The sequence below is a fragment of the Pseudomonas sp. S3_B11 genome (assembly GCF_054667715.1).
Genome location: NZ_CP162749.1, coordinates 1,601,039 through 2,062,411, shown reverse-complemented (window position 1 = coordinate 2,062,411; position 461,373 = coordinate 1,601,039). Strand labels below are relative to the sequence as shown.

The following is a 461,373-nucleotide window of genomic DNA, read 5'->3' as shown; positions in this document are numbered from 1 at the left end:
GGTTCTTGCCCAGCTTGTAGGAACCCTGTAACAGGTAGCCCTTGCTGTCGACATTGCGCAGGGTGGCTTCACCGGCGTTGTTGGTGAAGAACGGGTTGATGCCTTTGGCCTGGAACCCCGAGCCGGTCAGCGACAACCCGCCCATCTTCGCCTGCACGCCATACCCCAGCCCCTTGGAAGTGACCGATTCGACAGTGGAGTCGGTGTTGTCCGAGGTCTGGTAGCTGCCGTTGAGCCAGCTGTAGATCTTCGCCCCAGCCAGGTCGAACTGATAGGTGATCTCGCTCTCGGTGCGCGGGTTTTCCTGATAGGCCTTGCCCGTGGCGCTGTTGTCGTTGGTATCCACCGGGTCCATGATCCCCACCGCCACGCGCAAGCCCTCCATCACCGGCGTGCGGTAGGTGATCTGCGAGGTCGGGAACGGGTACGGATAACCGCTGCCGATGTTGCCGAACGAGACGCCACCGCCGTCCACCAAGCCCAGGCTGTCACTGACCTGGCCGTAACCGGCGAGCAACTCGTCCAGCAGGATGTTGGAGCGGGCAAACAGGCCGAAGTCCTTGCCGATCAGCACTTCGCCCCACTCCGGGTTGGCCACGGTACCGTAGAACTGGCGCACGTCGATGGCGGTGTCGGTGCCGTTGGTTTCACTGTCGTTGATGGTCACCCAGAACGAGGCCCGGGCACCGAGCTTGAGATCATCGACCTGCTTGCCCATGTTGAAGCCCAGGTAGTTGGGCAAGAAACCCATCTTGACCCGCGCCTGCCGACGGTCGTACTGCTCACCCGCGCGGTCCACGTCGCTGTTGACGTAAAAGGCGTTGATGTAGCCGTCGGTGGAAAAGGTGGTCTGGTCCTTGTCGTACAGCATGATTTCGGCGCTGGCCCAAGGCATCAGGCCCAGGCTCGAAACACCTACGATGACCGCAGGCAAAAAACGTTGGCGGGTATTTTTATTGTTGTGCATGGCGCGCTCCGCAACAGGGGACGGGATGTCGGAGGCGATTATCGAAAGGCGCCCGGGCGCGTCATACGCTGCCTTGGAGGCAATTGGCGGATGCTTTGGCAGCGCCGGCCCGGCGCGGCAGTTTGGGTGTAAGACGGCTATTGCGACGGGGGGCGGTACTTTGGGTGTGGGCCGGTTGTCCTGCCAGTTGATCATTGGGTGGCCACCAACCCTGTGGGAGCGAGCTTGCTCGCGATGGCGGAGAATCATTCAACATTGATGCCGACTGATACACCGCTATCGCGAGCAAGCTCGCTCCCACAGGTTTCCACCGTGTTGCTTTTGTGACTTCAGAACCGCGGCTTGACGGTCTTCCAGTCCGGCCGGTAACGCTGCATCTGCCGCACATCGTCGCGCTGGCGGATGCCGCAACTGAGGAACTGCTCATGCAGCTTGCCCAGTTGATCCCGATCCAGTTCCAAGCCCAGGCCCGGCGCGCGGGTGATCTTCACGCAGCCGTCGACAATCGGCAGCTTGCCGCCCTTGATCACTTCTTCATCCGGCTCCTGCCACGGGTAATGGGTGTCACAGGCGTAGTCCAGGTTCGGCACCGCGGCCGCCACGTGGGCCATGGCCATGAGGCTGATGCCCAGGTGCGAGTTCGAATGCATCGACACACCCAGGCCGAAGGTGCTGCACATTTTCGCCAAGGCCTGGGTGTCGCGCAGGCCGCCCCAGTAATGGTGGTCGGCCAACACGATCTGCACGCTGTCCTGCGCCACGCTGCGGCGAAACTCATCGAAATCGGTGACCACCATATTGGTCGCCAACGGCAGCCCCGTGCGTTTGTGCAGCTCGGCCATGCCCTCAAGCCCCGGCGTCGGGTCTTCGTAATACTGCAGGTCATCCCCCAGCAGCTCGGCCATGCGAATCGAGGTTTCCAGGGACCAGTTGCCATTGGGATCGATGCGCAACGGGTAGCCGGGAAACGCCCGTTTCAGCGCCTTGATGCAGGCGACTTCATGCTCCGGATCGAGGGCGCCGGCCTTGAGCTTGATGCTCTTGAAGCCATAGTCCTGGATCATCCGCCGGGCCTGGGCAACGATCTGCTCTTCGTTGAGCGCCTCGCCCCAACTGTCGGGTGGGTACGGCGAGTCGATGTGCTCGGCGTACTTGAAAAACAGGTAGGCGCTGAACGGAATCTCGTCGCGAATCGCGCCGCCCAGCAAGTCCACCAGCGGCACGTTCAGGTAATGGGCCTGCAAATCCAGGCAAGCCACTTCGAACGCCGAATAGGCATTGCTCACCGCCTTGCTCGCGTGGGAACCCGGCGCCAGTTCGGCACCGGCAATGCTGACCGGTTTCTGCGCGGCGACGGTCGCCTGGACGATAGCCCGCAACTGGTTGAGGTTGAACGGATCCAGGCCGATCAACTGGCTCTGCAACTGCTGCTGGATCGCCAGGGCCGGCGCATCGCCGTAGCTCTCGCCGAGGCCGATGTAACCGTTGTCGCTCTCGATCTCGATGATCGAGCGCAACGCGAACGGCTCATGGATGCCGCTGGCGTTGAGCAAAGGTGGATCGCGAAAAGCGATGGGTGTGACGGTGACGCGTTTGATCTTCATACAGCGGCTCCCGATGGGCCAGGTTTCAAAGCTTGAGGGGGGTTGCGACTGATCGGCTTCGACAACGGTTTCAGGCCGGCCGGACAGTGAGTTCGGGGTATCGCGCTTCGGTGCGGTGCGGGCGAAAAAGATCACCACGGCGGCGACCAGCGAAGTGGCGGCCAACCCATACAGGCCGCCCTCGATGGAACCGGTGGTCTGCTCCAGGAAACCGAAGGCCGTCGGCGCGACAAAGCCGCCGAGGTTACCGATGGAGTTGATCAAGGCGATCACCGCCGCCGCGATGCGCGCATCCAGGTAGCCCTGGGGAATCGGCCAGAACAACGCCGACGCCGCCTTGAAACCGATCGCCGCAAAACAGATCGCCACGAAGGCAAAGATCGGCCCGCCGGTGGTGGACATGAACATGCCGAACGCGGCGACCACCAGCGTCACCGCGACCCAGGCCTGTTGGAATTTCCATTTGCCGGCCAGGGCAGCAAAGCCGTACATCGCGATGATGGAAATGATCCATGGAATGGAGTTGAGCAAACCAACCTGGAAATCCCCCAGGTTGCCCATTTTCTTGATCATGCTCGGTAGCCAGAACGTGGCACCGTAGATGGTCAGGGCGATGGAAAAGTAGATGAAACAGAACAGCGCGATCTGCCGGTCGGCCAGCAATTTGAACATCGACGGCTTGATCACCTGGGCCGCTTCCCGGGCCCGTTGCTCTTCGGCGATGGCCGCGATCAATACGGTTTTCTCTCCAGCGCTCAGCCATTTCGCCTGGCTCGGGTGCGACTGCAGCCAGAACCAGACAAACCCGCACAGCACGATGGAGGCGAAACCTTCGATCAGGAACATCCACTGCCAGCCATGCAGGCCCATCCCGCTGACATTCAACAAGGCGCCGGACACCGGGCCGGAAATCACCGAGGCGATGGCCGAGCCGCTGAGGAAGATCGCCATCGCCTTGCCGCGCTCGTTGGCGGGCAGCCATTGGGTGAAGTAGTAGATGATGCCGGGAAAGAACCCCGCCTCCGCCGCGCCGAGGATGAAGCGCAGCACATAGAAACTGGTCTCGCCGCGCACAAAGGCCATGGCCATCGCCGCCGCGCCCCAGGTGAACATGATGCGTGTCAGCCAGGCCCGCGCGCCGTAGCGTTGCAACAGCATGTTGGACGGCACTTCAAACAGTGCGTAGCCGACGAAGAACAGCCCGGCACCGAGCCCGTAGGCCGCTGCGCCGATGCCCAGGTCGGTTTCCAGGTGACTGCGCACGAAGCCGATGTTGACCCGGTCGATGTAGTTGACGATGAACATCACCACCACCAGCGGCAGGACATGACGTTTGACCTTGGCCGCCGCGAGCGCCAGGGTGCTGTCATGGGTGGAGTCCGTTACGTTATTCAAGGGTGCCTCCCGATCATTATTTTTGTGGGGAACGGGACGATGATGGACGCAGCGGATTGTTCCCGTCTAATCTAACTTGGCACTTGATTGATACCTGGATTGAATCAATGTTTGAACTGGCCCAGCTACGCTGCTTCACCACCGTGGCGACCGAACTCAACTTCCGTCGCGCCGCCGAACGCCTGAACATGACCCAGCCACCGCTGAGCCGGCAGATCCAATTGCTGGAGCACCACCTGGGTGTCGAGCTGTTCACCCGCAGCACCCGCAGCGTGGCGCTCACGGCCGCCGGCCGGGCGTTTTTCATCGAAGCGCAGAACCTGCTGGAACAGGCCCAACAAGCCGCCATCGCCGCCCGGCGCTATGCCCAGGGCGACATCGGTTCGGTGACCATCAGCTTCGTCGGCAGCGCGGTATACGAGTTCTTGCCCAAGGTGATTGCCGAGGCCCGGCTGAAACAGCCCCAGGTCAAAATCGTCCTGGCGGAGATGAACACCTACCAGCAGCACGAAGCCCTGCGCGCCCGGCGCATCGACCTGGGCATCGTCCGCTCGCCGCTGCTGGAGACCGGCTATGCCACCGAATGCCTGGTGCGCGAACCCTTCGTGCTGGCGGTGCCTGCCGGGCATCCGCTGGCCAGCGCCGAGACCGTGAGCGTCCAGGATCTGGACGCCCAACCGTTCCTCATGTACTCCCACGCCGCCTACCCGCCCTTCAACGAACTGCTCACCGGCATGCTGCGCTCGGCCCGGGTCGCGCCGCAATTCGTACAATGGCTGGGGTCGTCGCTGACGATCCTGGCGCTGGTCAACGCCGGCATGGGCCTGGCACTGGTGCCGCGTTGCGCCAGCAGCGTGGTGTTCAAGCAGGTGGTGTTTCGCGAGATCGACCTGGGCGAAGGGGTGCAAAGCGAATTGCACCTGGTGTGGCGCGAGGATAACGACAACCCGGCGTTCACCATGTTGCTGGAAGGGATTCGGGGGGCGGTTCGGGAAGGCTTGTGAAGGCGGAGCAACAAGGCCCATGCGGTTGGCAGTGCCTGACGGAACCCAACGTTCCACCGAGCTTCGCGGACTTAGGTTGTGAGGGCGCTTGCGGCGCCCCCACAACACTACCTGGCGACTACCCAGGCTTGTGGTTATCCAGTACTCGATTGACCGCTAGCTCACCCAACATGATGACCCGTTGCAGCACCAGCATCGTTTGGCGTCTTGGGCCGTCCGTCAAATCGGTGAGGTCGCTGACCATCACGCTGGCGGATGCCAAGGATTCGCACGCCTCAACGAGCAACGTTTCGTCATCCACCGCTGCGTCGATGGTGAAGATCGTGCAGGGCTTGCGGGGCTGCATCTGCGTTTTCGTTGCCCCGGGGTTCAGGTAGTGCTTGAGCGCGCGGTCTGCCGCCTCTTTCAACTTTTCAGGGTCGAGAGAGTCGCCGTAGAGTACCGAGTCGATATCCGGGGGGTTGGGAGTAACCTTGAACATATAACTAATTCCCTCAGTTGGGGCCGCAACCTTTCTCGACTAAAAGAAGGGTGGCGGCTGTGCGCAGGTTAGTCGACCGGTGGAATTAGCAAGCCCGGCGCGCCCAGGGGCGCCCTGCGCACAACCACCATCAAGTACAGGGATAGAATGACCTGACTGAATGGTACTTACGCACTTTACTAAAACCATCCGGGCGACTAAACCCGACCACTGATGGGCAGTGGCAGGTAAACGATAGAGGCCCGGGGCAAAGCGCACAAGCCGGCGGATTCTGACGCATGCGTAAGTAAGGACGCAAGGTCTCGTAGCCTTTAGGGCGTAATGTGGAATGTATTTAAACGTGTCGAGCTGGATATGTTTATGGCAATTAAACGGGGCGATTTTTCTTCGTTATTTCTTGGGGCTGTATTGGTGTAAATACAGTGCCTTACGGGACGCTTTGGCCTCATCGATATTAAACGAGGTCATGCCGTAGATAATACGTTGGCGGATGCTTTGGGGAATTTTCCTACAGTTGACCGGCTACAACTTGTTGCGTTATCAAATGGCACCTTGCCCGATATTTTCCTGCGGTTCCTCATAGACCGATTGGACTTTGATCGTTCCCACGCTCTGCGCGGGAATGCATCCCGTGACGCTCTGCGTCACCTTCCAGAAGCGGAACGCGGAGCGTCCCTGGCGACATTCCCACGCAGGCGCGTGGGAACGATCGATATGTATTTTCAGCCTTAAAAATCACATGGTTGCAATTTGTTCCATGAGAGCTTGCTCCCTCGCCACATTGTCAGCGCTCTTGAGCCATGCACCCGGCTGGTTTGCCAACATCTCACTCCTAGTTGTACGATGACCGACGAGCACCCATCGCTCGCGTTCCTGATACCTACAACAACAAGGAAATCCCCATGAAAAAAGCGACATTGGTCATCAGCTTCTTGTGCCTGTTCAGCGGCTACGCAGCGGCCGCCCCTACATCGCCCGAGCAGGAAGTGGCCCAGGCGGTCGATCATTTGACCCAAGCCATGCTGCACAAAGACATCCCACAACTCCAGGCACTGGCTGCCGAAAACCTGACCTACGGCCACTCCAGCGGCAACATCCAGGACAAGAAAGCCTTCATCGCCGACATTGAAACGGGCAAGAGTGCGTTCAAGACCCTGGAAATGCAGAACCAGAAAATCACCCTGTCCGGTGATGTGGCCCTGGTGCGCAATCACTTCTCGGCCCAGGCGCTCAAGGGCACTGAAGTGGTGCCAACGGAAATCGAGAACTTCCAGATCTGGCAGAAGCAGAAGAATGGCAAGTGGCTGCTGATCGGTCGTCAGGCGTTTCGGTTCTGATAGCGGGTTGACCGGGTCCACGAGATATCTGTTTTGATCGTTCCCACGCTCCGCGTGGGAACGATCGATATGTATTTTCAGCCTTAAAAATCACATGACGGTTTGCTCCCCTCACCGGTAGTTTTTTCCCCTCAATCCGCGGCCCACTGCTCCCGGTACTGCAGCAAAAAATCCACAAAAGCGCGCACCCGTTGCGGCACGTAGCGGCCATGGGGATAGAGCAAGGTGAACGGCCGTGAGCGACCCGCGAAAGGCGCAAGCACCTCCACCAGTTGCCCGTTGGCGAGTTCCTGTTCGACGATGAATTTGTAAGTCTGGAACAAGCCTGCGCCATGTTTGGCCAGCGTCACGCCACCAAGCACATCGTCCGAACAACAGTAACCCCCTTCGCCGAACACCTCCTTTTCCTTGCCCTCGACATTGAACAACCAGGAAATCCGTCGTCCGCTGCTGGGCAATTCGAACTGGATGCATTCGTGCTCGTCCAGGTCTTCAAGAACCTGCGGCATGCCGGCCTTGTGCAGATAGTCAGGAGACGCGACCACTACCAGTTTCGCGTCTTCCAGCAGCCGGGCGATCATCGACGAGTCGGGTTGGGCTCGCACCCGGATGGCAAGGTCATACCCCTCGGCAACAAAATCGATGTTTCGATTGCTCAGGTGCAGGTCCACGCTGACTTGCGGGTACAGCGCCCGGAAGGCCGGCAGCAAGGGCAGGATGCGGTGATGACCGTAGGTGGTGGGCAGGCTGATGCGCAGTTGTCCGGACGGCACCGATTGCGCGCCCATCATTTCCTGTTGTGCCTCGACCAGTTGCGTCAACGCCTGGCGGCATTGCTCGAAATAGGTCTTGCCGGCTTCCGTCAGGCGAATGCTGCGGGTGGTGCGCACGAAAAGCCGTGAGCCCAGGCGCTCTTCCAGGCGAAAGATCGAGCGACTCACCGCCGCCGGGGTAACCCCCGCCAACTGCGCCGCCGCTGTGAAGCTACCCGCCTCCGCCGCCAGGCAGAACAGTTCTATGCTGCCCAACTGCAGGTCTTCGAAATGACGCTTCATGATTCATTACACCGCGTATCAACTGAAGTTTCCAAAGGCCTGTTTATCAGTCTGCGGCATATAAATACAGTGGGCCCTCAACGGCGTGGGATTCTTCCTGCGCACTTTCTCAGCAGCAGGAGTGCAACATGCCTTTCGTCAATGTGCGAATTACCCGAGACGGCGTCACCCGGGAACAGAAAGCCCAGGTGATTTCCGAAATCACCGAAACCCTCCAGCGCGTGTTGGGCAAGGACCCGCACTTGACCCATATCGTGATCGAGGAAGTCGACACCGATAACTGGGGGTACGCGGGGATGACGACGACAGCGTATCGAAGTCTTCCGAAGGAATAACGCTCTGCCCTTTCGAGCCCGGTCCAATTGACCGGGCTTTTTTCTGCCTACCAACCGGACTGCCTGACAATCCTGTGGGAGCGAGCTTGCTCGCGATAGCAGTGTGTCAGTCAGCATCAATACCGACTGGCCTGACGCCATCGCGAGCAAGCTCGCTCCCACAGGGGTCCACCGGGGGTATGTGTGGCCCCGGCCATTGATTACATGACGTATCAACTCAAGTACCAGAAGCCTTATTTATCAAACCCTGGCGCACCAATACCCTGAGTTCAACCAACGCCACACCGGCGCATCGGTTCAACTCAATGTGATCAGGAGTCAATCATGAGCCTCAACAAAACCGTCATCATCACCGGCGCTTCCAGCGGGATCGGCCTGGGTTTGGTCAAGGCGTTCCTGGCCCGGGGGTATAACGTGGTGGGCAATGCCCGCTCCCCTTCCGGCCTGGACACTGCCGCCGCCGAGCTCGGCCACCCGGCGGGTTTCATCGGCGTGGCCGGCGACATCGCTGACCCGGCCACTTCAACCGCCCTCATCAGCCAAGCCGTCGCGGCGTTTGGCGCCGTTGACGGGCTGGTGAACAACGCAGGTTTCTTCCTGCCAAAACCCTTCGTCGAATACAGCCCCCAGGACCTGGACGCGCTGCTGGACACCAACCTCAAGGGGCTGGTCTACGCCAGCCAGGCTGCTGCCGCGCACATGATCGGGCGCCAGCAAGGCTTCATCATCAACATTTCAGCCGCCGTGGCCCTGCAACCGAACATCCAGGTGCCGGCAGCTCTGCCGGTGTTGATCAAGGGCGGCGTCAACCAGATGACCCGCGCCCTGGCCCTGGAACTGTCGCCTCACAACATCAAGGTCAATGCCATCGCCCCCGGCATCATCGACACGCCCATGCACGACCCGGCGCACCGCGAATTTCTCGACAACCTGGCCCCGGCCGGTCGCGTGGGCACCGTCGAGGAAATTGCCGAGGCCGTGTTGTACCTGGCGGGCGCCGATTTCACGACTGGTGCGATACTGCCGGTGGACGGCGGGATGAGCACAGGCAAGTGGTAAAGAGGCAAGTGGTAAAAAGAAAACCCCCGAAGGCAGGACCTTCGGGGTTTTCATGACGCATTGGATTCAGAGCGTGTAGGAGATGCCAGCCTGCACGGTCCGCGGTGCGCCTGGGTAGGCATAGACGTTACCGAAAGCGCCTTCTTCGTAGTCGGCGTCGAACAGGTTCTTCAGGTCCAGGTTGAGGCGGATCCGCTCGTTGACCTTGTAGTAGCCGAGCAGGTCCACAACGGTGTAGCTGTCCATGGAGAACGCATTCGCCGCAGTCTGGCCGGCCCGTTCATCAACGTACTTGGCACCCACTCCCAGGCCAAGGCCCTTAAGACCACCATCCTGGAACTCGTAGACGTTCAACAGGCTGAAGGTGTTCTTGGGCACGTTGAGCAAGCGAGTGCCGGACGGGATATTGATGTCCTTGGTCACTTCGGCATCCACATAGGCGTAACCACCGATCACGCGCCACTCCGGCGTCAAATTGCCCGCCACGTTCAGGTCGAAACCACGGCTGCGCACTTCGCCGGCGGCCACGCTGAAGGTGGAGTCCACCGGGTCAGTGGTGAGCACGTTACGTTTTTCGATCTGGTAAACCGCCGCATCGACGCTCAACTGGCGATCCAGCGCTTCCCACTTGACGCCCATTTCGTAGGACTTGCCCTGTTCCGGCTTGAACCCGCCACCTTCGCGACTGGCACCGCTGTTGGGTTTGAACGATCGGGCAGTGTTGGCGTAGACAGCCACGGTGTCGGTCAAGTCGTAGATCACACCCAGGCGCGGGGTGACGGCGCTGTCGGTGACGTTCCAGTTCCGGCTACCGGGCGGGTTCTGGGGGACAAAACTCTCGTACTCATGCTCGAACCGCTCAAAACGCGCCCCGGCCAACAACTTCAAGCGCTCAGTCAGCGCCACCTGATCCTGGACGAATACACCAAACGTCTTCAGATTTTCCTGGTCATTTGTGGGCGTGCGCGTCAACGCCGGGCGTGGCTGGCCATACACCGGGTCGAAGATATCGATCGGGTAGGCCCCGACAGCGCCGGAGGAGCGCTGGATAATGGACTGGTAGTCGTAGTCTTCATACTCGATACCCGTCAGCAACGTGTGCTCGAACCCGCCAGTGGAAAAATGCCCGGTGAGGTTGAGCTGAGTGTCGCGGTCGGTCCATTCCAATTTGCGGTAGTTGAAGTTGCGACCCAGGGTACGCCCATCGGCGGCGATGCCATTGCCTTCGATGGCATTGCCCTGCAAGGTGCCGTCGAGCCACTGGGTACCGCCGGCCAGGGTCCAGTCGTCGTTGAGCATGTGCTCGAAACGCACCTGCAGCATGTTGTTGTCGTTATGCAACTTGCCGGCGTCTTTTTCGCCGAAGAACGTATCGCGTGACGCGGTGCCGCGCTGGCCGGCGTAATGGGTCACGCCACGGTCCAGCGGCGCATTGTTGCGCATGAAATCGCCTTCGAAGGTCAGGCGCGTGGTGTCGTTGACCTGCCAGGTCACCACCGGTGCAACGCCGTAACGCTCGGTCTCGACGTGGTCGCGGAACGTGTCGCCGCCCTCGCCGATCACGTTCAGGCGATAAGCCAGGCGCCCTTCTTCATCCAACGGACCGGAGGCGTCCAGCGTACCGCGACGCATCCCCTGGTCGCTGACCTGGCTGCCCAGGGTCACCGTACGCTCGGCCAACGGCTGCTTGGACACCACGTTGAAGGTGCCGCCCGGGTCGCCACGGCCATAGAGCATGGTGGCCGGGCCGCGCAGGACTTCCAGCCGCTCGATGGTGTTGGCGTCCGGCATGTTCGGGTAGCCACGGTTGATCGGGAAGCCGTTGCGATAGAACTCTCCGGTGGTGAAACCGCGTACGGTGAAGGTGGTCAGACCCTGGCCGCCGAAGTTGTTGCCCCGGCCGACCCCGCCAGCGTAATCGAGGGCGTCCTGCAGGCGCGTGGCGCCGAGGTCTTCGACAACGTCGCGAGACACCACGGAAATGGATTGCGGGGTTTCATGGATCGCCGTGTCGGTACGGGTGGCGCTGGCCGAACGGGTGGCGTGATAGCCCTTCACCGGGCCCTGTGCTGATTCATAGTCGGCATTACCCACGATATCCGTGGCTTGCAGCTCAAGGGTCGCCGGGTTGGCAGGGATTGGCTCTTCTGCCCAGGTGGAAACGGAGTAAGCCTGGAGCACACACAGTGAAACGAGAATCCGACGCATCGATGCACAATCCTAATGGAAAAAAGCCACCACATCTGGAGGCTGACAAGAATGTGTCGCGAAAGATACAACAACTCATTCCTGTTTGATATTTATTCCCATTAACTTCAGCATTTGTTGCCTGTCAGTCCGCTATCGCGAGCAATCCCCCCATACCCTATTGGCCCGCCGCAATCGACTCCTGCTCCACCCGCTGGAAGAACACCTGCGCACGATGATCCTGGGTATAAGCCACGTTCAACCGCAACCAGTCGCACGCCTCGCCCTGGGGCAGGAACGTCGAGCCTTGGGACAGTTGGATCTGCAGCTCTTGGGCGATCTGCTGCACCCGTTGTGCCGCCAGGCACCGAGGCCTGGCCCAGACGAACAAGCCCCCCATCGGCTCGGCAAATACCTCCCAGTGGGCCGGGTCCAATTGGCGCAGCGTGCTCGCCATCTGCTTGTTCAGGCGCTGGCGCAAGCGCTGGATCAGCTTGCGATAGGCACCGTTGGCCAGCAACGTCGCCACCACGTTTTCAGCCAGCAGCGAACAACCGATGCCGGTAATCATCTTGACTTCGGCCAGGAGCTGGATGATCTCGGGATGGGCGACCACGTAGCCGACGCGCAGCGAACTGGACAGCGTCTTGGAAAAACTCGCCAGGTAGATCACCCGGTCCAGGGCATCCAGGGAAGCCAGGCGTGAAGTCGGACCGTTCTGGAAATCGGCGTAGATGTCGTCCTCGATGAGGCGAAAGTCATGGGCCGTTGCCAGTTGCAGCAGACGATAGGCCACGCTCGGCGCCAGGCTGGTGCCGGTGGGGTTCTGGTACATGCTGTTGATGAAGAAATACGAAGGCTTATGCTCGTCGAGAAGCTGTTCCAGGCGGGCGATGTCCGGGCCTTGCGCGGTTCTCGGCACCGCCACGGTCTTGACCCCATGCAGTTTCAGCAGATTGAACAGGTTGTAGTAGCCGGGGCTTTCCACCAGCACCAGGTCACCGGGCTTGAGCAGGGTTCGCACCAGCAGGTCGAGGCCCTGGCTGGCACCTTGGGTGGTAATGATTTGCGCCGGATCGACATGAATATCGATCAGGCCCAGGCGCTTTTGAATGTGCAGGCGCAGATGAGGCGAGCCCAACGGGGTGCTGTAGTTGAACAACGCGTGGTTGTCGCTGCGCACCACTTGGCGGATCGCCTGGCCCAGGTCGGTGTCGTCGCGCCAGACGTCGGGCAGCCAGCCGCAACCGAGCTTGAGCTGCGTCGATTCATTATCGAACAACCGCCACCGCGCGTTATCCGTTTCGGGCTCCGGCTCCACGGGTCGGACCAACTGCTGCGCGACAAAAAAACCCGCGCCATGTCGAGACTCCAGCACCCCGTTGGCGACCAGTTGGTCATAGGCCTTGATCACGCTCGACTGGCTCAGGCCGTTTTCCCGGGCCAGTTGCCGAATCGACGGCATGCGCGCGCCGGGGCGGATTCCATGGGCGTTGATCCAGCCCATGAGGTGCGTCACGAGCTGCCGGATCACGGGTTCGGCAACGTTGCGATCGATCTTCAGGTCCACGGCTGCACTCTTGGCTAAGTGTTCTCGAATTTTTAGCGAACAGTTAAGCACAAATGGCCTGGACCTGTTCCTTGTTTGCGCGGTGCCCGGCAGAGATAGTCCCCGGGACTTCATGCACACCCTAAGGAACACCCTTGAACCCATCGCATCGACATTCCTGGGGGCTGGCTTTCGGCCTTTGCCTGATCACCCTTGCGGTCAACCTGCAGGCACCGCTGTACACCACCTACGCGCAGTTGTCCGGCTACGGGGCCGGCGCCACGGCGGTGGCGTTTTCCGGTTATGTGCTGGGCGTACTACCGGTCCTGCTGGCGTTTGGCGGGCTGGCCGACCGGGTGGGACGCAAACCGTTGATCCTGGTCGCTCTCGGGCTGTCAATGCTGGCGACGCTGGTGACACTGCTCTGGCCGAGCCTGGAAGCGCTGGGCGTGGCGCGCCTGATGATGGGGGTCGGCACAGGGCTGGCCTCGGCCACATCAACCGCCTATATGGCCGAGCTAATGGCAACCCGCGATCCCCGCTCGCCGGCCAACCGGGTCACCGCCAGCACTTCCCTGGGCTTTGGCCTGGGCGCGGCGTTGACCAGTCTGTTCCTGTTCGTCCATCACAGCGCCACGCCCGGCAGCTTCTGGTTGCAGCTGATGTTGGCTGCCATGGCGATCGTCGTGGTCTGGCGGCTACCGGACCCGGCGTTGAAAATCAAAGACGCACCGCTGCTGCGCCTGCCTTTGTTTCCCGCCGGCAGCCTGCCCTACAGTTTTTCCATGCTGCTGGCCTGGGCGACCTCGGGCCTGGTCATCGCCATATTACCGTCGGTGCTGGCGACCCATGATTTGCAGCGTTGGTCTGGCCTGTCGACCTTCACGGTCATCAGTTGCGGCTTGCTCTTCCAGCCCTGGGTTCGGCGCATGCAACCGGCCAGGGCGACGGGCTTGGGTCTGCTGATCCTGCCCGCGAGCTATGCGTTGCTGGCCTGGGGCGCGAGCGCCGGCTCCCTGCTCGCCGTGTTGCTCGGAGCGCTGGGCGCCAGCAGCGCCTGCTACGGTTTCCTGTACCTGGGCGGGTTATCGGCCATTACAGCCATGGCCGGCACGGAAAAGGCCCGGGTCAGCGCCGGGTTCTTCCTGTTCGCCTATGTCGGGTTCAGCATCCCGGTGGTGGTGACAGGGGTGCTGGCCGATCATTTCGGCGCTGACGTGGCGTTGATCGTGTTCGGCCTGGCGCTGCTGGCGGGGGCGTCTATCACCGGATGGCGGATCCTCGCCACAGTTTCGTACCCTTGACTGCTTCATCGCCTGCTCCAAGGACCATCCCGGCAAAGTCGTATACCATATCCCCACCTAAGCCGAACGACCCGCCGCCGTGACTTTATCCAAGTTCAACCTGCCTGACCTGGGCAACACCCCTTCCACCTCGGAAATCATCACCCGCCACCTGCGCGATGCCATCGTGGCCGGGCACTTTGCCGAGGACGAGCCCATTCGCCAGGATGACATCGCCCGGCAGTTCAACGTCAGCAAGATCCCGGTGCGCGAAGCCCTCAAGCGCCTGGAGGCCGAGGGCCTGGTGATGTTCCAGCGCAATCGTGGGGCGATGGTGACGCGCATTTCCGAGGCGGAGCTGGCGCAGATGTTCGAAGTGCGGATGCTGCTGGAAGACAAAGTGCTGCGCCTGGCGATTCCCAACATGACCGAAGCCACCTTCGCCCGCGCCGAAAGCATCTGCCGGGAGTTCGTCGGTGAAGACGACGTCGGGCGCTGGGCCGAGCTGAACTGGCAACTGCATGCCTGCCTCTACGAACCGGCGCAACGACCCTTCATGGTTAGTTTGATCCGCTCGGTGCACGACAAGCTGGAGCGCTACTTGCGCATGCAGATGAGCCTTTCGGCGGGCAAGGAGCGCGCCGATCACGAGCACCGGGAAATCATCAAGGCCTGCCGCGCCGGTGACGTCGAGCGTGCGGTGATGCTGCTGGACGAACACATCGCCGGGGTCTGCGAGACGTTGTTCAAGTTCCTGCCTTCCAGCCATTGATGGATCGGCACTGTGCCGATTTCGTCATCGGCGACAGATAAAAACATCAAGCCGTCGCCCCCCGGCGCGGGCCACGCTTGCCGTCACTCATCTGAACGGACGTGGCCCTCCCATGAAACGCATCACCGTGATCGACTCCCACACCGGCGGCGAACCGACCCGACTGGTCACCGACGGTTTTCCTGACCTGGGCCAGGGCAGCATGGCCGAGCGCAAGCAACGCCTGGCCACGGAACACGACGCCTGGCGCACGGCCTGCGTGCTCGAACCGCGGGGCAGCGATGTGCTGGTGGGGGCGCTGCTCTGTGAGCCGGTGGACCCGAGCGCCTGTGCCGGCGTGATCTTTTTCAATAATAGCGGCTACCTGGGCATGTGCGGCCACGGCACCATCGGCCTGGTGGCGTCACTGGCCCACCTGGGCAGGATCGGCCCCGGCGTGCACAGCATCGAAACCCCAGTGGGCACGGTACAGGCAACCTTGCACGAAGACCGCTCGGTCAGCGTGCGCAACGTGCCGGCCTACCGTTACCGCAAGGCCCTGACCCTGGAAGTGCCCGGCATCGGCCAGGTGGTGGGCGACGTGGCCTGGGGCGGCAACTGGTTTTTCCTGATCGCCGAACATGGTCAGCGCGTGGCCGGCGATAACCTCGACGCGTTGACCGCCTACACCTACGCCGTGCAGCAAGCCTTGGAGCAGCAGGGTTTTCGCGGCGAGGACGGCGGCCTGATCGACCATATCGAACTGTTTGCCGACGACCCGCAAGCCGACAGCCGCAACTTCGTCCTCTGCCCGGGCAAGGCCTATGACCGCTCCCCTTGCGGCACCGGCACCAGCGCCAAACTGGCGTGCCTGGCCGCCGATGGAAAACTGCAACCCGGCCAGATCTGGCGCCAGGCCAGTGTCATTGGCAGCGAGTTCGAGGGTTCCTATGAGCACTCGGGCGAGCGCATCGTGCCGACCATTCGCGGTCGCGCCTACATCAGCGCCGAAACCACACTGATCATCGAAGCGGATGACCCGTTCGCCTGGGGCATTCGTCCGTGAGCGAGGGCCATGTCGCCGACGTGATCATCATCGGCGCGGGCATCATCGGTGCAGCCTGTGCCCAGGCATTGGCCCGACGCAACGTCAACGTGTTGGTGCTGGACGCCGGTTGGCACGGCGCCACGGCGGCCGGCATGGGGCACCTGCTGGTGCTCGATGACAACCCGGCGGAACTGGCCCTCAGTCAATATTCCCTGCAACGCTGGCGCGAACTGGCCCCAGCCCTGCCCGACGGCTGCGCCTGGCGCAACAACGGCACCTTGTGGCTGGCAGCCAATGCCGAAGAAATGGCGGTGGCCCATAGCAAATACCTGAACCTGCTGGCCCATGGCGAAGCCTGCGAACTGATCGGCCACGCCGCGCTGCATCAGCGTGAACCCGAGCTGCGTCCGGGGCTGGAAGGTGGGCTGCTGATCAAGGGCGACGGCATCCTCTACGCCCCGGCGGCCGCGCGCCGGATGCTCGACGCGCCGAACATTCGCCAGCAACGGGCGCAGGTCAGCGAAGTCGACGGTCATCGCGTGCGCCTCGACGACGGTCGCTGGTTGAGCGCCGAAGCGGTGATTCTCGCCAATGGCATCCAGGCCACTGAATTATGCCCGGAGCTGCCGATCGTGCCGAAGAAGGGTCATCTGCTGATCACCGACCGCTACCCCACTACCGTCACCCACACCCTGGTGGAACTGGGTTATGTCACCAGCGCCCATAACGCCAGCGGGCCGTCGGTGGCGTGCAATATCCAGCCGCGCCCGACCGGGCAATTGTTCATCGGCGCCTCGCGGCAGTTCGGCACGCTTGACCCGCAGGTGGAAGGCTGGATGCTGGCGAAGATGCTCAAGCGCGCCGTCGATTATCTGCCGGGGCTGGCGCATCTGAACGGCATCAGGGCCTGGACCGGTTTTCGCGCAGCGAGTCCCGACGGCTTGCCCCTGGTGGGCCAACATCCACAGCGCCAGGGACTGTGGCTGGCGGTGGGTCACGAAGGCCTGGGCGTCACAACGGCGCCGGCAACGGCCGACCTGCTCGTCGCACAGCTGTTCGACGAAACCCCACCACTGGCCGCGCAGCCTTACCTGCCGCAGCGTTTCTTGGGAGAACCGGCCCATGCCTGACTTGTTTTTGGACGGCCGCCCGCTGTCCGTCGCCAACGGCACCAACGTCGCGGCGGCATTGGCGTTGGGCGCGGATGGTTGCAGTCGCACCTCGGTCAGCGGCCAGCGCCGTGCGCCGTTGTGCGGCATGGGTATCTGCCAGGAGTGCCGGGTGCTGATCGACGGCCGTCGACGCCTGGCCTGCCAGACCCTGTGCCACGACGGCATGCAGGTGCAGACCCGACCATGAACGAAACCACCGACCTGCTGATCATTGGCGCCGGCCCCGCTGGCATGGCCGCCGCCCTCGCCGCAGCCAGCAGCGGCGCGCGCATCATGCTGCTGGACGACAACCCGCTGCCCGGTGGGCAGATCTGGCGCGACGGCCCCCAGGCCAACCTGCCCAGCGCCGCCCGACGCCTGCGCGAGCAACTGCAAAGCTGCGCCAACGTGCGCTGCCATGCCGGCACCCGCGTGATCGCCTGCGCGGCGGATAAAACCTTGCTGGTGGAAGATGCCGAGCGCGGCTGGCAGATCAGCTACGAGCGCTTGATTCTCTGCACCGGTGCCCGTGAGTTGTTGCTGCCGTTTCCCGGCTGGACACTCCCCGGCGTGACCGGTGCTGGCGGCTTGCAGGCGCTGATCAAAGGTGGCTTGCCGGTGCGTGGCGAACGGCTGGTCATCGCCGGCAGCGGCCCCTTGCTGTTGGCCGGCGCCGCCACCGCGAAGCATCAAGGTGCACGTGTGCTGCGCATCGCCGAGCAGGCCAGCCGCACCGCTGTCGTCGGTTTCGCCGCGCAACTGCCACGTTGGCCAGGCAAATTTTTCCAATCGTTCAGTCTGTTCGACCAGCACTACCGCACCGACACCCATGTGGTGGAAGCGCTCGGTCGGGAACGGCTGGAGGGTGTGCGACTGCATCAGCAAGGCAAGACGATTGAATTGGCCTGCGACCGGCTCGCCTGCGGCTTTGGGCTGATTCCCAATACTCAATTAGGCCAGGCCCTGGGCTGCGCGGTTGAAGACCAGGCGCTGGCGGTTGACGCCTGGCAAGCGACCACTCGCCATGAACATTACGCCGCCGGGGAATGCACCGGTTTTGGCGGCAGCGAACTGGCGCTGGTGGAAGGCGCCATCGCCGGCCACGCGGCGGTTGGCAATAGCGCAGCCGCCCAGCAGCTGTGGCCGCGCCGCGCACGCTGGCAGAGTTTCGCCGGGGCATTGAGCAAGGCCTTCGCCCTCGATCCACGGCTCAAGACCCTGGCCCGCAACGATACCCTGGTCTGCCGCTGCGAAGACGTACCGTACGGCGAACTGGTCGGCCATGAAAACTGGCGCGAAGCAAAACTGGCAAGCCGCTGCGGCATGGGTGCCTGCCAGGGCCGAGTGTGCGGCGCTGTCCTGGAACACCTGTTCGGCTGGACACCGCCCACACCCCGCCCACCCTTCAGCCCGGCGCGAATCGAAACCTTGCTGAACCTGGAAGAAACCCCACCCACCTGAACCCGAAAACAACTTCCCTGTGGGAGCGAGCCTGCTCGCGATGGCGGCGTGACAGGCACTACATTTTCGACTGACACTGCGCCATAGCTCCCACAAAAAAGACGACGCCGGCCATGTACCCCTCGCTCACCGCCTTCGCCCCCTGCGACCTCGACACCCTGCTGCGCAGCCTGCAGCCCATCGCTCCTCTGCTGGACACCCTCGCGGACGTGGTGTTTTTCATCAAGGACAAGCAGGCCCGCTACGCCTTCGTCAACCAGACCCTGGCCCGCCGCTGCGGTTTCAAACACAGCGGCGACCTGCTCGGCCTCACCGCCGAACAGGTATTCCCCGAGCGCTTCGGCCCGCTGTACACCGAACAGGACCGCCGGGTGCTGGCCAGCGGGCGGGAGTTGGCCGACCAGCTCGAACTGCATTTGTATTACGGCAACCAGCCCGTCTGGTGCCTGACCCACAAGCTCGCCCTGCACGATCCAGACGGCCAGGTCGTCGGCCTGGCCGGCATTTCCCGCGACCTGCAACTGCCGCAATCGAGCCATCCGGCGTTCCACAAACTGGCGGCGGTGGATGCCCATATCAAGCAGCACTTCGCCCGCCCCATCAGCCTTGTCGAGCTGACCGCCATTGCCGAATTGTCGGTGGCGCAACTGGAGCGGCACTGCAAACGCATCTTCCAGCTCACGCCGCGGCAGATGATTCACAAGGCACGGCTGGAAGAAGCCTCGCGGCTGTTACTCGACAAAGACCTGCCAATCACCGAGATCGCCCTGCGCTGCGGTTACACCGACCACAGCGCCTTCAGCCGCCAGTTTCGGGCCCTGACCAGCCTTTCGCCGAGCCAGTATCGCGAAAATCAGCGCTGATTCTTGTTCCCTGATGGGGCGTCGAGCCCCGTGATTGCTCCCATCTGTAACACCCCGCCCCAGCACCGCCTCCTCGCCCTGCTTGTTAACGCCCGGCATGAAAGCCTCTAGATCAGCCCTCCAGTGACATTACTGCGCCTCAACCAGAAACGGGCACGCCGATTGCTTATCTAATATCGTATACGAAATCCTCAATACGATATCTCACCGCATTTATTCGACAGCGAGGCATTTATGAAAAACCCTGCATTGGCCGTAGCCCTCAGCGTTGTCCTCACCCCGCTTTTCATCGCCCCCGCCCACGCCGACAAGCTCGATGACATCATCGGCTCCGGCAAGCTGCGTTGCGCCGTGACCCTGGACTTCCCACCCATGGGCTTTCGCGATGAAAGCAACAAGCCGGCGGGATTCGACGTGGACTATTGCAACGATCTGGCGAAGGTTCTCGGTGTAGATGCCGAAGTGGTGGAAACCCCATTCTCCGACCGAATCCCCGCGCTGCTGTCGGGCCGCGCCGATGTCATCGTCGCCTCCACCTCCGACACCTTGGAGCGGGCCAAGACCGTGGGCCTGACCGTGCCCTACTTCGCCTTCCAGATGGTCGTGCTGACCCGCGACAACACCGGCATCAACAGTTACGCCGACCTCAAGGGCAAAGCCCTGGGCAACACCAGCAGCACCTACGAAGCCATCGCCCTGGAGAAGGACCAGAAAAGTTGGGGCAGCGGCAGCTTCCGCGCCTACCAGTCGCAGAACGACACCTTGCTGGCCGTCGCCCAGGGGCACATCGACGCCACCGTGGTGACCAACACCGTGGCCGCCGCGACCATCAAGTCGGGCAAGTACAAGGGCCTGAAGATTGCCGGTGACGCGCCCTACGTCATCGACTACGTGTCCCTCGGCGCCAAGCGCAGCGAATACGGCCTGCTCAACTACCTCAACCTGTTCGTCAACCAGCAGGTGCGCACGGGTCGCTACAAGGAACTGTTCGTCAAATGGGTCGGCACCGACATCCCGCCGGCCAACCTGACCGTTCCCCAGGTCTATTACTGAGGATCGACGCATGCCAAGCACGCCTGTCCGTGTGAAAGGCCGCAGCCTGGTGGAGGGTGCCGCCCAGGGCGCCCTGCTGTTCGCCGACGTGGGGCTGAGTTTCTGGGGCGGGGTCGATCCAGCCAGCGGCGAGGTCATCGACCGCCACCATCCCTTGAGTGGCCAGCGCCTGGCCGGGCGCGTGCTGGCGATCCCCAGCGGACGCGGTTCCTGCACCGGCAGCAGCGTCTTGATGGAGCTGATCAGCAACGGCCACGCACCCGCGGCCCTGGTGCTCGCCGAAGCCGATGAAATCCTGACCCTGGGCGTGCTGGTGGCGCAGGTGATTTTCCAACGCTCGCTGCCGGTGGTGTGCGTGGGGCATGAGGCCTTCAATGGACTGCGCGGCCAGGGTTTCGTGCGCCTGGAAGGCGACATCCTGACACTGTCTGGCCGGCCGCCAAACGACGGCTGGCAAGGTTCTGACCCAGCGCCGCAGCCGCCCACATCCTCAACCCTGGAATTGAGCGAACAGGACCGGGCGTTGCTCGACGGCGCTCACGGCAAGGCTGCCCAAGTGGCGATGCAAATCGTGCTGCGCATGGCGCAGATCCAGGGCGCCACGCAACTGCTGGACGTGACCCAGGCCCATATCGACGGCTGCATCTACACCGGCCCGGCCAGCCTGCGCTTTGCCGAACAACTGGTGCAGTGGGGGGCGAAGGTTCGCGTCCCCACCACCCTCAATTCCATTTCCGTGGACCAGCGACGCTGGCGGGAACTGGGCGTCGATCCGGCCCTGGGCGAACCGGCCAGTGCCTTGGGCGATGCCTACATGGCGATGGGCGCGCAACTGAGTTTCACCTGCGCCCCCTACCTGCTGGACACCGCGCCAAAGGCCGGCGAACAAATCGTCTGGGCCGAATCCAACGCGGTGGTCTACGCCAACAGCGTGCTGGGGGCGCGCACGCAGAAGTACCCGGACTTCCTCGATATCTGCATCGCCCTGTGCGGGCGGGCACCGTTGACCGGCTGCCACCTCGACGACCGGCGCAAGGCCCAACTGATCGTCGACGTACCGGCGCTGGGCCACGTGGACGACAGTTTCTACCCGCTGCTGGGCTATCACATCGGCAGCCTGGCGGGCCGGCGCATCCCGCTGATACGTGGGCTGGAACACGCCGCCCCCACCCTGGACGACCTCAAGGCCTTCGGCGCCGCGTTCGCCACCACCAGCGCCGCGCCGTTGTTCCACATCGCCGGGGTAACGCCGGAAGCCCTCGACCCTGCCGATGTCCTGGAGAGCGACGTCACCTTGCCGCAGGAAAGCGTCGATGCCGCCGGCCTGCTTGCCAGTTGGCGCGAGCTCAACAGCGCCCGGGACAACTGGGTGGACGTGGTGTCCCTGGGTAACCCGCATTTCTCCCTCAGCGAATTCGCTGCCCTCGCGACCTTGTGCACGGGCCGGGTCAAGCATCCGTATGTGGTGCTGGCGATCACCTGCGGCCGGACGGTGCTGGAGCAGGCCCGCAAAGCCGGGTACCTGGCCGCCATCGAGACCTTCGGCGCGGTGCTGGTGACCGACACCTGCTGGTGCATGTTGGGCGAACCGGTGATTCCGCCCCACGCCACCACGCTGATGACCAACTCCGGTAAATACGCCCACTACGCACCCGGCCTAGTCGGGCGTGGGGTGCACTTTGCCGCCCTCGCCGAATGCGTCGAGGCCGCCTGCACCGCCTCGACCCGCGGCCAGCCGCCGGCATGGCTGCAACCCACCGCCCGCACGGAGAGCCCGACTCATGTTTGACTACAGCTTCCAATGGCGCCCGGCCTTGCGCGCCCTGCCCGACATGCTCGCCGGGGCCTGGGTGACGTTCGAGACCGCCGCGCTGTCGATGATTTTCGGTGTGCTGATCGCCCTGGTGCTGACGGTGATGCGCCAGGCCCCGAATCGCTTGCTGCGGGGCGTGGGCAATGGCTGGGTGTCCATCGCCCGCAACACGCCCTCGCTGTTCCAGATCTACATCCTCTACTTCGGCCTCGGCTCCCTCGGACTGCACGTCAGTTCCTGGCTGGCCTTGCTGGCCGGGATCACCTTCAACAATGCCGGCTACCTGGCGGAAAACTTTCGCGGCGGCCTCAAGGCCGTGCCCAGTACGCAAATGCGCGCCGCCCGCTCCTTGGGGATGAGCGCCTTCCAGGCGTACCGGATGATCATCGTCCCGCAACTGTTGCGCATTGTGTTCTACCCGTTGACCAACCAGATGGTCTGGGCGGTGCTGATGACGTCCCTGGGGGTGGTGGTCGGCCTGAACAACGACCTCACCGGTGTCACCCAGGAATACAACGTCAAGACATTCCGCACCTTCGAATACTTCGCCCTCGCGGCGGTGCTGTATTACCTGATCGCCAAGCTGATCGTCGGGCTGGCCCGGCTGTTGTCCTGGCGGTTGTTTCGTTATTGAGGAGCGTGGGTCATGTTTTCTACAAGCCTCAGCGTCAACGACCTGCTGTATTTGCTCGAGGGGGCCTGGGTCACGCTGCAACTGACCGTCTGGTCGATCCTTTTGGGCACCCTGGCCGGGTTGCTGTTCGGTCTGCTGCGGGCATTGTTGCCACGGGCCAGCCTGCCGTTGGCCTGGTTGCTGGACGTGTTCCGCAGCGTGCCGCTGCTGATCCAGTTCGTGCTGTTCAACTCGCTCAAGAGCATCGCCGGCCTGAACCTCAGCGCCTTCGCCGTCGGTTGCATCGTCCTCGGGGTCTATGCCGCGGCTTACTTCACCGAAATCGTCCGAGGTGGCGTGCTGGCGGTGCCGTTGAGCACCCGCCGGGCCAGTCGGTCACTGGGCCTGAGCTATGTGCAGGACCTGCGGTTCATCGTCCTGCCGATTGCCACCCGGGTGGCCTTTCCCGGCTGGCTGAACCTGGTGCTGGGCGTGATGAAAGACACCGCCCTGGTAATGTGGATCGGCATCGTCGAATTGCTGCGGGCATCGCAAACCATCGTCACGCGCATTCAGGAACCCCTGCTGGTGCTGTGCATCGCGGGCCTCATTTACTACGTCATGAGCCTGGTGGTCGCCCGCCTCGGCGCACGCCTGGAAAGAAGGTGGCAGGAAAATGATTGAGATCGAAAACGTACACAAATCCTTCGGTGACCTGGAAGTGGTCAAGGGTGTGAGCCTGACCGTGGACAAGGGCGAAGTGGTGTCGATCATCGGCGGTTCCGGCTCCGGCAAGTCGACCTTGCTGATGTGCATCAACGGCCTGGAACCGATCCAGAAAGGCAGCATCCGCGTGGACGGCATCGAGGTCCATGACCGGACCACCGACCTCAATCGCCTGCGGCAGAAGATCGGCATCGTGTTCCAGCAATGGAACGCCTTCCCCCACCTGACCGTGCTGGAAAACGTGATGCTCGCGCCGCGCAAGGTGTTGGGCAAAAGCAGGCAGGACGCCGAAGCACTGGCGGTGCAACAGCTTGAACATGTGGGCCTGGGGGACAAGCTCAAGGCCTTCCCCGGCAAGCTTTCCGGCGGCCAGCAGCAGCGCATGGCCATCGCCCGGGCGCTGGCGATGTCGCCGGACTACATGCTCTTCGACGAAGCCACCTCGGCCCTGGACCCGCAACTGGTGGGCGAAGTGCTGGACACCATGCGCATGCTCGCCGAAGACGGCATGACCATGGTGCTGGTGACCCACGAGATCCGCTTCGCCCGGGACGTGTCCGACCGCGTGGCGTTCTTTTGCAATGGCCGGGTCCATGAAATCGGGCCGCCGGACCAGGTGATTGGCAATCCGGTGCAGCCGGAGACGGCGGCTTTTCTCAAGTCGGTGAAATAGCCGATGGCCCCTTCGCGAGCAAGCTCGCTCCCACACTGTTTCGTGTGCACCACAAAACCCTTTGTGGGAGCAAGGCTTGCCCGCGATGAGGCCCGACCAGACACACAAGGATTTGACTCATGCGCTCATCAAAAATCATCCATGTCGTCAGCTGCCACGCCGAAGGCGAAGTCGGCGATGTGATCGTCGGCGGCGTCGCCCCTCCACCCGGTGCCACGGTGTGGGAACAGTCACGCTGGATCGCCCAGGACCAGACCCTTCGCAACTTTGTCCTCAACGAGCCCCGCGGCGGTGTGTTCCGCCACGTCAACCTGCTGGTGCCAGCCAAGGACCCACGGGCGCAAATGGCCTGGATCATCATGGAACCGGCCGACACCCCGCCGATGTCCGGCTCCAACTCGCTGTGCGTCGCCACCGTGCTGCTGGACAGCGGCATCCTGCCAATGACCGAGCCCCAGACCCGCCTGGTGCTCGAAGCGCCGGGTGGCCTGATCGAAGCGGTGGCCGACTGCCGCGACGGCAAGGTGCAACGGGTCGAGATCAAGAACGTGCCCTCCTTCGCCGACCGCCTCGATGCCTGGATCGAAGTCGAGGGCCTGGGCTCGTTGCAGGTGGACACGGCGTATGGCGGCGACAGCTTTGTCATCGTCGACGCCCAGCGCCTGGGCTTTGCCATCCGCCCTGACGAAGCCGCCGAACTGGTGGCCGTGGGTTTGAAGATCACCCGCGCCGCCAACGAACAACTGGGCTTCGTGCATCCGTTGAACCCCGACTGGTCGCACATCTCGTTCTGCCAGATCGCCGCGCCCATCGTCCAGGAAAACGGCATCGCCACCGGCGCCAATGCCGTGGTGATCCAGCCCGGCAAGATCGACCGCTCGCCCACCGGCACCGGCTGCTCGGCACGCATGGCGGTGCTGCACGCCAAGGGCTTGATGCAGGTCGGCGAGCGTTTTATCGGCCGCTCGATCATCGGCTCCGAATTCCTCTGCCGCATCGACTCACTGACCGACGTGGCCGGACGCCCGGCGATTTATCCGTGCATCGCCGGACGGGCGTGGATCACCGGGACGCATCAGCTGTTGCTCGACCCGGCCGATCCGTGGCCCGAGGGCTACCGGCTTTCGGATACCTGGCCGGGTGCATGACTTTTTTGAACTGGCTTCGCCCCCCTGTGGGAGCAAGGCTTGCCCGCGATGAAGTTGACGCGGTCTTCCGTGAAACCGAGGCGCCTGCATCGCGAGCAAGCTTTGCTCCCACAGGGGATTTGTTGTGAATTCACTTTTACCTGCGTATACGAAATACCATAACCGGAGACAACCCATGAGCAAACGCATCAACTGGAGCGGCGTCTTCCCTGCCGTCACCACCCAATTCAACGACGACTTTTCCATCAACCTGGAAAAAACCCACCAAGTGATTTCCAACGTCATTCGTGACGGTGTTTCCGGCCTGGTGGTCTGCGGGTCGGTGGGGGAAAACACGTCCTTGAGCGCCGAGGAAAAAATCGCCGTGACCGAAGTCGCGGTAGACGCCTCCCGTGGCCGCGTGCCGGTGATCTGCGGCGTGGCCGAATTCACCAGCGTGCAAGCCGCCAAGGTTGCCAACGCGGTGCGCAAGGTTGGCGTCGACGGGGTGATGCTGATGCCGGCGCTGGTCTATGGCTCCAAGCCGTTCGAGACCGCCGAGCATTTCCGCTACGTGGCCCGGCATGCCGACGTGCCGCTGATGGTCTACAACAACCCGCCGATCTACAAGAATGACGTGACACCGGACATCCTGATTTCCCTGGCCGATTGCGACAACGTGGTGTGTTTCAAGGATTCCTCCGGTGACACCCGGCGCTTTATCGACGTGCGCAACGAAGTCGGCGACCGTTTTGTGTTGTTCGCAGGCCTTGATGACGTGGTGCTGGAAAGCCTCGCTGTGGGGGCCGAAGGTTGGGTCTCGGGCATGTCCAACGTGTTCCCGCAGGAAGGCGAGACCATTTTCCGCCTGGCCCGCGCCGGGCGCTTCGCCGAAGCGATGCCGATCTACGAATGGCTGATGCCGATCCTGCACCTGGACGCCCGCGCCGACCTGGTGCAATGCATCAAGCTGTGCGAAGCCATCGCCGGCCGCGGCAGCGCCCTCACCCGCCCACCGCGCCTGGCCCTGCCGGAAGCGGACCGGGTGTATGTGGAGCAGATCATGGCCAAGGCCCTGGCGAATCGGCCGGTGTTGCCGGATGTGGGGCTTTGACCACAAGGCATGACGCTAACCGGCGGTGATTGTGCCGCCGCTATCGCGAGCAAGCTCGCTTCCACAGGGACCAAGGTGCAAGGAGGATTTGCAGCCCATACAAAATCCCTTGTGGGAGCGAGCTTGCTCGCGATAGCGGTCTGCCTGAGCCGGCTATGCTGGATGTGCCGACTAAATCGCGAGCAAGCTCGCTCCCACAAAGTCTTGACGAGGCTTCCCATGAATTATTTCCTGGCCCAGGCTCTGAACAATCAGTGGGCCAACCACCGGCTACTCACTGCCTGCGCGCAGTTGAGCGAGGCTGAATACGAAGCGCCGCGCACGGGGTTCTTCCCGTCCATACAAGCCACGCTTTGCCACATCCTGGAAGTGGACCGCTATTACCTCACTGCCCTGGAAGGCGACCGCGATGGGCAGATAAAGGACTTTTCCGAGACCCTGGCCTTTGCCCAACTGAAGCAAAGCCAAACCCAAACCGACCAGCGGCTGGTGGCGTTCTGCGAAACCCTGCGGGAGAAAGACCTCGCCCGCTGCGTGGAGCTGGTACGTGTCGACGGTGTGGTGCGCGAGCGCATCGACCGGCTGCTGTTGCACCTGTTCGAACATCAGATCCATCACCGCGGCCAGGTGCATTCGATGCTCAGTGGCACCGGCATCAAGCCACCGCAGCTCGATGAATTCTTCCTCGATTGCGACCGTACTTTTCGGCAAGACGAAGAGCAGCAACTGCAACTCAACGAAACGACCGTCTGGCAAGACTATCTGCCGGACTGAACGTCGCCCCTGGCCGAAAAAATGCGATGGCCGCTGCCGGCCATCGCCAAATCGCCCACGTCAGGCGCTCTCAGATCCGTGCGGGAGACACGATGATTTTCACGTTGTGCTCCTTGTTATTGACCAACTCCTCGAAGCCCTGGCCGACAATCTGCTCCAGCTGGATGCGTCCAGTGACCAGCGGCGAGATGTCCAGGCGTCCATCGGCGATGAAGGCAATCACATCGGCGAATTCGCCGTTGTAGGCCAGCGCGCCGAGCACCTGTTTTTCGGTGGAGACCAGTTCGAAGAAATTGAATTGGCTGGGTTCCTCGAAGATACCCACCAACACGCATTTGCCGGCCTTGCGGATCAGGTCGATGGCCAGTTTCGCGGTGTGCTTGTTGCCGATGCATTCGAAACTGACATCGGCCCCCAGGCCACCGGTCAGGCGGCGGACTTCGGCCAGGGCGTCGCATTCATTCGGATCGATCACATGGCTGGCCCCGACTTCCAGGGCCTTGGCCTTGCGCGCACCGGACATTTCCAGGGCGATCACCTGGGCCGCGCCGGCGGCCTTGGCGCACATGATGGTGCACAGGCCGATGGTGCCGGCGCCAACCACCACCACGTTCTGACCCAGCAGGCTCCCGGCCTTTTTCACCGCATGCATGCCCACCGCCAACGGCTCTATCAACGCACCGGCCTCGGCTGGGAAATCGGCAGGCAGTTTATAGAGCAGGTTGGCCGGTACGTTGACCAGTTCGGCGAACGCACCGTTGTTCATCAGCCCGGTGAAGGCCAGGTTCTCGCAAATGTTGTAGAGCCCGTGGGTGCAGTAATAGCAGGTACCGCAGTGCTGACAGGCGTCCGCCGCCACCGGTTCACCGACACTGAAGCCTTCGACGCCGGCACCCAGTTCGACGATCTCGCCGCAGAACTCATGGCCGAGGATGCACTGGCCCTTGATTCCGGTCAGCGGGTGTGGCGCGTCCACCGGGATGAACACCGGCCCGGCCACGTACTCATGCAGGTCGGAGCCGCAAATGCCGCACCATTGCACGCGGATCTGCACCCAACCGGCGGGCGGCGAAACCGGCAGTGGCACGTCTTCGACGCGGATGTCGTTGCGGCCATGCCAGACGGCGGCGCGCATGCTGCGGGTCGGCTTGATTGAAACGTTCATGACGTTGCCTCCAGAATTTTGTAGGGACGACGACGCATGTCGCCGCCGCTTGATCAGTGCTGCTCGATGAACCCGAGGATCAGCCGGTTGACCTGCTCGGCCGCTTCCATTTGCACCATGTGGCCCTGGCCGGACAGCACCTCCACCTGGGCTCTCAGCCCGTCGCTATGGGCCGCCGGGATAATTGCGTCATCGCTGCCCCAGATCACCAGGCTCGGTACGTCGCCGGCCTGCACCACTTCGCGCAAGTCCATCTGTTGGCGGCCGTCGGCGAACAGCGTCGCTGACAGTTGCTGCAGCGCCGCGTCCACGCCCTCCAGGCGCTTGTACTTGAGCATGTCGTCGAGCATCTGGCGGTTGACCAGTTCGGCATTGGAAAACAGTTGCACCAGTTGCGGCTTGAGGGCGTTGCGGTTGGCCGCTTCGACAAAACCTTGCAGGTAGCTGCCGTTGATCTCCGCGCCCAGCCCGGCGCTGCCGATCAAGGTCAGCGACCGGACTCGCTGGGGCATCAGGCGTGCGGCGTTAAGCGACACCGCCCCACCCATGGAATGCCCCACCAGATGCGCGGCGTTGATGTCCAGGTGATCGAGCAAGGCCAGCACCACGCCGCTCAATTCGTCCAGATCGCCGCGTTGCAGGGTTTTCGAAGATTCGCCGTGGCCCGGCAGGTCCAGCGCAATGACCCGACGCCCGGCCGCCAACGCCTCGTGGTTGAACAGCCAGTTGTTCAGGTCGCCGCCGAAACCATGCACCAGCAACAACGGCGTACCGCCCTCGCCCCGCTCGAAATAGCGGATCACCCGGCCGTCCAACTCGACTTTCTGCGGTTTCGGTCCACTGTCTTCGTCGGCCGCATCGCCGGGCACAAAGGTCGATTGGAACTGCTCGATGACCGCATCGATCTCGGCCTCGCTGGCATCGCCGTCGACCACGATGCCTAGCAAGGCGCCGACCGCCAGGGTTTCGTCCTGGCGGGCGATCTGGCGGCGCAGGATTCCGGAAAACGGTGCCTCGACGCTGCTGGAGATCTTGTCGGTCTCCACGTCCATCACTTCATCGCCCTTGGTGATGGCCTGGCCCTCCTCCTTGAGCCAGGCATCGACCCGGCCCTCGGTCATCGACAGGCCCCACTTGGGCATGGTCAGGGTATGAATCTGGCTCATCAGCGCTTGCTCCACTCGATCACGTTGAGCACGGCTTGTTCGATCTTCGCCGCGTCAGGGATGTACAGGTCTTCCAGCGAATCGGAGAACGGCACCGGGGTGTGCGGCGCGGTGACCATTTCAATCGGCGCCTTGAGCGCGCCAAAGGCTTTTTGCGCCACCAGCGCCGAAATATCGGTGGCCATGGAACAGCGTGGGTTGGCCTCGTCGATCACCACCAGGCGCCCGGTCTTCTCGACACTTTCCAGGATGCTGTCCTCGTCCAATGGGCTGGTGGTGCGCAGGTCGATGACTTCGCAGTCGATGCCACGCCCGGCCAGGCTGCGCGCCGCGTCCATCGCGGTGTTGACGGTGCGCCCGTAGGACACGAGGGTCACGTCCTTGCCGTCACGCAGGAAGTTGGCCTCGCCAAAGGGAATGGTGTAGAGCTCTTCCGGCACCTCGCCCTGCATGCTGTAGAGCAACTTGTGCTCGCAGAAGATCACCGGGTCGTTGTCGCGGATCGCCTGGATCAGCAGGCCCTTGGCGTCGTAAGGCGATGACGGGCACACTACTTTGAGTCCCGGAATGTGCGTCCACAACGACGTGAGCATCTGCGAATGCTGGGCGGCGGCGCGCAGGCCGGCGCCGACCATGGTGCGGATCACCAGGGGCGTGGAGGCCTTGCCGCCGAACATGTAGCGAAACTTCGCCGCCTGGTTGAGGATCTGGTCCAGGCAGCAGCCGGCAAAGTCGACGAACATCAGTTCGCACACCGGGCGCACGCCGCAGGTGGCGGCCCCGACCGCCGCGCCGACGTAACCGATTTCCGACAGCGGCGTGTCCAGCACGCGTCCGGGGAACTGGGCGTAAAGCCCCTTGGTAACGCCGAGCACACCGCCCCAGGCGTCGTTTTCACCGGGTGCGCCAGCACCACCGGCCACGTCCTCACCCATGATGAAGACGCTGGAGTCGCGGCGCATTTCCTGGGCCAGGGCCTCGTTGATTGCCTGCTGATAGCTGATTTTTCTCGCCATGATGGGATTCTCTATTGTTGTTATTCAGGGGGGCGTTCAGGGATAGCTGACGTAGACGTCGGTCAGCAGGTCCGCCGCGGTGGGCTTGGGATCGGATTTGGCCTTGTTCACGGCGTTTTCAATCAGCATGTCCACTTCCTTGTCGATCTGGTCCAACTGCTCGACGGTGAGCAATCCGGCCCGGGTGGTGCGTTCGCGGAACTGCATCAGGCAGTCCTGGTTCTCGCGAAAATGCTTGACCTCGTCGGGCGCCCGATAGGTCTGGGCGTCGCCCTCGAAGTGACCGTAGTAGCGCGTCAGCTTGACCTCGATCAGCGACGGCCCTTCCCCGGCACGGGCGCGTTCGACGGCGGCCCCGGCGGCCTCATGCACGGCAAAGAAGTCAAAGCCATCCACCGTCACCCCGGGCATGCCGAACCCGGCCGCACGGTCGGCGATGTGATCGCAGGCCACCGACCAATTGGAGGCGGTGGCTTCGGCGTAGCCATTGTTTTCGGCGATGAACAGGCACGGCAGGTTCCACACCGAGGCCATGTTCATGGCTTCGAACACCGCGCCCTCGTTGGAGCCGCCGTCGCCGAAAAACACCACGGCAACGCTGTCGGTGCCCTTGAGCCGGGCCGCCAGTGCGGCGCCCACCACCAGCGGCGCGCCGGCACCGACAATGCCATTGGCACCGAGCATGCCCTTCTCGAAATCGGCGATGTGCATCGAACCGCCCTTGCCTTGGCAGACGCCGGTTTTCTTGCCATAGATCTCGGCCATCATCCCGTAGACGTCCACGCCCTTGGCGATGCAATGGCCGTGACCACGGTGGTTGGACGCGATGCAATCGTCATCGCCCAGATGGGCCATGACGCCGGCGGCCGAGGCTTCTTCGCCGGCATACAGGTGGACGAAACCGGGAATTTCGCCGGTAGCGAATTCCACGTGCAGGCGCTCTTCGAAGGCGCGGATGGTGCGCATCACCTGATAGGCGTGCAGCAGTTGATCGTGGGTGAGCGGTGTCGACATTTTTATTCTCCTGGGGTGTCTTCTTGAAGATTCAGAGGGTGTTGCGGGTGTTCGCGGCCGATGGCCAGCAAACGGTGTTGCGCGGCGTAGGCCAGCACCGCGTTGACGTCGATGCTCAGCGGGCCGCCAGCATCAAGGGTGACCGTGGGCCGGTCCTGCGCGTTGAATTCGATTTCCCGTTCGCCATCCAGGGCCAGGGTGCCGCTGGAGAGCGACAGGCCGTGGGCGATGCCAGGTTCCAGGGGCCCGGCAGCGAGCACGCCACAGCCTTGCAGCAGCCCTGGCGCAAGCGGCACCAGCAGCGCTTCGGGGGATTGCGGGTCCAGGCGCATCCAGGCACCACCCGGTGCCTGGCGCGACACCGGAAACCACAAGCCGCACAGCGCCGACAGGCCAATGGATTGCGGTTCGGCGAAGGTCACGAAGACTTCGGCCAGGTCCTGTGCGCGACTGATCGCCCGGGCGCCGACAAACCGCAGCGGCGACACGGCGACGTCCACCAGGGCGACTTCGCGCAAGCCACGTCCGGCATCACAGACCAACAAGCGCTTGTTGCGGCGCAAGCCGATCGAGTCCGGGATTCGGCCACTGGCGTACAACCCTCCGGCCAAGCCCGCACTGGTGGCCTCGCGCAGTTCGGGAAAGGCGTTGTTGGTGCCGGTGGACAGGGTCAGCAACGGGATGTCCCCCACTTCGGCGGCCACCGCCTTGTGGGTGCCGTCGCCGCCAAGCACGGCGATCAGCGCCACCTCGCGCTCGGCCATCAGGCGTGCGGCCCGGCGGGTGTCTTCGACGGTCTGGCGCAGGGTCAGGTCGAGAAACTCCAGGGCCGGCCAGTGGCTGCTGCGGGCCTGGCGGCTGTGGCTGTTCTTCAGCACGGCGGCGGCCATGCCAATCATGTCGGTGGGCATCAACACCTGTTCGATGCCGGTGGCGCCGAAAGCGGCCAGCAGGCGCTGGATCACCGAGACCTTGTCAGTGCTGGAAAACAGCCCGGCATTGGCGGTCAGGCGCCGCACGTCACGGCCCGATGCAGGGTTGGCGATGATGCCCACGGTCAATGGCCGGCGACTCATGACACCACCGTGGAGGGGGCAGGCACACGGCCTGGGCAGGAAACCATAGACACCTCGTTGTTATTATTGGATGACCCGTCGAGCGGGCCCCAGAGGTAGAGCAAGGGCGGTGCCAGTTGTGAAAAAAACCTGCTCAAAGCCCGGGCCAGAGCGGCCCCCATGGGATTTTCGATGACGCGAACCGAGCCCCGGTGAGACGCCCCATGTCAGCCTGCACGAGGTTTCGGCGAGACTCTGAGACGTGGCGTCTCACACCGCCCGAAGAACCCGTCGAGCTTGTCTGCACCCGGCGAACGGCGCTTAATGTGCGCACAACGATAAGAAGCTGAATCGGAGGCCTCTATGCTTTCCGCTCACTCCCGGGCGCACGTGGATTGCGTCAGCCGCGTGGTGAAAAACGCGAACCAATTGCCACAACTGCCCGTCCCGGACCTGATCCTCGACTCCTGGCGCCGGTCCATGGAGCAACATCACCTGGACCCCGGTTCGCTGCAGGGCCCGCGCATCCTGTCCCAGGACGTGCTCAAGCAATGCCGTGAACGCTCCGAGCTGTTCCTCAATATCGCCAGCGAAGAAGTGGCTCGCCTCCATGGCCGGGTCCGCGATGCCGACTACTGCGTGCTACTGACCGATGCCCAGGGCCAGACCATCGACTACCGGGTGGAAACCACGATTCGCAATGACTGCCGCAAGGCCGGGCTGTACCTGGGCACCTGTTGGTCGGAGGGCGAGGAAGGCACCTGCGGCGTGGCGGCGGTGCTCACGGCCAAGGCCCCGGTGACGGTGCACAAGCGCGACCATTTCCGGGCGGCGTTCATTGGCCTGACCTGCTCCGCCGCGCCGGTCTTCGATCCCCAGGGCGAATTGCTCGGGGTGCTGGACGTCTCGGCGGTGCGCTCGCCGGATGATCGGCGCTCGCAGCACCTGATCCGGCAAATGGTGGTGCAGAGCGCCCGGGAGATCGAACAGGCGTTTTTCATGAGCAGCGCCCAGGGTTACTGGGTGCTGCGGGCCCATCGCAACGCCGGCTACGTCGACAGCCAGCCGGACTTCCTGTTCGCCTGGGACGACGACGGTTGCCTGCAAGCCTTGAACCCGGCCGCCCGCCAGTACCTGCTGCAACATTACGGGCAGTTGCCGCAACACATCGGCCAGGTATTCGACCAGCAGTTGCTGCACCGTGCCCGGGACGAAAGCCTCTGCTCGCTCGATCACGCCATGCACGGGCGCTTGAGCGCGCCACGCCAGCGGGTCAGTTCACGTTCGCGGGTGGCGATGACCCCGTTGGAAATCGATCCACGCCTGGCCGACAGCCTGCGCCTGGCGGTGCGGGTGAAAGATCGCAACCTGCCGGTGCTGATCCAGGGCGAAACCGGTTCCGGCAAGGAAGTGTTCGCCCGTCAGTTGCACCAGGCCAGCCAGCGCCGTGATCGCCCTTTCGTGGCGTTGAATTGCGCCGCTATTCCGGAAAGCCTGATCGAGAGCGAACTGTTCGGCTACGTCGCCGGCGCCTTCACCGGCGCCTCGGCCAAGGGCATGCAGGGCCTGTTGCAACAGGCCGATGGCGGCACCTTGTTCCTGGATGAAATCGGCGACATGCCGCTGGCCTTGCAGACCCGCCTGCTACGCGTATTGGCCGAGGGTGAAGTGGCGCCGCTGGGCGCGTCCCGTCGCAAGGCCGTGGACATCCAGGTGATCTGCGCCACCCACCGCGACCTGGAGACCCTGGTGACCGCCGGCGAGTTTCGCGAGGATTTGTATTTCCGCCTGGGTGGCGCGCGCTTCCAACTGCCCCCGTTGCGCGAACGCAGCGATCGGCTGGCGTTGATCAATCGAATTCTTGCCGAGGAGTCGACGCTGTGCGGGGCAACAGTGCAATTGAGCAGCGCGGCCCTGGAATGCCTGCTCGGCTATCACTGGCCGGGCAATGTGCGCCAGCTGCGCCATGTGCTGCGTTATGCGTGCGCGGTGTGCGAAGCCAGCGTGGTCCAGCTCAGCCACCTGCCCGAGTCAATGCACCGCGTGGACGTCACCGACCACGGACCGGAACCGAGCGCCAGCCCGGAACGCCAGGCACTGCTCGATGCCTTGGTGCGCCACCGCTGGAAACCCACCGCCGCCGCCCGGGCCCTGGGCATTTCCCGGGCGACCCTGTATCGACGGGTAAACCTGCATGGCATCGAAATGCCAGGCCGCAGCCCGGCCTGAGGGCCTATCGTCGCGCCAGTTCGTGACGTACACATTGTTCGTAGTAGGTCTGCTTGACTGCGACCGGCTTGAGACGCGAGGCGCTGTTGTAGGTCTGCTCGGTAATGCCCAGGGCGGTCATGCGCATCCAGGGCCGGGGAAACTTGCGCACTTGCAGCTTCTTGCGCGCGCCGTACAGGCTGACGCCGGAAAGCTTCGACGCCTGCGCCCCTGCCGCGATATCCGAACCCCAGCGGCACACCGACTGCTGGTTTTGCGTCAGCGCCCTGGCCTGGGCCTCAAGCGAAACGGCGGCCAGGAGAAACGTCGCCACGACCCACATAGAAATACGCATAGGTTTGTCGCCCAACTTTCTGAAAGGAAAGAAGTTTGACCTTATGTAACTGAGCAAGGGGCCAGCACGGCTGTGCAATTTTTGTGGCTAGGGGATTATCTGTGGGAGCAAGGCTTGCCCGCGAAGCAGACGACTCGGTTCCCGATAGACCGTGCGAACTTCATCGCGGGCAAGCCTTGCTCCCACAGATCCCTTGCCAATAGCAAGCTCCCTCGCCACGGTCATTGGCCCGCCTTCGCCTCCTGCAGCAGTTGCTGGATCACCTGCTCCTGCTCGCCATAGCGTCCTTCGCCAAAATGGCTGTAGCGCACCTGCCCCTTGGCATCGATGAAGTAATGAGCCGGCCAGTACTGATTGTTGAAGGCACGCCAGATCGCATACTGATTGTCGATCGCCACCGGATAATGGATGTCCAGCTTGCGCACCTGCTCGCGCACGTTGTCGATGATTTTCTCGTAGCCGTACTCCGGGGTGTGGACACCGATCACCACCAGCCCGTCCTTTTCATACTTCTTCGCCCAACCGTTCACATAGGGCAAGGTGTGCTGGCAGTTGATGCAGTCGTAGGTCCAGAAGTCCACCAGCACCACCTTGCCCTTGAGTGATTCGCTGCTCAGCGGGGGTGAGTTCAGCCATTGCACCGCGCCGTCCAGCGCAGGCATTGCGCCCTGGGATTCGAGGGCCGGCATGGAACTTGCGCCAGCCTTGCTCACCACATAGTCGATGGCCTTGGGCACGTTCTCCAGCAGGCTTTTTTCCAAGCTGGCCGATTGTTGGGAGGAAGTCGCCGCCAACAAGCGGTCATCCGCCCCGGTACCAATCGCCACGGCCGCCAGCAATACCGCCACCCCTATTCCCCGGCGCAGCCAGGTGGTGATCGGCAGCGAGAGTTTCAGGCGTCCGACCAGTCCGCGCCCGGCCAGAATCAGCGTACCCAGGGACAAGGCGCTGCCCAGGCCGTAGGCGAGCAACAGCAGGCTGGTTTGTGCGCTGGCGCCTTGCAGCATGGCCCCGGTCAGGATCACCCCGAGTATCGGTCCGGCGCACGGTGCCCAGAGCAACCCGGTGGCGACCCCGATCAGCCCTGAAGCCACAGGCCCGGCCATCCGCCCGGCGCCGGCGTCCAGGCGATTGCCCAGGCTGACCAGCGGCCGCGCCAGCCAGGTGCCGACCCGACTGAAGATCAGCGACAAGGCAAACACCACCATCACCGCCAAGGCGACTTGGCGGCCGACGCTGCTGGCACGCAGCACCCACTCGCTGCTGACCACCGCCAGGCTGGAGACCAGGGCAAACGTCAGCACCATGCCGCCAAGGGTCAGCAGCACCGAGCCACGGGAGCGATCGGCCCGGGCAAACAGAAACGGCACCACCGGAAGAATACAGGGGCTGAGGATCGTCAGGATCCCGCCGAGAAAAGCGATCAGAAGCATGGCAACACCTCAATGGTAGGTAGGTAGGTAGACAGAACACACCCAATCGGTCAGCACCTCTGTGGGAGCAAAGCTTGCTCGCGATGCAGACGCCTCGATTCCTGGCAATCACCGCGTCATCGTTTATCGCGAGCAAGCTTTGCTCCCACAGGTTTACTGTCACAAGTTGGCTTCCACGGCGACTCAGTTACCGTCATTGCAGTTGTCGGAAAACTTGCGGTAGTCCAGCGCCTGCTTGTGGCCTGCCGAATCCAGGTAGGTCATCTGGGCGTTGACCACGCCGCAGGTCGGCTCGGCGTCTTCGCTAAGGGACAGCACCTTCTGGATGTCCAGGTGGGTGCCGTAGGTGTAGGTCTGCGCCTGCACGTTGCTTTCGGCCCGGGCCGACAGGGTGCAAATGTTCAGTGCGGCGAAGAGGCAGGCGGCGTAGATGGCTTTGCTGTTCATGGCGATTCCTCGATTCAATGGTTTTATCTGCCGAGGCCTGTTGTGTTGCCTCGATGGACGCCATTGAATGCCGCGCAGGTATCGCGCCTGTATCGAACCAGGTGGCTTTTTGCATCGCTGTGTATCCGTCGCGCGCCAGATACACTGCAATACAAACCGCCGCGAGCCGGGCCGGCCGGCGCCTGTAGACTGCTCACAACGAAACGCCGAGGAGCTGGACACCATGGATCATGTCGATCACGTGTTGATAGTGGATGACGATCGCGAGATCAGAGAACTGGTTGGCAACTACCTGAAAAAGAACGGCCTGCGCACCACTGTCGTCGCCGATGGCCGGCAAATGCGCGCCTTCCTGGAAACCACCCCGGTGGACCTGATCGTGCTGGACATCATGATGCCCGGCGACGACGGCCTGGTGCTGTGCCGGGAGCTGCGTGCCGGCAAGCACAAGGCCACGCCGGTATTGATGCTCACCGCGCGCAACGACGAAACCGACCGCATCATCGGCCTGGAAATGGGCGCCGATGATTACCTGGTCAAGCCCTTCGCCGCCAGGGAGCTGCTGGCGCGCATCAACGCCGTGCTGCGCCGCACCCGCATGCTGCCGCCCAACCTGGTGGTCACCGAAAGCGGTCGCCTGCTGGCGTTCGGGCGCTGGCGCCTGGACACCACCGCCCGCCACCTGCTGGACACCGACGGCACCATGGTTGCCTTGAGCGGCGCCGAATATCGTTTGTTGCGGGTATTCCTCGACCATCCGCAACGGGTGCTCAACCGCGATCAGTTGCTTAACCTGACCCAGGGCCGGGACGCCGACCTGTTCGATCGCTCCATCGACCTGCTGGTCAGCCGCCTGCGCCAGCGCCTGCTGGATGATGCCCGGGAGCCGGCCTACATCAAGACCGTGCGCAGCGAAGGCTACGTGTTCTCGCTGCCGGTGGAGATCCTCGAGGCCTCGGTATGAGCCTGCCGCTGCGCTGGCCGCGTACGCTGGCCTCGAGGCTCTCGCTGATCTTCCTGATTGGCCTGATCCTGGCCCAGGGGCTGTCCTTCGGCGTCCAGTACTACGAGCGCTACCAGAGCGCCAAGTCGACCATGCTCGGCAACCTGGAAACCGACGTCTCGACCTCCGTCGCCATTCTTGACCGCCTGCCTGCTTCCGAACGCCAGGCCTGGCTGCCGAAACTCGCCCGGCGCAACTATGGCTACCTGCTCGACGAAGGCCAATCCGGGCAGCCGATGGATCTTGCCGACGCGCCGATCTCGGTCAGTTCGATCCAGGAAGCCATCGGCCAGGCGTATGGCCTGACCTTCAAACAGATTCCCGGGCCGAAAATGCACTATCAGGCGCACCTGCGCCTGGGGGACGGCAGCCCGCTGACCATCGACGTACGCCCGGCGATGACACCCCTCTCCCCCTGGCTGCCAATGGTGTTGCTGGGGCAGTTGGCGCTGTTGATCGGCTGCACCTGGCTGGCCGTGCGCCTCGCCGTCGGCCCACTGACCCGGCTGGCCCAGGCGGTGGAAACCCTCGACCCTAACGCCCACAGCGTTCGCCTGGACGAGAAAGGCCCGACCGAAGTGGTGCATGCCGCCAAAGCGTTCAATGCCATGCAAGACCGCATCGCTGCCTACCTCAAGGAGCGCATGCAGTTGCTGGCAGCGATTTCCCACGACTTGCAGACCCCCATCACGCGCATGAAGCTGCGCGCTGAATTCATGGACGAGGGGATCGAAAGGGACAAGCTGTGGAGCGACTTGGGTGAAATGGAGCACCTGGTGCGTGAAGGCGTGGCTTATGCCCGCAGCATCCACGGCGCCACGGAGGCCAGTTGCCGGATCAGCCTGGATGCGTTCCTCGACAGCCTGGCGTTCGACTACCAGGACACGGGCAAGGACGTGCAATTGACCGGGAAAAACGCCGCGATCATCGACACCCGTCCCCATGCCTTGCGGCGGGTGCTGGTCAATCTGGTGGACAATGCCCTGAAGTTCGGTGGCGCGGCGCAGATCCATGTGCAGATCGCCGACAACGGGCAATTGGCGATACAGATACTGGACCGTGGCCCCGGGATCAACGAGCAGGAACTGGCCGAGGTGCTCAAGCCGTTTTACCGGGTGGAAAGCTCGCGCAACCGGGAAACCGGCGGCACCGGCCTGGGCTTGGCCATCGCCCAGCAACTGGCGATCGCCATGGGCGGCTCACTGACCCTGAGCAACCGCGACGGCGGTGGTCTGTGCGCCGAGTTGCGGCTGGCATTCGCAAGCTGACATAGCCTCTGTGGGAGCGAGCTTGCTCGCGATAGCGGTGTATCTGCCAGCACCTGTTCAACTGACCTGACGCCATCGCGAGCAAGCTCGCTCCCACAGTGGCTGGGTATTGGATTTGGATGCGGGTTTGTATGCCAGTGTGTCTGCGGATGATCGGCATACACAAACTTGCACAATCCTGCGTTGCGGACACACCCCGCTTACACCTGTTTGAAAGACTCCCGATGTTCCCGGCTGCTGTCACGACCGGGTCTCACCATCCAAGGAGCCTTTACATGCCTACCGCAACTGCATTCCCCTTTCGTTATCAGGGCTGGTCGCTGTTCAGCCTGCTCGCCGCCCTGGTGTTGTTGATGACCGGGTTGATCCTGGTGCTCAACCCGGACCTGACCGAAGGCGTGCGCAGTGCCATTCGCGCCACGGCGCGTTCGTCTTTTATCTTGTTCCTGCTGGCCTTCACCGCCTCGGCATTCGCGGTGCTGGTGCCCTCGCCCCTGAGCCGGTCCCTGGTGCGCGAACGGCGCTTCATCGGGCTGGCCTTTGCGTTTTCCCATCTGGTCCATGCCGTGCTGATCTACAGCTACGGCCAGCTCAATCCCGAGTTCTGGCCCGGCCGCACCACCCTTGGCAACGTGCCTGGCACGGTGGGCTACGTGTTCATCCTGCTGCTGGCGCTGACCTCGTTCAAAAGCACCACGCGCCTGATCGGTTTCAAGGCCTGGAAGCGCCTGCATGTCACCGGCATGTGGGTGCTGGCGGCGATCTTTGCCTATTCCAACTTCAAACGCATCCCCATGAGCGCCTGGTATGTGCTGCCCTTCGGCCTGATCTGCGCCGCCACCGCCATCCGCCTGGTGGGCAAGCTGGCCCAGGCCACTCAGCGACGCCAACGACCGCAACACGTGACTGATCTGTAGGAGCTCGCACATAGCGCCTGCGCCGCAGCACCTTGGCGTTGAAAAAATCGAAACCTTGGACGGCAAGCACTGGTCAAGTCCTGTATGAACGTCAACCGCTGCACGTCGCGCCAAGCGACGGCGGCCTGAAGCGAGGGACAGGCATGAGCATGACCGTTGGTGATTTTCTGGTGGAACGTCTTTACGAATGGGGGGTTCGCCGTATCTATGGCTATCCGGGCGATGGCATCAACGGCGTCTTTGGCGCCTTGAACCGCGCCCAGGGAAAAATCCGCTTCATCCAGGCCCGCCACGAGGAAATGGCCGCATTCATGGCCTGCGCCCACGCCAAGTTTACCGGTGAGCTGGGCGTCTGCATCGCCACCTCCGGGCCCGGCGCATCCCACTTGGTGACCGGCCTCTACGACGCGCGGATGGACCACATGCCAGTGCTCGCCATCAGCGGCCAACAGGCGCGCGCAGCGCTGGGCGGGCACTACCAGCAGGAGCTGGACCTGGTCAGCCTGTTCAAGGACGTGGCCGGGGCATTCGTGCAGCAAGCCAGTGTGCCCGCCCAGGTGCGCCACCTGCTGGACCGCGCCGTACGCACGGCGGTGGGCGAGCGCCGGGTCACGGCGCTGATCCTGCCAAACGATCTCCAGGACATGGAATACACCGCACCACGCCACAAGCACGGTACGGTTCACTCCGGCGTCGGTTACCGCAAACCCAGCGTCGTCCCCTACGAAGAGGACCTGCGCAAGGCCGCCGAGGTCCTCAATGCCGGCAAGAAAGTCGCCATCCTGGTCGGTGCCGGAGCGCTGCACGCCACCGACGAAGTGATCGCCATCGCCGAGAAGCTCGGCGCCGGCGTGGCCAAGGCGCTGCTGGGCAAGGCCGCCGTGCCGGATGACCTGCCCTGGGTCACGGGCACCATCGGCCTGCTCGGCACTGAGCCCAGCGACAACCTGATGGCCGGCTGCGACACCCTGCTGATGATCGGCTCCGGCTTCCCCTACGCAGAATTCCTCCCACCTGAAGGCCAGGCCCGGGGCGTGCAGATCGACATTCAGGCGGACATGCTCAGCCTGCGTTACCCCATGGAAGTCAACCTGCACGGCGATAGCGTCGATACCTTGCGCGCCCTGCTACCGCTGATCGAAGAAAAAAACGACCGTGCCTGGCGCAAGAAGATCGAACATTGGTGCGAACGCTGGGAGCGGACTCTGGAAAAACGCGCCCGGGTCAGCGCCAAGCCGATCAATCCGCAGCGGGTCACCTTCGAACTGTCGCCGCGACTACCGGAGCACGCCATCATTACCTGCGATTCCGGCTCCTGCGCCAACTGGTACGCCCGGGACATCAAGATCCGCCGTGGCATGATGTGTTCGCTGTCCGGTGGCCTGGCGTCGATGGGCGCGGCCGTGCCCTATGCCATCGCGGCGAAGTTCTGCCATCCGCAGCGGCCGGTGATCGCCCTGGTGGGTGATGGCGCCATGCAGATGAACAACATGACCGAGCTGATCACCGTCGCCAAATACTGGCGCACCTGGGCCAATGGCACCTGGATCTGCGCGGTGTTCAACAATCGGGATTTGAACCAGGTCACCTGGGAACAGCGGGTCATGGAGGGCGATCCGAAATTCGCCGCCTCCCAGGACATCCCCGACGTGCCCTACCACCTGTTCGCCGAATCCATTGGCTTGAAGGGCATCCTGGTGCTGCACGAGGACGACGTGGCCACGGCCTGGGAAACCGCGCTGGCGGCGGATCGCCCGGTGCTGATCGAGTTTCGCACCGACCCCGACGTGCCACCGCTGCCGCCGCACATCAAGCTGGAACAGGCGAAAAAGTTTGCCTCGACCCTGCTCCAGGGCGACCCGAACGAGCGAGGCATCGTGGTCGAAACCGCCAAGCAGGTATTGAGCAGCCTGCTGCCGGGCCAGCGCACGGATAAAGAGTGAGACAAGACGCGATGCCAACCATTGAGCTGCATCGTCGCTATGAACGATCCCTGCTCCTGGCTTTCTGCGTGGTGTGGGGGTGGCTGGCCATTGCGCCGATAAAACGCAGCGACTGGTTGGCGGAGAACCTGCTGGTCATCGCGTTATTGGTGGTCCTGGTGACCGTTCATCGGAGATTCAGCTTCTCCCGGCTATCCGCGACGCTGTTGTTCGTGTTCCTTTGCATCCATGAAGTCGGCGCCCACTACACATATGCCAAGGTGCCTTACAACCAGTGGTGGCAGGCCCTGACGGGGGGCCAGTCGCTTGATCAGTTCATGGGTTTCCAGCGCAACCAGTTCGACCGGCTGGTGCACTTCAGCTACGGCCTGCTGCTGGCCTATCCGCTGCGCGAGGCCTTGCTTCGGGTTGCGCCAGCAACGGGGTTCAGGGGCTATTTCCTGGCCTGGAGCCTGATTCTTGCGTCGTCGGCGATTTATGAAATCATCGAATGGTTGGGCGGCGCCTACATCGGGGGCGATACCGCCAAGGCCTTTGTCGGTGCCCAACAGGACCCTTGGGATTCACAAAAGGACATGGCCCTGGCGGCGCTCGCCGCGTTCATGGCCCTGCTGGTCGCCGCCGGGGTCAGTTACCTGCGCCAGCGGGACTTCGCCCTCGAATGGACGTTGCGCTTCAAGGCCCGCACCTGATGCAGGCCCCCATGTCCGCCAGTTCCTGTGTGATCACGTCTAAGTAAATCAGCCCACCAGCCGATATAAGACAGGTGCGGATGAAATCGCTTTTTGGCTGATGACTTATTTTTATGATTGAAATTGCAGGCAATGACTCGACTGTCCTTTCCCCGGGTTCGCCAACCCGAAGTTTCACCCGTCGCACTTTTCCGGCCATCATGCTCCTGCTGTTTGTCATGTCTGCACTGGCGATCGCCGTGCTGCTCAACATCACCGGCGACCAGGACCGCCGCGCCCGTGAACAGAGCCTGTTTTTCGCCCAGCGGGCCATCGAGGGGATCCGCAAAGGTATCGGACGGGACCTGAGCGACTACTCCAAGTGGAGCGACGCCTACCGGCACCTGCATGCCAGCGTGGACAAGGAATGGGCCTATGACCAGGAAAACGTCGGCAGCAGCGTGTTTTCGCTCTATGGCTACCAGGCGGTGTTTGTCATTTCGCCAACCGGCCAGACTGTCTATTCGGTGATCGATGGCCAGATGAGTGAGGTCGATGCCGATACCTGGCTGGCCGGCGACTTGCGAGCGCTGTTGAAAAAAGCCAGCGCCGCGGAAAATCACGAGGAAGTGGTGGTCGAGATGCTCCATCACGAGGACGCCCCTGCGTTTGTCGCCGCGTCCGCCATCACCGTCGGCACGGACAGCAGCGTGCCCGAAATCCCCGGCCCGCCCAGCCTGATGCTCTTCGTCAAGGTCCTTGATCCCGGAGCCCTGGAAAACCTGGCGCGGGACTTCGCCCTGCCCGATGCCCATATCGCCAGGACACCGGGCCCAGCCGATACGGCCCAGTTGCAGCTCGACGAGCTGACCCAGGAGGCCTTGGCCTGGCGGCCGCAGACCCCGGGCCAGGACCTGCGCAAATTCCTCCTGCCGTTGCTGGCCGTGGCGTTACTGGTACTGGGGATTCTGGCCCTGGCCGTTCTGCGCCATGCCTTGGCCATGCTCCGCGCCCAGGAACGCCAGTACGCCAGCCTGCTGGCCCACCGCAAAGCGCTGGAACGCAGTGAGGAACGTTTCCGCGACATTGCCGAAGTCTCATCCGACTGGTTGTGGGAGGTCGATTCGACCGGGACCCTGACCTATCTGTCGGAACGCTTCGACCAGGTGACCGGCTTCAGTCCCACGGAGTGGCTGGGCAAACCGCTGCACCGGCTGCTTCACCCCCATGGCGGCTCGATCTCGATTGCCCAATGGCTGCTCGGCGGGGCCAACAGCGTTTCCTCGGCGCCGCTACTGTGCGAGTACACCGCGCGCAACCAGCGCATCCGCACCTGCAAACTGTCGGTACGGGCCATCGAGGCAGGTGCCCTGGGTTTTCGCGGCACCGCCACCGATATCACCGACGAACTGAGGGCTCTGGCCCAGATCAAGCACCTGTCCCTGCATGACCCACTGACCGGGCTGGCCAACCGCAACCGCTTGTTCGACTGCCTGCGCGAACACCTGGACCGACCTGACCGCCCGCCCCTGGCGCTGCTGAACCTGGACATGGACCGGTTCAAGCCGGTCAACGACTCCCTGGGCCATGCCGTGGGCGATAAAGTGCTCAAGGAAGTGGCGCATATCCTCCAGCAAAACGTCCGTGGCACCGATCTGGTGGCACGTCTGGGCGGTGATGAGTTTGTCATTGTCATGCCCGACCCGGGCGATGCCAGCGATCTCGATCAACTCTGTGCCCGGCTGATCGATTGCATGCAACGGCCCATGCACCTGGACGGCAACACGCTGTACCTGGGGGTGAGCATCGGTGTCGCCTGGTCGCAGCCCGGTGACGAACGTGCCGATGAACTGCTGCGCCACGCCGACATCGCCTTGTATGCGGCCAAGGCAGCCGGCCGCAACACCTGGCGCGTGTACGTGGAAGCCATGGGCAACCTGGCCCGCGACCGGCGGCGATACGAACAGCAACTGCGCGACGCCATGCAACGGGATCAACTGGAACTGCGCTACTTGCCTCGCTTCGATGTGAGCGCCGAGCAACTGCACGGTTTCGAAGCCCAGACCTTCTGGCACCATCCCGAGAAAGGCGAGCTGGGTGGGGCCGATTTCATACCGGTGGCCGAAACCTCGGGCCAGCTTGAAGAACTGGGCACCTGGATGCTGATCAACGTCTGTGAAGAGGCCGCCACCTGGCCGAGCGCCGTCAATGTTTCCATCGCGGTTTCACCCCGGTGGTTCAACAGCAGCTTCCTGCTCAACCAGGTGCAGGAAGCCCTCGAAACGAGCGGCCTGGCGCCCCACCGGCTGACCCTGGAAGTGGCCGAAGGTGTCCTGCTGGCCGACCACAAGACCGTGGCCAGCACCCTCCATGCGCTCAAGGACCTCGGCGTGCGGATCAACATCGACAAGTTCGGCACCAGCATCGCCTCCCTGCGCGAAGTACTGGACCAGCCGTTCGACGGCATCCGCTTCGATCGCAACATCCTCACGCAGCTGGGTCTGGAGGATGACAAGGAGGGCGTCCTGGCGATGATCCGATTGAGCCGCAGCGTAGGGCTGATGGTCACCGCAGAAGGCATCGAGAACGCGCGGCAATTCAGCCAGCTGCGCAACGTGTCCTGCGACCATGTCCAAGGCCCCTACTTCGGCGCGGCCCTGGCCCGCTCGGAAATGGCCTCGTTCTTCACCATGCCGAGGTGGCTGTAACCCACCTCCCCACCGCTATCGCGAGCAAGCTCGCTCCCACAGGGATCTGTGGGGTGTTCATGAGCTATGCGCACCGCTGGACCTATTGTGGGAGCGAGCTTGCTCGCGATGAGGCCAGCACAGCCAACCTCACTGCAAGCTCGGTCTCTTACAAACTCAACCGCCCCCGCTCCTCCTCAGTCAGCCGCTGACGGCTCTGTTCATCCAAAGGCCCTGCGCCCAGGACCTGCACCGGGCTGGCCGGGTCGTAGGCCCGAGGCGCTTCGCGGCTGGCGCCGTCGCGGGACGGGGCCAGTTGCTCGGAGCCAAAGCTCACCACCTGCACGGTAAACACCGACGCCTGGTTCTGCCGCGCCGCGTTCTGTTGCTGACGCGCCACGTCTTCAGCGGCCTGCGTAGCCGAAGACGCCGCCGAACTGGCCGAGGTAATGGCCCCGGTGTTCACCGAGGCCGCCAGCGGCACGCCGGTGGATTTGCCCTGGGTCTGGATGTTGGCTGCGTTCACCACGGTCAACGCTGCGATGTTGACGTTGCCCGACACCCGGATCCCCGCCTCGCCCGCATCGATGGTGCCCAACGGCGCGATCAGGTCGATATCCCCCGGCGCCACTTCGGCAATCGGGTTGAGGGTGGCGATACCGGCACCGGTACTCGGCACCGACGGCGACAGCGTCACGTTGCCCCAGGTGTCGTACAAGCGCTTGGGCGGCGTGTACACCACGGTGGTCTTCGAACCACGACCGGCGTTGATGTCGCCCTGGGCCGACCAGCCGAGGATCGAGCCACCAAAGGTGGTCATGATCCGGCTCTGGCCCAGCAGGATGCTGTTCTGCGCATACAACTGGATATCGCCCTCGCCCTGGGTGATGACCCCGGCGGTGGACGGCGGCGCATTGCCCTCGATGCCGAATGTTTGCCCGCCGCCCGGGGTGAGCATTTGGATACTGCCGCCGAAATCGGTGTGCACACCCGCCCCGCCGAACATCGTGATGTCACCCTTGTAGGTGATCGCGTTGCCCGCCACATCCTTGCTTGGGAACAACAAGTCGATAGCCTCCCGCCCGCGCAGGTAGCTGCCCTGGCGCACGCCGCCGGCTTCGTTGTACTCCCGACCACCGGCCTTGAGCTCGGCAAAGTACACGTCGCGGGCAAACACCCGCTGCTGCTCCGCCGGCAGTGCCGCGAAGAAGTTGCGGGCCTGCTCGGTGTCGCCGCTGAAGCCGAAGCGTTCCTTGAGCCAATCCACCAGTTCCGCCTCGTAGGTCTTGGCGACCTTGCCGTCCTGGTTCGCCAGGGGCACACCGGCCAAAGCCTGGTTGGCCGGGTCCAGGTAGGCCTTGACGAAGCGCTCGTAATCCGCGCCATTGAGGCCCGCGCCGGCTTGCAGCACCAGGCTCGCCCCAGGACGCGAATCCCCTGGCACCACCGCGCCGATACTGGTGATGCTGACCTTGTCGTCCATCAGGATATTGCGCCCGGCGGTGATTTCAAGCAGGCCGGGGCCGGCGACGTTGAAGGTGCTGTAAAGGATGTCGCGCCCGGCTGACACGATGGAGATGTCGGTGGGGTTGTTGTGGATGAAGAGGTTGCCGGTGCTGGTGTAATTACCCACGTCGGAGTTCTCGTTCAGAGACCCGCCCAGCGGTATGCCGCTGCTGACAATGTCTCGCCCAGCCATCATCCGTACAGGTCCGGCGCCTTCGTAGGCGATTCGCCCCGGCCATCTGCCCGTGGAGACTGATGTCATCGACCGTCCAGTGGCGACTGCCAGCAAGTCACCTTCAAGCGCATAGAAGCGAGCAGGATCGACATTGAGGGCCCATTCGCTGGAAGCGCTGCTGGTGTCGAAGGCAAACAGAGGCAATATGTTCGCATCAGGGCGAGCGAGGTTGCCATCGGCTGAGAGATTGCTGGCCTTTATGATGAAACCATCGACGATACCGACAAAGGCTGGTCGCAACGGCGTCGCCAAGGCAGTCGATGCGGCACCGGAGCGACTGACCGACATGTCGCCACCGTAGATGGAGTCGCCGGCCATGAATTGCAGCTCACTGTTGATGCCGGGAGCGAGCAGCAGGGCTGGGCGATTGTCGCCTTTATAGCCTGTGTCATACAGTTGCGAGGACTTCCCGTAATAAAGACTGCCACTGGCTGCCACAGCCCTCAGGATCGACGGATAGACGACCGCCAGATCCGTTGCGGTACTGAAGGTGAAAGGTGTCAGGTTACCTCCCGACGACCACAAGTCGACCGCAGTATTGGCCGTCCACAGCGTGAACCAACTCAGGCCCGATCCGTTGGTGTTACCGTCCTTGAAGCGTGAGGCACTCATCATCGGCGCCCGCCCCGGATCGGCGACGTCCATCACCACAAGGTCGCCTGAAGTCGTCAGATCGAAGGTAGCATCGCCCGGCATGAGGGTCAGGCCGCCGGTCGCAAACCCTCGTGTGGATTTGAAGGAGTTGTAGGCCCGCGTTTCTCCTGGGGACTGTGCTGCGACAGCATTGCCGTATTGAAGATCGATTCGACCGATGGCGCCGCTGTCAATCTGCGCGTGCCCCCGCAGGTTGATGACCGCGCCGTTGAGATGCCCGCTCACGAACAGGCCCTCGGGATTCAAAGCACCACCCACACGCAGATTGAGATCACCGCCGCCGGTCAGTTGCAGGCTGCCATCGGCGCCCACGCGGCCGGTGCTGCCCACCGCCAACAGCAACCCCTGGCTGCGAGGGTTAATGTTTGCGCTGAAATCGCTGCCGGTGAGTTGGTTCAATACACCCGCGTCTCCATCCACCTGTACATCCAGATCACCGCCGCCCAGGGTCCCGAAGCCGGTGAAACCGGCCATCTGATCAGCGCCCCCAAGCTCTGTCGACGCGGTATAGCTGCCGAAATTGATCCACCAGGCCGTCGGCTGGCCGTTCAACGAATTACCATTGCCCTGGCGCCAGAGCCAATTGCCAACATTGACCGAATCCTGGCCCTTGTCGGCGGGGTTCGGACGCCCGTTAGGGGTGGCAGGCGCGGTCAAGTTGCCGCTGAGATCACCGCCGACCTTAAGCAACAGGTTGCCGCCCGCATCCGGATACCAGGCGCGATAGAGACTTTCAGTGCCGCCATCGACCAGTTTCTCATTGCTGCCATCAGCGTCGTTGAGCACCGCATCGTTGCTGCCCAGGGCCTTGGGCTGGTTGTAGGGGTCGCCCGGGAACGTCGGTCCCGACGAGGTGCCAGCGGTATAGATGCCGAACAACGAATCCATGCGCAGGCTGCCACCGCTTAGCAGCTCCAGGTCACCGACTCCGGTGCGGATGACACTTGGACGGACACTGCCGGCAACCGGTTTATACTCTCCGTCAGCGGGGGTACAAATTTCCGGTACCGCGTCGCAGAGCGACTGGACCGAGTCGAACTTGAAAAACTGCGCAGCTGCTTGGCTGATCAACTCGCCTGCCTTGACCTCGAAGCCGGAATTTGCCAATTGCTCCTCTGCTGACTTGGTCCATTTGTAAGAAGACTGGAGCGTGCAATTGCCACCGAAATCGGCACAAAAAGCCTCGGCCGATTCGTAACCGAAAATATCGCGAAAGATGGTTTCGTCGACAGGCTGTCCCAGTTCGACCGTGATTCCGTTGTTCAACATGTCCTCTACGCCCGCTTCGGTCCATATCAGGCTGCCCTTTCCAGGCACGAGCACACCGAACATACCGTAATGGCTGTCGGCGAGACGCAAGTCGCCATGGACGGGTTCAGGCCGGACGATCCGGCTGTCTGCAGCCGTCGTGTCGGCCCCGGCGACCAGTCTCAGCGACCAGGACTGGGAGCCTTCAGCGAGCATCGGAGCGATGGCCCACATCCGGCCGTCGCTGCCCGCGACCTCTGGACGAAACTGCACTGATTCGACACCGTCCGGCAACTTCACATCAGTCCCTGACGGAATCAGTGAACCGCGATTCAAGACCAGGCTACCTTCTAGCTTGAGGATATTGGTCTGCGCATTGCCCGCGTTTGCCACGTTGGGCAGCGCAACGCCCTTGGGCCAGGTGAAGCCGCGCAATTCGGCGGCACCGCTCAACACGCTGCCAGCACCCAACTGCGAGCCGGCTTCGAGGGTCTGGGCCCGGCTCAGCAAAGTGCCCGCGGCAAACAGCAGGTTACCGGAGGCGTCGTGCACCGCTGCCGCCAATACCGTGCCAGCCGGCAGTTCCAGGGGTTGCTTCAGGATCGCCGCCACTGGCAACCGGGTGCCGGCAGCCAGGGTCACATCTTTGATCGGCAAGTCGTAGTTGAGCGTGGTTCCCGCCGGGAACGCCGTACCGTCGGCCAGCGTCACGCCGGCACCGGGGACGACGATGTCGCCACCGGTGAAATCGATGCCGGGCAGCAGCACCCAGCCTTTGTCATCCTGCGTGGGCGGCGGCGGCGCGAAACCGTCGTTGATGCTGCCGTAGATGCTCAAGTCGCCACCGGCGCGCAAGGTCAGCGCACCGGCCTCGCCGGAACCGTATATGTCGGTTTTCTGCGTATGCGGGTTCACACTGGCGTAGCGATAACGGGACAGGTCCAGGTCTCCCTGCACCACCAGGTCGCCGTCGGCGGTGGCGCTGACGATCTCCACACCAGGCCGCAGGTGGAATGCATCGGCATAACGGGCGTTGTTCAGGCCGGCGAGTTTACGTTGCATCAAATCGCTGTTGGTCAGTGCCGCGTTGATGAAGGCGATGCTGTCCAGATGCTTGCCATCCAGGTAGGCCTGGTCGATGACCTGATAAGGACGGCCACTTGCCGCCGGATCGCTGCCATAGTCGGCATCGCTGTACTGCCACATACCGTTGACGGCAATCGAGCGAGCGCCCTGGATATCCAGGTTCCCGCTGGCGTCGATGGCGATGTCACCATGGGTGGCATCTGGCCCGGCGCGCCGGGCATTGAGTTCCAGGGTGCCGCGAGCGCGACCATCATGCTGCCCCGCAGGCGCTGCGGTGCCATGGCGCAGATCGATGCGCGCACCGTCGGCCACTGTCAGCACGCCGCCCCGGGAGGTCAGGTCGACCATGGCGCGGTTCGGTGAGTCGATAATCTTGCCGTAGCTGTCTACACGCAGACGATTGCCATGGGCATCGAGCACCGCGTTGCTGCCCAGCGTCAGGGAGCGCCCGGCGGCGAGCCGGATGCTGCCGACCCGTTCGCCGCTGGCGTCTACCTTGCCATTGACCAACAGGTTTCCGTTGTCGACCGACACGCTGATGGTCGAGGCCTTGAGTTCGTTGCCGATCACCAGGTCGCCCTGTTTGAGCTGGAAGCCACGGGAGCCGAACACCTGTCCGTCGTTCAATCGTTGGTTCAAGGCCGCGAACTGCTCGCTGAGGTTGCCGCTGCCGCCCAGGCGCTGGGCCTGGATTTCCACGCCGCCGGCCAGGTACGGCATGGCGGTGCCGCCAGCGTCATATTCGCCCGTGCTGCTGCCGAGAATCCGCCCCTGCAAATCGACGATCCCGGCACCCTCGTCCAGGGCCACGGCACTGAGCCGGCCAGCCTGGTTGTTGCGGGCCGAGAGATCAATGCTTGAACCATCAGCCTGGCGGATGTTGCCGTTCAGGCTTTGCAGAATCACCTCACCACCGGCACTGTAGCGTGTCACATCGTTGAAGGTGACGGTGCGGCCCGCCACGTCGATCAGCGCCTCATCGACCAGGGTCAGGTCATCCGTCGCGCTCAGCGTCAGCTTGCCGCTGGGCAGCATCACCGCGCTGGCGAGGTTGAGGCTCGCGCCCTTGAGGGACAACTCGCCCCCGAGCCCGGAGACAGCGCCCGGCTTGGCGGTCGTGCCGGTTACATTGATCGCCCCACCCGCCGTGATGCGGTTCACCGAACCGGCCTCTCCAGTGAGCAATGGCGTGAGGATATTCAGGTTGCCGCCGCCGTAGGCATAGCCCGTTTTTGCGTCATAGGCCCCTTGGCTCTGATACACCGCCAGGCTGCCCTTGTGGTTGGCGGTCAGGCGCTCGCTGGCACTGAGGTTGACGTTGGCGAAGCCCAGCGCCAGACGATCCAGGGTAGTGATGGAGCTCGGCTGGGCGAACTCGCCATAGCCGAATTCGATGCGTTGGGCCTGGATATCCAGGCGACCGGCACCGGTGCCGGCCCCACCGGCAATCACCGAACCCGGCGCGCCGACAGCACCGTTCCAGATCAGGTTCGCGGTACGGATGGTCGCCACGTCACTGGCGCTGCCGGCGCCATAGATGGCCGGGGTACTGAGCATCAGGTTGTTCAGGCGTGACTTACCGGTTGTTGGGTCATAGGTGTCGAGGCTGACGGTGCCATAGAAGTTCAGTGCCTGGCTGGCTGACAGTTCCAGGGTCTCCAGGGCCGGTGCGCCGTATTCGGTGTCTCCACGCAACAGGCGATCGAGCACGGTCTGGCTCAAGGTCAGACCGGCAGGCAGGACCTGGCGCGTCGCCGCGTTGCTCAGGGCCTGGGCGGTGCCGACGTTGATGTTGCTCAGGGCCAGGGTCAGGTGACGGGTGCCGTACCGCACCTGGTCGTCCAACGCCAGGCTGCTGCCGGACGCAGCAACGATGCTGCCTTCGGAGTGAATCCGGGTCACGCCGCTGCACGGCGTCAGGCTGCATCCACCGATGTTGACTGTGCCGGTGGTGCCTGACAGAGGGGCCAATACACTGAGCAAGCCATTGGAGGCAGCCAGCAAGCTGTAGTTTTGGAACGTCACATTGAGGTTATAGATAAAACCATCACGGGCATCGTAAGCGGCCTTGCCCCGTCCGATGGTGTTGATGGCTGCGCCTTGTTCCACCAACAGCTCGCCGCCGTCGGCCAGGAGGAATACCTCAGGCGCCGACAGGGTCGCACCTTCACGCAGCGCGACACTGCGGGAGACCCTTTGCGGCGTGATGTAGTTGCCACCTTGGCCATAGAGCACCGAAAACTGGCCGCCGATCACTTGGCGTGAGGCATTCAACGCATTGAGGCTTTCGGCATTAAGGGTTACGCCCTCGAAGCCGGCCGTAGCCCCCCGCCCTTCGGCGACCACCTCCAGCGCGGTACCATTGCTGGCGACCACCGCGACGGTGCCGCCGTACCCCCCGCTCTGAGGCGCGAACTTGCCGATGCCTTTGAAGGAGAAAGCCTGATCTGCGGTACCCTTTGTAAGGTTCAACTTCAACGTCTTGGCATCGACCGGCAACAAAGCCCTGGGAACGCCCGAACGCGCGGCGTCGGCCACGGCGAACTGGGCGTAGCTGGTTTCGTTGTATTGGGAGTAGCGACGCAGCACATCTCCCGAGGTCAGGATGACTTGGCTGGACAAACTGTTGCGCTGCCCGGTATTGGCCACCGACAGCACCCCGGCGGTGGTCCAGGAACCGTTGCGCATCTGTTGCGCGCTTGAAGTGGAGCCTTGCCCCGCCAAACCGTTGACCTCGACCCGGAACGCTCCCGGCAGCAAGGCGTAGGTGGATGGCATCAGGGTATAGGTACCGGCGGCGAGCCCTGGCACACCGGCGCCAATGGTAATTTGCTGACCTACCCTGGGATCCACTGCTCCACCTTCGGGGGCGACCGGCGCGTATTGGCTCCGATTGCCCGGCACGATGGCGTAGACCGGATTGCTGGACAGCCCCGGCAAGGTGAAACCGCCATTGGCGCCGATTTGTACCAGCGGGTTGAAGCGCGCATCGGTGGAACCGCCTCGGCCAGAGATAAAACCGGCGCCAAGCAGTTCACCGCCACCAGAGAGATCGAGCACCGAGCCTTCCTGGGCCGCCACCGACTTACCGCCGAGAATCACGCCGATACTCAGGTCACCATTTCCGGTAGCCGCTCCTTGCCCTAGCAACACAACCTTCTTTCCAGCGTACTGATAGCTCTGTCCATCGACAGTGCCACCATAAGGCAGCACCAACCCCAGGCCGCTGACCGAGGTCAGGCTGCCCGGCAACAAGTCTACTCGGGCCGATACACCCGCCAAGCTGTCGTTTGTACCGACTTCAAGCAACCCCAAAGGTGCACGGACAACACCACCTTGTTCGATCTTGGCGCTACCCAGTTGCAAGCGACCGAACACCGAATAAGGCACTTGAGGTGCTACCTGTGTGGTGCGTCCGATGACCAGGCTACGCGCCGGATCATAGAGAATCATGCCGCTACCGGGTTCAGTGCCCCAGCCATATCCTGCCAATATCCGTGCGCCGACCCCGGTCGCGGGATACAACTGCGCCGCTTGCAAGATCATGTCCGAAGGGGTCAGCAATTGGGTAGTGAAGCCTTCGGGCATATAGGCGCCAGAGAATCCGGCCAGGAATCGTAAATCACCCTGACTGCTTAGCTGGACCCGGTCGAAACCGGCGCGCTCCAGCTCGACGGTACGGCCGTCTGCCTGCCTCAGCATGCCTTTGCCGCTAAATATCACACTGCCCTGCACATCCAGCAGGTCTGCGTTAACGGAAAACTTTGCCTTGTTTGCCAACAGCGATACACCGCCGCCCTCGACCGCTGGCCGGGTATACCCGTCCGGATTCGGCCGACCAGCCGCAGGCCCGGACAGCAGTACATGGGAGGCATTGAGCTGGACCCGGGTATTGGCTGGCGCGTTTGCACTCGTTACAAAGCTGCGGGCATACAGACTCAGGCTTTGGCCCAGAGACAGTGACACGTCGCCATCGACGCTCAACAGGCCATTGCTCAACAAGGCAAGGCTGTCGAAGCCGCCCGACTGCACCTGATCCGCGCCTAAGCGACCGTGACCGTAGACCAGTGAGTCCGCCGAGGTCTCGGCCGTGTCGCCCAGCAGGGTCGCCTGGGCGTTTTGCCCCAGCACCAGCTCACGCACTTGCAAGACCCGGTCACTGACCGCATCGTTGCGGTAATACGGCGTTTCCAGGGCCACCGACAAACTGCCGCCTGCAGCCCCTGTGCCACCCGAACGAGCGCTGAAGTCGCCGTCCAGGTACAGACCATTGGCCGATGCCAGGGAAATACTGCCGCCGCTGCTCGCCACCGAGGTACGTCCCTGGCCTGGAATATCCAGCACGGCCTGGCTGCCATCCGCTTGCAAACGCGCACCGTCGCGCACCACCACAAACAATTCGGACGCTGCAGCCGATCCTTTCGCGGCATCGATCTGGCCACCGATGACAATCTGCCCGCCATCGCGCACCAGACCGTAGGTCTGGCCGCGCATATCCTGGGCAGTCACGGCGCGACTGGAGACGTCGATCAGCGCCTGTTCGCCCAACCAAATGGAACGACCGTGACCCTGGGCATTGACCCCTTCGCCCGCACCAGTGACGCTCAACCCGTTGAGACTGACCCGCCCACCCCACGCATTGAGGGTACCGTTGGCGGTCAGTTGGCCGATGCTGCGAACATCGATCCCCTGGCCCGGATCGACGCTGATCACACTGCCCTTGCCCAGGTTCAACACCGTGCTGGCCATGTCGGCGGCGCTGGCGTTCTCGGTGCCGGCAGTGAGGCTCAAACTCGCGCCGCGACGCTGGGAGAGGACGCCTTTGATCGCATCTTCCTGGTACAGCTGCGGCGTCCAGCGCTGCAACGCATCAGCCGCTTCTGCGCCGCTGCCGGTGCTCAACGCCTGCTCGCCAAAGCGGTACACCGGCATCGTCACATCGACCCGGGTCCCATCGACCACGGTCAGACCTTCGTTACCGGTGATGTCATAGGCCGAGAAGCCCTTGTCGAAGAAGTCGCTGCCCAGTTGCAAGATGTCAGATTCGAGGGGCTCGACACTGTTGCCGATCAGCACTTTATTGGCCGCCAGCTTCAAGGTCCCGCCACCGCTCACCCCGGTGCCGCGCAGTTCACCGTCCAAGTTCAAGGCGCCGTTACCGGACGACGCGCTTAGACCGGCGGTCAGGGTCAAGTCACCGCCCTTGCCGCCGCGGGTCTTGCCATCGGCCATGACCGCGGCGCCGGAGCTGACGTCGATCAGGCTGCCCTGGCCCACGTCGATATCGCCGCCGCTGCGCACAGACACGGTGCCGCCATTGATGAATGGCAAGCCCTGACGGTCGTTGCCGTCAAGCAGCAGGTTGCTCCACCGGCCAGCGGCGTTCAACGTCACGCCCTCGCCCAACGTGACCACAGCACGCTGACCGGTGACGGGCGAAAGCACGACATCGCCCATCTGGAAATTATCGGTTCTGACCTGTTTAAGCACGTTACCCAGCACAATGCGACCGCTGCGGGCCGTCAGGTCGGCATTCACCTCGACCTGTGATGCATAAAGCGTGATGTCGCCGCCATCGGCCACCTTGAGCTCGCCATCGACCTTGATGCCCTCAAGCGCCGCCATCTTGACCGCACCGAGCTGGAAGCCGTTGAGCAGATCGTTATCCAGAACCAATTTGCCTTGCCGATCAGTGCCAACCACCGAGGTCAGGTCAAGGCCCGCAGCAATCTTGTCGGCCACCTTGCCGACGGTGATCTGATCGAGCGTGGGGTTCAAGGCGCTGTTGATCACACCGCTGGTCTTGTCATAGATCGGCGTGTAGCTGCCCACCCACAATTGCGCCCGTCGGGCCACGGCGTTTTGCGATTGCTGGTAGCCGTCGAGATTGAGATTGGGTGCCTGGGTCTGGCGTTCGCCCTGGTAGACCTCGCCGACAATCTGGCCTTCCAGCACCGCGTTGCGGGTCGACACCACCAGTTTGCCGGCATCGCGGCCGACGGTGTAGCCAGCTTCAAAGCGCTGTCGTGGGGCGATCAGCGGGTTGTAGTAGTAATCAGTCTGGCCCCAGCGCTGGCTGTGGTCTTCGTAGCCTTTGTAGACGCCGGTGTAGAGGATGTCTCCCGGCGCCTTGGACAAGTCATACAAACGCCCATTGGGGCCCTTGAGCCAGGACTGACGCAGGTAGCCGCTCTGCACATCCAGGGTACCGCCGGACAGGTTCAACTGCGCCGCTTGCTGGGTCACCACGTCGTTGCCGGTGAACGTCAGGGTGCCGCCTTGAGCAGCCCACTCACCGGCGCTGTGGCCTCGGGTCCCCAAATAGCCGCCGACTTCCAACAGCCCACCCGCCGTGTACCAACGGTCGGTGGCGTAGCCGTTGGTGCCCGCCGGCACGTAGATCAAGTCGCGCACGTCCACCCATACATCGTTGTTGGTCAGCTTGCCATCCTCGCGGTTGACCGGTGCGTCGCGCTGTTCGTTGCCCTGCACGTTGACCTTGATGGAGTTGGACTCCATTGCCACCTTGACGCCGATGGCGCCGGAGACATCGATCACCGCACCGTCGCGCACCAGGCTGCGACCGGCGGCGCTGACCGCGACCTGACCGCCGGTGGCCAGGGTGATGGAGCCGCTCTGGAAGTCGACGCTGCCACCACTGACGATCTCGACCCGCGACTGATCGGTGCGGTCGACCACGCTGCTGAGGTTGTTGAACCGACCGGTGATCAGGTTGTTCGGCGTGCCATCCAAGCCGGCCGGTCCGGCATTGCGCTGGCTGTCCAGGGCACTGCCGCCGGCAGCATCGAGCAACACCGCCGTGGCGCTGCCCTGCCCCAGGATCACGCTGCCGCTGCTGTCGCTCGAGGCGTTGAGCAGGTGCACGGTGCCGCGGATGTCCACTGAACTGCTCGTCACCGCCACGCCGTTCTGCTGCACATTGTGCCCGGTAAGGGTGATGTCGCCGGTGCTGGCCTGGATCAGGCCGCTGTTGATCACCGTACCGGCAGTGCTGCCGGTTTTGAGGGAGGTTGCAACCTCGTTACCACGGGTGGTGGACCGTGCGTTACCGCTGGTGCCCTGGCCGCGACGGATATAAAAACTGTCGCCAGCTGCCAGCGTCGTCTGGCCCTTGGCGGTGATGATGGAGCCGGCGTTCTCCACTTCGGTACCCAGCAGCAAGGCATAACCACCACCGGCCGTAGAGGTAGCGGCGCGGTGGGTTTCGATCAGTGCGCCCTGCTGCACTTCAACCTTGCCCGCCGCGTCAGTGAAGGTCGGCTGGCTGCCAGTGGCATCGACATACAAGCCGCGCTTGCTGAATTGCTCATCGCTGATGTTGGCCGCCACCGCCGCCAGGTTACGTACGTTGACCTGGCTGCTGCCGCTGAAAATGATGCCGTTGCGGTTGACCAGCATTACCGTGCCGTTGCCCTTGATCTGGCCCTGAATCTGGCTCGGTCGCGCCCGGGGGTCGTTGACCCGGTTGAGCACGGCCCAGTCCGACTGCTGCTGGAAATCCACCGTGGTATTGCGCCCGACGTTGAAGGTTTCCCAGTTGAGAATCGCCTTGTCGGCGGTCTGTTCGATCTTCACCGTGGTCTTGCCACCGGCCTGGGTCTGCTGCGGGCCCTTGGCGTTGAGCCAGCCCTGGGTCAGGCTGTTATCGACCTTGAGCCCGCCCTCGCCCAAGCCGTCGGGCACAACCTGTACCTGCCCGAGCGCGGCTTGCCGCCCCGCTGCCTGGGCCGCCTGCTGGGCGGCGATGGCGGCTACGGTGTTGTTGAGGTTGGTCAGCGAACGCTGCAACTGCGCATTGGCCCGTTGCTGCTGCGCCAGGGGCGGCGGCATGCCTGGTTGCGCGGTCGTAGGCCGCGCCGCGCCACCGGCCTGGGACGCGCCCTTGGCGGCAAACCAGGCCGAACTGAACGCCGTCGCTGCGTGGGCATTGCCGGCCACCATCAGCAGGGCAATGGCCTGGGCCAGCGGCTTGAGCCGCAACATCGACAACTCGCCATCGCGACGTGGAGCATTCAGGTTCGTCTGGGGTTTGCAGCGCAGCATCCTACTCATCCTTTCGGGTTCGCTCTAAGGGGCGCAACGCAGTGCTATCAAGCTGCCAGCGTTGGTTATAGGGGATAGGCGGTTACAGCCGCTCGGGACCGAACGGATGTCATGAAAATTTCATGTGGCTGTGTTGTACGGGTATTACGCAAAAAATCAGCAACGACTTACGTCGTTGCTGATTGCTACTTCGTGTCGCTCAGGCGTGGTGTTACAGCGGACGACCGATGCCGTTGCAGACGTTGGTGTTGCCGATGCTTTGAGCGCTGGTAGTGGTCAGGAAGCTGCCACGGATGGCGTTTTTCCAGGTCGTTGGCAGCGGCACGAAGCGGTTCGCGGTGATAGCGGCGTCGTTGTTGTTGGCAGCAACTGCCCCGTAGTGACGGGTGAAGAAATCACGCACTTGGGTGCTTTGGGCGGCGTTGGCGTAGCACTGGCTGAAGATCACGTTTGTGAAGCCCAGGATCGGATAGCCGCTGGTTGGGTAAGCCACGACACTTGGGTCGTTAGCGTTAGTGGTTGCGGCGAACACCGGCACCCAGGCGTTCGGGTCGGCGCGGTTGGCGGCGGCGGGTACTGGAACAAGAGCGATAGCGGCCGATACGTTGGCTGGCGCTGGGGAAACGCCGGCAACGCGAGCAACCTTGGTGGCGTCGTCCAGACCGGCCAGGGTGGTAGCGGCGTAATCCGGGCTCATGTAGGTGATACGACCTTGGGCAGCGTTCAACGCTGTCATTACAGCCTGGCTGCCAGTAGCGGATACGGCGCTGGCTGGCAGACCACCACTGTAGCTGGAAGCGAAGTTGGTGGTGATGGCAAAGGTGCCGGTTTCAGCGCACTTGGCGTTCAGGAAGCGGGTGAACAGCTCGGAGGTGCCGCTGCTCTCGGCACGGTAAACCACGGTGATCGCGCCGGTACGGCCCGAACCAGTGATCTGGCTCCAGTCGGTCAGACGGCCGGAGAACACGCCGCACAGTTGGTTGACGCTCAGATCGACGTTGGCGGTGCCGGTCTTGTTGAACGGAATGGCAACCGAAGTAGCAACCGAAGGCACCTGGATCAATGGACCCCAGGCGGCGCCATGGGCGCTGACGTAGGTGCTCAATTCAGTGGCGCTGAGCTTGGAGTCGCTACCAGCCCAGTGCACTTTCTTGCCGCTGGTGTCGCCAGGCACGAACTTGGTGTAGTCGTTGGTCAGGAAAGCCGACTTGCCAGCACCGCTGCCCACGCCGATGTAAGGGGCAAAACCGGCAGTCAGTACGCCGGAGGTCTGGTACAGCGGCTGAGGCAAGGTAGCACCACCGCCGTTGACATCAGCCATGGCGGCCTGAGCGGCGCAGAGGCCGGCGAGGGTCAGGGATACCGCGAGAACGTTGCGCTTAAACATGAAGAATCTCCTTTCATCGTGTTCGTACGTAGGTTGGGTGACGCGTGCTTGCCGTCATGGCGCTCGGTCCTGTGCCGATGGCGATGGGGTGAGGCCATGGGTTAGAAATTCGCAGTTTCCGGTGACAGATAAAGGAAAAAACCTCGGGAGCTGGGGGCTGTTTTTCGAGTTTTTTCCTCGGGTGTTCGAGGGCTCTGCGCCGTGGGTTCAGGCGGATTTTCCAGGGGGATGGCGAGGGCTGGCCGTGGAGGTGGCGGCGCACGGTTGCCGGGCGGCTGAAGATGACAGAACGAGGAACCCGAGTTTGGCGCTGGCGAGGGTCGGGAGGTGTTGCGGCACGGCAAAAATAACTGGCTGATCGCCACAGGGGCCGTGCCTGCCAAGAGGTGTGTGGATTTACTGAACCAACTGATTGATCTCGATAATCGGCAACAACACCGCCATGACGATCACCAGCACCACGCCGCCCATGACCACGATCATCAACGGCTCCAGCAGCGCAGTCATGCCCATCGCCCGGCGTTCGATGTCTCGGGACAGGGTTTGCGCGGCGCGTTCGAGCATCGGTGGCAGGCAGCCGGTTTTCTCGCCGCTGGCGATCAGATGGATCAGCACCGGCGGGAAGACTTTTTCCACCCGCAGCGCCGCCGCCAGGTTGACGCCTTCGCGGACCTTGGCCGTGGCCTCGCTGACACTCTGGCTCAGGCGATCGTTGGACAGCGTCTGGCGCGCGGCCTCCAGCGCCCGCAGCAACGGCACCCCGGCTCCGCCGAGAATCGCCAGGGTCGAGGCAAAACGCGCGGTGTTGAGGCCCAGTACAAAACGCCCGATCAGCGGCAGGCGCAGCACCCGCGCGTGCCAGTTCAACCGTGCCGCCGGTTTGCGCAAGTACATGCGCCAACTCCAGTAGCCACCGGCCAGCACGCCAAAACACAACCAACCCCAGGCACGAATGAAATCACTGGCGGTGAGCATCGCCACCGTCAGCGCGGGCAGGTCTTGCCGGGCCTGGGAGAACGCACTGACCACCTGCGGCACCACATAGCTGAGGAGGAAAATCACGATGGCGATCGACACCAGCCCCACCACCCCGGGGTAGATGAACGCCGTGAGAATCTTGCCCCGCAGGTTATTGCGTTCCTCGATGTAGTCCGCCAACCGCTCCATCACCTGGGCCAGGTCACCGGACTCTTCACCGGCGGCAATCAACGCCCGGTAGATTTCCGGAAAATCCCGTGGCCGCGCCGCCAGGGCCTCGGCCAGGCGCATGCCGCTGCGCACATCGGCGCGCACCGCGCTCAGGGTCTGGGCGATGTGCTTGCGCTCGGCCTGTTCCACCGTGGCGCTCAACGCCGCTTCCAACGGCAGGCTTGCGCCCAGCAGGCTCGCCAGTTGCCGGGTGGCCCAGGCCAGGTCGTTGTCCGAAAGCTTGGCGCTGAACAAGCCACCGCCGTTGGCTGGCGGCGTATTGCGCTCAACCTGCACCTGCAATGCCGTCAGCCCACGGCTGCGCAACAGGTTGAAGGCCGCCCCCTGGCTGTCGGCTTCCAAGTGTCCGGATTCGATCTTGCCCTGGGCGTCGGCGGCCTCGAAACGGTAGCGATTCATCAGGCGTCCCGTGTTACGCGCAAGATTTCTTCAGGGGCCGTGGTGCCACTGCGCACCCAGCGCTCGCCGTCCTCGCGCATGCTGAACATCCCCGCTCGGCGGGCAGCGGCGCGCAGTGCCTGCTCCCCTGCCCCCTGGTGGATCATCATGCGGATGTCATCGTCAATGCAGAACAATTCATGGATGCCGGTGCGGCCGCTGTAGCCGGTCTGGTTACAGGTCGGGCAACCCACCGGCCGCCAGGCGCCGGGCGTGGCCGGATCCGGCTGTTTGCACTGCGGGCACAACCTGCGCACCAGACGCTGGGCGAGTACGCCGAGCATCGATGAGGCCAGCAGGAACGGCTCGACGCCCATGTCGATCAAGCGGTTGACGGCCGACACCGCATCGTTGGTGTGCAGCGTCGCCAGCACCAGGTGCCCGGTGAGGGAGGCTTGCACGGCGATTTGCGCGGTTTCCAGGTCGCGGATTTCGCCGATCATGATGATGTCCGGGTCCTGGCGCAGGATCGCCCGCAGAGCCAGGGCGAAAGTCATGTCGATCTTGGCGTTGACCTGGATCTGGCTGATGCCCGGCAGGTCGTATTCCACCGGGTCTTCCACCGTGAGGATGTTGTGGACGCTGGCGTCCAGCCGAGCCAGGGCGGCGTAGAGACTGGTGGTCTTGCCGCTGCCGGTGGGGCCGGTGACCAGGACGATGCCGTGGGGCTGGCGAATCAGGTGATCGAGCTTGCCCAGCACGTCCGAGTCCATCCCCAACGTTTCCAGTTGCAGGCGTCCGGCCTGCTTGTCCAGCAGGCGCATCACCACCCGTTCGCCGTGGCCGGTGGGCACCGTCGAGACGCGGATATCGATCGGTCGCCCGGCGACGCGCAGGGCGATGCGCCCGTCCTGGGGCAGGCGTTTTTCGGCGATGTCGAGCTGGGCCATGATCTTGATCCGCGACACCAGCGCGCCGTGCAGAGCCTTGCGCGGCGAAACCACATCGCGCAGGGTGCCGTCGACGCGGTAGCGCACCACCGAATGGCTCTCGTAGGGTTCGATGTGGATGTCGCTGGCCTCGTCCCGCGCGGCCTGGGTCAGCAAGGCGTTGATCATGCGAATCACCGGCGCACCGTCCTGGGTGTCCAGCAGGTCGGTGATCTCGGGGATGTCCTGCATCAGCCGGTCGAGGTCGACTTCGTTTTCCGCCGCCCCCACGACTGCGGCGGCGCTGCCGGTGTCGGCATAGGCGCTGTTGAGCAGCCCATCGAGCTCCTCGTCGCGCACCCGCTCCAACCGCACCTCGCCAAACTGGCGGCGCACTTCACTGATGGACCAGCCCGGCGTGGACGGACACACCATCAGCACCGCCCCTTCTTCGGACTGGCGCAACACCAGGCGTTGGGCCTTGGCCCAGGCGTATGGGAGGGTGTTCATGTTGCCCCCCCAGGCCCAAGACACACACACGCCCCCTGTGGGAGCGAACCTGCTCGCGATAGCGGTGTGTCAGCCTGCATGGCTATCGATCGGGGCGCCGTCATCGCGAGCAGGCTCGCTCCCACAGGGTTGGTGTTCATCAGCGGGTGCCTCCTTCGACGGGCACCGCCTTGATCACCGCCCTGGGTGTCTGCAAGCTCACCGGCGCAGCCCCGGGGATGGCCCGGGCCGAGGCCGGTAGTTGCGGGGCTTGCATGTCCGGCAGTGCCCAGCTGCGCTCCGGTTGCAGCAGGCCCTGGGCGCGGCGCATGAAGTCGTAGCGGTTGAGGGTGATGCCGCGGCCCGCCGCCGTGTCGCGGATGATGTAGGGCCGCAGGAACACCATCAGGTTGGTCTTGGTGATCTGCCGACGCTCGTTGCGAAACAGCGCGCCAATCCCCGGGATCGTCGACAACCATGGCACCGCGTCATTGCTCTGGCTGTAGCCATCCTGCAGCAGCCCGCCAAGGACCATGATCTGCCCGTCGTCGAGCAGGATGCTGGTGTCGATGGCGCGCTTGTTGGTAACGATACCCGTGGTGCTCGAGGCGCGATTGTCGACGCTGCTGACTTCCTGATAGATATCGAGCTTGACCGTCCCGCCTTCGGAAATCTGCGGCCGGACATTGAGCTTCAAACCCACCTCCTCGCGGGTCACGGTCTGGAACGGGTTGTTGCTGGTGCCGCCTCCGCCGGTGACGTAGCTACCGCTGACAAAGGGAATGGTCTGGCCGACAAAAATGCTCGCTGCTTCGTTGTCCAGGGTCAGCAGGTTCGGTGTCGACAACACATTGGTGCCACCCTTGCTCTTCAAGGCCCGGGCCAGGACCTTGAGGTCAAGAATCTTGCCGATACCGGGAATGTCCACCGTGCCGTTGACCACTCCCAGGTTCAGGCCCTGGGGCAGCACGTCGATGCTGGTCTTGCCATTGAGATTGAGCCCCGTGCCGCCGAGATTGACCCCGCCGATCACGCCGCTGCCACCGAGGTTGCCGGTCTGCCATTGCACGCCGAATTCGCTGGCGTCGTCCTCGCCGACCTCGACGATCAGGCTCTCGATCACCACCTGGGCGCGACGCTGGTCCAGCAGGTCGATGACTTCCCGCAGGTTGCGGTACAGCGGGTCTGGCGCGGAGATCAGCAAGGTGTTGGTGGTGGCGTCGGCCTGGATGGTCACGCCGCCAGCGCTGAAGGCAGTGCCCTGTTCGTTTTTCGGCGAAGCGGAGGTCGTGCTGTTGCTGCCCTGGGCGTAGCCGTTGCCGCTGGTCGACGCACTGCCGCCGGTGGTGCTGCTGGAGCCATCGCCACTGCTGCTCTGCCCGCTCTGGCCATTGGTGTTGCCGCCCATGCCGCTGAGCACCGAACGCGAGTTGTCGCTGCCCTCGCCTTCGCTTTCCCCGGTGAGCAATCCGCGCAGGGCCTGGGCCAGTTTGCCGGCCTGGGCATTGCGCAGGTACACCACATGCAGGTTGCTCGGGTTGTTCTGGGCGTTGTCGAGTTTGTAGATCAGGTTGCGCGCCAGCTCCGTGCGTTCGGGGCTGCCGGCGCGGATGATGATGGAGTTGGAGCGCGGATCGCCAATCACATTGATCTTCTGGGTCTGGTCGCCGCCCTGGGTTTCCAGCAGGTCGGAGACCATTTGCGCGATGTCGACGGCGATGCCGTTGTGGATCGGCACCACGTCGGTGTCGATGGCGCTCGGGGTGTCGATGCCTTCGATGAGTTGCGCGACCCGCGACAGGTTTTCGGCGTAATCGGTGACGACAATGGTGTTGTTGCCCGGGTAGGCATTGATCGGGTTGTTCGGCGACACGATCGGGCGCAGCACCGGGATCAGGTTCACCGCGTTTTCATATTGCAGGCGGAAGGTGCGGGTCAGCATGCCGTTGCCGGCCGGTTTGTCGGCGCTGTAGATCGGTCCACCCAGCAGCTTGGCATCGGCCTCCGGCACCACCTGGGCCACGCCGCCGACGTCGACCACGCTGAAGCCTTGCATGCGCAGCGCGGCCAGCAGCATGTCGTAGGCCTGGTGGGCCGGCACCTGGCCTTCGGACACCAGCGTCAGGTTGCCCTTGACGCGCGGGTCTACCAGGAACTGTTGGCCGGTGGAACGGGACAAGGCCCGCACTACCGCCTGGATATCGGCCTCGACGAAATTCAGCGTCACCGGTTGATCGCCCAAGGGTGTGCGCGCCGGCGCATTGCTGCGCGGCTCACGGGCACGGGCGGTAAGGTCGACCTGGTGCCGCACCGCGGGCTTATGTTCACGCAGGTCCTGGGCCCGCTGGCGATCGAGTAATGCATCGCCACTGCGCTGGGTACTCCCCAATGGAATACCCAACTCGCTGTCCACCAGCAACGGCGGCTGCGACGCGGGTGGCGTGCTGTTGCACGCACTCAACGCGAGCAACAACAGCGGTGCAGCCTTGCGCCAATGACGTGGGTATCTGGCCCCTTTCATGAAGCTTCCTTAGCGCCTTGCGCCTGATCCATGCGAACGGTTCCGGACAGTGTGCCGGCGGTGTTGTCGGTGTCGTTGTCGTGGTTGTCGGGATTGGCAAGGGCGGTGCGCTGCAAACGGGCCTCGATCACTTCCAGGGAGAATTGCCGTGGGTTGCCCAATAGCCAGCTGATCACCGCCTCTGCCGGAGCCTGGTCGAACGTGAGCTGCCAGGCGTTGGGGCGCTCGGCGTCGGGCGCTCGCAGTTGGTAGTGCTCGCTCAAGCCGCTGGCGTCCAGGCTCTGGCGCAAGGCCGCTTCAAGAGGCTGGTCGGGCGCAAGCCCTGCGACGTCACGCAACAGCACTTCGAGGGCTTCGGTCTGTGAACGCAGCTTCGGGGTTTCGGCTTGCCAGTAGGCGATGGTCTTGAGCGGTGGCTGGATCAGTGCGAGCCAGACCAGGCAGCCGCCCAACAACAGCGCAGCCAGGGCCACGGCGGCTTGCTCGCGCACTGCCAGCCCCTGCCAGAACGTGCGCAAACGCGTGCGACAGGCTTGCCAGCGCCCCCACGCCAGGGCCAGAGATTGCTTATTCATCTTCGGCGTCCGGAGTTTCGTCGGAGCTGCCCTGGCCGGCCGGAGCCACACGCAGGGTCCAACCCTGATCGATGGCAGCGACGTCAATGCCGGCCTGGACCAGGGGAATTTTCCAATCCTCTTCGGCAGTGGTTTTCTGCGCCTCGGCCACGACATTCAGGCGCAACTCACCGTTCTCGAATACCAGCGCCTGGACATTGCCGCTCATGAACGGCATGGCACTGCCCGCCTGCTGCACCAGGCTGGCAAAGCGTTGGGCCGGGTCGGTCGCCGCACCGCTCTGGCGCGCCGCGATTTGCTGGCGCGCCTGTTGCAGCGGGTTGAGAATCACCGGCAACTCGGGAAACGCCTGCTTCACCCGGTGGCTCATCTGCGCCTTGAGCCGTTGGCCCTGGGCCGCTTCGCGGGCGGCGTAGAGGTTCAGCCCGATCACCCATACCGCCAGCGCTGTCGCGCAGATCGCCGCCGCCCGGCCCCAACCGCCGCGCTCGGCCGCGTTGCGTGCAAGGCCGGCATGCAGCCCCCAACCTGGCGCAGCACCCATCCAGCGTTGGGTTTCGGCCAAGGTGCTGATCGAAGATTGCGGCGGCGCCTCGCCCACCCAGTGCAACCCAGGCCCCGTTTCCAGCAGCCATTCGTCCAGCGCCTCCTCCTGCAACGGTTGCACCACGGCGTGCTGCAGGTCATGGCGCACCAGCAGGTGGCCGTCCTCGATACAGGCCACCGGCCCCGACAGCACCGGCAAGGTGTAGGCCGCCGGATAGAGGCCACGCAGCTTCATGCCAGCCTGGTGCACAAGCCGGCCCAGCGTGGCGAGGGATTCACGGTCCAGCCAGGCGATCTGCACCTGCCCGTCGACGCCGCGCGGACTGTGGGCCACCTGCATGTGTTCGCTGGCACCGAGCATCAGGGCCTGGGCTGCGCACGTCACTGCGGCGGTGATCTTGGCCGCTGGCAACGACGGTAACTCCAGGCGAGTCAACAGGCTGTCGCGGGGATGAAGGAAGCACTCCACAGAAATAGTCTTACCGCCTTGGCCCAACACCCGGAGGCTGCTGCGGCCCTGCTCACGAACCTGGCCCTGGCGATCCAGCCAGGCAAATGCCACCTCACTGTCGAGATCCAGACTGCCCAGCGGCGCCAGGGCGATGCGCAAGCGCGTCATACGCCCACCCTTGACCAGATCACCTGGGGCAAGCGGTCCTCGGTGCGTTGCAGCAACGCCTCCAGTTCGACCCGCCGCTGTCCGCTGCGTGCCTGGCCTCGCAGGAGAAACCAGTCGCTGGTGATGCCAACCTTGACGCTGGCGGTGTCCAGCTCCGGCATGCGCAGGCGATTGACGAAATCCCCACGATTGATAAACCAGTGGCCACCGTCGCGTTCCCTGACCAGTGCCTCGGCCCGTTGCAGCGACAGTCCCGGCACGTAGGCGGCCAGCACCGGGGCACTGGCAGTGTTGCCGTTGAGCCAGGTGTTGGTCGGCAGGATCGTCACGTAAGGCGCCAGTGTTTCCAGCAACCGCGCATTGACGCCCTTGACGCTGCGCAAGTCTTGCAAGGTGCGCAGCATCGGGCGCGTCGGTGCCTGCGGCGTGTTGTCGGCCTGTGGCGAGGTTTCGCGGCCGCTGTTAAAGGTGTTGGCCTTTGGCGCCTGGCCCACCCGCGGCGGATTCAACAGGCGCGGATAGGCCTCGACCACCCTTTCGACGATGCGTGTGCGAACCGTCGCGGCCACACCCAACTGCTGGCACAAGCGTTCGAAGGCGCGCACTTGTTCTTCATCCACACGCTCATTGGCGACGAGATTGCGCAGGTTGAACTTGCCTTGCTCATCTTCCAGCTGGCCTTCGAACGGCGTGTCGACCTGGCCCGAGCCCGGCATCACGATGGGTTTGGCCCAGGGTTGGCCAAAGCGCGTCAGCGGATCGCGCTGGCGGGCGTCCCAGAGCAACTGGCGACTCAGTTGCAGGCCACCCTGCAACCGCGCCGTGCCCTGGACGCGCAACTGCTCGGCCTCCAGGCTGCGGGTGAACAGGGTCTGGCGGGTCAGCATGCCGCCGGCGATGACCGCCACCACGGCAGCGATCAGCAAGGCACTGATGACCGCCATGCCGCGCTGCTTCGCCGCGAGGGGCGAATCCGTCTGCATCACGGCCCTTACAACTGCCAGGAGCCAATGTCGGCATTCACGCCGTCGCCGTCAGGCTGACCGTCGGCCCCCAGGGAAAAGATATCGACTTCGCCGTTGGCACCCGGGTTGAGGTAGTTATATGGACGGCCCCATGGGTCGTTGGGCAGGCGCTCCAGATAAGAGCGCCAGGTGCTGTTTTTCGCATCGGCCGGCTTTTCCACCAGCACTTTGAGGCCCTGGTTCATGCTCGGGTAACTGCCGTGGTCCAGGCGATACAGCTTCAGGGCTTGCATCAGGCCGCCAATGTCCTGTTTCGCCGCCGTTGCCCGCGCCTGGTCAGGGCGGTCGAGTACCTTGGGCACCACCATCGCCGCCAGGATGCCGAGGATCACCACCACGACCATGATTTCGATCAGGGTGAAACCCGACTGCCCGCGAGGGCCTGGGAAACGGGCTTTGTAACGGGCAATCTGCATCTCGACGGTCCTTCGCTGGATTCGATTCGAGGCGCAGTGTTGCAAGAAAATATGTCAGTGATATTGAAATTGCTCTGGAGCTTGCGTCGTCAATTGGTCATGAACGGCGGCTAGCCTTGAAGGCTGCCCTCGCCCCCGAGCCCGCGCCATGTCACGCCCTGCGCCGCAAGCCGGCTTCACCCTGATCGAAGTGCTGGTGGCCCTGGCGATCATCGCCGTGGCCATGTCGGCCGCGGTGCGCGTGGCTGCGGTGATGACCCAGAGCAACGGCCTGCTGCGCGACAAATCCATCGCCCTGCTGGCCGCCCGTAGCCAACTGGCGCAGTTGCGTCTGGAAGGCCGTTTTGCCCAGGGCTCGAAAGTGTTCGAATGCGATCAGGGGCGATTGCTGTTGCGTTGCGAACAGAACTTGCGCCCGGCGGAAAACGGTAGGCTGCTGCGGGTCGAACTGAGCGTGTCGGACCGCAGTCGCGAAGCACCGCCGTTGGCTCGGTTGGAGACGTTGGTCAGCCGGGAAAAGCCTTGAGTGGTGTGGGCTGACACATCTCCTGTGGCGAGGGGTTTATCTGTGGGAGCAAGGCTTGCCCGCGATGCAGGCGCCTCATTTCCTCGGAGACTGCGTCGTCTTCATCGCGGGCAAGCCTTGCTCCCACAGAGAAGGCAGACTCACCGAATCCGGCAACCGAGCCAGGACCAGCCGGGTCTGCTCATTGCCGCGCTCGATGACCACCGCCTGCGCCTCGATCGCCACCAACCGTACCCCTTGGGCCACCCGTTCACCCACCAGGAAACTGCGCGGCGGTCCGTCGTTGAGACTGAGGATCGCCACGGGCGTGCGAGTGCCGGCCATCACGCCGCTGACCTTGATGTCCACTGCTGCCGGCTGGTTGGAGAACCATTGCAGCGCCGGGTTATCGGAACGCTCGGCCATGCGTTGCGGGGCGACATCCGGCGTGCGCGACTCGGCCGATGTGAGCAGCAGCGAAGACCAGGTCGCCACCCCGGCCAACGCCGCCAACAGGCCCACGGCCTGGACGATTTGCGCCGGGGACACACGCTCTATGAACGTCATGGCCTGAATCTCCTTTTTTTGGTTCCAGCGTCCAGCGTACGCGTCAATTCTCTCCGTTTTATTTCACATCCTTATCATCTTCACCGTGCAGGATGGCTTTCACGCAAAGGAGCGCGCATGAACCTCGGCAAGCAACGCGGTTTCACCCTGATCGAATTGATGGTGGTGCTGGTGATCATCGGCATTGCCAGCGCCGCCGTGAGCCTGAGCATCAAGCCGGATCCGTTGAAGTTGCTGCGCCAGGATGGCGAGCGACTGGTGCAACTGTTGCAACTGGCCCAGACCGAAGCCCGCACTGACGGACGGCCGATTACCTGGCGCTGGGATGCCAAGGGGTTCGGCTTCAGTCGTCGCGCCGATCAAGGCGTGGGGCTGGATCGCTTCAAGGACGACCCGCAATTGCATTCCCGTCGTTGGCAGAGCCCGTCGATGGAGGTTCGCGTGGAACCCAGGCAGCGGGTCGTGCTCAATGCCGAATGGCTCGGCGAGCCCTTGCAGATCCGCTTATCGGACGGCCTGAACAGTCTCACGGTGCAACGCAGTGCCGCCGGGCGGGTGCAACTCCAATGAGCGCCCGGCAGACCGGCTTCACCTTGCTGGAAGTGATGGTGGCGATCCTGCTGATGGCGGTGGTCAGCCTGATCGCCTGGCGCGGGCTGGACAGCGTGACCCGTGCCGACAGCCATTTGCAGACCAGTACCGAACAGACCGAAGCCTTGTTGCGGGTATTGAACCAACTGGAGCGCGACGTGGCCCTGCGCGCCAGCATCGAGCTGAGTGAACCGGTAAAACCCGGCGTCGACGACCCGCCCTCGACCGCCCCGCCCGCCCTCACCGTGCGCAGCACCGATGGCAGGGGGTTTCGCCTGGATGTGATCCGCGTGGCGGCGACCCAGGAGGGCGAGTTGCAACGGGTGCGCTGGTGGCTCAAGGGCGACACGCTTTACCGCGCCCAAGGCCAGGCCCGCAATCGCTACCCACTGCCCGCGCCCGGCCCGGGCGTGGCGGTGCTCAGTGACGTCAGCGACGCCGGACTGCGGTACTGGGACAAGGAAAAAGGCTGGCGCAAGCTCAGCGGCAACCGCCAGGAAAACCCGATGGGCATCGAAATCAGCCTGACCCGGCAGACGCCTCAGGGCATAGAGAAATATCGACAGGTGCTGGGGCCATTGGAATAGCTCCCCCAGATTATCGGGTGACCTTCAAGGCTTGGCACACATTGTGGGAGCGAGCTTGCTCGCGATAGCGGTGGGTCTGTTGAGGGCGATGTCGAATGTGCCGACCTCATCGCGAGCAAGCTCGCTCCCACAGGGGTATTGGGTGAATTCTAGATTTGGGCCAAGCACCGGGCCTTTGTGGGAGCGAGCTTGCTCGCGATGAGGCCTGCCCAGACGCCACTGGCCTCAGCTCAGCACCACCACCCCACCCGGCAATTCAGTGCATTTGGCGCCGTAGGCATCGCGGATCAACAGCGCCACGCCCGCCAGTTGGTCCAGGCGAAACCGCGCCTGGACCTTGCGCTGGCCCAGTTCGCGGTTGAGCAGCAGCAACATGCCGGGACGGTAGCGGTTGATTTCATCGATGACGCTGGCCAGGGTCGCGTCGTTGAACACCAGGACCTGCTCACGCCAGGCGATGGCTGCCGACACATCGGCACGCTTGGGAGCGCCCACCCGACCAGGGTCGTAAGTCAGTTGCATGCCCGGCTCCAGGCGAAACCGCTGGCCTTGTACCTCGACCTGCACCACACCCTCCAGGCAAGTCGCGCAGACGCTCTGGTCGGTGTAGCGAATGTTGAAGCGTGCCCGGGCGGCGCTGATCCAGCCGGCGCCGGCCTGGACGCTGACTGCCTGGGCACTGCGCCCCTGCACTTCAATCTCACCGCTGAGCAATTCCAGTCCTTGTCCGCCATCGGCCAGCACGCGGCGGCTGAGGCGGGTCTGGGTATTGAGTTCCAGGCTGACGCCCTCGGCCAGTTCCACCCGGCGCTGTTCGCCGACGTCGGTAACGTAGTCGGCTCCCAGCCCGGAAACACCACCGGGCACCGTGGCGCGGATCAACAGGAAAGCCGCCGACGCCGCAATGGCGCCACCCAACAACGCCCGACGGCCGAAATGTCGGGGCGCCTGCACTGCGGCGGCGGCAGGTTGTAGCCCCTGCCACAGCGCCTTGGCCTGTTCGAAGGCCCGGGCATGTTCGGGGCTTTGCCCGCACCACAGGCGCAAGGCCCGGGCATCGGCCACGGTGGCGCGCCCCGAGGTCAGCAGGATCAGCCAGTCTCGGGCCTCGCTGGCCAATCGGGCCTGGGGCGTGGCGTCAGGGGAAGTGATGCTGAAGATGTTCAAGCGCACACACACTCACGAAAGGGTCGGGTCTCTACTCTCAAGACGGTTTTCCCGCGCCGGGACCGAACCGCTGAATGACTTTTCTTTCCAGGCGCTGGGCGCAGTGCCCCAACGCAGCCTTGATTTCCTTCTCCACCATGCGCGTGGAAATACCGAAGCGCTGGGAGATTTCCAGGTGCGGCGCTTCCTCCAGGCGTGCGGCGATGAAAATCCTGCGACGGCGCGCCGGCAGTTCGTACAAGGCCTTGAGCAGGGTCTGCAGCTCCTTCTGCCCACCCACCACACGGGCCGGATCCAGCGCTTCATCCGAGACCTGCAGCAATTCCTCGATTTCATCGCCGGTGAGCAGGCGCGCATCGGCCTGTCGACGGTCGGCGGCGATGTTCAGGGCCATGCGATATAAATAAGCGTTGGGCTGGGCAATCTCCTGCGTATCGATCATTCGATCGACCCGCAGGTAGGTTTCATGCAGCACGTCGTTGGCCAGTTCCTCGGACCCCAGGCGCCTGCGCAGGCGCACCTTGAAATCCTCATACGAGGTGAGGAACAACTTCACCAACGGGCTGCGACCGGAGTCTTTCATCGCCCGGACACCCCTTCCCCTGCTATGCATTCCATGCTTCTTCCTGATGAGTCGGGTAACAAAAGCAGGGTCACCGGCTGGCGCAACGAGCTGGGCGCCGGACGGTCGATCCTGAGGTTTTGCAAACTGTTGACCAAGGCCTTGTCCCGCATCAGGTCGCCCGTGGAACTGACCAGGCGGCTGTGCTGGACCACGCCGTCCCGGCCGATCCACACTTGCAGCACCGCCCGGAAACTGCCTGGGCGGGTCAACGGTGAACGACACAAATTGCGCTGGATGACCGTCTGGATCGCTGCCGCGTAGTTGCTGTCACTCAAGCCTGGGGTGACGCCGGGAGGCAGCGGTACCTCGCGGACCTGCACCGGCTGCAACGTGAACGCATCCTCCCGGGCATAGTGCGCCGCCAGCCCGGTGCCGCTGAGCAACACCCTCAACCCTTCGGAGGGTGTGAACTGCCCCTGGACACCCAGCGTATGACGCTGGCTCGACAACTGGTGGTCCACCAGCACCGCCATGCCCGTCGCCCGGCTGAACTGCTCCAGCGCCGTGGTCAGTTCCTGGGGCGCGATGTCCAGGTCCACCAGGCCGACCGCCTGGATCGGCCCGGCCAGCAGACACAGCAACACCATCAGCCACCGCAAGGGCGCCCTGGTCAATCCACGCCCGCGTCCGCCCCCGGCTCTGCCCTGCTGCACGACTGACGTATCCGTTGAAAACCGTCATCCTGAGGGGTGTTTATGAATGTCGTATGACATCTGATACAAATCCTCCGGGCCGCACTAGACTGATGCCCAGACAACGAACCGTCGGGTGTGACGGGCAGGAGGTCGATGATGAAACAGTGGACGAAAATGATGGCCGGTGTCGGGCTGCTCCTGGCCCTGCCGTGGGCCCAGGGCGAAGAAGCCCCGGCGTGTATCGAGGTGACCGTCGGTGGCTACAAGACCCCCGACTACAACTGCCTGAGCCGGCAGATGGGCAACGACCCGCAGGCTGCAACAGCTGCGCAACGGGCCCAGGATGCCATGAATGTGCCGGTCAACGAACGCGCACCGAACAGCATCGGCCTGGCAACCCCGGCGGCCACTGGCGTGCGCATGGGCAATACGTTTGGCACGTCGGTCAAGCCCCAGCGGCCGCCGGTTCCGACCAGCAATTCGCTGCTGCCCAACGGAAATAAATAGAGGCAAACGACAGACCTGCTCTGTGGGAGCAAAGCTTGCTCGCGATCCAGGCGCCACGGTCCGCCAGATTCACCTCATCATCGTTCATCGCGGGCAAGCCTTGCTCCCACAGTTGGCTCTCGCGGATCAGCCACCCGGACTCTGGCGAAAACTCACCGCCAGCCGGTTCCAGCTGTTGATGGTGCTGATCGCCAGGGTCAGGTCCACCAGTTCCTCCTCGCTGAAGCAGGCCCGGGCCTGGGCATAGACGTCGTCCGGCACCTGGCTTTCAGCCAATAGCGTCACCGCCTCGGTCCAGGCCAGGGCGGCGCGTTCGCGGGCAGTGAAAAAACCGCTGTCGCGCCACACTGCCACCGCGTAGAGCCGCCGCTCGGTCTCGCCCTGGCGTCGCGCCTCCACCGAATGCATGTCGGTGCAGAAGGCACAGCCATTGAGTTGTGAAGCGCGGATCTTGATCAGATGCAGCAGCGCCGGTTCGATACTCAGGCGACTGGTCAGGGCTTCCAGGCCGATCATGGCTTTCATCGCCCCAGGCGATGCAGTGTAGTAATCCAGACGCGGGCTCATGGCGGGCTCCGTGGTATTCGAGACCTTCACGCTAGGCCCTGGGACCGGCCAATGACAGGTCCAATTTGTCGAAAAACCCGGAGGCAAGTCCAATAGGCGGGATTTTCCCCACGCAACTTCTATGCAGTCGCACAATGCGGGTAATCTTGCGCCTTTGACGCCGGCGGCCAAACAATCGCCCAGGAGCTTGCGGGTATGGAACTTCATGTTGTCATCAACGGCCGCAAGGACCTGTCGGGCCAGTTGTATCAACAATTGCGCAGCGCCATCGAAAGCGGTCGCCTGGCGGCCGGCACGCAACTGCCGCCCAGCCGCCTGCTGGCCGAACAACTGGGAGTCTCGCGCAAGACCGTCTCCGACACCTACGCTCAACTGACCTACGAAAACCTGCTCACCGGCATCATCGGCAAAGGCACCTACGTCAACGCACGGCCGGCCAGGATCGTGCGCAAACAGAGCCACCGCGAACTGGCCGGCGCCGACGTCGTCGAAGCCTGGCGCACCATGCCCGACCTGATGCGCCATCCCACCCTCGAAGGCGCGTTGCGCTACGACTTCATCGGCGGCGCCACGGGCAAGGGCCAGTTTCCGCTGGACGACTGGCGGCGCTGCACGGCCCATGCGCTGCGCCAGATCGCCAGCGCCAAGGGCTTCTACAGCCAGCCCGAAGGCCTGCCGTCGCTGCGCAATGCCATTGCCCGGCACATCGCGTTTTCCCGCGGGGTCAATTGCCAGGATGAAGACGTGGTGGTGTGCAACGGCGCACAGCAAGCCCTGGACCTGATCTCGCGGGTGTTGACCCGGCCCGGCAGCCTGGTGGCCATGGAAGATCCGGGCTACCCGCCGGCGCGCTTGCTGTTCGGCTCCCAGGGCGCCACGGTGGTCGGAGTGCCGGTGGACGAGCAAGGCATGCGGGTCGACCTGATCCCCGACGGCACGCGGTTGATTTATGTGACGCCCTCCCACCAGTTTCCCCTGGGCATGCCCATGAGCCAGGCCCGCCGCGAGGCCCTGCTGGCGCGGGCCTATGAGCTGGGGGCGATCATCATCGAAGACGACTACGACAGCGAATTCCGCTACGAAGGCCGGCCCGCCGATTCGTTGCAGAGCCTGGACGAGCGCGGGATCGTGGCGTACGTCGGCACCTTCTCCAAGACCTTGTTGCCGGAGTTGCGCCTGGGCTATGCGATCCTGCCGCCGGCGATTCTTGAAGCGGTAATCCTGGCCAAGCGCCTCACCGACCAGCACACCTCCACCCTGCCCCAGTGGGCGCTGGCGAAGTTCATCGCCGAGGGTTGCCTGCTCAAGCATATCCGCCGCTGCCACACCCTGTATGCCGGTCGCCGCGAGCGAATCCTGGCTCGCATGGGCGGGGACTTATCGCCCTGGTTCGAGGCCGTGCCCACCACCGCGGGCTTTCATATGGCGGTGTTGTGCAAGGTTCCGATGGACCTGGCGCTGGTGATCGAACTGGCGAAAAAAGCCGAAGTCGGGCTCTACAGCCTTGATGGTTTTTTCAACGAGGCCCCTGTGCGGCCGGGCCTGTTCTTTGGTTTCGGCGCGATCGAAACCCTGGACATCGACATAGCCCTGGACCGCTTGCGCGACATTCTGCAGCAAGTGGCCTGAGGGATTGGACTGGGCATTTATCCGCCCATTGGCTGTTTGAGCCTTGCCCCGGCGGGCCTATCCTGCATGGGTGTCATTGATGTTGAACAACCCCCTGCGACTTGATTCAGGAGCCTGAACAATGTCTCGCCAAGTGATCAATACCGTACAGGTGCAAGCCGCCGCCGGTCGCTCGGAAGAACTGGGCCGGCAATTGCAGCAAATCGTCGAGACCCTGCGTACGCAGCCGGGCTGCGATGCCTACCTGGTCGACCGTTGCCCGGACGATGGCGACCGCTGGAGCGTCAGTGCCCGCTGGCAGTCGGAAGCGGCCATGCAAGCCCACTTCAACTGCCCGGAAGTGCAAGGCTTCATCAGCCTGATCGACAACCGCCTGGCGCGCAGCGTCGACTTCAATAGCTGACACTCCGCGTCTGTAGGAGCAGCCGAGTGCAACGAGGCTGCGATCTTGTCCAATCCAATTAAATCCCAAGCCAAAGATCAAGAGCCAAAGATCGCAGCCTTCGGCAGCTCCTACAGGGGGTAGCTTTCAAATTGGGTGGATCGCGGTATTGGTCTACCCACCTTCCGAAAGATTGGACGTTTGCTTGCCCCTCCGTGGGGCTTAGGGTGAATCCATCGCCGCGACAGCGCGAAATCACTCGAAACCACATGGGTCATACCTTCATGAAAACACTCTGTCTGATCGCCGCCCTCGGCCTGCTGCCCATTACCCAGACCTACGCCCACGAAGCCGCGCCTTCGGAGAAGGTCACGGTGCTGCAGGAGCAATTGCTGAAAAACGCTCCAGGTAAAAAAACCATGATGCTGACCGTCGACTATGCCCCCGGCCAAGCGTCCATTGCCCATAAGCATGAGGGCACGGCCATGGCCTACGTACTGGAAGGCGCCATCACTTCCCAGGTCAAGGGTGAGCCGGCGAAGACCTACAAGACTGGAGAGTTCTGGTATGAAGCAGCGGGGTCCGAGCACCTGGTCTCGAGAAACGCCAGCACGAGCCAGCCGGCGAAACTGCTGGTGTTCATGGTGATGGGTGAGGATGAAGCGGTGTTGATACCGCTGAAAAACTAACAGCCACAGCACAGCTGTCCCCCTGTGGGAGCGAGCTTGCTCGCGATAGCGGTGGGTCAGCGACATTGAACGTGACTGATACACCGCCATCGCGAGCAAGCTCGCTCCCACAGGGACTCACAGCGAATATAAAAAAAAGCCCCGCATCTCTCAATGCGGGGCTTTTTCATTCAACGCCGGATCAGTTGGCCGTCACGACCGCCTGACCACTCAACGCCAGGTCCAGCAGTTCGCGGTTGGCGACCGCGTACATGGCGTAGTCGGTGCCGCTGGCGGCACGGATGTCCACCAGCATGGCGCGCCAGCGCTCGACCATTTCGTGATGCTGCTCAAGCCACATCGCCAGGCGCGTTTCCACATCCTGGGTCGCGTCGCCGTCCTGCAGGACCGAGATGGTGATCGCCCGTTGCTGCCAGTCGATGTCATCGCGGAACGCTTCACGGGCCAGTGCCTGCCAGTTGTTTTCCACCGGCAGTGCGCTGATCTGTTGCAGGTACCAGGTGATGTCCAGGGCGCTGCCCACGGCGAAGTAGGCCTTGGCCACATCGGCAGCGTTCTGGCCGGTGACGTCGGACGCCTCGATGATCGGCAACAAGGTGTACAGGTGCGTGGTGCCGGCAACCATACGCGCCAGCAACTCCGGCACACCGGCGGCCACATAGGCCTGGTAGCGGGTCTGCCAGCCTTCGCGGGTCGGACCTTCCAGCAGTTCGTCGAGCTTGAGGCCCAACGCTGCCAGGTGCGGGCCGAAATGCGCGACGTCACGGGCAGCGTTCTGCTCGTTGCGGCGGCTGCGCAGGAACCAGCGCGTGGCGCGACGACCCAGGCGCATCAGTTCGTCCATCAGCTCCAGTTGCACGTCGGCCGAGACCTGGTGGTCCAGGGCCTCGATCTGACGGAACCAGTGCGGGAGGTGGAAGATATCCCGAACGATGACATAAGCACCCGCAACGTTCGCCGGGCTCATGCCCGTAGACTCCTTGAGCCGCTGAACGAAGGTGATGCCCATGTGGTTGACCAGGTCGTTGGCGATCTGGGTGCTGACGATCTCGCGCTTGAGGCGATGGCGACGCATGGCCTCGGAGAACTGGTTCACCAGCGTCGGCGGGAAAGCCGTCTCCATGTCACGGGTCAGGTAATCGTCGTCCGGTACCAGGGAGTTGAGCAGCGCTTCCTTGAGGTCGATCTTGCTGTAGGAAATCAACACCGACAGTTCGGCACGGGTCAGGCCATGGCCCGCCGCGACACGCTCGTTGATCGCCTCTTCAGACGGCAGGAACTCGATGGCGCGATCCAGCTTGCCGCGGCCTTCCAGATCGTTCATCAGACGCTTGTATTCGGCGATCCGCACGAAGGCACGGCGCGCCGCCAGGGACAGGGCCTGGGTCTGCTTGTAGTTGTTGCCCAACACCAGGCTACCGACTTCGTCGGTCATGCTCGCCAGCAACTGGTTGCGTTGCTTGTCGGTCATGTCGCCGGCCTGCACCACTTCGTTGAGCAGAATCTTGATGTTCACTTCGTGGTCGGAGCAGTCCACACCGCCCGCGTTGTCGATGAAGTCGGTGTTGGAACCGCCGCCATTGAGGCCGAACTCGACGCGACCCAGTTGGGTCATGCCCAGGTTGCCGCCCTCGCCCACGACCTTGCAGCGCAGTTCGTTGCCATTCACGCGCAGAGCATCGTTGGCCTTGTCGCCGACATCGGCGTGGCTTTCAGTGCTGGCCTTGACGTAGGTGCCGATACCGCCGTTCCACAACAGGTCCACCGGCGCCTTGAGCAAGGCGTTGAGCAGCTCGGTCGGGGTCAGCTTGTCAGCCTTGATGTCGAAGCGTTCTTTCATCTGTGGCGAGATGGCGATGCTCTTCGCGCTGCGCGAGAAGATACCGCCGCCTTCGGACATGATGCTGGTGTCGTAGTCGCTCCAGGCCGAACGCGGCAGGTCGAACAGGCGCTTGCGCTCGGCAAAGCTGCTGGCAGGCTCCGGGTTCGGGTCGATGAAGATGTGCAGGTGGTTGAAGGCCGCGACCAGTTGCAGCTTGTCGGACATCAACAAGCCGTTGCCGAACACGTCGCCGGCCATGTCGCCGACGCCCACCACAGTGATGCTGTCTTCCTGGACATTGATGCCGCGCTCGCGGAAGTGGCGCTGCACGCCGACCCACGCGCCCTTGGCGGTGATGCCCATTTTCTTGTGGTCGTAGCCAGCCGAACCGCCGGAGGCGAACGCATCGCCCAGCCAGAAGCCATAGTCGATGGCGATGCCGTTGGCGATGTCGGAGAAGGTCGCAGTGCCCTTGTCCGCCGCCACCACCAGGTACGGGTCATCGTCGTCATGACGCACGACGTTGGCCGGCGGTACCAGTGCGCCGTCCTTCAGGTTGTCGGTGATGTCCAACAGGCCCGAGATGAAGATGCGGTAGCAGGCGATGCCCTCGGCCGCGATCTCGTCCCGGCTGCCGCCCAACGGCAGGCGACGTGGCAGGAAACCACCCTTGGCGCCCACCGGCACGATCACCGAGTTCTTCACTTGCTGGGCTTTTACCAGGCCAAGCACTTCGGTGCGGTAGTCTTCTTCACGGTCGGACCAGCGCAGGCCGCCGCGGGCAACGTTGCCGAAGCGCAGGTGCACGCCTTCGACCCGTGGCGAGTAGACGAAGATCTCGAACTTGGGCACCGGTTTCGGCAGTTCCGGGATCAGGTGCGGGTTGAACTTGAAGCTGAAGTAGGACTTGTTCTGGCCGTTGGCGTCGGTCTGGTAGAAGTTGGTCCGCAGGGTGGCCTTGATCAGGTCCAGGTAGCGACGCAGGATGCGGTCTTCGTTGAGCACCTGGACGTCGTCCAGGGCCGAGAGAATCGCTTGTTCCAGGCGCAGTTGCTTGTCTTCCAGGTCATCGCCACTGAGTTTGCGCGCCAGGTAGAAGCGGGTCTTGAACAACCGGGTCAACTCGCGAGCGATGTCGGTGTGGTTGTTCAGGGTGCTGGCGATGTAACCCAGGTCGAAGCCCAGGCGGATCTGCTTCAGGTAACGGGCGTAGGCACGCAGCAGCGCCACGTCGCGCCATGGCAGGCCGGCGGTCAGCACCAGGCGGTTGAACGCATCGTTCTCGGCATCGCCACGCACGATGTGGACGAAGGCGTCCTGCAAGGTGTCGTTGAGTTGCTGGATATCCAGGTCCAGGCCTTCGGCGGCGGTGAACGCGAAATCATGAATCCAGAACTCGCGGCCATTGGTGTGGCGCAGACGGTACGGGAACTCGCCCAGCACGCGCAGGCCGAGGTTTTCCAGGATCGGCAGCACGTCGGACAGCGCCAGTGGCGTATCGGCGTGATACAGCTTGCAGTGCAGCTCACGCTGGCCGGAGACCTGGCCCAGCGGCTGGTAGAAGCTCATGACCAGCGGATTTTTTTCGCTCAGGCTCAACAGGTGCTGCATGTCGACCACGGCCGAGTGCGCGGCAAAACGCTCGCGGTAGCCGGCCGGGAAGCCTTTCGGGAAATCCGACAGCACGTTGGTGCCCTGGGCTTCGCCGAAGCTCTCGACGACCAGGCTGGCGTAGTCGTCCTTCCAGCTGCGGCAGGCCTGGACCACTTCTTTTTCCAGCAAGACCGGATCGATGTCGAGACGGTTCTTCGGATCCACCCGCAGGATCAGTTGTACACGGGCCAGTACGGACTCGGAGAAGAAGGTCCAGAACTCGCAGTCCGAGGCCTTCAGGCGATCCATCAGCACTTGCTGGATCTTCTGGCGCACTTCGGTGGAGTAGATGTCACGTGGCACGTAGGCCAGGCAGTAGCAGAAACGGCCATACGGGTCTTTGCGCAGGAACACGCGGATCTTGTTGCGTTCCTGGATCTGCACGATGGACATGACAGTGCTGAACAGCTCGTCCACCGGGGTCTGGAACAGGTCGTCACGGGGCAGCACTTCGACCACCTGGGCCAGTTCCTTGCCCAGGTGCGCCTTGGCCTGGAAGCCCGAGCGACGCTCGATTTCCGCGACCTTGCGGCGGATGTACGGGATGACCCGCACGCTCTCGCCATACACCGAAGAGGTGTACAGGCCCATGAAGCGGCATTCCTTGATGACCTTGCCGTTGGCGTCGATTTCACGGATCGACACGTAATCCGGGTAGGCCGGACGGTGTACGCGGCTCGGGTGCGCGGCCTTGGCGAACGACAGCAGCGTCGGTTCGCGCAGGTAATTGACGGCGTAGTCTTCGATGCGCAGGTCTTCGGCGGTCAGGCCGGCGCGCAGCAATTTGGTCAGGCCGAGGAACGAATCAGGGTTGTATTCGATGTGGCCGCCATCGGCCTCATCGCGAACCACGAACTCTTCGTAGCCCAGGAAGGTGAAGTGGTTGCCCACCAGCCATTCCAGGAAACTCTTGATCTCGCTCTTTTCCTCAGCGTCGATGGCGTAGGCGCTGCTGTCCAGGCTGTCGAGGATTTCCTGGACCTTGGCTTTCATCGGTTCGAAGTCGGCCACGGCCACGCGCACTTCGCCCAGCACTTGCTCAAGTTCCTTGCTCAGGACGTTGAGTTCGGCGGCGTTGGCGCAGCGGTCGATCTCCAGGTACATCAACGACTCTTGCAGGATGCCGTCGCCCTGGGTGCCTTTTGGCAGGATTTCCAGCAACTCGCCCTTGCTGCCGCGACGCACGCTCAGCACGGTGGTTTGCAGGGTATGGATGCTGTAGCCGCGACGGTTCAGCTCGGTGCGGACCGAGTCCACCAGGAATGGCAGATCGTGGTGCAACACTTCCACGGCCGTGTGGGTCGACTGCCAGCCGTGGCGTTCGTAATCGGGGTTGTAGACGCGCACCTGCGGTTGCGTGTGATCGAAGCGCTCAAGCAGGCGCCAGGCAGACAGGGTGCAGCCGGCAAGGTCGGACAACCGGCGCTGGGTAAGTTCATCGAGGGAAATGATGCCGAAGAATTGTTCAGCGAACAGCGCCACTTGTGGCAGTGCCTGTTCACTGATGTGCTGCGCCAGTGCCGCTTGCAGTTGATGCTGGAAGTCGGCTTTGCTGGCTGCGGTGAAGAACGCCATCTGTGGTACTCCGCTTGGGCTTGTTATTGATTGAAGCGTCGCGTGCAACCCCTGCGGGGCTGTCGGCCATCCCGTTCCTGATTCTCGGGCAGAGGAAACAGGATGACAGGTGGATGAAGCTGGACAGGACCCGCAGGTCACATCCTTTTCCATGTAATTTCATGTCATGGACACCTGCAAAAACCACTCCGGGATGGCCTTTGCAGGTGCACATCCGTTGCGCAGCTTAACGAGTGCGACAATGTGCCTGCTTGCAGCGCTGCGACATATTCGGTCATCGGCAAGCTAAACCGGCCCGAGTTCATCGAACAACCCTAGCAGCCCAGGGGCGAAACGGCACCTGGCAGTGTGAAATCGCAGCCCGATTGCGGTAATCCAGCGCAAAGTCCTCCAGGCTGGCAGAATCCACTTTTTTCGGCTCATCGAGCCAGGAGCCATCACCATGCAAATGACCACCACCCTGCTGATCGCCAATCCGTGCGACGACGAAGAAGACAACATGGCCATGCTCTGCTGCCACAGCGCCCAGGGCGAAATGTTCCTGATGACCCGCTACCCCGACGAAGACGAACTGGAGATTGCCCTGGATGGCGAGCCTTCGACGCTGGACGGCGTGAAAGTCACGCTGAGCCCTACCCGCTTGCTGATTGAGATTGCGGCGGCGGATGCCGATGCGTTGAACGGCGACGACGTGCTGGAAATCACCCACGACACCGATGCGGCGGACCTGGCGGAAGTCGAACTGACGTTGCAGAACATCCTCAAGGGGACGGGCACCTATATAAGCCAGCTCTGATTCCTGTCGGCGTTGATCGTTCCCACGCTCTGCGTGGGAATGCATCCCGTGACGCTCTGCGTCACCTTCCAGAAGCAGAACGCGGAGCGTCCCTGACGGCATTCCCACGCGGAGCGTGAGGAACGATCAAAGGCGACTGCTCTTGCGTGGCGAGGGATCCGTGCACCGGCTGTTATTCGTCTTTCTGCACCAGATTGCCGTCAGCGTCATAGGCCAGGTACGCGTCACTACCCTTCGGGTCCCTCACGTAATAACGGGCCTCATTGCCGTTATCCGGCACTTCCAGGCTGGCATAGGACCCCAGCTCCTTGATCAGTTTGTTGTCTTGACTGATCAGGACCAGCCAGGAACCACCACCGGCCCGAATGGCCGCTGCGTACCGAGTCTGGAACGCGTTGAGCTGGCTGTACTCCAGCGGGACTCGCAAGATGCCCGCCAGGTCGATGGCGCCATAGCTGCCGGCGCGTGCGACCACCGCCATACCGTTGGAAAACGGTTCCACCTCGTCATACGGTAACTTGATGGGCAGCCGCGTCCCCTGGCGATTGATAAAAGCAAACTTCCTGCTTTTAGCGTCCTGCACCAACAGCGGTTGCTGCCCGACAAACCGGCCTATCACGTTGTCACCCGGCAGGTTGAGCCGTTTACCGTCCAGGTCGAAAACGTTCTGACGACTCCGGTCGGCAGAACTGGCGTAGAGCAAACCCTCGCTGTGCTCGATGCCTGAGAACTGCGCCGGCAGGATTTCCTTGCCGTCCAGGGTATAGGCGCCGTAGAGGCCTTCCATGACATCGGTTCGTTTGCCGAGACGGGCGATGAACACGTTGCCAGTCACGGTGGGGTTGACGAATTTCATCGGCAATACGAAACGATGCCCCTTGGCATCGTAGAGCCCATAAGGTCCGTTGGTTTCCCGCTCCACCAACAGCAGGCCATTGCTCAACGTTTCGGTGATGTATTCGAACGGCAGGTCCACGAGCTTGTTGCTGCCGGCAGGAAAATAGGCGAGCTGGCTGCGCAACGCCTGCCAGTCCGAGTCCGGGTCGCTGGACTTTTCCGGGGAAAACAATGTGTAGGTATCGGCCATCTGGCTGTCTTGCACCTGCACCCAACGGGGCTTGATCAACCACTGGCCGGCCTGGTCGATGAAGCCGTAGCGCTCGGCGTTTCGGTCCAGAGCGATGTAACGCGCCTGCTCCGCCAGGACGTTGTCGACCTGGGTGAACTCAACGCTGTTGTCTTCCATCGGATCGAGCACATGAATGACGATACGTTGCGGGGTGGCCTCGAATTGATAGTCGACCTCGGTGTTTTTCAACGGCCCCACCTGAGCGGCCAGCGCCTGGGTCAGGCGTTCCAACTGCTGCTGTACCGCCTGGCCGGTCTTGAGCTGCTTGAGATCGTCCTTGGTCTGCAGCAGCGCTTTGTAATAGTCGTGCAACGCCGCGATATCGCCTTCGGAGGGGAACGCGCGGGAGTTGTTGCCGTTGCTGTAGAGCGCCTTGCCCGCGTCGTCCAGCCCCTGCACCACGAAGGTCGACATCTTCGGCGTACTCAGGCGCACAGAGGCGCTGGCGTCACCCAGGGCGGTGAGCTGGAAGGACTGGCCATCGTCCAGGGTCACCTTCGGGTGATCCTTGTCCAGGACCACTTTCCTGAACGCCGGATAACTGCGGTAAGCGACCGTCAGGCCGAGACTCGCCAGAGGCTTGTTCACCGCAAGTGCGAAGGCGTCATGGGACGCGATCATGTCGTCGGACTCGACCTTGGGCGGCGCCTTGAGATCGGCGAAGGTTTTTTCGCTGCCATCGCGAAACCGCAGGCGCTGCGGCAGGTACTGCTCGGCCACCGGTTCATCCGGCGTCGCGGCGCGCTTCCAGAGCGGATCAAGGCTGCTGGTGTCGAGCCTCACTTCGGAACCGTCGGCGAATAGCCTCTGGGCAAAACGCAGGCCCTGGATCGAGGCCAGTTCAGCTTTCAGTTGCGCACTGGTGAGTGGGACAAACAGCGGTTCGTACTGCAACGGCCGCTCGTCGGCAGGCTCGGTCGTCTCAATACTCAGGCTCAATTGCGCGTCACTGATCAGCTCCAGGGAACGGAGCGTTTCACCGGTGTCCTGAATCAAATAGTTGAGGCGTCTCTCCACCTCGGGCAGTGCCAGCGTGCCGATGTCTTCCATGCCCCCTTCGTTCAGTTGCTCGGCGGCGAAACCTTCATCCACCGGCGCGCCGCTGTGGCGAAACAGGGTGTAGGACGCACAACCCAGCACCAACAAGGTCACGCTCAGTATCGACAGCAATCTCACGCGAGGCTGGGAGAAGTTCATGGAGGCTTCGATCGTCAAAGGGCTTGGGGAAGGCAGGCAGCTAACCACACGACCTTACGCGCTGCAAATCGCCCTGGAGGGCCTGTTCTGTTACTTCGGCCTGCCGACCTGCCTGGATCGTCGCCCTTGTCCGGCTGAAGTGAACCACCGTCGGTCGTGCCTCTGACACGTCGCCCTTGACGGAGGGATGGATTCTGATGTTTCCTGAAACCGGTTTCAGAACCGCTAATAAATCCAATAAGCAGGTTTCAATCCGTGAATTCTTTCTCCGCCGCCCAGCGCAGCCGCGTGACCATGCTTGATGTCGCCGAACGCGCCGGGGTCTCCAAGGCCAGTGTCTCGCGTTTCATTGGCGAGGACCGCGCCCTGCTCTCCGAGGCCATTGCCCGGCGTATCGAGCAAGCCATCAGCGAACTGGGCTACCGGCCGAACCAGATGGCCCGCGGCCTCAAGCGCGGGCGCACACGCCTGATCGGCATGCTGGTGGCCGATATCCGCAACCCCTATTCGATTGCCGTGATGCATGGCGTGGAAACCGCCTGTCGTCGCCATGGCTACAGCCTGGTGGTGTGCAACACCGACCGTGATGACGAGCAGGAGCGCCAGCACCTGGCGCTGTTGCGCGCCTACAACATCGAAGGGTTGATCGTGAACACCCTGGGTCACCACCGTGACGAACTGTTTGAACTGCGCAGCGAAATGCCTCTGGTGTTGGTGGATCGCAAGGTCGATCAACTCGACAGCGACCTGGTCGGCCTCGACAACCCAAAGGCCGTCGAGACGGCCCTCGATCACCTCGAACAACGGGGCTACCGCGATCTGTTGCTGGTGACCGAACCGTTCGACGGCACCAGCTCACGAATCGAGCGAGTCGAGAGTTTCAAGACCGGCATCGCGCGACGCCCTGCCCTGACCGGCGCCGTGGTGGAAACCTGCGATCAACTGAGCGCGCGCATCAAGGCTTTCCTGGCCCAACCGGGGCAAGGCCCCAAGGCGCTGTTCTGTGCCAATGGCATTGCCGCGCTGGCCGCCACGACGGTGTTGCGCGAGCTCGGTTGCCACTTGTTCGACGACGTAGGCCTGATTGCCCTCGACGATCTGGATTGGTACCCCTTGGTGGGCAGCGGCATCACGGCCCTGGCCCAACCGACAGCGGAGATCGGCGCCAGTGCGTTCGACTGTCTGCTCAAGCGTTTGCGTGGGGATAAAGGGCCAGTGCGGACCTTGGATTTTGCGGCGCGGTTGATCGAGCGTGGGTCGACGCGTGGGGTTTCTCGATGATCGAGCCGGCCTTATCGCGAGCAAGCTCGCTCCCACAGGGATTTCCAGCGCGACGCAGATCCCGTGTGGGAGCGAGCTTGCTCGCGATGAGGCCCTGAAGCACACCACCTTTTTTTGCACAAAACTGAAACCGGTTTCAGAGGTATAAAAACAATGCACAATCCACCCGTCTCCATCAGTCTTTCCAGCTACGGCGCCGACCTGGTACGGCAACAAGGCCAAGGCAGTTTCATCGATCTGCTGGCAGCAGCCGGTGCCTCGCGCATCGAATGGCGCGAAGAATTGCTCACCACCGAACAGCCCGCCGAGCTGGCCGCTCGCGCTCGCGCCCAGGGGCTGCAAAGTATTTTCTCGTCGCCACTGGAGCTGTGGCTCGCCGGGCAGTCCAGGCCCAACCCCGCCCTGGCGCTGACCCTGCAACGGTCCGAGGCGTTCGGCTCGGCATGGCTGAAAGTCTCCCTCGGGCACTTCACCGACTCCCATGATCTGTCGGCATTGGCGGATGTGCTCGGCGCAAGCCCGGTGCAGTTGCTGGTGGAAAACGACCAGACCTTGCAAGGCGGACGGATCGAACCGTTGCAACGTTTCTTCAGCGCAGCAGAAGCGCACGCATTGCCCGTCGGCATGACCTTCGACATCGGCAACTGGCAATGGCAGGACCAATCGGCCGCCGTCGCCGCCCGACAGCTCGGACGGTATGTGGCTTACGTGCATTGCAAGGCAGTGGCCCAGCGCGCCGACGGCAAACTGGTCGCCGTGCCTCCGGCCATGACCGACCTGCACCTGTGGGAACAACTGCTCAAGCACATGCCCGTCGGTGTGATGCGCGCCGCCGAATATCCGCTGCAAGGCGAAGACTTGTTGCAATTGACCGCTGGACATGTCGCCACGCTGTCCCGTCTCGGACAATCGCGCCGGGAGCCTGCCCATGCCTGAGTTCGATGTGTTGTCGTTCGGCGAAACCATGGCGATGCTGGTGGCTGACCAGCGCGGTGAGCTGGCCAGCGTCGACCAGTTCCACAAGCGTATCGCCGGGGCCGACAGCAACGTGGCCATCGGCCTGTCGCGACTGGACTTCAAGGTTGCGTGGCTGAGCCGGGTCGGCGCTGATTCCCTGGGACGCTTCGTGGTGCAGACCCTGGAAAACGAAGGCCTGGATTGTCGCCACGTAGCGGTCGATCCAACGCACCCCACCGGCTTTCAGTTCAAGTCGCGTACCGACGATGGCAGCGACCCGCAGGTCGAGTATTTCCGTCGTGGCTCGGCGGCCAGTCATCTGTCGATCGATTCCATCGCGCCAGCGCTGCTTGAAGCCCGTCACTTGCACGCCACCGGCATCGTCCCGGCGTTGTCGGCCACGGCCCGCGAGATGTCCTTTGAATTGATGACCCGCATGCGCGAAGCCGGCCGCAGCCTGTCGTTCGACCCCAACCTGAGGCCGAGCCTCTGGACCAGCGAGTCGGCCATGATTGCGCAAATCAATCGCCTCGCCGCCCTCGCCCACTGGGTCCTGCCGGGGCTCGGCGAAGGTCGCTTGCTGACCGGTTTCGACGACCCGGCCGATATCGCCGCGTTCTATCTGGATCAAGGCGCCGAAATCGTCGTGATCAAGCTCGGCGCGGACGGTGCCTATTACCGCACGCATCTGGACCAGGGCGTTATCGCCGGCGTACCGGTAGCCCGGGTGGTGGACACCGTGGGCGCTGGCGATGGCTTCGCCGTCGGCCTGATCAGTGCGTTGCTCGAAGGCCGCGCCATCACCGAGGCCGTGCAGCGCGCCAACTGGATCGGCAGCCGCGCGGTGCAGAGCCGTGGGGATATGGAAGGGTTGCCGACGCGCACCGAGTTATTGGCTGTATTTGAAACCGCCTATCGCGAGCAAGCTCGCTCCCACATGGGATCGAGTTAACCCCTGTGGGAGCGAGCTTGCTCGCGATAGAGCTACCACAAAACGCACCTGCTGCAACAAAAACAACAAGCTCAGGAGTCAACGACATGCAAACGCTCAACCTCGCCACCCGTCGCTGGTGGTACATCATGCCCATCGTGTTCATCACCTACAGCCTGGCCTACCTGGACCGGGCCAACTATGGATTTGCCGCCGCCTCGGGCATGGCCAAGGACCTGATGATCACCCCGGGGCTGTCATCGCTGCTCGGCGCACTGTTTTTCCTCGGCTACTTTTTCTTCCAGGTACCAGGGGCGATCTACGCGCAAAAGCACAGCGTGAAGAAGCTGATCTTCGTCAGCCTGATTCTCTGGGGCTCACTGGCCACCCTGACGGGCGTGGTCTCCAACGCCTACTGGTTGATCGTGATCCGCTTCATGCTCGGGGTGGTCGAGGCCGCCGTGATGCCGGCGATGCTGGTGTACCTGTGCCACTGGTTCACCCGGGCCGAACGCTCGCGCGCCAATACCTTCCTGATCCTTGGCAACCCGGTGACCATGCTCTGGATGTCGGTGGTGTCGGGTTACCTGGTGCAGCAGTTCGACTGGCGCTGGATGTTCATCATCGAAGGCCTGCCGGCGGTGCTCTGGGCCTTTATCTGGTGGCGCCTGGCCGATGATCGCCCAGCCCAGGCCAAGTGGCTCAGCGATCAGGAGAAACGGGACCTGGAAAGCGCCTTGGCGGCCGAACAGGTCGGCATCAAGGCAGTGAAGAACTACGCCGAGGCCTTTCGCTCGCCCAAGGTGATCATCCTGGCGCTGCAGTTTTTCTGCTGGAGCATCGGGGTCTACGGGTTCGTGCTGTGGTTGCCGTCGATCCTCAAGGCCGGCCTGCAGATGAACATGGTCGAGGCCGGGTGGCTATCGTCCTTGCCTTACCTGGCGGCAGTGATCGGCATGCTGGTGGTGTCCTGGGCGTCGGACAAGGCGCAGAAGCGCAAGCGTTTTGTCTGGCCGCCCCTGCTGATCGCCTCCGTCGCGTTCTACGCCTCCTACCTGCTGGGGGCCGAGCATTTCTGGTGGTCCTATGGCTTGCTGGTGGTCGCCGGCGCTTGCATGTACGCGCCGTATGGTCCGTTCTTTGCCATCGTTCCGGAAATCCTCCCGGCCAACGTCGCCGGCGGCGCCATGGCGTTGATCAACAGCATGGGCGCGCTGGGTTCGTTCGGCGGCTCGTACCTGGTGGGCTACCTCAACGGCACCACCGGCTCCCCCGGCATGTCCTTCCTGCTGATGAGCGGCGCCTTGCTGCTGTCGGTGGTACTGACCCTCGCCCTCAAACCCGGCGCCAGCGACCGGGAAGTCTCCCATACCGCAACGCCACACCCGGCGCCCGCCCGTTCCTGAATCGAGACCCGTCCCATGAAAAAGCATGTGGTGTTGTACAAAGCGCTGTCCCCTCAATTGATGGCCCGCCTGCAAGCCCAGGCCCACGTCACGCTCATCGAGCGCCTCGATGCCCAGGGCCTGGCGCAACTGCGCGACGCCCTCCCCGCCGCCCACGGCCTGCTGGGCGCCAGCCTCAAGCTGGATGCGGCGCTGCTGGACCTGGCGCCGAACCTGCAAGCCATCGCCAGCGTCTCGGTGGGGGTCGACAACTACGACATCGATTACCTGACCGAACGCCGGATCCTGCTCAGCAATACCCCCGACGTGCTGACCGAAACCACCGCCGACACTGGGTTCGCCTTGATCCTGGCGACCGCTCGACGCGTGGTGGAACTGGCCAACCTGGTTCGCGCAGGAGAGTGGCAACAGAGCATCGGCCCGCGGCATTTCGGCACCGACGTCCACGGCAAGACCCTGGGCATCATCGGCATGGGCCGCATCGGCGAGGCCCTGGCCCAACGCGGGCATTTCGGCTTCGGCATGCCGGTGCTCTACCACAGCCATTCACCCAAGCCCGCGGTCGAGCAGCGTTTCGGCGCGCGCTATTGCAGCCTCGAGACACTGTTGCAGCAGGCGGACTTCATTTGCCTGACCCTGCCCTTGACCGCTGAGACTCAAGGGCTGATCGGTGCACAAGCGTTCGCGCAGATGCGCCCTGAAACCATTTTCATCAATATTTCCCGGGGCAAGGTGGTCGATGAAGCGGCGCTGATCGACGCCCTGCGCAACCAGCAGATCCGTGGTGCGGGGCTGGATGTGTTCGAGCGCGAACCCTTGAGTGCGGATTCACCGCTATTGCAGATGGACAACGTGGTCGCGACGCCGCACATGGGCTCGGCCACCCACGAGACACGGGAGGCGATGGCGCGTTGTGCGGTGGACAATTTGCTGATGGCATTGGCGGGGGAGCGCCCGGTGAATCTGGTGAATGCGGGGGCGTGGGTAGGCTGAGCAATCATCCGAGCACAGCAGCGCTTCTGTGGCGAGGGAGCTTGCTCCCGTTCGTCTGCGTAGCAGTCGCAGGCCCGGCGGGCGCGGTGTGTATGGGGAACCGCGCCGCCTCGGTTTGGGGCTGCTGCGCAGCCCAGCGGGAGCAAGCTCCCTCGCCACGGGGGTTATGTCGGCTGACGGGTTTCGATGTTGTCCAGTGCACGGTTCGCCAGCAGGCTGCCCAGTTCGATCAGTTGCTGAATGCCCAGGAGGAAATGCCGGCGTGAACCGTCCAGGTCGAAAGCCAGGTCATTGGCCATGGCATTGGCCGAAGCCAGGGTTTCGCTGAGGTAGGCAAGCAAGCTTTCGGTGTCGATGTCTTTGTTGACGGTGAAGAGTTGGCCGGGGGCAGGTTCTGCTTCGGGTTTGTCCGGTTTGGGGTTCAGGTAATGGTCGAGGACTCGGTCGGTGACTTCGTCGTGTTTTTGGGACTTGGTTTTTGGGCGCGGTGAGGACGAATCGGTGTTCGGTGGGTTGGGGGTTACTTTGAACATAGATGAAACTCCAGATTAGAAAATTGGAGCCATCTCTCTCGCTACCAAACGAAGGGAGGTGGCCATACGAAGGTTGGTAGACCGGTTACCTGGCAACCCGGCGCGTCCAAGGACGCCCTGCGCATGACCACCATAAAACAGAGGACGAAAAGCCCCCTATATCAGGCTGCACCTGCGCCAGAAAACCGGGCTACCAAACCCGATCGCTGATTCATCAGCGACCCGGAAACGATAGAACCTGCCTCCCAAGCGCACAAGCCGGCGGATTCTGGCGCAGTTGTAGGCAATGGCGCAAGACAACGTAGCCTGTTCCAGAGCACTCCTACGTCCGGATAAACACCCCTTCATTTTATGAGTGCTTCGCACTCAAGCGGGAGCAAGCTCCCTCGCCACGGGGTAAGTGCGCCTGTCCGGGTGGGATTCATGGCAAGCAAACCCAGCCCACAATGTTTCCAAGCCGATCACAATTCACACGGCTGATCAAAATCCCGTTAGTCGCCACCCCCCGCCATGCATTAAAGTAACGCCCCCAGCCCCGGCGTTATCCGAACGCCTGGGGCCACCCTTTCCAGGAACAGTCACCGATGGAACATCGTGAAGCGCTGCTTGCGCTGCGAACCTTTCTTTCAACGCAGATTCTCGGCCAGGAAAAACTCATCGAGCGCCTGCTCATCGCCCTGCTTGCCGACGGCCACATGCTGGTGGAAGGCGCGCCGGGGCTGGCCAAGACCAAGGCCATCAAGGAACTGGCCGAAGGCGTCGAAGCGCAGTTCCATCGCATTCAGTTCACCCCCGACCTGCTGCCCGCCGACATCACCGGTACGGAAATCTACCGCCCGGAAACCGGCAGTTTCGTGTTCCAGCAAGGGCCGATTTTCCATAACCTGGTGCTGGCGGACGAAATCAACCGCGCCCCAGCCAAGGTCCAGTCGGCCTTGCTCGAAGCCATGGCCGAGCGCCAGGTCAGCGTCGGGCGCAGCACCTATGAACTGTCGCCGCTGTTCCTGGTGATGGCCACGCAGAACCCGATCGAGCAGGAAGGCACCTACCCGCTGCCCGAAGCCCAGCTCGACCGGTTCCTGATGCACGTCAAGATCGGCTTTCCCGATGCTGCGGTGGAACGCCGTATCCTGCAGCAGGCCCGGGGTGAAGCGCTGAACGGCGAGACCAAGCCCGAACGCCGCGTGAGCCAGCAGGCGATTTTCTCCGCGCGCAAGGAAATCCTCGGGTTGTACATGGCCGACGCCGTGGAGGAATACTTGGTGCAACTGATCATGGCGACCCGTAACCCGGCCAAGTTCGACCCGGAAATGGCCGAGTGGATCGCCTACGGCGCCAGCCCGCGGGGTTCCATCGCCCTGGACCGCTGCGCCCGTGCCCACGCCTGGCTGGCCGGACGCGACTTTGTCAGCCCGGAAGATATCCAGGCCGTGCTGTTCGACGTGCTGCGCCATCGCATCATCCTGTCGTTCGAAGCCGAGGCCGCTGGCATCGACCAGGACCGGGTCGTGCAGCGGATTCTCGACGTCGTCGCTGTCGCTTGAGCATGAGTCATGAATAACCCGTTGGCGCCCGCACCGGGCATCCGCGTCAGCCTTTCGGAGCTGATCGAGATGCGCCATCGTGTGCGCGAGGTGCAGTTGTTCTCGACACCGGGACAGCGCAGTCCGCTGATCGGCCTGCATCACTCCAAGCTGCGCGGACGCGGGGTGGATTTCGACCAGGTGCGGGTCTACCAGGCCGGCGACGACGTACGCACCATTGACTGGCGCGTCACCGCCCGGACCCAGGAGCCCCACACCAAACTGTTCCACGAAGAACGCGAGCGGCCGATCTTCATCATGATCGAGCAAAGCCACCGGCTGTTCTTCGGTTCGGGGCTGATGTTCAAGTCGGTGCTCGCCGCCCAGGCCGCCAGCCTGATCGGCTGGGCCGCGCTGGGGCACAACGACCGGGTCGGCGGCCTGGTGTTCGGCAATAACACCCATTACGAGGTCAAGCCGCGGCGCAGCAAACAGAGCCTGTTGCAATTGCTCAACCGGCTGGTGCGGGTCAATCAGTCACTGCACACCGAAGGCGAGCCGGATCGCGACTCGTTCGGCATCGCCCTGCGCCGCGCCCGGGAAGTACTGCGGCCCGGCAGCCTGGTGATCGTGATTTGCGACGAGCGTGCGTTGTCCGACAGCGCCGAACAGCAGTTGAGCTTGCTGTCGCGCCATTGCGACCTGTTGCTGCTGCCGCTGTCGGACCCGCTGGATCACGCCCTGCCCGCCGCCGGCCTGCTGCGCTTCGCCCAACACTCTTCACAGTTGGAGCTCGACACCCTGAACTTCGAACTGCGCCAGGCCTATCGCGCCCAGGCCGAGGCACGCCAGGAGCGCTGGGAAATACTGGCGCAGAAGCTGCGGATCCTGATGATGCCCCTCAGCACCCAGGGCGACATGGTCGAGCAACTGCGCGAATACCTGAACCCCAAGCGGGCCGGGAAAAGTCGATGAGCAACCTGGATAAATTGCAGCCACTGATAGCGCCGCCCCCTATCGGTTTCTGGCCTCCCGCGCCGGGCTGGTGGTTGCTGCTGGTGTTGATCCCCTTGCTGGGCCTGGGCCTGTGGCAGTTGCGCCGGTTCATTCCCGCCAAGCGCACCGGCCCCCGTGCCGAACAACCCCTGGACCCGGTGCGACTGGCCGCGCTGGCCGAACTCGCCCTGCTGCCCAAACCCTACGATGGGGCGCCGGCTGGGGCCTGGCTGCAACAGCTCAACGGGTTGCTCAAACGCCTGTGTCGCAACCATTACCCCTACAGCCAGAGCCACACCCTCAACGGGCGCAAATGGCTGGCTTTCCTGGATAACCGCTGCCCGGCAGCTGGCCTGACCCGCTGGATGGTGCTGGTGGAAGGCGCTTACAAACCCGAATGCAAGCTCGATGACAAAGCCATCGCCGGCCTGACCCAGGCGGTCGAAATCTGGATTCGCAAACATGTTTGAGTTCGCCTGGCCGTGGGTATTCGCCCTGTTGCCGCTGCCTTGGCTGATGCGCCTGGTGCTGCCGGCGGCCGACAGCGGCGAGCCAGCGCTCAAAGTCAGTTTCCTCGGCGACCTGGAAGGCCTGGTGGGTCGGCGAGCCCGGGCCAATCTGCCGACCTGGCGGCAACAGGCGCCCTTCATCCTGCTCTGGCTGCTGTTGCTGATCGCCGCTGCCCGACCGCAGTGGTTGGGCGAGCCATTGCCCATTGCCGCCAGCGGTCGCGACCTGCTGGTGGCGGTGGATGTCTCGGGTTCCATGGACTTTCCCGACATGCAATGGAAAGACGAAGAGGTCAGTCGCCTTGCGCTGGTCCAGCACATGCTCGGGGATTTTCTCGAAGGCCGCGAAGGTGACCGGGTTGGCCTGATCCTGTTCGGCAGCCAGGCCTATCTGCAGGCACCGCTGACCTTCGACCGCCGCACCGTGCGCCATTGGCTCGATGAGGCGCGCATCGGTATCGCCGGCAAGAATACGGCCATCGGTGACGCCATCGGCCTGGCCCTCAAGCGCCTGCGCCAGCGGCCGGCCCATAGCCGCGTGTTGATCCTGGTCACCGACGGCGCCAACAACGGCGGCGAAATCGACCCACTGACCGCCGCGCGACTGGCCGCCGACGAAGGCGTGAAAATCTACCCGATCGGCATCGGCGCCGCCCCGGAACAAAGCGGCACCACAGGTTCGCTCGGCGTCAACCCGAGCCTGGACCTGGACGAACCGACACTCAAGGAAATCGCCGAAGTCACCGGCGGCCAGTATTTTCGCGCCCAGGATGGTGAGCAACTACTGGGGATCAAGACCACCCTCGACCAGCTCGAACCGGTGACCCAGCAACCGACCCAGGCCCGTCCTGCCCTGGCGCTGTATCACTGGCCCCTGGCCGTTGCGCTGCTATTGAGCATGTTGCTGGTGGCCCGGGCGCGCTGGCCGGACAATCCGTTGCAGCGCCTGTTCAACCAGCCGCTGTTCCAGCCAGCCCAACACACCGAGTGGCGCCAGCGGCTCAAGCGCCTGCGCTTGCGGAGGCGTCGATGATCGCCCTCTGGCCACATTGGCTACGCCCCTGGTTCGTGTTGCTGCTGCCTCTGCTGGGCTGGTTGCTCTGGCAACTGTGGCACCGGCAGAAACGCGTGGGCCGCTGGCAGATGATCCTGCCTCCCGCCTTTCATGCTGTGCTGCTCAGTGGCGGCAGTGGCCGTGAAAGCCGGTTGCCGTGGATTGCCCTGGGCCTGGGTTGGCTGTTGATCGTGCTGGCGTTGCTGGGGCCGAGTTGGGCGCGGGTCGAACAGACCAGCCAGAAACCCGCCGACCCGCTGGTGGTGGTGCTGGAGCTGACCCCGGAAATGCTCGCCACCGACGTCCCGCCCACGCGCCTGGAACAGGCTCGGCGCAAGGTACTGGACCTGTTGCAGAACCGCAGCGACGCCCAGACCGCGATCATCGTCTATGCCGGCAGTGCCCATACGCTGGTGCCGCTGTCCGACGACCTGTCCACCAGCGCCAACCTGCTCGAAGCCCTCGCGCCGTCGATCATGCCGCAGAGCGGCCATCGTGCCGACCTGGCGGTCCGCAAGGCGCTGACCCTGCTGGACCAGAGCGAGCTTGGACAGGGTCGGATCCTGCTGATCGGCTCATCGCTGAATGAGCAGGAGCGCCAAGGCATTCGCCAGGCCCTGGACGGTTCCGCCACGCAATGGCTGATGCTGGGCATCGGTACCCGGGAAGGTGCCCCCGTGGCCCAAGAGGATGGCAGCTACCTCAAGGATGCCCAAGGCGCGATTCTACTGCCGCGCCTCGACAACCCGGGCCTCAAGGCGTTCTCCAATGAGCTGGACGGCCGCTACCGGCCGGCGCGCCTGGATGACAGCGACCTGCGCGGCCTGGGTCTGTTGGACGGTCCTCGCCATCTGCGCAGCGATGGACAAACCCTGCGCCTGGACACCTGGGCCGACCAGGGTTATTGGCTGCTCCTGCCCCTGCTGCTGTTGGCCGCCTGTGCCGGGCGGCGAGGCTGGCTGTTCTGCCTGCCGCTGTTGTTCGTGTTGCCGCAAACCGGCCACGCCTTCGAATTCCAGGACCTGTGGCTGCGCGCCGACCAACAGGGCCAGCACTTGCTCAAGCAAAAACGTCCCGCCGAAGCCGCCGCCCACTTCGAGGACAGCCAGTGGCAAGGCGTCGCCCTGTACGAAGCCGGTCAATACAGCGAAGCCGCCCGACGCTTCGCCGAAGGCAATGACGCCCGCGCGCACTACAATCGCGGCAACGCCCTGGCCAGGAGCGGCGAACTGGAAGCCGCGCTGGATGCCTATGAGCAGGCCCTGGAGTTGCAACCCGACCTGCGCCCCGCCCAGACCAACAAGGCCCTGGTGGAAAGCTTGTTGAAAGAGCCGGCCGCTGTACCGGAAGAACCCAAGCCTGCCGAAAACGAGGAACCGGCCCCCGCCGAGCAATCGCCGGATGTCGACTCACCCACCCAGTCTTCCGAACCGGGACAACCCTCCCACGAGCCAAGCACGACATCGGACCAGTCCCAGCCCCCGCGGACGGCACAACCGCCTGCCGCCCAGGATGTACCGGGCAGCGAACTGCCCGATGAGCAGACCACCACCCCGCCACTGCGTCCTGCCGCAGGTCAGCGCAATGAAGAAGAACAGCGCCAGGCACTGGAACAATGGCTGCGCCAGATCCCGGATAATCCAGGGGAGCTGCTCAGGCGTAAATTCTGGTATGAACAGCAAAGCCATCAGGCCCAGGAAAAAACCCAATGACCCGCTTCACCGCCTACCTCCTCGTGTTGCTGCTCTGGGCCTCTGGAACCCAGGCTGCACAGCTGACTGCCAGTGTGGACCGCAGCCGCCTGAACTCCGGGGAAACGGTGGAACTGACCCTGGAATCCAACGACGCCACGTTGTTCGGCAAACCGGACCTGGGCCCGCTCCAGGCCTTGTTCGATGTGCGCGGTACCCGTCAGGTCAACCAGTTGACGACCCTCGACGGTGAGAACCGTGCCACCACCCGCTGGATCGTGACCCTGCTGCCGCGCCAAAGCGGCACCGTGATCATTCCGCCGTTGCAACTGGGCGAAGTGACCAGCCAGCCGATCACCCTGCAAGTGGTCGAAGGCGAAACCCGCAACGCCTCCCAGCCCCTGGCAGCAGTGTTCATCGAGGCCAGCCTCGACCAGACCGAAGTGTATGTTCAGGCCCAGGCGATCTTGACCCTGCGCATCTACCATTCGGTGTCGCTGTACGACGACAGCAGCCTCACGCCGCTGCACATTCCCGATGCCCGCACCGAGCAACTGGGCGAATCGCGCACTTATGAAAAAGTCATCAACGATGTCCGCCATGGCGTGATCGAACTGCGCTACGGCATCTATCCGCAACGCAGCGGCGAACTGACGATTCCGGCCCAGACATTCAGTGCCACCCTGGTCGAGCCGGTGGCCCAGGACACCGTACCTTCGGGCCCCAAACCCGGCCAGTTGATGCGGGTAAGCTCCACGCAACTGTTGCTGCGCGTCAAGCCCAAGCCTGACAGTTATCCGGCCGACGTGCCCTGGCTACCCGCACGCAGCCTGTCCTTGAGTGAAAGCTGGAGCCCGGAACCGACCCACAGCCAGGTGGGCGATTCCCTGACCCGCAGCCTGACCCTGGAAGCCGAAGGCCTGGCCAGCGCCCAGTTGCCACCGCTACAGGCCACGGAGATCAACGGCCTGCGACGCTATCCGGACCAACCGGTACTCAGCAGCCGCAACAGCGAGCGCGGGCTGGTGGGCAGCCGCGAAGACCGCGAGGCCCTGGTGCCCAACCGCAGCGGGACCATCGAGCTGCCACCGGTGGAAGTGGTCTGGTGGAACACCCTGGAAGACCACCTGGACCGCACGAGCCTCCCGGCACGGACCCTGCAAGTGGCGAATAATCCAAGCCTGATGGTGGACACGCCGGCCGGCACGACGCAGATCGTGACAACGGTCGACAGCGAGGCCCTGTGGTACTGGCAACTGAGCACCTTCCTCCTCGCCTGCACCACGCTGCTGGGCTTTGGCTTGTGGTGGCGCGCCCGCTGGCAGCCGGCAATCCTGCGCTCGACCCAGACCGGACCGAGTCCACGCACCCTGCTCGATGATCTCAAACGTACCTGCCTGGCCAACGACCCCCACGCCACCCGCCAGGCCCTGGACGCCTGGGCCCGCCAGCAGCCGGAAACCCTGGCCGACATGGCGGCGCGTTTCGTGCCGCTGTCCGACGCCCTGGACGGCCTCAACGGCGCGCTCTACAGCGAAACCGGCCAGCATTGGCAGGGTGAAGACTTGTGGCGGGCCATCCGCACCATCCCGCCCACCGAAGGGGGGCTGGGCTCGGCGGGTGATTCGGGGTTGCCGCCGCTTTACCCCAAATAAACCCGCTTTTTTCGTAGCCTTTGTGGCGAGGGGTTTTATGTGCGAGCAAAACGGGTGGGAGCATGGCGGGCAAGCCTTGCTCCCACATAAATATCCTTGCCACAGGATCAGTGTTCATAGATCCAGCAAAGTTGAACAAGTCCTAGCCCCGGTTTCCCAGTAAACTCTGCTTCTTTTAGCCGCCCTCTTCTTCACCGCGGCCATCATCAGTTTCCTGGAGTTCACCTTGCGTCTGTTTCACACCTCCGACTGGCACCTGGGGCAAAACCTGCACGGCCAGGAACGCGATTTCGAACACGCCTGCTTCCTCGACTGGCTGCTGCGTCAACTGACCCACGAAAAGCCCGACGTATTGCTGATCGCTGGCGACATCTTCGACACCGTCAACCCGCCGGTCAAAGCCCAGGAGCGGCTGTATGATTTCATCGTCAGCGCCCATGAACAGAACGCCAACCTGACCATCGTGATGATCGCCGGCAACCACGACTCCGGCTCGCGGATCGAATTGCCTGCGCCGCTGATGCGACGCCTGCGCACCCATGCCCTGGGCCGGGTGCTGTGGCTGGACGACGGTCAACTGGACGTCGAGCGCCTGTTGTTGCCGTTGCCCGATGCCAAAGGCAAGGTCAAGGCGTGGTGCCTGGCCCTGCCGTTCCTGCGCCCTGCCGAAGTCACCGGTGCGCAACTGGGCGACGACTACCTGCGAGGCATCGGCCAGGTGCATGAGTGGCTGATCGCCGCGGCCAACAGCAAGCGCAAGAAAGGCCAGGCGCTGATCGCCATCAGTCATGCGCACATGGCCGGTGGTTCGGTGTCCGAGGATTCCGAGCGCAGCCTGATCATCGGCAACGCCGAGGCCCTGCCCGCCAGCCTGTTCGGCCCGAGCATCAGCTACGTCGCCCTCGGCCACTTGCACAAGCCGCAGAAGGTCAACGGTGAAGAGCGTATCCGCTACAGCGGTTCGCCGATCCCGCTGTCATTTTCGGAGATCGGCTATCAGCATCAGATCCTCGACATCACCCTGGACGGCGAAGCCCTGGTCAAGGTCGAGCCGCGCCTGATCCCGCGGGCCGTCAACCTGCAACGCCTGGGCCCGGCGCCACTGGCCGATCTCCTGGTGCAACTCAAGGACCTGCCCGACATCGACCTGCTGGCCGATGTCCAGCGCCAACCCTGGCTGGAAGTGCGGGTGCGCCTCGATGAGCCGCAGCCGGACCTGCGTCACCAGGTGGAGACCGCACTGCAAGGCAAGGCCGTACGCCTGGTGCGGATCGCCGCCGAGTATGCCGGCAACGGTGGCGCTGGCAGTGCCGATGATGGCAGCGCGCTGGTGGAGCTGGATCAACTCAGCCCGCAGGAGTTGTTCAGCCGCGCCTGGCAGGACACCTACGGCAACGAAGTGGACGAACAGACCCTCAAGGACTTTGCCGTGCTGTTGCAAGACGTGCAGATGGAGAGCGAGCAGCCATGAAGATCCTCGCGATCCGCCTCAAGAACCTGGCGTCCCTGGCCGGGCCGTTTGAAATCGATTTCACCGCCGAACCCTTGGCCAGCGCCGGCCTGTTCGCCATTACCGGCCCCACGGGCGCCGGCAAGAGCACGCTGCTCGACGCCCTGTGCCTGGCGCTGTTCGGCGCCGTGCCGCGCCTCAATAACACCGGGCGTGACGCCAAGGTACCGGACGTCGATGGCGAGATTGCCACGGGCGATCCGCGCACGCTGTTGCGCCGAGGTACCGGCGATGGCTATGCCGAAGTGGATTTTCGCGGCATCGACGGACGCCGCTATCGGGCCCGCTGGGAAGCCAATCGCGCCCGGGAAAAAGCCGGCGGCAAGTTGCAAGCCAGCCGCCAGAGCCTGCGGGACCTGGACAACGATCAACTGCTGGCGAGCCAGAAAGGCGAATACAAGACCCAGCTCGAAGCGGCCCTGGGCCTGAACTTCGAACAGTTCACCCGGGCCGTGCTGCTGGCGCAGAGCGAGTTCAGCGCGTTCCTCAAGGCCGATGACAACGATCGCAGTGAACTGCTGGAAAAGCTCACCGACACCGCCCTGTATACCCGCCTCGGCCGCCGCGCCTTCGACAAGGCCAAGCAAGCCAAGGACAGCCACCGGCAGTTGCAGGACCAGGCCACCGGTGTCACGCCGCTGGCCCCCGAGGCCCGGGCCGAGCTGGACCAGCGTTTCAACGACGCCCAGCAACAACTCAAGGCCCAACAGGCGCAACTCAAGCAACTGGAGCAGCAGCACACCTGGCTGCGCGACCTGGGCCTGTTGCAGGATGAACACGCCAGCGCCGCCGAACAGCTGCAACAGGCCCAGGCCGATTGGAACGCCCTGGCCGACGAACGCCTGAAACTGGTTCGCCTGGAGCAACTGGCGCCCCAGCGCCATCAGTTCATTCGCCAGGCCGAACTGAGCCGACAGCTCGACCCCTTGGCCGTGCAGATCCAGCAGCTTACCCAGCAGCAGCTCAATCTCCATGACCAGCAGGCCGAACTGGAAAAAAGCCTGGGCGCCGCGCAACTGGCGCTGGCTGCGGCCCGCCAACACAGCAGCGACAGCGCGCCGTTGCTGCGCCAGGCCTTTGAAGAGCAAAGTACCCTGGCCCGCCTCGCCAGGGACGCCAGCCAGGGCGCCGAGCGCCAGGAACAGGCACAGCAGGCCTGCACCGAAGGCCAGCGCACCATCGACACCTTGCTCGAACAGCAAAGGCAGGTGGCCGAGCGCTTGCAGCGCATCGCCGGCACGTTGGAACAAAGCACGCACCTGACCCCGCTCAGCGATGCCTGGAACGCCTATCGCGATCGCCTCCAACAACTGATGCTGATCGGCAATCGCCTGAACCAGGGCCAGGCCGAACTCGCCACACTGGAACAAGGCGCCGCCCGCGCCGCCGAGGAACTGGCCACCCACCGGCAAGACCTCGAAGTGCTCTACAAGGAAGCCGGCGCCGAGCCGGAGGCAGTGGCCGAACAGATCCAGTTGCTTGGCAATCTGCTGCAAGACAACCGCAAGCAATTGCGTGCTTTTGAAGACCTGACCCGGCTGTGGGCCAGTCAGCAAGAGCTGGACAAACGCGGCGCCGAACTTGAACAACGCCAGCAACGGGCGTTGCAGGAACGTGACCGGCTGGTGCGTGAAGGCGGCGAAGCCAAGGCCGAACTGACCATTGCCGAACAGACCCTGACCGTCACCCGTGAACTGCTGGAGCGCCAGCGCCTGGCCCGCAGCGAAAGCGTCGAGCAACTGCGCGCACAGTTGCAGGATGAACAGCCCTGCCCCGTGTGTGGCAGCATCGAGCATCCTTATCATCAGCCCGAAGCCCTGCTGGAAAACCTCGGGCGCTTTGATGAAACCGAAGAGGCCAACGCCCGCAAGGCCGTCGACCTGCTCAATGAAAAAGTCATCGACCTGCGGGCGCAATACAGCGGGGTCATCGCCCAGCTCAAGGAACTCAAACAGCAGCAGGAACAGCTCGCCAGCCAGCAACAGAGCCTGGCACCCAGCCTTGAAGCCCACCCGTTGTCGGCGCAACTGCTGGCCCAGGAAGCGAACAAGCGCGACGCCTGGCTGACCCAGCAGAACAGCCAACTGAACCTGCGCATCAGCCAGGACGAACAACGGCAAACCGCCCTGCTGACCCTGCAGCAGGACGCCGCGCGCATGGCGCAGCGGCTGCGTGAAGCCGAGGCAGCCAGCCAACAGGCCTCACAGCACCTGGGCAACCAGCAGCAGGAGCTGGCCCGCGACCGCCAGCGCCTGGCCGAGGAACTGAGCCACTTCAGCGCCCTGCTACCCGCTGACACCCTGCAAGCCTTGCGCAGCGAACCCGCCGCAACCTTCTTGCAGCTCGACCAGCAGATCGCCCAGCGCCTGGAGCAACTGGAACAGCAGCGCGACGAACTGGGCGAACAGCTCCAGCGCCAGCAGACCCTGGAGAAAGAACAGGACCGCCAGCAGACCCGCCTCCAGCAACTGGAAGCGGCCCGCCTGCAATTCAGCGCCCTGAGCGAGCAACAACAGGCCTGCCAGGAGAAACTCACGCAATTGCTCGGCGAGCACACCAGCGCCGAACAGTGGCAGCAACAACTCGACCAGCGCCTGGAACAGACGCGGGATGCCGAGGCGACGGCCAATCAGCAGTTGCAGCAATTGCGCAACGATCTGGTGCAACTGGCCGCCGAACTCAAGGCCCGACAGGAACAGGCGCAATCCCTGGACCACGAACGCCAGGCGCTGGCCGCCGGTATCGCGCAATGGCGCACCACCCATCCGGAACTGGACGATGCCGCCCTCAAGGCCCTGCTCGGCCTGGACGAGCAACACGTCAGCCAGTTGCGCCAGCGCTTGCTCAACAGCGAAAAAGCCATCGAACAAGCCCGAGTCCTGCTCACCGAACGCGAGCAGCGCCTGCAAAACCACCAGGCCCAACACAATGGCAACCTGGCGCCTGAGCAACTCGCCCAGGCTCTCACCGAACTGCAAGGCCAATTCGCCGTAAGCGAACAGCACTGCGCCGAACTGCGCGCCGAACAGGCCGAAGACCAGCGCCGGCAGAACGCCAACCAGGCCCTGGCCCAGCAGATCGAACAGGCCTACAACGAGTACCAGCGCTGGGCGCGCCTCGATGCCCTGATCGGTTCGGCCACCGGCGACCGTTTCCGCAAGCTGGCTCAGGCCTACAACCTCGACTTGCTAGTGCACCACGCCAATGCCCAACTGCGGCAACTGGTGCGCCGCTACCGGCTCAAGCGCGGCGGCAGCATGCTCGGGCTGCTGGTGATGGACACGGAAATGGGCGATGAACTGCGCTCGGTGCATTCGTTGTCCGGCGGCGAAACCTTCCTGGTCTCCCTCGCCTTGGCATTGGGCCTGGCCTCGATGGCGTCCAGCACACTGAAGATCGAATCGTTGTTCATCGACGAAGGCTTCGGCAGCCTCGACCCCGAATCGCTGCAACTGGCGATGGACGCCCTCGACGGCCTCCAGGCCCAGGGCCGCAAGGTCGCGGTGATTTCCCACGTGCAGGAAATGCACGAGCGGATCCCGGTGCAGATCCAGGTGCGTCGCCAGGGCAACGGCTTGAGCACAGTGGAGGTGAAATGAGCCACACCACGCTCTATTCCTTCCGCCGCTGCCCCTATGCGATGCGGGCGCGCATGGCCTTGCGCTACAGCGCGGTCGCACTGGATATTGTCGAAGTCAGCCTGAAGGCCAAGCCAGCCGAGATGCTCGCGCTTTCCAGCAAAGGCACGGTGCCGGTGCTGCAGGTCGATGGCCGGGTGATCGATGAAAGCCTGGAGATCATGAACTGGGCCTTGGCCCAGCACGATCCGCAAGACTGGAGGCTACGGGACGACCCCGAAGGCCAGGCGCTGACAGCGGCGTTGATCGAGGAAAACGACCAGGTATTCAAGCTGCACTTGAATCACTACAAATACCCCGAGCGCCATCCCGAGTACCCGAAGGAACATTACCGTAGCGAGGGTGAAAGCTTTCTGCGCAGGCTGGAGGCCTTGCTTGAGACCCGGACGTTTCTGGCGGCGCATCACCCGAGCCTGGGCGACGTGGCAGTGATGCCCTTCATACGGCAGTTCGCCCACGTCGACCGCGACTGGTTTGCCCAGGCGCCCTACCCTCGGCTACAAGACTGGTTGCAGAGGTTCCTGGATTGCGAGCTGTTCGTGGCGATCATGGCCAAGTAGCAGCCTGCACACAACCCTGTGGCGAGGGAATATCTGTGGGAGCAAGGCTTGCCCGCGATGAAGACGATGCGGTCCTTCAGAAATCGAGTCGACTGTATCGCGGGCAAACCTTGCTCCCACACAATCTCTATGACCAGATCCAATCAGTCGCTAAGCAAGCTCAACAATCGCTCACGCGCCGCTTCCAACTCGCCGGAATCTGGCTGGGCCGCGGAAACAATCGGAGTGGAATAGAGAAACAGCAGCATCACCGCCAGACGCATCGCCATGGTGTCGGTCCTTAATCGGCAAAGGAGTCAATTTATCAGCGTCAAATTTAAACACATGGCCAAGTGATATTACAGCAGGATTTCTCCAGAAACGGCGAAGCCTGCGATCTTTTCTCTTGCACCTGAGGGTCGGTGAAGATGAAAAGATCGCAGGCTTCGGTCGTTGCGCGATATTTCAGTGTTGGGACTTGTGGTCCAACGCCGCATAGAAGTTAGCGCTTTGTTGCAGGTATTTCTCGGTGTAGCTCTGGGTGCGATTTTTCTTGTCGCTGATCTCGACGCTGGCACTGGCGGGCAGCGCCACGGTGGCAGAGATGGCAGAAGCGGCGATCACGGAGAAGAGATTCAGATTCATGGCGGTAGACCTCGGATTCAGTTGGCTGACTTGCCCGGTTGGGCCGTGAAGCAAACTTACGCGCCGAGGCGTCCCGCGTTGAAATGCTTTACATCACTTGCGAATATCAGTCTCGTTGATACAACGGCGCAGGCCCCGAAAAACGGGGCCTACGCTCTATTGACGGACGATGAACTTCAAATCGCTGGGCGCATCCATCGGCATTTTCTGCACGGTTTTACCCAGCAGGCCGGTCTTCGGATCGCGCTCGATCACCACGATCTGGTTGCTCTTCTGGTTGGCAATCAGCAGGAATTTCCCGCTCGGGTCGAGGCTGAACTCCCGTGGATGATCGCCTTCGACCGAGCGTCGCTGCAGCTCTTTGAGCGTGCCGGCGGCCGGGTCGATGGCGAACACCAGCACTTCGTTGGTGGTGCCACGGTTGCTGACGTAGAGGAACTTGCCATCCGCGGAAGCATGCAGCGCAGCCGCCGCCCTGCCCGGCTGCGGCTTGCCAGCCGCCAGGTCGACCAGTTGACGCTGGGTCAAGCGGCCATCCTGATAATCGAACACCGCCACTTGCGCGCTCATTTCCATGGTCAGCCAGGCGTGCTTGCCATGAGCACTGAACAACAGGTGACGCGGGCCGCTGCCGGGTGGCAACTGCACGAAGGCTGGATCGGCGGCGGTCAATGGCAGCTCTGGATTGGCCTTGGGGTCGTAGCGGTAGATGAACACCTTGTCCGCCCCCAGGTCGTTGGCGAACACGTACTTGCCATCGGGCGAGGACACTGCGGCGTGCACATGGGCCGACATCTGCCGCTCAGGGTTGACCTTGCTCGGCTGATGACTGCTCAACTGCACCACCGACGCCAGCTTGCCATCGGCGCCTACCGGCAATACCGCCAGGGTGCCGCCCGGGTCTTCCACCACCGAGTAGTTACTGACCAGCAGATGCCGGCCATCACCGCTGAGGCTGGAATGGGTCGGCTCGTTGCCCAGGGACTGCACCTGGTTGATCAGGCTCAGTGCATGGGTCTTCGGGTCAATGGCGTAGCTGCTGACCTTGCCCACCGGGTCTTTCTGGCCCGGCCCGTTTTCGTTGACCACGAACAGCCGGGTCATGTCCTTGGAAAGGGTCAGCCACGAAGGGTTTTCGGTCTTGATCACTTGCAACGGGTTGGCATCGAGCTGGCCGGTGCGGCTGTCGAATTGCATCCGGTAGATGCCCTGGCTCTGGCCGGCGGTGTAGGAGCCCACCAGCAGTTGATGGCGTTCATCGGTACCTGCCTGGACACCCATGGCGCCCATGCTACCGGCCATCAACAGCGGCCAGAGACTACGCATTTTCATCTTCTTCGTCCTCATCGTCGTGGCCGCTGGTGGCTTCCACGCACTCCAAGTGGTGGTCGCCCGAATCGCTGGTGATGATCCAGTGGTTCGTGGCTTTATCGAAGGTCGCCGCCTGCATCTGCGCTGGCGTGAAGCGCCAGTACTCGAGGGTGCGACCGTTCATGCACTCGACGTGCAATTGGTCCTGCTCGTCGAGGTAAAAATCGAATGCATGCAGCCCGTCTATGATCAGCATGTCGCATTTGTGAAGGGCATTGAGCAGGGTGTCAGTTACGGCAGTCATGGTGATCAGTCGGTCATTGGGAAAGTAGTCATGATAACCCAATGTGGGCTTGGGCCTTGGGCCATAAGGGTCGAAAACGGTGTCACCTGCAAAACCGCCATCGCGAGCAAGCTCGCTCCCACAGTTGGATTTTCAGCGAACACAAACTCTGTACTCACCAAAGCCCCCCTGTGGGAGCGAGCTTGCTCGCGATGAGGCCGGCACATTCAACTTGAATGTAACGGCCTCACCGCAACCGTCAGAGCGCCTCGCGCCCCGGCACGCCATCCACCAACCGCAGGATCCCCAGCGGGTTGGCATTCTTCAGCGGCTCGGGCAACAGGCTGTCAGGATAGTTCTGGAAGCACACCGGACGCAGGAAACGATCGATCGCAAGGGTGCCCACCGACGTACCACGGGCATCGGACGTCGCCGGGTAAGGCCCGCCGTGCACCATCGAATCACACACCTCCACCCCGGTCGGATAACCGTTGAGCAGGATGCGGCCAACCTTCTGCTCCAGCAACGGAGTCAGTTCGCTGAACCGTTCGAAGTCCGCTGGCTCGCCGATCATCGTTGCCGTCAGTTGCCCGTGCAGGCCGTGCAGCGCGGCGCTCAGTTGCGCCTGGTCCGCGACTTCGACAAACACCGTAGTCGGGCCGAACACTTCTTCCTGCAGCGCTTCGTCACCGTTGATCAGCAGGCTGGCGTCAGCCTTGAACAACTGCGGCTGGGCCTGGTTGCCCTGCTGCTCGCGCCCGGCCAAATGCTCGATGCCCGGGTGAGCCAGCAACTTCTGCAGGCCCTTGCCGTAGCTTTGCAACGTGCCGGCGTTGAGCATGGTCTGGGGCGCCTGGTCGCCGATCAACGCCGCCACCTGCTGGGTGAAGGCGGTGAACTGCGGCGAACGAATACCGATCACCAGGCCAGGGTTGGTGCAGAACTGACCGCAGCCCTGCACCACCGAGGCGGTCAGGTCGCGGGCGACGCTCTCGGCACGGGTTTCCAGCGCTTGTGGCAACACGATCACCGGGTTGATGCTCGACATTTCGGCAAACACCGGGATCGGCTGCGGCCGTGCGGCCGCCATGTCGCACAGGGCACGCCCGCCCTTGAGGGAACCGGTGAACCCCACGGCCTGGATCGCCGGATGCTTGACCAGCCATTCGCCAACGCCACCGCCGTAGATCATGTTGAACACACCCGCCGGCATCGCGGTCTTTTCAGCCGCGCGGATGATCGCATCGGCCACGTGCTCGGCGGTCGCCATGTGGCCACTGTGGGCCTTGAACACCACCGGGCAACCGGCCGCCAGGGCCGACGCAGTGTCGCCACCGGCGGTGGAGAATGCCAAGGGGAAGTTACTGGCGCCGAACACCGCCACTGGCCCGAGACCAATGCGATACTGGCGCAGGTCCGGACGGGGCAACGGCGTGCGCTCAGGCAACGCCCGGTCGATGCGTGCACCGTAGAAATCGCCACGACGCAGGACCTTGGCGAACAGACGCATCTGGCCGCTGGTACGACCGCGCTCGCCCTGGATCCGTGCCGCCGGCAGCGCGGTTTCACGGCAGACCACGGCCACGAACGCATCGCCCAAGGCGTCCAGCTCATCGGCAATGGCCTCGAGGAACTCGGCCCGGCGCACCGCACTCAGGCTGCGGTAGGCTGGATAAGCCGCCGCCGCGGCCTTGGCGGCGGCGTCGACTTCTTCTGCCGTGGCCTGGACGAAGTCATGGGGCAAGGCCTCGCCGGTGCTGGCGTCGACGCTCTGCAGGCGAGTCTGGCCGGCTGCGCTGCGCGCCCCGCCGATGTAGTTGTGGCCAAGGATCTGGTTCATCGCAAGTCTCCTTTAAAGTGTGCCGATAGTACCCGGGTTGAACACCGCGTCCACCGGGGCAATACCGTTGACCAGCGGCGCGCCGAATTCAGCCTGGCTGATTTCGAACACATCCCCCGGCTGCGTGCGGATGCCATCGGCGAACGACAGGGTCGCGGTGCCGAAGAAGTGAACGTGGACATCCCCCGGTCGCAGGAACTGACTGTACTTGAAATGGTGGAATTCCAGGTTTTCGAGGCTGTGGCACATGTTCGCCTCGCCGCTGAGGAATTCGTTCTGCCACAGCACTTCGCCGTTGCGCAGGATACGACTGGTCCCGGACAGATGTTGAGGCAGTTCACCCACGCGAAGTTCCGGGCCAAAACTGCAACTGCGCAATTTCGAATGGGCCAGGTACAGGTAATTCTTGCGCTCCATCACGTGGTCGGAAAACTCGTTGCCCACGGCAAAGCCCAGGCGATAGGGCTTGCCGTCGTGGCCGATGACATACAGGCCGCTGATTTCCGGCTCCTCGCCAGCGTCTTCGGCAAAGGGCGGCAACGGGAACGGATGACCCGGACGGACAACGATGCTGCCGTCGCCCTTGTAGAACCATTCCGGCTGCACGCCAGCCTGCCCGGCCTGGGGCTTGCCGCCCTCCACGCCCCACTTGAAGATGCGCATGGTGTCGGTCATGGCCGCTTCGTCGCCAGCCTGCTGGTGCATCTTGTCCCGGGCCGAGGCGCTGCCCAGGTGGGTCAGGCCGGTGCCGCTGACCAACAAGTGCGCCGGGTCCGGGTGGTCCAGTGGCGGCAGGATGCGCAGGTCACTGAGCAACCGGGCGTAGTCATGGCTCGCCCCCAGGCCCAGGCTATTGACCTGCTGCTCAAGCTTCACGCCCGCTTCGATAGCCGCCAGCGCCAGGTCACGCACGGTGCGAGCGCCCTGCACTTCGCGCACCTGATCGCCCTCGACCACACCGACGCGGCGTTCGCCGTTACTCAATTCGAACTGAACTAAACGCATATCTTTCTCCTTGTAAGCAAAACTTGAATTCGGTGCGTCCCTTGTGGGAGCGAGCTTGCTCGCGATAGCAGTCTTACATTTACCCCAGATGTCGACTGTCAGATCGTCATCGCGAGCAAGCTCGCTCCCACAGTGACCTCAGGTACGTGTCGCCCCACGGGCGCTGGCGGCGAACTGATCCGCCGGCAGCACATGCTTGCGCTCCAGCAGGCGATAGACCACGCCGGTCAACACCAGGCCGAACACCATCACACACGACAGGAAATACAGCCCCGAGGCCAGGTTGCCGGTGTACTCCTTCAGCGCACCGATCACGAACGGGCCGATGTAGCCGCCCAGGTTGCCCACCGAGTTGATCAGCGCAATACCCGCCGCCGCACTGGCGCCGGCAAAGAAACGCCCCGGCAAGGTCCAGAACACCGCCGTGCAGGAAAATAGCGCGAACGCCACCAGGCACAGCGCCGCCAATTGCAACACCGGCACCGACAACCAGGCGCTGAGGAACAGGCCGATGGCGCCCAGCACGTACAACACGGCCAGGTGACCGTAGCGGTCGTTCAAGCGGTCGGAGCTGCGGGGAATGATCAGCAAACCGATGATGCCGAAGGTGTATGGCACCGACGATACGAAGCCAGTCACCAGGTCACTGCCGCCGAACTGCTTGATCAGCGTCGGCAACCACAGGCCCAGGCCGTAGATGCTCAAGGTCACCGGCAGGTAGAACAGCGCCAGCAGCAGGACACGCTTGTCCTTCAGGGCATGTAGCGGATTGCCGTGGCGGGTCTGGCCGTATTCCTGCAGGTCTTTTTTCAGTTCACCGGTCAGCCAGTCCTTCTCGGCCTGGTCCATCCATTTCACTTGTTGCGGGCCGTCCGGCAAGTAACGCAGCACCGGCCAGGTCAACAGTACCGCTGGCAGGCCGATGACCATGAACAGCCACTGCCAGCCGTGCAGGCCAAGGATGCCATCCATGCCCAGCAGGCCACCGGACACGGGGCCGGTGATCATCATCGCGATGGGTTGGGAAAGAATGAACAGGCCGAGGATCTTGCCGCGATGGCGCACCGGGAACCACTGGGTGATGTAGTACAGCACGCCCGGGAAGAACCCGGCTTCGGCCGCGCCGAGCAAAAAGCGCATCACATAGAAGCTATGCGGGCCTTGTACGAACGCCATGCCGATGGTGATGGCGCCCCAGGTGATCATGATCCGCGCGAACCAGCGCCGGGCACCGAAGCGCTCCAGCATCAGGTTGCTGGGGATCTCCAGCAGGAAATAACCGATGAAAAACAGCCCAGCACCCAGGCCGTAGGCGGCGTCGCCGATACCGAGGTCGGCGCCCATGTGCAGCTTGGCAAAGCCCACCGCAGAGCGGTCCACGTAGGCGATCAGGTACAGCAGGATCAGGAAGGGAATCAGTTTCAGCGTGATGCGACGTATAAGCCGCAATTCCTGGCTCATGGGACCGGTCTCCGATTGTTGTTGTTATGGAACCTCGGGGGATTTCTCTCGCGAATGACCGCCAGGACAATCCCTCCATTGAATCGGACTATATAGTAATACTATTTACCCAACAACACTTCCAAACCGCACAAATTGCGCTTATGTTACGCTTCAGCTAGAACAATATAGTCATACAATAAGAGAATCGATCATGTCTGATAAGAAACCCTCCCTGCGCTCGGCCCAATGGTTTGGCACCGCCGACAAGAACGGCTTCATGTACCGCAGCTGGATGAAAAATCAGGGCATCGCCGACCATCAGTTCCACGGCAAGCCGATCATCGGCATCTGCAACACCTGGTCGGAGCTGACGCCGTGCAACGCGCACTTCCGGCAAATCGCCGAACACGTCAAGCGCGGAGTGATCGAGGCCGGGGGCTTCCCGGTGGAATTCCCGGTGTTCTCCAACGGCGAATCGAACCTGCGCCCCACCGCCATGCTGACCCGCAACCTGGCGAGCATGGACGTGGAAGAGGCGATTCGCGGCAACCCGATTGACGGCGTGGTGCTGCTCACCGGTTGCGACAAGACCACCCCCGCCCTGCTGATGGGTGCCGCCAGTTGTGACGTACCGGCCATCGTCGTTACCGGCGGGCCGATGCTCAACGGCAAGCACAAAGGCCAGGACATCGGCTCGGGCACCGTGGTCTGGCAATTGAGCGAACAGGTCAAGGCCGGCACCATCACCATTGACGATTTCCTCGCGGCCGAGGGTGGCATGTCCCGCTCGGCCGGCACCTGCAACACCATGGGCACCGCCTCGACCATGGCCTGCATGGCCGAAGCCCTCGGTACTTCCCTGCCGCACAACGCGGCGATTCCGGCCGTGGACGCACGGCGCTATGTGCTGGCCCATATGTCCGGCATGCGCGCCGTGGAAATGGTCCGTGAAGACCTGAAACTGTCGAAGATCCTGACCAAGGAAGCGTTCGAAAACGCCATCCGCGTCAATGCGGCCATCGGCGGTTCGACCAACGCGGTGATCCACCTCAAGGCCATTGCCGGTCGCATCGGCGTGCAGCTGGACCTGGACGACTGGACCCGCATCGGTCGCGGCATGCCGACCATCGTCGACCTGCAGCCGTCCGGGCGCTTCCTGATGGAAGAGTTCTACTACGCCGGTGGCCTGCCCGCCGTGCTGCGTCGCCTCGGCGAAGCCAACCTGATTCCCCATCCGAACGCCTTGACCGTCAACGGCAAGAGCCTCGGCGAGAACACCAAGGACGCACCGATCTACGGCCAGGACGAAGTCATTCGCACCCTGGACAACCCGATCCGCGCCGACGGCGGTATCTGCGTGCTGCGCGGCAATCTGGCGCCACTGGGTGCGGTGCTCAAGCCGTCCGCCGCCACCGCCGAACTGATGCAGCATCGCGGTCGCGCGGTGGTGTTCGAGAATTTCGACGAGTACAAGGCACGGATCAACGACCCGGAACTGGACGTGGACGCCAACTCGATCCTGGTGATGAAAAACTGCGGGCCGAAGGGTTATCCGGGCATGGCCGAAGTGGGCAACATGGGCTTGCCGGCCAAGCTACTGGCCCAGGGCGTGACGGACATGGTGCGGATTTCCGACGCCCGCATGAGCGGCACCGCCTACGGCACCGTGGTCCTGCACGTGGCACCGGAAGCCGCCGCCGGCGGACCTCTGGCGGCGGTGAAGGAAGGCGACTGGATCGAACTCGATTGCGCCAGCGGCCGCCTGCACCTGGACATCCCGGACGCCGAACTCGCGGCGCGCCTGGCAGACCTGCCGCCACCGCAGAACCTGTTGGTGGGCGGTTACCGGCAGTTGTACATCGACCACGTGCTGCAAGCGGACCAGGGCTGTGACTTCGACTTCCTGGTCGGCTGCCGCGGCGCCGAGGTGCCACGCCACTCCCACTGACCCCACCCATCCCCCTGTGGAAGCAAGCCTCTGTGGGAGCAAGCTTTTGTGGGAGCTGAGCTTGCTCGCGATGAGGCCCTTCCAGTCAACATCTCTGTTGTCTGTGACACCGCTATCGCGAGCAAGCTCAGCTCCCACAAAAAGCTCGCTCCCACAATGGATCTGTATCCAAATCAAAAATCGCATTAGCGACCCGCCATCGCCGCGCCTGCTATCATGCGCAGCACTCCCCTCGCACAGGATCGCGCCGCATCCCATGGATTACCGTAAACCCTCCGACCGCAAAAGCATGCACGCGCGCATCGTCCAGGAACTGGGCATGCAGATCGTTTCCGGGCGCTTCAAACCGGACGACAAACTGCCCGCTGAAGCCTTGCTGTGCGAAGAGTATGCGGTCAGCCGCCCGGTGCTGCGCGAAGCCACGCGAGTGCTGGTCGCCAAGGGCCTGGTGTATTCGCGCCCGCGCGTGGGCACGGTGGTCAAGGCTCGGCGGGAGTGGCACATGCTCGACCCGGATGTGCTGCATTGGCTGATGCAGAGCAGCCCGCAGAATGAATTCTTCAACCTGCTGACCAGCGTGCGCAGCATCATCGAACCGGCCGCCGCCGCCCTCGCCGCACAGTTCGCCAACGAGGACGACATCGCTTCCATCCGCGAGGCCTACCAGCGCATGGAAGCGGCCCCGACCCCCGAGGCCGTGCTGCAACCGGACCTGGACTTTCACAGCCGCATCGCCGACGCCACCCACAACGACCTGCTCGCCAACCTCTGCAACATGTTGTCAGTGGCCATCGCCGAAGCGCTCAAGCATTCCAACCAGCGGCCCAACCTGCATGAACTGGCGATGCCGCGACACAAGGCGATCCTCACCGCCATCGAGAACCGCGACGCCCTCGGTGCCCGCCATGCCACGCTGGTGCAACTGGACGATGCCCGCAGCGCGCTGAATGTGGTACTGGGCAACGATCCAGCCTGAGCCCCGCAGGAGCTGCCGAGTGCAACGAGGCTGCGATCTTTCCCCTGCCCATTGAATCCCAAGCGAACGGATCGCAGCCTACGGCAGCGACTACCAGGCCTGCCACAACGCGCGCTCAACCGGGCAGTAGCTATATACCGCACACCAGGAAAACAGGAGGTCGATACTTGACTCGTCGTCATCCCGACGGCCATGAGCTCAGGAAAAGGACTTCTTATGACCTCGCCCTCCCCGGCTGACAGCCCCTCTGCCCTTGCGCAAACCGTCAGCCAGTCATTCGCCGACCGCCCGACCTTCGAGCAAGTCGCGCAACAAATGCTCCAACAGGCCATCAAGGCCAGATACCCCTCGCTGACCATCGATCTCGCCAAGACCCAATTGGCCACACCAAATGCGATCACCCGTGGCTGGCACTTTCAACCGTTCATGCCGCGGGTGCTCGAATACCTGGCCCTCGGCACCTCCGTGGATTTCAGCCCCCGGGGAAATCTTGATTGCTACCTCTCCGACACGCCGCCGCAGCGCCTTTGGCCACGGGATGAAAAGCTCGACATGCAGGTCATCGAAAAACTGCTGCTTGAACTGCCCTCGACCGCTCCAATCGGGCTGGAAGACGCACTGACCCGTTATTGGAACGCTGACATCGGCCCCCGCCCGCAAACCGATGCCCCTGTCCGCACCAGCCGCTGGCAATGGCTCAGCGACACACTCAAGAACATGCTGCATATCCGGGGGCTGCAACAGCCAGGACTGACCGAACCGGCACGCGAGACCCTGGCCCAGATCGTCCGCTGGCCGGACCGTGAACAACGCTTTAGCCACAATGTCCCGCCCGTCTACGCCTACAGCCTGGAAAGCACTGTCACCCAAGGCACCTCCAACAGCGTGCTGCCCAGCAACGAGATCCTGCTGCTCCATTACACTCGCTACGGCCTCGTCATTGTGCTTTGCAGCCCCGGCAGCGCCGTGCAGTCCTTCGAGTCGATGGAAGCCTTCAACCGGTATTGGGGCGAACGGATCGCCAGTCGCTATGTCGTCGACAGCGTGACCTGTCAACGCTACGAAATCGACGGGCATGCCTTCGACACCCAGGCCGCCATGATCTTGGAGCAACAACTGGCCGATGTGCAGGCGGTACAGTTGCCCTCCCGAATCGGCCTGCCAGACCTCAAGACGCTCTACAGCGAGCTGAGCGATCCCGCTCGCTATCTGCACGACGCGCCGCGCCTCACGCCTGAAACATCGGCACGACTCGGGCCGTTGCTGCCCGAATGGCTGAAAAAAGCCTCCGTCGTCGATCGAGCAACGTTCCAGCGATGCAGCCTGGCACTGGCCAGCCTCAAGCAACGCACTCAAGGACGTCCCGCACTCAGCGACATCAAGGCTTTTACCGCAGACGAGTTGCTCACGCAGATGGGCAAGACTAACGACAGCAGCCCGGCCAAGGTGCAACCCAGTCACTACCAACCCGACGATGTGGTACTGACGTTCACCGTCTCGGCGGGATACCCCGGGACCGTTGGCATCCGCGCGAAAAGAACGATGAGCCTGACGCAACTGGCCATCGACAACCTCGTCGCACGCCCCAGTGGCAACCTGCAACTCAGTCATCGCCGGGGTCTGGCCTTGCCTGCCTGGTTGACGCCGGACTTCATTACCCGAAGGGGCGGGCTGATCGAACAGGTCGACATCGGCACGGTTTATCCGCGCTACCTGCAACAAGCCCTATTGAGCGACTCGCCTCAAGCGCAGGCATTTCAACGGACGTTCGCCGAACAACTCCCGGCGCAGTTGCCGCTCGAGGCGCTGCAGCAAATGCTCGACAACAAAAACGGCATGACTCGCCAAGGACTGCATCTGATCGAGGCCCTGCTGCAACCCGATGCTGAGGACCGACAGGTTGACGGTCGCCCCGTGGTCATTCGACACCTGGCCTTCCTGCGCAAGCCCCAGGCCCGGCCCGACCTCGTGAGCAACATGTTCATCGTCGAGGCGCAGGACGCCAGAACGGGCCCGCACCTGTTGTATCGCCCCCTGTACGCGCCCGTGCTGTTGGAGTTTGCGACGCGCCAGGCACTGTTGCAGTCCGTCGTGAGCGCCGCAGACTTGCAGAACAGCGTCCTGACCTGGATGTCCGACGACGCACGCCCGGTGTATGCCAATGGCGGCTTCCTCGAACCGCACATCGTGCGTTTCTTCGAGGGCGACGAGTTCAGCGTTCCCGAAAAGCCCGTTCCGGCAACGCTCGCCGTCGACGCCGGCAACGATGAACTGCTGCAATACCTGCGCAACGGCAAATTGATGCAGTACCTCTACGGCTGCAACGCCCGAGCCCTGGTCACCCAGGCCGACCGCAACTCTGTCTCCAACAGCGAAAGCCGCTGGGCGGTGTTACTCAAGGGCGGCAGCCTGCTGTTCAATACACTGCTGTTTCCGTTGCTGCGCGGCCCGGCCATGGCCACCGTCTGGCTATGGAGCCTGATGGCCAGCGCCAGTCAAGATATCCCGGCCCTGAGCAGTGACGATCCGGCAACGCGGGAGCTGGCCACCGTCGATTTGCTGGTCAACCTGGCCATGCTGGTGAGCCATTTTCCCGCCGTCCGTGCACCGGTTCGCGCAGTCACGCCCGCATCGATCAAGGACCAAGCGATGCGTGCCCCCGCGCCACGTGTCGTTGCACAGCAGTGGCCCGAACCGACCTCGCCGAGCGTTCTGGAAGGATCCGTCGCCTTGCCTGGCGAACAACCCAGCAGGTCGCTGGACTTCAGTTTCAGCAGCCCTCGCCGTCACCTGACACAGGAACAACGCACCCGCATACGACGCATGCAGGTGGCGCGTCCGACTGCCTTGCCTGAGCCGATTGGAAATGGCCCGTTCAAGGGCTTGTACGTGATCGCCAACAAATGGCACGCGTTGCTGCAAGACGGGCTGTACCCGGTCAACCCGGACCCGGACGGCAGCACCACGATTGTCGACCCGCTCGACCCGACACAGACCGGACCTGCGCTGCAATCGGACCTGGACGGCAACTGGTCCCTTGACCTGCGCTTGCGCCTGCGCGGCGGTGCGCCGCCCAAGCGCCTGGCTGACCAGCGTCGCCTCAATGCCCACAAAGCCATTGAGCTGAGCGCTGAAATGAACAATTACCTCGCCCAGGAGAACGAACGACAACGATCCCTGGACATTGCCCAACAAGTGATGACCCGGCTCGAGGAAGGAAACGCCTATACCGAGGAACAGCGCGCGCCAAAACGAAAAGTGTTTTATGACCTGCTCAACGAGCAGACCGACATCTATTTGAAACTGCTGGACAGTGCGCCCGAGCGCGCAAGACTGGGCATTGGCTTGCCCTCTGGAAGCCTCCGCGGGCTGATGGAGAATGTGGTCAACAATGCCCGCAAGGCCTTCCTGGTCGTCGAGATGGATCAACGGGCCCTGAATGCCGCTCACCCGCAGTTTTCCGGAACGTTTGTGGAAGAAGCCGTGGTTCGCGACATGCAGGGCTACGTGATCTTCCTTGAAGCCATGAGCGACATCAATGATCGCGCCATCCATTGGCTGCAACTCAAGGATGAGTACCTGGAGAAGCTATTGAACCTGGATTCCGTGGGAGCCCAGGCATTCGAACGCCTGACCCGCGGCCGTCCGCAGAATGAACGGAATGTCATAGGCACCAAGGCCCTGCAATTGGCCGCCCTGCCGATGCTGGCCATCAAACACCCCGAAACCAGCTTGCCCGATAGCCTGTATCGCATCGTCAGGCCATTGGCCGAGCAGGTGCGCTCCCACGCTGACCTGCAACTGTACGACCTGACCGCCTCTGAGCAGCTTGAGGTACTGACCAGCCTGACCGAGCATTATGGCGAGGCCCTCGACGCGTTGCAGGGCATGAAGGCGCTTTATGTCGACGATATCAACGAGTCCTATTTCGACAGGCTGGCCACGCTGCTTGACAGCCTGTACCAGGACGCTTCCGGAAGACTGGCGGCAGAAGTCAAACCCGAACCGACACCGCGCAAGCGTGCGCCCAAACGCCCGAAGACGCACTCCGGGCGCCTTCAGAAAAAGGTGATCACGACCCGCAGGAGTGGCGTTCTGATTGGTGACCTGAAACCTGCCGGCACCTCCTTGCCGATTGAAGTCGTCGAGTTGCGCTCCGAAGTCGACAATCAGGTGCTTGCCACCTATTCGCGTCACGACGACGTATGGGACGTTGTCGACGTACACCGACCGGTTCCAGCCCCCAGGACCCGATCGATCAACGCGATAAACGGCGATGCGCGAACACTGCTGGAGGAACTGGAGAAACGTCTCCGCCGCGCTGAAAGCTATAAAAAGCGTTGCCGTCATCCTCAGGAAATCGAGGAGATCATGAACAATGAGGCAAGTCGCTTCCGCACGCTTTCTGAAGAACTCGACAGGGCCTTCGTCGCCTCACAAACGCCACGCACAGCGGCTGATCAAGCGCTGGGTAGACAGTTGGCCGAGGCCATCTCCAGACTGACGTCCAGGGGCAGCGCCCTGCGTGTCCAACTGAGCCTGCACCTGCCGCCCACCGACGGCAACCTCCAGTACCTGTTCGAAAAAGACCTGGTTCAAGTTGCACGACTGGGTGAACGCAAGGCCTTGAAAGGAGCCCGCCAGGATTTCCTCCAGGAATATGCCATCAACGACCGGGACGGCTTCCCCCTTTGGTATGCGCATTTTCACTACGAAAAAATCGATACGCCGAAAGCCGACTACAGCGTCGCGCACCTGAAAACCAAGGCACAACGCAGGGAAGACTATCACTCGCTGCTCGCCAAGGCTGATAGCCCCTACGCGGTGGTGAATGTGCATCGAGGGAAAATCGGCAAGCTCATGGCACAGAGCAAGTTCTTGCCGTTGGCGCCTGATGACAGCGATGCATCAGGCTGACCTCGCCACCGAGGCTGTAAAAACCTGTGGGAGCGAGCTTGCTCGCGATTGCGCACTGACATTCAACACCTTCATTGACTGTCACAGCGCTATCGCGAGCAAGTTCGCTCCCACATTGGGCAGGTTCTACCGTCGATCAATGCGCAAACAACGAATTACCCTTCTGCCCCGCCAGTTTCTCAGGCTTGATCAGGAACCGCGCCAGCGCCGGCAGCAGCCACAGCGCGCCGAACATGTTCCACAGCAACATGAACGTCAGCATCAACCCCATGTCCGCCTGGAACTTGATGGCCGAGAAGATCCAGGTGCAAACACCGATGGCCAGGCACAAACCGGTGAACAGCACCGCCTTGCCGGTGGATTTCAGCGTCTGGTAGTAAGCCTCCTGCAACGGCAACCCGGCGCGCAGGAAACTCTCCAGGCGGCTGTAGATGTAGATGCCGTAGTCCACGCCAATCCCCACGCCCAGTGCCACCACCGGCAGGGTCGCGACCTTCACGCCAATGCCCATGAACGCCATCAGGGCGTTGCCCAGCACCGAGGTCAGCACCAGCGGCAACACGATGCACAGCGTCGCCGCCCAGGAACGGAAGGTGATCATGCACATGGTCGCCACGCAGATGTACACCAGGATCAGGATGGTCAGCTCCGATGCCTTGATCACCTCGTTGGTGGCCGCTTCGATGCCTGCGTTACCGGCGGCAAGGATGAACTCCAGGCCATCGCGGTTGTTTTCCTTGGCGAAGTCCTGCACCGCCTTCACCGCGCGGTCCAATGTCTCGGCCTTGTGGTCGTTGAGGAACACCAGCACCGGTGCCAGGGAGCAACTGTTGTTGTACAGGCCATCGGCCCGGGCGATGGAGTTGTTCAGCACGTCAGGGTTGCGCGACAGGGTTTCCCATTTCAAGTTGCCCTCGTTCATGCCCTTGATCATCTGCTTGGACACGGTCACCAGGGAAATCGCCGACTGCACGCCCTCGGTGTTCTGCATCGTCCACATCAGCTCGTCGATGGGGGCCATGGCTTCATAGCGCGAGCAGCCTTCGGCCTTGGTCTTGACCATCACCACCAGTACATCGGAGCTGGTGGAGTAATTGCTGATGATGAAGTTGTTGTCCTGGTTGTAGCGCGAGTCCGGACGCAGTTCCGGCGCGCCCTGGTCCAGGTCGCCGATCTTCAGGTTCTGGCTGTACCAGAGCCCACCGCCAAAGGCGATCACCGCCAGGGCAATGGACACCGGCGCGACCTTGGCGCTGGCGAAGTTCGACAGCAGGCGCCAGAACGGATGTTCGCGGGTCGCGTCTTTCTTGCTGCGCTCGACCGCACGCTTGCTGATGCCAGCGTAGGAGATCGCCACCGGCAGCAGGATCAGGTTGGTGAACACGATCACCGCCACGCCGATGGAGGCGCCAATGGCCAGTTCGCGGATCACGCCGATGTCGATGATCAGCAAGGTGATGAAACCCACGGCGTCCGCCAGGATCGCGATCATCCCCGGCAGGAACAACTGCCGGAAGGTGCGCCGCGCCGCTGTCAGGGCGTTGTCCGCATCGCTGGACTGCAAGGCGATGCCGTTGATTTTCTGCACCCCATGGGAAATGCCGATGGCGAAGATCAGGAACGGCACCAGCATCGAGTACGGATCCAGGCCGAAACCGGCCGCATGCATCAGCCCCAGTTGCCAGACCACCGCCACCAGGGTGGTGGTCAATACCGCGACGGTACTGCGCATGCAGTTGGTGAACCAGTACAGCAGGATCAGGGTGATAACGAAAGCCACGCCGAAGAACAGCACCACCATGACCAGGCCGTCGATCAGGTCGCCGACCTTCTTGGCGAAACCGACGATATGGATCTGCACGTTGGGGTTCTGGGCTTCGAACTTGTTGCGGATCTTGTCTTCAAGCTCGTGGGAAAACTTCCGGTAGTCGAGGGCGAGCAATTTGCCCTGGTCCTGCGGGTCGGGATAGGACTCCAGCAGCGGGATGTCGATGATGCTCGACTTGAAGTCGTTGGCCACCAGGCGCCCGACCTGGCCGGACTTGAGCACGTTATTACGCAGCAGATCGAGGCTGTCGGCCGAACCGTTGTAGCTCTGGGGGATCACCTCGCCGCCGGCGAAGCCCTCCTCCGTCACTTCGGTCCAGCGCACGCTCGGGCTCCACAACGACTTGAGCCCGGAACGGTCGACGCCGGAGATGTAGAAGACCTCATCGTGGATCTGACGCAGGGTCTCCATGTATTCCTTGGAGAAGATGTCGCCGTTGGTGGCCTCCACGGAAATACGCACCGTGTTGCCCAGGTTCGCCAGGTCGTTGCGGTGCTCGAGCATCTTCTGGATGAAGGGGTGCTCGAGGGGGATCATTTTTTCGAAACTGGTGGACGGCCGGATCAGCGTGGCCTGCCAGAACAGGAAAATGCTGACCAGCAGGCAAATGATGATCACTGCCGGGCGGTTGTTGAAAATCAGGCGCTCGAGGAACGTCGCCTTGTCTTGGTGATGACTGCTCATGGGGTCCGCCTTCTTGTTTTTGTGCCCGTCTTGCAGGCGTGACTCATTTGCTCAGTTCGGCGCCGGTGGACGTGGTGGCACGAACGCCACCTTGCCCCGCCAGAATCAGGTTGCCGTTGCCTGCCGCCGTGACGGCCGCCACGGAAATTCGGTCCGGGCGGTTGAACACGCTGAAGGTCTCGCCGTCGTCGGTACTGCGCACGACGCTGCCGCCGTTGCCGACAATCACGATGGAACCGTCCGCCAGTAGCGTGGCGCCTGACAGGCCGAACTCCAGGGCACCGCGCGCGGCCTTGAGCTCGACCTGATCCCAAGTGCCGCCGAAGTCAGTGGAACGATAAAGGTTGCCGCGCAAGCCATAGGCCAGCAACGTCGAAGGCTGGGCCGTACCGATGACCCCGAACAGCGAGCCTTCGTACGGGCCTTCGACCTTTTCCCAGGTCTGGCCCCAGTCGGCGGAGCGGAACATGCTGCCAGCCTCGCCGACAATGAACAGCCCGGCATCTTTCACGGCGGCTATCGCATTGAGGTGGAACTGGTCTTCGTTTTCGAGGCGATCGCTGGCGTCTTCCCAGTGCTTGCCGCCGTCGGTGGTTTCCAGCAGTGCGCCGTAGGCGCCCACGGCGAAACCGTTGCTGGCATCCTTGAACCAGACGTCCAGCAGGGGTGCTTCGCGGGTGAGGTCTTCGAATTGCTTGGTCCAGCTGCTGCCGCCGTCATCGCTGGCGAGGATCTGCGCGTCGTGCCCCACGGCCCAGCCGTGTTTGTCATCGACGAAAAATACCGCCGTGAGCAGTTGGCGAGTCGGCACCTTGGCCTGGGTCCAGGACTTGCCCTGGTCGTCCGAATAGACAATGTGCCCGCGATCACCGACCGCCACCAGGCGCTGGCCGGCGTGGACCACATCGAGCATCAGGGTTTTGCTGGCCTTGGCCGATTCGACGGAATAGATGACATCGGACGTCGACGCCGCAACAGCCATCACCGGTGCCGACAACACCGCAGAGCCCAGCAGCGAGAGCGCCGAAGCCAGCAACGCGACTCTGCGCAGCATCGGCGGCCGGCTGCGGCCCACAGCCATGACAGGCTCATTCATAGACCTTTCCCCCATTATTATTGTTATGGCTTGGTACGTTGCCAGTCCTGGAGCATAGTCCTGAAACCTGCAATCTAGAGCCACTTCGGAAGCAGACCTATCCTATCGGGCTTTCGAAAGGTCTGACAATCGACGCCACGTTATCTTTTGTTAACCGGGGGGATATCGGCCAAGGGTGAATCAGAAGACATTCGTGAGGGTGATGAATGTGGCGAGGGGATTTATCCCCTCGCCACAAAGGTAAGGCAGTGCCTGTTTATGCCAGGCTCTTGCTCACCACCTCGAACACATCGGCGGAAAGCGCGCCGGATGCCAGGATGCGCTCCAGTTCGGCCTTCATCAGCGCCTGGCGGGCGCTGTCGTATTTGCGCCAGCGAGTCAGCGGGGCCAGTTGCCGGGAGGCGATCTGCGGGTTGAAGCCATTGAGCTGGATGACCAGGTCCGCCAGGAAGCGATAACCCGAACCGTCGGCCGCGTGGAAGTTGATCAGGTTCTGCCCCGCAAACGCTCCCACCAGCGCCCGCACCTTGTTCGGGTTCTTGATATTGAACGCCGGGTGCTCCATCAGCGCCTTGACCCGCGCCAGGCCACCCGGCAACGGGCTGCCGGCCTGGACGCTGAACCATTGGTCCATGACCAGCGGGTTGCCCTTGAAGTTTTCCGCAAACACTTCCAGCGCCTTGGCCTTCTCGGCTTCGAACGGCGAGTTGACCAGCACCGCCAGCGCAGTCAGCCGCTCGGTCATGTTATCGGCGGAGTCGAACTGCTCCAGGGTCGCACTCAGCACCTCAGGCTTGCCGGTGAGCATCAGGTACGACAGCGCGATGTTCTGCAACGCGCGACGGGCGAAATGCTCGGCCTCGGCCACATAAGGGGTTTTCTTCGACAGGTCGCGGTTGGCTGCATAGCGCAGCCAAAGGGCTTCGAACAGGTTCTCGGCCAACTGCTGGCGGGCGAACTCACGGGCGGCATGGATCGCCTCGACGTCAGCCACTTCGCTGATTTCCGTCAGGTAGGCTTCGCTTGGCAGCGAGAGCATTTCGGCGACCATGGCCTGGTCCAGGGACTCGTCCGACAGCACGCTGCGCAATGCACTGACCAGGCGCGGGTCCAGCACCAGGCTGGCGCCCTGCTGATGCTGGGCGATCAGTTCCTGCAGCACCTGTACCGACAATTGCTGGCCGGCATCCCAGCGGTTGAAGCCGTCGCTGTCGTGCTGCATGAGGAACATCAACTGGTCGCGGTCGTACGGAAAGCTCAGCTTCACCGGCGCCGAGAAACCACGCAGCAACGAAGGCAGCGGCTGTTCGGCGATGTCGACAAAGGTGAAGGTCTGCTCGGCTTCGGTCACCGAGATCACTCGGGACGTGCCGTCTGCCGCCGCTTCACCGGCCAGGCGCAGAGGGATTTCAGCGCCCTGGCTGTCCAGCAGGCCCAGCTCCACGGGAATCACGAACGGCAGCTTTTCCTGCTTGTCCGGGGTCGGCGGGCAACTCTGGCTGAAGGTCAGGCTGTAGGTCTTGGCGGCGGCATCATAAGACTCGCTCACCGCCAGCCGTGGTGTACCGGCCTGGCTGTACCAGCGCTTGAACTGGGCCAGGTCGACGCCGTTGGCATCTTCCATGGCCTTGATGAAGTCGTCGCAGGTCACGGCCTGGCCGTCGTGGCGTTCGAAGTACAGGTCACTGCCCTTGCGGAAACCCTCAGGCCCCAGCAGGGTGTGGATCATGCCAACCACTTCCGAGCCCTTCTCGTACACAGTCAGGGTGTAGAAGTTGGAGATCTCGATAAAGCTGTCCGGACGCACCGGGTGCGCCATGGGGCCGGCGTCTTCGGCGAACTGGTGGGTACGGAGGTACGCCACGTCCTGGATGCGCTTGACGGTGGCGGAGTTCATATCGGCCGAGAACCCGGCGTCGCGGAACACCGTGAAACCTTCCTTGAGCGACAGTTGGAACCAGTCGCGACAGGTCACGCGGTTGCCCGACCAGTTATGGAAGTATTCGTGGGCAACGATCGCCTCGACCCGCTGGTGCGCGGCATCGGTGGCGGTTTCGGCGCGGGCCAGCACGGCGCCGGAGTTGAAGATATTGAGGCCCTTGTTCTCCATGGCGCCCATGTTGAAATCGTTGACCGCGACGATCATGAAGATGTCCAGGTCGTACTCGCGCCCGTACACCTCTTCGTCCCAGCGCATCGACTTCTTCAGGCTGGTCATGGCGTGCTGGCACTTGTCGATGTTTTCCGGCTCGACATAGATGCGCAGCGCTACGGTGCGCTCGCTCAGGGTGGTGAAGGTGTCTTCGACGCACCACAGGTCGCCTGCCACCAGGGCAAACAGGTAGGCCGGCTTCTTGAACGGGTCTTCCCAGGTCGCCCAGTGCCGGCCGTCTTCGCCGGGGCCGCTGGCAATCGGGTTGCCGTTGGACAACAGCACCGGATAGCTGTGCTGCTCGGCCACCACGGTGGTGGTGAACTTGCTCATCACATCCGGGCGGTCGAGGTAATAGGTGATCTTGCGGAAACCTTCGGCCTCGCACTGGGTGCAGAACATGCTGCCGGACTTGTACAAACCTTCCAGGGCGGTGTTGGTTTCCGGGTGGATCCGGACAGTGGTGTCGACCGTGAAGGCCTGGGCCTTGGGGTGAACGGTCAGGTGACTGTCGTCCAGTTGATAGTCGCCCTGCCCCAGGTCGGCATCGTCGAGCTTGAGCGAGAGCAGTTCCAGGTGCTGGCCATCGAGCACCAGCGGCGGCAGCCCGGCACCGCGCTCGGGGTTGCGGCGCATCACCAGTTGCGCATGGACCAGGCTGTGGTCCTCGAACAACTCGAAGGTCAGGTGCGTCTCATCGATCAGGTACTCGGGCGCCTGATAGTCCTTCAGGTAAATCATCTTCGGTTGTTCGGTGCGCATAGGTCGAATCCTTCTACTGATGCACGGCGAGCTGGTAGGCCGTGTATTTACGAATATTGATCACGCCGGTGTCAAAAATCAGGTACTGGCCCTTGATCCCCAGCAGCGTGCCTTCGGCGATCGGGTTCTTGTCCAGGTTGAAGCTGACGATCTTGGCCGGGTATTGCTCCACCGGATAACGGATCTCGATGGGTTCGACGTCCGCTATGGTCTGGATCGCTTGCAGGCCGAATCGTTCCTGCAACGCCTGCAATCCCTGGGCGCAGCTTTCGAACAGCGAGTCGCGGATCGCCGGTAGGTCCACCGCCACGGCGTCGCCCTTGAGCAAGGCGCGCCAGTTGGTCTTGTCCGCCACCTGGCTACGGAACAGGTCTTCGACAAAACCCGACTGCTGGCGGGTGGCGACCCGCAGGATCGGCAGCGCCTGGCTGGCGCCCTGGTCCAGCCAGCGGGTCGGCAATTGCGTGGCGCGGGTGATGCCGACCTTCACGCCCGAGGAATTGGCCAGGTAGACCACATGATCGGTCATGCAGAACTGCTCGCCCCAGGCCGGGTCGCGGCAGGTGCCCGCCTCGTAATGGCAACGCTCGGGGCTCATGATGCACAGGTCGCACTGGGCCAGTTTGGTCATGCAGGGGTAGCAATAACCCTGGCTGAAGCTGGTCTTGGTCCGGCGTCCACAGTGGGTGCAGTGGATAGCACCGAGGTACTCCAGGCGCACCGTGCTGCCGATCAACGGATTGACCGGCACCTCGACATCGCCCAGGCGAAAGGCGTATTGAACGGTCGGCCCGTCAAGGCGCGCCGACATCTTGCTGATTGCACCGCGGCCAATCTCGATCAATGGATGGCGTCCGACTTGAACAGGATATTCGGCACTTCAGTGGACTTCGAATGGCATTCCTGCGCGCCCATGTAACCAGTGCGCTCCTCTTCGGGCAGGTTCTGGATTTCCCAGGCGATCATCGCCTGCAACGACAGTTCGCGTTGCTCGGCGGTGAGTTTGTTGCCGTCGGCCCATTTACCGATTTCCACCGCCAGTTTCAGGCTCCGGTAGATATCGGGTGTGATGTTCTCGATCATTTCTGCAAAAGACGACATGTTAAGCAATCTCCAATAATGTCGTGGTTTTCCAAGGCAAAGCACGACTGACAGCCGTGTGGATACCCGCTAATTTAGAATTCCCTGGACAGCTTGACCTGGGCCAGCTCTTTTTCCAGGGAGCGCCTGAATATCTGTGGCGCGGTAAAGGTGTATGCGGCAAACCCCAGCCACAACCAGTCAATCACCTGGGCCACCTGCGGGTAGCCCTGGGCCGTCAGGGTGATGACCACCACCCGATAGACCACGAACATGAGCAACAGCACCACAATGGCGCGACTGGCGCTACGCTCGCTCATCCAACTGTTGAAGCGCCACCATGTTCCTAAAAACAGACTGCTGCGGGCCTTGACGGCGGTCAGCAAGTGCAGCGCGGCCCGGTCATTGGCGTTTTCCTGCAAGGCCCAGATGGCGTGCTCACGCGCGCCCTCGACGTCACCTTCGCGCAACAACAGATGCCCAAGCACCACCACGGCCCCGGTATGCCCCGGTTCGGCCTGCAAGGCCTGGCGGGCGAACTGGTGCGCCTTCCCCCAGTCACCGCTGGCACGATAAAACTGGGCCATGGCAACCAGATTTGACGCATCGTCGGGCCCCAGTTCCAGGGCTTTTTCCAACGGCTCGCGGCTTTGCTCCAGACGGCCGGTCAACTGGTAAAGATCGGCCAGGGTGCGGTAATTGACCGGATTGAGCGGTTCCATGTCCAGCAACTGGGTCAAGTGTTCCTGGGCCAGCTTGAACTTGCGCAGGGCAATGGCAACCTGGGCGGCGGCGTAATGGGCGAGCGGCAGTTGTGCATCGGCTGCCAGCGCCAACTGCACCTCGCGCCTGGCAGCATGCACGCGGCGCAGATTGATCAGGCATACCGCCAGCAACGCATGGGCTTCGGCCGAATCCGGATCGCTCGCCAGCAATTGGCGCAGCGCGTCGATAGCACCGTCGTAATGGTCGGCCTGCAAGCGTTGATACGCCAGTTGCAGCAGATAATCGGTATTCATCAGCTCACCACCAGATACCAGAGAGTGGCAGGCACCCACTTGATGACCATGCCCTTGAGCACGAAAGCGCCAACCAGCACGACGGGCAAGCCAAAGCGGTTCAGCACGCCACCGTAGTACTGGTAGATCTCGATGGTCGCATTTTGCTGCATGAACAGCAGATACCCGATGGCAAGTTTCCACACCACCAGGGTCAACAAGGCGTATTGGATCTGCGCCTGGTTCTGAATGTAACCGGCGTCCACCAATTGCAGCAGCACCACGCCGATGACCAGGCTGCCCACCAGGCAAAGGCCGGCCAGCAACCACTCACGTACGCGGGTCGGGCTGCCCACCGCGATGGCGTTGAAGACAAACCACGGCAAGCCGAGCCAGGCGCCCCCCAGCATCAGCCCCAACAACGGCCAAAAAGGCGAGACGGCCCACTTGGCCAGAGCGCCCGGACGCGGTTCGTCTTCAATGCGATAACCACCGTACTGCGCCATCAACGGCCCTTCCCATGTTTGTCGAGGAAGGCCAGCACTTCGTCGTACTGGTTACCTTCATTGGCGTAACGCGCGTAATTGCGCGCCGTGGTCAGCCATTCCAGGGTGGTTGCCCGTACTTCCTTGAGCGCCTGCTTGAAATGTCGGTCGCAGATCGGTTGCTCGCTCGCGCCGCTGATGGACTCTTCGATCGCTTCGTCAGCGGCGGTTTCCACCAACTCACCCAGGTCCGCACCGGAAAAGCCCGAGGTGTTTTTCGCCAGGAAGGCAAAGTCGATGTCCTCGGCCATCGGACGGCCTTGCATCATCAATTTGAGCATGGCTTCCCGGGCCGGCCGGTCCGGCGGCGGCACGAACAGTACCCGGTCAAAACGCCCCGGACGCCTGAAAGCCGAGTCCACCGACCAAGGCACGTTGGTCGCGGCGAGAATCAGTACGCCGTGATTGTCCTTGGTAAAACCGTCCATCTCGGACAAGAACTGACTGACAAGCTTCGAAGACGTCGAATCCCGGGTATTGGAGCGCTTGCCCCCCAAGGCCTCGACCTCGTCGAAAAACATTACCGCCGGCGCCTGGGCACGGGCCTGTTCGAACAGCGCGTGCAACTTGCGCTCGGACTCGCCGATGTACATGTCCAGGACATCGGAAATGGCCACGTTGAAGAACGTCGCCTTGCACTCCCCGGCCGTGGCCCGGGCCAGCATGGTCTTGCCACACCCTGGAGGCCCATAGAGCAACACGCCACCGCCGACCCGCTTGCGAAAGCGCTGGAACAGGCCGGGCTTCTGATATGGCAGGATGATTTTTTTGTGGATGGTTTTCTTCAGCTCGTCCAGGCCACCGATGTCATCGAAGGACAGGACTTCCTTTTCCGGCATCAACAGTCGACGGACCTCGGTCTGGTCCGTGTTGTCATTGGAGATCACGCGCAAGCGCGGACGCCCTTGCGCAGCTGAAAAGTCGGTCACGGATACGTTCAACCGACGCCATAGCGCCATGTCTTCAAGGGCCGGGTTGGCATCCACCGCGGCGCGGTATTCCACCTGGGCCTCCTTCATCTGCTCCAGGGCCGCAAAGGCGCGCGCCCTGAGCATCCGCGCAGCAGGCTCGTCGCCTTCAATCAGGCGAAGGGCCCGTTGCGCCTGGCCCGCGGCGATACATAACCCGGCCGCAGCCATTTTCAAGGCCTGGGCATCGCTCCATTGCTCAAGATCGGCAGGCAGCAACTCAAGCCCGCGCGCGTACTCGCTGCGCTCGACACTGGCGTTGAGCAGCAGTGTCAGCAGCGCGACGTTACCGGGCGCGGCAAGGAGCGCGGCCTCCAGTTGGTCGAACGTCGAATCATCCATGGCACTTCCTCAAAAAATGCGTTCGCGTGACAGACAGCCTCACTGCACCACCTCCGGCCGCTCGACATCGACCCAGACGAACTTGTGCGGATCCAGGCGGGTTTCCTGGTCGAGGCGATAGGCGACCAGCTTGCCGTAAAGCACCGCGCTGTAATCCAGGCAGGCCAGGTTCGGGCGAATGGGCGCGGGCTTGCCGCTGCGCCAATAGTGGCCGACGAACAGCAACGGTTCATGGACGCCATAGCGCAGCAGGTTGTTTTTTTCATCCGGCGACAGCGGTGTGCGGGCCACCGGTTCTGGCAAGGCGTCGGGCTGGAACACGATGTCGCCGTAGGTCTGCGGGTCGTCTTCCCAGAACTTGGTGCGGAAAAACGAACGAGTCAGGCCATCGCCACCGGTCAGCGTCAGGCCGTGGGGCAGGCGCATGTCGGTGCCACGCAGCAAACGATCGAACACCGTGCTGGCAAAACTGCCCGGTTGCGCCGAGGCCTGGAGGAAATGCTCGTCGACACAACCGTCCGGGAACAGGCCGCGCAGCGGTTCGATCAGGTCCGAATCCCAACAGGCATGCACCACCCGGAACCGGCCGGCGTCGACAAACAGCGGCAGTTCATAGAACCACTTGAGAAAGTCATGCCAGTCGCCGGGATGCTGCTCGAACTGGGTCAGGGTCTCGTTGAGCAGGCGAGCATGACGAGGCGTGTGTTCGCGCACGTAGCGCTGGCCGCTGCCGGGCAAAGCCGGTGTGCTCCAGCCCAGGGCGTTGAACTCGTGGTTGCCCATGATGCACAGCGCCTGGCCGGCCACGACCATGTCGTGGACGATGTGCAGCGCCTCGCGAATCCGCGGGCCACGGTCGATGATGTCCCCCAGGAACACAGCCATGCGCGACGGATGCCGCCAGACCCCACCCTGCTTGTGGTAACCGAGTCGGTCCAGCAGGTGTTCCAGGGTCAGGGCGCATCCATGCACGTCACCGATCAAATCGTAACTGCGCGCAGGATCGAGCATCAGTCGCCTCCACCCCCAACCGACTGCCCCAGCCGAGCTTGGTCCGGCAGACTTCGTAGTAATTGTGATCCAGCGGATGGATCAGGCGCAGCTTCTGCGCTTTTTTGCTGACGGTGATGGTGTCACCCGGCGCGCAGGTGAAATGGTTCTGGCCGTCACAGGACACTTGCGGGTAGATCTGCATATCCTTGGACACGACGATTTTCAGCTCACTGTTGCCATCGACCACAATCGGTCGCCCAGACAAGGTATGGGGGTACATGGGCACAATCACAATAGCGTCGAGCTTGGGGTGCATGATCGGCCCGCCGGCCGACAGCGCGTAGGCCGTGGAACCGGTCGGGGTCGCGACGATCAGGCCGTCGGCCTTCTGGCTGCAGACGAACTGGCCGTCGATGTACAGCTCGAATTCGATCATGCGCGTGGATTTGCCGGGGTGCAGCACCACGTCATTGAGGGCATCGCCCTGGCCGATGGCCTCGGCGTGACGACGGACCTCGGCTTGCAGCAGGAAGCGGTTTTCCACCAGGTAGTGGCCATCCAGCACCTCGGCGACCTTGGTTTCCAGCTCGTCAGGGCGGATATCGGTGAGGAACCCCAGGCTGCCCCGGTTGATCCCCAGCACCGGGATATTGTGTCGCGCCAGGGCCCGGGCGGCCCCCAGCAGACTGCCGTCGCCGCCGACCACGATCACCATGTCGCAGACCTCGCCCAGCATCTTGCGCGACGACGTCTGCAGGCCATGGCCCGGCAAGACTTCGGCGATGGTATCTTCGAGGATCACATGCAGGTGTCGCTCCAGGAGGAAACGTTTGAGACGGCGAACGGTGTCCAACACCTGCGAACTGCCCAGGCGACCGATGATGCCGATATTGCGAAATTGCTCCATGAGGCTCCTGCGAGGGTCTGCGACGGGCGAAAACCACGATTATGGGCGAAAGCGCTCCATAGACAAAATCCTTTAAGCCTTCGTCGCAGCAGCTATGCTCGCAAAATGATCCTGTTCCCTGAATTGCTGGACTTGCCCCGCCGCCTTCGCCATCCCGAAGTGCGCGACCTCGCGTGGGCGATCATCGCCCCGCCGATGCTCATCGACACGCCCTGGCCCCAGCGCCACCCCCTGGCCGGCAGCGACTGGGTGCAGGCGCCTGATCAGCTGGAGCACTGGCTGCGACAACTGGACCGCGACAGCTACCCGCTGCTGCACTGCCTGTCCCTGGGACGGACGCGACGCCTGGGCCTGTATTACGAAAGGCTGTGGCAGTTTGCCGTGCAGCACGCGCCTGGCATCGAACTGATTGCCGCGAACCTGCCGATCCGCCACGAAGGCCATACGCTGGGCGAACTGGACCTGCTGCTGCGCGATCGTGACGGCATCCATCATCTGGAGTTGGCGATCAAGTTGTACCTCGGCCCGCAGCAAGGGGATGGCCGGGACACCGCGCAGTGGCTCGGGCCGGGCTGCCATGACCGACTCGACCGTAAACTGGCGCATTTGCGCGAGCACCAACTCCCCATCTCAGCCCGCCCGGAAAGCCGCGAGGCCTTGGCAGCATTGGGCATTGAGCCGACCGGCCTCGAGGTGTTCCGCTCCGAGCTCTGGCTCGGCGGCTACCTACTCTACCCCTGGCCGGGCCACGCCGACCCGCCGACCGGTGCGCATCCCCGGCATTTGCGGGGCAGTTGGCTGCATCAGCGGGATTGGCCTGCATTCGTCGCCCAGCGCCCACCTGGGCGCTGGCAACCCCTGCCCCGCGCCGCCTGGTTGGCCCCGGCGCATTATCCGGCGGAGCAGACCTGGAGCACCGCGCAACTGGACGCCTGGCGACTGGACCTTGACCCGATGGCGCCAGCGCAACTGATGGTGCGCCTGACTGAAAATGCCGAGGGGGAGTGGGAAGAAGCAGAGCGGCTATTCCTGGTGGCCGATCTTTGGCCGGATGTGCCGGGCCAAAACAGCTGAGTTTTGGAGTGTCTGCCAGGGCCTCATCGCGAGCAAGCTCGCTCCCACAGGGGAGCACATTCATAGAGGAGAATGCATTCCAATGTGGGAGCGAGCTTGCTCGCGATGAAGCCAACTCGGTCTAGAGTGACAACCGCACCGCCAGCGCTGCCAATGTCACCAGCAACACCGGCACTGTCAGTACGATCCCGACCTTGAAGTAGTACCCCCAGCCGATCTGGATGTTCTTGCGCTCCAGCACATGCAGCCACAGCAAAGTCGCCAGGCTGCCGATCGGGGTGATTTTCGGGCCCAGGTCGCTGCCGATGACGTTGGCGTAGATCATCGCCTCCTTCACCACCCCGGTGGCCTGGCTGGCATCGACGGACAAGGCGCCGACCAGCACCGTCGGCAAATTGTTCATGGCCGACGAGAGCAACGCCGTCAGCACGCCGGTGCCCATGGCCGCACCCCACACGCCATATTCGGCGAAGCCGTCGAGCCAATGGGCCAGGTAGCCGGTCAACCCGGCGTTGCGCAGGCCATAGACCACCAGGTACATGCCGAGGGAGAAAATCACGATCTGCCAGGGCGCTTCCTTCATCACCTTGCGGGTGGAAATCTTGTGGCCGCGGGCCGCGACAGCCAGCAGCAACGCAGCACAGACCGCGGAAATCGCGCTGATGGGAATCCCCAGCGGCTCCAGCGCAAAGCAGCCCAGCAGCAGGATCACCAGCACCACCCAGCCGGCATAAAACGTTGCCTTGTCGTGGATCGCCGTCGCCGGATCATCCAGTTGAGCGGGGTCGTAGTCGCGCGGGATGTCGCGACTAAAGAACCACAGCAAGATCGCCAGGCTGGCCGCGACACTGACCAGGTTCACCGGCACCATGACCGCCGCGTAGCGGTTGAAGCCAATGCCGAAGAAGTCCGCCGAGACGATGTTCACCAGGTTCGACACCACCAGCGGCAGGCTCGCGCTGTCGGCAATGAAGCCGGCACCCATCACGAATGCCAGGGTCGCCGCCGGGGAAAACCGCAACGCCAGCAGCATCGAAATCACGATGGGCGTCAGGATCAACGCCGCTCCGTCATTGGCAAACAGGGCCGACACCAGCGCGCCCAGCAGCACCATGAACGCAAACAGCTTGCGCCCGCTGCCCTTTCCCCAACGGGCCACGTACAAGGCCGCCCAGGCGAAGAAGCCGGCCTCGTCCAGCAGCAGGCTGATGATGATCAGCGCGACAAACGTACCGGTGGCGTTCCAGATGATCTGCCAGACCAGCGCAATGTCGCCGACCTGCACCACCCCGCTCAACAACGCCAGCAGCGCGCCGAGCGTCGCGCTCCAGCCGACGCCAAGCCCCTTGGGCTGCCAGATCACCAACGTAATGGTCAGCAGGAAAATCAATGACGCGATCAGCATGCGCAACAGCCTTGGAAGAAGGATAGAAAAGAGGAAATCAGCAGCAACGCGCCACCGGACGATCAGCCATGGCACCCAAACGCTCGACATCCGCCATCAGCCACGCCGTGTTGGCCGCCAACGCCTGCGCCAGCAAAGTGCTGACCCAGGCCGGCAACTGCGGATGCAGACGGTAGTAAACCCATTGCCCCTGGCGCCGGTCGCTGAGCAGGCCGGCGTTACGCAACTGCGCCAGGTGCCGGGAAATCTTCGGCTGGCTCAGGCTCAGCGCGGCGGTGAGCTCACAGACACACAACTCGCCTTCACGGGCCACCAGCAGCGCAATGCGCGTACGGGTGTCATCGGCCAGCGCCTTGAAGACATGGACAGGGTTGTGGGAATCAGACATGGCGAAGGAAGGCCTGGATGAGCGAAGGGCGAATATATGGAAATTCGAATATCCAGTAAAGCGGGGATTGGATTGTCGATGCATCCGCGATGAGGGAATGTATCCCACTGTGGGCGCGAGGCCTGTGGGAGCAAGGCCTTGCTCCCACAGAAAGTCACTTCACCACAAAGGTGCCTTGCCTTAAGTCCAGAGGAGCATCAAGCCTTCTTGTGTTGCTCGACCCACTTGCCGTAGGCATTGATGAACGTCTGCAGGAAGGGCCGTACCGACTCCGACAGGTTGCCCGCCTCGTCAAACGCCGTCCCGGCACCGCTCAGGTAGGCTTCCGGCTGCTGCATGCAGGGAACATCAAGGAATACCAGCGACTGGCGCAAATGATGGTTGGCACCAAAACCACCGATGGCGCCCGGCGAAGCACTGATCACCGCGCCCGGCTTGCCACTCAGGCAACTCTGGCCGTAGGGACGCGAGCCGACGTCGATGGCGTTTTTCAGCGGCGCAGGTACCGAGCGGTTGTACTCAGGCGTGACGAACAACAAAGCGTCGGCCGCGCCCACCTGCTGACGGAAAGTGCTGTAGGCTGCCGGAGGGGAAACATCGATGTCTTCGTTGTAGAGCGGCAACTCGCCGATCTCGACGATGTTCAGCTTGAGGTTGGCTGGCGCCAGGTCAGCCAGTGCCAGCGCGACCTTACGGTTGATCGATGCCTTGCGCAGGCTGCCCACTAAAACGGCCACTGTGTAGACATTACTCATGAGAGGCTTCTCGACTATCGGCTCAAAGGAGCCTGTAGTTATAGATGATCGGGGTGACAATTGGACCAGCGGAGCGACGAAAACCTGTCGGCTGGACTATTTTTTTCATGTAGGAAAACTTACCGCGCTTGACCAAGGTCTACAGAACCGCAAATCGAGTGATTTATTTCCAGAGGTTCTAAGCAATGGCAGCAGTACTTGTCGGACAATTTCATGCGCGGGACGCCGAAGGTCGCGTCTACTCAGTGCATGAGTTTCAGGAATCGACCCCGTCGCCCGACGGAAACGGCAAGGAGCCTGTCACCACTTATAAGCTGGCCATCGGTGATCGAGTCAATAAACTCGAAGACGGCAAATTTATGCTGGTGCAATCTCAAATCGAATTGACGCGCGAACCGGAAACGCCACTGCAGGTGCAAACACCCACTGAAACGCAAATAGCTTCATAACCGGCAGTTATGAGCAGAAGTCGTGCCCGGACTTGGGTTAGGATTCAGCCACTCAATGGCTCACCCGCCGAACATGGACTTCTTGCATGCGTTTACGCCACATCGAAGTGATCCAGGCGCTGCTGCAGACCGGTCACCTCGGCACGGCGGCCGAGTGGCTGCAACTGCCGGTGGCGGAGGTCGAGGCGATCCTGCGCGATGCCGAGGCCCAGCTGGGCTTCATGCTGTTTGCCAGCGTGCGCGGGCGCCTGCAGGCCACCCGGGAAACCCTCGAACTGCGCGACGGCATCACGCGGGTGTACGACACCCTCGAACCGGTGCAGCGCCTGGCCAGCAGCCTGAAACACTATCAGGCGCCACCCTTGCGCATTATCTGCACCCCGCCGCTGGCCCAGCAGTTGTTGCCCCAGAGCATTGCCGCCATGCGTCGCCGCCATCCGGATGCGCCGTGCACCCTGCTCAGCCAACCGACCCGCGACATCGTCCACAGCCTGCTGTTGCGTGAAAGCGACCTGGGCCTGAGCTTGCACGACCCCGAACACCCCGACATTCATTGCCAGATGATCGCCCAGGGCAAACTGCAATTGCTGGCACCTCACGGCTGGCTGCAACCACGACAGAAATACATTTCGCTCCAGGACCTGGCGGGCCAGCCGTTGGTAGGCCTGGATGGCCATGACCCGCTGAGCCCTGCCTTCGAGCATAAACTGGCGGCGCTGCGTCCGGCGCCAATGATCCAGATCCGCGTCCAGACCCATCAGATGATGCGTGCCATGGTCGAGGCCGGCGAAGGCCTTGCCATCGTCGACCCGTTCACGGCCTCGGGCGCCAAGGGCAGTGGCCTGGACGTCTGCCCGGTATCGCCCGCCATTGCGATCGGTCTCTATGCCCTGAGCCTGAACGGCACGCAGCCCTCACCCGCCGTCCAATCGCTGCTGGAACGGGTTACGGAACAAGCCGAGGCGTTGCTGAGCCACTGATCGACATGCCCAGCGGATCATCGAACAGCCGGTACCAGAACAACGCCACTTCGTCGGTATGCCGGTCAATGCCGCGATAGCGCAGGTGATCGATACCGCCGAGCACGTAGCCGCAACGCTCATAGAGCCGGCAGGCACCCAGATTGTTGTTCTGGGTCTCGAGCATGATGCCCGGCAGTTTTTTCTTGCGACTCCAGAACTGGGCGACATCGAGCAACGCCTTGGCCACCCCGTGGCGACGGGCCGGCGCATGCACCGCCAACTCGTCGATGTGGGCATAGCCGTTCCAGTTGGTACTGACCACCAGATGCCCCACGGGCTGGTCGTCGAGATAAGCCATGAAGATCTCGCTGTCCGGGGCATTGCGGAAGCTGCTGAATTCCTCGGGATCGATGCCATAGCACTTGCGATAGGGAACAATGGGCGTCACCGCCCATTGGTTGACGGGCCGGCCGATCTGCGCCGTCGCGTAGTCGCTGACTTCGAAGCTGAAGTCGCTGCCCCAGATATAGGCGGCAAAGCCGTCATCGACGATGCGCACCGACAACCCGGGGTGTTTGGGATTCATGACCGGTTGCATACTGGGGAAGGTCCTCATTCCTTGAGACAACCAACGGCGTGGTGCCATCCATTGCCCTTGCCTTTCAAATCTTCACACATCAAGCGGGATCCGTAGCCTGCCCGTTACCTCAGGTTAGAAGGTCGTGGCGATTGTGGCGAGAAATGAAACGAAAGAGAGTGACAGTCTTTGTGGGAGCGGGCTTGCTCGCGAATACGGCGGCACCTTTGGCATCGATGCAAACTGACTCACCGCTTTCGCGAGCAAGCCCGCTCCCACAAGGGGTCAGTTCGCCGTAGCCTGCGACTCGGCCAACTGCGTCCACAATGCCGGAGCACCTGCGGACTTGGCGATGGCTTCCAGACGCGCGGCATGTTCGGCCAGGTCGCTTTCGCTGGCGCGGATAATCCGCGATGGCTGGCGGTCAGCGGGCAAACGCCGGATTTCCGTGGCCTGGTTGCCAGAGCCTTCACCGGTACCGTTGCCGTCCGAGGCGTTACCGGCCAGGGACAGGCTGGTCTGGCCGCCGGTCATGGTCAGGTAGACGTCGGCCAGGATCTCGGAGTCGAGCAAGGCGCCGTGCAGTTCACGACCGGAGTTGTCGACGCCGTAGCGCTTGCACAGGGCGTCGAGGCTGTTGCGCTGCCCAGGGTGACGTTCCCGGGCCATCATCAGGGTATCGAGGATGGTGCAATGCTGGGTAATGTCAGCCCGGTCGTGCTGGCCCATCAGGGCGAATTCGTTGTTGATGAACCCGACGTCGAACGCCGCGTTGTGGATGATCAACTGCGCGCCCTGGATGAATTCGAAGAACTCATCGGCCACTTCGGCGAAACGCGGCTTGCCCACCAGAAATTCGTTGGTGATGCCGTGCACGCCGATGGCGCCCTCGTCACTTTCGCGATCCGGTTGCAGGTAAACGTGGAAATGGCGACCGGTCAGGCGCCGGCCGATCAGCTCGACACAACCGATTTCAATAATCCGGTGACCATCGGTCACCGGCATGCCGGTGGTTTCGGTATCCAGTACTACAGATCTGTTGGCCATCAGTGTTCAGCTCTCAGCGGGCAGTCTTGCAAAAGCGCGGATCTTAACACGCTCTTGTGGCAAGGGGATTTACCTGGGAGCCAGGCTGGTGGAAGCAAGTGATGAGCGAAAGCAAACACTGTGGGAGCAAAGCTTGCTCGCGATGAAGATCACGCGGTCTTTCAGGAAAACCGGGGCGCCTGTGTCGCGAGCAAGCTTTGCTCCCACACAAGCGCCTCGTCACAGGAGGGTACATCCGGCTGAATCAGGCCTGCTTGTAGCCCCGAACCTCATCGACCCCACGATTGGCCAACTGGTCGGCCCGTTCGTTGCCGTGGTGGCCGATGTGGCCGCGCACCCATTTCCAGGTGACGTTGTGGCGGCTGACCTGTTCATCCAGCAGCTTCCAGAGGTCGGCGTTTTTCACCGGTTCCTTCGCCGCCGTCTTCCAGCCACGTTTCTTCCAGTTCGCCATCCACTCGTTGATGCCCTTCATGACGTACTGCGAGTCGGTCACCAGCAACACATCGCAAGGCCGCTTGAGCTCTTCCAGGCCACGGATGGCGCCCATCAGCTCCATGCGATTGTTGGTGGTATTGGTTTCGCCGCCCCAGAGTTCCTTCTCCACGCCCTTGCACACCAGCAACGCGCCCCAGCCGCCTGGACCGGGGTTGCCCTTGCAGGCGCCATCAGTGAAGAGTTCTACGCTATCGCTCATGCCAATCTATCCAAAAAAATGCAAAGGCCCGCCGATCGGGCCCGACAACACCCGCAGCCCAATGCCGGCAAGAACCATCGAAAAAGGTTACGGCTCGATATGGCGACGATTGACCTTGGCCATTGGCAAGGGAATCAGCTTGCCCATCGGCTCGCGTCGCGCCTGGCGCACCGGGCGCAGCCCGACCGCGATCTTGCGTGCCACCAACAGGTAGAAACCGCCGCCGGACAGCTGCCAGTCACCGGCCTTGCGTTCCCAGCCGGCCAGGCGCGCCTGCCACTTGGGCGACGCAAGCGGCGGACGATAGCACCCGAAGCGGCGTTTCTCCAGCGCAAAACCCAGCAGGTTCAGCCAGTCGCCGACCCTCGACGCCGAGATGCAGCGGGCCTGGCGCAAGGCGTCGTGGGCAAACACATGACGCAAGCCCCAAGCGCTCCAGGGATTGATGCCGATGATCAACAGGTGCCCGCCAGGGCGCACGCTGCTGGCGGCTTCACGCAACAGACCGTGGGGCGACAGGCAGAAATCCAGGCCGTGCTGCATGACCACCACGTCGGCGGCATGCTCGCTCAACGGCCAGGCCTGCTCTTCGCAGACGATTTCCACCCCGGGCAACGGCGCTCCCAGGCGCACGTTGCGCTGGACTTGCGGTGCCGACGGCGGCGTTTGCGCCGAAGGCCCGTAGTGCACCAGGTAGCCGCCGAAGAACCGGCCCAACTCGTCTTCGAGCATGTGCCTTTCTTCTTCCAGCAAAAATTGCCCGACAGGGCCGGACAGCCATTCACGGGCGGCGCTGATCAACGCCAGCCAGTCAGGATCAGCCTGAGCGAACGCTTCATCGGTCATTGCATTCTCCAACGCGTCAGGAAGTTCTAAGATGCGCCTTTGTTTTCCGCTTGGCGAATTCCACGATGATACAGATCAGTGCCCTGCCCGCATTCACCGATAACTACATCTGGTTGTTACAGGACCACGCCACCCAGCGCTGCGCCGTGGTCGACCCGGGTGACGCCGCGCCGGTGCAGGCCTGGCTCGAGACCCATCCGGGCTGGGTCCTGAGCGACATCCTGATCACCCATCATCACCATGATCATGTCGGCGGCGTCCAGGCGCTGAAGAATGCGACGAACGCCACCGTTTACGGTCCGGCCAGCGAAAACATCCCGGCGCGGGACAAGGCCCTGCATGACAACGACACGGTCAGCGTGCTCGGCTGGGACTTCGATGTCTATGCCGTGCCTGGCCATACCCTGGGGCACATCGCCTACTACCATCACGGCCTGCTGTTCTGTGGCGACACCCTGTTCGCCGCCGGTTGCGGCCGGCTCTTCGAAGGCACGCCTGCGCAAATGCACCATTCGCTCAGTCGCCTCGCCGCCCTGCCTGAAGATACGCTGGTCTACTGCACCCATGAATATACCCTCAGCAACCTGAAGTTCGCCGCCGCCGTGGAGCCCGGCAACCCGGACGTCGCCGCCCGCCTGGAAAAAGTCAGCCAGCAACGCAGCGAAGGCATCATGACGCTACCCTCGACCCTGGCCCTGGAAAAACTCACCAACCCGTTCCTGCGCACGACTGAAACATCTGTTAAACAAAAAGCAGACGAACGGAACGGCCAGCGAAACCAGACGCCGAGTGAGGTTTTTGCGGCCTTGAGGGCTTGGAAAGATACGTTCTAAGGCAGCTATCGATTGATACAAAAATTCTGAAAGGTTGACCTGTTGGGGTGCGCTTCCTAGAATCGGCCGACATTTTTGCCCGGAACTTACTTCCAGCCAATGTCGTCATCTATACGCAGGTCCGTCCAGTCAGACACATTGACCCGCTTGGCTCAAGCCATTGCGGTGGCCGTGTCCGCCACATTGGCGGGCTGCCAGAGCACGAGCCAGCTGCCGCAGACCGACGCGGCGCACACGCCGAATATCGCCGCTCGCGCCAAACAGAAGCCGGTATGGCTCAGTGAGAAACCCAGCCCTCAAGTACCCCAGGACGTCTGGGAGCGCATGCGCCAAGGTTTCCAGCTGCAGGAAACGGCCGGCGTCAATCCACGTATCGAGCAACAGCGCCTGTGGTTCGCCAGCAACCCTTCCTTCATGGAAAACGCCGGTGAGCGTGGCAGCCTGTACATCCATTACATCGTCGAACGCCTCGAAGAGCGCAACATGCCGCTGGAGCTAGCGTTGCTGCCGGTGATCGAGAGTGCCTACAACCCCATGGCCTATTCCCGGGCCAACGCAGTGGGCCTGTGGCAATTCATCCCGTCCACGGGGCGTTACTTCAACCTGCGCCAGACCCGCTTCTATGACGGGCGTCGCGATATCACCGCCTCCACCACGGCCGCCCTGGACTACCTGACGCGCCTGCACGACATGTTCAACGGCGACTGGTTGCTGGCGCTGGCCGCCTACAACGCCGGCGAGGGTACGGTCAGCCGCGCCATCGAGCGCAACGAGAAGCTTGGCCTGCCCACCGACTACTGGAACCTGCCGCTGCCCAGCGAAACCCAGGCCTATGTGCCGAAGTTGCTGGCGCTGTCCCAGGTGGTGCTCTCGCCCGATGCCTATGGCGTGAACCTCAACCCGATCGCCAACGAACCCTATTTCCAGGTCGTCGAGATCAACCAGCGCATGGACCTGTCCAAGGTCGCGGCGGTGGCCAACATCGACGAAGACGAGCTGTTCCAGCTCAACCCGGCCTTCAAGCAGCGCACCACCATCGACGGCCCCCAGCACCTGCTGGTGCCCACGTCCAAGGCCCAGTTGCTGACCGCCAGCCTGTCGACCATGCGCCCCGAAGAGCTGATCAGCCAGCGCTCGCTCAAGCCGGTGTTCGAGACAGCCGACGACAGCGACGTGGAAGGCGCCCGGCGAACCTACCGTGTCAAGCGCGGCGAAAACCTCGCCCAGATCGCCAAGGCCAACAACGTCCAGACCAAAGACTTGCAACGCTGGAACAAACTCAGCGGCAACAAGCTCAAGGTCGGCCAGACCCTGGTGATGCAGGACGCCAAGGCCAGCAAGACCACCGGCAAGCGCATCAGTACCGTGGTGGCCGCCAATAGCAAGGACCAGAAGAAGCAGACCCAATACAAGGTCAAGCAAGGTGATTCGCTGTACGTCGTCGCCAAGCGCTTCAACGTGGAAATGCAGCACCTCAAGCGCTGGAACCCGCGGATGGGCAAGGCACTCAAGCCTGGACAGATGCTGACGGTCTACTCCCCGCACTGAGGTGACCGGGGAGCTTTGTGTGGTGAGGGAACTCATCTGTGGGGGGCAAGGCCTGTGGGAGCAAGGCTTGCCCGCGATGGCCACACCGCGGTTTAACAGTTGAACCGCGATATCGTTCATCGCGGGCAAGCCTTGCTCCCACAGGTATCCGCTTAGCTGACTGGCATCCCCTCTAAACCCCGCCTTTTTCCTGTCGATACAAGCTGTTACTGTACAGGCCATAAAAGCCCAAGCCGCCTGGATCGGATCTCAGACTTGATACGTCCCCTCCTCTTGCTCCTGATCAGCCTGGCCTTGAGCTCTCCCGCCAGCGCAGCCATCAGCGAAAGCCATGGCTATGCGCAGTTCGGCACGCTCAAGTACCCGGCCAGATTCACCCACTTCGACTGGGTCAACCCGCAAGCGCCCAAGGGCGGTGTCTTGCGAGTCATGGCATTCGGCACCTTCGATACGCTCAACCCCTACACGTTCAAGGGCAGCAGCCCGGTTTCCACACCCAATTTCCTGCAATACGGCATCAATGAGCTGAACGAACCACTGATGGTCGGCACCGGCCAGTACGCGCCGTCCGGTGATGAACCGACGTCGAGCTACGGCCTGATCGCCCAGTCGGTGGAATACAGCGAAGACCGCAGTTGGGTGGTGTTCAACCTGCGCCCCGAAGCGCGGTTTCACGATGGCGTGCCCATCACCGCCTATGACGTGGCGTTCTCCTACAGGACGCTGCTCAAGGACGGTCACCCGCAATACCGCACCAACCTGCAGGAAGTGCTGCGTGTCGACATTCTCAATCCACTGAGAATCCGCTTTGTCTTCAAGCGCGCGGGCAATCCGCTGCTGATCCTGCGCCTGGGTGAACTGCCGGTGTTGCCCCAGCATTACTGGAAAGGCCGCGATTTCAAGGCAACGACCTTCGAACCGCCCCTGGGCAGCGGGCCGTATCGCATCACCAAAGTGCAACCAGGCCGCCAACTGGTGTTCGAACGGGTCAAGGATTACTGGGGCAAGGACCTGCCGGTCAATCGTGGCAAGTACAACTACGACCGCATGGACGTGGAGTTCTATCGTGACAGCGAAGTTGCCTTCGAAGCCTTCAAGGCCGGTGAGTTCGACATCTACATCGAACACCAGGCCAAGAACTGGGCCAACGGCTATGACTTTCCGGCGATCAAGCGCGGCGACGTGATCAAGGCGCAGATTCCCCACCAGATCCCGACCCAGACCCAGGGCCTGTTCATGAACACCCGACGCGGCACGTTTGCCGAGGTCAAGGTACGTGAAGCCCTGGGGCTGATGTTCGATTTCGAGTGGACCAACCGCACCCTGTTCAGCGGCGCCTACAAGCGCACCCTCAGTTATTACCCCAACAGCGAGTTTTCCGCCACCGGCCTGCCGGTGGGCCATGAATGGCTGCTGCTCAAGCCATACCGGGAACAATTGCCGCCCAAACTGCTCACCGACCCCTTCAGCTTGCCCAAGACCGACGGTCGCGGCATCCCCCGGGAAACCCTGCGCAAAGCCCTGGGGTTATTGAAGGAAGCCGGTTGGAGCCTCAACGGCCAACGCCTGCTGAACGCCGACAGCCAGCCCCTGAGCTTCGAAATCCTGCTGGTGAACCCGAACCTGGAGCGCATCCTGCAACCCTACGTCGAGAACCTCGCCAGCATCGGCATCCAGGCCCGGCTGCGCACGGTGGACCGCGCCCAGTACAAGCAGCGCCTGGACCAGTTCGACTTCGACATGATCCTGCTGACCTTGAACCAGACCCTCAGCCCGGGCCTCGAGCAATGGCAGTACTTCCACTCCAGCCAGGTCGGGGTCAAGGGCAGCAAGAACTACGCCGGGATCGCCAACCCTGTGGTCGATCATCTGCTGGAAAAGCTGCTCGCCGCCCAGACCCGCGACGAACAGGTCGCCGCCGGCAAGGCCCTGGATCGCGTGCTGCTGTGGCAGCATTACTGCATTCCCAACTGGTATCTCAATTATCATCGCCTGGCGTACCGCAACCGGTTCGCCTTCGTCACCACGCCGCCCTACACCCTGGGCCTGAGCGCATGGTGGCTGAAATCTTCGGAGAAAGATCAATGAAGCCTCTACGTGCCCTGCTCCTGCAGGCCAGCAGCCTGTTATTCGCCGGGCTGGCTTGTGCCGCGCCGCAGCATGCCGTGACCTTGTACAACGAGCCGCCGAAGTATCCGGCGAACTTTCAGCATTTCGACTACGTCAACCCGGACGCGCCCAAAGGCGGGATCTTCCGCCAGGGCGGTTTTGGCGGCTTCGACAGCCTCAACCCGTTCATCAGCAAAGGTGTACCGGCCGACGACATCGGCCTGATCTACGACACCCTGGCCAAGCAGGGCCTGGACGAACCGTTCACCGAATATGGCCTGATCGCCGAAAAAATCGAGAAAGCCCCGGACAATGGCTGGGTACGTTTCTACCTGCGTCCCGAAGCCCGTTTCAACGATGGTCATCCGGTGCGCGCCGAGGACGTGGTCTTCAGCTTCCAGACCCTGACCAAGGACGGCGCGCCGATGTTTCGTGGTTATTACAGCGACGTCGCCGACGTCATCGCCGAAGACCCGCTCAAGGTTTTGTTCAAGTTCAAGCATACTAACAATCGTGAGCTGCCGTTGATCCTCGGCCAACTGCCGGTATTGCCGAAACACTGGTGGGCCGAGCGCGACTTCAGCAAGGGCAACCTGGAGATCCCCCTCGGCAGCGGTCCCTACAAGGTCGCCGAAGTGAAGGCCGGACGCTCGATCCGTTATGAGCGGGTGAAGGATTACTGGGGCAAGGACCTGCCGGTCAATCGCGGCTTCTATAATTTCGACGTACTGACTACCGACTACTACCGCGACAACACCGTCGCGGTCGAGGCCCTGAAAGCCGGTCAGTTCGATTTCTGGCTGGAGATGACCGCCAAGAACTGGGCCAATGCCTACAACATCCCGGCCGTGACCGAAGGCCGGTTGATCAAGGAGCAGATCCCCAACGGCAACCCCACCGGCATGCAAGGCTTTGTCTACAACCTGCGCCGGCCGATCTTCCAGGACATACGGGTGCGCAAGGCCTTGAGCCTGCTGCTGGACTTCGAGTGGACCAACAAGCAACTGTTCAACGGCGCCTACGCCCGCACCCGCAGCTATTTCGAGAATTCGGAAATGGCCGCCACCGGCCTGCCCGGCGAAGACGAGTTGAAGATCCTCGAGCCCCTGCGCGGCAAGATTCCCGAACAGGTCTTCACTGACGCCTTCCAGCCATCGATGTGCGACGGCAGCGGCATGATCCGCGACCAGCAGCGCAAGGCCTACCAATTGCTGCAAGAGGCCGGCTGGCGCATCGTCGACGACAAGATGGTCGATGCCCAGGGCAAACCGGTGGTGCTGGAGTTCCTGCTGGCCCAGACCGAGTTCGAACGGGTGCTGCTGCCGTTCAAGCGCAACCTGAGCGACCTGGGCATCGACCTGGTGATCCGCCGCGTGGACGTGTCCCAGTACATCAACCGCGTGCGTTCCCGGGACTTCGACCTGGTGGTGGGCAGCTTCCCGCAATCCAGTTCGCCGGGTAACGAACAACGCGAGTTCTGGATGTCCGCCGCCGCCGACAAGCCCGGCAGCCGCAACACCATGGGCCTGAAAGATCCGGCCGTGGACCAGTTGGTGGAACAACTGATCAACGCCGATTCGCGCAAGAGCCTGGTGGCCCACGCCCGTGCGCTGGACCGGGTCTTGCAATGGGGCTACTACGTGATCCCGAACTGGCACATCAAGACCTGGCGCGTGGCCTACTGGAACCACATCGGCCATCCGAAAATCACGCCCACCTATGACATCGGCACCACCACCTGGTGGGTCAAGCCGGAGGTCAAGCCGGCCGATGAAGTAGAGAAGCAGGTCATCGAGCAGCAAATCGCCGCCCCTGCGAGCGTGGAGTAACGAAATGCTGGCTTATATTTTTCGGCGACTGCTGCTGATCATCCCGACCCTGTTCGGCATTCTGCTGATCAACTTCGTCATCATCCAGGCCGCACCCGGCGGGCCGGTGGAACAGATGATCGCCAAGCTCGAGGGCTTCGAGGGCGCCACCAGCCGCATTGCCGGCGGCGGTGCCGAAGTGTCGGTGGCAGGCTCCTCCTACCGCGGCGCCCAGGGCCTGGACCCGGGGCTGGTCAAGGAAATCGAGCGCATGTACGGCTTCGACAAGTCGGCACCCGAACGCCTGTGGATCATGATCAAGAACTACGCCCACCTGGACTTCGGCGACAGTTTCTTCCGCGACGCCAAGGTCATCGACCTGATCAAGGAAAAGATGCCGGTGTCCATCTCCCTGGGGTTGTGGAGCACGCTGATCATGTACCTGGTGTCGATCCCGCTAGGGATCGCCAAGGCGACGCGGCACGGCAGCCATTTCGATGTCTGGACCAGCTCGGCCATCATCGTCGGCTACGCGATCCCGTCATTCCTGTTCGCCATCCTGCTGATCGTGGTGTTTGCCGGCGGCAGCTATTTCGACTGGTTCCCGTTGCGCGGGCTGACCTCCAACAATTTCGACGAATTGAGCATGGGCGGCAAGATCCTCGATTACTTCTGGCACCTGGCCTTGCCCGTCACCGCCCTGGTGATCGGTAACTTCGCCACCATGACCCTGCTGACCAAGAACAGCTTCCTCGACGAAATCAACAAGCAATACGTGGTCACCGCCAAGGCCAAGGGCCTGACCCGCCATCGAGTGCTCTACGGCCACGTATTCCGCAATGCCATGCTGCTGGTGATCGCCGGCTTCCCTTCGGCATTCATCGGGATTTTCTTTACCGGCTCCCTGCTGGTGGAAGTGATCTTCTCCCTCGACGGCCTGGGCCTGATGAGTTTCGAAGCGGCCATCAACCGCGACTACCCGGTGGTGTTCGGCACCCTGTTCATCTTCACCTTGCTGGGGCTGGTGGTGAAGCTGATCGGCGATCTGACCTACACCTTTGTCGATCCACGCATCGACTTCGAAAGCCGGGAGCATTGAGATGAACCTGTCCCCTCTCAATCGCCGCCGCTTCGAACTGTTCAAGGCCAACAAGCGTGGCTGGTGGTCCCTGTGGCTGTTCCTGATCCTGTTCGGGCTGAGCCTGGGCGCCGAGCTGATCGCCAACGACAAGCCGCTGGTGGTGCATTACGACAACGGCTGGTACTTCCCGGCCCTCAAGCGCTACCCGGAAACCACGTTCGGCGGCGAGTTCCCGCTGGAAGCCAACTACAAGAGTCCCTATATCCGCGAACTGCTGGCGGCCAAGGACGCCTGGGTGCTGTGGGCACCGATTCCGTTCAGCTACCAGAGCATCAACTACGACCTGAAGGTCCCGGCCCCGGCGCCGCCCTCTTCCGTGAACTGGCTGGGCACTGACGACCAGGGTCGCGATGTCCTGGCCCGGGTCATCTATGGCTTCCGCATCTCGGTCCTGTTTGCCCTGACGCTGACCGTGCTCAGCTCGGTCATCGGCGTGATCGCCGGCGCCCTGCAGGGCTTCTATGGCGGTTGGGTGGACCTGGCCGGCCAACGTTTCCTGGAAATCTGGTCCGGGTTGCCGGTGCTGTACCTGCTGATCATCCTGGCCAGTTTCGTCCAGCCCAACTTCTGGTGGCTGCTGGGCATCATGCTGCTGTTTTCCTGGATGAGCCTGGTGGATGTGGTCCGTGCCGAGTTCCTGCGCGGGCGCAACCTGGAATACGTGCGTGCTGCCCGGGCGCTGGGCATGCAGAACGGCGCGATCATGTTCCGCCACATCCTGCCCAACGCCATGGTCTCGACCATGACGTTCATGCCGTTCATCCTCACCGGCGCCATCGGCACCCTCACCGCCCTGGATTTCCTCGGCTTCGGCCTGCCGCCCGGCGCGCCGTCCCTCGGCGAGCTGGTAGCCCAGGGTAAATCCAACCTCCAGGCGCCATGGCTGGGCATCAGCGCGTTCGCCGTGCTGGCCCTGATGTTGAGCCTGTTGGTGTTCATCGGCGAGTCCGCTCGCGATGCCTTCGATCCGAGGAAGTGAAATGAACCAGGATAATCTGATCGAAGTGCGCGACCTGGCGGTGGAGTTCATTGTCGGCGAACGCCGCCAGCGCGTGGTCGAGGGGGTCAGCTTCGATATCAAGCGCGGCGAAACCCTGGCCCTGGTGGGTGAAAGCGGCTCGGGCAAATCGGTTACCGCCCATTCGATCCTGCGGTTGCTGCCTTACCCGCTGGCCCATCACCCCACCGGGACCATCCAGTACGCTGGCCAGAATTTGCTGGGTTTGAAGGAAAAAACCATCCGTCATATCCGTGGCAACCGGATCGCGATGATCTTCCAGGAGCCGATGACGTCCCTCAACCCGCTGCATTCCATTGAAAAACAGATCAATGAAGTGCTCGGCATCCACAAGGGCCTGAGCGGCAAGGTCGCGACCCGCCGGACCCTTGAGTTGCTGGAGCTGGTCGGCATTCCCGAGCCCCACAAGCGCCTCAAGGCCCTGCCCCACGAGCTGTCCGGCGGCCAGCGCCAGCGGGTGATGATCGCCATGGCCCTGGCCAACGAGCCGGAACTGCTGATTGCCGACGAGCCGACCACCGCACTGGACGTCACCGTCCAGCTGAAAATCCTCCAATTGCTCAAGGAATTGCAGGCGCGATTGGGCATGTCGCTGCTGCTGATCAGCCACGATTTGAACCTGGTGCGAAGAATTGCGCATCGCGTATGTGTCATGCAGCGCGGTTGCATCGTCGAACAGGCATCGTGCGAAGAGTTGTTCCGGGCACCGCAGCATCCGTACACTCGGGAACTGCTGGGCGCTGAACCCAGCGGCACCCCGGCGAGCAACGTCGTCGGCCCGCCGCTGTTGCAGGTCGAGGACCTGAAAGTCTGGTTCCCGATCAAGAAAGGCCTGTTCAAGCGCACGGTAGACTACATCAAGGCCGTGGACGGTATCCGCTTCAGCCTGCCCCAGGGCCAGACCCTGGGCATCGTCGGCGAAAGCGGTTCCGGCAAATCCACCCTGGGGCTGGCAATCCTGCGGTTGATCGGCAGCCAGGGCGGGATCCGTTTCGAAGGCAAGCAGCTGGATAGCCTGACGCAGCAACAAGTCCGGCCGCTACGCCGGGAGATGCAAGTGGTGTTTCAGGACCCGTTCGGTAGCCTGAGCCCACGGATGTGTGTGAGCCAGATCGTTGGCGAAGGCCTGCGGATCCACAAGATCGGCACCGAAGCCGAACAGGAACAAGCGATAATCGCGGCATTGAAGGAGGTAGGCCTGGACCCGGAAACCCGGAACCGCTACCCCCATGAATTTTCCGGAGGGCAACGGCAGCGTATCGCCATTGCCCGGGCCCTGGTGCTCAAGCCGGCGTTGATTCTGCTGGATGAACCGACGTCGGCCCTGGACCGTACCGTGCAACGCCAAGTGGTGGAGCTGTTGCGGTCGTTGCAAACCAAGTACAACCTGACGTACCTGTTTATCAGCCATGACCTGGCTGTCGTCAAAGCGCTGAGCCACCAGTTGATGGTGGTCAAGCATGGCCAAGTGGTCGAACAAGGTGATGCCCGCAGCATATTCGCCGCGCCGCAGCACCCCTATACACAGCAGTTGCTGGAGGCCGCCTTCCTGGCCCCAACAACTGCCGAATAACCTGAAAGAGGAGCAACACATGGGTTTTCTCGCCGGTAAGCGCGTACTGATCGTCGGTGTCGCCAGCAAGCTGTCCATCGCATCCGGCATCGCCGCCGCCATGCATCGCGAGGGCGCTGAGCTTGCCTTCACTTATCAGAACGACAAACTCAAGGGTCGTGTCGAAGAGTTCGCACAAGGCTGGGGTTCGAGCCCTGAGCTGTGCTTCCCGTGCGACGTGGCCAGCGATGAAGAAATCGCCAAGGTCTTCGAAGAACTGAGCAAGAAGTGGGATGGCCTGGACTGCATCGTGCACTCCGTGGGCTTCGCCCCGGGCGACCAACTGGACGGCGACTTCACCGAAGCCACCACCCGCGAAGGTTTCCGCATTGCCCACGACATCAGCGCCTACAGCTTCGTGGCCCTGGCCAAGGCCGGTCGCGAAATGATGAAAGGCCGCAACGGCAGCCTGCTGACCCTGTCGTACCTGGGCGCCGAGCGCACCATGCCGAACTACAACGTCATGGGTATGGCCAAGGCTTCGCTGGAAGCCGGCGTCCGTTACCTGGCCGGCTCCCTGGGCCCGGACGGCACCCGCGTCAACTGCGTATCGGCAGGCCCGATCCGCACCCTCGCCGCTTCCGGCATCAAGAACTTCCGCAAGATGCTGGCCGCCAACGAAGCGCAAACCCCGCTGCGTCGCAACGTCACCATCGAAGAAGTCGGCAACGCCGGCGCCTTCCTGTGCTCGGACCTGGCGTCGGGCATCAGCGGTGAAATCATGTACGTGGACGGCGGCTTCAACACCACCGCCATGGGCAACATCGAAGAGTAATCTTCACGTTGCAGCAAAAACGCCGCTTGTCCTGGAAAGGCCATGCGGCGTTTTTTTATGCCCACTGCAACCCCCCTGTGGGAGCGAGCTTGCTCGCGATGGCGGTGGGTCTGCTGGCATTGATATTGACTGTGCCGACGCCTTCGCGAGCAAGCTCGCTCCCACAGGGATCAGCCTGTGCTAGCTGCGTAGCGCCTGTTTCTGTGTGTACATCGCCGCATCCGCGTCCGCCAGTAGCAGGTCGATCGACTGATGACGCTGGGGGTCGTACTCGATCTGGCCGACACTGAAACGAATGTCATAGCCACGCTGCAACATCGCATTGCGCTCATCGAGGATTTCCTGGAGCCGCGCCATGATTGCCGCTATCTCGACATGGGAAGAACCGGTGAGCAACGCCACGAATTCGTCACCGCCCAGGCGGCCGATCACATCACTTTCGCGAAAGGCGATACGCAGCACATCGGCGAACGTTTTCAGCGCGTTGTCGCCCTCGGCGTGCCCATAACGGTCGTTGATCGGCTTGAAGTCGTTGAGATCGAAGAACAGCAGCGTCGCCGGTCGCGACAAGCGATCACACACATTCAACGCATGCTGGGCCAACATCCTGAAGCCACGCCGATTGGACAGCAGCGTCAGCTCGTCCATGCTCGCCATCTGCACCGCGACCATTTCCTGCTCGGCCATGCGGGCCAAGTCGCGCAACAGTTCGCGCTCTTCGTCATTGAGCTTGCGCGGCTTGGTGTCGAGCAGGCACAACGTGCCGAGCTTGCTGCCGTCCTCCATCCCCAGCGGATGCCCCGCATAGAAGCGAATGCCAGGCTTGTCCGTGACCAGTGGGTTGTCGTGGAAGCGCTCATCCTGTTCCGCGTCGCAGATCTCCAGGATCTGATCCTGCAAAATCGCATGCCCACAGAAGGAAATCTCCCGCGAGGTTTCGCTGGCGTCCAGGCCGGCGCTGGACTTGAACCACTGCCGATTGGCGTCCACCAGCGACACCAGCGCGATGGGCACGTCAAACAGGCGTCGGGCAAGGCGGGTCAGGCGGTCAAACCGCTCTTCGGGTGCGGTATCAAGCAGCTTGAGCGAGTGCAGATTCTTGAGGCGAGCGGCTTCGTCGTCCGGTTGGCGTGGCGCAAGCATCGGAAACTCCATTGGCAGGACTTCATGAAGTCTAGTCCAGGACCCCAGCCCTTCAAACCGAACGGGCTAAATCCGACGGGCATTTACCGGTCAGGACTAATACACTGCCACTCAGGTTCAAGACGAGGACGCTGACCGATGAAGCACGCCCCCCATGACGACGCCCCACGCTTCTGGCGCGACGCGGCCCTGCCCTTCATCGAAGCCCGGGCCATCGGCGATGGACGCAAGGTCTGCTATTCGCGCCATTCCCATGACCACTTTTCCATCGGCGCGATCACCGCCGGGCGCAGCACCTACGTTCACGAACGCTCGAATTTCCAGGTGGAAAGCGGCACGGTGGTGCTGATGAACCCGGGCGACGTCCACGCGTGCAACCCGATCGACGATCAGCCGTGGTCCTACGTGATGTTGTACGTCGACACCCAGTGGCTCAGAGACTTGCAGCGCCGTATCGGCTTTGACGAAAGCCTGGATTTCCAGGGCTTCGCCACCACGCACAGCCGCGATGTGGAGCTGTTTGCCGCATTGGGAAGGTTGTATGAGCAATTGGTGGATGAGCAGCTCGACACGCACCACAAGCACGCCGCCGCCGAGGCATTTTTTATCGACCTGCAGCAACGGCTCAACCCTGCCGGTCGCCCGGACCGGGGCAGTCATCCAGGCCTCATGCGTGCGGCGCAGTTTATCCACGACCATTGCAGCGAAGCCTTGAAGCTGGAAGACATCTGCACCGCCGCGCAACTGTCGCCGTCCTACCTGAGCCGAGCCTTCAAGCGCCATTACGGGATGACGCCCCACGCCTTCCTGGTCAACCGCCGGATCCAGTTTGCCCGGCGCCAATTGCGCGAAGGCAAGCTGATCGCCGACGTGGCGCTGGACAGCGGGTTTGCCGACCAGGCGCATTTCCAGCGTGCCTTCAAGCAACACCTGGCGGCTACGCCCGGGCAATATCGCGGCTGATACCGCACCACCTGACCGCAAGGACGGGTTGGCTCAAGGCAACAACAGATACACCGCACTGGCCACCAACAACCCCGCCATCGTCCGATTGAACAGGCGCATGGTCGCCGGATTACCCAGCCAGGTGCGCAGGAAACTCCCGGCGTAGGCCCAGCAGCCCACCGAGACGTAGCAGATCACCAGGTAGATCGCCGCAAACTGCCACACCAGCCGCGCCTCGCCATCGGCCACGAACGCCCCCATTCCCGCCACGCAGGCCAGCCACGCCTTGGGGTTTAGCCATTGCATCAGCGCGCCATAGAACATCGAAGGCGCTCGCCCCTCGTCCTCGGCGCCCAGGTGCCCGTTATCCATCGCCAGTTTCCAGGCCATGAACAACAAAAACGCCACGCCGCCCAGTTGCACCACCCGTGTGAGGCCAGGCCAGCGTTGCAACACTTCATGCAACCCCAGCCCCATCAGCACCAGCAGCAAGACAAACCCCAGGGTTGCACCGCCCACATGGCGCAACGTCGCACGAAACCCGTACCGCGCCCCGGAGCTGAGGGCGACGATATTGACCGGGCCGGGTGTAATGGAGGCGACCAGGGCAAACGCCGCCATGGAAAGAATCAAACTCATCGCATACCTTCTTCATATCTGTGAGGTGGCGATCAAGGTAAATTGCCAATCGCGGGCGGTATTGAACAAAACTGCCCAAGGGGCTACCCATCAGCCCGCCACAAAAACAATACTGTGCGGCTCATTCATTCAGGCGTGTTCTATGTCCATTGCGGTTGTGCGGTTTATTGGCTTCATCCTCGGTATTTTCCTGATCACCCTGGCTGCCAGCATGGCAATCCCGCTTTTGACGCTGGTGATGTACGAGCGCAACGATGACCTCTCGGCGTTTTTGTGGTCGAGCCTGATCACCTTCGTCTGCGGCGTCGCGCTGGTGGCGCGCGGTCGGCCTGCACACACCCAGATGCGCCCGCGGGACATGTATCTGCTGACCACCGCCAGTTGGGTCATCGTCTGCAGCTTCGCCGCCCTGCCCATGGTGTTCATCCAGCACATCAGCTACACCGATGCCTTTTTCGAAACCATGTCCGGCATCACCACCACCGGCTCGACCATCCTTACCGGCCTGGACACGGCCTCCCCCGGCCTGTTGATCTGGCGCTCGATGCTGCACTGGCTCGGCGGGATCGGCTTTATCGGCATGGCCGTGGCGATCCTGCCACTGCTACGGGTCGGCGGTATGCGGCTGTTCCAGACCGAGTCGTCGGACTGGTCGGAGAAAGTCACGCCGCGCTCCCATGTCGCGGCGAACTACATCCTGTGGATCTATGTCGGCTTGACCGCCCTCGCCACCCTGGCCTTGTGGCTGGCCGGCATGACGCCCTTCGAAGCGATCAACCACGCGATGTCATTGATTTCCACAGGCGGCTTCTCCACCTCAGATGCTTCCCTGGGGCATTGGCCCCAACCGGCCATCCACTGGGTGTCGGTGGTCGTCATGATGGCAGGCGCGCTGCCGTTCACCTTGTACGTCGCCACCTTGCGCGGCCACAAACGCGCGTTGCTCAAGGACCAGCAAGTCAGGGGATTCGTCGGATTCCTGGTCATCACCTGGCTCATCGTGGGGACATGGCTGAGTCTGAACAGCGACTACAGCTGGTGGGACGCGGTCCGCATCGTGGCCGTCAACGTGACGTCGGTGGTCACCACCACGGGCGTGGCGCTGGGGGACTACACCCTATGGGGCAGCTTTGCCTTGCTGCTGTTCTTCTATTTGACGTTCGTTGGCGGTTGCTCGGGATCGACGGCCGGCGGACTGAAGATCTTCCGCTTCCAGGTAGCCGGCGAGTTACTGATGGGCAGCCTGAAACAACTGATCCATCCCCGGGCGGTGATCCAGAAAAAATACAACAATCACCCCATCGACGAAGAGATCGTCCGTTCGCTACTGACCTTTTCGTTTTTCTTCACCATCACCATTGGCGCTATCGCCCTGGGGTTGGCGCTGATCGGCCTGGACTGGACCACCGCCCTGACCGGCGCGGCCACCGCCGTGTGCAACGTGGGCCCGGGGCTGGGCACGATCATCGGGCCAGCCGGCAACTTCTCGACCTTGCCTGATGCGGCTAAATGGCTGCTGACCATTGGTATGCTGCTGGGTCGGCTGGAAATCCTGACGGTGCTGGTGTTGTTCACGCCGGTGTTCTGGAAGTATTGAACACGTCAGGTCAGGCAAAACAGACAAACAAAAAAGCCGCGGCGCCATGCACAGGCGTCGCGGCTTTTTTAAGCGATCAGCGGTCGTTCTTGATCGAAGAGCTGGTCGCGTTGGTCAGGCCCTTGGTGTTGTGGGTACCTGGTGTAGCGGTGGAAATCGCCGATGCCTTGGTCAGGCCACGGGTATCACGGTCGTTGGCGATGCTCGAGGTCAGCGAAGCCTTGCTGGTGCGGTCGGTGCGGGTGGTGCCGGTGTGCTTGCCGCTCAGGCCATGATCACGGGTGCGGGTACCGGTGTGGTCGCTAGCCAATCCTTTGCCAAGGCCGCTGGAATCACCAGACTTGTCATGGTCCTGGCCACCACCGGTGCCGCCACCGATGCCACCACCGTGGCCACCGCCATTGCCACCACCATTGCCGCCGCCGTTTCCTCCACCGTGGCCGCCACCACCCCCATTGCCGCCTGCGGCATAGCTCGAACCGATAGGCGACAACTCAGCAGGCAGCAAGGCCGAGGCACCGAACGCCAAGGCACAGACAGCAACGGCGATGAGGGATTTCTTATGTTTGGACATGATGTCTCCGAAAGACAAAAACAACGGTTGAACCTTTAAGACTCGCAGGTTCAATTTTTGTTCGTGACCGTCCGACCAAGTGAACGGAAATTCACTGTCGATTTTTCGGTGGAGTCGTTCCGGGCACGGTTCTATGCTCAGGCCCATGAACCTACACGACTCGCTGCTCCCGCCCCATGCCGAGATGGTCCGCGCCATGCTCGAACGAGACACCGCCTACGAGGGGGTGTTCTTCACTGCGGTCAAGACCACCGGTATTTTCTGTCGCCCCAGTTGCACCGCGCGCAAGCCGAAACCGGAGAACGTCGAGTTCTTCGCCCATGCCGACGAAGCCATGTCGGCCGGCTACCGGGCCTGCCTGCGCTGCAAGCCCCTGGACGCCGCCGCCATCGCGCCGGACTGGATCCAGGCCCTGCTCAAAACCGTCGACGCCGAACCCGACCTGCGCTGGACCGATGCCCTGCTACTGGAACAAGGTATCGAGCCGCTGAAACTGCGCCGCTGGTTCAAGCAACATTTCGGCATGACCTTTCACGCCTATCTGCGCACCCGCCGCCTGGGCATTGCCCTGGGCGGCATCAAGGACGGCAGCTCCATCGACAATGCCGCGTTCGATTCCGGCTATGAGTCATTGAGCGGTTTTCGTGACGCCTTCGTGAAATCCTTCCACATCACGCCGGGCCGCGCAGCCCTCAGCGAACCGTTGTTGTTCACCCGCCTGACCACACCGCTGGGCCCCATGTTGGCCATGGCCGAACGACGAGGCCTGGTGCTGCTGGAATTCCTCGACCGCCCGGCCCTGACCAAGGAGCTGGAAGAGCTGCAGCAACGCTACGGCTACACGGTTGCGCCGGGGCACAACGCTCATTTGCAACAGATCGAAACCGAACTGGCCGAGTATTTCGCCGGCAAGCTCACGGCATTCAACGTCCCGCTGCACATGCCCGGCAGCGCCTTCGCCGTACGGGTCTGGACTGAACTGCAAAAGATCCCCTACGGCGAAACCCGCAGCTACGGCGGCATCGCCACGGCGCTGGGCAGCCCTGGCGCCAGCCGCGCCGTGGGCCTGGCCAACGGCCAGAATCGCTTGGCCATCGTCATTCCCTGCCACCGGGTGATCGGTGCGGATGGCTCGTTGACCGGCTATGGTGGCGGACAGCCGCGCAAGGCGTTTCTGCTACGGCTGGAGAAAGCCGCGGTGCAGGTTTCACTGCCCCTGGCGTTTTGAGCGCCCCGGAGAACAAATATCCGATGTCTGTGCCCTACCATGAGGCCAGCGCCTGGCTGGCAAGCCTCGACGAAGACTGGCGACGTCACGTCGAGGCGATCGGCCCTTGCCTGCTGCAACCCAAGCCGGCCCGCGACCCCTATGAAGCCCTGGTGCGGGCGATTGCCTACCAGCAACTGCACGCCAAGGCCGGCGATGCCATCCTCGGTCGGCTGCTGGCGTTGTTCCCGGCGCAGGCATTCCCCAATCCCGGGCAGATCCTGGCGACAGACGTTGCGCAGTTGCGCGGCTGTGGGTTTTCCGCGAGCAAGATCGCGACGATCCAGGGCATCGCCCAGGCAACGCTGGACGGAATCGTGCCGGATTACGCCACTGCGCGGGCGATGGAGGATGAAGCGTTGATCGAGCGCCTGGTCAGCTTGCGCGGCGTCGGGCGCTGGACCGTGGAGATGCTGCTGATCTACAGCCTGGAACGGCCGGACATCCTGCCAGCCGATGACTTTGGCGTACGTGAAGGTTATCGACGGCTCAAGGGGTTGGAGCAACAGCCCAGCCGCAAGCAGATGGTTGAGATCGGCCTGGCCTGGAGCCCTTATCGGACGGTGGCGGCGTGGTATTTGTGGCGGGTGCCCGGTCGCTAGACCGTGTCATCGTTCATCGCGAGCAAGCTCGCTCCCACAGTTGATCTTCAGTGTCCACAAATTGTATCTACACAGAAAATCCCCTGTGGGAGCGAGCTTGCTCGCGAAGGCGGTCGCATGGTCACCTTCAATCCAACTGTCAAGACACAAACTGTCTAGGCTGTACTGAGTCATTTCCAATCCCACTGGAGGTTCCCCATGCAGCTAGAAGGATCCTGCCACTGCGGCGCGGTGTCGTTCACCCTCGACAGTGCTCACCCCTACCCCTATCAGCGCTGCTACTGCTCGATCTGCCGCAAGACCCAGGGCGGTGGCGGTTTTGCGATCAACCTGGGGGGCGATGCCCAAAGCATGAAGGTGCGTGGTCGCAAGCACATCTCGATCTACCACGCACGACTCAAGGACGAAGGCGATAAACGCGCCCACCGCAGCAGCGCCGAACGGCACTTCTGTTCCTTGTGCGGTTCGGGGCTATGGCTGTTCAGCCCCGAATGGCCGGAGCTGATTCACCCCTTTGCCTCGGCCATCGACACACCGCTACCGGTGCCGCCGGAGCACACCCACCTGATGCTGGGTTCCAAGGCGCCGTGGGTGGAAGTCGAGGCGCATCCGGGCGACCAGCAGTTCGAGGTCTATCCCGAGGAATCCATTGCTCAGTGGCATGAACGCCTGGGGCTGAGCGTTTGAGAGGCAGCGCGGCATAAGGCCCTATGCCGCAGGCACACCACTGTGGAAACGAAACTCCACATCCGGCGATTCGATCAGCTCCCGCTCGGCCTCACGGACCTTGTCGATCACCTGGGCAATGTCCTTGGCGTCGCCGTACTGGTAAGCCAGTTTCAGGTAACCCTGGAAATGTCGGGCTTCGCTTTTCAGCAAGCCGAAATAGAACTTGCCCAGTTCCTCGTCCAGGTACGGCACCAAGGCCTCGAAACGCTCGCAGCTGCGGGCTTCGATGAAGGCGCCGACCACCAGGGTGTCCACCAGCTTGACCGGTTCGTGGCTGCGTACCACCTTGCGCAACCCCGAGGCATAACGCCCGGCGGAGAGCTGGCGCAAGCCGATCTTGCGTTTTTTCATCAAGCGCATGACCTGCTCGTGATGCACCAGCTCTTCCCGGGCCAGGCGCGACATCAGATTGATCAGATCGACGTGGGAATGGTATTTGGCGATCAGGCTCAGGGCGGTGCTGGCCGCCTTGAATTCGCAGTTCTTGTGGTCGATCAGCATCGTTTCCTGGTCAGCCAGCGCGGCCTGGACCCAGGCATCGGGGGTGCGGCAACCAAGGAATTCGTGAATTTCGGGAAGATTCATGGGGCTCACGGGAAAAGGTAGTCGAGCGAAGGGCGCCGATTATACCGGCCTGCCCCCAGACCACCAGCCACCGCCGTTGATATGCATCAAGTCGAAGACTCATCCACAACAACTAGACTGCCCACAACAACTATAGTTGAGCAACGCCAGCCTTTTCATTGCAGGAGAACGCCGATCATGCAAGCCATTCGCAGCATCCTGGTGGTTATTGAGCCCGAACATTCGGAAAGCCTGGCGCTCAAGCGCGCCAAACTGATCGCCGGAGTGACCCAGGCCCACCTGCACCTGCTGGTGTGCGACAAAAAGCATGACCATGCCGGCCTGCTCAGCGTGCTCAAGGCCGCACTGCTGGCCGACGGCTACAGCGTCACCACCGAGCAGGCCTGGAACGAAAGCCTCCACGAAACCATCATCGATGTGCAGCAGGCGGAAGGTTGCGGGCTGGTGATCAAGCAGCACTTCCCTGACAGTCCGCTGAAAAAAGCCCTGCTGACCCCGGCGGACTGGAAGCTGCTACGCCATTGCCCAACCCCGGTGCTGCTGGTGAAAACCGCCGGTTCCTGGAAAGACAAGGTGATCCTCGCTGCCGTCGACGTTGGTAATGCCGATGGCGAGCATCGCCACTTGCACTCCACCATCATCGATCATGGCTATGACATCGCCCTCCTCGCCAAGGCGCACCTGCATGTGATCAGCGCCCACCCCTCGCCGATGCTCTCGTCCGCCGACCCGACATTCCAGCTCAAGGAAACCATCGAGGCCAAGTACCGTGAACAATGCCGGGCGTTCCAGGCCGAATTCGACATCGATGACCAGCACCTGCACATCGAAGAAGGTCCGGCGGACGTCTTGATTCCGTACATGGCGCGCAAGCTGCAGGCGGCAGTGACGGTGATCGGCACCGTGGCCCGCTCGGGGTTGTCCGGGGTCTTGATCGGCAACACCGCCGAGGCTGTGCTCGATACGCTGGAAAGCGATGTGCTGGTGCTCAAGCCGCAGGAGGTCGAGGACCATCTGGTGGAGTTGGCGGTCAAGGATTGACACGTCAACCTGTGGCGAGGGGATTTATCTGTGGGAGCAAGGCTTGCCCGCGATAAAAACGACGCGGTCTCTCTGGAACCGAGGCGCCTGCATCGCGAGCAAGCTTTGCTCCCACAGCGGGGCGGTGCGACGTTTCGCTAAATCCCCTCGCCACAAAAAGCTGTCAGCCGCCAATCGCATCCTTCAGGAACCCCGGCGCGATATAACGCTGGTAATGGGCTTCGGACAGAAGGAAAAACTCCCGATCAATGGCATCGCGCAGGTCCGGCAGATCCCAGTCGCGAAACTCCGGCATCAGCACCATGCCGTAGGCCTCCAGATTGTTGATCACCCGTGCGCCCCGGGCGATCAACTGGTAGGCCCAGCAATATTCCGACTGGTGCGGCACAAAGCGGATCTTGCGCGACTCCAGTTGCTGGCGCAGCAATACCGGGTCGAAAACCTCCAGCTTGGCCACCATCACCTGCACCAACAGCTGCTCGAGCCGCATCCACACCGCGCGCTTTTCGTCCTCGTTGTAGCCGTTCCAGTGAATCACTTCATGGTGGAACCGCTTGCAGCCACGGCACACCAGGTCACCGTAGACAGTGGAGCAAAGGCCGACGCAGGGGGTCTTGATGAGCTGGTTGGGCATAAGGAAACGCACACGCAAAAACAGGACAGGCCGGCATGTTAGCCCTTTGTCTAAGATTGATCACCCCTCAAACTTCCAGGCCCAACTTACCTTTAATTTTTTTTTCCCGTAGAATCAGCCAGCCTTTTAAGGCGCCAATGTCCGTTAGAAGCTGTTTTCAAAGCGTCACGAGCACAGTCGTTCCTTCAGAGCGGTGTTGGCGAAGGGTCTTTCCAGCGGGGAAAGCCCAACGCCAACCCTCATCAGCTCCCCGTTCTGCAGGCGTAAAACTTTGAAAGCAGCTTCTGTGAGGAACGTGCGGAAACTCTGGCGTGGTGGCTCAAAAAGCCGCCAACGCGCATGAGTACCGTGGGTTCCTGGATGAGCGTCCCGGACACCCATTTGGGACCACTGATGAGGGTAATAACTGTGCTTGAAGCCTACCGCAAACATATCGAAGAGCGCGCAGCCCTGGGTATCGTTCCCCAGCCGCTTAACGCCGAACAAACCGCAGGCCTGATCGAGCTGCTGAAAAATCCTCCGGCTGGCGAAGAAGCTTTCCTCGTTGACCTGATCACCAATCGCGTTCCGCCTGGAGTCGACGAGGCTGCCTACGTCAAGGCTGGCTTCCTGTCCGCCCTCGCCAAGGGCCAGGCCCAATCCCCTCTGCTGGACAAGAAGCGTGCCGTTGAACTGCTCGGCACCATGCAGGGCGGCTACAACATCGTGACCCTGGTGGAGCTGCTGGACGACGCCGAGCTGGCGCCGGTAGCCGCCGAAGAACTCAAGCACACCCTGCTGATGTTCGATGCCTTCCACGACGTGGCTGAAAAAGCCAAGAATGGCAACGTTCACGCCAAAGCCGTGCTGCAATCCTGGGCTGACGGCGAGTGGTTCAAGAAGCGCCCGGTGCTGGCCGACAAGATCAGCCTGCGCGTGTTCAAGGTAACCGGCGAAACCAACACCGACGACCTGTCCCCAGCTCCAGACGCCTGGTCGCGTCCTGACATCCCGCTGCACGCCCTGGCCATGCTGAAAATGGCCCGTGACGGCATCGTTCCGGACGAGCAAGGCAAGACCGGCCCGATGAAGCAGATCGAAGAAATGCGCGGCCAAGGCTTCCCGATCGCCTACGTCGGTGACGTGGTCGGTACCGGTTCCTCGCGTAAATCGGCGACCAACTCGGTGCTGTGGTTCTTCGGCGACGACATTCCTTATGTGCCGAACAAGCGTGCCGGCGGCTTCTGCTTCGGCAGCAAAATCGCTCCGATCTTCTACAACACCATGGAAGATGCCGGCGCACTGCCAATCGAGTTCGACGTTTCGAACATGAACATGGGCGACGTGATCGACCTGTACCCGCATGCCGGCAAAGTCTGCAAGCACGGTACCGACGAAGTCATCACCACCTTCGAAATGAAGACCCCTGTGCTGTTGGACGAAGTCCGTGCCGGCGGTCGTATTCCGCTGATCATTGGCCGTGGCCTGACCGAGAAGGCTCGCGCCGAGCTGGGTCTGCCGCCGTTCGACCTGTTCAAGAAGCCTGAAGCCCCAGCTGAAAGCACCAAGGGTTTCACCCTGGCGCAGAAGATGGTCGGCAAGGCTTGCGGTCTGGCAGAAGGCCAAGGTGTACGTCCTGGTACCTACTGCGAACCGAAAATGACCACCGTGGGCTCCCAGGACACCACCGGTCCAATGACCCGTGACGAACTGAAGGACCTGGCGTGCCTGGGCTTCTCGGCTGACCTGGTGATGCAGTCCTTCTGCCACACCGCGGCCTATCCAAAGCCGATCGACGTCACCACCCACCACACCCTGCCTGACTTCATCATGACCCGCGGCGGCGTTTCCCTGCGTCCGGGCGACGGCATCATCCACTCGTGGCTGAACCGCATGCTGCTGCCAGACACCGTGGGCACCGGTGGCGACTCGCACACCCGTTTCCCGATGGGCATCTCGTTCCCAGCCGGTTCCGGCCTGGTCGCGTTCGCCGCAGCCACCGGCGTCATGCCGCTGGACATGCCGGAATCGATCCTGGTGCGCTTCAAGGGCAAAATGAAGCCTGGCATCACCCTGCGTGACCTGGTTCATGCCATTCCGTACTTCGCCATCCAGAACGGTCTGCTGACCGTCGAGAAGAAAGGCAAGAAAAACGCCTTCTCCGGCCGCATCCTGGAAATCGAAGGCCTGGAAGGCTTGACCCTGGAACAGGCTTTCGAATTGTCCGACGCCTCGGCCGAACGTTCGGCTGCCGGTTGCACCATCAAGCTGTCGAAAGAGTCGATCACCGAGTACCTGCAATCGAACATCACCCTGCTGCGCTGGATGATCGGTGAAGGCTACGGTGATGCACGTACCCTGGAACGTCGCGCCCAAGCGATGGAAGCCTGGATCGCCAACCCGCAACTGATGGAAGCCGATGCCGACGCCGAATACGCCGAAGTCATCGAAATCGACCTGGCCGACATCAGCGAGCCTGTGCTCTGCGCGCCGAACGATCCGGACGACGCCCGTCTGCTGTCCAGCGTTGCTGGCGAGAAGATCGACGAAGTGTTCATCGGTTCGTGCATGACCAACATCGGTCACTTCCGCGCTGCCGGTAAGCTGCTGGAGCAGGTCAAGGGCCAGCTGCCAACCCGTCTGTGGCTGTCGCCGCCGACCAAGATGGACGCTCACCAGCTCACCGAAGAAGGCTACTACGGCATCTACGGCAAGGCCGGTGCACGGATGGAAATGCCAGGCTGCTCGCTGTGCATGGGTAACCAGGCACGCGTCGAGCCGAACTCCACCGTGGTATCGACTTCGACCCGTAACTTCCCGAACCGTCTGGGTGACGGCGCGAACGTCTACCTGGCTTCGGCCGAACTGGCGTCCGTTGCTTCGATCCTGGGTCGCCTGCCGACCGTCGAGGAGTACATGGAATACGCCGGCAAGATCGACAGCATGGCAGCGGACGTGTACCGCTACCTGAGCTTCGACCAGATCGCCGAGTTCCGTGAAGCGGCTGCAAACGCCAACATCCCGGTCGTTCAAGCCTAAAGCTTAAAACGCCCGACTGAAAACGCCGCCCTTCTTGCGAGGGGCGGCGTTTTTTTATGCCTGTCTATTTGAGGGGAAGTGCCTTTTTTTGGGGACATATCCGTTGCTGCGGTAACGGATATACACACCTACCTCGCCCTCCAATAAAGGCCTACGCCAAGAGGGAGTAAACCAACGCCGTAATCGCCACCAAACCCACCAACGTAACGAAGACATTCGAAGCCTGGCCGCGATAACGGGCCATGGCCGGAACTTTGCGAATGGCATACATCGGCATCAGAAACAGGATAGCCGCGATGACCGGCCCGCCCAAGGTTTCGATCATGCCCAGAATGCTCGGATTGAGGGTCGCGACGACCCAGCACACCATCAGCATGAACGCGGCGGTGAGGCGATCCAGGGTCTTGGGCGCCGGGCGCCGGCCGCTCTTGACGATCAGGCCCTTGAGGCCTTCGCTGGCGCCGATGTAGTGCCCCAGGAACGACTTGGAGATGGCGACAAACGCAATCAACGGCGCGGCAAAGGCGATGGTCGGGTTGCTGAAGTGGTTGGCCAGGTACGACAGGATCGACAAGTTCTGCGCCTTGGCTTCGGCCAGTTGCGCCGGGCTCAGGGTCAGCACGCAGCTGAACACGAAGAACAGCACCATCACCACCATCAGCACATGGGCACGCGACAGGATCTGCGAACTGCGCTCCTCGGCGTTGGCACCGTAGCGACGTTTCTGGTCCACCGCAAAAGCCGAGATGATCGGTGAATGGTTGAACGAGAACACCATCACCGGGATCGCCAGCCACAAGGTATGCAGCAGCGCCGAAGCCTCAGGCGGCGTGGACGCCGTGGTCAGGATACCGCCGCTCCAGTGGGGAATCAGGAACACCGCCAGGAACAGCAGCGCAACGATGAACGGGTAGACCATCAGGCTCATGGCCTTGACGATCGCCTGCTCGCCACAACGGACCACCGCCAGCAGGCCCAGGATCAGCACCAGGGACAGCACCACCCGAGGAGGCGGCTGGATATGCAACTGATGCTCCAGGAAACTGCCCACCGTGTTGGTCAACGCCACGCTGTAGATCAACAGGATCGGGAAAATGGCAAAGAAGTACAAAAGCGTGATCAGCGCACCGGCCTTGAGGCCGAAATGTTCTTCCACCACCTCGGTGATGTCCGCACCGTCGCGACCGGATAACACGAAACGGGTCAGGCCCCGGTGGGCATAGAACGTCATGGGGAACGCCAGCAACGCCAGGATCAGCAGCGGCCAAAAACCGCCCAGGCCCGCGTTGATGGGTAAGAACAGAGTGCCTGCACCGATGGCGGTGCCAAACAGACCCAGCATCCAGGTGGTGTCCTGGCGACTCCATTGGCTGAGGGTGGCTGGGACTGTCGTTTCAAAGCGCTCTTCGACGCTATTGGCCTGATCATTCATCCGGTCGGATCTCCGTTTTCCGGTCACTTGCACCCGACCAGGACGAGTCGGAAAACCCCGACAGGCAGCGCCCTGGCCGAAACAGGGGCGCGATTGTCCGGGATTAGCGAGCAGAAGCAAAGACTTAGCTGAGGAGCGGTTATGCGGATCAGATCGCTGTCATAGAAATGGTCACCGTATTTCCCTGCATTCTCCGCATTCCCGGTGGGAGCGAGCTTGCTCACGACGAGGCCGGCACATCCAACATCTTCATTGACTGAGCCACCGCTATCGCGAGCAAGCTCGCTCCCACAAGAGGGATCCAAAAATGAATCCAAAAAGCCCAAGCTCCCCCTGCCCTCGGCTCCTACAATCAGGTTGAATACCTGATGTTCGACAAAGCGCCCACAGGAGCCCAGCATGACCGCAACCGTTCTGGTACTGGTTGAAACCGTCAATGAATACCTGCCGATTCTCGAGCGGCAGGGTTACCACCTGGAATTGGCGCCCACGCCGGCCGAACGTAAGACAGCGATTTTCGAACACGGTGAGCGCTTCGGCGCAGTGCTGACCCGCGGCCCCTTGGGTTTGACCGCCAAGGAAATGGCCGCCCTGCCCAACCTGCAGATCATTTGCGTGATCGGCGCCGGTTACGAACAGGTGGACCTGCAGGCCGCACGCAATCGAGGCATCGTGGTGACCAACGGCGCCGGGGTCAACGCCTCGTCAGTCGCTGACCATGCCATGGCGCTGCTGCTGGCACTGGTGCGCGACATTCCCCGGGCTGACGCGAGTGTGCGCCGGGGCGAGTGGGCCAAGGTCATGCGCCCTTCCCTGGCTGGCAAGCGCTTGGGTGTGCTGGGCCTGGGCGCGGTGGGCATGGCGATTGCCAAGCGGGCCGCCCTCGGCTTCGACATGAGCGTCAGCTACCACAATCGGCGGATGCGCAACGACGTGCCCTACACCTTCTGCGCCACGCCCACGGAACTGGCCCGGGTCTCGGACTTCCTGATCGTCGCCACGCCCGGCGGCCTGGACACCCGGCAGTTGATCAACAAACAGGCCCTCGATGCCCTGGGCCCCCATGGCTTCCTGGTGAACATCGCCCGCGCCAGCGTGGTCGCCACCACCGATCTGATCAATGCCCTGGAGCAGCGGCGAATCGCCGGAGCGGCCCTGGACGTGTTCGATCACGAACCCGAAGTGCCGGAGGCGCTGAAACACCTGCCCAACGTCGTACTGACGCCCCATGTGGCCGGCCTGTCGCCGGAAGCGACACGGGGCACGGTGGAGTTGGTGGGCCAGAACCTGAACGCGTTCTTTGCCGGAAAACCGGTATTGACGCCAGTACCGCTACCCGATGCGTAGCCTTAAAGAACCCCCAGCAACGTCCACAACCGCCTGGACTCGGCATCGGCACTGATCAGTTCACCCAGCAACTCGCTCAACGGCTTGTTGCCCCACTCCACGCCGCGTCGGATCAGGTAGGGCACCGGGCTGTGGGGTTCGGTACGGGCCAGGTAACCGGCGATGACCAGTAGCTGTCGGTAGGCCTCTTCACGATTGGCCGGTTCCTGGAAGACCTGGGCTGGAGCCGCCTGCGGCTGGGACGTCGACGTCGTGGACGCCGGGGACGTTTGCACCGGCGCGACGGTGGGTTGCTGTGGGTGCATCGCGATGAACTCCTCTACCAGTGTCAGCAAGGCCTGCATCACGTCCTGCAGGGATTTGTAGCCCGGGGCCAGGTTGCCCAGGTAAGCGTCGCTCCAGGCTTCGAGCCGTTGCAGGTGTTGCAGGCTCAACATCAGGCTGCCTTGGCGGTGCAACCAGAACGACAAGGGTGTGTTGCGAATCAGTTCGCCGAGTTTCTTTTGATCGTTGCGCGCCGCTTCGGCCGAGGCCTTGGCGTTCTTGCTGTCGTTGACCAACACTTGCTGGCGCTGCAAGCGTTGCCAGTCGTCCAGGGAGAAAGCGGCGAAGGCCTGCTCCCGGCCGTCGAACAACGGCACCCGCGTCAGCAGCACTTCGCTGTAGCGCCGGGCCAGCCACTCCAGCGGGATCACCCGCCACGACTGGTCGCCGTCCTCGGCCTGGGGGTGCAACTGCTCCGGATAGCGCTCACACAGCCCCGCCACCAGCGCCAGGCTACCCGGCAACCCCTCCAGCCCGGCCATATGCAGCCAGGCCTCCCCCAGCCAGGCGCTGATCATCAGGTCCTTGCTGCGCTCAAGCAGCAACGTGGTCGCAAGCCGTTCCAGGTCTGGCCACAGGGCGCGCTTGATCGAAGACTGCCACACGCCGGTGGGCAGGCTGGTGTCGTCTTCCCGGCGCAATTCGCGCAACTGGTCGTATTCCGGTTCGTAGCGCAGGTCCGGGCCACAGGGCGATTCGGCGCTGATCGGCTCGAGCAACTGGCTGACCAGCTCAGGCAAAGGCGATATCGGCAAGCTCACAGGCCCTCCTCACGGGTGGCGATGGCGGGGCTCGATGCGGTCGCCATGAAAGGTGAACGGGGCGCCCGCGTCGGCAGCGGTGGGATCGACAAAGGCAGCTTGGAGCCCTGGCTCATCAACGACAGGCGCATGAACATCAACGTTTGCTGCGCCGTGCTGGCCTGGGTCTGGGCGGTCACCGGCAGTTGCAGGGCCAGGGGAAAATCGGTGTAGTCGACATTTGGCTGGCGCTGGACCGACACCAGCGAGCGCATCAGGCGCAGCAACGACCAGGGCCCCTGGTACTCCCAACCGGCCTCCAGGTCGCGCACCACCAGGTTCGGTTGCAGCGGGTCGTTGGCCGGACGCTGATAACCGTTACGGGCCCAGCGCAAGGTCAGGCGTACGGGCTGGCCGACCATCCAGCGCAGGTTCTGCTGGCCGCCGCCGGGGTAGCTGATCTGTTGGTTGCCGGCGTCCAGGCTCCAGGCGATCACCTGGTCGGCGCCGCGCTCCTCATCGCGATCGGTACGCCAGCGCACGTCCATTTCCACCCCAAGAATGCCACTCTTGTCCCGCACGAACAGCGGCCCGAGCCAAGTACCGGCCTGTTTCAAACGGTTGAGGAAATCCTCGGCCGCCAGCCGCTCCGGCGTCTGGCTCAGCGTCAGTCCGGCCTGGGCCAGGGGCAGGCGTGTGTCGATCAGTTCCAGCAAATGCTGGACCCGCGCCGGGTCGGCATCGCTGGCCCGCACATCCTGAGAAAACGGAAAGCGCCCGGCCAGGTATTGATTGAAATAGTTGGCCAGGTCATTCCAGGCCGTCGCCGCCTGGTTCTGTTGCAGGTACAGGCACCGTTGCAGGGCGCCCTGCTGCAACGCGACCGTGCGCAGGGCCAGGTCACCGCGCCCGCCGGGCAGGCTGGAGGTCTGCAAGATCTGCGCACAGGAGGTGGTGTCCATGGCGATAAAGTCCCGACTGACCAATTGTTCCAGCTGAGCCGCCGAGCTGGCCGGGTTCTGGTTCTTGTACTTGAGCAATTCATCGTTGAGGGCCATGAAGCGTGCCACTTGGTCGTGCTCCAGGGCCGACAGGTTGTCCTGCTGGACAATCAACCATTCCAGCGCGGGCATTCGCTGCTCGGCGACCTGCAGCATCGCGCCGAATTGCTGGGCCAGGTTCAGCTTCAGGTCTTGCGGATCGCTGGCACCGTAGAGTTGCAAGCCGAAGTTTTTCGAACCGTCCCAACGCTGGACATCGGCCCGCTGGCTGAACAGCGGCTGGGCATCGATTTCGTCCAGGCCACTCTTGAGCTGCGCCAATGCCCGGCGATTGAGCAGACGTTGGAAACGGATCGCCAGGTCGCCACGGTGCACGTCCATGAAGGCCTTTTGCAGCGCTACGGCCTGGGTCGTTTGCACATTGAAGCCCATGCCGGGCAACGCCTCGTCGCTTTCATCCAGGCTCAACCACATGGCCCGGGCCGCGGCACCTTCAGCGGCCTGCATCAGCGCGTCACGGTAATCCGGCGGAATGCGCGGCATTTCTTCATTGGCATAGCTCTTGTAGCTGGCGAAGTAGTTCAGCGCGACGCTGAAATCATCGCTGCCATCGCCCTGGCCCATCGAATCGGGGTTGTTGCCCGACGGATCCTTCTGCATGGCCAGCGCCACGAAATCACGCTTGAACAGCGCCTGCACCGCACCGTCCAGCGCCGTGACATGGTCTTGCAAGACCAGCAGGCCACTGCCCTGTTGCACCAGCAGATTGTCCCGGGAACCGGTCTGGACGATCCACTGGTCACGAAAGCTCTGCTGCAACTTCGCCGCCTGGCTCTCCAGGTCCTGCTCGATATCCGGCCCCAGCAAAGTGCTGTGGCTGACCTTGTCCAGCATCTGGCTGTAGCCGGGTACCAGGTCCTGGCCCTTGCCCCGCCCCCAGGCCGAGTTGGTCAGGCTGACCAGGGTCTGCAAATCGTCGATCAGCGCCATCAGGTCTTCGAGTTCGCTCAACGAATTGCCACTGCCGGCCTCCAGCCGTTGCAGGTGCAGCTTGAGGTAACCGGCCTGGCGCACGAAGTTGTCCGCCAGGAAGTAGTGGTCCAGCCAGCGCTGCATCAGGCCGCTGAAGTTATCGGAGATCACCGGGCGCGCGGTGTTCAGGTCCAGCCCTTTCAAATCGCTGTTCTGGGCATCGAACAGCACCCGGTTATAGAACCGGGGCCGGCTCAAGGTGCCGGTGTTGAGCCCCAGGGACAAGGCGGTGTTGCTCAGTTGCACCAGTTCGTCCAGCGGTGCCTTGGGATCGTTCACCACCTGGCTGAACATCTGGTTGTGCTGTTCAAGGCGTACCGCCAGGTCCACCAGCGCCTTGGCCTTCACGTAGCTCTGCCATTGCGCCGGATCTTCGTTTTCGACATTGCCCCGCCGCTCGGTGTTGCGGATGGATTTGAGCTGTTCCAGGTCTGAATTGAGCAGGTCCCGCAGAGGTAATATCCAATGGTGCCGAGCAGTCAGGCGCAACTCATTCTCCAGCTGCGTGTCCACGGAAGAGAACCACGAAGTGGGAAAGACCACCGAGACAAAGCGCCAGCGCGGGGCCTTTTCCAACATGTTCCAATAGTTCTGCACGTTGTGCCGGGTCGGTTCCAGCTGCGGTTCGTCAGGATCGACCACGAGGTGATTCTTATGGGTGCTGAGGATCAACCGCGACAGCCCTTCGGCTTCATCCACCGAATCGTGCCAGACCCAGACCATGCCACCCAACCAGACCAGGCCCACCACCAACGCCACCGCTCCGACCAGCCGATGCCCGCGCTGGCGCAGGCGCAACAGCCGCGGCACGGGCTGGGCCAGGCCACGCTCGGCCACCAGCCGTCGTGACCACAATTGACGGGCGAACACGGTTTGCCGCTGGGCACTGTCGGCGGCGGTCAAACCATCACCGCTGACAGCCGGCGCCTGGCTGGCAGTGAAATACACCCCGCGACAACGCGGCGCTTCGCCTTGGGCATTGCCCTGGAACACCGGCTCCAACAGGATCTGCAAGGCCCGTCGCAAGCCTTCGAAGCGCTCCGGCAACCCATACAGATCGCTGCCCAATTGCCCCGACAGCGCACCGATCTCGATGATCGATTGCGACAGCGCCGCGTTGACCTGGTCCAGGGCCTGGTCACTCCACTGCGACTGCCAGGCCGCATCCGGCAAATAGGGCGAGGACCAGCCCAGCATCGATTCACGCGCCTCGGCGGGCAGCGCGCTGACCAGTTCCTGGACCCCGGGCAGCTCTTCCATCCCGGTGATCACCACGTACACCGGCAGGCTGAGGCCGAATCGTTGCAACAGGTCGATAAAGCACCGCCGGACCTTGAGGCTCAGTTCGGTGGTGTGTTCGATGTCATCGAGGGTGCTGAACGGCACCGTCCAGATCACCGCATCCAATGGTCGCTTGCTGCGCAAGCGCAACATCAGCCCCAACAGGCGCCACCAATTACCCCGTTGCCGGTTCATGCCTTCATCGGGCAGGAACAACGCCTGGGGCACCACCAGCACCGAGCCCTCGGCATCGGAAAACCAGCGCCCGAACCAGGCGGCCTTGTCGGTCGGTTGCAAGCGCCACTGGGCGCACAGTTGGGCGCCGTCGCTTTCGTTACCGAGCATCATCAGCCAAGGCATCTGATAGCGGTCCCGGGTGCCCTGCTCCTGTTCCATGCGGCGCACCGCCCCATAGAAACTGCGGATCGCCACTCCGCCTTGGGTCCGCAGCCACCAGATCAGGGCCGCGATCAACAGCACCACGACGATGGCGAGCACCACCAGGGCAACGATACTCAGGGTGCTCATGAGTCCTGCTCCTGAACCACCGACTCGTTCAGTTGCAGCACCGGTTCGAGCTCCAAACGAATGTCACGCCAGAACACCTGCCCCAGCCCGGTCAACAACAACACCATCGCCAGGATCGCCAGCCCCAGGCGAAAGCCGTCCGGCAGTGATTGCTGCACCGGCATGCGCACTGGCGGCGTCGCCGAAGACAGCGCCAGGCGCTGGCTGACATCGACATAATCGGGTTCGTGCTGCCAGGCAAACGTGAACAACGCCAGGCGCCATTTCTCATGCTGAACCTGGCCAGGCTCGCCGCGCAACCGGCCCTGGAACCCGAGGATCAGGCATTGCAGGTAGACATTCGCCAGGTCCCGGGTGCCGGGCATCTGCTCGTCCAGCAGTTTCTTGATCGCCGCCGGCAAGCGCTCGCCGGCCTGGCGACTGGCATACATGCGTGATTCGAGGGGGTGCTGCTGCCAGGCCAGTTGTCCGGGCCAGGGGCTGAACAGCAAGGTTTCGTCCACCAGCGCCACGAAGGCATAGACCAGCGACTTGACCTGCTCGGTAGCGGCATCGCCGACGGTGGCGAAGGCCACCCGCCACAGACGCTGGGCGCCGCGCCCGGAAAACTCCACCACCCGATTGACCAATGCCGCAGGGTCGCTGTCCTTGGGCAAGTCTTGCCATTCCTGGGACCACTTCAGCCAGGCCTGGCGAAAAGCGCTGCTCAGCGGCGCCTCATGCAGACTCCGAACCGCCCCGCCACTTCCATCAGGCATACGACTCCCCTTTTGCGATCAGGCACTTTCACTGGCTTGCGCCACGAACAACACCACTTGCCACGGGCTACTGGCCTGGGCCGAGGCCGGCGCCACGATGTGCAGCGGCAATTGCGCGTCGAACCATTGCCCGCTGGCCGCCACCACAAACAAACGGGTGTCGTCGCCCACGCTGTAGGCCACCTGTTCGTTGCGGCTCATGGCCTGGTGAGGCAGACCGCTCATGCGCTGTCGGCTCAGCAGCGGGATATGCCGCGCCGACGCGATGATCGCCCCGCGCAACCACTCGCCCGCCGCCTGCTCGCTGGCGCCGTTGGGCATGCGCAGGCCGATCACCAGGCGTTGGTCCGGTTGGTCGTCAGGCAACTGGATCGAGAAGACCTGCTCATTGCGTTCGAAGGCCAGGCTGCGATAGCCGGCACGAACCAGTTCCAGGGTGGTTTCCAGCCAGTCGAGCAACGGCTCGTAGCCGCGCTGCAATTCGAGAAAATCCAGCGGTGCGAAGGCCGGGACGCCCGCCAGTGGATCGAGGGCCGACCAGCTCCCGGCCAACCCCAGCAGCAAACCGTAGAGCGCCTGGGGCGTCGCCACCTGGGTGTTCAGCGCGCCCTCGACTTCCGGCAAGCGCGCCCACAAGGCGGTCAATTGCCGGCGGATCTCCACGGCATCGTCCTGGTTGCCGGCCGCCTGGGCCTGGCGCAAGCGACCGGCGAGAAACATGCACTTCTCCCGGGCCCGGGCGCACACTCCGGCGACCCGTCGACCGAGGGCCGACTCCGGCAACAGGATCGGTGTCGGCGGGGTGTAGGGCACGCGCCAGAAGCCACCGCCCTCCTTGCGGATGCGCAACAGCGGCAGGCAGATCGAATCGGCCTTGCTCAGTTGCGTACACAACCTCGGGTTGGGTCGCCAGACGGTGATCGACTCGGGAAATGAACCGCTGGTGAGGTCCGGCAACGCCTCGCCGACCACCGATTGCAGGCGCCCCTTGAGCGGCACCAATTGCCCGGCGCGCCACAGTGGGCTGACGGCCAGGTACACAGTCACAGTGGCGTCGTCGGTCTTGTCGATCGCCTCGCCGATGTCCAGCTCCAGGGTCGGCCCGACACCGGCCTGCAGGTTGACCGGCAAGCCGTCCGGCAAGGTGCCTTGCAGTTGCAGCAGCCGCACCTGGCCGGCGCTGAGGGCCGAAGGATCGACTTCCAACTGGCTGACACCCCAGAACCAAGGATTGCAGGCCCCGGCAAAATACGCGGCCAGCGCCTCGGCGCGCAGTCCTTGCAATTGAAAATGCTGGGGCAGCAATTGCATCCCCTCATGCCAGCACACCGCGTCAGGTAACAGACTCATACGACTCCCTTCGACATCCCAATGTCGCCGCGCATGGCGGCCCGCGGTCACTCAAGGCTGGCTGTCATCGAGCCCCGTCATTCACGAGGGTCATCTCGCGACTGTCGAACTTCAGCCAGGCCTCGCGCTGATCGTCCAGCCGAAGCCGGTGGGCTCCGGGAGTGTTATAGCTGGCGAAGACCAAAAGTCCAGCGGCGCGCCGCCCCTCCAGCGGGAAGGGTTGGCGGTCGATGAATTGCCCCGGAACCAGCTCCAGCCCCCACACCGACATGAGTTGACGATAGTCGCGCTGAAACTGTTCGCGCTCGGCGAACCACTGGCTGGCGGTGATGCCCGACAGCTGCTTGAGCAGGTCCGGGTCGTTCACCGCGATGAAGTCCACGGCGATCGGCGTGTCGTCATTGGCACGCGGCGCGACGTCCAGGGTCAGGCTGCCCAGGTCGACGCTGGGGGCAAAAAGCGAGCAACCGGTGAGTGCCAGGCTCAAAAAAATCCGAAAAAAAACCCACGCAAAATGAATCTTCCTTTTCTCAGCGGTCAAAAATTGTTTTTGCTTGCTTTTTTATAGACCTGTTCTAGCGTCTTGGGTAGTTCGACCCACACGGTCGAATGCGCCAGGTTCGTCAAGGGAATGACAGGTTTTCTGCCGTCCATTTGCAACCTGTGGATCAGCAAGGGAATGCGATGAGCGGGACTCCCGATGCATTGCGCCCACACATGCATCGGAGTCGGCCGCCATGGCAGAAAGTACCCAGCACAAGCTCGACAGAGTCCGTCCTCCCCGCGTCCAGATCACCTATGACGTGGAGATCGGCAACGCCATCGAGAAAAAAGAATTGCCACTGGTGGTCGGCATTCTGGCCGACCTCTCAGGCAAGCCACTGGACCCGCTGCCCAAGCTCAATGAGCGGCGCTTTACTGAAATCGATCGGGATAATTTCAACGAGGTACTCGCCTCCATCTCCCCCCGCGCCACGCTCCAGGTGAACAACACCCTCAGCGGCGACGACAGCAAGCTCAACATCGAACTCAACTTCCGTCACATCGACGACTTCGACCCGGTCAAGGTCGTGGAGCAGGTCACGCCGTTGCGTCGGTTGTTCGAAGCGCGCCAACGCCTGCGGGACCTGTTGACCAAACTCGATGGCAACGACGACCTGGACAAGCTGCTGCGCGACGTGATCGCCAACACCGAGGGCCTGCAGGAAATCAAGTCGGCGCGACCCCAGGACGTACCGCCGGAGCTGCCCGCCGTGGCCGCCAACGATGACCCTGCCCCGGCCGAACCACAGGCCTGATCGCGCGCATCATTCAAGGGAGATAACGCCATGCCTGCTTCATCCAGCGCTCAAACCAGCGAGAGCACGACCCAGACCCTGTCCCTGCTGGACAAGATCATCGCCGAAGGCCGCATGGCCCACGACGACAGCCAGCAAGATTACGCCCGCGACATGCTGGCCGAATTCGCCACCCAGGTCCTCGACGAAGGCATGGCCATCGACAAGGATACCGTGGCGATGATCAACGACCGCATCAGCCAGATCGACCAGTTGATCAGCGCCCAGCTCAACGAAGTGCTGCACCACCCCGACCTGCAGAAACTCGAAGCCTCCTGGCGCGGCCTGCACCTGCTGGTGCAGAACACCGAGACCAGCACCCGGCTCAAATTGCGCCTGCTCAACGTCACCCAGAAAGAACTGCAGAACGATCTGGAAAAAGCCGTCGAATTCGACCAGAGCGCGCTGTTCAAGAAAATCTACGAGGAAGAATACGGCACCTTCGGCGGACACCCGTTCAGTCTGCTGGTGGGCGACTACACCTTTGGCCGGCATCCACAGGACATCGGCCTGCTGGAAAAACTCTCGAACGTCGCCGCCGCTGCGCACGCCCCGTTCATTGCCGCCGCCAGCCCGCGGTTGTTCGACATGACCAGCTTCACCGAACTGGCGATCCCCAGGGACCTGTCGAAGATTTTCGAAAGCCAGGAGCTGATCAAGTGGCGCTCCTTCCGTGAAAGCGAAGACTCGCGCTACGTATCCCTGGTGCTGCCGCACTTCCTGCTGCGCCTGCCATACGGCCCGGACACGCTGCCGGTGGAAGGCATCAACTACGTCGAGGACGTCAACGGTACCGACCACAGCAAATACCTGTGGGGCAACGCCGCCTGGACCCTGGCGCAACGCATCACCGAAGCCTTCGCCAAATATGGCTGGTGCGCAGCCATTCGCGGGGCCGAGGGCGGTGGCGCGGTCGAAGGCCTGCCGGCCCATACGTTCCGCACCAGTTCCGGGGATCTGTCGCTCAAATGCCCGACCGAAGTGGCAATCACCGACCGCCGTGAAAAGGAACTCAACGACCTGGGCTTCATCTCCCTGTGCCACAAGAAAAACAGCGACGTGGCGGTGTTCTTCGGCGGCCAGACCACCAACAAGGCCAAGGTCTACAACACCAACGAGGCCAACGCCAACGCGCGGATCTCGGCGATGTTGCCGTACGTGCTCGCGGCCTCGCGTTTCGCCCATTACCTGAAGGTGATCATGCGTGACAAGGTCGGCAGTTTCATGACCCGCGACAACGTGCAGACCTACCTCAACAACTGGATCGCCGACTACGTGCTGATCAACGACAACGCGCCGCAAGAGATCAAGGCGCAGTACCCGTTGCGCGAAGCACGGGTGGACGTGACGGAAGTGGCCGGCAAGCCAGGGGCCTACAAGGCCACGGTGTTCCTGCGGCCGCACTTCCAGTTGGAGGAGCTGACCGCCTCGATCCGCCTGGTGGCGACCCTGCCGCCACCGGTAGCTGCCTGACCGCCCTTGGCGAGGGAGCAAGCTCCCACTGCCCACTGCAGGAGCTGACTGTAGGAGCTGACGAGTGCAACGAGGCTGCGATCTTTCCACGGACGCTTGAGTCCCAAGCGAAAGATCAAAAGATCGCGGCCTTCGGCAGCTCCAACAGGTACCGGGCACTACCTCATTCGTCTTCTTCAGGAGTTCCACACAATGGATGCAATCATTCTCGACCTCGGCGGCGACATCAAGGGCGACAGCCTGCTGGAGGGTTTCACGGACAAGATCGAGGTCATGTCCTACAGCCACAACGTGGCGATGCAGGTCACCAACGACGTCAGCAACTCGGAACGCACCTCCGGCCGACCCCACATCGGCGAATTCACCCTGACCAAATTCGTCGACAGCTCCACCCCCACCCTCAATGAGTATTGCTGCGCCGGCAAGCCGATCCCGCAAGCCGTCATCACTATTGGCCGCAATGCCGCCGAGGGCAGCGGCAAACTCATGCCGTTCATCATCTACACCCTGACCAACGTCGTGCTGTCCAACGTCAGTGTCAGCGGCGGCACCGGCGGCAAACCGGTGGAAACCCTGTCGCTGAACTTCACCAAGATCAAATGGGAGCTCACCGCGCAGAAAGACGACGGCACCAAGGAAGGCACGGCGGGCACGACCTGGGACCTGGCCGCCAACAAAATGACCAAGTAGGGAAACCGCGCCCATGGCTGGCTTCGGGCTGCGTCCGCCCCTGTTCGAACGCCTGGCCAGCCCGGCGAACGATACCGGGCGGGCGTTCGACCGACAGGCGTTGCAAGACTCGGTGCATGCCGAACTGTCACGCCTGTTCAATACCCGACGCGGCCCACGGGCGCTGACCGAACCGCCGAGCATCCTGGACTATGGCATCGCCGACTGGACCGCGCTGCAACAGCAGCGCAGCGATGACCGCCATCAACTGACCCGGGAAATCCGCCAGGCCATCACCCACTTCGAACCTCGCCTGCGCCTGGGCGAGGTCGAGGTCTGCCCGGTGCCGGGCCATCCGCAGCAACTGTGCATACGGCTGTTGGGTGAGCTGCGCGGCGACCTGCACGCATGGCCCGTGGCCTTTGTCATCGAGCACGCCGGCGACGGCCTTGAGGTACGACATGAGCGACTCGATTGACCCGCAACTGTTGGACTATTACCAACGCGAACTGACCTGGTTGCGGCATGCCGGGAGTCTGTTCGCCGAGCGCTACCCCAAGGTCGCCCGGCGCCTGGAGTTGTCCCCCGGAGAGTGCCCCGACCCGCATGTCGAGCGCCTGCTCGAAGGTTTCGCGCTGTTGGCCGCCCGCTTGCAACGCCGGCTGGACGACGACTACGCCGAATTCAGCGATGCCCTGCTCGAACAGCTTTACCCGTTGGCCATGCGCCCCTTGCCGTCGTGCGCCATCGTGCAGTTCGAACCCGACCCCAGCAAAGGCAACTTGAACGAGGGCTACCCGCTGCCCCGCGACACACCGTTGTTCGTCACCACGGACACAGGCCAGAGCATTCATTTTCGGACCACCGCCGCCGTGCAGTTGTGGCCGGTGGAAATCAGCGAGGCATTGCTGCTGGGCAGCGACGAAGCCCAGGCGCTGACCGGAGTGGTCCGGGCCCGCTCGGCCTTGCGCCTGGAGCTGCGGTGCCTGGGCGAAAGCCAGTGGTCGACGCTGGGAATCGACTCGCTGCGGGTACACCTGGCGGCGTCACCGATCATCAACGCCGGGCTGTATGACCTGCTGGGCGCGCACGCCATCGAGGTCCTGGCCGGTGCGCCGGGCAGCGTGCCGGAGTCGCTGACAGGCTTGCCACAGATCGTCGGCTTCGCCAGTGACCAGGTCTTGCTGCCGGATGAAGACGGTGTGCATCCGGGCATGCGTCTGCTCGCCGAGTACTTTGCCTTCCCGGATAAATTCGGCTTCTTCGATCTGCCACTGGTCGGCGCCACCTGCGACGGCCCGTCCTTGTACCTGTACATCGTTTTCGACCGCCCTCCCACCAGCCGCCTGCCGCTGCAGGCAAGCGACATCGCCCTGGGCTGCACGCCGGTGATCAACCTGTTCCCCAGGACTTCCGAGCCGCTGCGCCCGGATGGCACTCGCAGCGAGTACCGGTTGGTGGCCGACAGTCATCGGGAAAACAGCGTCGAGATCCACAGCATCCGTGGCATGCGCGCCATGTCCAGCCAGGGCGTGCGCAAAGTGCCGGCCTATTACGGCAGCCAGCATGGCAGCGACCAAACCTGTTATTGGCATGCGCGTCGGGTCAGTGGCATGAGCCCGAACCGATTGGGCACCGACTTGATGGTCAGCCTGGTGGACACCCAGTTCGACCCGCTGGCCGATACCCGCGACTACAGCCTCACCGCCGAACTGCTGTGCACCAATCGCCATCTGGCCCAGAGCTTGCCGGCCGGCACCCCGTTGGGTTTCGAGCGCCCGGGGCCGGTGGCCTGGGCACGCCTGCGCAACCCACCCAGCCCGCAAAGCCTGCCGCGCCTGGACGGCGAATCGCGCTGGCGGATGGTGTCGCAATTGACCCTCAACCATTTGTCGCTGGTCGAAGGCCCCCAGGCATTGGACGCACTGCGCGAGATTCTCCAACTGCACAACCTGCGGGACGAGGCCAGCGCCCATCGCCAGATCGAAGGGGTATCGGGGCTGGGCTGCGACCGGGTCATCGCCCATGTCGGCGAAGACGCCTGGCGCGGCTGGCGCAATGGGCTGGAGGTGCGCCTGCAACTGGACCCGCAATACTTCGTCGGTAGCAGCGCCGTGCTGTTCTCCGGGGTGCTGGCGCAATTCTTTTCCCTTTACGCCACCGCCAATCGCTTCGTGCGCACCGTGCTGGTCCAGTCCGACAAGGAGGTGAAGACATGGCAACCCCAAGCCGGCAAACCCCTGGTGCTCTGAACCTGAGCCAGCGCCTGCGCCGCGACCCGCAACGCTTCGAATGGCTCCAGGCCTTGCTGCTGCTCGAACGTGAACATCCCCAGGCCGAGCCTTTGGGCAGCGGCACCGCGCCGCACGCCGAAGCCTTGCGTCTGCGCGGGCCCTTGACGCCGTTGTTCGCCGCCAGTGAGGTCGAGAGCCTGAGCCAGGAACCCGGCCTGCCGCCAACCCTGACCACGCCGATCTTCGGCCTCGGCGGCCCCGACGGCCCGTTGCCCTACGCCTACCAGGAATGGCTGCAACAACGGGCACGGGCGAAGGACCACGCCCCGGCGGAATTCCTCGACCTGTTCCAGCATCGCCTGCTCAGCCTGCTTTACAAGGTGATGCGCAAACATCGCATCGCCGTGGGTTTTACCGCCCCAGGCGCGTCCGCCGTACACGCGCAACTGCGGGCGTTGACCGGCTTGCTGCCCAAGGCCTTGCAGGAACGCCAGGCCGCCCCCGACTCGGCGGTACTGGCCTGCACCGCGCTGTACGCCGATGGCCGGCGCTCCCTGGATGGGTTCGCGGCGATTGTCCGTGAACAGTTCGGGCTGCCCGTGGAGCTGACCGCCTACGAAGGTGGCTGGCGTGAAATCCCGCCAGCCAGCCGCAGCCGCTTGCAACCGGGCGGGCGCAACCTGTGCCTGGGCCGCAACGCGGTGACCGGCACCCACGTCTGGGACGAACATGCCGGAGTGCGTCTGACCCTCGGCCCGCTGACCACGGGCCAGGCCAGCGGACTGCTGCCCAACGGCGAAGCCCATCCGCTGCTCGCCAGTCTCTACGCCCTGTACTTCGGCCCTGACCTGGATTGCACCCTGGTGCTGCTGATCCGTGGCGCCGGCCCGCTGCAACTGGACCGCCAGGCAGCGCCACGGCTGAACTGGAACGGTGGCCTGCAACGCCAGCCAACCCTCGCCGTGCAACGGATCGAAACCCGCCTTCGTCAGCCGGAGATTGCCTGAAATGGAACTGGCCAGCCTGATCGGACGCCTCAACCCGGATAACCGCCGCGCCCTGGAACGGGCCGCGCAACGTTGCATGCAGCGCAGCCATCATTACGTGGAAATCGAACACCTGCTGTTGGAGTTGCTCGACATCGAGGGCGGTGATTTTGCCTGCCTGCTGCCACGATTCGGTCTGGAGCGTGACGCGGTGGCGACGGAAACCAACAAGGCCCTGGACCTGTTCAAATCCGGCAGCACCCGCACACCCGCCCTGTCGGCACAAACCATCGGCCTGCTGGAAGACGCCGTGGTCCAGGCCAGCGTGCTGGGCCTGGACAGCATCCGTTCCGGGCTGTTGCTGCTGGCGCTGCTGGACCGCGATGAGCGCCGCAGCCTGCTGCTCAACAGCGCCTCGTCGTTGCTGCGCATTCCTCGCGACGCCCTGCGCGCCCACCTATTGGAATGGACCGAAAGCTCCCGCGAGCATGTCGGTGGCGTGCGCCCGGCCAAACCCGGCGAGCCTCCCCAGAAACAGGACCCGGTGCTGGACCAGTACACCCAGGACCTGACCGCCGACGCCCGCGCCGGGCGCATCGACCCCATCGTCGGCCGCGACGGCGAGATCCGCCAGTGCATCGACATCCTGCTCCGGCGCCGGCAGAACAACCCGATCCTGGTGGGCGCACCAGGCGTCGGCAAGACCGCAGTGGTGGAAGGCCTGGCCCTGCGTATCGCCGCCGGGGATGTGCCGCCGTCGTTGCAGGAAGTCACCCTGCGTGTCCTCGACCTGGGCCTGTTGCAGGCCGGTGCCGGTGTCAAAGGTGAATTCGAACAACGCCTCAAAGGCGTGATCGACGCGGTACGCAGCGCCGAAAAACCGATCATCCTGTTCATCGACGAAGCCCATACGCTGATCGGTGCCGGCGGCGCGGAAGGCGGCAGCGACGCGGCCAACCTGCTCAAGCCTGCCCTCGCCCGGGGCGAACTGCGCACCCTGGCCGCCACCACCTGGCTGGAGTACAAAAAATATTTCGAGAAAGACCCGGCCCTGGCCCGCCGCTTCCAACTGGTGCAGGTCGAAGAACCGGACGAACTTACCGCGGTGGAAATGCTCCGCGGCGTGGCGAGCAAACTGGAACAGCACCACGGCGTGCAGGTGTTGGACGCGGCCATCCACGAAGCGGTGAAGCTGTCCCACCGCTACATCTCCGGGCGACAGTTGCCGGACAAAGCCATCAGCGTGCTCGACACCGCCTGCGCCCGGGTCGCCCTCGGCCAGCACGACGTGCCGCCGCCGTTGGAAAGCCTGCGCCATCGGCAGAACAGCCTCAAGGACGAGGTCGAACGCCTGCGCCGGGAACAGGCCACCGGGCTCGATCACCGCGAGCGCATCACTCTGCTCGAAGACGAATCGACCAGCAATGTGCAGGCCATCCGCGAGCTGGAAACTCGCTGGGGCGAAGAGCGCGAAGCCGTGCGCGAGCTGCTCGACACCCGGCGCGAACTGCTTGCCCTGAGCGAACGCGCCGACAGTGAAAAAGCCGACACCGAGATCGATAACCGCATCGACCACCTGGCCGCCGAACTGCTGCGCCTGGAAGCTGGCCTGGATGCCATTCGCCAGGACGATCCGCTGGTGCCCGAACAGGTGGACAGCAAGACCGTCGCCGCCGTGATCGCCGGCTGGACCGGCATCCCGGTGGGCAAGATGCTCGCCGACGAAGCCCACGCCGTGCGCACCCTCGGCCAGCGCATGGGCCAGCGGGTCATGGGCCAGAGCACCGCGTTGAACACCATCGCCCAGCGCCTGCAAGCCTACCGCGCCGGCCTCACCGACCCACAGAAACCGGTCGGCGTATTCCTGCTGGTGGGCCCCACCGGCGTGGGCAAGACCGAAACCGCCTACGCCCTGGCCGACGCCTTGTACGGAGGTGAACGCAACCTGATCAGCATCAACCTCTCGGAGTACCAGGAAGCCCACACCGTCAGCCAACTCAAAGGCGCCCCACCCGGCTACGTCGGCTACGGCAGCGGCGGCGTGCTCACCGAAGCGGTGCGGCGCAAACCCTATTCGGTGGTGCTGCTGGATGAAATCGAAAAGGCCCACCCGGATGTGCTCGAAGCCTTCTACAACGTCTTCGACAAAGGCCTGATGGAAGATGGCACCGGCCTGGTGGTGGACTTCAAGAACACCGTGATGCTCGCCACCAGCAACGTCGGCGCCGAGCTATTGCTGGATACGCCCACCGCGCAACTGGGCAGCGATGCCTTCAACGAAGCCTTGCACAAAGTGCTGCTGCAAGCGTTCCGCCCGGCGTTTTTGGCGCGCATGACCGTGGTGGCATACCGGCCGCTGGATGAAGCGACGCTGGAGGGGATCGTGCTGGCGAAGCTGGAAAAGCTGCGCGGGCGCTACAAGGCTGCGACGGGCAAGCAGTTCGAATTCGATGCCGGGATCGTCAAGGCTGTGTTGGCCAAATGCAGCGCGGCGGGGGCACGGGACGTCGAGAATGTGCTGATGACGCAAGTGACAGGGAAGTTGGCGGAGTGGGTGTTGGAATGACTTTAAATGAGTACAAACCGCCCCTCCTGTCCCGGAATTCAAGTGCGATTGTCCGTAGGAGTCTGTCATGACAGAGGTGCATAAGGTCGGACGTTATTCTGGCGGTAATGTAGCGATGACTGGGGCGAATCCTTTGTACGCCTCGTGGCTGGCGGCCAATCAGGCTACCAATGGCGGCACCATTCCCGACTTGGCGAGCATTTGCCACGAGTCCTCTTCCAGTCGCCGGGCGCAGGCTGGTTCGGGCGCATCCCATGGAACCTGCTTCGCGCTGGTCGAACACTTCGATGCGGCTCGAGGCCTGCTGATGTACAAGTTCGGCGATAGCGCGTTAAAACTGGATTTGCTTGGAAACTACACCACGACCACCAAAAAAGTAGTCACGACTCTGCGCGGGCACGCAGAGATCAGCGCGTTGGTCCAAGCGATCAATAGCGTCACGCTTCCCGACGGTGACTACAGTAATTTCGTTACCCGTATTTATATCGAACTGAGTCCCTGCCAGCTCTGTGGCCCACAATTGGCGCCCTATATCGGAAACTCGGTGTTGATGTACACCTACACCTATGGAAACGATAACGAGATGGGTGGATGGGTCAGTGACAACCAGGCAGCGATCCATTCAAAAGGTGGAACATTCAAATGGTAAGCGTGACCTCAACTTTTATCTAAGGATGTTCGATGCCCCGCTCCACCGACAGCAACACCACCCTCTCCCTTACCGCCACCACGCTGGCGGCGCTGTACCCTGAATCGCTATCGGGCGAAGAAAGCCTCAACGCATTGGGCTCGCACATCCTCAACGGCATCAACGACGGCGCCTCGTTAACCCTCACAACCGCCGTTGCCAGCCATGTCACCACGACCCTGCACAAGGACGCTCTGCTGCGCCCGTTGGACTTGCTGGTGGCCGAGATTCGCCAGCTCCCCGCCGACGCCACCGCCGAGCGCTATCAACTCCTGCTCCGGCCCTGGCTCTGGTGGCTGAGCCTGGCCAGCAACAACCGCGTATTCCAGAACCTCGCCACCTCGGACATCGTCACCACGATTTTCAAGGCCCATGGTTTCACCGACTTTCAGCTCAAGCTCACCGGCAGCTACACCCCGCGCGAATACTGCGTGCAATATGGCGAGACCGACCTGGCCTTCGTCTCGCGCCTGCTGGAAGAAGATGGGATCTTCTGGTTCTTCACCCACGAGGAAGGCACCCACACACTGGTCCTGGCCGACAGCAATGACGCTTTCGCACCGATTCCCAACGGGCCGACGGTGAACTACCTCGGGCAGAGAATCGGCGAGCGGGAACTGCATGGCATCCGCTTCGGGCAAGTGTGCCTGCAAGCGGTGGCCGGGGTTTACCAGGCAACCGACTATGAATTCACCACGCCGACGACATCGCTCTACAGCCAGGCCGAAGCCGTGGCCGGGCCAAGCTCGATGTACGAACATCCCGGCGGCTACACCGCCAAGGCCCAGGGCGATGCGTTGACCAAGCAGCGGGTGGACGGCCTGCGCAGCCAGGAGAAACGTTTTGTCGGCGAAAGCGATTGCCGCTGGCTGGTGCCAGGGTATTGGTTCACCCTCGCCGGCCACGAAGACACAACGCTGAATATCGATTGGGTCGTGACCTCGATCAGCCACGAAGCCAGCCACGACAGCTATCGCAACCGCTTCGAAGCGATCCCCAAGGCCACGGTCTATCGACCGCCCCGCGTCACGGCAAAACCGCGCATGCACACCCAGACAGCGCTGGTGGTGGGCAAGGCCGGCGAAGAGATCTGGACCGATGAATATGGCCGGATCAAATTGCAGTTCCCCTGGGACCGCACCGGCAAGAACGACGAGACCTCATCCTGCTGGGTCCGCGTGGTCTTGCCCTGGAGCGGCAAGGGCTTTGGCATGCAGTTCGTACCGCGCATCGGCCAGGAAGTCATCGTGACCTTCATCGACGGCGACCCGGATCGTCCCCTGGTCACCGGCTGCGTCTACAACGGCGACAATGCCCTGCCCTACGCACTGCCGGCGAACCAGACCCAGTCCGGAATCAAGACCAATTCGTCCAAGGGCGGTGGCGGTTTCAACGAGTTGCGTTTCGAAGACAAGAAGGACGCCGAAGAGGTGTTTCTCCAGGCCCAGAAAGACTTCAACATCAACGTGCTCAACGACACCACCGCCACCGTCGGCCACGACGAAACCCTCACGGTGCAGAACGCCCGCACCCGCACGGTAAAGGACGGCGACGAAACCGTGACCCTGGAGAAAGGCAAGCGCAGCGTGACCATCCAGACCGGCAGCGACAGCCTTGATGTGAAGGACACCCGCACCGTCACCGTGGGCTCGGACCAGACCCACAGCACCGGTGGCAACTACGAGCACAAGGTCACCGGCAATTACAGCCTGACGGTGGACGGCAACCTGACCATCAAGGTCAGCGGCACCCTGACCCTGCAAAGCGGCGGTAGCTTCGCGATCAAGAGCGGCGCCGACCTGGCTGCCCAGGCCAGCACGTCCATCAGCCAGAAAGCCGGCACAGCCCTGAGCAACCAGGCCGGTACCTCGCTGGAAAACAAGGCCGGCACCACCCTGACCAACGACGCCGGCATCAGCTTGGTGAACAAGGCCGCGGCCGAACAGACCGTGGACGGCGGCGGCATGCTGACCATCAAGGGCGGCCTGGTGAAGGTCAACTGACAGGAACCTACCAATGGCCTCGAAAAACTCGACCTGGAACGTGGCGACAGCCAACTGAGCGGGCAACTGGTCGATGGCCAGCTCGACGGCCCGCTGCAAATCGAAGAAGCCCAACGCCCGCAAGCAAAACTCAACTACAGCCAAGGTGAACTGCAAGGCACCAGCACCCTGTACCACCCCAATGGCAAGGTCTCGGCGGTATTGCCGTTCGTGAAGGGCAAGTTGCAGGGTGTGGCGAGTTTCTATGCGGCCGAAGGTGGGTTGCAACGCCAGGCCACGTACCGCCGCGGGTTGCTGCACGGTGAGGCGAACAACTACTTCCCCAACGGGCAACTGGCCGAAGCCGAGGTCTATCGCGACGGCGTGCGCGACGGTCGCTATCGCCGCCTGCACCCCAACGGCAACCCGGCGGTCGAAGCCCGCTACCTCAACGGCCAACTGCTGGAGCCAGCCCAGGCCTACGCCGAAGACGGCCGGCCACTGGACGCCGAAGGCAAGCCAATCTCCCGGGTGCGCTGGTGGTTCAGGCGCTGGAATGATCCGGCGCAGGCCTGACTATTGTCTTCCCCCCTGTGCAATGCCTGCAAGATTGCCAATCAGGGGATGAGCATTTGCACCTGCCCCGGCACGACGATCTTGATCACCCCGGCCCAGGTGCACATCAAGGTGCTGTTGGCATCGATGGCCGGCATGTTGCCCAGCAACAGGGTCGGGGCGCCGCCGGGGATCCATGGGGCCGCAGTGGCCGGGATGCATGGCATGGGAGTCAGCACGCCGAGTGCCGCAGCGGTGGCGGCGGCCACGGTCGGGTTCGCCAGGCTCATGCACATGCCGAACGTGGTGATGTTCACCAGCGGGATGTGATCCATGATGTTCGCCGCCGGCATCCCGCCAGTCAGCAGGCGATTGACCGGCAGCACATTGAGCACCGCCGGGGCAGCGCCGAAGCTGCATTGCAAGGTCGCGGTGCCACAGACTTGCGGGCATCCCATCGCGATGACTCCCTGAAAGCGACAGACCTCACAACCATAGCTCGCCCATGGCCGTCGTGCATCAGGCCCGCTGATTATCCTGCAACACGCTAACCTATAAGACCCTGGCGTGCTTGTGACGCCTCCCGCGCGCCATTAGATTAGCCAATGATCGATGGCCTCCAAAATAAGCAGAAGGGATAAGCATGGCGTTTACTGATCAGTCCACCCGCGTGCGCGACGGTGAAGAACTCGATGCCAACCTGATCGACCCGTACCTCAAGGCCCACATTCCCGGCCTGACCGGCGTGCCGCAGATCAGCCAGTTTCCCGGTGGCGCGTCGAACCTGACCTACCTGCTGGAATACCCCGAGCAGGAATTCGTCCTGCGCCGTCCGCCGTTCGGCCACAAGGCCAAGTCCGCCCACGACATGGGCCGTGAGTTCCGCATCCTCAATCAATTGCGCGAAGGTTTCCCGTACTGCCCCAAAGCCTACGTGCACTGCACCGACGAGTCAGTGATGGGCGCCGAGTTCTATGTGATGGAACGGGTCAAGGGCATCATCCTGCGCTCCGACCTGCCGCCGGAACTGGGTTTCGACGCCGCCCGCACCGAAGCGCTGTGCAAGAGTTTCATCGACCGGCTCGTCGAGCTGCACCGTGTCGACTACAACGCTTGCGGCCTGGCCGACCTGGGCAAGCCCGAAGGCTACGTGGCCCGACAGATCCGCGGCTGGAGCGACCGCTACGAAAAAGCCCTGACGCCCGATGCGCCGAAGTGGGAAGCGGTCAAGGCCTGGCTCAACGACAAGATGCCGGCCGACCACCCCACTTCGAGCATCGTCCACAACGACTACCGCTTCGACAACGTGATCCTCGACCCGGAGAACCCGATGCAGATCATCGGCGTACTGGACTGGGAACTGACCACCATCGGCGATCCGTTGATGGATCTGGGCAACAGCCTCGCCTACTGGATCGAAGCCGCAGACCCGGCCCCCGTCCAACTGATGCGCCGTCAGCCAAGCCATGCCCCTGGCATGCTGACCCGCCGCGAGTTCGTCGATTACTACGCCGAGCGCGCCGGGATCCGCATCGACAACTTCGACTTCTATTACACCTACGGGCTGTTCCGCCTGGCCGGCATCGTCCAGCAGATCTACTACCGCTTCTTCCACGGCCAGACCCAGGACAAACGCTTCGCGCAGTTCGTTCAGATGAACAAACTGCTGGAGCAGATGAGCCTGCAGGTCATCAGCAAATCCACGCTCTGAGCGCACCTATAACAAGGAAACAGCATGTCCAAGACCCAGTTGTTCGACCTCGACGGTAAAATCGCTTTCGTTTCCGGCGCCAGCCGCGGCATCGGCGAGGCCATCGCCAAACTGCTGGCCCAGCAAGGCGCCCATGTGATCGTTTCCAGTCGCAAGCTCGACGGTTGCCAGCACGTGGCCGACGCCATCATCGCCGCTGGCGGCAAGGCCACCGCCATCGCCTGCCACATCGGTGAAATGGAGCAGATCAGCCAGGTATTCGCAGGTATCCGCGAACAGTTCGGGCGCTTGGACATCCTGGTCAACAACGCCGCCACCAACCCGCAATTCTGCAACGTCCTGGACACCGACCTGGGTGCGTTCCAGAAAACCGTGGACGTGAACATTCGCGGCTACTTCTTCATGTCGGTGGAAGCCGGCAAGCTGATGCGCGAGAACGGCGGCGGCAGCATCATCAACGTGGCGTCGATCAACGGCATCTCGCCGGGGATCTTCCAGGGCATCTACTCGGTGACCAAGGCTGCGGTTATCAACATGACCAAGGTCTTCGCCAAGGAATGCGCGCAGTTCGGCATCCGCTGCAACGCCCTGCTGCCGGGCCTGACCGACACCAAGTTCGCCTCGGCACTGGTCAAGAACGACGCCATCCTGAAGACCGCCCTGGCGCAGATTCCCCTCAAGCGCGTGGCCGACCCAAGCGAAATGGCCGGCGCGGTGTTGTACCTGGCCAGCGATGCGTCGAGCTACACCACGGGTGTGGCGTTGAATGTGGATGGTGGTTTCCTGTCCTGACAGTGAGCCCCATGACAGACTCTGTGGGAGCGAGCTTGCTCGCGATAACGGTGGTTCAGCCAGTACTTGTGCGACTGATGCGGCGCTATCGCGAGCAAGCTCGCTCCCACAGGGACTATGGTGATCACACAGAAAATGAATATTTATTCCAATATTTGCAATTAGAGAATATTTATTCCATAAATAGCCCTCCTGAAAATAACAATTCAAAGGGCTCTTCATCATGCGTGAACTCGGCATCGGTCTGATTGGCACCGGCTTCATGGGCCGTGCCCATGCCTTGGCGTTCCACAATGCCAAGGCGGTGTTCGACCTTCCCCTGAACCTGAAGCTGGCGGCCCTGGCCGACGCCGATCCGCAGCGTGCCCGGCAATGCGCCCACAGTTGGGGGTTCGAGACGGCCCACAGCGACTGGCAACAACTGATCGACGACCCGAAGGTCAACCTGATCGCCATCACCACGCCCAACCACCTGCACTTCCCCATGGCCATGGCAGCGTTGGCAGCGGGCAAGCCGGTCTATTGTGAAAAGCCCCTGGCGGTGTCCCTGGAGCAGGCCGAGCAGATGCGCCAGGCGGCCAAGGCGGCCGGGGTGGTGACGAGGGTCGGCTACAACTACCAGCACAACCCGATCATTCAACAGGCGCGGGACATGATCCAGCGCGGCGAACTGGGACAGATCATCAGTTTCCAGGGCGAATTCAGCGAAGACTTCATGGCCGACCCCGCCTCGCCGTGGTCATGGCGCTGCGAAGCGGCCCACGCCGGCGGCGCACTGGCAGACCTGGGCAGCCACTTGCTGGCCATGGCCCGGCACTTGTTGGGCGATGTCGAGGCGGTGTGCGCCGACAGCCAGACCGTGCACCGCCAACGCCCCGCCGGTGCGGGCAATGCCGAACAACGCGCCATCGCGGTGGATGACCAGGTCCTCGGGCTGCTGCGTTTCGCCAACGGCGCCCGGGGCACGGTGAGCAGCAGCTGGCTCAAGCACGGCTACAAGAACCACCTGAGCTTCGAGATCAGCGGCACCCTCGGCACCCTGGCGTTCGATCAGGAACGACTGAATGAACTGCGCCTGTGTCGCGTCGGCCAGGCAGGTTTTCAGCGCCTGCTGGCCGGTCCGGATTTGCCGGGTTACGCCGCGTTCAGCCCGGCCGCCGGGCACCAGTTGGGGTACAACGAATTGAAGACCCTGGAAGTGCATGAACTGGTGATGACCCTCGCAGGCGAAGGCGGCAGCGGGACGGACTTCGAAGAGGCCTGGGAAGTGGAGCGGCTGGCGGCGGCGATTCGTGTGGCGGCGCGGGAGGAGCGTTGGGTCAAGGTCAGCGAGCAATGACCTGCTGAGCAAACCGCTCATAACGATCGTTCCCACCTGTGGGAGCAAGGCTTGCCCGCGATGAAGATGACGCGGTCTCCCTGGGAACCGAGGCGCCTGCATCGCGAGCAAGCTTTGCTCCCACGCAGCGGGGATAAATCCCCTCGCCACAGGGAGTGTCCAACTTCAATCTTGGGATTGCAGTTCAACCAAACGCACGGCCAGCGCCTTGGCCTGGCTCGCCACATCGGTCACGGCGGTGCTTTCCCACCACATTCCGCGCAGTGGCGGGCCCATGGCGAACAGGCGCTCGGCAGGCTCGCCTTGGGCGTCCAGCACCGCGCCATCGGCACGCGCGGCGATGCCCAGGGCCAGCGGCCCGGGCTGGATCAGCCCCTGGGCCAGCAACTGTTGCGGCAACGGCCGTGCAACCCGGCGCCAGTCATATTCGATGCCGCTGGAGTTGATCAGCGCCGCGCCCTGCACCACCGTCAGCCCGGTCTCGCCCCGGCGGCGGATGGTAATACCCAGCGTGCCCTCGGCAGAGGACGCCAGCCCCTTGAACGACGCCGCATGGATCCGCAATCGCCCTTCTTCGTGCAGACGCGCCACCAGTTCGGCGCTCAGCGGTGGCGAACGATGATGATGGCTCTCCCACCACGGCCGTACATGCCGGACGAACTGCCGGCGTTGTACATCGCTGGCCTGGTTCCACAAACGCCCGATGTGAGCACGCACCGTGTCCAGCGGCGCCTGCCAATCGATGCCTTGGGCCTGGGCCTGACGGCATTGCTCGCGCAGGGCTCGCATCAATTGGCGTGGTGACCGCAGGCTGTGATCGTCGGCGAGGAAATCCACCCAGGCGGGTGGCTGGCGGCGCACATGGGGCAACAAACCATGGCGGGAAAACACTTCGATCGGGCCACGGTGCCCGGCCTGCTCCAGGGACACGACGGCATCGACCATGGTCAGCCCCGAGCCGATGATCAGCACCGTGGACTGCGGATCGAGCTGGCGCATCGCAGCCACATCCCAAGGGTCCAGGGCCGCGGCATTCAAGCCGCTGGATTCGGTTTGCGGGGTGCGTGCCGCCGGGAACATGCCGGTGGCCAGCACCGCGAAACGCCCGCGCAACAACTGGCCGTCATCCAGCGTGAGCATTACGGCATCGTCGACAACCCGCAAGTCCACGGCCTCGCCGCGCACGTGCTCGGCGGTCGAACCGTTTTGTGCGCCCAACTCGCGAGCCTCGGCCAGGCGCTGCTGCACATAGAGGCCAAACATCCCCCGAGGCGGGAACAACTCGCTGATCGGCACGTGCTGTTGATCCGCCTCGGGCCAGCCGCCGGCCTCGATGAACGCGGTGAGCCATCGGGTCAGGTCATCGGCGTTGTCCGGGTCGACGCTCATCCGCGCGGCGTTGCCGTTCAAGGTATGGCCAAGTTCCACCGCACTATAGGCCTCGCCCCGGCCCAGTTCGCTGCGCGGCTCGACGATCAGCACTTCGCGACGGCCCGGCAAGCGCAGCAATTGTGCCGCCAGCATGGCACCGCTCAGGCCGCCCCCGATGATCAGGATATCGGCCTCCCGGGTGATGCCCTGCTCATGTCGCTCCAGCGCTGTGTCCATACCGCTCTCCAGGAATCAAATCACCACGTTGCGTACGAATCTCGCCGCCACCGGGCCATCGTTGCGATAGGCATGGGGCTGGTTGCTGGCAAACATGAAAAACTCACCGGCACCAATCCGGCGTTCCTCGCTGCCCAACAGCAGGGTCAGGCAGCCCTCGAATACGTAGAGTTGCTCGCTCCAACCGTCGGCGTCGGGCTCTGAAGGGTAATACTCGCCGGGCTCCAGGCGCCACTCCCAGAGTTCCACCTCGCGGCTGGCGGTGGCCTTGGCGAGCAATACGGCTTTGCTGCCGGCAATGGTCCCGGCCCAGGCCAGTTCGTTGATGCGACTCGGGTCGCGGGCGTCGGGGGCCTGGATCAAGTCGCTGAAGGCCACGTCCAGGGCTTCGGCGACCCGGTCCAGGGTGGTCAGGCTGACGTTTTTTTCGCCGGCCTCGATGGCCACCAGCATTCGCCGGCTGACCCCCGACAGCTCGGCGAGCGCCGTCTGGCTGAGCTCGGCGGCATGCCGCAGACGACGGACGTTCTGGCTGACGTGTTGCAGGACGGACGCCCGCTGGCCGGATTCTTTGTGCACTATATTGCTCACATGGCTGGGTTGCGCATTATACTGCCCAACTTCGGGCGCATTGTGCGTCCGCCTCAAGTAGCGCGCAAGGTCATGGCATCGGTGAATTCCCCACAAGCTTCCCCCCGTTTCTCAAGGTTCAGCAAGGCCGAATGCGTGCTGGTGCTGATTACCATGATCTGGGGTGGGACTTTCCTGCTGGTGCAGCATGCCATGACGGTCAGTGGGCCGATGTTTTTCGTCGGTCTGCGCTTTGCCGCCGCGGCCGCGTTTGTCGCGCTGTTCTCCTGGAAGCATCTGCGCGAGCTGACGCTGTTCGAACTCAAGGCCGGGTGCTTCATCGGCGTGGCGATCATGCTCGGCTACGGCCTGCAGACCGTCGGCCTGCAAACCATCCCCAGCAGCCAGTCGGCGTTCATCACCGCGTTATACGTGCCATTCGTGCCCTTGCTGCAATGGCTGGTGCTGGGCCGTCGGCCTGGCTTGATGCCCAGCCTCGGCATAATGCTGGCGTTCACCGGGCTGATGCTGGTGTCGGGCCCGGCCGGGGCCTCGCTGAATTTCAGCCCCGGTGAAATCGCCACGTTGATCAGCGCCATCGCAATCGCCGCCGAGATCATCCTGATCAGCGCCTATGCCGGCCAGGTCGATGTGCGCCGGGTGACCGTGGTGCAACTGGCAAGCACCGCCGTGCTGGCCTTCCTGATGGTGGTGCCGACCCAGGAAAAGATCCCGGATTTTTCCATGTTGCTGCTGGTCAGCGCCGTGGGCCTGGGCGCCGCGAGCGCAGCGATCCAGGTGGCGATGAACTGGGCACAGAAAAGCGTCTCGCCGACCCGCGCCACGCTGATCTATGCCGGCGAGCCGGTGTGGGCCGGCATCGCCGGGCGCCTGGCGGGCGAACGGCTGCCAGCGATTGCCTTGTTCGGCGCGGCACTGATCGTGGCGGCGGTGATCGTCAGTGAGCTGAAGACACGGAGCAAAGGGGTTGTCGAGGTGGATGAGGGGCTTGAGCGCGAGCAGTGAGGCCGGTGATTGAACCTGTGTAGGAGCTGTCGAGTGCAACGAGGCTGCGATCTTTCCCCAGACACTTGAGTCTCAAGCGAAAAATCAAAGATCAACAGATCGCAGCCTTCGGCAGCTCCTACACAAGCCCAGCGGGAGCAAGCTCCCTCGCCACGGGTGATGTGTAGGGCGCAAAGTAAGAAAACTCCACCTCCCTTGTAGGATTCTGCGACACCCTCACGGTTGGTGATCGGGAATACGCCACGTATGATCCCTCACAACCTCCCGCCGAATAGAAGCCTATGTCACTGATAGTTCTATTGCTTTTGCCCTTCATCGGCAGCTGTGTCGCGGCGCTGCTGCCGCATAACGCCCGTAACGCCGAATCACTGCTGGCCGGCCTCGTCGCCCTGGCCGGCACGGTTCAGGTGGCCTTGCTGTACCCGCAGATTGCCGACGGTGGCGTGATCCGCGAGCACTACACCTGGTTGCCCAGCCTGGGCCTGGATTTCGTATTGCGCCTGGACGGGTTCGCCTGGCTGTTTTCGTTGCTGGTGCTGGGCATCGGCACGCTGGTGTCGCTGTATGCTCGCTACTACATGTCGCCGGACGATCCGGTGCCGCGCTTCTTCGCGTTTTTCCTGGCGTTCATGGGCGCCATGCTCGGGCTGGTGATCTCCGGCAACCTGATCCAGATGGTGTTTTTCTGGGAACTGACCAGCCTGTTCTCGTTCCTGCTGATCGGTTACTGGCACCACCGCGCCGACGCTCGACGCGGTGCCTACATGGCGTTGATGGTGACCGGGGCTGGCGGGCTTTGCCTGTTGGCCGGGGTGATGCTGCTCGGCCATGTGGTGGGCAGCTATGAGCTGGACAAGGTCCTCGCCGCTGGCGACCTGATCCGTGCCCATGCTCTCTACCCCATCCTGTTGCCGCTGATCCTGATCGGCGCCTTGAGCAAAAGCGCTCAGTTTCCGTTCCACTTCTGGCTGCCCCATGCCATGGCAGCCCCCACGCCGGTGTCGGCGTATCTGCACTCGGCGACCATGGTCAAGGCCGGGGTGTTCCTGTTGGCGCGGTTATGGCCGTCGCTGTCGGGCAGTGAAGAATGGTTCTACATCGTCGGCGGCGCGGGGGCCTGTACGTTGCTGCTTGGCGCCTACTGCGCGATGTTCCAGAACGACCTCAAGGGCCTGCTGGCCTACTCCACCATCAGCCACCTCGGGCTGATCACCCTGCTGCTGGGCCTGAACAGTCCACTGGCGGCCGTGGCGGCGGTGTTTCATATCCTCAACCACGCCACCTTCAAGGCGTCGCTGTTCATGGCCGCCGGGATCATCGACCACGAAAGCGGCACCCGCGACATTCGCAAGCTCAGCGGCCTGGTACGGCTGATTCCGTTCACCGCGACCCTGGCCATGGTCGCCAGCGCGGCGATGGCCGGGGTGCCGTTGCTCAACGGTTTCCTGTCCAAGGAAATGTTCTTCGCCGAGACCGTGTTCATTTCCGCCACGGCCTGGGTCGAACTGGCGCTGCCGATCATCGCCACCATCGCCGGGACCTTCAGCGTCGCCTACTCCTTGCGGTTCACCGTGGATGTGTTCTTCGGCCCCACCGCCACCGACCTGCCCCATACCCCTCACGAACCACCGCGCTGGATGCGAGCGCCAGTGGAGTTGCTGGTGTTCACCTGCCTGTTGGTGGGGATTTTTCCGGCCCAGGTGGTCGGCTCGCTGCTCGCGGCCGCCGCGTTGCCGGTGGTGGGCGGCACGCTGCCGCAGTACAGCCTGGCAATCTGGCACGGCCTGAATGCACCGATGATCATGAGCCTGGTGGCCATGTCCGGTGGCATCGTCCTGTACCTGCTGCTGCGCAATCAGTTCCGGCAAGGGTACATCACGCACCCGCCGTTCATTGGCCGACTCAGCGGCAAGCGCCTGTTCGAACGTTGCCTGGTGCTGATGATGCGCCAGGGCCGGCGCCTGGAACAACGGATCAGCACCCGCCGCCTGCAGGCCCAGTTGTTCTGGCTGGTCCTCGCTGCGGTGCTCGCCGGGCTGATCCCGATGCTGCACAGCACGCTGGTCTGGGGCGACCGGCCGAAGATCCCCGGCTCCATCGTCTTCGTCACCCTGTGGCTGCTGGCAATCGCCTGTGCCCTGGGCGCGGCCTGGCAGGCCAAGTACCACCGGCTCGCGGCCCTGACCATGGTCAGCGTCTGCGGCCTGATGACCTGCGTGACCTTCGTCTGGTTCTCCGCCCCCGACCTGGCCTTGACGCAGCTGGTGGTGGAAGTGGTCACCACCGTGCTGATCCTGCTGGGCCTGCGCTGGCTGCCACGGCGGATCGAGGACGTCTCGCCTCTGCCCAACAGCGAGCGGCGCGCGCGCATCCGGCGCCTGCGGGACTTGCTGCTGTCCAGCGCCGTCGGCGGCGGCATGGCGCTGTTGTCCTATGCGATGCTCACGCGCCAGACGCCCAACGACATTTCTTCGTTCTACTTGAGCCGGGCCCTGCCCGAAGGCGGCGGCAGCAATGTGGTGAACGTGATGCTGGTGGACTTCCGCGGCTTCGACACCCTCGGGGAAATCACCGTGCTGGTGGCGGTGGCCCTGGCGGTGTTCGCCCTGCTGCGGCGTTTCCGCCCGCCAAAGGAAAGCATGCAGCTGCCGGCACAACAGCGCCTGCTGGCGCCGGACGTGGTCACCGACCTGGTCAACCCGCGCCATGCCAGCGACACCGCATTGGGTTTCATGATGGTGCCGTCGGTGCTGGTGCGCCTGCTGCTGCCGATCGCCCTGGTGGTGTCGTTCTACCTGTTCATGCGTGGCCACAATCAACCCGGTGGCGGCTTCGTGGCCGGGTTGGTGATGTCGGTGGCGTTCATCCTGCAGTACATGGTTGCCGGCACCCAGTGGGTCGAGGCGCAAATGAGCCTGCGACCGCTGCGCTGGATGGGCACCGGGCTGTTGTTCGCCACCGCCACGGGCCTGGGGGCGATGGCCGTGGGTTATCCGTTCCTGACCACCCACACCTGGCATTTTGAATTACCGCTGCTGGGTGATCTCCATGTGGCCAGCGCGCTGTTTTTCGACATCGGCGTGTACGCCGTGGTGGTCGGCTCCACCCTGCTGATCCTCACCGCCCTGGCGCACCAATCGGTTCGGGCCCATAAGCCTGGCCTGCAAGCCAAACCCGTCGCCCCCGTCAAAGGAGCCACCGCCTGATGGAAGAAGTCATCGCAATCGCAATCGGCGTACTGGCCGCCTCCGGTGTCTGGCTGGTGTTGCGGCCACGGACCTTCCAGGTGGTCATGGGCCTGTGCCTGCTGTCCTACGGCGTCAACCTGTTCATCTTCAGCATGGGCAGCCTGTTCATCGGCAAGGAACCGATCATCAAGGACGGCGTACCCCAGGACCTTCTGCACTACACCGACCCGCTGCCCCAGGCGCTGGTGCTGACCGCCATCGTGATCAGCTTCGCCATGACCGCGCTGTTCCTGGTGGTGCTGCTGGCGTCCCGGGGCCTGACCGGCACCGACCATGTGGACGGTCGGGAGCCCAAGGAATGATATTGACGCCCCATCTGATCGCCGCGCCCATCCTGCTGCCGCTGCTGACCGCTGCGTTGATGCTGATGCTGGGCGAGAAACACCGCCCGCTCAAGGCACGGATCAATCTGCTTTCCAGCCTGCTGGGCCTGGGCATCGCCGTGCTGTTGCTGTACTGGACCCAGGACCAGGCCCTGCCCGCGTCCATTGGTGTGTACCTGCCCGGCAACTGGCAGGCGCCGTTCGGCATTGTCCTGGTGGTCGATCGCCTGTCGGCGCTGATGCTGGTGCTGACCGGCATCATCGGCGTCAGCGCCCTGCTCTTCGCCATGGCCCGCTGGGACCGCGCCGGGGCGAGTTTCCATGCGCTGTTCCAGATCCAGCTGATGGGCCTCTACGGCGCCTTCCTGACGGCGGACCTGTTCAACCTGTTCGTGTTTTTCGAGGTATTGCTGGCGGCCTCCTACGGCTTGATGCTGCACGGTTCGGGCAGGGCGCGGGTGTCGTCGGGCCTGCATTACATTTCCATCAATCTGCTGGCCTCGTCGTTGTTCCTGATCGGCGCAGCGCTGATCTATGGCGTCACCGGCACGTTGAACATGGCCGACCTGGCCCTGAAAATCCCGCTGGTGCCGGAGGCCGACCGCGGCTTGCTGCACGCCGGCGCAGGCATCCTTGCGGTGGCGTTCCTGGCCAAGGCCGGCATGTGGCCGCTGAACTTCTGGCTGGTGCCGGCCTACAGTGCCGCCAGCGCACCGGTGGCGGCGCTGTTTGCGATCATGACCAAGGTCGGCGTCTACACGATCCTGCGCCTGTGGACGTTGCTGTTCTCCGGCCAGGCCGGCGCCTCGGCGTATTTCGGCGCCGACTGGTTGGTCTACGGCGGCATGGCGACCATCGTCTGCGCCGCCATCGCCATTCTGGCGGCCCAACGCCTGGAGCGCATGGCGAGCCTGAGCATCCTGGTCTCGGCCGGGATCCTGTTGTCGGCCATCGGCTTCGCCCAACCCAACCTGGTGGGCGCGGCGCTGTTTTACCTGGTGAGTTCGACCCTGGCGCTCTGCGCGCTGTTCTTGCTGGCCGAGCTGATCGAACGCTCGCGCTCGGCCAATGAACTGGCCCTGGACGACGACTTCGACACGTTGCCGCGACCGCTGGAATCCTTGCAGCCACCCAAGGGCATCAACCTCGATGACGAGCAGAAAGCCGTGGTCGGGCAAGTGATTCCCTGGACCATGGCCTTCCTTGGCTTGAGCTTTATCTTCTGTGCGCTGTTGATTATCGGCATGCCGCCGTTGTCGGGGTTCATCGGCAAGCTGAGCCTGCTGAGCGCCTTGCTCAATCCCCAAGGCTTCGGAGCCAGCGGCGGGGAGTCGGTATCAAACCAGGCGTGGGGCCTGTTGGCCTTGCTGATCCTCTCGGGGCTGGCCTCGCTGATTGCCTTTTCACGCCTAGGCATCCAACGTTTCTGGACGCCCCAGGAACGCCCATCGCCGTTGCTGCGGCCGTTCGAATGCCTGCCGATCATCCTTTTGCTGGGCCTGGGCATCGCCCTGACTTTCAAGGCCGAGCCGTTGCTGCGCTACACCCAATCCGCTGCCGATGCGCTGAACAACCCGGAACATTATGTGATGTCGGTACTCGCCACCCGCGCCGTGCCCAACCCAGAGACCCGCGCCGCCTTGTCGGAGGTGCAGCCATGAAGTGCCTGTTTCCCGCCCCGTGGTTGTCCCTGGCGCTGTGGTTACTGTGGCTGGTGTTGAACGTGTCCGTCAGCGCCGGCCATCTGCTGCTCGGCGCTGCACTGGGCTTCCTGGCCCCGTTGCTGATGCGCCCGTTGCGCCCACGGCCCATCCGTATCCGCCGACCATGGGTGGTGTTGCGCTTGTTCCTGCTGGTGGGCCGTGATGTGCTGGTGTCCAACGTGGCGGTGGCCTGGGGGGTGCTCAACGCTGGCCGCCGCCCGCCTCGCTCGCGGTTCATCAAGGTGCCGCTGGACCTGCACGACGCCAACGGCCTGGCCGCGCTGTCGATGATCACCACGGTGATTCCGGGGACGGTCTGGTCGGAACTGGCCCTGGACCGCAGCATCCTGCTGATGCATGTATTCGATCTGCAAGACGAGGCGTCATTCATCGCGCATTTCAAGGCCACCTACGAGCGCCCGTTGATGGAGATTTTCCAATGAGCCCCTTGCTGTCCAATGCGATCCTGTTGAGCCTGTTCCTGTTCTCCCTGGCGATGGTGTTGACCCTGTGGCGGCTGTTCAAGGGACCCTCGGCCCAGGACCGGGTATTGGCCCTGGACTATCTGTACATCGTGGCGATGCTGATGATGCTGGTGCTGGGCATCCGTTATGCCAGTGACACCTATTTCGAGGCGGCGCTGCTGATCGCCCTGTTCGGCTTCGTCGGCTCGTTTGCCCTGGCCAAGTTCCTGCTGCGGGGCGAGGTGATCGAATGACCGGCGAACTGTCGATGTGGGTGGAAATCCCGGTGGCGATCCTGCTGGTGCTCAGCAGCCTCTTCGCCCTGGCCGGGGCAATCGGCCTGGTGCGGTTGAAGGATTACTTCCAGCGCATGCACCCTCCGGCCCTGGCATCCACACTGGGCGCCTGGTGCGTGGCACTGGCTTCGATCGTGTATTTTTCGGCGCTCAAATCCGGGCCGGTGTTGCACGCCTGGCTGATACCGATCCTGTTGTCCATCACCGTCCCGGTGACCACCCTGCTGCTGGCCCGAGCGGCGTTGTTCCGCAAGCGCATGGCTGGGGATGATGTGCCGGCGGAAGTGAGCAGTCGCCGAAACGACTGACAGATACGTTGATCGTTCCCACGCTCCGCGTGGGAATGCATCCCGTGACGCTCTGCGTCACCTTCCAGAAGCGGAACGCGGAGCGTCCCTGGCGACGTTCCCACGCAGGAGCGTGGGAACAATCGATATGAAACTCAGGTCCACGCCACCGCCAGCAACCCGGCCCCAAGCACCACGCACAATGGCGAATAGACCCAGGTGTCGAGCCTGGCAAATGTCGAGTCCTTGACCTCCTTGAAGAAGCCCACCAGCTCCGACTCGCCAATGGCCCGGGCGAACATCAGCAAGGCAATCGCGCTGATCAGCCACTGCAACGCCCGATGGGTGACCGGCTGCGCCAGCAGGCCGACCCGCAGGCACACCAGCAGCGCCACCATCAGCAGTGCCAGGGCCACCAGCAAGGTCAGCCAGCCCGAGGGATCGAACGCCGGTCGCAACGCCTCCCCCTGCTTCACCGGCACCTGAGGCACCACTGCCTTGGTCGCCCACCGCCCACCCAGGGCCCAATACATATGAATCAAGCTGATGGTCGCAAACACTGCGACCAGCGACCGAGCCAATAAAAGCGTCATTCGCCAGCCTCCTGAAAAAGGTTGAACAATCATCCTAGCTTGAATTTGGCATTTCGCTGGACGGGCGTAGGTTGCCAGTTTCCAGCGAATGACTCATTGCCCAGGATCAAGAGTTCAACCTGCCGGCACGCGCGCTGCCCTACAGACCGGCGGAGACCTTGTCCGCCACCTCCTTGGGCAGCCAGGCCTGCCAGACCTGCGGATGCGCCTTGAGGAACGCCTCGGCGGCTTCGCGGGGCGGGGTGCGCTTCTCGCTCATGTCGGCCAGGGCCTTGTTCAACGGTTCGATGGGCAAATCGACCTTGCTGAAGAACTCGGCAATATCCGGGTATTGCTTCTGGAACGGGGCAGAGACGCCAATCGACAGTTTCGAGGCCAGTGAACGGGTGGGCTTCGGGTTGGGGTTATCGGCGTCGGTCAGGGTTTTCCAGGCCTCGGCATCGAACGGCGGCTCTTGCAACTGCACCAGCTTGAAGCGCCCGAGCAGTGGCGTGGGCGACCAGTAATAAAACAGGATCGGCTTGCCCCGGCGGATCGTCGAGCTGATTTCCGCATCCAGCGCCGCCCCCGAACCGCTGCGAAAATTCACGTAGCTGTCAGACAGGCCATACGCCTTGAGCTTCTGTTTGTTGACCACCTCGGAAGTCCAGCCAATGGGGCTATTGAGGAAGCGACCCTTGTCGGGGCTCTCCGGGTCCTTGAACACATGCTTGTAGCGCGTCAGGTCTTCGACGCTGCGCAGGTCCGGCGCCAGGGGCTTGATGCCCTTGGCCGGGTCGCCCTTGATGACGTACTCGGGCACCCACCAGCCTTCCGTCGCGCCTTTGACCGTATCGCCCAAGGCGACCACCTTGCCTTCGGCCTCGGCCTTGACCCACACCGGGCTGCGGCCGGCCCACTCCTCGCCGATCACCTGGATGTCGTTATTGGACAGGGCGGTTTCCAGGGTAATGGTGGTGCCCGGCAATGTGTCGGTCTGCAACCCGTAGCCTTTTTCGACGATGATCCGCAGGATATCGGTGATCAGGCTGCCACTTTCCCAGTTCAAGTCGGCAAAGTGGATCGGCGCTGTGGCGGCCGACGCCGGAAGGGGTGAAACCAACACCGCGAAGGTGGCCCAGGCAGCCAGCCACTGTCGAACTCGTTTCATGCTTTGCACCTCATGCCAGATACAGCAATAGCTGAACGGCCCTGCGTAACCGAACGCAAGCCCTGAATAGTTCAGTCAATTGACTGTAGCCGAGGTTCCAGCGAGATCTTGCGAAACTGTCAGCGGTTTGGGCGCACAGCCCCCCGCAAGCCCGATGCCTACGCGCTTTTCAGCGGTCCGGAAGCGATCACTCGCTGGCCTTGAAGGTCACCAGTTCGCCCTTGCGCCACTTGGCGGCCTTGGCGGTGACCGCCTTCAGGGTCTTGGTCAAGCCTTCTTGCAGTTGTTCGTTGGCCGCAAACACGGTCACCACGCTGTGGCCTTCCTTGAACAGGATTGCCTGACCACCGGGGGTCGTGACGAAGGCGTAATCGCCAAGGCCATAGACTGTCAGCTTGATTTCGCGAAAGCGGATTTCAAACTTGCCACCTTCGCGGCTGGGCAACACCGCTGCGCGAAAATGATCACCGACCTTGAGTTCGAGCCTGGGCTTGTCATCGACCACCAGGGCCGACTCGGTGTCGATTTCGGCGACATAAATACCTTCGGCGGTCTGCTCGGTGATGTAGACGAAACGTGACTGGAAGAGTTTGACCAGTTTTGCCCGCAGGTCACCAAGTACGAATAACGCATGCATGTCGAGATTACTTACTGCCAAGGAAACATCCCCATTTTTGAAAAAGGCCCGCCCTGCACAAAGGACGGACCACGAGAACCCGTGCCGACTGTAGTGTCGTAATGGACCTGTAATTGAAATTCGAAGTGAACGGCGCGCCCTGTCCCGGGCCGAGAGCAGACTAAAGGTTGCCGCTCTCGCCGTCTTTCCCGGGGGGTCGCCAGAGGCTGAAGGAAAAAGCCACTCTGAGCATCGGAAAAGATGGGACTACTAACTTTAGGGAAATTTCTCACTTAAAAAAGCATTTTTCTGACATCAAGCCCAAAAAAAATTGCTTTAGATAGGCGCAGCCGTCCACACGACACTGCCGATTCTAGAGCAGCCGAAGGCGTGGAGACTACTCGAAGTACTCGGCAATTCGTCGGTAAACCATAGAAAAGGAATTCACATGGCCACTTTCACAACCCTGCCCCACCCCTTCCCACCTTGCATCGTCGATACAGCTGACAGCTTCGACGGGGTCGATTGCCTGCCTATTTCGTTGATACAGCCGCGTTATCGGGTGGTTCTGGCCGGTAAGTGTTTTTTTCACATTGAGGAAACATCGACCGGACGTGTAAGAGGATTCCGAACCGATCATAACGAAGCCTGCTGCCTGGCCAGGCGTCTCGAACACAGCGCCTGAGCTCATCTATGCCCGTCCATGACTTAACTCAGCCGTCGACGGGCAACTGCTGCCATACTGCCCGCCCAGCGAAGCCGTCGCCCATCGACGGATCGCGCACCCATAGCATGACTTCGAGGAGAAGGCGCGACGTGACGGAATTTGATATCGGCGAATTTTTTATCCGGGGCGAAGCCAGAGAAGTCGAAGGCGAGTTCCAGGCCGTCATCGTTATGCGCGCCAAGCCACCCTTGACTACCGTCAGTTGCCACCAGGTCGAGAAGGATCGCTGGTTCAAGACTGCGGAGATCGCTGCCGAGGCTGCCAGGGAAGCCGCCAAGGCGTTGAAGGCCGCCGTGGATGAAGGGGCCCTGAAAGCCTGAGCCCGATCGAACTCCTGATGACCGCTTGCCTCAGATAAAGGGAAGCACCGAGGCGCCACGACGGTGCCCCGCCAAAAGGAGACTCCCATGGAACAACCTTCCCACGAACTCAAGACCCTGTTCGACCAACTGGGCCTGCCCTCCGACGACAAGGCCATCGACGATTTCATCATCGCCCACCCGCTGGCCCCGGAGATCAAGCTGGTGGAGGCCGATTTCTGGTCGGACCAGCAAAAAGACCTGCTCCGGGAATGGCTGCTCGCCGACGGCGAAGAGGCGGTGCTGGTGGATCAGTTGAACGTGCGTCTGCACGACGGCAAGTAGCCTCAAGAGCCACCACCGCTTTTTGTGGCGAGGGGGATTTACCTGTGGGAGCAAAGCTTGCTCGCGATGCAGACGACGCGGTTTTCCAGGGAACCGAGGCGCCTGCATCGCGAGCAAGCTTTGCTCCCACAGCCTAGCGCGGCTTCTCGGGTTTGTAGCCCAGGCGCAAACCACCCCAATGACGTCCCTTGAGCATGATCGGAACCGAGAGATCGTGCATCAACTCCCCCGTATCGCGGGTGTAGGTCTGGAGCAGTACAGGTTGCTGGTGGCTGCCGCAGCGGATCCCGGTGCGGTCGGAGAACTTGCGCTTGGTGCGGTTATTCAGCGTGTCCACCTGGGGATCGCCGGTCAGCGGCTGGCTGAAGACCTTGTTATGGGTCGGCACGTAGCCCTGCTGGGTGCAGGCAATCGCAAACACCAGGCCCTCATGCCGGGCAAGCAAGGGCTCCTGGATCGCTGGCAGTACCTGGTCGGTGTAACGGTCGAAACGGGTCTGGAATTTGGCTGGCTGGGTATTGGGTATCGGCTGGTAGTTACGGTCGAACAGGTCCTCCAGGCTGACACGGCCCTGGTCGATATCGGCTTCGAACTGCGCAGCGATCTGGCTCGCCCCTTCCCGCGCCAGGTCGTAGACCCGTTGGTGATAATCGTCGAGGCCCACCTCGGCCAGGCGTTCGCTGATGGTTTCGGCCTGACCTTCCATTTGCACGGCCGCCTCGGCCAGGCGCTGGGTCTGCTGGTCGCTGATGGACAGATCGCCGCGCATCTGCTCGATGGCGTGGAACAGGCTGTCGAGTTGTTCGCGATTGGTGTCGGTGCCTTCGGCGATGGCGCTGACCTGGGTTTCGACGCCGGCGGCGAGCCGGGCGATGTTTTCCAGATGCTGGCCGGTATGCTCAACCTGCTGCACGCCAATGTCCAGGTCAGCGGCCAGTTGACGAATCTGCTCCACCACCTGGGCGGTGCGCTGCTGGATGTCGGCCACCATCACCCCGACCTCGCCGGTCGCCGCAGCCGTGCGCCCGGCCAGGCCACGAACCTCATCGGCCACCACCGCGAACCCACGGCCATGCTCTCCGGCCCGCGCCGCCTCGATGGCCGCGTTCAGCGCCAGCAGGTTGGTCTGGCTGGCGATCGACTGGATCACCAGGCTGACCCGCTGGATTTCATCGCTGCGCACACTCAAGGCCTCGATCAACTCGCGGCTGTCGTTTGCGCGCTGGCTGAGCTGGTGCATGCGGCTGATGGACTCCACCAGCTCGCTGCGCCCGGCCAGGCTGCTGCGATGGGCCTCGCTGGCGGCGCTCAGGGCTTGCTGGCTGAGTTGCGAAGTGGCTTGCTCGGTGGCGATCATCGATTCGGCATTGCTGACGATCTGCGCCGCCGCGTCGAGTTGGGACTGGACCTTGCCGGCCAGTTGCTTGACCGAATAGGCGACACCGGCCGCTGACAGCGCGTTATGGCTGGTGGTGTAGGACAGGTCGCGGGTCAGCTCGGCCAGTGCGTCGGTCGCGAGTGCGGGCGCCGCGGCCACGCGCGAACGCAGGCGCGGCAACCAGACGATGAGCATGACCAGCGGCAGGCCCAGGTACAGCGACCAGCCGCCCAGGGCCATGCCGCACACCAGCAATGCCAGGGCGAGACTCTGCAAGGTCGGCGTCAGCCAGCGCGCCGTGCTTTTTGTCTCAGGTACCGAGGCCGGCACCGCACCCGTCAGCGTTCCGTCTGTCGCCATGTTCGTCACCCACATTCTCGTTGTTATAACCGCATTAAACGCCACTACAGAGCCATTATCCATGGTCCATTAGTCGCGTTCTTGCAGCAGATCAACGGGAGTAGACGAACGAGCACGGGCGAAAGCAAAAGATCGCGGCCTTCGTCAAAAGGTCGCGATCTTTTTTTGGAAAACCCGAATCAGGCCTGACGCTGGTGCTTGTCGATCTGTTCGTGACGTTCCTGGGCTTCGATGCAGTACTTGGTGGTCGGGCTGATCAGCAGGCGCTTGAGGCCGATCGGCTCGCCGCTGTCGTCGCACCAGCCGAAGCTGTCGTCGTTGATGCGGTCCAGGGCCTGCTCCAACTGAGGCAGCATGCGCTGGTCGCGATCGATGGCGTTGACCAGCCAGGTACGCTCTTCTTCTACGGAAGCAGCGTCCGCCGGGTCAGCCGGGGTGTCCAGGCTCTCAATGGCGATTCGGTTCTGTTCGATGCGCTCGTGGGTTTCGACTTTCATGTTCTGCAACAGCTTGGTGAAGAAAGCCAGCTGCTCGGCATTCATGTAGTCATCCGCCGGCATGGCCAGCAACTTTTCCTTTGTCATTGATATCTCTATAAAAAAACGTGCATTAAGGCGAATTATGGAGCGTCCCGCAGCGCAGCTGCCACGCTCATCAGGAAGGCGCCGCCGATTCCAAGCGCCACCCGGCACTCAATTTACGAGGGGCGGCAGTCTAAGGCCGAGTCGAGGCCTCAGCAACTGAAAACATAGGGAAAATGTCCGACAACCCCTTCAAATGTTCTCTGACAGGCTTTTGGCAGTCATCGGAGTGCGTTTATAACAAGAAATTCGGTGCAATAGCTGTATTCAGAAGACAAATGGCAACGCCACGCGGGTCAGGCGTGGCGCTTTGTCACAACTTCCCGGGGCTCAGCGTTTGAGTTTGCGCTTGTTGCGGTACTGGTCGATGACCACCGCCACCACGATGATCAGCCCTTTGATGATGTCCTGGATGTAGGCATCGACACCGACAAAGGTGAAACCGCTGGCCATCACCCCAAGGATCAGCGCCCCGATCACGGTGCCGGTGATGCGCCCCACCCCGCCCGCCAGGCTGGTGCCGCCGATCACGGCCGCGGCAATCGCGTCCAGTTCATAGGACATGCCCATGCCCGCCTGCCCCGTCGCCGCCCGCGCCGAGGCCACCACGCCGGCCAACCCCGCCAGCAACCCGGCAATGCTGTAGACGATCACCAGGTGGCGCTTGACGTTGATGCCTGATGTGCGCGCCGCCTGCATGTTGCCGCCGATGGCGTAGGTGTACTTGCCATACTTGGTGTAGCGCAGCGCGATGTGAAAGATCACCGCCACCACCAGGAAGATGATCACCGGCATCGCCCCATGCCCGATGGCGGTATAGGAATCGGACAGCATGCTCACCGGTTGGCCTTCGGTGTAGTAGCGCGCCAGGCCACGGGCCGAGACCATCATGCCGAGGGTGGCAATGAACGGCGGAATACCGGTAACGGCGATGATGCTGCCGTTGATTGCCCCGGCCAGCAGCCCTACGCCGAGCCCCGCCACCACCGGTATCCACACCGGCAAGTCCGTCAAGGAGGGAAACACCGCCCGGGCGAAGTCAGAAGTCTGGGCCAGACTGGCGGCAATCATCGCCGACAGCGCCAGCACCGAGCCGGACGACAGGTCGATACCGGTGGTGATGATCACCTGGGTCACGCCGATGGCCAGCAGGCCGATGATCGACACTTGCAGGATCATCAGCACCAGGCGCTGGGAGTTCATCAGGAAACTCTGGTCGCGCATGATCCAGCCGAACATTTCGAACACCAGGCCGATGCCGATCAGCACCAGGAAGATACTCAGTTCCGTCGGCAGTCGCCGGCGTGCCCTGGCCGGTGCGGCCGCGGGTTTGTTTTCCAGTATCGCGTTCATAACCATTCACCTTTTTTATCTGGACTGACGGGCATCAGGACAGGCCTGAAGCCAATTGCATGACTCGTTCCTGGGTCGCTTCGCTGCGGTCGAGGGTGCCCATCAGGTCGCCTTCGTGCATCACCATGACCCGGTCGCTCATGCCCAGTACTTCCGGCAGCTCCGAGGAAATCATGATCACCGCCATGCCTTCGCTGGCGAGGTAGGAAATCAGCCGGTAGATCTCGGCCTTGGCACCGACATCGATGCCACGGGTCGGCTCGTCGAGGATCAGGATGCGCGGGTTGGTCATCAGCCAGCGGGCCAGCAACGCTTTCTGCTGGTTGCCGCCAGACAAGGTGTCGATGCACTGTTCCAGCGACGGGGTCTTGACCCGCAGCTTCTTGCACATGTCCTCACACAAGGCGCGCAGGGCTTTCTGCTGGATGAAGCCGTTGCCCACGTAATGGGGCAGCACGGCCATCTCCATGTTTTCCAGCACCGACAGGCACGGGAACAGGCCACTGAGCTTGCGGTCCTCGGTCAACAGCGCGAAGCCTTTCTCGATGGCCATGTGCGGGTCGCTGATGCGCACCGGTTGGCCGTCCAGCAGGATTTCGCCGCCGGTACTCGGGGTCACGCCGAAAATCGCCTCGGCCACGTTGGTCCGGCCCGAGCCCATCAACCCGGCGATGCCCAGGATCTCCCCGGCATGCAGGTCGAAGGACACGCCTTTGAAGATGCCGTCCAGGCTCAAGTCGCGCACCGACAGCACCAAATCGCCGATGGGTTGCTCCCGTACCGGGAACAACTGGCTCAGTTCGCGCCCGACCATCATCGAAATCAGGCTGTCACCGTCCATGCTGTCGGCCCGTTGCAGGCCGATGTAGGCACCGTCGCGAAACACCGCCACTTCATCGGCGATGGCAAACACCTCGTTCATTTTGTGGGTAATGTAGATGATGCCCTTACCCTGAGACTTGAGGTCGGCAATGATCGAGAACAGGTGGGCGACTTCGGTCTCGGTAATGGCCGAGGTCGGCTCGTCCATGATCAGGATGTCGGAGTCGTAGGACACGGCCTTGGCAATCTCCACCATCTGCCGCTCGGCGATGCTCAGGTTGCCGACCTGCTCCTCGGGGTCGAGCTTGATACGCAGGCGCTCCAACAGGCGGGCGGTGCAGCGATGCATCTCGCCATGGTCGACCATGTGCAGGCCGTTGAGCTGCTCGCGACCGATCCAGATGTTTTCGGCGATGCTCATGTGGGGCATCAGGTTCAGTTCCTGATGGATCATCGCGATGCCGGCCTGCAAGGCCGCCAGCGGCGTGTCGAACGTCACCGGCTTGCCGCGCAGGCGCAGTTCGCCGGCGTCCGGCTGGTAGATACCGGCGATGATTTTCATCAAGGTGGATTTGCCCGCGCCATTCTCGCCCATCAGGGCCAGTACGGAACCGGGGCGTACCCGCAGTTGTACATCGGACAGGGCCACCACGCCGGGAAAGCCTTTGCTGACATTGACGACTTCCAGCAGATACGGTTCATCAGGTATTGCGTCCGGCCGGAAAGTCATCGCCGGGGCGCTCGAAGCAGTCGCTGAAGCGAACATGATCAGGTACTCCCTCGGCAAGGTCGGCGTTGCAACCTTGCCTGTTTATTGTTGTGGTGGGACCGGTACTTCAAACGTCACTTGAACTGATCGACGTTTTCCGGCGTGATCAGGCGGTACGGCACCCAGACGGACTGCTCGACCGGTTGTTTCTTGACCATTTTCACCGCCGTATCGATCGAGCCGTCGGCCTGACCCTTGGCGTCCTGGAACACCGAGACGGCCATCTCGCCCTTCTTGATCGCGTTCAAGCCGTCCGGCGTGCCATCGACCCCGGCAATCAATACGCTGCCCTTCTTGGTGCCCGCTTGCTTGAGGGCCATGGCGGCGCCGATGGCCATCTCGTCGTTGTTGGACACCACGGCCTGGAACTCGCGGCCCTGGGTCAGCCAGTCGTTGACCAGGGTCATGCCCTTGTCCCGGGACCAGGTACCGGTCTGTTCCTGCTCGATCTTGATGTTGGGGTATTTGGCCAGCACCTCCTTGACGCCCTTGGTGCGGTTGGCGGTGGAGTTGTTGGCCAGGTCGCCCAGCAGGATCACGATGTCGCCCTTGCCGCCCATCTTGTCGGCCAGGTATTGCATCTGCATGCGGCCGGCTTCCAGGTCATCGGAGGCCACGGTGACCACGCCTTCTGGCAACTTCGGATCATCCGGACGGCGGTTGACATAAACCAGTGGGATACCGGCGGCCACGGCGGCCTTGGTGATGCGCTGGGTCGCGGCGGTGTCCACCGGGTTGACGATGAGCGCGTCGACTTTCTGGCTGATGAAGCTTTCCACCTGGCTCAGTTGCTTGACCACGTCACTGCGCGCGTCTTCGAACTGCAGGGTGACGCCGTCCGGCAGGGACTTGGCTTTCTTGTCCATGGATTCGCGCAGGTAAGTCAACCAGGTGTCATCGAACTGGGACATGCTGACGCCGATCTTCAGGTCCGCCAGGGCAGCGCCGCTGGTGAGCATCAACGACAGAGCCAGCGAGGCGATACGGGTCTTGGTCTTCATGAACGGTCTTTCTCCACTTTTTTGTTGGTTTTATGGATAAGGCGTGACGGATCAGGAACGGGGCAAACGCACGATGGGCGCGCCGGGCATGCAACACACCACGGCGCCGTTACGCTGGATACACAGGGATTCGAACAGGGGGAGAACTGCGGACAGGCGCAGCAGATGTGGCAGGTGAAACGCAGAGCGGCTGAAGGTTTTCATCGACGGTACCTAGCTGTGTTTCTTGTTTTTGTTTCGTCTGGCATCCGTTCAAGGCTGGCTTGGCGGGAGACAGACAGGATTGTCGGTAACCTGGAATTGACTTTATTGGAAAATATTTTCCACATCAACTAATTTTAGAATTTTATTCGTTTTTTATTCCATGGCCGACAGGCGTCGATAAACGCACCACTTCGCCCTGCTCGGCACTCTGCCTGGCGGCATCAAGAATGCGCGTGGTCGCCAATGCATCACGGGCCTCCACCGGCAGCGGGCCAGCGCCCTGCAACGCGGTTTGCAGGTGTTGGTAGAACGCCAGCCAGCAGCCACGCTCCGAGGTCACCCGCTCGCGCTCGGTGCCGTGTTCGAACCAGCCCCAGCGCCGATGCTCTTCAGCGCCCCAGTGTTCACCCTCAGTCGCCGGGCTCAGGCCCGCCAGCGCCTGGGCTTCCTGGCCGTCCAGGCCTTCAACGGTATAGCAGCCCTGGGTGCCGTTGACCCGAAAGCGCGGGCGCGCTGCGTTTTGCACGCAATTGCCGCTCAAGTGGGAAATCACGCCGCTGGCATGGGTCAAGGACATGAAGAAGCCGTTGTCGAACACCTGGCCGGGCTGGCGGTAGTCCAGCTCGGCGTAGACCCGCTCCACCGGCCCGAACAGTTGCAGCGCCTGGTCCACCAGGTGGCTGCCCAAATCGCGCAGGAACCCGCCACCGCTGCCTTTGCCGACCGAGGCCGGCGAATAGCGCTCGACGCTGGATTCAAAACGAATGACCTGCCCCAGGGCGCCTGACGCCAGCAGTTTGCGCAAGGTCAGGAAATCCGAATCCCAGCGGCGGTTCTGGTACACGCTCAACGGCACGTTGTGTTGTTCGGCGGCCATCACCATCGCCTCGGCCTGTGCTGCATCCCAGGCAAAAGGCTTGTCGCTGACCACCGCCACGCCGAGTTCGATGGCTTGCATCACCACCTCCGGGCGACCGTCCAGCGGCGTGGACACCACCACCGCATCAACGCCCGCTGCGACCAATTCTTCGAGGGAGTCAAAGGCTTGGACGTGCGGATAATCACTCGCCAGTTGCTGGCGCCGCTCGGCAGACCGGGTCACCACGCCGACGAACGTAGCCCCGGGCAGGCTGCTGATCAGCGGCGCATGAAAAAACCGCCCGCCCTTGCCGTAGCCCACTAGTCCGATTCGCATGAAAACTCCTTAGATCACGGTTTGAATGCAGTCCCTGTGGGAGCTGAGCCTGCTCGCGAAGACGGCGGCACATTCAGCATCAATGCAAGCTGATCCACCGCCATCGCGAGCAAGCTCGGCTCCCACAATTTGACCGAGTACCTTCAGGGGAAACGCGGTCGACTGTGGGAGCGAGCTTGCTCGCGAAGGCGGCGGATCCTCCAGCAGTAATGTCGACTGACCCACCGCTATCGCGAGCAAGCTCGCTCCCACATTTTTGGACGGTGTTAGCCGTAGAAACGCGGGCGCTCGGGCAGTTCGACCTTGACGATCTGCCCACTCTGCTGCGCTTGGACACAGGCATCCGCCGCCACCGCTGCGGCAAAACCATCCCAGGCCGACGGCCCGCCCACCTGCCCGGCGCGCACGCCGTCGATGAAGGCCTGCAATTCGACGTCGTAGGCCGCGATGAAACGGTCCTTCCAGTCCATCAGGATCGCATTCGACAGTTTCGCGCCACTGCGCAATTGCACCTGGGACGGTTCAGGGAGCTTGGCGATGCCGGTCTCCCCCACCACTTCGCACTGGATGTCGTAGCCGTACTGGCAGTTGACGAACACTTCGACGTCGATGCGCGTGCCCCGGGCGGTTTCCAGCAGGACGATCTGCGGGTCGCGCAAATGGGCCAGGGCCTTGCTGGTCTTGCGCGGAAACACCACCTGCACCGACACGTAGTCATCGGCCAGCAGCCAGCGCAACACATCCAGCTCATGGATCAAGGTGTCGGTGATCGCCATGTCGGTCTTGTAGTTTTCGCCCACGCTCGGGTTGCGGTGGGCGCAATGCAGCATCAGCGGTTCGCCGATCTGGCCGCTGTCGATCACCGCCTTCAGCGCGCGATAACCTTCATCGTAAGGGCGCATGAAACCGACCTGCACCAGGCGCTTGCCGTGGGCGATTTCAGCCTCGACGATCTTGCGGCAGCCTTCGGCCGTGACGGCCAGGGGCTTTTCACAGAACACCGGTTTGCCCGCCGCAATCGCCGCCAGCACGAACTCTTCGTGGCTGGGGCCCCAGGAGGTGACGAGGATCGCCTCCACGTCCGGCGCCTTGATCAATGCATGACCGTCGGGGTAGACCTCGGCGGTCAGCTTGAGATCGGCAACGATCTTGGCCGCTTGTTGCAGGTTGATGTCGGTCACCGCCACCACCTGGCTGTTGAGCAAGGTCTGGCTGCAACGACGGATATGGTCCTGGCCGATGGCCCCGGTGCCGATGACGCCCAGCTTCAAAGACATGAAAAACTCCTTTCGTAGTGTTGGGGCAATCAGTATTGACGGGCCTTGGCCAGTCGTTCGTTGAGGGTCTTGGCGACCGCATCGGTGCGGGCGCTGGTGGACACCTGCGCCACGCCGACCCGCCACCACGACAGGTATTTGTGGATCATGGTCTTGGGCAAAACCTTGATATCGATCAGCGTCGAGACGCTCTGGCGCCGCGCATCGGCCAGGGCCGTGTGCAGCTCATCGAGGGTCTTGACCTTGTAGGTCTTGCAGCCATAGGCCGCGGCACTCATGGCGAAGTCCACCGGCACGAAACCGCCATCGAGCTTGCCCGTCTCGGGGTTGCGAAAGCGGAACTCGGTGCCGAAGCTGTCCATGCCGTGTTCCATTTGCAGGTTGTTGATGCAACCGAAGGTCATGTTGTCCAGCAGCACCACATTGATCTTGCGTCGCTCCTGGATCGAGGTCGCCAGCTCCGAGTGCAGCATCATGTAGGAGCCGTCGCCCACCAGGGCGTAGACCTCTTTGTCGGGCTCGGCGAGCTTCACCCCCAGCGCCGCATTCACCTCGTAGCCCATGCACGAATAACCGTACTCGACGTGATAGGTGTTCACGCCCTTGCTGCGCCAGCTGCGCTGCAAGTCGCCGGGCAGGCTGCCAGCGGCGGCGACAATGATCGCGTCATCCGCCAGGGTCTGGTTGAGGGTGCCGAGCACGCGGCTCTGGGTCAGGCAGGAACCGGTGAGTTCGATGAATTCGCGAAATACCGCCGGGTCCATGTGATCGTTGATTTCCGGGACAAAATCCTCGGCCTGGAAATCCGCCTGATAGATCCGGTCCACTTCCGCGTCCAGCTGGACCTTGGCATCGGCGATCTGCCCGCCCCATTCGGCGCGATAGTCGCCCATCGCAGCGGACAATGCCTCCAGTCCCGAACGGGCGTCCGCCAGCAATTGCACGCCGTCGAGCTTCAACGCATCGCACGGGCTGATGTTGAGGTTGAGGAACTGTACATCCGGGTGCTGGAACAGCCATTTCGATGCCGTGGTGAAATCGCTGTAGCGGGTGCCGATACCGATGATCAGGTCGGCTTTCTTGGCCAGCAGGTTTGCCGCCAGGCAACCGGTTTCGCCGACACCGCCGACGTTCAGCGGGTGACTGGACACCACCGCGCTCTTGCCGGCCTGAGTCTCGGCGAACGGAATGTCGAAGCGCTCGGCAAAGGCCTGCAACGCGGCGTTGGCACCGGCGTAGCGCACGCCGCCGCCACAGATGATCAACGGCTGGCGCTTGCCCTTGAGCAGCGCCAGGGCATCGCCGAGCATCGCTTCAGTGGCCGGGCGACGGTCAATGCGATGGACACGTTTTTGCAGGAAGTAATCCGGGTAATCGTAGGCTTCGGCCTGCACGTCCTGGGGCAAGGCCAGGGTCACCGCACCGGTTTCGGCCGGGTCGGTCAGCACGCGCATCGCATGGATCGCAGCAGTCATCAGTTGCTCGGGGCGGTTGATGCGATCCCAGTATTTGCTCACGGCCTTGAAGGCATCGTTGGTGCTGATGCTCAGGTCATGGAACTGCTCGATCTGCTGCAGCACCGGGTCTGGCTGGCGACTGGCGTAGACATCGCCGGGCAACAGCAGCAACGGAATGCGATTGGCTGTCGCGGTGGCCGCTGCGGTCAGCATGTTCGCCGCACCGGGGCCCACCGACGAGCTGCAGGCGTAGATCTTGCGCCGCAGATGCTGCTTGGCAAAACCGATGGCGGCATGGGCCATGCCTTGCTCGTTACGGCCCTGATGGACTACGAGGTCGCCGCTGTCCTGCTCCAGCGCCTGGCCCAGGCCCAGCACGTTGCCGTGGCCAAAAATGGTAAAGACCCCGGCGACAAACTTGCTCTGAACGCCATCGACCTCGATGTACTGGTTATCGAGGAATTTCACCAGGGCCTGGGCCATGGTCAGTCGTGTTGTGGTCATGCTTGCACCTTTTCAAACGCAACTCGGTCAAGTGTGGGAGCGAGCTTGCTCGCGATAGCGGTGTGTCAGGCAGCTCAGATGTTGAGTGTGCCGCCGTCATCGCGAGCAAGCTCGCTCCCACAGGGGGTTCTCCAGCGTTCAGGGAATCGGGTCAGGCCTGGGAGCTTTGCAGGTGGTTCATGCTCGCCCCCAACGCCTGGCGAATGTCGGCCAGGTCATGGACGCTCTCGGCGAACGGCTCGAAGGACAGGTAGCCCTCGTAGCCACCGGCCCGCAGCGCCTCGATCTGCACGGCATTGCCGAGGATGTCGGCCGCGCCCACCAGCACTCGGTGGCCGTCACGGATCGTCGCCAGCGGCGCCTGGGCATCCTCGACGCCGGAGATGTGCACCAGCCCGGTCAGCTCGGGGAAGAACTCCTGTTCACCGGCCAAATGATGGTGAAAGGTGTCATGCACCAGGCGGAACACATCCAGCCCGCCAATGCTCTTGATCGCTTCCACCGCCGCGCGTTTGCGGCGCAGCGAGCACTCTTCGAAACCCAGGGGCTCGATGAAACCGTAGATGCCAAAGGCGCGCAGGATCGGCGCCAGTTCACTGAGGGCCGTACGCAGCCCCGCCGCACGCTCGGCCTCGCTGCGCGGGTCGGCGCGGTCGTTGAGCGGGCACATCACCAGCCCCTCGGCGCCGCATTCGCGGGCGTAGTCGGCCAGCCGCACGGCCTGGGCGCGGCGTTCTTCGTTCCACACGTCAAAGGGGTAAAGGGCGTTGATCGACAGCACCTTGATGCCACGCTCCTCGCACAACTCGCGCACCCGGGCCGGCGGCATGCCGTCTTCGATCTCGACGCCCTTCAGATCGTTGCGGATCTCGATGGCATCGGTTTTCAATGCCAGGGCCAAGTCGATGAAAGCGGGCAGTGACAGGCGTGGCGCAACCATTCGGTTCAAGGCAAAACGCAGGGGCTTGTTCATTGTTGTTCTCCCTCCGGCAGTCATTCAAAAAAGCGTTATTGAGCAGTCGGCATGCTGAACTCAGGACCCTTGGCAATGCTGTCGGGCCAGCGTTGCATCACGCTTTTGTAGCGGCTGTAGAAACGCAGGCCTTCTTCACCGTAGGCATGGTGATCGCCGAACAGCGAACGCTTCCAACCACCAAAGGAGTGCCAGGCCATGGGCACCGGAATCGGCACGTTGATGCCGACCATGCCCACCTTGATGCTGCGGGCGAACGCCCGGGCAATGCCGCCGTCACGGGTGAAGCACGACACGCCGTTGCCGAATTCATGGGCATTGATCAGCGCCACCGCCGTGGCGAAATCCGGTACACGGACGATCCCCAGCACCGGGCCGAAGATTTCCTGCTGGTAGATGCTCATCTCGGCGGTGACCTGGTCGAACAGCGTCGCCCCGACAAAGAAGCCCTGCTCGGCGCCAGGCACCTTGAAACCACGGCCATCGACGATCAAGCGAGCGCCCTCGGCCACCCCAGCGTCGATGAAACCTTCCACTTTTGCCTTGTGCTCGGCGGTGACCAGCGGCCCCATGTCGGTGCCGGGTTGCTGGCCGTTGCCGATCTTCAGCTGGTCTATGCGCGGCAACAGCTTGGCAATCAATTCATCGCCCACATCACCCACCGCCACGGCGATGGAAATCGCCATGCAGCGCTCACCCGCCGAGCCGTAGGCGGCGCCGATCAAGGCATCCGCCGCCTGGTCGAGGTCGGCGTCAGGCATGACGATCATATGGTTCTTGGCCCCGCCCAGGGCCTGCACACGTTTGCCGTGCGCCGTACCCTGCTGGTGGATGTACTCGGCAATCGGCGTGGAGCCGACAAAGGAAATCGCTTCGATGTCCGGGTGCTGCAACAGCGCATCCACCGCCATCTTGTCGCCCTGGACCACGTTGAACACACCGTCCGGCAGGCCGGCTTCGGTCAGTAGGCGGGCCATCAGCAAACTGGCGGACGGGTCGCGCTCCGAAGGCTTGAGGATGAAGCAGTTGCCGGCGACCAGCGCCAGCGGAATCATCCACAACGGCACCATCACCGGGAAGTTGAACGGCGTGACCCCGGCACAAACGCCCAGGGGTTGGCGCAGGTTCCAGTTGTCGATGCCGCCGCCGATGTTGTCGCTGAAATCGGTCTTGAGCAGGTTTGGCGCACCGCAGGCGTACTCGACGATCTCGATGCCGCGGGTGACTTCGCCGTGGGCGTCGGACAGCACCTTGCCGTGTTCACGGCTGACGATTTGCGCCAGCTCGTCGTGGTGCCGGTCCAGCAGTTCCTTGAACTTGAACATCACCCGCGAACGTCGCAATGACGACTGCTCGGACCAGGCCGGGAACGCCGCCAGCGCCGAGGCCACCGCCGCGTCGACGGTGCCCGGTTCGGCCAGGGCCACCCGGGCCTGCACCGCGCCGGTGGCCGGGTTGAAGACATTGCCGAACCGCGTGCTGTCGCGGTCCTGCACGTGGCCGTTGAGGTAATGGCCTACTACCGGGGCGTCACTCATTGTTCTTGTTCTCCGTGCGAATGTTGGAAATCAGAGGTCCAGCAGCCAGCTGTGCTGCGGATCGTTATGGAACTGCCAGACCCGCTTCGGGCCGGCCATGACGTTCAGGTAATACGACTCGTACCCGTAGGGCACGCTGACCGGGTGGTAACCCTTGGGCACCACCACCAGGTCGCTGTTCTCCACGGCCATGGCCTGGTCAATGCTGCGGTCGTCGGTGTAGACCCGCTGGAACACGAAGCCTTGGGACGGGTTGACCTGGTGGTAATAGGTTTCCTCCAGGAAGCTCTGGTGCGGCAGGTCGTCGGTGTCGTGCTTGTGCGGCGGGTAGCTCGAGGAGTGCCCCGACGGCGTACGCACTTCCACCACCAACAGCGAATGGGCCGGCTCGCTGTCGGGCAGGATGTCGCAGACATAACGGGTGTTGGCGCCCTTGCCGCGCACACTGCGCTTCATGCTGTCCGGGCGGATCAACCGTGGGCCATGACTGTTCTGCGCAGCCCCCGGCGCGGCGCACACGGCAATCTGTACATCGCTCAACGCGGTGACCTGGGCCTGGCTGCCAGGCGGCAGGTAAGCGGCATAGGGTGACTTGTCCTCGAACACCGACTGGCGATCACCGAGGTTGTCCCAATCGAAGGCCCCCTGCCCCGGCGCTTCGCCCTTGAGGCTGATGCGCCCGCTGAGCAGCACCAGGCACAATTCCTTGTCGCCGGCGGCCACCGGCAGGGTTTCACCCAGGCTCAGGCGGTAGGCGGCGAACCCGACGTATTCCAGCTCCCCCGCCGGCAACTGGACCATGGTTCGACCGCTGGAATGGCTCTTGATCAACAGGCTCATGACGGACTCCTTTCTTGCAGCAAGGCACGCAGCGTGTCGTAGCCCTTCTTGGCGTAGGCATAACTCGGTGCTACGGCAGGGTCCTGCTCGGCTTCCACCACCAGCCAGCCTTGGTAATCGGCGGCCAGCAACACGTCGAGCAACACGGCGAAGTCGATGTCACCGTCCCCCGGCACGGTGAAGGTGCCGTTGATGATGCAATCGGGGAAGCTCCAGAGGTTATTGCGCGCCAGTTGCACCACCGGTTTGCGCACGTCCTTGAAGTGCACATGGCAGACCCGCTCGATGTGTTTGCGCAGCACCTGCAACGGTTCGCCACCGCCCATGTAGCAGTGGCCCGAGTCGAACAGCAGGCCCACTTCGCTGCCGGTCAGGGCCATCAACTTGTCGATGTCCGAGGGCGACTCGACATAGGCGCCCATGTGGTGGTGATAGGCCAGGCGCACGCCTCGGGACAAGGTGAAGCGCGCCAGTTCCGTGAGTTTGTCGGCGTAGGCTTGCCAGGCTTCATCCGTATGGAAACGCGGCCGCTCGATCAGCGCAATCCGCTGGCCCTGGATGGAGTCGGCGACTTCCCCGTACACCAGCACCGTCGCGCCGTTCTGTGCCAGCAGTTCGACGTGGCTGGCAATGGCGTCGATTTCCTCGGCCGCCGAACGCCGGGCCAGGCGACTGGAATACCAGCCAGAGACCAACGCCAGGTCATAAGGGCGCAGAACATCGCCGACACCCTTGGCGTCCTTGGGGAATTTGCCGTTGAGTTCAAAACCTTCGTAGCCGATTTCCTTGCCTTCACTCAGCGCCGTGCTCAACGGCGTTTCGCCGCCCAACGATGGCAAGTCGTCGTTGCTCCAGGAAATCGGGTTGATGCCAATTCGAATAGCGGGCATGGCTGCACCTTTTATTGTTTTTCACAAATCAGTAAGAACGACGCTGAACACTTGTGGGAGCGAGCTTGCTCGCGATAACGGTGTACCAGTCAATATTGATGCTGGCTGACCGGACGCCATCGCGAGCAAGCTCGCTCCCACATTACCCCCCCCATCAAGCACGGGCACTGCGCCACGCCTCGATCAATTCCACAAACCTGCCCTGCACCTGTCGGATCAGCGTTTCATCATCGATTTCCCCGGCAAGCCAGGCCCGACTCGGTTCCTGGAAGATCGTGCGGCCCACGGCGAACCCACGGCAGGTGGTGCTCTGGCTGGCTTGGCGGAAGCCTTCGGCCAGGGCGGCGGCCGGGGCGTTGAGGCCCAGCAGGACCACGCCGCGGCAATATGGGTCGCGTTGCTGGATCAGCTCATCGAGCTGTTTCCATTCCTCCGCGCTCTGGGTCTCGATCTTCCACCACGCCGGGAAAATACCCAGGTTGTAGAGGCGCTTGAGGGCACGATAGAGCACGTCCGGGTGCGGCGATGGATGATCCTTGGGCGGAATGACTTCCAGCAGCAATTCATGGCCGCTGACCTGGGAAGCCTTGTACAGCCCCATCAGTTGCGCTTCCTGCTCCAGGCGCAACAGTGGCTCGTCATCAGGGTGAAATTGCACCAGGCACTTGATGATCTGTTCCTGGGGCCAGGCGATCAGGTTGCTGCCAATGGAGCGCCCGTGTTCGAACGCCAGCGGTCGCGAATTCTGTACCTCCACCGGTCGCGCCACCCACCAGCCACGTCCGGTGGCAGCGTTCAGCGAGTCCTGGCCGAAACGTTGGTCGGCCAGCAGACCGACGTCGGCCTCGACGCCTTGGCGTTGCAGGTCGGCTTCGACCCGCTCCACCGCCTGGATGAACAGTTGCTTGAGCTCACCAATGCAACTCAGGTCGCGGCCGCCCTTCTGCGCCAGCTCCACCAGTTGCCAGCGATGGTCGAACGCAAAGATGAACAGTTGTCTCCAGGTCTTGCGGGGCACGCTGACCTGATGCAGTCGTTGCAGCACGGCATCCTGGTCCGGGCGGGTAATCGGCACCGGGCTCTTGAATAAATAGTCGAGCTCGGCCCGGGTCGGCATCGCCGGGGCACAGGCATGGCGCGACACCACCAGGCCACCGCAGGCATTGGCCAACTGACAGCAGCGCTCATCGCTGGCGTCCTCCAGCCAACCGGCGAGGAACCCCGACATGAATGCATCACCGGCCCCCAGTACATTCAAGACCTCGACCCGGACACCAGGGTAAAGGGCGCCGTCTTCAAGGCGGGCCGGAATGGCGCCATGAATGACCGTGCAACCTTGTGGGCCAAGCTTGACCACCAGGGTCGCCGCCGTCAGCGAGCGCACGGTGCGCAGTGCGGTCAGCAGGTCTTCGCTGCCGCCGGCGATCAGGAATTCTTCTTCAGTGCCAACGATGAGGTCGAAACGCGGCAGGATGCCTTGCACATGCTGGCTGACCTTCTGGTCGGCCACAAAACGGGTTTCCCCATCGGCCTTGCCCGCCAGGCCCCAGAGCACCGGCCGATAATCGATGTCCAATACGCATTTGACGTTGTGCTTCTCAGCGTAATCCAGCGCCTGGGTACTGGCCTTGTAGACGCCATCGGTAGAGAAATGCGTGCCGGTGATCAGCAGCGCCTTGCTGGAGGCAATGAAGGCTTCGTCGATGTCTTCGGCGCGCAACGCCATGTCGGCACAATTTTCCCGGTAGAACACCAGGGGAAAGGTTTCCCGGTCCTTGATACCCAGCAGGACCATGGCCGTCAGGCGTTCGGGATCGACCTTGATGCCACTGACATCGCAGCCTTCACGTGCCAGGGACTCCACCAGGAAGCGGCCCATGTGGTCGTCCCCTACCCGGCTCAGCATCGCCGACCGGAGCCCCAGGCGTGCCGTGCCGAAAGCGATGTTGGCCGACGAACCGCCCAGGTACTTGGCGAAGCTTGCGACATCTTCCAGGCGCGCGCCGACTTGCTGCGCGTAAAGGTCGACGCCCAGGCGTCCCAGGCAGATCACATCCAATTGACGCCCACTGGCAAAACGAGTCTGGCCCATGCTGGCTCCTGTTATTTTTATCAGCCTGCGCTTGTCGCCAAAACCGACGCCAGCGCTGTTGGTGAATGCAGACTAAAACGAGCGGCGCGCAATAATCAATAATTATTCTATAAATTTTTTACGTGGAATATTTTTTCCAATACGCTATGACCAAAGCGAGCCAGGCGCAGTGCATCGTTTCAGCAGATGCTGCAACATTTGTCAGCCCATGATTTTCCCTGCGCCTACGCTGTAGACTGCGACCAGCCAACCTATTGTCGAGGGCCGGCCTTTTTTTCGGGCCGCCCTATAAGAACAAGCCAGAAGGATTTTCTATGACCCGCCCCGATGATCTGCCGGCGCCGTCCGAGAGCGCGTCCGAACCCGCCCTCCCGAGCCCACCGATCAATGCCGAGCGCCTGCTGCAACTGATCACCGATGAATACGAAAGCCTGCCGCGCCAGCTCAAACGCATCGCCAGCTACATGAGCCAGCAGAGCGACCGGATCATGGTCGACCGCATCAGCGACATCGCCCGGGAATGCGAAGTGCACCCCTCGGCCATCGTCAGGTTTTCCCAGCGTTTCGGCTTCAGCGGGTTCAGCGAAATGCAGGCGTTGTTCCGCGAGGCCTACACCCACAAGACCACCCCGGTACAGAACTACCAGCAGCGCATCCGCAGCATGATCGCCAACAAGTCGCAGAAGGCCAGCGGCGGCGACCTGGCCCGCGAATGCGTCAACGCGACCCTCTCGGGCATCGAGCGCCTGGGGTTGGAGCTGGACGACCAGGCGTTCGAAAAGGCCGTGGACCTGGTGGTCAACGCCGACAACATCTATGTGGTGGGCGTGCGCCGTTCGTTCGCGGTGGCCGATTACCTGGTCTACAACCTGCAACACACCAATAAGCGCATTCACCTGGTGTCCGGCCTGGGCGGCAGTTACCGTGAGCAGATGCGCAGCGTGCGCGCCAACGACCTGGTCATCGCCATCAGCTTCACGCCCTATGGCAAGGAAACCCAGCACTGCCTGCGCATTGCCCAGCATCACCAGGCCAAGACCCTGATCATCACCGACAGCAACCTGTCGCCCCTGGCCAAACGGGCCAACGCGGTGCTGCTGGTCAACGAAGGCAGTTCGTTCGCCTTCCGTTCGTTGAGTGCCACGTTGTGCCTGTGCCAGGCGTTGTTCATCGCCGTGGCTTACCGACTGGAACTCAAGGTCGATGAAATCCATGAACAGGTCGGGTTCGAGGATTAACGCCGCGCCCGCCGATAAAACGCTGAAGGAGAAGCCATGAGATTGATCGGCATGCTGGACTCGCCCTACGTGCGACGCGTCGCCATTTCCGCCAAATGCCTGGGGGTTCCCCTGGAGCACGAGTCCGTTTCGGTGTTCAGGCATTTCGAACAGTTCCAGCACATCAACCCGGTGGTCAAGGCCCCGACCCTGTTGCTGGACGATGGCAACGTGCTGATGGACTCCACATTGATCATCGATTACCTGGAGGCCTTGGCCGCGCCGGGGAAAAGCTTGATGCCGGCCGACCTTGGACAACGGGTGCGCTCACTGCGCCTGATTGGATTGGCCTTGGCGGCCTGTGAGAAGTCGGTGCAGATCTACTACGAACGCAACCTGCGGCCGACGGAGATCCAGCACGCGCCTTGGGTTGAACGCGTGGAAGGCCAACTGGCTGCGGCCTATGGAATGCTGGAGCAGGAACTGGAGAAGCAGCCGCTGGGCACTGATGGCAACCTTGATCAGGCCGGTATCACCGTGGCAGTGGCCTGGAGCTTCACCAACCTGGTGGTGCCGGACCAGGTACAGGGCAAGGCTTTCCCATTGATCAGCGCGTTTACCGCCTATGCCGAAGGGTTGGAGGCGTTTGTCAGTACGCCGATGGAATAACTGGCTATGGCTGACCTGTGGGAGCGAGCTTGCTCGCGATAGCGGTGTACCAGTCAACATCGCTGCTGGCTGACCTGACGCTTTCGCGAGCAAGCTCGCTCCCACAGGGATTTGTGGTGGGTGCAGAGTCTGTGAGCCCCCCACAGAGTTTCTTCAAGCCAGTTCCATTTCCTGGGGCTTTACTGTCGGCACCACCTCGAAGCGATCTTCCAGGAACGGGGTGATGTCCAGCGGCAACGGTTCGTTGTTCACCAGTTTATCCAGCAGTACCCCGGTGATGGCCGAGGTCAGGATGCCGGTGCGGAAATGCCCGCAGGCATTGAGATAACCCTCCACTCCGCGCATCGGCCCCAGGATCGGCAATTCATCAGGAGACCCCGGGCGCAGGCCGGCCCAGGTTCGCTTCAGGTTGATGTCGACCAACTGCGGGATACAGCGCACCGCGCCTTGCACCAACCCTTCGATCTCCGGATAGGTCGTGGTCACGTCGAAGCCTTTGTCTTCAGTGGTGCTGCCAATAAGGATTTCACCGTTGTCTTTCTGCGCCACATAGCAGTCGCTGGTGGTCAGGCAGCCATTGAGGATCTTCGGCATGCGCTCGGTCAACAGGATCTGCCCCTTGACCGGCTTGACCGGAATCCGCACGCCAGTGGCCTGCTCACTCAGGTCCGCCGCCCAGGCACCGGCCGCGTTGATCAGGGTCCGGCAGTTGAACGTCCCCGCCTCGGCGGTTTTCACGCCTGTCACCCGCGTGCCGCTGCGCAGTACCTCGGTCACGCTGGTGTTGAAGAACAGGTCGACACCGTTCTGCCGGGCGCCTTCGGTGTAGGCGTCGGCCAGACGGAACGGACTGACCTGATGATCGCAGAGAAACTCCAGCGCCCCCAGGGCTTCATGGCTGACATTCGGTTCCGCCTCACGCAGGGCAGCCTGGTCCAGCCAGCGCACCTGGTCTGCCAGGTGGGGAATGCAGGCGACGATGTGCTCGGCGTACAAACGGTCTTCATCGTCGTAGATCACGAACTTTAGCCCGGTCTCCTCGAACTTGAAATCCATGCCGTGGTTGTCGATCAGCTCGCGGTGCAACTGCGGATACATTGCGTTGGACTGCAAGGCGAAATCAAAGAACGACTGGGGCAGGATGTGCGGCGTGCTGGCGTCCACCGCCACTGCGGCGCCCTGGGTCTGGCGCTTGCGGTTGGCCGACATCATGCGAAAGAAGATCACCCCGCAACCCAGGCCCACCGACTCGCCAATGGCCCACAGGCCACCGGCCGACGCACGGGTCGCGTTGCCGGGGCGCTTGGCGTCGATCAGGGCGACTTTCAGGTGCTTGCGCTTGGACAGTTGATAGGCACAGGAGGCCCCGATCACACCGCCACCGGCGATGACCACGTCATAATCCTTAATCATGGGAAACGGCCTCCATGCCGACGTTCTGGAACGCTGAAAAGGGAATCGGATCGATGGGGAAACGCGGCCGCAGCCAGCCCACGTCGGCACGCCCGGTGGCCTCGCGCAAGCGGTCGCTGCAGTAGCCGACGCACATCCGCCCCTGGCAATCGCCCATGCTCACGCGGGTGCGCATCTTCAGGCTGGCCATGTCCTGCACGCCTTGCTCCAACGCCCGGTCGATGTCGGCGCGGGTGGCGTGCTCGCAGCGGCAGATCACCGTATCGGCGGCCGGCAATGCGGTTTGCCCGGCGCCACGCTGGGTGTAGCGATCCACGGCGGCGCGAAAGCGAATGATCCGCTCCAGTTGCGCCTGGTAGCGTTCGCGGTGCGCCAGGACCGTGGACGGATCCAGCACGTTGCGTTGCATCAGGATCGACAGCGCCGCGATGCGTCCACTCAGCATGGCCGCTTCACCGCCGCGAATCCCGCCCATGTCGCCGGCCAGGTGAATGTGCGCTTCGCTGCTTTGTTGCCAGGCATCGGACACGGCCCGCAAATAGCCGTCGTCGCTGAAACCGTGCTCCAGGCCCATTTGCTGGCTCAATTGAGTCCGCGGGATAAACCCGTAGCCAACCGCCAGCGTCTGCGCCGGTACCTGTTCCGCGCGCTTGAGGTCGGGTTCCCAGCTCGTGGAATAAGGCGCGACGGTAACGACGCTCAACTCACCCTCGCCGTCAGCCTGCACCACGCCCCAGCCATAGCGCACGGGAATGCGATTGAGCTTGAGGTAGGCCAGCATGCTCAGGCCGTCGAGGAACAGTTGCGGCTTGTTCAGCAACGCCAGGCTTTCCTTGGCGATCCGGCCGAACGCACAGGCCTCATACACACCCGCCACCGCCACGCCCGATGCGTGCAGTTGGCAAGCCACCAGCGGCAACAACGGACCGGTGCCAGCGATCACCACCGGGCTCGGCGGCTTGACCACACCGCTCTTGATCTGCAATTGCAGGCCGCCAAGCATCATCACGCCCGGCAGGGTCCAGCCAGGAAACGGCACGCTGCGCTCGTGACAACCGGCCGCCAGGACCAGATGGGAATAGGCGACCTCGCCCAGGCGCTCGTCGGCGTCCAGCAGCATCAGCGCCCGGAAGCCTTCGGCACCGATGACACGGCTGCTCAATCGCACGTCGATCAGGCCGGCGTGTTGCTGGAATTCACCGTGGAGTTTCTCCAGGGCTTCGCTGTAGCGCGGGCCCAGGTAATCCAGGCGCACGCCATCGCGCAACGGCCCGCGATACACCACGCCACCCAGGCGCGGCGCCTCTTCTAACAAGGTGCAGCGCACGCCGTGGGAGGCCAGTTCAATGGCCGCGGCCATGCCCGCCGGCCCACCGCCGACAATCACCGGATCGAGGCTCATGGCGCCTCCGTTTCGGTGATGCGGTTGACCCGGGTTTCGATCTGCATGCCAGGGCGTACCAGGGTCTGGCAGGCGCGGCGCTTGTGGCGACCGTCGATCCTGACCAGGCAGCATTGGCACACGCCCATGCCGCAGTATGCGCCGCTGATCTGGTCGTGATCGTTGCGGGCCACCTGGCGTTGACCCAGGGCCTGGATGACGGTGAGGACTGTTTCACCGTGGGCAGCGCTGACAGCCTGCCCGTCCAGGCGCACCGTCATGTCGGCCTGTGCCAGCGGCTGGATATCGAATTTTCGGCGTAGAAGGTCTGAAGGTTGCATCATACGGCTCTTCCTTGAAGATTCTGTGGGGGGCTCGGCTCCTTGCGGCGCACCATCACCGGTTCGCATCAGTACCCTGCAGCGGAAGCGCGCCAAAACAGGGCAACGGACGCCACATGATAGTGCGCACGAAATTTATGTTAGGGATTATTTGTGACCAAGTGTTGATCCAGGCCAGCGAAACCGCTCGCCGGCTCATGAACTTTTTTCAGAAAGCCGACAGGTATTCTTTGGCAGAATGCTGCGCAATAGCACCAACTTCCCCACACGGTACCGCCCATGAACCGCATCCTGACCATCGAAGACGACGCCGTGACCGCCCGTGAAATCGTCGCCGAGCTGACCCGCAACGGCCTGGACGTCGATTGGGTCGACAACGGCCGCGAAGGCCTGGAACGGGCGGTGAGCGGCGACTACGACCTGATTACCCTCGACCGCATGCTGCCCGAGCTCGACGGCCTGGTGATCGTCACCACGCTGCGCACCATGGGCGTGGCCACGCCGATCCTGATGATCAGCGCCCTCTCCGACGTGGACGAGCGGGTCCGTGGCCTGCGGGCCGGCGGCGATGATTACCTGACCAAGCCGTTCGCCACCGACGAAATGGCCGCCCGGGTCGAAGTGCTGCTGCGGCGCAACAATGGCGCCCGCGAGCCGGAAACCGTGCTGCGGGTAGCCGACCTGGAGCTGAACCTGATCAGCCGCGAAGCCAGCCGCAACGGGCAACTGCTCAGCCTGCTGCCCACCGAATACAAGCTGCTCGAATTCCTAATGCGCAACAGTGGGCAGATCCTCTCGCGCATGATGATTTTCGAGGAAGTCTGGGGCTATCACTTCGACCCCGGCACCAACCTGATCGATGTCCACATCGGCCGCCTGCGCAAGAAAATCGACCCGCCGGGCCTGGAACCGCTGATTCGCACGGTACGGGGTTCCGGCTATGTCATTGCTGAACCCTGCTAAAGGCTGGCGCTCCTCCAGCAGCCGCCTGCTGGCGCTGTACAGTTCGCTGTTCGTGATCTGGAGCGCGATCCTGATGGGGGTGATGTATTACGAAGTGTTTGGCTACCTCGATAGCCTGGCCAAGCACTCCCTGATGCAGCGCCAGCACCTGTTTGCCCGGATCCATGGCGATCAACTGGAAGATGCGCTCATGGCCAGCCTGACGCTGGACGAGCGCGGCGTCGACGCCTACGGGCTGTTCGATCCGCAACTTCGCCACTTGAGCGGACCGATCATGCGGATCCCGTCGGACCTGCCGTTGGACGGCAAGATCCACATGCTCGGCGGTTGCGTCGATTCCGACGACCCGAGCGTGCCCTCCGACAGTTGTGACGCGGTGGCGAGCCGGACCCAGGACGGCCGCTGGCTGGTGCTGGCGCGGGACAATGGCTCGCTGTTCGCCGTGACCCGCATCATCTTGCACGCGCTGTTCTGGGGTGTATCGCTGACGGTCCTGCCGGGTATCGCCGGCTGGCATCTGCTGCGTCGCCGACCGTTGCAGCGGATTCGCAAACTGCAGGCCAGTGCCGAAGCCATCGTTGCCGGCGACCTGACCCATCGCCTGCCGCTGTCGAGCCGGCGCGACGAACTGGACATGCTGGCGGCGATCGTCAATGCCATGCTCGACCGCATCGAACGCTTGATGAATGAGGTCAAGGGCGTGTGCGATAACATCGCCCATGACCTGCGCACCCCATTGACGCGTCTGCGTGCCCAACTTTATCGCATCCAGCAGCAAGCGCCGGACGGCTCGCCCGAGGCCTTGCAAATGGACCAGGTGATTGCCGAGACCGACACCCTGATGGCACGGTTTCGGGGGTTGTTGCGGATTTCCGAGCTGGAAGATCAGCAGCGGCGCTCGGGCTTCGTGCGCCTCGACCCGTTGCAGTTATTGCAGGAGCTGCATGACTTTTACCTGCCGCTGGCCGAGGAAGGCGAACTGTCCTTCATCCTCGAGGTGCCTGATGCGCTGCCCCTGCTCAACGGCGACCGGGCATTGTTGTTCGAGGCCGTGTCGAACCTGCTGAGCAACTCCATCAAGTTCACCCCACCGGGAGGCACGGTGATCCTGCGTGGGGTCGATCAGGGCGACAGCACCCGCATCGAAGTGCTCGATTCGGGCCCGGGCATTCCCGAGGCGGAGCGCAAGGCCGTGTTTCGCCGCTTCTACCGTGCAGAGGGCAGCAGCCAGCACGGCGGATTCGGCCTGGGCCTGTCGATCGTCGCGGCGATCGTCAATCTGCATGGGTTCACGCTGGAGGTGGGCAGCTGCGAACACGGCGGCGCGCGCTTGGTGCTCGATTGCCGGGGGACGTTGTTGTAAATACTGAAGGGAATGAAGTGCAAACACATACTTGTGGCGAGGGGATTTAGCGAAACGTCGCACCGCCCCGTTCGAGTGCGAAGCGCTCGCCATCGCGAGCGCTGTACAAAATTTGGGGCTGCTTCAGCCCAACGGGAATAAATCCCCTCGCCACAATGGATTCCGCGCATCTGGTCTATCAGGGATCACTGCGATGCAACGGGATGTTCTCAAGCTCATAGCGCAGCTCGTCGATCAACTTGGCGATGCTCTCTTCCGAGCGGACGCTGTCGACACTCATGCCACTCACCACCAGGTCCACCTCACCGCTTTCACGGTGATACAAACGCACGGTGAGGGTGCCGTCGCCATTGAGGCTGCATTCGCAGGCCAGCGGCGTAAAGCTTTCTTCGAGGCGGGCACGCAAAGGGGCCAGATGGGTCATGCGATGCACCTCAGCCCCGGGGGCGCAAATGAACGGTGGACAGCGCCGACCTCCTGGTCCGCATAGGCATCCTGTCGCGCTCATACTGGGTTGGTTCGCTGCACATTGTGGCGTATTCCTTGACTGTTTCGTGGGGGACGCGACATCAGGGACGATGTCGCACACTGACAGCCTAAGGAACCGTATCCCCATGCAAAACCCGAATTTGCACCAGCATGCCCGGTGCATTTGCACTGGCTATCATGGTGCCTTCATTCGCCATTCGTTAGCGAACAAACCCCGCTCCCGTGCCCAGACAATCGCCTCGCTGCGGCTATGGACATCCAGTTTCGAATACAGCGTAGCGACGTGATTGCGCACGGTATTGGGCGCCAGCTTCAGGCGCGCGGCGATTTCCTTGTCCGCCAGGCCTTCGCAAATCAGCCCCAGCACGTCGCGCTCCCGGGCCGTCAGCTCGGTGAATGACACACTGGGCACTTGGGCGTTGATGCTCTTCACGTTAGCCAATTTTTCAATCAGGGTCCGACTGAACCAGGAAGCGTCTTTCATCACCTCTTCGATTGCCGCCACCAGCTCCAGCTCCGAGCGTTTGCGCTCGGTGATGTTCATCAGCACCAGCAGATAGCAAGGCTTGTCCTGGATGAGCACCGTATCGGCGGCGACCTCACAGTCGATGAGTTCGCCGCCCTTCTTGTGCACCTTGACGTCGATACTTGAAACAGCGGCAGCCTTTTCCAGCCGCGCAAACAGCGCGACGCTGGCGTCCTTGTCGAGAAAGCCGATTTCCTCCACGGTTTTGCCCAACAGTTCTTCGCTGGCGTAACCGGTGGTCTGGAGAAACGCCTCGTTGATTTCCAACAACTGTTGCTCGGCGCTGCACACCAGGGTGGGTACGGGCGACAGGCGGAACGACTTGGCAAAGCGCTCCTCGCTCTGGCGCAGCGCGGTTTCTGCCTTGCGTCGCGGCTCCATGTCCATGAAGGAAAACAGCATGCAGTCTTCGTCGTGCAGGTCCAGCGGCTGGCCGGCGACGATCACCTGCTTGGTGGTGCCGTCGGGCAATTTCAACTCGGCCTGCATTTGCGGAATGGTCGCGCCCTGCCCCAGGCGCTCGATGGCCAGGTCGCGTCTTTCGGCGGCTTCAAGCACATCAAGCTCATACACCGAACGCCCGATCACCTGCTCGCGGCTGTAGCCGGTCATCTCCAGGAACCCCGGATTGACCTTGATATAACGCAGGTCACTGAGGCGACAGATCACCGCCGGTGCCGGGTTGGCCCCGAAGGTTTTCTCGAAGCGCTGCTCGGCGCTGGCCCATTCGGTGGCATCGCTGAGGATCAGCACGAGAAGCTCCGGTTCGCCGTTGCGGTCGGCCAGCACCATGCTGCGGATCCGATGCACCCAGGTGCGATCCGGGTCGGCCTGGGGCGTGACTTCCACCAGCACATCGCTGAACTCATCGCCACGGGCAACCCGGGCGATGGGGTAGTTGTCGTCGCTCAGCGGGTGGTTGTTGCGATAACGCAAATTGAAACGCCGGGCATATTGCCTGGCCGTGGTGCCCAGTTCACTAAGGTCCTTGACCCCGTGCATCGCCAAGGCCGCCGCGTTGGCCCAGGCAATGGTCTGGTCGACCTCGATCAACATCACCCCGTCGGACAATCCGGCAATGATCTGCAGCAATTGACGACGGTTGGTATCGGTGGTCGGGACTTGCTGATTCATTGGGTCTCCATGTGGTCAGTAGGTTTCAAGCATGGATGCGTTGAAGGTTACGACCACATGGGTTTGCAATAGTGCATCGGCCCTTCAAGCCGCCATGCGCCCCTCGGCAATCGCTTGTGAGGCGGCCAGCATCGCTCGCAGCAGCACCGCGCAACCGGCGGCGAGGTCGTCGGGGGCGGCGTTTTCGATTTCGTTGTGGCTGATGCCACCTTCGCAGGGCACGAAGATCATCCCGGCCGGGCCCAGTTCGGCGAGGAAGATCGCGTCATGGCCAGCGCCGCTGACGATGTCCAGGTGGGACAGGCCCAGTCCTTGGGCAGCGCCGCGTACGGCGTCGACGCAGCCCTTGTCGAAATACAGCGGCGGGAAGTCGGCCGTGGGTTTCAAATCGAAGGTCAGGCCGTGTTGCTGGCAGGTGTCTTCGATCACCTGCTTGACCTCGGCGATCATCGAATCCAGCCGAGCCGGTTCCAGGTGACGAAAGTCCAGGGTCATGCGCACTTCGCCGGGGATGACATTGCGCGATCCCGGATAGGCTTGCAGGCAACCGACCGTGCCGCAGGCATGGGGTTGATGACCCAAGGCGGCGCGGTTGACGGCGCCGACGATGATCGAGGCGCCCACCAGGGCGTCCTTGCGCAGGTGCATCGGGGTCGGGCCGGCGTGGGCTTCGACGCCGCGCAACGTCAGGTCGAACCACTTCTGCCCCAGCGCGCCCATTACCACGCCGATGGTCTTGCCTTCGTCTTCGAGGATCGGCCCCTGCTCGATGTGCGCCTCGAAATACGCCCCCACCGGATGCCCACTGACCGGGCGCGAACCGGCATAGCCGATGGCATTGAGCGCCTGGCCAACGGTGATGCCTTCGGCGTCGACCTTGGCGAGGGTTTCTTCGAGGGTGAATTTTTCCGCGAACACACCGGAGCCCATCATGCACGGGGCGAAACGCGAGCCCTCTTCGTTGGTCCACACCACCACTTCCAGCGGTGCTTCGGTTTCGATGTTCAGGTCATTGAGGGTGCGCAGCACCTCCAGCCCGGAGAGCACGCCAAAGCAGCCGTCGAACTTGCCACCGGTGGGCTGGGTATCGATGTGGCTACCGGTCATTACCGGCGGCAGGTTCGGATTGCGCCCCGGGCGACGGGCGAAAATATTGCCCACCGCATCGATGCTGACGGTACAGCCCGCCGCCTGGGTCCATTGCACGAACAGGTCGCGGGCCTGGCGGTCGAGGTCGGTCAGGGCCAATCGGCACACCCCGCCCTTGACCGTGGCACCGAGCTGGGCCAGGTCCATGAGCGATTGCCACAGGCGATCGCGGTTGATGTGCTGATGGGTGGATTGCAGAACGTCGATGGCTGCGTTCATGGGGATCTCCATTTTTCCAGGCATGTTTTTGGTGTACTTGAGGCCGCCATCGCGAGCAAGCTCGCTCCCACAGGGGATCTGCATCCACCCAAATCCAGTGTGGGAGCGAGCTTGCTCGCGATGAGGCCCTCCTTCACACCGCTGTTTTGGCAACGGACGGGCTTGCTCGCATACTGCACAACCCGTAATAAATCACCCCGCCCAGCGCCGAGCCGGTGAACCAGCCGTAGCTGTAGAACCAGCTGAACGCATCGCTGCCCAGGGACAGCAGCGTCAGCACCACCGGCACGCCAAAGGCGATGAAGCCGTTCCAGTTCCACGCCGGGTAAACGTCGTCGCGGTACAGCCCGGCCAGGTCCAGCTGCTGTTTCTTGATCAGGAAATAATCCACCACCATGATCCCGGCAATCGGCCCCAGCAGGCTCGAATAACCCAGCAGCCAGTTGGAATAGACCGACTCGAGGCTGACCTCGGACACGATCAGGCCAAGTTTCTTCAGCAGCTCGTGGGCCATCAGCGCCAGCCCCACCAACCCGGTGAGCATCACCGCCTTGGTGCGGCCGATCAGTTTCGGCGCCAGGTTCTGGAAGTCGTTGGTGGGCGAGACAATATTGGCGGCGGTGTTGGTCGAGAGCGTGGCGACGATGATCAGCACCATGGCCAGGGCCACCCACACCGGGCTCTGGATGTGCCCGATCAAGGTCACCGGGTCGGAGACGGTCACCCCCACCAGTTTTTCCGAGGCCGCGGTCATGACCACGCCGAGGGAAGCGAACAGGAACATGGTCAACGGCAGGCCGATGATCTGCCCCACGATCTGGTCTTTCTGGCTCTTGGCGTAACGGCTGAAGTCCGGAATGTTCAACGACAGCGTGGCCCAGAAACCGACCATGGCCGTCAGCCCGGCCAGGAAATAGCTGGTCACGCCGGCGCCTTCCGGGCGTTTGGCCGGGACCGCCATCAGCTCAGTCAACGAGACATTGGGCAACGCCCACACCAACAGCCCCGCCCCCACCAGCACCAGCAGTGGCGCAGACAAGGTTTCCAGCCACTTGATCGACTCGGCACCGCGCAGCACCACCCACAGGTTGATGACCCAGAACACCATGAAACCGATCACTTCGCCGGTGCCACCCAGACTCTTCCAGCCTTCGAACACCGAACCAAGAAACAGGTGGATCGCCAACCCGCCGAACATGGTCTGGATGCCGAACCAGCCACAGGCCACCAGGGCGCGAATCAGGCACGGCACGTTCGAGCCGATTACACCGAAGGACGAGCGCAACAGCACTGGAAACGGAATGCCGTACTTGGTTCCGGCAAAGGCATTCAGGGTCAGGGGGATCAGCACGATGATGTTGGCAAACAGAATCGCCAGCAGCGCCTCGCCCACCGTCAAGCCGAAATAGGCGGTGAGCACGCCGCCGAGGGTGTAGGTCGGCACGCAGATCGCCATGCCCACCCACAATGCGGTGATGTGCCATTTGTTCCAGGTTCTCTCGTGCACCTTGGTCGGCGCGATGTCGTGGTTATAACGGGGGCTGTCGAGGACGTCGCTGCCGGCTTCAAGCTCGAACAACCCGTCGCGCTCAGTCACTGTTGATCTGGTCATGTCCGCTCCACTGTTTTCATTATTTTTGCTCATCGACTGGCGATGGCCGGAGTACTTGCACGCGTGCTACCGACCACCCCGCCAGACCACGACAGCACTCAATAACCGTGCCGAATAACGCGCCGAGCTGACTGGACGATCGATATAACCTTCTCAAGCATTTGATATCTAAAGATTTAAAGCCATTTAACCGCCCTGCTTCACTTTGTGCTCATCGACTTGAGGCTAGATGACCTGTACGTCCTGTCGAGTTCGAGACTCAAAGTGGTGCACCCCGAATCAAGGCGAGGTGTCTGGGCCGCACTTCAAGCGCTTTCAAGCCGCTGATTTACCATGACAAATCTCGCTCAAATAACGATCCTGTCAAGTGCGTCAAAATGGTGAGCAGGCTCACCATTTTGGTGATCTTAAAATTTAATTCTTTAATTTCAATTACTTAACAACCTAACAAGCTTATAAAAAATAATCTTGATCATTTCAATAACTCCAGCTAGCGTCTAATCCTGACATTCGTGACAAGAATACAAATCTGCACGACGTCGTCACTTAATAACCGTGATCGATAAAACATAAAGAACCGGCAACAGTCGGTCATGCCTGCGAGGAACTCGGAATGTCTCTGTTGATCCGTGGTGCCACCGTTATTACCCATGATGAAAGTTACCGCGCCGATGTGTTGTGTGCCGACGGCGTGATCAAGGCCATTGGTGAAAACCTGGATGTTCCGGCCGGCGTCGAAGTGCTCGATGGCAGCGGCCAATACCTGATGCCCGGCGGCATCGACCCCCATACGCACATGCAGTTGCCGTTCATGGGCACAGTCGCCAGTGAAGACTTCTTCAGCGGCACGGCGGCGGGCTTGGCCGGGGGCACTACATCGATCATCGATTTCGTGATTCCCAACCCCCAGCAATCGCTGATGGAAGCCTTTCATCAATGGCGTGGCTGGGCCGAGAAAAGCGCCAGCGACTACGGTTTTCACGTGGCCATCACTTGGTGGAGCGAGCAGGTCCGCGAAGAAATGGCCGAGCTGGTCAATCATCACGGCGTGAACAGCTTCAAGCACTTCATGGCCTACAAGAACGCAATCATGGCCGCCGACGACACTTTGGTGGCGAGCTTCGAGCGCTGCCTGGAACTGGGCGCGGTGCCCACCGTGCACGCGGAGAACGGCGAGCTGGTCTATCACCTGCAACGCAAGTTGCTGGCCCAGGGCATCACCGGGCCCGAAGCCCATCCGTTGTCGCGCCCTTCGCAAGTGGAAGGCGAAGCCGCGAGCCGCGCCATCCGCATCGCCGAAACCCTGGGCACGCCGCTTTACCTGGTACACGTGTCCACCAAGGAAGCACTGGATGAAATCACCTACGCCCGCAGCAAGGGCCAACCGGTCTACGGTGAAGTACTCGCCGGGCATCTGTTGCTGGACGACAGCGTCTATCGCGACCCGGACTGGCAGACCGCAGCCGGCTACGTGATGAGCCCGCCCTTCCGCCCGCGCGGGCACCAGGAGGCGCTCTGGCACGGCTTGCAGTCCGGCAACCTGCACACCACCGCCACCGACCACTGCTGTTTCTGCGCCGAACAGAAAGCCGCCGGGCGTGACGACTTCAGCAAGATCCCCAACGGCACCGCCGGTATCGAAGACCGCATGGCGGTGCTCTGGGACGAAGGGGTCAACAGCGGCAAATTGTCGATGCAGGACTTCGTCGCCCTCACCTCCACCAACACCGCGAAGATCTTCAACCTCTACCCACGCAAGGGGGCGATCCGCGTCGGCGCCGATGCCGACCTGGTGCTCTGGGACCCACAAGGCAGTCGCACGATTTCCGCCAAGACCCACCACCAGCAAGTGGACTTCAACATCTTCGAAGGCAAGACCGTGCGCGGCGTGCCCAGCCACACCATCAGCCAGGGTCGGCTGGTCTGGGCAGACGGCGACTTGCGAGCCGAGCGCGGCGCCGGGCGCTACATCGAACGGCCGGCGTATCCGGCGGTGTTCGATTTGCTGAGCAAGCGGGCTGAGCTGAATAAACCCACTGCCGTGAAACGCTGACCCCAGGATCGTTCCCATGCTCTGCGTGGGAACGCCTCTGGGGACGCTCCGCGTTCCGCTTTGGGACGCTGAGCGTCCCGGGCTGCATTCCCACGCGGAGCGTGGGAACGATCGAGGCACCCGAAAAACCACTGCCCACCAGAGGCAGCACCTCAAACACCGTGAGGCCCACTCCATGATCCAGCCCTTGAGCCACCTCCCCCATTCCCAGGAAGACCCGGCCACCCTCGCCGCTCGCTTCAGCGACCTGGCACCGCCACTCAACGCGCGCCAGGCCCACCTGGAAGCCTCCCGGTGCCTGTACTGCTACGACGCGCCGTGTGTGAATGCTTGCCCAAGCGAAATCGACATTCCTTCGTTCATTCGCAACATCCACCAGGACAACGTCCAAGGCGCGGCGCAGAAGATTCTTTCGGCCAACATCCTCGGCGGCAGTTGCGCTCGGGTCTGTCCCACCGAGGTCCTTTGCCAGCAAGCCTGCGTGCGCAACAACGCCCAGGAATGCGCACCCGTGCTGATCGGCTCGTTGCAGCGCTATGCCGTGGACAACGCCCACTTCAGCGAACACCCCTTCCAGCGGGCCGCCGCCACCGGCAAGCGCATCGCCGTGGTCGGGGCCGGGCCGGCGGGGTTGTCGTGTGCGCATCGCAGCGCAATGCACGGCCATGAGGTGGTGATGTTCGAAGCCCGGGAGAAAGCCGGCGGCCTCAACGAATACGGGATCGCCAAGTACAAACTGGTGGACGATTACGCCCAACGTGAACTGGACTTCCTGTTGGAGATCGGCGGCATCGAAATCCGCCACGGCCAGAAACTCGGCGAGAACCTGAGCCTGAGCGACTTGCACCAGCAGTTCGACGCAGTGTTCCTCGGCCTCGGTCTGGCCGCCAGTAAACAACTGGGCCTGAGTGACGAACAGGCTCCGGGGCTGCTGGCCGCCACCGAGTACATCCGCGAACTGCGCCAGGCCGACGACCTCAGCCAGTTGCCCCTGGCCGACCGTTGCATCGTCCTCGGCGCCGGCAACACCGCCATCGACATGGCCGTGCAAATGGCTCGCCTCGGCGCCCGGGACGTCAACCTGGTCTACCGTCGCAGCCTTGAAGACATGGGGGCCACCTTGCACGAGCAGGACATCGCCAAGGCCAATCAGGTGCGCCTGCTGACCTGGGCCCAACCGCAACAGGTGTTGCTCGATGCCGCCGGGCATGTGTGCGGCATGCGCTTCTCTCGCACGCATCTGGAGAACGGTCGGCTGGTCATCGGCACCGACACCTTCGACCTGCCCGCCGACGCCATTTTCAAAGCCATAGGCCAAGCCTTCGACGACAACGCGCTGGTGGATCCGCTGGCCCGGGAACTCAAGCGCCAGGACGGGCGGATTCTGGTGGACGAAAACCTGCGCACCAGCATTCCCGGCGTCTACGCCGGCGGCGACTGCACCAGCCTGGACCAGGACCTCACTGTGCAGGCCGTGCAGCACGGCAAGCTCGCCGCCGAGGCGATCAACGCTCAACTGATGCTCAATGTGGAGGCTGCGTAAATGGCCGATCTGTCGATTGTCTTCGCCGGCATCAAAGCGCCCAACCCGTTCTGGCTGGCCTCCGCGCCGCCCACCGACAAGGCCTACAACGTGGTCCGTGCCTTCGAGGCCGGCTGGGGTGGCGTGGTCTGGAAAACCCTCGGAGAGGATCCGGCGGCGGTGAACGTGTCCTCGCGTTACTCGGCCCACTACGGTGCCAATCGCGAAGTGCTGGGCATCAATAACATCGAGCTGATCACCGACCGTTCGCTGGAGATCAACCTGCGGGAAATCACCCAGGTGAAAAAGGACTGGCCGGACCGGGCGTTGATCGTGTCGCTGATGGTGCCCTGCGTCGAAGAATCCTGGAAACGCATCCTGCCCTTGGTGGAGGCCACCGGCGCCGACGGCATCGAGCTGAACTTCGGCTGCCCCCACGGCATGCCGGAACGCGGCATGGGCGCGGCGGTCGGCCAGGTGCCGGAGTACGTCGAGCAGGTGACCCGCTGGTGCAAGACTTATTGTTCGCTGCCAGTGATCGTCAAGCTCACGCCGAACATCACCGACATCCGCGTAGCCGCCCGGGCAGCCCATCGCGGTGGGGCGGATGCGGTGTCGTTGATCAACACCATCAACTCCATCACCAGCGTCGATCTGGACCGCATGGTCGCCCTGCCCAGCGTCGGCAGCCAGAGCACCCATGGCGGTTATTGCGGCTCGGCGGTCAAGCCGATCGCGCTGAACATGGTCGCCGAAATCGCCCGTGACCCGCAGACTCAAGGCCTGCCGATCTGCGGCATCGGTGGCATCGGCAGTTGGCGCGACGCCGCCGAATTCATCGCCCTGGGCAGCGGTGCGGTGCAGGTCTGCACGGCGGCGATGCTGCATGGTTTCCGCATCGTCGAAGAGATGAAGGACGGCCTGTCGCGCTGGATGGACAGTCAGGGCCACGCCAACCTGCAAGCGTTCTCCGGTCGCGCGGTGGGCAACACCACCGACTGGAAGTACCTGGACATCAACTATCAGGTCATCGCCAAGATCGATCAGCAGGCCTGCATCGGATGCGGGCGCTGCCACATCGCCTGCGAGGACACCTCACACCAGGCCATCGCCAGCCTCAAGCAGGCTGACGGCACGCATAAATATGAAGTGATCGATGAAGAGTGCGTGGGCTGCAACCTGTGCCAGATCACCTGCCCGGTGCAGGACTGCATCGAGATGGTGACGGTAGACACCGGCAAGCCGTTCCTGGATTGGAACCATGATCCGCGTAATCCCTATCATGTCACTGTCTGAGGGTTAGGGTGCCTGGACTGGCGCCATCGCGAGCAAGCTCGCTCCCACAGGGGACCGGTTGTGAACACAAAATTTATGTTCACCACAAATCCAATGTGGGAGCGAGCTTGCTCGCGATGACGCCATCCGCTTCACCACAAAACCTCAAGGCTCCAACCCGATCCCCCGCAAAATCACACTGGTCACCGTCTGCACCGCCCGCTCGAACTGCATGTCCGACAGCGGCTGGTGGTCGTTGAGGATGTTGATCTGGTGGTCGAAGTCGGCGTAATGCTGGGTCGAGGCCCAGATCATGTAGAGCAGGCTTGAAGGCTCCACCGGGAGGATGCGTTTGTCCTCCACCCACTGGCGGATTTTCGCTTCCTTCATCTTCGCCCAGTCATAGAGGCTGGCGTCCAGCGCCTGGCCCAGCGTCGGGGCGCCGTGGATGATTTCGTTGGCCCAGACCTTCGAGCCGTAGGGCCGGCTGCGGGAGTGGTTCATCTTGGCGCGGATGTAGCTGCTGAGCACCACCCGTGGGTCGTCGAACATTTCGAAGCACAAGGCGTCCTGCTTCCAGACCTCCAGCAGATCGAACAGCACGGCGCTGTACAGTTCGCTCTTGGTGCTGAAGTAGTAATGCAGGTTGGAACGAGGCAATTGCACTTCGGCGGCGATGTCGGCCATGGCGGTGCTGCCGAAGCCTTTCTCGGCAAAGACCTTCTCGGCGGCCAACAGGATTTTCTCGACGTTACTGCGACGAATCTCGATCTTGTGATTGCCCATGAGGGCTCCCTGGCAACAGCGTTGACCAAGACTAGCATTCACCCACTTCTGAAAACACTGGGGATCCCTGTGGGAGCTGGCGAAGCCTGCGATCTTTTGATCTTGATTGATCGTTCCCACGCTCCTGCGTGGGAATGCCGCCAGGGACGCTCCGCGTTCCGCTTCTGGAAGGTGACGCAGAGCGTCACGGGATGCATTACCACGCAGAGCGTGGGAACGATAAGGGTGCGGCGGCGGTGGAAGATCGTTCCTCACGCTCCGCGTGGGAATGCCGCCAGGGACGCTCCGCGTTCCGCTTCTGGAAGGTGACGCAGAGCGTCACGGGATGCATTACCACGCAGAGCGTGGGAACGATCAGGCTGCGGCGGCGGTGGAAGATCGTTCCTCACGCTCCGCGTGGGAATGCCGCCAGGGACGCTCCGCGTTCCGCTTCTGGAAGGTGACGCAGAGCGTCACGGGGTGCATTACCACGCAGAGCGTGGGAACGATAAGGGTGCGGCGGCGGTGGAAGATCGTTCCTCACGCTCCGCGTGGGAATGCCGCCAGGGACGCTCCGCGTTCCGCTTCTGGAAGGTGACGCAGAGCGTCACGGGATGCATTACCACGCAGAGCGTGGGAACGATCAGGCTGCGGCGGCGGTGGAAGATCGTTCCTCACGCTCCGCGTGGGAATGCCGCCAGGGACGCTCCGCGTTCCGCTCTGGAAGGTGACGCAGAGCGTCACGGGATGCATTACCACGCAGAGCGTGGGAACGATCAGGCTGCGGCGGCGGTGGAAGATCGTTCCTCACGCTCCGCGTGGGAATGCCGCCAGGGACGCTCCGCGTTCCGCTCTGGAAGGTGACGCAGAGCGTCACGGGATGCATTACCACGCAGAGCGTGGGAACGATAAGGCTGCGGCGGCGGTGGAAGATCGTTCCTCACGCTCCGCGTGGGAACGCAGCCAGGGACGCTCCGCGTTCCGCTCTGGAAGGTGACGCAGAGCGTCACGGGATGCATTACCACGCAGAGCGTGGGAACGATAAGGGTGCGGCGGCGGTGGAAGATCGTTCCTCACGCTCCGCGTGGGAATGCCGCCAGGGACGCTCCGCGTTCCGCTTCTGGAAGGTGACGCAGAGCGTCACGGGATGCATTACCACGCAGAGCGTGGGAACGATCACAAGCCTTCTGATCGGGGGACATTCGACTAATGTCTTAGACCAGTCATCGCACAACCAATCGCCCTCATCGCTATTCTCAAGCCACGGATTCGCCCGACGCCACGGCCTGCGATCTTGACCTCGATCGGTGACGACCATTGAAGTGCCTCATTTTGAAGCACTCCCGAGTTGGATAATTCCGATAATGGCCAGTTGACAACGAGCAGCCGCTTCCAAATAATCCCCAGCATGTTGTACGACGACGTATGACAAATAAAAACAACAAAAAAGTAGGGAGCGTCATAGTGAGCACACGTGTCCGTTTTTCGCCCGACAACCGTCCAAACCGCCGTACCTTTCTCAACACCAGCCCCGCCCTGATACTGCTCGGTTGCAGCAGCCTTGCGGCGTTTCTGCCCATGACCGCCAGCGCCGAAGGCTTCGTCGATGATGCCAAGGCCACGCTGAACCTGCGCAACGCTTACTTCAACCGCAACTTCACCAACTCGAACAATGCCCAAGGCAAAGCCGAGGAATGGACCCAGAGTTTCATTCTCGACGCCAAGTCCGGCTTCACCCAGGGCGTGGTCGGTTTCGGCGTGGACGTGCTGGGCCTGTACTCGGTCAAGCTCGACGGCGGTCGTGGCACGGCCGGTACGCAACTGCTGCCGGTACATGATGACGGTCGCCCCGCCGATGACTTCGGTCGCCTGGGCGTCGCCCTCAAGGCCAAGGTGTCGAAGACCGAACTGAAAGTCGGTGAGTGGATGCCGGTACTGCCGATCCTGCGTTCCGACGATGGCCGTTCCCTGCCGCAAACCTTCCGTGGCGGCCAAGTGACCTCCACCGAAATCAACGGCCTGACCCTCTACGGCGGCCAGTTCCGCGCCAACAGCCCGCGCAACGACGCGAGCATGGAAGACATGTCGATGAACGGCCGCGGCGCGTTCACCTCCGACCGTTTCAACTTCGGCGGCGGTGAATACACCTTCAACGAAAAACGCACCCAGGTCGGCGTCTGGTACTCGGAACTGTCCGACATCTACCAGCAGCAATATTTCAACCTGACCCACAGCCAGCCCATCGGCGACTGGACCCTGGGCGCCAACCTCGGCTACTTCATCGGCAAGGAAGACGGCAGCGCCCTGGCCGGCGACCTGGACAACAAAACCGCGTTCGCCATGCTCTCGGCCAAATACGGCGGCAACACCTTTTATGTCGGCCTGCAGAAAGTCGGCGGCGATGATGCCTGGATGCGCGTTAACGGCACCAGCGGCGGCACCCTGGCCAACGACAGCTACAACTCCAGCTACGACAACGCCAAGGAAAAATCCTGGCAAGTGCGCCACGACTTCAACTTCGCCGCTGTCGGCGTGCCGGGCCTGACCCTGATGAACCGCTACATCAGCGGTGACAACGTGCACACCGCCACCGTTGATGACGGCAAGGAATGGGGCCGTGAAACAGAACTGGCCTACACCGTACAAAGTGGCGCGCTGAAGAGCCTCAACGTGAAATGGCGTAACGCATCGATTCGTCGGGACTACAGCACCAACGAATTCGATGAGAACCGCATTTTCATCAACTATCCATTCTCGCTTCTGTAATACCAGGATCCATTTGCCATGAGCGCATCCCATGGCAATCTGCGGCAGGGACGCCGATCCAGAGCGGTTCGTCGATCAAACGTTGACAAGGTAACGGAAGGATAAGGATATTCCCTCTCGGTCGTACGACAACTTATAACAACTGTACCTCTCATAGTTTGCTCAGGTAATGCCATGACCACGACACAGATTCGCCACCCCCTCAATCGCCTCCTATTGACCGGTGCCGCCGGCGGCCTTGGCAAAGTTTTGCGCGAGCGCCTCAAGCCTTTCGCCCGCCACATTCGCCTGTCGGACATCGCCAACATGGCCCCGGCAATCGACGAAAGCGAAGAAGTGGTGCCCTGCGACCTGTCGGACAAGCAGGCCGTGCATCAACTGGTCGAAGGTGTCGATGCCATCCTGCACTTCGGCGGTGTTTCGGTGGAGCGTCCGTTCGAAGAAATCCTCGGCGCCAACATCAGCGGCGTTTTCCACATTTATGAAGCCGCCCGCAAACACGGCGTCAAGCGGGTGATCTTCGCCAGCTCCAACCACGTCATCGGTTTCTACAAACAAGACCAGACCATCGACGCCCTCTCCCCTCGCCGCCCGGATGGTTACTACGGCCTGTCCAAGTCCTACGGCGAAGACGTCGCCAGTTTCTACTTCGATCGCTACGGCATCGAGACGGTCAGCATCCGCATCGGCTCGTCATTCGCCGAACCGCAGAACCGCAGGATGATGAGCACCTGGCTGAGCTTCGACGACCTCACTCAACTGATCGAATGCTCGCTCTACACCCCGAAAGTCGGCCACACCGTGGTCTACGGCGTGTCCGCCAACCGCGACGTCTGGTGGGACAACAGCCAGGCCGCACACCTGGGTTACCAGCCCAAGGACACCTCGGAAATTTTCCGCGCCAAGGTCGAAGCGCAGCCGATGCCGGCCGCCGATGACCCGGCCATGGTTTATCAGGGCGGCGCCTTTGTGGCGGCCGGCCCATTCGACGACTGATTCGCTGTTTTTCATGGGATACGCACGCACAAAGGAATCACCATGCAAGCCGAATTGATTGTCGATGCACGCAACGCCGTCGGGGAAAGCCCGGTTTGGGTCCCCGAGGAAAATGCCCTGTATTGGGTGGACATTCCCAGCGGTGGCCTGCAACGCTGGAATGCCAGCAGCGGAAAAATCCAGGGCTGGGAAGCCCCTGAAATGCTCGCCTGCCTCGCCCGTCACCAGGACGGTGGTTGGGTAGCGGGCATGGAAAGCGGTTTCTTTCGCCTGCACCCCAATGATGACGGCAGCCTGGACAGCGAACTGTGCGCAAGCGTCGAGCACAGCCGTACCGACATGCGCCTCAACGATGGCCGTTGCGACCGCCAGGGCCGCTTCTGGGCCGGCAGCATGGTGCTGAACATGGGCGCCAACGCGGACGCGGGCCAGATGTATCGCTACGAGGCAGGCCAGCGCAGCCCGGTCGAGGCGCAACTGAGCGGTTTCATCGTGCCCAACGGCCTGGGCTTCAGCCCGGACGGACGCACGATGTACCTCTCCGATTCACACCCGCTGGTGCAGCAGATCTGGGCTTTCGACTACGACATCGACAGCGGCACGCCGTCCAACCGGCGGCTGTTCGTCGACATGATGCCGTTGCCCGGTCGCCCGGATGGCGCCGCGGTGGATGCCGACGGTTGCTATTGGATCTGCGCCAATGATGCCGGGCTGATTCACCGTTTCACCCCGGACGGACGTCTCGACTGTTCGCTGCAAGTGCCGGTGAAAAAACCGACCATGTGCGCCTTTGGCGGCAGTCGCCTCGACACCCTCTTCGTCACCTCGATCCGCCCCGGTGACGACAACGACCCGCAGTCCCTGGCCGGTGGCGTGTTCGCCCTCAACCCCGGCGTCAGGGGCCTGGCTGAACCTGCTTTCGGAGGACGGGAGTACTCCGCGAACTGATCTGCTTCACCGATTCACTGGATGAGCCATAAAAAAACAACAAGACTGGAGATTGACCATGAATTTCAAACGTACGCTTCTGATCGCAGCCCTCCCCTTGGCCTTTCTGGCCCAGGCGGCCCATGCCCTCGATATCAAGATCGCCGACATCCACCCCAAGGGCTACCCAACTGTAGTCGCCGAGGAATCCATGGGTAAAACCTTGGAAAAGGAGAGTAACGGCGAGCTGAAGTTCAAGTATTTCCCAGGCGGTGTACTGGGTTCTGAAAAAGAAGTCATCGAGCAGATGCAAGCCGGCGCGATCCAGATGTCCCGGGTCAGCCTGGGTATCGTCGGCCCCGTCGTGCCGGACGTGAACGTCTTCAACATGCCATTCATTTTCCGCGACCAGGCCCACATGCGCGCTGTCATCGATGGTGAAGTCGGCGATGCGATCCTCGATCGGATCACCAATTCCGAATTCGGCCTGGTGGCCCTGGCCTGGATGGACGGCGGCACGCGCAACCTCTACACCAAGAAACCGGTGCGCAAGCTCGAAGACATGAAGGGCATGAAGATTCGCGTGCAGGGCAACCCGATGTTCATCGAGACCATCAACGCCATGGGCGGCAATGGTATCGCGATGGACACCGGCGAGATCTTCAGCGCCTTGCAGACCGGCGTGATCGACGGCGCGGAAAACAACCCACCGACCATGCTCGAGCACAACCACTACCAGAACGCCAAGTACTACAGCCTGACCGGTCACCTGATCCTGCCTGAGCCGATCGTGATGTCGAAAATCACCTGGAACAAACTCACCCCAGAGCAGCAGGACATGGTGAAGAAAGCCGCCAAGGCCGCCCAGGCTGAAGAGCGCGTGCTGTGGGACAAGAAGTCCACCGCCAGTGAAGAAAAACTCAAGGCCGCCGGCGTCGAGTTCATCACCGTGGACAAGAAACCTTTCTACGACGCCACCGCACCGATCCGGGCCAAATACGGCGCGCCGTATGCCGACCTGATCAAGCGTATCGAAGCCGTTCAGTAAGCCCTCTCAATCCGTACTCATGAAAAGGCTGGGCGCGCCTGCGGTTAAAAGGTGCGCCCGGTTACGGTGGAACCCGATGAAGAATTTGCTGCTGCGTATCAACGACACGATTTACATGACGTGCATCTGGGTAGCCGGCCTATCTGTCCTGGCAGTTGCCCTGATGATTCCGTGGGGGGTGTTCGCCCGCTATGTACTCGGTACCGGCTCAAGCTGGCCAGAGCCCACCGCCATCTTGCTGATGATCGTGTTTACCTTCATCGGTGCCGCCGCCAGCTATCGCTCCGGCTCGCACATGGCCGTGGATATGGTCACTAGCCGCCTGCACCCGCACTGGCAAACCGCGGCGTCGATTTTCACCCAGCTATTGATGGCGGCGGTCTGCATCTTCATGACCATTTGGGGCACCAAGCTGTGCATGACCACTTGGAATCAATTCATGAGCGCCATCCCTACCCTGCGCGTCGGCATCACCTACATGCCGATTCCGGTCGGAGGTTTCCTGACCTTGATTTTTGTCCTGGAAAAACTCTTCCTGGGTGATCAAAGCCAACGTCGGGTCGTGCAGTTCGACCTGATCGAAGAAAGCGAAGGTGCCGTTTAATGGACGCTCTGATTCTGCTGGGCAGTTTTTTACTGTTGATCCTGATCGGCATGCCGGTCGCCTACGCGTTGGGCGCCGCCGCCCTGATCGGGGCGTGGTGGATCGATATTCCGTTCCAGGCCATGATGATCCAGGTAACAGGCGGGGTGAACAAATTCTCGTTGCTGGCCATTCCGTTCTTCGTGCTGGCCGGTGCGATCATGGCCGAAGGCGGCATGTCCCGCCGACTGGTGGCATTCGCCAGTGTGCTGGTGGGGTTCGTGCGTGGTGGCCTGTCATTGGTCAACCTGGTGGCCTCGAGTTTTTTTGGCGCGATCTCCGGCTCCTCGGTGGCCGACACCGCCTCGGTCGGTTCGGTGTTGATCCCGGAAATGGAACGCCGCGGCTATCCGCGTGATTACGCCACCGCCGTCACCGTCAGTGGTTCGGTGCAAGCGTTGCTGACACCGCCCAGCCACAACGCGGTGTTGTACTCCCTCGCCGCTGGCGGCACCGTCTCCATCGGTTCGTTGTTCATGGCCGGCATCGTCCCCGGCATCATGATGAACCTGTGCCTGATGGCGCTGTGCCTGGTCTTCGCGAAAAAACGCAATTACCCCAAGGGCGAAGTAATTCCCCTCAAGCAAGCGTTGAAGATCTGCAAGGAAGCCATGTGGGGCATGATGACCCTGTTCATCATCCTTGGCGGCATTCTCTCGGGTGTTTTCACCGCCACCGAATCGGCCGCCATCGCCGTGGTGTGGGCATTCTTCGTGACCATGTGCATCTATCGCGACTACAAGTGGAGCGAGTTGCCGAAACTGATGCACCGCACGGTACGCACCATCTCCATCGTGATGATCCTGATCGGCTTCGCCGCCAGCTTCGGCTACATCATGACGCTGATGGAGATCCCGGCGAAGATCACCACCGCGTTCCTGACACTGTCGGACAACCGCTACGTGATCCTGATGTGCATCAACGTGATGCTGCTGCTGTTGGGCACCGTGATGGACATGGCGCCATTGATCCTGATCCTGACACCGATCCTGATGCCGGTGATCGTGGGCATCGGCGTGGACCCGGTGCAGTTCGGCATGATCATGCTGGTGAACCTGGGTATCGGGCTGATCACGCCACCAGTGGGCGCGGTGTTGTTCGTCGGTTCCGCCATCGGCAAGGTCAGCATCGAAAGCACCGTCAAGGCGCTGCTGCCGTTCTACGCCATGCTGTTCGTAGTGCTGCTGCTCGTGACTTATGTTCCCGCCATTTCCCTGTGGTTGCCGCACCTGGTGTTGTAACCCCAAAAGCGCGCAAGTCCCCCCTTGTGTCGAGGGAGCAAGCTCCCTCGACACAAAAGCTTTTTCCCCACTCGACAGACGCGACCACCATGACGCAACCTCTTCTCTACCTCGAAGACGAACTCACCCGCCTCACCCTCGCCCCTCACCTGGGCGCCAGCCTCGTCGACTGGACGTTGCGCAGCAGCGGCGCGCCGCTGTTACGCCCTCCCGCTCCGCAAGCGCTGGAAAACCGTTTGCCCGGCAAGCTCGGCGGCTTCCCGTTGATCCCCTGGTCGAACCGGATCGCCAACGGCGGTTTCGACTGCCCCGGCGGCTGGCTGGCCCTGGAGGCCAATAGCCCCAACGATCCGTTTCCGATCCATGGCAGTGCCTGGCAACAACCGTGGCAAGTGATAGAGCAAAGTGCCCAGGACGTGTTGCTGCAACTCGACAGCCAATACCCGTTCGCCTATTGCGCCAGCCTGCGGATTCGCTTGAGCGGCGGTCAGTTGCAGATCGCCATGCACGTCACCCACATGGCCGAACAGGCCGCCTGGCACGGGCTGGGGTTGCATCCGTATTTTCCGCGCACCGCCAGTACTCGCCTGCAAACCCGCGCCAGCGAAGTCTGGCTGTGCGACGCATCGAAACTGCCAACGGAACTGAGGGACATCCCCGCAGAGTGGGATTTCCAGCACGCCCGGTTACTGCCAGACACGCTGGTCGACAACGGCTTCGGCGGTTGGGACGGGCACTGTCTGATCCAGCAACCGGACTTGGGTTATGAGCTGGAGTGCCGCGCCAGTGGCAGCGACTATTTCCTGCTGTACTGCCCCGTGGGCCTGGACTTCTTCTGCATCGAACCGGTCAGTCATCCGGTCAACGCCCATCACCTGCCGGGGCGACCGGGGTTGCGTTTGCTGGAGCAAGGGCAGTCGGTGGCGCTGGGGTTTTCGATGCAGTGTCGGATGCTCTAAGGCCCACTTCCCTGTGGGAGCAAGGCTTGCCCGCGATGAAGTGAAGGCGGTCTCCTGGGAAACCGAGGCGCCTGCATCGCGAGCAAGCTTTGCTCCCACAGGGTTTTGGGTTGCCAATGAATCCGCAGCCAAACGCAGGTCCCATTGTGGGAGCGAGCTTGCTCGCGATAGCGGTGGGTCTGCTGGCATCAATGTTGAAGTGCCGCCGCCTTCGAACAGGCTCGCTCCCACAGGGGGTCAGGTGCCCAGGGTCAACCCATTGGCCGGCAACGGCAGCGCGGTCTTGTAGCGCACCTGCTTGAGGGCAAAGCTGGAGCGGATGTTCGCCACGCCCGGGACCTTGGTCAGGAAGTCCATCATGAACCGCTCCAGCGACTGGATGGTCGGCACCAGCACGCGGATCAGGTAATCCGGGTCGCCGGCCATCAGGTAGCACTCCATCACCTCCGGTCGGTCGGAGATCGCCTCTTCAAAGTGCTGCAGCGCCTCTTCCACCTGTTTCTCCAAACTCACATGGATGAACACGTTGACGTGCAGGCCCAGCAGGTCGGCGTCCAGCAGCGTGACTTGCTCGCGGATCACCCCCAGCTCCTCCATGGCCCGGACCCGGTTGAAGCACGGCGTGGGCGACAGATTGACCGAACGGGCGAGATCGGCGTTGGTGATGCGGGCGTTTTCCTGAAGGCTGTTCAGAATGCCGATGTCGGTGCGATCCAATTTACGCATGAGACAAATAATCCTGTTTTTTATCGTTGTGCAGATTTTTTATCTGCAAATGATCTGAACAGCAAGCTAACAGAGAAAAATATTCTTCTGCGTCGAGCCTATGATTGTTGTAGGACAATTTCCCGTACCCGGGGAAATTCGTCAGCTAGCGCGCCCACTACAAGAAATTCACAAGATCGAGCGTAGAAAGCCATGAACCCAGCGTATGAACCGCTACGCCTGCACGTCCCAGAACCCTCGGGCCGTCCCGGCTGCCAGACCGACTTCTCCTACCTGCATCTGTCCGATGCCGGCACGGTGCGCAAACCTCCCATCGACGTCGAACCCGCCGACACCGCCGACCTGGCCCGTGGCCTGATTCGCGTGCTCGACGACCAGGGCAATGCCTTGGGCGACTGGGCCGCGGACATTCCCGTCGAGATCCTGCGCAAGGGCATGCGTGCCATGCTCAAGACTCGCATCTACGACAACCGCATGGTCGTCGCCCAGCGTCAGAAAAAGATGTCGTTCTACATGCAAAGCCTTGGCGAAGAAGCCATCGGCAGCGCCCAGGCCCTGGCGTTGAACATCGACGACATGTGCTTCCCCACCTACCGCCAGCAAAGCATCCTGATGGCCCGCGAAGTGCCGCTGGTGGACCTGATCTGCCAACTGCTGTCCAACGAGCGCGATCCGCTCAAGGGCCGCCAGTTGCCGATCATGTACTCGGTCAAGAACGCTGGTTTCTTCACCATTTCCGGCAACCTCGCCACGCAATTCGTCCAGGGCGTGGGCTGGGGCATGGCCTCGGCGATCAAGGGTGATACCAAGATCGCCTCGGCCTGGATCGGTGACGGCGCCACCGCCGAATCGGACTTCCACACTGCCCTCACCTTCGCTCACGTCTACCGGGCGCCGGTGATCCTCAACGTGGTCAACAACCAGTGGGCAATCTCCACCTTCCAGGCCATTGCCGGTGGTGAAGCCACGACCTTCGCCGGACGCGGCGTCGGTTGCGGCATCGCCTCCCTGCGCGTGGATGGCAACGATTTCATGGCGGTCTACGCCGCCTCGCGCTGGGCCGCCGAACGTGCCCGCCGCAACCTCGGCCCGGCGCTGATCGAATGGGTCACCTACCGCGCCGGCCCGCACTCCACCTCCGACGATCCGTCGAAGTACCGCCCCGCCGACGACTGGAGCCACTTCCCGCTGGGCGATCCGATTGCGCGCCTCAAGCAGCACATGGTGAAGATCGGCCAGTGGTCCGAAGAGGAACATGCGGCAGTTACCGCCGAACTCGAAGCCGAAGTGATCGCCGCGCAGAAGGAGGCCGAACAGTACGGCACCCTCGCCGGCGGGCAGATTCCAAGCGCCGCGACCATGTTCGAAGACGTCTACAAAGAGATGCCGGAGCACTTGAAGCGCCAGCGTCAGCAGTTGGGGATCTGACATGAACGATCACAACAACAATATTGCGTTGGACACCGCCATGACCACTACCACCATGACCATGATCCAGGCCCTGCGCTCGGCCATGGACGTGATGCTCGAACGCGACGACAACGTCGTGGTGTTCGGCCAGGACGTGGGTTACTTCGGCGGCGTGTTCCGCTGCACCGAAGGCCTGCAGAACAAGTACGGCACCTCGCGGGTGTTCGACGCACCGATTTCCGAAAGCGGCATCGTCGGCGTGGCGGTGGGCATGGGCGCCTACGGTCTGCGCCCAGTAGCCGAGATCCAGTTCGCCGACTATGTCTACCCAGCCTCGGACCAGATCATTTCCGAAGCGGCGCGCCTGCGCTATCGCTCGGCCGGCGAGTTCACCGCGCCAATGACCCTGCGCATGCCCTGCGGCGGCGGTATCTATGGCGGCCAGACCCACAGCCAGAGCATCGAAGCGATGTTCACCCAGGTCTGCGGCCTTCGCACCGTCATGCCATCCAACCCCTACGACGCCAAGGGCTTGCTGATCGCCTCCATCGAAAACGATGACCCGGTGATCTTCCTCGAACCCAAGCGCCTGTATAACGGCCCGTTCGACGGCCACCACGACCGCCCGGTAACACCGTGGTCGAAACACCCCTCGGCGCAAGTGCCGGACGGCTACTACACGGTGCCGCTGGACGTCGCCGCGATTACCCGTCCGGGCAAGGACGTGACCATCCTCACCTACGGCACCACGGTCTATGTGTCCCAGGTCGCCGCCGAGGAAACCGGTATCGACGCTGAGGTCATCGACCTGCGCAGCCTGTGGCCGCTGGACCTGGAAACCATCGTCAAGTCGGTGAAGAAAACCGGCCGCTGTGTGGTCGTCCACGAAGCCACCCGCACCTGCGGTTTCGGCGCCGAACTGGTGGCGTTGGTGCAAGAACACTGCTTCCACCACCTGGAAGCGCCTATCGAGCGTGTCACCGGTTGGGACACCCCCTACCCGCACGCGCAGGAGTGGGCGTATTTCCCAGGGCCGTCCCGTGTGGGCGCGGCGTTGAAACGGGTCATGGAGGTCTGAATGGGCACGCACGTTATCAAGATGCCGGACATCGGCGAAGGCATCGCGGAAGTTGAACTGTCGGTGTGGCACGTCAAGGTCGGCGACATGGTGGTCGAAGATCAGGTGCTGGCCGATGTCATGACCGACAAGGCCATGGTGGATATCCCCTCTCCGGTGCATGGCCGGGTCATCGCCCTGGGTGGCGAGCCCGGTGAAGTCATGGCGGTGGGCAGCGAATTGATCCGCATTGAAGTCGAAGGTGCGGGTAACCTGAAAGAATCGGCCCAACAGACGCCAGCGCCAGCCCCGGCTGCGCAAGCACCGAAGCCGGCCCCCGTGGCAACACCTGAACCGGTGCCGGAAAAAACCGCCGCGCCACGCTGCGCCCCGCAAGCACCTGTGGCCCGCGACCCCGACGAGCGTCCACTGGCGTCGCCGGCCGTGCGCAAACACGCGCTGGACCTGGGCATTCAATTGCGCCTGGTCCAGGGCAGCGGCCCCGCCGGACGGGTCCTGCACGAGGACCTGGAAGCCTATCTGGCCCAAGGTCCGTCGACCCAGGCCAAGGGCGGTTCGGGTTATGTCGAGCGCCACGACGAGCAGCAGATCCCGGTGATCGGCATGCGTCGCAAGATCGCCCAGCGCATGCAGGAAGCGACCCAGCGCGCCGCCCATTTCAGCTACGTCGAAGAAATCGACGTCACCGCCCTGGAAGAGCTGCGGGTTCACTTGAATGAAAAACACGGCGCCAGTCGCGGCAAGCTGACCTTGCTGCCGTTCCTGGTCCGCGCCTTGGTCGTGGCCCTGCGCGACTTTCCGCAGATGAACGCGCGCTACGACGATGACGCCCAGGTCATCCACCGCTCAGGCGCGGTGCATGTGGGCGTCGCCACCCAGAGCGATGTTGGCCTGATGGTGCCGGTGGTGCGTCACGCCGAAGCCCGTAGCCTGTGGGACAGCGCGACGGAAATCTCCCGCCTGGCAACGGCGGCCCGCACGGGCAAGGCCAGCCGCGATGAGCTGTCCGGTTCGACCATCACCCTGACCAGCCTCGGTGCGCTCGGCGGCATCGTCAGCACGCCGGTGCTGAACCTGCCGGAAGTGGCGATTGTCGGCGTAAACAAAATCGTCGAGCGGCCCGTGGTGATCAAGGGCCAGATCGTGATCCGCAAGATGATGAACCTCTCCAGCTCTTTCGATCACCGGGTGGTCGACGGCATGGACGCGGCGCAATTCATCCAGGCCCTGCGTGGCCTGCTCGAACAACCCGCCACCCTGTTTGTGGACTAATCATCAATGGAGCAGGCGATGCAAACTTTGAACACCACGCTGCTGATCATCGGCGGCGGCCCTGGCGGCTATGTGACGGCGATCCGTGCCGGGCAACTGGGCATCTCGACCATCCTGGTGGAAGGCCAGGCGTTGGGCGGGACCTGCCTGAATATCGGCTGTATCCCGTCCAAGGCCTTGATCCATGTGGCCGAGCAGTTCCACCAGACCCGGCACCACAGCCAGGGGGCGGCCTTGGGCATCACGGTGGCGGCGCCGACGCTGGACATCGGCAAGAGCGTGGAATGGAAGGACGGCATCGTCGATCGCCTGACCACCGGCGTCGCGGCGCTGCTGAAGAAGCACAAGGTCCAGGTCATTCACGGCTGGGCCAAAGTGATCGATGGCAAGACGGTCGAGGTCGGTGACACGCGCATCCAGTGCGAACACCTGCTGCTGGCCACCGGCTCGAAAAGCGTCAATCTGCCGATGCTGCCGGTGGGCGGGCCGATCATTTCCTCCACCGAAGCCCTCGCCCCCACCTCGGTGCCCAAGCATCTGGTGGTGGTCGGCGGTGGCTACATCGGCCTGGAGCTGGGCATTGCCTACCGCAAGCTCGGCGCCGAGGTCAGCGTGGTCGAGGCCCAGGAACGGATCCTGCCAGCCTATGACGGCGAGCTGACCCAACCAGTGCACGAGGCGCTCAAGCAGTTGGGCGTGAAGCTGTACCTCAAGCACAGCGTCGAAGGTTTCGATGCCCAGGCCAGCACCTTGCAAGTGCGTGATCCCGATGGCGAGACGCTGAACCTGGACACCGACCGGGTGCTGGTGGCCGTTGGTCGCAAACCCAACACCCAGGGCTGGAACCTCGAAGCGCTGGACTTGGCGATGAACGGTTCGGCGCTGAAAATCGACAACCGTTGCCAGACCAGCATGCGCAACGTCTGGGCCATCGGCGACCTGAGCGGCGAACCGATGCTCGCCCACCGGGCCATGGCCCAGGGTGAAATGGTCGCCGAGCTGATCGCCGGCCAGCACAGGGAATTCAACCCAACGGCCATCGCCGCGGTGTGCTTCACCGATCCGGAACTGGTGGTGGTCGGCAAGACACCGGACGAGGCCAAGGCGGCCGGGCTCGATTGCATTGTGTCGAGCTTCCCGTTCGCCGCCAACGGTCGGGCCATGACCCTGGAATCGAAAAGCGGTTTCGTCCGGGTCGTGGCCCGCCGGGACAATCACCTGATCGTTGGCTGGCAAGCGGTCGGCGTCGGCGTGTCGGAGCTGTCCACCGCGTTCGGCCAATCCCTGGAGATGGGCGCGCGCCTGGAGGACATCGCCGGCACCATCCACGCCCACCCGACGCTGGGCGAGGCCGTGCAGGAAGCGGCGTTGCGGGCGCTGGGGCATGCGTTGCATCTGTAACGCATCAGGATCATTCCCACGCTCCGCGTGGGAATGCAGCCAGGGACGCTCCGCGTCCCAAAGCCGAACGCGGAGCGTCCGTTGAAGTATTCCCACGCGGAGCATGGGAACAATCATCGAGTGAGGCTGCGAAACAGCCCCGGAATGAAGTATTGTTGTCCCCATCCAAAAAACGTCAGAAGCCTTGAACCGTTTCGACGGTTGTTAAGAAATAGAGGGTGTCATGGGTAACGAGAGCATCAATTGGGACAAACTGGGCTTTGACTACATCAAGACCGACAAGCGCTACCTGTCGCACTGGCGCGATGGTGCCTGGGACGCGGGCACCCTGACCGAAGACAACGTGCTGCACATCAGCGAGGGCTCCACCGCCCTGCACTACGGTCAGCAGTGCTTCGAAGGCCTGAAGGCCTATCGCTGCAAGGACGGTTCGATCAACCTGTTCCGCCCGGACCAGAACGCCGCCCGCATGCAGCGCAGTTGCGCCCGCCTGCTGATGCCGCACGTCGAGACCGAGCAGTTCGTCGAAGCCTGCAAGCAAGTGGTCCGCGCCAACGAGCGCTTCATCCCGCCTTACGGCACCGGCGGCGCGCTGTACCTGCGCCCGTTCGTGATCGGCGTGGGTGACAACATCGGCGTGCGCACCGCACCCGAGTTCATCTTCTCGATTTTCTGCATCCCGGTCGGCGCCTACTTCAAGGGCGGCCTGACCCCGCACAACTTCCTGATCTCCAGCTTCGACCGCGCCGCCCCACAAGGCACCGGCGCGGCCAAGGTCGGTGGCAACTACGCCGCCAGCCTGATGCCCGGCTCCCAGGCCAAGAAGGCCAGTTTCGCCGACTGCATCTACCTGGACCCGATGACTCACTCGAAAATCGAGGAAGTCGGCTCGGCCAACTTCTTCGGCATCACCCACGACAACAAATTCGTCACCCCGAAATCCCCTTCGGTCCTGCCGGGCATCACTCGCCTGTCGCTGATCGAACTGGCCAAATCGCGCCTGGGCCTGGAAGTGATCGAAGGTGACGTGTTCATCGACAAGCTGTCGGACTTCAAGGAAGCCGGCGCCTGCGGTACCGCTGCGGTGATCACCCCGATTGGCGGCATCAGCTACAAGGACAAGCTGCACGTGTTCCACAGCGAAACCGAAGTCGGCCCGATCACCCAGAAGCTCTACAAAGAGCTGACCGGCGTGCAGACCGGCGACGTGGAAGCGCCAGCGGGTTGGATCGTCAAGGTTTGATCCAAGCCTTTGCGGGCACCTGAAGGCTTTTTGGCCTCAATAAAAAGCCCACCTCGGCTTCAGCAGGGGCGGGCTTTTTTATTCCTTCGCTCAGTTACCCTCGACGCAAAACCGGCCATCGCCCCCAACGCTGGCGAAACCATCCGTAACCGCTGACCAGCAAGATCCCGCCCAGCACCAGAACCGCGCCAACGATGAAGTTCGGCTCCAGCGGCTCATCCAGCAACCAGACGCCAAAACCGATGCCAAACAGCGGCGTCATGAACGACAGCACCCCCAGTTGCGAAGCGAGGTAGTGGCGCAGCAGGGAGAACCAGATCAGGAAGCTGGCGAAGGACACCAGCAACACCTGGAACGCCATGCTGGCGATGAGTTGCGGCGTGGGGTTGATCGTCGTTTGCCCTAGCGCTATCGACAGTCCAATCAACAGCACCCCGGCGCCAACCAGTTGGTAAAGCAGCGTCTGGCTGGCCGGCAGATTCGTCAAACGCGAACAGCGTACCGTCACCGTGGTTGCGCCCCACAGCGCACCGGCCAGCAAGCCCATGCCGTCACCGAGCAACGAGCTGCCGTTCGCTGCGCCCGAGCCCCCGCTGAAAGCCACCACGATCCCGCCGAAGGCAACGGCGATGCCCAGCCATTGCGCCGGCTTGAGGCGTTCGCTCGGCAGTTTCCAGTGCAAGCCGAGGGCGGCGAACATCGGTGCGGTATAGAGGAAAATCACCATGTGCGAAGCCGTCGTATGCCGCAGGCCTTCGCCCACCATCACGAACTCCAAGGCAAACAACAACCCCACCAGCAGGCCCGGGCGCCAACTGCCATCGGCCAGGGACAGGCGTTCATCGCGCACCAGCACCAACAACCAGACCAGTGCCGCAGCGATGGCCGAGCGCACGCCCAGTTGCAGCATCGGCGCCATGTCGGCGGCGCCGGCCTTGATCGCGACTTGCTGGAAACCCCAAATGGCACAGAGGCCGGTCATCAGGGCGCAGACCTGGCCATCCAGGGCGCGGCGGGTGGTCATGGGAACGGTCCTTGGGCAGAAAGAGATGAAAGGATTGTCTGCCTGACACCTTTGCTCGATATAGTGATTATCCGACAAGCCATCCCGGTAATCCGCCATTGCGGTCGATATGCAGCCTCCAGCCCAACATCTGAAGATTCCTCCGTTCGAAGCCGCCCTGCCCTCGTCGATTTTCTTTCGCAGCGCCTGCATGCCGGCCCATGCCACTTACCCCCGGCACCGGCATGCCTGGGGTGAGTTCGTCTACTCCTACAGTGGCGTGATGGAAATCGAGATCGCCCAGCACCATTACCTGGCGCCACCGCAGTACGGCATCTGGCTGCCACCGGACATGGAACACGTTGGCTTCAATCGCCATGAGGCCTGCCATTGTTCGTTGTACCTCGCCGCGGAACTGTGCGACGCGTTGCCGGCCGTACCCTGTGCGCTGACCTTGAGCCCGCTGATCCGCGCCCTGCTGGAAGAGCTGCGCAGCGATCCACCGAGCCAACCGCAGACGCCCGAGCAGCAGCGCTTGCTGCAGGTATTGGTGGACAAGCTGGCGCAGGCACCCCATGTCGGCAGCTACCTGCCCTCCTCGGATGATCCACTGCTGGGCCCCGTTCTGCGTGCCTTGGAAGCGAACCCCAGCGACCCGCGCTCCTTGCCGCAACTGGCCCGCGCCGCCAACACCACCGAGCGCACGCTGATGCGCCGGGCCCAGCGGGACCTGGGCATGTCATTGGTGGAATGGCGCCAGCGTCTCAGAGTCATCGAAGCCCTGGCCCTGCTCGAACGTGGTCAGAGCGTGGAAACCATCGGCCTGGACCTGGGCTACAGCAGCGCCTCGGCGTTCATCAGCATGTTCCGCAAGATGATGGGCACCACGCCGGATGAGTATCGGCGCCGGCATATGGCTGGATGACGCGGGTGGTGCTGAAACTGCTATAGCGAGCAAGCTCGCTCCCACAGGGGGGCTTGGGTGTTCATGAGTATTGTGTTCACCGCAGGCTCACTGTGGGAGCGAGCTTGCTCGCGATGACGGCGGTGGGTTTGACATCAATTTCGGCACTGACCCCAAACCGCCCCGCCATCTCCCGGCGACCAATGGCCGTCACCCCCAGCGCCCGGCTGTCCAGGTCCTGGATCACCCACTTGCGCTTGATCGCCACTTGCAGCAACGCCGCCCCCAAGGCACCGCCCAGGTGCGGACGGCGCATGCTCCAGTCCAGGCACGGACAGGCGAATCGGCGGCGTTGCGTGGCAAGGTGCTGGACATCGATGCCCAAGCCCTCGAACACCGCCTCGCCGGACTCACTCAGCCGATAGCCATCACCTTCCACCTCTATCAGCCATCCAGCCTCGATCATCCGATCATGCAGGCGCACCGCAAGGGTGCCGGCCATGTGGTCGTAACAGGTGCGGGCAAATTGCAGGCGATCCGGTGTGCGCGGGGTGAAGGTCGGTGCGGCGCTCTGGCCGATCACCATCAGCGCCTCGAGAGCCTGGGCGACGCGCGGATCGGCCAGGCTGTAATAACGATGACGGCCCTGGACATGCAGGCGCACCAGGGCCATTTGCTTGAGTTTTGCCAGATGGGCGCTGGCGGTCGAGGCGCTGACCTCGGCGATACTCGCCAATTCGGTGCTGGTGCGGGCATGGCCGTCCATCAACGCGCACAGCATCCGGGTGCGCGCCGGTTCGGCAATGGCCGCGGCCACTTGGGACACGCCCAGGTCATGGTGCTCTGCGTTCATATTTCGCTCCCCGACGAATCAAGCCATGCATCGACTGGAGATAGTAGCAACACTTTCTCCATCACGAACAAGGCAGCGCTTCATGGACCCGATCACCGCCGCGACGCATTCCGACCCTTACCCTTTTTACGCCGCCCTGCGCGCTGCCGGCGGGCTGGCGTTCGATCCCGGGCTGAACCTGTGGATCGCCAGCAGCGCCGAGGCCGTGTGCGCGGTGCTGCACCATCCCGATTGCCATGTGCGCCCAGCCCACGAGCCGGTGCCAAAGGCCATCGCCGAAGGGCCGACCGGACGGGTGTTCGGGCACCTGATGCGCATGAACGAAGGGGAGCGGCAGCATTGCCCAAGGGCGGCGATTGCGCCGCGGTTGCAGGACATCAATCCCCGGCAGGTCGAGGCACTGGTCAGGGCGCGCTTTCTCCGAGAGGGCGCCAAAGGCCTGCACCAGGCCCAGTTCATCGGGCCGGCCAGCGTGGTCGCGGCGTTGCTGGGTTTCAACCCGACGGACTGTCAGCGGGTCAGCGAGTTGACCGGAGACTTCGTCGCTGGCCTGTCGCCCCTGAGCCAAGAACCACAACTGGACTTGGCGCACCGAGCCAGCGAGCAACTGACCGGTTTATTCCAGGCGCGGATCGAGGCGCAGGACAACCCTTTGTTGCTGGGCATTGGCCAAGGCTTCGAAGGCGCTGATCCAAACAGTAAAATCGCCAACCTGATCGGTCTGCTCTCGCAAACCTATGAAGCCACCGCTGGCCTGATCGGCAACGCGTTGCTGGCGCTGATCGGCGATCCAGCGCTGCGCCGGACGCTGCGGGAGGCCCCCACACAGATCGGCTCATTGCTGGCCGAAATCCAACGCTTCGACCCGCCTGTGCAAAACACTCGCCGCTTCATCGCCGCGCCCTGCAAAATCCTCGGCACTGCGCTGAACCCTGGAGAGGTGGTCCTGGTGCTGCTGGCCTCAGCCAACCGCGACCCGCAGCTCAACCCCCGACCAGACACCCTGCTGCTCGACCGCCCGAACCGCCGCAGTTTCAGCTTCGGCAGCGGCCGCCATGAATGCCCGGGCCAAACCCTGGCCATGGACATCGCCCGCGCCACGCTGACGGCGATTCTGGAGCACGAACCGCCCCTGGATCAGTTGAGCTGGTGCTATCGCCCCTCCGTCAACGGCCGCATCCCGTTGTTCAGCGAGCGGTCACGTACCGACAGGCCATGACCCGCTCAGCCCATCAATCGTCCCGGGTCAGGACTTCCAGCAACTCGATTTCAAAGATCAGGTTGGCGTTGGGCTTGATGTGGGCACCCATGGACCGCTCACCGTAGGCCAGGTGGGCCGGCACCCACAACTTGCGCTTGCCACCGACTTGCATGCCCATCAGGCCCAGATCCCAGCCCTTGATGACGCGACCGGTGCCGATCACGCATTGGAAGGGTTTGCCGCGACTGTAGGACGAATCGAATTCGGTGCCGTCTTCGAGGGTGCCGCGGTATTGGGTGGTGATCAGCGCACCTTTGACTACGCTTTTGCCGTCGCCCTGTTCCAGGTCGATGATTTGCAGCTCTTCATTCATGGCGGTATCCCTCGTGTGATCCAGGCGCGGGGTTTTCGCAGAAATCCTGGCGCATGGCAAACGTTGTATGCCATGCGGCAGGGAACCGCGACGGTCTCTTCTGTTCACATGGGTATCGACCCTGCTTTTCAGATAAGGATTTTCTGATGATCGACTCTCGCCCGCTCCATGGCTTCATTCCGCCGTACATCCTCAATCGCATCGTCGCCCACGGCTCCGAACAGCAACGCTCCAGCGCCCTCGGCACCTTGACCCACGTGCGCAGCCTGCGGCACAACCCCGGCCCGCCCGGCAACCTTCCCGCCGCCGCGAAGCTGCCCAAGCCCGGCAAGGCCGGACAGCCGCAACGCAGCGTGCATGACGCCCAGAACACCATGGAACTGCCCGGCCAGCCGGTCCGCCTGGAAGGCCAGCGGGCCAGTGGCGACCCAGCCGTGGACGAAGCCTACGACGCCCTCGGCGCCACCTATGATTTTTTCTGGAAGGTCCTGGGACGCGACTCCATCGACAACAAAGGTTTCGCCCTGGTGGGCAGCGTGCATTATGGCCAGGGTTATGAAAACGCCTTCTGGAACGGCGCGCAAATGGTGTTCGGCGACGGCGATGGCGAAATCTTCCAGCGCTTCACTCGCTCCCTGGATGTGGTGGCCCACGAGCTGGCCCATGGCGTCACCGAAAGCGAGGCCGGCTTGGTCTACGCCAACCAATCCGGTGCGCTGAACGAGTCCATCTCCGATGTGTTCGGTGTGCTGGTCAAGCAGTTCGTACTTGAACAGACCGCCGACCAGGCCGACTGGCTGATCGGCGCCGACCTGCTCACCGACAAGATCAACGGCGACGGCCTGCGCAGCATGTCCAACCCCGGCAGCGCCTACGATGACCCGTTGCTGGGCAAGGACCCGCAACCGGCGCACATGCGCGAATTCGTCATTACCCGTGAAGACAACGGCGGCGTGCACATCAACTCCGGCATCCCCAACCGGGCCTTTTATCTGGTGGCGACCACGCTGGGCGGATTTGCCTGGGAAAAGGCCGGCCGGATCTGGTATGAAACCTTGTGCGACCGAAGATTGGCCAATGACGCGTCCTTCAGCGCCTTCGCCCGCCTGACCGTCGAGCACGCCCGCCAGCGCTTTGGCACGCGGGAAGTGCAAGCGGTGCAGAACGGCTGGGCCCAGGTCGGCGTCGACCTGACACAGGAGAGCTGATGAAAACCCTTCCAGACCTAGACGACAAAGCGGTGATACGGCTGTCGCGCCAGGGCGGCGTGGCCGCCATCCATGCGCTGACCCGACCACGGGAAATCGAATTCGCCCAGTGCGACCTCGACCAGCGCACACGCATCAGTTCGGTCCTGGAGGGCTGCCTGCCACTGACCTCCTCCACGCCCGGGCGCGGCGACCAGCGGTTTTTCCAGATCGAGGTGCACTATCGCGCCAACGACCAGGACGACGAGATGGTGCTGCAGGTGCCTGAGGACCAGGCACCCGGCGAGCTGGTTCACCTGTGGGACAAAGGCGAAGTGCTCTGACCTAACGCGTGGCTGGCACGATCTTGACGATTGCGCCGGACACGGTTTCGATCAGCAAGTACTTGTCGTCGATCTGCACCCATTGCTGCTCGTTTGTCGGTTGCTCGAGTTTCTTCTGTTTCCAGTCTTTCATGGCCCTGTCCGCGCGCTGGTAGTCCGCCGGCACCCGGTCGTTCTCCACCAGCCTGCGGCCATTGCTCGGCGAATGCTCCAGGGCGTCTGCGGTTTTCTCGACCGCTTGCGCAACAGGCCCAAGGGCTCCGAGGCCGGCGATCAGGACCAGGCTGGCGATCAGGGATGGTTTGCGCATAGAAAAAAACTCCAGTTATTCGAGGGACTGAATCTGGGACTTCGCGTGCGGCGAATCATTCCTTAATTTCTGGAAACTGTACCCCCTGCTTGCTCCCTCGCCACGGGTTGTGCCTGGCATGGCATAGTGGCAAGTCTTGGCCCAACACCCGCCGGACGGACCCATCATGAGCACCAACGCCTCTTCCCCTGCCCTCAAGGAAATCTTCAACAGCGCCCGCCTGGAGCACATCGCTGACGAAATGCGCGCGGTTTATCCAGCGTTCGATGCCCCGGCGTTTTTGCACATGGCCAACGACGGGCTGGCCGAGTTATCGGTGATGCAACGCATGGCCCGAGTCAGTGAGTGCCTGCATGCGGTGCTGCCCCTCGGTTATGAAGCGTCGCTGGAGGTGCTGCGCGCCCTGGCCCCGCGCCTGAACAGCATGTTCGTCAGCATGTTCCTGCCACACTACGTGGCGTCTTATGGCCGACATCGCTTCGACGTATCGTTGGACGCGCTCAAGTATTTCACCCGGTTCGGCTCGTCGGAGTTCGCCGTGCGGCACTTCCTGCGCGACGACCTGGAACGCACCCTCAAGGTCATGCACGACTGGGCGCTGGACGCCAACGAGCACGTACGACGCCTGGCCAGCGAAGGCAGCCGGCCACGCTTGCCATGGTCGTTTCACCTGGAGCCGATCCAGGCCAACCCTGACCTCGCCGCGGCGATCCTCGACACGCTCAAGGCCGACGATAGCCTTTATGTGCGCAAATCCGTGGCCAACCACCTCAACGACGTCACCAAGCAGCATCCCGACTGGGTGCTGGACCAGATCGAAGGTTGGCCCCTGCAAGACCGCCACCTGGCGTGGATCGCCCGGCATGCGCTGCGTAGCCTGATCAAACAAGGCAACCCCAGGGCGTTGGGCGTCATCGGGGTCGGCGGCAAGGCACAGGTCCAGGTGCTGGATTTGCAAGTGACGCCTGCGGTGATTCGCCTGGGGGAACAGGTCACGCTGTCCTTCACGGTGCAATCAACCCTTGAGCAGAGCCAACGCCTGGTGATCGACTATGCCGTCGACTACGTGAAAGCCTCGGGCGGCACCTCGGCCAAAGTCTTCAAGCTCAAGACCTTCGACCTGCCCGCCCAGGGTTGCGTCAACCTCAGCCGCTCCCAGCACATTCGCGAGCTGACCACTCGCAAACATTACGCGGGCCGGCATGCCGTGCACCTGCTGGTCAACGGCGAGCGGCTGGGCAGCACGGCGTTCGATATCGTGCCTTGAAGTGGCTCAGCCCACCGCTATCCGTTGTGCCTGGCGAATGTCGTGGATGAACCGCTCAGCCGGCAGTGGATGCCCCAGCAGATAGCCCTGCAGCGAATCGCAGCCCAACTGGGTCAGGAAGTCTTGTTGCATATCGGTCTCCACGCCTTCGGCGACGATCCGCAGGCCCAGGGCCTGGCCGAGGGCGACGATGGCCGAGACGATCGCCGCGTCATCGCTGTCGTGTTCCAGGTCACGCACGAAGCCGCGATCGATCTTCAACTCGTTGGCCGGCAGGCGCTTGAGGTACATCAGGCTCGAATAGCCAGTGCCGAAGTCGTCGATGGACAGGTCCACGCCCATGTCCGAGAGCTGTTGCAGCACCGTCATGCTCGCGTCCGCATCGCTCATGGCGGTGGTTTCGGTGATTTCCAGGGTCAGGCTGTTGGCCGGCAGCTGATGCGTCTCCAGGGCCTTGGCCACGCTCTGCACCAAACCGGTATGGCAGAACTGCAAGGCCGACAGGTTCACCGCAATGCGCCAATCGGTATAACCGAGCACGTACCATTCGCGCATCTGCCGACAGGCTTCGTTCAACACCCATTCGCCGATGGGGATGATCAAGCCGGTCTTTTCCGCCAGGTCGATGAAGGTGTCGGGCATCAACAGGCCCTGGATCGGATGGCTCCAGCGCAACAAGGCCTCGGCGCCGACCGGCCGGCCGTTGGCGGCGTCGAACTTGGGCTGGTAGTACAGGCTGAACTGCCGCTGTTCGACAGCGATGCGCAGGTCTTGCAGCAATTGCAATTGCTTGCGGGCGTTGCTGTTCATCGACGCGTCGAAAAAGCTGTAGCCGTTTTTGCCGGCGCCCTTGGCGTGGTACATCGCCGCGTCGGCGTTCATCAGCAGTTCTTCGGCACTCTGGCCGTTGCCAGGGTAAAGGGCGATACCGACGCTGGCGGAGATCTGCAAGTCATGGTCGGCCACCCGGAACGTGCGGGCGATCAAGCCGACCTGACGTGCCGCCAGTCGCAAGGCATCATCGGGTTCGGCCAGTTGCACCAGCAGCACGAACTCATCACCGCCGATCCGCGCCAGGGTGTCCTGGCTGCGCAGGTCTTCGCGCAGGCGCAAGGCCACGTCCCGCAGCAACAAATCGCCCATGTGGTGACCAAAGGCGTCGTTGACCGGCTTGAAACCATCCAGGTCGATGAACATCAGGGCGAAGCAGCCGCCCTGCTCTTGCACCCGGTGCATGGCCTGGTCGATACGATCAGCCAGCAATACCCGGTTGGGCAGTCCGGTGAGGGGGTCGTGCAGGGCCAACTGGGTCAGTTCCCGGTTGGCCAGGGTCAGCGATTGGGCCAGCTCGGCGGTGCGGGCTTCCAGGCGCGCATCGAGAATTGACGTCAGCAAGGCGATGGCCAGCACCGCCAGGGTGGTGATCAACACCAGATTGTCCAGGCCCTTGCCGCTCAAGCCGTCCAGGGAGCCACAAAAGCTGCCGTCGCTGAACCGCGCCCCGGCCATGCCGGTGTAGTGCATGCCGACGATGGCGATGCCCATGACCACCGCAGCGCCTGCACGAGCCAGACGCACGTGGGGGGTGTTCTGGCGCAGGCGAAAGGCAATCCACAGCGCCGCCGCCGAAGCGCCGACGGCAATCACCAGCGAAGCCCCGAACAGCATCGGGTCATAGTCGATGCCTGGCTGCATTCGCAGCGCGGCCATGCCGGTGTAGTGCATGGTGCTGATCCCGGCACCCATGATCAGCGCACCGAACGCCAGTTGCCACGCCGGTAATCGTGGCTGGCTGACCAGCCATAGGGCAAAACCGCTGGAAAGAATCGCGACCAGCAGCGACAGTGCGGTGATCGATATGTCGTAGCCAAGCTCCACCGGCAAGCTGAACGCGAGCATGCCGATGAAGTGCATGGACCAGATGCCCACCCCCATCGCCAGCGCGCCCCCGGTCATCCACAAATGCGCGGCGCGCCCCTGGGCGGTCGCGATCCGCCCGGCCAGGTCCAGGGCGGTATAGGAAGCCAGCACAGCAACAAACAAGGAAATCGAAACAAGGGCGGGGGAATAACTGCCGATGAGCATGGTTTTTTCTCGTAACTGGAGACCGGACTGCTTCCATGCCCGGTTGAAGGCCGGCGATTGTACTTAATCGTGACAGGGACGCACGAACCAAATGTCAAAAAGCCATCAAAGCTGGAATATTTTCGACGAAAGACACCACCCTTCGCAGGGTGAATATTTTTTGTAAACCATCAATCCTGTGTTCACCGCAGATCCATTGTGGGAGCGAGCTTGCTCGCGATGGCGGTGTGTCAGTCTACGCACCAGGCCCAAGCCGTTCAGCTACTATCGAAGAACCACTTCAAGGAGGATTCATTCATGGGCGTTGCCGCCAATCGGGCTTTGACCACCGCGCTGGTAGTCATCGATGTACAGAACGACTTCATCCCCGGCGGCCAACTGGCCGTGCCAGGCGGCGATGAGATCGTGCCGCTGATCAACCAGCTTGGCCATTCATTCAGGCACGTCGTCCTTGCCCAGGACTGGCACCCGGCCGGGCACGCCTCGTTTGCGTCCAGTCATCCGGGCAAGCAACCATTCGATATCGTCCAATTACCCTACGGCGAACAGAAACTCTGGCCCGACCACTGCATACAGGGCAGCAACGGCGCCGCGCTGCACCCGGCACTCGACCTCGCCCATGCCAAGCTGATCATTCGCAAGGGCTGCAACCCGGACATCGACAGCTATTCAGCCTTCATGGAAGCGGATCACCTGACCCCTACAGGCTTGACCGGCTATCTCAAGGAGCGCGGCATCGACACGGTTTACCTGGTGGGGCTGGCCCTGGATTTCTGCGTGATGTTCTCGGCGCTGGATGCCCGGTTGGCGGGGTTCAATGCGGTGGTGATACTGGATGCCTGCCGGGGCATCGATATCGACGGCTCGATGGAGGCGGCAATCCGACGGATGCAGGAAGCGGGCGTGCAATTGATCGAGTCCACTGCGATAGATGGTCGCCCCTTCACTTGATCGCTCATACTAGCCGCCTCCCCTCTGGACAGTGAGTCTCCATGCCCTTCCTCGCCCGCACCCACCCGCGTCTGTCCAGCGCCACGGTCCTTGGCCTGGCGGTGGGTATCCTGGCTCCCGTGGACTCGATCATCAGCAAGATCCTGATCGGCTGGAATGTCGGCGTCTGGACCTACCTGGTGCTGATGTCCTGGCTGACCGTGCGAGCCAAGGCGCCCGACGTCCGGCGCATCGCCGAAATCGAAGATGAAAATGCCGGGCTGGTCCTGCTGGTGGTCTGCATCGCGGCATTGGCCAGCCTGGCCACCATCACCCTAGAACTGGCCGGCAGCCGCGACCTGAATGCCGCCGGCAAGCTGTTGCATTACGGTTTCACGGCAATGACCGTGATCGGTTCCTGGTTGCTGATCGGGGTGATCTTCAGCGTGCACTACGCGCGCTTGTATTACACCTGGGAGGGCAAGGAGCCGGCGCTGCGGTTTGCCGAAGGGCTGACCACGCCCAACTATTGGGACTTCCTGTATTTCTCTTTCACCATCGGCGTGGCGGTACAGACCGCGGACGTGGGCGTCGCCACGCGGCAACTGCGCAAGATCGTCCTGGCGCAATCGCTGATCGGTTTTGTGTTCAACACGGCGATCCTGGGGTTTTCGATCAATATTGCGGCGGGGTTGTTTGGGTGAGGCGTATGGGGGCCGCTTCGCGGCCCAGCGGGAGCAAGCTCCTCGCCACAGAGACGGTGTCAGGTATCAGGCGTTGGCAGCCATAGCCTGAAGCGCGCCCCACCCAGCGGCGAGGCTTCGACGGTCAGCGTGCCGCCCTGGGCTTCCAGGGCTCGGCGGCTGATGGCCAGGCCAAGACCGAAGCCGCCAGTGGCGCGGTCGCGGCTGCGGTCCAGGCGGTAGAACGGCTCGAACACGCGCTCGCGTTCGCTGTCGGGAATGCCGATGCCGTCGTCATCGACCCAGATCTCACAGCCTTGATCACCCACCAGCACACCGATCTGAATGCGCTTTTCGCAATAACGCATGGCATTGCGCAGCAGGTTCTGCAAGGCCCGTGCGGTCAGGCGCGGGTCCAGTACGAAACGCTCCAGTGCCCCGTGCAACAGCACGTCGATCACCACGTCCGGCGCCGCCAGGTCCTCGTCGACGCTGCCCAGGATGCTGTCGATGAACTCGTCCAGCGCCACCTCGACCCGTTCGGGCAGGCGTTGCGGGTTCTGCAAACGGCTGTAGGACAGCAGTTCCAGCACCAACTCATCAAGCTCGCGAATGTGCGCCACCAACCCTTGCAGGCGCTCACGACTGGCCGCCGGCAGGTCATCGGACAGCGCCAGGGCCAGGCCGAAGTCGAGCCGCGTCAGTGGCGTGCGCAGTTCGTGGGACACGGCGTTGAGCAGATCCCGTTGTTGGTTGAGCAGGTTCTCGATGTCACCCGCCATCGTGTCGAACACGTGGGCCAGGCTGCCGATGTTCGAACTGGAGGCAATGTGCGTACGCTCGCCCAAATGACCTTTGCCGAAGCGTTCGGCGGTGCGCCTGAGGCGTTCCAGGTCGCGCCAGTGAGGCCGCAACCAGAGCAACAGGCATGCCAGCATCGTCGCGCCGATCAACACGTTGATGCTCCAGTACAACCAACTGACGTCAGCCGGGTCCGGCGGCACGACCATCTTCACCGCCGTGCGCCCGTCCAGCGGCGCCGCCGCCAAGGTGCGCCAGGCCCAGTCGCCAATACGCACCACGTTCTCGCCGCGCTTGAGACGCGCCTGCTCTTCGGCACTGAAGCCGCCGTCATCGAACGCAGCCAGCTCGATTCGCAGTGGCTCGAACTCCTTGTCCATCTGCGCCGCCAGCGCCGGCCACTGCTCGCTGGGCACGGCGCGGAACTGCTTGACCATCAAGGTTTGCAGGCCACGGGAATAATCGAGGTTGTAGGTCAGGAAACGGTCGTGAAACAGGCGGACCACCAGTTCCGGCATCAGGTAGATCGCCGCGCTGTAGGACACGATGGTGACCAGGTAAAGGCGAATCAGCAGCTTCCACATCGGCTCAGCATTCCCACTCGGAACGACTGAACAGATAACCCTTGCCCCACACGGTCTTGATCTTGCGGGCCTCGTCGGCGTTGTCGTCGAACTTGCGCCGCAATTTGGAAATCGCCACGTCCACCGAACGGTCGGTGCCGTTGAACTCAATGCCGCGCAGGCGCTGCAGGATCTGGTCGCGGCTCAGCACTTCGCCGGAATGCCGGGCCAGCACCACCAGCAAGTTGTACTCGCCGCTGGACAGCTCCACCGCTTGTCCGCGCCAGGTTACGGTACGCTCGGACAGGTCGATGCAGAGGTTGCCCATGACAATGCGGTCGTTGACTGTCTGCGGCTCGGTAAGGCTGCTGCGCCGCAGCAAGGTACGCACCCGCGCCAGCAACACCCGAGGCTCGCAAGGCTTGGTGACGTAGTCGTCGGCGCCCATCTCCAGGCCCAGCACCTGGTCGTGGCTGTCGTCCCGGGCGGTGAGCATCAGGATCGGCAAGGTCGCCGAGTCGGCCCGCAGCAGGCGGCAGACCTGCAAACCGTCCAGCCCCGGCAGCATCAGGTCGAGGATCACAAGGTCCGGCGGATCGACGCGCGCCCGCTCACGTACATGGTCGCCACGGCTGAGCACGCTGACCTGATAGCCGTTGCGCTCCAGGTAACTGGCGATCAGCTCGGAGAGTGCGGTGTCGTCTTCGACCAGGAGGATGTTGGGCATGGGTGTTTCCAGAAAAGTGCTGTGGCGCCTGGTGGGGCCACAATCGCGAGCAAGCTCGCTCCCACAGGGATGTTCGGTACGACACAAAACCAGTGTGGGAGCGAGCTTGCTCGCGATGGCGGCATGCCAGGCGCAGAGAATCTCAAGCTGCCAAGGATATACGCCCTCATCTACCGCCGAGCAAAACCCTTACATAATTTCACACAACCTCTACGAATTATTACCCCGAATACAAAAATGCCCCGACATTGTCGGGGCATCACAGCGCTCAAGGCAGAACTCTTCAATCAGAAGAAATAACTCAACCGCAAGCTACCACTCCAATCCTGACTGACGGTTGTCCCTTTGCTGCCTCCAACCTGACCCGAGACCTGCCAGTTACGTTGGGCCGGCGTCCACTTCAGGCCCGCACCGTACTCAAGCGCTGTGCTGGCGCGGTCGTCATCGAAGCTGTCGTCGTTGATCCTGACCTCGTTGGTCTTTATGAACTCATGATTAATGCCCGCCGACAAACTCGGCTCCAACAGGCCGCCATTTTCGAGACTGATCACGCGTCCGCCCCTGAGGCCCACGTTCCCTTGCACAGAACGCATAGTGTCGGCTTTGACTTCAAGGCCGTTGTCCAGTCGGTAGCTATCGCTCTGGGTCACGCCCGTCGAGACTCGCACCTGTGGCTCGATGAAATAGTTATCTTGCAAGCGAATATGCTTGCCCACCGCGACCGAACCGCTTGCGCCCAATGCCTTGTATTCACCCTTGGAGCGTGTACCGTCACTCATGGTGACCCTGGCTTTATTGTTGAACTGGTTGACCTTGGCCATGACGTTGACGAATACACCGCTCTGGACATCATAGGTACTGCCGTAGACACCGAGGTTTACGCTGTCGACCGTTGCGCTGGATCCGTACCGCAAATCCATGTTGGTGTGGCTGGTGCCTACGAAACCACCGAGTACCCATGGGCGATTGCCAATATCCACCAATGTATCGGCACCGCCGGTGATCCCGTTCTGGTTCTGCGAGTAACCATCGCCATAGGCGTTGTCGACGCTGTATTGATTACCGTAAGTACGTACCCAGACGCTGTTGCTCAACTTGATGTCGTTATCGCTGGCCGAACGCATTGACGCATCGGGCCGTGCGCTTAATCCCCGATCACCGATCTGATCGTTGAGCATGTTCATCTCTGCGTTCAATACGCTACGAGCACTGCCGGCCAAAGCCAATGCGGTATTGGTGGACGGGCTGACGGTGTCCCGGTCGGGATCAAGGTACAAACCCTCCCCATCCTTCTTCAAGCGGTAGACGAAGGTACCGGCATCGACCGTTTCTCGACCACCCAGCGAGAAACTCGCATCGCCAGCGGCAATGTTGCCGATTTTGACGGCGTCGGCACTGGTTGGCGTAGTCCCGGTCGCGGAGACCAGCAACTGATGTTGCCCGCTGGCAGTACCGGTAACATTCAGGAAGTCCGTATTGCCGTTACCCAGGTCGGTGCCCATTACAAAAGTACCGTTACCGGAAAGCTCACCTATGTTCAGTTGCTGGAACTGCTCATTGGTGCCCATGCGGACCACACCACTGCTCAAGCCCAGACGCTGTACTGTATTGTCGCCAGTCATCACCCATTGCGCGGCATTGTCAATGTTCAGGTTGCTCGAGTCGGTAATCTGGCCCGTCAGCACGGAGCCGTTGTTGAGCAATACAGTGCCATTGGCATCCGAGAGCACATCGCCGGTCATCTGGCTGTTGTTGTCGAGCTTGAGATCAAACACGTTCTCCACGTTGCCATTAATCACTGAACCGTTATTCAGGCTGACCGCCGTCCCTGTCCCCGCAACGGCCATTACGTTACCGTTCAGGGTGCTATTGTTGTTGAGGTTGACGTTGGTAACGTTCTGCAGATTACCTTCAAGCGAGGAGCCATTCTGCATCAGCCAGGACACCGTACTGCCGGTATCGGCTATGACGTCGCCGCGTAGAGCGCTTGCATCGACGTTGACGTTGGCTGTGGAAGTATTGCTGGCTTGAAGCAGTGTTCCGTTGCCGCCGTTCAACTGCGAGCCATTGAGTACGTTGATGGTCGCGACAGCACCAGGACCACCGAAGGCGCCAACGACAATTGCCGACCCGGTGTCCCCCGCTACGACTGTATTATTCAAGGTCACCGTGCTGGCAGTCACACCGGTATTGTCCACGCCGATTCGCAGGCCATCCTGACCACCGGAGATCGTGCTTCCGGTCGCCGAAAGCGTTGCCCCTTCCAGTTGAACGCCGTAACTGGTCGCACCAGTGCCACGCAAGGTCGAATCGTTGACCGTCAGGACGCTGAAGCCCGTGGCGTTTGCGCCGCCGACGAGTCCGGTAATTGTGCTTCCACCTGTGACCGTGGCGCTGGAGGCGGTTGGGGTGTTGATGTTACGCCCCAATAGCAGACCCATGCTGTTGGTACTGGTAATAGTGCTACCTTGGATCGTGGCGGAGCTATCGCTGAGCGCAAACGCTCCTCTCCCCGTCGAGCTTTCTACAGTTGCGCCGGTCATCGCGATATCGGAGCCATCGCGAGCGTCAATCCGCGCACTCTGACCACCATTGAATATGACATTGGCATTTTGCGAGCTGATCGTGAGTGCGCTCGCATTGTTTATTGTCAATGTTCCACCTTGAGACACAGCCCACACCTCTGGTGCTGGAGGATTAGTAACGGTCTCACTTTCCCCAGGAGCAAGAATTCTGGCATGAACCGCAGGAGTGCCGAGGAACAATACGGCAAGCAGATAGCCCGTACTCTTGCGATTTATGAGCGTTGGAAATTGAGGCATGGGGACTCCGCATAATCAATTTAACAACCTCTCTTCGAGCAGAGAAGTCATCGAAAAAAACGTTCGCAAGACTAAACAGCAATCCAAACGAAAGATGTCGGAAATCTCTTCACCAAAAGTAGGAAAAATCCCTTAATCTCTGAAACATACAACTCATAGACAGCAGCCAAACAGTATCGCGAGAGGGTCAGCCCCTCTCGCGATACTTACTTCATGGTGAAGGTACAGGCAGCCTGTCGCAGTACTCGCCGCTGGAAGTGATTGTATCAAGCGGCTTAATGACCGGTATCGAGGTCTGTAAACCACCAATATCGGCAGTGTACCAATACTTACCAAATGCACGAGAACCGAGCACCGGTTGTGCTGCTTTGAACACCGCAGCACTTCCGACAGTAGCGACATCCACTGTCGTTGCGTCTTGGATAGTATAGAGCTGTGAATCTTCTGTGCCGGGGATCAAATTAGCTCCAGCAGCATCCGTATAAGCCGCAAAATGTGCAGTAATGACTAAACCTTGCGGCAGAATGGTCGATTTCGGAATAGTAAGAGCCAAACGCCAGTTGGTAGTTGCGTCGTTCATTGCAAAACAGTCGATTTGATCCTTGGTGGCAGGGTTGCGAATTCTGATAGTTGGCTCTGGCAGATCAATTCTTCTGCCTCGGACAATGACCGTCTGGGATTCAGATTTGATTACGTTCTTGTCGATCCCGGTTTTTTGTCGTGTCCAGTGCGCAAGCACGCTGGGCGTCGGAAGCGCGGCTATGGCGTTCGCCGCAATAGGCACCTCGAACTCAATCGCGTTACTAAAGGGTGAATAATCGCCCACCAACAGATTATTCACATAACATTTAACCGTCTCCGCCGAAGAAATCGGTGGATGCGTGAGGGGGAGCACAACTTTGAATTTGCCCGCCTTATCGCGATCGCCTGGCAGCAACTCGTTAGTTGTCAGCGACTGCCCCGTTACTACAGGCAAAGCAAATGCGGGATTGGTCAGATCCGGCAACTCCGGATATAGCCCTCCTGGCGGATACAGATCCATCCAGAAAAACAATGGAGGGGAAGGAAATGGCGCTGCTGCACCGCGCTCCAGTTCAAAATAGGCTTTGACTTCCAAGGCATCTGTTGACGCGCCAAAAATACCCTTTAGCCCAACGTCATAAGGAAGTGTAAAGTTCAAATCCACATCGGCAAGAGGTTGGGGGCCAAACGCCTTGAAATTAGTTGGGTCATTTGCCTCTTCGACGTAAAACGTTATCTGGTCGCCTGGCTCAGCATTATCGATGGGCAAACGCTCGACAATGCCCAACACCCCGCCGCCGGAAAAATCATCGAGGTATAAGGTTGTCGTCCCATTCGGATCAGTGACCGGGACTAAAGGATGCTTGTTCAGGACCGGATCCAGCGCAAGCCCCAGCGTCAACAGCGCGGAGGGCAATGAGCTTGCGCTTCTATTTCCAGGAAGGTCCGTCCAAAAATAATGGATGTTGATGCGCCCATTCGGCAACCCTCGCAAGACACTGCTCGCCACCGTAAACACACCCGTTGCGGGAACTGTCGCGTTGTAGACCTCAATATCCGTACCGCCGGTGGCAAAATGCACCTCCAGCACATCGTCGAGACGACGTAGTGGATAGGTCACGTCAACCGTAAATTGCAGTTCCGTGTTGGCGGCCAGCCAGGCTTCGTCCACCGTTCTCAAGGGATCCACGGGCGCATTGGTAAAGGCCGGGGTAGGCGCAGGCGGATTTTTTTACGTGATGGATACTTGACTTCAAACGGTGCCGTTCGGTCTATGTTGAATTCTACAATATTGGTGAAGTCATAGTTGCCTGCACCGTCCTTAAAAAAATCAACTGGACCTGCCAACGGGTGGGCGTTGCGGGTTGGGCGTCTTCAATAAAGTCAGCCGCTGGAAGAGGAATAGGTATGACGCCAGCAGGTCGGTCAACGATCGCGCCAAGTAGTACAGTATTTTTAGCGTCGCCTAACGCTTCTCCTACCCGTGCATAATGTATGTCAACCTCGTCGTCCTCCCCCTCTTCCGTCGGTACAGGCCGCTCCATATTTGCAATAATTTCACCGGACTCCAGAACAGCAATTGAGATTGACTCGTCCGCCAACTTGTCAATATCCAAATCTAGGTCCAGCACTCCGGATTGCGTGGACACAGGACGAGTTTTTGGGGGAACAATTTTGATAGCCATGGTTGTCTCTCCAATTACATTCATGCTGAGGGATTACTTTCACCGGGTGTCACTCTGTCTATTCTCACCAACCCTTTATTTGACTCGGCAACGAGCTTTCCCCCTTGAAATAGTTGATACACCACCACTGCAGAATCGTTATCAATCAGCGGCCTGATATTGGGCTGAAACGGAACCACCAAATCAAAACCAGCTGATATGTCTGGGGCTTGAAGTGTTCGTTCCCAGACGCCGTATGTCTCCGTCACTGGCGGTCCGCTGCCATTCAAGCTCGAATAGCCTTGCCATTGAACTTTTACCCGATCCCCTGGCACGGCGATATTGGCCAAACTCGGTACAGCAATCGTAGCGCCACTCGTTAACGGCGGAACGGTGTTATTATTCAAATACCCCCAAAGAGTCGCGTGTGGAAATGTTGGCGCGGCTAATATTATGAGCGGTGTGTGATTGATGGTGAGTTGTCTGGGAGGGGATGGATCATCATTGCCACCTGCCCCCTTCCATACCTTGTAATAAACATACGCCACACCATCCTTGGCTAAATGTTGAGGCGTCAAGTCGAAATATAAAAAATTCACCGTCAGGGGCACTGGATAAAACATGGTATAAAGCCGACTTTCCAGCCCATCTTGAAGCCAGGTGATCCAGAGTTCATCATTGGGATGCGGATCAATCCAATACGGGATAACAATTCGTGTCCCCCGCTGCAATATTTCGCGAGACACATGACCTTCCAGATCATTATCATTTATGCCTTCCACCGAGAGGGGTTTCGCCTGAACTTCGCTATTCGTAATCTGTTCCCGACTTTCTTCTTGCGAAGCCATCGCGATCACCCTATCAAAGACTTCAATCGAAATTTCCCCAGTCCGTAAGGGCATTTAGCGCGGGGTGATGATAATTTCCAACTGTCAGATCTGACAGGTAGCAACGCCGTTCATCGGATAAACGAAAAGAACCGAGGCTTGGACAAACGGATAGAGGGATCAAACAGATAACGAGGGGGGCGCCCCCCTCTCACTGCAGACGAGTGCCTTCCCCCATTACAAATGGGCTCAGAAGGGGATTTGCGCTTACTTAGTTGTCAGGTAGGCGGGTTTACTAATTGCGCGGCGCAATCTGCAATTCGTCCACAGGCGATAGCCAGCTCTCCCCGTCCCACCACCAACCCAACCCGAATATGCCCCGCCGCACTCGGCCCAAACGCCTCCCCCGCCAGCACCGACACGCCATATCCGTCCAGCAGCCGCTCGGCAAACACCTGGGCCGCCAGGCCGGTCTGGCGCACATCGATCATCACGAACATGCCGCCATCGGGCCGCACGGGTTTGAGACCCGGGCAGTCGTCAAGCAAGGCACACACCAGGTCCCGGCGTTGGCGATATTCCTCGCGCATCCGCGTCACTTCAGGCAAATCCTGCTCCAGCGCAACCTGGGCGGCGCGCTGGACGAAATCCGGCAAGCCGAACAACATGCACAGCGACAGGTTCGCCAAATGTCCAGCGAGAATTTCGGGGCCGATGGCCCAGCCGACGCGCCAACCGGTCATGGCGTGGGATTTGGACAAGCTGTTAATTGTGACCGTGCGTTCGGCCATGCCCGGCAGTCCGGCCGGGCTGATGTGTTCGCCTTCGTACAGCAAGTCACTGTAGACCTCGTCGCTGATCAGCCACAGGTCATGGTCGATGCACAGGTGCGCCAGTGCTTGCCAGGTCGGCAGTGGCAGGCTGGCGCCGGAGGGATTGTTGGGGCTGTTGAGCAGCATGGCGCGGGTGCGCGGGGTGATCAGCCGAGCGACGTCGGCCGGTTGGACCCGGAAAGCGTTTTCCGGGCTCACCTGCACCGGCACCACTTTCGCCCCGCAGGCGCCGAACACCGCTTCGTAGGTGACATACATGGGTTCGGCGACGATCACTTCGTCGCCAGGGTCGAGCAGGCATTGCGCGACCGCGTAGACAGCACATTGCGCTCCGGGCAGCACCGTGACATGCCCGGCGCCTACCGGTTGGCCGCTACGTGCTTGATGGCGTCGGGCAATGCTGGCCCGCAGGGAGTGCAGGCCACGAGTATCCGAGTAGTGAGTGTCGCCGGCCCGCAAGCTGGTGACAGCGGCCTCGACGATGGCGCGCGGTGTGTCAAAATCCGGGTCGCCCACCGACAGCAACAACACATCCATGCCCTGTTCGCGCATGGCCAGCGCCCGGTCGTGAATCTGCCAGGCGGCGGCACCATCGCCGGTGATGCGTTGGGTCAAGACTGAGAAGCGCATGTATCTCTCCTGATTGCGCGATATCCAGCCTCAACCCTATCTCAAATCACAAACCGCGCCACCATCGCATTCAACCCCACCGCCAGGCGCGACAGTTCGTGGGTCGCGTCGCTGGTCTGTTTCGCACCGCTGGCCGATTGAGTCGCCAGGTCGCGAATGTTCACCAGGTTGCGGTCCACCTCACGGGACACCTGGGCCTGCTCCTCCGACGCACTGGCGATGACCAGGTTGCGTTCATTGATCTGATGGATCGACTGAGTGATCTGCTCCAGGGCCACTCCGGCGGCGCGGGCCATTTCCAGAGTGCTTTGGGTACGCTGGTTGCTTTGCTGCATCGACTGCACGGCCTGGCCGGTGCCGTTCTGGATGCCGGCGACCATTTTTTCGATTTCCTGGGTCGATTGCGCAGTGCGATGGGCCAGGGCCCGGACTTCGTCGGCCACCACCGCGAAACCGCGTCCGGCCTCCCCGGCGCGGGCGGCTTCGATGGCGGCGTTGAGGGCCAGCAGGTTGGTCTGTTCGGCGATGGCGCGGATCACGTCCAGCACCTTGCCGATGTCGCGGCCCTGGACCGCCAGGCCTTCGATCATCGAGGCGGTCGCCTGCACATCGTGGGTCATGGTCTGGATCGCGTCGACGGTTTCGACCACACGCGTGCGGCCTTCCTGGGCGGCCTGGGTCGACTGGTTCGAGGCTTCGGAGGTGGACACCGCGTTACGGGCAACCTCTTCGACCGCAGCGGTCATTTCGTTGACTGCCGTGGCCGCCTGTTCGATCTCGTTGTGCTGCTGTTGCAGACCGCGGGAGGATTCCTGGGTGACTGCACTCAGTTCTTCGGCCGCGGCGCCCAATTGGGTGGCGGAACCGGCGATCTGCTCGATGGTTTTGCGCAAGCTGTCTTGCATCACGGCCAAGGCTTGAAGCAAACGCGCCGGCTCATCCTTGCCATCGTCCGCAATGACCTGGACCAGGTTGCCACCGGCGATGGTCCGGGCCGCCTCCAATGCCCGGTTGAGCGGCGCGACGATGCTGCGGGTCAGCAGCAAGGCCAGCAGGACAGTGGCCAGTGCGGCAATGATCGAGACAACGATGATGCCGGTGATGGCGCTGCTGTAGTTTTCACCGGCCTTGGCCGATGCTTCGCTGGCGCCGGCCACGTTGATCGCGATGAGCTTGTTGAGCTGCTCGCCCATCAGGTCGGTACCTTCCTTGATTCGCGTATTGATGAGGCTGCGCAACTGGTCGGCCTTGTCCTGTCGCGACAGTTCAAGCATTTCCTGCTGGGCTTGCAGGTATTTTTCCAGGGTCGCCGAAAAGGCCTTGTACAGCTCGGTCTCTTCCGGAGTGGCCGGCAGCGCGGCGTAGCTGTTATTGGCCTTGTGCAGCTTTTCCACCAGCACGTTGATGCGGGTCTCGGCCTCTTTCAGGCTGGCCGGGTCCCGGTTGACCAAGATGCGAAACGAGAGGATGCGCATGCGCAGCACGTTTTCCATCACATTGCCCAGGTAGCCGACACTGGGCAGTTGATTCTGCTCCATGTCCAGCGAGGCCTGGCGGATGATCGACATGCGACTACCGGCAAACACGCCGAGCACAACGACGAGCAAGGCAATGACGGTGAAGCCGAGAAAGGCTCGGGGGGCGATATTCAGGCTGCGTAGGGACATGGAAAGACCTCGAAATGTTGGGTCGAGCATCCATGCCGGCAAGCGCACTGATTGGAGTTATGGGGGTATACGCTTAACCCGTTATCGGCTGGGCTTTAGGGTTTGTGCAGGGTTATGTAAAAAAATATTTCCTGCAGGGGCTGGCGAAGCCTGCGATCTTTTGATCTTTCACTTTTGACTCGACTGCCTGAAACAAGATCGCAGCCTCGTTGCACTCGACAGCTCCTACAGGCCTCCTACATGGCTACTACAGGTCCACGCGTCCGTTGGGTCTACCGCGCCGCCACCCGCCAAAGCCGTGCAATGTCCCGGGCACGCTCGCTCAGCAGGCGCGGGGCGTCGGTGCAGGCTTGCTGCAAGGTCATCGGCCCGCTGGCCAGGGCGAAGGCGGCGTCGATGCCGTGTTCATACAGCGCTTGGTAGCCCTCCCCCAGCGTGCCGGCAATGACCACCACCGGTACGCCGTGCTGGCGGGCGATGCGGGCCACGCCGAAGGGGGTCTTGCCGCGCAGGGTCTGGGCGTCGAAACGGCCTTCGCCGGTGATCACCAGGTCGGCGCCGTTGACCGCCTCGGCAAGCCCGGTCAACTGGGCTACGACGTCCACGCCGGTACGAAACTGCGCCCCCAGGAACGCCTTGGCCGCGAACCCCAGGCCGCCGGCTGCGCCACTGCCCGGCTCGTCGCGCACATCCTTTTTCAACGCCCGCGCGCAATGTTCGGCGAAATGCCCCAGGGCCCGGTCCAGCGCCTGCACTTGAGAAGCCGAGGCGCCCTTCTGCGGACCAAAAACCACGGACGCGCCATGGGGGCCGCAAAGCGGGTTATCGACATCGGCGGCGATCTCGAAGCTGACCCGGGCCAGGCGTGGGTCCAGATCGCTCAGGTCGATACGCGCCAGGTTCGCCAAGGCCAGGCCGCCGGGAGGAAGGGGACGGCCCTGGTCATCCAGCAACACCACGCCCAGAGCCTGCATCGCACCGGCTCCGGCGTCGTTGGTGGCACTGCCACCGATCGCCAGGATCACCCGCCCGGCGCCTTCATCGAGGGCTGCGCGAATCAGCTCGCCGGTGCCGTAGGTGCTGCTGGAACAGGCATCGCGTTGCCCCGGCGGCACCAGTTGCAAACCACTGGCCTCGGCCATTTCAATGATTGCGGTGCGACTCTCGGCCAACCAGCCCCAGCGCGCCTCGACGGCAACACCCAACGGACCACGAACCCGGGTGTGGCGCCACTCACCGTTGCAGGCCGCCAACACCGACTCCACCGTCCCCTCCCCGCCGTCGGCCATCGGGCATTTGATCAACTGCGCATCCGGCCAGACCTCGGCCAGCCCCTGGGCGATGGCATCGGCGACGCCCTGGGCGCTGAGGCTGTCCTTGAACGAGTCGGGGGCGATGACTATTTTCATATTATTCTCCGGTTCCGATGCACAGCATGCTGCCAGCTGACCACAGCCGTGACGCCGGTCCGCTGCACAAAAGACACCGGGTATTATTGTTCAAATTCACAAATACCGGTTTTCCAGGAAGATTCAGGTTGAAGCTGCCGGCCTCATCGCGAGCAGGCTCGCTCCCACAGGGTTATGTGGGTGTATCGGCGGTCTGCGGCAATAGCTGCACCCCCAGGTACAACGCCAGCATCCCGTCCAGGCGCAACGGGTCCACGCCGCTGAGTTCGGCGATGCGTTCCATGCGGTAGCGCAGGCTGTTGCGGTGGATGCCCAGGGCGTCGGCGCAGGCCTGGCTCTGGCCGTCGTGCTCGCACCAACTGCGCAGGGTGGCGAGCAGTTGGCCGTTGCTGTCCTTGGCGATGACCTTGCGCAACGGGGTCAGCAGTTCGTCCAGGGCATCGTCGCTGCGATGGCGCCAGAGCAGCACCGGCAGGCGATAGCGGTTGAGGGCCAGCAGGCGCGATTGCGGCAACACATCACGCCCATAGGCCAGCAGATCAGTCACCCGCCGATAGCAACGCCGCAAGCCCGCCAACCCTTCAGCCTGCCCGCCCACTGCGATCCGCAGGATGTTCCAGCCCAGCCCATCGAGCTTGCCCAGCAACCGCTCGTTCTCCACCGAGGCGGTGACCGGCCGGCACCAGAGCAAGGAAGATTTGGACGAGGTCAGGCACCAACTGTCCGGGTAGCGCGACATCAACCACGCGCTCAACGTCTCGACGGTCTGCCCGGGCCCATGTTCCAGGCCCAGTTCGAACAGATACGGCACCCGCGACAATTGCGGCTTGAGGCCCATTTGCCGGGCTTCGTCCAACAATCGCGGCGAATCCCCCGCATCGCCCAACAGCAGCGCCAGCAAGTCATCACACCGCTGGCGGCGCCATTGCTGCTCGGCCTGCTGGTTACGCTGTCCCACCAACATCTCGGCGGTCATGCGCACCAGCTCGGCGTAAGTGCGCAGTTGCGCAGGCTCACCCGTGATGCCCAGGACGCCGATCAGCCGTTGATCGAGCATCAGCGGCAGGTTGATCCCAGGCTGCACACCCTTGAGGTGCATCGCGGTGTGCTCGTCGATTTCCACCACCCGACCGTTAGCCAGGACCAGTTGCGCGCCCTCGTGACGGGTGTTGACCCGCTCGCGCTCGCCGCTGCCGAGGATCAAGCCCTGGTTGTCCATGACATTGACGTTGTACGGCAGGATCGCCATCGCCCGGTCGACGATGTCCTGCGCCAGGTCGTGATCGAGTTCGAACATGGGCGGTGTTCCTTGCAAGCGGCGTGAATTGTTGTTTCCAGGCATGGGTTTGGTCAGGCGCACAGGGTCTGCATTCAAACCCTGTGCTCTGGCACAAAGACACGGCCCCCTGGGCTGGCCGAGACTCAAGGGGCGGTCAACGTTACCCCTTGGCTCGCAAAAATCATAATAATGAGAGACCCGCCATGTCCCAGAGCGCAATAGCCCTCCTGGCTACCCCCGACGAAAAAAATACCGTCTACAAGCGCATCACCCTGCGCTTGATCCCCTTCATTTTCATCTGCTACCTGTTCAACTACCTCGACCGGGCCAACGTTGGCTTCGCCAAGTTGCAGATGCTCGACGCCCTGAAATTCAGCGAAACCGTGTACGGCCTCGGTGCCGGGATCTTCTTCATCGGCTACGTACTGTGCGGCGTGCCAAGCAACCTGGCCCTGACCAAGTTCGGTCCACGGCGCTGGATCGCGCTGATGATGATCACCTGGGGCACCTTGTCGACGTGCCTGCTGTTCGTCACTACCCCCACCGAGTTCTATACCTTGCGGCTGTTCACCGGCGCCGCCGAGGCCGGGTTCTTCCCTGGCGTGGTGCTGTATCTCTCGCAATGGTTCCCGACGTTCCGACGGGGCCGGATCATGGCGTTGTTCATGTCGGCCATCCCGGTGTCCGGCCTGCTGGGCAGTCCGTTTTCCGGGTGGATCCTCAACCACTTCGCCGCCGGCCAGGGCGGCCTGGCGGGTTGGCAGTGGATGTTTTTGCTGCAAGGCATTCCGACGGTGATCCTCGGGGCGCTGGCGTTCTTCCTGCTCAGCGACACCTTCGCCAACGCCAAATGGCTGACCGACCAGGAACGCGACGTGCTCACCGCCGACCACGCCGAAGACCTGGCCAACAAACCAAAGACCGCCACCGACTCGCTGTTGGCGGTGTTCAAGAACCCGGCGATCTGGGCCTTCGGCCTGGTGTACTTTTGCATCCAGAGCGGCGTGTACGCGATCAACTTCTGGCTGCCGTCGATCATCAAGAGCCTGGGTTTTGGCGATAACCTGGTGATCGGTTGGCTGAGTGCAATCCCGTACCTGTTGGCGGCCGTGTTCATGTTGCTGGTGGGCCGCTCGGCGGACCTGCACAAGGAGCGCCGCTGGCATCTTGTCGTGCCGATGCTGATGGGCGCCGTCGGGCTGCTGATCGCCGTCAACTTCGCCACCACCCCGGCCATCGCCATCATTGGCCTGTCCATCGCCACCATGGGCGCCCTCACCGGCCTGCCGATGTTCTGGCCGGTGCCCACGGCCCTGCTCAGCGCGGGCGCGGCGGCCGGTGGGTTGGCGTTGATCAACTCCATGGGGCAGATGGCGGGATTCCTGAGCCCGTACCTGGTGGGTTGGGTCAAGGACGCCACCGGCTCGACCGACGCGGCGCTGTACCTGTTGGCGGGCGTGATTGTCTGCGGCAGCCTGCTGGCGTTGCGCATGACCCGTACCCTAAGGGCCTGACACCCTTTTTTCCCACAGAGGTAGTTCCACAGTTGATTGGGGTGTTTGAGAATTCTGTTTGATCCGTGCGGTGGTTCTGGGGTTTGATTGAATCTTTCCCCATGGATAAAAGGATCTTGTCATGAGCTACCGCACGCTAGGCCATTCCGGGTTGCAAGTCTCGACGCTGACCCTGGGCACGATGATGTTCGGCGAACAGACCAGCACCGAGGATTCGCTGCGGATCATCGACAAGGCCTGGGACCAGGGCATCAATTTCATCGACACCGCGGACGTCTACACCAACGGCCGTTCCGAGGAAATCGTCGGCGAGGCAATCGCCCGTCACCGCCAGGAATGGGTGCTGGCCACCAAGGTCGGCTTCGGCCCGCCGGACGGCATGCCCAACCGCAGCGGTCTGAGCCGCAAGCACATCTTCAATGGCATCGAAGCGAGCCTGACGCGCCTGGGCACCGATTACCTGGACATCTATTACCTGCACCGCGAAGACCACAACACGCCGTTGCACGTCACCGTGTCGGCCATCGGCGACTTGATTCGCCAAGGCAAGATCCGCTACTGGGGCCTGTCAAACTACCGTGGCTGGCGCATCGCCGAGGTGATCCGCATCGCCGACAGCCTGGGCATCGACCGGCCGGTGATCAGCCAACCGCTGTACAACATCGTCAACCGCCAGGCGGAAACCGAGCAGATCACCGCGGCACAGAACTACGGCCTCGGCGTGGTGCCGTTCAGCCCCCTGGCCCGAGGCGTGCTCAGCGGCAAGTACGCGCCGGACGTGGCGCCGGACGCCAACAGCCGTGCCGGACGCCAGGACAAACGCATCCTGGAAACCGAATGGCGGGTCGAGTCCCTGCGCATTGCCCAGCAGATCCTGCAATACACCCAGGGCCGCGGCGTGGGCATCGTCGAGTTCGCCATCGCCTGGGTGCTGAACAACAGCGCCGTGACCTCGGCCATCGTCGGGCCGCGCACCGAGGAGCAGTGGGATTCGTACACCAAGGCGCAATCGGTGAAGATCAGCGCAGAAGATGAAGCGTTCATCGATTCGCTGGTGACGCCGGGGCATGCTTCGACGCCGGGGTTCAATGATGTGAGCCATTTCGTGCCGGGGCGAGTGCCTGTGGGAGCAAGGCTTGCCCGCGATGAACGATAACGCGGTTCACTGTTAAACCGTGGCGTGGCTATCGCGGGCAAGCCTTGCTCCCACAAGCCTTGCTCCCACAAGCCTTGCTCCCACAAGCCTTGCTCCCACAGGCCTTGCTCCCACCATCAACACCCTCGCCACAGGCAGGGTGTTGATTGATCGCCCTCAAGAGAATCACCGTGTCCAAAGGCATCGTTCTATCGGTCTCGGCCTCCGCGCTGTTCGCCGTCATGTACTACTACACCTCGCTGCTCTCACCGCTGACAGGCGTGGAAATCTTCGGCTGGCGCATGCTGCTGACGATGCCGTGCATGACCGCATTCCTGCTGGTGACCCGGGAGTGGAAACTGGTCACGGCGCTGATCCAACGCCTGATCGCCACGCCACGGCTGTTGATCGCGGCGATCGCCTCGTCGGCACTGATGGGCGCGCAACTGTGGCTGTTCATGTGGGCGCCGCTCAATGGCTACAGCCTGGACGTGTCGCTGGGGTACTTCCTGTTGCCGCTGTCGATGGTGCTGACCGGACGCATCGTCTACGGCGAACGCCTTTCCTACCTGCAGAAAGTCGCCGTGTTCTTCGCCACCCTTGGCGTGTTCAACGAGTTGTACCAGGTGGGTGGTTTTTCCTGGGCAACCTTGCTGGTGGTGATCGGCTACCCGATCTATTTCATCCTGCGCAAACGCATCAAGACCGACAACCTGGGTGGGCTCTGGCTGGACATGACCCTGATGCTGCCCGTGGCGCTGTGGTTCGTGCAAAGCGGTGAACAGGGCCTCGACGTTTTCGATCAATACCCGTGGCTGTCGCTGCTGATCCCGGTGCTCGGGGTGATCAGTGCCAGCGCGCTGGTATCCTACATCGTCGCCAGTCGGTTGCTGCCGTTCAGCCTGTTCGGGTTGTTGAGTTATGTCGAGCCGGTGTTGCTGCTGGGCGTTGCGTTGCTGTTGGGCGAAAGCATCAAGGCCGGTGAATGGCTGACCTACATCCCCATCTGGATGGCGGTGGCGGTGCTGGTGTTCGAAGGGTTCAAGCACTTGGTGCGGCAGCAGCGCAGGGCCTGAGCCTTACACCGCTCCCACATTTGGAACTGTGTCGGGCAATAAAAAGCCCGCCCGGCATCACTGCCGGGCGGGCTTTTTCATGGCTCAGGCCTTACTCGGTCGCCAGCACACCTCGACGCACCTGGTCGCGCTCGATGGATTCGAACAGCGCCTTGAAGTTGCCTTCGCCGAAACCATCGTCGCCCTTGCGCTGGATGAATTCGAAGAACACCGGCCCCATCAGGGTTTCCGAGAAGATCTGCAGCAGCAGGCGCTTGTCGCCCTGCTCGGAAGCACCGTCCAGCAGAATGCCCCGCGATTGCAGTTCATCCACCGGTTCGCCGTGGTTCGGCAGGCGGCCTTCGAGCATTTCGTAATAGGTGTCCGGCGGCGCGGTCATGAAGCGCATGCCGATGCTTTTCAGGTGATCCCAGGTCTTGACCAGGTCATCGGTGAGGAAGGCCACGTGCTGGATGCCTTCGCCGTTGAACTGCATCAGGAACTCTTCGATCTGCCCGGCGCCCTTGGACGATTCTTCGTTCAACGGGATACGGATCATGCCATCCGGGGCGGTCATGGCCTTGGAGGTCAGGCCGGTGTATTCGCCCTTGATGTCGAAGTAGCGGATCTCGCGGAAGTTGAACAGCTTCTCGTAGAAGCCGGCCCAGTAGGCCATGCGTCCGCGATAGACGTTGTGGGTCAGGTGGTCGATGATTTTCAGGCCCGCGCCCACCGGGTTGCGGTCAACGCCCTCGATGAACACGAAGTCGATGTCATAGATCGAGCTGCCTTCGCCAAAACGGTCGATCAGGTACAGCGGCGCACCGCCGATGCCTTTGATCGCTGGCAGGTTCAGCTCCATCGGGCCGGTCTCGATGTGGATCGGCTGGGCGCCGAGTTCCAGGGCACGCTTGTAGGCCTTTTGCGAATCCTTGACCCGGAACGCCATGCCGCACACCGACGGACCGTGCTCGGCGGCAAAGTACGACGCCACGCTGTGGGGTTCGTTGTTGAGGATCAGGTTGATCGCGCCCTGGCGATACAGGTGCACGTCCTTGGAGCGGTGGGTGGCCACTTTGGTGAAACCCATGATCTCGAAGATCGGCTCCAGGGTGTTGGGGGTCGGGGATGCGAATTCGATGAATTCAAAGCCCATCAGGCCCATGGGGTTTTCGTATAGATCTGCCATGTCGGCGCCTCATCAGTCGGGTCAATTAACAAAAAACGTTAGTTGCTGGCGATGCTGAGGACACGGGGCGGCGCGCAGGAAATGCCACGAACGCTGCGGGCGAGGAAATCGCCATAGATCAGTTGAAACCCAAGTATCTTCATTGTCGACCCAAGGCTCTTGCGGGCGAGGCTTCTGCTGCCAGAAGACGTTATTCTTATATGCGTAACTCGATTCTACACAGCGTAACCAGGTTTGTCCGCCTTCTGTATCAAATCGCCTTTTCCTTCGACCGCGCAAGGGGTTTGTTGCACAGGAAAATGCCCACCAGGATCACGCCCCCGCCGACACACATCAAGGCCGTGAGCCGTTCGTCCAGCAGCAGCGCCCCCAGCAGCACCGCCGTCAACGGATTGAGCGCGATGAACACCCCGGAACGGGTCGCACCGATCCGACGAATGCCGTCATACCAGGCGATATAGGCCAGGGCCGAGCCCAGCACGCCGAGGTACAACAGGCTCAGCCATTGCTCAACGTCCAGGCCGCGCAGGGCTTCGACACGAATCTCGCCCGCCGCCGCGCAGGCCAGCCACAACATCAGCGTGCCCAGCAGAATCGACCAGGTCACGGTCTGCAAGGGGCCGAGGCTGTCATTGAGTTTTTTCGAAAACAGCGAATAGATACCCCAGCCCAGCACGCAGCCAAAAATCAGCAGATCGCCGATCCAGCCCTGCGCGGCGCCTTGCAACAAGGACGGATCACGACTGACGATCACCAATCCCGCCCCACCGATGCAAAGCACGATGCCCGCCACTTTCAACCGGCTCAGCCGCTCCTTGAACAACCACCAGGACGCCAGCCCGATCACCGCCGGGTTCAAGGCCACGATCAGCGAGGCCCGCGACGCATTGATGTACTGCAAGCCATAGAAGAAGCACAGGTTGTAGAAAAAGATGCCAAAGAACCCCAGCGCGGCCAATTGCAGCCCCTGTTTCACACTGGGCCTGGCCAGCGGGATCCCGGCCAGGGCGAGAAACGACAGCAGCGCGAGACTCGCCAGCAGGAAACGCAGGCTGGCGGCAAACATCGGCGCCAAGGCATCGGCAAGGATCCGGCCGGCCACGAAGGTCCCGCCCCAGATCATGGTGACCATGGCGAGCTTCAAGTAGACCGGCAGGTCCGACGAGGCTGGGAGGGTTTGTTCGAGGGTTTTCATGGTTTCACCACCGCACGCTAATGAGAAGAACGCAGAACCTGTGGCGAGGGTGGTTAATTGTGGGAGCAAAGCTTGCTCCCACAGGGTGGAACCTTGCCAAAAGGTGTTGTGCTGCTTCCTGATTCAAGTCAGATACCTCATTATTTGGCTCATGCCTTGTCATCGTAAAATGAGCAATTCCTCATGACCCTCACCCAACTCGAAATCTTCTCCCTGGTCGCCGAGCTGCGGGGGTTCACGGCGGCGGCAACGCGCCTGGGCATCGGCCAGTCAGCGGTATCCCACGCCATCAAATCCCTGGAACAAGAATTGGGCGTTGAATTGCTCAGGCGTCATCAGTCCCAGGTGGAACTCAGCGACATTGGTCAGCAATTGCTTCTGCGGGCCCGGGCCATGCTCGGGCTGGCCAACACCTTGCGCCAGGAAGCCGCCGATGCCCGGGGCATGCGCCGAGGCACCTTGCGCATCGGCTCGTTCGGGCCCACGTCATCGATGAAACTGTTGCCCGGTATCCTGCAGCGCTATCGAGACTTGCACCCGGGCATCGAAGTGCACATCGACGAAGGACCCGACAGGCAGGTCCTCCAGTGGCTGGACGAACGGCGGATCGACGTCGGCTTCGTGGTGTTGCCCGAGGAGCGTTTCGATACGTTCATGCTGATGGAAGATCAGATGGTCGCCCTGCTGCCCACTAACCATCCCCTCGCCGCCCGGGCCAGCCTGAGCCTCAAGGACCTGTGCAACGACCCCTTCGTGCACACCGAGGCCGGATCATCGGAGCTGGTTTCGCGCCTGTTCAATGCCGCCCGGCTGACCCCGAATGTGCGTTTTCGGTGTTCGCAACTGCTCAGCACCCTGGATATTGTCAGGCGCGGTGAGGCGGTGAGCGTGGTGTCCGAAGGTTCGTTGCCGGAGGGCGAAAGCCTGGGCTTCGTCGTGCGCCCCTTGTCGCCGCGGGTGCCGCGCCAGATTGGCCTGGCAGTCCTGGACAGCCGCCAGGCCTCGCCCGCCACCCTGGCGTTTATCGAGCTGGCCCGGCAGTCATGAGCCCGACATCAAACCTGTGGGAGCCTGGCACTGAACCTGTGGGAGCAAAGCTTGCTCGCGATGAAGGCACCTCGGCTCTCCAGGTGGACCGCATGATCGTTCATCGCGGGCAAGCCTTGCTCCCACAGACCTCGCTCCCACAGCCACCCTGTGGTCAGCAAGCACCCGGCAAGCCATCTATCATGGTCGGCATCCGACGATTCCCCCTCATCCCTTTTCTTCTCAGGTTGTGCCGATGCCCTTGACCGCCACACGCGCGCACACCCGGCATCGCGCTACGCCTTCAACGTAGAAGCCGGCTTCGATGAGGGTGAAACCTGGCGCTACATGGCCAGGGAATATCCGCCGCTGTTCAGCTTGCTGATCTTCTTCGGCGTCGTGGCCGGGACCCTCGGGCACTGGCTGCAAAAACGCGCCTCCTCGCCCAGTCGTGAACTGCAACGGGCCCTGGAAGCCGGCGAGTTCGAGCACTATCTGCAACCGGTCGTGCACAGCGACAGCAAACGCTGGGCCGGCGTCGAAGTGCTGATGCGCTGGAATCCCCCCAAGGAAGGCCTCGTTCGCCCGGACCTGTTCATCCCATTCGCCGAACACAGCGGCCTGATCGTACCGATGACCCGGGCGCTGATGCAGCAGACCATGCACCTGCTGGCACCGCTGGCGCCTCAACTCGAAGCACCGTTTCATGTCGGCATCAACATCACCGCCCGCCACTGCCAGGATCTGGTGCTGGTGGACGATTGTCGCGAATTTCTCGCCGCCTTCGCGCCGGGTGCGATTGCCCTGCGAGCTGATCGAACCTACGCCCGTTACCCGGCAACTGTTCGACCAGCTGCGGGAGCTGGGCGTCAAGATTGCCCTCGACGACTTCGGCACGGGTCATTCCAGCCTGGCGTACTTGCGCCAGTTCAACGTGGATTTCTTGAAGATCGACCAGAGTTTTGTCGCGATGATCGGTGCCGATACGCTGTCACGGCACCTGCTCGACAGCATCATCGAACTGTCGGGCAAGCTGGGCCTGGACATGGTGGCCGAGGGCGTCGAAACCGTCGAGCACAGCGACTACCTGAGCGCCCATGGGGTGAACTTTCTACAGGGTTATCTATTTGCTCGACCGATTAGCGGGCAGGCGTTCATTGAGACCTTGACCGGCCTTAATGGCAGTTAACCGCCGCCGATCTATTGACGACGATGCCCAACTGATAAAAACTTTTGCTGTTGTTACATAACGAAAAAGTTACGATTTACACTTTCCGGATTAACTACTACAATTTTTCTACCTGTGCCAGATAGCAGGAGAGTCATTAACACCAAGGCGCTCGGCTTATAGCTTTGTTTGCGGTTGGTATCAGCCAAATATTTTGATTGGAGTAACGATTTTGTCCAGACTCGCTGAATTTCGTGCAGCCGAAAAGGCCCTTCAAGAACAGCTCAAGCAGTTGGAATCGCTGAAGAACGATGCCGGGCTCAAGAAGGAAATCGAATTTGAGGAAAAGCTCCAGGGACTGATGAAAACCTATGGCAAGAGCCTGCGCGACATCGTCGCGATCCTCGACCCGAACCCGTCCAAGGCGAGCCTGCAATCGACCAAACCCATCAAGACCCGCCGTGCGCGAGTGGTAAAGGTTTACCAGAACCCACACACCGGCGAGTTGATCGAGACCAAGGGCGGTAATCACCGCGGTCTGAAAGCCTGGAAAGAACAGTACGGTGCAGCTACCGTCGACTCCTGGTTGCGTGGTTGACACGTGCGCGGTTGACAGCGTCCATGATGCAAAAAAGCCCTGAATACACTCAGGGCTTTTTTATGGGCTAAACTTTTTGGATTAAATCCCGAGCGTATTACACTGACGGCCTTATAGTTTCAAACTGTTTCGCACCGACTGTATTTCATCCTGGCTTTCAACAAACACCTGCGCCTGCCCTGCATAGGACAGCACATAAGCCTTGCCCCCATTTAGTGCCGCGACGAGTGCCTGAGACAATACATGGCGTCCGTTCTGCGTGATCGTGCAAGTGGTTTCCAATGCAGTTACGCCGCCCAACATGGAAGCATGGATCTTATTGCACACACTTTGGTAGCCGCCCTGGAAGAAATCCTTCTGGATCGACTTGCGCATTTCCAGCAACACGCCTTGCAAGTTGACCTGGTGATCGGGCTCGACGGTAGTCGTGGTCAATTCCATGACCATCACGGCATTGCCGGCCGAATCGCTCTTGGTTGCACGTTGTCGCAAGGGGCCCGGCGCCGCGGCGTCGGCGGGCAGTGGCTCGACAACCCAGCCTTGGGGCCAGGCGATCTGCGGTTCGTCCGCCTGGACGCCGCCGACACTCGCAATGCAGGCAAACAGCAGGACAAACAGCGAAAGGAACGGTCGAATCATTGCGTTGGCACTCAAGGGCGAATCGTAAAGTCTGAAGCCCGAGGCAGAAGCAGGCAATAGCCACACGCGGTTTGGCGACACCGCGTCCCTTGCGTATCATGGGCGCACCTGCAAGGAAGCCGTCTGACGCAAGCCCAGGAACCGTCGCAACCAAGCTTGCGACGCCGTTTGCCCCACTTATTTCCGGAGGGCCCATGAGCCTGCACGAACTCAATACTTTCCCTGGCGTCACCGCCCAACCTGATGCCGCCACGGCCAAGTTCGTCTTCAACCACACCATGCTGCGAGTCAAGGACATCACCCGGTCGCTGGATTTCTACACCCGCGTGCTGGGTTTCTCGCTGGTGGAGAAACGCGACTTCCCGGAAGCCGAATTCAGCCTGTACTTCCTGGCACTGGTGGACAAGAACCAGATCCCGGCGGACGCGGCGGCGCGGACCGAATGGATGAAGTCGATCCCTGGCATCCTGGAACTGACCCACAACCATGGCACCGAAAGCGACCCGGCCTTCGCCTACCATAACGGCAACACCGACCCACGCGGCTTCGGCCACATCTGCATCTCGGTACCGGACGTCGCCGCCGCCTGCGAGCGCTTCGAAGCACTGGGCTGCGATTTCCAGAAACGCCTGAACGACGGCCGCATGAAAAGCCTGGCGTTCATCAAGGACCCGGATGGCTACTGGGTTGAAATCATCCAGCCTGCGCCGCTGTAAGCCTCACCACCATCCCCCCTGTGGGAGCGAGCTTGCTCGCGATGACGGCGGCACATTCAACATGGATGCAAGCTGACCCACCGCTATCGCGAGCAAGCTCGCTCCCACAGGGGGATGCGTGATCCAAAACAAAACCCCATGAGCCAGGCTCATGGGGTTTTGTTTTCTCCGCTATCGGGTGTTCAGGCCGGCGCAGAGGTGCGGATCAGGTGGTCGAAGGCACTCAGCGAAGCCTTGGCGCCCTCGCCGACGGCAATCACGATCTGCTTGTACGGCACGGTGGTCACGTCACCGGCGGCGAACACGCCAGGGATCGAGGTTTCACCCCGGGCATCGACAATAATCTCACCCCGCGGCGACAGCTCGACAGTGCCTTTGAGCCAATCGGTGTTGGGCAACAGGCCGATCTGCACGAAGATCCCCTCCAACTCCACATCCCGCACGTCACCGCTCGGACGGTCCTTGTAGCGCAAGCCATTGACCTTCTGACCGTCTCCAGTCACTTCGGTGGTCTGGGCGTTGGTAATCACCGTCACGTTCGGCAGGCTGTGCAGTTTGCGCTGCAATACCGCGTCGGCACGCAATTGCACATCGAACTCCAGCAACGTGACGTGGGCGACGATACCGGCCAGGTCGATGGCCGCCTCGACGCCGGAGTTACCACCGCCGATCACCGCCACGCGCTTGCCCTTGAACAGCGGACCGTCGCAGTGCGGGCAGTACGCCACGCCCTTGTTGCGGTACTGCTGCTCGCCCGGCACGTTCATTTCACGCCAGCGGGCACCGGTCGCCAGGATCACGGTCTTGGCCTTGAGGCTCGCACCGCTGGCGAACTTGATTTCATGCAGCCCGCCGTCCTTGCCTGGCACCAAGGCGTCGGCACGTTGCAGATTCATGATGTCCACGTCGTACTGCTTGACGTGTTCTTCCAGGGCGACGGCCAGTTTCGGCCCTTCGGTTTCCTGGACCGAGATGAAGTTCTCGATGGCCATGGTGTCGAGTACCTGGCCGCCGAAACGTTCGGCCGCCACGCCAGTGCGGATGCCTTTACGGGCCGCGTAGATCGCCGCCGAAGCGCCAGCCGGGCCACCGCCGACCACCAGCACATCAAAGGCGTCCTTGGCGCTGATTTTCTCGGCCTGGCGTTCGATACCACTGGTGTCGATCTTGGCGAGAATCTCTTCCAGGCCCATGCGGCCCTGGCCGAAGTTCACACCGTTGAGGTACACACTCGGCACGGCCATGATCTGGCGTTCATCGACTTCGGCCTGGAACAGCGCACCGTCGATGGCGACGTGGCGAATGTTCGGGTTCAGCACCGCCATCAGGTTCAGCGCCTGGACCACGTCCGGGCAGTTCTGGCACGACAGCGAGAAATAGGTCTCGAAGTTGAACTCGCCCTTGAGGGCGCGGACCTGTTCGATGACGTCGGCACTGGCCTTCGAAGGGTGACCGCCAACTTGCAGCAAGGCCAACACCAGCGAAGTGAATTCGTGGCCCATGGGAATGCCGGCAAAACGCAGGCTGATATCGGCTCCCGGGCGATTCAACGAAAACGAAGGTTTGCGCGCATCGCTGCCGTTGTCGAGCAAAGTAATCTGGTGGGAAAGACTGGCAACGTCTTGGAGTAACGCGAGCATTTCCTGGGATTTCGCACCGTCGTCGAGGGAGGCGACGATCTCGATCGGCTGGGTGACCCGTTCCAGGTATGACTTCAACTGAGCTTTAAGATTGGCGTCCAACATACGGGCGATTTCCATTTTTTGAATTCAGAAAAAACAACGCCCGAGCGAATCTCGCCCGGGCGTTTTTTGGGGCGAAGCGGCTTGCTTGATTAAGAGCGGATCGCCCTCGGATGACTCACAGACTTAGATCTTGCCGACCAGGTCCAGGGACGGAGCCAGGGTGGCCTCGCCTTCTTTCCACTTGGCTGGGCAGACTTCGCCCGGGTGAGCGGCAACGTACTGAGCGGCCTTGATCTTGCGCAGCAGCTCGGAAGCGTCACGGCCTACGCCGCCGTCGTTGATTTCAACGATTTTGATCTGGCCTTCTGGGTTGATCACGAAAGTACCGCGGTCAGCCAGGCCGACTTCTTCGATCAGCACGTCGAAGTTGCGCGAGATGACGTGGGTCGGGTCGCCGATCATGGTGTACTGGATCTTGCCGATGGCTGGCGAAGTGTTGTGCCAGGCAGCGTGGGCAAAGTGAGTGTCGGTGGAAACGCTGTAGATCTCGACGCCCAGCTTCTGGAACTCGGCGTAGTTGTCGGCCAGGTCTTCCAGCTCGGTTGGGCAAACGAAGGTGAAGTCAGCCGGGTAGAAGAACACGACAGACCATTTGCCTTTCAGGTTGGCGTCCGATACTTCGACGAATTCGCCGTTTTTGAAAGCGGTAGCGTTGAACGGTTTAACTTGGCTGTTGATGATAGGCATCGATGTTTCTCCGTCAGGGTTGAAAGTTGATGGAGAGGATCTTAACCACTCATCCCCAGGCTGGCTCATTGGCAAACCTGATGCGAATGATTGGTTTTGGCTATCAGCAGCTAAATAGATAGAAGAAAACTTAATATGGCGAGCCGGCTCGCTCGCCATATGTTCGTCGGATGGTCAGGAGGCGACGGGGGTACGCATCGTCACGAATTCTTCGGCAGCCGTCGGGTGCACGCCGATGGTTTCGTCGAAGTCGCGCTTGGTGGCGCCGGCCTTGAGTGCGATGGCCAGCCCTTGAACGATTTCACCGGCATCCGGCCCGACCATATGGCATCCCAACACCTTGTCGGTCCGGGCATCCACCACCAGTTTCATCAGGGTGCGTTCCTGGCATTCGGTCAGGCTCAGCTTCATCGGCCGGAAGCGGCTTTCGAAAATCTCGACCTCATGCCCCTCCTCCCTGGCCTGCTCTTCGGTCAGGCCAACTGTGCCGATGTTCGGCAGGCTGAACACGGCGGTGGGAATCATCCGGTAATCCACCAGACGGTACTGCTCGGGCTTGAACAGACGCCGCGCCACCGCCATGCCTTCGGCCAGGGCAACGGGGGTGAGCTGGACGCGACCGATCACGTCGCCAATGGCCAGGATCGACGGTTCAGCGGTCTCGTATTTTTCGTTGACCTGGACAAAGCCCTTCTCATCCAGCGTGACACCGGTGGTTTCAAGGCCCAGGTTGTCGAGCATCGGCCGCCGGCCGGTGGCGTAGAACACGCAATCGGTGAGCAACGTCTTGCCGTCCTTGAGCTCGACCCTGAGGCTGCCATCGTCCAGCTTTTCGATGGACTTGATGTCTGCGTTGAACTGCAGGTCCAGGCCACGGCGGGTCAGCTCTTCTGCCAGGTGCTTGCGTACCGCACCGTCAAAGCCGCGCAGGAACAGCTCACCGCGATAGAGCAAGGACGTCTGCGCACCCATGCCGTGGAAGATCCCGGCGAACTCCACCGCAATGTAGCCACCGCCCACCACGATCACGCGCTTGGGCAGTTCCTTGAGAAAGAACGCCTCGTTGGAGCTGATGGCGTGCTCGCGCCCCGGAATGTCCGGGATCACCGGCCAACCGCCCGTGGCGATCAGGATGTGCCTGGCGGTGTAGCGCTGGCCGTCGATCTCGACCTCATTGGGCCCGGTCAGCCTGGCGTGACCTTCGTGCAGCACGACGCCGCTGTTGACCAGCAGGTTGCGGTAGATGCCGTTGAGGCGATTGATTTCCCGGTCCTTGTTGGCGATCAACGTGGCCCAGTCGAAACTCGCCTCGCCCGCCGTCCAGCCATAGGCCGACGCCTGTTCGAAGTCCTCGGCGTAATGCGCGCCGTAGACCAGCAGTTTCTTCGGCACGCAGCCCACGTTCACGCAGGTCCCGCCCAGGTAACGGCTCTCCGCCACGGCCACCTTGGCCCCGAAACCGGCGGCAAACCGCGCAGCCCGCACACCACCGGAACCGGCGCCAACCACATACAAGTCAAAATCGTAGGCCATTTTCTATCTCCTTCGGCAGGTCATCAGCATACCTGCTGTTTTCACCTGAGGCAGCGTTGCGATGGTTATGGGGGCGGAAAATGGAAAAGCCAGTTGGGCCGCTCAAGTTACGCCGATCCATGTGGGAGCGAGCTTGCTCGCGATGGCGGCGGCACATTCAACATGGGTGTAGGCTGGCCCACCGCTATCGCGAGCAAGCTCGCTCCCACAGTTGTTTTGGGGTGGTCTCAGGATTTTTCATATCCCACAGGGTTTTGTTTGTGTGATTGATGATTGGCGAGAGACTTTTCCCCAAGCCAAAAAAAACGCCCCGAACCAGTCGGGGCGTTTTTTTCAAGGTGTGGCGCAGGCTGTCAGTAAGCCTTGCCCGTCTTGTAGAAGTTCTCGAAGCAGAAGTTGGTCGCGTCGATGTAGCCTTCGGCGCCACCGCAGTCGAAACGCTTGCCCTTGAACTTGTAGGCCATGACGCATCCGTTCTGGGCCTGTTTCATCAGGGCGTCGGTGATCTGGATCTCGCCGCCCTTGCCTGGCTCGGTCTGTTCGATCAGGTCGAAGATATCCGGGGTCAGGATGTAGCGACCGATGATCGCCAGGTTCGACGGTGCGTCTTCAGGTTTTGGTTTTTCAACCATGCTGTGAACGCGATAGATGTCGTCGCGGATCATTTCGCCGGCAATCACGCCGTACTTGTTGGTTTCCTGCGGATCGACTTCCTGGATCGCCACGATGGAGCAGCGGAACTGCTTGTACAGCTTGACCATCTGGGTCAATACGCCGTCGCCTTCGAGGTTGACGCACAGGTCATCCGCCAGGACCACTGCGAACGGTTCGTCACCGATCAGTGGGCGGCCGGTCAGGATCGCGTGGCCCAGGCCTTTCATTTCGGTCTGGCGAGTGTAGGAGAACGAGCACTCATCCAGCAGTTTACGGATACCGACCAGGTATTTTTCCTTGTCGGTGCCCTTGATCTGGTTTTCCAGCTCGTAGCTGATGTCGAAATGGTCTTCCAGGGCGCGTTTGCCGCGGCCGGTGACGATGGAGATTTCCGTCAGGCCCGCATCGAGGGCTTCTTCGACGCCGTACTGGATCAGTGGCTTGTTCACCACCGGCAGCATTTCTTTGGGCATGGCTTTAGTCGCTGGCAGGAAGCGAGTACCGTAACCGGCTGCTGGGAACAAGCATTTCTTGATCATATAAGTCCTTGAAAAGGCGGTGTGTACGAGTTTCGGCGCAGTCTAATCAGGCAACAGGCACCTTACAATGCCTACGCTGGCCAACCGGTGCCATCATAGAGAAATAAAAAACGGCGGATAGTTCAATCGCCTTTCGTTTCGATGGCTCCAGCGGACCCACTGTACGCCAGTGAGCGCTGTTTGCGAGCATTTGACGTATCATGACGCCCTTGATCCCGCCAATTGAGGCAGCTAGATGTCGGCAACAAGAAACGCAAACGGTTATTCGGTCAGCCAGGGCAAGGACGGCCAGTGGTGGATTATCAACTACCACGGCGAGCAGGTCGCCGGTCCCTTGCCCAGCAAGGCCATGGCGGTGGAAGTGGCTGCGGTATTCCAGGATGAGCGCGCTGCCCCCGCAGTGAAAGAACGCGACACCGCCCCCGCCCGCAGCCCCCGTCGCAAGAAGTAACCAGACGAGCCTCGTAAAAATGCCGCGCGGGCATTGAACGAGGCTTGTTTAGCTGTACCGGAGTGGCCATTCGCTATAATCTCGCGCTTGCCCTTCCCTCCTTGATGACGACCCCATGAAGACACTTCTGGCACTGTTTGCAGTCCTGGCCCTGGCGGGCTGTGCCTCAGCCGAAAAAACCTACCTGGACAACGGCGAACAAGGCCTGGCCATCGACTGCTCGGGTGAGGCCAACTCCTGGGCGACGTGCTACGAAAAGGCCGATGCGTCCTGTGCCGGCACCGGCTACCGCATCGTCGGTACCGACGGCACGCCCCAGGCCAAGGAAAGCGAGAAGACCCTGGGCGTCGACGTCGGTAACTTCACCAGCCGCAGTGTCGTGGTGGTCTGCAAGTAATCAAATGTGAATCTCGGCAAACTTGATGCCCAGCCCGCGTAGGGTTTCGATCAGTTCGTCGAGACGGGCAAAGGACTCGACTTCGTCCTGGTCATCCACCAGGAAAAAACTGCGTCCGGCGCTTTTCTTGAAGAACACGATCCATTCGCCCGGGCTCGCCGGATTCTGAATCACGTGGGTGGCACAGATAAGACCTTCTGCATGGCGCTCGCGCACCTGCTCGCGTTTCATCGACTGACTCCATGAATGACAATGCCGCCAACGTGAACCGTGGCGGCATTTTTTGTCGAAGGCAGTAGTTTATCCGATGCCCGGTCCGCTCGTCAGGCGCGCAATGGGATCAGCCGGAAATGCAGGCGTTGGCGGCATCCTGCACGTCGCCCGGACGCACCGGGACATTGGACATGCTTTCGTGCAGCTTGATGCTGCTGCCGCTGGAGCGCTCGTCAATGTCGAACACCGCCGCCGGCAGGGTCGACAGTTTGCCCGGGACGATCAATCGAACGCCATTCTTGTGTGGCTCCACTTGCAGCGGACCACGGCTTTTGGCCAGTTTGTCGGAAACACACTTGGCATATTCGTGAGGTTTCTTTCCGGAGATGACGCTCATGGTGGGGGGCGTCTGGTTGATGTCCGATACCGATGCACATCCACTCATGGCCAATGCCAACACCCACACGCTGCGCTTCATATGATTCCTCCGATAAAGATCCTCCGACAGTGCAGACGCCGTTTTTCTCCGGTGCCGCACCGCTTTATTTTTCCCGCAACCTGCAATAAATGAACAAAGCCTGGAGCGCGGGCCGGATATTAACACTCGGGGCTGATAAACTGCGCATCATTGCCCCTTGCTATCGTTTTGATTTTGTAGAAAAAGCCCTTCTGGAGGCGCCCATGAAATTCATCCACCAGCGCGAGCACCTGAACGAAGACGACATTGTCGTCATCGAATGCTCCCAAATGTGCAACATCCGTTTGATGAACGACGCCAACTTCCGTAGCTTCAAGAACGGCGGCCGGCACACGTATCACGGCGGCGCGTTCGACACCTTCCCGGCCCGGATCACTGCCCCTAGCACAGGTTTCTGGAACATCACCATCGACACCGTCAACCGCCGTGCAATCAGCGTCACGCGCAAACCGACCCTGACCCACAAGATCAAAATCATCCGGCGTTCCAGCTCGAAACTGAGCTGAGCCTCGCCCACTTTCAAGACAGGCAAAACCGTGGCCCAGACGACCAAATACGTCATCAAGTACAAGCTCAACGACGAACGCCGCTTCGAATTCGCGCAACTGGAAACCGGGACCGAGGAAGAAGCCAGGGCCGCATTGCAAAAGCTGCATGGCCAGACCGACGACGTGATCAGCGACGTCAAGGTCAGCAAAGCGCTGTAACAACTCATCCGACTGTTTTTGTGGGAGGGTTATCCCCATTGTGGGAGCAAGGCTTGCCCGCGATGAAGGCGCCTCGTTCACCCCGACAGAACGCGTTGCCTTCATCGCGGGCAAGCCTTGCTCCCACAGATAATCCTCTCGCCACAGGGTGACGGGTGTGTCAGCTCAGGGTAGGTGAGCGCTCGGCCGTTGACACACCGCAAGATCCGGAGTGTCAGCCGTCAAAGCACTCCCCAGACTGACCAGTCCTTTCTACCAAGGATTGTCATCATGTCCCTACCCTCGCTAATCCAATGCATACACGACCTGGACTGGCCAGCCCTGGAGAACAGCCTCGACCAGGACGGCTGTGCAATCATTCGCAACCTGCTACCGACAACACAATGCCGGCTGCTGAGTGGTCTGTACGCCGAACCCGGGCTTTTTCGTTCGCGGGTGATCATGGCCCGCCATGGATTCGGGCGCGGCGAGTATCAGTATTTTCGCTATCCGCTGCCCGACCTCATCCAGCAGTTGCGCCAGTCGTTGTATCCAGCGTTGGTACCGCTGGCGAACCGCTGGAATGAACACATGGGTATTGAAGTGCGCTACCCCTACGAACACCCTGACTTCATCCGGCGCTGTCACGTCGCCGGGCAATCGCGGCCTACGCCGTTGTTGCTGCAATACGGTCCGCAGGACTACAACTGTCTGCACCAGGATCTGTACGGCGAGCAGGTGTTCCCACTGCAGGTGGCGATCCTGCTGTCGGAACCGGGTCGGGATTTTACCGGCGGCGAGTTTGTCCTCACCGAACAGCGCCCGCGCATGCAATCGCGGCCCCAGGTCATCGATCTGAAACAGGGCGATGCCGTGGTGTTTGCCGTGCACCAGCGGCCCGTCAAAGGCGTTCGCGGTTATTATCGGGTGAACATGCGCCATGGCGTCAGCTGCGTGCACAGCGGCAGGCGGCACACCTTGGGAATCATTTTTCATGATGCGCAGTAATGACACACCGCTCACATTGGACCTGTTCGCCGACCAGGCGCCCACCACGCCTGGCCAGGTCGAGCAGATCGGCCAGCAAGCGTTCGTGCTGCGCGGGTTCGCCCTGCCCTGGCTCGAGCGCTTGCTGCCGGCGCTGGAAAGCGTCTTGCAGGCGGCGCCTTTCCGGCAGATGGTCACGCCCGGTGGCTTTACCATGTCGGTGGCCTTGAGCAGTTGCGGTGCGCTGGGCTGGACCACCGACCGCAGCGGCTATCGCTACACCGCCCACGATCCGCAGACCGGCCACCCCTGGCCCGACATGCCGGCGGTGTTTCGCGAACTGGCCCAGGCCGCCGCCCGGCAGGCGCACTTCGAGCATTTCGAACCCGACGCCTGCCTGATCAACCGCTACGTGCCCGGCGCGCGGATGTCGCTGCACCAGGACAAGAACGAACGCTCCTTTGCCGCCCCCATCGTCTCGATGTCCCTGGGCCTGCCGGCGGTGTTCCAGTTCGGCGGCTTCGAACGCAGCGACAAAAGCCTGCGCATCCCGCTGTTCCATGGCGACATCGTGGTCTGGGGGGGCGTGGACCGGTTGCGCTACCACGGCGTGTTGCCGCTCAAGGAAGGCCAGCACCCGCGCCTGGGCGCCCAGCGGATCAACCTGACGTTTCGCACCGCCGGGTGAAGGTGCAGAATTCAACCGCAAGACCCGGAGTGTTGCCATTTCATAGGCTCGCTACTGTAGGCAAAACGGGCCAATGGACATAACGACCATGAACAGCACTTCGAACAATCTCGCCCCTGAACTGGATCCTCGCTGGGCCGCCGTGCTCGCCCGGGATCCACGCGCCGATGGCACCTTCGTCTATGGCGTGAAAACCACCGGCATCTATTGCCACCCCAGCAGCCTGTCGCGCCTGCCCAACCCGCGCAACGTCGAGTTCTTCGACACGCCGGAGCAGGCCCAGGCCGCCGGTTACCGGCCCAGCAAGCGCGTGGCTCGGGACCAGACCCAGATCGCCGCCCAACAAGCGGCACGGGTTGCCGCCGCCTGCCGGCAGATCGAGGCGGCAGAGGAACTGCCTGGCCTGAATGAGCTGGCAGAAAGCGCGGGCTTGAGCCCCTTTCATTTTCATCGGGTCTTCAAGGCAGTCACTGGCCTGACCCCCAAGGGTTATGCCGCCGCCCACCGCTCACGCAAGGTACGCGAACGCCTGGCCGATGGCGGCACGATCACCGAGGCGCTGTACGACGCCGGCTTCAACTCCAACAGCCGCTTTTATGAGGCAGCCGACAAGGTGTTGGGCATGAAACCCGCCGACTATCGCGCCGCCGGGCAGAACACCGACATCCGTTTCGCCGTCGGCCAATGCTCCCTCGGGGCGATCCTGGTGGCGCAAAGCGAGCGTGGCGTGTGCGCGATCCTGCTGGGGGACGACCCGGACGCGTTGGTGCGGGACCTGCAAGACAAGTTCCGCCGGGCCAACCTGATCGGCGCCGACCGCGAGTTCGAGCAGTTGATCGCCCAGGTGGTTGGCTTCATCGAAGCACCGGCCCTGGGCCTGGACCTGCCCTTGGACCTGCGCGGCACCGCCTTCCAGGAGCGGGTCTGGCAAGCCTTGCGGGATATTCCCGCCGGCAGCACCGCCAGCTACGCCGAGATCGCCCAGCGCATCGGCATGCCCAAGGCCGTGCGCGCCGTGGCCCAGGCCTGCGGCGCCAACAGCCTGGCGGTGGCGATCCCTTGCCACCGGGTGGTACGCAGCGACGGCAACCTGTCGGGCTATCGCTGGGGTGTGGAGCGCAAGCGTCAGTTGCTGGCGCTGGAGCGCTCGTCCGGGGATTGAATGCCGATGTAGATCGCCACCGAATCGGGGCCGCTGTAGACCTCGAAATCAGTGGTAAAGCGGCGCAGCGTCTGCGGATTATCCGCGAAGTACGCCCAGATCAGGCCCCAGGTCTGGATCACGCAGTCGGGCATCGGCCCCTTGGCCGCAAACATCAGGTAATCCCCGCCCTCGATGTCCACGGCGGGGTAGCCTGCGCTGGTCGCATCCACTTGCACCCCGGCCGTCACATCGAAGTGGCCGGTGGCGTCGGACTCGTAATTGGAATACACCCCGTAGACGAACGACTCCGACTGCCGGGCCGGAATCGTGTCGAACAGCCCTTCATTGAAGAACTGCTGCCACATCGGGCCGATCCGAGCGGTGTCGGGCTGCTGCTCGTCGGTGTTGCGGGTGCGCACCTGCAAACCGGCCACGGTGAAGGGTTCGACGGTCTTGAGTTTCACGTCCATGGGTCGGGCTCCTTGATGTATGAAGCCCGCATGGTAACCCTCCCGCCGTCGGGATCAAGTTGCAGCGTTCGATTGAAAAACTCGACTGGCCCTTGCCGGCCCACACCTGCTAAAAACGCTGTTTCCTTCTGCCGTCGGAGACCCGCACATGAGCCAGTGGCCAGACACTCGCATTCTTGACCTGCTCGGTATCGAGCTGCCCATCATCCAGGGGCCACTGGCCGGGGTGACCGGGCCGGCCATGGTGGTCGCGACGTGCAATGCCGGCGGGCTGGGTTCGATGCCGGCGGCGATGCTCGATGTCGAACAACTGCGCCAGGCGCTGACGACCATCGGCGAGCAGACCGACAAACCGTTCAATGTGAATTTTTTCTGTCACCAGCCGCCGGCCTTCGACGAACAGCAGGCCGCGGCCTGGAAGCAACGGCTCAAGCCGTATTACCAGGAACTGGGCGTCGACTTCGACGCGCCGACCCCGGTGTCCAACCGCACGCCGTTCGACGATGCCGCCTGCCGGGTGCTGGAAGAGATGCGTCCCAAAGTGGTCAGTTTCCATTTCGGCCTGCCGGAAAAATCCTTGCTGGATCGGGTGAAGGCCACTGGCGCGAAAATCCTTTCCTCGGCCACCACCGTCGAGGAAGCCATCTGGCTTGAACAGCATGGTTGCGACGCGATCATTGCCATGGGTTACGAAGCCGGTGGTCATCGCGGGATGTTCCTCAGCGACGACCTCAACACCCAAGTCGGGCTGTTTGCCTTGCTGCCGCAGGTGGTGGATGCAGTGAAGGTGCCGGTGATCGCTGCCGGCGGCATTGGCGATGCGCGGGGAATCGTCGCGGCATTCGCCCTGGGTGCCTCGGCGGTGCAACTGGGCAGCGCCTACCTGTTCACCCCCGAGGCGAAGATCAGCGCGTCGCATCACCGGGCGTTGCGCACGGCCAAGGAAAGCCAGACGGCTGTTACCAACCTGTTCACTGGTCGCCCGGCCCGAGGCATCGTCAATCGGGTGATGCGCGAAGTGGGCCCGATGAGCCCACTGGCCCCGGCTTTTCCCTTGGCGGGTGGTGCATTGATGCCGTTGCGCGCCAAGGGTGAAGCAGACTTCAGTAACCTCTGGGCCGGCCAGGCCTTCCCTCTGGGCCGCGAGCTGTCGACGGCCGAGCTGACTCGGCGGCTGGCCGAGGAGGCGTTGGCCCGGCTCCACAGGGCGGATGCCTGATCGAACGCCATCGCGAGCAAGCTCGCTCCCACAGGGGATTGGGGGCAACCGACACATCCGGGTACACCACCGGACCTGTGGGAGCTGAGCTTGCTCGCGATGGCGGTAGCACATTCAAAATGGATGCAAGCTGACCCACCGTCTTCGCGAGCAGGCTCGCTCCCACAGGGGATTGGGGGACAACCGGCACATCCGGGTACACCACCGGACCTGTGGGAGCCGAGCTTGCTCGCGATGGCGGTAGCACATTCAAAATGGATGCTAGCTGACCCACCGTCTTCGCGAGCAGGCTCGCTCCCACAGGGGATTGGGGGACAACCGCACATCCGGGTACACCACCGGACCTGTGGGAGCCGAGCTTGCTCGCGATGGCGGTAGCACATTCAAAATGGATGCTAGCTGACCCACCGTCTTCGCGAGCAAGCTTGGCTCCCACAGGGGATTGGGGGACAACCGGCACATCCGGGTACACCACCGGACCTGTGGGAGCCGAGCTTGCTCGCGATGGCGGTAGCACATTCAAAATGGATGCACGCTGATCCACCGTCTTCGCGAGCAGGCTTGCTCCCACAGGGGATTGGGGGCAACCGGCACATCCGGGTACACCACCGGACCTGTGGGAGCCGAGCTTGCTCGCGATGGCGGTAGCGCATTCAAAATGGATGCTAGCTGACCCACCGTCTTCGCGAGCAGGCTCGCTCCCACAGGGGATTGGGGGACAACCGGCACATCCGGGTACACCACCGGACCTGTGGGAGCCGAGCTTGCTCGCGATGGCGGTAGCACATTCAAAATGGATGCAAGCTGACCCACCGTCTTCGCGAGCAAGCTTGGCTCCCACACCCTTGCACCTCACTCCCCGGGCGAAATGCCGCGTTCCGTTTGTCGGTCATTCGCTATATATTCCTGTATATAGCGAACCTGACCCCACGGAGCCTCACCCATGCCTCTCACCCGCTTCGCGCCGTTGCTGCTGACCACGTTCTTTGCCATTGGCGCCGCCCAGGCCGCTGAGGTGCAGGTGGCAGTCGCTTCCAATTTCACCGCGCCGATCCAGGCCATCGCCGCCGATTTCGAAAAAGACACCGGGCACAAGCTGGTGGCGGCTTACGGGGCCACCGGGCAGTTCTACACCCAGATCAAGAACGGCGCGCCATTCGAAGTCTTCCTCGCCGCCGACGACACCACCCCGGCCAAGCTCGAAAGCGAAGGCGACGCCGTCAAGGGCTCGCGTTTCACCTACGCGGTCGGCACCCTGGCGCTGTGGTCGGCCAAGGACGGTTATGTCGACAGCCAGGGCCAGGTGCTCAAGCACAACGACTTCCAGCACCTGTCCATCGCCAACCCGAAAGCCGCACCCTACGGCCTGGCCGCGACCCAGGTGCTGGACAAGCTCGGCTTGACCGCGCAGGTGAAAAGCAAACTCGTCGAAGGCCAGAACATCACCCAGGCCTATCAATTCGTCTCCACCGGTAACGCCGAACTCGGTTTCGTCGCCTTGTCCCAGGTGTACAAGGACGGCAAAGTGACGGGCGGCTCGGCATGGATCGTCCCGGCCGAACTGCACGACCCGATCAAACAGGACGCGGTGATCCTCAACAAGGGCCGGGACAACCCCGCTGCCGTGGCCCTGGTGGATTACCTCAAGAGCCCGAAAGCCGTCGCCATCATCCAAACCTACGGTTACCAACGCTAAATGCCCCTGACCAGCGCCGACTACGCCGCCATCTGGCTGACCCTGAAACTGGCGTCATTGACCACGGTGATCCTGTTGCTCATCGGCACGCCCATCGCGTTGTGGCTGTCGCGCACCCGCTCCTGGCTGCGCGGGCCGGTGGGTGCGGTGGTCGCGTTGCCGTTGGTGCTGCCGCCCACGGTGATCGGCTTCTACCTGTTGCTGGCGTTGGGGCCGAACGGCTGGATCGGCCAGTTCACCCAGGCCCTCGGGTTGGGCACCCTCACCTTCAGCTTCACCGGGTTGGTAATCGGCTCGGTGATCTATTCCATGCCGTTTGTGGTGCAGCCGTTGCAGAACGCCTTTGCCGCCATCGGCAGTCGCCCGCTGGAAGTCGCCGCCACCCTGCGGGCCGGGCCCTGGGATACGTTTTTCAGCGTCATCCTGCCCCTGGCCCGCCCCGGCTTCATCACTGCGGCGATTCTCGGCTTTGCCCACACCGTCGGCGAATTCGGCGTGGTGCTGATGATCGGCGGCAACATCCCGGAGAAAACCCGGGTGGTGTCAGTGCAGATCTACGACCATGTCGAAGCCTTGGAATACGCCCAGGCCCACTGGCTGGCCGCGGCGATGCTGGTGTTTTCATTCCTGGTGCTGCTGGCGCTGTACTCCAGCCGCCGAACCCGTGCCGGTTGGAGCTGATCGATGATTCACGCGCGTTTGCAGCTCGACCACGGGGCTTTTTCCCTGGACCTGGATGTGCAACTGCCCGGCCGTGGCGTGACCGCCCTGTATGGGCCGTCCGGTTCCGGCAAAACCACCTGCCTGCGTTGCATCGCCGGGTTGGAGCGGCCGGCCCGGGGTTTTATCGAGGTCAACGGCCAAGTCTGGCAAGACACTGAGCACGCTGTGTTTTTGCCGCCCCATAAACGGTCGGTGGGGTATGTGTTCCAGGAGGCGAGCCTGTTCGCCCATTTGTCGGTGCGGGCCAACCTGGCGTTCGGCCTCAAGCGCATCGCGCCGGCACAACGGCGGGTGGACATGCAACAGGCGACCGAACTGCTGGGCATCGGGCACTTGCTCGATCGGCAGCCGCACAACCTGTCCGGCGGCGAGCGCCAGCGGGTGGGCATCGCCCGCGCCTTACTCACCAGCCCGCAACTGCTGTTGATGGATGAGCCGCTGGCGGCCCTCGATAGCCGACGCAAAAACGAAATCCTGCCGTACCTGCAACGGCTCCACGATGAGCTGGACATCCCGGTGCTGTATGTCAGCCATTCCCAGGATGAAGTGGCGCGCCTGGCCGATCACATCGTGCTGCTCGACGGCGGTCGCGCGCTGGCCAGTGGGCCGATCGGCGAAACCCTGGCCCGGCTCGACCTGCCATTGGCCCTGGGGGATGATGCAGGCGTGGTGATCGAGGGCAAGGTCAGCGGGTACGACCCGGCTTATCAATTGCTGACCCTGAATCTGCCCGACAGCCAACTGAACGTACGCGTGGCCCACACCTCACTGGCCCTCGGCCAGCCGCTGCGCTTCAAGGTCCAGGCCCGGGACGTCAGCCTCAGCCTGGCGAACGATGCCCAGACCAGCATCCTCAATCGCCTGCCAGTCACCGTGGTCAGCGAACAGGCCGCCGACAACGCCGCCCACGTGCTGATCCGCCTGGAAGCCGCCGGCACCCCGCTGCTGGCGCGTATCACCCGCTATTCGCGCGATCAGCTGAAATTGCATCCAGGGCAGGTGTTGTGGGCGCAGATCAAGGCGGTGGCGGTGTTGGCGTAGGGTCCGAAACCAGCGGATCACACTGTGGGAGCTTGTGGGAGCAAGGCTTGCCCGCGATGCAAGCACCTCGGTGTAGCTGATAGACCGAGGCGATGCTATCGCGGGCAAGCCTTGCTCCCACAGGTTTGCTCCTGCTGGTTTACTCCTGCTGGTTTGCTCCCACAGGTTTTGCGGCAACCTTAGAATCTTGGCACGACGGCAACAGCCTGCGGTCAATGAATTCACAGGCCACCGGATTCGCTGCCAAGGACTCTTTTCATGCCCGATACCCTGCCGCCGGATGCACTGCCGGCCGACCTGCATTATGTCGATGACACGGCCCCGGGCATCACCCGTAAAAAGCAGCGGGGCAAATTCTGTTATTTCGACCCGCAGGGCCAGCGCATCACCGATGCGGCCGAGATCCAGCGCATCAATGCCCTGGCGGTGCCGCCGGCCTACACCGATGTCTGGATCTGCACCGACCCGCGCGGCCATCTCCAGGCCACCGGGCGCGATGCCCGCGGGCGCAAGCAGTACCGTTACCATGCGCGCTGGCGTGAGGTCCGTGATGCGGACAAGTACTCGCGCATGCTGGAATTCGGACGGGCCCTGCCGCGCCTGCGCAAACGCCTGGAGGAAATCCTCGCCACGCCGGGGTTCAGCCGCGACAAAGTCATGGCCACGGTCATCACCCTGCTGGACGTGACCCTGATCCGCGTCGGCAACAGCCAATACGCCCGGGACAATCGCTCCTACGGCCTGACGACCCTGCGCGACAAACATGTCGAGATCAACGGCAGCGCCATCGCCTTCCAGTTCCGTGGCAAGAGCGGCATCGAGCACCAGATCACCGTGAAGGACCGGCGCCTGGCGCGGATCATCAAGCGCTGCCAGGAGATCCCCGGGCAGAACCTGTTCCAGTACCTGGACGAACACGGCGAGCGCCACGCCATCAGTTCTTCGGACATCAACGCCTACCTCAAGACCCTCACTGGCGCTGACTTCACCGCCAAGGACTACCGCACCTGGGCCGGCAGCGCAGCCGCTCTGGCCGGGTTGCGGACGCTGAGTTGGGAAACCGAAAGCGAGGCCAAAAGACACGTCGCCGAGATGGTCAGGCAAGTCGCCAGACAGCTGGGCAACACGCCGACCGTCTGTCGCAAGTGCTACATTCATCCTGCGGTGGTGGAGGGTTTCCTGCTCGGTGCCCTGACCCAGTTGCCCAAACCCCGGGCACGCAAAGGCCTCAGCGAAGAAGAAGCCGGGCTGACGCTATTTCTGCAGCGCATGACGCAAGCCGCCCAGAAATGCGAACAGCAGCAGCCGGCTTGATGCGCTCCACCAGCAGCCAGCCACGGATGAGGAACATCCGCAGACCGCTGGACTCCCAACTGTACGGCACAGCCGATCCGCAGGCACTTCAAAGGGTGAAGTCGACAGGAGTTTCAGATGTCCGAACACATTGTCCATTTTCATTGCCAGATCGATCAGGGAACCACCGAACGCTTTCGCGATAACTGCCTGGAGGCCATTGAGAAAGGCGCCGACTCGCTGATGCTCAATCTCTCCACAGTCGGTGGCAGTACCAACTTCGGTTTCACCCTCTACACCTTCATAAAGTCCCTTCCGGTACCGGTACGTGCGGTGAACGCCGGCAACATCGAGTCGATGGGCATCGTCATGTACCTGGCCGCCAGCGACCGCACCACCACCCCGCATTCGCGGTTCCTGATTCATCCGATGAACTGGTATTTCGGCCAGAAATCCGTGGACCACTCACGCTTGCGCGAGTACCTGTCCAGCCTGGACAACGACGTGGCGCGCTACGTGGAAATCTACGTCAAGGAAACCGCTGGCGCGGCGACGCAGTTGGATATCTTCAAATGCCTGTGCGCCGAAGAGCGGGTGATCCCGGCGGAAAACTCCCTGGCTTTCGGCATTGCCCATCGGGTCGAGCAAGTGATTTTCCCCACGGATGCCAAGCATTGGAAAGTCAGCGGTGGCGAGGATTAGAAGTGAACACTGACGGCTGACCATTCGTCGCCAGCAAGCGGTTTTTTTTAAACTTCCCTCGGCCATTTTCTTTCCCAACTAATGCGAGGCACGTTGCTCGCTCAACCAAAATGAGGATTCTCGAAATGGCCAGTAGCGGAAACAAAAACCCAGGCAACTTCGCCAATGATCGTGAAAAAGCATCGGAAGCCGGCAAGAAAGGCGGACAAGCGTCGGGCGGCAACGTTGCCAACGATCGGCAAAAAGGCACTGGAGCCGGTAACAAAGGTAGCGAACGCAGCCAAGGCGGCGGCAGAAAATCGTAACCACCCAAATCGTTGGGGCGCAGACGTACTGCGCCCCGGCGCTATCCACGCTTCCCCTCGCCACAAATACGAAATTCCATATATTCGATTATCCGCATATACTCCGGCGCAGCCCACCCTTGCGCTTTTCGGAGCCGATCGATGAAAGTCCTCTTCATGTGCACAGCCAATAGTTGCCGCAGCATTCTCAGCGAAGCGATGTTCAACCATCTGGCCCCGGCCGGGTTCGAGGCCGTCAGCGCCGGCAGTTTCCCCAAGGGCCACGTGCTGCCGCGCAGCCTGAGCACCTTGCAAGAGGCCGGCATCAGCGTCCAAGGCTTGCGCAGCAAGGGTAACGACGCGTTCGAGGGCAGCCCGCCGGACATCGTCATCACCGTGTGCGACAGCGCCGCCCGCGATGCTTGCCCGGTGTACTTCGGTCCGGCCATCAAGGCCCACTGGGGCCTGGTCGATCCATCAACCGTCAGAGGCAGCGACGACCAGATCGGCCAGGCCTTCCATGCCACCCTGGATCGTATCGAAACCCGCTGCCGGGCCTTTTTCGCCTTGCCCTTCGACCAGCTCGATGCCCAGGCCCTGAAAGCCGAGCTCGACCGCATCGGCACCCTCTGACCGATCAACCCGCGCGATAGGCCTGCTTCACCGTCTCGATCCAGCTCGGGTCCAGGCGCGATTGTTCGGTGTCCAGGCCCAGCGCCTGCATCTTCGCCAGGTGCGCGTCGGACTCTCGCGCCAGGGAGCCCTGGGCGCTGGAGTTGGCGTCCAGCTGATGCATCTGGGCCAGCCCCAGGTGATAGAAGCGCAGCAGTTTCATGGCGGTGGGGTCCTGGGCCTGCACCCCGGCGGTCACCTGGTGCATCACGTTGGTGATTTTCATCAGGCTGCGCTTGAGCCGCCAACCGTACACGGCGGCGGCCATCCACGGCTGCGACCAGAAATACAGGCGCATCAGCGCAGCCATCGCCAGCACCGCGACAATCACCCCGCCGAGGTTGAAACGAAAGTTATCGCCTCCGGGCGTGCCCAGCAGCATCACGGCCAGGCTGGACAGCAGCATCGCCAGGGCCAGGAACACCACCGCGATGATCAGGGTGCTGCGGCGAGTCTGCTTGCGATAGGTGTCGCCATCCCACGGTTTGATCTCGAACATCGCGGTGCAATTTCCTTGTACGGCATCAAAAGAGTCACGCATTATCGCCTGCCCGGTCGATTTAGCTATGCTGGAGCTCATTTTGTAGCGCAACCGACTCGCCGGGTCCGGATCAAAGTCCATGGCGATAGCGCAAGGATCGTGCGATCTTTCTGCGTGGACGTTTTTTTCAAGATGCCGTCGTTGTGTGCATGGCATCGTTTCCAAGGAAAGCTGAATGACTCAAAGACATGTAATCAACGCCTCGGTAAGCCCCAAGGGCAGCCTGGAGACCTTGTCCCAGCGCGAAGTCCAGCAACTGAGCGAAGCCGGTTCCGGCAGTATCTATACCCTCTTCCGCCAGTGCGCCCTGGCCATCCTCAACACCGGCGCCCATGTTGATAACGCCAAGACCATCCTGGAAGCCTACAAGGACTTCGAGATCCGTATTCACCAGCAGGACCGGGGCGTGCGCCTGGAGCTGCTGAACGCGCCGGCCGATGCGTTCGTCGACGGCGAAATGATCGCCAGCACCCGGGAAATGCTGTTCAGCGCCCTGCGCGACATCGTCTACACCGAGAACGAGCTGGACAGCCAGCGCATCGACCTCAGCTCGTCCCAGGGCATCAGCGACTACGTGTTCCATCTGCTGCGCAACGCCCGCACCTTGCGTCCAGGCGTGGAGCCGAAAATCGTCGTGTGCTGGGGCGGTCACTCGATCAACACCGAAGAATACAAATACACCAAGAAGGTCGGCCACGAACTGGGCCTGCGCAGCCTGGACATCTGCACCGGTTGCGGCCCTGGCGTGATGAAAGGCCCGATGAAAGGCGCCACCATTGCCCATGCCAAGCAGCGTATCCATGGCGGTCGCTACCTGGGCCTGACGGAACCGGGCATCATCGCCGCCGAGGCGCCGAACCCGATCGTCAATGAGCTGGTGATCCTGCCGGACATCGAGAAACGCCTCGAGGCTTTCGTGCGTGTCGGTCACGGCATCATCATCTTCCCGGGCGGCGCCGGTACGGCGGAAGAGTTCCTGTACCTGCTGGGCATCCTGATGCACCCGGCCAACCAGGACCTGCCGTTCCCGGTGGTTCTCACCGGGCCGAAAAGCGCCGCGCCGTACCTCGATCAGTTGCATGCGTTTGTCGGTGCAACCCTGGGTGAGGAGGCGCAGAAGCACTATCAGATCATCATCGACGACCCGGCCGAAGTGGCACGGCAGATGACCCAGGGGCTCAAGGAGGTCAAGCAGTTCCGCCGCGAGCGCAACGACGCCTTCCACTTCAACTGGCTGCTGAAGATCGACGAGGGCTTCCAGCGCCCGTTCGACCCGACCCACGCCAACATGGCCAGCCTGGGCCTGAGCCGCGACCTGCCCGCCCACGAACTGGCCGCCAATCTGCGCCGGGCGTTCTCGGGAATCGTGGCCGGTAACGTCAAGGACAAGGGCATCCGCCTGATCGAAGAACACGGCCCGTACGAAATCCACGGCGACGCCGCCATCATGGAACCCCTCGATCGCCTGCTCCAGGCCTTCGTCGCCCAGCACCGCATGAAACTGCCAGGCGGCGCGGCGTATGTGCCGTGCTATCGCGTGGTGACCTGACAAAGTCGCCATAACCTTAATGTGGGAGCGAGCTTGCTCGCGATGACAGCGGCACATTCAGCACAGATGCAAGCTGACCCACCGCTATCGCGAGCAAGCTCGCTCCCACAGGAGTTCTGCTGTGGTCACAGAGTCGGGGTCAGCCGCATCAGCCCGGCTTCATCCACTTCAATACCAAGCCCAAGGTAATCCTTGATCTGCGGATGAAGGGTGACCACCGGGTGCGTATGCGTCGCCGTTACCACCAGCACATCCGCCTCGGCCGCCTCGCCTGCCCGGATGCCCGCCTCGGCGTCTTCAAAGACCAGGCATTCTTGCGGTGCCACTTGCAAGCGTTCGGCCGCCAGGCGATAGCAGGCGGGGTTGGGCTTGCCATCGCTGACGTCTTCGGCCGTGACCATGACCAAAGGGCGTGGAATTCCGGCGGCTTCCATACGGCGCAAGGCCAATGCCATCGGCGCTGAGGTGACGATTGCCCAGCACTCTGGCGGCAGGCTGTTCAGAAAGGCCTGCGCACCGGGCACCTGCACCACCCCTTCGACGTCTTCGATTTCCTCGCGGGTAATCTGCTCGGCTTCCGCCTGGGCATCCACCCCCGGCAGGTGCTGGCGGGCGATGGTGTCGATGGCGCGCACGCCATGGATGGTCGGCAGGAACGTCGCCACGTCCACGCCATGACGCACGGCCCAGCGCGTCCAGATCCGCTCGGCGGCGGCGATGGAGTTGAGCAATGTGCCGTCCATGTCGAACAGGAAGGCGCGATAGGCAATGTGGGTGGGGAGACTGGCAGACATCGGATCCTCGGTGGCGGCGTGGCGGGTGATGGCCACTGTAACATCGCCAGCCCCCAATCCTCTGTGGGAGCGAGCTTGCTCGCGATAGCGGTGGGTCAGCTTGCATCGATGCTGAATGTTCCGACGCCATCGCGAGCAAGCTCGCTCCCACAGGGTTTAGTGATGGGTTAGTTACACCAGCCGCTCGATCGGCTGATGCTGCCACACCCGTTTGTAGTACAGCGTCTGCAACAGCAGCATGCTCAAGTAGGCCACCGGGAACGCCATCCACACCCCTTGCAGCCCGAAGCGAGCGTCCAGCAGATACGCCGCCGGCACTTGCACGGCGACGATGCAGAAGATCGAGATGGCGACCGGCACCAGCACCGTGCCGCTGGCGCGCATGATGCCGCCGACGATCGCCTGGAAGCCGAACACCAACAGGCTCCAGAGCATGATGTGCAGCAGGTGTTCGGCCTGGACCCGTGCCGCCGGGTCGGTGATGAACAACCCCAGCAGCCAGTGGGACAACAGATAGCCCAGGACCACCAGCCCACCCGTAAGCCAGAGGTTGATCAACAGCCCCGTGCGCAGGATCGGCCCCAGGCGCTCCAGGCGTCCGGCACCGATGGCCTGGGCGCCGAGGATCGAGGCGGTGATGGCGATCGACAGCGCCGGAAACTGCACGTAGTTGACGATCTGCGTCACCGCGCCATAGGCCGCCGTGGCCTGGGAACCATGGCTATTGACCAGCGTCAGGATGACCAACTCCGACAACGAGATCACCACCATCTGCAACCCTGTGGGCAAGCCAATGCGCAGCACTTTGCCAAGGATCTCCGTGTCCAGGCGCATCGCCGCGAACAACGCCCGGTCCGGTGCCAGGGCATGCTCGCGACGGTTCAGGCGCCACGCCAGCATGGCCATGGCCGAGGCCGTCCCCACCAACCCCGCCAGCGCCGCGCTCTGGATGCCCATCGGCGGCAACCCCAGCCAACCACGAATCAATACGGGCGTAAGCAGCAGCCCGACACTGGTGGAGATCAGCAGCGCCAGCATCGGTGAGACCGTATCGCTCACCCCGCGTAGCAGTTGAGTGAACAGCACAAATACCAACAACATCGGCAGGATCCACATCATGACCCGGGCATAGGAAACGGCATCCTCCAGCACATCGGCCGGCGTGCCGAGCCCCTGCAACGCCTGACGCGCAAAAACACTGCCGAGCACCGCCGCCGTCAGGCCGATGATCGCCCCCAGCAACAACGTCGAACCGGCAATCGCCTTCACCGTGCCGGTTTCTCCGGCACCGTAGGCCTGCCCGATCAACACTCCCGCCCCCGCGCCGAGGCCAATCACCAATGCGATAAAGAAAAACACGATGGGAAACATGCCCGACACCGCCGCCAAGGCCTGGGTACCGAGCATCTGGCCGATGTAAATGCTGTTGAACGTGCCAGACATGGACTGCAGGAAGTTGGACAGGACCATGGGGGCCAGGAACAGAAGATAGGTTTTCCAGAGGGGCTGGGTGGGCATGGGGGCTCTGATGGCAGGTTCGAAATCCAATGCGGGGTAATTTAGCGCAATCCATTCAGTCTGTTTCAGAAGAATCAACCGGAGAGCACTCTTGAGGGTTCTATGTTGCGGCTTATACCTTCGTCGGGTGCATTCGACATTTCACAGACAGCGTCTAATCTGAAGTAGCACAGTGCCACGTACTGTGTAGGCCAATGCCTATGCAATACCGGTATCGGACAGCCGGTCTTAAAGTCCGAGTAGAGGTCGCAGATAACCAGTTATTCGCAAATAACCTGTTAGAAACTCTGTTCAAGGACCGAACCATGACGTCGTACCCACACGGTCATTCCTTCGCCCAACCACCTCGCATCCTCTGGAACACAGTGCTCGTCGCTTTTGTTGCTGCCGTTGGCGTCGTACTGCTCAACGGTCCAAGTGTTCAAAACATCATCCTGGCTGTTGCCCTCCTGGCCGTTGGCGTCGGTGCTGGCGTATGGGGTGCGCGTTCGCAACGTCAGCAGTTCGACCGCGCCATCGCCGCCGCCATGGCCCGCCACGACCTGCAAGCCAGCGAGCACCTGGCCCATAAAACCAGCGAGCAACTCAACGAAGTCATTCTTGGTGCGATGCCGATCTGGGCCAAGCAGGTCGAAAGCTCCAGGCAGCAGACCGAAACCGCAATCGTCTCGCTGACCAGCCGCTTTACCGGCATTTCTTCGCGCCTGGAAGAGACCGTGCAAGCCTCGCAACTGGCCGCCGGTGAGTTGGCCGGCAGCAGCAGTGGCGGTGCCGTGCAGGTGCTGGCCCAGAGCGAAAGTGAACTGGTCAAGGTCATCGATTCCCTGAAGGCCACCCAGGCCAGCCGCGATGAAACCCTTGCCCAGGTGCGCAACCTGACGGCCTATACCGGCGAGCTGCGGACCATGGCCGCCGATGTCGCGGCGATTGCCGCACAGACCAACCTGCTGGCCCTCAACGCCGCCATCGAAGCCGCCCGTGCCGGCGAGGCCGGGCGTGGGTTTGCCGTGGTGGCCGACGCCGTGCGCAGTCTCTCGAGCAAATCCAGCGAGACCGGCCAGCAGATGTCGGCCAAGGTCGACATCATCAACAACGCCATCACCCAACTGGTGCATGCCGCGTCCAGCGGCGCGGACCAGGACAGCCATTCGGTCAGTGCCTCCGAGCAAAGCATCCAGCAGGTGCTGGAGCGCTTCAAGAGCGTCACCGGCAGCTTGGCCGACTCGGCCGACATGCTGCAGCGCGAGAGCTTCGGCATCCGCGATGAACTCACCGAGGTGCTGGTCAGCCTGCAATTCCAGGATCGGGTCAGCCAGATCCTCAGCCACGTGCGCGACAACATCGAGGACCTGCATGTGCACATGCAGCAGGCCAGCCAGTCGCCCGAACAGGCTGTTTCCATCGACGCCCGCCAATGGCTGGCGCGCATGGAAACCACTTACGCCACCGACGAGCAACGCCGTAATCACCACGGCGACTCGGGCGCGCAACAGACTTCACAGGAAATTACCTTCTTTTAGGAGCGCCGTTCATGGCTAAAAGTGTATTGGTTGTCGACGACTCCGCGAGCGTTCGACAGGTGGTCGGCATCGCGTTGAAAAGTGCCGGCTATGACGTGATCGAAGCCAGCGATGGCAAGGACGCGCTGGGCAAGCTCAATGGCCAGAAAGTGCACCTGATCATCAGTGACGTGAACATGCCCAACATGGACGGCATCACCTTCGTCAAGGAGGTCAAGAAGCTGGCCAGCTACAAGTTCACGCCGATCATCATGCTCACCACCGAATCCCAGGAATCGAAGAAGCAGGAAGGCCAGGCCGCCGGAGCCAAGGCCTGGGTGGTCAAGCCGTTCCAGCCGGCGCAGATGCTGGCGGCGGTATCCAAGCTGATTCTTCCTTGATAGCCGGAGGCTCCCATGCCGTGGCAATACGAGACACACGATGACACCGCCCAGGTGCACATCGACGGCGAGCTGACGATCTACACCGCCGCCGACCTGGCCGCGCAATGGTTGCCGCACCTGGGCGCAACACCGCGAATGGCCCTCGATCTGTCGCAGATCACCGAGATGGACGGCGCCGGCCTGCAACTGCTGCTGATGGTACAGCGTGAGGCCGCCAAGGCCGGTACCCAACTGACATTGACGGGCCAAAGCAAGGCCGTCACGGAAACACTTGCCCTGTGCAACCTGGTTGCCTAGGGCTGTTGCAATACGTCGGACACGACAAAGGATATGAGCGTGAGCATCAATCTCGATCAGGCACAACAGACCTTCATCGTCGAGGCACGGGAACAGTTGCAGGCGATGGAAGAATCGCTGCTGCAACTGGAAACCGACCCCGGCGACGATGACGCCATTGGCGCGATCTTCCGGGCGGCGCACACGATCAAGGGCTCGGCCGGGCTTTTCGGCCTGGAACCGATCGTCAGCTTCACCCATATCGTCGAAGACGTGCTCGATCGCCTGCGCAATGGCAGCGTCGAGGTGGACGCAGGCCTGATCGCGGTGCTGCTCAAGTCCAGCGATCACATGCTGGAACTGATCAACGTGGCCGCCAACCAGGGCGGAGCGCTGCCGCCACCGGCCCTGCAGCGGGAAGTGGAGCTGTGCCAGATCCTGCAGGAGTACCAGGCGCCCTCGCCCGCTGCGGCCCCGACATCTACCCCTGAAATCAACACCAGCGAACCCGGCGAAACGCGCCTCTGGCACATCTCCCTGCGCTTCGGCCAGGACGTGTTCCGCAACGGCATGGACCCGCTGTCGTTCCTGCGCTATCTGCAAACCCTGGGTGAAATCGTCGACCTCACCACCTTGACCGACGCCCTGCCCGCCGCCGATGCCTGGGACGCCGAATCCTGCTACCTGGGCTTCGACATCGAGTTTCGCTCGGCCGCCAGCCACGGCGCGATCAACGAAGTATTCGACTTCGTCCGGGAAGACTGCGTGATCGAGATCGTTGCCCTGGATAACGACATCGCCCCCCAGGCCAACACCGGCCTGGTTGCCACGTCGCCGGAACAGGTCGAGGAAAACACCGCCCTGGTCACCACCGGCGAGTTGTTGTCCGACCAACGCAAGACGCCGCGCGTGCCTGCCCAGATCGCCAGCGACAAACAAGCGGTGACCAGCGACAGCAAGGCCAAGGACGGCACCTACGTGCGGGTCAATGCCGACAAGCTCGACGAACTGATCAACCTGGTGGGCGAACTGGTCATCGCCAGCGCCGGTGCCAGCCTGCTGGCCCGCACCTGCAACAACGATCCGTTGCAGGAATCCACCTCGACGGTGTCGTCACTGGTGGAGGAAATCCTCGACGGCGCCCTGCGCCTGCGCATGATCCCCATCGGCGAAACCTTCAACCGCTTCCGTCGGGTGGTGCGCGATGTCAGCCAGGAGCTGGGCAAGGACATCGACCTGATCATCAGCGGTGCGGAGACCGAGCTGGACAAGACCGTGGTGGAAAAAATCGGCGACCCGCTCATGCACTTGCTGCGCAACGCCATGGACCACGGCATTGAAACCGCCGAGGCGCGCCTGGCCGCTGGCAAACCAGCCAAGGGGCACCTGCACCTCAACGCCTATCACGACTCGGGCAGCATCGTGCTGGAAATCGCCGACGACGGCGCCGGCCTGAACCGCGACCGGATCCTGGAAAAAGCCCAGGAACGTGGCCTGGTAACACCGGGCGCGAGCCCGACCGACCAGGAAATCTACAACCTGATTTTCGAACCTGGCTTCTCCACCGCCCAGGCCGTGACCAACCTTTCGGGGCGTGGCGTGGGCATGGACGTGGTCAAGCGCAACATCACCCTGCTGCGCGGCACCGTCGACCTGGACAGCCAGCCTGGCAAGGGCACCGTGGTCCGTATCCGCCTGCCGCTGACCCTGGCAATCATCAATGGTTTTCTGGTGGGCATCGGTCAATCGACCTATGTCATTCCGCTGGATATGGTCCAGGAATGCATCGAGCTGAGCGAAGACGATGGGCTCGCCAGCCGCGAACAAGGCTACCTCGACCTGCGCGGCGAGGTGCTGCCGCTGGTCTACCTGCGCGATCACTTCAGCCACGAAGGCCCGGCCGCGCGCCGGCAGAACGTGGTGGTGGTGCGCTACGCCGAACTCAAGGCCGGGCTGGTGGTGGATGACTTGCTGGGTGAATTCCAGACCGTGATCAAGCCGCTGGGCAAGCTGTTTGGTGCCCTTCGCGGCATCAGTGGCTCGACCATCCTGGGCAGTGGCGCCGTGGCGTTGATTCTCGACGTACCGGCGCTGCTCACCCAGATCGCCCAAGTGGAAAACCGCTACACACCGACTCAATTCCAACAAGCCAACGCTCGCTGACGCTTTAGCAATTCCATGGAGAGGTACTTCCCAATGAAATGGTTCTACGATCTTAGAATCGCCACCAAACTGATCACTTCATTTCTTGTGGTGCTGGCACTGACAGCCGTCATGGGTGTGTTCGCGATCATCCAACTGGGCGAAGTAAACAGCACCACGGTCGAGATCCGGGAAAACTGGATGCCGTCCATGCGTGCCGCCTCGGGCATGCGTTTCTTCGCGGCACAGTATCGCCTCAAGGAAAACCGCCACATTACCGCCGACTCCGAGCAGGAGCGCACCACCACTGAGCAAGAAGCGGAAGACGCCAGAAAAGCCTTTGAAACGCGCCTGGACACCTATGAAAAGCTGCTCTCCAACGCCGAAGACCGCCAGCTGTTCGAAACCACCCGCAATGATTGGGCCGCTTACCTCGCGATGAGCAAGGACCTGCTTGCGCTGTCCCGGCAAAACCTGACCGAACAGGCCCATGCCCTGCTCAGGGGCGAGTCCAAGCGTCGATTCGAGCTGGTGACCACTGATCTGCAAAAAATGGTGGAGCTCAATGATCTCGGAGCCGGCAAGGCCAGCGAGCGTGGCGCAGCGCTGTTTGAAAAATCGCGCCTGTCGATCATTGTCGTGCTGATTGCCGCTCTGCTGGTGGGCCTGAGCCTGGCGCTGTTCATTTCGCGGATCATCTCCCGCCCCTTGAAACAGGCCGCGGCCGTCGCCGAACAATTGGCCGAAGGCAACTTGAACGCAAAAATCGAGAGCGGCTCCAAGGACGAAACCGGCATGGTGCTCAACGCCATGCAGAACATGGTCGGCAAGCTCTCGCACATCATCGGCGAAGTGCGTAACGCCGCGGACAACCTGGCCAGCGCCTCCGAAGAAGTCAGCGCCACCGCGCAATCGATGAGCCAGGCCACCAGCGAGCAAGCGGCCAGCGTCGAGGAAACCAGTGCCTCCATCGAACAGATGAGTGCGAGCATCAACCAGAACACCGAGAACGCCAAGGTCACCGACGGCATGGCCAGCAAGGCTGCCAAGGAAGCCACCGACGGCGGCGAATCGGTGCAGCAGACCGTGGTGGCGATGAAGAAAATCGCCCAGCGCATCAGCATCATCGACGACATCGCCTACCAGACCAACCTGCTGGCGCTCAACGCCGCCATCGAGGCTGCCCGCGCTGGTGAACACGGCAAAGGCTTCGCGGTGGTCGCCGCCGAAGTGCGCAAGCTGGCCGAACGCAGCCAGGTGGCCGCCCAGGAAATCGGCGAGCTGTCGTCCAGCAGCGTCGACATGGCGGAAAAGGCCGGGAACCTGCTCAACGAGATGGTCCCTTCGATCAACAAGACCTCGGACCTGGTGCAGGAAATCAGCGCCGCCTCCGAAGAACAGGCCGCCGGTGTGGCGCAGATCAACACCGCCATGACCCAGCTCAACCAGGTGACCCAGCAAAACGCCTCCAGCAGCGAAGAACTGGCCGCCACCGCCGAGGAAATGAGCAGCCAGGCCGAGCAACTGCAACAGGCCATGAGTTTCTTCACCTTGGACACGCCGCCCAAACCGGCCAACCAACCGTTGAAGGTGGACAACACGCCGGGCCCGTCCAGCCGCAGGCCGGCCCGAGCTGCCGCGCCCGCCCTGCCCAAGGCTTTCGCCTACAGCATGGCCAGCGCGCCGGACGAATCCGAGTTCACCCGATTCTGACGGTTGGTTCCCACAGGCTCGCTTAAAGGAGATAAAGGCATGGGCGCCATCGCGACCACACGTCAAACCGCCATTGCGGTCGAGGAAGAAGCGCAATACCTGACGTTTATGCTCGGCACGGAGATGTTTGCCATCGGCATCCTGTGCATCAAGGAAATCATCGAGTACGGCAACCTGACCGTGGTGCCGATGATGCCGGCCTTCGTGCGCGGGGTGATCAACCTGCGGGGCGCGGTCGTGCCGGTGGTGGACCTGTCGGCCCGTTTCGGCCGGCCGAATTCGGCGATCAGTCGCCGCAGCTGCGTGGTGATCATCGAGGCGGCCAGCGCCGACGGCCAGGCCCAGGACATTGGCCTGTTGGTGGACACGGTATCGGCGGTGCTGGAAATCCCGGCCTCGCAGATCGAGCCGCCACCGAGCTTCGGCGCGAAGATCCGTGCCGATTTCATCAGCGGCATGGCCAAGGTCGATGGCAAGTTCGTCATCGTGCTGGAGGTGGACCGCGTGCTGTCCATCGACGAGATGTCCCTACTTGCAGAAGCCAGCCCGAGCGCGCTGGAAGTGGATGCCCCGTGAACGCCGATACCTGCAAGGAACGCACGGTGAATTCACTGGCGCTCACTGATCGAGAGTTCGGCCAGTTCCAGTCCTGGCTGTACCAGGCCGCCGGCATCAGCCTGTCCGAGGCCAAGAAGGCCCTGGTGGCCGGGCGTTTGTTCAAGCGCCTCAAGCACTATGGTTTGGACAGTTACGGCGAGTATTTCAAACTGATCATGAACGGCCAGCGTACCGATGAGCTGCAGGTCGCGCTGGACCTGTTGACGACCAACGAGACCTACTTTTTCCGCGAGCCCAAGCATTTCGACTTCCTGCGCCAACACGTGCTGCCCCACGCGACACCGGGCAAGACTTTCCGCCTGTGGAGCGCGGCCAGTTCATCGGGGGAAGAGCCCTACAGCCTGGCCATGACCCTGGCCGAAGGATTGGGCACCACACCCTGGGAAGTCATCGGTTCGGACATCAGCAGCCAAGTGCTGGCCAAGGCGCGCTCCGGGCATTACCCGATGGAGCGCGCCCGCACCCTGCCCCAGCCGCTGCTGGTGAAATATTGCCTCAAGGGCACCGGCAGCCAGCAAGGCACGTTCCTCATCGACCGGGCGCTGCGCAACCGGGTCAACTTCATCCAGGTCAACCTCAACGACACCTTGCCGGAGCTGGGGGAGTTCGATGTGATCTTCCTGCGCAACGTCATGATCTATTTCGACCAACCCACCAAAAGCAAAGTGGTTGCCCGCTTGTTCCCCCGGCTCAAGCCCGGCGGGTATTTCATCGTCAGCCACTCGGAAAGCCTCAACGGTGTGTCCGATGCATTGAAACTGGTGGCGCCATCGATTTACCGCAAACCATGAACGCCGCCATCAGGAAAGTGGCCGAGGTGTACCTGGCGCCCGGGGAGTTTCGTTTCGCCACCTGCCCGACCCGCCTGCGCACGATCCTCGGCTCTTGCGTGGCTATCACGCTGTGGCATCCGGAACGCAGGATCGGCGCCATGTGCCACTTCATGCTGCCCAGTCGGGTGCGCTGCTCCACCGCACTGAACGGCCTCTATGCCGACGAAGCCATCGAACTGTTTATCCACCAGGCCCGGGCCCACCACACCGAACCCGAGGATTACCAACTCAAGCTGTTCGGCGGCGGCGAGATGTTCCCCGAGCTGCAACGCCACGTGCCCTACGGCGATGTGGCGCGGCTGAACGTCAACGCCGCGCTGGAAATGGCCGCCCTCTATCGCCTCGACCTGATCGCCCAGGACATGGGCAGCACTGGCCACCGCAGCATCATCTTCGACCTTTGCAGCGGCGATGTGTGGGTCAGGCACCAACCTATAAGGACCCGGCACTGACTATGTCAAAAAAGATCAATGTACTGCTGGTGGATGACTCTGCCGTGGTTCGCCAGGTGTTGCTGGCGATCCTCAGCGACACACCGGACATCCACGTCATGGGCGCGGCGTCCGACCCGATTTTCGCCATGGACAAACTGGCCAAGGAATGGCCCGACGTAATCGTGCTGGACGTGGAAATGCCGCGCATGGACGGCATCACGTTCCTGAAGAAAATCATGAGCGAGCGCCCCACTCCGGTGGTGATCTGCTCGTCCCTGACACCCCGGGGCGCGGAAACCACCTTGCAGGCGATGGCCGCTGGCGCGGTGGAAATCATCACCAAGCCCACCACCGGCCTGAAGAACTTTCTGTTGGAGTCGGCGCCGGAACTGGTGTCGGCGATCCGTGCCGCCGCCCAGGTCAACGTGCGCAACCTGGGCAAGCGTCCCGCCCCGATCGCGCTGACGCCCGCGACCAAACTCACCGCCGACGCCATGCTGCCCGCCGCCAACGGCCACGCCATGGCGCAGACCACCGAACGCATCGTCGCCCTGGGCACCTCCACCGGCGGCACGCAGGCCCTGGAAGCGGTGCTCACTGCGCTTCCGCGAGTGTGCCCGGGCATCGTCATCGTCCAGCACATGCCGGAAAAATTCACCGCCTCGTTTGCCGCCCGGCTCAACAGCCTGTGCCAGATCGAAGTGCGCGAGGCCCGCAACAACGACCGCATCCACCCGGGCCTGGCGCTCATCGCACCAGGCGGCAAACACATGATGGTGACCCGCAGCGGCGCGTTCTATCACGTGCAGGTGGTGGACGGCCCGCTGGTCAACCGCCACCGCCCTTCGGTGGATGTGCTGTTCCGCTCCGTGGCCAAATTCGCCGGCCGCAACGCCACCGGCATCATCATGACTGGCATGGGCGACGACGGCGCCCGCGGCCTGAAGGAAATGCTCGACGCCGGCAGCACCACCGTGGCCCAGGACGAAGCCAGCTGCGTGGTTTTCGGCATGCCCAAGGAAGCAATCAAACTCAACGCCGCACAACGGGTGATGGGATTGCAGGAGATTGCTCAGGTGATTTTGCATCGGTAACAACGACCGTCCCTACAGCGGAGCTTGATCTGATGAACGATCGTTCCTCACGCTCCGCGTGGGAACGCCGCCAGGGACGCTCTGCGTTCCGCTTCTGGAAGGTGACGCAGAGCGTCACGGGATGCATGCCCACGCAGAGCGTGGGAACGATCAGGTGGCGGGGCGGTGAACGATCGTTCCTCACGCTCCGCGTGGGAACGCCGCCAGGGACGCTCCGCGTTCCGCTTCTGGCGGAGGGCAGTGAGCGCCGCGGTCAATACCATCGCTGAATCTCAATCAACCCTTCCATCCCCGCATAATTGCGTGCACTGGAGTAGCGCCAATGCTCCGGTAACTCCACGTACCCACGCTTCACTGGGTTGAAATGGATGTAATCCAGTTTCTGGCGCATGACCGCTTCGCTATGGATTTGCTCCGCATGTGAGCCTTCTTGCCAGAGCTGATAGACCCTGTCCTGCTTATGTGCTCGCTTGCTGAACCGCAGGCGTTGCAATGCCCGCGCAGCGCCCTTGCTCTGTAGGTCGTTGATGATCTGGCGCGCCGTAAAGGATTTGAACTGACGCAAGCACTTGCCCAGATTCGGCGCTTGGGCAACGAAATGCAGATGGTTTTCAAGAACGACATAACCGAACAACTGCAAGTTTTGATGGGTTTGCTGATAGCGCCAGCACCCAAGCAGGTGATCAACGAGATAGGGCCGTATGAACAGCGGCAACCACTCCATCAATGTGCAGGTGAGAAAGTGGGGTTTTTCGGGTTCGGTAATGACGTAGCGGCTCCGGCCCATGGGATGCCTTCCTTTGCGGCGTGAGGAACAACTATGTTGCCGGCTTGGAGCCATTTGCGGATAGACGAACAGGGCTCGGAGCACGTGGGAAGGATCGGTAAACCCTCGATGATCGTTCCCACGCTCTGCGTGGGAATGCAGCCTGGGATGCTCTGCGTCCCTTCAAGAGCCGAACGCGGAGCGTCCGTGGAGGCATTCCCACGCGGAGCGTGGGAACGATCGACCACAGTGGAGTTGTCGCCACAGAGGCTTTTAGCAGCATGTGCCTACACGGGCGAAATCGTCGCCAGCACGCCGATCAAAATAGTCAGCGCCAAAAACCCACCTAAAAAAATCGCCATCTTCGCCATGAGCACTCCTGGACCAAAAAATTGCAGTACACGGGCCGTCCGATAGGCAAACCGCGTGGTTATTCTGGGGTGGGGGCCGGGTTCATTACAGAGGCACCTGACGCAGGAAAATACGGATCAGACGAACGCCCTCCCGCCCCCCTCGCGCAACTTTCAATAGGCGACAAATATGGCGAAGTTCTTTCACCCAAGGGGAACGGATATACCAAAGTATATTTTCATGTCCCAAGTCAGCGTGGTCTTCAGCCCAGGCAGCCCTTAATCTTGCCGGGCATTTAACGCACCCGTTCAAGTGCGCTTCAACTTCATGACATCCAATGATCGCAGTGTGGTCGCAGCCCTGGTTTTCAAAGAGTAATAGAGGTGATCCATGCGCCCTTCTTTCCTTGCACCTGTATTGACGCCCTTCAAAAACCGGGAACAACTTCCTGCTAATTCCTGGCGGGCCGATATAGCGCTGTTGGGCCTCCTGGTGCTCTTGGCTGCCTTTGTCTTCCATGGCCTGGATCAAATGAACCAGCCCCTCGGCGTGCTTGATGCTTCACCGCTGTCCCTTGATCTGGTGCACCTGCCGGAATATACCTTGCGCACGACTTTGCGCATGTTCATCGCCTTGTTCGCTTCGTTTGTATTTTCCTTGGTCGTCGCCACGTTGGCCGCCAAAAGCCGCAAGGCTGCAATCGTTATCCTGCCCGCCTTGGATATTCTCCAATCCGTGCCAGTCCTTGGCTTTCTTACGTTTACCGTTGTGTTCTTCATGGGACTGTTCCCGGGCAAGGAAACCGGTGTGGAGTGCGCGGCCATCTTCGCCATCTTCACCAGTCAAGTCTGGAACATGACCTTCAGTTTCTATCAATCGCTGAGAACCGTGCCCAACGATCTTTACGAGGTCAGCCGACAGTTCGCGTTTTCGCCATGGCAACGCTTCATCAGGCTGGAGTTGCCCTTCGCCACGCCGGGCCTGGTGTGGAACATGATGATGTCGATGTCCGGCGGCTGGTTTTTCGTGGTCGCTTCCGAGGCCATCACCGTCGGCGACACCACCGTCAGCCTGCCGGGGATCGGTTCATGGCTGGCGCTGGCAATCGAGCAGCAAAACATCGCCGCGATTGCTTGGGCAGTGCTGGCCATGGTCGCGGTGATCATTGCCTATGACTTGTTGTTTTTCCGGCCTATCGTCGCCTGGGCGGACAAATTCCGCTTCGAGCAAACCGCCTCCCAGAAGCGTCCACGGTCCAGGGTCTACGACCTGCTGCGCTCGACCCGCCTGGTGCCCTTGGTGTTGCTGGCGCTGGGCAGCATCAAGGCCTCGTTATTCCTGGAGAAGCTCCCCCGGCTGCCGTCCATCCGCTTCAAGACCAGTGCCCGCGTCAGCCGCACAGCCGACCGGGTCTGGCTCGCCCTGGTCGCCGCTGCCTGCATCGCCGGCATCCTGCAGTTGTCGCGGTTCATCGGCAGCACGTTAGGTTGGGAGGACGTCGCCAGTACGTTTGGCCTGGGCCTGATCACCCTGGTGCGCGTCAGCGTACTCATCGTGCTGGCCAGCGTGGTGTGGGTGCCCATCGGCGTCTGGATCGGCTTGAACCCGCGCTGGGCCGAGCGCCTGCAACCCATCGCGCAGTTACTGGCAGCGTTCCCGGCCAACGTGCTGTTTCCGTTCGCGGTGATCGCCATCGTCGCCCTGAAACTCAACCCCGATGTCTGGCTTTCGCCGCTGATGATCCTGGGCACCCAGTGGTACATCCTGTTCAACGTGATTGCCGGCGCCAGCGCCCTGCCGACCGATTTGCGCGAGGCGGCGCGCAGCTTCCACATACACGGCTGGCAGTGGTGGCGCCAGGTCGCGCTGCCGGGCGTCTTCCCTTACTACGTCACCGGCGCCCTCACGGCAGCGGGCGGCTCATGGAACGCCAGCATCGTCGCCGAGGCGGTGTCCTGGGGCGACCACCATTTGTACGCGTCCGGCTTGGGCTCCTTCATCGCCCAGGCGACCACGGCCGGGGATCTGCAACGAGTGGCGCTGGGCGTTGTGGTCATGTCGATTTTCGTGGTGGGTTTCAACCGGTTGCTGTGGCGCCCGCTGTACGGGTTCGCCGAGCGTCGGCTTCGAATTGATTGAGGGGTGATCCAATGCAAGTGATGGACAAACGCTGCCTCGTGGATGTGCAGCAAGTCGGCCACGTCTACGGCACCGCTGGCGGCGCCGAGCGCCGGGTTCTGGACAACGTCTGCATGCGCCTGGACGAGGGTGAAATCGTTGGCCTGCTCGGGCGCTCGGGCTCCGGCAAATCGACCTTGCTACGCTCCATAGCCGGCCTGATTTCGCCCACCACCGGCGTGGTGGATTTTCCAAGCAATGCCCAAGGGCTGGCGAGCTCGGTGCGCATGGTATTCCAGAGCTTCGCCCTGTTTCCCTGGCTGACGGTGCTGCAAAACGTCGAGGTCGGCCTCGAGGCCCTCGGCGTGACGGCACCTGAGCGACGTCGGCGCGCGCTGGCCGCCATCGACATGATCGGCCTCGATGGTTTCGAAAGTGCCTTCCCCAAAGAGCTGTCGGGCGGCATGCGCCAGCGCGTCGGCCTGGCCCGTGCGTTGGTGGTCAACCCGGACGTGTTGTTGATGGACGAGCCGTTTTCCGCGCTGGACGTGCTGACCGCCGAAACGCTGCGCACCGACCTGCTGGATTTGTGGCGTGAGGGGCGCATGCCGATCCGGTCGATCCTGATGGTCACCCACAACATCGAAGAAGCCGTGCTGATGTGTGACCGGATTCTGATTTTCTCCTCCAACCCGGGGCGGGTCATGAGTGAGATCAGCGTGGACCTCAGCCAGCCGCGTAATCGCGCCGACCCGGCATTCCAAGCCCTGGTCGAGCACATTTACGTGCAGATGGCCGGCGGCGCGAATGTCGGCTCCGCACGCCAGGAAACCTTTGCCGGCAGCGGCGTGGGCATGGTCCTGCCGTCGATTTCCAGCAATGCCCTGGCTGGGCTGATCGAAGCGGTGCAGGACCAGCCGTTTGCCGGCCAAGCGGATTTGCGCGAACTCGCCAGTGCATTGCGCTACACCGCCAGTGACCTTTTACCGGTCGCCGAGGTGCTGCAACTCATGCGCCTGGCCGACCTGCAGGACGGCCACATTACCCTCCTGCCGGCCGGGCAGCGCTATGCCGAGTCGGCGGTGGATGAGCGCAAGCAACTGTTTGCCCAGCACCTGCTCAAATATGTCCCGTTGGTGGGGCATGTGCGCCGGGTGCTGGACGACCGCCCTACCCGCACCGCACCGGCCAGGCGTTTCCGTGACCAACTGGAAGATTTCATGTCCGAGCACGACGCCGCCATTACGCTGGACTGTGTCACGCAATGGGGTCGCTACGCCGAGTTGTTCGCCTACGACGAAGTGGCCGATCAGTTCAGCCTGGACAATCCATCCTGAGACGCTGCGGTATAAACTGCGTGGATCAGGCCTGGTCGTTGGAGCAATGCGCGATGGACACTCAATGAGAAGAACGGCGTTGACCCTGCGTCTACTGCTCCTGCTGGGATTGGCCCTGGGCATCGCGGCGATCGATACCGTCACCGACCTGGAAATCGCGGTCGGGGTCTTCCAGATCGTGGTGGTGCTGATCGCCGTGAGAATCCTGCCGGCACGCGCCGTGGCCGGGGTCTCGGTCATCTGCATGGTCCTGACGATCCTCAGCTATCGCTTCACTCGTTTTGGCGACACAGAGGCCGGGCTGATCAACGTGCTGATCAGCCTCGCGGCCATCGCCGGCACCACGTACCTGGCGCTGCGTCTCTCGGCCGCCGTGCGCACGGTGCATCAGACCCGCGCCCACCTGGCGCACATCGCCCGCATCAACATGCTCGGCGAACTCGCCGCCTCGATTGCCCACGAAGTCAACCAGCCCCTGGCCGCCGTTGCCGCCAGCGGCAGTGCCAGCCTGCGCTGGATGGCCACCGAGCCGCCCAACCTGCCCAAGGCCCGGCAAGCGGTGGAGCGGATCATCGCCGACACCCATCGGGCCAGCGACATCATTGCCCGGCTGCGCGGCATGGCCCGGCACCAAGCGCCGACGAAGCAATGGCTGAACGTGGCCGACACGGTCCATGCCGCGCTGCGATTGTTGGCCGGCGAACTGAACGAGCAGAACATCACCTTGCGCGTACAGGTCCAGGAAGGCCTGCCGCCGATGCTGGCGGATGAAGTACAAATCCAGCAAGTGATCCTGAACCTGGCGATGAACGCGCTCGACGCCATGCGCCAGGTTGACGTCGACCAGAGGATTCTGCAGTTTCAGGTGACGCTTGAGTCGCCCCAGCAACTGCTCTTTTCAGTGTCCGACCAAGGCAACGGCTTGTCGGCAAGCGACCGGGAACGGGTGTTCGACGCCTTCTACAGCACCAAGCAGGACGGTATGGGGATGGGCTTGGCCATCAGCCGCTCGATCATCGAGGCCCATGACGGGCGGATCTGGGCCGCCAGCAACCCACCGTCCGGCTCGACGTTTCACTTCACCCTGCCAGCCGTTACAAGGGAATCCGATGAGCCAAACTGACATTCATGACCAGGTCGATTCGATGATCTATATCGTCGACGATGACCACTCGGTGCGTGCCTCACTGCAAGACCTGCTGGCCTCCGTGGGCCTGGCAAGCATGGCATTCGGCTCGGCCCGTGAGTTCATCGACGCCCAACGGCCGGACGTGCCGGCGTGCCTGATTCTGGATGTGCGCATGCCGGGCTTGAATGGGCTGGACTTCCAGCAGGAAATGGCCCGCTTGAACATCCTGGTCCCGGTGGTGTTCATCACCGCCCATGGCGACATTCCCATGTCCGTCAAAGCCATGAAGGCCGGCGCGCTGGAGTTCCTGACCAAACCATTTCGCGAACAGGACCTGCTCGATGCCATCGCCCAGGGCCTGAACCGCGATCAGGAACGGCGCAAGGCCGCAGCGAGCATGGACGCGTTGAAACGCCGGCATGACACCCTGACTGACGGCGAACGCGAGGTGATGGAACTGGTCGTGTCAGGGCTGCTGAACAAGCAGGTGGCCGGCCAACTGGGCTTGAGCGAGGTGACCGTGAAAGTGCGCCGCGGGTCGTTGATGCGCAAGATGAATGCGGACTCGTTGGCAGCACTGGTGAAGATGTCGGAAAAACTCAAGGAAGCAGATCGCTAGCGGCCCATGATCACGGCTATCATTGCCGCTCGCCCTGTTGACGGGCGATGTCGCAGCCCCTCAAGGACTCAGGTATGAACCTTCTGCCGTCACGCTCCACCCTCTTCGTCTCCAGCCTTTTGCTCAGCTCGCTGTGCTTCGCCGAAGGCGAGCCAACCGACGGCAGCCTCATCAAGGACTCAACCAAAGCAGCCGTCTCAACGTTCATTACCGCCGGCAAGAACCTGCTCGGCGGCGTCAGTGAAGGCGTGCTCGATGGCCGCGAATCGGCCCAAGGCACCGATGGCGCCGCGATCATTTCCTCCAGCGAGCAAATGAAAGACCGCATCGCCGTTGAAGTGCTGAAGCTCGAGCCCAGCGACGACAACGTCAGCATCACCCTCGGCTTCAAGAACAGCACCGACACCCAACTGCGCGTGGTCAACCTCGGCCAGACCGGCGTGCTGCTGGCCATCGACCAGGCGGGCTACTCCAACCGCCTCACCGGCCTGGACAACCCGGATGAAGTCACCATTCCACCGAAGACTGCCGTGCGGCAGAAGTTTGTTTTTGAAGGCATGAACGAAGCGGTCAGCACGGTACGGGTGTGGGGACAGGATTATCCGGTCAAGAAATAATGCACCCGCTCGTTCGGACGATCGTTCCCACGCTCCCGCGTGGGCATGCATCCCGTGACGCTCTGCGTCACCCTCCAGAAGCGGAACGCGGAGCGACCCTGGCGGCGTTCCCACGCGGAGCGTGAGGAACGATCGTTCAAAGTTGTAGGCATAACGCAACCTGTGGCGAGGGGATTTATCCCCGCTGGGCTGCGCAGCAGCCCCAAAAAACCGCGCAGCAGAACACAGGATTCATTGATAAACCCCAAGCTCAACCCGGGTCAGGTAATCCTCTACTAACTTGAAACCCTGCGCATTATCGATCAGCTCCAATGGCACCTGACCGTCCAGGTACGTACAGGGCTTCCTCAACCAGTCTTCAGCCAACTGCTGGCTGCCGAAAACATCGACGGCGCGCTCCAAGGCCTTGGCGTATGGGGTTTCAGGCATCGATCTCTCCTCACGATATAAAACCAAGCTGAGCGCGCCGGATGCCACGCTGAGCACTGAGACAATCCAGATCGTAAGGCTGGTACTTCCGAAGGCCAACCCTAAAAAGTTGTCAGAGACTTCTGTGATTTATCCCAAAGCGATCGCCTGTCTGTAGGACGGTGTTCCATGGCACTCCGTGTGGCGACAACATCCAACGTCATTGCCGACACCCACAACAGAATCAACCGACTTTTGCCCCACTCCCCGGCTCAAACCTCAACGCCAGCACGCTCATCAACACAATCACCGCCCCAACAATAACCGTCGCTGACGGGCGCTCAGCCAACACCAGAGAAGCCATCAACATCGCAGTGGGCGGTATCAGGTAAAGCGCCATGGAAGCGCGGCTCACGTTGCTGTGCGCCAGCACGTAAGCCCAAGCAAGGTACGCCAACGCGCTGGGAAAAATACCCAGAACCAACACCGCCAGATTCACCGAAGCCGAAGCCTGCCGCGCCGCGCTCAACATCCCCGGCGCAAAAATGAACAACAGAATCGTGCCCGACCAAACGGTGTAACAAACCAGGGTCAAACCGTCATAACGATGGGCATGGCGCTTCTGCAAAGCGAAATACAAACTCCAGGACAGCGCCGCCAACAGGATCAATAGCCCATGAGCGTCCATGTCACCCAAGCCACGATCCCCCGCAACCACCACGCCAGCGCCAAGCAAGCCGCACAACACACACCCCCACTGCCAACCACTGACCCTGTCCTTGAAGACAAAATGCGCCAGCAGCGTGCTGAACAACGGCGTGGACTGGGCCAGCACACTGGCCGCCCCGGCGCTGACGCCCCGCTGGCCATAATTGAGGGCGATGTGGTGCAAGCTGACGGCAAAGAAACCCAACACCGCCAGCAACGGCAAATCCCTGAGACGCGGCCAGGAAATACCCTTCACTATCGCAACGAGGGCCATGAACACTGACGCGATGAGAAACCGCACCAACGCCAATTGACCCGGCTCATAAGCCTGCAAGCCAATGCGAATACCAATCGGTGAATAGGCCCAGCAAACGATCACCAACAGCGTCGCCAGGATAACCTTCACACCGGTTTTGCCGGAGCAACCTTCAACCAGCGCAAAACGCGTTTCCATCTAGAGTTCCTGCTCACTGGCCGATTTGCCTCGAAGTATCGAAACCACCCCACCTCAGCACAAGTGACTTAAACTCAACCAACCATTCACTTCTGGTGAGCTATGGAACTGTCCCAACTGCGCATGCTCAAGACGGTCTGCGACACCGGCAGCATCGCCCGCGCCGCCGAAGTGCTGCACTGCGTGCCGTCCAACATCACTGCACGCCTCAAGTCCCTGGAACGGGAACTCGGCACGCCGCTGTTTTTCCGCGAAGGTCGCGGGCTGCGGGTCAGCCCGGCGGGCGAAGTGTTTCTGGAGTACGCGACAAAAATACTGAGCCTGACAGAAGAGGCCCGCCACGCAGTCGCCCCCACCCGCGCACCGAGTGGCCCACTGCGCATAGGCGCCATCGAGTCCAGCGCCACCGGCCGCCTGCCGCAGTTGCTCGCCAAATACCACGCGCAGTATCCGCAAGTGTCACTGGAACTGAGCACCGGCACCTGGGCGCAGCTGCTGGACGATATCCAACATCACCGGCTTGATGGCGTGATCGTAGCGGTGGACATCCAACGGCCTGGACTCAAGCGAGCCGTGATGTACCGCGAAGACCTGGTGCTCATCGCCTCCGAGTCCCACGGCCCGCTGCGCAGCGCCGCAGATCTGCAAGGCAAGGCGATCTTCATGTGGCCCACGGGCTGTCCGTACCGCTTGGCGCTGGAACAGTGGCTGCTGCGTCATGACCAAGTGCAACCGATCACCAGCATCGCCAGTTATGGCGCCATCGTTGGCTGTGTCAGCGCTGGCGCAGGCGTCTCGCTGGTGCCCCGGGGGATCTATGAGCAATACCGCCAGGGGGCGGGTTGGACGGGGTATGAATTTCCTGAGCTGACGGGGATTGATAACGTTTTTTACTGGCATGAAAACGCTGGCCGGCATCCTGCCAGAGAGGCGTTTCTGGCGATGCTGCAAACGGAGTTCGAAGGCTAGTTGCAGCTCTCTCCCCTGTGGCGAGGGAGCTTGCTCCCGCTGGGCTGCGCAGCAGACCTGAAGCTGACACCCCGGCCTGTTGATGGTTTTGAATCAGCCGAGCCGTCCATGTCAGATCCCTCCCGCAAAAAACGATCGCAACTCCTACGAAGCTTTAGGAACCCGTCACCTTCCCCACCCAATCCGACAAAACCTATAGTGATGCCCATCGCTCAATGGCGATCAGGTTTGGCGACCTGAGGATCGGATCAGCCCATTAACCTGATCGGAGCAATCCCATGGAAAGATACATCCCCATCACCGGCATCGACTGCACTCCCGCTTCCCTACTTATTGATACCCAAGCCCCGCTTGACGTTCTGCATGCAACTGCTGATCACCGAATACGTGTGGTGACGCAGGTACTGGAGAACATTGCGTTTCGCTCTGAAATCACCAGCGATACGGTTGTGCTTTCAGACTTTGCACAGCTTTTGGTGATTCCTTTGCGTGACGGCTGTGATTTGCTGGAGGTAATTGGTCGGCGGCTTCAGGCGCAGGTCGAAAGCTGATGAAACGACGGGCGCCTGAAAGCGCCCGTTTTACGTAATCAAAGATGTATATCTGCACCACGCACCAGATCTGACCATCTAGTTTAAAGATCCCGACTTGCAGAAAGCGGCCAAAACTGGTCCATCGAATTTCTACAAAGCAGGGGTAGATTCATTCGATCAATCACGACTCTGCACGTCGCACAACCTACTAACACTCGACCAGAGGTCGTATAAATCGTCAGCCATGCGTTCCGCCATGCGAGCTCTCTTTTCAGGGTTGGTCAGTACCATCAAATGCTCATCGCTGGGATTTTTCATGTTGAGTTCAGTGGTGTAGCGCCATAGCAAACCGTTGCTACTCACTCCGTTGTTTTCTAACAGCGCCGTCAGTGCATCCAGGCGGCTGTAATCATGCGGATGGGTGTCGGCATCACAGTAATAACCGCAGTAAAAGCGGTGATTGAGCTCGATGTAAACCGCGCCTGATACAGAGCCGAGCTCGTAAAAAAGGCCAAAATGGCGGTTATCCCGGACCGCGCTGTAGTAGCGGTCTATTATCGCCGCCGTCGGCGCTTTAAAGGGTTTTGGCAACTCGGGATATTTAACCTCTATACACTGCGCAACCGCTTGCCAGAGTTCCAGTTGCAGGTCTTTCAAGGTCTCGATGTAGGCTTTTTGCAAGTCCCGAACCACGAGCAGATTGTTGCCCTGACGTAACGTCTGCTTGATAGCGTCCATGTAGGCATGTCCTTGGTTCTGGAAGGTCAATTTTGCGATGAGATCGATGTATTGCAGCAAGCTTTCACGCACGGCAGCTTCGCGGATCACCCACGGTTGGCATTGCTCCAGCCATGGCAGGATGTCGGCGGCGTAGCTGATACGTTGGTAATCGATGCCCAGACAACTGCGGGGATCAGCATCGCGGCCATCCAAGGTAAGGTAGACCGGCGGATAGGTCTGGTAGCCCTCGCCCTGAAGCGTCTCCAGATAGCGAAATAACTGAGCCTCCTGGTCCTCGGCGTAGAGCTTGTTTTCGATGATGATCGCTTGCCGTTTGGCGTTACGGATCAGGATGTCGACGTTGCGGTATTCAACCTCCACCGTGACGTCGCGGCAGTCGAAACCCTCGATATTCAATACGTCTAGCAGTAACTGCAGCAGTTTGCCACCGGCCGCATGAGCGCCTTGGGGGTTGAGCAAGAAGGCCAAGTAGCGAGAGTGCAGGCGCACTTCATCCGAGCCACTGCGCAGTAAGGTGAACAGGTTGAAAGACGGGGGGCGATGCAGCTCGGCCCGGAGTAAAGCGGCGCGGTTGATCAAAATGTGCAAGGCTCATCTCCTTGTGCTTGCAATGTTGATGGTGATTGTATTGCGCCATCACTGAATCCGCATCCGGTATATGCAGTTCGCTCAAATTTAGGATTTTTTGAATATCAGGCTTTGGCGGGGCGTAAGCCCAGCAAGCGTTCGCTTTTGGCCGATTTCAGCCGGTCGCCACAGGCAGAAAACGGCCAAAAGCGGTCGGTCGCTTCGCCTACAAAGTTAAGATTTTATAGTCGATTTAGAATTATGCCTTCTATGTTGTGAATAGTTGCTCTTAAGAACATCCACTAGATTTTCAGCCGACTCAATCGCCCAGCGAGCCAAACTACTTGTCAGAAATTTAAATGGCCAACTATGAGGCACATCTTTTAACTCTACAGACTTAGGAACCTTCGAATAAATAGCTTCCTTTTTTCGCGGCGGCGGTACAACTTGCTCGTATCCATTTGATTTGAAATGAACAAACTCATTCCTTATATGGATGACATCCTTGACCTGCTGCCACTCTTTCTGAGAACCTAACCAACCTTCACCATTTAAACAATCAGAAATTTCCTGCCATTTTGTTTCCAAACTCCCTTTTCTTTGATAGTTGAAAGGGCCATCTACCGCAAGCAGTTCTGGGAGATTCAGAGTGCGAATATAGTCATCCTCCTTGTTCTGATGCAAGAAAAAGGAAATTTGATTTATAAACGCCTCCAAATAACACACTGACAGAATCACAGTAGCTAACGCAGAGCTCAGATCATCGTCTTCTAACGCTTTTTTCAGCATTTCTTGCGCTGAAAACATATGAATCGAAGCCATATCAGGAAGCTCGGCAATAGATACCCAGCCGTCATGCATATGATGCTCCATCCACGATCGTCTCAATGAGCCTTCTGGAATCTTCCTAAGTATGAAATCCAGTGGGCAGGGTGTTATCCCCAACAATGAAAACTCTTCATGAATCTCCTCCGCCTCTTCAGATAATCCACCATAAATGTGAGATAGATTGACAGGCTCAAAATCAGCCATCCCGCAACAGTCATTGTAAAGTTTTCCGCTATCACAACCACAGAGGGCTTTGTCACCAATACCAACTTTGTTCAAACCTGCTTCTTTAGCAAGGCTGTTAATATAATCTAACTGGCCCTCTGAGATATGCAGTAGCCTCTCATCATTTAGCTCTACACCAATAGCTTTTGCTTCTGCTAGAATTTTTTTCGCCTGCTTAAACTGCTTCATCTCTGCATAAATGGTTGAAAAATTTCCCAGAGTAGACGCCAAATCCCTCTTATCCCCTATCAAGCGACTGATGTACAAATCCTTTCTGTAATAGGCTATTGCTCTGCCATATCTTTTTTCCCTTCGAAAATAATTACCGAGATTGCAATAATTATTTGCCACCCCCTTTAGATCCCCTATTTTAAGCTTGGTGCTAGTGGATAGATTTAACTCCTCCACCCCTTCTTTCTGCTCATTCTCTTCCTCGCTATACAGCTTCTGCAAGGATATATTCGCCCGAGCTCTCCCAATGTGCTCCGCCTCACGCTCAGAAAACTCTTCCAATTTTTTTATTGATTGTTCCCAGCAATCAATGGCCTTCGAATTATCTCCATTTGAAGAAAATGTCTTCCCAGCCTCGATCAGCATGAGTCCGCGATAATGACGATCAACTGCATTGGGTACAGGTTTATACTCCCAATTGTCGATAATTATTTGAAAGAGCTCACATGCATACTCCGTATAACCTAGCGCTCCATAAGATACTGCCAGCTGATACGACACCTTCTCTGCCAAGTCAATTTCATCGCTACATTCTATCGTTTCCAAGGTCGATATAGCGCTCTTATGCTCTCCTTGGTGCTGATAAGCTACGGCCAAACTAAAAGCAGCATTAATACAGTCTGTTTCTGACAGCCCGTCTACTGCAAGTATAGTTTTAAGTTGCTCTATCGCCGACTCCCTTGTTTCTTTGCTATCCCTCATAGCCTTCAGTCCTGCTTCCTTAATCATATCACTGTAGGTCTTTGATTGAGGCACAGAGGAGTGACCTTGAGATATACAGCATTTCTTGAATTTTTTTCCGCTACCACATTTGCACAATGTATTTCTTCCATTACGGCTCATTAAACCCCCTTAGATTTCAAAAGAAAGACTACTAAAATTGTTAACTAAAGAAAACTGACTCAATAGATTAACCTCCGTATCACAAACGCATCACAGGTAGCCTTGGATCGAATGCTGATGATGCGTATGTTTTTGTGATGATGAGGGATGGATAGGGATTCGAAACCCCTTCAAGCTTTCCTGGGCCGCTCCAGTCCATCAAACACTGCGCTTTCTGTCTCAGGCAATGTCGTCCTACGGTCTTTGATGGCCCCTAATTTCGCCCTAAAACCTTTCCGCTAGGCAGAGCCAGCCGTGATCGCATGGAGGGCTCACAGTGACCGCTGGTAATCCTATGACAGCAATATACATCTACCGATGGACGACTATCGGCCAGAAGCGGACGATCCACCAGAGCTAGTGCAGTCAAAAACAGTCGTCTGGTACCCGGGAAGTCCGAGGATAGCAGCTGACTTTTCGACTAAAAGACCAAGGTTTAGCTTCGCTCAACAAGATCGACAAGGCGTAAATAACGTGAGTCCGATTTCAGGTCAGGCTGGGTTTCCGCGATCAGAGTGAGCACCTTCGGCAACTCGTATGGAGGGCGTGTGAGAATCTGGGGTGTAACTCTATTCATCAAATCCAGTGTTGTTTCAGGGAATAGAACGGTAATAGGCTTTTCATCGTTTAACTCTCGAGTGAACCGGTAGAACGGGTGATCATTTGTCTCCACCGCCACCAAGAATTTCTTCACCGCTTCATAGACTGCGGGGAAACTATCGCCGGTGTCATCAAGCATGCCTATCCAGGCTCTCATCGATGCTGAGGTCCTGTATCGGCGTTCTCTCGGCCATTCCTTGTTGATTAAAGGGATGACGTGTTTGGCCCAACCGTCCTCGTTTTTTTGTCCAACCTGGCCTAGCCAGAAGATGAACCGGTTCCGAGTGTCATCAGACATTGCTCGAAGGACCGAACGCATTTCGCCTTGTGAAAGACCGCCAGGCTCATTCGGATGAAATACGCACATGTAGCCTAGCCATTCGGCGGCTCCTCTTGAGAGGTCACGATCCCATGAAAATCCTTCGACCCACGGGAATACTTGAAGCAGGAGCGGTTTGATAACCTCTCGCAACGGCCGTCGAGGCACTTGGCCGCTATAAAGAAATCCGTTCCATGCTGGTTCCGAAGCTGGATGTTCGAACGCCAATATGGGAACAAGTCGTTCCCCGGTCCAGACGGGATCTACGAACATGAGCCAGTTCAGCATCCTGCTCGCTATTGATACGGCATGATCTGAGCCCTCGCCAGGTACAGCTAAGAGGCGTTCGACACGAGACTTGATGTGATCTGGAAGTAGTGAGCCGGCGACCTCCTGCCTCTCTCTGGGCACTGCGCGGAAAAGGGCCTCAGTACACATACCGACGGGACCGTTGATCGCATGGCCATATGTGCGTGAGGACCGTTCGATAACTTTTCCACCTTGGCGGGTTTCACCAAGACCACTCTTCGCTGCATCTGCTCCACCGCTCAGGATGCCTTCGACGATATTATCGTAGACGGCCCAACCGAGGTCGGCATCAAACTCAAGGATTGCCACCAGGTGCTGTTGGAGCCATCGGCCCAACGTGTGGTTCAGTTGGGCGATAACTGCATGCGGGAGCCGTGCTACTCGGTTCAGGAATACCCGTCTCAGCCTGGCTGTGGTGTCTTCAGGAAGCTCATTGATCATGGAGGACCAGAAAGCTTCTGGGTAATCGCCAGCTTTACCTGCAATCGTCAGAGCAGACAACGCCTTTCGCGGATTGACCTTCACCAAACCAGTAAAGGGTCGCTTCTCGGTGAAACTACCAAAGTCACGCTTCAGCTCTTCCTTTGCCCTGGAGACCACCTCGTTTACGGGAAGATCCAAGACTGCATCTGGTTTCTCGTCCGTACCGACCCAGCCGGTATGAGAGCCGTGCTCGATGACAGTCGAAGTCGCCCAAGCGTCGCTCCAATCAAGAATACCTCCGATCATCTCGGCAAGCCGTTCGCTGCGAGCGGTTGTAAGTTCACAACCTTGTAGTTCGAGATATCGAGCGTATCTTGCGGCGAACTCATCCCGCAGGTCATGGAACTCTTCGTCAGACCAGTGAGTACGCTGGTCGGGGCCCGTCAAGATACGGTCTATAAGTTGATTCCGACTCACCTGAGAGAACTCTTTCCACCGGTCAACCAGTAGGAAAAGAAGCTCTCGGGCCACATTAATGTCCCAGAATGCCTCTTGATCTAAGAACAAAACTTGCTCGGCAACCGAGTCGGCCCCGAAGAGGTTTACTTTACTGTACGCATAGAGTTTGAGTTTTCGGAAGAAGTAACGCTCCGTCGGGGGCCAAGTCATCGCATGCGCTATCGCAAGTGCCGGCCATTTAGCAATCATCTGATCGAAAAGTTCAACAAACCAAGCCATCGCCTCCGCGGCTTTCGTAATGTACATTTTTCCCTCGACTTCTCGTCCCGGATAGCAAGTCGGTGTACGGAAGTAGATGGTCTCGATATCCCCCAATAGTCCTGAGGCGACAGTAAGCTGATCCTGCAGGATGCCAAATACCTGTGGTAGTACTTCGTCGGGTATGTCTAAATCTTCGTTGTGCTTATCCAGGAACATGACTTCGTACTGACCGAGGTCGCCGAGATGAATGTCCCCCCAGGATGTTGACGGTGGCTTACACTGCGCCAGGCCAATCGGTCGCTTGATCTCCAAACGAGGAGTCGTAACCTTCCGGAATTCTCTTAGGGAACTAGCCGTCCATCCCTCTGCATTGATCCGTTTCTTCAAGTCAAACCATTCGCCATTCCACTGACGATTACGAGGGTCTCGATTATGTTCGAGGATGAGGCTCCAGATATGACGAGCTCGTTCGTTGAGAGCCTTTGAATGCTCCACTTGCAACTCGAACTGTTGCAGAAGTCGTGGATGCAGACCGTTCTGACGAATGGTCCACCAGGCCAGCACAGGGCTGTCGATGGCTTTGCTCACCCAGTTGATAAGGTGGCCAAGCCTTACCGGCGTTGCCTCAAAACCTTCTGCTTGGCGCCCACCGAGCCGATGAAGCGTATGTGGATTGTCGTCTTCCTCCCGCCAAACCAATAGATTGTCGTTGCTTACACCCTGCTTGCGGTCTTCATCAGAGATATCGCTCAGATCGTCATCAAGTCCATAGGCGACCAGAGGGTCAAAGGTCTCTGCATCAACGTCGTAGTCACGGACTGGTTCAGCCGATCGCACATACGCATCCATCACACATACCCATTCAGGATGCGGAGTTGGATTAGCTTCCGAGAATAATCTAGCGCCCTGAGCCGTGCGAAGGACATGAGCAACTTGGCCGCGCACATGAGGGGAGAGGACTTTCGGATCCTGCTGGGATTGAGCGATTACGGATGCACGCCATCTGCGCGGATCATCGGCTCGCTCTGCCCAAGCTTCCATGCTCGTCCACAAGTCCGAGTGATCGGAATAGGCTATCGCTGTAACGCCTCTGTCACGCCATTTGGCTTCGATGTCCTCTGGGAGCCCACGGTCAAAGGCATAGAGTCGAGATCGATCATACTGACCGTCATGATTAAGGCCCTGTAGAAGATATTTGACAGGCGGGTCTTCTGCCTGATAGCCGACTAAAACGACGGTATGCCGTTCGAGGAGGTGTCTGATGAAGTTGGTAGCCCATCCTTCTGAGAGGTATGCACGTCCGAAGTCTGCGCTGCTAAGCACATAGGGATGAGTTTCAGAGGCTGCCTCCACCAGTCTCCCGTGAAGATACGTGATCCCCTCTATCTTCGATCCGAAGTTCAGATCTGGAAACGCAGGCGGCACATGCCAGACCAGATGCCCGCCCTCATTCCCGACCTCAAACAATCGGTCGAAGTTCGTCGTTACAATCTGTGGCACGCCGCTCTGACTTGAAGAAATTCGCTTAATCAGATCGTGTTCACGTCCAACATCTTTGATTTTTAGAGGGGCGCTTAGCCGCTCCGTGACCAAAGCATTAACTTCATCCTTGCCGTATTCAAGGTGGAGGAGGTTAAAGATTTGGTCGAGTGGGACATTCGCAGCAGACTGATCGTTCAGCCATGGCCGAAACGCGGCCATAATTTCTGAATCGGCTGGCGGGTCAAAAAACTCAATGACGTGACGAGTAAGACCGACGAAAGTAGGCATACCAGATGGTAACGAAACTCCGGCACCGCACAGAAATACCACGCGGCCAGAATCACAGCGCTCCAGGAGGATATCTGGTATCGAAGGACCATCGGGATGGAATCTCATACGATCAACTCATCAATGCTGTTTAAGGTTGTCATACCGGAGTGACGTGCTTTCGACGGTAGGAATACTGATACCGAGTCGCCCAGTATAGGCGTGCATCGACAGTGACTGCGTCTATATCAATCCCATGTAGCTAATGTTCATAGCTAATACCTGATCCTGAAGGATAAGGGCAAGAGACCGCTTTTGGCCGATTGCTGCCTCTCACGAAGGGCTGCAATCGACCGAAAGCCACCGATCAAGAAAATCCCCCATCAACCCGCCAACCGACTAGCCTCTAACCACCTCCATATTGCCAAGTATCCTCCCAACATCCTGTCTAGGCGGAAGTCCAAACACCCGCGCCTAATCCCGGCTGAATTGCGTCGCGCTCTCGTAGCCCACTTCAAAGGCAGCCGCCATGACGCTTTTGCCATTCGCCACCATCAGGGTTATGGCCTGAAGCAGTTGAACCCGCTCCTGGTACTGCAAGGGGCTCAGGTTGGTGACAGCTTTGAAGTGACGATGAAATGCCAAGACGCTCATTGAAGCGCATAGCGCCAATCACTCAACACCAATGGACTCGGCGAAGTCACGGCGGATCCATTGTATTGCGAGATTGATTCGGGCCATCGCGGTATCCGGCGCGGCGATGTCTCGCAACATCCAGCCATGGGGGCCTTGGAGTACGCGGAAGATAATCTCTCGCTCATAGACGGAGGCCAGGGTCTTCGGAGAAGGGTTCGCCCAGAGCATCGCCGGGACCGTCATTACTGACCTCCAAGAATGATCAATCCTGAGGCGCACAACCCGACTACCAGCCCCCTTGGTCTCAAGCCTCCAAACGCGTTTTACCTCAAACCCTCTCACCATCACTGACATGAATACCAAGATCACAACGACCAGCCGCAAGATGCGATTTAAGCGTCAACGCCGGGATTTCGTAATCGCCGTGGTTCTGGCGACGAAATGGCAAGGGTTGATCACTGAAGAGCGTATTCAAGCGAGCGGCATAAGCCGTGCAAATGGATTGGAACCGGGCGGCGTCCATTTTGCTGGTCTTATAGATTGGGAAGGCCGGCATGACCGTGAAGCCAGGATAGAAAAGCACCCCATGCTGAATAGGAAATAGCAGGTCATCCAACGCGCCGTTCACCCCTCGGCCACTGTAGTGGGATTCCCAACCGCCCATCGTGACCACCAACATGGCGCGCTTGCCTGTCATGCTGCCTTCGCCGTAGCGATCGCCCCAGTGGTTTTCGCTATGTTCGCCGACCCCATAGGCAAAACCGTAAGCGTAGACGCGTTCGATCCAGCCCTTGAGAATCGCGGGCATCGAGAACCACCACAGCGGAAATTGAAAGATGACGGCATCGGCCCAGAGCAATTTGGCCTGCTCTGCCTGGATGTCCGCCGGTTGGCTGTCAGCGGCAAATACACGCTGGGATTCAAGCGCCGGGTTGAAAGGCGTTTCTGCGTCATAACCTGGGGCGTCGTCCGGATCGAGGGATGCTTTCCACTGCATGCCGTAGAGATCTGAGACTTGGACCTCGTGGCCTGCTGTTTCCAGGTGAGTGATTGCAAAATCCTTGAGCGCGCCATTGAGCGAACGAGGTTCGGGGTGGGCGTAGATCAGTAGTATTTTCATGAGGGCTCCGCGTTGAATGTGTCCCTCAGCGTAAGCATGCATCCGCTATGATAGAAATGAATTCCCGAAACACATGGTATTTGCATGCACAATAGCTTGCGCCGTCTGGATCTTAATTTGCTGGTCACATTGGACGCCTTGCTGGCGGAGCAAAATGTGACGCGGGCAGCGCGCTTGCTCAATCTCGCGCAACCGACCGTCAGCCTGCAATTGGGCAGGCTGAGGGATCTTCTTGATGATCCGCTTTTGCTGCCTGGCCCCAGAGGGATGTCGCCCACCGAGCGAGCTCGCGAATTGCAGGGGCCCCTGCGTGACGCGTTGGCCGCGCTGGAAAGCGCACTGAGCCCTGTTGCCGCTTTTGAACCCGGACGGTCCCATCAAACGTGGAAGGTCGCTGCCAGTGATTATGCGACGACTGCCTTGATCTGGCCGTCGCTCTCGCGGCTCAGGCGCCTGGCGCCGTACACGCGGTTGGCGCTTGTGAATAAACCGACTGTCGACTTTGCCAAGGATCTGGAAAACGGCCTTATCGATCTGGCGCTGCACACCCGCGATGAAGCGCCGCCCAGGTTGCGTCAGCGTTCCTTGATTCACGAACGCTATGTGCTAGCGGCGCGGCGCGGCCATCCCGCGCTGGCAACCAGGCTGTCGCTCAAAGCGTTCTGCGCGCTTGAACATGCTGTCATGTCACCTGATGGCGCCGGCTTCGTTGGCAGTACCGACCACGCGCTGGCAGCTGAAGGTCTGGAACGGCGAGTGGTATTGTCCGTGTCCAATTTCAACTCGCTGGTCTCGGCATTGGTGCACAGCGATTTGGTTGCGGTGGTGCCGGAAAGGCTGGTGAAACATGAGCCGGCGCTTCACGTCCAGGCACCTCCGCTGGCCATTCCCGGGTTTGAAATGCTGATGTTATGGCCCGAGCGACTGCATCGCGATCCTGCCCATATGTGGCTACGCGACCTTATCGCTTCGACGTTGGAAACAACCGGCGCGCAGAAATAAATGGACCGGACCATGAATCGATGACGACGCCCCCCTGCCCCCGTGTCCCGTTAATAATGTCCAATTCACTCCAAGGAAGAAGCTAATGTCCTCCGATCCCCTATGCCTGGTTTTCGTACCCGCCCTTGCAGCTGTACTCACAGCAGCCGAGTCCAAAAAAGGCACCCCACTCACCGAACTCGAAGTCTGCAACATCCGAGACCAAGCCACCTGCATTGCAGTAACCTTTGCCACCGCGCTGGCGATGGAACAAGAGCGGGGCTATGCGGATATCGTTGCCGAGGATTGCTGGAATGAGTGGCAACCGTTACGTCGCTCGATTCAACAAAGCCCACGTTGAGGGGCTGACACCTCCGCCCCCCCAGGGCTCAAGAATTTGAGAAAATTACAGCACGTTTAGCGTTATGCAGGTGGTCAGCTCCATCCGAAGTAACGGGTTGCTTTCGGCCAGAAGCGGCCAAACGATGACCGCTGGGGCTGTATTTTGCGCCTTCCTGCAAACAGATGGCTAAACCGTTGGTACTGTTCCGCCGTCGATCACAAACTCACTTCCCGTGATAGATGCCGCTCGCGGCGAAACCAGGAAACCGATCAGGTCAGCAACTTCGGAAGGTGTCGATGGACGGCCGAGCGGGATACCCCCAAGTGCTTTCATGATGATCTCTTTACCACCTTGATAGTCAGTACCTGCCTCCTGCGCGAGTCGCTCGGCTAATGCGACCGACGCTTCGGTTTCAACCCAGCCCGGCGAAACCCGAACCACGCGGATGCCTCTGGGCGAAACCTCTTTCGATAAACTTTTGCTGTACGTCGAAAGCGCGGCCTTGGCCGCCGCGTAAGCTGTTGTCGCTTGCGGCAGTGGCAGCCGACTCTGGATGGAGGTGACGTGGATGACGACCCCTTCCTTGCGCTCCAGCATACCCGGGAGCAAGGCGCGGTCGAGACGCACCGCCGGCAACAGGTTCAGGCTGAGCTCTCGTTGCCACTGTTCCTCGTCCAGTGCAGCAAAACCACCGCCGGGTGCCGACGAACCACCCAGGACATGGATCATTATGTCCACGCCACCCAGCCGCTGTTGGATCGCGGCGATCAGCACGTCACAACCTTCCCGGGTCGAAAGATCAGCCGCAATCAGAAGAGCGCCCGGCATTTCAACGTCCACCTGCCTGGCCGAGGTAATGACCTTCGCGCCCTCGGCCAGTAACAACTCGACGACAGCCTTGCCGATGCCTTTGGTGCCACCGGTGACGAGGACCCGCTTGCCAGTCAAACCTAGATTCAGCATGGCGTGATCTCCAGGGAACGGATTCGACCGCCCTCCAGCGTGAAGACGTGACTCAGTTGAACCGGGCTACCGGGGAAATTCCCAACAAGGCGCGCAATGACAGTCAGTCTGCCCTGCCCTTGCAGGGCATGCAGTGGTTGGACCTGATAGATAAAGGCTCTACGTGCCTCCTGTTGCCAGGCTTCGATGGCAGTTGTTCCTTCGTATGTTTTTCTCTCATCCGAAACCGTGGCGTCCGAGCGGAAGCAGCTCGCAAGTTGCGCTGCATCGCCACCATTGGTGACCGCAAAGTACGCCTGCACGACGTCGGGAAGCTGAAGGGTCATTCGCTGATCTCCTGGATAGATTTCCTGGAGCGATCTTGCTGCCTGACGGATAGTTTGTTCAACTGGGACAAACCCTTATGACCAATCCCGAAATTCAGGACAATCCATGTCACAAGATCGTTTAGGCCTCAGTGATCTGGACGCTGTCATAGCGGTCGCACGCAGGGGTTCGTTTCGGCAAGCCGCTATCGATCTCGACGTCTCCACCACCGCATTGAGCAACACCATTGCCCAACTGGAAGCCCGCCTCGAATCGCGGCTGTTCAATCGCACTACCCGTAGCGTGGCCATCACCGAAGCGGGCAGGATATTTCTGGAGCAGGTGGGGCCAGCCTTGCAGGATTTGCGTGCTGCACTCGATGCAGTGCGATCGCATAACGCCGGCCCCTCGGGCACGCTGCGTATCAATGCGTTCGCCAGCGCTGCCCGATCGGCGCTCCTGCCACTGGTGATGGAGTTCCTGCAGCATCATCCGAAAGTACACATCGACCTCGTAACCGAAGGCCGTCTGGTGGATATCGTTGCTGACGGCTTCGATTTCGGCGTGCGTTCAGCAAGCCTCGTTCCGAACGACATGATTGTGATCCCTCTCGGCCAGCCGCAACGGTACGCTGTGGTCGGTTCACCGGCGTACTTCGAAAAACACGGCAAACCGCGAACGCCATCCGAGCTGCTCCAGCATCGATGCATCCGCGTTCGACTACCGAATGGGGCGATTTTCCCGTGGCATTTCGAGCGGGACGCAGAAGTGACTCGTCTCGATGTGAGCGGGCCGCTTACGCTGGATGAATCCAGCGTGGTCAAGGTGGCAGTGCAGGAAGGCATGGGGCTCGGCTTTTTCATGGAGCAGGACGTTCACGAGGAAATCCGCGCCGGACAGTTCGTGCGGACTCTCGAAGACTGGACACCGCCCAGAGACAAGCTGTGCCTGTACTACCCGAACCGCCGCAACCCCTGCGCGGCAGCCAAGGCATTCATCGACCTGGCACGCGCCAGTCAAGCCGATCAGGACGGGCTCGCATGATTCAGGCTTGACCCGGACCTGGCTCAGGCAATCAATCCCAGTGTCAGTCCCTTCAAGGTAGCGGCTGCCCGGGTCGAGCATTCCAGTTTGCGAAAGATGCTTTCCATGTGCGTGCGAACCGTGCTCGGACTGATGTCCAGCAGCCGCGCCACCTGCTTGTTGCTGGCGCCACGGCTGATCTCCAGCAGGATGCGGCACTCGCGAGTCGTGAGTACCGAAGCCTTCGGTTGACGCATCCGACGCTCGCCACCTGCGGCGGCAATTACTGCTTCGCAAACATCGTTGTCGAACAAGCCACTGCCAGCATCCTGTTTGAGTAGCCTGGCTGCATCCGCTTCGCCGTGGGCCGATCGCCATGGCCTGGCTTCCCTTAGCGCGACCCAGGCTACCGATGTGGCGAACAGGCGATGCTCGGCACACAGCGCATCACCCGCCACGCCTCGAAAATAGCCACTGCCGTTGAGCCGTTCATAGGCATGGGTTGCAATCTCTGCGGGCACGGCCAGTTCAGTGATAGGTCTAAGCGCCTGTTGCGTCCAGTAAGGGACAAGGCGCACCCGCTCCGCAGCGCCGTATGGCAGCGTCCCTGCGGTATTCCAAAGGTGGTTCGAAACGGCTGCCCGGCCGAGACCGTAGATGAGCGCGGACTTGCCAATTTCTGTCAAAGTGGGCTCACGCAGCCCCCACAGGCGCGCCGCTTCCACGGCGACATGCGCTACCTGCCGCGAATGCCCTGCCAACCACGGGAGCTTCAAGTCGATGATGTCTCCCACCAACGTCAGTGAGACGCAACGCTGCTCATGCGCGTGGTCAACCGTTTTCGAAAGCGTTTCCAAATCCGCCAGCCAGTCCTTTGCGTTCCCCAGAAGCAACGATACTAGCGACGCGGGATAGCGCCGATCCGACTGCTCTCTGATCCAGCGCAGCGCCGCGTCGAGGCCGTGTGCACGACTGAGAATATCCAGATCACCTGCAAGTACTACTTGATAGGCGACCTCCGGAATGTGCTCATGGGTCAGGCCCAGCGGCCGGCCAGTGCCGTCGTAGGTTTCGAACACGCGACACAAGCCCGCCTCGACGGCGGCACCGAGCTGGAGGGTTTTGGCGATTGCTCCAGACACCTCACAGTGCACGACGGCAAGCGGGGTTGCCTGATGCACCGCGTTCATTTGCTCATTGCCCAGCGTCAAATCGAGCATCGCGCGGCGGCCATCGACGTCGTCACCCAGCAGATCCGCAAAGCCTTCGGCATTGGCGGTGCAACCGGACCAGCGCAGCAAGGCAACCTGTTCCGCTACCCTCAGGTGCTCACCGTCGCCGTGCTGGGCCTGCGCCAGCATCCGCGCCAGTGCGGCAACACGCCGGGAATGACCGAGTGGTTGTCCCATGCTGAGGTCACCGACCTGGGCGATCGTCGCCAGTGCCCCGCCCAGGGAGATATCCAGTTGCAACACTCTATCCATGAAAAATGTCCCGGGGTCGGATAATTGACCGATGCCCACAACGCAGGCTAGTCAGCAGAATTTGAACTCCCGAACAGGAGCTCATCCAATGAAAACATTCAAATCGAAAATCGCTACCGTCGCCTTTGCCCTAGCCGGTACCTTCATCGCAAGCGCCAGTCACGCGCAGGATACAACGCCCTCCGTGGTGATCGTACACGGCGCGTTCGCCGACGGCTCCGATTGGGCCAAAGTGGTGCCACTGCTCCAAGCCCAAGGGGTGGCCGTTACGGTTGTGCAAAACCCGCTCACCTCGCTTGCCGACGATGTTGCCGCTACGCGCCGCGCGTTGAGCAACCAGCAGGGCAAGGTGATTCTAGTCGGGCACTCTTGGGGCGGCACTGTGATTACCGAGGCCGGTAGCGACCCGAAGGTCAGCGCGCTGGTGTATGTCGCCGCCTTCGCGCCAGAGGCCGGGCAAACCAGCGGCGAACAAGGTAAAGGTGCGCCCACGCCCCCTGGCATCAGTCAGATCAAGGCAGACGGCAACGGTTTCCTCTATTTGACGCCGGAAGGCATGGCCAAGGACTTCGCCCAGGATCTCCCGGCAGCGCAGACCGCCGTCATGACCGCCACGCAAGGTCCCATCAAGGCATCTGCCTTCGAAGATAAAACGACCGTGTCGTCCTGGAAGGCCAAACCGTCCTGGTATCTGCTTGCCACAGAAGACCGGATGATCCACCCCGACGTCCAGCGCTCTGCCGCCAAGCGTATCGGTGCCACCCTTGCAGAGGTGCACACCAGCCATGTTCCCCAGCAGTCACAGCCCGCCGAGGTCGCCGCAGTGATTCTTAAGGCAGTGCACAGCGTTGGCGAACAATGATCGTAGGGAAATGACGCCACTGATAACCGCAAATTCAATCGCTGCATCGATACGGAGCGTCCGCATGAATCATCTGCATGATCAACACTATGATTTCATTGTGTGCGGTGCAGGTACGGCGGGCTGCGTGGTCGCAGCCCGTCTTGCCGATCAGAAAAGCGCACGCGTCTTGCTGATTGAAGCTGGCGAGGGGTACTCGGGCCCCGAGGTTGCCGAACCGGCACAATGGCCGATGAACCTCGGTTCAAAGCGCGACTGGGCATTCGAGGGGCAACCCAACCCACACCTCAACGGTCGACGACTATCCCTGAGCATGGGTAAGGGACTCGGCGGTGGCTCCAGCATCAATGTGATGGTCTGGTCGCGCGGGCACCGCTCCGATTGGGACCATTTCGCTGCCGAGTCCGGCGACCCGGCCTGGGGCTACGATTCGGTACTCAATTACTACCGCCGGATCGAGAACTGGCAAGGCAGCCCTGATACCACTCGGCGTGGTTCAGGTGGCCCCGTGCATGTCGAACAGCCGGCCATGCCTCAACCCCTCGCGTGGGCAACGCTGGAGGCGGCAAGCCGGCTGGGTATCCCCAGATTCGACAGTCCCAATGGCGAGATGATGGAAGGCCCGGGCGGGATCGCTATTACCGACCTGCGCATCAACCAGGGCAAGCGCGAATCCGTTTACGACTCCTATATCCGGCCACGGTTGCACTATCCGAACTTGACGGTTCTGACAGGGGCATTGGTGACCCGCGTATTGCTTATCGGTACACGGGTTATCGGTGTCGAAGCGGTGATCGCAGGCGAACGGCAGTGCTTCTATGCCGCAGCCGAGGTCATCCTGTCCTTGGGCGCGGTGCAGACACCCAAGGTGCTCATGCAATCGGGAATCGGCCCGGAAGAGGAACTGCGAAACCACGGCATCGCACCGACCAATCACCTTCCCGGCGTGGGCCAGAATCTTCAGGACCATCTCGCCTTTGGCTGTACGTGGGAGTACCTGCAACCCCAGGCAGTCGGTAGCGGCGGGTGCGAAACCACCTTGTACTGGAAAAGCGACAGTCGCCTGGAGGTCCCGGACCTGTTGCAGTGTCAGCTGGCGTTTGCGGTACCCTCTCCGCCTGAGGTCGCGATTGAGCCGCCACAACATGGCTGGACAATGTTCGCTGGACTGGCCAGGCCTGCCAGTCGAGGACGCTTGCGCCTGTCGGGTGCCGGGCCACTGGATGCCCCACTCATTAAGCCGAACTCGCTGAGCGCGCCCGAGGATATGACAGCGGCGTATGCGTCGATCGACCTGTGCAGGGCCCTCGGTAACAGCGAAGCCTTCAACGGGCTGGTCAAACGCGAAGTTGTGCCCGGGCCGAAAGAACATCGCGCTATGGAGCAGTTCATCCGCAACTCTGCCGTGACTTACTGGCACCAATCCTGCACCGCGAAAATGGGCCGAGATACGATGTCGGTGGTCGACCATCAACTGCGTGTGTATGGCATCGATAAACTGCGCATCGCTGATGCCTCGATCATGCCGCGAATTACCGTTGGCAACACGATGGCGCCGTGCGTCGTCATCGCCGAACGAGCAGCAGATCTTGTCCTCGCTGCGCATGGTGTGACGGCTGCGGCCATAGCGCTGACCGGTAATTCATAAGAATACTGATACAACCCATGCTCGCTGGCAGAAACTGGCCGATTGCTGCCCGCTACGAAGCACAGTCGGCCCAAGATCCAAAACGCGGTCAGCACAACGACTTCTGGTAATAGAGCCGGGTATGCCCCGGTGGATAGTCTGCCAGGCGCCCGAATTCGGAGTAACCCAGTTTTCGATAAAACCCGGGAGCCTGAAAGCTGAAGGTCTCCAGCCAGATACCAATGCAATGTTTTTTCTGCGCAACTTCTTCAGCCATACGCATTAGCCGTTCTCCGATACCCTGACCACGCATCGACTCGGGAACGCCGATAAGATCGATGAGCAGCCATCGATAAGAGACCTTGCCGTACAGCCCGCCAATCACTTCATTGCTGTCAGCGTCTCGTAGCAATAGAGCAAAAACCTCATAGGCGTCGTCTCCACCGTTGGCCAAGTTATGGGCAAGCAATGGGGTCAAAATTCCTATTCGCTCTGCTTCAGTCGCATTTTCCGAAAGCTGGATTTCTACAGGCATGGCGCTCTCCCTGAGCAGTGAGTAACTGGGTCAACAAGGTATCCCATTCAGTGGATACAACAAGTCCAGGCAGTTGGGCAGCCCCACTTATCCAACAGAATCGGCCGAAAAGCCATTTGACCCTGAGAGATTCCCGAATTTTCTTACGCGCGACCTTATCGCTTCGACGTTGGAAACAACCGGCGCGCAGAAATAAATGGACCGGACAATAAAACGATGACGACTGGCCCCCTGCCCCCGGCGCAAAAGCGCTTTTCAAGCCTCTTCAAGCGCTCTCGAAACCAGCCCATCTGGGACCTCGTTGCTAATTAGCCACCGCTTCGAACGCACCCAAGACCGCACCCGTAAATTAACCCCTCGCTGGCAGGCTCGGACGTTGGGCGCATAGTAGATTGGCTCTCAACTCTGCCCTGCTCTGCCGCTCCTGCTTCCAGGCCGGTTGACCTGGAGCGCTGCGCCAAGATTCGTTAAGCGGGCTATTATCGACAGTGTCGAATCCAAACTCATTATAGAGCCGGGTCACAAATTCGATTGCCTCTGGGAAGTCGCTGGAGGCCGCTAGAGCTAGCCGATCTGGTGACCCGGCCGGCTTGCCCCAAGTAGTGATTCGTGGGGCCTGAATATGCGTAAAGGCCTTGACTACTTTGGCTTTGGGAAGATGCTCCTGGCGAAGTTCGTGAATGTTTTTCTGGCCGGTGTCCACGAGGTCGAAAGCGCCGTCACGCCAAGCCATATAATTGTTGGTATCCAGCACGATCTTACCTGCAAGCTCCTCAACCGGTATGTCGTTGATCCTTTTCAGCGGGACGGCGACAACGATGACCTCGCCAGCCATCGCGGCACCTGCCGCAGTTTCCGCGCGCGCTAACGGGCCCAATTCGTTGATCAGATCTACTAGGGTGTCCGGACCGCGAGAATTGGCGATGACGATGTTATAGCCGCACGCAATGGCTGCTCGGGCAATCTGGCTGCCGACCTCGCCTGCCCCAATGATGCCGATGGTAGTCATGAAGAACTCACCTGATGTCTGCTATCAAAACTATCCGCAGGTTATGAACGCCTGACGCTAACGTGGTGCACGAGTCCGACGTGGGCCGGGCAGTGGAAAAACCTGCCCGGCTATGTGTCAAGCGCCGAAGGCACCGTCAATTGTATGCATTGCTCCGGTCACAAAACCCGCTTCCGGACCGGCCAACCAGGCCACCATTCCCGCGACCTCTTCAGAACGGCCATGGCGTTTGATCGCCATGAAGCTATGCATAAGGTCTTTCATCGGACCGTTCGCTGGATTGGCTTCGGTATCAATCGGCCCCGGCTGGACGATATTGATCGTAATTCCACGCGGGCCGAAATCACGGGACAGCCCTCGCGCCATACCTTGCAGTGCGGACTTACTCAAGGCGTAGGACGCCATGCCGGGAATGGGCATGCGGTCGCCGTTCACCGAACCGATCACGATAATCCGACCGCCTGCGGGCATCTGTCGCGCCGCTTCCACCGAGGCATGGTAGGGCGCTTGCACATTGATGCGGAACAGACGATCAATCGCGTCCGGGTCCTGCTCTAGCGCGTCGCCGAAGATGGCGATGCCAGAATTGACGATCAGTATGTCCAGCGGACCGCTGTCGCGGACACGAGTAATGACTGCATCACGGTCGGCGCTGTCCGTTGAGTAGGCACTGGCGCCGGTTTCGGTAGCCAGAGAATGTGCCGCTTCCGGCGAACCCGAGTAAGTAAAAGCAACCTTGGCACCATCGGCAGCAAAGCGCCTGACAATCGCCGCGCCAATTCCACGGCTGCCGCCAAGTACCAACACCGACTTATTCTTGAAATCCGACATGAACGTACCCTCCTGATTAATGTAGCGCATGATACAATTATCCAGAACCTCCCTGTCAAAGGATTTTGTAATAGTGACTACAAATAAGTCAGTGCGTGGGCGTCCTCGGCGGTTCGATCCGGATCAGGCAGTAGCCACCGCCCAGCGCTTGTTCCATGCCAAAGGCTACGACGACGTAAGCGTTGCAGATCTCACGACAGCATTCGGTATCAATCCGCCCAGCTTTTATGCGGCATTTGGCAGCAAGGCCCAGTTGTACAAGAGGGTCCTTGATCGGTATGCCCAGACTGGGGCCGTCCCGTTATTACAGATACTCGGGGCAAACCGGCCGCTCGCTGTCTCGCTTGCGCAGGTGTTGGAGCAGGCCGCGCGCGCCTACGCTGCCGATCCTTCAGCCACTGGCTGTATGGTTCTGGAGGGCACTCGAAGCAACGACGTGGAGGCGCGTGAGGCCGCTTGCGCCTTCCATGTCGCTGCGCAAGAGGTGATTAGAAACGCCATTGCCGAGCGTTACCCACTTGAGGCCGACCGGCTAGCGGATTTCGTCAGCACCACGATGGCTGGCCTTTCGGCCAGCGCGCGTCACGGACAAAGCTTGGACCGTCTGTTGGCCACCGCACAGCTTGCCGGCGTGGCGCTCGCCCAGGCTCTTCCGGGCTGAGGTATTGACCAATAAGGGACCGGAACTGTTTTCAAGCAAATAAATCCGTTCCCTTTTCCGGACGGCTCAATAACAAGCGTAGCTTTGCGCCACAGAATAAGCGCCAACCTGATTTGAAAATGGATAACTGCCTATCGTGACCGCCTGACGCCGACGTTGCCTGCTTGGTGCTACGGTGATGGCTTTCTAGCAACCCATTCGAGATATCCATATGAAACCCGATCCGACGATCGATAACGTATTACGCGTCGCGTTGGTGACAGGATCCACTTCCGGTATCGGCGCAGCCATTGCGCGTGTACTAAGCCGGGCAGGCTATGCGGTGGTGCTCCATTCGCGAAATTCTGCTGATACGGGACGCGCTATGGTTGCCGAAATGAAGCAGGCTATTTACGTGCAAGCCGATCTTGCTTTCGAAGCTGACAGGGTCAGGCTTATTAACGAGGCGATCGCTGCGTGGGGGCAGCTCGACGTACTGGTCAATAATGCCGGTATTAGCAGAGTCATTCCGCACAGCGACCTTGCCGCGGCCAACTCGACGGTGTGGCACGAACTTAACGAGGTTAATGTCGTGGCGCCGTTCCACCTGGTTGCATTGGCCGAGTCGGCATTGCGCGATGCCGCCCGTTACCGTCGAGCCGGTTGCGTCGTAAACATCAGTTCCCATGCCGGCATCCGTCCTAAGGGCGCATCGATTCCCTATGCGGTAAGCAAAGCTGCGCTTAATCACATGACCCGCTTGCTCGCGGTATCGCTGGGGCCAGAAATTCGCGTAAACGCTGTGGCGCCTGGCTTGGTCGACACGCCTCTGACCGCAGAATGGACAGATGCCCAAGAGTTGTGGCGAACTCGCGCACCCATGCGCAGGGCCGCTAGCCCAGACGACATCGCAAAAGCTGTTGTAATGCTGGTCGAGTCGGACTACTTGACCGGCGAGATACTCCTCTCGGACGGCGGGTTGAATCTGACCTAGGCGAGCGTGCTCCGGTGTAGCAGGTGAGAAGACGGGTCACTCTGTTTCGCCGGCTCACCCAAAGGACGGGCAGCATAGCTTCTCAGGACGGACTAGGGTTTGTCTGAAAGTCGCTTTGACTAAAAGCCTCGACCAGGCCTGCCGCGTTTGTGTGACGGGTCTCAGTACAAAAAACGCAACGTTATTGAGCGGTTGTTCAGCTGGCTCAAGGAAAAACGTCGGCTCTGTACGCGTTACGACAAACTTGCCAGCAGCTTTAAAGCCATGGTCACACTGGCCTGCATCGAGAGATGTTTGCGGGCTGACTTTTCATACAAGCCCTAGGTCGCCTGCACTCATTTGTGCCATATTCATTTCCGAAAACTGCAGAGTAATCTTTCAAATCGGCAGCGCCGTACGTGTGCGGATGGCTAAGGCTGGCTACGTTACCGCTTAGAATGAGCCCTTCCATCAGCCAACGAGCACGCCATGAAGCCGGACAATCTGAGTTGGGATGATCTGCGGATCTTCATGCACGTCGCCAGGTGCCAGAACCTCTCCCGAGCGGGAAAACAGCTGAAGATCGACCAGTCGACGGTAAGCCGCCGGATCAACCAGCTGGAATACGCCCTTGGCTTTAGCGTATTCGAGCGCAGCAGTTCCGGCTTGCAGTTGAATGACCAAGGCGCTCGCTTGCTGGCGCAGGTGGAAGTGATGGGCAACGGTTTTTCCGGGCTGCTTGAGCAGTTGTCCTCGGGCACCAACACGGTTTCCGGCAGGGTCCGGGTCGGTACCATGGAAGGCCTGGCCTCGCTCTACCTGACCCAGCAGGTGCCAAAGCTGCAATTGCTGCACCCCAACGTCACCCTGGAGTTGGTCACTTCGACCCACCAATTGCAGGTGACCCGGCGCGAGGCAGATATCTTCCTGGGCTTCTTCGAACCCTCGGGCCAGGGCTTTCACACCGAACGAGTCGGGCAGTTCGAATTGAACCTGTACGGTAGCGACGACTACTTGCTATCTCACGGCACCCCTTCGCTGCAGACATTGGAGAACCACTTGTTCGTCGGCTACATCGAAGAGTTGGTGCAGATCGAGGCGGTCAAATGGCTCGATGAACTAATTTCAACGCCTAAACTGGTATTCCATTCCAACAGCATGCTCGCGCAGATGTTTGCCGCCAGCGCCGGCGCAGGGCTGGTAATGCTGCCCTCCTTTGCCCATGCCGAACGCTTTGGTCTGCGGAAAATCCCGCTGAATGGGCCCAAGGTCACCCGCGATCTATGGCTGAGCGTCCATCAGGACCTGCGTTATGTGCCGCGAATCAAAACCATGCTGGAGCACCTGTCGCGGCTGTTTCGTAACGACGAGTTATTCACCATCAACTAATACCACGCGACATTCAAAGTTGATAATTGCGCACTTTTGCACCATATCGCAGCACTTCTTCATTTCAAGCACCGTTTCGGCGATGCAGCTTTGCAATAGGCGTTGTTGCATTACGGCTTGGCAGTCTGGGCCCGTACTTTAAACTGAGTTCGCCACCTACCCGACCGAGGCGCACTCAATGAAACAAGACTCCATCTGGAGTGCCATTTTCGAGCACCCAAACTTTGCAATACTGGTTAAACGACGGCGCCGGCTGGTCTCCACGCTGATGCTGATCAGCATGGTGGTGTACTTCGCCATTCCATTGTTCTCTGCATACTTCCCCGAATTTCTTTCTTATAAGATTTATGGCGCCATCAATGTTGGCCTGGTGTATCTGGTCGGGCAATATTTCTTCGGTGCTGCGATTGCCATTTTTTATGCCTGCCGCTTGAAGAACATCGACGCGATGTCCGTCGCCCTGGTTTCCGAAGCTTCCGTGAGCGTCAATCATGACCCAAACCAACCGCACTAACCGCTTGGCCACCCTGCGCGGCTCGACAGCATTCAAAGCCTGCATGGGGCTGGCCGCCTTGCTCACGGCCAGCCAGGGCAACGCCGCCACGCTGGTCTCCGAAGCCAACCGGCCACTGACCTTCGGCGTGTTTGCCGCGCTGTTCCTGATCACCCTTGGGATTACCTTCTGGGCCGCGCGCAAGAACAGTTCGGTGAAGGATTTCTATACCGCGGGCGGTGCATTGTCCGGCCGGATCAACGGCCTCGCCATTGCCGGTGATTACCTGTCAGCAGCCGCATTTCTAGGGGTCTCCGGCCTTATCGCCATCTATGGGTTGGACGGTATAACCTACGTCATCGGCTTCTTTGTATCTTTCATACCGGTGCTACTACTGATCGCCGAGCCTTGCCGCAACTTGGGTAAATATACCTTGGGCGATGTGTTGGCGTTTCGTAATAACTTCCGCGCCTCGAAGTTCGCAGTAGCGATTTCCAGTGTATTGGTCGCGCTCTTTTATATGGTGCCGCAGATCGTTGGCGGCGCCGTGATCATCGCTGCACTTATCGGTATCCCATTCGAAATATCGGTGGTGTCGGTGGGCGTGCTGATGCTGGTCTACGTGCTGTTTGGCGGCATGCGTGCCACCACCTCGGTGCAGATCCTCAAAGCCACCTTGCTGATTGCCTTCTGCTTCCTGTTGGTGGTACTGAGCTGGGCCCCTTATGGCTTCAACATCAGTGCCTTTTTCAGCGACCTGGTAGGCAGCTCGGCCGTGCAGAAACACGTGCTCGGCACCTTGCTCAACGGCGTGTCCCAACTCTCGGCGGAACAAGCCGGGCAACGCTTCATGGAGCCTGGGCTGTACCTGAAGAATCCGCTGGAACAGATCTCCCTGAGCCTGGCGCTGGTGCTCGGCACGGCGGCCATGCCCCATATCCTGATGCGCTTCTTTACCGTGCGCGACGCACAAAGTGCCCGTACTTCGGCGCTGACCGCCATGCTGCTGATCGGCCTGTGCCATCTGTTCATCATCGTCATCGGTTTCTCCGCCGCGCTCCACCTGGGGCCCTTCGCGATTACCACCATGGACAAGGGCGGCAACCTCGCCGCCCCGATGCTGGCCCAGTTCCTGGGCGGTGGCGCCGATAGCCTGCTCGGCAACCTGATGCTCGCGTTCGTCGCGGCCGTGTCCTTCGCAACCATAGTCGCAGTGGTCGCCGGGCTGACGCTGGCAGCAGCCTCCACACTCGCCCATGACGTGTATGTAGGCGCCGTGCGCCAGGGCAAGGCCACCGAGGGCGAGCAGGCCACCGCAGCCCGCCTGGCGACATTGGCGATCGCCGTCATCGCCATCTGCGTGGGCATTTCGGCCAAGGGCCAGAACGTCGCGCAACTGGTCGGGCTGGGCTATGCGGTCGCCGCGTCGGCCAACCTTCCGGCACTGCTGCTGACCCTGTACTGGCGCCGCTGCAGCACCGCTGGCGTGATCGCGGGCTTGCTGGGCGGCACGGTGCTGTCCATCGGCCTGGTGCTGGTGTCGCCGAATATGAGCTACCCGCTGCAGCAAAAACAGGTGGCGCTGGCCGCAGCCGCTAAATCCCAAGCCAAAATCGAATTGATCGACAAGGGCGCATTGGTTGCCACCGCCACGGAGCGCGAGCAATTACTCAGCGATGTGACCAAGCAACAGGCAACCGCCAGCCTGATCCCGGACTCGGCCACCAGCCTCATCGGCCTGCGTGAGCCATGGGTGCAGCTGCGCAACCCGGGGTTGATCTCTATCCCGCTCGGCTTTGCCCTGGTCATTCTGTTTTCGCTGCTGTTCCCCAGCCAGCTGTCGCTGTCGCGCTGGGTGGAGTTTTCCGTGCGCCGCGAGACCGGCCTGGGCGTCGCACAAGCGGCTCAACACTAATTCGTCAAGGTTTCCATCATGTCCCTGCCTACTGTAAAAGTCGCCGCCGCCCACGCCGCGTCCGTGTATATGAACAAGGCCGCCTGCGTAGACAAGGCCTGTTCCTTCATCGCCGAAGCGGCCGCCAATGGCGCCGAACTGGTGGTGTTTCCGGAGTCCTTCATCCCAGGTTTTCCGGTCTGGGCGGCGCTGTGGGCGCCCATCTATAACCATGATTGGTTCAAGCTGATGGTCGAGAACAGCGTGATGATTGACGGCCCGGAGATCACCGCCATCCGCTCCGCCGCACGGCGCCATGGCATCCTCGTTTCCTTGGGGTTCAGTGAAGCGACGCCGGCCAGTGTCGGCTGCATCTGGAACTCGAACGTACTGATCAGCGAACAAGGCACCGTGCTCAACCACCATCGCAAACTGGTGCCTACCTTCTATGAAAAGATGGTGTGGGCGCCCGGCGATGGTCACGGCCTGCGTGTGTCCGATACCCGCATCGGCAAAATAGGCACCCTGATCTGTGGCGAAAACACCAACCCCCTGGCCAAGTACAGCTTGGCGGCGCAAGGCGAGCAGATCCACATCTCCGCCTGGCCGGCGATCTGGCCGACGCGCAAACCCGGCGGCCAGAATTTCGACAACCTCGCGGCCAACAGAATTCGCGCAGGGGCGCAGTGCTTTGAAGCCAAGGTATTCGGCATCTTGAATGCAGGCTTCATGGATGATTCGATGCTCGACATGCTCTCGGCCAGCAGTGATGAGCAAGCCATCGAAGTGCTGCGCAACAGTCCACGTGCCGCTACGCAATTTCTCGACCCGGCGGGGGCCTCCATTGGCGACCTGTTGCAGAACGAGGAAGGCCTGGCTTACGCCACTTTCGATTTGAACGAATGCGTGGAGCCGAAGCAGTTTCATGACATCGCCGGTTATTACAATCGCTTCGACGTATTTGACTTGACGATAGACCGGCGCCGGATTACCCCTGCCACCTTCAACGACCCTGTGGACTCTAACTGCAACCGGGAATTACAGGCGTTGCCTGAACTGGACTGATTGCTGGAAAACGCCATGAGCTTCTGCTGAAGGCCGGTGTGGCAGTTGTGGGGCAGACAGTATGCACTGCCTATTCGCCACTATCGAGAAAGGCAGTAGGAATGGCTTATCCTTCAGCCAGCTGAAACCGCAGGGTATGGGGATAGCCCTCCTGATTGGTGCCTCAAGGTATCCAGTATTCGAGCGTTAAAATCCATTGCCGGAGCAACATCGTGGCCCTGCGACTCACCTTGTTGGTTCATGCCCGTGCAGCATCTGCACGCTCGGGCAGCTTTTCTAGTGACGATCCCCTCGAAATGGATGGGCCTATGGATGGATTCACTGGACGGTAGGGGGAGAGTCATCGCGATCACCCAGCGGACTGACCACCAAAATACACCTCGCCTGCGACACCCATGGCTTCCCGCTGGCCATCATGCTCTCACCCGGCGAGAACGTTATTGAGCGACTGTTCAGTTGGCCCAAAGAAAAACGTCGGATCTGTACGCGTTACGACAAACTGGCCAGCAGCTTTAAAGCCATGGCCACACTGGCCTGCATCGAGAGATGCTTGCGGACTGACTTTTCAGACAAACCCTAAGGGCCCTTATCGCATCCGGCAAATCGCGTTCTGCTGTTTCAAAAAGGTTCTTCAAGCGAAAGTCTGTCTGTAATCAAGTTAGCCAATGCATCGTGATCGCTGGGAGGGAACTTGGCACCGAAAGCTATTCTGTTCGATCTGGACAACACACTCACTCATCGCGCGCTCAGCATTGACCGCTATGCCGAGCGATTTCTGCATGAGTTCAAGACTCAAATCGCTGAAGCAGACATCCGTCAGATCTCTCATCTGATCGCGCGCACCGACAACGGTGGGTATCTGCGACCGGAATCTGAATATTCTTCCATCCGCGAGGCGGTTGGGTACACGCTAGCCCAGGAGCTGAAGTGGACTGGGCCAGTCGATCCCAAGCGATTAATTACACACTGGATGAATCACTTCCCGAGCGCTGCGGTTGAAATGCCAGGCGCTGGCGCGATGGTTCAAGCACTTCATCGCAAGGGTATTGCCATGGGCGTCATCTCCAACGGCGCCGAGCATTCGCGACGGCGGACTTTGGCGGCACTACCTTTCGGCGAAACCATTGAAACCATGATTTGCTCCGAGGCGTGCGGCATCGCGAAACCGACGCCTGAGATATTCCATCTGGGAGCGCAGGCGTTGGGAGTTCGTCCTGAGCATTGCTGGTTTGTCGGTGATCACCCACAGAACGATTACCTGGGAGCTACAGCAGCCGGAATGCTTGCCGTCTGGTTGAGTGGATTCCATCCATGGCCAGCGAGCATAACGCCAGCGGAGCGTTCCATTAAAACATTGGAAGGACTCCTGGACATGCTTACAACCTAGCAACGGTCCGGCGCTTACATCCGGTGATGCTCCACCAAAAAGTCCACAAACAACCGCACCCGCGCCGGCATTGCCGAGCCCCCTACGAACACCGCATGAATCGGTTCCCGATCACCTGGGTTCCAGGCTTCCAGCAGCGGTATCAGGTCGCCGCGCTGCAGGTCCTCGCTCACGGTGAACTCGCCGATGCGCGCAATACCGGCACCTACTCGCGCAAGTTGCGCCAGCGCTTCACCACTGCTGCATTCGATGTTGCCGCTGACCTTCAGGGAGAACTCTCGTCCGTCGCGGATGAACGGCCAGTTGGGTTCGGCACGTCGGAAGTTGAAGCGTAGGCAATTGTGCCGGAGCAGGTCTTCCGGTTCCTCGGGGGTGCCGTGGCGCCGCAGATAGTCGGGCGATGCCACCACTACCTGGCCGGTATCGCCGATCCTGCGCGCGGTCAGTGGGCTGTCGGGCAGATGGCCAAAGCGTACCGCTACGTCGGCCTGGCCGCCGAGAATGTCGACCACTTCGTCGCCGAGGGTGAGGTCGACGACGATGTTCGGGTAGCGGGCGCTGAACGCTGCCACCAAGGGAACGATGGCCAGCCGCCCATGGCCAAGGGCGGCGCTGACGCGCAAGCGACCCCTGGGTACGCCCTGGTCGGCGATAGCTTCTTCGACCTCGGCCATGTCGGCCAGGATACGCCGGGCGCCGCGCAGGAACGCCTCACCCTCGGCGGTGAAGGTGATCGCTCGGGTGGTGCGCAGCAGCAGGCGGGTGCCAAGGCGTTGTTCGGTACGCGCGATGATCCGACTGACCGCCGAGGGTGTCAGCCCCAATGCACGCGCGGCGGCTGAAAGGCTGCCTTCTTGCGCCACGGTGGCGAACACGCTCATTTCACCGGACCTGCCGTTAAAGTCCATTTGTGCTCCTTACGCAAAGGTGATTGCCAAAAATGCTATCTACCGCCTGAAAAAGTTGGATCGTAGCATTGGCGGCATAGATAAGGAGCCTTCCATGCGTATCAATCCACCACTTGTCGCACTCGCCATTGGTGCCTTCGGCATCGGCGTTACCGAGTTCGCCCCCATGGGCATGTTGCCGGGCATCGCTGCGGATCTCGGCGTCTCCATTCCCGCTGCGGGTCTGTTGGTCAGCGCTTACGCCCTGGGCGTTCTGCTCGGCGCGCCGCTGATGACCCTGACCACCGGCAGGATTCCCCGGCGCTATCTGCTGATCGGACTCATGGCGATTTTCACCTTGGGTAATCTGATGTCAGCCTTGGCGACCGATTACTACAGCCTCATGGTCGCCAGGGTGGTGACCTCACTGAACCACGGTGCGTTCTTTGGCGTTGGTTCCATCGTAGCCGCCAGTGTGGTCGCCCCAGAGAAGCGTGCTGGGGCGGTCGCGGCCATGTTCATGGGTCTGACCCTGGCGACCATCGGCGGCGTGCCGCTGGCCGCCTGGTTTGGCGAACTGTTCGGCTGGCGCACCGCTTTCTGGGGTATTACCGGCCTAGGCGTGGCGACCATGGCCGCGTTGTGGTTCGCCCTGCCCAACCTGCCGGCGCCGCAAGGCGTCGGTGTACTGGCCGAAATTCGGGTACTGGGCCGCGGACCGGTGCTGGGAGCGTTGGCCCTGACCGTCGTCGGCTCGGGTGCCATGTTTACCGTCTTCACCTACATCGCGCCGATCCTCAGCAGCGAGACCCATGCGTCCACAGCCTACATCACGGCCATGCTGGTGCTGTTCGGTGTGGGGTTGACGCTGGGCAACATGTGGGGCGGCAAGGCCGCCGACCGCTCGATAGACCGCACCCTGATCGTTTCGCTGAGCGTGCTGATTCTTGTCTTGCTGGCGTTCACCGTACTGATGCGTTGGCCGCTGCCGGCCGCCGTGGCCATCCTGATATGGGGTATCGCCAGCTTCGCCCTGGTGCCGCCGCTGCAGATGCGCGTCATGGAAGCAGCCAAGGACGCGCCCAACCTGGCCTCGGCGGTGAACATCGGCGCCTTCAACCTCGGTAACGCGATTGGTGCGGCGCTCGGGGGGGCGGTGATCAATGCGGGGTTGGGGTATCCGGCGATTTCCCTGGCCGGGGCGGCAATGGCGGGGTTGGGTTTGCTGATGGTGTTGGCTTTTGCCTGGCGCTCCAGAGCGATTGCAGCTGCAGTGGTGTGAGGATGATGTGAGGATGATGTGAGGGGGACTGTTAGTCGCCATTGAGGCGCTCAAGCAGCCCCTTTGAAATGACAATCAAGCCCTGCGCTTGGCGCAATACTCCAGCATGAGCTGAGTGACCGCTGCCACAATCGTCTGATCCGCATCAGGCGAGGTGAACAGCCGACATTGCGCATCCGGCAAATCCGGCAACCCATGTTCTACCCCAATGACCGCCAATCCTTGGCCCAACTGACTCAGAGGCATGGGCGCTACCGCGAAGCCTGCCAAGGCCGACGCCCGTAACCCGGCCGTGCTGCTGCACAACATCACTGTGCGTTGGGCGATCCCCGCCTGCGCCAGCCTTGTCAGCGCGGCCTCGCGATAAGGGCACGGTTCGGGGAACAGGGCCAGCGGCAACGGCGTGGGCAATCGGGCGACGGGTTGCGCCGACCAGGCCCACACCAGCGGCTCTTGCCATAGCAACAGCCCTGCTTCGCTGGTTTCGCACAGCGAACCGATGACCACCTCCAGATGCCCTTGCTTCATCAGCGCCAGTAACGTCCCCGGAATGTTCACCTGCACCTCGATCTCCATTCCGGGGTACTGCGCGGCGAAATCCTGAACAGTGCGCAGTAATCGAGCCTCGACAAAATCTTCGGACACTCCGATTCGCAGCCGTCCGTGAAACGGCGTGCGTGTCAGGTCTGTCCAGGCATCACGGTTGAGCGCGAGGATCGTGCGCGCATAAGAGACCAGGCGCTCGCCATCGGCCGTCAGTTGCTGGGAACGGGTGGTGCGCGTCAACAGGGGTTTACCAATCTGTTCTTCCAATCGCCGCACGTGGCCACTGACCGCAGACTGCGTCAGGTGCAGCTTCTGGGCGGCGCGGCTGAAGCCGTCTTCATCGACGACCGTGACCAATGTCTTGAGCAGCAGAGCATCGAACATAGTTTTATACGTGATCAATTGAGCTTTAATTTACGATTTATATTTCAATTACAACTATGTTGCAATGCTCCCACCTGCCCTGCCTTCCCCTCATTCAAGGTGTGTCATGACGACTCTTCTCCATATTCAGTGTTCTCCACGCAAGCACCGCTCGGCTTCCCTTGAAGTCGCGCGCAGTTTCATTGCGCGTTATCAAGCAAACACCCCGGACACCGAAATCATCACCCTCGACCTCTGGAACATGGCCCTGCCGGAATTCGATGATCTGGCCATGGAGGCTAAATACGCCGGGCTCAATGGCACGCCGTTGACTACCGCACAACAAGAGGCCTGGAACACGTTAGAAGCGTTGGCAAGTCACCTGCACCGCGCGGATGTACTCGTGATGTCCGTACCGCTGTGGAATTTCAGCATCCCGTACAAACTCAAGCACTTCATCGATCTGGTATCGCAGAAAGACATCCTGTTCAGCGTTGACCCGCAACGCGGTCTGGAAGGCATGCTGCACAATAAACTCGCCGTGGTGATGTACGCCCGCGGCCTGGATTTTTCGGCGCAGTCGATCACACCGGCGGAGCGCTTCGACTTCCAGAAACCCTACGTGGAAGCCTGGCTGAAATTTATCGGCATCACGGATGTGCATTCGGTGATTGTGGAGAAAACCATCCTGGGAGAAGACGTCGATCGGCACGCACGTGAGGCCGCGACTCAGCAGGCCAGGAACCTGGCAGACAGCTTTATCAGCACCTGATGATCGATGAGAAGAAGGCAGAAGATCCGGCGTGTGGGCATTTGAAGGATTGGCTGGTTGCTCAGTTCAAGTAAAGTCAACGAACTTAACCTTGCCTGACAATATCGACCGAGATCTCCACCGCCGCAATCGTGCCTCTGTTCTCAAGCCAGTGCGTGGTGTTCCTGTCCTCGGGCCAGCCCACTCCCGGCCCGTAATCCGTGGCGACGCCATTTCGATGGTCAGTGATCGTTCCTTGCAGAATGTAGACGGTGCCTGGTCTGTCGACATGGTTGTGAATCGGCCCGAAGACGCCTCCAGGCTCGATGGTCACCCTGCGCATCCTGAGTTGGCGCCCGGCCATACCCTCGATCTCAGGCCCCAGGTCAATCGTTGACAGTAACGTCACCGTTACCCCTTTCGTCTCAGGCGCCACCTGTTCGTTGCTCATCGCGCGCTCCCAACTTTACTTACAGGGCCTAACTGGAAGTAAAGACCCTGAAAGGTGTGATCCGTTGGAAGGCGACAAAGGGTCGATTGCCGGCCTTCGCGACAGGCCGTTGTAGACCCAGGCTGTGTAAAAACGTATCCCTGCTTTTTGACCTATGTATCAAAATCCCAATCTGACACCTCCCACTACTGCGCAACCGCAAAACCGAACGTGTGCTCTTGCAGGCTCGTTTTGATCAACGCGGCCAGTTGCCGGATGGCGGGCGTCGGGTCTTCTCCACTGCTGTGAAGCACATAGCCAAGGCTTGGTACGGCCGGCAAGCCGGAAACGACAGCGAGATGACTCGGCAGCCCGATGCGAGTTCGCAGCGTCAAGCCCAAACCGGCGGCGACGGCCGCCCAGATACTCGCGACGCTGGGGCTGGTCAGGGCGATTCGCCAGGGAATTTTCGCGACATCCAGTGCCTGTGTGGCAGCGCTACGCAATACGCAAGGCGCGTCGAACATGATCAATGGCAGCGGTGAGTCAGCAAGGCGGGTAAGTGACGGCATGTCACGAGCCCCGATCCAGTGCATCTGCGTTTCGCCCAGCCGCGTGGCATAGGGCGACATATGCCCTGTGTCCCATGTCAGGGCCAAGTCCAGGCCAGCACTTTCGACCAACGCAAGCAGTTCGGCGTTACGCGCGATCCTGACCTCGAGAATCACCATCGGGTAAGTCTGGACGAAGCGTCGAAGAATCTCGCTCAGTAAATGTTCCCCAAAGTCTTCTTGAAGCCCGAGGCGAATTGTCCCCGCGGTTTGGCTTTCATGCAGGGTCTGGAAAATGCCGTCGTTCAGTTCCAGCAACCGACGGGCATGACTGAGCAGTGATTCACCTGCGGGCGTCAAGACTAACCCTCGACCGGATTTGGCCAGTACCGGAGTACCGATCTGCTCCTCAAGTTTCTTCAATTGAGCGCTCACGGCAGAAGTCGATCGACCGAGACGATCCGCCGCTTTGGCAAAGCTGTTGAACTCCACGCCGGTGACGAAAGTACGCAATACATCAAGATCGAAGGTCGGACGGCGCATTGAATAGTCCACTAATTTGGGATGATCACCTCTATTAAATCTGATATTCGGAACTATCGCGACTTGATAGTTTTCCCCCCTGTCGCTTTAGCCATGGGAATAACTGTTATGCCGTTTTCACGTATTTCACTGCACCGGGGGAAGTCGGCCGAGTATCTACAAACATTGTCCCAAGGGCTGCACGATGCCTTGGTTGATAGCTTCGAGGTGCTGAAGACCGATCGCTTCCAGGTCATCCACCAACATGAAGTGGGCGAGTTGATATTTGATCCCGACTACCTGGGTGGGCCGCGTAGCCATGACTTTGTGCTGATCACGATTACCGCTGGCCGCCCTCGAAGCGTCGAGACGAAACAGCGTTTCTACCGCGACCTGGTCGAGAAACTGAGGCGAGCTCCAGGTCTCGACGCGGAGGATGTAATGGTGGTGATCACCACTACGGCCAGCGATGAATGGTCGTTTGGTGGTGGCCGGGGCAACTAGCCTTCAAGTTTGTGCGGGGTACGACGGCCATCGTGGATGACTGTACGGTGGCGGTGCACCCTGCGCACCGCCTACTCCAACCGCAACAAACTTTATCGCTTAGATGAATCCTGTGATACTTAATGCGAATTACTCTCACACGCATTAGTATCTAAGGATCTATCCATGTCGACTTGTGCCACCCCGCCACGTCACTTCACCCCTGCCCGCAATCTTCTGGCCATGGCAATTTGCATGGCCACCCTCGCCCCAGCCTTTGCCGATGACAACAGCACCACCCCACCCGCCACCCTGGAACTAGACGCAACCGAGGTCTCCGGGAGCGGCCAACTGGGGAGTACCACGGAAGGCACCGAGTCCTACACCACCGGCGCGATGTCGACCGCGACCAAACTCCCGCTGACGATGCGTGAAACCCCACAAGCCGTCACCGTCATTACGCGCCAGCGCATGGATGACCAGGTGATGACCGACATCAACGACGTGGTCAAGGCGACGCCCGGTTTGTTCCTGGACTTTTCCTCTGGCCCTGGTCGGCAGATCTACAAGGCACGCGGTTTTGAAATCGACAACTTGATGTATGACGGCATCCCGAGTGGCTACAACGGCGTTAACGTTGGCGCCCAGCCTAACTTGGCCATGTTCGATCGAGTCGAGGTGGTGCGCGGTGCCACCGGCCTGGTGACAGGTGCAGGCAACCCTTCGGCCGCCATCAACCTGATCCGCAAGCGGCCATTGGCCGAGCAGAAAGTCACCCTGACCGGTGCGGCCGGCAGCTGGGACGACTACCGTGGCGAAGTCGACGCCTCCAGCCCCCTCAACGACAGTGGCACGCTGCGCGGCCGGGTCGTGACCTCTTACCAGGACGCCAACAGCTTCATCGACAATGTCGAGGAGGACCACGGCCTGTTCTATGCCGTCACCGAAGCGGACCTGAGCGAAGACACCACCCTGACCCTGGGATTTTCCCATCAGAAGGACAAGACCAATTACTTCTGGGGCTCTTCGATGATCGGCCAGGACGGCCATCATCTGGACCTGCCACGTTCCTACAATCCGGGGACGGATTGGGAGAACAAGGATCAGGAGATCAACACCGTATTCGCCGAAGTCCGTCATCGCCTGGCCAATGACTGGAACCTTCAGGTCAACGCCAACTACTCCGAACAGAACGCGTTGTTCTCCGGCTCTTACCAATCGCGCTGGGTCAACAACACACTGGCCCGCACGGTCTACCAGGCCGACTTCGATGAAAACCAGGCCGGAGTAGACGCATTCGCCAGCGGGCCCTTCGAGGCGTTCGGACGCAGCCATGAACTGGTGGTGGGCGCCAGCAAGCGCATCTACGACATGACCACCCACAACTACAGCCCGTACGACACCAACTGGCCGTTCAATGCGGGTAAACCGGACTTCGTCCACACCAACAACCAGCGCGAAGTGACCACTCAGGATGGCGTCTACCTCACCACACGCCTGAGCCTGGCCGACCCGTTGAAGCTGATCCTCGGCGGGCGCCTGGACTGGTACGACTACGATAACCGGGATGGCGATGGCGACTACAAGGTCACCCGTAACCTCACCCGTTACGCCGGCTTGATCTACGACCTGGACGAGCATCACTCAGTCTACGTCAGCTACAGCGATATCTTCACGCCGCAGAGCTCCAAGGATACTTCCGGTAGCCCGGTCAAGCCGATCGTCGGCAAGAACTACGAGGTCGGCATCAAGGGCGAATATTTTGATGGCGCGCTGAATGCGAGCGTGGCGCTGTTCCGCGTCGACCAGGAAAACCGCGCCGTGCAACTGTTTACAGCAAACTGCCCACAGGCAACCTGCTATGAAGCCTCCGGCGAGATTCGCAGCCAGGGTATCGACTTCGAACTGCAAGGCGCCTTGACCGAAAACTGGCAAGTCGGCGGTGGCTACACCTACGCACGAACACACACTATCAAGGACGCCGCCAACCCACAGAACGTAAACAAGCAGTTCGACACCGACACGCCGGAGCATCTGTTCAAGCTGACCACCAGCTACCACTTCCAGGGCCCGCTGGAAAAACTGCGCGTGGGCGGCAACGTCTCCTGGCAGAGCCGCATGTACAACGACATCCTGCTGGCTGATGGCAGCAAATACCGCCTCGAACAGGGCAGCTACGCGATCACCGACCTGATGGCCGGCTACCGGGTCAGCCAGAACCTGGACTTGCAGGTCAACGCCAACAACATCTTCGACCGCAGGTACTACTCGACCATCGCCAACTCCGTGAGCTATGGCGGTGACTCCTACGGCAACCCTCGCAATATGATGCTGACCGCCAAGTACAGCTTCTAGAAAGCAGAAAAAAGGGGACGTAACTTGGAGCGTCCCCTTTTCAACCCATAGCAATGCACTTGCGACCATCCTCATGGTCTACCGGAAGCCGCAAATTTCACCTCCCGCACACATCTGCGCTAGAGAGACAAGTACATGAAAATGGCTGCCATTTTTGCACTCACCTGGATTGGCTTCACCTCAGCGGGTGCATTTGCCGGTGATCGGAACCAGGACTATCGAGAGGCAAACAGGCGCCACTGGGAGCAGCAGCGGGAAATGGATCGAGCCGCAGACAGGAAACACCGCGAGCGCCATCAAGAGAGGGAGCGGGAAGAACGCAAGCATTATGAGGAAATGGAGCGGGAAGAGGCCAGGCGTAGAGCGCAGTACTATCAAGAGCGGTAGAACGTCTGCCGCGATTGGCTTCATCAGGCGCCTGATTCTGTCACTGCCTATATATCCGGAATTGAACTGGCCTGTAGCATGCAGAGACCTATGCCTCAGCAGAAAATCCGGATCAGACTATAACTTGACAGCCGTGGTCTGACCCGACTCTGCGATTTTGGCGCGATCTAGTTACCTTTACAAATATCTGGAAAAACCAAGCTTGAAAGTTCCTTGAAATTATTAGCATCAAGAAAACTCATGTCCTGCTTCGCGATCACGCGTCCAGGATAGCTTTTTTCTTTCTGTCAAAAGTTGTGGAAACGAAGCCATGGTTACCGACCATTCTAAGCGCCTTTGAAATACGCTCAGGATAGCTCTTGCCTGCCCACTTCCGCAGGGTATCTTCTGGCGCGCCACGCAAGTTCAGCTCCTCGCAAACGGCCTCTTGAACAAATCTACCAAGATCGCAGGATGCGATTAGCCGAGCATCAATTGCGGCTAGATACCGCATGAGTATGGAAACGAGTGTAGAAATATCCTTAAGAGATGGCTCGCTCTTAGAACTGTATCGCTCAAGGGTTTTTTCGAAGTCTATACCGGCATGCTCGGCAGCCAGATACTCCTTATCCGCGATCAAGTCCGAAACGACCTTGGGATCTAGCGGATCCGTATCCATGTCGTGTACGAGTACATTGCGCCATGCAACCAATAGGACCACAGCCGAGTGATAGGACGGTCTTAGAGGAATGGCGGAAATGGCAGGTCCGTTCAAGGTTTGAGCGTGGGAAAAAAGCCCACCACAACGAGCATTCAACGATAGCGTTTTTTGTTTGCCACAGAACTTTTCCGAAAAATCACGCAGGACAGACTTGATCTCGGATGGGCGATCGATGACTTCATTCAGTCGCGTCTCGAGCATTGATATGCCGCTTGGCGTGAGCGCCTGGCCCCTTTGGATAATCTGAGGCTCTTTTCTCAGCACTGAACGTAAGGTCATATCAGCCAATGGGCTCGGACCAACGCCTAAGTCTTCAAGGTAATGATCCAAGGCATCACAGGCCGTTACCATCAAAGACTTTATTGCAAACCCTCTTGCCTCACGCTCAGCCTGGATGAGATCACCAGGAGCCCAACTAACAGCAAGATCCTTGGGTTTCAACGCGATTCCTGCACCGACCCCGCATAAACCGATCACGACACTGTTCAGGTTTCGCACCGGATTGCCAAGCTTGGTACGGAACAGCTTCAAAGCTCGCGTACGTAAAATTATAGTGCTCGTCATATTGCTGCTTAACGTGAAGTAGGCCGGATTCGAACCGGCATGGAGAAAACTTCTTCTCCCCCGCGGATAATGTAAAGCCGAAGCTTAAGTAAAGGGCGGGTGAGCTTACCGATGCTCAACTACTCCGCCGCGGATAGTACCAACGCAACTGAGTGATATCAACTCAACATCACTCAGAATGAGCCCGCTTCGGCCTCCGGGTAACGTTCGTTTGAGTGCCTCCATGCCGCCAAGCACAGTACTATCTGTAATCAGCCAATGAAAAAGGACCTTTCCTTGAACAAGAAACAACGTGACGACATCAGCAAGCTCCTCAGCTACGTACTACGCCATGCCCCCGAATCCATGGGGCTCGTCCTGGACCGCGACGGTTGGGCCGACATTGATAATCTGATTTCGAACGCCAACCAACATGGCCATACCTTCGACTACCAGATGCTGCACGAGGTGGTCGAGACCAACGAAAAGAAGCGTTTCACGCTCTCTGAAGATGGTCAACGCATCCGAGCCGCACAAGGTCACAGCACCGGGCAGGTCCAGGTGCAACACGTCGAAAAAACACCACCTGCCCAGCTCTATCACGGAACCGCCGGCCGCTTCATGGCCTCCATCGAGGTGCAGGGCTTGATTCCAGGCAGTCGGCACCATGTCCATCTGACTGAAAGTCCCGAAACAGCAATGGCCGTTGGCAAGCGCTATGGACAACCTGTACTACTCGCTGTTGATGTACAGGGTATGAGAGAGGCAGGGGTTCGGTTCTTTCAGGCGGACAATGGCGTTTGGCTGGTGGAGTCGGTACCTGCGGCCCACTTGAAGACGGTAGAGGACAAAACTCACACATGAATGGGTCCGTTTTTTACCGTGGTCTGACCCCGATTTCCCGCGTTTTTTACCGTGGTCTGACCCCGATTTCCTATGACCCCGATTTCTCATGTCCGGACGAACATCTTTCCAGCGGATTATGAAAGAAGCGCTCTCAGTTGCGCGGGAACGGCTACAACTTCTTTGGTTTCCGGCGAGACACATACATGAGTGACATTCGCCACAAAAGATAAGGGCCCATTAACAATGAACCCTTCGACCAAAAACGTGAACGAATGAACGCCCAACTTCGCCACGCTGACTTTGATAGACAACTCATCATCCCACGTCAAAGGCATCAGAAACTCCATTGACATGGCGCGTACGGGCGGCAATATCTCAAAGCCCATCAGGGTTCTAAGACCGGGCGTGCCCAGCCATTCATCGAGTGCCACATAGATAGCCTCTACTGAAAAATATGAAAATCGCGGTGTGTAAACCACTCCTGCCGGATCACAGTCGCCAAACAAAATAGTTCTACTGACGAAAACCGCCTTGGGCATTGGTCTATTTCCCTTTAGTTTTCAGAGCCTTGGTACATATTTTGTCACTCAAGGATGATAACCATTATGAGCGTAGAAAGCCGTATTAATACCTGGGACCGGCTTTCGCCGGTTCCGTGCGTTCATTGTCCAACCGCCCCCTCATACCGCCGCTGAATCCGCTCCAACTCCCCGGAACGCCGCAACTGCTCTAACGCACTGGCCCACGCCGCCACCACTTCATCGTCACTGTCAGGGCTGAAGGCGATGTACAGCGACGAGCGATACAGTTCGATAGGAATTCGCCGCAGCGTGCCCGGCGCGATGTTCAACTGACGGCTGTAGTAAGCCACGCCCGCATCGGTGTCGCCGATGATGATGTTGGTGCGTCCGGCAAGCAGCATGCGGTAAAGCAGCTTGCTCTCGGTGGCGCTTTTATCCAGGTTGTTGAAGCCCAGCGACTGCAACATCTGCGGCACCAGGCCGGCGTGGCGGGTGGTGATCTGCGGGGCACGCAGCAGTTGTTCCAGGGAGTTCACCGGCGGCGTACTGGCCAGTTGATAGGGATGGATGGACTCTTCCACGATCGGTCCGACCCATTTGTACAATGGCTCGCGCTCCGGTGTGCGGAACAGTGAGTACATGATGGTCTTGGGTCGCGTCTTCAGTACCTGGGTGGCTCGCATACTCGGCTGCAACAGCACCTCGAAGTCATTCCCGGTGAGCGCCATGATGGCCCGGACGATCTCGGTGGTCATGCCGGTGAGCTGATTGTTTTCCTGATAGTTGTACGGTGCCCACTCTTCGGTGATGACTTGATACTCCTCGGCCCCGGCATCAACCGTGCCGAGCAACAGGCAGAGCAGCGCTGCAGCCGGTGTCGAATGTCTCACGTGTTCTCCCGCCGGATTGTTCGGTGTTTGTACATGGATGAAGCCTGATTCAAGGGGGCAAGGTAAGCATAGACCCAAACACACGCCCAACAGTTGACGCAGTCCACATTCCGCCCCTTAGCAACCCCCAGGCCTTGGTGTACGATCAGCGCGATCCGGATATCGGCCAGCGTACGCGGCGCTCCCCTTTCGCCCTTCTCCCTGTGACCCCGCCCACATGAATCCAATCGACCCACTGTCGTTTCAACGCATCATCACCGCCCATGGCAACGTCGAAGGCGCGGCGTATTTCGACGCTGAGGAAAGCCTCGTCCATGACGTGTTTGCTGACCGCATCGTTTTCCAGACCAACTACCTGGATTACCGCAGTTATGAGGTCGATCTCGCCGAGGGCAGCGTACGCGTGCGCAAGACGCGGCTGGATAACTACTCGCGCGGCCATAAGGCACAGGTGATCGATGACGACATGGACGACGAGGACTGGGCCGAGCTCGGTAGCCTGTGGCAGCGCTTGAGCCACGACCTGGACACCCAGGAGCAAGGGCCTCAGCCCGATTTGGCCGAGACCCTGGCCGATCTGTTTGATTGCCTGTTCGACGAGGCGCGCGCGCAGGCGCTCATTCAAAACATCCCGGTGCCTACCGGGCAGTGGGATTGGGCTTGGACGCAGGTTGAGTCAGCGCTCACCGAGGCCAATCAGTTGGCGGGGTTCGAATGGAAGGAGTGGTCGTCCTACGGGGTCGATGCCGTCAATGCCCTCGCCCCGCTGCGGCAACTGGGCATTGAAATCCCTGCGCCTGAGCGTAAAGCCATCGATGCTATCAACCGCGCCAACGATTGGGAGCGTGCGCTCCTGCAGTATTTCAACGCCCAGCTGGAGGCCCATGACTTGAAGTTGTTGGCCATCGGCACGCACTTCGATGAATACCAGGCCTTCGCCTGCCTGCCCATGAACGGTCTGGGCCTGATCAACGCCCTGGAGATCATGGGCAGGCTGGGCATCGTCTACAAATATTAAGCGACTGACGCCACGCGCTTTCGGTCCGTTTTAACAAGCCCATAAAGGGCTACCCCTCCTTTGAGCCTCGAAGTGACGACATGACAAACTGTGATCAATGCGGGTTCCTCCTCCCTTACGACACTGCTGCTTGCCCGCGATGCGCCGGGGAAATTCAGTACATGGTAGAGGCACACGCGCCAAGGTCCCAGCCGTCGAAAGGGCAGAAAATCCTGAAATGGGTGCTGATCGGTATTGTGGTCGCAGTGCTGGCAGCGGTGGCGGCGGTCATGTGGATCTTGCACTCGCTGGGGCCGATGCCTTCTTTTGGTTGATGGCGACAGATACTTCCCAACCCACGGATGGATGAACACATGAAAACCACCATCGATCACCTCGTCATCGTGGCAACGGACCTCGATACCGGCTGCGCGTTCGTGACTGACGCATTGGGCGTCGCCCTTCAACCTGGCGGAGTCCATTCACGCATGGGCACCCATAACAGGCTGCTGCACCTTGGCCCCGGGCTCTACCTCGAAGTGATTGCCGTGGACCCGTCCGCCATACGTCCGGACCGGGCACGCTGGTTCGGCCTTGATCAATTGGCCCCCCATTCGCCGGCACGCCTGGCGACCTGGGTGGCACGCACCGATGATATCCATGCGGCTCGTGATGCCTGCCCTGGACTTGTCGGGGATGTCGAACCCATGACGAGAGGAACATTGAATTGGCAAATAACCGTACCGGCTGATGGAAGCCTTCCCATGGATGGATCAATCCCCACCCTCATTCAATGGGCACCTGGGCCTCATCCGGCGGACATGCTCCAGGACAAGGGCTGCACGCTATTGGCACTGGATGTCTTTCATACGAATCCGGAAAAAATCAAAGCGATCCTGACGGCCATGAACTTTTCTGGCCCGGTCCATCTTCATGCACTGCAAGCGCCTTCGGCACCCTACCTGGTTGCGCATATTCAAACGCCAAATGGCCTGAAGACATTGCCGCTTTTACACGTGTGACCGTTTGGGGCGGCTTCGCCACCCAGCGGGAGCAAGCTCCCTCGCCACGAAGACTCACCTCGCAACCGAAGCGAAACGCAGCTATTGGAATTTTCCAATAGTTGCTATCGATACCGGCGCCGTTCTCGTCCACGGCCTCTCTCTCTAATCTGCCCACCAACGCGATCGACGACGATCGCCGCAGATCAAACCGACCTTATGGAGAGAGAAACGATGAACACATTCAACCGCACCCTCGCTGTCGCCACCCTGGCATTGGCCACCCTCAGCGCCGAGGCCGCGTCGCCTGTCCAGGCCGCTGCCAGTGCGTCTGCTGTCGGCAGCGTGGTCCAGTCCGCCAGCTACATCACCACCAAGGATGGTGTCCAGCTGTATTACAAGGACTGGGGCCCGCGCGATGGTCAGGTCGTGACCTTCAGCCACGGCTGGCCACTGGACTCCGACAGCTGGGAAGGCCAGATGATGTTCCTCGCCTCGAAGGGTTATCGCGTGGTGGCTCACGATCGTCGCGGTCACGGTCGCTCCAGCCAGCCTTGGGAAGGCAACGACATGGATCACTACGCCGATGACCTGGCGGCGGTGATTGAAGCGCTGGACCTGAAGGACGTCACCCTGGTGGGCTTCTCGACAGGGGGCGGTGAAGTGGCTCGCTACATCGGCCGTCACGGCACCGCTCGAGTGAAGAAAGCCGTGCTGGTGTCCTCTGTCCCGCCGTTGATGCTCAAGACAGACACCAACCCTGGTGGCTTGCCTATCGAGGTGTTCGATGGCCTGCGCAAGGCGTCCCTGGAGAACCGCTCGCAGCTGTACCTGGACATCGCCTCGGGCCCGTTCTACGGCTACAACCGCAAGGGCGCCAAGCCATCCCAAGGGCTGATCCAGTCGTTCTGGGTGCAAGGCATGCAGGGTGGCAGCAAGAATACCTATGACTCGATCGCGGCATTCTCGGCGACCGACTTCCGCGGCGATCTGAAGAAGTTCGATGTGCCGACACTGGTGATTCATGGCGATGACGACCAGATCGTGCCTATCGACGCTTCAGGCCGAGCCTCGGCGGCGCTGATCAAGGGCGCTCGACTGATCGTCTACCCTGGCGCGCCGCACGGCTTGACCGAGACGCACAAGGATCGCCTCAATCAGGATCTGCTGACCTTCCTCAAGGAATAAAAGCCCAGATCCCTTGTGGGAGCGAGCTTGCTCGCGATGGCGGTAGATCAGCTTACCTCAATGCTGAATCTGCCTACGCCTTCGCGAGCAAGCTCGCTCCCACAGTTGCTCCAGGATGGATCTCGGGTTCAATGCCGCAACAACTTACGCAATGGAATCTCATCCTTGCGCACCGGTGACTTGATGACGATGTAGCTGAAGTACTTGGAGATGCCGATGTTTTTGTCCAGCAGGCTTTCCATCACGTCCTGGTAGTCCTGGATGCTGCGGGTCATGAAGCGCACCAGGTAGTCGTAGCCGCCACTGATGAGGTGGCATTCGAGTACTTCATCCACCAGGCGGATGTTGGATTCGAACTTGGCGAAGTCCTCACGCTTGTGGTCGCTCAGGGTGACTTCGGTGAAGACCGTTACCGAATCGGTAATCTTGGCCAGGTTCAGATGGGCCTTGTAGCTGGAAATGTACCCCAACGACTCCAGTCGTTTGACCCGCTGCAGGCACGGGCTGGCGGACAAGCCCACGGCATCGGCCAGGCTGACGTTGGTCATGCGACCATCTTTTTGAAGCTCTACCAAAATGCTGATGTCGATCCGGTCCAGTTTCGCTAAACCTTCCATCGCATACCTCTTGCCTGCCGTTTGTAAGACAATCTTCTAACAAAATCAGCGTCGTAAGGACAGCTGATGCTGAGCGACCAGATCAGCCATGCTGTTGATGCAGTAGTCCGCCGCACAGGGCGCGGGAGACATGTCGGCGTTGCGGCAGATCAGGCAGACAGCCCCAACCGACCGTGGGTGGGCGCCGGGACGGGTCACCTGGAGAATCGTCTCGGCGCTCAGGCCATTGGCCGCCAACCAATCGTGATCCTGCAACGGGTCGCTCGCCAGCGAAATAAAATCATCAGGCTCGATGCCCAGGCGCTCGCACAACACGCCCCGGTCCTCGGCATCGCGATCCCCCTGCACCAATAACCGATAGAACTTGCGCAGGTAGAGCATCGCACCCGGCGCATCCTCGAACAGCGTCCAACCGGCAGCCGAGCGGGCGAAGCTCATGCCCTCCTCCCAACTGACCTTGAGCTTCCAGCGCTCGGCCAATTGACGGTGGGCGAAACACAGCAAGCCGCTGAAGCCCAATTCGCCGAAACGCGGGTACAAGGCTTGCAGCACCTCGTCAAAATCGGCGAGCACCTGTGCTTTGTCCAACGGCTCGCCATGGTTTTCCAGCAACGGTTGCAACGCCGTCCAGACGCCGGAGTCCCGATCCACCAGGACCTCATCGCAGTCGATCAACAACGCCCGATATTCAGTCAGCCTCATCTGTAAAGCCTCCGATGATGTCCCATCGATCAATGCTCCATTAACAACCGCCACTGACGATCGCCCAGGCAAACGTCATGAACGCGGGCGTCAGCCCAGGACGCGTGCCAAGGCGCCGTCGAGAATCTGCAACGCTTCGTCGATCTGCGCCTCGCTGGTCACCAGCGGCGCCAGGAAGCGCAAGACGTTGCGGTACACCCCGCACTTGATCACCAGCAAACCACCGGCCCGGGCTTCGTCGATCAGGCGTTGGTTCAGGTCGGCGTCCGGGGTGCGCGCGTCGTCATGCTTGATCAGTTCGATCGCCAGCATGAAGCCGCTGCCGCGCACGTCGCCGATCTGCGGGTAACGGGTTTGCAGATGCAACAGGCCCTGACGCAAGCGCTCACCCAGGACTTCACCACGGGCCAGCAGCTGTTCCTGCTCGTACGCCTCGATCACCGCCAGCGCCGCCGCGCACGACAGCGCATTACCGCCGTAAGTACCGCCCAGGCCTCCCGGCAGTGGAGCGTCCATGATCTCGGCCTTGCCAACCACGCCCGACAGCGGCAAGCCACCGGCGAGGCTCTTGGCGACCGTGACCAGGTCCGGCTGGATGCCGGCGTGCTGGAAGCCGAACCATTTACCGGTGCGACCGAAACCGGTCTGGATTTCATCGAGAATCAACACAATGCCATGCTTTTGCGTCAATGCGCGCAGGCCCTGCAAAAACTCGACGGGGGCCGACAGGAAACCGCCATCGCCCTGCACCGGCTCGATGATGATCGCTGCGACCCGTTCAGGTGCCACTTGAGTGGCCAGCAGCTCGTCCAGTGCCTGGAGCGCCATCGCGCTGGTGACGCCGCGATAGGCATTCGGATACGGCGTGTGGAAGACCTCCGGGGCGAACGGACCGAAGTTCTGTTTATACGGCTGGCTCATGCCGGTCAGCGTAGTGCCGAGCAAGGTCCGGCCATGGAACCCGCCGCGAAAGGCAATCACGGCCGAGCGGTTGGTGTGGGCCCGGGCGATCTTCACCGCGTTTTCCACCGCTTCGGCACCCGAGGTGAAAAATGCGGCTTTATAGGCATGCTGGCCGCCGATCATTTCGCACAGGCGCTGGGCCAGGTCCAGGTAAGGCTTGTAGGCCACGACCTGGAAGCAGGCATGGGAGATCTTCTGCAGCTGGGCCTGCACGGCCGCGACGACCTTGGGGTGATTGTGGCCGATGTTCAACACACCGATGCCGCCGACGAAGTCCAGGTAGCGCTTGCCGTCCACGTCCCATAATTCCGAGCCCTGGGCCCGATCGATCACCAACGGGTGCGCGGTGACCAGGCCACGTGGCACGAATTGATCACGCTGACGGAGCAAACTTGGGGTTTCTTCGACTTTACTGTTCATTGGCATTTCCCATCGTGAGCCTCGCACCCAGGAAGCGGCTGCGGTGTGTTCACAGGTTAAGCGTTCGACGCGATTGTCTAAGCCGAACTTGGTCGTTGAGAAATTCGGATCGACTGTTTACACCCCGGCAAACAGCAGAATCCTCCAGAGGCATTCCAGCCCCATGGAATCTGCCGCAAGAGGCACCTTGCAACGCAGCGTGATGCTGCTACACCGGCCCTTTCGACAGATCCTGCTCTTGCATTGAGGCATGCTAGGGGCTCCTTGATTTCAGGCGAGAAGTGACCCATGGCCCTGCTCTATAAAGCTGACCCGGTACGCGGCGAACACTGGCGGCGCCTGTTCGCCGAACACGCGCCGGACATCGAATGGCGTGCCTGGCCAGACATCGGCGACCTGCGGGATATCCAGTACCTGGCGGCCTGGCAGGCACCGGACGACATCGAAACGCTGTTGCCGAATCTGCGAGTGCTATTCGCCTTGTCAGCCGGCGTGGATCAACTCGACCTAAGCCGCTTGCCGACGACGCTGCCGGTGGTGCGCTTGCTCGACCCCGGCATTAGCCAAGGCATGTGCGAGTACGCCAGTTTCGCCGTGCTCAGCCTGCACCGGGACATGTTGCGCTATCGCCAGCAACAGGCCGAACGGTGCTGGCGAGCACACCGGCTGGTGCCGGCCGGGCAACGCCGGGTGGGCGTCATGGGCCTGGGTTTGCAGGCACGGCAGATACTTGCCACCTTGAAGACCTTTGGTTTTGCCTTGTCCGGGTGGGCCCGCAGCGAGCATCACATCGAGGGGGTGGCGTGCTTTGCTGGTGAGGAGCAACTGCCGGCCTTTCTCGGTCAATGCGAGATTGTGCTGTGCGTCCTGCCGTTGACCGAACAGACCCGAGGGATCCTCAACCGCCAGCTGTTCCAACACCTGCCCAAGGGCGCAGCGTTGGTCAACATGGGCCGAGGTGGGCACCTGGTGGAAGAGGACCTGCTTGAAGCCCTTGCCGACGGCCAACTCAGCGCCGCGGTGCTGGATGTCCTCGAGCAGGAGCCGGCGCCAGCGGACCATCCCTTCTGGCACCATCCCCACATACTGTTGACCCCGCACATCGCGGCGATGACTCAGCCTGAAAGTGCCTTTGGCGTGTTGCTGGAGAACATCCGCCGGCATCAACGGGGTGAATCGATGCTGGGCCTGGTTGATCGTGAGCGCAGCTATTGAGCCCTGACGGCCTCTGGTTTCGATCTGAACAGCGAAAAAACGACCCGGTATTTACTGCTGGCCAAGCGTCTGATTTGAGCAAGAAATGTGGCCGGCAGGGCCGTTGCTTACGCAAGATACCGAATCGATGTGCCGCCCTTGCCAGGCCCGGTGGCAGGTGAGATACAAAGACTTTCAGCGCACATATCCATCCGATTTCGTCCCTTATTTTATGGTGATCAGCCATGTCCATTTCGCAACGCCCCACGTATTTCTATCGCGCCATGACCGCCACCGACGTGCCTGCGGCCCATGCCTTGTCCGTGCAGTTGAAATGGCCCCATCGCCTGGAAGACTGGGCGATGTTGCAACGCGTCGCCCAGGGGTTTGTCGTGGAAGACCTGGGTCGTTTGATCGGAACGGCGTTCACCTGCGCCCAGGGGGACTACGCCACCATCGGCCTGGTGATTGTCGACGATGAGTACCAGGGCCAGGGAATCGGTCGCAAGCTGATGGAACTGGCAATCGAAGCTTGCGGCTCGCGAACCGCCATCCTCAACGCGACCCTGGCCGGTGCCCCGCTGTATGCCAGTCAGGGGTTCGTTGATTTTGGGCATATCCAGCAGCACCAAGGGCAAGCGCTGGTTCCGGCCCCACTGGAACTGGCCGCCGGCGAGCGCTGCCGCGAGCTGAGCGCAGCCGATCACGCCGAGCTGATCCAACTGGCCAATGCCGGGAGCGGGCTGGAGCGGAGCGTTGTGCTCAATGACCTGTTCGAGGTCGTTGAACATTCAGCGGGTATCGAGCGCGACGGTCACTTGTGCGCCTTCGCCCTGCTGCGCCCCTTCGGCCGTGGCCGCTGCATTGGCCCGGTCATCGCCCAGAACCTGGAACAGGCCCAACACTTGATCGCCGTGCTGCTGGCTCAGGTGCCGGACGCATTCGTTCGCATCGACATCCCTTCAAGCAGCGGCCTGGCCCCTTGGCTGGAAGAGGCCGGGCTCAAGCAGGTCGACACCGTCGCCCAAATGGCACGGGGCACGCCCCCGCAGGCGAGCGGTGCGGTTCGACAATTTGCGCCGGTGACCCAGGCCATTGGCTGAAACCCACACTCCCCTCAACGCTTCCCTGGAGAATCATCTTCATGCTCGAACCCACTGCAGTGCTGTTGGCACACGCCGATGGCAGTCTTGCCTCAACCCCGTTCACCCCGGGCTCGCTGGGCGCCAACGATCCGTTCGACCGACTCATCGCCTATGCCGGGGCGGATGGCATGGCTGCCGGCGTGGTCCGGGCGAATGGGCTGTTCAGCGTCGATGAATACCCCTTCAGTGAGACGCTCGTGGTGCACGCCGGCGCAGTGACGCTGCGCAGCCAGGGGCAGACACTGCAGCTCAAGCCGGGTGAAAGCGCGGTGATCGGTCGGGGCACGGCACTTGAGGTCGAGGCGCAGCCCGGCTCGCTCTGGGCCTTCTGTGCCGAGACCCAACGCATCGAAGCGCACCTTCCCGGGCTGACGGCACTCCCCGCCCACACCCTGCTCTCGCCTTCTGCTGCCCCGGATGACGAGATCCTGCTCAGCCCGCCGCCGCAATGTCGCTCGCACAATCTGTTTGTCGAAGAAGCGAGCAACCTGCGCATCGGTATCTGGGACTCGACGCCCTACACCCGCAAGTCACGACCGCACAAACTGCATGAGCTGATGCACCTGCTCGAAGGCAGCGTCACCTTGCAGGCGGCCGATGGCAGCGACTTGACGGTCAACACCGGCGACACCGTTTTCGTCCCGCTGAATGCACCGTGTGCCTGGAAAAGCAGCGTCTATGTGCGCAAGGTGTACGTCGTCAAGTAATCCGGTGTATGGCAGCACTTGCTCGCGAAGACGGCGGCACAGCCAACATCACCACTAGCTGATCCACCGCTATCGCGAGCAAGCTTTGCTCCCACAACGGGTTGCGGGTGGAGGTGAAATCTGCGGCCAACCGAGAACCCAATGTGGGAGCGAGCTTGCTCGCGAAGGCGGCGGTACATCCAACATCATCGCAAGCTGATCCACCGCTTTCGCGAGCAAGCTCGCTCCCACAAGGGTTTTTGGCGGGTGGCGGCGGATCAGCAAAAAAAAGCCCGCAGTGTGAGCGGGCAAAAGGTGTCGCAGGTTAGATCGAGCCTCAGAGCACGGCGGCGATGGCCCGGCCAACATCCTGGGTCGAACCTTGTCCACCCAGGTCGGGGGTGATGGGGCCTTCGGCGATTACTTGTTCGATGGCCTTGAGAATCCCATCATGGGCCGCGCGGTAGCGTTCATCGCCGTTACCCAGGAAATCGAGCATCAAGGCGCCGGACCAGATCATCGCGATCGGGTTGGCGATGTTCTGCCCATAGATATCCGGCGCCGAACCATGCACCGGTTCGAACAGCGATGGGTAGCGGCGCTCCGGATCGAGGTTGGCCGACGGTGCGATGCCAATGGTGCCGGCACAGGCCGGGCCCAGGTCGGAGAGGATGTCGCCGAACAGGTTCGACGCCACCACCACATCAAACCGGTCCGGCTGCAAAACAAAGCGAGCGCACAGGATGTCGATGTGTTGCTTGTCCCACTTCACATCCGGGTACTGCTCGGCCATCAATGCCGTGCGCTCGTCCCAATACGGCATGCTGATGGAGATGCCGTTGGACTTGGTGGCCGCTGTCAGGCGTTTGCGCGGTCGGGTCTGGGCCAGGTCGAAGGCGAACTTCAGGATGCGGTCGACGCCTCGGCGGGTGAACACCGACTCCTGCAGCACGAACTCATGCTCGGTGCCTTCGAACATCTTGCCGCCGATGGAGGAGTATTCGCCCTCGGTGTTTTCACGGATCACCACGAAGTCGATGTCCCCCGCCTTGCGCCCGGCCAGGGGACACGGCACGCCCGGAAACAGCCGCACCGGGCGGATGTTCACGTACTGGTCGAAGTCGCGGCGGAACTTGAGCAACGAGCCCCACAGGGAAATATGATCCGGCACCTTGTCCGGCCAACCCACGGCGCCGAAGTAGATCGCGTCGAAGCCCTTGAGTTGTTCGAACCAGTCGGAGGGCATCATCTGCCCGTGCTCCAGGTAGTAATCGCAATGGGCCCAATCGAGCACTTCGATGTCCAGCGACAACTGCCACTTTTTCGCGGCTTGCTCCAGTACCCGCAGCCCTTCCGGCAGGACTTCCTTACCGATGCCATCGCCGGCAATCGCAGCGATTCGAAATGGTTTGCTCATCAATCGTGGCTCCCTGGTGTCTGTTCAAATGACGGTCGCATCACAACCCACCGATGTGGAAGGCTTTGACTTCAAGGTACTCGTCCAGGCCGTACTTGCTGCCTTCGCGCCCCAGGCCCGACTGCTTGATGCCGCCGAAGGGCGCGACTTCCATGGAGATAAGCCCGGTATTGAGTCCGACCATGCCGAACTCCAGCGCCTCGCCGAAACGCCATGAGCGGCGCAGGTCCTGGGTGAAGTAATAAGCGCCCAGGCCATAAGGCGTGGCATTGGCCAGGGCCAGGGCCTGCTCTTCAGTAGTAAAGCGCATCAGCGGAGCCACCGGGCCGAAGGTTTCTTCGTTGGCCAGCAACATCCCGGCGTGGGCCTCCCCCAATACCGTTGGCTGGACAAACTGACTGTCGCCCTCGGGGACACCGCCACAGAGCAGACGCGCGCCCTGGCTCAACGCATCGTCGATGTGCCGGGCGACTTTGTTCACCGCAGCGAGGTTGATCAGCGGGCCGATCATCACGTCAGCCTCCAGCCCATTGCCGACCTTGAGCTTGCCCACCTCCTCTACCAGGCGCGCGGCGAAGCGTTCGTAGATACCGTCCTGCACCAGGATGCGGTTGGCGCAGACGCAGGTCTGGCCGGCGTTGCGAAACTTGCTGAGCATGATGCCGGCCACCGCCTGCTCCAGGTCTGCATCGTCAAACACGATGAACGGCGCGTTGCCGCCCAGCTCCAGGCTCAAGCGCTTGATGTGCTCGGCGCTCTGGCGCATCAGCAAGCGCCCGACCGCCGTAGAGCCGGTAAAGGAAATCTTGCGTACCGTCGGGTTGCCGGTCAGCTCTTCGCCGATACCGGCCGGCATGCCCGTCACGACATTGAACACGCCGGCCGGAATCCCGACCCGCTCGGCCAACACCGCCAGGGCCAAGGCCGACAAGGGGGTCAGGTCCGAGGGTTTGACGATGACCGGGCAGCCGGCCGCCAAGGCCGGTGCGCACTTGCGGGTGATCATCGCATTGGGGAAATTCCATGGGGTGATCGCGGCACAGACACCCACCGGCTGCTTGAGCGTAAGCAGGCGTCGGTCGCCGCTGGGCGCCGGGATGGTCTCGCCATAGACCCGACGAGCCTCTTCGGCAAACCATTTGGCGAAACCGGCCCCGTAGCGGATTTCGCCTTTGGCTTCGTTCAACGGCTTGCCCTGTTCACAGGTCATGATCAGCGCGAGGTCGTCGAGGTTGTCCATCATGGCTTGATACCAGCGCTCCAACAGCGCTGCACGCTCCGCCGCCGGACGCGCGCGCCACGCTGGCCAGGCGCGCTCGGCGGCCTCGATGGCACGCCGGGTTTCCACGCCTTGCATCGCCGGTACACGGGCGAGCACCTGACCGGTGGCCGGGTCAATGACGTCAAGGGTGGCGGCGTTGTCGGCGCCGATCCACTGGCCGTCGATGTAAGCGAGTTCTGCCAACAGGCTGGGGTCTTTCAATCGATTCTTGAGCATGGTCGCGTCCTGTTCCGAGGTGATTCCAGTCTAAGGAGATGCCACGGGGCAGGATGCTGAAAGCGGGGTTTGGGCAGTGTTGGATGCTGAAGTTTCGAGGTGGGACGGCAGGCTCTACCGAGGCCCCAGGCTAAGCACCGAACACTGAACACTGAATACTGTGGGAGCAAAGCTTGCTCGCGATGGCGGTGGATCAGGCGACATCGATCAAGACCGTGTCATCGTTCATCGCGAGCAAGCTTTGCTCCCACAGGTGTGCTCCCACAGGTGTGCTCCCACAGGTGTGTTCCCACAGGTGTGTTCCCACAGGAGTGCTCCCACCTTTTGTTTTGTGCAGGGCTTAGATTTTCAGCGAGCCGAGCAACCCTTCCAGAAACCGCTCCCCGGCCTCCATCTGGCTGATCTCGATGAACTCGTCGGGCTTGTGCGCCTGTTCGATCGAGCCTGGGCCACAGACCACCACGGGCACGTCCAGGCGCTGCTTGAACAGGCCGCCTTCGGTGCCGAAGGAGACCTTGGCGGTGCCGGTGTCCAGGGTGGCGAAGTTTTTCAGGAAGCGCACGGCTTCGACGCTCGGATGGGTGTCGAGGCCCGGATAGACGTTGAGGGTTTCGATCTCGATGTCCGCGACGCTGGAGAGCTTTTTCGCCTCGCGCACGATCACCTCGGCGCGCTCGCGCAGTTGCTCCAGGAACAGGTCCAGATCGTCGTCCGGCAAGTTGCGCACTTCGAAATCCAGGGTGCACAGGTTCGGCACGATATTCAGTGCCTTGCCGCCGACAATCTGCCCGACATGCACGGTGCTGTAGGGCACGTCGTAATCCGCATCCTGGGCGCCTTGCTCCTGCAATTGCTGCTGGCTCTGGCGCAACGTCGCGATGAAGTCGCAGGCCACGTGAATCGCATTGACCGAGCGCGGTGCCAGCGATGAGTGCGCTTCCAGGCCGCGACAGTAGGTGCGATAGGAGCCCTTGCCCTTGTGGCCGAGCACGAACTGCATGTTGGTCGGCTCGCCAATCACACACAGAAACGGTCGCACCGGCGCCAGGTGCAGCACATCGAGCAAGCGCCGCACCCCCACGCAACCGATCTCTTCGTCATGGGAAAGCGCCAGTTGCAATGGCCGGTTCAAGGAGTGGTCAGCGGCATCGAGCATGGCGTCGATGGCCAGCGCAATGAAACCTTTCATGTCACAACTGCCACGCCCGTACACCCGTCCATCGCGCACGGTCGCCTGGAACGCCGGAACGGTCCAGGCCTGCCCTGCCGCCGGCACCACGTCGGTGTGGCCGGACAGCAGGACCCCGGGCAACTCACGCGGACCGGTGCTGGCGAACAGGTTGGCCTTCTTGCCGCTCTCATCCCTGACGATCAGCGACTCGATACCCTTGCTCAGCAACAGCTCGCGCACGTACTCGATCAGGGCCAGGTTCGATTCTGAAGAGACCGTTTCAAACGCCAGCAGGCGTTCGAAAATGGCTAACACGCGGGGTTTCATGAGGCCTTGCTCCGTTGCTCGGCGGAAAGGGCGAACCGACGGATGGAAAACGGCTCGATGAAGGTTCGAGTGCTGCCGGTGCTGATCAGTTCAGCCATGACATCGCCAACGCCCGGACCGAGCTGGAAGCCATGGCCGCTGAAGCCGAACGCATAGTACAAGCCATCGACGTTGCCACTGGGGCCCATCACCGGCAGTGAATCGGGCAGGTAGCCTTCGATGCCGCTCCACACGCGGATGATGTTGAGATTGCCGACGCCCGGCAGCAGGCGACGCATCTGGTCCAGTTGGTTGAGGATGCTGCGCGGCTCGACATAGGCCCGGCGGTTGAGCATGTCCGGCTTGCTGCGATAGCCGCCGCCGATGACGATATTGCCCCGGGGAATCTGGCGGAAATAGATCACTTCTTCAGGAATCTTGGTGTACACGCCGATCACCGTCGGCAAGGCATAAGGCACCGGTTCGGTGACGGCCATTTGCGGGCCGTTGGTCTCCAGCGGCACCGGCTCGCCGAACTGCGCCGAGAGCTTCTGGCCCCAGGCGCCTGCGGTAATCAACAGTTGCGCGGCGCTGAACTGACGACCATCGGTGGTGCTGATGCTGAATCCGTCACCGACCTTCTGCACCTCGGCCACCTCGGTGCGTTCCTCGATGCGCGCACCGAGTCGCCGCGCCGCCCGCGCAAAGGCCGGGGCGGCCAGACGCGGGTTGGCGTGACCGTCGTGGGGCGCATAGGAGCCGCCCTTGACGTCCTTGCCGAGAAACGGAAAACGCGCATGCAGCTCGCTGCCGCGATAGATCTGCAAGTCCAGTTGCGCCGCTTCCGGTGCCGCTGCGTAAGCCTCAAGCTCGGGTATTTCATCCTCGCGATAACACACGCGCATGTGCCCGCTGGCGATGAACTCCAGGTCGTCGTCGATCAGCTCCGGCAAGCGTTTCCACAGCGCCCAGGACCGGTTCGCCAGTTCCAGTTGCCCGAGAAAACGCCCCTGGCGCCGCACGTTGCCGAAGTTCACGCCGCTGGCGTACTGCCCGATCTGGTCACGCTCCAGCAGGATCACCGACTGCCCCCGTTGGCGCAGGAAAAACGCTGCCGCCGAACCCATCAGGCCGCCGCCGACAATCACCACATCGGCTTTATTCAGCGTCATGGCGTCACCTCCCGAGTGAGCATCGAAAGTGGTTTCACGGGAGCCTGACCACGCTGGCGCCCCACCTCCTGCACTTGAACACCCGCTGCTGCCGCAATCACTTCGGCCCCGGCCTGGGAGCAATAACGCCCCTGGCAGCGGCCCATGCCGACCCGGCTGAACGCCTTGGCCCGGTTGACTTCACAGGCGCCCTTTTCGCTGACCGTGCGGCGCAGTTCGCCAGCGCTGATCATTTCGCAGCGGCAAACGATGGCCTCGTCCGGCAAGGCCTTGGCTTGTGCCGCTGGCCAGGGAAACGCCTGGGCCAGGCCGAGGCGAAACGCATCCATCACCTTGAGCGCCTGGCGCTGTTCGGCGACGAGTGCGGCGTCCACCGGCTGCTGCAGATCGCTCAACAACGCCAAGGCGACCAGGCGCCCGGCATGCTCGGCTGCATCGGCGCCACGGATCTTCGAACCATCACCGGCGGCGTAGACACCGCTGACCGAGGTCCGCCCCTCCTCGTCCGTGTCCAGCAGCCATTGGCTGGAGACCTCGTCAAAGCGCAGGCGGCAGCCCGCCAGGTCGGCCAGTTGGGTTTCCGGGCGCAAGTGATAACCCAGCGCCACCGCGTCGCACGCCACCGTCAAGGTTTCCCCGCTCGCGCTACGAACCCGCACGCCGCTGACACCGGTGGTCGCCTCGCCCAGAATTTGCAGCGGCGAAATACCCAAGTGCACAGCAATCTTCGCCCGGTACAACTGCGCCAACAGTTTCATGCCGGTGAACAGCAAGCTCGGGCGCGCCATGAGTTTGGGCAAGGCTTTGATGCGCTGGCCCAGCGGCGATGTGTCCAGCACTGCCGCGACGTTGGCGCCGGCCTTGAGGTATTGGCTGGCGACCAGATACAGCAACGGTCCGCTGCCCATGAACACCACGCGGTGGCCGATGGAAACCGCCTGGGCCTTCAAGGCGATCTGCGCGCCGCCGAGGCTGTAGGTACCGCCCAACTGCCAGCCCTCGATGGGCATCAGGCGGTCGGTGGCGCCGGTGCAGAGGATCAGCGCGTCGTAATCCACCGTCGTGTGCTGGCCCTGGCTGACGCAGCACAATTGCCCGGGTGTCAGGTTCCACACCAGGGTGTCCGGACGGTAGTCGATCTGCGGGCGCAAGCGGTCGAAGCTTTCGTGCAGGTCACGGGCCTTGTCCGCCTCGGTGCCGTACAGCGTGGCGTAGCTGCGGGTGAACCCTTCGGGCTGGCGCCGGTAGATCTGCCCGCCATCGCGACGGTTTTCGTCGAGCAGGATCGGCTTGAAGCCCGCCGCGACCAGGGTCTGGGCGCAACGGATGCCGGCCGGTCCGGCGCCGACAATGACGACTCGATGCCTGTTCAGCCGCGCAGTGGCCATATCGCCTCCGGTTGTTGAGTAATGATGTCCAGCCCTTCGCGCACTTCATTGGAGCAAGCTCGCAGGCGCTCGCCGCCGCGGGTCCAGACCCAGCAATCCTGGCAGGCGCCCATCAGGCAGAAACCGGCCCGGCTGCCCGGATCGAATTCCGACTGGCGCAACGCCGGGCCGTGGGTCAGCAATGCGACCATCAAGGTGTCGCCCTGCAACGCCTCGACCGGGACGCCATCCACTTTCAATTTGACGACGGGCCGGCCCTTTTCGGCCAACCTCACGAAACGCGCGTTCATGCGTAGGCTCCCACGATCATGCTGTTTGAATCCTGTTGGCGCTTGAGCAACTCGGCACTGTCGTGATGACAGAGCACCTCGCTGCCGCCGTCGATAATCCGCCGGGGCGGCGCGGTGTGGTTGCACAGGCCGTCGACCCGCGCCAGGCAGCGATTGAGGAAGGTGCACAGCTCCGGCCCCTCCGCGCGCGCGCCCAACGCCGGCAGCGTGCCGCAGGTGGTGGCGCCACAACTTTCCAGCCAACCCTGACGCATCTCCGGTACCGAGTGGATCAGCAGGTCGGTGTAGGGATGGAACGGCGCCTGGGCGAACGATTGCCGGCTACCCTCTTGAACCTTATGGCCGCTGTACATCACCACAATGTCGTCGCACAGCGCCCGCACCGTGGAGATGTCATGGCTGATGAACAAGTAGGACACCCCCAGTTGCTGGCGCAGGTCGCGCAGCAGTTCGAGAATCGCCGCGCCGACCACGGTGTCGAGGGCCGAGGTCACTTCATCGCACAGGATCAGGTCTGGTTTGGCCGCCAGCGCCCGGGCCAGGTTGACCCGCTGTTTCTGTCCGCCGGAGAGTTCGCTCGGGCGGCGCTCGGCCATGTCCCGTGGCAGACGCACCAGGTCGAGCAATTCGCCGATACGCTCACGCAGCGCCGCGCCCTTGAGGCCGAAATACATCTTCAACGGCCGGCTCAGGATGGTGCTGATGCTGTGCATCGGGTTGAGCGCGGTGTCGGCGTTCTGGAACACCATTTGGATGCGCCGGAACTGTTCATCCGTGCGCTCGGACAGGCTGCCGCCCAGCGGCTGACCGTCAAACGTCAGCCCGCCCAGGGCCGGGGTCAACAGCCCGGCCACCACTCGCGCCAGGGTCGATTTGCCCGAGCCTGATTCACCAATCACGCCGATGGCCTGGCCCCTGCGCACGGTCAGGTCGATGTCTTCGAGCACCCGGATCGCCGGCATGCCGTGCTGGTTCTTGTTGCCGTAGCCAGCGGTCAGGCCCTTGATGGTCAGCAGCGGCGTGTCTTCGGCCACACCGTATGGCGGACGAATCGTCGTGTCCGGCCGTGCCGCCGCCAGCAGGCTGCGGGTGTAGACGTGAGCCGGGCCCTTGAGCAGCGGCGCGGTGGCGCTCTGCTCGAAGATCTGCCCGCCGTTGAGCACCACGATCTGGTCGGCCATCTGCGCCACGACGGCCAGGTCGTGGGACACGTAGACCGCCGTCGCGCCACGTTCGCGCACCACCCGCTTGAACGCACGCAGCACGTCGATCTGGGTGGTCACATCGAGGGCTGTGGTCGGCTCATCGAGCACCACCAGCAGCGGATCGCTGATCAGCGCCATGGCCGCCATCACCCGCTGCAGTTGCCCGCCGGACACTTGATGGGGATAACGCTGGCCGATGCGCTCGGGATCCGGCAGCGCCAGGTCGCGGAACAGTTCGATGGCCTTGGCTTCGAGCACGGCACGGCTGCCCAGGCCATGGATCAACGCGCCTTCCACCACTTGGTCGATGAGTTTCTTGGCCGGGTTGAACGCCGCCGCGGCGCTTTGGGCGATGTACGACACCCGATTGCCGCGCAGGCCTTGCAGCTCGCGCTCACTCAAGGCGAGCATGTCGTGCTCGCCAATCTGCACCACCCCACCCGCCAGGCGACAACCGCGCCGGGCATAACCGAGCAGCGCCAGGGCGATGGTGGTCTTGCCCGAACCGGACTCGCCGATCAGCGCCAGCACTTCACCTTTCTCCAGGGAGAAACTCACGCCCTTGACGATCTCCACCTCGCTGCGCTCGCCACAGGCGACCACACGCAGGTTCTCGACTCGGATCAACTGGCTCATATCAATGGCCTCCCGTACGTCGGTTGCGCCGCGAAGACAAGCGGTCGATAAACAGATTGACGCCGATGGTCAGGGTGCCGATGGCCAGGGCTGGAATCACGATGGCCGGCGCGCCCTGGTTGAGGCCGCCGATGTTTTCCCGCACCAGCGAACCCAGGTCGGCATCCGGCGGTTGCACGCCCAGGCCGAGGAAGCTCATGCCGCTGAGCAGCAGGACGATGAAGCCAAAACGCAGGCCCAGGTCGGTCAGCACCGGGTTGAGCATGTTCGGCAGAATTTCCACGCAGGCGATGTACAGCCGGCGTTCGCCACGGGTGCGGGCCACTTGCACGTATTCCAGGGCCTCGATGTTCACCGCCATGCTGCGGGCGATACGAAACGCCCCCGGCATGAAGCTGAGCACCGCCGTGCAGACCAGCAGGGTCACTGATGAGCCGAACGCCGAGACCATGATCAGCGCGAGCATCTTGCTCGGGATCGAAATGAAGGCATCCATCAGGCGGCTGATCAGCTCATCCAGCCACTTCGGCGAAACCACCGACAGCAACGCGCAACTGGTGCCCAGCCCACTGGCCAGCACCGCCGCCACCAACGCCAGGCCAACGGTAAACTGCGCGCCCACCAGAATGCGGCTGAGCATGTCGCGGCCCAGGTAATCGGTGCCCAGCGGATAAGCGGCACTGAGGTTGTCGAAGACATTGTCGGAGACCACTTCCCCCACCGGGTGCGGCGCCAGCCATGGCCCGAAGATAGCCACCAGCAACCAGATCACACACATCGCGGCGCCGATCAGGCCGAGCCAGGGGGTTTTGCGCGACACCTTGCCCAAGGCCAGTTCGGGCGCCGCAGGCGGGGATTTCACAATGAGATTGTTCATTGGTTTCTCAGCCTCGGATTGGACAGGATCGCGCACAGGTCAGCCACCAGCACCAACACCAGGTACGCCGTACAAAACAGCATGGTGCAGGCCTGGACCAACGCCATGTCGCGGTTGGTCACGGCATCGACCATCAAGCTGGCGATGCCGGGATAGTTGAAAATCGTCTCGACGATCACCACCCCACCCAGCAGGTAGGACAGGCTCAGGGCGATGGCATTGGCGATCGGCCCGATGGCATTGGGCAAGGCATGGCGCAGCACCACCCGCACCGGGCTCACGCCTTTGAGGCGGGCCATTTCCACGTAGGGGCTGTCGAGTTGATCGATCACCGCCGCCCGGGTCATGCGCGCCATTTGCGCGACGATGACGCAGCACAGGGTCATCACCGGCAAGGCATAGGTGCGCATGAATTGCAGCGGCGAAGTGATCTCGCTGGAATAGGACAGCGCCGAAAGCCAGCCCAGGTTCACCGCGAAAATCAGCACGGCAAGGGTGGCGACCAGGAACTCCGGCACCGCCACCATCGTCAGGGTGAAGAAGCTCAGGAAGCCGTCGATACGCCCTCCTCGCCCCATCGCCGAGCCGATGCCCAGGATCAACGCTACCGGCACCGACACCAGCGCCGTGGCCGCCGCCAGCATCAGCGTGTTGGGCACCCGGCCAGCCATCAACTCGCTGACCGGCGTGGCGTTGGAGATCGACACGCCCATGTCGCCGCTGAGCAGGCTCATCAACCAGTGCAGGTAGCGCAACACACCCGGTTGGTCCAGGCCCATCTTCACCCGCAGCGCCGCCACTTGCTCAGGCGTGGCGAACTGTCCAAGGGACTGTTGCGCCGCGTCTCCCGGCAACACCGCCGTAATGGCGAACACCACCATCGATACGATCAACAGGGTCACGACCGCAGCGCCCAGGCGCCGGCCGATCAACCAAAGTGTGTTGCTATTCATCGCCCTACCCCTTGTGCCATGTCACGCCGCAAGACAACACGCATCAAGCGTCAAGCCAGACTTGCTCAGCGAACATATAGCCCATGAAACCGCCCAGCGGGTTGGTGCCATAACCCTTGACGCGCTGGTCGACACCATCGATGTTGCTGATGAACACCGGGATGCCGATGCCGCTATGGTCATGCACCAGGGTCTGCATGTCGGCATACATCTGCCCGCGCTTGGTCTCATCGGTTTCACCGCGAGCCTGGATCAGCAACTGGTCGAACTGCGGGTTTTTCCAGCCGGATTCGTTCCACGGTGCCGTGGACTGGAAGAACTGCGAGAACAACATGTCGGCGTTAGGCCGCGGGTTGATGTTGCCGAAGCTCAGCGGGTGCTTGGCCCAGTGGTTGGACCAATAGCCGTCGCTCGGCAGCCGATTGACGTTGAGCTTGAGCCCGGCCTCCTTGGCCGATTGCTGCAGCAGCACGGCAACGTCGACCGAACCGGTGGCGGCCGGCGAGCACATCACCGGCATGCTGATGTTTTCCATGCCGGCCTTCTTCAGCAGGAAACGGGCCTTCTCCGGATCGTAGGTCCGTTGCGGCAGGTCGGCGTTGTAGAAACGAGAGCCGGGCGCAATCGGATGGTCGTTACCGACCCTGGCGAACCCACGGAAGATCGCCGACTTGACCTGTTCGCGGTCCAGCAGCAGTTTCATCGCCTCGGTAAACTCCGGGCTCTGGCCGGGCATCTGGTCTTGGCGAATGATCAGGTCGGTGTAGTTACCCGACGGCGAATCCACCACGCGATGGGTGGTGCTGTCCTTGATGCGCGTGGTCGAGCGCGGGTTGACCTCATTGATGATCTGCACGTCGCCCGACAGCAACGCGTTGACCCGTGACGGTTCGTCACCGATGCCGATGAATTCGATTTCGTCGAGGTACGGCAGGCCAGGCTTCCAGTAGTTGGTGTTGCGCGCACCGATGGAACGCACCCCAGGCTTGAATTCCTTGACCTTGAACGGGCCGGTGCCGATGCCCTGGTTGAAATCGCTGGTGCCCTCGGGGACGATCAACAGGTGGGATACGGCAAGGATCGACGGCAGCTCGGCATTCGGGCCGCTCAGGCGTATCTGCACTTCATGGGTGCCGGTAGCCTTGACCTCGGCAAACTGCTCGGCCAGCGGCAAGACCTTGGAACCGGTGATCGGGTCCTTGTGACGCATCAGGGAAAACACCACGTCGGCGGCGGTGAGGCCCTTGCCGTTGTGGAAGGTCACTTCCTTGCGCAGGGTAATCACCCAGAGCGTGGCGTCGGTGGTGTCCATGCGTTCGGCCAGTTCCAGTTGCGGCACCATGTGGCTGTCGAAACGCGTCAGGCCGTTGTAGAACATGTAATGACGCACGTAGTCCGTGGACGATGAGCCTTTGGCCGGGTCCAGGGTATCGGCGGTGGAGCTGGAGATACCGGCGACGCGGATACGCCCGCCGGGCTTGCCTTTGCCGGGGCTTGCCTGCTCATCGGCAAGCAGCTTGCCGGCGGCACCGAACAGACTGCCGGCACCCGCCGCGGCTACACCGGCCAGCCCGAGCATCTGCAATGCATGGCGGCGCGACATGCCGCGGTTGAGCCCTTCGAAAACACGCAGACTTTCTGTACCGGTGATCAACTGGTCTTTGATGCCGTTTTTATTGTCACTCATGTCAGTTCTACCTTTCGGAAAATGATAGGGCTCGATTACGTGCGTTAACGCAACGTGGTTGAAACGCCAAACAACGCGGTGAAACTCAGTGCAGGTAGTCCTGCAAGCGGTAATACGCGCCGACCAGCGGCAAAAACCAAGGCTTGCCGAAGTGCCCGGGAATGGCCGGCCAATCCAGTTCGCGCCAAGGGTTGGCCTCGACCTTGCCGGCCATGACCTCGGCCATCACCTGCCCCATGTGCACCGACATCTGCACACCGTGGCCGCTGTAGCCCATGGAGTGATAAACCCCGCCATGCTGGCCGGCCCGGGGCAGGCGATCGGAGGTCATGTCCACCAGGCCGCCCCAGCAATAGTCGATCCGGGTGTTCGCCAACTGCGGGAACATCTGCACCATCGCCGCTTGCAGCACCTTGCCGCTCTTGGCGTCGGACACGCTGTCGGACATGGCAAACCGCGCACGACCGCCAAACAGCAAACGGTTGTCCGGGGTCAGGCGAAAGTAGTTACCGATCATGCGGCTGGTGACATAGGAGCGCCGGGCCGGCAGCAGGCTGTCGATCAGCGCCTGGGGCAGGACCTCGGTAGCGACGACGAAGCTGCCCACCGGCACGATTCGCCGCCGATACCAGCCCAGGCCGCCCTGCTGACTGGCGCCGGTCGCCAGCAGGATCTGCGAGGCCTGCAGCGTCCCTTTGCTGGTGTTGACTCGATAACCGCCGGCACTGGTCTTCCAGTCCTGCACCGCCACCCCCTGGAAGATCAACGCACCGTGACGGGCGGCCGCTTCCGCCAGGCCGACGCCGAAACGCCCGACATGCATCTGCACGCCATTGCGCTGCAACAGGCCACCGTGAAACTGCGCCGAATTGACTTCCTCCCGCGTCTCCCGGGCCGACAGCAGCTCGACCTCGGCGTCGACTTCCTTGCGGATCAACTCACAGGTGCGCGCCAACCCTTCGTAGTGCATCGGCTTGGCGGCCAGCTTGAGCTTGCCGTTGCGCTTGAGGTCGCAAGCAATCTGCTCTTGCTCCACCAGCGTCACGACGCTCTGCACGGCGCTTTCATAGGCTTGGTAATACGCCCGAGCCTTGTCGGCGCCGAGGCTGGCGGTGAGTGCCGCGTAATCCTGGGCCACGCCGGTACTGCAATGCCCGCCGTTGCGCCCTGACGCCTCGCCAATCACCCTGCCCGCTTCCAGCACCGCCACGCTGGCCCCCTTCAAGGCCAGGGCCCGCGCCGCCGCGAGGCCGGTGAAGCCGCCACCGACGATGGCGACATCGACCTGCCCGGGCAATCCGCCGAGTTGAGCACCGGTGAACGCCGGTGCGGTGTCGAGCCAATAGGACTCACTGCCCATGTCTAACCCCTTTCGCCTTCAAGCGTGCGTCGAGACTCAGAGCCCGACCAGCGCGGGCAACCCGCCGATGTCCGGGATCTGGTGGTAGCCAAAGGCAGCGTTGGCCGGGTGTTCATGACCGCGGGCGACGAAGGCTTTGTGCTTGATCTTCATGTCGTGGGCCGACATCAGGTCGTAACGGAAGCTCGACGACACATGCAGGACGTCTTCCGGTCCGCAGCCAAGGTTATCGAGCATGAACTCGAAGGCGGCCAGGCGCGGCTTGTAGGCCTGGGCCTGCTGGGCCGTGAAGACTTTATGGAAAGGTGCGCCGAGCTTGTCGACGTTGGACATGATCTGCTCGTCCATCGCGTTGGAAAAAATCACCAGGGGGATCTTGTCGGCGATTTTCGACAGGCCCGCCGGTACATCGGCGTGGGGGCCCCAGGTTGGCACGGCGTCGTAATAGAGCTGGCCTTCGCCACGATATTCGACGCCCCAACGCTTGCAGACCCGCATCAGGGAGGTCTTGATGATTTCATCATAGGGCCGCCAGTCACCCATCACCTGGTCCAGGCGATAAGCGGAGAAGTCCTTGACGAACTGGTCCATCTGCCCGGCGTCGACACGGTCGGCGAACAGCTCGCGGGTCATGGTGCCCATCTGGAAATTGGTCAACGTGCCGTAGCAGTCGAAGGTGATGTACTTGGGTCGAAGAAAGCTCATGAGTGCGGTCCTGGATTGTTGTTGAAGGCTCGACGAGGCGAACGATGGCGCCTTTCGTGAGGCATCGGTGCAACGCTGCATCACGTTTTCATTACAACACCATGAGACCGTGGATAAATCGTTAAAAATACCGGCCGCTTGGTACAAACCACCGTTTTGCGGGGCTCGCTCAGCAGACTTTGCGGGATGCTCCAGGCGTGGGCGTCGTGCCCGTGTTTCTGTGGGTTTGGGGGCATTTATGGTGCGCCAAACGGCTCTGCAAAGAGTTGTTTTCGGCAGAATCTACGCTTGGCGCAGCAGCTTCAGCATCCGCGGTGAATGGGCCGGCGTCATCGCGAGCAGGCTCGCTCCCACAGGGGGATGGTGGTGGACACCGGTTCAAGGAACGCCGCAGATCCATTGTGGGAGCGAGCTTGCTCGCGATAGCGGTGGGTCTACCGGCCCGCGCGCGGTGGTGCCCGTCCCGGCGCCGCAGGATGGGTACTTGATTGAAATCGACGCGTTGTCTTCGAGCCCTAAACGGGTGCCGCCATTTTTTTTGCCCAGTTAACCCGGCAGATACAGCAGATTCTTCTTTGCCAGGCTTGAGAACGGCATATCCCATCCGGGCCGCTTTGTTAGTTTATCGAGAAGAAAACGGCCTCAGGATCTGTCGCCGGCAGTGCTATCACCGCTCTATGGGAGCCCGTTGGATGACCACCCCCTTTTTGAACACCCCGCCTACGTCCCAGCAGTTCTATATCAATGGTGACTGGCAGTCTCCGGCATACCCGGCCACGCTGCCCGTGGTCAATCCCGCTACCGAGCAAGTCATTGCCGAGGTCGCCCGAGGGTCCGGCGAAGACGTTGACCGCGCCGTAGCGGCGGCTCGCGCAGCATTTCCCGGCTGGTCTTCGACTCCGGTGGATACCCGCGTGGCAATCCTGGGAAAGATCCATGGGCTGATCCTTGAACGCAAAGAAGAACTGGCCCAGGTGCTCTCGCTGGAAATGGGCGCGGCCATCGGCTTCGCACGGGCCATGCAAGTGCCGCTGGCCGCCGAACACGTTCGGGTGGCCCGCGATGTGCTGTCCACTTACAACTTCCAGAAGATTGAGCATGGCACGGCCATTCAACGCGAACCCATCGGCGTCTGCGGCCTCATTACGCCGTGGAACTGGCCGCTGTATCAAATCACCGCCAAAGTCGCCCCGGCGATTGCCGCCGGTTGCACGGTGGTGTTGAAACCCAGCGAACTGTCGCCCCTGAGTGCCCTTCTCTTCGCACAATTGGTGCATGACGCTGGCCTGCCTGCCGGCGTCTTCAACCTGGTGAACGGCAGCGGTGCCGAGGTCGGCGCGGCCATGGCGGCGCATCCCGATATCGACTTGATCTCCATCACCGGCTCGAACCGCGCCGGCGCACTGGTGGCCCAGGCCGCCGCCCCTACGGTCAAGCGCGTTACCCAAGAGTTGGGCGGCAAGTCACCGAACGTGCTGTTGCCCGACGCCGACTTCGCCAAGGCCGTGCCGCCGGGCGTGATGTCGGCATTTCGCAACGTCGGCCAATCGTGCAGCGCACCGACCCGAATGATCGTGCCAAGGAACCGCCTGGCGGAAGTCGAGGCGTTGGCTGCTGCCACCGCCGACGCGATCATCGTGGGCGATCCACAATTGGAAGCAACCGTGCTCGGTCCCATCGCCAACGAGGCCCAGTTCAATCGCGTGCAAGCCATGATCGAAGTGGGCATGAATGAAGGTGCCAAGCTTGTCTGCGGCGGCCCAGGACGCCCGGAGGGTCTCGAACAAGGCTTCTACACCCGCCCCACGGTTTTCTCGCAGGTCGACAGCGCCATGCGCATCGCCCAGGAAGAAATCTTCGGTCCGGTGCTGTGCATCATTGCCTATGACACGGTGGATGAAGCCGTCGCCATCGCCAACGACACCGTCTATGGGCTGGGCGCGCATGTCCAGGGCCAGGACCTTGATCTTGCCCGCGCCGTTGCATCGCGTATCCGCTCAGGGCAAGTGCTGTTGAACTACCCGGCGTGGAACCCGATGGCACCGTTCGGTGGCTACAAGCGTTCGGGCAATGGCCGTGAGTATGGGGTTCACGGGTTCGAGGAGTATCTGGAGATCAAGGCGATTGTCGGCTTCGAATGACCGCCCTACTCCTCAGCCCGCCCGGTGCCCTCACGATCGTGCGCGTAATGTCGGGTGAGCGGAAACGCCGGCAGCCATGACTCGCGGCGCACGGTCCAGCTTTCGTAGGTGGGCATCAGTTGATCGGGGGCGTCCAGCGTCCCAAGGTGCACTTCTATTTCGTCACCCGAGCGGGCGAACAGCGACGAGCCGCAGCGGGGGCAGAAAAAGCGCCCGGCGTAATCCCGTGTTTCACCTTCGATCGTCACGGCATCCTGTGGAAACACAGCGGCAGCGTAGAAGAGCGCGCCGTGATGCTTGCGACAGTCGAGGCAGTGACAGAGGCCAACCCGATACGGACGGCCCGAGGCTTGGATACGAACGTTGCCGCACAGGCAACCGCCGGTGAATCGGTCCATGGAGGGCCTCCCTTACAACCGTTTAATAGGCCGTCGAGAACCCGCGAGCGACCGTTATCATTAGAGATCAGCGTAGCGGCTAATCACGTTGAAAAAAGGTCGTATTAATCAGAAAACGCCCTGACGGGCGTTTTTGTCTAGCATCAGGGTAACCGTACCGCCAATGTGACTGCCGCGCCTTGAGGCGCGGCAGCTTGAGGCACTATTGCCAGTTGCTGGCAATCACAGCGTTCAACGAGGCCTGGTAGTTCTGCGGCAGTGAAGTCTCACCGGGAGCCGGTGGCGCGAAAGCGGCCATGGCGCCAACCAATTGATCGACCTGATTGTCCAACAGGACCTTGCCATCGGCGGTACGGAACTGCTCGATGTTCTGGGCTTTCTCCCAGTTACCCGGCCCCCAGAACGACCATTTGGAGATCGTCACTTTATCGGTGGTGCCAATGACACTCACTTCCAGGTCCCAGCCGTTCTTACTGAACCAGAGTTGATTGGCGGAAATACCGGCACCGAACTGCAGCACATCGGTGTTGGCGTCCGGGTCGAAATCGTCAATATCATCCTGACCATCCCCACGCTCGAATCGATAAAGATCATTACCACGATCCCCACTCAACTGATCGTTGCCTGTTCCACCTATCAGGGTGTCGGAGCCAGTATCACCAGACAACCGGTCATCACCTGCCCCACCCTGCAAGGTGTCGGAACCTGTATCACCAGACAACCAATCATCACCCGCCCCACCCAGCAAGGTGTCGGAGCCTTCGCCACCGCTCAGTTCATCGGCCCCGTTGCCACCCGACAGCGTGTCGTTACCACCCAACCCGTAAAGTTTGTCATCACCGTCAAGGCCACTTAATGAGTCAGCCAGCGCATCCTCGCCGAACAGTGCATCGTTACCGGAAGTTGCCGTGCCCTTGGTCATGCTCTTGATGGTGTCGGCACTCCAGAGGGTTCCGTCGTCGAACTGGATCTGTTCGATCCGATACGCGCTGCTCGAGAACCAGCTGGAAGCGGTCAGCTTGTCGGTCGTTCCTGCAATGCCCACGAAAAGGTCGTAGGTATCACGACTGAGTTGGATATCGGACGGCTTGAGGCCTGCCCCTACCTTGATCGTATCCAGGTTACCCACCGAAGAGTCGTAGTCACTTATCCAATCCTGCCCGACCCCGCGGTAAAACTGGTAGGTATCGTTGCCGGCATCCCCATAAAGGAAATCAATGCCGGCGCCACCATCGAGCGTGTCCATGCCCGCGCCACCAAAGAGCTTGTCGCTGCCGGCGCCACCGTTCAGTGTGTCATTGCCCGACAATCCGTAGAGCGAGTCATCACCACCCAGTCCATTGAGGATATCGGCGCTGGACTCGTCGCCTTGCAGGACATCATTGCCCTCACTCGCCACGCCCTTGGACAGGGTCGTCAGGGTTGCGGCGTCCCAGAGCGTGCCGTCGGCGAACTGAACCTGTTCAACCTGCGAGTCCGTGGAAAGGAACCATTCGTTGACGGTCAGCTTGTCGGTGGTACCGAGGATCGTCAGTTCCAGGTTGTAGCCCACGCGAGCAACCTTTATGTCGCCTGGGCTGATCCCTTGGGCCAACTTGATCACGTCAAGATTGCCCCTGGTCCAGTCGCGATCGGAAATCAGGTCCTGGCCACCACCACGCTGGAAGAGATAGGTGTCGTTGCCGGAACCGCCGTACAGCGAGTCATTGCCCGCCCCACCGTCCAGCGTATCCAGCCCCATCCCACCGTCAAGCGTATCCCGACCCGCTCCACCGTTGAGCACATCGTTGCCGGCCAGGCCAGACAATTTGTCATCACCGTCAAGCCCGTCCAACCGATCGTTGGCTTCGTCACCGATCAACGTATCGGCGCCATTGGTGGCGACCTCTACCGACAGGCGCTTGAGATCGCTGACGGACCAGACGGTGCCGTCTACGAACTCGACGCGTTCAACCTGATAGTTGGCGTCGGTGTAGCTGTAGATGGTCATCCGGTCAGTGGTGTTCTTGATGGCGAGGTAAACATCGCTCCCCTCACGCTTGACGATGACATCGCCTGGATTGATGTCGGCGGCGACCTTGATCGTATCGCTGTTTCCAGTGGTCGAATCGAACTCCTGGACAGTGTCCTGACCCATGCCCCTGTAGAACAGATAGGTATCGTTGCCGGCGCCCCCCGACAATCGATCGCTACCGATACCGCCATCGAGGCGGTCGTTACCGTTATCGCCATTCAGATAATCGTTACCCGCGCCACCGTTGAGGATGTCATTGCCATCCCCCCCGCCCAGCGAGTCGTTACCGGCGCCGCCTTCCAGTCGGTCGTCACCTGCCTCACCGTAGACCTTGTCATCCCCCTCAAGCCCATCGAGTACATCGGCCCCGATGTCGCCAAACAACGTATCGGCAGCACTGCTGGCGACGCCTTTGGTCATTTGCTTGAGGGCGTCAACTCCCCAGACTGTTCCATCGGCGAACTCGACGCGCTCCACGATGTAATTCGAACTATTGAAGAAGGTGATCGACAATTTATCGGTCGTGCCTTTGATCGCCAGCGTGAGGTAAGTCTGGTCCCGGCTGACGATGACATCGGCCGGGGCAATATCAGCCGCGACCTTGATGGTGTCGACGTTGCCGACCGTCCAGTCATAATCGATGACGCTGTCCTGGCCCATGCCTCGGTAGAACCGATAGGTGTCATTACCAAAATCGCCACGCAGGCTGTCATTGCCGGCGCCACCGTCCAAGGTATCGTTGCCGTCGCCACCGGAGATCCAGTCGGCGCCATCACCGCCGTTCAGCACATCGTTACCTTCCCGACCGTAAATCGAGTCATCACCGCCCAGCCCGTTGATGACGTTGCCCGAGGCATCGCCGTTGAGGCTATCGGCAGCCGCGGTGCCGTTGGTGACGGCTTGGGCATTGACCACGATGTCGAACAGGTCACTGGCCACGGCCGCAGACAGGTCCACTGCTGAAACCTTGACCGAGACGGTTCCAGCCTGCGAAGGCGTGCCGCTGAAGGTGCGAGTGGCCGCATCGAATACCAGCCACGCAGGAAGCGCCGAACCGTTGGCCAACGTCGCCTGGTAGCTCAGCCGGTCCCCGGCATCGATATCCGTGAACGTGGTTGCCGGCAGCGCGAACGTCAAAGGCGCTCCCTCGACGACGGACTGGTCGGCAATGGCCTTGACCAGGACCGGTGCATCGTTGGTATTGCTGACCTGGACTTCAAAGCTATCGCTGACAGACAGCCCCGCCTTGTCGGTTGCCGTGACCCGGATCGCCACATTACCCACCGCGTCATTACCGGGCGTACCACTGAACGTGCGAGTCTTGGCGTCAAAACTCAACCAGGTGGGCAACGGCTTGCCGTCGGCAAGGGTTGCGCTCAGTTGGAGAGCGTCGCCCGTATCCGCGTCGACAAAAGCATTGGCCGCAAGGGTCAGGACGAAAGCGCTGTCCTCGGCGACCTTCTGGTCGACAATCGCGGTCGATACGGTTGGCGCCCGATTGGCCTGGGTCGACAGCGTTGCGGTGTTCCAGACCGTCCCGTTGGCGAATTCGATACGCTCGACGCTATGACCGCGAGCGGCCGTCCAGCCGGAGATGATTTGCTGGCCGTCATTCAGGCGCAGCACCATGCCCCGGGCCGAATGGTCGACAGCGACATCGCTTTCCTTGATACCCGCTTCGAACACGATGGTGTCAATGCCGCCAGCCGCTTCCAGGTCTTCACTGATGTGATCCTGGCCCTGGCCGACGCCGAATACGTAGCGGTCGTCGCCCCTGCCACCTTGCAGGAAGTCATCGCCCGCAGCCCCATACAAGCGGTTATTGCGCTCGTTGCCGATCAGTTCGTTGCTCAGCTCATTACCAGTGGCATTCAAGGCCGGACCGGACAAGGTCAATGCCTCGACATTGGCCGCCAAGGTGTAGTCGAGGGTGGAAATCACCTTGTCATTGCCGCCGTAGAGGTCTTCCACGACGGCGTCACCGGCGCTATCCACGAAGTAGGTGTCGTTGCCCAGGCCACCGATCATCCGGTCAGCGCCTTGGGCGCCGTCGAGACGGTTATCGGCAACGTTGCCACGCAGGACATTGTTGGCCGCGTTGCCCGTGGCATTGATCGCCGCGTTACCGGTCAGGCTCAGGTTTTCCAAGTGGTTGGCGAGCGTAAAGGAGACCGAGGAATTGACGGTATCGGTGCCCGCACCTTCGGATTCGACGATCCGGTCGGAACCGTCATCCACGCCATAGGTATCGTCGCCCAGGCCGCCGATCATCACATCAGAGCCGCCGGCGCCATCCAGAATGTTGTTTGCGCTATTGCCAACCAGACGGTTGGAGAGCTCGTTACCGGTCCCATTGATGGCGGCACTGCCCAGTAACTGCAAAGACTCCACCTCACTGGCCAGGACATGGCTGACACTGGACTTGACCACGTCATAGCCACCGCCTACGACTTCCTTGATGACGTCCCCCGCGTTATCGACGATGTAGGTATCGTCCCCCATCCGCCCTTCAAGGACATCGGCGCCTGCACCCCCGTCGAGCGTGTTGCCTCCGGCATCGCCGATCAACAGATCATTCGCGCCGGTACCGCTCAGCAGCACCTTGGGTTGTGTTACCGCTTGGCCGAAAATGAAATTGGCTGCCGAGAGCTGGCCGGCAGTTACGCCTTTAAGCGTGATGTACTGAGTACCGCTGGCCATCGTGCCCAGCCAGACCCGCAGATAGACCTCACCGTCGACGGTCACGTTGCTGAAGTTCAAGTCAGCAAAACTGTGTACCGCGCGAATCTGCGAAAGATCGATCTTCTCGTTGGGATTGGCGACTTCGAAGTCATCGATCAGGTTACCCATGATCCCCTGCGAGGCACTGGCCAGAAGATCTTCGACCAGCACAAAACGGTCATTACCGGCACCACCCGCGACGGAGGCGCCGGTGTGCGTGGCGGCACCGCTCAGGTTGATGTTCGGTGACAGCACGGTGGTGAAGGCATGGTCCTCGATGGCCTGGTCACCTTCGAGGTAGAGGACATCGTTGCCGGCGTCACCGCCCAGGTAATCCTGCCCGACATCGCCACGCAATACATCATCGCCAGCGCCGCCACGGATGACATCGTAGCCTTCGCCTCCGCTGATAATGTCATTGCCACCCACGGTCGAGGCCGTCGAAGACTCGCCAACCAGTACATCGTCACCCTGGCCACCTACGATCGTATCGGCACCGGTGCCGCCAAATACGCGCTCGCCACCATCGTGGGCCCAATACAGGAAACTACCGGTCACGTCCGGCAGATTGCGCTCGGTATTGGCACCGCTGAGCCCGAAACCGTAGCCAGAAGCCTGCTCCAACCGACTCAGGCGCACACCTTCCGGGATATGAACGAAGTTCTTTAGCGTCAGGCCTTCGGACTGAACGTTCTTGAGTAGCAGGACTTGCCCATCCGCCAGGCTCAACCGAGTGTCGGCGCCTTGTTGGGTAATGGTCGCCGCCGTATAGACCTCGTCATCAAAGCCGGACAGAACGATTCGGTCAGTACCGATCACAAAATCAGTGACGGTGTCGATGTCGCCCGCGGCCTTGTCGATCACGAAATAATCCGTGTCAGCGCCGCCGGTCAAGGTGTCATTGCCCTTGCCGCCGATGAGCGTATCGACGCCGGCACCACCCGACAACACATCGTCACCACGACCACCGGAGAGATGGTTGTCCGCAGCGTTACCAATCAGCGTGTCGGCGAATTCACCCCCGATCAGGTGCTCGATCTGCGCGGCATTGGTGATCGCCAAGCGAGCGCCGGCCAGGGTGGCCTCGCCTTTAGACAAATCGATCACACTGGCACTGGAGATCGCCGCAGCGTTGATCGTGTCCTGACCACCGTCGGTGTCGTTAAGCGCATTGCGCCCGCCCGAAGCGGCCAGTTGGGCGTACTCGTTGGTGTACACATACTGGTCGTCAATCGTATCGCCCTTGCCGTAGACGTTCAGGCTCCAGCTGTTGAGCGTCCCGGTATCGCCGGTCACGCTGTCGATCACTTGCAGCGTCCAGTTCCCTTGCACCGCTTCGCCACGCAGCAGAGCCGTGCCAAAGACATAGTTCAAGGTGTTCTGACCGTCAAAATCGGCATTCCCACGATCCGTCGCCGCGCTGCCCGGGGCTTTGCCCGGACGATTCATCAGGATGGATTCAGTGCCCGACGGCGAGATCAACTTGAGAATCAGATCCCCTGGCCGCGCATGGCTCAGGTTGACCTTGACCTCGACATGCTCGGCCAGGATGTCAACGGCCCCCATCGTCAGCGAATGGCTGATGCCGGCGCCCTGTCCGTCGGTGATCGCGCGGTTGAGCGCGCCGGATTCCAGCGGGTTTGTCAGGCGCAACTCATTACCCAACGTCTGCTGGATGTTCCAGGTTTCCGCCAAACGCACGGCGGCCCGGGCATCGACTTCGCCATAACCGTAGTCGTGGCTGACGTGCATGCCGCCGCCGTTCCAGTTCTGGCTACCGTTGGTCTGCCACGAGGTCGTGGGGTCGTTCACCTTGCGGGCCGAAATCGCCAGGATCTGCTGCACATCGCGATAACCCAGCTCCGGATTGGCCTCCAGCATCAAGGCCACGATGCCGGAGACGATGGGGGCCGCAAAGCTGGTGCCTTGGGAAACGCTGGTGTCGCCACCGAACGTGGACCCGTTGTCGTTCTGTACCAAGCGTGAGGTCGAGGTGACGTTCGAGCCAGGCGCGCTGACCAGGATGCTGGCGCCAGGGCTGGAAAATGGCTTGCCGCCCAGCTGCAACGCACCCAGGTCGGTGGTGGCGTTGATCGCGCCGACCACGATGCTGCTGCGGGTGTTGGAGACGTTCGAGTAGTTGGTGTTACCGCCCTTCTCCCGGTCGTTGCCGCCCGCCGTGACAATCACCGTGCCCAGACCGTGGCGTCCTTCGTCGATGGCCTGGTAATAGGCCGTCGGCAACGTTCCCAGCTCGGTGGGGCTGAACTTCAGGTCGAAGTGAAAGTTGCTGCCCCAGCTGTGGTTCACCACATCGTATTCATACATGTGGGACATGTTGCCGAAGTCGTCTTTATTGACCCAGTAACCGGCCACCGTGGCGTCGTAGGCGACACCGACACTGCCCTCGCCATTGCGAGCGGCGACCATCACCCCGGCGACCAGGGTCGCGTGGTCGCTGAACTTGCCACCGCTGCCCTCGCCCGCCATTTGCCCCGGCGTGGTATTGGCCAGCCAGTTCTGGTCGATGTTGTCCTTCAGGTCGGCGTGGCGGTAATCGAGGATTTCCTTGGTGGTGCCGAACGGACTGTTGGTCTCGATCTCGGCGATCCTGACACCTTTGCCGGTGTAGTCTTTCCAGACCGGCAGGATATTGGCCTGGGACAGGTACCACTGATCGGTCACCAGTGGATCGTCGGGCAGGTCCGAAGTCTTCAGATAGACAGCGGCACGCATCGTCGCGCTTTCGCCGGTGCCCATGTTGACGATCGTACTGGCCTCGTTGCCTTTGGCATCGGCGACGGTGTACTTGAAGCCCATGATGCCGGTGAAGGTCGCGTCCGGCGTGAACAAGACGTCACCGGCCTGGGTCACGACCGCCGTGCCGCCCACCACATCGAACAAGCCGGTGATGTGCAACGCGTCATGCTGCCAATCGATGTCGTTCTGCAGCAGTTGTTCCTTGCCGATCAAGTGCGCGCTGGTGCGCTCGAACGCCACACCGTTCTTGTCCTTGCCCAGGACATCCTTGACCAGCAGTGCATTCTCCATGCCCTCGCTGGTGGCGGTCGGGATCTCCACCAGCTTCAGGTTCTTGAAGTTGGCTTTCTCGACGTTCTGCAGGAAATCCGTACCATCGCGGCCCGCCACGGTATCGCTGATCCAGACGCCTTCGGCGGTTCGGGTAATGCGGTAATCGCTAAAATCGCCGGACAACTCGATGACGTCTACACCATTGCCGCCATCAATCTGATCATCGCCAGCACCACCATTGAGGACATCATCGCCAGCACCTCCGCTCAGGTTGTCGTCATCCTGCCCGCCGTCAATCAGGTCATCGCCTGAGCCCCCCTGGATACGGTCATTGCCGCGATGACCGCGCAACACATCGTTGCCCGCGCCACCTATAATCGTGTCGTTGCCGTTTTCACCAGACAACGCGTCATTGGCTGATCCACCGATGAGTACATCATCACCATCGCCACCGCGGATGTAGACCGTGCTATTCCCACTGGCAACGAACACATCATTGCCGCGACCGCCCTGGGCAATCTCTACATTGGCGTCGGTCAGGTTCAGATAGACACTTTTTTCGCCGAGCACCTGCACGATATCGGTGCCGTCACCGCCATGAATATTGGCGGAAAGGTCATCGCCGTCGATCAGCAGGACATCGTCACCCGCACCGCCGTAAAAAGTATCGCTGCCTTGGCCACCGGCCAGCCAGTTAGTCTGAGCATCGCCTTGCAGCACATCGTTTCCGGAACCGCCAGTGGCGTTATTGACGCCTTTCTGGCTGACGTCGATGCTCTCACCGGCCGTCGATGAGGACACATACCCTTTCACGGCAGAAACCTGCTCGGAGCCTTGGGTCGAGACGACAGTACCCGTGCCACTCGCGGTGAAGACATGACCGTTGGGATTGGCCAGGAAGTTTGCAGCAATAGCTTCCTTGCTTACACCATTCTGAACGAAGGACCCACGTGCCAGGACCTCGTTACCGTCTCGCACCTCGCCACTTTGCGCCTGGTTTTTCAAGTTGATCTGAGTGATGCCCAAATCCGAAAGTGATTTAAGCTCACTTGTTTCACCAGCATCGATCGCACCGTTGCCATTACGGTCGTCCCAGCTTTTGCCGTCATGATTGGCGTCGACCCAGACCTTGACGTTCGACCAGGCAGCGTCCAGTTTGTCGAACACACCATCGGTGTTGTTGTCGAGACTGGCCAAGGCGGCGAAACCATTGGCGAAACGCTTTTGACCGGCCTCACCGTTGACGCCGGCAGTCCCGCCAAAATACTCAGAAACGGTCTCACTGATGTTATCAATCTTGCCGTTGGCATTCGTATCCACAACTACAATGCCGTCCTCGGCGCTGACCCAACCGGTTTCCTCAAGACTACCGCCATCGTTATCAGCATCGAAAAACACTGGGGAGGTCAGGTAATCGGTCAAGCGCACCCCGTCGCCATTCAGATCCAATACCAGCGGATCGGTCGGCAGGGTCAGGCGCGCGCGGGCGTCGCCAGAGTTCAACAAAGCCGCCAATGTACTGCCATAGGAAAGACCCTGGCTTGAGTTGCGCAGGCTGAAATCAAAAACCTCCTTGACCGTATTGACATTCCCGGGACGATAACCATCCGCCAAAATTTGGGTGGCTGCAGCGGTAAAGGTATTGTTGATCCAGTTGCCTTGGTATTGATTCAGATTCAGCTTATTTGGATCATAGTTCAGACTCCAGCCACCCCCACTGGTAACCAGACCGTTTCCTACTTGAGCAGCAGCAGCGTCATGGTCGGTTGCGGTTTTACTTATAATTTCACCCGAGCTGTTCACCTTGAGGTCGAACGCATTTGCACTGGTTGGAACGCCGAAAAAAAACTCGCTCATTCGGCTCGACATGGAACTTTCAATCGCCGAGAGCGCAGCGGGACCAGCAAAACTTAAAGCCTCTGTTTTCAAGGAGTCGTAATCGTCACCAAACGATGCAATTGTCTCATCGATGTATTGTGTGACGTTACCTAAAGCGTCATACCAAGCATTCAGTGACGGCGACTGCCCATACTCTCGCTCACGGGACTCCTTGGTACTTTTACTGAACAAAGCAATCGCGTACAGGAGAGATCCCAAAGCGACATCGTTATCTTTACCGTCTCCCGTAAACTCCAAGACATATTGCAGGCCGCTGATACCTTTATCTAGCATCTTTTCCTGGCCAGCCTCCATCCCTGGAGTTTTCAAAAGCTTGATCGCCTCAAGTATATGAACATTGGTTTGAGTACTGGTACCATCATACTTATCCGATGTTATATAGGCGATAATCGCCATGGAACTGGACACATCAAGCAGGGTATTATAGCGTTTTACCTTGTCCGCCACTCCTGTTGCTTCGAGCGACTTATTTAACATATCTTTCGTTTTTCCCAGCTCATCCAACATCTCTGGAAGCGACTTTGTGCCGGGTGGTGTATCTTGAGCCATTTTCAAATTCCCTCTTGTTTAATAATCGAATACACACCCGGACGGGATAGCAGATACAACCACCCCGACGATGCTTTTCCTTGAGCCGCCCTCACCAGCAACGCCATGTGCGCGAGGTACCCCTTCGCCATGTATGGATTGGCGACAAAATAACGACGACACTCAGGAGTTCTCAATGAAAAAACAAGCCCTCCGTCCGTTTTAATTTTTTCCAAACGATCGCTGGCGAATCGCTCCGCCTCAATTCCAGACAGTGTCGAAACAAACTGAACGTCCTTGATCACTGCTGAAATTTCGTATTTTGCCGGACAGGGCTGTGCCTGCAGGATGTTATAACGAGCATAACCCTCGATTATATTTCTTGCCGCAAGAACATCAGCACTGTTAAGCAATATAAAATTGGCAACGGTTAAATTTGTAGTCAAGCAAGCGTCCTTCATTTCCTGACACAACTTCAGACCCTTCACACGCTCATACATATGCTCATCAGGGGATAACTGAAGAGCCTTGACGTACAACGAATCTTCATCAAGACTTGGTTGAACAGGCGAATTCAGGCTTTCCTCGCCGCCAACGACATCTAGAATCCAACGAATTTTTTCTGCCTCGGAAAACAACCAGATAAAATAGCCGGAGCACACAGCCAAGAGAAAACCTAAAAATACGCCGACATATAATTTTTTCATTTTTCCCACACTTCTCTCTAAACCATCGCGCTGCCGCTATACGGACAGCCAATTCCACGTCAGCCCAACCACTAAAAAAAAACCATGACTTGCAACCGATATACCGGAAACCACAACACCTGTTTTTTTCAACCTATCTTCATTGGCCAGGCAACCGAACAACATTAACGCAGCGCCCAACCAACCAATTTGAGAAAACGCAAGAAGATCAATAGCGACAACAACCCAGTGGACCCAGGCCCTTTGCCCTTCATAAATATATACAATATAGCAATACATCGTAACAGGTAGACTGCAGCCGAAGACAAACAGAGAGCACGCATAGGCTTTTTTCATTCTAGCCATGCAAAAAATGAAAAATACCAAGCAAGGAAAAACGATAACATCGTACATCCCATACAAAAATGTTTTAACCTCACCCATATTTATTAGCTCCAATATTAGTCATTATCCCTCTGCAAATTCCATGACCTTTAGCATATCCACTAGAACTTCCATCAGCTTTGCCTCGGTCGCCCAGTCCTTTAAAGAAAACTCAACACCACCACGATCGATCGCCTATAACATGCCCCGTGACCCAATCTATCTTTCCCGCAAACTCTCACCCGCATACTGCTGCAACGGACTCAGGAAATAATCAATCACCTTCCGGCGATCCGTCTTCACTTCCACCGTCACCGACATCCCGGGAGACAACGGCACTTTTTTCCCGTGTACCAGAATGGAATCCTGCAACAAGCGAATGCGACTGCTGTAGATCAAGCCACGCTTCTCGTCTTCGATCGCGTCGTTGGAAACGCTGACAATTTCACCTTCGACCGTGCCGAATTTGGTGAAGGTAAAGGTTTCGACTTTCACCGTGGCAGGCTGGCCCTGGCGAACGAAACCGACGTCCTTGTTTTCCAGCATGGCCTCGACTTCCATCGGCTGGTCATTAGGCACGACCACCATCAGCGGCTGGGCCGCCGTCACCACGCCGCCCACGGTATGAATCGCCAGTTGCTGTACGGCGCCATCCACCGGCGCGGTCAGGCTCATCAGGTGATCGCGTTGTTCGGCCTTTTTCAGTTCTTGTGCCAGTGCCGCCGCTTTCTGTTCCGATTGCTGCTGCAAATCGAGCATTGCCCGGCGGGTCTGGGCGAGGATGCCCTGGCGCCGGCGCTCGGCTTCCTTGCGGCTGGCATTGAGTTCGATCACGCGCGCCTGCTGCACGGCCATGTCCCGCTCCTGGTCCAACAGGGCCTGCTGTTTTTCGAGGTAGGCGTGGCGTGGCACATATTGCTGATCGAGCAGCTCTCGATAGTCTTGGGCCAAACGGCGGGTGATCGGCAGCGTTTGTTGCAGCGAGGCCACCATCGCCTTGGCCGATTGGATTTCCGCCGTGCGCTGCTCGACTTCGGCATCGACCTGATCCAGGGAGCTGCGTAGCTCCAGATATTGCCCCTGAAGCCAGCGTTGTGCGGCCATCACTTGCGGCGGATCGGCCTGAAGCAGGTAAGTGGCAAGAGAACCGGGTTCCTTGCCACTTTGAATCGCCTCCAGCAACGCCGTGGCCCTGGCGCTATCGACCTCTGCTGCCAGCAAGTCACTCTTGAAGCGACTGACGTCAGCACTGGTCGCACTGGTGTCCAACTCCACCAGGACATCCCCGGCCTTGACCCATTGCCCATCGTAGACCCGGATGGCTTTCACCACCGCCACTTCGCTCGGTTGGATGGTCTTGCTCTTGCCGCTTGCCACGACCTTGCCGCGCGCCGTGGCGACCACTTCGATTTCACCGACGCAGGCCCACACAAGCGCCAGCGCGGCGAAGCCCATGATGGTCCATTGGATGTAGCGTGGCGCAGGGTGAGCAGGTTGATCCTGCAAGGCGAGCGCGGCCGGCAGGAACTGCACTTCGTGGGCAAGCCGATTCGGCGTGTCCAGCTGTTTACGATGGCGCCATGCCTGGCGCCAGGCAGTCCGATAGCGTCGCAACAACGCGCGTGTTGCTGAGGGTTCGCTCATGCCAACTATCCTTGTTGCAAACGGTGCAAGCGAGAATAGTGTCCCGCTTGATGGGCCAGGAGCTCCTGATGGGTGCCCTGTTCGACGATCTGTCCGCGATCCATGACGACAATCCGGTTGGCATCGCGCACCGCCGAAAGCCGGTGGGCGATGATGATCACTGTTCGCCCTTTACAAATGGCCTGCATGTTCTGCTGGATGATCCGCTCCGACTCATAGTCCAGCGCACTGGTCGCTTCATCGAAAATCAGGATTCGCGGGTTGCCGATCAAGGCTCGGGCAATCGCCACGCGCTGACGTTGCCCGCCAGACAGCGAAGCGCCGTGCTCGCCGACCACCGTGTCGTAGCCCTCGGGCAACTCAAGAATGAAGTCATGGGCCCCGGCCATTTTCGCCGCCTGCATGACCGCCTCCAGCGGCGCCCCGGGATCAGTCAATGCGATGTTCTCGCGGATGCTGCGGGCGAACAGCATGTTGTCCTGCAACACCACGCCGATTTGCCGGCGCAGTGAAGAAACGTCGGCCAACGCCAGGTCCATGCCATCGACCAGGACGCGGCCGCGCTCCGGGACAAAGAGACGCTGCAGCAGGCGGGTCAGTGTACTTTTGCCGGAGCCGGAGCGTCCGACGATGCCGATCACCTCTCCAGCGCCTATTTCCAGGCCTACGCTGCGCAGCACCTCGGAGCCATCAGGGCGATAACGGAAATGCACCTGGTCGAATTCGATCCGTCCTTTCAATGCGGGCAATGCACTGCGGGTCGCCTGGGACATCTCGGTCCGCGTGTTGAGAATATCCCCCAGACGCTGCACCGAAACACCGGTCTGCTGGAAATTGGTCCACAGTTGAGCCAGGCGCATGATCGGTTGCGCGACCCGGCCTGCGAGCATGTTGAAGGCAATCAACTGGCCCACCGACAGTTGCCCGTCGATCACCAGCCGGGCACCAAGCCATAGGGTTGCAACAGTCACCAGCTTGCCTATCAGAGAGACGCTTTCATTGGCGATAGTCGACAAGGTCTGGGTCTTGAAACCGGCGCTGACGTAGGCCGCCAGTTGGTTGTCCCATTTGCGGGTGATCTGGGGTTCGACCGCCATGGATTTCAACGTGTCGATGCCGTTGACCGTCTCCACCAGAAAGGCCTGGTTCTCGGCGCCCCGGGCGAAGCTTTCGTTCAAGCGGGCGCGCAGCACCGGTGTAATCAACAGGGAAACCACGACGTACAACGGCAGTGACAACAGCACCACCAGCGTCAACCAGCCGCTGTAGAAAAACATCACGGCGATGAACACCACCGAAAACAGCACATCCAGCACCAACGTAATGGTGTTGCCGGTAAGAAAGCTGCGAATATTTTCAAGCTCGCGGACCCGAGCGACGGAGTCACCGACCCGCCGTGCCTGGAAATACGAGAGAGGGAGCGTCACCAGGTGCCGGAATAACCTGGAGCCCAATTCAACATCGATGCGACTGGCCGTGTGCGCGAACACATAGCTGCGCAACCCGCTCAAGACTGTCTCGAACAACATGATGCCCAGCAGCCCAATGGCGATCACATCCAGCGTGGTGAGCCCGTGGTGCACCAGCACCTTGTCCATGACGACCTGGAAGAAAAGCGGGGTCAATAACGAGAATATCTGCAGGACGAAAGAAACCAGCAGTACTTCACCCAATAGCTTTCGATATTTGACGATGGCCGGGATAAACCAGGTGAAATCGAACTTGGACAGCTCGCCCGCCAACGACGACTGGGACCGTATGAGAATCAACTCACCGCCCCAGCGTGCCTGAAGCAGTTCGGCGCTGATCATCTCGGGGCGTTGGGACCTGGGGTCATGGATCAGGATTTTTTCCTGGTCCATACGGGCAATGATGAAAAACCCGCCGTCACTGGCACAGGCAATCGCAGGCAAAGGCGTTTGCCCGAGCCGTTCGAATGTGGTGCGGATAGCCTTGGCCTTGAGGTCAAGCTGACGCGTGGCCAGCAGTATTTCGGCTTTGCCGAACAACTGCCCTTCAGCCACGTATTCGTGGGTAAGCTGTTCTGTGGAAACGGCAACGTTGTGAAAACGCGCCAACATGGCCAGACAGGCCAGCCCCGTGTCCAGCGCCGCCGATGGCCCTGGAGAAGTACCTTGTTCTTGCATAAACGCTTCCATGCGGAAAATTCATTAGCGAGTCCCCATGACATCCTTGGGGGGGCACGGTGTTCCGCTTGGCGCCAAGGTCCGAGTCAAGAACGATATCAAAAAAACATTATTCGATTTTTCGGTCTCTGTCGATCAGGAACCGTCTTCTAACGCCTGTGCCAGAGCCTTACATCAGCTCAGGGGGAAGAAAATCACGCTGCGGCTGGTAGTCTGCCTTCAGATACACGGCAAGCTGTTGCAGGTCGTTGGCACTCAGCGTACCGGCAGCCTGTTTCAAACGCAGGTTATTGAGAATGTAGTCGTAACGCGCGTCGTTATAGTCACGCACGGACTTGAAGAGTTGACGTTGGGCATTGAGCACGTCGACGGTGTTGCGGGTCCCGATATCCGCGCCGACCTTGGACGCCTTCAAGGATTTCTGGCTAGACAGGATCGTCTGCCGCCGGGCTTTTATCTGCTGGATGTCGGAGTTGACGGCGCGCAAATAGTTACGGGTATCCAGGACCACTTCCCGGCGCTGGCTTTCCCTCAACTCCTCGCTTTGCGTCAACCGCTGATAAGCCTCATGGGCCTGGGAGCTGACCCGCCCCCCGCTGTAGAGCGGGACGGTCACTTCCACAGCGACACTGCTCTGGGCGACGTTTCCACGGTAACCATCGCGACCAAAATCAGTCGGGTTGCTGTAGCCAAAACTGTCGTTATCGCCCTTGCGATAGGAAGCCACCGCATCGACCGTTGGCGCATGCCCGGATTGACGCTGACGCAAGCGTTCTTCGGCGGCCTCGACGGCGTAGTTGCTCGCCAACAGCATCAGGTTCTGCTCGACAGCGCCTTCTACCCACGACTTCGTATCATTGGGAATCGGCGCCAGCACCGGCAATTGATGTTGCATGCCCTCGATACTGGTGTATTGCTGATTGGTCAAATGCACCAGTTGCTCGAAAGCGTCTTCAACCTTGCGCTGCGCCAGTTGGCGATTGGCTTGGGCATTATCGAAAGCAGACTCAGCATCCAGGACATCCGTGATGCTCGACAGTCCACCCTTCAAACGTGCTTGCGCCTGATCCATTTGCTGCTTGAGCGCGGTCTCCTCAGCCTCCGATGCCGCCAGCTCATCCGTGGCACGCAGCGTTTCAAAATAGGCCTGCGCCGTTTGCAGAATGAGCGCTTGCTCCTTGGCCGACAACTCCAGGGCCGCTTGTACAGTGCTAGCCTTGGCAGCCTTGAATTCATACCAGAATGCAGCGTTGACCAAGGGTTGTTTCAGGTTGGCCTGGATCGTATTGCCGCTGCGCCCCCGTTCAAGCGCGGGCTCATCTCGCGACAGGCGAGTGGCTTCAAACGTGGCTCCCGTGCTGATCACGGGTAATAGATTGGCCCGTGCCTGCGGCACCAATTCCTGTTGAGCGGCGTAATCGGCACGGGCTGCCGCCAGGTCGGAGTTATGCGAAACAGCCTGACGATAGACCGCCATCAGCTCGGCCCGCTCAGCGGTCGGCGCGGAAAAAACGAACGAAGGGAATAGGCAGGCGAACAACAAAACGCGTTGAGCGCGACTCATGAACAAATCCTTTTGAATGACGCGAAAGCAGCGAAAAATCGGCAGCCGCCCCGATGGGGCGCCGAAAAATAAGGTAGTTGGGGGAAGAGGTCAAGCGTTCAAGCATAACGCCGGTTTTTTCTGCGCCAGGCGTTTTTCAGGTCGTCTCTTTGATTAATCATGACTGGTTTAACTCACTGATTACCCACCATCGGCACCGCAATCAGCAATATCGCCGTCCCATGGGTAGCGGTCGATGCCACGACGCCGTAGCGCATACAAATGAGCCCGCAGGCCAGGCCCTCTATCAGCGTAAACAGCAACACGGGCCAACCGAGTTGGGTAACGCTCAAGGCGAGAAAAGCATGCAACGCAGAAAACGCCACGGCACTGATCAGCGCTGCTCGCAGGGCGCTGACATGCAGTTCGAGGTAACCCAGCAAGAAGCCACGAAACAGCACTTCTTCCAGCGCGTTAGCGCCATAGGCCAGCACCGCCATGCCGAGTAGTCAGGGCCAATAACCTGGAATCACCGTTTCAGCCCCTTGATAAAGCCGCAGCGGCAAACCGATCAGGCAACCCACGGCGATGCCCAGGACCAGGCCAGCCAGTCGATTGCCTTTGAATAGAACCACCAGTTGCCACAAGTCCGGCAACAGGCGCGCGCTCAACGCGACCAACAGCAGCGACGAAACGCCCAACATCGCCAGCACAAACGGGTTGGCCAGAAAACCAATCTGCAGATCGCCATTCAGGGACCACATGCCCAAGGGCGTCATGGCGTCGCGCATCAACACGAATGCCAATAGCAAAACCACGATGCGCAACGCTGTCTGGATCTTGGGTGTCAACGCGAACCAGAGGCCGAAGAGCACCAGGCCCGGCAGCAGATACAGGGTGTAGTCCAGCAGTGCAACGAGTCCTTCGGCGATCATTGCGCCCTTCCCTTGGCGTCAACCGGCGCATGTTGCGCCATCAGCTCCACGACCCAATCGATGAACACCCGCAACTTGGCGCTGATGTGCCGGTTCGGTGGATAGGCCAGATACAGCGGCATCGGCTCGAGGTGCCAGTCTTCGAACAGCGGCACCAAACCGCCCTGCGCTTGATGAGGCCCGGACATGTACTTGGGCAGCCAGAGCACACCCAGCCCTGCCAAACCGGCCGCGAGGTAAGCGTTGCCGTCGTCGATGGCCAGCGCGTAGCGCCCTTTGACGTGAAGCAGCTCACCGTCACGACGCATGGCGTAGGGCAAGGATTTGCCGGTGCGTGCCCACAGGAAACCCACGGTGCGGTGGTGCGAATCTTCCAGTTCGCGCGGATGCGCGGGCATGCCGAACCGTGCCAGGTAACTCGGCGCGGCAAAGACACCAAGGGCAAGGTCGCCGACACGCCGGGCGATCAGCGACTGATCCCTCAACTCACCACCGCGCACCACGCAATCGACATTCTCATCGAGCATATCGACGATGCGATCGCTGACGCCCATGTCGATCTGGATGTCCGGGTATCGCCCGTAGAACGTTGGCAAGGCCGGTATCAGGATCATCGCCGCCAGCGGGCTCGGCACGTCCACCCGCAGTCGTCCGCGAGGTAACGCCTGGGCGCCGGACACGCTGGTCTCGGCATCGTCCATATCGGCCAGCAGCCGGATCACCCGCTCGTAATAGACCGCGCCATCGGCGGTGACGTTGACCTTGCGCGTGGTGCGGTTGAGCAACTTGACCCGCAACCGAGCCTCGAGCTGCTGCACCAATTGGGTCACGGTGGTCTTGCTCATGTGCAGGGTTTCAGCCGCCTTGGTGAAGCTGCCCGCCTCCACGACTCGAACGAACGCTTGCATCGCATCAAAACGATCCATTTGTGCCTCGGGTGTCGATCCGATTGTTTGGTTTCTACAAACAGTGATCGCCAAGGTTGCTCGTTTATCGCCTGGACACAAGCCCCTAGAGTGAGTTCATCGTTTGGAACCCACTCTTTGATGGAGGTATTCATGACACAGCGCGACGTGGTTTTCCCGCCTGGACGCCAGGCACTCTATGAGCGTAATCGCTATTCGCCGGCGATTCGCTCCAATGGTTTTCTGTTCGTCTCGGGACAGGTTGGTAGCACCGAAGAAGGTTCGCCGGAGCCCGACCTGGAAGCTCAGGTTCGGCTGGCGTTCAACAACCTGAAGGCGATTCTTGCTGCCGCCGGTTGCAGTTTTGAAGATGTGGTGGACGTTACGGTCTTCATGGTCGATCCCGAATCAACCTTCGAGCGGGTCTGGAGCGTCGTGCCCGAGTTCTGGGGCAGCGCGCCGCATCCGACGCTGACGGCGGTGGGCGTGACGTGGCTGTATGGGTTTCAGTTCGAGATCAAGGTGATAGCCAGGTTGCCTGAAACCACTCTATAGGTCCGCTGCATCAAGGTGGCTGTACCGGCGCCTTCGCGAGCAGGCTCGCTCCCACAGGGGGATCTGTGCTGGTCGAAAAATCGAAGTCACCACCCACCAATGTGGGAGCGAGCTTGCTCGCGATAGCGGTGGGTCAGTTTGCATCAATGTTGGCTGTGCCGGCGCTATCGCGAGCAAGCTCGCTCCCACAGGGGGAATGATGGTGGTGATTCGTCGGCTAGCCTTTCACCGCGGCTTCAATCGCGGCAATGTCGATCTTGGTCATCGTCATCATGGCCTCGAAGGCACGCTTGGCGACCGCTTTATCGGAACTGGTGACCGCGTCAACCAACACGCGAGGGCTGATCTGCCACGACAGCCCCCACTTGTCCTTGCACCAGCCGCAGGCGCTCGCCTGGCCGCCGTTGTCGATGATCGCGTTCCACAAGCGGTCCGTTTCGGCCTGGTCATCGGTTGCGATCTGAAATGAAAAAGCCTCGTTGTGCTTGAACGTCGGCCCGCCGTTGAGGCCGATGCAAGGGATGCCGATCACCGTGAAATCCACGGTGATCACATCGCCTTGCTTGCCCGACGGATAATCGCCCGGGGCAAGATGGATAGCGTTCACCGCACTGTCGGGAAACGTCTTGGCGTAGAACTCCGCAGCTTCCTGTGCGGTACCGTCGTACCAGAGGCATATCCTGTTTTTATTGTTCATGCCGGCTCTCCGAATGGGACTGGACGATAAAGTCTAGCAGTCCCCCCGAAAGTTGCAGGTTACCGGGCCTCAGGTGAACAGATCGACGCCCAACTGAAACGCAACCCACAACGCCAGGCCGGTGGCAAACACCAGCGCAATATTCTCGAACAGGTTGTTGCGGTATTCCTTGCCCAGCAGGGACTTCTGGTTGGACATGATCAGCAGGCCCAGGGAAATCACCGGCAAGCCGATGATGTTCAGCGCGTTGACGCCGATGGTCAGCGTGACGAAGTCCGGCATGCCGGGGAGCGACCAGATCAGTGGCGTCACGAGAATGAACAGCATGAACCATTTGTGCATCGGGTCACGGTGGAACTCTTTGCCGTAACGTTCCCGGCGCTCGGGCCGTACGTGCTGGAAGGCGTCGGTGATGAGCATCGGGAACGCCGTGGTCTTGCCGGAGATGCTGGCGAACAGCGTGGCGAACACACCGATAAAGAACACGTACCAACCGATCGAACCGAAGAACATTTCCAGGGCCTTGCCCAAATCGCCCAGGGTATTGACCTCGATGCCGTTGGGCCGCAGGATTTCCGCGCCGACGATCCAGATGGCCAGGTTGATGATGATCCCGACAAACACCGCAAACAGCAGGTCGTTACGCTGGATACGCTTGTGTTCAGGCCCTACCCAGCCCTTCTGGCGCATGACATACGGATGAACGAAGTTGGCGATCGAACCGGCCACCGCACCGATCACCGAGACGGCTACCAGCAACGCGCCGTGAACCCCTTCATCGGGCGGGATACTGAAGCCGATGGTGCCTCTGACGATGCCGGCGACATCCGGGCCGGACATCACCGCCAGGGCCAGGAACGCCAGCGTCATGATCGCCAGCAGCCCTTTCATCACGCCTTCGATCATCGAATAGATATTACGCCCGACGAGCATCCACACCGCCAACACCACAGCCACCGAACACAGCATTGGATAGTCGATCTTGAGCAACATGGCCAAGGCTTCGCCAGCCCCTTGATCATGTAGGCGTTCATCAGGTGCCCCATGAGCAACGCATACACCAACAGGAACCAGGCGAAAAACGGATTGAGCTGGGCATAACCTTGCAGGATGGTCATGCCCTGGTTATTGCAGAGCTGGAAGCGCGCGATGATGTTGACGATCAGGTAACGCAGCAGCAGAGAGACCGCCAGTACCCACATCATCGCGTAGCCATAATTCGCGCCGGCCACGGATGAAGTGATCAAGTCGCCGGCGCCCAGCCAGGAAAGGACCGCAATGATGCCGGGACCGAGAAGCTTGAGCAGGCGAACGAAACGGCCTTGCGTGGACGCCGCAGCCTGGCCTTCAGCGGAAGGAATGCTCGTCATGGATGGAATCTCCGTTTATTTTTTTTGTGAGAAACGGCCACAGTCGAACATATTAGATACGACGTCGTACAACCATTATTAATGCGTAATTATGTAGAAATGTTTCATGGCATCCGCTCCCAAGATACCGTTGTATTCCAGGAGCAAATTGCCACTAACCCCTCACCTGCTCGCCGTTATCGACCATCCAGCGCACCATCCTCGCCAACGGCACCCGATGCTGCTGGATGGCGCACCAACTGACGTGTTCATGGCGATACATCTCGACATATCGGTTGAGCAGCACGTGGCGACCATCCTCGGCCAACCGCAGTTCAACCTCACGGCAATGCAGCACATCCGGATCGAGCGCGCGCATTCGCCGATGCAGGACCAACGCCTGGTTATTCATCTGCAGCGGCTCCGTCCTGGCATTGCGGGTCTTCCTGCACCACCGCTCCCAACTTGCCTTGGGCGACAAGATCGGCACGCCGCTGCGCCGTTGCATCACGAAGCGCCGCGTAGTAATCCGGTTCGGTCTGCAACTGGTCGGTTAGCGGCAATGCCTCGGCGCGGCCATCGACAACACCGCCGACGGTGTTGATCGTACCCAGGGTATCGACGGTGCTGCTGTTGCCGCCAAACGGGTCGACGGCAAAACTCAGCACTTTGCCCGTCGCGTCTCTCAGGTTGGCGCTGCCCAGCAACGGCAGTTCCACGATCGGTCCGGGGGCGACGTTCCAGACGCCGAAGGTCTGGCCGAAATCGGCCTTGTGGCGCTCGATGCCCAGCTTGCCCGACACATCGATCAGCCCGACGATGCCCGCGGTGGTGTTGATGACGAACCGCCCCAGTGTGTTGACCGAGCGTTGTGCATTGCCTTGCAGCAAGTCGTTGATGAACACCTTGGGCTCACCGAAGTTCTCCACGAAGTTGTGGACGCCGGCCTGGAACATCTCCGGCAGCTTGAGATAACCACGGGCAACCGGGGCCAGCGCATAGTCATCCACGGTCCGATTGAACACGAAGATGCCGCGGTTGACCGGTTCTGCGGGATCGTGAACGGTATAGGTCGCGCGTTCACAGGAGCCTGGTTTTGCAGCTGGTGTGCTGGAGCAACCGCTGGCGAGTGCCGTCAATACAACCACAACGGTGGATCGAACAAACAACGGAGCGGGTCTGGTGATCGGCATACAGGGTGATCTCGGCGAGAAATGGGATGCTGCCGATCAGCTAAGAAACGGTGCCGGACACAGCTCTTGTGAAGAGGAGGATGTTTGCTGTGGGAGCAAGGCTTGCCCGCGATGAAGGCGACGCGGACTTTCAGATATCGAGGCGCCTGTTTCGCGAGCAAGCTTTGCTCCCACAGCGGGGGCGACGTTTCGCTAAATCCCCTCGCCACAAGTTTTGTGTAGGACTGACTATTTTTTAACTGACTGACATCGAGGCCATCCTGCCGCTGTTTTTTTACCTGGAGATTTCCAGAATATTGCCCGCCGGCAACTTTATTGCCGGATTGAAATATATGACGCAGGCCCTGGATTGACCCTAGTATCGCCTCCTGTATTCATTACCCTGCGTGCCCACCGTGAGCCATTTATTACTGGTGGACGATGACCTCGAAGTCCTCGCCCTCTTGCGCAAGTTCCTCGAACAACATGGCTACAGCGTGGATGTGGCCGCCGACGGCACCGCCTTGTGGCAGGCGGTGGAACGGCGGGTGCCGGACCTCATCATCCTCGACGTCATGCTGCCGGGCGACAACGGCCTGGTGCTCTGCCAACGATTGCGGGCCGAGCACACGGTCGGCATCATCATGCTCACCGCCATGGGCGAATTGAGTGACCGCGTCGTCGGCCTGGAGCTGGGGGCGGACGATTACCTGACCAAGCCGTTCGACGCCCGCGAGCTGTTGGCCCGGGTGCGTGCCGTGCTGCGGCGCACCGGTGAAGCCAGGGACACGCTGAACGACTCCTCCCGGCCAATCCTGGAGTTCGAAAACTGGCAACTGGACGTCACCCGGCGCGAACTGCGTTCACCGGACAAGGTCATGATCCCGCTGTCCACCGGGGAGTTCGAACTGCTGCTGGTGTTTGCCGAACACCCGCGCCGGGTGCTGACCCGCCAGCAGTTGCTGGACCTGGCGCGCGGCGAAACCTTCGATGCGTTTGACCGCAGCATCGATGTCCAGGTCAGTCGATTGCGGCGCAAGTTGGAGACCGATCTCAGCGGCGTATCGATGATCCGTACCGTGCGCAACAGCGGCTACCTCTTCAGCCCCCACGTGGTGAAGCGATGAAATACACTCGACAGCCAAGGGATACGCTGGCGCGGTGGATCGCCCTGACCACCCTGGTCGCCATGCTGACATTGCTGGCCCTTAACGCGTTGTTCAGCCAACTGGCTGATGCCTGGGCCCGCCCGCCCCTGATGGAAACCGGCCTGATTGAAAAGGTCGCCGCCATCACACGCATCATCGACTCGGCAGCGCCCGAACAGCGGCCCACCATTGCCAGGGCGGCCAGTGACCAGAGCTTCAACGCGCAATGGCTCCAACGCCATGAAGATGCCAAGCTGCCAGTGATCGACGACCCCGAATACAACGATGGCGCACTGCGGTTGCGCCAACTGTTGGGCCGGCCCGATGCGAGGATCGAGGGCTATGAGCCAAGCGATTGGCACGCCGGCCAGCCCGGCGCACGCTACGCCGCGATGATCGAATTGACCGACCACTCGTGGGTCGTGTTTTCCCTGCCTGCGCGCAGTTGGGGACTGGAGGAATGGGAGCGCAGCCTGATCATGCTGGCGCTGATCCTGGTGTCGACGATTATCGTCGCGCTGATCGCCACGCGACACCTGGCAGCACCCTTGCAACGCTTTGCCGAAGGCGCCCGGCGCTTCGGCGTCGACCACCAGGCACCACCGATTCCGGTCATCGGCCCCCACGAAATCCGCCAGGCTATCCTCGCCTTCAATGCCATGCAGGCCCAGCTCAAGCACTTTCTGCAAGACCGCACGCAGATGCTCGCCGCCATCTCCCATGACTTGCGCGCACCGTTGACGCGCATGCGCCTGCGCGGGGAATTCATCGAGGATGCCGAGCAGCAATCGCGCTTGTTCAGGGACGTGGACGAAATGCAGGCGATGATCAACTCAGCCCTGGAATTCTTCCGCGACGATGCCCGCCTGGAACATGCCACCGCGTTCGACCTGGCCGAGCTGCTGCACACCATCGTCGATGACCTCAAGGACGCCGGCACCGAGGTCGCATTCGATGACGCCCACCGCTTGGTTTATGTCGGCCGCCCCATCGGCATCAAACGCGCCTTGGTCAACCTGATCGACAACGCAATCAAATATGGCAACGCGCCGACTGTTCGACTCGAGGCCGACGCCAATCAGTGTGGACATTTGCATTCTGGATCGCGGACCAGGCATCGCCGCGCAACACCTTGAGCAGGTCTTCACGCCGTTCTTTCGCATCGAAGGCTCTCGCAACAAGCACACCGGCGGCGTCGGGCTGGGCCTGTCGGCGGCCCGGGCGACAGTGCTGGAGCATGGCGGCACGCTGACCCTGAGGAATCGACGCGGCGGCGGGTTGGAGGCCAGGGTCTCGCTGCCGCTTGACTGAAGTGCCCGATGTACCGATCCGCTCTAAACAATCAGCGCCTTCCTCGGTAGGATGTCCGGTTTTTCCGGCCTGGACCCTGTTCCAGGAAGGTGCTCTTGTTTGTATCGCCCGACTCAATGCCATCGTTCGCGCTCACGACAGACAGGAATCGACGGAGCCAAACTAAGGAATTCACCGATGATTCTTATCATTTATGCGCACCCCTACCCCGACAAATCGCGGGTCAACCAGCAGATGCTCAAGCGAGTGTCGACCAACCCGGACGTGATCATACGTTCGCTCTACGAGCTTTACCCCAACTTCGACATCGACGTCGAGGCGGAACAGCGAGCGGTGGAACAAGCAGAGCTTGTCGTCCTCCAGCACCCGATGTACTGGTACAGCACACCGCCCCTGCTGAAACTGTGGATCGATAAGGTATTCACCCACGGCTGGGCCTACGGTAAAGACGCCATCGCCCTCAAAGGCAAGCGCTTGCTGTGGGCCGTTACCACCGGTGGCGATCACGCGCATTTTGCGATCGGCGACTACCCCGATTTTTCGGCGCTGGCCCAACCGCTCCACGCCACGGCCATTTACTGCGGCATGCGCTGGCTGGAGCCGGTGGTCGTGCATGGCGCCTATGCCGCCGACCCCGAGGCCCAACACGCACAAATCGAACACTACGGCGAACGCCTGGCCGCCTGGAAGGAAGATTGAAATGGAGACGCACAGCCTGATTGAAATGCTGATCTACCTGGCCTCGGCGACGCTGATCGTACCGATTGCCGTTCGGTTTGGCCTGGGTCCGGTATTGGGTTACCTGCTGGCCGGGTGCATCATCGGCCCATGGGGGCTGAAGCTGATTACCGACGTAAAGGCCATTCTGGAATTCGCTGAAATCGGCGTGGTGCTGATGCTGTTCATCATCGGCCTTGAGCTCGACCCCAAACGGCTCTGGGCCCTGCGCAAGATGGTGTTTGGTGGTGGCGCCCTGCAGATGCTCGCCTGTGGCGCTGCCATTGGCTTGTTCTGCACGGCCCTTGGCCTGAACTGGACCGCAGCGCTGCTGGTCGGCCTGACCCTGAGCCTGTCCTCCACGGCCATCGCCATGCAGGCGATGAGCGAACGCAACCTGACCGCCACCGCCGTCGGCCGTAGCAGCTTTGCCGTGCTGCTGTTCCAGGACATCGCGGCGATTCCGCTGGTGGCGATGATTCCGCTGTTGTCGGCCCACGGCGACACGCCTTCGGGCACGGCGTTGTTGCTATCGATTGGCAAAATCGTCGCCGCCATCGCCATCGTCGTGCTGTTGGGACGCTACGTGACACGGCCGCTACTGCGCTTCGCGGCACGCTCAGGCTTGCGCGAGATATTCAGTGCCGTCGCGCTGTTCCTGGTGTTCGGCTTCGGCTTTCTGCTGGAAGAGGCCGGTTTGTCGATGGCCATGGGCGCGTTCCTCGCCGGGGTCCTGCTCGCCAGCTCCGAATACCGCCATGCGCTGGAAAGCGACATTGAGCCGTTCAAAGGCCTGCTGTTGGGCTTGTTCTTCATCGGTGTCGGCATGTCGATCGATTTCGGCACCCTGATCAACACACCGCTGAAGGTCGTCACCCTGACGTTGGGTTTCATTCTGATCAAGCTGCTGGTGATCAAGATGGCGGGCCGGTTCCTCAACGTCCCCGCCGGCCAGCGCTCCTGGCAGGCGGTGTTGCTGGGCCAAGGCAGCGAGTTCGCCTTCGTGGTGTTTGGTGCGGCGACCGTGGCCGGCATCTTGACCGATCAATGGGGCAAGAGCCTGACCCTGGCGGTGGCCTTGTCCATGTGCCTGACGCCCTTGCTGATCGTGTTGCTGGATCGATTCGAGTCCGTTGCCAAGAAAAACAAACGCGAATCCGACCTCGTCGACCAGCAGAATCCACGGGTGATCATCGCCGGGTTCGGGCGTTTCGGGCAGATCGCCGGACGTCTGTTGATGTCTTGCGGCGTCGAGGTGGTGGTATTGGATCACGACCCGGACAACATCGAGACGCTGCGCAAATTCGGCGTGAAAGTCTTTTATGGCGATGCCACGCGCCTCGATCTGCTGCACGCAGCCGGCGCGGCCCAAGCGGTGGTGTTGATCAATGCGATCGACGATCGGGAAGACAACCTGGCACTGACCCGACTGGCCCAGGAGCACTTCCCTGCGTTGCAGTTGATCGTGCGGGCGCGGGACATGGGCCACCTCATCACCCTGCGGCAGATGGGCGTGGAGGCGGCCGAGCGGGAAACCTTCGAGAGCGCGCTGTCATTGGGTCGCAGTGCGCTGGAGCACATGGGCGTCGGGGCTTACGAAGCGCGCGAACGGGCTGACCAGTTCCGACGGCTGAACCTCAAGATGCTGGAGGAAATCGTCGCCCAGCCGGAAGATGACCTCAAGTTCCGCCACGATGCCTACCGGCGCGCCAATGCGCTGCTCACGGACATGTTCAACGAAGACCGTGCCCGCCCCGTCGACAACTGGCAGGAACACCATCGCAACGAAACGGACAAAAGCGATGCCTAGACGCTGATGCTGTTCATCTGAGGTTCATGGCAGGTACTCACGTGAATGGCATTGCAGCTAGACCGCGCCTTTTAGACTGCCCCAACCAACCCGTCCAACTCGGCCAGCATCGGCGCAGGGATCTTCAGTTCACTCGCCGTGAGATTTTCCCGCAGGTGCGCCACCGACGACGTACCGGGAATCAGCAGGATATTCGACGCTCGTTGCAGCAACCACGCCAGGGCCACGCACAGCGGTGATGCCTGCAAGCGCGTCGCCACGCTGGAAAGGGTTTCCGATTGCAGCGGTGTGAAGCCACCCAGGGGGAAGAACGGCACGTAGGCGATGCCCTGCCGGCCCAGGTCAGCGATGAGTTGTTCGTCGTCGCGATGAGTCAGGTTGTAGTGGTTCTGCACACAGATCACCTGGGCAATGCCCTGGGCCTGCTTGACCTGCGCGGCCGTGACGTTGCTCAGGCCCAGGTGACGGATAAGGCCCTGGCGCTGCAGCTCGGCCAATGTCGTGAACGACTCTTCGATGGAGTCTTCGGTGGGCGAATGCAGGTCGCCCCACACCCTGAGGTTGACCACGTCCAATACCTCCACGCCCAGGTTGCGCAGATTGTCGTGGACCGCACGGGTCAACTCGGCTGGGCTGTGGGCCGGGTTCCAGGACGCGTCGGCACCGCGAACAGCGCCGACCTTGGTGACGATGACCAAGTCCTGGGCGTAAGGGTGCAGCGCTTCGCGGATCAGCTGGTTGGTGACATGGGGCCCGTAGAAATCGGCGGTGTCGATGTGGTTGACCCCGCTCGCCACTGCTTCGCGCAGCACGGCGATGGCGGTCGCCGGATCTTTCGGCGGCCCGAAGACCTGGGCCCCCGCCAACTGCATCGCGCCGTAGCCCATGCGTTTGACCGTGCGATCGCCCAGTAAGAAGCTGCCTGCCTTGCCTGCAATGTTCATCTCGTCGCCCTCGGATCAATGTGAGTGGGCCGACTATAGGCGTTGACCATTCCCTTGATAATCAGGTGCAATCAGCACGGGTTGTACGGTGGAGAGAACAATGGCGACGGATATTCAAGATTTGCTGGCCTTTGTGGCCGTGGTCAATGCGAAGGGCTTTCGTGAAGGCGCGCGACTGAGCGGCAAGTCTGCCTCAAGCCTCAGCGATGCCGTACGCCGGATGGAAGGCCGGCTCGGTGTACGCCTGCTCAACCGTACCACCCGCAGCGTGGTCCCGACCGAGGCCGGTGCCCGGTTGATGGAACGCATCGTCCCGGCCCTGGGCGAGGTCGAGGCGGCGATGGACGTGGTCAACGACTTTCGCGACCGGCCTTCGGGCACCCTCAGGCTGAACGTGCCGGTCAGCGCGGCCCGGCTGGTGTTGCCGGCGATCATCACGCCGTTCCTGAAAAGCTACCCCGACATCCGCCTGGAAGTGGTCACCGAGGAGAGCTTCGTCGACATGCTCGCGGCCGGCTGTGACGCCGGCATTCGCTACGACGAGCGCCTGGAGCAGGACATGATTGCCATCCCCATCGGCCCACGGTTCCAGCGCTTTGCAACGGCCGCTTCACCGGCCTACCTCGACGCCAGGGGCCGCCCCGAGCATCCGCGGGACCTACTTGGGCATGCCTGCCTGACGGGCAAGTTTCCCAGCGGCGCCCTGCCCCTGTGGGAATATGAACGTGACGGCGAAACGATGAGCGTCGACCCGAGCGGCCCGTTGATCGTGCGCATCGGCGGCGCGATGGACCTGGCGGTACAGGCTGCGGTGGATGGGCTGGGCATTGTCCATCTGTTCGAGGACTGGTTGCGGCCCTACCTGGACAGCGGCGCCCTCGAGCCGGTACTCGAACCCTGGTGGCAGCGCTTTACCGGGCCATTCCTCTACTACCCCGGCCGCCGCTACCTGCCCTCGCCGCTGAGGGCTTTTGTGGATTTCATCAATGCACAACAGCGTGGGAGCGAGCTTGCTCGCGATGGCGTCAGCACAGCCAACCTCCCCGCAAGCTGATACACCGCTATCGCGAGCAGGCTCGCTCCCACAGGGGTTCGGCTGCGTAGCTAAAAATCCTGCCCCACCACAAATCCATTGTGGGAGCGAGCCTGCTCGCGATGGCGGTCATGCATTCACCCCTTTGCCCGCTCGTCTCCCCGCCGCAAGGATTTTCGAACCAAGCCATTCGCCACGGCTCGGACCTACATGACACCGCTGAAAGCCACGATGATGCGCTTCGACCGTCACGGCCTGAACGGCGGGTACATCGGGAATGCTTTGCGTTTCACTGCCGGGAGTTTTCGTTATGTGTGACAGTCTTGTTCAACACGTTTCTTCAAAAGACTCCCTGGCGTATTTCGCCCAGCGAGACACGCCCGGCAGCCGTTTCGGTGCAAGCGTGACGCCCCTGGACCTGCACGTGACAACACCGCCCAAGGCCCAGGACCGCCAGAGCCTGATCAAGCCAGACATGCAGGTCAGCGCCATTCGTCGTCGCGGCGGGCACCTGGAGTGCATCAAGGTTCGCTGGGGTTGGTCGCCGATCTGGTCGGTCGGAACGATGCCGCCGCTGACCCATCTGCCCTTGCATCTGGTGATGCGCTCCAAGGTCTTCGATCCCATCAAGCACGAGGGCCGCGTACTGGTCGCCGTGGAGGGTTGGTATGAATCGCAAGCCCCCACCTCGCCCTCCCAGGCGCAACGCCTCACCTACACCACTTCGCGGCAATCGGCGCCAATCTTCCTGGCCGCCCTGGCCCAGGCCAGCGAGACCCCGTTTGGCTGTGACGGCCTGGCCCTGGTGACGTATGGCGACATCGTCAACCAGCAGCAGCGGGTCCTGGCCTTCAGCGCCGACGATGCGCTCGACTGGCTGGAGCCCGCGCTGGGATGGGAACAGGCACAACAGCTGGCCGCACGCCTGAACAGCGCGCAACCGCACCTTGAAGCGGAAATGACAACCCAGCGTCCGGCCCAGGGCGGACTTTGACTTTGGGAGATAAAGCCATGTACGTGATCATGGGCGCCACAGGCCACGTTGGTTCGGCCACGGCCCGAGCCTTGCTGGCGCCAGGGCATGCCGTGACTATCTTGACCCGCAACGCCACCCACGCCACCGAATGGCACGCCAGGGGCGCTCAAATCGTCGAAGCGGACGCCGAAAACGTCGAGTCGTTGCGCGCCGCCTTTCGGCTCGGGCGCAGGGCGTTCATTCTCAACCCGCCGGCGGCTCCCAGTACCGATACCGATGCGGTGGAACGGCGCACGGTCGCCAACATCCTGGCTGCCCTCGACGGATCGGGCCTTGAGAAAATCGTCGTGCAATCCACCGCCGGCGCCCAGCCTGGCGAGCGTATCGGCGATCTCAGCGTCTTGTGGGAATTGGAAGAAGGGCTGAGCAGCCAGTCGATCCCGGCGGCGATCAATCGCGGGGCTTATTACATGAGCAACTGGGACAGCCTGCTCGATACCGTGCGCGAGACCGGCAAGCTGCCCACGCTGTTTCCAGCCGACCTGGCCTTCCCCATGGTTGCGCCCCGGGACCTGGGCGAAATGGCGGCCGCGCGGTTGCTATCGTCGGTTGATGACATTGGCGTGCGTAACGTGCAGGGACCTCGCCTGTACTCGCCCAACGATGTGGCGCAGGCATTTTCCCAGGCGCTCGGCCGGCCGGTCGAGGTGCACGTGATACCCAGGGACCAATGGGAAAGCACCTTCCAAAGCCTCGGCTTCAGCCTCGCTGCGGCGCAATCCTATGCGCGCATGAGCGCCGTCAGCCTCGACAGCGGCTTCGACGTGGGCGACGACGCCTTGCACGGCACCACGACGCTTGAGGCCTACATCCAGGCGCTGGTGCAAAACAACGGGCTGGGAGCGCACGGATAAAGGAATGCAGGAACGGCGCAGCAATGGACGGTAGACTGCGGCGGTCTTTTTCTTTTCCAGCATGAGGCTTTGCATGAGCAACCCAGACATTACGTTTATTCCAGATCCGGATGCGGACTCCATTTCCTCCGACGTCGCCGGTTTCGGCGGCCTGCTGGTTTCCACGCAAATCCCCACCCACGCCGACGGCAGCCTGGAACTGGGCGACATCACCCGGCAGAGCGAATGCACGCTGCAAGCCCTCAAGACCGCCCTGGAGGGCGCCGGCAGCTCCATGGATCGGGTCCTGCACCTGACCATCTACCTGACCGACATGGCTGACCGCGCCGCTTTCAACGAGGTCTACAAACGCTTCTTCGCCAAACCCTGGCCGGTTCGCGCCGCCGTGGGCGTGGCGGCGCTGGCGGTTGAAGGAATGAAAGTGGAAGTGACAGCGATGGCGGCGAAGGGCTGAGCGAGCCCACTGCCTAGAAGCGGAACGCGGAGCGTGAGGAACGATCTTCCGCAGCTCCCGCAACCTGATCGTTCCCACGCTCCGCGTGGAAATGCATCCCGTGACGCTCTGCGTCACATCCCAGAATCGGAACGCGGAGCGTCCCTGGCGGCATTCCCACGCGGAGCGTGGGAACGATCGACTGGAGTATGCCTGGCTATTCCCTGGACCAATCCCCTCCCCCAATCCCCGCCTATACTTCTTTGCCAATCCCCCCGGGGCCTGCACTTCCAACAATAAAAAGCAGAGGTGGAACATGGTCTGGCAACAAGTCTACGATCCCTTCGGTAATGCGGTGCTGTCGACGCTCCTGGCGGCGGTTCCCGTGGTGGTGATGCTGGCGTCCCTGGCGTTCTTTCATGTCAAGGCACACCTGGCGGCGTTGATGGCCCTGGCCTCGGCCTTGCTGATCGCGATCTTCGCCTTCGGCATGCCCGCCGGCATGGCCGGTTCGGCGGCACTTTACGGCGCGGCCAACGGGCTGCTGCCCATTGGCTGGATCGTCCTCAACATCATTTTCCTGCACCGGCTGACCACCGAGAATGGCTCGTTCAAGGTCTTGCAGGATTCCCTCGCACGCATTACCGACGACCGACGCCTGCAATTGCTGCTGATCGCGTTTTGCTTCGGTGCGTTCTTCGAAGGCGCGGCGGGTTTCGGCACGCCGGTGGCGGTGACCGGGGCGATCCTGATCGGGCTGGGCTTCTCCCCCTTGGCCGCCTCGGGCCTGGCGCTGATCGCCAACACCGCGCCCGTGGCGTTCGGCGCCCTGGGTACGCCGATCATCACCCTGGCCAAGGTTACCGGGCTGGATGAAATGGAGTTGTCGATGATGGTCGGTCGGCAGTTACCGTTTTTTTCGGTGATCGTGCCGTTCTGGTTGATCTGGGCGTTTGCCGGGTGGCGCAAGATGCTGGAGATCTGGCCGGCGATTCTGGTGGCCGGTGTCAGCTTCGCCATCCCGCAGTTCCTGGTGTCGAACTACCACGGGCCGATGCTGGTGGATGTGATTGCCGCGCTGATTTCCATGGCCTGCCTCACCGGTTTTCTAAAGGTCTGGAAACCGGCCACGGTGCACACGTCCGCAGCGTTGTCGGGACGGGTCGATGATTCGAAAATCGACGCCAGCGAAGATGAAAAACCGCAGGCCAGCGCCACCTTTTCCAGTGATGCGCGACCGGCTGTGCTGCGGGCCTGGATGCCATGGATCATCCTTACAGTCTTCGTGTTCGCCTGGGGCACCCAGAGTTTCAAGAACCTGTTCGATACCCGCCCGGCGCTGGACCCGCAGACCCAATCGGCCAAGCTCGACCCCCAAGGCAAGCCGATGCGTGAGGCCAACCCGATCTTCTCGCCCCTGGTGACCTTCGGCACCATCCACCAGCAGATCGAAAAAGTCCCGCCCGTGGTGCCCCAGCCTAAAACCGAGGAAGCGGTCTACAAGTTCAACTGGTTCACCGCCACCGGCAGCGGCATCTTCCTGGCGGCGATTCTCGGTGGCTTGCTGATGGGCTATTCCATCCCGCAACTGCTGCACCACTACCTGCGAACGCTCTGGGTGGTGCGCTACTCGCTGATTACCATCGTGGCGATGCTGGCCCTGGGGTTTCTCACGCGCTACTCAGGCCTGGACGCGACCATGGGCCTGGCCTTCGCCGCTACGGGCATTTTCTACCCCATGTTCGGCACCTTGCTGGGCTGGCTCGGCGTGGCGCTGACCGGTTCGGACACGGCGTCCAATGTGCTGTTCGGTGGTTTGCAACGGGTGACAGCGGAACAGTTGGGGATCAGCCCGGTGTTGATGGCTGCGGCCAACAGTTCCGGCGGGGTCATGGGCAAGATGGTCGACGCCCAGTCGATCGTGGTCGCCTCCACCGCCACCCGTTGGTACGGTCACGAAGGCGAGATCCTGCGCTACGTGTTTTTCCACTCGGTGGTGCTAGCGATTCTGGTGGGCGGGCTGGTGACGTTGCAGGCGTATGTGGCGCCGTTCAGTCATATGGTGGTGGGAGGACGCTAACAGGAATATTGATCGTTCCCAGGCTCCCGCGTGGGAACGATCAAAACAACGGTGTTACTGAACGTTTTTCAGCTTGACCACATCACCAGACACCGAGGTGGTGTAGCCGGTCAGGACCCAGGCCCAGAACCAGTTTTCCTGGACTTGGGTGTTGATCATGGCGTCGCCGCCCTTGGCCTTGATCGCCGCGTCCTGGGCACGCACGAAACGGTTGTTCTGGCGAATCGGGATCACGCCGAACAGCAGCAGGCCGGTGGCCTTGGCTTCGCTGTGGCCGACAACGGTGTATTGGCTGCTGTCGTATTGCTGGGTTTTCATCGGGGTGCCGGTGCAACCCGCCAGGGCCAGGCCGAACAGTGCGCAGGCGACAACTTTGCTGATGTGATTCATTGAATACTCCATGAGAAAACGCCCGGGATCCGTCTCTCGGGCGGCGCGTACTCTAACCGATCAGCAACAAATTGACATACGATAATCCGCCCTATTCAGCGCCTGGAAGGCTCATCGCAGAGCCATCCGTCAGTTGCGCCTCCAGCGAAGCAGGCCCTCGTCGATAACATGAAAACTGCGCCACGGAAGGCAGTTCTTGCCTTGACGGCCGATAGGTAACGGCCGGTCCCGTTGGAGGGGTTTTATCATGATTGACGTGACTGTCTGGAGCGTAACCCTGCCGGTGCAAACGCCGGCGCAGGTCGTGGCGACCAAAGCCATGCCGACCTTGAAAAACAAGTATTTCGACAATAACGGCCAGAGGATCATCTTCTGGGCGCCCGTCACCGGCTCCCATACCGGTAACAGCAAATACCCGCGTTCCGAACTGCGGGAAACCAGCAGGGACGGGAAACACCGCAACTGGCGCTACAACAGCGGCACCAACACCCTCAAGGGCGAGCTGTCGGTGAACCAGGTGCCTTCCGAAGGCCGCGTGGTAGTGGCGCAGATTCACGCCAAGGATGCGCCGACGCCGTTGTTGAAACTGGTGTACCGCTACGAAAAGGGTACCGGCAATATCGACGTGGAATACCGGGTCAAGCCCAAGGAAAAAAAGAGCCCGGTGATCTACACCGTGCCCAAGGTGCCGTTGAACAAATCGTTCTCGTACACTCTGCAAATGGACAAGCAAGGCCAGCTCTCGGTGCTGATCGGTAACAGTGGCAAACAGGTGAAGCTGGACAAGTCCTGGCAAGGCTACGACTTCTATTTCAAGGCCGGCGTCTACACCTTGGACAACAAAGGCTATTCCAACGAAGGCGGAAAAGTGACCTACACCAAACTGGACGTCAGCCACAAATGACTGACGCCCAGCCCTGCTTGTGCTTCAGGCCTTTGATGGCGCGCTAACCGCCTGCCGGCCGCTGAAGGAAAACAGGAAACAGGCGAACACCAGCAACGCGAAACCGGCCGGGAACAGCCAGATGCTTTTCCAATCGTGGCCGCCCTCCAGGACAAAGTGATCGGTCACCTGCCCCGCGACCCAGAAGCCGATCAGCATCCCCACGCCATAGGTCGCCAGGGTAATCAGGCCCTGGGCCGAACTGCGCAAATGCTTCGGCGCCTTGGCATCGGTGTAGATCTGCCCCGAGACAAAAAAGAAGTCATAACAGATGCCGTGCAGGGCAATGCCGGTGAACAGCATGAACGCCAGGTCGCCGTTATTGCCGTAGGCGAACAACAGGTAGCGCAGCGCCCACGCCAACATGCCCACCAACAGCGCCAGCTTGATGCCGAAGCGTAGGATGAACAGCGGCAACAGCAACATGAACAACACTTCCGAGACCTGCCCGATGGCCATCTTCGCCGTCGGGTTGGTCATGCCGGTTTCGGCCAGGAACGGGTTGGCATTCTGGTAATAAAAGGCCAAGGGAATGCAGATCAGGATCGAGGCGATGAAGAACACCAGGTAGCTGCGGTCCTTCAACAGACCCAATGCATCCAAGCCCAACAACTGCTTGATGCCGCCACCGCTCGCCTGCTCTTGGAACGGCGCCGTGGCCGGCAGCGTGAAACTGTAGAGCCCCAGGACCAGGGAAGCGATGGCCGCCATCAGGAAGGTATTGCGCAAACCGCCTGCAGAGATCGCTTCACGCGAATCCCAGGCGAATACAAAACTGATCACCACACCCGCGACGATCCAGCCAATCGTGCCCCACACCCGGATGCGCGAGAACTCCAGCGCCGGGTCGCGCATTTGCCGGAACGCCACGGAATTGACCAGGGCCAGCGTCGGCATGTAGACCACCATGTACGCCAGCACATACGGGTAGAACACGCTGAAGTCCGCCGCCGAATACAGCTGATACAGCAACGCCGCGCCCAGCAGGTGCAACACCGCCAGGATCCGTTCGGCATTGAAGTAGCGGTCGGCGATCAGGCCGATGACAAACGGCGCAATGATCGCCCCCCACGACTGAGTGGAAAACGCCATGCCGATCTGCCCGCCGCTGGCGCCCAGCGTGCTGGAGAGAAAAGTCCCCAGGGTGACGAACCAGCCACCCCAGATAAAGAACTGCAGGAACATCATCACGCTGAGGCGTGCGTTCATCGTGGTCATGACAGTCACCGTTTTATTGTTGTTCTTGTGAAGAAAGAAAAAACGCACCGCTTTTGTTGCAAAGGGATTTACCTCCACTGTGGGAGCAAGGCTTGCCCGCGATGGCCGCGCCACGGTCTAACCGTTGAACCGCGTTTTCGTTCATCGCGGGCAAGCCTTGCTCCCACACTGGGTTTCCTCGCCACGGGTTTTTGGGTTGGGCCGGCTACCTCAACAGGCCCAGCAACCGCCGGTTGGAGTATTCATCCGCCGTTACACCAGCAAAATCGTCGAAAGCCTTGCGCGTCTTGCTGATCATGTGCCGCTGGATGAACGCAGCACCTTCTGCCGCACCCTGTTGCGAATCCTTCAGGCAACACTCCCATTCCAAGACCGCCCAACCGCTGAAATCGTATTGGGTCAATTTGCTGAAGATCGATTTGAAATCGATCTGGCCATCGCCCAACGAACGGAACCGCCCGGGCCGTTCGACCCAGCCCTGGTAACCGCCGTACACCCCGGAACGGGCGTCGGGGCGGAACTCGGCGTCCTTGACGTGGAACATGCGGATGCGCGCGTGGTAGCGATCGATGAAACCCAGGTAGTCCATCTGTTGCAGCAGCAGATGGCTGGGGTCATAGAGGATCGCCGCCCGCGGGTGATGATCGACGGCCTCCAGGAAGCGCTCGAACGAGGCCCCGTCGTGGAGGTCTTCGCCGGGGTGGATTTCGTAGCACAGGTCCACCCCCGCCGCGTCGAAGCAGTCGAGAATCGGCAACCAGCGCCGGGCCAGTTCGGCGAACCCTTGCTCCACCAGGCCTGCCGGACGTTGCGGCCATGGGTAGAGATACGGCCACAGCAGCGCGCCGGAAAACGTTGCATGAGCCTTCAGCCCCAACCGCTGGCTGGCGCGGGCGGCCAGCTTGAGTTGTTCGATCGCCCACTCGGTCCGCGCCTGGGGCTGGCCGCGCAGATGGGCCGGGGCGAAGTCGTCGAACAGCGCGTCGAACGCCGGGTGCACCGCCACCAACTGGCCTTGCAGGTGCGTCGATAACTCGCTGATCTCGACACCGGCCTGGGCACAGGTGGCCTTGAGCTCGTCGCAATAATCCTGGCTCTCGGCGGCCCGGGCCAGGTCGATGTATTGCGGGCCCGACGTCGGTAGTTGAATGGCCTTGTAGCCTTGCGACGCCGCCCACTGGGCGATGTTGGCCAGGGTGTCGAACGGCGCTTCGGCGGACATGAATTGCGCCAGGAAAATGCCTGGGCCACGCAGGCCGCTCGGTGTCTTGTCGAGGGTATTCACAACAGGGATGCTCCGGTCTGCACGGCGGTCCATTTCGCCTCGCCACGGTGATTGAGGATGGCGGCCTCGATGAATGCCATGCCACGCAAACCGGTCTCGATGCCGGGTACGCCAGGGACGTCAGGGCCTTCGACATGGTTGCGAATGGCCTGGGCGAAATCGCCGTAGAGGTTGGCCATGGCCTCCAGGTAGCCCTCGGGATGCCCGGCCGGCAGGCGCATGCGCCGCGTGGCCGCCGCGCACAACCACGGCTGGCCGACACCGCTACGCAAGATGCGCAGGGGTTGGTCAAAGGCGCGATGGATCAGGCTCGCCGGTTCTTCCTGGCGCCACTCCAAGGCGCCCTTGTCGCCGTAGACGCGAATCTTCAGCGGGTTCTCTTCACCGGTGCAGACCTGGCTTGCGATCAACGCGCCGCTGGCACCGCTCGCCATCTTGAACAGCATCGCGGCGTCGTCATCCAATTGTCGGCCCGGGATGTGCGTACCCAAGACGGCGCATAGCTGTTGGATAGGCTGGTCTGCGACGAACTCGGCCAGGGAAAACGCGTGGGTGCCGATGTCGCCGATGCATCCGCCCAGGCCTGACTGCCCGGGGTCGTCACGCCACTCCGCCTGTTTATTGCCCTGAGCGGCGACATCCTGGCTGAGCCAGCCTTGGGGGTACTCGACCAGCACTTTGCGCACCTGACCGATCTCGCCCGAACGCACCATCTCCCGGGCCTGCCAAACCATGGGATAGCCCAGGTAGGTGTGGGCCAGGCCGTAGAGGCAACGGCTGCCTTGCAGCACTTCCCTGAGGGCCAGCAACTCGTTGAGGTCCAGCGCGGCGGGTTTCTCGCTGAACACATGGAAACCGGCTTTCAAGGCCTGGCTGGCGATAGGCGCATGGAGGTGATTGGGCGTGACGATCACCAGCAGTTCCATGCGCTGATCCAGAGGCAGCAGCGCTTCGGTGTCGAGCATCTGCTGCCAGTCGTGGTAGCAACGGGACGCTGGCAGGCCCAGGGCCGCGCCGGTCTGCCGAGTGTTGTGAGGATCGCGGCTGAATGCGCCGCAGACCAGTTCGAAACCGCCGTCCAGGCCCGCGGCCTGACGGTGGGCCTGGCCGATGAACGCGCCCTCTCCACCGCCGACGAAGCCCATTCTTATTTTCGGTGCTACAGGATTCATCGCGATTGTCTTCCTGTGAGGATGATGATGTAACCGGTTACATCATGGCGGAAATCTAGGCTCAGTTTTCCTGCGTGTCAAACCCCACGAGGTCACGCATGAACATTTGTGAGGCGCTCAACCTGCGGTAAGCTCCCCAACCGTAGCCCCTGCCCCCCGAGGTGATTTTGTCCAACATTCGTGAAGTGGCCCGGCTGGCCGGTGTGTCGGTGGCCACGGTGTCCAGAACCCTGAAATCGCCCGAACGGGTGCTTCCCGAGACGCGGGACAAGGTCAACGCGGCGGTGGAACAGGCCGGCTATCGACCCAACCTGATGGCGGTGCAATTTCGCTCCCGGCGCACCGGCAACCTGGTGATCCTGGTGCCGACCATCGCCAACACGTTTTTCGCCCGGGTCATCAGCGGCGCGCAGCAGGCCGCGCAGGCGGCGGGTTATCGATTGCTGCTGTGCGACACCCAGGGCCGCGCGCAGATCGAGCGGGAATTCGCCGCGCTGGTCTACGCCCACCAGGCCGACGGGGTGATCCAGTTGCGCGCCAGCGATCCTTTCGAATCGATGCCCGCAGGCGCTGAAAGCCTGCCGCTGGTCAACGCCTGCGAAGTGGTCAAGAACGCCCCCTACCCAACCATCAGCCTCGACAACCGGGCCGCCGCCCAGGCCATGACCGAGCACCTGATCGGCCTCGGCCATCGCCGCATCGGCATCATCAAGGGACCGCGCAGCAGCCCCTTGACCCTGGACCGCGTGGCCGGCTACCAGGATGCCCTGAGCCAGGCCGGTATCGCCGTCGACCCAAGCCTGATCTGCCATGGCGACTTCACCTTGAAGGCCGGAGATGACGGCGCCGGCGCGATGTTGGCGCTGGTCGACCGGCCCAGTGCGTTGTTCTGTGAAAACGACGAGATGGCCATCGGCGCACTCAGGCGCATCAAGCAAATGGGCCTGCGGGTGCCCGAGGATATTTCCCTGGTGGGGTTTGACGACATCCCGTTCGCCGCCTATTGCGACCCGCCCCTGACCACCATTGCGCAACCTGCCGAAGCGTTTGGTCAAAAAGCGGTAGAGATGCTGATTGCCCTGATCGAGAAAAAGCCGATTGCCCAACGGCATGTGGTGTTGCCGTTTGAGTTGACGGTGCGAGGCAGTACGGCGCCCCTGGCATAACCACAAAAACCTCCTGACCACGGCTCGACTCGCCACCGCCCCCGTTTGAACTACAGTGGAAAGACTCTGCATACAGCCATAACAAGACGGAGAGGTCCCCATGCGAGTCAACAAGCGCTTCACCCTCCTGGCCGCCGCGGCAGCCCTGGTGGTCAGCACCACGGCCCAGGCAGCCCCGGTGTATATCAACATCCTGACGGGGGGCACCAGTGGGGTTTATTACCCGATCGGGGTCGGGCTGTCGCAGATCTACAGCAGTGGTATCCAGGACGCCAAGACATCGGTGCAAGCCACCAAGGCATCGGTGGAAAACCTCAACCTGCTGCAAGCCGGTCGTGGCGAGCTGGCCCTGGCCCTGGGCGACTCGGTGGCGGATGCCAGGAACGGTGTGGAAGACGCCGGTTTCAAGGCACCGTTGACCAAACTGCGCGCCATCGCTGGCGCCTATCCCAATTACATCCAGATCGTCGCCAGCCAGGAGTCCGGCATCAAGACATTGGCCGACCTCAAGGGCAAGACCGTTTCCGTCGGCGCGGCAAAATCCGGCACCGAACTCAATGCCCGGGCGATCTTCAAGGCCGCAGGGCTGACCTACCAGGACATGAAGGTCCAGTACTTGCCGTTCGCCGAGTCGGTGGACTTGATCAAGAACCGCCAACTGGATGCCACACTGCAGTCCTCCGGCCTGGGGATGGCGGCCATTCGTGACCTGGCCTCGACCATGGCGCTGAGCTATGTATCGGTGCCCACCGATGTGGTGGAGAAAATCGCTAACCCGGCCTATCAAAGCGCAATGATTCCGGCCAACACCTACGACGGCCAGACCGACGCCGTACCGACCGTGGCCATCACCAACATCCTGGTCACCCGCGAGGACGTGCCGGATGAGGTGGCGTACCAGATGACCAAGCTGCTCTTCGAGAACCTCACTCGCCTGGGCACTTCCCATTCGGCGGCCAAGGACATCACCTTGAAAAACGCCGCGAAAAACCTGCCGATCGCACTCCACCCCGGTGCCGAGCGCTACTACAAGGAAGTGGGCGCGCTGTAACACCCTACGCATCAACGGCGCCCGTCGCCGTTGATGCATCGTGTTTTCGCCCCTTGAATGTGAACAGAAGGCAGGCACCTCATGAGTGAAGACCAGCACGGCATCGCCACGGACCCGCGGGACTGGCCCAAGACACTGTTTTACGTGGCCTTGCTGTTTTCAGTGTTCCAGATCGTCACCGCCGCGTTTTCTCCAGTCTCCAGCATCGTGCTGCGGGCGGTGCATGTCGGCTTCCTGCTGTGGGTGGTGTTCCTCAGCTACCCGGCCTATGGCAAGCAGCGTCCCTGGCAGCCCCTGGCCTGGGTCCTGAGCCTGGGGAGCGTGGCGACGGCGCTCTATCAATGGGTGTTCGAAGCCGACCTGATCCAGCGCTCTGGCGACCTGACCACCGCCGACATGATCATCGGCGTGATCCTGATCGTGCTGGTCTTCGAAGCCGCCCGGCGGGTGATGGGCATCGCGCTGCCGATCATCTGCGGCCTGTTCCTGGCCTATGGCCTGTTCGGCGAATACCTGCCGGGGGATTTGGCCCATCGCGGCTATGGCGTCGATCAAATCATCAACCAACTGTCATTCGGCACCGAAGGCTTGTACGGCACGCCGACCTACGTGTCGGCCACCTATATCTTCCTGTTCATCCTGTTTGGCGCCTTCCTGGAAAAGGCCGGCATGATCAAGCTGTTCACCGATTTCGCCATGGGCCTGTTCGGCCACAAACTGGGCGGGCCGGCGAAAGTGGCGGTGGTGTCATCGGCGCTGATGGGCACCATCACCGGCTCAGGCATCGCCAACGTGGTCACCACCGGGCAATTCACCATCCCGTTGATGAAGCGCTTCGGCTACAAGGCCGCGTTTGCCGGCGGTGTGGAAGCGACTTCCAGCATGGGCAGCCAGATCATGCCGCCGGTAATGGGCGCGGTGGCCTTCATCATGGCCGAAACCATCAATGTGCCGTTCGTTGAAATCGCCAAGGCCGCATTGATACCCGCGTGCCTGTACTTCGGCTCGGTGTTCTGGATGGTTCACCTGGAAGCCAAACGCTCCGACCTCAAGGGCCTGCCCAAGGACCAGTGCCCCAGCGCCTGGGGCGCGGTCAAGGAAAACTGGTACTTGCTGATCCCGCTCGGGGTGTTGGTCTACCTGCTGTTTTCCGGACGCACACCGCTGTTTTCCGGCATGGTGGGCCTGGCATTGACAGCCATCGTGATTCTCGGCTCGGCGATCATTCTCAAGGTCTCGAACTATGCTTTGCGCTGTGCCTTCTGGATCGCCTTGGGGCTGCTGTGCGTCGGTTTTTTCCGGTTGGGCATCGGTGTCGTGTTCGCGGTGATCGGCGTGTTGGTGGTGGTCTGCTGGTTCATGCAAGGCACGCGGGAAACCCTGGTCATCTGCCTGCACGCGTTGGTAGATGGCGCGCGTCATGCCGTTCCAGTGGGGATCGCCTGCGCCTTGGTAGGCAGCATCATCGCCGTGGTCTCGCTGACCGGCGTGGCCTCCACTTTTGCCGGCTACATCCTCGCCATCGGCAGGGACAACCTGTTGCTGTCGCTGATCCTCACCATGCTCACTTGCCTGGTGCTGGGCATGGGCATCCCGACCATTCCCAACTACATCATCACCAGCTCGATCGCCGCGCCCGCCCTGCTGGAACTGGGCGTGCCGCTGATCGTGTCGCACATGTTCGTGTTCTATTTCGGCATCCTCGCCGACCTGACCCCACCGGTGGCGCTGGCCTGTTTCGCAGCCGCGCCCATTGCCCGGGAAAGTGGCCTGAAGATCAGCTTCTGGGCGGTGCGCATCGCCCTCGCCGGTTTCGTCATTCCGTTCATGGCGGTCTATAACCCGGCACTGATGCTCCAGGGCGACAACCTGTGGATGACCGCGTACATGCTGATCAAGACGTTGTTGGCCGTCGGGCTTTGGGGCATGGCGTCCACCGGCTATCTGCAACAGAAGATGCCGGTCTGGGAGCGCCTGTTGTGTTTTGCGGCTGGCGCGTTGCTGGTGGTGGCCCTGCCGCTGACCGACGAGATTGGCTTCGTGCTGGGTGGGCTGCTGATTTTCCAGCACATCTGGCGCTCGCGGCGTGCCGGACGGGCCTTGGCGTGATCGGGCTGTGTCTGGGCCTGTCCGGCGTGGTCTGGGCCCAGCTTCCCGTTGCCGATTTCACGCTGGCATGGAACCACACCATCGAAAAGATCCGCTGGGAGGAAGATTATCGCGTGACCGCACAAGGGTTGGTCCTGGGTGAAGCCAGGGTCAGAGGCAATGGCGCGGGCATGGAGATTCCCGAAAACGCCCGACTGGAAAATGGCAGTTGGCACTACCAACGCCAGATGCCGCCGCTGCAACCGCTGAGGCTGGGCCGTACGCCGCAGGCCGGCGATTATCAAGTGTGCTTCGATGGCACTTGCCGGCCGATGAGCCATTGGTTGGGGCCGCCGACAGAGGGCCAGCCGACCGTGGAGCTATGGAGTTGCGGACAATCCTGAACCCATCAGAGGATACTCACTGAACACACCCTTGTGACTAGGCCGTGGGAGCAAGGCTTGCCCGCGATACAGGCGACTCGATTTCTGAAAGACCGCATCGCCTGTATCGCGAGCAAGCTTTGCTCCCACAGTATCCTCGCCACAATGGAGAACCGCTCAATCAGGCAAACGTCGCCCCCCGTGTATTCACGAACAGCGAATACAGCGAATGGCTGCCGGCCATGAACAACCGATTGCCTTCCCGCCCTCCGAAGCAGACGTTGGGGCAGCGCTCCGGCAGGGAGATGTGCCCGATGGCTTTGCCTTCAGGGTTGAACACTCGCACACCGTCGAGTTTTTCCAGGTCGGCCTTGGGGTCGCCATTGCCGCCCCAACCGCACCAGAGGTTGCCGCTCTCGTCGCACTTGATTCCATCGATCGCCGCGTAATCCAGGCCTTCGATGTGCTTGCGCCGCTCCCCCAGCGTGCCATCGTCCTTGACCGTGATTGCCCAGATCAAGCGGTTGGGCTTGGCCCGGCCTTCGACCACGTAGAGGATTTTCTCGTCCGGGGAAAACACAACCCGTTCGGCCCCGCCAGGTCGTCGATCACCCGGCTGACCTTGCCGGTTCCGCCGTCGATGCGATACACCGCGTGGGGCTGGGCGGGGGTGACTTTGTGTCCCTCGTAGTTGTTGCCGGTCTGGAACGGCGGGTCGGTGAACCAGACCGAGCCATCACGCTTGCACACGATGTCGTTGGGCGAGTTCAGCGGCTTGCCTTCGAAACTGTCCGCCAGCACGGTGATAGTGCCGTTGTGCTCGGTGCGAGTGATGCGTCGGCCTTCGCTGGCGGTGGTGGAGCCTTCGCACACCAGCAGCCGGCCCTGGCGATCGCGGCACATGCCGTTGGAGAAGTTGGAATTCTCGCGGTACACCGACAGGCTGCCGGTGATTTCATCCCAGCGCACGATGCGGTTGTTTGGAATGTCGCTGACCAGCAGGTAACGACCGTCACCGACCCACACCGGCCCTTCTGCCCAACGCAGACCGGTGGCGAGTTTCTCCACGCTGGCGTTGAAGATGCGCAAGTCCATGAAGCTGGGGTCAAGGATATTGATCAGCGGGTCCGGGTAACGCTGGCTCAAGGGTTCGGCCTGGGCGAGCCCTGGCAGATTGCCAAGGGCGGCGGCAGCGGCCGAGACCACCAGGGATTTTTTCAGGAATACCCGGCGGCCCTGATCGGCGGCGGTTGCAGATTGCGAAGCATCCATCGGTGCGTCTCCGTTAATTATTATTGGACGGGACGACAGTTTTACTACGTGATAAGACATCGTACAAGTATGTGAATCTGCTCTTGCGGACAGTCGATCAGGCCGGGTTCAGCGGTATACGAACGGTAAATGTCGTGCCGACTTGCGCCTCCGAGTGGACCTTGATGGTGCCCTGATGGGCCGATACGATCGCCGAAGCGATGTGCAGGCCAAGTCCGAGCCCAGCCGTGGAACCGTACTGCATTTCACCGCTGCACAGACTTCGGACCATTGGGTTGAAGATGTTGGCAATGGCCTCTTTCTCGATAGGCTTGCCCTGGTTGTTGATCGCAATCACGGCCATATCCTTTTCCACGCTCAACGAAACAGTCACCGGCGTGCCTTCGGCACCATGCTGGACGGCGTTGCCAATCAGGTTGGCAAATACTTGCTCCATGCGGGCGGGATCAAACCGCGCCTCCAGGGCACCGGTCGTTTCAAAGCGGATTTCGCTTTCCGGGTGATAGGCCCGCGCCTCCTCCACCATGCCTTCGCAGGCGGCCACCAGATCGCCGTTGAAACGCTGCACCGGAATGCCCGAGCCGAGTTGGGTACGGGTGAAATCCAGCAGATCGCCGACGATCTTGTTGGCCCGCTTGACGCTGGTGTAGATGCGCGAAGTGATCTTGGTGGCCTTGGCGGGCAGGTCTCCCGCCCGCAGCAGCACTTCGGAACTCAGCAGGATCGCGCCCAAGGGGCTGCGCAGGTCATGCCCCAGAATCCCGAGAAAGATGTTGCGCGACGCATCCACCGCCCCCGAGTAACTGACGACGGACTCGGCCAAGGCCTGGTCCACGGCCTCGTTGAATCGAATCAGATCGTCCATGACCTGTTTGTGATCCAGCTGCGTGTGCGGCATCCAGAGCATGAGCACGCTGGTGCGCAGGGCCCGGTATTCGGAGACCATTTGTTCCACGGTGAAACCCGAGGACTGGCGGATGACCGCATGGGTTTCGGCGGCGGTTTCGGCATCCGCCGTCGGGGCCTCCCCGTGGGACTTGGCAATTGCCTCCTTGCGCGTTTGCGAGGTGCGCAGGTCAGCAGCGATGGTGCGCAGCATCTGCTCGGCATGGTCGCGCAGGGCCACGGAATCCATGCCAATGGATGCGGGGGTGATGGTTTTGGCGAAGTCTTCCCACGCCTGAAGAATCGGCTCGATATTGTCGAGAATGAAATCGGCCAGGCGCATGAGTTTTTCCGCAAGAAGGGCGATGCTGTAAACGACACAGCGGCCAGGTTTGTTGTACAGCAAAGCACCGGATAATGTGCGTAATGCTGTTCATTTTGATATTCCGCTGTGTTTTTTTGGGGGTGTATATCCTTTTCTGCGGTAACGGCGGCTGGCGGTTCCGCCGTTACGGCGGGTTACTTTCGACTGGGCCGGCTTCCTGGCTTTTCGAAAGTGACCCGCCGTAAAGGCGGAACCCTAAGTAGCCGTTACCGCAGAAACGGATATACACGCCAAAGCAACTAAATACCGAGCGTACAGCCCTGCCGACCTTGTCCCTTGCACCCCACGAGGTAAAAACCTTACAGTCGTACGACAACCTATAACTAAAAACAGCCGATCCAGGACCTTTTGCCTTGGCGGCCGCCATAGAGACACCTGCCATGACTCGCCCCATCGCTGCACCTGACACCCCCACGCCGTTACCCCGCCACCTCGCGGTGCTCGTCCTGCTATGCATGGGCTGTGCCTTCGCCGGGAACCACGTCGCCGCGCGGGCCGCGTTCGATGACGGTGCCGGTGTGCTGCTGGCGATCTTGCTGCGCTCGGGCGGGACGCTGCTGGTGCTGGCTGCGATGGTGCTCTGGCAACGACAGAGCCTGCGCCTGCCGCCCGGTGCGTGGCGCTGGCAATTGGCACTGGGGCTGTTGATCGGCGCCCAGAGCCTGTGCCTGTACTCCGCCGTGGCGCGGGTTCCGGTGGCGTTGGCGCTGTTGGTAGGCAACGTGTTTCCGATCCTGCTGGCTTTGCTGACCTGGGCCCTGGGCGGGCCACGCCCGACGGCGCGCACCGCCGCGTTGATGGGCATGATCCTGGTGGGGCTGGTGTTCGTGCTGGAAGTGCCGGCGCGGTTATCGTCTGGGCAAGGCGTCGGCCCGCAATGGCTGCTGGGGGTGGGTTTGGCCTTTGCGCTGCTTGCGCCTTTGCCTGCGCACTGTGGATCACCGATCACAAGTTGTCCCAGGTACGCGGCTCGGTCCGCAGCCTGCTGACGATCTTCATCGTCTTCAGCAGCGTCAACCTCGCCGGCCTGACCGGTGCCCTGCCCGGCGGTTTCGACCTGCCAGCCAGCAGCACCGGTTGGTTCGCCCTGGCGACCCTGGTGGTGCTCTACGGCACCGGCTTCACTGTGCTGTTCATTTCCGTGCCCCGCCTGGACATGCCGCGCAACGCCCCGGTGATGAACATCGAACCGCTGGCCACGCTGCTGATCGGCTGGCTGGTGCTGGACCAGATGCTCAACCCGGGCCAGGTGATGGGTGGCGCGATTGTGGTGACGGGCATCGTGCTGCTGACCTATCGCAAGGTCGAACGGGTCAAGGTGCCTGTGGCTGAAACGGCGAATTGAACCCGCTGAACACAGTTGTGCCAGCCCGCAGATACTCTTCGCCTTCCTGAAACTTGTTTCAAAACCGACAGTCCTACCCCAGCCGTGAAAACCCCGCCGATCTGCAGCGACGGGTTTTCCAGCTGATCGGCGCCAAGCCTGGCGCTAAAGCACCTCCCCCTTCTTGAGCCGTTCGCCCCATGCGCCACCCTGTTCGCTCTTGCCGTTTCGTTTCGCTGTGCTTGCTTGCCCTGTTTCCCTTGTTTACCAGCCCCGCCCATGCCCGCAGCGAAAGGCAGCTGGTGGACGCCATCAACGATTTCCGCAGCCAGTCGCGCCGCTGTGAATGGCGCACGGTGCGTGCCACCCAGCCACTGGTACTGCGTTCGAGCCTGGGCTTGCCGATGGGCTTTCGCGGTGGCCTGCGGGAAACCTTGAAAGACGCCGGCTATCAAGCCCGGGCTGTGCGCAGCATCCGCCTGACCGATGCGCGGGACGCCGAAGAAGCCTTCGACATGTTGGCCGACGAACATTGCGCAGCGCTGCTGGACAACCAGTACGCCGACATCGGTGTCAATCGGGTCGGTGATGAATGGCGCGTGGTGCTGGCGCAGCCCATGGCTGGCACACGGATGAGCGACGCGGGTGCGTCGGACAAGTCGCTGCTGGCCCAGGTCAACGCCGCCAGGGCCAAGCCACGGATGTGCGGGCGCCAGCGCTTTGCGGCGGCCCGGCCGCTGAGCTGGAACGCCGCGTTGGGAACCGCCGCCCAAGGCCACAGCCGGTCGATGGCCCGCGAGAACTATTTCGCCCATCGCGATCCGGACGGTCGCTCCTCTTCCGATCGCGCCAAGAGCGCCGGCTTTCGCGGACATAAACTGGGCGAGAACATCGCCGCTGGTCAACGCTCGCCGAGCCAGGCCATGCAAGACTGGCTGGACAGCCCGGGGCACTGCGCCAACCTGATGAACCCGATGTTCACCCAGATGGGCGCAGCTTCCGCCAGCGACTCACGCAGTGATGCGGGGGTGTACTGGACGATGGTGCTTGGTGCGCCGTGATGTGACGGACACCTTTGTGGCCAGGGAGCTATGGCAAATCTACCGCCTCTCACGCCGGCCGACGAACCGCCCTCACCTTGCCACTGCTACCGCCGCCACAGAAAAACCGGTCGGCCCCGTCGGACTCCAGCCCCGACACACCGGTCCCGGGTGGCATCGTCACGCTTTCCAGCACTTGCGCCGTTTGCGGATCGATACGTCGCAGGTCGCTCTCGTCGTTTTCCCAGGTGCCGTGCCAAAGCTCTCCATCGACCCAGGTCACGCCCGTGACAAAGCGGTTGGATTCGATGGTGCGCAGGACCCTTCCGTCGGCGGGATCGATCTGCAGTATCTTGCGCGCCTTGTACTGACCGACCCAGAGCGATCCTTCGGCCCACGCCATGCCGGAATCATCACCGCTGTTGGGGGCCGGAATCGTCGCCAATACCTGACCGGTGCGTGGATCGATCTTGCGGATGCTGTCGCCGGCAATCTGGAATAAATACTCACCGTCGAACGCCGTGCCCGCATTCGCCGGGACATCGAGCGAATACACGGTCTGGCCACTGACGGGATCGAGGGCATGCAACTTGTCGCCTGAAGCGAACCAGACGCGCTCGCCGTCATGGCTCACGCCATGCACGCAATCGACGCCCGGGAAAGGACCGTATTCACGCAGGATCTGTGCCTCTGAACGTTTCATCTCACTCGCCTCATCAGTGGGGTGTGACTGCAGCCTAATCCTCCGATGGCAGCGCAGTGAGTAACAATACCGTCGCGAATCCAGGCATCGGTGGCGCCAACCAGCGACGGGCCCTGGCGCGCCCGAACGACTGCGCCTTACCGGCGGCGGCCAGTGTCTCCAAGGCCCGTTGCACGCTACGCTGACTGATGTCCAGCGCCAGCGCCAGGGCTGAACTGGACCAGGCTTCACCGTCGGCCAGCAATGCCAGCACCGCTGCGTAGGGCTCCTCGACGACTCGCGCCAGCACCACGACCTCGTCGGCATGTCGCGGCACCAGGGTAAAACCGCGCTGGGTTGCCCTCACGTCAGCCAACGGACGAAGCGTGGCACGCAACCGCCCCATCTCGACCCGCAGCCGGGCGCGATGGGATTCATCCGTCAGTTTCAAGCCGAAGGCCTGGGTCATGAGCGTTTCCCTTGGCACGTCGCCAGGCCAGGCTTGAGCCAGCCCTCGCGCCAGGGCGAACAATACCGGACGCCGGGCAAGGCTGACCTGAATGCCGGCGCCGCTGATCCCATAGCGGCACGCGTCCACCACCAACGCCGACCCGGCCAACAGCGCTTGCACTTCTTCCAGCAGGAGCAAGCGCTCCTGGCCTCGGGCGATCAGCCGCGCGGCGGGTGTGCGCAGTAGCCGCCAGGCGCTTTCAATTTCGGCGCTCAGCGCGCCGATTCCCGCTTGCCCTGCGGCTTGCCCGGCCCGTTCGAGGGCGGCGCGGGCGGCCTGTGTTTGCAACCGTCGCATGGCGATTCCCGCAGCCACTAACTCGCAAGCCGCCCGTGATGCCAAGGGCAGGCAGGCAAGCTCCAGGTCAACGAGCCTGCGTTCGGCCTCGTCGAGCCGACCGATCAACAGCAGCCGCCGGATTTCGATCGTGTGGGCGTGCGCAACGTTCGCCCGGTCGTCGTGGGTTTCGAGCACCGCCCGCGCGGCGTCGAGGCGCTTCATCGGCCAAGCCAGGTCACGGGACGCCAGGGCGATTTCGCCTTCGGCGACCACACAGCGCGCCCGTGCCACGGCCGCCTTGGGCCCGAAGGCCGCGCCCGCCCGACGCATCAGGGCCCTGGCCCGAACCAGATCCCCCAACTGCGCCATGGCAATGCCGCGAAGTGCGAGGGCCGGGGCATCGTTGCGCAGCGCGACGCGATTGAGCGCAGCGACAGGGTCCCCCGTCGCCAGTGCTCGCGCCGCTGCGGTGATCAGAGGGTCAGCTGTCATCGGTCTTGGGGTCAGAGGCGGATGTCGGCAGCCGGCACCACGTCGATCCGCGATACCGCACTGCTCAGCCGCCCCAATCGGTTGTTGTGATTGGCGATGATCTGCTCAGCCGCCATGCTGCCGTTGTCCACCGTGGAGTGGGCATCGGCCGCCAAAACCACGTCGTACCCCAGGGCATGGGCTTGGCGCACGGTAGCGTTGACGCAATAGTCGGTTTGCAACCCGCAGACCACCAGGCGGTCGATGCCTCGGGCCTGCAACAACGGTTGCAGGTCGGTCTGGTAGAAGGCATCGGGGGTGGTCTTGCGCACCCGCAGGTCATCGGCAGCGGTCAGCAGGTCGTCGGCCAGTTGCCAGGCGGCAGAACCATACGTCAGCGAGCCTTCCAACTCTTCGTGCTGGATCAGGATCACCGTCAAGCCCAGGGCCCGGGTTTTGGCCGCCAGTTCGTTGATGGTCCGGATGATGCGCTGGCTGTCGAAGCATTCCTCTTCGCCTGAGCACAGCGCGTTCTGGACATCGATGATCAGCAATGCGGTGTTCATGACCTTCCCTCTTCAAACAATATCGCAGCCGCGCGATAACTCAATACCCCAGCGACAACCCAGTGTTGCGACGGGGGTCGTTGGCGCCATAGAAGCGGTTCTTGCCCACCGGTTTGCCACCCAATGACGGCGCACCGACCAGGATCGCGGCAATGTGGTTGGGGTCCTGCGGGCCGGCAAACTTGTGCCCCCAGCTCTCCAGCAGCTTGCGGGTATCCGGGCTGGCCGCAAAAGTCTCCAGGTTGGTTTCCTCCGGCATCCACTGTTGGTGGAAACGTGGGGCGTCGACAGCCTCCTGGAGGTTCATGCCGTAGTCGATCACATTGAGGATCGTCAGCAACGTCGCGGTGATGATCCGGCTGCCGCCCGGGGTGCCGACCACCATGACCGTCTTGCCGTCCTTGGTGACAATGGTCGGGCTCATGGATGACAGCGGCGCCTTGCCCGGCGCGATGGCGTTGGCTTCGCCCTGCACCAGGCCATACATGTTGGGCACGCCGACCTTGGCGGTGAAGTCGTCCATTTCATCGTTGAGAATCACCCCGGTCTTGCTTGCCATGACACCGGCACCGAACCAGTCGTTCAGGGTGTAGGTGACCGAAACGGCATTGCCCCACTGGTCGACGATGGAGTAATGGGTGGTGTTGCTGCCCTCATGGGGCGCCACGCCGGGCTTGATCTTCTGCGAGTCGCCGGCCTTTTGCGGTTCGATCGCGGCCCGCAGCTTGGCGGCGTAGTTTTTATCCAGCAGATGGTCGATGGGGTTCTTCACGAAGTCCGGGTCCCCCAGGTAACTGTTGCGGTCCACGTAGGCGTGGCGCATGGCTTCGATCTGATAGTGCATGCCCTGGGCCGAATGGAATCCCAGGTCCTTCATCGGATAGCCGTCGAGGATGTTCATGATCTGGCACAGCACCACTCCACCGGAACTGGGCGGCGGCGCCGAGATGATGTGGTAGCCGCGGTAGTCGCACTCCACCGGGGCCAGCTCGCGGGTCTTGTACTTGTCCAGGTCGGCCTGGGTGATGATGCCTTTGTTGGCCTGGCTGGAGGTGACCAGGGCATCGGCGACCCAACCCTTGTAGAAACCGTCGGCACCCTTGGCGGAGATTTCCCGCAGGGTCTTGGCGAGGTCTTTTTGCACCAGTTTCTGGCCGACCTGCATGGGCTCGCCGTTGTGCAGGAAGATCGCCCCGGAGTCACGCATGTCCTTCTTGAACACATCGGTGGCGGTTTCCAGCAGATCGACATCGCCCTGCTCCAGGGCAAAGCCTTCCTCGGCGAACTTGATGGCCGGGGCGATCAATTCCGCCCGCGGTTTACTGCCGTATTTCTTCAATGCCAACTCCATGCCGGAGACGGTGCCGGGCACGCCCACGGCCAGGTGTCCGCGGGTGCTGAGGTCGGGGACGACGTTGCCATCCTTGTCCAGGTACATGTTGGCCGTGGCGGCCAGGGGCGCTTTTTCGCGGAAATCCAGGAACGTCTTGCGGCCATCGGCCATTTGCAGGGTCATGAAGCCACCCCCGCCCAGGTTACCCGCCGCCGGATACACCACCGCCAGGGCATACCCCACCGCCACCGCCGCATCCACGGCATTGCCGCCGCTCTTGAGCACATCGACACCCACGTGGGTCGCCAGGTGCTGGGCGGTGACCACCATGCCGTTCTCGGCGGCCACTGGCGCCTGGGAGGCGGCCTGGGCATACAAACAGCTGAGGGTCAGGGTGGTGGCAATGAGGGTCCGGGCAAAGGATTCGAACTTCATGAGTCGGCCTCTTCTTGTTTTAAAAAGTCGGGGATCGCATCAAGCAACTAGCTAGTATGGCCTGGTTTGCGTAATGCGCCTGTTCTCCCGTCCACCGGGTGACGCCACGGTAGCCTTTGAGATAGGCTCCTGCGGTTCATCTTGACTGCATAAGGACATCGCCGATGACGCTACGAATCGAACGCACGGACACGCCCACCGACGAAGAACGCCAAGCCATCCTCGCCCCGCTACGCGCCTATAACACGGCCAAGACCGGCGGGACGGTGCCTGAACTGGTGGCTTGGCTGGTGCGGGACGAACAGGACGAAATCGTTGGGGGGCTCTACGGCCGAGTGTTTTTCGGCTGGCTGTATATCGAGCTGCTGGTGGTGCCGGAACAGGCCCGGGGCCAGGGCACGGGCTCGACCCTGATGCAGATGGCCGAAGAACTGGCCCGGGAGAAAAACTGCGTGGGCATCTGGTTGGACACCTTCGACTTCCAGGCGCCGGAGTTCTACCGCAAACACGGCTTCACGGAAATCGGCCAGATCGACGACTACCCGCCAGGCCACCAGCACTTCTTCTTCCAGAAGCGCCTGACGCCTACAGATTGAAACGCAAACCCTGTGGGAGCGAGCTTGCTCGCGATAACCATCTAGCAGTCAACACTGTCGTCTGACCCACCGCCATCGCGAGCAAGCTCGCTCCCACAAGGGGGCCGGATTCACCGCCAATCCTCTGTGGGAGCGAGCCTGCTCGCGATCGGCCTATCTGCTTAAAGACACGTCGCCAACGCCGCCAACCGGCGCTTGGCCACGAAGTCGTCATGCTTGGCGTAATAACTCAACTCGGTGCCTGTCGCACCGGCATGCAGATCGACAAACGATTCGGCAGAGCGGGTGTAGACCGTCGAGCCGCCCTTCTTGCCCGGTTGCAGGTAGGCGCCGGCATCGACACCAAACACCGCTTCGTCCTGCCAGGAGAACTGCACGCACTGGGCCACGACCTGTTCGGGTTTGTCCGAGGTCAGGGTCTTGTAAGGGGCCTGGGTCCGGGCCTCGTTCATCGCCGAACCCGCGCAGCCGGCCAGCAAGGTTGCGGCCAGGGCCACGGTCAACATTCGCATTGCGTTCACTCATCAAGAAAAAAACGGACTGTAGCACTGCGGCCCGGGCCTTCGTGCTGCTTTACTGAAATTTACACGGGACATCGGCCTGCGATTCGCGCACCCTGTCGCGCCATTGCCACCAGCCACGCGGAACACCCCATGACCCCCAACGCCGAATTCTACAAACCCACCGCCGAATACGCCGACAAACTGATCAGCCAGATCGGCCAGACACCGTCCTGGATCGCCAAGCGCCTCGGCGTCACCGACAAGCGGATTCGCTACATCCTCGACGGCGAACGCACCGTCAAGGGCGAAACCACGCCGATCCAGATGACCTACACCGAACAATTCGCCCTCGAATGCCTGGCGGCTGCGGCCAAGGCCAGCAAGAAGCAGTCTGCATCCCCCAAGGAGTGACCATGGCGGCAACCGAACAGCAACACGAACGAGCCCTGGAAAAATTCCTCGACGAGCGCCCCGAGCTGCGCGTCGAGCTGGACCACCTCAACCCGCTGCTGGCCCAGGCCAAGGGCGAGACTGCCGCGCAGTACCGCGCCGAGCGGTTGCATGAAGCCTTCGAAGCCGAGGCCGAGCGCCTGGGCCTGTTTGCCTGGGAACTGACCCTGCAACTGACCGCCGCTTCACCCCAGGACTACCAGGCCCAGCGCCTGGAAGTGCACAAGGAAGTGGCGGAGATGGCGGGGATGGAATGGGCGGAGTATTGCGAGTTGCATGGCCTCAAACTCCAGGACTGAGCACTTTCCCTGTGGCCTGTAGGAGCAGCCGAGCAGGAGCATTCTTTAAATGCCCCTGAACCAAACAGGTCTCGCCCCCTTCCCTGGCAATCGCCCCACCGCCCATAAAGCTTTATCATGGCCGCAGTTTTGCTGATCGGGTCTGTCATGAAGTTCGCCATCGCGCTGTTTTCCGCCGCCCATGCGCCCTCCTCGCGCCGTGCCTTGCTGTTTGCCCAGGCTGCGCTGGCGGGCGGGCATGAGATCGTGCGGCTGTTTTTCTATCAGGACGGCGTCTATAACGCCTGCGCCAGTGTCGTCACGCCCCAGGACGAACAGGACCTGCCCCAGCAATGGCGAACCTTTGTCAGCGACAACCAGCTCGACGGCGTGGTCTGCATCGCGGCGGCGTTGCGTCGTGGGGTGTTGAACGAGGAAGAGGCCCAGCGCTACCAGCGTTCGGCGGCCAGTGTCGAGGCGCCCTGGGCCTTGTCCGGGCTGGGCCAGTTGCACGATGCGATCCAGGACGCCGACCGTTTGATCTGCTTTGGAGGCGCGTGATGGCCAAGTCTTTATTGCTCATCAGCCGCCAGGCCCCATGGTCCGGCCCCGGTGCCCGTGAAGCGCTGGACATCGTCCTGGCCGGCGGTGCATTCGACCTGCCGATCGGCCTGCTGTTTCTCGATGACGGGGTGTTCCAGCTCACCGCCGGCCAAAACGCCAAGGCGGTCCAGCAAAAGGACCTGAGCGCCAACCTGCAGGCGTTGCCGATGTTCGGCGTCGAGGACCTGTTCCTCTGTGCCGACAGCGCCGCCGAACGAGGTATCGCCACCGATACCTTGGCGCTGGGCGACGTGAAAGCACTGACCGCGCCGCAAATCGCCGCGCTCATTGACCGTTACGACCAGGTGATCACCCTCTGATGTCGACTTTGCACGTGTTGTCTCATTCGCCCTTCGGCGATAACCGCCTCGCCAGTTGCCTGCGGGTACTGGGCAATCAGGATGCGCTGCTGCTGTGCGGCGACGCGACGTACGCGTTGCAACCGGGCAGCCCACCGTTTGAGGTGCTGCAGGCCGCCGGCGTGAACCTGTTCGTGCTCGCCGAAGACCTCCAGGCCCGCGCCCTGGACACGCCAGACTGGGCCGAAGCCATCAACTACTCAGGTTTCGTCGAGCTGTCGATCGAGCACGACAAGGTCAACACCTGGCTATGAAGACGCTGAACGTGGGCGACCGCGCCATCGCGCTGGACAAGGACGGCTACCTGGCCGACCTTGACGACTGGTCGGCCGAGGTCGCCACGGCCCTGGCAACCGCCGAAGACATCGAGCTGAGCCCCGAACACTGGGAAATCCTCGAACTGCTGCGCGGCTTCTACAACGAATTCCAGCTCTCCCCCGCGACCCGACCGCTGATCAAGTACACGGCACTGAAACTGGGCGCGGACAAAGGCAATAGCCTGTACCTGAACCGATTGTTCAAAGGCACTCCCGCCAAACTCGCCGCCAAGCTGGCGGGCCTGCCCAAACCGACGAATTGCTTATGACCGACTTCCCATCGCTGACCCTTGAGACCCCGGCCGAACACCCGTTCGCCCAGTTCGTGCGCATCCTTGGCAAAGGCAAGCGCGGTGCCCGCAACCTGACCCGCGAAGAAGCTCGCGAAGCCATGGGCCTGGTGCTCGACGAAAAGGTCGAGGACACCCAGCTAGGCGCCTTCCTGATGTTGCTGCGACACAAGGAAGAAAGTGCCGAGGAGATGGCCGGTTTCACCGAGGCCCTGCGTGAACGCCTGGTGGTCCCGGCGTTGGCGGTGGACCTCGACTGGCCGACCTACGCCGGCAAGAAGCGCCATTTGCCGTGGTACCTGCTGGCGGCCAAGTGCCTTGGGCAGAACGGCGTGCGGATCTTCATGCACGGCGGTGGCGCTCATACGGCAGGCCGGCTCTACACCGAACAATTGCTGGGTTTGTTGCAGATCCCACTGTGCCGGGATTGGCAGCAGGTCGGCAGCGCGCTGGACAACGGCGGTCTGGCCTTCATGCCGCTGGTGGACTGGGCGCCGCAGATGCAGCGGATGATTGACCTGCGCAACACCCTGGGCCTGCGCTCGCCGATCCACTCCCTGGCACGCATCCTCAACCCGCTGGCCGCCCGGTGCGGCTTGCAAAGCATCTTCCACCCGGGCTATCAGGCCGTGCACCGCGATGCCAGCGGCTTGCTCGGTGATACCGCCATCGTCATCAAGGGCGACGGCGGCGAGATCGAAATCAACCCGGACGCCGACAGCCACTTGTACGGCACCACCGGCGGCGTCAGTTGGGACGAAGAATGGCCGCGATTGGCCGAGCAGCGCCACGTCAAACCGGAAAACCTCGATCCCGAGCACTTGAAGGCGATCTGGCGTGGCGACGTCGAGGACAGCTACCCACAACTGGCGCTGATCGCCACCATGGCCCTGGCCTTGCGTGGCCTGGGCCTGGCGCGCGAAGAAGCGTTCGACAAAGCCCGGCAGTATTGGGATGCCCGGGATCGTTCGATTTAACCGATCATTAGCGCCCAACCTTTGCGCTTTTACTCCGAACCTATCGGAATAGACTCGCCTCCAACGTTTATTGGCCGAGGAGATCGAGATGGGTTTGTTAGTCGAGGGCCGCTGGCAGGATCAGTGGTATGAAAGCAAGGACGGCACCTTCCAGCGCGAACAGGCGCAACGCCGTCACTGGGTGACTGCCGACGGCAGCGCCGGCCCTTCGGGCGACAGCGGTTTTGCCGCCGAGGCCGGGCGCTACCATTTGTACGTGTCCCTGGCCTGCCCCTGGGCGCACCGCACGCTGATCTTGCGCAAGCTCAAGGGCCTGGAAGACTTGATCGATGTGTCGGTGGTCAGCTACCTGATGTTGGAAAACGGCTGGACCTTCGACAAGACCCACGGCTCCACTGGCGACAAACTCGACAACCTGAGCTTCCTGCATCAGCGCTACACCGCCAACACGCCGGACTACACTGGCCGCGTTACCGTGCCGGTGCTGTGGGACAAACGCCAACAACGCATCGTCAACAATGAATCGGCGGAAATCATCCGCATGTTCAACAGTGCCTTCGACGACTTGACTGGCAACGACCTGGACCTGTATCCCGAACACCTGCGCCGCGATATCGACGCCTTGAACGAGCGGATCTACCCGGCGGTGAACAACGGTGTGTACCGTGCCGGATTCGCCACGACCCAAGCCGCGTATGAAGAAGCCTTCGACCGGCTATTTGCCGAACTGGATTGGCTGGAAGCGTTGCTGGCAACCCGCCGTTACCTGGCTGGCGAATACCTGACCGAGGCGGATATTCGCCTATTCACTACGATCATCCGCTTCGACGCGGTGTACTTCGGCCACTTCAAATGCAACCTGCGGCGCATCGCCGATTATCCGAACCTGTCGAACTGGCTGCGGGAGTTGTACCAGTGGCCAGGCATTGCCGAGACCGTGGATTTCACCCACATCCAAGGCCATTACTACGGCAGCCACAAGACCATCAACCCCAATGGGATCGTGCCCAAGGGGCCGAAGCAGGACCTTACGGTCGCCCATGATCGGGGAAGGTTGAGTGGGAAAGGGATTTGGCGTGGGGCTGGGGATTGAACCTGGGTTTTCGCTGTATTTGAGGGCCTCATCGCGAGCAAGCTCGCTCCCACATTGGACTGTATTCAAACACGGTCCACTGTGGGAGCGAGCTTGCTCGCAATCGGGACAACACGGTTTCAGACCTGGCCTTGAGCCCCTTCAAACCACGCCAGCTTCTCGCGCAACTGCACCACTTCCCCAACAATCACCAGGGTCGGCGCATGCACTTCGTGCTCGGCCACCAGCCGTGGCAAGTCCGCCAAAGTGCCGGTAAATACCCGCTGGTTGGACGTCGTGCCCTGCTGGATCAACGCCGCTGGCGTATCCGCCGCACGGCCATGCTTGATCAGCTCGCTGCAGATCATCGGCAGGCCGACCAAGCCCATGTAGAACACCAGCGTCTGGGCCGGAGAGACCAGGTCGGCCCATGGCAAGTCGCTGGTGCCGTCCTTGAGATGGCCGGTGATGAAACGCACCGATTGGGCGTAGTCGCGATGGGTCAGCGGGATTCCGGCGTAGGCCGCGCAACCACTGGCCGCGGTGATGCCCGGGACGACCTGGAACGGGATGCCATGGGCCGCCAGCTCTTCGATCTCCTCGCCGCCGCGCCCGAAGATGAACGGATCACCGCCCTTCAACCGCACCACGCGCTTGCCTTGGCGAGCCAGGTCCACCAATTGCTGGTTGATCTGGTCTTGGGGTACGGCATGTTCGGAACGGCGCTTGCCGACGTAGATGCGCTCGGCGTCGCGCCGGCAGAGCTCCAGGATCGCCGGCGCCACCAGGCGGTCGTACAGCACCACGTCCGCCTGTTGCATCAAGCGCAAGGCGCGGAAAGTCAACAGGTCCGGATCGCCCGGCCCGGCGCCCACCAGATAAACTTCGCCCGGCGCGTCCGGCGCCTGGCCATCGATCTTTTCCCGCAGCAGGCGCTCGGCTTCAGCGCCCTGCCCGGCCAGTTGCCGGTCGGCGATAGGGCCCTGGAACACTTCTTCCCAGAACGCCCGTCGTTGCTGTACATCGGGAAACAAGCCTTTGACCTGGCTGCGAAAACGCGCCGCCAGCCCAGCCAACTGCCCGTAGGTCGACGGAATCCAGGTTTCCAGCTTGGCCCGGATCAGCCGCGCCAGCACCGGCGCATCGCCGCCGCTGGACACCGCGATCACCAAGGGTGAGCGGTCGACGATCGCCGGGAAAATCACGCTGCACAGCGCTGGCGCGTCCACCACGTTGACCGGCACGCAACGCTTATGGGCGTTTGCCGAGACCTGGGCATTGAGCGGTTCGTCGTCGGTGGCGGCAATGATCAGCCCGCAACCGTCCAGATCCGTTTCAAGGTAACCGCGCTGGAGGCACTCGCCGCCGCTGCCACTGACCAGTTCCCGCAACTGCGGTTCGATGTCGGGTGCAACCACCCGCAGCAACGCGCCGGCATCAGCCAGCAGGCGGGACTTGCGCAAGGCAATCTCCCCACCGCCGACCACCAGCACGCGGCTGCCGCGCAGGTTGTGGAACAGTGGCAAATAGTCCATTTAGCCGATGACCTCGATGCCGCCCATGTAGGGCTTCAACACTTCAGGCACACGGATCGAACCGTCGGCCTGCTGGTAGTTTTCCAGCACGGCCACCAGGGTACGACCCACCGCCAGGCCGGAGCCATTAAGGGTGTGGACCAGTTCCGGCTTACCGGTTTCCGGATTGCGGAAACGCGCCTGCATGCGGCGGGCCTGGAAGTCGCCGCAGTTGGAGCACGAGGAAATCTCGCGGTACTTGTCCTGGCTCGGGATCCAGACTTCCAGGTCGTAGGTCTTGACCGCACTGAAGCCCATGTCGCCGGTGCACAGCGCCAGGGTGCGATACGGCAGTTCCAGCAGTTGCAGGACCTTCTCGGCGTTGGCGGTCAGGCTTTCCAGCGCTTCCATGGACTTCGAAGGCTCGACGATCTGCACCATCTCGACCTTGTCGAACTGGTGCTGGCGGATCATGCCACGGGTGTCACGGCCCGACGCCCCGGCTTCACTGCGGAAGCACGGCGTGTGGGCAACGAACTTGATCGGCAGTTGCTTGGCGTCGACGATTTCGCCGGCCACGATGTTGGTCAGCGACACTTCGGCGGTCGGGATCAGGTACAGGTCTGCCTCGCCTTCGCGGCTGATCTTGAACAGATCTTCCTCGAACTTCGGCAACTGGCCAGTACCTTGCAGAGCCGGGGCCTGGACCAGGTAAGGCGTGTAGGCCTCTTCGTAGCCATGCTCGGTGACGTGCAGGTTGATCATGAACTGGGCCAGGGCCCGGTGCAGGCGGGCAATCGGCCCGCGCAGCAAGGCAAAACGAGCGCCCGACAGCTTGGCGGCGGTTTCGAAGTCCAGCCAGCCGAATTTCTCGCCCAGGGCCACGTGGTCCTGGACCGGGAAATCGAAGGCTTTCGGCGTGCCCCAACGGCGCACTTCGACGTTGCCCTCTTCGTCTTCACCGACCGGCACCGATTCGTGAGGCAGGTTCGGGATGCCCAACAGGATCGAATCCAGCTCGGTCTGGATCGCGTCCAGCTCGACCTTGCCGGCGCTCAATTCGCCCGCCATGCGCTCGACATCAGCCATCAGCGGCGCGATGTCTTCACCGCGCTGCTTGGCCTGGCCGATGGACTTGGAGCGCGCGTTACGTTCAGCCTGCAGGGCTTCGGTGCGGGTCTGGACGGTCTTGCGCTGTTCTTCCAGCGCTTCGATGCGCGCGACGTCCAGGGCAAAGCCACGGGATGCCAGGCGGTCCGCTACGTCCTGAAGGTTGCTACGTAACAGTTTGGAATCGAGCATGTCGGTCTCTCGTTATCAAAGTTTGGTCAAGGACAGGCCAGCCCAGGTGGCGAGCAGCCCGCCGAATACGCTGATGGCCGCATAGCCCAGGGCCAGCGGCACTTGCCCGCTTTCCAGCAAGCGCACCGTATCCAGTGAAAAGGATGAAAAGGTCGTCAGGCCGCCAAGAAAGCCGACGATCAGGCCCGCACGCACCTCGATAGGCACTTCCGGGCGCATCAAAAACAGACCGTATAGAACACCGATCAGCAGACAGCCCACGATATTAACGGCCAGCGTCGCGGTATAGAAGTGCCGCGGCCAATTTGCGTTGATCCAGTTGCCGGTCGCGAAGCGCACCAACGTACCCGCAACGCCACCGGCGGAAACTGCAAGAATCAAGGGGATCAAGGTTTTCTCCGCTGCCGTGGACTCAAGCGGTCCAGTTGCGCCAAGTGGTTGAGCTTCTCGCCGATCTTCAGCTCCAGGCCACGAGGCACCGGCTGATAGAAGCGCTGGGGTTCGAGTTCATCGGGAAAATAGTCTTCGCCGGCGGCATAGGCGTCCGGCTCATCGTGGGCGTAACGGTATTCTTCGCCGTAGCCCAGCTGCTTCATGAGCTTGGTCGGCGCGTTGCGCAGGTGCAGCGGCACCTCGAGGGAACCGTGCTCGGTAGCGCTGCGCATCGCCGCCTTGAAACCCATGTACACGGCGTTGCTTTTCGGCGCGCAGGCCAGGTAGGTGATCGCCTGGGCCACGGCAAGCTCGCCTTCCGGGCTGCCGAGGCGCTCCTGCACGTCCCAGGCTGCCAGGCACAGGCTCAGGGCCCGCGGGTCGGCATTGCCGATGTCTTCGCTGGCCATGCGCACCACCCGCCGCGCCAGGTACAGCGGATCGCAGCCGCCGTCGATCATGCGCGCAAACCAGTACAAGGCCGCGTCGGGGTTGGAACCGCGGATGGATTTGTGCAACGCCGAAATCTGGTCGTAGAACGCCTCGCCGCCCTTGTCGAAGCGCCGACGGGTGTCACCCAGCAGGCTTTGCAGCAGCTCGACGCCGATCTCGCTGTCGTCTTCTGCCAGGTCCGAGGCGTTTTCCAGCAGGTTGAGCAAGCGCCGGCCATCGCCATCGGCGGCTGAAAACAGGATCTGGAAGCCTTCATCGCTGAGGCTCAGATGCCGCTTGCCCAGGCCGCGCTCCTCGGTCAGCGCGCGATGCACCAACTTGCGCATCGCCGCCTCGTCGAGGCTCTTGAGCACATAGACCCGCGCCCGCGACAGCAAGGCGTTGTTGAGTTCGAACGAGGGGTTTTCGGTGGTCGCGCCGATGAAAATCAGCGTACCGTCTTCGACGTAGGGCAGGAACGCGTCTTGTTGGGACTTGTTGAAACGGTGGACTTCGTCGACGAACAGGATCGTGCGCTTGCCGTATTGCCCGGCCTGCTGCTTGGCCACTTCCACCGCCTGGCGGATTTCCTTGACCCCGGCCAGTACCGCCGACACCGTTTCGAAATGGGCGTCCGAGACTTCCGCCAGCAGCCGCGCCAGGGTGGTCTTGCCCACGCCCGGCGGGCCCCAGAAGATCATCGAGTGCAAGGCACCCTGCTCCAAGGCCTCGCGCAGAGGCTTGCCGCGGGCGAGCACATGCTCCTGGCCGACGTACTCATCCAGGTTGGTCGCGCGCAGGCGGGCGGCCAAGGGCTGGGCAATCGGGGCGCTTCGAAACAGGTCCATCACTACTTATGCAACCTCCACTGAATCCTGGTGCCGATGATCTCTGCCGGAGCAGATCTGTGGGAGCAAGGCTTGCCCGCGATTGCATCGCCTCGGTCTACCAGATACACCGAGGTGCCTGTATCGCGGGCAAGCCTTGCTCCCACAGACCAATTCCCACAGACCATTCCTACAGGCCATTTCCCACAGCGGGTCTTGGTTTATTCCTGGATCACGTCCGCACCCTTGGGGATATCGAACTTGAACTTGGACGCGGCGATCGGCTCGTTGGCCTTGACCCCGGTGAACAGGATATTGGTGCGCTGGCCGACACTGTCGATCAGTTGCATGTCGTTGACCAGGCCGTTACGGAACGACAGGCGCAGACTGTCGAACAGGCTATCCTTGGTCTTGGGCTTGAGGGTGAAGTCAATCACGCCACCGGCCTCCTTGGAGGTGATCTCGAAGCTCTGGCTGATCTCGGAAATGTCACCGGAGAGCAGCAGCGCCGGCGTCTGGGTCAGGCGCTGGTCGAGGGTCTTGATGGTTACCTGCTCCAGGTCCGGGTCCCACAGGGAAACTTTCTTGCCATCGGAGACCATCAATTGCTCGGCTGGCGCATCGGTGTGCCAGTAGAACAGGCCTGGACGCTGCAGGGCCATGTCGCCAGCGGTTTCCTGCAACTGGGTACCACTGCCATCGAGGGTCAACTGGGAGAAACGCGCGGTCAGGGTCTGGGAGCCTCCCAGCAATTGGGTCAGGCGAGCCACGTCCTTTTCGCCGGCGTGGGCCGACAAAGTAGACAAGGCCAGTACGGGCAACAGCAACATGCGAATCAGGCGCATGGGAGTCCTCATGAAGTCGTGGGGGTCGAGCGGTCTGTCAGCAGGCCGCCCGGGTCGTTAGTCGCGCATCGGGCCCGGCGCCAGTACTTCGCGCGAGCCGTTGGTGTTCATGGCCGTCACCACCCCGGCCATTTCCATGGCTTCGATCATGCGGGCGGCGCGGTTGTAGCCAATCTTCAGCTTGCGCTGAACGGCAGAAATCGAGGCCCGGCGGCTTTCCAGGACGAATTGCACCGCTTCGTCATAGAGCGCATCGGTTTCAGCATCGTCGTCACCGCCGCCGCTGCTGCCCTCGAAACCGCTGCCGGCTTCTTCGACACCGTTGAGGATGTCGTCGTTGTATTCAGGAGCGCCACGCAGTTTCCAGGCCTCCACCACGCGGTGCACTTCGTCGTCGGAGACGAACGCGCCATGCACACGGATCGGCAGGCTGGTGCCCGGCGGCATGTAGAGCATGTCACCGTGACCAAGCAGCTGCTCGGCACCGCCCTGGTCGATGATGGTCCGCGAGTCGATCTTGCTCGACACCTGGAACGCCATGCGGGTCGGGATGTTGGCCTTGATCAGGCCGGTGATCACGTCCACCGACGGCCGCTGTGTGGCGAGGATCAGGTGGATACCGGCCGCACGGGCCTTCTGGGCAATACGGGCGATCAGCTCTTCGACCTTTTTGCCGACGATCATCATCATGTCGGCGAATTCGTCCACCACCACCACGATGGTCGGCAGCTTGTGCAGCAGCGGCGCTTCGTCGTGGATATTTTCGCGGTGATACAGCGGGTCGCTCAACGGCGTACCGGCCTCTTCGGCTTCCTTGACCTTGGCATTGAAGCCCGACAGGTTGCGCACGCCCATCTTCGCCATCAGCTTGTAGCGGCGCTCCATCTCGGCGACGCTCCAGCGCAAGGCGTTGGCGGCGTCCTTCATGTCGGTGACCACCGGGCAGAGCAGGTGCGGGATGCCTTCGTAGATCGACAGCTCGAGCATTTTCGGGTCGATCATGATCAGCTTGGCGTCTTCGGGACCTGACTTGAACAGAATCGACAGGATCATCGCGTTCACGCCCACCGACTTACCGGAACCGGTGGTACCGGCCACCAGCAGGTGGGGCATTTTCGCCAGGTCAGTGATGACCGGCTTGCCGCCGATGTCGTGGCCCAGGGCCAGGGTGACCGGCGACTTGTGGTTGTCGTACTCAGGTGTCGACAGCACTTCGGAGAAGCGCACGATCTGCCGGTCTTCGTTGGGAATCTCGATGCCCACGGTGGTCTTGCCGGGAATCACTTCCACCACCCGCACGCTGGTCACGGCCAGGGAACGCGCCAGGTCTTTCGCGAGGTTGGAGATGCGGCTGACCTTCACGCCGGCGGCCGGCTGGATTTCGTAGCGGGTGATGACCGGGCCCGGGTGGATCGAGTCCACCGAGACCTCGACGCCGAACTCCTTGAGCTTGATCTCCAGCAAATGGCCGACGGCCGCCAGGGATTCGGGCGAGTAGTTGAGCTGTTTCTTCTCGGCCGGGTCCAGGATCGAGATCGGCGGCAAGGTGCCTTCCACCGCGCTGTCGACGAACAGCGGCGCCTGTTTCTCTTTCTGGACGCGCTTGCTTTGCTCGGGCGGCTTGGCCGGGGCCATGGTGATGACCGGCGGCACCTGTTTCTCGCGATCGGACATGTGCTTGCTCAACGCCTGCTCACGCTCGATCAGGCGCTCCTTGACCTTGGCCTGCTCGCGCTTGTCCGGCGTCGTCGGGGCTACCACGTCGTGGACACGGTCGTCGACTTCACGCAGTTGCGCCACCAGTTGCTTGCGCTCGGTGCGCGCCGCCCACCAGCGATTCATGGCGCCCTGGATCAGCTCGATCAGGTCGAGGGTGATCTTGCCGGTGACGTCCATGACCTTGAACCATGACAGGTCGGTGAACACCGTCAGGCCGAACAGGAACAGGGCGATGAACAGCAGCGTGCTGCCCTGGATGTTCAGGGCGTTCCTGGCCAGGTCGCCGAGGCTTTCCCCCAGCGCCCCGCCCGCCCCGGCCGGCAAGCCGGTGGGCGCGTGGAAATGGATATGGGCCAGCGCGGCCCCCGACAACACCAGGAACACCAGGCCGATCAGGCGCCAGGAGAACAGCCAGCCGCTCCACTGCCACGGCTCGTGGCGCTGGCGGAAGATCTGATAGGCCTTGATCGCCAGCAGCAGCGGGAAGATGTAGGCGAAATAGCCCAGCACCATGAACAGGATGTCGGCGCTGTAGGAACCGGCCGGACCGCCGAAGTTCTGCACGTCGTCGATCTTGCTGTTATGGCTCCAGCCCGGATCGTCCTTGCCGTAGGTCAGCAGGGCCATCATCAGGAACAGGCACAGGGCGCCGATGGCGATCAACGCACCTTCCTTGAGCCGGTAGTGCAATTGCTGGCGCCAGAGCGGAACGACTGGTTTGGGTGCTGCGGTGGATTTCTTCAAAACGCTTCTTTTCCTGCGCCAACGGCGCG

Annotated in this window: 393 protein-coding genes, 1 tRNA gene and 9 pseudogenes (1 of these 403 running past the window's edge); 211 read left to right on the top strand and 192 right to left on the bottom strand. The window is 61.6% G+C overall.

Going from position 1 to position 461,373, the window contains the following annotated elements; all coding sequences use genetic code 11:
- From AB4O22_RS09520 to AB4O22_RS09510, 3 genes and pseudogenes are all read right to left on the bottom strand, one after another.
- A protein-coding gene (locus tag AB4O22_RS09520; protein WP_223472510.1) for a porin crosses the window boundary here: on the bottom strand, nucleotides 1-967 show its 5' portion. The gene continues 218 nt to the left of window position 1, outside the view; 967 of the gene's 1,185 nt are visible here — the first part of the coding sequence; it begins with the start codon at nucleotides 965-967; the stop codon falls past the left edge of the window.
- 329 nt (nucleotides 968-1,296) lie between these two features.
- Nucleotides 1,297-2,571 carry a glucarate dehydratase family protein gene (locus tag AB4O22_RS09515; RefSeq protein ID WP_305440661.1) on the bottom strand — a complete coding sequence of 425 codons (1,275 nt, stop codon included), beginning with the start codon at nucleotides 2,569-2,571 and terminating at the stop codon, nucleotides 1,297-1,299.
- Between the two features lie 33 nt (nucleotides 2,572-2,604).
- Nucleotides 2,605-3,966: pseudogene (locus AB4O22_RS09510) on the bottom strand (MFS transporter); the annotation flags it as partial.
- Between the two features lie 107 nt (nucleotides 3,967-4,073).
- Here AB4O22_RS09510 and AB4O22_RS09505 point away from each other — a divergent pair.
- Entirely contained in the window at nucleotides 4,074-4,970 is an 897-nt protein-coding gene (locus AB4O22_RS09505; RefSeq protein ID WP_003202532.1) for a LysR family transcriptional regulator, read from the top strand.
- A gap of 118 nt (nucleotides 4,971-5,088) precedes the next feature.
- Here the strand turns inward: AB4O22_RS09505 and AB4O22_RS09500 are convergent, their stop codons facing one another.
- Nucleotides 5,089-5,451 carry a DUF6124 family protein gene (locus AB4O22_RS09500; protein WP_460106677.1) on the bottom strand — a complete coding sequence of 121 codons (363 nt, stop codon included), beginning with the start codon at nucleotides 5,449-5,451 and terminating at the stop codon, nucleotides 5,089-5,091.
- A gap of 902 nt (nucleotides 5,452-6,353) precedes the next feature.
- On the opposite strand from AB4O22_RS09500, the gene AB4O22_RS09495 reads away from it, so the two are divergent.
- Complete coding sequence (locus tag AB4O22_RS09495) at nucleotides 6,354-6,788, top strand: nuclear transport factor 2 family protein (protein WP_223472512.1); 435 nt, start codon at nucleotides 6,354-6,356, stop codon at nucleotides 6,786-6,788.
- Nucleotides 6,789-6,919: 131 nt separating this feature from the next.
- Here the strand turns inward: AB4O22_RS09495 and AB4O22_RS09490 are convergent, their stop codons facing one another.
- Entirely contained in the window at nucleotides 6,920-7,843 is a 924-nt protein-coding gene (locus AB4O22_RS09490; protein WP_223472513.1) for a LysR family transcriptional regulator, read from the bottom strand.
- Nucleotides 7,844-7,971: 128 nt separating this feature from the next.
- On the opposite strand from AB4O22_RS09490, the gene AB4O22_RS09485 reads away from it, so the two are divergent.
- Complete coding sequence (locus AB4O22_RS09485) at nucleotides 7,972-8,178, top strand: tautomerase family protein (protein WP_013693518.1); 207 nt, start codon at nucleotides 7,972-7,974, stop codon at nucleotides 8,176-8,178.
- 324 nt (nucleotides 8,179-8,502) lie between these two features.
- Nucleotides 8,503-9,237, top strand: coding sequence for an SDR family NAD(P)-dependent oxidoreductase (locus AB4O22_RS09480; protein ID WP_003202538.1), 735 nt, complete (start codon nucleotides 8,503-8,505; stop codon nucleotides 9,235-9,237).
- Between the two features lie 66 nt (nucleotides 9,238-9,303).
- On the opposite strand, the gene AB4O22_RS09475 is transcribed toward AB4O22_RS09480, so the two are convergent.
- The gene (locus AB4O22_RS09475) at nucleotides 9,304-11,445 is read right to left on the bottom strand and encodes a TonB-dependent siderophore receptor (protein WP_460096176.1); all 2,142 of its coding nucleotides are present in this window, start codon (nucleotides 11,443-11,445) and stop codon (nucleotides 9,304-9,306) included.
- 157 nt (nucleotides 11,446-11,602) lie between these two features.
- Entirely contained in the window at nucleotides 11,603-12,994 is a 1,392-nt protein-coding gene (locus tag AB4O22_RS09470; protein WP_460096175.1) for an aminotransferase-like domain-containing protein, read from the bottom strand.
- 134 nt (nucleotides 12,995-13,128) lie between these two features.
- On the opposite strand from AB4O22_RS09470, the gene AB4O22_RS09465 reads away from it, so the two are divergent.
- The 15 genes from AB4O22_RS09465 (at nucleotide 13,129) to AB4O22_RS09395 (ending at nucleotide 27,423) form a co-directional block, all read left to right on the top strand.
- A complete protein-coding gene (locus AB4O22_RS09465) occupies nucleotides 13,129-14,277 on the top strand; it encodes an MFS transporter (protein WP_223472516.1) in 1,149 nt (382 codons plus the stop codon).
- A 79-nt stretch (nucleotides 14,278-14,356) separates the two neighbouring features.
- A complete protein-coding gene (locus AB4O22_RS09460; RefSeq protein ID WP_003202544.1) occupies nucleotides 14,357-15,028 on the top strand; it encodes a GntR family transcriptional regulator in 672 nt (223 codons plus the stop codon).
- Nucleotides 15,029-15,140: 112 nt separating this feature from the next.
- Nucleotides 15,141-16,073 (top strand): 4-hydroxyproline epimerase, encoded by a 933-nt coding sequence (locus AB4O22_RS09455; RefSeq protein ID WP_003202546.1) that lies wholly within the window; start codon nucleotides 15,141-15,143, stop codon nucleotides 16,071-16,073.
- On the top strand, nucleotides 16,070-17,185 hold the full coding sequence (locus AB4O22_RS09450) for an NAD(P)/FAD-dependent oxidoreductase (protein WP_460096173.1): 1,116 nt from the start codon (nucleotides 16,070-16,072) through the stop codon (nucleotides 17,183-17,185). Before AB4O22_RS09455 ends, AB4O22_RS09450 begins: the two co-directional genes overlap by 4 nt.
- Complete coding sequence (locus AB4O22_RS09445; protein WP_460096172.1) at nucleotides 17,178-17,414, top strand: 2Fe-2S iron-sulfur cluster-binding protein; 237 nt, start codon at nucleotides 17,178-17,180, stop codon at nucleotides 17,412-17,414. Before AB4O22_RS09450 ends, AB4O22_RS09445 begins: the two co-directional genes overlap by 8 nt.
- A complete protein-coding gene (locus tag AB4O22_RS09440) occupies nucleotides 17,411-18,667 on the top strand; it encodes an FAD-dependent oxidoreductase (RefSeq protein WP_460096170.1) in 1,257 nt (418 codons plus the stop codon). The genes AB4O22_RS09445 and AB4O22_RS09440 overlap by 4 nt, the downstream gene beginning before the upstream one ends.
- Nucleotides 18,668-18,780: 113 nt before the next feature.
- Nucleotides 18,781-19,530, top strand: coding sequence for an AraC family transcriptional regulator (locus tag AB4O22_RS09435; protein WP_223472251.1), 750 nt, complete (start codon nucleotides 18,781-18,783; stop codon nucleotides 19,528-19,530).
- A 234-nt stretch (nucleotides 19,531-19,764) separates the two neighbouring features.
- On the top strand, nucleotides 19,765-20,583 hold the full coding sequence (locus AB4O22_RS09430; RefSeq protein ID WP_014339130.1) for an ABC transporter substrate-binding protein: 819 nt from the start codon (nucleotides 19,765-19,767) through the stop codon (nucleotides 20,581-20,583).
- Between the two features lie 10 nt (nucleotides 20,584-20,593).
- Nucleotides 20,594-22,372: a cis-3-hydroxy-L-proline dehydratase gene (lhpI, locus tag AB4O22_RS09425; RefSeq protein ID WP_460096169.1), complete on the top strand. Its 1,779-nt coding sequence runs from the start codon at nucleotides 20,594-20,596 to the stop codon at nucleotides 22,370-22,372.
- Nucleotides 22,365-23,030 carry an amino acid ABC transporter permease gene (locus AB4O22_RS09420; RefSeq protein ID WP_013693525.1) on the top strand — a complete coding sequence of 222 codons (666 nt, stop codon included), beginning with the start codon at nucleotides 22,365-22,367 and terminating at the stop codon, nucleotides 23,028-23,030. Before lhpI ends, AB4O22_RS09420 begins: the two co-directional genes overlap by 8 nt.
- Nucleotides 23,031-23,042: 12 nt before the next feature.
- Nucleotides 23,043-23,693, top strand: coding sequence for an amino acid ABC transporter permease (locus AB4O22_RS09415; RefSeq protein WP_003202560.1), 651 nt, complete (start codon nucleotides 23,043-23,045; stop codon nucleotides 23,691-23,693).
- Nucleotides 23,686-24,408 carry an amino acid ABC transporter ATP-binding protein gene (locus AB4O22_RS09410; protein WP_003202562.1) on the top strand — a complete coding sequence of 241 codons (723 nt, stop codon included), beginning with the start codon at nucleotides 23,686-23,688 and terminating at the stop codon, nucleotides 24,406-24,408. The genes AB4O22_RS09415 and AB4O22_RS09410 overlap by 8 nt, the downstream gene beginning before the upstream one ends.
- Nucleotides 24,409-24,527: 119 nt before the next feature.
- On the top strand, nucleotides 24,528-25,556 hold the full coding sequence (locus tag AB4O22_RS09405) for a trans-3-hydroxy-L-proline dehydratase (protein ID WP_027911915.1): 1,029 nt from the start codon (nucleotides 24,528-24,530) through the stop codon (nucleotides 25,554-25,556).
- Between the two features lie 175 nt (nucleotides 25,557-25,731).
- Complete coding sequence (locus tag AB4O22_RS09400) at nucleotides 25,732-26,649, top strand: dihydrodipicolinate synthase family protein (RefSeq protein ID WP_003202565.1); 918 nt, start codon at nucleotides 25,732-25,734, stop codon at nucleotides 26,647-26,649.
- A 219-nt stretch (nucleotides 26,650-26,868) separates the two neighbouring features.
- A complete protein-coding gene (locus AB4O22_RS09395) occupies nucleotides 26,869-27,423 on the top strand; it encodes a DinB family protein (RefSeq protein ID WP_223472253.1) in 555 nt (184 codons plus the stop codon).
- 70 nt (nucleotides 27,424-27,493) lie between these two features.
- Here AB4O22_RS09395 and AB4O22_RS09390 read toward each other — a convergent pair whose 3' ends face one another.
- The 5 genes from AB4O22_RS09390 to AB4O22_RS09370 all read right to left on the bottom strand — a co-directional run bounded on the left by AB4O22_RS09390 (nucleotide 27,494) and on the right by AB4O22_RS09370 (nucleotide 32,860).
- The gene (locus AB4O22_RS09390) at nucleotides 27,494-28,558 is read right to left on the bottom strand and encodes a 2,3-butanediol dehydrogenase (protein WP_003202570.1); all 1,065 of its coding nucleotides are present in this window, start codon (nucleotides 28,556-28,558) and stop codon (nucleotides 27,494-27,496) included.
- An 83-nt stretch (nucleotides 28,559-28,641) separates the two neighbouring features.
- Nucleotides 28,642-29,754: an acetoin dehydrogenase dihydrolipoyllysine-residue acetyltransferase subunit gene (locus AB4O22_RS09385; RefSeq protein WP_013693529.1), complete on the bottom strand. Its 1,113-nt coding sequence runs from the start codon at nucleotides 29,752-29,754 to the stop codon at nucleotides 28,642-28,644.
- Nucleotides 29,754-30,770, bottom strand: coding sequence for an alpha-ketoacid dehydrogenase subunit beta (locus AB4O22_RS09380; protein ID WP_013693530.1), 1,017 nt, complete (start codon nucleotides 30,768-30,770; stop codon nucleotides 29,754-29,756). Before AB4O22_RS09380 ends, AB4O22_RS09385 begins: the two co-directional genes overlap by 1 nt.
- 36 nt (nucleotides 30,771-30,806) lie before the next feature.
- Entirely contained in the window at nucleotides 30,807-31,784 is a 978-nt protein-coding gene (locus tag AB4O22_RS09375) for a thiamine pyrophosphate-dependent dehydrogenase E1 component subunit alpha (RefSeq protein ID WP_003202577.1), read from the bottom strand.
- Nucleotides 31,785-31,786: 2 nt separating this feature from the next.
- The gene (locus AB4O22_RS09370; protein ID WP_024616710.1) at nucleotides 31,787-32,860 is read right to left on the bottom strand and encodes an ATP-NAD kinase family protein; all 1,074 of its coding nucleotides are present in this window, start codon (nucleotides 32,858-32,860) and stop codon (nucleotides 31,787-31,789) included.
- A 342-nt stretch (nucleotides 32,861-33,202) separates the two neighbouring features.
- Here AB4O22_RS09370 and AB4O22_RS09365 point away from each other — a divergent pair, with 342 nt between their 5' ends.
- Nucleotides 33,203-35,068, top strand: a complete 1,866-nt coding sequence (locus AB4O22_RS09365) for a sigma-54-dependent Fis family transcriptional regulator (RefSeq protein ID WP_460096168.1) — start codon at nucleotides 33,203-33,205, stop codon at nucleotides 35,066-35,068.
- 4 nt (nucleotides 35,069-35,072) lie between these two features.
- On the opposite strand, the gene AB4O22_RS09360 is transcribed toward AB4O22_RS09365, so the two are convergent.
- The 3 genes from AB4O22_RS09360 to AB4O22_RS09350 form a co-directional block, all read right to left on the bottom strand.
- Nucleotides 35,073-35,402, bottom strand: coding sequence for a hypothetical protein (locus tag AB4O22_RS09360; protein WP_027911912.1), 330 nt, complete (start codon nucleotides 35,400-35,402; stop codon nucleotides 35,073-35,075).
- Between the two features lie 221 nt (nucleotides 35,403-35,623).
- Nucleotides 35,624-36,835: a cytochrome c biogenesis protein DipZ gene (locus tag AB4O22_RS09355; RefSeq protein WP_460096167.1), complete on the bottom strand. Its 1,212-nt coding sequence runs from the start codon at nucleotides 36,833-36,835 to the stop codon at nucleotides 35,624-35,626.
- Nucleotides 36,836-37,018: 183 nt separating this feature from the next.
- Nucleotides 37,019-37,282, bottom strand: a complete 264-nt coding sequence (locus tag AB4O22_RS09350) for a DUF2790 domain-containing protein (protein WP_223472257.1) — start codon at nucleotides 37,280-37,282, stop codon at nucleotides 37,019-37,021.
- A gap of 223 nt (nucleotides 37,283-37,505) precedes the next feature.
- Between AB4O22_RS09350 and AB4O22_RS09345 the strand changes: the two genes are divergently transcribed.
- The 6 genes from AB4O22_RS09345 (at nucleotide 37,506) to AB4O22_RS09320 (ending at nucleotide 45,792) form a co-directional block, all read left to right on the top strand.
- Nucleotides 37,506-38,246: a response regulator gene (locus AB4O22_RS09345; RefSeq protein WP_003202589.1), complete on the top strand. Its 741-nt coding sequence runs from the start codon at nucleotides 37,506-37,508 to the stop codon at nucleotides 38,244-38,246.
- Nucleotides 38,243-39,553, top strand: coding sequence for an ATP-binding protein (locus AB4O22_RS09340; RefSeq protein WP_460096166.1), 1,311 nt, complete (start codon nucleotides 38,243-38,245; stop codon nucleotides 39,551-39,553). Before AB4O22_RS09345 ends, AB4O22_RS09340 begins: the two co-directional genes overlap by 4 nt.
- Before the next feature lie 275 nt (nucleotides 39,554-39,828).
- Nucleotides 39,829-40,470, top strand: a complete 642-nt coding sequence (locus tag AB4O22_RS09335; protein ID WP_460096165.1) for a ferric reductase-like transmembrane domain-containing protein — start codon at nucleotides 39,829-39,831, stop codon at nucleotides 40,468-40,470.
- A gap of 143 nt (nucleotides 40,471-40,613) precedes the next feature.
- Nucleotides 40,614-42,413: a thiamine pyrophosphate-requiring protein gene (locus AB4O22_RS09330; RefSeq protein ID WP_460096164.1), complete on the top strand. Its 1,800-nt coding sequence runs from the start codon at nucleotides 40,614-40,616 to the stop codon at nucleotides 42,411-42,413.
- 11 nt (nucleotides 42,414-42,424) lie between these two features.
- The gene (locus AB4O22_RS09325) at nucleotides 42,425-43,105 is read left to right on the top strand and encodes a DUF2238 domain-containing protein (RefSeq protein ID WP_003202596.1); all 681 of its coding nucleotides are present in this window, start codon (nucleotides 42,425-42,427) and stop codon (nucleotides 43,103-43,105) included.
- Between the two features lie 113 nt (nucleotides 43,106-43,218).
- Nucleotides 43,219-45,792 (top strand): bifunctional diguanylate cyclase/phosphodiesterase, encoded by a 2,574-nt coding sequence (locus AB4O22_RS09320; RefSeq protein ID WP_460096163.1) that lies wholly within the window; start codon nucleotides 43,219-43,221, stop codon nucleotides 45,790-45,792.
- 148 nt (nucleotides 45,793-45,940) lie between these two features.
- Here AB4O22_RS09320 and AB4O22_RS09315 read toward each other — a convergent pair whose 3' ends face one another.
- The 9 genes from AB4O22_RS09315 to gspG all read right to left on the bottom strand — a co-directional run bounded on the left by AB4O22_RS09315 (nucleotide 45,941) and on the right by gspG (nucleotide 68,658).
- Nucleotides 45,941-58,564, bottom strand: coding sequence for a filamentous haemagglutinin family protein (locus tag AB4O22_RS09315; protein ID WP_460096162.1), 12,624 nt, complete (start codon nucleotides 58,562-58,564; stop codon nucleotides 45,941-45,943).
- A gap of 211 nt (nucleotides 58,565-58,775) precedes the next feature.
- Nucleotides 58,776-59,951: a substrate-binding domain-containing protein gene (locus AB4O22_RS09310; protein WP_060613926.1), complete on the bottom strand. Its 1,176-nt coding sequence runs from the start codon at nucleotides 59,949-59,951 to the stop codon at nucleotides 58,776-58,778.
- A 396-nt stretch (nucleotides 59,952-60,347) separates the two neighbouring features.
- Entirely contained in the window at nucleotides 60,348-61,559 is a 1,212-nt protein-coding gene (gene gspF / locus AB4O22_RS09305; RefSeq protein WP_223472262.1) for a type II secretion system inner membrane protein GspF, read from the bottom strand.
- Nucleotides 61,559-62,977, bottom strand: coding sequence for a type II secretion system ATPase GspE (gene gspE, locus AB4O22_RS09300; RefSeq protein ID WP_223472263.1), 1,419 nt, complete (start codon nucleotides 62,975-62,977; stop codon nucleotides 61,559-61,561). Before gspE ends, gspF begins: the two co-directional genes overlap by 1 nt.
- A gap of 139 nt (nucleotides 62,978-63,116) precedes the next feature.
- Entirely contained in the window at nucleotides 63,117-65,477 is a 2,361-nt protein-coding gene (gene gspD, locus AB4O22_RS09295) for a type II secretion system secretin GspD (protein WP_223472264.1), read from the bottom strand.
- Entirely contained in the window at nucleotides 65,474-66,052 is a 579-nt protein-coding gene (gene gspM / locus AB4O22_RS09290) for a type II secretion system protein GspM (protein ID WP_223472265.1), read from the bottom strand. Before gspM ends, gspD begins: the two co-directional genes overlap by 4 nt.
- A complete protein-coding gene (gspL, locus tag AB4O22_RS09285; RefSeq protein ID WP_460096159.1) occupies nucleotides 66,045-67,217 on the bottom strand; it encodes a type II secretion system protein GspL in 1,173 nt (390 codons plus the stop codon). Before gspL ends, gspM begins: the two co-directional genes overlap by 8 nt.
- The gene (gspK, locus tag AB4O22_RS09280) at nucleotides 67,214-68,200 is read right to left on the bottom strand and encodes a type II secretion system minor pseudopilin GspK (RefSeq protein ID WP_223472267.1); all 987 of its coding nucleotides are present in this window, start codon (nucleotides 68,198-68,200) and stop codon (nucleotides 67,214-67,216) included. Before gspK ends, gspL begins: the two co-directional genes overlap by 4 nt.
- An 8-nt stretch (nucleotides 68,201-68,208) precedes the next feature.
- A complete protein-coding gene (gene gspG / locus AB4O22_RS09275) occupies nucleotides 68,209-68,658 on the bottom strand; it encodes a type II secretion system major pseudopilin GspG (RefSeq protein ID WP_003202615.1) in 450 nt (149 codons plus the stop codon).
- A 148-nt stretch (nucleotides 68,659-68,806) separates the two neighbouring features.
- On the opposite strand from gspG, the gene gspI reads away from it, so the two are divergent.
- Nucleotides 68,807-69,184 carry a type II secretion system minor pseudopilin GspI gene (gene gspI / locus AB4O22_RS09270; protein WP_003202616.1) on the top strand — a complete coding sequence of 126 codons (378 nt, stop codon included), beginning with the start codon at nucleotides 68,807-68,809 and terminating at the stop codon, nucleotides 69,182-69,184.
- 75 nt (nucleotides 69,185-69,259) lie between these two features.
- Here gspI and AB4O22_RS09265 read toward each other — a convergent pair whose 3' ends face one another.
- Complete coding sequence (locus AB4O22_RS09265) at nucleotides 69,260-69,730, bottom strand: type II secretion system protein N (protein WP_003202618.1); 471 nt, start codon at nucleotides 69,728-69,730, stop codon at nucleotides 69,260-69,262.
- Between the two features lie 117 nt (nucleotides 69,731-69,847).
- On the opposite strand from AB4O22_RS09265, the gene gspH reads away from it, so the two are divergent.
- Nucleotides 69,848-70,300: a type II secretion system minor pseudopilin GspH gene (gene gspH / locus AB4O22_RS09260; protein ID WP_003202620.1), complete on the top strand. Its 453-nt coding sequence runs from the start codon at nucleotides 69,848-69,850 to the stop codon at nucleotides 70,298-70,300.
- The gene (locus tag AB4O22_RS09255) at nucleotides 70,297-70,908 is read left to right on the top strand and encodes a PulJ/GspJ family protein (RefSeq protein WP_053162858.1); all 612 of its coding nucleotides are present in this window, start codon (nucleotides 70,297-70,299) and stop codon (nucleotides 70,906-70,908) included. Before gspH ends, AB4O22_RS09255 begins: the two co-directional genes overlap by 4 nt.
- Nucleotides 70,909-71,133: 225 nt before the next feature.
- Here the strand turns inward: AB4O22_RS09255 and AB4O22_RS09250 are convergent, their stop codons facing one another.
- The 3 genes from AB4O22_RS09250 to AB4O22_RS09240 are packed head-to-tail and all read right to left on the bottom strand — an operon-like array spanning nucleotide 71,134 to nucleotide 73,287.
- Nucleotides 71,134-72,075, bottom strand: a complete 942-nt coding sequence (locus AB4O22_RS09250) for a FecR family protein (protein ID WP_460097802.1) — start codon at nucleotides 72,073-72,075, stop codon at nucleotides 71,134-71,136.
- Between the two features lie 37 nt (nucleotides 72,076-72,112).
- Nucleotides 72,113-72,658 carry a sigma-70 family RNA polymerase sigma factor gene (locus AB4O22_RS09245; protein ID WP_013693543.1) on the bottom strand — a complete coding sequence of 182 codons (546 nt, stop codon included), beginning with the start codon at nucleotides 72,656-72,658 and terminating at the stop codon, nucleotides 72,113-72,115.
- Nucleotides 72,655-73,287, bottom strand: coding sequence for a secretin and TonB N-terminal domain-containing protein (locus AB4O22_RS09240; protein ID WP_003202627.1), 633 nt, complete (start codon nucleotides 73,285-73,287; stop codon nucleotides 72,655-72,657). Before AB4O22_RS09240 ends, AB4O22_RS09245 begins: the two co-directional genes overlap by 4 nt.
- A 201-nt stretch (nucleotides 73,288-73,488) precedes the next feature.
- Between AB4O22_RS09240 and AB4O22_RS09235 the strand changes: the two genes are divergently transcribed.
- Entirely contained in the window at nucleotides 73,489-73,842 is a 354-nt protein-coding gene (locus tag AB4O22_RS09235; protein ID WP_003202629.1) for a hypothetical protein, read from the top strand.
- A 126-nt stretch (nucleotides 73,843-73,968) separates the two neighbouring features.
- Here AB4O22_RS09235 and AB4O22_RS09230 read toward each other — a convergent pair whose 3' ends face one another.
- Nucleotides 73,969-74,409, bottom strand: a complete 441-nt coding sequence (locus AB4O22_RS09230; protein WP_003202631.1) for a carboxymuconolactone decarboxylase family protein — start codon at nucleotides 74,407-74,409, stop codon at nucleotides 73,969-73,971.
- A 195-nt stretch (nucleotides 74,410-74,604) separates the two neighbouring features.
- Here AB4O22_RS09230 and pdxR point away from each other — a divergent pair, with 195 nt between their 5' ends.
- From pdxR to AB4O22_RS09215, 3 genes are all read left to right on the top strand, one after another.
- The gene (pdxR, locus tag AB4O22_RS09225; RefSeq protein ID WP_003202633.1) at nucleotides 74,605-76,038 is read left to right on the top strand and encodes a MocR-like pyridoxine biosynthesis transcription factor PdxR; all 1,434 of its coding nucleotides are present in this window, start codon (nucleotides 74,605-74,607) and stop codon (nucleotides 76,036-76,038) included.
- 121 nt (nucleotides 76,039-76,159) lie between these two features.
- Nucleotides 76,160-76,441 (top strand): antibiotic biosynthesis monooxygenase family protein, encoded by a 282-nt coding sequence (locus tag AB4O22_RS09220; protein WP_013693545.1) that lies wholly within the window; start codon nucleotides 76,160-76,162, stop codon nucleotides 76,439-76,441.
- Nucleotides 76,442-76,704: 263 nt separating this feature from the next.
- On the top strand, nucleotides 76,705-77,109 hold the full coding sequence (locus tag AB4O22_RS09215) for a cupin domain-containing protein (protein WP_003202636.1): 405 nt from the start codon (nucleotides 76,705-76,707) through the stop codon (nucleotides 77,107-77,109).
- Nucleotides 77,110-77,290: 181 nt separating this feature from the next.
- Here the strand turns inward: AB4O22_RS09215 and AB4O22_RS09210 are convergent, their stop codons facing one another.
- Nucleotides 77,291-82,159: an NAD-glutamate dehydrogenase gene (locus AB4O22_RS09210; RefSeq protein WP_013693547.1), complete on the bottom strand. Its 4,869-nt coding sequence runs from the start codon at nucleotides 82,157-82,159 to the stop codon at nucleotides 77,291-77,293.
- A 442-nt stretch (nucleotides 82,160-82,601) separates the two neighbouring features.
- On the opposite strand from AB4O22_RS09210, the gene AB4O22_RS09205 reads away from it, so the two are divergent.
- Entirely contained in the window at nucleotides 82,602-82,955 is a 354-nt protein-coding gene (locus AB4O22_RS09205) for a hypothetical protein (protein ID WP_003202641.1), read from the top strand.
- 172 nt (nucleotides 82,956-83,127) lie between these two features.
- Here the strand turns inward: AB4O22_RS09205 and AB4O22_RS09200 are convergent, their stop codons facing one another.
- Nucleotides 83,128-85,281 (bottom strand): WG repeat-containing protein, encoded by a 2,154-nt coding sequence (locus tag AB4O22_RS09200; RefSeq protein WP_460096158.1) that lies wholly within the window; start codon nucleotides 85,279-85,281, stop codon nucleotides 83,128-83,130.
- A gap of 255 nt (nucleotides 85,282-85,536) precedes the next feature.
- On the opposite strand from AB4O22_RS09200, the gene AB4O22_RS09195 reads away from it, so the two are divergent.
- The 5 genes from AB4O22_RS09195 (at nucleotide 85,537) to AB4O22_RS09175 (ending at nucleotide 90,849) form a co-directional block, all read left to right on the top strand.
- Nucleotides 85,537-86,562 (top strand): LacI family DNA-binding transcriptional regulator, encoded by a 1,026-nt coding sequence (locus AB4O22_RS09195; protein ID WP_460096157.1) that lies wholly within the window; start codon nucleotides 85,537-85,539, stop codon nucleotides 86,560-86,562.
- 153 nt (nucleotides 86,563-86,715) lie between these two features.
- Entirely contained in the window at nucleotides 86,716-87,498 is a 783-nt protein-coding gene (locus AB4O22_RS09190; protein ID WP_013693551.1) for a sugar phosphate isomerase/epimerase family protein, read from the top strand.
- Nucleotides 87,491-88,471, top strand: coding sequence for a sugar kinase (locus AB4O22_RS09185; RefSeq protein ID WP_460096156.1), 981 nt, complete (start codon nucleotides 87,491-87,493; stop codon nucleotides 88,469-88,471). Before AB4O22_RS09190 ends, AB4O22_RS09185 begins: the two co-directional genes overlap by 8 nt.
- An 86-nt stretch (nucleotides 88,472-88,557) precedes the next feature.
- Entirely contained in the window at nucleotides 88,558-89,856 is a 1,299-nt protein-coding gene (locus tag AB4O22_RS09180) for an MFS transporter (protein ID WP_123350722.1), read from the top strand.
- Between the two features lie 15 nt (nucleotides 89,857-89,871).
- Nucleotides 89,872-90,849, top strand: coding sequence for an NAD(P)-dependent oxidoreductase (locus tag AB4O22_RS09175; RefSeq protein ID WP_223470605.1), 978 nt, complete (start codon nucleotides 89,872-89,874; stop codon nucleotides 90,847-90,849).
- A gap of 164 nt (nucleotides 90,850-91,013) precedes the next feature.
- On the opposite strand, the gene AB4O22_RS09170 is transcribed toward AB4O22_RS09175, so the two are convergent.
- Nucleotides 91,014-91,382 (bottom strand): DUF6124 family protein, encoded by a 369-nt coding sequence (locus AB4O22_RS09170; RefSeq protein WP_079305541.1) that lies wholly within the window; start codon nucleotides 91,380-91,382, stop codon nucleotides 91,014-91,016.
- A gap of 584 nt (nucleotides 91,383-91,966) precedes the next feature.
- On the opposite strand from AB4O22_RS09170, the gene AB4O22_RS09165 reads away from it, so the two are divergent.
- The 9 genes from AB4O22_RS09165 to AB4O22_RS09125 all read left to right on the top strand — a co-directional run bounded on the left by AB4O22_RS09165 (nucleotide 91,967) and on the right by AB4O22_RS09125 (nucleotide 104,518).
- On the top strand, nucleotides 91,967-92,926 hold the full coding sequence (locus AB4O22_RS09165; protein WP_003202654.1) for an AAA family ATPase: 960 nt from the start codon (nucleotides 91,967-91,969) through the stop codon (nucleotides 92,924-92,926).
- 9 nt (nucleotides 92,927-92,935) lie between these two features.
- Entirely contained in the window at nucleotides 92,936-93,880 is a 945-nt protein-coding gene (locus AB4O22_RS09160) for a DUF58 domain-containing protein (RefSeq protein WP_003202656.1), read from the top strand.
- The gene (locus tag AB4O22_RS09155) at nucleotides 93,877-94,371 is read left to right on the top strand and encodes a DUF4381 domain-containing protein (protein ID WP_223470601.1); all 495 of its coding nucleotides are present in this window, start codon (nucleotides 93,877-93,879) and stop codon (nucleotides 94,369-94,371) included. Before AB4O22_RS09160 ends, AB4O22_RS09155 begins: the two co-directional genes overlap by 4 nt.
- Entirely contained in the window at nucleotides 94,364-95,443 is a 1,080-nt protein-coding gene (locus AB4O22_RS09150) for a vWA domain-containing protein (protein WP_003202661.1), read from the top strand. The genes AB4O22_RS09155 and AB4O22_RS09150 overlap by 8 nt, the downstream gene beginning before the upstream one ends.
- Entirely contained in the window at nucleotides 95,440-97,176 is a 1,737-nt protein-coding gene (locus tag AB4O22_RS09145; RefSeq protein ID WP_223470598.1) for a tetratricopeptide repeat protein, read from the top strand. The genes AB4O22_RS09150 and AB4O22_RS09145 overlap by 4 nt, the downstream gene beginning before the upstream one ends.
- Nucleotides 97,173-98,810 (top strand): BatD family protein, encoded by a 1,638-nt coding sequence (locus tag AB4O22_RS09140; protein WP_460105651.1) that lies wholly within the window; start codon nucleotides 97,173-97,175, stop codon nucleotides 98,808-98,810. Before AB4O22_RS09145 ends, AB4O22_RS09140 begins: the two co-directional genes overlap by 4 nt.
- A 226-nt stretch (nucleotides 98,811-99,036) precedes the next feature.
- The gene (locus tag AB4O22_RS09135; protein WP_223470594.1) at nucleotides 99,037-100,281 is read left to right on the top strand and encodes an exonuclease SbcCD subunit D C-terminal domain-containing protein; all 1,245 of its coding nucleotides are present in this window, start codon (nucleotides 99,037-99,039) and stop codon (nucleotides 100,279-100,281) included.
- A complete protein-coding gene (locus tag AB4O22_RS09130) occupies nucleotides 100,278-103,919 on the top strand; it encodes an AAA family ATPase (protein ID WP_460096155.1) in 3,642 nt (1,213 codons plus the stop codon). Before AB4O22_RS09135 ends, AB4O22_RS09130 begins: the two co-directional genes overlap by 4 nt.
- Nucleotides 103,916-104,518, top strand: coding sequence for a glutathione S-transferase (locus AB4O22_RS09125; protein ID WP_460096154.1), 603 nt, complete (start codon nucleotides 103,916-103,918; stop codon nucleotides 104,516-104,518). Before AB4O22_RS09130 ends, AB4O22_RS09125 begins: the two co-directional genes overlap by 4 nt.
- 143 nt (nucleotides 104,519-104,661) lie before the next feature.
- Here AB4O22_RS09125 and AB4O22_RS09120 read toward each other — a convergent pair whose 3' ends face one another.
- From AB4O22_RS09120 to AB4O22_RS09090, 7 genes are all read right to left on the bottom strand, one after another.
- A complete protein-coding gene (locus AB4O22_RS09120; RefSeq protein WP_003202672.1) occupies nucleotides 104,662-104,787 on the bottom strand; it encodes a hypothetical protein in 126 nt (41 codons plus the stop codon).
- Nucleotides 104,788-104,962: 175 nt separating this feature from the next.
- Nucleotides 104,963-105,142: a hypothetical protein gene (locus AB4O22_RS09115; protein WP_460096153.1), complete on the bottom strand. Its 180-nt coding sequence runs from the start codon at nucleotides 105,140-105,142 to the stop codon at nucleotides 104,963-104,965.
- A 156-nt stretch (nucleotides 105,143-105,298) separates the two neighbouring features.
- A complete protein-coding gene (locus tag AB4O22_RS09110; RefSeq protein WP_460096152.1) occupies nucleotides 105,299-106,474 on the bottom strand; it encodes a lactonase family protein in 1,176 nt (391 codons plus the stop codon).
- The gene (locus AB4O22_RS09105) at nucleotides 106,461-106,757 is read right to left on the bottom strand and encodes a DUF5629 family protein (protein WP_043042412.1); all 297 of its coding nucleotides are present in this window, start codon (nucleotides 106,755-106,757) and stop codon (nucleotides 106,461-106,463) included. The genes AB4O22_RS09110 and AB4O22_RS09105 overlap by 14 nt, the downstream gene beginning before the upstream one ends.
- Nucleotides 106,758-106,995: 238 nt before the next feature.
- Nucleotides 106,996-108,576, bottom strand: coding sequence for an aldehyde dehydrogenase (NADP(+)) (locus AB4O22_RS09100; protein ID WP_003202679.1), 1,581 nt, complete (start codon nucleotides 108,574-108,576; stop codon nucleotides 106,996-106,998).
- Nucleotides 108,577-108,588: 12 nt separating this feature from the next.
- Nucleotides 108,589-109,581 carry an AraD1 family protein gene (gene araD1 / locus AB4O22_RS09095; protein WP_013693558.1) on the bottom strand — a complete coding sequence of 331 codons (993 nt, stop codon included), beginning with the start codon at nucleotides 109,579-109,581 and terminating at the stop codon, nucleotides 108,589-108,591.
- A gap of 138 nt (nucleotides 109,582-109,719) precedes the next feature.
- Nucleotides 109,720-111,042: an MFS transporter gene (locus tag AB4O22_RS09090; RefSeq protein WP_460096151.1), complete on the bottom strand. Its 1,323-nt coding sequence runs from the start codon at nucleotides 111,040-111,042 to the stop codon at nucleotides 109,720-109,722.
- Between the two features lie 193 nt (nucleotides 111,043-111,235).
- On the opposite strand from AB4O22_RS09090, the gene AB4O22_RS09085 reads away from it, so the two are divergent.
- From AB4O22_RS09085 to AB4O22_RS09075, 3 genes are all read left to right on the top strand, one after another.
- A complete protein-coding gene (locus AB4O22_RS09085) occupies nucleotides 111,236-112,972 on the top strand; it encodes an IlvD/Edd family dehydratase (protein WP_003202685.1) in 1,737 nt (578 codons plus the stop codon).
- 256 nt (nucleotides 112,973-113,228) lie between these two features.
- Nucleotides 113,229-113,948, top strand: coding sequence for a FadR/GntR family transcriptional regulator (locus AB4O22_RS09080; RefSeq protein ID WP_003202686.1), 720 nt, complete (start codon nucleotides 113,229-113,231; stop codon nucleotides 113,946-113,948).
- A 216-nt stretch (nucleotides 113,949-114,164) separates the two neighbouring features.
- Nucleotides 114,165-118,865: a dermonecrotic toxin domain-containing protein gene (locus tag AB4O22_RS09075; protein ID WP_460096150.1), complete on the top strand. Its 4,701-nt coding sequence runs from the start codon at nucleotides 114,165-114,167 to the stop codon at nucleotides 118,863-118,865.
- 136 nt (nucleotides 118,866-119,001) lie between these two features.
- On the opposite strand, the gene AB4O22_RS09070 is transcribed toward AB4O22_RS09075, so the two are convergent.
- The 10 genes from AB4O22_RS09070 to AB4O22_RS09025 form a co-directional block, all read right to left on the bottom strand.
- Nucleotides 119,002-121,377, bottom strand: coding sequence for an efflux RND transporter permease subunit (locus tag AB4O22_RS09070; RefSeq protein WP_043042404.1), 2,376 nt, complete (start codon nucleotides 121,375-121,377; stop codon nucleotides 119,002-119,004).
- A 43-nt stretch (nucleotides 121,378-121,420) separates the two neighbouring features.
- A complete protein-coding gene (locus AB4O22_RS09065) occupies nucleotides 121,421-122,473 on the bottom strand; it encodes a WD40/YVTN/BNR-like repeat-containing protein (protein WP_028237622.1) in 1,053 nt (350 codons plus the stop codon).
- 256 nt (nucleotides 122,474-122,729) lie between these two features.
- On the bottom strand, nucleotides 122,730-125,387 hold the full coding sequence (pepN, locus tag AB4O22_RS09060) for an aminopeptidase N (RefSeq protein WP_043042402.1): 2,658 nt from the start codon (nucleotides 125,385-125,387) through the stop codon (nucleotides 122,730-122,732).
- 13 nt (nucleotides 125,388-125,400) lie between these two features.
- A complete protein-coding gene (locus AB4O22_RS09055) occupies nucleotides 125,401-126,231 on the bottom strand; it encodes a DUF2797 domain-containing protein (protein WP_043042400.1) in 831 nt (276 codons plus the stop codon).
- Nucleotides 126,228-126,488, bottom strand: a complete 261-nt coding sequence (locus tag AB4O22_RS09050; protein ID WP_043042398.1) for a YeaC family protein — start codon at nucleotides 126,486-126,488, stop codon at nucleotides 126,228-126,230. Before AB4O22_RS09050 ends, AB4O22_RS09055 begins: the two co-directional genes overlap by 4 nt.
- A gap of 74 nt (nucleotides 126,489-126,562) precedes the next feature.
- The gene (locus AB4O22_RS09045; RefSeq protein ID WP_043042396.1) at nucleotides 126,563-127,486 is read right to left on the bottom strand and encodes a tetratricopeptide repeat protein; all 924 of its coding nucleotides are present in this window, start codon (nucleotides 127,484-127,486) and stop codon (nucleotides 126,563-126,565) included.
- Entirely contained in the window at nucleotides 127,486-127,971 is a 486-nt protein-coding gene (locus AB4O22_RS09040) for a hypothetical protein (protein WP_043042394.1), read from the bottom strand. Before AB4O22_RS09040 ends, AB4O22_RS09045 begins: the two co-directional genes overlap by 1 nt.
- Nucleotides 127,971-129,320, bottom strand: coding sequence for an ATP-binding protein (locus tag AB4O22_RS09035; protein WP_043042393.1), 1,350 nt, complete (start codon nucleotides 129,318-129,320; stop codon nucleotides 127,971-127,973). Before AB4O22_RS09035 ends, AB4O22_RS09040 begins: the two co-directional genes overlap by 1 nt.
- Before the next feature lie 39 nt (nucleotides 129,321-129,359).
- Nucleotides 129,360-130,334 carry a metallophosphoesterase gene (locus AB4O22_RS09030; RefSeq protein WP_200893678.1) on the bottom strand — a complete coding sequence of 325 codons (975 nt, stop codon included), beginning with the start codon at nucleotides 130,332-130,334 and terminating at the stop codon, nucleotides 129,360-129,362.
- Nucleotides 130,294-131,220 (bottom strand): NAD(+) kinase, encoded by a 927-nt coding sequence (locus AB4O22_RS09025; protein ID WP_460106683.1) that lies wholly within the window; start codon nucleotides 131,218-131,220, stop codon nucleotides 130,294-130,296. Before AB4O22_RS09025 ends, AB4O22_RS09030 begins: the two co-directional genes overlap by 41 nt.
- Nucleotides 131,221-131,325: 105 nt before the next feature.
- On the opposite strand from AB4O22_RS09025, the gene AB4O22_RS09020 reads away from it, so the two are divergent.
- On the top strand, nucleotides 131,326-132,294 hold the full coding sequence (locus AB4O22_RS09020; protein ID WP_003202712.1) for a DUF1853 family protein: 969 nt from the start codon (nucleotides 131,326-131,328) through the stop codon (nucleotides 132,292-132,294).
- A gap of 121 nt (nucleotides 132,295-132,415) precedes the next feature.
- On the opposite strand, the gene AB4O22_RS09015 is transcribed toward AB4O22_RS09020, so the two are convergent.
- The 3 genes from AB4O22_RS09015 to AB4O22_RS09005 form a co-directional block, all read right to left on the bottom strand.
- Nucleotides 132,416-133,699, bottom strand: coding sequence for an arsenic transporter (locus AB4O22_RS09015; RefSeq protein WP_460105656.1), 1,284 nt, complete (start codon nucleotides 133,697-133,699; stop codon nucleotides 132,416-132,418).
- Nucleotides 133,700-133,736: 37 nt separating this feature from the next.
- A complete protein-coding gene (locus tag AB4O22_RS09010; RefSeq protein ID WP_223470586.1) occupies nucleotides 133,737-134,087 on the bottom strand; it encodes a metalloregulator ArsR/SmtB family transcription factor in 351 nt (116 codons plus the stop codon).
- Nucleotides 134,088-134,284: 197 nt separating this feature from the next.
- On the bottom strand, nucleotides 134,285-134,842 hold the full coding sequence (locus tag AB4O22_RS09005; RefSeq protein WP_003202716.1) for an NADPH-dependent FMN reductase: 558 nt from the start codon (nucleotides 134,840-134,842) through the stop codon (nucleotides 134,285-134,287).
- A 185-nt stretch (nucleotides 134,843-135,027) separates the two neighbouring features.
- On the opposite strand from AB4O22_RS09005, the gene AB4O22_RS09000 reads away from it, so the two are divergent.
- Entirely contained in the window at nucleotides 135,028-135,291 is a 264-nt protein-coding gene (locus AB4O22_RS09000; protein WP_223470584.1) for a hypothetical protein, read from the top strand.
- 86 nt (nucleotides 135,292-135,377) lie between these two features.
- The gene (locus tag AB4O22_RS08995; protein WP_426385494.1) at nucleotides 135,378-136,271 is read left to right on the top strand and encodes a LysR family transcriptional regulator; all 894 of its coding nucleotides are present in this window, start codon (nucleotides 135,378-135,380) and stop codon (nucleotides 136,269-136,271) included.
- Here AB4O22_RS08995 and AB4O22_RS08990 read toward each other — a convergent pair.
- The 4 genes from AB4O22_RS08990 to AB4O22_RS08975 form a co-directional block, all read right to left on the bottom strand.
- Nucleotides 136,237-136,851 (bottom strand): GNAT family N-acetyltransferase, encoded by a 615-nt coding sequence (locus AB4O22_RS08990; RefSeq protein WP_223470580.1) that lies wholly within the window; start codon nucleotides 136,849-136,851, stop codon nucleotides 136,237-136,239. The genes AB4O22_RS08995 and AB4O22_RS08990 overlap by 35 nt on opposite strands.
- Before the next feature lie 264 nt (nucleotides 136,852-137,115).
- On the bottom strand, nucleotides 137,116-137,877 hold the full coding sequence (gene dnaQ / locus AB4O22_RS08985; protein WP_013693564.1) for a DNA polymerase III subunit epsilon: 762 nt from the start codon (nucleotides 137,875-137,877) through the stop codon (nucleotides 137,116-137,118).
- A 244-nt stretch (nucleotides 137,878-138,121) separates the two neighbouring features.
- The gene (gene rnhA / locus AB4O22_RS08980; protein WP_223470579.1) at nucleotides 138,122-138,574 is read right to left on the bottom strand and encodes a ribonuclease HI; all 453 of its coding nucleotides are present in this window, start codon (nucleotides 138,572-138,574) and stop codon (nucleotides 138,122-138,124) included.
- Between the two features lie 87 nt (nucleotides 138,575-138,661).
- A complete protein-coding gene (locus AB4O22_RS08975) occupies nucleotides 138,662-139,420 on the bottom strand; it encodes a class I SAM-dependent methyltransferase (RefSeq protein WP_003202728.1) in 759 nt (252 codons plus the stop codon).
- Nucleotides 139,421-139,485: 65 nt separating this feature from the next.
- Here AB4O22_RS08975 and gloB point away from each other — a divergent pair, with 65 nt between their 5' ends.
- The 8 genes from gloB to fabI all read left to right on the top strand — a co-directional run bounded on the left by gloB (nucleotide 139,486) and on the right by fabI (nucleotide 150,264).
- Nucleotides 139,486-140,253: a hydroxyacylglutathione hydrolase gene (gene gloB / locus AB4O22_RS08970; protein ID WP_460096149.1), complete on the top strand. Its 768-nt coding sequence runs from the start codon at nucleotides 139,486-139,488 to the stop codon at nucleotides 140,251-140,253.
- 99 nt (nucleotides 140,254-140,352) lie between these two features.
- Nucleotides 140,353-141,801 (top strand): transglycosylase SLT domain-containing protein, encoded by a 1,449-nt coding sequence (locus tag AB4O22_RS08965; RefSeq protein WP_223470573.1) that lies wholly within the window; start codon nucleotides 140,353-140,355, stop codon nucleotides 141,799-141,801.
- Nucleotides 141,802-142,056: 255 nt separating this feature from the next.
- Nucleotides 142,057-143,889: an extracellular solute-binding protein gene (locus tag AB4O22_RS08960; protein ID WP_460096147.1), complete on the top strand. Its 1,833-nt coding sequence runs from the start codon at nucleotides 142,057-142,059 to the stop codon at nucleotides 143,887-143,889.
- On the top strand, nucleotides 143,886-145,739 hold the full coding sequence (locus tag AB4O22_RS08955; protein WP_053162863.1) for an extracellular solute-binding protein: 1,854 nt from the start codon (nucleotides 143,886-143,888) through the stop codon (nucleotides 145,737-145,739). Before AB4O22_RS08960 ends, AB4O22_RS08955 begins: the two co-directional genes overlap by 4 nt.
- Before the next feature lie 4 nt (nucleotides 145,740-145,743).
- Nucleotides 145,744-146,817: a microcin C ABC transporter permease YejB gene (locus AB4O22_RS08950; protein ID WP_092198160.1), complete on the top strand. Its 1,074-nt coding sequence runs from the start codon at nucleotides 145,744-145,746 to the stop codon at nucleotides 146,815-146,817.
- A gap of 1 nt (nucleotide 146,818) precedes the next feature.
- Nucleotides 146,819-147,838: an ABC transporter permease gene (locus AB4O22_RS08945; protein WP_460096145.1), complete on the top strand. Its 1,020-nt coding sequence runs from the start codon at nucleotides 146,819-146,821 to the stop codon at nucleotides 147,836-147,838.
- A 1-nt stretch (nucleotide 147,839) separates the two neighbouring features.
- Complete coding sequence (locus AB4O22_RS08940) at nucleotides 147,840-149,450, top strand: ABC transporter ATP-binding protein (RefSeq protein WP_003202738.1); 1,611 nt, start codon at nucleotides 147,840-147,842, stop codon at nucleotides 149,448-149,450.
- Between the two features lie 19 nt (nucleotides 149,451-149,469).
- Nucleotides 149,470-150,264, top strand: coding sequence for an enoyl-ACP reductase FabI (fabI, locus tag AB4O22_RS08935; RefSeq protein ID WP_003202751.1), 795 nt, complete (start codon nucleotides 149,470-149,472; stop codon nucleotides 150,262-150,264).
- A gap of 180 nt (nucleotides 150,265-150,444) precedes the next feature.
- Here fabI and AB4O22_RS08930 read toward each other — a convergent pair whose 3' ends face one another.
- Nucleotides 150,445-151,407 (bottom strand): GGDEF domain-containing protein, encoded by a 963-nt coding sequence (locus AB4O22_RS08930; protein ID WP_223470571.1) that lies wholly within the window; start codon nucleotides 151,405-151,407, stop codon nucleotides 150,445-150,447.
- Between the two features lie 138 nt (nucleotides 151,408-151,545).
- On the opposite strand from AB4O22_RS08930, the gene AB4O22_RS08925 reads away from it, so the two are divergent.
- The gene (locus AB4O22_RS08925) at nucleotides 151,546-152,370 is read left to right on the top strand and encodes a helix-turn-helix transcriptional regulator (protein ID WP_223470570.1); all 825 of its coding nucleotides are present in this window, start codon (nucleotides 151,546-151,548) and stop codon (nucleotides 152,368-152,370) included.
- A 33-nt stretch (nucleotides 152,371-152,403) separates the two neighbouring features.
- On the opposite strand, the gene AB4O22_RS08920 is transcribed toward AB4O22_RS08925, so the two are convergent.
- Nucleotides 152,404-152,991 (bottom strand): LysE family translocator, encoded by a 588-nt coding sequence (locus AB4O22_RS08920; protein ID WP_223470569.1) that lies wholly within the window; start codon nucleotides 152,989-152,991, stop codon nucleotides 152,404-152,406.
- Nucleotides 152,992-153,133: 142 nt separating this feature from the next.
- On the opposite strand from AB4O22_RS08920, the gene AB4O22_RS08915 reads away from it, so the two are divergent.
- A complete protein-coding gene (locus tag AB4O22_RS08915; protein ID WP_043042385.1) occupies nucleotides 153,134-154,588 on the top strand; it encodes a TrkH family potassium uptake protein in 1,455 nt (484 codons plus the stop codon).
- Nucleotides 154,589-154,664: 76 nt separating this feature from the next.
- Here AB4O22_RS08915 and AB4O22_RS08910 read toward each other — a convergent pair whose 3' ends face one another.
- Nucleotides 154,665-155,162, bottom strand: coding sequence for a hypothetical protein (locus tag AB4O22_RS08910; protein WP_223470568.1), 498 nt, complete (start codon nucleotides 155,160-155,162; stop codon nucleotides 154,665-154,667).
- Between the two features lie 145 nt (nucleotides 155,163-155,307).
- On the opposite strand from AB4O22_RS08910, the gene AB4O22_RS08905 reads away from it, so the two are divergent.
- The 3 genes from AB4O22_RS08905 to AB4O22_RS08895 all read left to right on the top strand — a co-directional run bounded on the left by AB4O22_RS08905 (nucleotide 155,308) and on the right by AB4O22_RS08895 (nucleotide 157,718).
- Entirely contained in the window at nucleotides 155,308-156,390 is a 1,083-nt protein-coding gene (locus AB4O22_RS08905; protein WP_223470567.1) for a bifunctional transcriptional activator/DNA repair enzyme AdaA, read from the top strand.
- Nucleotides 156,391-156,413: 23 nt separating this feature from the next.
- Entirely contained in the window at nucleotides 156,414-157,031 is a 618-nt protein-coding gene (locus tag AB4O22_RS08900; protein WP_038856838.1) for a DNA-3-methyladenine glycosylase family protein, read from the top strand.
- Nucleotides 157,032-157,229: 198 nt separating this feature from the next.
- Nucleotides 157,230-157,718: a GFA family protein gene (locus AB4O22_RS08895; RefSeq protein ID WP_223470566.1), complete on the top strand. Its 489-nt coding sequence runs from the start codon at nucleotides 157,230-157,232 to the stop codon at nucleotides 157,716-157,718.
- A gap of 21 nt (nucleotides 157,719-157,739) precedes the next feature.
- Here AB4O22_RS08895 and AB4O22_RS08890 read toward each other — a convergent pair whose 3' ends face one another.
- Complete coding sequence (locus AB4O22_RS08890) at nucleotides 157,740-158,345, bottom strand: MiaE family protein (protein ID WP_223470565.1); 606 nt, start codon at nucleotides 158,343-158,345, stop codon at nucleotides 157,740-157,742.
- Between the two features lie 177 nt (nucleotides 158,346-158,522).
- Here AB4O22_RS08890 and AB4O22_RS08885 point away from each other — a divergent pair, with 177 nt between their 5' ends.
- Nucleotides 158,523-159,386, top strand: coding sequence for a universal stress protein (locus tag AB4O22_RS08885; RefSeq protein ID WP_223470564.1), 864 nt, complete (start codon nucleotides 158,523-158,525; stop codon nucleotides 159,384-159,386).
- A gap of 163 nt (nucleotides 159,387-159,549) precedes the next feature.
- On the opposite strand, the gene AB4O22_RS08880 is transcribed toward AB4O22_RS08885, so the two are convergent.
- Entirely contained in the window at nucleotides 159,550-160,020 is a 471-nt protein-coding gene (locus AB4O22_RS08880) for a DUF1289 domain-containing protein (protein ID WP_003202781.1), read from the bottom strand.
- Nucleotides 160,021-160,428: 408 nt separating this feature from the next.
- On the opposite strand from AB4O22_RS08880, the gene acnB reads away from it, so the two are divergent.
- Complete coding sequence (gene acnB, locus AB4O22_RS08875) at nucleotides 160,429-163,038, top strand: bifunctional aconitate hydratase 2/2-methylisocitrate dehydratase (RefSeq protein ID WP_003202783.1); 2,610 nt, start codon at nucleotides 160,429-160,431, stop codon at nucleotides 163,036-163,038.
- A 151-nt stretch (nucleotides 163,039-163,189) separates the two neighbouring features.
- Here acnB and AB4O22_RS08870 read toward each other — a convergent pair whose 3' ends face one another.
- Nucleotides 163,190-164,470 carry a serine/threonine transporter gene (locus AB4O22_RS08870; protein ID WP_460096144.1) on the bottom strand — a complete coding sequence of 427 codons (1,281 nt, stop codon included), beginning with the start codon at nucleotides 164,468-164,470 and terminating at the stop codon, nucleotides 163,190-163,192.
- A gap of 399 nt (nucleotides 164,471-164,869) precedes the next feature.
- Between AB4O22_RS08870 and AB4O22_RS08865 the strand changes: the two genes are divergently transcribed.
- Nucleotides 164,870-165,817 (top strand): 2-hydroxyacid dehydrogenase, encoded by a 948-nt coding sequence (locus AB4O22_RS08865; RefSeq protein WP_053119855.1) that lies wholly within the window; start codon nucleotides 164,870-164,872, stop codon nucleotides 165,815-165,817.
- Nucleotides 165,818-165,819: 2 nt separating this feature from the next.
- On the opposite strand, the gene tssA is transcribed toward AB4O22_RS08865, so the two are convergent.
- The 5 genes from tssA to AB4O22_RS08840 form a co-directional block, all read right to left on the bottom strand.
- Nucleotides 165,820-166,902, bottom strand: a complete 1,083-nt coding sequence (gene tssA / locus AB4O22_RS08860; protein WP_003202788.1) for a type VI secretion system protein TssA — start codon at nucleotides 166,900-166,902, stop codon at nucleotides 165,820-165,822.
- Nucleotides 166,899-170,723 carry a type VI secretion system protein gene (locus AB4O22_RS08855; protein WP_460096143.1) on the bottom strand — a complete coding sequence of 1,275 codons (3,825 nt, stop codon included), beginning with the start codon at nucleotides 170,721-170,723 and terminating at the stop codon, nucleotides 166,899-166,901. The genes tssA and AB4O22_RS08855 overlap by 4 nt, the downstream gene beginning before the upstream one ends.
- A complete protein-coding gene (locus tag AB4O22_RS08850; RefSeq protein ID WP_053162869.1) occupies nucleotides 170,720-171,481 on the bottom strand; it encodes a DotU family type IV/VI secretion system protein in 762 nt (253 codons plus the stop codon). Before AB4O22_RS08850 ends, AB4O22_RS08855 begins: the two co-directional genes overlap by 4 nt.
- 18 nt (nucleotides 171,482-171,499) lie before the next feature.
- A complete protein-coding gene (tssK, locus tag AB4O22_RS08845; RefSeq protein ID WP_003202794.1) occupies nucleotides 171,500-172,831 on the bottom strand; it encodes a type VI secretion system baseplate subunit TssK in 1,332 nt (443 codons plus the stop codon).
- Nucleotides 172,832-172,895: 64 nt separating this feature from the next.
- Complete coding sequence (locus AB4O22_RS08840; RefSeq protein WP_460070877.1) at nucleotides 172,896-173,324, bottom strand: type VI secretion protein; 429 nt, start codon at nucleotides 173,322-173,324, stop codon at nucleotides 172,896-172,898.
- 244 nt (nucleotides 173,325-173,568) lie between these two features.
- On the opposite strand from AB4O22_RS08840, the gene tssB reads away from it, so the two are divergent.
- The 10 genes from tssB (at nucleotide 173,569) to AB4O22_RS08790 (ending at nucleotide 185,342) form a co-directional block, all read left to right on the top strand.
- The gene (gene tssB / locus AB4O22_RS08835) at nucleotides 173,569-174,129 is read left to right on the top strand and encodes a type VI secretion system contractile sheath small subunit (RefSeq protein ID WP_003202799.1); all 561 of its coding nucleotides are present in this window, start codon (nucleotides 173,569-173,571) and stop codon (nucleotides 174,127-174,129) included.
- 30 nt (nucleotides 174,130-174,159) lie between these two features.
- A complete protein-coding gene (gene tssC / locus AB4O22_RS08830) occupies nucleotides 174,160-175,641 on the top strand; it encodes a type VI secretion system contractile sheath large subunit (protein ID WP_223470558.1) in 1,482 nt (493 codons plus the stop codon).
- Nucleotides 175,642-175,833: 192 nt separating this feature from the next.
- A complete protein-coding gene (locus AB4O22_RS08825; RefSeq protein ID WP_046063980.1) occupies nucleotides 175,834-176,331 on the top strand; it encodes an Hcp family type VI secretion system effector in 498 nt (165 codons plus the stop codon).
- A 13-nt stretch (nucleotides 176,332-176,344) separates the two neighbouring features.
- Entirely contained in the window at nucleotides 176,345-176,788 is a 444-nt protein-coding gene (tssE, locus tag AB4O22_RS08820) for a type VI secretion system baseplate subunit TssE (RefSeq protein WP_223470557.1), read from the top strand.
- A complete protein-coding gene (gene tssF / locus AB4O22_RS08815) occupies nucleotides 176,772-178,562 on the top strand; it encodes a type VI secretion system baseplate subunit TssF (RefSeq protein ID WP_223470556.1) in 1,791 nt (596 codons plus the stop codon). Before tssE ends, tssF begins: the two co-directional genes overlap by 17 nt.
- Nucleotides 178,526-179,551: a type VI secretion system baseplate subunit TssG gene (gene tssG / locus AB4O22_RS08810; RefSeq protein WP_460096142.1), complete on the top strand. Its 1,026-nt coding sequence runs from the start codon at nucleotides 178,526-178,528 to the stop codon at nucleotides 179,549-179,551. Before tssF ends, tssG begins: the two co-directional genes overlap by 37 nt.
- Nucleotide 179,552: 1 nt before the next feature.
- Complete coding sequence (gene tssH, locus AB4O22_RS08805) at nucleotides 179,553-182,096, top strand: type VI secretion system ATPase TssH (protein ID WP_223470553.1); 2,544 nt, start codon at nucleotides 179,553-179,555, stop codon at nucleotides 182,094-182,096.
- A 67-nt stretch (nucleotides 182,097-182,163) separates the two neighbouring features.
- Nucleotides 182,164-182,745, top strand: coding sequence for a hypothetical protein (locus AB4O22_RS08800; protein ID WP_038856368.1), 582 nt, complete (start codon nucleotides 182,164-182,166; stop codon nucleotides 182,743-182,745).
- 32 nt (nucleotides 182,746-182,777) lie between these two features.
- Entirely contained in the window at nucleotides 182,778-184,787 is a 2,010-nt protein-coding gene (tssI, locus tag AB4O22_RS08795; protein ID WP_460096141.1) for a type VI secretion system tip protein TssI/VgrG, read from the top strand.
- A gap of 33 nt (nucleotides 184,788-184,820) precedes the next feature.
- On the top strand, nucleotides 184,821-185,342 hold the full coding sequence (locus tag AB4O22_RS08790; protein ID WP_460053410.1) for a toxin-antitoxin system YwqK family antitoxin: 522 nt from the start codon (nucleotides 184,821-184,823) through the stop codon (nucleotides 185,340-185,342).
- 41 nt (nucleotides 185,343-185,383) lie between these two features.
- On the opposite strand, the gene AB4O22_RS08785 is transcribed toward AB4O22_RS08790, so the two are convergent.
- A complete protein-coding gene (locus tag AB4O22_RS08785; protein ID WP_003202818.1) occupies nucleotides 185,384-185,779 on the bottom strand; it encodes a DUF4280 domain-containing protein in 396 nt (131 codons plus the stop codon).
- A 185-nt stretch (nucleotides 185,780-185,964) separates the two neighbouring features.
- Here AB4O22_RS08785 and AB4O22_RS08780 point away from each other — a divergent pair, with 185 nt between their 5' ends.
- The 3 genes from AB4O22_RS08780 to AB4O22_RS08770 all read left to right on the top strand — a co-directional run bounded on the left by AB4O22_RS08780 (nucleotide 185,965) and on the right by AB4O22_RS08770 (nucleotide 189,163).
- Complete coding sequence (locus tag AB4O22_RS08780; protein WP_003202820.1) at nucleotides 185,965-187,032, top strand: phosphotransferase family protein; 1,068 nt, start codon at nucleotides 185,965-185,967, stop codon at nucleotides 187,030-187,032.
- 24 nt (nucleotides 187,033-187,056) lie between these two features.
- Nucleotides 187,057-187,824: an SDR family oxidoreductase gene (locus tag AB4O22_RS08775; RefSeq protein ID WP_003180553.1), complete on the top strand. Its 768-nt coding sequence runs from the start codon at nucleotides 187,057-187,059 to the stop codon at nucleotides 187,822-187,824.
- A gap of 223 nt (nucleotides 187,825-188,047) precedes the next feature.
- Complete coding sequence (locus AB4O22_RS08770) at nucleotides 188,048-189,163, top strand: Gfo/Idh/MocA family protein (RefSeq protein ID WP_039012295.1); 1,116 nt, start codon at nucleotides 188,048-188,050, stop codon at nucleotides 189,161-189,163.
- Nucleotides 189,164-189,328: 165 nt separating this feature from the next.
- Here the strand turns inward: AB4O22_RS08770 and AB4O22_RS08765 are convergent, their stop codons facing one another.
- Nucleotides 189,329-190,771: an FAD/NAD(P)-binding protein gene (locus AB4O22_RS08765; RefSeq protein ID WP_039012297.1), complete on the bottom strand. Its 1,443-nt coding sequence runs from the start codon at nucleotides 190,769-190,771 to the stop codon at nucleotides 189,329-189,331.
- A gap of 15 nt (nucleotides 190,772-190,786) precedes the next feature.
- The gene (locus AB4O22_RS08760) at nucleotides 190,787-191,350 is read right to left on the bottom strand and encodes a helix-turn-helix domain-containing protein (RefSeq protein ID WP_003202826.1); all 564 of its coding nucleotides are present in this window, start codon (nucleotides 191,348-191,350) and stop codon (nucleotides 190,787-190,789) included.
- Nucleotides 191,351-191,362: 12 nt separating this feature from the next.
- On the opposite strand from AB4O22_RS08760, the gene AB4O22_RS08755 reads away from it, so the two are divergent.
- From AB4O22_RS08755 to AB4O22_RS08725, 7 genes are all read left to right on the top strand, one after another.
- Complete coding sequence (locus tag AB4O22_RS08755) at nucleotides 191,363-192,367, top strand: DMT family transporter (RefSeq protein ID WP_223470617.1); 1,005 nt, start codon at nucleotides 191,363-191,365, stop codon at nucleotides 192,365-192,367.
- A gap of 281 nt (nucleotides 192,368-192,648) precedes the next feature.
- Nucleotides 192,649-195,573: a monovalent cation/H+ antiporter subunit A gene (locus AB4O22_RS08750; RefSeq protein WP_460096140.1), complete on the top strand. Its 2,925-nt coding sequence runs from the start codon at nucleotides 192,649-192,651 to the stop codon at nucleotides 195,571-195,573.
- A complete protein-coding gene (locus tag AB4O22_RS08745; RefSeq protein WP_003202835.1) occupies nucleotides 195,573-195,917 on the top strand; it encodes a Na+/H+ antiporter subunit C in 345 nt (114 codons plus the stop codon). The genes AB4O22_RS08750 and AB4O22_RS08745 overlap by 1 nt, the downstream gene beginning before the upstream one ends.
- Nucleotides 195,914-197,599, top strand: a complete 1,686-nt coding sequence (locus AB4O22_RS08740; RefSeq protein WP_028237599.1) for a monovalent cation/H+ antiporter subunit D — start codon at nucleotides 195,914-195,916, stop codon at nucleotides 197,597-197,599. The genes AB4O22_RS08745 and AB4O22_RS08740 overlap by 4 nt, the downstream gene beginning before the upstream one ends.
- On the top strand, nucleotides 197,596-198,084 hold the full coding sequence (locus tag AB4O22_RS08735; protein WP_223470549.1) for a Na+/H+ antiporter subunit E: 489 nt from the start codon (nucleotides 197,596-197,598) through the stop codon (nucleotides 198,082-198,084). Before AB4O22_RS08740 ends, AB4O22_RS08735 begins: the two co-directional genes overlap by 4 nt.
- Nucleotides 198,081-198,359: a K+/H+ antiporter subunit F gene (locus AB4O22_RS08730; RefSeq protein WP_003202841.1), complete on the top strand. Its 279-nt coding sequence runs from the start codon at nucleotides 198,081-198,083 to the stop codon at nucleotides 198,357-198,359. The genes AB4O22_RS08735 and AB4O22_RS08730 overlap by 4 nt, the downstream gene beginning before the upstream one ends.
- Nucleotides 198,356-198,709: a Na+/H+ antiporter subunit G gene (locus tag AB4O22_RS08725; protein WP_214512672.1), complete on the top strand. Its 354-nt coding sequence runs from the start codon at nucleotides 198,356-198,358 to the stop codon at nucleotides 198,707-198,709. The genes AB4O22_RS08730 and AB4O22_RS08725 overlap by 4 nt, the downstream gene beginning before the upstream one ends.
- A 134-nt stretch (nucleotides 198,710-198,843) precedes the next feature.
- Here AB4O22_RS08725 and AB4O22_RS08720 read toward each other — a convergent pair whose 3' ends face one another.
- From AB4O22_RS08720 to AB4O22_RS08710, 3 genes are all read right to left on the bottom strand, one after another.
- Entirely contained in the window at nucleotides 198,844-199,281 is a 438-nt protein-coding gene (locus AB4O22_RS08720) for a DUF3995 domain-containing protein (protein ID WP_223470547.1), read from the bottom strand.
- A 139-nt stretch (nucleotides 199,282-199,420) separates the two neighbouring features.
- Nucleotides 199,421-200,431 (bottom strand): ABC transporter substrate-binding protein, encoded by a 1,011-nt coding sequence (locus tag AB4O22_RS08715; RefSeq protein WP_460096139.1) that lies wholly within the window; start codon nucleotides 200,429-200,431, stop codon nucleotides 199,421-199,423.
- Between the two features lie 187 nt (nucleotides 200,432-200,618).
- The gene (locus tag AB4O22_RS08710) at nucleotides 200,619-201,068 is read right to left on the bottom strand and encodes a hypothetical protein (protein WP_003202850.1); all 450 of its coding nucleotides are present in this window, start codon (nucleotides 201,066-201,068) and stop codon (nucleotides 200,619-200,621) included.
- Nucleotides 201,069-201,495: 427 nt separating this feature from the next.
- On the opposite strand from AB4O22_RS08710, the gene AB4O22_RS08705 reads away from it, so the two are divergent.
- From AB4O22_RS08705 to AB4O22_RS08695, 3 genes are all read left to right on the top strand, one after another.
- Complete coding sequence (locus AB4O22_RS08705) at nucleotides 201,496-201,732, top strand: hypothetical protein (protein ID WP_411740652.1); 237 nt, start codon at nucleotides 201,496-201,498, stop codon at nucleotides 201,730-201,732.
- Nucleotides 201,733-201,863: 131 nt separating this feature from the next.
- The gene (locus AB4O22_RS08700) at nucleotides 201,864-202,094 is read left to right on the top strand and encodes a hypothetical protein (protein WP_003202853.1); all 231 of its coding nucleotides are present in this window, start codon (nucleotides 201,864-201,866) and stop codon (nucleotides 202,092-202,094) included.
- 87 nt (nucleotides 202,095-202,181) lie between these two features.
- The gene (locus AB4O22_RS08695) at nucleotides 202,182-202,418 is read left to right on the top strand and encodes a DUF2789 family protein (protein ID WP_003202855.1); all 237 of its coding nucleotides are present in this window, start codon (nucleotides 202,182-202,184) and stop codon (nucleotides 202,416-202,418) included.
- A 133-nt stretch (nucleotides 202,419-202,551) separates the two neighbouring features.
- On the opposite strand, the gene AB4O22_RS08690 is transcribed toward AB4O22_RS08695, so the two are convergent.
- From AB4O22_RS08690 to AB4O22_RS08625, 14 genes are all read right to left on the bottom strand, one after another.
- On the bottom strand, nucleotides 202,552-204,156 hold the full coding sequence (locus AB4O22_RS08690; RefSeq protein WP_460096138.1) for a methyl-accepting chemotaxis protein: 1,605 nt from the start codon (nucleotides 204,154-204,156) through the stop codon (nucleotides 202,552-202,554).
- Between the two features lie 179 nt (nucleotides 204,157-204,335).
- The gene (locus tag AB4O22_RS08685; protein WP_003202859.1) at nucleotides 204,336-204,740 is read right to left on the bottom strand and encodes a TraR/DksA family transcriptional regulator; all 405 of its coding nucleotides are present in this window, start codon (nucleotides 204,738-204,740) and stop codon (nucleotides 204,336-204,338) included.
- A 327-nt stretch (nucleotides 204,741-205,067) separates the two neighbouring features.
- Nucleotides 205,068-206,090 (bottom strand): ABC transporter permease, encoded by a 1,023-nt coding sequence (locus tag AB4O22_RS08680; protein WP_003202861.1) that lies wholly within the window; start codon nucleotides 206,088-206,090, stop codon nucleotides 205,068-205,070.
- A 34-nt stretch (nucleotides 206,091-206,124) separates the two neighbouring features.
- Nucleotides 206,125-207,678 (bottom strand): sugar ABC transporter ATP-binding protein, encoded by a 1,554-nt coding sequence (locus tag AB4O22_RS08675; RefSeq protein ID WP_003202863.1) that lies wholly within the window; start codon nucleotides 207,676-207,678, stop codon nucleotides 206,125-206,127.
- A gap of 77 nt (nucleotides 207,679-207,755) precedes the next feature.
- Nucleotides 207,756-208,682 (bottom strand): sugar ABC transporter substrate-binding protein, encoded by a 927-nt coding sequence (locus tag AB4O22_RS08670; RefSeq protein ID WP_214512667.1) that lies wholly within the window; start codon nucleotides 208,680-208,682, stop codon nucleotides 207,756-207,758.
- 51 nt (nucleotides 208,683-208,733) lie between these two features.
- The gene (locus tag AB4O22_RS08665; RefSeq protein WP_460096137.1) at nucleotides 208,734-208,886 is read right to left on the bottom strand and encodes a hypothetical protein; all 153 of its coding nucleotides are present in this window, start codon (nucleotides 208,884-208,886) and stop codon (nucleotides 208,734-208,736) included.
- Nucleotides 208,887-209,028: 142 nt separating this feature from the next.
- A complete protein-coding gene (locus AB4O22_RS08660) occupies nucleotides 209,029-210,081 on the bottom strand; it encodes a Gfo/Idh/MocA family protein (protein ID WP_223472962.1) in 1,053 nt (350 codons plus the stop codon).
- Between the two features lie 266 nt (nucleotides 210,082-210,347).
- On the bottom strand, nucleotides 210,348-211,358 hold the full coding sequence (locus tag AB4O22_RS08655; protein WP_003202870.1) for a bifunctional inositol 2-dehydrogenase/D-chiro-inositol 1-dehydrogenase: 1,011 nt from the start codon (nucleotides 211,356-211,358) through the stop codon (nucleotides 210,348-210,350).
- 29 nt (nucleotides 211,359-211,387) lie between these two features.
- Nucleotides 211,388-213,319 carry a 3D-(3,5/4)-trihydroxycyclohexane-1,2-dione acylhydrolase (decyclizing) gene (iolD, locus tag AB4O22_RS08650; RefSeq protein WP_460096136.1) on the bottom strand — a complete coding sequence of 644 codons (1,932 nt, stop codon included), beginning with the start codon at nucleotides 213,317-213,319 and terminating at the stop codon, nucleotides 211,388-211,390.
- Between the two features lie 151 nt (nucleotides 213,320-213,470).
- Nucleotides 213,471-214,292 (bottom strand): TIM barrel protein, encoded by an 822-nt coding sequence (locus AB4O22_RS08645; RefSeq protein ID WP_223472960.1) that lies wholly within the window; start codon nucleotides 214,290-214,292, stop codon nucleotides 213,471-213,473.
- A gap of 35 nt (nucleotides 214,293-214,327) precedes the next feature.
- Entirely contained in the window at nucleotides 214,328-215,830 is a 1,503-nt protein-coding gene (locus tag AB4O22_RS08640; protein ID WP_460096135.1) for a CoA-acylating methylmalonate-semialdehyde dehydrogenase, read from the bottom strand.
- Nucleotides 215,831-215,860: 30 nt separating this feature from the next.
- Complete coding sequence (iolB, locus tag AB4O22_RS08635) at nucleotides 215,861-216,670, bottom strand: 5-deoxy-glucuronate isomerase (protein WP_013693594.1); 810 nt, start codon at nucleotides 216,668-216,670, stop codon at nucleotides 215,861-215,863.
- Nucleotides 216,667-217,560, bottom strand: a complete 894-nt coding sequence (gene iolE / locus AB4O22_RS08630; protein ID WP_100264272.1) for a myo-inosose-2 dehydratase — start codon at nucleotides 217,558-217,560, stop codon at nucleotides 216,667-216,669. Before iolE ends, iolB begins: the two co-directional genes overlap by 4 nt.
- A gap of 154 nt (nucleotides 217,561-217,714) precedes the next feature.
- On the bottom strand, nucleotides 217,715-219,652 hold the full coding sequence (locus tag AB4O22_RS08625; RefSeq protein ID WP_223472958.1) for a bifunctional 5-dehydro-2-deoxygluconokinase/5-dehydro-2-deoxyphosphogluconate aldolase: 1,938 nt from the start codon (nucleotides 219,650-219,652) through the stop codon (nucleotides 217,715-217,717).
- Between the two features lie 314 nt (nucleotides 219,653-219,966).
- Between AB4O22_RS08625 and AB4O22_RS08620 the strand changes: the two genes are divergently transcribed.
- Nucleotides 219,967-220,890 (top strand): MurR/RpiR family transcriptional regulator, encoded by a 924-nt coding sequence (locus AB4O22_RS08620; RefSeq protein WP_003202885.1) that lies wholly within the window; start codon nucleotides 219,967-219,969, stop codon nucleotides 220,888-220,890.
- Nucleotides 220,891-220,926: 36 nt separating this feature from the next.
- A complete protein-coding gene (locus tag AB4O22_RS08615; RefSeq protein WP_223472966.1) occupies nucleotides 220,927-221,538 on the top strand; it encodes a glutathione S-transferase in 612 nt (203 codons plus the stop codon).
- 153 nt (nucleotides 221,539-221,691) lie between these two features.
- Here AB4O22_RS08615 and hcnC read toward each other — a convergent pair whose 3' ends face one another.
- From hcnC to hcnA, 3 genes are read right to left on the bottom strand one after another with little or no spacing between them, the layout of a single operon-like run.
- Nucleotides 221,692-222,951: a cyanide-forming glycine dehydrogenase subunit HcnC gene (hcnC, locus tag AB4O22_RS08610; protein WP_223472967.1), complete on the bottom strand. Its 1,260-nt coding sequence runs from the start codon at nucleotides 222,949-222,951 to the stop codon at nucleotides 221,692-221,694.
- Nucleotides 222,944-224,353 (bottom strand): cyanide-forming glycine dehydrogenase subunit HcnB, encoded by a 1,410-nt coding sequence (gene hcnB / locus AB4O22_RS08605; RefSeq protein ID WP_460096134.1) that lies wholly within the window; start codon nucleotides 224,351-224,353, stop codon nucleotides 222,944-222,946. Before hcnB ends, hcnC begins: the two co-directional genes overlap by 8 nt.
- On the bottom strand, nucleotides 224,350-224,676 hold the full coding sequence (gene hcnA / locus AB4O22_RS08600; protein ID WP_095974883.1) for a cyanide-forming glycine dehydrogenase subunit HcnA: 327 nt from the start codon (nucleotides 224,674-224,676) through the stop codon (nucleotides 224,350-224,352). The genes hcnB and hcnA overlap by 4 nt, the downstream gene beginning before the upstream one ends.
- Nucleotides 224,677-224,952: 276 nt before the next feature.
- Between hcnA and AB4O22_RS08595 the strand changes: the two genes are divergently transcribed.
- Nucleotides 224,953-225,636, top strand: a complete 684-nt coding sequence (locus AB4O22_RS08595; protein WP_003202897.1) for a response regulator transcription factor — start codon at nucleotides 224,953-224,955, stop codon at nucleotides 225,634-225,636.
- Nucleotides 225,614-226,999, top strand: coding sequence for a sensor histidine kinase (locus tag AB4O22_RS08590; RefSeq protein WP_223472969.1), 1,386 nt, complete (start codon nucleotides 225,614-225,616; stop codon nucleotides 226,997-226,999). The genes AB4O22_RS08595 and AB4O22_RS08590 overlap by 23 nt, the downstream gene beginning before the upstream one ends.
- A 178-nt stretch (nucleotides 227,000-227,177) precedes the next feature.
- Here AB4O22_RS08590 and AB4O22_RS08585 read toward each other — a convergent pair whose 3' ends face one another.
- The 4 genes from AB4O22_RS08585 to AB4O22_RS08570 all read right to left on the bottom strand — a co-directional run bounded on the left by AB4O22_RS08585 (nucleotide 227,178) and on the right by AB4O22_RS08570 (nucleotide 232,128).
- A complete protein-coding gene (locus tag AB4O22_RS08585; RefSeq protein ID WP_223472970.1) occupies nucleotides 227,178-227,423 on the bottom strand; it encodes a DUF1652 domain-containing protein in 246 nt (81 codons plus the stop codon).
- Between the two features lie 240 nt (nucleotides 227,424-227,663).
- Nucleotides 227,664-229,148: a helix-turn-helix transcriptional regulator gene (locus tag AB4O22_RS08580; protein WP_223472971.1), complete on the bottom strand. Its 1,485-nt coding sequence runs from the start codon at nucleotides 229,146-229,148 to the stop codon at nucleotides 227,664-227,666.
- An 84-nt stretch (nucleotides 229,149-229,232) separates the two neighbouring features.
- A complete protein-coding gene (locus AB4O22_RS08575) occupies nucleotides 229,233-230,516 on the bottom strand; it encodes a Zn-dependent hydrolase (RefSeq protein WP_027911827.1) in 1,284 nt (427 codons plus the stop codon).
- A gap of 133 nt (nucleotides 230,517-230,649) precedes the next feature.
- Nucleotides 230,650-232,128 (bottom strand): NCS1 family nucleobase:cation symporter-1, encoded by a 1,479-nt coding sequence (locus tag AB4O22_RS08570; RefSeq protein WP_003202908.1) that lies wholly within the window; start codon nucleotides 232,126-232,128, stop codon nucleotides 230,650-230,652.
- A 613-nt stretch (nucleotides 232,129-232,741) separates the two neighbouring features.
- Between AB4O22_RS08570 and hydA the strand changes: the two genes are divergently transcribed.
- The 3 genes from hydA (at nucleotide 232,742) to preA (ending at nucleotide 236,999) form a co-directional block, all read left to right on the top strand.
- Nucleotides 232,742-234,181 (top strand): dihydropyrimidinase, encoded by a 1,440-nt coding sequence (gene hydA, locus AB4O22_RS08565; protein ID WP_013693597.1) that lies wholly within the window; start codon nucleotides 232,742-232,744, stop codon nucleotides 234,179-234,181.
- Nucleotides 234,182-234,356: 175 nt separating this feature from the next.
- The gene (locus tag AB4O22_RS08560; RefSeq protein WP_460096132.1) at nucleotides 234,357-235,724 is read left to right on the top strand and encodes an NAD(P)-dependent oxidoreductase; all 1,368 of its coding nucleotides are present in this window, start codon (nucleotides 234,357-234,359) and stop codon (nucleotides 235,722-235,724) included.
- The gene (gene preA / locus AB4O22_RS08555; RefSeq protein WP_003202911.1) at nucleotides 235,725-236,999 is read left to right on the top strand and encodes an NAD-dependent dihydropyrimidine dehydrogenase subunit PreA; all 1,275 of its coding nucleotides are present in this window, start codon (nucleotides 235,725-235,727) and stop codon (nucleotides 236,997-236,999) included.
- A 144-nt stretch (nucleotides 237,000-237,143) separates the two neighbouring features.
- Here the strand turns inward: preA and AB4O22_RS08550 are convergent, their stop codons facing one another.
- Nucleotides 237,144-237,764 (bottom strand): TetR/AcrR family transcriptional regulator, encoded by a 621-nt coding sequence (locus AB4O22_RS08550; protein ID WP_003202912.1) that lies wholly within the window; start codon nucleotides 237,762-237,764, stop codon nucleotides 237,144-237,146.
- Nucleotides 237,765-239,207: 1,443 nt separating this feature from the next.
- On the opposite strand from AB4O22_RS08550, the gene AB4O22_RS08545 reads away from it, so the two are divergent.
- The 7 genes from AB4O22_RS08545 (at nucleotide 239,208) to AB4O22_RS08515 (ending at nucleotide 246,323) form a co-directional block, all read left to right on the top strand.
- A complete protein-coding gene (locus AB4O22_RS08545; RefSeq protein WP_460096130.1) occupies nucleotides 239,208-240,509 on the top strand; it encodes an OprD family porin in 1,302 nt (433 codons plus the stop codon).
- A gap of 174 nt (nucleotides 240,510-240,683) precedes the next feature.
- On the top strand, nucleotides 240,684-241,505 hold the full coding sequence (locus AB4O22_RS08540) for an NAD-dependent epimerase/dehydratase family protein (RefSeq protein WP_223471871.1): 822 nt from the start codon (nucleotides 240,684-240,686) through the stop codon (nucleotides 241,503-241,505).
- A 42-nt stretch (nucleotides 241,506-241,547) separates the two neighbouring features.
- Entirely contained in the window at nucleotides 241,548-242,453 is a 906-nt protein-coding gene (locus AB4O22_RS08535) for an SMP-30/gluconolactonase/LRE family protein (RefSeq protein WP_460096129.1), read from the top strand.
- Nucleotides 242,454-242,511: 58 nt separating this feature from the next.
- Complete coding sequence (locus AB4O22_RS08530; RefSeq protein WP_003202921.1) at nucleotides 242,512-243,480, top strand: TRAP transporter substrate-binding protein; 969 nt, start codon at nucleotides 242,512-242,514, stop codon at nucleotides 243,478-243,480.
- 76 nt (nucleotides 243,481-243,556) lie between these two features.
- Nucleotides 243,557-244,084 carry a TRAP transporter small permease gene (locus tag AB4O22_RS08525; RefSeq protein ID WP_223471873.1) on the top strand — a complete coding sequence of 176 codons (528 nt, stop codon included), beginning with the start codon at nucleotides 243,557-243,559 and terminating at the stop codon, nucleotides 244,082-244,084.
- Nucleotides 244,084-245,364: a TRAP transporter large permease gene (locus AB4O22_RS08520; RefSeq protein ID WP_003202926.1), complete on the top strand. Its 1,281-nt coding sequence runs from the start codon at nucleotides 244,084-244,086 to the stop codon at nucleotides 245,362-245,364. Before AB4O22_RS08525 ends, AB4O22_RS08520 begins: the two co-directional genes overlap by 1 nt.
- An 89-nt stretch (nucleotides 245,365-245,453) precedes the next feature.
- Nucleotides 245,454-246,323, top strand: coding sequence for an aldose 1-epimerase (locus tag AB4O22_RS08515; protein ID WP_223471874.1), 870 nt, complete (start codon nucleotides 245,454-245,456; stop codon nucleotides 246,321-246,323).
- 237 nt (nucleotides 246,324-246,560) lie between these two features.
- Here AB4O22_RS08515 and bkdR read toward each other — a convergent pair whose 3' ends face one another.
- Nucleotides 246,561-247,049, bottom strand: a complete 489-nt coding sequence (gene bkdR, locus AB4O22_RS08510; RefSeq protein ID WP_003202929.1) for a Bkd operon transcriptional regulator BkdR — start codon at nucleotides 247,047-247,049, stop codon at nucleotides 246,561-246,563.
- Nucleotides 247,050-247,241: 192 nt separating this feature from the next.
- Between bkdR and AB4O22_RS08505 the strand changes: the two genes are divergently transcribed.
- The 5 genes from AB4O22_RS08505 (at nucleotide 247,242) to AB4O22_RS08485 (ending at nucleotide 253,453) form a co-directional block, all read left to right on the top strand.
- Nucleotides 247,242-248,477 (top strand): 3-methyl-2-oxobutanoate dehydrogenase (2-methylpropanoyl-transferring) subunit alpha, encoded by a 1,236-nt coding sequence (locus AB4O22_RS08505; protein ID WP_003202930.1) that lies wholly within the window; start codon nucleotides 247,242-247,244, stop codon nucleotides 248,475-248,477.
- 1 nt (nucleotide 248,478) lies between these two features.
- A complete protein-coding gene (locus AB4O22_RS08500; protein ID WP_013693602.1) occupies nucleotides 248,479-249,537 on the top strand; it encodes an alpha-ketoacid dehydrogenase subunit beta in 1,059 nt (352 codons plus the stop codon).
- The gene (locus AB4O22_RS08495) at nucleotides 249,538-250,809 is read left to right on the top strand and encodes a dihydrolipoamide acetyltransferase family protein (protein ID WP_460096128.1); all 1,272 of its coding nucleotides are present in this window, start codon (nucleotides 249,538-249,540) and stop codon (nucleotides 250,807-250,809) included. It begins immediately after the preceding gene.
- A gap of 18 nt (nucleotides 250,810-250,827) precedes the next feature.
- Complete coding sequence (lpdA, locus tag AB4O22_RS08490) at nucleotides 250,828-252,210, top strand: dihydrolipoyl dehydrogenase (RefSeq protein ID WP_003202934.1); 1,383 nt, start codon at nucleotides 250,828-250,830, stop codon at nucleotides 252,208-252,210.
- Nucleotides 252,211-252,433: 223 nt separating this feature from the next.
- Nucleotides 252,434-253,453 (top strand): branched-chain amino acid aminotransferase, encoded by a 1,020-nt coding sequence (locus AB4O22_RS08485; RefSeq protein ID WP_003202935.1) that lies wholly within the window; start codon nucleotides 252,434-252,436, stop codon nucleotides 253,451-253,453.
- A 94-nt stretch (nucleotides 253,454-253,547) separates the two neighbouring features.
- Here AB4O22_RS08485 and AB4O22_RS08480 read toward each other — a convergent pair whose 3' ends face one another.
- Complete coding sequence (locus AB4O22_RS08480; protein ID WP_436132284.1) at nucleotides 253,548-254,477, bottom strand: DMT family transporter; 930 nt, start codon at nucleotides 254,475-254,477, stop codon at nucleotides 253,548-253,550.
- Nucleotides 254,478-254,586: 109 nt separating this feature from the next.
- Between AB4O22_RS08480 and AB4O22_RS08475 the strand changes: the two genes are divergently transcribed.
- The gene (locus tag AB4O22_RS08475) at nucleotides 254,587-255,381 is read left to right on the top strand and encodes an AraC family transcriptional regulator (protein ID WP_003202939.1); all 795 of its coding nucleotides are present in this window, start codon (nucleotides 254,587-254,589) and stop codon (nucleotides 255,379-255,381) included.
- 76 nt (nucleotides 255,382-255,457) lie between these two features.
- Here AB4O22_RS08475 and AB4O22_RS08470 read toward each other — a convergent pair whose 3' ends face one another.
- The gene (locus AB4O22_RS08470; RefSeq protein WP_013693605.1) at nucleotides 255,458-256,213 is read right to left on the bottom strand and encodes an ArsR/SmtB family transcription factor; all 756 of its coding nucleotides are present in this window, start codon (nucleotides 256,211-256,213) and stop codon (nucleotides 255,458-255,460) included.
- Between the two features lie 82 nt (nucleotides 256,214-256,295).
- Here AB4O22_RS08470 and AB4O22_RS08465 point away from each other — a divergent pair, with 82 nt between their 5' ends.
- Entirely contained in the window at nucleotides 256,296-257,432 is a 1,137-nt protein-coding gene (locus AB4O22_RS08465; RefSeq protein WP_460096127.1) for a cytochrome P450, read from the top strand.
- Nucleotides 257,433-257,445: 13 nt separating this feature from the next.
- Here AB4O22_RS08465 and AB4O22_RS08460 read toward each other — a convergent pair whose 3' ends face one another.
- Nucleotides 257,446-257,787 (bottom strand): FKBP-type peptidyl-prolyl cis-trans isomerase, encoded by a 342-nt coding sequence (locus tag AB4O22_RS08460; RefSeq protein WP_003202944.1) that lies wholly within the window; start codon nucleotides 257,785-257,787, stop codon nucleotides 257,446-257,448.
- A 146-nt stretch (nucleotides 257,788-257,933) separates the two neighbouring features.
- On the opposite strand from AB4O22_RS08460, the gene AB4O22_RS08455 reads away from it, so the two are divergent.
- A complete protein-coding gene (locus AB4O22_RS08455; RefSeq protein ID WP_460096125.1) occupies nucleotides 257,934-258,995 on the top strand; it encodes a M4 family metallopeptidase in 1,062 nt (353 codons plus the stop codon).
- Complete coding sequence (locus AB4O22_RS08450) at nucleotides 258,995-259,318, top strand: protealysin inhibitor emfourin (protein WP_003202948.1); 324 nt, start codon at nucleotides 258,995-258,997, stop codon at nucleotides 259,316-259,318. Before AB4O22_RS08455 ends, AB4O22_RS08450 begins: the two co-directional genes overlap by 1 nt.
- Before the next feature lies 1 nt (nucleotide 259,319).
- Here AB4O22_RS08450 and AB4O22_RS08445 read toward each other — a convergent pair whose 3' ends face one another.
- The gene (locus AB4O22_RS08445) at nucleotides 259,320-259,628 is read right to left on the bottom strand and encodes an RcnB family protein (protein ID WP_003202950.1); all 309 of its coding nucleotides are present in this window, start codon (nucleotides 259,626-259,628) and stop codon (nucleotides 259,320-259,322) included.
- Nucleotides 259,629-259,794: 166 nt separating this feature from the next.
- Here AB4O22_RS08445 and AB4O22_RS08440 point away from each other — a divergent pair, with 166 nt between their 5' ends.
- A complete protein-coding gene (locus AB4O22_RS08440) occupies nucleotides 259,795-260,895 on the top strand; it encodes a DNA alkylation repair protein (RefSeq protein ID WP_460158243.1) in 1,101 nt (366 codons plus the stop codon).
- Between the two features lie 6 nt (nucleotides 260,896-260,901).
- Here the strand turns inward: AB4O22_RS08440 and AB4O22_RS08435 are convergent, their stop codons facing one another.
- Nucleotides 260,902-262,980, bottom strand: a complete 2,079-nt coding sequence (locus AB4O22_RS08435) for a putative bifunctional diguanylate cyclase/phosphodiesterase (protein ID WP_460096123.1) — start codon at nucleotides 262,978-262,980, stop codon at nucleotides 260,902-260,904.
- Between the two features lie 297 nt (nucleotides 262,981-263,277).
- Here AB4O22_RS08435 and pncA point away from each other — a divergent pair, with 297 nt between their 5' ends.
- Nucleotides 263,278-263,931 (top strand): bifunctional nicotinamidase/pyrazinamidase, encoded by a 654-nt coding sequence (pncA, locus tag AB4O22_RS08430; protein ID WP_223471880.1) that lies wholly within the window; start codon nucleotides 263,278-263,280, stop codon nucleotides 263,929-263,931.
- A 41-nt stretch (nucleotides 263,932-263,972) separates the two neighbouring features.
- Nucleotides 263,973-264,614, top strand: a complete 642-nt coding sequence (locus AB4O22_RS08425) for a DUF1345 domain-containing protein (RefSeq protein ID WP_223471881.1) — start codon at nucleotides 263,973-263,975, stop codon at nucleotides 264,612-264,614.
- A gap of 59 nt (nucleotides 264,615-264,673) precedes the next feature.
- Here AB4O22_RS08425 and AB4O22_RS08420 read toward each other — a convergent pair whose 3' ends face one another.
- The 10 genes from AB4O22_RS08420 to AB4O22_RS08375 form a co-directional block, all read right to left on the bottom strand.
- On the bottom strand, nucleotides 264,674-265,978 hold the full coding sequence (locus AB4O22_RS08420; RefSeq protein WP_003202960.1) for an ATP-binding protein: 1,305 nt from the start codon (nucleotides 265,976-265,978) through the stop codon (nucleotides 264,674-264,676).
- Between the two features lie 4 nt (nucleotides 265,979-265,982).
- Nucleotides 265,983-266,684, bottom strand: a complete 702-nt coding sequence (locus AB4O22_RS08415; RefSeq protein WP_003202964.1) for a response regulator — start codon at nucleotides 266,682-266,684, stop codon at nucleotides 265,983-265,985.
- Nucleotides 266,685-266,971: 287 nt separating this feature from the next.
- Nucleotides 266,972-269,506, bottom strand: a complete 2,535-nt coding sequence (locus AB4O22_RS08410; RefSeq protein ID WP_223471883.1) for an autotransporter outer membrane beta-barrel domain-containing protein — start codon at nucleotides 269,504-269,506, stop codon at nucleotides 266,972-266,974.
- Nucleotides 269,507-269,717: 211 nt separating this feature from the next.
- Nucleotides 269,718-271,199 carry a hypothetical protein gene (locus AB4O22_RS08405; protein WP_460095013.1) on the bottom strand — a complete coding sequence of 494 codons (1,482 nt, stop codon included), beginning with the start codon at nucleotides 271,197-271,199 and terminating at the stop codon, nucleotides 269,718-269,720.
- A gap of 112 nt (nucleotides 271,200-271,311) precedes the next feature.
- Nucleotides 271,312-271,713, bottom strand: coding sequence for a hypothetical protein (locus AB4O22_RS08400; RefSeq protein WP_460106690.1), 402 nt, complete (start codon nucleotides 271,711-271,713; stop codon nucleotides 271,312-271,314).
- A 20-nt stretch (nucleotides 271,714-271,733) separates the two neighbouring features.
- Nucleotides 271,734-272,540 (bottom strand): hypothetical protein, encoded by an 807-nt coding sequence (locus AB4O22_RS08395; RefSeq protein ID WP_460096122.1) that lies wholly within the window; start codon nucleotides 272,538-272,540, stop codon nucleotides 271,734-271,736.
- 257 nt (nucleotides 272,541-272,797) lie between these two features.
- Nucleotides 272,798-273,982 carry a pyridoxal phosphate-dependent aminotransferase gene (locus AB4O22_RS08390; RefSeq protein WP_223471885.1) on the bottom strand — a complete coding sequence of 395 codons (1,185 nt, stop codon included), beginning with the start codon at nucleotides 273,980-273,982 and terminating at the stop codon, nucleotides 272,798-272,800.
- Nucleotides 273,983-274,023: 41 nt separating this feature from the next.
- Entirely contained in the window at nucleotides 274,024-275,649 is a 1,626-nt protein-coding gene (locus AB4O22_RS08385; protein WP_003202971.1) for a methyl-accepting chemotaxis protein, read from the bottom strand.
- A gap of 272 nt (nucleotides 275,650-275,921) precedes the next feature.
- Nucleotides 275,922-277,058 carry a glycerate kinase gene (locus AB4O22_RS08380; protein WP_027913199.1) on the bottom strand — a complete coding sequence of 379 codons (1,137 nt, stop codon included), beginning with the start codon at nucleotides 277,056-277,058 and terminating at the stop codon, nucleotides 275,922-275,924.
- 172 nt (nucleotides 277,059-277,230) lie between these two features.
- Complete coding sequence (locus AB4O22_RS08375; protein ID WP_460096121.1) at nucleotides 277,231-278,355, bottom strand: sugar diacid recognition domain-containing protein; 1,125 nt, start codon at nucleotides 278,353-278,355, stop codon at nucleotides 277,231-277,233.
- Between the two features lie 185 nt (nucleotides 278,356-278,540).
- On the opposite strand from AB4O22_RS08375, the gene AB4O22_RS08370 reads away from it, so the two are divergent.
- The 3 genes from AB4O22_RS08370 to rarD all read left to right on the top strand — a co-directional run bounded on the left by AB4O22_RS08370 (nucleotide 278,541) and on the right by rarD (nucleotide 282,062).
- Complete coding sequence (locus AB4O22_RS08370) at nucleotides 278,541-279,851, top strand: MFS transporter (protein WP_460096120.1); 1,311 nt, start codon at nucleotides 278,541-278,543, stop codon at nucleotides 279,849-279,851.
- A 121-nt stretch (nucleotides 279,852-279,972) separates the two neighbouring features.
- Nucleotides 279,973-281,007, top strand: a complete 1,035-nt coding sequence (locus tag AB4O22_RS08365) for an aldo/keto reductase (protein ID WP_003202978.1) — start codon at nucleotides 279,973-279,975, stop codon at nucleotides 281,005-281,007.
- Between the two features lie 170 nt (nucleotides 281,008-281,177).
- Complete coding sequence (gene rarD / locus AB4O22_RS08360) at nucleotides 281,178-282,062, top strand: EamA family transporter RarD (RefSeq protein WP_003202980.1); 885 nt, start codon at nucleotides 281,178-281,180, stop codon at nucleotides 282,060-282,062.
- A gap of 91 nt (nucleotides 282,063-282,153) precedes the next feature.
- Here the strand turns inward: rarD and hppD are convergent, their stop codons facing one another.
- Together hppD and AB4O22_RS08350 are read right to left on the bottom strand one after the other, a co-directional pair.
- Entirely contained in the window at nucleotides 282,154-283,230 is a 1,077-nt protein-coding gene (gene hppD, locus AB4O22_RS08355) for a 4-hydroxyphenylpyruvate dioxygenase (RefSeq protein WP_003202983.1), read from the bottom strand.
- Between the two features lie 250 nt (nucleotides 283,231-283,480).
- Complete coding sequence (locus AB4O22_RS08350; RefSeq protein WP_003202985.1) at nucleotides 283,481-284,425, bottom strand: DMT family transporter; 945 nt, start codon at nucleotides 284,423-284,425, stop codon at nucleotides 283,481-283,483.
- Between the two features lie 183 nt (nucleotides 284,426-284,608).
- On the opposite strand from AB4O22_RS08350, the gene AB4O22_RS08345 reads away from it, so the two are divergent.
- From AB4O22_RS08345 to AB4O22_RS08335, 3 genes and pseudogenes are all read left to right on the top strand, one after another.
- Nucleotides 284,609-285,472, top strand: coding sequence for a LysR family transcriptional regulator (locus AB4O22_RS08345; RefSeq protein WP_003202987.1), 864 nt, complete (start codon nucleotides 284,609-284,611; stop codon nucleotides 285,470-285,472).
- 267 nt (nucleotides 285,473-285,739) lie between these two features.
- Nucleotides 285,740-286,640 (top strand): annotated as a pseudogene (locus tag AB4O22_RS08340) (EAL domain-containing protein); the annotation flags it as partial.
- Between the two features lie 211 nt (nucleotides 286,641-286,851).
- Entirely contained in the window at nucleotides 286,852-287,217 is a 366-nt protein-coding gene (locus AB4O22_RS08335) for a histone-like nucleoid-structuring protein, MvaT/MvaU family (RefSeq protein ID WP_003202992.1), read from the top strand.
- Between the two features lie 111 nt (nucleotides 287,218-287,328).
- On the opposite strand, the gene AB4O22_RS08330 is transcribed toward AB4O22_RS08335, so the two are convergent.
- Nucleotides 287,329-287,856 carry a DUF4946 domain-containing protein gene (locus AB4O22_RS08330; RefSeq protein ID WP_460097799.1) on the bottom strand — a complete coding sequence of 176 codons (528 nt, stop codon included), beginning with the start codon at nucleotides 287,854-287,856 and terminating at the stop codon, nucleotides 287,329-287,331.
- A 194-nt stretch (nucleotides 287,857-288,050) separates the two neighbouring features.
- Between AB4O22_RS08330 and gloA the strand changes: the two genes are divergently transcribed.
- Nucleotides 288,051-288,572: a lactoylglutathione lyase gene (gene gloA, locus AB4O22_RS08325; RefSeq protein ID WP_447801051.1), complete on the top strand. Its 522-nt coding sequence runs from the start codon at nucleotides 288,051-288,053 to the stop codon at nucleotides 288,570-288,572.
- A 182-nt stretch (nucleotides 288,573-288,754) separates the two neighbouring features.
- Here the strand turns inward: gloA and ahpF are convergent, their stop codons facing one another.
- From ahpF to galU, 4 genes are all read right to left on the bottom strand, one after another.
- A complete protein-coding gene (gene ahpF, locus AB4O22_RS08320) occupies nucleotides 288,755-290,317 on the bottom strand; it encodes an alkyl hydroperoxide reductase subunit F (RefSeq protein ID WP_053162901.1) in 1,563 nt (520 codons plus the stop codon).
- 123 nt (nucleotides 290,318-290,440) lie between these two features.
- The gene (ahpC, locus tag AB4O22_RS08315) at nucleotides 290,441-291,004 is read right to left on the bottom strand and encodes an alkyl hydroperoxide reductase subunit C (protein WP_003202998.1); all 564 of its coding nucleotides are present in this window, start codon (nucleotides 291,002-291,004) and stop codon (nucleotides 290,441-290,443) included.
- A gap of 174 nt (nucleotides 291,005-291,178) precedes the next feature.
- Entirely contained in the window at nucleotides 291,179-292,537 is a 1,359-nt protein-coding gene (gene gorA, locus AB4O22_RS08310) for a glutathione-disulfide reductase (RefSeq protein WP_460096119.1), read from the bottom strand.
- A 353-nt stretch (nucleotides 292,538-292,890) separates the two neighbouring features.
- Nucleotides 292,891-293,730 carry a UTP--glucose-1-phosphate uridylyltransferase GalU gene (galU, locus tag AB4O22_RS08305; RefSeq protein ID WP_003182953.1) on the bottom strand — a complete coding sequence of 280 codons (840 nt, stop codon included), beginning with the start codon at nucleotides 293,728-293,730 and terminating at the stop codon, nucleotides 292,891-292,893.
- A gap of 235 nt (nucleotides 293,731-293,965) precedes the next feature.
- On the opposite strand from galU, the gene AB4O22_RS08300 reads away from it, so the two are divergent.
- Both AB4O22_RS08300 and AB4O22_RS08295 read left to right on the top strand, forming a co-directional pair.
- On the top strand, nucleotides 293,966-294,181 hold the full coding sequence (locus AB4O22_RS08300) for a hypothetical protein (RefSeq protein ID WP_003203002.1): 216 nt from the start codon (nucleotides 293,966-293,968) through the stop codon (nucleotides 294,179-294,181).
- 115 nt (nucleotides 294,182-294,296) lie between these two features.
- Nucleotides 294,297-294,578, top strand: a complete 282-nt coding sequence (locus AB4O22_RS08295; protein WP_003203004.1) for a hypothetical protein — start codon at nucleotides 294,297-294,299, stop codon at nucleotides 294,576-294,578.
- Here AB4O22_RS08295 and AB4O22_RS08290 read toward each other — a convergent pair whose 3' ends face one another.
- Entirely contained in the window at nucleotides 294,579-294,809 is a 231-nt protein-coding gene (locus AB4O22_RS08290; protein WP_003203005.1) for a hypothetical protein, read from the bottom strand.
- A 109-nt stretch (nucleotides 294,810-294,918) separates the two neighbouring features.
- Nucleotides 294,919-295,269 (bottom strand): hypothetical protein, encoded by a 351-nt coding sequence (locus AB4O22_RS08285; protein ID WP_003203007.1) that lies wholly within the window; start codon nucleotides 295,267-295,269, stop codon nucleotides 294,919-294,921.
- A gap of 203 nt (nucleotides 295,270-295,472) precedes the next feature.
- On the opposite strand from AB4O22_RS08285, the gene AB4O22_RS08280 reads away from it, so the two are divergent.
- From AB4O22_RS08280 to ada, 5 genes are all read left to right on the top strand, one after another.
- Nucleotides 295,473-295,775, top strand: coding sequence for a DUF1883 domain-containing protein (locus tag AB4O22_RS08280; protein WP_003182962.1), 303 nt, complete (start codon nucleotides 295,473-295,475; stop codon nucleotides 295,773-295,775).
- Between the two features lie 30 nt (nucleotides 295,776-295,805).
- Entirely contained in the window at nucleotides 295,806-295,976 is a 171-nt protein-coding gene (locus tag AB4O22_RS08275) for a hypothetical protein (protein WP_018605991.1), read from the top strand.
- A 270-nt stretch (nucleotides 295,977-296,246) separates the two neighbouring features.
- A complete protein-coding gene (locus AB4O22_RS08270) occupies nucleotides 296,247-296,963 on the top strand; it encodes a 2OG-Fe(II) oxygenase (protein ID WP_460096118.1) in 717 nt (238 codons plus the stop codon).
- Complete coding sequence (alkB, locus tag AB4O22_RS08265) at nucleotides 296,950-297,630, top strand: DNA oxidative demethylase AlkB (RefSeq protein ID WP_460076805.1); 681 nt, start codon at nucleotides 296,950-296,952, stop codon at nucleotides 297,628-297,630. The genes AB4O22_RS08270 and alkB overlap by 14 nt, the downstream gene beginning before the upstream one ends.
- Before the next feature lie 88 nt (nucleotides 297,631-297,718).
- Entirely contained in the window at nucleotides 297,719-298,792 is a 1,074-nt protein-coding gene (gene ada / locus AB4O22_RS08260) for a bifunctional DNA-binding transcriptional regulator/O6-methylguanine-DNA methyltransferase Ada (protein ID WP_003203015.1), read from the top strand.
- On the opposite strand, the gene AB4O22_RS08255 is transcribed toward ada, so the two are convergent.
- Nucleotides 298,756-299,244, bottom strand: a complete 489-nt coding sequence (locus AB4O22_RS08255; protein WP_100264040.1) for a GyrI-like domain-containing protein — start codon at nucleotides 299,242-299,244, stop codon at nucleotides 298,756-298,758. The genes ada and AB4O22_RS08255 overlap by 37 nt on opposite strands.
- A 148-nt stretch (nucleotides 299,245-299,392) precedes the next feature.
- Here AB4O22_RS08255 and AB4O22_RS08250 point away from each other — a divergent pair, with 148 nt between their 5' ends.
- The 8 genes from AB4O22_RS08250 to AB4O22_RS08215 all read left to right on the top strand — a co-directional run bounded on the left by AB4O22_RS08250 (nucleotide 299,393) and on the right by AB4O22_RS08215 (nucleotide 306,835).
- On the top strand, nucleotides 299,393-300,463 hold the full coding sequence (locus tag AB4O22_RS08250; protein WP_223471890.1) for an NAD(P)H-dependent flavin oxidoreductase: 1,071 nt from the start codon (nucleotides 299,393-299,395) through the stop codon (nucleotides 300,461-300,463).
- 943 nt (nucleotides 300,464-301,406) lie between these two features.
- Nucleotides 301,407-302,159 (top strand): molybdate ABC transporter substrate-binding protein, encoded by a 753-nt coding sequence (gene modA / locus AB4O22_RS08245; protein ID WP_223471891.1) that lies wholly within the window; start codon nucleotides 301,407-301,409, stop codon nucleotides 302,157-302,159.
- Complete coding sequence (gene modB, locus AB4O22_RS08240; RefSeq protein ID WP_014337803.1) at nucleotides 302,160-302,840, top strand: molybdate ABC transporter permease subunit; 681 nt, start codon at nucleotides 302,160-302,162, stop codon at nucleotides 302,838-302,840.
- A 3-nt stretch (nucleotides 302,841-302,843) separates the two neighbouring features.
- Nucleotides 302,844-303,923, top strand: a complete 1,080-nt coding sequence (gene modC, locus AB4O22_RS08235; RefSeq protein ID WP_223471892.1) for a molybdenum ABC transporter ATP-binding protein — start codon at nucleotides 302,844-302,846, stop codon at nucleotides 303,921-303,923.
- A gap of 258 nt (nucleotides 303,924-304,181) precedes the next feature.
- A complete protein-coding gene (locus tag AB4O22_RS08230) occupies nucleotides 304,182-305,237 on the top strand; it encodes a DNA topoisomerase IB (RefSeq protein ID WP_223471893.1) in 1,056 nt (351 codons plus the stop codon).
- A 117-nt stretch (nucleotides 305,238-305,354) separates the two neighbouring features.
- The gene (locus AB4O22_RS08225; protein WP_003203029.1) at nucleotides 305,355-305,918 is read left to right on the top strand and encodes an ATP-dependent Clp protease proteolytic subunit; all 564 of its coding nucleotides are present in this window, start codon (nucleotides 305,355-305,357) and stop codon (nucleotides 305,916-305,918) included.
- A 125-nt stretch (nucleotides 305,919-306,043) separates the two neighbouring features.
- A complete protein-coding gene (locus AB4O22_RS08220; RefSeq protein WP_003203031.1) occupies nucleotides 306,044-306,223 on the top strand; it encodes a con-10 family general stress protein in 180 nt (59 codons plus the stop codon).
- A 141-nt stretch (nucleotides 306,224-306,364) separates the two neighbouring features.
- A complete protein-coding gene (locus AB4O22_RS08215; protein WP_460096116.1) occupies nucleotides 306,365-306,835 on the top strand; it encodes an arsenate reductase ArsC in 471 nt (156 codons plus the stop codon).
- Between the two features lie 4 nt (nucleotides 306,836-306,839).
- Here the strand turns inward: AB4O22_RS08215 and AB4O22_RS08210 are convergent, their stop codons facing one another.
- Nucleotides 306,840-307,373: a DUF3087 family protein gene (locus tag AB4O22_RS08210; RefSeq protein WP_460096115.1), complete on the bottom strand. Its 534-nt coding sequence runs from the start codon at nucleotides 307,371-307,373 to the stop codon at nucleotides 306,840-306,842.
- 217 nt (nucleotides 307,374-307,590) lie between these two features.
- Between AB4O22_RS08210 and ppnN the strand changes: the two genes are divergently transcribed.
- Nucleotides 307,591-308,964 carry a nucleotide 5'-monophosphate nucleosidase PpnN gene (gene ppnN, locus AB4O22_RS08205; protein ID WP_003203037.1) on the top strand — a complete coding sequence of 458 codons (1,374 nt, stop codon included), beginning with the start codon at nucleotides 307,591-307,593 and terminating at the stop codon, nucleotides 308,962-308,964.
- A 125-nt stretch (nucleotides 308,965-309,089) separates the two neighbouring features.
- On the opposite strand, the gene AB4O22_RS08200 is transcribed toward ppnN, so the two are convergent.
- Both AB4O22_RS08200 and AB4O22_RS08195 read right to left on the bottom strand, forming a co-directional pair.
- Entirely contained in the window at nucleotides 309,090-309,758 is a 669-nt protein-coding gene (locus tag AB4O22_RS08200) for an HAD family hydrolase (protein WP_223471895.1), read from the bottom strand.
- 171 nt (nucleotides 309,759-309,929) lie between these two features.
- Complete coding sequence (locus AB4O22_RS08195; RefSeq protein ID WP_152644396.1) at nucleotides 309,930-311,276, bottom strand: MATE family efflux transporter; 1,347 nt, start codon at nucleotides 311,274-311,276, stop codon at nucleotides 309,930-309,932.
- A 194-nt stretch (nucleotides 311,277-311,470) separates the two neighbouring features.
- On the opposite strand from AB4O22_RS08195, the gene AB4O22_RS08190 reads away from it, so the two are divergent.
- From AB4O22_RS08190 to AB4O22_RS08150, 9 genes are read left to right on the top strand one after another with little or no spacing between them, the layout of a single operon-like run.
- The gene (locus tag AB4O22_RS08190; protein ID WP_373557727.1) at nucleotides 311,471-312,796 is read left to right on the top strand and encodes a methyl-accepting chemotaxis protein; all 1,326 of its coding nucleotides are present in this window, start codon (nucleotides 311,471-311,473) and stop codon (nucleotides 312,794-312,796) included.
- An 11-nt stretch (nucleotides 312,797-312,807) separates the two neighbouring features.
- Complete coding sequence (locus AB4O22_RS08185; RefSeq protein WP_003203044.1) at nucleotides 312,808-313,176, top strand: response regulator; 369 nt, start codon at nucleotides 312,808-312,810, stop codon at nucleotides 313,174-313,176.
- A gap of 15 nt (nucleotides 313,177-313,191) precedes the next feature.
- The gene (locus AB4O22_RS08180; RefSeq protein WP_003203046.1) at nucleotides 313,192-313,476 is read left to right on the top strand and encodes an STAS domain-containing protein; all 285 of its coding nucleotides are present in this window, start codon (nucleotides 313,192-313,194) and stop codon (nucleotides 313,474-313,476) included.
- A gap of 39 nt (nucleotides 313,477-313,515) precedes the next feature.
- On the top strand, nucleotides 313,516-315,618 hold the full coding sequence (locus tag AB4O22_RS08175) for a chemotaxis protein CheA (RefSeq protein ID WP_003203048.1): 2,103 nt from the start codon (nucleotides 313,516-313,518) through the stop codon (nucleotides 315,616-315,618).
- A 33-nt stretch (nucleotides 315,619-315,651) separates the two neighbouring features.
- Nucleotides 315,652-317,310 carry a methyl-accepting chemotaxis protein gene (locus tag AB4O22_RS08170; protein ID WP_460096114.1) on the top strand — a complete coding sequence of 553 codons (1,659 nt, stop codon included), beginning with the start codon at nucleotides 315,652-315,654 and terminating at the stop codon, nucleotides 317,308-317,310.
- 39 nt (nucleotides 317,311-317,349) lie between these two features.
- On the top strand, nucleotides 317,350-317,886 hold the full coding sequence (locus AB4O22_RS08165) for a chemotaxis protein CheW (RefSeq protein ID WP_003203051.1): 537 nt from the start codon (nucleotides 317,350-317,352) through the stop codon (nucleotides 317,884-317,886).
- Nucleotides 317,883-318,719 carry a CheR family methyltransferase gene (locus AB4O22_RS08160; protein ID WP_223472271.1) on the top strand — a complete coding sequence of 279 codons (837 nt, stop codon included), beginning with the start codon at nucleotides 317,883-317,885 and terminating at the stop codon, nucleotides 318,717-318,719. The genes AB4O22_RS08165 and AB4O22_RS08160 overlap by 4 nt, the downstream gene beginning before the upstream one ends.
- Complete coding sequence (gene cheD, locus AB4O22_RS08155; protein WP_223472272.1) at nucleotides 318,716-319,213, top strand: chemoreceptor glutamine deamidase CheD; 498 nt, start codon at nucleotides 318,716-318,718, stop codon at nucleotides 319,211-319,213. The genes AB4O22_RS08160 and cheD overlap by 4 nt, the downstream gene beginning before the upstream one ends.
- Nucleotides 319,214-319,215: 2 nt before the next feature.
- Complete coding sequence (locus AB4O22_RS08150; RefSeq protein WP_003203057.1) at nucleotides 319,216-320,289, top strand: protein-glutamate methylesterase/protein-glutamine glutaminase; 1,074 nt, start codon at nucleotides 319,216-319,218, stop codon at nucleotides 320,287-320,289.
- A gap of 253 nt (nucleotides 320,290-320,542) precedes the next feature.
- On the opposite strand, the gene AB4O22_RS08145 is transcribed toward AB4O22_RS08150, so the two are convergent.
- Complete coding sequence (locus AB4O22_RS08145) at nucleotides 320,543-321,076, bottom strand: REP-associated tyrosine transposase (protein ID WP_003203062.1); 534 nt, start codon at nucleotides 321,074-321,076, stop codon at nucleotides 320,543-320,545.
- 720 nt (nucleotides 321,077-321,796) lie between these two features.
- Between AB4O22_RS08145 and AB4O22_RS08140 the strand changes: the two genes are divergently transcribed.
- The 5 genes from AB4O22_RS08140 (at nucleotide 321,797) to AB4O22_RS08120 (ending at nucleotide 327,226) form a co-directional block, all read left to right on the top strand.
- Nucleotides 321,797-323,545 (top strand): ABC transporter permease, encoded by a 1,749-nt coding sequence (locus tag AB4O22_RS08140; protein ID WP_460096113.1) that lies wholly within the window; start codon nucleotides 321,797-321,799, stop codon nucleotides 323,543-323,545.
- Nucleotides 323,546-323,556: 11 nt separating this feature from the next.
- On the top strand, nucleotides 323,557-324,861 hold the full coding sequence (locus AB4O22_RS08135; protein ID WP_060613951.1) for an ABC transporter ATP-binding protein: 1,305 nt from the start codon (nucleotides 323,557-323,559) through the stop codon (nucleotides 324,859-324,861).
- Nucleotides 324,862-324,925: 64 nt separating this feature from the next.
- Nucleotides 324,926-325,984, top strand: a complete 1,059-nt coding sequence (locus tag AB4O22_RS08130; protein ID WP_080587815.1) for a sensor histidine kinase — start codon at nucleotides 324,926-324,928, stop codon at nucleotides 325,982-325,984.
- Nucleotides 325,971-326,609, top strand: a complete 639-nt coding sequence (locus AB4O22_RS08125; RefSeq protein WP_460096111.1) for a response regulator transcription factor — start codon at nucleotides 325,971-325,973, stop codon at nucleotides 326,607-326,609. Before AB4O22_RS08130 ends, AB4O22_RS08125 begins: the two co-directional genes overlap by 14 nt.
- A gap of 74 nt (nucleotides 326,610-326,683) precedes the next feature.
- Entirely contained in the window at nucleotides 326,684-327,226 is a 543-nt protein-coding gene (locus tag AB4O22_RS08120; RefSeq protein ID WP_003203076.1) for a hypothetical protein, read from the top strand.
- 231 nt (nucleotides 327,227-327,457) lie between these two features.
- Here the strand turns inward: AB4O22_RS08120 and AB4O22_RS08115 are convergent, their stop codons facing one another.
- Nucleotides 327,458-327,655 carry an MbcA/ParS/Xre antitoxin family protein gene (locus AB4O22_RS08115; protein WP_060614282.1) on the bottom strand — a complete coding sequence of 66 codons (198 nt, stop codon included), beginning with the start codon at nucleotides 327,653-327,655 and terminating at the stop codon, nucleotides 327,458-327,460.
- A gap of 223 nt (nucleotides 327,656-327,878) precedes the next feature.
- On the bottom strand, nucleotides 327,879-328,796 hold the full coding sequence (locus AB4O22_RS08110; RefSeq protein ID WP_460096110.1) for a DMT family transporter: 918 nt from the start codon (nucleotides 328,794-328,796) through the stop codon (nucleotides 327,879-327,881).
- 102 nt (nucleotides 328,797-328,898) lie between these two features.
- Here AB4O22_RS08110 and AB4O22_RS08105 point away from each other — a divergent pair, with 102 nt between their 5' ends.
- Nucleotides 328,899-329,765 carry a LysR family transcriptional regulator gene (locus AB4O22_RS08105; RefSeq protein WP_460096109.1) on the top strand — a complete coding sequence of 289 codons (867 nt, stop codon included), beginning with the start codon at nucleotides 328,899-328,901 and terminating at the stop codon, nucleotides 329,763-329,765.
- Between the two features lie 278 nt (nucleotides 329,766-330,043).
- Complete coding sequence (locus AB4O22_RS08100; RefSeq protein ID WP_039012360.1) at nucleotides 330,044-330,316, top strand: hypothetical protein; 273 nt, start codon at nucleotides 330,044-330,046, stop codon at nucleotides 330,314-330,316.
- A 159-nt stretch (nucleotides 330,317-330,475) separates the two neighbouring features.
- Here the strand turns inward: AB4O22_RS08100 and AB4O22_RS08095 are convergent, their stop codons facing one another.
- The 5 genes and pseudogenes from AB4O22_RS08095 to AB4O22_RS08075 form a co-directional block, all read right to left on the bottom strand.
- The gene (locus tag AB4O22_RS08095; protein WP_052239526.1) at nucleotides 330,476-331,627 is read right to left on the bottom strand and encodes a PDDEXK-like family protein; all 1,152 of its coding nucleotides are present in this window, start codon (nucleotides 331,625-331,627) and stop codon (nucleotides 330,476-330,478) included.
- A 213-nt stretch (nucleotides 331,628-331,840) separates the two neighbouring features.
- A complete protein-coding gene (locus AB4O22_RS08090) occupies nucleotides 331,841-333,733 on the bottom strand; it encodes a tetratricopeptide repeat protein (RefSeq protein ID WP_080766477.1) in 1,893 nt (630 codons plus the stop codon).
- 475 nt (nucleotides 333,734-334,208) lie between these two features.
- Nucleotides 334,209-338,021, bottom strand: a complete 3,813-nt coding sequence (locus AB4O22_RS08085; protein ID WP_039012362.1) for an SIR2 family protein — start codon at nucleotides 338,019-338,021, stop codon at nucleotides 334,209-334,211.
- A 270-nt stretch (nucleotides 338,022-338,291) separates the two neighbouring features.
- Nucleotides 338,292-338,726 (bottom strand): annotated as a pseudogene (locus tag AB4O22_RS08080) (helix-turn-helix domain-containing protein); the annotation flags it as partial.
- Between the two features lie 130 nt (nucleotides 338,727-338,856).
- Nucleotides 338,857-339,648 (bottom strand): NAD(P)H-dependent oxidoreductase, encoded by a 792-nt coding sequence (locus AB4O22_RS08075; protein ID WP_460096107.1) that lies wholly within the window; start codon nucleotides 339,646-339,648, stop codon nucleotides 338,857-338,859.
- Nucleotides 339,649-339,732: 84 nt separating this feature from the next.
- Here AB4O22_RS08075 and AB4O22_RS08070 point away from each other — a divergent pair, with 84 nt between their 5' ends.
- Both AB4O22_RS08070 and AB4O22_RS08065 read left to right on the top strand, forming a co-directional pair.
- Nucleotides 339,733-340,650 (top strand): LysR family transcriptional regulator, encoded by a 918-nt coding sequence (locus AB4O22_RS08070; protein ID WP_460096105.1) that lies wholly within the window; start codon nucleotides 339,733-339,735, stop codon nucleotides 340,648-340,650.
- 85 nt (nucleotides 340,651-340,735) lie between these two features.
- Nucleotides 340,736-340,990, top strand: a complete 255-nt coding sequence (locus tag AB4O22_RS08065) for a hypothetical protein (RefSeq protein WP_460096103.1) — start codon at nucleotides 340,736-340,738, stop codon at nucleotides 340,988-340,990.
- A 168-nt stretch (nucleotides 340,991-341,158) separates the two neighbouring features.
- Here the strand turns inward: AB4O22_RS08065 and AB4O22_RS08060 are convergent, their stop codons facing one another.
- Together AB4O22_RS08060 and AB4O22_RS08055 are read right to left on the bottom strand one after the other, a co-directional pair.
- A complete protein-coding gene (locus AB4O22_RS08060; RefSeq protein WP_436132297.1) occupies nucleotides 341,159-341,935 on the bottom strand; it encodes an SDR family oxidoreductase in 777 nt (258 codons plus the stop codon).
- Nucleotides 341,929-342,261, bottom strand: a complete 333-nt coding sequence (locus AB4O22_RS08055) for a nuclear transport factor 2 family protein (RefSeq protein WP_043042464.1) — start codon at nucleotides 342,259-342,261, stop codon at nucleotides 341,929-341,931. The genes AB4O22_RS08060 and AB4O22_RS08055 overlap by 7 nt, the downstream gene beginning before the upstream one ends.
- Before the next feature lie 106 nt (nucleotides 342,262-342,367).
- Here AB4O22_RS08055 and AB4O22_RS08050 point away from each other — a divergent pair, with 106 nt between their 5' ends.
- Nucleotides 342,368-343,285 (top strand): LysR family transcriptional regulator, encoded by a 918-nt coding sequence (locus AB4O22_RS08050; RefSeq protein ID WP_460096101.1) that lies wholly within the window; start codon nucleotides 342,368-342,370, stop codon nucleotides 343,283-343,285.
- Between the two features lie 23 nt (nucleotides 343,286-343,308).
- Here the strand turns inward: AB4O22_RS08050 and AB4O22_RS08045 are convergent, their stop codons facing one another.
- A complete protein-coding gene (locus AB4O22_RS08045; protein ID WP_460096100.1) occupies nucleotides 343,309-344,748 on the bottom strand; it encodes an HD domain-containing phosphohydrolase in 1,440 nt (479 codons plus the stop codon).
- 88 nt (nucleotides 344,749-344,836) lie between these two features.
- On the opposite strand from AB4O22_RS08045, the gene AB4O22_RS08040 reads away from it, so the two are divergent.
- Together AB4O22_RS08040 and AB4O22_RS08035 are read left to right on the top strand one after the other, a co-directional pair.
- Complete coding sequence (locus AB4O22_RS08040; RefSeq protein ID WP_003203112.1) at nucleotides 344,837-345,610, top strand: alpha/beta fold hydrolase; 774 nt, start codon at nucleotides 344,837-344,839, stop codon at nucleotides 345,608-345,610.
- 64 nt (nucleotides 345,611-345,674) lie between these two features.
- Nucleotides 345,675-347,258: a GMC family oxidoreductase gene (locus AB4O22_RS08035; protein WP_460096099.1), complete on the top strand. Its 1,584-nt coding sequence runs from the start codon at nucleotides 345,675-345,677 to the stop codon at nucleotides 347,256-347,258.
- 88 nt (nucleotides 347,259-347,346) lie between these two features.
- Here the strand turns inward: AB4O22_RS08035 and AB4O22_RS08030 are convergent, their stop codons facing one another.
- From AB4O22_RS08030 to bdcA, 3 genes are all read right to left on the bottom strand, one after another.
- Nucleotides 347,347-347,772: a GNAT family N-acetyltransferase gene (locus AB4O22_RS08030; RefSeq protein ID WP_460096098.1), complete on the bottom strand. Its 426-nt coding sequence runs from the start codon at nucleotides 347,770-347,772 to the stop codon at nucleotides 347,347-347,349.
- 349 nt (nucleotides 347,773-348,121) lie between these two features.
- Nucleotides 348,122-348,781 carry an NADPH-dependent F420 reductase gene (locus AB4O22_RS08025; RefSeq protein ID WP_460096095.1) on the bottom strand — a complete coding sequence of 220 codons (660 nt, stop codon included), beginning with the start codon at nucleotides 348,779-348,781 and terminating at the stop codon, nucleotides 348,122-348,124.
- Nucleotides 348,782-348,898: 117 nt separating this feature from the next.
- Entirely contained in the window at nucleotides 348,899-349,612 is a 714-nt protein-coding gene (bdcA, locus tag AB4O22_RS08020; protein WP_003203120.1) for an SDR family oxidoreductase, read from the bottom strand.
- Between the two features lie 73 nt (nucleotides 349,613-349,685).
- On the opposite strand from bdcA, the gene AB4O22_RS08015 reads away from it, so the two are divergent.
- From AB4O22_RS08015 to AB4O22_RS07980, 8 genes and pseudogenes are all read left to right on the top strand, one after another.
- Nucleotides 349,686-350,273, top strand: a complete 588-nt coding sequence (locus tag AB4O22_RS08015) for a TetR/AcrR family transcriptional regulator (protein WP_003203122.1) — start codon at nucleotides 349,686-349,688, stop codon at nucleotides 350,271-350,273.
- A 211-nt stretch (nucleotides 350,274-350,484) separates the two neighbouring features.
- Nucleotides 350,485-351,246 (top strand): SDR family NAD(P)-dependent oxidoreductase, encoded by a 762-nt coding sequence (locus tag AB4O22_RS08010; RefSeq protein WP_003203124.1) that lies wholly within the window; start codon nucleotides 350,485-350,487, stop codon nucleotides 351,244-351,246.
- Between the two features lie 123 nt (nucleotides 351,247-351,369).
- Nucleotides 351,370-351,570 (top strand): annotated as a pseudogene (locus AB4O22_RS08005) (transposase); the annotation flags it as partial.
- Nucleotides 351,571-351,714: 144 nt separating this feature from the next.
- Complete coding sequence (locus AB4O22_RS08000; RefSeq protein ID WP_003203128.1) at nucleotides 351,715-352,614, top strand: LysR family transcriptional regulator; 900 nt, start codon at nucleotides 351,715-351,717, stop codon at nucleotides 352,612-352,614.
- Nucleotides 352,615-352,792: 178 nt separating this feature from the next.
- Complete coding sequence (locus AB4O22_RS07995) at nucleotides 352,793-353,128, top strand: DUF485 domain-containing protein (RefSeq protein WP_003203130.1); 336 nt, start codon at nucleotides 352,793-352,795, stop codon at nucleotides 353,126-353,128.
- Nucleotides 353,106-355,022 carry a solute symporter family protein gene (locus AB4O22_RS07990; protein WP_013693653.1) on the top strand — a complete coding sequence of 639 codons (1,917 nt, stop codon included), beginning with the start codon at nucleotides 353,106-353,108 and terminating at the stop codon, nucleotides 355,020-355,022. The genes AB4O22_RS07995 and AB4O22_RS07990 overlap by 23 nt, the downstream gene beginning before the upstream one ends.
- Nucleotides 355,023-355,040: 18 nt before the next feature.
- A complete protein-coding gene (locus AB4O22_RS07985) occupies nucleotides 355,041-356,066 on the top strand; it encodes a carbon-nitrogen hydrolase family protein (RefSeq protein ID WP_003203135.1) in 1,026 nt (341 codons plus the stop codon).
- A 691-nt stretch (nucleotides 356,067-356,757) separates the two neighbouring features.
- Nucleotides 356,758-357,453: an HAD family hydrolase gene (locus AB4O22_RS07980; RefSeq protein ID WP_223472285.1), complete on the top strand. Its 696-nt coding sequence runs from the start codon at nucleotides 356,758-356,760 to the stop codon at nucleotides 357,451-357,453.
- A gap of 14 nt (nucleotides 357,454-357,467) precedes the next feature.
- Here AB4O22_RS07980 and AB4O22_RS07975 read toward each other — a convergent pair whose 3' ends face one another.
- Nucleotides 357,468-358,361, bottom strand: a complete 894-nt coding sequence (locus AB4O22_RS07975) for a LysR family transcriptional regulator (RefSeq protein WP_003203140.1) — start codon at nucleotides 358,359-358,361, stop codon at nucleotides 357,468-357,470.
- A gap of 94 nt (nucleotides 358,362-358,455) precedes the next feature.
- On the opposite strand from AB4O22_RS07975, the gene AB4O22_RS07970 reads away from it, so the two are divergent.
- Nucleotides 358,456-359,622 (top strand): MFS transporter, encoded by a 1,167-nt coding sequence (locus AB4O22_RS07970; RefSeq protein ID WP_003203142.1) that lies wholly within the window; start codon nucleotides 358,456-358,458, stop codon nucleotides 359,620-359,622.
- A 75-nt stretch (nucleotides 359,623-359,697) separates the two neighbouring features.
- Here AB4O22_RS07970 and AB4O22_RS07965 read toward each other — a convergent pair whose 3' ends face one another.
- Complete coding sequence (locus AB4O22_RS07965; protein ID WP_003203143.1) at nucleotides 359,698-360,552, bottom strand: LysR substrate-binding domain-containing protein; 855 nt, start codon at nucleotides 360,550-360,552, stop codon at nucleotides 359,698-359,700.
- Nucleotides 360,553-360,658: 106 nt separating this feature from the next.
- On the opposite strand from AB4O22_RS07965, the gene AB4O22_RS07960 reads away from it, so the two are divergent.
- Nucleotides 360,659-361,303 carry an FMN-dependent NADH-azoreductase gene (locus tag AB4O22_RS07960; RefSeq protein WP_013693658.1) on the top strand — a complete coding sequence of 215 codons (645 nt, stop codon included), beginning with the start codon at nucleotides 360,659-360,661 and terminating at the stop codon, nucleotides 361,301-361,303.
- Between the two features lie 85 nt (nucleotides 361,304-361,388).
- Here the strand turns inward: AB4O22_RS07960 and AB4O22_RS07955 are convergent, their stop codons facing one another.
- Complete coding sequence (locus AB4O22_RS07955) at nucleotides 361,389-361,733, bottom strand: cupin domain-containing protein (protein WP_013693659.1); 345 nt, start codon at nucleotides 361,731-361,733, stop codon at nucleotides 361,389-361,391.
- A gap of 185 nt (nucleotides 361,734-361,918) precedes the next feature.
- The gene (locus AB4O22_RS07950; protein WP_027913167.1) at nucleotides 361,919-362,806 is read right to left on the bottom strand and encodes a LysR substrate-binding domain-containing protein; all 888 of its coding nucleotides are present in this window, start codon (nucleotides 362,804-362,806) and stop codon (nucleotides 361,919-361,921) included.
- Nucleotides 362,807-362,914: 108 nt separating this feature from the next.
- Here AB4O22_RS07950 and AB4O22_RS07945 point away from each other — a divergent pair, with 108 nt between their 5' ends.
- The 3 genes from AB4O22_RS07945 to AB4O22_RS07935 all read left to right on the top strand — a co-directional run bounded on the left by AB4O22_RS07945 (nucleotide 362,915) and on the right by AB4O22_RS07935 (nucleotide 366,010).
- Entirely contained in the window at nucleotides 362,915-363,289 is a 375-nt protein-coding gene (locus AB4O22_RS07945) for a tautomerase family protein (RefSeq protein WP_460096092.1), read from the top strand.
- Nucleotides 363,290-363,454: 165 nt separating this feature from the next.
- A complete protein-coding gene (locus AB4O22_RS07940) occupies nucleotides 363,455-365,623 on the top strand; it encodes a TonB-dependent siderophore receptor (protein ID WP_028237311.1) in 2,169 nt (722 codons plus the stop codon).
- Nucleotides 365,624-365,758: 135 nt separating this feature from the next.
- Nucleotides 365,759-366,010, top strand: a complete 252-nt coding sequence (locus AB4O22_RS07935) for a hypothetical protein (RefSeq protein WP_028237312.1) — start codon at nucleotides 365,759-365,761, stop codon at nucleotides 366,008-366,010.
- A gap of 256 nt (nucleotides 366,011-366,266) precedes the next feature.
- Here the strand turns inward: AB4O22_RS07935 and AB4O22_RS07930 are convergent, their stop codons facing one another.
- Both AB4O22_RS07930 and AB4O22_RS07925 read right to left on the bottom strand, forming a co-directional pair.
- A complete protein-coding gene (locus AB4O22_RS07930) occupies nucleotides 366,267-367,241 on the bottom strand; it encodes a hypothetical protein (protein WP_460106693.1) in 975 nt (324 codons plus the stop codon).
- Between the two features lie 47 nt (nucleotides 367,242-367,288).
- Nucleotides 367,289-367,400 (bottom strand) — tRNA-OTHER (locus AB4O22_RS07925).
- 150 nt (nucleotides 367,401-367,550) lie between these two features.
- Between AB4O22_RS07925 and AB4O22_RS07920 the strand changes: the two genes are divergently transcribed.
- Complete coding sequence (locus AB4O22_RS07920) at nucleotides 367,551-368,117, top strand: RNA 2'-phosphotransferase (protein ID WP_305440855.1); 567 nt, start codon at nucleotides 367,551-367,553, stop codon at nucleotides 368,115-368,117.
- 116 nt (nucleotides 368,118-368,233) lie between these two features.
- Here the strand turns inward: AB4O22_RS07920 and AB4O22_RS07915 are convergent, their stop codons facing one another.
- Both AB4O22_RS07915 and AB4O22_RS07910 read right to left on the bottom strand, forming a co-directional pair.
- Nucleotides 368,234-368,638, bottom strand: a complete 405-nt coding sequence (locus AB4O22_RS07915) for an acyl-CoA thioesterase (RefSeq protein WP_013693665.1) — start codon at nucleotides 368,636-368,638, stop codon at nucleotides 368,234-368,236.
- Nucleotides 368,639-368,760: 122 nt separating this feature from the next.
- Complete coding sequence (locus AB4O22_RS07910; protein WP_003203157.1) at nucleotides 368,761-369,510, bottom strand: substrate-binding periplasmic protein; 750 nt, start codon at nucleotides 369,508-369,510, stop codon at nucleotides 368,761-368,763.
- 217 nt (nucleotides 369,511-369,727) lie between these two features.
- Between AB4O22_RS07910 and AB4O22_RS07905 the strand changes: the two genes are divergently transcribed.
- From AB4O22_RS07905 to AB4O22_RS07890, 4 genes are all read left to right on the top strand, one after another.
- Nucleotides 369,728-370,528 (top strand): DUF6630 family protein, encoded by an 801-nt coding sequence (locus AB4O22_RS07905; protein ID WP_003203159.1) that lies wholly within the window; start codon nucleotides 369,728-369,730, stop codon nucleotides 370,526-370,528.
- Nucleotides 370,529-370,689: 161 nt separating this feature from the next.
- Entirely contained in the window at nucleotides 370,690-370,842 is a 153-nt protein-coding gene (locus AB4O22_RS07900) for a hypothetical protein (protein WP_003203160.1), read from the top strand.
- A gap of 39 nt (nucleotides 370,843-370,881) precedes the next feature.
- Nucleotides 370,882-371,529: a VOC family protein gene (locus AB4O22_RS07895; RefSeq protein WP_003203162.1), complete on the top strand. Its 648-nt coding sequence runs from the start codon at nucleotides 370,882-370,884 to the stop codon at nucleotides 371,527-371,529.
- Between the two features lie 213 nt (nucleotides 371,530-371,742).
- Nucleotides 371,743-372,696 carry an alpha/beta fold hydrolase gene (locus AB4O22_RS07890; protein ID WP_003203164.1) on the top strand — a complete coding sequence of 318 codons (954 nt, stop codon included), beginning with the start codon at nucleotides 371,743-371,745 and terminating at the stop codon, nucleotides 372,694-372,696.
- A gap of 128 nt (nucleotides 372,697-372,824) precedes the next feature.
- Here AB4O22_RS07890 and AB4O22_RS07885 read toward each other — a convergent pair whose 3' ends face one another.
- The 3 genes from AB4O22_RS07885 to gabT form a co-directional block, all read right to left on the bottom strand.
- Entirely contained in the window at nucleotides 372,825-373,313 is a 489-nt protein-coding gene (locus tag AB4O22_RS07885; protein ID WP_003203167.1) for an Lrp/AsnC family transcriptional regulator, read from the bottom strand.
- A 45-nt stretch (nucleotides 373,314-373,358) separates the two neighbouring features.
- On the bottom strand, nucleotides 373,359-374,015 hold the full coding sequence (locus AB4O22_RS07880; RefSeq protein WP_003203169.1) for an HAD family hydrolase: 657 nt from the start codon (nucleotides 374,013-374,015) through the stop codon (nucleotides 373,359-373,361).
- A gap of 90 nt (nucleotides 374,016-374,105) precedes the next feature.
- Entirely contained in the window at nucleotides 374,106-375,398 is a 1,293-nt protein-coding gene (gabT, locus tag AB4O22_RS07875) for a 4-aminobutyrate--2-oxoglutarate transaminase (protein ID WP_003203170.1), read from the bottom strand.
- 288 nt (nucleotides 375,399-375,686) lie between these two features.
- Between gabT and AB4O22_RS07870 the strand changes: the two genes are divergently transcribed.
- From AB4O22_RS07870 to AB4O22_RS07860, 3 genes are all read left to right on the top strand, one after another.
- The gene (locus tag AB4O22_RS07870; protein ID WP_223472292.1) at nucleotides 375,687-376,613 is read left to right on the top strand and encodes a 2-hydroxyacid dehydrogenase; all 927 of its coding nucleotides are present in this window, start codon (nucleotides 375,687-375,689) and stop codon (nucleotides 376,611-376,613) included.
- Nucleotides 376,614-376,837: 224 nt separating this feature from the next.
- Complete coding sequence (locus tag AB4O22_RS07865; RefSeq protein ID WP_053162922.1) at nucleotides 376,838-377,695, top strand: GNAT family N-acetyltransferase; 858 nt, start codon at nucleotides 376,838-376,840, stop codon at nucleotides 377,693-377,695.
- A gap of 41 nt (nucleotides 377,696-377,736) precedes the next feature.
- Complete coding sequence (locus AB4O22_RS07860) at nucleotides 377,737-378,444, top strand: cupin domain-containing protein (RefSeq protein WP_013693669.1); 708 nt, start codon at nucleotides 377,737-377,739, stop codon at nucleotides 378,442-378,444.
- Nucleotides 378,445-378,760: 316 nt separating this feature from the next.
- On the opposite strand, the gene AB4O22_RS07855 is transcribed toward AB4O22_RS07860, so the two are convergent.
- The 12 genes from AB4O22_RS07855 to AB4O22_RS07800 all read right to left on the bottom strand — a co-directional run bounded on the left by AB4O22_RS07855 (nucleotide 378,761) and on the right by AB4O22_RS07800 (nucleotide 393,088).
- Nucleotides 378,761-379,840, bottom strand: a complete 1,080-nt coding sequence (locus tag AB4O22_RS07855) for a tartrate dehydrogenase (RefSeq protein WP_038856293.1) — start codon at nucleotides 379,838-379,840, stop codon at nucleotides 378,761-378,763.
- Between the two features lie 40 nt (nucleotides 379,841-379,880).
- Entirely contained in the window at nucleotides 379,881-381,338 is a 1,458-nt protein-coding gene (locus tag AB4O22_RS07850; RefSeq protein WP_003203184.1) for an NAD-dependent succinate-semialdehyde dehydrogenase, read from the bottom strand.
- Between the two features lie 340 nt (nucleotides 381,339-381,678).
- A complete protein-coding gene (gene argE, locus AB4O22_RS07845; protein ID WP_460096090.1) occupies nucleotides 381,679-382,836 on the bottom strand; it encodes an acetylornithine deacetylase in 1,158 nt (385 codons plus the stop codon).
- Nucleotides 382,833-383,987, bottom strand: coding sequence for an NAD(P)/FAD-dependent oxidoreductase (locus AB4O22_RS07840; RefSeq protein WP_460096089.1), 1,155 nt, complete (start codon nucleotides 383,985-383,987; stop codon nucleotides 382,833-382,835). Before AB4O22_RS07840 ends, argE begins: the two co-directional genes overlap by 4 nt.
- The gene (locus tag AB4O22_RS07835; RefSeq protein WP_460096088.1) at nucleotides 383,984-385,375 is read right to left on the bottom strand and encodes an FAD/NAD(P)-dependent oxidoreductase; all 1,392 of its coding nucleotides are present in this window, start codon (nucleotides 385,373-385,375) and stop codon (nucleotides 383,984-383,986) included. Before AB4O22_RS07835 ends, AB4O22_RS07840 begins: the two co-directional genes overlap by 4 nt.
- Nucleotides 385,357-385,665, bottom strand: coding sequence for a (2Fe-2S)-binding protein (locus AB4O22_RS07830; RefSeq protein ID WP_223523126.1), 309 nt, complete (start codon nucleotides 385,663-385,665; stop codon nucleotides 385,357-385,359). The genes AB4O22_RS07835 and AB4O22_RS07830 overlap by 19 nt, the downstream gene beginning before the upstream one ends.
- Nucleotides 385,662-387,506 carry an ABC transporter ATP-binding protein gene (locus AB4O22_RS07825; RefSeq protein ID WP_460096087.1) on the bottom strand — a complete coding sequence of 615 codons (1,845 nt, stop codon included), beginning with the start codon at nucleotides 387,504-387,506 and terminating at the stop codon, nucleotides 385,662-385,664. Before AB4O22_RS07825 ends, AB4O22_RS07830 begins: the two co-directional genes overlap by 4 nt.
- 1 nt (nucleotide 387,507) lies before the next feature.
- A complete protein-coding gene (locus tag AB4O22_RS07820; RefSeq protein ID WP_027912020.1) occupies nucleotides 387,508-388,383 on the bottom strand; it encodes an ABC transporter permease in 876 nt (291 codons plus the stop codon).
- Complete coding sequence (locus AB4O22_RS07815; RefSeq protein ID WP_003203201.1) at nucleotides 388,380-389,336, bottom strand: ABC transporter permease; 957 nt, start codon at nucleotides 389,334-389,336, stop codon at nucleotides 388,380-388,382. The genes AB4O22_RS07820 and AB4O22_RS07815 overlap by 4 nt, the downstream gene beginning before the upstream one ends.
- 43 nt (nucleotides 389,337-389,379) lie before the next feature.
- The gene (locus AB4O22_RS07810; RefSeq protein WP_027912019.1) at nucleotides 389,380-391,023 is read right to left on the bottom strand and encodes an ABC transporter substrate-binding protein; all 1,644 of its coding nucleotides are present in this window, start codon (nucleotides 391,021-391,023) and stop codon (nucleotides 389,380-389,382) included.
- 85 nt (nucleotides 391,024-391,108) lie between these two features.
- Nucleotides 391,109-392,383 carry an NAD(P)/FAD-dependent oxidoreductase gene (locus tag AB4O22_RS07805; protein ID WP_027912018.1) on the bottom strand — a complete coding sequence of 425 codons (1,275 nt, stop codon included), beginning with the start codon at nucleotides 392,381-392,383 and terminating at the stop codon, nucleotides 391,109-391,111.
- Nucleotides 392,384-392,419: 36 nt separating this feature from the next.
- Nucleotides 392,420-393,088, bottom strand: coding sequence for a haloacid dehalogenase type II (locus AB4O22_RS07800; RefSeq protein WP_003203206.1), 669 nt, complete (start codon nucleotides 393,086-393,088; stop codon nucleotides 392,420-392,422).
- Between the two features lie 692 nt (nucleotides 393,089-393,780).
- On the opposite strand from AB4O22_RS07800, the gene AB4O22_RS07795 reads away from it, so the two are divergent.
- Nucleotides 393,781-395,229 (top strand): aldehyde dehydrogenase family protein, encoded by a 1,449-nt coding sequence (locus AB4O22_RS07795; protein ID WP_460096085.1) that lies wholly within the window; start codon nucleotides 393,781-393,783, stop codon nucleotides 395,227-395,229.
- A gap of 5 nt (nucleotides 395,230-395,234) precedes the next feature.
- Here AB4O22_RS07795 and AB4O22_RS07790 read toward each other — a convergent pair whose 3' ends face one another.
- From AB4O22_RS07790 to AB4O22_RS07750, 9 genes and pseudogenes are all read right to left on the bottom strand, one after another.
- Nucleotides 395,235-395,627, bottom strand: coding sequence for a GFA family protein (locus tag AB4O22_RS07790; protein WP_223471661.1), 393 nt, complete (start codon nucleotides 395,625-395,627; stop codon nucleotides 395,235-395,237).
- A 202-nt stretch (nucleotides 395,628-395,829) separates the two neighbouring features.
- The gene (locus AB4O22_RS07785) at nucleotides 395,830-405,252 is read right to left on the bottom strand and encodes a calcium-binding protein (protein ID WP_460106694.1); all 9,423 of its coding nucleotides are present in this window, start codon (nucleotides 405,250-405,252) and stop codon (nucleotides 395,830-395,832) included.
- A 593-nt stretch (nucleotides 405,253-405,845) separates the two neighbouring features.
- Nucleotides 405,846-406,529, bottom strand: coding sequence for a hypothetical protein (locus AB4O22_RS07780; protein ID WP_460096083.1), 684 nt, complete (start codon nucleotides 406,527-406,529; stop codon nucleotides 405,846-405,848).
- 36 nt (nucleotides 406,530-406,565) lie between these two features.
- Nucleotides 406,566-406,952 (bottom strand): hypothetical protein, encoded by a 387-nt coding sequence (locus tag AB4O22_RS07775; protein ID WP_460096082.1) that lies wholly within the window; start codon nucleotides 406,950-406,952, stop codon nucleotides 406,566-406,568.
- A gap of 159 nt (nucleotides 406,953-407,111) precedes the next feature.
- Nucleotides 407,112-408,536, bottom strand: a complete 1,425-nt coding sequence (locus AB4O22_RS07770) for an HlyD family type I secretion periplasmic adaptor subunit (protein ID WP_460096081.1) — start codon at nucleotides 408,534-408,536, stop codon at nucleotides 407,112-407,114.
- 5 nt (nucleotides 408,537-408,541) lie between these two features.
- Nucleotides 408,542-410,683, bottom strand: coding sequence for a type I secretion system permease/ATPase (locus tag AB4O22_RS07765; protein WP_460096080.1), 2,142 nt, complete (start codon nucleotides 410,681-410,683; stop codon nucleotides 408,542-408,544).
- 169 nt (nucleotides 410,684-410,852) lie between these two features.
- Nucleotides 410,853-412,247, bottom strand: coding sequence for a TolC family outer membrane protein (locus tag AB4O22_RS07760; protein ID WP_367861525.1), 1,395 nt, complete (start codon nucleotides 412,245-412,247; stop codon nucleotides 410,853-410,855).
- A gap of 173 nt (nucleotides 412,248-412,420) precedes the next feature.
- A pseudogene (locus AB4O22_RS07755) lies at nucleotides 412,421-413,161 on the bottom strand (CPBP family intramembrane glutamic endopeptidase).
- Entirely contained in the window at nucleotides 413,158-414,087 is a 930-nt protein-coding gene (locus AB4O22_RS07750) for a LysR family transcriptional regulator (RefSeq protein ID WP_038856067.1), read from the bottom strand. The pseudogene AB4O22_RS07755 and the gene AB4O22_RS07750 overlap by 4 nt, the downstream one beginning before the upstream one ends.
- Nucleotides 414,088-414,219: 132 nt before the next feature.
- Here AB4O22_RS07750 and AB4O22_RS07745 point away from each other — a divergent pair, with 132 nt between their 5' ends.
- Entirely contained in the window at nucleotides 414,220-414,621 is a 402-nt protein-coding gene (locus AB4O22_RS07745; RefSeq protein WP_460096078.1) for a RidA family protein, read from the top strand.
- Between the two features lie 217 nt (nucleotides 414,622-414,838).
- Here AB4O22_RS07745 and AB4O22_RS07740 read toward each other — a convergent pair whose 3' ends face one another.
- The 4 genes and pseudogenes from AB4O22_RS07740 to AB4O22_RS07725 all read right to left on the bottom strand — a co-directional run bounded on the left by AB4O22_RS07740 (nucleotide 414,839) and on the right by AB4O22_RS07725 (nucleotide 417,860).
- Complete coding sequence (locus tag AB4O22_RS07740) at nucleotides 414,839-415,318, bottom strand: VOC family protein (protein ID WP_013693684.1); 480 nt, start codon at nucleotides 415,316-415,318, stop codon at nucleotides 414,839-414,841.
- 69 nt (nucleotides 415,319-415,387) lie between these two features.
- A pseudogene (locus AB4O22_RS07735) lies at nucleotides 415,388-416,688 on the bottom strand (Nramp family divalent metal transporter).
- Between the two features lie 154 nt (nucleotides 416,689-416,842).
- Nucleotides 416,843-417,079 (bottom strand): hypothetical protein, encoded by a 237-nt coding sequence (locus AB4O22_RS07730; RefSeq protein ID WP_027912012.1) that lies wholly within the window; start codon nucleotides 417,077-417,079, stop codon nucleotides 416,843-416,845.
- Nucleotides 417,072-417,860, bottom strand: a complete 789-nt coding sequence (locus tag AB4O22_RS07725) for an MlaA family lipoprotein (RefSeq protein WP_027912011.1) — start codon at nucleotides 417,858-417,860, stop codon at nucleotides 417,072-417,074. Before AB4O22_RS07725 ends, AB4O22_RS07730 begins: the two co-directional genes overlap by 8 nt.
- 395 nt (nucleotides 417,861-418,255) lie before the next feature.
- Here AB4O22_RS07725 and AB4O22_RS07720 point away from each other — a divergent pair, with 395 nt between their 5' ends.
- The 4 genes and pseudogenes from AB4O22_RS07720 to kefC all read left to right on the top strand — a co-directional run bounded on the left by AB4O22_RS07720 (nucleotide 418,256) and on the right by kefC (nucleotide 422,825).
- Nucleotides 418,256-418,966 (top strand): response regulator, encoded by a 711-nt coding sequence (locus tag AB4O22_RS07720; RefSeq protein ID WP_223471653.1) that lies wholly within the window; start codon nucleotides 418,256-418,258, stop codon nucleotides 418,964-418,966.
- Nucleotides 418,963-420,298: pseudogene (locus tag AB4O22_RS07715) on the top strand (sensor histidine kinase). The gene AB4O22_RS07720 and the pseudogene AB4O22_RS07715 overlap by 4 nt, the downstream one beginning before the upstream one ends.
- 177 nt (nucleotides 420,299-420,475) lie before the next feature.
- Nucleotides 420,476-420,997 carry a glutathione-regulated potassium-efflux system oxidoreductase KefF gene (gene kefF / locus AB4O22_RS07710; protein ID WP_039012409.1) on the top strand — a complete coding sequence of 174 codons (522 nt, stop codon included), beginning with the start codon at nucleotides 420,476-420,478 and terminating at the stop codon, nucleotides 420,995-420,997.
- Between the two features lies 1 nt (nucleotide 420,998).
- Nucleotides 420,999-422,825: a glutathione-regulated potassium-efflux system protein KefC gene (gene kefC, locus AB4O22_RS07705; protein WP_460096077.1), complete on the top strand. Its 1,827-nt coding sequence runs from the start codon at nucleotides 420,999-421,001 to the stop codon at nucleotides 422,823-422,825.
- Nucleotides 422,826-422,896: 71 nt separating this feature from the next.
- Here kefC and AB4O22_RS07700 read toward each other — a convergent pair whose 3' ends face one another.
- The gene (locus tag AB4O22_RS07700) at nucleotides 422,897-423,769 is read right to left on the bottom strand and encodes an aldo/keto reductase family oxidoreductase (RefSeq protein WP_223471651.1); all 873 of its coding nucleotides are present in this window, start codon (nucleotides 423,767-423,769) and stop codon (nucleotides 422,897-422,899) included.
- Between the two features lie 100 nt (nucleotides 423,770-423,869).
- On the opposite strand from AB4O22_RS07700, the gene AB4O22_RS07695 reads away from it, so the two are divergent.
- From AB4O22_RS07695 to AB4O22_RS07675, 5 genes are all read left to right on the top strand, one after another.
- Nucleotides 423,870-424,823, top strand: coding sequence for a LysR family transcriptional regulator (locus AB4O22_RS07695; protein WP_460096076.1), 954 nt, complete (start codon nucleotides 423,870-423,872; stop codon nucleotides 424,821-424,823).
- A 289-nt stretch (nucleotides 424,824-425,112) separates the two neighbouring features.
- On the top strand, nucleotides 425,113-425,796 hold the full coding sequence (locus tag AB4O22_RS07690) for an SOS response-associated peptidase family protein (protein WP_460096075.1): 684 nt from the start codon (nucleotides 425,113-425,115) through the stop codon (nucleotides 425,794-425,796).
- Between the two features lie 17 nt (nucleotides 425,797-425,813).
- Nucleotides 425,814-426,692, top strand: a complete 879-nt coding sequence (locus AB4O22_RS07685; protein WP_223471648.1) for an NmrA family NAD(P)-binding protein — start codon at nucleotides 425,814-425,816, stop codon at nucleotides 426,690-426,692.
- A 73-nt stretch (nucleotides 426,693-426,765) separates the two neighbouring features.
- Nucleotides 426,766-427,146, top strand: coding sequence for a RidA family protein (locus AB4O22_RS07680; protein ID WP_013693688.1), 381 nt, complete (start codon nucleotides 426,766-426,768; stop codon nucleotides 427,144-427,146).
- Nucleotides 427,147-427,441: 295 nt separating this feature from the next.
- Nucleotides 427,442-429,205, top strand: coding sequence for an L-lactate permease (locus AB4O22_RS07675; protein ID WP_003203255.1), 1,764 nt, complete (start codon nucleotides 427,442-427,444; stop codon nucleotides 429,203-429,205).
- 54 nt (nucleotides 429,206-429,259) lie between these two features.
- Here the strand turns inward: AB4O22_RS07675 and AB4O22_RS07670 are convergent, their stop codons facing one another.
- Entirely contained in the window at nucleotides 429,260-429,595 is a 336-nt protein-coding gene (locus tag AB4O22_RS07670) for a hypothetical protein (protein WP_003203257.1), read from the bottom strand.
- Between the two features lie 247 nt (nucleotides 429,596-429,842).
- Here AB4O22_RS07670 and AB4O22_RS07665 point away from each other — a divergent pair, with 247 nt between their 5' ends.
- Nucleotides 429,843-430,499 (top strand): polysaccharide lyase family 7 protein, encoded by a 657-nt coding sequence (locus AB4O22_RS07665; RefSeq protein ID WP_460096074.1) that lies wholly within the window; start codon nucleotides 429,843-429,845, stop codon nucleotides 430,497-430,499.
- Between the two features lie 24 nt (nucleotides 430,500-430,523).
- On the opposite strand, the gene AB4O22_RS07660 is transcribed toward AB4O22_RS07665, so the two are convergent.
- The 3 genes from AB4O22_RS07660 to AB4O22_RS07650 all read right to left on the bottom strand — a co-directional run bounded on the left by AB4O22_RS07660 (nucleotide 430,524) and on the right by AB4O22_RS07650 (nucleotide 434,213).
- Nucleotides 430,524-431,756 (bottom strand): nucleoside permease, encoded by a 1,233-nt coding sequence (locus AB4O22_RS07660; RefSeq protein WP_460096072.1) that lies wholly within the window; start codon nucleotides 431,754-431,756, stop codon nucleotides 430,524-430,526.
- Between the two features lie 205 nt (nucleotides 431,757-431,961).
- Nucleotides 431,962-433,074 (bottom strand): sugar phosphate isomerase/epimerase family protein, encoded by a 1,113-nt coding sequence (locus AB4O22_RS07655; RefSeq protein ID WP_460096071.1) that lies wholly within the window; start codon nucleotides 433,072-433,074, stop codon nucleotides 431,962-431,964.
- The gene (locus tag AB4O22_RS07650) at nucleotides 433,038-434,213 is read right to left on the bottom strand and encodes a Gfo/Idh/MocA family protein (protein WP_460096070.1); all 1,176 of its coding nucleotides are present in this window, start codon (nucleotides 434,211-434,213) and stop codon (nucleotides 433,038-433,040) included. The genes AB4O22_RS07655 and AB4O22_RS07650 overlap by 37 nt, the downstream gene beginning before the upstream one ends.
- Nucleotides 434,214-434,380: 167 nt before the next feature.
- Between AB4O22_RS07650 and AB4O22_RS07645 the strand changes: the two genes are divergently transcribed.
- The 4 genes from AB4O22_RS07645 to AB4O22_RS07630 all read left to right on the top strand — a co-directional run bounded on the left by AB4O22_RS07645 (nucleotide 434,381) and on the right by AB4O22_RS07630 (nucleotide 438,922).
- Nucleotides 434,381-435,379 (top strand): LacI family DNA-binding transcriptional regulator, encoded by a 999-nt coding sequence (locus AB4O22_RS07645; RefSeq protein ID WP_460096069.1) that lies wholly within the window; start codon nucleotides 434,381-434,383, stop codon nucleotides 435,377-435,379.
- Between the two features lie 100 nt (nucleotides 435,380-435,479).
- Complete coding sequence (locus tag AB4O22_RS07640) at nucleotides 435,480-436,430, top strand: TAXI family TRAP transporter solute-binding subunit (protein WP_003203270.1); 951 nt, start codon at nucleotides 435,480-435,482, stop codon at nucleotides 436,428-436,430.
- Between the two features lie 81 nt (nucleotides 436,431-436,511).
- Nucleotides 436,512-438,539, top strand: a complete 2,028-nt coding sequence (locus AB4O22_RS07635) for a TRAP transporter permease (RefSeq protein WP_003203272.1) — start codon at nucleotides 436,512-436,514, stop codon at nucleotides 438,537-438,539.
- A complete protein-coding gene (locus AB4O22_RS07630) occupies nucleotides 438,536-438,922 on the top strand; it encodes a DUF1850 domain-containing protein (protein ID WP_027912007.1) in 387 nt (128 codons plus the stop codon). Before AB4O22_RS07635 ends, AB4O22_RS07630 begins: the two co-directional genes overlap by 4 nt.
- A 160-nt stretch (nucleotides 438,923-439,082) precedes the next feature.
- Here AB4O22_RS07630 and AB4O22_RS07625 read toward each other — a convergent pair.
- A pseudogene (locus tag AB4O22_RS07625) lies at nucleotides 439,083-440,173 on the bottom strand (SMP-30/gluconolactonase/LRE family protein).
- Nucleotides 440,174-440,270: 97 nt separating this feature from the next.
- Entirely contained in the window at nucleotides 440,271-441,401 is a 1,131-nt protein-coding gene (locus tag AB4O22_RS07620; protein WP_003203281.1) for a sensor histidine kinase, read from the bottom strand.
- A 422-nt stretch (nucleotides 441,402-441,823) separates the two neighbouring features.
- Between AB4O22_RS07620 and AB4O22_RS07615 the strand changes: the two are divergent.
- Both AB4O22_RS07615 and AB4O22_RS07610 read left to right on the top strand, forming a co-directional pair.
- A pseudogene (locus AB4O22_RS07615) lies at nucleotides 441,824-442,788 on the top strand (EamA family transporter).
- A gap of 179 nt (nucleotides 442,789-442,967) precedes the next feature.
- The gene (locus tag AB4O22_RS07610; protein WP_460096066.1) at nucleotides 442,968-443,828 is read left to right on the top strand and encodes a CAP domain-containing protein; all 861 of its coding nucleotides are present in this window, start codon (nucleotides 442,968-442,970) and stop codon (nucleotides 443,826-443,828) included.
- A gap of 49 nt (nucleotides 443,829-443,877) precedes the next feature.
- Here the strand turns inward: AB4O22_RS07610 and AB4O22_RS07605 are convergent, their stop codons facing one another.
- From AB4O22_RS07605 to ggt, 4 genes are read right to left on the bottom strand one after another with little or no spacing between them, the layout of a single operon-like run.
- Nucleotides 443,878-444,510 carry a Vgb family protein gene (locus AB4O22_RS07605; RefSeq protein WP_460096065.1) on the bottom strand — a complete coding sequence of 211 codons (633 nt, stop codon included), beginning with the start codon at nucleotides 444,508-444,510 and terminating at the stop codon, nucleotides 443,878-443,880.
- Nucleotides 444,511-444,544: 34 nt separating this feature from the next.
- Nucleotides 444,545-445,771: a helix-turn-helix domain-containing protein gene (locus tag AB4O22_RS07600; RefSeq protein WP_460096064.1), complete on the bottom strand. Its 1,227-nt coding sequence runs from the start codon at nucleotides 445,769-445,771 to the stop codon at nucleotides 444,545-444,547.
- A gap of 11 nt (nucleotides 445,772-445,782) precedes the next feature.
- On the bottom strand, nucleotides 445,783-446,316 hold the full coding sequence (locus AB4O22_RS07595; RefSeq protein WP_003203296.1) for a cysteine hydrolase family protein: 534 nt from the start codon (nucleotides 446,314-446,316) through the stop codon (nucleotides 445,783-445,785).
- Nucleotides 446,317-446,356: 40 nt separating this feature from the next.
- The gene (ggt, locus tag AB4O22_RS07590) at nucleotides 446,357-448,084 is read right to left on the bottom strand and encodes a gamma-glutamyltransferase (protein WP_460096063.1); all 1,728 of its coding nucleotides are present in this window, start codon (nucleotides 448,082-448,084) and stop codon (nucleotides 446,357-446,359) included.
- Between the two features lie 164 nt (nucleotides 448,085-448,248).
- Here ggt and AB4O22_RS07585 point away from each other — a divergent pair, with 164 nt between their 5' ends.
- Entirely contained in the window at nucleotides 448,249-448,680 is a 432-nt protein-coding gene (locus AB4O22_RS07585; RefSeq protein ID WP_223473020.1) for a GNAT family N-acetyltransferase, read from the top strand.
- 161 nt (nucleotides 448,681-448,841) lie between these two features.
- On the opposite strand, the gene AB4O22_RS07580 is transcribed toward AB4O22_RS07585, so the two are convergent.
- A complete protein-coding gene (locus AB4O22_RS07580; protein ID WP_013693699.1) occupies nucleotides 448,842-449,192 on the bottom strand; it encodes a hypothetical protein in 351 nt (116 codons plus the stop codon).
- A gap of 141 nt (nucleotides 449,193-449,333) precedes the next feature.
- On the opposite strand from AB4O22_RS07580, the gene AB4O22_RS07575 reads away from it, so the two are divergent.
- The 8 genes from AB4O22_RS07575 to AB4O22_RS07540 all read left to right on the top strand — a co-directional run bounded on the left by AB4O22_RS07575 (nucleotide 449,334) and on the right by AB4O22_RS07540 (nucleotide 453,550).
- Complete coding sequence (locus tag AB4O22_RS07575; protein ID WP_003203303.1) at nucleotides 449,334-449,594, top strand: hypothetical protein; 261 nt, start codon at nucleotides 449,334-449,336, stop codon at nucleotides 449,592-449,594.
- Nucleotides 449,595-449,596: 2 nt separating this feature from the next.
- Entirely contained in the window at nucleotides 449,597-449,932 is a 336-nt protein-coding gene (locus tag AB4O22_RS07570) for a DUF6388 family protein (RefSeq protein WP_003203305.1), read from the top strand.
- Between the two features lie 147 nt (nucleotides 449,933-450,079).
- Nucleotides 450,080-450,472: a sulfurtransferase complex subunit TusD gene (tusD, locus tag AB4O22_RS07565; RefSeq protein WP_013693700.1), complete on the top strand. Its 393-nt coding sequence runs from the start codon at nucleotides 450,080-450,082 to the stop codon at nucleotides 450,470-450,472.
- Nucleotides 450,472-450,834, top strand: a complete 363-nt coding sequence (tusC, locus tag AB4O22_RS07560; protein ID WP_014337699.1) for a sulfurtransferase complex subunit TusC — start codon at nucleotides 450,472-450,474, stop codon at nucleotides 450,832-450,834. Before tusD ends, tusC begins: the two co-directional genes overlap by 1 nt.
- Complete coding sequence (gene tusB / locus AB4O22_RS07555) at nucleotides 450,834-451,127, top strand: sulfurtransferase complex subunit TusB (protein ID WP_003203312.1); 294 nt, start codon at nucleotides 450,834-450,836, stop codon at nucleotides 451,125-451,127. Before tusC ends, tusB begins: the two co-directional genes overlap by 1 nt.
- On the top strand, nucleotides 451,124-451,459 hold the full coding sequence (locus AB4O22_RS07550; protein WP_460096062.1) for a TusE/DsrC/DsvC family sulfur relay protein: 336 nt from the start codon (nucleotides 451,124-451,126) through the stop codon (nucleotides 451,457-451,459). The genes tusB and AB4O22_RS07550 overlap by 4 nt, the downstream gene beginning before the upstream one ends.
- Entirely contained in the window at nucleotides 451,456-452,457 is a 1,002-nt protein-coding gene (locus tag AB4O22_RS07545) for a glycosyl transferase family protein (RefSeq protein WP_046064134.1), read from the top strand. The genes AB4O22_RS07550 and AB4O22_RS07545 overlap by 4 nt, the downstream gene beginning before the upstream one ends.
- 88 nt (nucleotides 452,458-452,545) lie before the next feature.
- Nucleotides 452,546-453,550 carry a glutathione S-transferase family protein gene (locus tag AB4O22_RS07540; RefSeq protein WP_460096061.1) on the top strand — a complete coding sequence of 335 codons (1,005 nt, stop codon included), beginning with the start codon at nucleotides 452,546-452,548 and terminating at the stop codon, nucleotides 453,548-453,550.
- Nucleotides 453,551-453,669: 119 nt separating this feature from the next.
- Here AB4O22_RS07540 and cysG read toward each other — a convergent pair whose 3' ends face one another.
- The 6 genes from cysG to AB4O22_RS07510 form a co-directional block, all read right to left on the bottom strand.
- Nucleotides 453,670-455,064: a siroheme synthase CysG gene (gene cysG / locus AB4O22_RS07535; RefSeq protein WP_460096060.1), complete on the bottom strand. Its 1,395-nt coding sequence runs from the start codon at nucleotides 455,062-455,064 to the stop codon at nucleotides 453,670-453,672.
- Nucleotides 455,065-456,345, bottom strand: coding sequence for a serine--tRNA ligase (gene serS / locus AB4O22_RS07530; RefSeq protein ID WP_003203323.1), 1,281 nt, complete (start codon nucleotides 456,343-456,345; stop codon nucleotides 455,065-455,067).
- A 15-nt stretch (nucleotides 456,346-456,360) separates the two neighbouring features.
- Entirely contained in the window at nucleotides 456,361-456,735 is a 375-nt protein-coding gene (gene crcB, locus AB4O22_RS07525) for a fluoride efflux transporter CrcB (RefSeq protein WP_013693703.1), read from the bottom strand.
- Nucleotides 456,732-458,057, bottom strand: a complete 1,326-nt coding sequence (locus AB4O22_RS07520) for a replication-associated recombination protein A (RefSeq protein WP_003203328.1) — start codon at nucleotides 458,055-458,057, stop codon at nucleotides 456,732-456,734. Before AB4O22_RS07520 ends, crcB begins: the two co-directional genes overlap by 4 nt.
- Nucleotides 458,058-458,257: 200 nt before the next feature.
- Entirely contained in the window at nucleotides 458,258-458,881 is a 624-nt protein-coding gene (gene lolA / locus AB4O22_RS07515) for an outer membrane lipoprotein chaperone LolA (RefSeq protein WP_003203330.1), read from the bottom strand.
- Nucleotides 458,882-458,938: 57 nt separating this feature from the next.
- Nucleotides 458,939-461,344, bottom strand: a complete 2,406-nt coding sequence (locus AB4O22_RS07510) for a DNA translocase FtsK (RefSeq protein WP_003203332.1) — start codon at nucleotides 461,342-461,344, stop codon at nucleotides 458,939-458,941.
- Nucleotides 461,345-461,373 lie beyond the last annotated feature (29 nt).

Bases quoted from the DNA above. Each gene is read 5' to 3' on its own strand.
- AB4O22_RS08645 (WP_223472960.1), bottom strand. From the start codon at position 214,292: ATGAACAAGCCCCTGCGTTTTGCCTTGAACCGAATGGTTGCGCCACGC.
- AB4O22_RS08415 (WP_003202964.1), bottom strand. From the start codon at position 266,684: ATGCCCAACATCCTCCTGGTCGAAGACGACACCGCACTCTCCGAGCTG.
- AB4O22_RS08925 (WP_223470570.1), top strand. From the start codon at position 151,546: ATGAAGCACGCCCCCCATGACGACGCCCCACGCTTCTGGCGCGACGCG.
- AB4O22_RS08560 (WP_460096132.1), top strand. From the start codon at position 234,357: ATGATCCAGCCCTTGAGCCACCTCCCCCATTCCCAGGAAGACCCGGCC.
- AB4O22_RS08190 (WP_373557727.1), top strand. From the start codon at position 311,471: ATGCCTATGCAATACCGGTATCGGACAGCCGGTCTTAAAGTCCGAGTA.
- modB (WP_014337803.1), top strand. From the start codon at position 302,160: ATGCCCCTGACCAGCGCCGACTACGCCGCCATCTGGCTGACCCTGAAA.
- AB4O22_RS08140 (WP_460096113.1), top strand. From the start codon at position 321,797: ATGCGCCCTTCTTTCCTTGCACCTGTATTGACGCCCTTCAAAAACCGG.
- AB4O22_RS08475 (WP_003202939.1), top strand. From the start codon at position 254,587: ATGCAGCCTCCAGCCCAACATCTGAAGATTCCTCCGTTCGAAGCCGCC.
- AB4O22_RS09205 (WP_003202641.1), top strand. From the start codon at position 82,602: ATGCAAATGACCACCACCCTGCTGATCGCCAATCCGTGCGACGACGAA.
- tusC (WP_014337699.1), top strand. From the start codon at position 450,472: ATGGCCAAGTCTTTATTGCTCATCAGCCGCCAGGCCCCATGGTCCGGC.
- AB4O22_RS07650 (WP_460096070.1), bottom strand. From the start codon at position 434,213: ATGAATCCTGTAGCACCGAAAATAAGAATGGGCTTCGTCGGCGGTGGA.
- AB4O22_RS08975 (WP_003202728.1), bottom strand. From the start codon at position 139,420: ATGACCGATGAAGCGTTCGCTCAGGCTGATCCTGACTGGCTGGCGTTG.
- AB4O22_RS07730 (WP_027912012.1), bottom strand. From the start codon at position 417,079: ATGAATAACCAGGCGTTGGTCCTGCATCGGCGAATGCGCGCGCTCGAT.
- AB4O22_RS07995 (WP_003203130.1), top strand. From the start codon at position 352,793: ATGAAACAAGACTCCATCTGGAGTGCCATTTTCGAGCACCCAAACTTT.
- AB4O22_RS07640 (WP_003203270.1), top strand. From the start codon at position 435,480: ATGCGAGTCAACAAGCGCTTCACCCTCCTGGCCGCCGCGGCAGCCCTG.
- AB4O22_RS07935 (WP_028237312.1), top strand. From the start codon at position 365,759: ATGAAAATGGCTGCCATTTTTGCACTCACCTGGATTGGCTTCACCTCA.
- AB4O22_RS07635 (WP_003203272.1), top strand. From the start codon at position 436,512: ATGAGTGAAGACCAGCACGGCATCGCCACGGACCCGCGGGACTGGCCC.
- AB4O22_RS07985 (WP_003203135.1), top strand. From the start codon at position 355,041: ATGTCCCTGCCTACTGTAAAAGTCGCCGCCGCCCACGCCGCGTCCGTG.
- AB4O22_RS07955 (WP_013693659.1), bottom strand. From the start codon at position 361,733: ATGAGCAACGAACAGGTGGCGCCTGAGACGAAAGGGGTAACGGTGACG.
- AB4O22_RS08780 (WP_003202820.1), top strand. From the start codon at position 185,965: ATGGCGTTTACTGATCAGTCCACCCGCGTGCGCGACGGTGAAGAACTC.
- AB4O22_RS07885 (WP_003203167.1), bottom strand. From the start codon at position 373,313: ATGGAAGGTTTAGCGAAACTGGACCGGATCGACATCAGCATTTTGGTA.
- AB4O22_RS09080 (WP_003202686.1), top strand. From the start codon at position 113,229: ATGGATTACCGTAAACCCTCCGACCGCAAAAGCATGCACGCGCGCATC.
- AB4O22_RS07540 (WP_460096061.1), top strand. From the start codon at position 452,546: ATGGGTTTGTTAGTCGAGGGCCGCTGGCAGGATCAGTGGTATGAAAGC.
- AB4O22_RS08400 (WP_460106690.1), bottom strand. From the start codon at position 271,713: ATGGCTATCAAAATTGTTCCCCCAAAAACTCGTCCTGTGTCCACGCAA.
- AB4O22_RS09495 (WP_223472512.1), top strand. From the start codon at position 6,354: ATGAAAAAAGCGACATTGGTCATCAGCTTCTTGTGCCTGTTCAGCGGC.
- ahpF (WP_053162901.1), bottom strand. From the start codon at position 290,317: ATGTTGGACGCCAATCTTAAAGCTCAGTTGAAGTCATACCTGGAACGG.
- preA (WP_003202911.1), top strand. From the start codon at position 235,725: ATGGCCGATCTGTCGATTGTCTTCGCCGGCATCAAAGCGCCCAACCCG.
- hppD (WP_003202983.1), bottom strand. From the start codon at position 283,230: ATGGCAGATCTATACGAAAACCCCATGGGCCTGATGGGCTTTGAATTC.
- AB4O22_RS09170 (WP_079305541.1), bottom strand. From the start codon at position 91,382: ATGTTCAAAGTAACCCCCAACCCACCGAACACCGATTCGTCCTCACCG.
- AB4O22_RS07600 (WP_460096064.1), bottom strand. From the start codon at position 445,771: ATGACAGCTGACCCTCTGATCACCGCAGCGGCGCGAGCACTGGCGACG.
- AB4O22_RS08710 (WP_003202850.1), bottom strand. From the start codon at position 201,068: ATGCATGCGTTATTCGTACTTGGTGACCTGCGGGCAAAACTGGTCAAA.
- AB4O22_RS07620 (WP_003203281.1), bottom strand. From the start codon at position 441,401: ATGCGCCTGGCCGATTTCATTCTCGACAATATCGAGCCGATTCTTCAG.
- AB4O22_RS07905 (WP_003203159.1), top strand. From the start codon at position 369,728: ATGAATCCAATCGACCCACTGTCGTTTCAACGCATCATCACCGCCCAT.
- AB4O22_RS07695 (WP_460096076.1), top strand. From the start codon at position 423,870: ATGGCGACGGATATTCAAGATTTGCTGGCCTTTGTGGCCGTGGTCAAT.
- AB4O22_RS07965 (WP_003203143.1), bottom strand. From the start codon at position 360,552: ATGTTCGATGCTCTGCTGCTCAAGACATTGGTCACGGTCGTCGATGAA.
- AB4O22_RS08940 (WP_003202738.1), top strand. From the start codon at position 147,840: ATGAACCAGGATAATCTGATCGAAGTGCGCGACCTGGCGGTGGAGTTC.
- gspF (WP_223472262.1), bottom strand. From the start codon at position 61,559: ATGAATCGCTACCGTTTCGAGGCCGCCGACGCCCAGGGCAAGATCGAA.
- AB4O22_RS07655 (WP_460096071.1), bottom strand. From the start codon at position 433,074: ATGGACCGCCGTGCAGACCGGAGCATCCCTGTTGTGAATACCCTCGAC.
- AB4O22_RS08370 (WP_460096120.1), top strand. From the start codon at position 278,541: ATGTCCCAGAGCGCAATAGCCCTCCTGGCTACCCCCGACGAAAAAAAT.
- AB4O22_RS09310 (WP_060613926.1), bottom strand. From the start codon at position 59,951: ATGTTTAAGCGCAACGTTCTCGCGGTATCCCTGACCCTCGCCGGCCTC.
- AB4O22_RS08465 (WP_460096127.1), top strand. From the start codon at position 256,296: ATGGACCCGATCACCGCCGCGACGCATTCCGACCCTTACCCTTTTTAC.
- AB4O22_RS08955 (WP_053162863.1), top strand. From the start codon at position 143,886: ATGAAGCCTCTACGTGCCCTGCTCCTGCAGGCCAGCAGCCTGTTATTC.
- AB4O22_RS08625 (WP_223472958.1), bottom strand. From the start codon at position 219,652: ATGGGCCAGACTCGTTTTGCCAGTGGGCGTCAATTGGATGTGATCTGC.
- AB4O22_RS07745 (WP_460096078.1), top strand. From the start codon at position 414,220: ATGACACAGCGCGACGTGGTTTTCCCGCCTGGACGCCAGGCACTCTAT.
- cheD (WP_223472272.1), top strand. From the start codon at position 318,716: ATGAACGCCGCCATCAGGAAAGTGGCCGAGGTGTACCTGGCGCCCGGG.
- iolD (WP_460096136.1), bottom strand. From the start codon at position 213,319: ATGACCACAACACGACTGACCATGGCCCAGGCCCTGGTGAAATTCCTC.
- AB4O22_RS08595 (WP_003202897.1), top strand. From the start codon at position 224,953: ATGAACCGCATCCTGACCATCGAAGACGACGCCGTGACCGCCCGTGAA.
- tusB (WP_003203312.1), top strand. From the start codon at position 450,834: ATGTCGACTTTGCACGTGTTGTCTCATTCGCCCTTCGGCGATAACCGC.
- AB4O22_RS09105 (WP_043042412.1), bottom strand. From the start codon at position 106,757: ATGACTGCCGTAACTGACACCCTGCTCAATGCCCTTCACAAATGCGAC.
- AB4O22_RS08670 (WP_214512667.1), bottom strand. From the start codon at position 208,682: ATGAAGACCAAGACCCGTATCGCCTCGCTGGCTCTGTCGTTGATGCTC.
- AB4O22_RS08735 (WP_223470549.1), top strand. From the start codon at position 197,596: ATGAAGTGCCTGTTTCCCGCCCCGTGGTTGTCCCTGGCGCTGTGGTTA.
- AB4O22_RS08855 (WP_460096143.1), bottom strand. From the start codon at position 170,723: ATGAGCACCCTGAGTATCGTTGCCCTGGTGGTGCTCGCCATCGTCGTG.
- AB4O22_RS09515 (WP_305440661.1), bottom strand. From the start codon at position 2,571: ATGAAGATCAAACGCGTCACCGTCACACCCATCGCTTTTCGCGATCCA.
- AB4O22_RS08225 (WP_003203029.1), top strand. From the start codon at position 305,355: ATGTCCGAACACATTGTCCATTTTCATTGCCAGATCGATCAGGGAACC.
- fabI (WP_003202751.1), top strand. From the start codon at position 149,470: ATGGGTTTTCTCGCCGGTAAGCGCGTACTGATCGTCGGTGTCGCCAGC.
- AB4O22_RS09330 (WP_460096164.1), top strand. From the start codon at position 40,614: ATGAGCATGACCGTTGGTGATTTTCTGGTGGAACGTCTTTACGAATGG.
- AB4O22_RS07785 (WP_460106694.1), bottom strand. From the start codon at position 405,252: ATGAGCGAGTTTTTTTTCGGCGTTCCAACCAGTGCAAATGCGTTCGAC.
- AB4O22_RS07860 (WP_013693669.1), top strand. From the start codon at position 377,737: ATGCTCGAACCCACTGCAGTGCTGTTGGCACACGCCGATGGCAGTCTT.
- AB4O22_RS07960 (WP_013693658.1), top strand. From the start codon at position 360,659: ATGACGACTCTTCTCCATATTCAGTGTTCTCCACGCAAGCACCGCTCG.
- AB4O22_RS07840 (WP_460096089.1), bottom strand. From the start codon at position 383,987: ATGACGCTGAATAAAGCCGATGTGGTGATTGTCGGCGGCGGCCTGATG.
- AB4O22_RS07605 (WP_460096065.1), bottom strand. From the start codon at position 444,510: ATGAAACGTTCAGAGGCACAGATCCTGCGTGAATACGGTCCTTTCCCG.
- tusD (WP_013693700.1), top strand. From the start codon at position 450,080: ATGAAGTTCGCCATCGCGCTGTTTTCCGCCGCCCATGCGCCCTCCTCG.
- AB4O22_RS08000 (WP_003203128.1), top strand. From the start codon at position 351,715: ATGAAGCCGGACAATCTGAGTTGGGATGATCTGCGGATCTTCATGCAC.
- gorA (WP_460096119.1), bottom strand. From the start codon at position 292,537: ATGGCCTACGATTTTGACTTGTATGTGGTTGGCGCCGGTTCCGGTGGT.
- argE (WP_460096090.1), bottom strand. From the start codon at position 382,836: ATGAAACCCCGCGTGTTAGCCATTTTCGAACGCCTGCTGGCGTTTGAA.
- AB4O22_RS07805 (WP_027912018.1), bottom strand. From the start codon at position 392,383: ATGGGCAGTGAGTCCTATTGGCTCGACACCGCACCGGCGTTCACCGGT.
- AB4O22_RS08270 (WP_460096118.1), top strand. From the start codon at position 296,247: ATGTCCCTACCCTCGCTAATCCAATGCATACACGACCTGGACTGGCCA.
- AB4O22_RS09505 (WP_003202532.1), top strand. From the start codon at position 4,074: ATGTTTGAACTGGCCCAGCTACGCTGCTTCACCACCGTGGCGACCGAA.
- AB4O22_RS08420 (WP_003202960.1), bottom strand. From the start codon at position 265,978: ATGTGGAAGCTGCTGATTCGCCTTTACCTGGTCACCATCGTGTCCTAC.
- tssE (WP_223470557.1), top strand. From the start codon at position 176,345: ATGGCTGGCTTCGGGCTGCGTCCGCCCCTGTTCGAACGCCTGGCCAGC.
- AB4O22_RS08280 (WP_003182962.1), top strand. From the start codon at position 295,473: ATGAAATTCATCCACCAGCGCGAGCACCTGAACGAAGACGACATTGTC.
- AB4O22_RS09355 (WP_460096167.1), bottom strand. From the start codon at position 36,835: ATGCTTCTGATCGCTTTTCTCGGCGGGATCCTGACGATCCTCAGCCCC.
- gloA (WP_447801051.1), top strand. From the start codon at position 288,051: ATGAGCCTGCACGAACTCAATACTTTCCCTGGCGTCACCGCCCAACCT.
- AB4O22_RS08665 (WP_460096137.1), bottom strand. From the start codon at position 208,886: ATGAAAACCTTCAGCCGCTCTGCGTTTCACCTGCCACATCTGCTGCGC.
- AB4O22_RS09010 (WP_223470586.1), bottom strand. From the start codon at position 134,087: ATGTCTGATTCCCACAACCCTGTCCATGTCTTCAAGGCGCTGGCCGAT.
- AB4O22_RS08120 (WP_003203076.1), top strand. From the start codon at position 326,684: ATGAACCTTCTGCCGTCACGCTCCACCCTCTTCGTCTCCAGCCTTTTG.
- AB4O22_RS09345 (WP_003202589.1), top strand. From the start codon at position 37,506: ATGGATCATGTCGATCACGTGTTGATAGTGGATGACGATCGCGAGATC.
- AB4O22_RS08295 (WP_003203004.1), top strand. From the start codon at position 294,297: ATGAAGACACTTCTGGCACTGTTTGCAGTCCTGGCCCTGGCGGGCTGT.
- AB4O22_RS08065 (WP_460096103.1), top strand. From the start codon at position 340,736: ATGTCCTCCGATCCCCTATGCCTGGTTTTCGTACCCGCCCTTGCAGCT.
- gspH (WP_003202620.1), top strand. From the start codon at position 69,848: ATGAACCTCGGCAAGCAACGCGGTTTCACCCTGATCGAATTGATGGTG.
- tssH (WP_223470553.1), top strand. From the start codon at position 179,553: ATGGAACTGGCCAGCCTGATCGGACGCCTCAACCCGGATAACCGCCGC.
- AB4O22_RS09400 (WP_003202565.1), top strand. From the start codon at position 25,732: ATGAGCAAACGCATCAACTGGAGCGGCGTCTTCCCTGCCGTCACCACC.
- AB4O22_RS08495 (WP_460096128.1), top strand. From the start codon at position 249,538: ATGGGCACGCACGTTATCAAGATGCCGGACATCGGCGAAGGCATCGCG.
- AB4O22_RS09045 (WP_043042396.1), bottom strand. From the start codon at position 127,486: ATGAATACCGATTATCTGCTGCAACTGGCGTATCAACGCTTGCAGGCC.
- lolA (WP_003203330.1), bottom strand. From the start codon at position 458,881: ATGCGCCTGATTCGCATGTTGCTGTTGCCCGTACTGGCCTTGTCTACT.
- AB4O22_RS07815 (WP_003203201.1), bottom strand. From the start codon at position 389,336: ATGAATAGCAACACACTTTGGTTGATCGGCCGGCGCCTGGGCGCTGCG.
- AB4O22_RS08390 (WP_223471885.1), bottom strand. From the start codon at position 273,982: ATGCGCTTCTCAGTCTTGACCCAACGCATCACCGGCGATGGTGCCGCC.
- AB4O22_RS07670 (WP_003203257.1), bottom strand. From the start codon at position 429,595: ATGAATCACATCAGCAAAGTTGTCGCCTGCGCACTGTTCGGCCTGGCC.
- AB4O22_RS09050 (WP_043042398.1), bottom strand. From the start codon at position 126,488: ATGTCGTCTTTTGCAGAAATGATCGAGAACATCACACCCGATATCTAC.
- AB4O22_RS08195 (WP_152644396.1), bottom strand. From the start codon at position 311,276: ATGCCCACCCAGCCCCTCTGGAAAACCTATCTTCTGTTCCTGGCCCCC.
- AB4O22_RS07945 (WP_460096092.1), top strand. From the start codon at position 362,915: ATGCCGTTTTCACGTATTTCACTGCACCGGGGGAAGTCGGCCGAGTAT.
- AB4O22_RS07575 (WP_003203303.1), top strand. From the start codon at position 449,334: ATGACCCCCAACGCCGAATTCTACAAACCCACCGCCGAATACGCCGAC.
- AB4O22_RS08660 (WP_223472962.1), bottom strand. From the start codon at position 210,081: ATGCGAATCGGACTAGTGGGCTACGGCAAGGGCGGGCGGTTTTTTCAT.
- AB4O22_RS08590 (WP_223472969.1), top strand. From the start codon at position 225,614: ATGTCATTGCTGAACCCTGCTAAAGGCTGGCGCTCCTCCAGCAGCCGC.
- AB4O22_RS07825 (WP_460096087.1), bottom strand. From the start codon at position 387,506: ATGAGCCAGTTGATCCGAGTCGAGAACCTGCGTGTGGTCGCCTGTGGC.
- AB4O22_RS07570 (WP_003203305.1), top strand. From the start codon at position 449,597: ATGGCGGCAACCGAACAGCAACACGAACGAGCCCTGGAAAAATTCCTC.
- AB4O22_RS07810 (WP_027912019.1), bottom strand. From the start codon at position 391,023: ATGAGTGACAATAAAAACGGCATCAAAGACCAGTTGATCACCGGTACA.
- hcnB (WP_460096134.1), bottom strand. From the start codon at position 224,353: ATGAGCCTCGATCCGGTGATTGTCGGCGGTGGGCCGGCGGGCATGGCC.
- AB4O22_RS09085 (WP_003202685.1), top strand. From the start codon at position 111,236: ATGTCTGATAAGAAACCCTCCCTGCGCTCGGCCCAATGGTTTGGCACC.
- AB4O22_RS08010 (WP_003203124.1), top strand. From the start codon at position 350,485: ATGAAACCCGATCCGACGATCGATAACGTATTACGCGTCGCGTTGGTG.
- AB4O22_RS08580 (WP_223472971.1), bottom strand. From the start codon at position 229,148: ATGAATCAGCAAGTCCCGACCACCGATACCAACCGTCGTCAATTGCTG.
- AB4O22_RS08230 (WP_223471893.1), top strand. From the start codon at position 304,182: ATGCCCGATACCCTGCCGCCGGATGCACTGCCGGCCGACCTGCATTAT.
- hydA (WP_013693597.1), top strand. From the start codon at position 232,742: ATGTCTCTGTTGATCCGTGGTGCCACCGTTATTACCCATGATGAAAGT.
- gspK (WP_223472267.1), bottom strand. From the start codon at position 68,200: ATGCAGACGGATTCGCCCCTCGCGGCGAAGCAGCGCGGCATGGCGGTC.
- AB4O22_RS09215 (WP_003202636.1), top strand. From the start codon at position 76,705: ATGAAAACACTCTGTCTGATCGCCGCCCTCGGCCTGCTGCCCATTACC.
- AB4O22_RS08395 (WP_460096122.1), bottom strand. From the start codon at position 272,540: ATGGCTTCGCAAGAAGAAAGTCGGGAACAGATTACGAATAGCGAAGTT.
- AB4O22_RS08115 (WP_060614282.1), bottom strand. From the start codon at position 327,655: ATGCCTGAAACCCCATACGCCAAGGCCTTGGAGCGCGCCGTCGATGTT.
- AB4O22_RS09325 (WP_003202596.1), top strand. From the start codon at position 42,425: ATGCCAACCATTGAGCTGCATCGTCGCTATGAACGATCCCTGCTCCTG.
- AB4O22_RS08655 (WP_003202870.1), bottom strand. From the start codon at position 211,358: ATGTCTTTGAAGCTGGGCGTCATCGGCACCGGGGCCATCGGCCAGGAC.
- AB4O22_RS07750 (WP_038856067.1), bottom strand. From the start codon at position 414,087: ATGGATCGTTTTGATGCGATGCAAGCGTTCGTTCGAGTCGTGGAGGCG.
- AB4O22_RS07665 (WP_460096074.1), top strand. From the start codon at position 429,843: ATGATTGACGTGACTGTCTGGAGCGTAACCCTGCCGGTGCAAACGCCG.
- AB4O22_RS07775 (WP_460096082.1), bottom strand. From the start codon at position 406,952: ATGGGTGAGGTTAAAACATTTTTGTATGGGATGTACGATGTTATCGTT.
- tssG (WP_460096142.1), top strand. From the start codon at position 178,526: ATGGCAACCCCAAGCCGGCAAACCCCTGGTGCTCTGAACCTGAGCCAG.
- AB4O22_RS07675 (WP_003203255.1), top strand. From the start codon at position 427,442: ATGGTCTGGCAACAAGTCTACGATCCCTTCGGTAATGCGGTGCTGTCG.
- AB4O22_RS08440 (WP_460158243.1), top strand. From the start codon at position 259,795: ATGAGCACCAACGCCTCTTCCCCTGCCCTCAAGGAAATCTTCAACAGC.
- AB4O22_RS08575 (WP_027911827.1), bottom strand. From the start codon at position 230,516: ATGAACGCAGCCATCGACGTTCTGCAATCCACCCATCAGCACATCAAC.
- AB4O22_RS08215 (WP_460096116.1), top strand. From the start codon at position 306,365: ATGAAAGTCCTCTTCATGTGCACAGCCAATAGTTGCCGCAGCATTCTC.
- AB4O22_RS08090 (WP_080766477.1), bottom strand. From the start codon at position 333,733: ATGAGCCGTAATGGAAGAAATACATTGTGCAAATGTGGTAGCGGAAAA.
- AB4O22_RS09020 (WP_003202712.1), top strand. From the start codon at position 131,326: ATGATCCTGTTCCCTGAATTGCTGGACTTGCCCCGCCGCCTTCGCCAT.
- AB4O22_RS08300 (WP_003203002.1), top strand. From the start codon at position 293,966: ATGTCGGCAACAAGAAACGCAAACGGTTATTCGGTCAGCCAGGGCAAG.
- iolE (WP_100264272.1), bottom strand. From the start codon at position 217,560: ATGCCCGCTATTCGAATTGGCATCAACCCGATTTCCTGGAGCAACGAC.
- AB4O22_RS08585 (WP_223472970.1), bottom strand. From the start codon at position 227,423: ATGACCCATCTGGCCCCTTTGCGTGCCCGCCTCGAAGAAAGCTTTACG.
- AB4O22_RS08540 (WP_223471871.1), top strand. From the start codon at position 240,684: ATGACCACGACACAGATTCGCCACCCCCTCAATCGCCTCCTATTGACC.
- modA (WP_223471891.1), top strand. From the start codon at position 301,407: ATGCCTCTCACCCGCTTCGCGCCGTTGCTGCTGACCACGTTCTTTGCC.
- bdcA (WP_003203120.1), bottom strand. From the start codon at position 349,612: ATGTCGGATTTCAAGAATAAGTCGGTGTTGGTACTTGGCGGCAGCCGT.
- AB4O22_RS08125 (WP_460096111.1), top strand. From the start codon at position 325,971: ATGAGCCAAACTGACATTCATGACCAGGTCGATTCGATGATCTATATC.
- AB4O22_RS07870 (WP_223472292.1), top strand. From the start codon at position 375,687: ATGGCCCTGCTCTATAAAGCTGACCCGGTACGCGGCGAACACTGGCGG.
- AB4O22_RS09340 (WP_460096166.1), top strand. From the start codon at position 38,243: ATGAGCCTGCCGCTGCGCTGGCCGCGTACGCTGGCCTCGAGGCTCTCG.
- AB4O22_RS08920 (WP_223470569.1), bottom strand. From the start codon at position 152,991: ATGAGTTTGATTCTTTCCATGGCGGCGTTTGCCCTGGTCGCCTCCATT.
- AB4O22_RS07915 (WP_013693665.1), bottom strand. From the start codon at position 368,638: ATGCCCAAGGCGGTTTTCGTCAGTAGAACTATTTTGTTTGGCGACTGT.
- AB4O22_RS09110 (WP_460096152.1), bottom strand. From the start codon at position 106,474: ATGAAAATGCGTAGTCTCTGGCCGCTGTTGATGGCCGGTAGCATGGGC.
- AB4O22_RS07760 (WP_367861525.1), bottom strand. From the start codon at position 412,247: ATGAGTCGCGCTCAACGCGTTTTGTTGTTCGCCTGCCTATTCCCTTCG.
- AB4O22_RS09165 (WP_003202654.1), top strand. From the start codon at position 91,967: ATGGAACATCGTGAAGCGCTGCTTGCGCTGCGAACCTTTCTTTCAACG.
- AB4O22_RS07970 (WP_003203142.1), top strand. From the start codon at position 358,456: ATGCGTATCAATCCACCACTTGTCGCACTCGCCATTGGTGCCTTCGGC.
- AB4O22_RS09430 (WP_014339130.1), top strand. From the start codon at position 19,765: ATGAAAAACCCTGCATTGGCCGTAGCCCTCAGCGTTGTCCTCACCCCG.
- AB4O22_RS07770 (WP_460096081.1), bottom strand. From the start codon at position 408,536: ATGAGCGAACCCTCAGCAACACGCGCGTTGTTGCGACGCTATCGGACT.
- AB4O22_RS09440 (WP_460096170.1), top strand. From the start codon at position 17,411: ATGAACGAAACCACCGACCTGCTGATCATTGGCGCCGGCCCCGCTGGC.
- AB4O22_RS09385 (WP_013693529.1), bottom strand. From the start codon at position 29,754: ATGAGCCAGATTCATACCCTGACCATGCCCAAGTGGGGCCTGTCGATG.
- AB4O22_RS09480 (WP_003202538.1), top strand. From the start codon at position 8,503: ATGAGCCTCAACAAAACCGTCATCATCACCGGCGCTTCCAGCGGGATC.
- AB4O22_RS08500 (WP_013693602.1), top strand. From the start codon at position 248,479: ATGAACGATCACAACAACAATATTGCGTTGGACACCGCCATGACCACT.
- AB4O22_RS08740 (WP_028237599.1), top strand. From the start codon at position 195,914: ATGATATTGACGCCCCATCTGATCGCCGCGCCCATCCTGCTGCCGCTG.
- serS (WP_003203323.1), bottom strand. From the start codon at position 456,345: ATGCTCGATTCCAAACTGTTACGTAGCAACCTTCAGGACGTAGCGGAC.
- AB4O22_RS09335 (WP_460096165.1), top strand. From the start codon at position 39,829: ATGCCTACCGCAACTGCATTCCCCTTTCGTTATCAGGGCTGGTCGCTG.
- AB4O22_RS08145 (WP_003203062.1), bottom strand. From the start codon at position 321,076: ATGGGCCGGAGCCGCTACGTCATTACCGAACCCGAAAAACCCCACTTT.
- AB4O22_RS07830 (WP_223523126.1), bottom strand. From the start codon at position 385,665: ATGAACGCGCGTTTCGTGAGGTTGGCCGAAAAGGGCCGGCCCGTCGTC.
- AB4O22_RS08990 (WP_223470580.1), bottom strand. From the start codon at position 136,851: ATGCAACCGGTCATGAATCCCAAACACCCCGGGTTGTCGGTGCGCATC.
- AB4O22_RS08165 (WP_003203051.1), top strand. From the start codon at position 317,350: ATGGGCGCCATCGCGACCACACGTCAAACCGCCATTGCGGTCGAGGAA.
- AB4O22_RS07690 (WP_460096075.1), top strand. From the start codon at position 425,113: ATGTGTGACAGTCTTGTTCAACACGTTTCTTCAAAAGACTCCCTGGCG.
- AB4O22_RS08800 (WP_038856368.1), top strand. From the start codon at position 182,164: ATGACAGAGGTGCATAAGGTCGGACGTTATTCTGGCGGTAATGTAGCG.
- AB4O22_RS08060 (WP_436132297.1), bottom strand. From the start codon at position 341,935: ATGCTGAATCTAGGTTTGACTGGCAAGCGGGTCCTCGTCACCGGTGGC.
- hcnA (WP_095974883.1), bottom strand. From the start codon at position 224,676: ATGATGCAACCTTCAGACCTTCTACGCCGAAAATTCGATATCCAGCCG.
- AB4O22_RS09025 (WP_460106683.1), bottom strand. From the start codon at position 131,220: ATGGAGCAATTTCGCAATATCGGCATCATCGGTCGCCTGGGCAGTTCG.
- AB4O22_RS07890 (WP_003203164.1), top strand. From the start codon at position 371,743: ATGAACACATTCAACCGCACCCTCGCTGTCGCCACCCTGGCATTGGCC.
- AB4O22_RS08100 (WP_039012360.1), top strand. From the start codon at position 330,044: ATGGAAAGATACATCCCCATCACCGGCATCGACTGCACTCCCGCTTCC.
- AB4O22_RS08435 (WP_460096123.1), bottom strand. From the start codon at position 262,980: ATGCTCATCGGCAGTTATTCCCCCGCCCTTGTTTCGATTTCCTTGTTT.
- AB4O22_RS07595 (WP_003203296.1), bottom strand. From the start codon at position 446,316: ATGAACACCGCATTGCTGATCATCGATGTCCAGAACGCGCTGTGCTCA.
- lpdA (WP_003202934.1), top strand. From the start codon at position 250,828: ATGCAAACTTTGAACACCACGCTGCTGATCATCGGCGGCGGCCCTGGC.
- AB4O22_RS08530 (WP_003202921.1), top strand. From the start codon at position 242,512: ATGAATTTCAAACGTACGCTTCTGATCGCAGCCCTCCCCTTGGCCTTT.
- modC (WP_223471892.1), top strand. From the start codon at position 302,844: ATGATTCACGCGCGTTTGCAGCTCGACCACGGGGCTTTTTCCCTGGAC.
- AB4O22_RS09185 (WP_460096156.1), top strand. From the start codon at position 87,491: ATGCCTGAGTTCGATGTGTTGTCGTTCGGCGAAACCATGGCGATGCTG.
- AB4O22_RS07700 (WP_223471651.1), bottom strand. From the start codon at position 423,769: ATGAACATTGCAGGCAAGGCAGGCAGCTTCTTACTGGGCGATCGCACG.
- AB4O22_RS08745 (WP_003202835.1), top strand. From the start codon at position 195,573: ATGGAAGAAGTCATCGCAATCGCAATCGGCGTACTGGCCGCCTCCGGT.
- AB4O22_RS09200 (WP_460096158.1), bottom strand. From the start codon at position 85,281: ATGAACTTCTCCCAGCCTCGCGTGAGATTGCTGTCGATACTGAGCGTG.
- ada (WP_003203015.1), top strand. From the start codon at position 297,719: ATGAACAGCACTTCGAACAATCTCGCCCCTGAACTGGATCCTCGCTGG.
- AB4O22_RS08695 (WP_003202855.1), top strand. From the start codon at position 202,182: ATGGAACAACCTTCCCACGAACTCAAGACCCTGTTCGACCAACTGGGC.
- AB4O22_RS09420 (WP_013693525.1), top strand. From the start codon at position 22,365: ATGTTTGACTACAGCTTCCAATGGCGCCCGGCCTTGCGCGCCCTGCCC.
- AB4O22_RS08995 (WP_426385494.1), top strand. From the start codon at position 135,378: ATGCGTTTACGCCACATCGAAGTGATCCAGGCGCTGCTGCAGACCGGT.
- AB4O22_RS07880 (WP_003203169.1), bottom strand. From the start codon at position 374,015: ATGAGGCTGACTGAATATCGGGCGTTGTTGATCGACTGCGATGAGGTC.
- AB4O22_RS07660 (WP_460096072.1), bottom strand. From the start codon at position 431,756: ATGACCACGATGAACGCACGCCTCAGCGTGATGATGTTCCTGCAGTTC.
- iolB (WP_013693594.1), bottom strand. From the start codon at position 216,670: ATGAGCCTGTTGATCAAGAGCCATTCCAGCGGTCGAACCATGGTCCAG.
- gspE (WP_223472263.1), bottom strand. From the start codon at position 62,977: ATGAACACCCTCCCATACGCCTGGGCCAAGGCCCAACGCCTGGTGTTG.
- AB4O22_RS08525 (WP_223471873.1), top strand. From the start codon at position 243,557: ATGAAGAATTTGCTGCTGCGTATCAACGACACGATTTACATGACGTGC.
- gloB (WP_460096149.1), top strand. From the start codon at position 139,486: ATGATACAGATCAGTGCCCTGCCCGCATTCACCGATAACTACATCTGG.
- AB4O22_RS08715 (WP_460096139.1), bottom strand. From the start codon at position 200,431: ATGAAACGAGTTCGACAGTGGCTGGCTGCCTGGGCCACCTTCGCGGTG.
- AB4O22_RS08945 (WP_460096145.1), top strand. From the start codon at position 146,819: ATGAACCTGTCCCCTCTCAATCGCCGCCGCTTCGAACTGTTCAAGGCC.
- AB4O22_RS08905 (WP_223470567.1), top strand. From the start codon at position 155,308: ATGAACCTACACGACTCGCTGCTCCCGCCCCATGCCGAGATGGTCCGC.
- AB4O22_RS09490 (WP_223472513.1), bottom strand. From the start codon at position 7,843: ATGAAGCGTCATTTCGAAGACCTGCAGTTGGGCAGCATAGAACTGTTC.
- AB4O22_RS08775 (WP_003180553.1), top strand. From the start codon at position 187,057: ATGTCCAAGACCCAGTTGTTCGACCTCGACGGTAAAATCGCTTTCGTT.
- AB4O22_RS08730 (WP_003202841.1), top strand. From the start codon at position 198,081: ATGAGCCCCTTGCTGTCCAATGCGATCCTGTTGAGCCTGTTCCTGTTC.
- AB4O22_RS09435 (WP_223472251.1), top strand. From the start codon at position 18,781: ATGTACCCCTCGCTCACCGCCTTCGCCCCCTGCGACCTCGACACCCTG.
- AB4O22_RS09125 (WP_460096154.1), top strand. From the start codon at position 103,916: ATGAGCCACACCACGCTCTATTCCTTCCGCCGCTGCCCCTATGCGATG.
- AB4O22_RS07865 (WP_053162922.1), top strand. From the start codon at position 376,838: ATGTCCATTTCGCAACGCCCCACGTATTTCTATCGCGCCATGACCGCC.
- AB4O22_RS09220 (WP_013693545.1), top strand. From the start codon at position 76,160: ATGTCTCGCCAAGTGATCAATACCGTACAGGTGCAAGCCGCCGCCGGT.
- AB4O22_RS08890 (WP_223470565.1), bottom strand. From the start codon at position 158,345: ATGAATCTTCCCGAAATTCACGAATTCCTTGGTTGCCGCACCCCCGAT.
- AB4O22_RS07835 (WP_460096088.1), bottom strand. From the start codon at position 385,375: ATGGCCACTGCGCGGCTGAACAGGCATCGAGTCGTCATTGTCGGCGCC.
- AB4O22_RS08210 (WP_460096115.1), bottom strand. From the start codon at position 307,373: ATGTTCGAGATCAAACCGTGGGATGGCGACACCTATCGCAAGCAGACT.
- gspI (WP_003202616.1), top strand. From the start codon at position 68,807: ATGTCACGCCCTGCGCCGCAAGCCGGCTTCACCCTGATCGAAGTGCTG.
- AB4O22_RS07725 (WP_027912011.1), bottom strand. From the start codon at position 417,860: ATGCCGATCACCAGACCCGCTCCGTTGTTTGTTCGATCCACCGTTGTG.
- AB4O22_RS09455 (WP_003202546.1), top strand. From the start codon at position 15,141: ATGAAACGCATCACCGTGATCGACTCCCACACCGGCGGCGAACCGACC.
- AB4O22_RS07765 (WP_460096080.1), bottom strand. From the start codon at position 410,683: ATGCAAGAACAAGGTACTTCTCCAGGGCCATCGGCGGCGCTGGACACG.
- AB4O22_RS08725 (WP_214512672.1), top strand. From the start codon at position 198,356: ATGACCGGCGAACTGTCGATGTGGGTGGAAATCCCGGTGGCGATCCTG.
- hcnC (WP_223472967.1), bottom strand. From the start codon at position 222,951: ATGATTAAGGATTATGACGTGGTCATCGCCGGTGGCGGTGTGATCGGG.
- lhpI (WP_460096169.1), top strand. From the start codon at position 20,594: ATGCCAAGCACGCCTGTCCGTGTGAAAGGCCGCAGCCTGGTGGAGGGT.
- AB4O22_RS08680 (WP_003202861.1), bottom strand. From the start codon at position 206,090: ATGAACGCGATACTGGAAAACAAACCCGCGGCCGCACCGGCCAGGGCA.
- tssB (WP_003202799.1), top strand. From the start codon at position 173,569: ATGGCAGAAAGTACCCAGCACAAGCTCGACAGAGTCCGTCCTCCCCGC.
- AB4O22_RS08150 (WP_003203057.1), top strand. From the start codon at position 319,216: ATGTCAAAAAAGATCAATGTACTGCTGGTGGATGACTCTGCCGTGGTT.
- AB4O22_RS08250 (WP_223471890.1), top strand. From the start codon at position 299,393: ATGAGCCAGTGGCCAGACACTCGCATTCTTGACCTGCTCGGTATCGAG.
- AB4O22_RS08135 (WP_060613951.1), top strand. From the start codon at position 323,557: ATGCAAGTGATGGACAAACGCTGCCTCGTGGATGTGCAGCAAGTCGGC.
- AB4O22_RS08865 (WP_053119855.1), top strand. From the start codon at position 164,870: ATGACCGCAACCGTTCTGGTACTGGTTGAAACCGTCAATGAATACCTG.
- AB4O22_RS07610 (WP_460096066.1), top strand. From the start codon at position 442,968: ATGCGCCACCCTGTTCGCTCTTGCCGTTTCGTTTCGCTGTGCTTGCTT.
- AB4O22_RS09000 (WP_223470584.1), top strand. From the start codon at position 135,028: ATGGCAGCAGTACTTGTCGGACAATTTCATGCGCGGGACGCCGAAGGT.
- AB4O22_RS09315 (WP_460096162.1), bottom strand. From the start codon at position 58,564: ATGCTGCGCTGCAAACCCCAGACGAACCTGAATGCTCCACGTCGCGAT.
- AB4O22_RS09410 (WP_003202562.1), top strand. From the start codon at position 23,686: ATGATTGAGATCGAAAACGTACACAAATCCTTCGGTGACCTGGAAGTG.
- AB4O22_RS09155 (WP_223470601.1), top strand. From the start codon at position 93,877: ATGAGCAACCTGGATAAATTGCAGCCACTGATAGCGCCGCCCCCTATC.
- AB4O22_RS08130 (WP_080587815.1), top strand. From the start codon at position 324,926: ATGAGAAGAACGGCGTTGACCCTGCGTCTACTGCTCCTGCTGGGATTG.
- AB4O22_RS08085 (WP_039012362.1), bottom strand. From the start codon at position 338,021: ATGAGATTCCATCCCGATGGTCCTTCGATACCAGATATCCTCCTGGAG.
- AB4O22_RS09405 (WP_027911915.1), top strand. From the start codon at position 24,528: ATGCGCTCATCAAAAATCATCCATGTCGTCAGCTGCCACGCCGAAGGC.
- pepN (WP_043042402.1), bottom strand. From the start codon at position 125,387: ATGCGCACCGAACAACCGAAGATGATTTACCTGAAGGACTATCAGGCG.
- tssC (WP_223470558.1), top strand. From the start codon at position 174,160: ATGCCTGCTTCATCCAGCGCTCAAACCAGCGAGAGCACGACCCAGACC.
- AB4O22_RS09320 (WP_460096163.1), top strand. From the start codon at position 43,219: ATGATTGAAATTGCAGGCAATGACTCGACTGTCCTTTCCCCGGGTTCG.
- AB4O22_RS08750 (WP_460096140.1), top strand. From the start codon at position 192,649: ATGTCACTGATAGTTCTATTGCTTTTGCCCTTCATCGGCAGCTGTGTC.
- AB4O22_RS08180 (WP_003203046.1), top strand. From the start codon at position 313,192: ATGCCGTGGCAATACGAGACACACGATGACACCGCCCAGGTGCACATC.
- AB4O22_RS07990 (WP_013693653.1), top strand. From the start codon at position 353,106: ATGACCCAAACCAACCGCACTAACCGCTTGGCCACCCTGCGCGGCTCG.
- AB4O22_RS09180 (WP_123350722.1), top strand. From the start codon at position 88,558: ATGCAAACGCTCAACCTCGCCACCCGTCGCTGGTGGTACATCATGCCC.
- AB4O22_RS08535 (WP_460096129.1), top strand. From the start codon at position 241,548: ATGCAAGCCGAATTGATTGTCGATGCACGCAACGCCGTCGGGGAAAGC.
- tssF (WP_223470556.1), top strand. From the start codon at position 176,772: ATGAGCGACTCGATTGACCCGCAACTGTTGGACTATTACCAACGCGAA.
- AB4O22_RS09005 (WP_003202716.1), bottom strand. From the start codon at position 134,842: ATGAGTAATGTCTACACAGTGGCCGTTTTAGTGGGCAGCCTGCGCAAG.
- AB4O22_RS09235 (WP_003202629.1), top strand. From the start codon at position 73,489: ATGATGAAACAGTGGACGAAAATGATGGCCGGTGTCGGGCTGCTCCTG.
- AB4O22_RS07900 (WP_003203160.1), top strand. From the start codon at position 370,690: ATGGTAGAGGCACACGCGCCAAGGTCCCAGCCGTCGAAAGGGCAGAAA.
- AB4O22_RS08620 (WP_003202885.1), top strand. From the start codon at position 219,967: ATGACCCGCCCCGATGATCTGCCGGCGCCGTCCGAGAGCGCGTCCGAA.
- AB4O22_RS08615 (WP_223472966.1), top strand. From the start codon at position 220,927: ATGAGATTGATCGGCATGCTGGACTCGCCCTACGTGCGACGCGTCGCC.
- AB4O22_RS08900 (WP_038856838.1), top strand. From the start codon at position 156,414: ATGTCTGTGCCCTACCATGAGGCCAGCGCCTGGCTGGCAAGCCTCGAC.
- AB4O22_RS08385 (WP_003202971.1), bottom strand. From the start codon at position 275,649: ATGTCCCTACGCAGCCTGAATATCGCCCCCCGAGCCTTTCTCGGCTTC.
- AB4O22_RS09070 (WP_043042404.1), bottom strand. From the start codon at position 121,377: ATGAGCAGTCATCACCAAGACAAGGCGACGTTCCTCGAGCGCCTGATT.
- alkB (WP_460076805.1), top strand. From the start codon at position 296,950: ATGATGCGCAGTAATGACACACCGCTCACATTGGACCTGTTCGCCGAC.
- AB4O22_RS08075 (WP_460096107.1), bottom strand. From the start codon at position 339,648: ATGAAAATACTACTGATCTACGCCCACCCCGAACCTCGTTCGCTCAAT.
- AB4O22_RS09175 (WP_223470605.1), top strand. From the start codon at position 89,872: ATGAAAAAGCATGTGGTGTTGTACAAAGCGCTGTCCCCTCAATTGATG.
- AB4O22_RS09485 (WP_013693518.1), top strand. From the start codon at position 7,972: ATGCCTTTCGTCAATGTGCGAATTACCCGAGACGGCGTCACCCGGGAA.
- AB4O22_RS08285 (WP_003203007.1), bottom strand. From the start codon at position 295,269: ATGAAGCGCAGCGTGTGGGTGTTGGCATTGGCCATGAGTGGATGTGCA.
- AB4O22_RS09230 (WP_003202631.1), bottom strand. From the start codon at position 74,409: ATGAGCCCGCGTCTGGATTACTACACTGCATCGCCTGGGGCGATGAAA.
- AB4O22_RS09075 (WP_460096150.1), top strand. From the start codon at position 114,165: ATGACCTCGCCCTCCCCGGCTGACAGCCCCTCTGCCCTTGCGCAAACC.
- ggt (WP_460096063.1), bottom strand. From the start codon at position 448,084: ATGAAGTTCGAATCCTTTGCCCGGACCCTCATTGCCACCACCCTGACC.
- AB4O22_RS08850 (WP_053162869.1), bottom strand. From the start codon at position 171,481: ATGCCTGATGGAAGTGGCGGGGCGGTTCGGAGTCTGCATGAGGCGCCG.
- AB4O22_RS08445 (WP_003202950.1), bottom strand. From the start codon at position 259,628: ATGCGCAAACCATCCCTGATCGCCAGCCTGGTCCTGATCGCCGGCCTC.
- AB4O22_RS08030 (WP_460096098.1), bottom strand. From the start codon at position 347,772: ATGCCTGTAGAAATCCAGCTTTCGGAAAATGCGACTGAAGCAGAGCGA.
- AB4O22_RS08705 (WP_411740652.1), top strand. From the start codon at position 201,496: ATGGCCACTTTCACAACCCTGCCCCACCCCTTCCCACCTTGCATCGTC.
- cysG (WP_460096060.1), bottom strand. From the start codon at position 455,064: ATGGACTATTTGCCACTGTTCCACAACCTGCGCGGCAGCCGCGTGCTG.
- AB4O22_RS08915 (WP_043042385.1), top strand. From the start codon at position 153,134: ATGTCCATTGCGGTTGTGCGGTTTATTGGCTTCATCCTCGGTATTTTC.
- AB4O22_RS08550 (WP_003202912.1), bottom strand. From the start codon at position 237,764: ATGGGCAATCACAAGATCGAGATTCGTCGCAGTAACGTCGAGAAAATC.
- AB4O22_RS08070 (WP_460096105.1), top strand. From the start codon at position 339,733: ATGCACAATAGCTTGCGCCGTCTGGATCTTAATTTGCTGGTCACATTG.
- AB4O22_RS07895 (WP_003203162.1), top strand. From the start codon at position 370,882: ATGAAAACCACCATCGATCACCTCGTCATCGTGGCAACGGACCTCGAT.
- dnaQ (WP_013693564.1), bottom strand. From the start codon at position 137,877: ATGGCCAACAGATCTGTAGTACTGGATACCGAAACCACCGGCATGCCG.
- AB4O22_RS08770 (WP_039012295.1), top strand. From the start codon at position 188,048: ATGCGTGAACTCGGCATCGGTCTGATTGGCACCGGCTTCATGGGCCGT.
- AB4O22_RS08290 (WP_003203005.1), bottom strand. From the start codon at position 294,809: ATGAAACGCGAGCAGGTGCGCGAGCGCCATGCAGAAGGTCTTATCTGT.
- AB4O22_RS07820 (WP_027912020.1), bottom strand. From the start codon at position 388,383: ATGAACAATCTCATTGTGAAATCCCCGCCTGCGGCGCCCGAACTGGCC.
- AB4O22_RS08040 (WP_003203112.1), top strand. From the start codon at position 344,837: ATGAAAACATTCAAATCGAAAATCGCTACCGTCGCCTTTGCCCTAGCC.
- AB4O22_RS08950 (WP_092198160.1), top strand. From the start codon at position 145,744: ATGCTGGCTTATATTTTTCGGCGACTGCTGCTGATCATCCCGACCCTG.
- araD1 (WP_013693558.1), bottom strand. From the start codon at position 109,581: ATGCGTTTAGTTCAGTTCGAATTGAGTAACGGCGAACGCCGCGTCGGT.
- AB4O22_RS08885 (WP_223470564.1), top strand. From the start codon at position 158,523: ATGCAAGCCATTCGCAGCATCCTGGTGGTTATTGAGCCCGAACATTCG.
- AB4O22_RS08910 (WP_223470568.1), bottom strand. From the start codon at position 155,162: ATGTCCAAACATAAGAAATCCCTCATCGCCGTTGCTGTCTGTGCCTTG.
- kefF (WP_039012409.1), top strand. From the start codon at position 420,476: ATGATTCTTATCATTTATGCGCACCCCTACCCCGACAAATCGCGGGTC.
- AB4O22_RS08200 (WP_223471895.1), bottom strand. From the start codon at position 309,758: ATGTCTGCCAGTCTCCCCACCCACATTGCCTATCGCGCCTTCCTGTTC.
- AB4O22_RS07800 (WP_003203206.1), bottom strand. From the start codon at position 393,088: ATGAGCTTTCTTCGACCCAAGTACATCACCTTCGACTGCTACGGCACG.
- AB4O22_RS09130 (WP_460096155.1), top strand. From the start codon at position 100,278: ATGAAGATCCTCGCGATCCGCCTCAAGAACCTGGCGTCCCTGGCCGGG.
- AB4O22_RS09210 (WP_013693547.1), bottom strand. From the start codon at position 82,159: ATGGCGTTCTTCACCGCAGCCAGCAAAGCCGACTTCCAGCATCAACTG.
- AB4O22_RS09370 (WP_024616710.1), bottom strand. From the start codon at position 32,860: ATGAGTCGCCGGCCATTGACCGTGGGCATCATCGCCAACCCTGCATCG.
- galU (WP_003182953.1), bottom strand. From the start codon at position 293,730: ATGATCAAGAAATGCTTGTTCCCAGCAGCCGGTTACGGTACTCGCTTC.
- AB4O22_RS09390 (WP_003202570.1), bottom strand. From the start codon at position 28,558: ATGCGCGCCGCCGTCTGGCATGGCCGCAACGACATCCGCGTCGAAGAC.
- AB4O22_RS09375 (WP_003202577.1), bottom strand. From the start codon at position 31,784: ATGTCGACACCGCTCACCCACGATCAACTGCTGCACGCCTATCAGGTG.
- gabT (WP_003203170.1), bottom strand. From the start codon at position 375,398: ATGAACAGTAAAGTCGAAGAAACCCCAAGTTTGCTCCGTCAGCGTGAT.
- AB4O22_RS08110 (WP_460096110.1), bottom strand. From the start codon at position 328,796: ATGGAAACGCGTTTTGCGCTGGTTGAAGGTTGCTCCGGCAAAACCGGT.
- gspM (WP_223472265.1), bottom strand. From the start codon at position 66,052: ATGAATAAGCAATCTCTGGCCCTGGCGTGGGGGCGCTGGCAAGCCTGT.
- bkdR (WP_003202929.1), bottom strand. From the start codon at position 247,049: ATGCGTAAATTGGATCGCACCGACATCGGCATTCTGAACAGCCTTCAG.
- AB4O22_RS07680 (WP_013693688.1), top strand. From the start codon at position 426,766: ATGAGCAACCCAGACATTACGTTTATTCCAGATCCGGATGCGGACTCC.
- AB4O22_RS08485 (WP_003202935.1), top strand. From the start codon at position 252,434: ATGGGTAACGAGAGCATCAATTGGGACAAACTGGGCTTTGACTACATC.
- gspL (WP_460096159.1), bottom strand. From the start codon at position 67,217: ATGACGCGCTTGCGCATCGCCCTGGCGCCGCTGGGCAGTCTGGATCTC.
- AB4O22_RS08825 (WP_046063980.1), top strand. From the start codon at position 175,834: ATGGATGCAATCATTCTCGACCTCGGCGGCGACATCAAGGGCGACAGC.
- AB4O22_RS09265 (WP_003202618.1), bottom strand. From the start codon at position 69,730: ATGACGTTCATAGAGCGTGTGTCCCCGGCGCAAATCGTCCAGGCCGTG.
- AB4O22_RS08720 (WP_223470547.1), bottom strand. From the start codon at position 199,281: ATGACGCTTTTATTGGCTCGGTCGCTGGTCGCAGTGTTTGCGACCATC.
- AB4O22_RS07790 (WP_223471661.1), bottom strand. From the start codon at position 395,627: ATGGACCGATTCACCGGCGGTTGCCTGTGCGGCAACGTTCGTATCCAA.
- AB4O22_RS08185 (WP_003203044.1), top strand. From the start codon at position 312,808: ATGGCTAAAAGTGTATTGGTTGTCGACGACTCCGCGAGCGTTCGACAG.
- AB4O22_RS09065 (WP_028237622.1), bottom strand. From the start codon at position 122,473: ATGAATGAGCCTGTCATGGCTGTGGGCCGCAGCCGGCCGCCGATGCTG.
- AB4O22_RS08425 (WP_223471881.1), top strand. From the start codon at position 263,973: ATGCCCTTCCTCGCCCGCACCCACCCGCGTCTGTCCAGCGCCACGGTC.
- AB4O22_RS09040 (WP_043042394.1), bottom strand. From the start codon at position 127,971: ATGGCGCAGTACGGTGGTTATCGCATTGAAGACGAACCGCGTCCGGGC.
- AB4O22_RS08220 (WP_003203031.1), top strand. From the start codon at position 306,044: ATGGCCAGTAGCGGAAACAAAAACCCAGGCAACTTCGCCAATGATCGT.
- AB4O22_RS09475 (WP_460096176.1), bottom strand. From the start codon at position 11,445: ATGCGTCGGATTCTCGTTTCACTGTGTGTGCTCCAGGCTTACTCCGTT.
- AB4O22_RS08460 (WP_003202944.1), bottom strand. From the start codon at position 257,787: ATGAATGAAGAGCTGCAAATCATCGACCTGGAACAGGGCGACGGCAAA.
- AB4O22_RS09115 (WP_460096153.1), bottom strand. From the start codon at position 105,142: ATGAATCTGAATCTCTTCTCCGTGATCGCCGCTTCTGCCATCTCTGCC.
- AB4O22_RS08765 (WP_039012297.1), bottom strand. From the start codon at position 190,771: ATGGACACAGCGCTGGAGCGACATGAGCAGGGCATCACCCGGGAGGCC.
- AB4O22_RS09350 (WP_223472257.1), bottom strand. From the start codon at position 37,282: ATGAACAGCAAAGCCATCTACGCCGCCTGCCTCTTCGCCGCACTGAAC.
- kefC (WP_460096077.1), top strand. From the start codon at position 420,999: ATGGAGACGCACAGCCTGATTGAAATGCTGATCTACCTGGCCTCGGCG.
- AB4O22_RS08450 (WP_003202948.1), top strand. From the start codon at position 258,995: ATGAAAACCCTTCCAGACCTAGACGACAAAGCGGTGATACGGCTGTCG.
- AB4O22_RS08055 (WP_043042464.1), bottom strand. From the start codon at position 342,261: ATGACCCTTCAGCTTCCCGACGTCGTGCAGGCGTACTTTGCGGTCACC.
- AB4O22_RS08375 (WP_460096121.1), bottom strand. From the start codon at position 278,355: ATGTTCGAACTCGATCACGACCTGGCGCAGGACATCGTCGACCGGGCG.
- gspD (WP_223472264.1), bottom strand. From the start codon at position 65,477: ATGAAAGGGGCCAGATACCCACGTCATTGGCGCAAGGCTGCACCGCTG.
- AB4O22_RS09140 (WP_460105651.1), top strand. From the start codon at position 97,173: ATGACCCGCTTCACCGCCTACCTCCTCGTGTTGCTGCTCTGGGCCTCT.
- AB4O22_RS07585 (WP_223473020.1), top strand. From the start codon at position 448,249: ATGACGCTACGAATCGAACGCACGGACACGCCCACCGACGAAGAACGC.
- AB4O22_RS08470 (WP_013693605.1), bottom strand. From the start codon at position 256,213: ATGAACGCAGAGCACCATGACCTGGGCGTGTCCCAAGTGGCCGCGGCC.
- AB4O22_RS08025 (WP_460096095.1), bottom strand. From the start codon at position 348,781: ATGACTACCATCGGCATCATTGGGGCAGGCGAGGTCGGCAGCCAGATT.
- AB4O22_RS08045 (WP_460096100.1), bottom strand. From the start codon at position 344,748: ATGGATAGAGTGTTGCAACTGGATATCTCCCTGGGCGGGGCACTGGCG.
- AB4O22_RS08365 (WP_003202978.1), top strand. From the start codon at position 279,973: ATGAGCTACCGCACGCTAGGCCATTCCGGGTTGCAAGTCTCGACGCTG.
- AB4O22_RS07550 (WP_460096062.1), top strand. From the start codon at position 451,124: ATGAAGACGCTGAACGTGGGCGACCGCGCCATCGCGCTGGACAAGGAC.
- AB4O22_RS08685 (WP_003202859.1), bottom strand. From the start codon at position 204,740: ATGACAAAGGAAAAGTTGCTGGCCATGCCGGCGGATGACTACATGAAT.
- AB4O22_RS09415 (WP_003202560.1), top strand. From the start codon at position 23,043: ATGTTTTCTACAAGCCTCAGCGTCAACGACCTGCTGTATTTGCTCGAG.
- AB4O22_RS08640 (WP_460096135.1), bottom strand. From the start codon at position 215,830: ATGAGTGACGCCCCGGTAGTAGGCCATTACCTCAACGGCCACGTGCAG.
- AB4O22_RS08035 (WP_460096099.1), top strand. From the start codon at position 345,675: ATGAATCATCTGCATGATCAACACTATGATTTCATTGTGTGCGGTGCA.
- tssK (WP_003202794.1), bottom strand. From the start codon at position 172,831: ATGAGTCTGTTACCTGACGCGGTGTGCTGGCATGAGGGGATGCAATTG.
- AB4O22_RS08255 (WP_100264040.1), bottom strand. From the start codon at position 299,244: ATGGACGTGAAACTCAAGACCGTCGAACCCTTCACCGTGGCCGGTTTG.
- AB4O22_RS09190 (WP_013693551.1), top strand. From the start codon at position 86,716: ATGCACAATCCACCCGTCTCCATCAGTCTTTCCAGCTACGGCGCCGAC.
- AB4O22_RS09255 (WP_053162858.1), top strand. From the start codon at position 70,297: ATGAGCGCCCGGCAGACCGGCTTCACCTTGCTGGAAGTGATGGTGGCG.
- AB4O22_RS08350 (WP_003202985.1), bottom strand. From the start codon at position 284,425: ATGAAAACCCTCGAACAAACCCTCCCAGCCTCGTCGGACCTGCCGGTC.
- AB4O22_RS09120 (WP_003202672.1), bottom strand. From the start codon at position 104,787: ATGGCGATGCGTCTGGCGGTGATGCTGCTGTTTCTCTATTCCACTCCG.
- AB4O22_RS09365 (WP_460096168.1), top strand. From the start codon at position 33,203: ATGCTTTCCGCTCACTCCCGGGCGCACGTGGATTGCGTCAGCCGCGTG.
- AB4O22_RS07940 (WP_028237311.1), top strand. From the start codon at position 363,455: ATGTCGACTTGTGCCACCCCGCCACGTCACTTCACCCCTGCCCGCAAT.
- pncA (WP_223471880.1), top strand. From the start codon at position 263,278: ATGGGCGTTGCCGCCAATCGGGCTTTGACCACCGCGCTGGTAGTCATC.
- AB4O22_RS07795 (WP_460096085.1), top strand. From the start codon at position 393,781: ATGACCACCCCCTTTTTGAACACCCCGCCTACGTCCCAGCAGTTCTAT.
- AB4O22_RS08870 (WP_460096144.1), bottom strand. From the start codon at position 164,470: ATGAATGATCAGGCCAATAGCGTCGAAGAGCGCTTTGAAACGACAGTC.
- AB4O22_RS08480 (WP_436132284.1), bottom strand. From the start codon at position 254,477: ATGACCACCCGCCGCGCCCTGGATGGCCAGGTCTGCGCCCTGATGACC.
- AB4O22_RS09160 (WP_003202656.1), top strand. From the start codon at position 92,936: ATGAATAACCCGTTGGCGCCCGCACCGGGCATCCGCGTCAGCCTTTCG.
- AB4O22_RS08880 (WP_003202781.1), bottom strand. From the start codon at position 160,020: ATGCCCAACCAGCTCATCAAGACCCCCTGCGTCGGCCTTTGCTCCACT.
- AB4O22_RS08785 (WP_003202818.1), bottom strand. From the start codon at position 185,779: ATGGGATGCCCGCAAGTCTGTGGCACCGCGACCTTGCAATGCAGCTTC.
- AB4O22_RS08570 (WP_003202908.1), bottom strand. From the start codon at position 232,128: ATGACCAGATCAACAGTGACTGAGCGCGACGGGTTGTTCGAGCTTGAA.
- AB4O22_RS07580 (WP_013693699.1), bottom strand. From the start codon at position 449,192: ATGCGAATGTTGACCGTGGCCCTGGCCGCAACCTTGCTGGCCGGCTGC.
- AB4O22_RS09240 (WP_003202627.1), bottom strand. From the start codon at position 73,287: ATGGTGTTGCTGTGTCTGCTGGCCGGGCCGATCCAGGCGGTCGGCCTG.
- pdxR (WP_003202633.1), top strand. From the start codon at position 74,605: ATGGAACTTCATGTTGTCATCAACGGCCGCAAGGACCTGTCGGGCCAG.
- AB4O22_RS07850 (WP_003203184.1), bottom strand. From the start codon at position 381,338: ATGCTCAAGAATCGATTGAAAGACCCCAGCCTGTTGGCAGAACTCGCT.
- AB4O22_RS07855 (WP_038856293.1), bottom strand. From the start codon at position 379,840: ATGAGCAAACCATTTCGAATCGCTGCGATTGCCGGCGATGGCATCGGT.
- AB4O22_RS08755 (WP_223470617.1), top strand. From the start codon at position 191,363: ATGGCTGGGTTGCGCATTATACTGCCCAACTTCGGGCGCATTGTGCGT.
- AB4O22_RS09395 (WP_223472253.1), top strand. From the start codon at position 26,869: ATGAATTATTTCCTGGCCCAGGCTCTGAACAATCAGTGGGCCAACCAC.
- AB4O22_RS07975 (WP_003203140.1), bottom strand. From the start codon at position 358,361: ATGGACTTTAACGGCAGGTCCGGTGAAATGAGCGTGTTCGCCACCGTG.
- AB4O22_RS08330 (WP_460097799.1), bottom strand. From the start codon at position 287,856: ATGATTCGACCGTTCCTTTCGCTGTTTGTCCTGCTGTTTGCCTGCATT.
- AB4O22_RS09500 (WP_460106677.1), bottom strand. From the start codon at position 5,451: ATGTTCAAGGTTACTCCCAACCCCCCGGATATCGACTCGGTACTCTAC.
- AB4O22_RS08690 (WP_460096138.1), bottom strand. From the start codon at position 204,156: ATGGCGACAGACGGAACGCTGACGGGTGCGGTGCCGGCCTCGGTACCT.
- AB4O22_RS09445 (WP_460096172.1), top strand. From the start codon at position 17,178: ATGCCTGACTTGTTTTTGGACGGCCGCCCGCTGTCCGTCGCCAACGGC.
- ppnN (WP_003203037.1), top strand. From the start codon at position 307,591: ATGACTCAAAGACATGTAATCAACGCCTCGGTAAGCCCCAAGGGCAGC.
- AB4O22_RS07950 (WP_027913167.1), bottom strand. From the start codon at position 362,806: ATGCGCCGTCCGACCTTCGATCTTGATGTATTGCGTACTTTCGTCACC.
- AB4O22_RS08170 (WP_460096114.1), top strand. From the start codon at position 315,652: ATGAAATGGTTCTACGATCTTAGAATCGCCACCAAACTGATCACTTCA.
- ahpC (WP_003202998.1), bottom strand. From the start codon at position 291,004: ATGCCTATCATCAACAGCCAAGTTAAACCGTTCAACGCTACCGCTTTC.
- AB4O22_RS08455 (WP_460096125.1), top strand. From the start codon at position 257,934: ATGATCGACTCTCGCCCGCTCCATGGCTTCATTCCGCCGTACATCCTC.
- AB4O22_RS08675 (WP_003202863.1), bottom strand. From the start codon at position 207,678: ATGTTCGCTTCAGCGACTGCTTCGAGCGCCCCGGCGATGACTTTCCGG.
- AB4O22_RS09150 (WP_003202661.1), top strand. From the start codon at position 94,364: ATGTTTGAGTTCGCCTGGCCGTGGGTATTCGCCCTGTTGCCGCTGCCT.
- AB4O22_RS08410 (WP_223471883.1), bottom strand. From the start codon at position 269,506: ATGCCTCAATTTCCAACGCTCATAAATCGCAAGAGTACGGGCTATCTG.
- AB4O22_RS09015 (WP_460105656.1), bottom strand. From the start codon at position 133,699: ATGCTGATCGCGTCATTGATTTTCCTGCTGACCATTACGTTGGTGATC.
- AB4O22_RS09360 (WP_027911912.1), bottom strand. From the start codon at position 35,402: ATGCGTATTTCTATGTGGGTCGTGGCGACGTTTCTCCTGGCCGCCGTT.
- AB4O22_RS07520 (WP_003203328.1), bottom strand. From the start codon at position 458,057: ATGGACCTGTTTCGAAGCGCCCCGATTGCCCAGCCCTTGGCCGCCCGC.
- AB4O22_RS08520 (WP_003202926.1), top strand. From the start codon at position 244,084: ATGGACGCTCTGATTCTGCTGGGCAGTTTTTTACTGTTGATCCTGATC.
- AB4O22_RS09245 (WP_013693543.1), bottom strand. From the start codon at position 72,658: ATGAAAGACTCCGGTCGCAGCCCGTTGGTGAAGTTGTTCCTCACCTCG.
- AB4O22_RS08505 (WP_003202930.1), top strand. From the start codon at position 247,242: ATGAACCCAGCGTATGAACCGCTACGCCTGCACGTCCCAGAACCCTCG.
- AB4O22_RS08050 (WP_460096101.1), top strand. From the start codon at position 342,368: ATGTCACAAGATCGTTTAGGCCTCAGTGATCTGGACGCTGTCATAGCG.
- AB4O22_RS09380 (WP_013693530.1), bottom strand. From the start codon at position 30,770: ATGGCGAGAAAAATCAGCTATCAGCAGGCAATCAACGAGGCCCTGGCC.
- AB4O22_RS08380 (WP_027913199.1), bottom strand. From the start codon at position 277,058: ATGAAAATAGTCATCGCCCCCGACTCGTTCAAGGACAGCCTCAGCGCC.
- AB4O22_RS09035 (WP_043042393.1), bottom strand. From the start codon at position 129,320: ATGGATGATTCGACGTTCGACCAACTGGAGGCCGCGCTCCTTGCCGCG.
- AB4O22_RS08105 (WP_460096109.1), top strand. From the start codon at position 328,899: ATGGAACTGTCCCAACTGCGCATGCTCAAGACGGTCTGCGACACCGGC.
- AB4O22_RS07780 (WP_460096083.1), bottom strand. From the start codon at position 406,529: ATGAAAAAATTATATGTCGGCGTATTTTTAGGTTTTCTCTTGGCTGTG.
- gspG (WP_003202615.1), bottom strand. From the start codon at position 68,658: ATGCAGATTGCCCGTTACAAAGCCCGTTTCCCAGGCCCTCGCGGGCAG.
- rnhA (WP_223470579.1), bottom strand. From the start codon at position 138,574: ATGAGCGATAGCGTAGAACTCTTCACTGATGGCGCCTGCAAGGGCAAC.
- AB4O22_RS08345 (WP_003202987.1), top strand. From the start codon at position 284,609: ATGACCCTCACCCAACTCGAAATCTTCTCCCTGGTCGCCGAGCTGCGG.
- AB4O22_RS08930 (WP_223470571.1), bottom strand. From the start codon at position 151,407: ATGCTTGCGCCACGCCAACCGGACGACGAAGCCGCTCGCCTCAAGAAT.
- AB4O22_RS08515 (WP_223471874.1), top strand. From the start codon at position 245,454: ATGACGCAACCTCTTCTCTACCTCGAAGACGAACTCACCCGCCTCACC.
- AB4O22_RS09145 (WP_223470598.1), top strand. From the start codon at position 95,440: ATGATCGCCCTCTGGCCACATTGGCTACGCCCCTGGTTCGTGTTGCTG.
- AB4O22_RS09100 (WP_003202679.1), bottom strand. From the start codon at position 108,576: ATGAACCAGATCCTTGGCCACAACTACATCGGCGGGGCGCGCAGCGCA.
- AB4O22_RS09090 (WP_460096151.1), bottom strand. From the start codon at position 111,042: ATGAGCCAGGAATTGCGGCTTATACGTCGCATCACGCTGAAACTGATT.
- AB4O22_RS07545 (WP_046064134.1), top strand. From the start codon at position 451,456: ATGACCGACTTCCCATCGCTGACCCTTGAGACCCCGGCCGAACACCCG.
- AB4O22_RS07685 (WP_223471648.1), top strand. From the start codon at position 425,814: ATGTACGTGATCATGGGCGCCACAGGCCACGTTGGTTCGGCCACGGCC.
- AB4O22_RS08895 (WP_223470566.1), top strand. From the start codon at position 157,230: ATGCAGCTAGAAGGATCCTGCCACTGCGGCGCGGTGTCGTTCACCCTC.
- AB4O22_RS08965 (WP_223470573.1), top strand. From the start codon at position 140,353: ATGTCGTCATCTATACGCAGGTCCGTCCAGTCAGACACATTGACCCGC.
- AB4O22_RS07740 (WP_013693684.1), bottom strand. From the start codon at position 415,318: ATGAACAATAAAAACAGGATATGCCTCTGGTACGACGGTACCGCACAG.
- tssI (WP_460096141.1), top strand. From the start codon at position 182,778: ATGCCCCGCTCCACCGACAGCAACACCACCCTCTCCCTTACCGCCACC.